This window comes from Streptomyces sp. CA-210063, from assembly GCF_024612015.1.
In the GTDB taxonomy this organism is placed as follows: domain Bacteria; phylum Actinomycetota; class Actinomycetes; order Streptomycetales; family Streptomycetaceae; genus Streptomyces.
This window is the reverse complement of the sequence record NZ_CP102512.1, coordinates 3,739,500-4,200,872: the sequence shown is the minus strand read 5'-3', so window position 1 is coordinate 4,200,872 and position 461,373 is coordinate 3,739,500. Positions and strand designations below refer to the sequence as shown.

The following is a 461,373-nucleotide window of genomic DNA, read 5'->3' as shown; positions in this document are numbered from 1 at the left end:
CACTCGCCGAGCTTCCGCACGGAGGACCTGCTCGCGGACCTGAAGTCGTTCAAGCCGACGTTCCTGCTGCTGATCCCGTACGTCCTGGAGAAGGTCTACAACTCGGCGCGGGCGGCGGCCGAACGCATGGGCCGCGCCTCGTCCTACGACCGCGCCTCCGCCGTGGCCCGCCGCTACGGCGAGGCGCTGGAGGCGGAGCAGCACGGCACGGGCCCGGGCCCTTCCGCCTTCCTGAAGGCGGCCCGCTCCTTCTACGACCCCCTGGTCTACCGCCGCATCCGCAAGGCGCTGGGCGGGCGGGTCCGTCAGGTCATCTGCGGCGGCAGCCCCCTCGGCCGCCGCCTGGCCGCCTTCTACGCGGGCGCGGGGATCGACGTCTTCGAGGGCTACGGCATGACGGAGACGACGGCCGCCGTGACCGTCACTCCGCCCAACCGCCCCCGCCTGGGCACGGTCGGCCGCCCCCTCCCCGGCACACGGGTCCGTATAGCCGCCGACGGCGAGATCCTCCTCCACGGCGGCCAGATCTTCCGCGGCTACTGGGACCCCCAGGCCGGCGGAGTGGTTCCGGCGGGCCCCGACGGCTGGTTCGCCACGGGCGACATGGGCCGCCTCGACAACGAGGGCTACCTCACGATCACCGGCCGCAAGAAGGAGATCCTGGTCACCGACAGCGGCAAGAACGTGGCCCCGGCCCCCCTGGAGAACTGGCTCCGCTCCCACCCCCTGATCGCCCACGCCATGGTCGTGGGCGACCGCCGCCCCTACGTCACCGCCCTCCTCACCCTCGACCCCGAAGGCATCACCCACTGGCGCCACATGAACGCCAAGCAGGACCTCTCCCTCGAACACCTGGCCGCCGACCCGGACTTGCGAGCCGTCCTCCAACGAGCCGTGGACGAGGCGAACCGCCTGGTCTCCCGCCCGGAATCCATCCGCAGGTTCACGGTCCTGCCCGGCGGTTTCACGGAGGAGGCGGGCCACCTGACCCCGTCGATGAAACTGCGACGGGGCGTGGTGGAGAAGGCGTTCGGGGCGGAGATCGAGGAGCTGTACAAGAAATAGAGGGCGCTGTACCGGAGGTGGCCCCAGGAAGCAGCCGTAACGGCTGCTTCCTGGCCCCGGCCGCCCGCCGCCGGGTCGTAGTTGTGCGGCCGCCGGGATCTTCGCGGTGACGCACTTCAGGGAACGCCGCTGAGTCACCCTGGTCAAGCTGGAGTCCTGACCTCTGGCGGGTCTTGCACAGGTCTGGAAATGCATGGCGGCGGGACCGGCCCGTCGATGAGACTGCGCAGGTGAGTAACCGCCACCCCTGTGCTTGTCGCGGGCATCTCGTTCTGGACGAGACGCCCGGCTCGTACGCGATCTGCCCCGTCTGCTTCTGGGAGGACGACGGGGTCCGGTTCCGCCGGCCGACCATGGACGGCGGGGCGGACAACGTCTGCCTGATCGAGGCCCAGCGCAACTACCAGGACTTCGGTGCCTGCGACCAGCACGGCCGGCGGTTCGTCCGGCCCCCGGCGGCGGATTCATGACCTCTCACGTCAAGAGACTCGTCCAGCAGCTCGACGACTCGGCCGGCCTGTCCTACGACGCCCGCGCGGAATTGATCTACCTCGGCTCCGACGCCATCCCCGCCCTCATCGACGGACTGCCCTCCCTCGGCGGCTTCGGTCAGCTGACCGCCATCGAGGTCTTCGAGGAGGTGGGTGATCCCCGCTGCGGCCCCGCCCTCATCGGGCTGCTGGACAGCGACAACTCGACCGTCCGCGAATGGGCGGCCGTGGCCCTTGCCGGCCTGGAGACAGATGGCGCGGTCGAGCCCCTGCGCCGCGCCTACCGCGCCTGCCTGCAACGGGCCACCCCATCCGACTGGACCGAGCCCCGCGCCATCCGCTGGGCTCTGACAGAACTCGGTGCCCGTCCCCCTGTCGTCCCGCCGCTCACCGCCCGCCTGCGCGCCACCGGTGGGGAGGGCGCCCCGGGCTGGCCCTCGGCCCACTTCACCGAGATCGTCAACGACCTGGCCGACCACGCCCAGGTGATCCTCTATTCCCAGTTCTGGCGGGTGCACGGCGGTGGCACGTACGGGCTCCCCGGAAGCGGCCTGGAGTGGGAGCTCGACTGGACGGAGCCCTGGGAGCACCTGGTCGAGGAGGCCCGCACCTGGTCCCTCCTGGAAGCCGCGGACGCCCCCGTCGGCGAGGACATCTTCGTGGCCGTCGAATGGATCGACCACACCGACCTGCACCCGGAAAGGTGACCTGGTCCGCGCCCATGGCATCCGATCGTGGTGAAGCCCTGGAGGCGCTCACCGGCCGACTGCCCTGACCGAGCCGGAATTCGAACTCCGCTCCAATTCCCAGGACTCACCCCGACCGCAACGCGGAAATCGCCGATTCCGTTGGCGTGACGCCGCTGTCCGATCGGCAGGACAAGGCCATCGTGGAAAAGGTCGGGTGGGACCGCCGTCATCGATTCCACAGGATTTCCGCATTCCGCGCGCGAGTTTTTTGCCTCGGCTTCTCCCTCACTCCCTTGCGTCCCTGGCGAAACTCCGGTCCCCGCAAGGAAATTCGAGCAAGTCGAAATTCCGTCAAGGAAGGCGGTCGGTGTTTTTAGGACTTTGCTTGCCGGGGGAGACAAGAAATCGTTTCTGCGTCTCTACGATTCCCAACCATGACGGACACTCCACGGGGCAACTCCGCCACCCGTGCGCGCTGGCAGACGTGTATCAAGCTCGCCCGCGAACTCCTCCTCGTCGGGCCGGACGACAAGGACCTCAAACTCGGCTATCTGCACACCCTGATCGACACGGGCCGCCTGGGCCCCACCCACCACCCGCGTAAGAAGATCCTCGTCATCGGCGCCGGCATCACCGGCCTCGTCGCCGGCCGCCTGCTCAAGGACGCCGGCCACGACGTCACCATCATCGAGGCCAACGCCAGCCGCGTCGGCGGACGCATCAAGACCTTCCGCGCCACCAAGCACCACCAGCCCTTCGAGGACCCCGCCCAGTACGCGGAGGCCGGCGCCATGCGGCTGCCCGACTTCCACCCGCTCGTCCTCGCCCTCGTCGACAAACTCGGGCTCGGCCGCCGCCAGTTCTACAACGTGGACGTGGACCCCTCCACCGGCAGCGGCCCCGACGTCCCCGTCCCCCCGGTGACGTACACGTCCTTCACCGGCCAGACGTGGACCAACGGCGACGCGAGCCCCGACTTCCGCGAACCCGACAAGCGCGGCAACTCCTGGATCCGCGCCAACCGTGTCCAGGTGCGGCGGGCCGACTACACCGCAGGGCCCGAGCGGATCAACGAGGGCTTCCACCTCACCGGCGACGAGGTCCGCGCCCCCGTCGTGAAGATGGTCGACGACGCGCTGGAGAGCGTGCGCGACTACTACTCCGACGTCGTCGACGGCAAGCGTGTCAACAAGCCGTTCGACGAGTGGGTCGAGGGCTGGGCCCGGGTGATCCGCGACTTCGACGGCTACTCCATGGGCGGCTTCCTGCGCGACCACGCCGGGCTCAGCGACGAGGCGATCGAGGCCGTCGGAACGCTGGAGAACATGTCCAGCCGACTGCACCTCTCCTTCTTCCACAGCTTCCTGAGCCGCAGCGACATCAACCCCACCGTCCGCTACTGGGAGATACCGGGCGGCAGCTGGCGCCTGCCGCACGCCCTCCACGAGGGCCTGCGCGACGAGGTGCGGCTCGGCCACCGCATGATCCGCCTCGAGTACCACGACCCCAGCCGCGACGCCGACCCCGAGGGCACCGCCGTCGGCCCCGACGGCTGGGGCGTGACCGTGCAGACCGTCGCCGAGAACGACCCGCAGGCCCCGCCGCTCCGGTGGACCGCGGACCTGGCGGTCGTCACCATCCCGTTCTCCGCCCTGCGCTTCGTGGAGATCGTCCCCTCCATGTCGTACAAGAAGCGCCGCGCCATCATCGAGACCCACTACGACTCGGCCACCAAGGTGCTGCTGGAGTTCAGCCACCGGTGGTGGGAGTTCACCGAGGACGACTGGCGCGAGGAACTGGAGAGCATCGCACCGGGCCTCTACGAGTACTACCGGCTGGGCCTGGAGGTGGGTGCCGAGCCCGCCCGCACCCCCACGCTCGCCGATGCGGACGCCGTCCTGCTCGGCGCCGCCGTCAAGGAAAGCGGCGTCACCGAGGAGATGCGGCAGCTCAACAGCACCATGCCGCTGCGCGGCCCCGCCGTCCGCCCCGCCACCCACGCCTTCGGCGGGGGCTCCGCCACCGACAACCCCAACCGGTTCCTGTACTACCCCTCGCACCCGGTCGAGGGCAGCACCGGCGGCGTCGTACTCGCCTCGTACTCCTGGTCCGACGACGCCGCCCGCTGGGACTCCATGCGTGACGCGGAGCGCTACGTCTACGCCCTGCGCAACCTCCAGGCCCTGCACGGCCGCCGCATCGAGGTGTTCTTCACCGGCCGGGGCGCCACCAAGAGCTGGGCCCGCGACCCGTACGCCTTCGGCGAGGCCGCCATCTACACCGCGCACCAGATGACCAGCTTCCACCTGGACGCCTCCCGGCCCGAGGGCCCCGTGCACTTCGCGGGAGAGCACACCTCCCTCAAGCACGCCTGGATCGAGGGCGCCCTGGAGAGCGCCGTTCGTGCCGCCCTCGCCGTCCATCAGGCCCCGCCGGTCACGATCCCGGGCCCGGACCAGGAGGAGGACCGCTCGTGACCGCGATCACCACCGAGTGCACGGTCGCCCGCTATCTCGCCCTGAGGCTGGCCGAGTTGGGCATCACCCACCTGTTCGGCGTCCCCGGCAACCACCTCGGCCCGTTCCTGACCACCCTGCGGGCCGAGGGCGACATCGAGTGGGTCGGCACCCCCACCGAGGGCGGCGCGGGCCAGGCCGCCGACGCCTACGCCCGCGTCCACGGCGTCGGCGCGGCGGCGGTCACGTACAGCGTCGGCGCGTTCAACCTGCTCAACGCCTGCGGCGGCGCCTACGTCGAGCAGGTCCCGCTGGTCGCCGTCAACGCCTCACCGCCCTACGAGCAGTGGCAGAACTACCGCGCTGTCGGCCTGCTCACCTCGCACATGAGCCCCCGCCCGGAGAGCAACCTGGACGTCTACCGGCAGGTCACCGTGGACGCGCAGGTCATCTCCAACCCGGGCCTCGCCCCCGCCCAGATCGACGCCGCGCTCACCGCGTGCCTCACCGAGCGCAGGCCGGTCTACCTGGAGGTCATGGAGGACCTGTGGGACGAGCCCTGCGCCGAGCCGGGCGACCCGATCCTCCGCCGCGAGCGTCCGTTCAGCGCGCGCAACCAGCTCATGCTGGACAACGCCGTGAACGCGATCCTCGCCCTGGTCGAGGAACACCCCGGCCCGGACGGCAGGCCCCGCCCGATCGTGTGGGCCGGTGAGGAGATCGACCGGTTCCGCCTAGGCGGGCCGCTCACCGACCTGGTGGAGGCCACCGGGGTGCCGTTCTGCACCACCGTCGGCGCCAAGGCCGTCGTCGACGAGGACCTGACGCAGTTCCACGGTGTGTACAACGGCCATGCCAGCCACCCTGACGTGCACCGGATCTTCAAGGACTGGGCCACCTGCCGGATCGGCCTCGGCGCCTGGTCCACGTCGAAGAACCTCGGCGGCGAGCAGTGCGTCGGCGGGGACTGGGTGATGGCCGCGAACGGCGGCGTCAGTGTCGGCACGTCCTACTTCCCGGATGTCCAGCTCGAACACCTCCTGCCCGCCCTCCAGGACGCGCTGGTGAAGAACTACGGCTCCGGGGGCCTGTCCGCGGACTACTACGCCGAAGCCCACGCCCACGCCCACCACGGAACGCCCGTCGACCGCCCCGCCGACCTGGAGCAGTACCGAGCCTCGCTCCGCACCAGCGGCTCACGGTCCCGGCACACCGAACGACTCACCTACGACGGCGTGTTCGACCGGATCAACCACTTCCTGGGCCAGGAGACCCGCCAGGACTGGACGGTCGTCTCCGACGCCGCGTTCTCCCTCATCGGCTCGATGAACCTGTCCCTGTCCGCGGGCGGGTTCCTGTCGCAGGTCAGCTGGCTGTCCATCGGCTGGTCGGTCGGCGCGGCCACCGGCGCCGCGCTCGCCCCCGAGCGCGGGCATGCCCGCCCCATGGTGTTCGTCGGCGACGGCGCCTTCCAGGAGACCTGCCAGGAGATCTCCACCCACACCAGGCTCGGGCTGCGGTCGGTGGTGTTCGTCATGGACAACGGCCACTTCTACGGCATCGAACAGATGCTGGTGCACCCGTCCTACTACGCGGACGACGAGCGGGGTTCCCACGACCCCGACTTCTACAACGTCCTCCACCCCTGGCACTACGACCGCCTCGCGGCCGTCTTCGCCGGCAAGGAGACCCCGGCGAACGGGCTCAGTATCGCGCACACCTCCGAACTGGAGGAGCTGCTGACCCGCCTCGCCGACCCCACCGACCAGATCAACGCCGGACCGCTGCTGGTCCGCGTCCGCCTGCACCGGCACGACTATCCGCGGGCGATGGCGTACAAGGTGCCGTGAATCCGTATCCACAACCCGAAAGGAACGGGAAATGGCTGATCTCAACGTACTGATCGCGTTCGACGCGGCCACGATCGTCGAACAGAATCCCAACGCGTCGAGGAACCCGGACGCGCCGACGTACGCCGACCACAACCTCATCTACATGACGACCCGCCACGACCACATCGTCGGCACGTCCGGCGCCGAACTGAACCTCCGCGCCGAACCCGGGGACAGCATCAGGTGGCGCGAGACGACGCTCTCGCTCGGCAGCGACTACAAGGCATTACTGTACAAATACGTGAGCAGCGACACCGGCCACCAGCTCATCAGGACCCCCGAGATCGAGGTCATCGACGGCATCTACCCGATACCGAAGGAGGGCTCCGAGGGCAGGCCGGAATTCGTGACGCAGAACTACCAGGATCACTACTGGCGGGCGACCGTCAAAAGCACCGGCAAGGTCACGTACCACTTCTACTTCCAGATCCTGGACCGCCACCGGCAATTGAAGGGGTACTTCCAGTGGGACCCCTTCATCACCATCGAGAACCCCTGACGGTCTTCGGGTGAGGGCCGGGGCGAGGTGGTTCGCCGAACTGTTCGGTGACCACCTCGCCCCGGCGATCCCTATTGCGCCTGTGACCCACATCACTCGATGTTCTGTGATGTTTGGTTCTGATGGGGCGAGATGTCCTCTTGTGGCGCTCTGGAACTTTTGTTTGTTCGCGCTTTACCCTCCCTTCACAGTTCGTAGACGACCAACTACGCAATGACAGGGGCTGGGGAGTCCCTGCGGGGGAGAGCGCTTCATGCCTGTGGGCAGACGGTGGTGCGTTGTCGGGGTGGTCCTGTCCACTGCGGTTTTATCGAGCGGGTTCGGACCGACGGCCGCGATGGGCGCGGCTCGCACCGAACCGTCGGCGGAGGCGAAGCGGGAGCCGGCGGCAACGGGGCAACCTGTGCTCACGGAAACCGACGCACTGGCGCAGGCCGAGCGCACGGGCGAGTCGGTGGAGATCGCCTCCCAGCGCGGAGAGAGCAGCGAGGTCTTCGCCACCCCGGACGGCAAGCTCGAAGCGCGTGAGTATCTGCGTCCGGTGTGGACGCGTGTAGACGGCGAGTGGAAAGCCGTCGACACCGATCTGGCGAAGACCGGCGACGGCATGGTGGCCCCGAAGGCCGCCACGATCGGCCTGCAGTTCTCCGGCGGCGGCAACTCTCCCATGGTGCGGATGGAGAAAGCCGGACGGCAACTGGAGTTGTCCTGGCCGGGCCAGTTACCCGTCCCCCAGTTGGACGGTGAGATCGCGACCTATGCGGAAGTCCTTCCTGGGGTCGATCTCCGTTTGGGGGCTCAGGAGGACGGCTTCTCGCAACTCCTCGTCGTGAAGTCGGCCGAGGCCGCGGCGAGCAAGGAACTGGCCGAAGTGCGCCTGAAGATGGACGCCGAGGGGCTGAATGTCCAGGAAACCGGCAGCGGTGGCCTGGAGGCCTTGGACAAGGGCGCCGGCACGGCGGTGTTCGAGGCGCCGGAACCAGTGATGTGGGACTCCAGCCCAGGCGCGGCCGCGCTCGGCGCAGCCGTGCAGAAGAGCAGCAGCGAGCAGATGCCGGGCGCGGCATCCGCCGACACCACTGCGGCAGCCGACGATAACGGTGAGCCGGGCGCCACCGAGTCGGGAAAGCTGGCGCCGGTCGGCGTGGATGTGCCCGCCGCCCAGGACGAACTCGTACTGAAGCCCGACACCGAGGTCCTGAGGGGCGAGGACACGGTGTACCCGGTGTTCATCGACCCACAGATGCACACCCCCAAAGCGACGGCGTGGACGATGGCGTCGAAGTACTGGGCGTCGTCGCCCCAGTGGAAGTTCAACGGCGAATCCACCGCCGGCATGGGCTACTGCGCCTGGTCGTACTGCCAGCCCCACGACACCAAGCGGCTCTTCTACCGCATTCCCGTGTCGAAGTTCGCCGGCAAGAAGATCCTCTCCGCCGAGTTCACAGTGCGCAACACCTGGTCGGCGTCCTGCGGCGCGCGAGGTGTTCAGCTGTGGCGGACCGGTGACATCTCGCAGTCCACGACCTGGAATTCGCAGAACCGTTCCGGTTTCTGGATCGACCACCTGACCACCGAGTCGTTCGCGCACGGCTACGACGGCTGCTCGGCCAAGGACGCGGAGTTCAACGTGAAGTCGGCGGTCCAGCAGGCCGCGGACAAGAAGTGGTCGACCATGACGTTCGGCCTGCAGGCGTCCAACGAGGAGGACGCGTACGGATGGAAGCGGTTCTCGGACGACGCGTACCTGCGGGTGTACTACAACCGGTCTCCTGCTCAGCTCAAGATGTCGCAGCTGACGATGCAGTACGGCGGGACGTGCAAGATGCCCGGGAGCGCCGCGCGGATACGGTCCTTGGGGACGATCTATGCCAACAACGTCACCGACCCGGACGGCGACGACGTAGCCGTCGAGTTCCAGGCGAAGTGGGACAGCGGTGATGGCAAAGGGCTGATCGCCCGTTGGAAGCCGTCCTTGAGCACATTCAAGGATTCCGGATCGGACTTCGCCATCTCACTGCCTTCGTCCATCCCGACGAACAAGCAGATCCACTGGTACGCGCGCGTCAAGGACAAGGGTCTGGACCAGGTCGACGGCACCTACTCGCCGTGGTCCTACGCCGGTGACGCCACGGGCTGCTACTTCGTGTACGACACCACGGCACCCAAGCCCCCGACCATCACCTCCACCGACTACCCCGCCTATGACACGGCTGATCCGGACAACCCCTGGTACGACGGCATCGGCAAGTACGGTGCCTTCTCGGCGAAAGCCGGCGAGGCCGATGTGACCAGATACTGGTACGGCATCAACGTCGACCCCACGTCCAAGAACGAGATCGCGACAACGGCGGGCGCGGCCAGGACGATCAACCTGCTGCCGCCCCGGGTCGGTACCAACACGTTGTTCGTCAAAGCATTCGACTCTGCCGGCAACGCCTCGGAGTCGAGCTACCGGTTCCGCGTCAAAGCCGGTCAACCCGACCGCGCCACCTGGCAGTTGGATGAAGGCTCCGGTGCGAGCCAGGCCGATGGCTCCACTCCTGCACGGACCCTCGACCTCAACGGTGGGGCGACCCCAGGGGCGGGCGGCACGCTCGGTTCAGCCCTGTCCTTTGACGGTACGACCGGTTACGCGTCCACCGACCTGTCGGTGGTCGACACGACGACCGGCTTCTCGGTCTCGGCCTGGGCCAAGCTGGACACCAAGCCCGGCCACGGGGCGATGGTGGCCACGCAGATCGGCAACGACGCGGCCAGCTTCGAACTGCTCTACTCGTCCGCCTACGACCGCTGGGTTTTCGGCACCCTGGCCGCCGACGCACCAGGTGCTACAGCCAAGCGAGCCATGGCCGGCACTGCGGGCGGAGCCGAGGCCGGAGCCTGGACCCACCTCGTGGGCACCTACGACCCGGCGGCCACGAAAATGCGGCTGTACGTCAACGGCACGCTCACGGGCGAGGTCACCCACGAGATCACCTGGAACGCACGGCGCGGCCTGTGGATCGGCGCCGGCCGGAACAGCGGATCGCTCAAGGACTTCTTCCCCGGAGCGATCGACGAATTGCAGTTGTTCGACAAGATGGTCACCCAGGAAGAAGTCGACAAGCTGTACGCCAAGCAGTCGGTCGGTGACCCCGGCCGCCCCGCTGTCTCGATCTTCCACCTCGACGAGGCGAGCACCGAGACCAGCAAGATCAAGGGCTACGGCGGAGTCGTACCGGCCAAGTACGCGGGCGGTGTCACCACCGGGGTACCCGGAGTGGCGGGCAAGGCGGCCAAGTTCAACGGCACCGACGCCTACGCGAAGATCGGCCAGCAGCGGGCACCGCACATCAACACTTCCCGCAGCTTCACCGTCTCGGCCTGGGCCAAGATGGACAGGAAACCGGATGGAGCGGGGGTCATCACCGCCCAGGTCGGCCAGTACCGCTCCGGCTTCGAGCTGTACTACTCCAAGGCCTACGACCGCTGGGCGGTCAATCAGTACTCCGCCGACGCCGAGGACGCCACACCGATCCGTGCCATGCAACCCGATGGCACCACAGCACGCGTAGGAGAGTGGGTGCACCTGGTCGGAGTGCACGACACGGTCATGAACACGTTGACGCTGTACGTCAACGGAGTCAGGGCCGGATCGACCACGCTGACCAGCCCCTTCTACGCGGACCAGTCCATGTACATCGGGGCCGGTGGTTACAACGGCCAGGTCCTGAGCCACTTCCCGGGCACCATCGACGACGTGCGGCTGTACGACCGCCCGCTCTCGGCCGAAGAGGTCCAGCAGATGGTCAAGCAGCGGCCCCTGGTCAAGGGACGCTGGACGTTCGAGCAGGGATCGGGGTCGCCCCAAGTGACGCCGGACGCGTCGGCGTCGGGCAACGCCATGACGTTGCGGGGAGGAGCGGCGGTCGGCGGTGCGATCTGGGTCGACGGTGGCATCGCACTTGACGGAATCGACGACTACGGGACGACGGCCATCGCGCCCGTGGACACGACTGGCAGCTTCACCATCAGCACGTGGGCGCAGGCAGCGGCTGTTCCGAACAAGAGCGTGACATTGCTGAGCACACCGGGGACGACGACACAGAACGCGTTCGCGGTGCGCTACGTGCCGAGTGACGACCCGGCGACTGATCCGGGCAGCTGGCAGGTCACGGCAGCCGCCACGGACACGACCGACGCCGTTGTCACCGCGGTCGACCACGCCCAGTTCTCCCGGGCCGACGACTGGACGCATCTGGCGCTTGTCTACGACGGACTCACCAAGGAGCTGACGCTCTACGTCAACGGTGAGCCGGAGAGCGTGCCCTGCGAGGACGCTGACGGCAACGGAGAGCAGGACGTGCCCACGTGCACGGACGCGTTCTCGTCGGCTGAGAACGTGCTGTTGTTCAAGTCGACACAGCCCTTGTACCTGGGCGCGGCCAAGACCGGAACGACGACTGTGGGCGGGCACTGGCCCGGCGCCGTCTCCGACGCGTGGGTCTTCCAAGGCGCGTTGAGCGAGGCTCAGATTCGCATGCTGGCCGTGGGCCAGCCCGGCATGGCCACCGATGTTCCCGGCGATTCCTGACAGCTGACATCGGGTGTGCCGGGCCGGCCGCCCGGCACACCCGAGCCATCTTCGCTTCACACCCCCACTTCCGCCCCCGGTCCGCGCCGACTGCGCTGTGGGTGCGCCGAGCCAAGGACGAAGGACAGGATGAACGGCAGATCCAGCAAGCGATTCCGGACGCTGCGTGGGCGCATCGCGCTGGCCTCCGCCGCGGTGATGGTTGGCACGCTGATCCAGGGCGTGACACAACCGGCTGCGGCCGTGGACGACGACAAGGGCCGCACCGACGCCTCATGGACCGAGAAACCGGTGCCCGTATCCACAGCCAAGGTCAAACCGCGACCTCTGATGAAGGGGCCACGCACCCCGAAGACACCACCAGAGGCAGGGTGGCCGGAGGCTGCGACTGCGGTGGTGCAGTTGCCGAAGGTCCAGGACAAGACGAGGAAAAGCGCGCCGACATCCGTACGTGCCAAAGGCTTGCCTCTGACTTTGGACACTCAGGGCAAGGCGACCAAGAATCCTGTGACCGGTGCCGTCGAGACGCGCGTCCTGAGCCGAGCGGCGGCGAAGAAGACGGGCACTGACGGGCTCCTGTTCACGCTGCGTTCCAAGAGCACCACGAAGGACGCGCAGTCCGGCATGGTTCGTGCTCACCTCGACTACTCGGACTTCGCCGAAGCGTACGGCGGCGGATATGCCTCCCGCCTGACCCTCGTCCAACTGCCCGCCTGCGCGATCACCACCCCCGAAAAGCGAAACTGCCGTACTGCCGAGCCGGTCACGACGGCCAACGACACCGAGAAACAAACCCTCACTGCCCCGGACCTGGCTCTGAAGCCGGGTGCGCCCACAGTGCTCGCCGCCGTGGCTGAGGCGGAGAGCGGGAGCGGGGATTACAAGGCCACCTCGCTGGCCCCGTCGGCGACCTGGGACACCAACCTGAACACCGGTGATTTCGCCTGGTCGTACACCATGCCGGTGCCCGACGTGCCGGGCAGCATGACCCCGAACATCGGGCTGTCGTACTCCTCGGGCGGGGTCGACGGTCGGACGAGCAACACCAACAACCAGGCGTCCTGGGTGGGCGACGGCTTCGACATGTGGCCGGGCTACATCGAACGGCGCTACAAGCCCTGCGCCGACGACGACGTGGAGAACGCGGACGGCAACAAGCCGGCCGACCTGTGCTGGGCATACGACAACGCGTTCGTATCCTTCAACGGCAAGGGCGGTGAGTTGGTCCCCGACGGCACCAACTCCTGGCGGCTCAGGAACGACGACGGAACCAAGATCGTCCGGCTCTACGGGACCAGCAGTGACGTGCGGGACAACGGTGCCCGCAACGACGAGTACTGGCGGATCACTACCCCCGACGGCACGCAGTATTTCTTCGGCTACAACCGTCTGCCGGGATGGGAGAGCGGCAAGGAGACGACAGACTCCACCTGGACCGTCCCTGTCTTCGGAGACGACGACAAGGACCAGTGCCACGCCTCGACCTTCGCCAACTCGTGGTGCCAGCAGGGCTGGCGATGGAACCTCGACTACGTCGTCGATCCGCACGGCAACGCCATCGCCTATTACTACGACAAGGAGACCAACTCCTACGGCCGCAACCTCAAGGCGAGCGACGACACCCGCTACGTCCGAGGCGGAACCGTGGACCGTGCCGAGTACGGCCTGAAGTCGTCCTCGGTGTACAGCGCAAAGGCTCTCGGCCTGGTCGACTTCACCAACAGCGAGCGCTGCCTGCCCAACGCGTCGACCACTTGCTCGTCCATCAGCACGGATGCGGCCTACTGGTACGACACCCCGTGGGACCTGAACTGCGAGAGCGGCACGGAGTGCGACGACGGTCGCTTCTCGCCATCGTTCTTCACCCGCAAGCGACTGACCGACGTCACCACTCAGGTCTACGACGGCACTGCCTACAAGAACGTCGACTCTTGGAAGCTGACCCATCGCTGGGGACAGGCGGACATCGACTACCAACTGTTGCTCGACTCCGTCCAGCGGACCGGGCACTCCGCCGACACGGCGATCACCCTTCCGAAAACCACGCTCGCGTACTCCCAATACGCCAACCGACTCGACAAATCAGGGGACGGATACGCCCCCTTCATCAAGGGACGTCTGTCCACGGTCGCCGATGAGTCCGGTGGTCAGATCAACGTCAACTACTCTGAGCCGGCGTGCGACTGGAGCGCGCTGCCGACCCCGCAGACCAATAGGACTCGTTGCTTCCCCCAGTACATGGGCGGCAGCGCCACTGAGGACCCCGAACTGCAATGGTTCAACAAGTACGTGGTGGACAGTGTCACCGCCACCGACCGTACGGGCGGTGCTCCCAATCAGGTCACGACGTACGACTACCTGGGCGGTGCGGCCTGGCACTACGACGATGACGACGGGCTGACCAAGGAGAAGTCCAAGACCTGGTCGCAATGGCGCGGGTATGGACATGTGCGTGTACAGACCGGTGGCCCGGGCGGGGCTTCGGAGATGAAGTCGCAGCAGGACACGTACTTCCTGCGCGGCATGGACGGCGACCGCAAAGAACCCAGTGGCGGCACCAAAGCCGTGAGCGCGACCCTCGGTGAAGGGGAGGGCGACCCGATCACCGACCACGAGGCAGCGGCTGGCTTCGCGTACAAATCCGTCAGCTACTCCGGTCCGAACGGCAAGGTGCTCTCCAAGACCGTAAACCGTCCCTGGCGGCACGAGACGGCCAAGAAGGTCCGCGACTGGGGCACGGTGACGGCCAACTTCACCGGCACGGAGCACACGAAGACGTTCACTTCACTGGACGACGGCGCGGGTGCCACGTGGCGCATCACATCGACTGCCACGATCTTCGACGAGACCGCCGGACGGGTCACCCACATCGACGACTTCGGCGACAACTCCACCTCCGACGACAACCGGTGTACCCGCACCAGCTACCAGCTCAGCTCCACGCAGACGAGCATCCTCACACTCCCCTCTCGCGTGGAGACCGTCGCGAAGTCCTGCGGCACCACGACGAGCCGTCCCGCCGACGTGATCGCCGACGTGCGCAGCGCCTACGACGGCCGTGCCTACGGCGAGCCCCCCACCAAGGGCGACGCGACCGCGAGCGCGCTGCTCAAGAAGTACGACGGTACGACCGCCGTCTATGTGGAGTCCGGCGCCACCTTCGACTCCTACGGCCGTCAGCTGACCAGCACCGATCTCACGGCCGACGTGAAGGTCACCGCGACCGGGCTGCTCACCCGTACAGCACGCTCCGACGGTCGTACCACGACGACCGAACGCACGCCGGCCACAGGGTTCGCCACCTCGACGAAGGTGACCACGCCTCCTGCCACAGCGGGCGTCGCTGCCACGGCTCACACATCCACCACGACGCACGACATCCGCCGTGGCCTGCCGCTGACCCAGACCGATACCAACGACAAGGTCACCAACTTCGCCTACGACGCGCTGGGCCGCTCGTCCAAGGTGTGGCTGGCCGACCGCCAGACCGGCCAGACCCCGTCCTACGAGTTCACCTACACCATCGCCGAAGACAAGCCAGTCGCGGTCGGTACGAAGACGATCGGCAATGGCGGAGCCCAGCACACGGCCTACGCCCTCTACGACGGCTTCCTCCGCCCCCGCCAGACCCAGGAGCCCGGCCCGGACGGCGGCAGCCTGTTGACGGACGTCTTCTACGACGAACGTGGCCTGGTCAGCAAGGAGTTCGCGACCTACTACGCGGAAGTGGCTCCATCCACAGGTCTGGCCAAACCCGAGAACGCGCTGAACGTCGAGACACAGAGCCACTACACCTACGACGGCTCGGGACGACAGACCGAGGCGAAACAGATCGCGGGCAACGGCGACGGCGGAGCTGTTCTGTCCACGGCCCGGACCATTCACGGCGGCGACCGAACCACCGTCATCCCGCCGGTGGGCGGCACGGCCACCACCACGATCGTGGACGCCCGGGGCCAGACCACCGAACTGCGCCAGCACCGCACACGCAGCGCGGTCGCTGCGTACGACACCACCGCCTACGGCTACACAACGCGCGGTGAGCTGCTGAAGGTCACCGACCCCGATGGCAACTCCTGGGAGTACACCTACGACCTGCTCGGCCAGCAGATCAAATCCGTTGACCCCGACAAGGGCACGACGATCAGCGAGTACGACGATCGTGGTCAGCTCACCAAGGTCGACGACGCCCGCCCGGATGTCCCGGCGCTGTGGTTCGGGTACGACAACCTCGGTCGCAAGACCGAGACCAGGGAAGGCTCGTCCACCGGAACGCTGCGCAGTAAGTGGGTCTACGACACGCTCACTGGAGCCAAGGGGCATCTGGCCGAATCCACCCGTTACAGCGGTGGCAACGCCTACACCTCCAAGGTCGTCGCCTACGACCGCCTGTACCGCCCGCTGCGCTCCTCAATCACGATCCCGTCCTCGGAGGGCGCTCTGCAGGGTACCTACCTGTCGACCACCTCATACGCGGCATCGGGCCTGGTCTCGGGCGTCGGTTATCCGAAGGCCGGATCCCTGTCGGCCGCGACGGTGGCGTACACCTACGAGGACGTAACTCTGCGTCCTATCGCGATCGACGGCAGCCAGGGCATCAAAGCCACAACCGATTACAGCCTGACCGGCAAGCCGCTGAACCATCAGCTGTCCGGCGGCGGCAAGAACATCCTCATCGACAACGCCTTTGAGCCAGGTACCCAGCGTTTGGCCAGCACCACCGCGCATCGTCAGGACGTAGCGGGCTTCGACAAGAGCAGCACCTACCGCTACGACGAGGCGGGCAACGTCCTGTCCGCGTCGGACGTCTCCCGCTCCGGCACCGACACCCAGTGCTTCACCTATGACCACCTGCGACGCCTGACGGATGCCTGGACCCAGGGGACGACCACCTGCGCCACCGCACCCAGCGGCAGCGTGCTGGGCGGTCCGGCCAAGTACTGGCACTCCTACACCTACGACGCGGTGGGCAACCGTCAGACCGAAACCCTCCACGATGTCACCGGAGATGCGGCCAAGGACACCAAGAGGACTTATGCCTACCCGGGCGTGGGCAAGACGCGCCCACACTCCCTGACCTCCGTCACCGAGGCCGGCCCTACCGGCACGGCGCTGCAGAGCTACGGCTACGACGAGGTCGGTAACACCACCACTCGCACCATCGGCGGCGACACCCAGAGCCTCCTTTGGGACACCGAAGGCCACTTGGCCAAGGTGACCGAGCCCGTCGAGGGGAGCGCGGACAAGGTCACCGAGTACGTCTACGACACCGACGGCAACCGTCTGATCGGCCGTACCCCGACGGAGACGACGCTCTACCTCGGGGCCACGGAGATCACGCTGGCCAAGGGCACCACCACCCCGAAGGTCACTCGCTACTTCGACGTCGGCGGCGGCAACCAGGCGGTACAGAAGGACGACGGTTCGGTCTCCTTCACCCTCGCCGACCACCATGGGACAGCCGAGCTCTCCATCGAAGCGGCCACCCAGAAGCTCACCCAGCGTCGCACTCTGCCCTTTGGCGGCATCCGCGGCGACAGCCCGACCGGCTGGCCAGGTACCAAGGGCTTCGTCGGTGGTACGGACGACACCAAGGTCACAGGCCTGACGCACCTCGGGGCTCGCGAGTACGACCCCGCCCTGGGCCGGTTCATCAGTGTCGACCCCCTGCTGGAGATCGACAAGCCGCAGACGCTCAACGGTTATACCTACGGGGCCCAGAACCCGCTCTTCTTCACCGACGCCACAGGGCTTGGCTTGGCCTGCGGCCCGGGCTTCGCCGAGGGCTGTGGTACCGGCGTGGTGACCCGTGGTGACGGCACTCTGTCCAAGAACGGGAGCCCCACCGGGGGCGGAACTATTTACCGGCCGCGAACGGGAGTAAACGGCGCTCCTCTGAACGGACCAGTGACCATCAAGCCTTATGGCAAGTCGGTCACCATTCAGGGTGTCTATGTTCCGACGCAAGAAGAACTTGCCGCAGAGTTTCCCTACTATCACGAGAACATGGATTACCAGGGGAACCTGGAGAACTGGGCAAGAAGCAAGTGCCCGGCTTCCGAAGCTTCTGGCGATTTCTGCTCTGCGGTGGGGAAACTGGGTTGGTTCGGAGGTACCCCAGAGGTCGACGTCCTCGAAGTTATCGGTATCCGCTCCTACGTCGACTGCTACAACGGCAAGGGATGCACAGACGCCGCGGTAGACGCGTCGATCTCGGCCGCCAGTTACGGTGCGGGCAAGCTTGCCAAAATCACGCTCAACCTGTTCCAGGCGGCCCTGAAACGTTCGGACAGCACCGCCATCGGTTGCCTCGTCAAGGCTGCCCATAGCTTCGTCGCCGGCACCGAGGTCCTCATGGCCGACGGAACGACCAAGCCTATTGAGGACGTTGAGATCGGGGAAAAGGTCACTGTCACTGATCCGGAAACGGGCGAAACCACGGTACGCGAGGTCGCTGGGACCATCGTCACTGAGGACGACAAACACTTCGTCGACCTCTCCTTCGAAACGACCGACGGCACCGACTCCTTGGTCACGACCACGACCCACCCGTTCTGGTCCGACTCCGAGGATGCTTGGGTGGAGGCTGGCGACCTCCAGCCCGGCATGACCGTGCGTGCCGCAGATGGATCCCGGGTTCCTGTGGTGAAGGTGCGTGATTTCGCCGAGCGGCAGCGCACGTTCGACCTCACAATCAGCGATATCCACGCGTATTATGTCCTGGCCGGGGAAAAGCCACTACTAGTGCACAATAGCTCATTTGTATGCAAAGACGGGCCAAATGGGTGGCCTGTTCCGAGCATGGATAACTGTCTTGAGTGTGCGCAAAAAATCAGGGAAAAAATTGGTGGCAATATTTATAGGATGACGGATTCGTACGGCGCTCGCCTCGGTCCCTCCAAGCGTGATCCGCGTGGAAGCTGGCATGAGCACTTCCTCGTGATCAAGGATGGAAAAGCTTACGATGGATTTACCGGTCCGGAGGGTATGGGAGTCGATGCGTATCGACGACAGTGGGATTATTGGGAGTATATAAAGCTCGACCACATGCCGGATCTGGAGTGAGTAGTGGACCTTCGAGAGCTCTGTTTCCATCTGAGAAACCGTCGACGGATGTATCTGTTCGATGATCGATTCTCGACCGTGGTGGCTTTTGTTGTCGGGTTCGATACGGCCCAAGATGGAAAACCGCTTCGGGGTTTTCAGGAGTGGGTATGCGAGAGGTTTATCGGCGGCCATTCGGGGCAACATTGGGCATTTGTGATTGCCTCGTCCCGAGTTCCTTCATCGGGAGGATACCTCTCCATTGATCGCATTCCGCAGGAGCTGGATAGTGGTCTGGTCGTGGAGCTGGTAGACCTCCTTGAGGAGTTCTCGGAGCGTCACAGCGAGATCGGACCATAGATGGCAATGAAGCCTCGCCAGGACCTTGTTCTGGCGAGGCTTCATTGATGGCGGCGGCGTTGAGTTTCGGAATGGTCCGACTGGCTGCTGTGCTTTGGCTTGATAGGGCTGGAGCCTGCTATGACCCCGCGCCAGGACGGGATCGAGATGGCCCGCTGGTTCCGCCAGATGATCGACGCTTCTGTAGCAAGGGAAAGGGGAAAGGGAAGAGGCTCTTCCGAAGACTTCGGAAGGCCTCTCAGCTGCCTGACGGCAGTACTTGACGGCAACGTCAGCGGACGGGGACCGCGCTCCTTAATCACGACGAGGCCGACTTCGGCAACTCGTCTGCCTCACCACATTGGATATGGCCTCAAGGTGACGCCCTCTATCGGTTCAGATCGAGAAGCGGCACGCCCCTGTCCTCGTACGCCTTGGGTGCGACCGTGGCGATGAGGGCGTCCGCTCCCCACTCGGGCAGGTGACGTACGGAGTGGATGGCCGCGGCGATGCCGGGCGGTACCCCGTCCCTGCGCAGTTCGGTGACGGCGAGTACGGCCGCGTAGTCGAGGTCGACGGTGTGGATGACGTCGAGCTGACCGATGTGTTCGGCCAGCCCGAGATACTCCTCGTCGGCCTCGAGGATGGACAGAGTCGGAACCCACAGCCGGGTCTCGGGCTCGAAGTGGGCCCGGTGGACGAGCGCGGACACCTGACGGTTGCCCGTCAGTGCGAGCAGGGTGGGAGTGTCGAGAACGAGGTGGTGCTGGATCACGCGGCGGACTCCTGACCGCGTGCGAAGGCGTCACGGAGCCTGCGCCCCATGGCCGCGCTCTCCTCGTCCGTCACCTCCACACCGAAGTGCTCCGCGAGATACTCCCGGGTCCGCTCGGCCCGCTCCCGCCGCTCCTCTTCGGTGAGCGTGCTCTCCGCGAACTCCTGCACCAGTGAACGGATCGACGTATTACGGGACTCCGCGATGACCGCCAGGCGGTCTCGGACCTCGGACGGTACCCGGATCATGGCGTCAGACATGGTGGAAGTATACGTCGGCGTATACGCGATGTCGGTCGCTTGTGGGAATCCCTGTTCCGGATGCCCTCCGTCCCGACGCGTTCGGAGCGGGGGCCGCCCACGGCGTCTCCGGCTGCGATGGCGTGGGGGCTTGAAGCTGCCGACTGCCTCAGTCGGCTGCCGTCGCGCCGACCGCCTTCGCGGACAACTCGGCGACCACCTCGTCGTCCTCGACGGTGGGCAACGGCCGGAACCCCAGCGAGGTGTACAGGCGCTCGGCGGTGGTGTTGTCCGGGTGGTACGACAGGCGCAGGACCTCACAGTCCGTACGGTCCGCCAGCCAGCGCATCAGAGTGCGCGCCGCCGCCCGCCCGACCCCCTTGCCCTGCTCGGCGGCGTCGATCAGCATGCCGCCGATCCAGTACGAACCGTCCTCGTCACGCCCCCACATGACATGCCCCACCACGGTGTCGTCGGCGCACACCGCGAGCGAGTTCCATACGCCCTCGCGGAGGGACAGGAGGAGGTAACGAGCGGCCAGCGCGGGGACGTACCGGCGTTGGCCGTCCAGCGGGGCGACATCCGCGACGGCCCGCCAGTTCTCGTCGTCCACGTCATGCAGGGCGACCTGTCGCCCCACGCCGTCCAGCAGCCTGAGAGTGATCATCTGGGCAGGCTACGAGGTTCCGTAGCCATTGCGGAGGCCCTTGCTTCATCCTCGGATACGGGATCGAGATAAACATCTCCCGATTCATCCAGGGTGACCTGATAAGTCGACCATTCACGCTTCAGCGACGTCTTGGACGTGCAGTAGCAGCGGTACTTGGTGACAGTGCCGGTGTCGAGCAGTGACATCTCCGGCATGGGGTCGCAAGCCGCTCTTGGTGCTTTGTCGTCCTCGCTGTTGTGGGCCTGTCGCCAGATCCGTTGATGAACCGCGTCCCGGAAGAGGGGGGCTTTCACGGGGATCACCTCCTGCTCCCAACTCGCCAACCTGGTGGAGGCGCCTGGCAGCAGGGGATACGCGTCCTTGTGGAACCCCGAAATGGTTACCTCGTAAGGGACCTTGAGGCTCTCGTGGCCCTCGTGGCTCGCGACGCATTCGAAGACGCCGTGGTTCAGCGTCGCGTTCCCGCAGTCGATGGCCACCTTCGCGTCGGCGTCCCCCAGCTTGGGGTAGAAATCCTCGTAGATGTCGTCCTTGACATCGTTCATGCCGAAGGGTTCGTTCTTGCCGTGCGGGCGTTCGTGGTCGCCCGGATTGACGCTGCCGTCGAACGGCGTCGGTCTCTTCGTCAGCTCCACAACCGCGCCGGCCTTGAAGGGCGGTGGGTCATCCCTCGTCACCACGTCGTGGAACCACATGAAGAACCACACGACGGGCGCGATGATCGCGCCGAGAATCGCGAGCGTAATGATCACTGAGCAGCAGAGGACCGAGGGGCTGAGTTCCGCGTTGGCTGTCTGTGGAGGACGACCAGCGACCATGCTGTACGAGCACCTTGACTTACGTGGGCCAGTTCCCCGCGAGGAAAGCCGACCAGGCGGTGGGGGAGAGGGTGAGGAGGGGGCCGGTGGGCCTCTTGGAGTCGCGGATGTGGATGGTGTGGGGGCAGGGGGATATCTCTACGCAGTCGCCGCCCTCGCCGTCGCTGTGGGAGGACTTGCGCCAGGTGTAGGCGGCTTCGAGGCATTCGCCGCCAGCGCCACTGCTGTGGCTGGACTTGAACCAGTTGAGTCGCTCAGTGCTCACAGTTCCCCCAGCATCTTCTCGATCAGCGCCCGGGACTCCATTGGGTTGAGCGCCAGCGCGCGCATGATCCCATAGCGGTCGGCGATCTGTCGTACGCCTTCCGGGTCGGTGACCAGGCGTGGGTATCCCTGCCCTTCCGTGTACGCCACCTGCCCATGCCCCTTGGGTGTCAACAGGTTGAACGCGCTGTCCAGGTTGGGGTGTTCCTCTCGGGAGGTCGGCATCACCTGAATCTCGACGTTGCGCATGCTCCCGAAGCGCAGCAGATTCCGCAGTTGCTCCTTGTGAACGGCTCGTCCGCCGATCGGCCGTTGCAGCACAACCTCCTCCAGGACGTAGCTGCACATCGGTGGAGGCCAGCCCTCGAAGATCTGCTGGCGGGCCATTCGGTCGGCCACGCGCATCTCGATGGTCTCGGCGCTCAGCAGCGGGCGCCACTGCGAGAAGACCGCCCGCGCATAGTCCTCCGTCTGCAACAACCCCGGCACCCCCTGGTTGGCATAGAAGTGCAGCTCAACCGCCTCCGCCTCCAACCCCGCATAACTCCGATACCACTCCGGATGCCTCGTCCGCGCCTTCTTCATCCCCTCCTTGATCTCAGGGACCATCGCCCTCAACAGCCCCCCGGCATCAAGAAGTTCATCCGCCTTCTCCAGCACCTCCGGCCGAGCCACCCGCACCCCCCGCTCCATCGCGCCGATGGCGTCCGGCCCGTACCCCACCGCCTCGCCCAGCTCCTTCTGCGTCAGCCCCGCCCGCTCCCGCAGCAGCTTCAGCAGCTTGCCGACCGCCGTGAACAACCCGGTCGTACCGTCCGCCTCCGCCGGAGTCTCCGGCCTCCGCTCATCCGCCATCGATCCCGCCCTCACCTCGTCGTGGTCACGGCCGACGAGCCGACGCCTCGCGCACCGCACCCATACGGCTACATAGCGTCCCGCCGTCGCACCTGGTCAGACTAGAACCGGACGACCACGCTGAGTGACATGAATGCGGAAATCCCCACCACAACCGCCACGACTTCCACCGTCCTCGGTGAATTCAGGCAACTCTTCACTCCCAGCCGCCGAGGCGCCCGGCTCGCGCGAAGGACCGTCGCCCAGCGGCTGCACGCTTGGGGCATCGCCCGGGGGAGCGAGGTGTACGAGAACGCGGTGCTGGTCACCGCCGAGCTGGTGACGAACGCCGCGATGCACGGGTACGTCCAGGGGCACAGCTTTCTGCTGAAGGTGGTGTGGGTGACCGGCACCGTACGTATCGAGGTGGCCGACGCGTGCGAGAAGCAGCGGCCGAAAACGCGGCGGTCGGAGCCCGAGGCCGAGTCCGGGCGAGGGCTGCTGATCGTCGAGGCCCTCGCCGACAAGTGGGGCGTCGAGGACCGCGACCTGGGCAAGACCGTTTGGGCCGAGCTGAGTACCAGTATCAGTACCGGGTGTCAGGGGGTGTCAGGCCGAGTGTCAGAAGGGGTGACACCCGCGCCTGCCTAGGGGTTTGGGTGTCAGAGGCCCCTGACTGTCAGAGGGTGTCAGGGAGGGGCGCTCTTCGGGTCTAGTGACTACCGGCCCCAGCGGTAGCAGCATGGCCCACTTTCAGCCCGCGCAGCCAACGTCTGCTAGGGCGTCCGCCGCATCCTCCCCTGACGCAGTGGACGTACACGGGTGAAATGGAATATTAACCCCAATATGTACGCCACTACGAATAAAACTGGGATGGCCACCAGGCACGCTTTGACGCTGTGCCAAATCTGCCAAACCGCCCCGAAATATAGCCAGAGAAGACCCATCGCACCTGATTGGATTGCCCCAAGCGAGAACTCCTCCCCCTTGGAGCGGAAGAGAAGCAACACAACAGCCATCGTCCAGAAGGCCGCCGGGAAGCTGAGGGCGCCACCCCATGGAATCGGATAAAGAAGCAGAAAATAGGCAGCACCTAGAGGCAAAGACAGCGTGAACATCCAGCTACTGATGGTCGCAGCTCTACGCGAGTTAAACATGGGCCCCTCTCTTACCTCGGAACGCAAGAGTGGCATGTCAGCCCCAACGCCGCCTGAGCCTCCACTCTTTCTCCTCGGGCAAGAGGGCTGAGACTGGAGTGATCCCCACAACGGCCGTAGCCCGGCACCGCACTACCCAGTAGCCGCCCACGGCGGTGGAGCCTCAACGAGGGAAGGCGTCCCGAAGAACGCTCGTCCGAAGGGCGGTCCTTCTTCTCCGCACATGATGACCGACGGCCCGACCCGGCGACACCTCTCGCATTGGCGTGAGATGGGCCGATTGTGGGGGTCCACCCGAACGGGCCGCTATTCGCTAACGTCCTGGTCAACCGGCGATGCGATCGCTACCCAGGTCGCTAACGTTAGCGGTCCCGCCGCTACCGATAGCAGCAACTCGGGCCCGTCGCCGGGCCGTCTGTGGGCCGTCCGAGGGTGGCCAGTGACGACAGGCGACGACAGCAAGTGCCCAGCTCATTGGCGGGCCACGGAGCAACTCCGCAGCCCGCCAAGGGGGTTGTTCAGTTCCAGTACCAGCCCGTAAGAGCGTCAGGACGTGGGCTCGTCCAGCTGCGGCTCCAGCAGCACCTCGGTCACGCTCACGCCCTTGGAGGCGCCGAACGTCTCGACCATCACTCCGAGGTAGGTGCCGGTCACCTCCAGAGCAGCGCGGTCGTCCCCCAAGCGCAGGTCGAGCCTTGCCCGGGGCGCGCCCCCCTGGTCCGGCATGCGGTGGATCCGCGCCGCCGGGTAGCGCAGGCTCGTCAGCTTCGCCTGCACCGCCTCGTAGGTGGTCGTGTCCATGCCCGAGAACGCCTTGCTGATGCGCAGTGCGTTCCGGTCGGCGACGCACTGCTCGGTGGCGTCCAGCGGCACCGGATCGTAGGGGTCCGTCGGCACCGGATCGATCGGATCGACCGACGTGGTCTCGGTGGCGGAAGGCGCCGCCAACTCACCGCTGTCCTCGACGTCCGGGGCACAGATCTGCCAGAAGAGGTCTTGCATCTCGAAGAACCGGAACTCCGCGTCGTCGCTCGCCGCGGCGACGCCGACCGTGGAGGTCTGAGCAGCCGTGGCGCTCTGCGCGCCGAGGCCGCCCAGGACGACGGCGCCCCCGAGCGCGGCCGCCAGCAAGGACTTCGGAAGGAAGTGCTTCGCAAGGAAATTCGGTCTCATGCCTGAACCATGCCGGTCACCCGCGACCGCCCACATGAGTACCCGTACTCAATCCACCAGACTCAATCCACCAGGTCAGCCGCCGTGAGCAACCGCGTCAGGTCCGTCCGCGACCGGACGTGCAACTTTCGGTAGATGCGGGTGAGATGGGCCTCGACCGTCTTCCGGGACACGAACAGCGACGCCGCCGCCTCCGTGTTGTTGAGGCCGCGTGCGATCGCCCGTGACACCTGGAACTCCTGGGGTGTCAGCTGGTCGAGCACCCCGCCCATGCGGCCGGCGGGACGAGCCGGACCACCGGCGGCACCACCCGTCCCACCAGTCCCAGCGGTCCCACCCGTTCCACCCGTTCCACCCGCCACGGAGTGGCCCGCCGTGCTCACCATCCCCCCGGCCGCCGCCAATTCACTCGCCGCCCGCCGGGCCCACGGCACCGCCCCCAGCCGTTCGAAGCAGGCCAGGGCGGAGGACAAGGGGGCGCGGGCGGCACCCGGCCGCCGGTACCTGCGCAGCACCTCGGCCGAGCAGAGCAGCGTCCGGGCCCAGTCGAACGGCCCTGTCGTCCGCTGATGGGCCTTCAACGCGGCCCCGAAGTACGTCTCCGCCTCCTCCGGTGTCTCCGCCAGCAGACCCCGTACCCGGGCCGCCGCGGCCTCCGCCGACGCGAGCCCCGTCTCCCGCGCCCGCTCCTCCAGCCACCCGACCACTTCACCCGCCCGCGCCGCGTTCCCTGCCCGTACGTGCGCCTCGGCCAGGTCCGCCGCGAACGGAACCACCTCCGGATTGCCGATGCCCTGCTCGATCGCCAGTGACAACGTTTGCTCCAGCTGGTCGGTGGCCGCGTCGTGGTCCCCGTACGCGAGGGCCGACAGTCCCAGCACCGCCGTCATGTGGAACTCCTGGCAGCCGATCCCGTACGCCCCGCACTCCCGCCGCGCCCGCGCCACATGCTCCTCGCACTCGACGCGGTCGCCGCGCAGGGCCTCCAGCCGGGCCAGGCAGTAGAGGGCGTAGCTCACGCAGGTCAGCTGGCCCAGTTCCTCCGCCCAGCGCAGGGCCTCCGTCAAGTCGCCGCGCGCGGAGGCCCATTGGCCGATACGGGTCTCCAGCTCACCCCGTACCGCGAGCGTGAAGCCCAGCACCCCCACCGCGCTGTGCTGCCGCGCCGACTCCACCGCCGTGTTGAGCAGCCGGCGTCCGCGGACGAACTCCTCCGCGCGGCTCCAGGCCTGGCCGGCGATCGCGTAGACCTGCTGGTCGCGGACGGGGTCGCCGCCGGTGCCGTGGCGGTCGGCGGCCTCCAGCATCTCGCGGCCCTCGGCGGTACGGCCGGACATGACCAGGGCGCCGCCGAGGAGGGTGAGGCTGTACCAGCGTTCGGGTCCGGACTCGGTGGCGAGGGCCAGGGACTCCTCGGCCACGCGTACGGCCGCGGGGACGTGGCCGTCGAGGCGGGCCGCCGCCGTCGCTTCGGCGAGGAGCAGGCAGGCGCGGGTGGGGTCGGTGTCGCGTACGGCATCGGCGGCGTTCATGAGGAGGCCGTACGCCTGCGCCGTCTCGCCCTTCCAGGTGTACATCCGGCCCAGCAGGCCCTGGATGACGGCGCGCATCGCCGGGTCGGGGGTGATCCGCAGCGCCTCCTCGCACCACTGCGGCCCCGCCGGGGAGCCGCTGAGCAGGGCGTCGGAGGCGGCGTGGTGGAGGCGGTCGGCGCGGGGGGCCGGGTCGGGGGTGAGTTCGGCCGCGCGGCGCCAGGCGAGGGCCGACTCCCCGAAGGCGCTGCGCCTACGGGCCTCCAGCGCGGCTTCGGCGAGCGCGGCCGCCGCTTCCTCGTCGGGGCCGGGGGTCGCGGACGCCCGGTACCAGGCGTGCAACGGGCCCGTACTCACCTCCGCCAGCGCCTGGAACGCGGCGTACCGGTGCGCGATGGGCGCACGGCCCAGCACCAGCGCGCGCAGCACCGGGTGATGGAAGTCCAGCCCGTCCGCCGTCGCCGTGATCAGGCCGTCCTCCTCGGCGGGGGAGAGGGCGTCGAGGGAGAGCCCGGCCGCCTCCAGGGCCTTGCGCAGGGGGCCGGCCGCCGTCGAACGGCTCGCGGCCAGGACGACCAGCGCGCGGCGGACGGGGTCGGACAGACCGTCGATACGGGTCGCCCAGGCACGCTCCAGATGGCTGCCGAGGGAGGGTGGATCGAGCAACGGCCGTTCCCCACGCGCCTGTTCGTCCGTCAGCCCGCTCGCTATCTCGCGCAGGGCGAGCGGATTGCCACCGCTGATGCGTACCAGATCGGCCAGTACGTTGGGGGTCACGCTGCCGTCCAGCAGAGTGGCGCACTCCTCCGGTGCCAGCCCGCCCACCTGCACGGTGGGGATACTGCGGCGCGGGCCCGACTCGCCGTGGTCCTCGCGGGAACCGAGGGCCAGGGCGACCCGCTCACTCGACAGACGGCGGGCGACGAAGAGAAGGACGCGCTGGGAGGAGGGGTCCACCCAGTGCAGGTCGTCGACGATGACGACGACCGGGCGTTCGTCGCCGAGCGCCGCGAGGACGTTCAGGGCACCCATACAGGCGGCGTACGGATTGCCCGGCAGGTCCGCCGGGTCGCCGCTCAGGGCGAGGCAGGACTCCAGGGCCGAGCGCTGGGCTCCGGGGAGTTCCCTGAAAAGGGATGAATGGGGCATCAGTAGGTCGCCGAGGGTGGCGAAGGGGAGTACGGTCTCGGTCTCGATGCCCCGGGCGCGCAGGACCGTGGCCGGGGCCGCGCCGGAGCTCCCGGCCGCCGCCCGCTCCGCCGCGTAGTCCAGCAGGGCGGTCTTCCCGATGCCGGGCTCACCCCACAGCAGCAGTGCGGCCCCTCCCGCCCCACCCGCCACGAGCAGGTCGTCCATCAGCCGGCGTTCCCGCTCCCGACCGACGAGTCCCCGTAACAATGCGCCACCTCCTGGTGTCCGCCTGCGCCCGTCCCCGCCCGTCCCCGCCCGTCCCCCGCCCGTCCATCATGCCCGTAGGGGGAGAGGTCAGGGGAGATGTAGGGACTTCCCGGAAGCGAGGGGGGTCGCCCCGGGCCTTCAATGGTCTCGCGGAACAGCACCACAAGGGATCGCAACAACGGGGGACCGCAACAGGGGATCCCGGCAAGGGAATCCAAGGGAAACCAAGGGAAACCAACGGGGGAATCCACGGGGAACCAAGGAAACCAGGGGCACCAAGGGAAATCAGGGGAATGAACCAGGTCGCGGAACTAGGGGGACGGCCCATGCCGGCATCCGTGGGACGCGGGGATCTCACCTCAGCATCCGACCGGCTCGACTCGGTCGAGATCAAGGTGACGTTCTCGGGTGCGGGCGCGGCCGCCGCGACTTGGGCGCTGGCGCCGGACACCGGGGGAGCCCGGCGCCGCGTCTACTTCTGTGAGGCCCTCGCCCGCTCCACGGCGCCAGGTCAACTGCCGCTTCTGGATGCGGGGTTGATCCTGCGCCTACGGGCGGGGAGCGGGCGGGGCGGGGCCGTGACCGCGGAATTACGGCCCTGTCGCCGGTCCCGGCTCTCGGAACGATGGCTGAGCTTCCGTGAGCAGGGACCGGATTCCTTCCACCTGGCGGACGCCTGGGCCGGCGACCGCCGTGTCCTGTCCGCCACGCTCGTCTCCGACTGCGGCCGTACGGCGGTGGAGGCCGCCGCCACCGGCACCAAGCCGCTGGAACTCGTCTTCTCCGACCGCCAGCGCGCGTTCCTCACGGAGTGCGCCGACATCGACGTCGGCTACGGCTCACTCGACGTCCTCGGCCCCGTCCACCTGGTCCGCTGGCCCGGCGTCCGTCTCGACCACCACGAAGTCACCCTGGAACGCTGGACTGTGGCCGGCGACCAGTCCCTTGAGTGGCTGGAGGTGTCCAAGCGGGTCGCCCCCGAGGGCGCGGAGGTTGTGCAGGCCTCCCTCACGGCCCTCCTGAAGGGGAAGGGTCTCGAACCGGACCTGGGTTCGGGCATACGTGTGCGGCGGGTGCTGGAGGAACTGGTCGCGGGCGGCGTCTGAGACCAGAGGGCCTGTGCTTCGGCTCCGGGTCCGTGGTGGCTGGTCGCGAGGTCCCCCGAGCCCGTTCAGGGCGAAAACAGGCTCCAGCGGCAGCGCGCCCCAAAGGGGCGCGGGGCTGCATCACTGTGCGGCTCCGCCGCGTGAGCGCGACTAGCCACGACGAACCCACAGCCGATCGACGGCACGCGCCCACACCGACGGCCCGCTCAGCCCACCCCCACCGCCCTCAGCACCGCCGCAGTCGCCGCCGCCCCCAGCACCACCACCACGAACGGCGCCCTCCGCCACGCCAGCAGCCCGCCGACCAGTACCCCGGCCGGGCGGGCCCACCCGGCGAAGCCGCCGTCCTCGGTCAGGGCGCCCGCGGCCAGCAGTGCCACCAGGAGCACCACGGCGGCTCCGGCCGGCAACTCCCGTACGCGTACGTCGAACTCGGGCCCGGGACTACATGTCGTACCGGGGGACGTGCCGCGCTCGTACGAGGCGCTGGCGCCCGGGACGGCGTTCGTGCTGATGATGCAGCACACCTGAAAAGGCTCCGGGCCGTTGCGGTGGGCAAAGGCAGGAGCCCCTGCGCCGAATGGCGAGGGGCTCCTTGGGTACTGCTCTCAGACGTCGTCAGAGGGGCATCCCTCGGATCAGACGGGGGTGACGTTCTCCGCCTGCGGGCCCTTCGGGCCCTGGGTCACGTCGAAGGAGACCTGCTGGTTCTCCTCCAGCGAACGGAAGCCGCTCGCATTGATGGCGGAGTAGTGAACGAAGACGTCGGGGCCGCCGCCTTCCTGGGCGATGAAGCCAAAGCCCTTTTCGGCGTTGAACCACTTCACGGTTCCGGTAGCCATAAGCCCTCCTTGGGCCCAAAGGGTTGCCCTGCTCCAGAACCCTGCAAGTGTGAAAACAAGATGCCGCACAACTGCATACGTCTGAAAACGACGAGAGCCCGCGGTCACATGCTCCGCAGGCTCTGTACTGCAAGGGAAACCAAACTGCAACTTGCGGGCGAGCCTAGCACGCACGCAGGGGAATGCAATAGAGGGCAAGATCACGTCACCCGGATGTTTGGGTCGCTCGGGATCGGGGTTGACGCGAGGCCTCTTCTTCACCACCAGCGCCACTGACGACACGCCGCCGAACGTATTGACAGGGGGTGTACGTCCGGTTTAACGGACCCCTCTCGGCCCCCGGAGGCCGCACCGTACCCCATGAGGGTTAGCCTCGCGATGTGGACAATTCTCGCAACCGGCCGCGCGTCGGGCACATCCAGTTCCTGAACTGCCTGCCCCTGTACTGGGGGCTCGCGAGAACGGGCACGCTCCTCGACTTCGAGCTCACCAAGGACACCCCGGAGAAGCTCAGCGAGCAACTGGTGCGCGGGGACCTCGACATCGGGCCCATCACGCTCGTCGAGTTCCTGCGCAACGCGGACGACCTGGTCGCCTTCCCCGACATCGCGGTCGGCTGCGACGGGCCGGTGATGTCGTGCGTCCTCGTCTCCCAGGTGCCACTCGACCGCCTGGACGGCGCACGCGTCGCCCTGGGCTCCACCTCACGCACCTCCGTACGCCTCGCGCAGTTGCTGCTGGCCGAGAGCGTCGGCGTACAACCGTCGTACTACACCTGCCCGCCCGACCTCTCGCTGATGATGCAGGAGGCGGAGGCGGCGGTGCTCATCGGCGACGCGGCGCTGCGCGCCAACCTCCTCGACGGCCCGAACTTCGGTCTTGAGGTGCACGATCTGGGCGCCATGTGGAAGGCCTGGACGGGGCTGCCGTTCGTCTTCGCGGTGTGGGCGGCGCGGCGCGACTACCTGGAGCGCGAGCCCGACGTCACCCGCAAGGTCCACGAGGCGTTCCTGGCCTCCCGCGACCTGTCCCTGGCCGAGGTCGGCAAGGTCGCCGAACAGGCGGCCCGCTGGGAGGCCTTCGACGAGCGGGTCCTGGAGCGGTACTTCACCACCCTCGACTTCCGCTTCGGCGGGCCTCAGCTGGCGGCGGTCGCCGAGTTCGCGCGCCTGGTCGGACCGACCACCGGATTCCCGGCGGACGTGAAGGTGGACCTCCTTTCCTGACCCTTTCCCGACCCCTCCCTCTTCCCGACCCCTCCCTCTTCCCGGCCACTCCCACCAGAAGTCCCCACCAACTCGCCAGAAATTCATTTGACGCATTCCGCGTCGTGTGGCAATGGCCGCCGACGTTCGCATTCCCATTCGGGCGTACGGCACTACGCTGCTGGGGAGCCGTGCGTCGTGGAGTTCGTACGGGGGAACGTACGGCGTGACGTACGGGGGAGGTGTCGCCCATGCAACCGCTCGATGTCGGCGAACCCACGGTCGTGGGGCCCTACCGGCTCCTCGGCCGGCTGGGGTCCGGCGGGATGGGCCGCGTCTATCTGGGGCGCAGCGCGGGCGGCCGCACCGTCGCCGTCAAGGTCGTGCACCCGCACTTCGCCCTGGACGAGGAGTTCCGCGCCCGCTTCCGCCGCGAAGTCGACGCGGCCCGCCGGGTCGGCGGCGCCTGGACGGCCCCCGTCCTCGACGCGGACCCGGAGGCCTCGGTCCCGTGGGTGGCGACGGGTTACGCGGCGGGCCCCTCCCTCGCCGGGGCGATCGCGGACGGCGGCCCGCTGCCCCCGCACTCCGTACGCGTACTGGGCGCGGGCCTCGCGGAAGCGCTGTCGGCGGTCCACGCGCTGGGCCTGGTCCACCGGGACGTCAAGCCGTCGAACGTCCTGCTGACCGTGGACGGCCCCCTCCTCATCGACTTCGGCATCGCGCGCGCCACGGACGGCACGGCGTCCCTCACCTCCACCGGAGTATCGATCGGCTCCCCCGGCTACATGTCGCCCGAGCAGATCCTCGGCAAGGGCGTCACCGGCGCGGCGGACGTCTTCTCCCTCGGCGCGGTGCTCGCGTACGCGGCAACGGGCCAATCCCCTTTCCCCGGCGACTCCTCCGCCGCCCTCCTCTACAAGGTCGTCCACGAAGAGCCCCAACTGGACGGCCTGGAGGGGGACCTTCGGGACCTGGTCGAGCACTGCCTGTCCAAGGAACCCACCGCCCGCCCGGCCCCGGACGAGGTCGCCCGCACCCTGGCCCCCCAGGGCGCGGCCCGCCTGGTCGCGGCGGGCTGGCTGCCGGGCCCCCTGGTGGAACAGGTCGGCCGAAGCGCGGTGCAACTGCTGAACCTGGACGCGGGGGAGGGGGTCCGTTCCGGACCGGTGGGGTTCAGCAGCCCGTCGGTGTCGGCGGGGGATCCGGTGGCGGCGACGCCGAATGCTGTGGGGGCGGGCTCGACAGGCGGCGCGGAGGGAGTGGCTGGGACTGCGGGGGGCGTTGAGGCGGCGGGGGTGTCTGGCGCTGCTGGGACGACTGATACTGCCGGGGTGTCTGGTGCCATCGGGATCAGTGGCGCGGCGGGGGTGTCTGGTGCTACCGGGACAGGCGGCGCGGCGGGAGTGGCCGGGACGTCCGGGGTGGCTGGCTGGGCCGGGGCGAAGGCCGAAGTCCCGGCCGGGACCGGGGTGTTCGGCCCGCCGCCGGTGATGTCGCCTCAGGCGCCGCCCATGACGCCCGGGACCGCGCCGCCCGGGACCGCGCCGCCTGTGACGCCTGTGACGCCCGCGCCGCCCATGACACACGTGCCGGGGCAACGGGCCGACGCCGTGGTGGCGGACACGGTGCCGCCGGTCTCGCCGTCTCCGTCATCGGCGTCGCCGGGCAAGTTGTCGCTGAGCGTGGCGGCGACGTCGACGACCGACGCGAACGGGCGTGGCCGGAGGGTGAGTTGCTCGGTCGCGCTGGCGGTAGCGGGGGCGTTCGCGGTGGTGAGCCTGGGTTCGGTGTTCGGGTTCGGGATGCTGGGGGGCGACGAAGACAACGGCGCTGACGCGGCCGGCCCGGGACCGTCGGTGAGCACGAGCCCGACCGACGGGACCCAGGACTCGGAGCTGCCGGGCGACGCGAAGGGCGACGTACCGAAGAAGTACCTCGGCACCTGGGAGGGCGACGGCTACGCCCTCGACGGCAACCTCCCGGCAGGCACGTTCCACGTAACCGTCGAACAGGCGGCGGTTGGGGACGAGTTGGGTACGTTCCGCTCCGTTGATCTCCTCGGTGGCGCCTGCGACGACAAGCTCGTCCTCAAGAAGGTCACCCAGGACCACATCGTCGCCACGAGCATCGCCGACACCAAGAACAACCCCAAAACCTGCACCAAGAACACCCACGAGATCACCCTCACCCCCGTCGGCAACGAACTCCAGTACACGTCGAACAACGCGGCCGCAGGCGACCCGACGTCCCGCATGGCAAAGGTGAAGTAAGGCGGGCGGGCGGGTCGTTCGTCTGCGGTTGGGTGTGGGCCACTCGTGCAGTTCCCCGCGCCCTGAAAGGGGCGCGGGGAACTGCACGAGAAGCCCCACCGGACCCGCAGCTGGGGGTCGAAGGGGCGCAGCCCCTGGGGATGGGAATGGGTAGGGGCGGCGGGGGCGAAAACAATCCAGCCCCCCACGCCCCCCTCCTCATAGGCTGCCCACGTGGACCTCGACCCCTGGCTCATCGCCCTCACCCTCACCGCCGCGCTGTGGGGCGCAGCCACAGGCACCCTCCTCCCCCGCCCCGCCTACCGCTTCACGGTCGACGAAGAATCCCCCTGGCAACACGCATGCCCCACCGGCCACCACATCACCGGCATGGCATCCGGCTGGCTGGGCCCCGCCCGCTGCACACCCCCCACCACCACCACCGCCACCCCCACCCCCACCACCACCCCCACCCCCACCACCACACCCACCCCCACCTGCACCTACGGCCCCCACACCCCCACCGTCGCCACAACCACCGCCCTGGTCTGCGCCACCCTCGCCCTGACCACCGGCCCCCGCCCCGAACTGGCCGTCTGGCTCCTCCTCGCCCCCCTCGGCGTCCTCCTCGCCCTCGTGGACCTCAAGGCACAACGCCTCCCGGACCCCCTGACCCTCCCCTTCGCAGGCCTGACCCTCACCCTGCTGGGCGCGGCGGCGTTCGTACCCGAACACGCGGGCCAGTGGCGTACGGCGGCCTACGGCGCACTCGCCCTCGGCGGCTTCTACTTCCTCTTCTTCCTGATCAGACCCGTGGCCCTGGGCTTCGGCGACGTGAAACTGGCCCTCGGCCTCGGCGCGGCCCTCGGCTGGTACGGCTGGGGCGCGCTCTACCTCGGCACCTTCGCCGGCGCCCTCATCGGCAGCGCGTACACCCTGCTCCTGGCGGCCCGGCGCCGAGCCGTACGCGGACAAATGATCGCGCTCGGCCCATTCATGATCGCCGGAGCGTACGTGGGCCTACTCCTGGAGGCGTACGCGGCGTGAGGTGCCCCACCCCGCCCCGCCCCACCCCAGGCCCTCCGACCCCCGCCCCCGGAGTTATCCACAGGCGCGCGGGCTGACGTCGGCCGATCCGAACCCCTGGCGTAGGCTGGCCTGGTCCGTTCAACCCTTACGAAAGGGACGCTCCCGGTGACCGAGAAGGCCGACCTCCAGTCCGTTCTCGACCGTGCCGCAGAGGGTGGGCGGATCACTCCAGAGGAGGCGCTCGACCTCTACCGCGACGCCCCGCTGCACGCGCTCGGCGCCGCCGCCGACGCCGTACGCAAGCGGCGGTACGCGGGCACGGAGCACATCGCGACGTACATCATCGAGCGGAACATCAACTACACGAACGTATGCGTGACGGCGTGCAAGTTCTGCGCGTTCTACGCCCCGCCGAAGGCCACGGACAAGGGCTGGACGCGCGATCTCGACGACATCCTGCGCCGCTGCGCGGAGACCGTCGAGCTGGGCGGCACGCAGATCATGTTCCAGGGCGGCCACCACCCGGACTACGGGGTGGAGTACTACGAGAAGCACTTCGCCGCCATCAAGGAGGCGTTCCCGCAGCTGGTCATCCACTCCCTCGGCGCGTCCGAGGTCGAGCACATGGCCCGTATCTCGAAGGTGAGCGTGGAGGAGGCCATCCAGCGCATCCACGCGGCCGGTCTCGACTCCTTCGCGGGCGCCGGCGCGGAGCTGCTTCCCGCGCGCCCCCGCAAGGCCATCGCGCCCCTCAAGGAGTCCGGCGAGCGCTGGCTGGAGATCATGGAGGCCGCGCACAACCTGGGCGTGGAGTCCACGTCCACGATGCTGATGGGCACCGGCGAGACCAACGCCGAGCGCATCGAGCACCTGCGCATGATCCGTGACGTACAGGACCGGACGGGCGGCTTCCGGGCCTTCATCCCGTACACCTACCAGCCCGAGAACAACCACCTCAAGGGCCGTACGCAGGCCACGCTCTTCGAGTACCTGCGCATGATCGCCATCGCCCGGCTCTTCATGGACAACATCGCCCACATCCAGGGCTCCTGGCTCACCACCGGCAAGGAGGTCGGCCAACTCTCCCTGCACTACGGCGCGGACGACCTCGGCTCGATCATGCTGGAGGAGAACGTCGTCTCCTCCGCCGGCGCCAAGCACCGCTCCAACCGCCTGGAGATCATCGACCTGATCCGCAAGGCCGGCCGCGTCCCCGCCCAGCGCACCACGACGTACGAGCACATCGTCGTCCATGACGACCCGGCGAACGACCCTGTCGACGAGCGCGTCATGTCCCACATCTCGTCCACGGCCATCGAGGGCGGCACGGCCCACCCCGAGTTGAAGCTGCTGAGCGCCAACTAGGCCGCACATGCTGACCATTCACGCCGCCGACGAGGTGCGGTACACATGGGACGACCCCGAGCCGATCAAGGACGGGGCCGTCGCCGTCGAGGGCATCCGGGTCCATGCCGTGGGCCCGCTGGCGCAGATCCAGGAGCGGTTCCCGGCCGCCCGCGTCCGGCGGTGGCCCGGTGTCCTGGGGCCCGCGCACATCCACGAGGGCCCGTTGCCGGATGCGCCGACACCCCGTGAACGTATCCACGAGGTGCTCAAGTCGGGCGCGGTCGCGGTGCTGGAAGAGCACGCCAACACCCCCGAACTCCGCGCCGCCGCCCAGCGGAACGACGTAGTCGTGCTCCCTCGCCCCCGCCCCACGGCCATCATCGACACCGGCCGAGCCGACCTCGCCGTCCTCGACGACTCCGGCACGTGCATCGCCACGGTGTGCGCGGGCCGCTTGGTGCATCGCCGCCGCTGAGAGCAGCGCCCCTTCAGGGGCGCGGGGATCTGCGCGACCAGCCACATACAACCCGCAGCCCGCCGACGACAGAACCCCCCACTCTCATCCCGAGAACGCCTCCCCGAACGCCCCGTCCTCCTGATCAACCCCGCTGCACACCGTCAACGCATCCTCCGCGGACGAGTCGTCCCCACACTCCTGATCCCGGAACGTCGCCCACATCGACACCCAGGCAACCCCCTTCTCCTCCGCGAACTTCCGCACCTGCGCCGCGTCCTCCAACGTGAACGTCTCGTTGTCGACGTCATTGACACCCAGCATCGAGGTCAACGCCAACGCCCCCCACGCCGTGGAGCCACTCGTGCCGAAGATGTCCATCAACTGCTCGTGCGTCGCCTCGGCCGCCTGCTCCGCGTAGTCGCCCATGTCACCGTCGTACGAGCTGGCGTAGTTCATGGTCATGATGTTGACCGTGGTGACCTGGACCGCGTTGTCGTTGGCCGAGTCGAGCAGGGCCACGCCGTCGTCGTCGAGGCCGGACGGCATGACGGGGAGGGTGAAGGAGACGGAGAGGCCGGGGCGGTCCTTCTGGAGGAGCGCGATCGCCTCGGAGCGCAGGCCGACGGAGTCGGAGTCCTTCAGCGCGTCGCCCTCGACGTCGAAGTCGGCCTCGGTCGAGCCGGCCGCGTCGAGCGCCGCACCGTACGCCTCGGCGAGCTCGGACGCGCTGTCGCAGGCCTCCGCCAACTCCGCTCCCGAGGCGCCGCCGAACGAGACCCGCACCGACGCCCCGGATGCGGTGAGCGCCGAGATCCGGGACTTCACCGCCGAGTCGTCGATCGCCTGCGTCCCGTTCCACGCGGGCGTGCACGCGTCGCCGTCGGCGATCACGAACGCCAGGTTGTACGCGGCGGCGGACCCGGCGTCGTCGAGGTCGGAGGCGTCCGTGGCGTTCACGTAGGGCGCGTACGTCGTGGCCGGGCCGCTGGGCGTGGACGCGGACTCCTTGGTCTTCGTGGTGCAGCCCGCGCAGGCCAGGACCACCATGCATATCAGTCCGGCGGCCGGTTTCAGGGAATTCCTCACGGTACTCACGATGGAAATGAATCACACCCGGCTGTGCTTCATGTGTGCTTCCTGAAGATTGCAGAAGGCGCGCTAATCGGACAAACGTGCCCCTCCGGGCGGGATGTATCCCCTCAAAAGCAAGCTGCGCGGCTTCGCAGTCGTTCGTGGAATTTCTAAGGGAATGGGCAGGTCAAGGAGATTCTCATGGGCGTCTCACAAGAGAAGCTGGGAATTGGCCAAATAAAGGCCGCCTAATATCCGGGGATATGCAATCCGAGTCCGCCAACGAAAACTTCTCCCCCGAGGCCGTGTACAGGGGGTCGGCAGAGGACGGCCCCGTGTTCGTCGACAACTCCGGGCGCCGCGCGAGACCGCTGCGCCGCTGCGGCACGCTGCTCGGGGTCGTCTGCCTCGGTTACGCCGTAGTGCTCGGCATGGCGTTCATGGGCTGGGGCATCTCCGAGTCCCCGTCCGAACTGTTCCCCTTCGCTGGAGGCGGCGGCCAGTCCGGCGCACCGGGCGGCGGCGGCACCGGCCCCCAGCCCCAGGGCGGCGTGGCCCCCGAGGGCATCCCCTTGGGCGCCGCCGACGGAGCCCCCGGCGGCACCCCGCCCTCCGGCGCCCCCACCGCCGTACCGTCCCCGTCCGCGTCCGCCAACTGACGGGAGCGCACCACCTCATGAGCACGACGACACCCGCGCGCCGAGGCCGCCGACGCGCCCCCTCCAAGCTTCAACGCGCCACCGGCAAGGCCGCCGCCCTCCAGAAAGACGGTGGGCGGGCCGGACGCGGGTGCGTCCGGCCCGTACTGCCACAATGGGCCCGTGACCCGCGCATCCCTGGACAAGCAGCCGCACGAAGTCGCCTCGATGTTCGACCGAGTGGCGAAACGGTACGACCTGACCAACGACGTGCTGTCCCTCGGACAGGACCGGCGCTGGCGCAAGGAGGTCGCGCGGGCGGTGGACGCCCGTCCCGCCCAGAAGATCCTGGATCTGGCGGCCGGCACGGGCACGTCCTCGCTGCCCTTCGCGCAGACCGGCGCCTACGTCGTGCCGTGCGACTTCTCCCTCGGCATGCTCCAGGTCGGCAAGGAGCGCACTTCCTGGCTGCCGTTCACGGCGGGCGACGCGACGAAACTGCCGTTCAGGGACGACACCTTCGATGCGGTGACCATCTCCTTCGGCCTCAGGAACGTGCAGGACACCGACACCGCGCTGCGTGAGCTGTACCGGGTGACCAAGCCCGGCGGCCGCGTCGTGATCTGCGAGTTCTCCCACCCGACCTGGACGCCGTTCCGGACCGTCTACACCGAGTACCTGATGCGCGCGCTGCCGCCCGCCGCCCGCGCGGTGTCGTCCAACCCGGACGCGTACGTCTACCTCGCCGAGTCCATCCGCGCCTGGCCCGACCAGGCGGGCCTCGCCGAGCGGCTCCGCCAGGCCGGCTGGGACAAGGTCGCGTGGCGGAACCTCACGGGTGGGGTCGTCGCACTGCACCGGGGGTTCAAGGTTCCCTCGTAAGAGGGATGTCCCTAAGGGACCCCTGTTGACGGGAACCGGTCAACAGAAAACTACCGTCCGTTGATACGTCAGTACACGCCGGCGCGCGTCTGACCACGTCTCATCACGGCACGAGTTTTCTGGATGACGGAGCGTTCCATGACGTCCTACTGCCCGCACTGCGGAACACCAGGTCCTGACGAGGCGCGCTTCTGCATGACATGCGGACGGGAACGCCTGCCGGTTCCGGCGGCGGGGGCGGGCAGCACAGGAGCCGGGACACCCCCGGCTCCGCCCGGGGCACCACCGTCCACCCCACCGACGGCTCCACCGGCAACTCCGCCCCAGACACCCCCGGCGGCTCCACCGGCAACTCCGCCCCAGACACCCCCGGCGGCTCCACCGGCAACTCCGCCCCAGACACCCCCGGTGGTACCGCCTCAGACACCCCCGGGGGCTCCGGGAACGGCGGCCGTACCCACATTCCCGCCGGGCGCTCCGGGAATGGCCCCACCGGCGCTTCCCCCGGCAGCCCCACCGGGAGCGCCACCCCTCGGCCCACCGCCACCCCCTCCCGCGTACGCCCCCGTCCCCGCCCGCCCCTCACCCGTCGGCGCCTTCTTCGCACGGGCCTTCCGGGGCGACTGGGGCGGCTCCGCGCTGGCCGCGCTCTGGCCGGTCGGCCTCCTCTTCGCCGCCGCCATCGCCCTGGCCATCCCGTCGTACAACCAGGACGACGAGGACCTGGTCGGCTTCGGTGACCGGCTGGGCATCGCCCTCGCCGCCCTTCTCCAGGGCCTCGGCGGCGGCTTCGAGGTCTCCGAACTCAGCGGCGAGTACGCCGGCGACTACCAGTCCGCCGAGGGCGCCGTCACCCTCACCCTGATCCCGCTCACGGTGACCGCCCTGTTCATCGGGGCGCTCTTCATCGGCGTACGGCAGCTCCGTACACGACTGGTGACGCGCGGCGCGTACGGCGGTGTGCCCGGCGGCGCGTACGCCGGTGGGTACGGGGGCGCGTACGCCGGTGCCGCCGCCGGAGGCCACGGGCCGGTGCCGGGTGGCAGCCGTACCGCCGGGCTCGAAGCGGCCGTGCGGGTCACGCTGCTGGTGACGGTCGCCGTACTGCTGCTGGGGCTGTTCGCGCAGCCCGAGGTCATGCTCGCGGAGGTCACGATGTCGCCCTGGCTCGCGGCACTGGGCGCGCTGCTGCTCACCGCCGCCGTCTCGATCGGCCTGCTGCAACGCGACGACCTGGCCGCCTGGCTGGCCGTCCGCCCCGGCCCCCAGGCCCTGTTCCGGGCGACCGGAACGGCCGTACGGGCCCTGGCGATCGTCCTCGCCCTGTGCTCACTCGTCACCTTCGTCGTCCTCGCGGCGAACAACGAGTGGCAGGAGGAATGGGAGGAGGACCTCAACCCGCTCCTCCTCGCCCTGCTCGTCCTCCCCAACCTCGCCGTCAACTTCCTCGGCCTCTCCTGGGGCGCGTCCATCGAGGGCGAGGCGGGCCGTTCGCGATACGAGGACGACACGTCGTACGGCAACGACTCGTCCGGCGACTACGGACTCGTCGAGTCCACTCCCTACGGCGGCTACGAGCGCGAGGCGTTCGGGCTCTCCGAACTGGGCGACGCCGTCAACTCCTGGGCTGTCGTGGGCGCGTTGGCACTCGGCGCGGTCTGCGCCCTGACCCTCGGCGTCCTCGCGGCCCGCCGCTCCTCGGGCCGTGGCGAGCAACTCCTCGCCGCGGGCGTCTTCTCCGGCCTCTTCCTTCTCCTCGCCGGCCTCAGCGGCTTCGGCATGGAGGCCTCCGGCTCCGCCTCGACGGAGTTCGGCAGCGAGTTCTCGGCCGCGGGCCAGGTGGATGTCGGCCTCAACATCCCCGAGGCCCTCCTCTTCAGCCTCCTCTGGATCTTCGGCGCGGCCTTCCTCGCGCCCTACCTGGTCCAGATGACGGGAGCCCGCACGGCCGTCATCCCGCCCCCGATCCCCGCCATGCCGAGCAACGGCCCGGCAGGCTACGGGGTTCCCTCACAGCCTCCGGCCCCGTACGAACCCCCGCTCGTCGAACTGGGCCCCCACCACCTGCCGCCCCCCGAACCCGCCAAGTCCCGCAGCCGGACCCTCGTCTGGACCCTCACGATCGCGGCGGCCTTCGTCGTCGGAGGGGGAGGAGCGGCGGCCATCCTGCTCTGGCAGAGGTAGACGGCGCCTGGCGACAAGAGGCGGAGACCCGCGCCCCTCAAGGGGCGCGGGGAACCGCGTGATCAGCCACGAACGACCCGCAGCCCGCAACGCACCTACGCGACCACCCCGGACCCGGCGCCATCCACCGTCCTACCGAAGACGTCCTACCGAAGACGTCCTACCGAAGACGTCCTACCGAAGAACCGGAAACGGATCTCCCGGCTCATCCAACGCCCTGCGCAACCCGGGCGGAGGCCCACCCCGCCGCGGCTCCCGCACACCCCCACCCTCGTCGCCCAACTCGAACCACACGGTCACCGCGGCCCCGCGCGGCACCTCCACACCCGGTGGCGGGTACTGCCGAACGACGTAGTCCACGACGGTGAGATGGAAGTCGGGCCGGTCGGGCGCGGCGAGGGTCACCCCGCCCGCCTCGGCCGTCTCGCGCGCGTCCACGGCCATCAGACCGACGAACCGTGGCACACGCACTTCGAATGACTTGGGTGTTATGCGCACAGATGTTCACCCCCAGCGGTACCGGCAGGGTAACCGTCGAGCGGCCCCAGCCGGAAGCGCTGAGTGGCAATCTGCGGCAAATGGCTACTCTGTGTGACGAGTTGCCGATATTACGAACGAGCGGCCGACTCGCCGACCGGCGTCACAACGCCAGCCGGTAGCAGTGCCCGACCCGCTGCGTGACCGGCGTCAGGAAGGTCTCCGCCAGCTCCATGCCCAGCCGCCGGGTGACGGCGATGGACCGGTCGTTCCCGGCGTCGACCATGGCGACGACGCTGCCGATGCCCGCCGCCCGCACCCGCTCCAGGGTCTGCATCGCCGCCGCGGTCACATACCCCTTGCCCCAGTGGTCGCGCGCGAGCCGCCAGCCGATCTCGATCTCGCCGGTCGGGCCCCACTCCCGGGGCCACGGCTGGGCGCCGGTGAAGCCGATGGCCCGGCCCTCCTCGTCGAGCATGGTCCACAGACAGAACCCGTGCTCGGCGTCGTGACGGCGCTGGCGCGCGGTGAGCTCCTCGTAGACGGACAGCTCGGCGGACCTCCCGCCGTGGAACTCCATGACGTCGGGATCGTCGAAGATCCGGTGCCAGGCGAAGGCGTCCTCGTCGGTGGGGACGCGCAGCCGTACGTCGGGCAGAGCTCGGTTCACAGGGGCAGCCCTTCAGCCGTTGATCGGTACCGCTGAATAGACTGCCCATGTCCGACGCCTGTCGGCACACGTTTTCTGGTCTTCCGGATGTCTGGTCTTCCGGTGGACCTCTGCTTCGATCCTTCTACTTCTTTGGGGAGAACCCGTCGTGACCGAGCCCCAGCCCCTTACCGAACACACCGCCGATGTGATCGTCGTCGGGGCCGGGCCAGCCGGTTCCACCACCGCGTACTACCTGGCGAAGGCCGGGCTCGACGTGCTGCTCCTGGAGAAGACCAGCTTCCCGAGGGAGAAGGTCTGCGGCGACGGCCTCACGCCGCGCGCCACCAAGCAGTTGGTGTCGATGGGCATCGACATCTCGGAAGAGGCCGGCTGGCTCCGCAACAAGGGCCTGCGGATCATCGGCGGCGGCGTCCGACTCCAGCTCGACTGGCCGGAACTCGCCTCGTACCCGGACTACGGACTCGTCCGCAAGCGCGACGACTTCGACGAGCAACTCGCCCGCCAGGCCCAGAAGGCGGGCGCCCGGCTGTACGAGCGCTGCAACGTGGGCGCGCCCGTCATCGACGACCGCACCGGCCGTATCACCGGTGTCCACGCCAAGCTCGGCGACGAGAAGCGCGAAGTCACCTTCCACGCCCCGCTGGTCGTGGCCGCCGACGGCAACTCCACCCGCCTCTCCCTCGCGATGGGCCTGCACCGCCGCGAGGACCGCCCGATGGGCGTCGCCGTCCGTACGTACTTCACCTCCCCGCGCCACGACGACGACTACCTGGAGTCCTGGCTGGAACTCTGGGACAAGCGGGGCCCGGGCGAGGACCGCCTGCTGCCCGGCTACGGCTGGATCTTCGGCATGGGCGACGGCACGTCCAACGTCGGTCTGGGCGTCCTCAACACCTCCGCCTCCTTCAAGGAGCTGGACTGGCGCGACGTGCTGAAGGCCTGGTGCGCGTCCATGCCCCAGGAGTGGGGCTACACCCCCGAGAACATGACCGGCCCCATCCGCGGCGCCGCCCTCCCGATGGCCTTCAACCGCCAACCCCACTACACCAAGGGCCTGCTGCTCGTCGGCGACGCCGGCGGCATGGTGAACCCCTTCAACGGCGAGGGCATCGCCTACGCCATGGAATCCGGCCAGATCGCCGCCGACGTCATCGTCCAGGCCCACGCCCGCGCCACCCCCGGCCAGCGCGAACTCGCCCTCCAGCGCTACCCGCAGGTCCTCAAGGACACCTTCGGCGGCTACTACACGATGGGCCGCGCCTTCGTGAAGCTCATCGGCAATCCGAAGATCATGAAGCTCGCCACGCAGCGGGGGCTGACCCACCCGCTCCTGATGAAGTTCACCCTGAAGATGCTGGCCAACCTCACCGACCCCACCGGCGGCGACGCGATGGACCGCATCATCAACGGGCTGAGCAAGGTGGCCCCGAAGGCGTAGGCCCCGGGCATGGTGTGAGGGTGCTGTGCGCGACGAGGGCGTCACCTTCCGTCGCGTCGCGCACCTCCCTACCCTCCGGTGCCCATGACCACAGAACGCACTGCCGAGCCCCAGGCGACTGCCGGGCCCCAGGCGCACGACGGCCACACCCGCAGACGCTTCCTCGCGAACACCGGCGCCACGGCCGTCGTAGGCGCCGCCGCCGGTCTCGCTTTAGGAGCCGCCCCGCCCGCCGCCGCGGCTCCCGCCGCCGGAGGCAAACGCGTAGCCGTCCTCGGCGGCGGTGTCTCCGGTCTCAGCGCCGCCCACGAACTCGCCGAACGCGGCTACGCCGTCACCGTCTACGAGTACTACGACGTCCTCGGCGGCAAGGCCCGCTCGATGGACGTCCCCGGAACGGGGGAGGGCGGCCGCAAGCCCCTCCCCGCCGAACACGGTTTCCGCTTCTTCCCCGGCTTCTACCGGAACCTGCCGGACACCATGCGCCGCATCCCCTTCCCCGGCAACGCCGACGGCGTCCGCGGCAACCTCCGCACCGGCACCGAGGCCCTCTTCGCCCGCGCCGACGGCCGCCCCGACCTGCACTTCCCCCTCCGCCGTGTCACCACCCCGCCCGCCCCCGGCGACCTCACCCCGACCTGGATCCGCGACCAGCTGCTCTCGGTCCTCGACCTCGGCACCCGCCTCCCCGCCCACGAGGTCGCCTACTTCGCGGGCCGTGTCCTCGTCCACCTCACCAGCTGCGACGCCCGCCGCGAGGACCAGTGGGAGAAGACCAGCTGGTGGGAGTTCATCCGCGCCGGACAGATGAGCCAGGAGTACCGGACCGTCCTCGGCGTCGGCCAGACCCGCAACCTCGTCGCCACCCGCGCCGAGGTCGCCTCCACCCGCACGGTCGGCCGCGTCATCATCGAGGCCCTCCTGCTGTGGGGCCTCCTCGGCCGGGGCATGGACGGCGACGCCGACATCGACCGCGTCCTCAACGCCCCCACCAGCGAGGCCTGGATCGACCCCTGGGTCACCCATCTCCGCTCACTGGGCGTCGAGTTCGCGACGAGCACCCAGGTACGGGAGGTTCTGTACGCATCCGGCCGGGTCACCGGCGTACGCGTCTCCGCGCCCGACGGCACCGACGTACGCACCGTCACCGCCGACCACTACATCTCCGCCCTGCCCGTCGAACACGCCCGCCCCACCTGGGGACCCGCCCTGCGCGCCGCCGACCCGCAACTCGCCCGGTGCGACGCGCTGGAGACGGACTGGATGGTCGGGATCATGTTCTATCTGCGCACGCCCACCCCCGTCGTGCACGGCCACATCAACTGCCTCGACTCGCCCTGGTCGGTCACCGCGATCGGCCAGGCCCAGTTCTGGGACGTACGGGACTTTCCGGCCGACTACGGCGACGGGCGCGCCCGCGACTGCCTCTCGGCCATCGTCTCGGAGTGGGACAAACCGGGGATCCTGTACGGCAAGACGGCCCGGGAGTGCACACGGGAGGAAGTCGTCGCCGAGTGCTGGGCGCAGCTCAAGGACGCCCTCAACGACTCCGGGAAGACCACGCTCACGGACGAGGACCGGCTCGGCTGGTTCATGGACCCGGCGGTGACCGGCCTCGGCGGCCCCGACCCGCGGAACCGCGAACAGCTCCTCGTCCACCCCACGGGAACGCTCTACAACCGGCCCTCGGCCCGCACGGCGATCCCGAACTTCTTCCTCGCGGGCGACTACGTCCGCACCGACGTCGACCTGGCGACGATGGAGGGCGCCAACGAGTCCGCGCGCCTGGCCGTCAACGCGCTCCTCGACGCGGACGAATCGGACGCCGAGCGCTGTGAGATCCAGGAGCTGTACCGGCCCCCGGAGATGGAACCCCTGAAACGGGTCGACGAGACCCGCTACCGGCTCGGCCTGCCCAACACCTTCGACCTGGGGTGAGAGGCGCCCCGCGGGCCCCCTGAGGCCCGCTGCGAGGGCAGCCCGGAGGGCCGCTGTCCCCACCGGGAGAGCGGCCCTCTCGAAAAGCGCCTGGGCACCGCGTCCGGTGACCGCGCCTGTGCGTGGCTCAGAGCACGCGCACCGCACCCGTCGCCGGGTAGCCGGAGAGATCCTGGATGACGACGCCCTTGGAGGGGTTCGCCGCGTCGAGGTACTGGCCGTTTCCGACGTAGACACCCACGTGGTACGCGGAGCCCTTCGAGCCCCAGTACAGGATGTCGCCGACCTGGAGGTTCGACAGGGAGACCTCGGTGCCCTGCATCGACTGGTCCTGCGAGACCCGGGGGAGGTCCACGCCGACCTGCTTGAACGCGGCCTGGACCAGCGAGGAGCAGTCCCACGCGTTGGGGCCCGTGGCACCCAGGACGTACGCGTCGCCGAGCTGCGCCTTGAGGAAGTCGATGACCGTGCCGACGCTGCCACTGGCGGGCGCCGTGGTCGTGGTCGTCGTCGACGAGTCGGACGATGTGAGGGTGGTCCGCTCACTGTCCCGCGAGGCACGCTCGGCGGCGGCCTTGCGCTCGGCCTCCTCGGCGGCCTTCTTCCGGGCCTCTTCCTTCTTCGCCTTGGCGAGGTCCTTCTCGGCCTGCTTGGCCGCCTCTTCGGCGGCCGCTTCACGCTCGGCCTGCAGCTGGTAGTCGGCCGCCATCGCCTGCGTGGCGTCCGCGGACTGCGCGGCCTGCGTGGCCAGGTCGGCCGTGAGTGTGGACAGTTCGAGCGTCTGCGTCACCGGCTCCGCGGCGAACGCCGAAGTCGACGCGCCGGCCACTGCCACGGTGCTGAGAACACCACCGGCGACTCCGGCGCGCATCGCGATCGAGGACGCGTTGCGGCGGGGTTTTCGGTGGCTGCGTATGTGAGCGGTGTGGGACATGGGAACAAGCGATACCAGCGACTCCTCCATACCTTCAAGAAACGTGTGCTGCGCCACAGTTGTTCAACAGGGACCCCAAATTCCCTGTGCGTCACTCTTTATTGACGCCGAAACGGACATTGCGGGCGCGACTGATCAAGCCCGTGATCATGCGCTTTCGTGATTACGCCCGAATTGCCCTGCGTTTACCATCGATTGCGCCGAGTGGCCAAGGCCCGTTGATTTGATCTCACTCCGGTGTGGCGCAGGTCACGGAACGGTCACCGATCCGGCCGCGTCTCGCGCGGACCGGCCGTCGTCGGCGCTCGTGAATGTGTGCACGCGTCCACATCCGCCACCGAACCTCCCTCTGAGGCGTGAACGCGGCGCTCTATCAAGCGACCGGGTCCAGCACCAATTTGCATGCAGTGGAACTCTCTTGATATAGAGACGCCCCTCGTGACCAGCGGCGACGAATGAAAATGTCACTTCAGGTGATCAGTCTGGCGCTTCATGTATGAAGATCGACGCTCGTCCGACTTCATGATCCTTCGTCAGGTGGTGGAGATCACAAACTCGGTGCCGCACCCCGTGTCGCAGATCACAGACCCGCAGGCATAGGATGCACGGCAGTTGGGCTTGTGACCTGCTTCACATGTTCGCGATCTTCGCCGGGACCAGCGGGGCTCGTGGGACAGGTGGGGTGGAGAGCAGGACCCACGCAATCCGCCAGCAGTCAGTGCCGACTGAGAGGAGCGAGGAGCGGTGAACGCTTATGCGCCCATCCTCGTACTGGGAGCCCTCGGGGCAGGCTTTGCGATCTTCTCCGTGATCATGGCCACGCTGATCGGCCCGAAGCGCTACAACCGGGCCAAGCTCGAGGCCTACGAGTGCGGGATCGAGCCCACCCCCACGCCGGCCGGCGGCGGGCGCTTCCCCATCAAGTACTACCTGACGGCGATGCTCTTCATCGTCTTCGACATCGAGATCGTCTTCCTCTACCCCTGGGCCGTCACGTTCGACGCCCTGGGTGTTTTCGGGCTCGTGGAGATGCTGCTCTTCGTGCTCACCGTCTTCGTCGCCTACGCGTACGTCTGGCGGCGCGGCGGCCTGGAATGGGACTGAGGGGCCTTTAAGCCATGGGACTCGAAGAAAAGCTGCCGAGCGGTTTCCTGCTGACCACCGTCGAGCAGGCCGCGGGCTGGGTACGCAAGTCGTCCGTCTTCCCCGCCACCTTCGGCCTCGCCTGTTGTGCCATCGAGATGATGACCACGGGTGCGGGGCGCTACGACCTGGCGCGCTTCGGCATGGAGGTGTTCCGCGGCTCGCCGCGCCAGGCGGACCTGATGATCGTCGCCGGCCGGGTCAGCCAGAAGATGGCGCCGGTGCTGCGGCAGGTCTACGACCAGATGCCGAATCCCAAGTGGGTGATCTCCATGGGGGTCTGCGCATCGTCGGGCGGCATGTTCAACAACTACGCGATCGTCCAGGGCGTCGACCACATCGTCCCGGTCGACATCTATCTCCCCGGCTGCCCGCCACGGCCGGAGATGCTGATGGACGCGATCCTCAAGCTCCACCAGAAGATCCAGACGTCCAAGCTCGGCGTGAACGCCGAGGAAGCGGCCCGCGAGGCGGAGGAAGCGGCGCTCAAGGCGCTCCCCACCATCGAGATGAAGGGGCTGCTGCGATGAGCGACACGAACGGCAAGAACGGCGCCACCGGTTCGAACGGGGTGAACCCCGAGAAGGACCTCGCCGCCTCCAACCTCCCCGGCCAGCGCGGCGAGGGCGGTGAGGAGATCCGCGTCCAGCGCGGCATGTTCGGCGCCGACAACGGCGGCGACACCTCCGGCTACGGAGGCCTGGTCCGCTCCATCCGGCTCCCCGGCCCGGCCGGCCGCCCCTACGGCGGCTGGTTCGACGAGGTCGCCGACGAGCTGGAGGGCGCCCTGGAGGAACAGGGCCTCGTCCCGGAGAACGTGATCGACAAGACGGTCGTCGACCGCGGCGAGATCACCTTCCACATCGAACGCGAGTATCTGCCGCGCGTCGCCCGGACCCTCCGCGACGACCCGGCCCTCCGCTTCGAACTGTGCACCGGCGTCTCCGGCGTCCACTACCCCGGGGACAAGGGCCGCGAGCTGCACGCCGTCTACCACCTGCGCTCGATCACCCACAACCGGCTGATCCGCCTGGAGGTCTCCGCCCCCGACGCCGACCCGCACATCCCGTCGCTCGTCCCCGTCTACCCGACCAACGACTGGCACGAGCGCGAGACGTACGACTTCTTCGGCATCGTCTTCGACGGCCACCCCGCGCTGACGCGGATCATGATGCCGGACGACTGGCAGGGCTTCCCGCAGCGCAAGGACTACCCCCTCGGCGGCATCCCCGTCGAGTACAAGGGCGCCCAGATCCCGGCTCCGGACCAGCGGAGGTCGTACTCATGAGCACGCAGCACGCATCAGCCGCTTCGGCGCGCGAGACCACCGAGGGCACCGTATATACGGTCACCGGCGGCGACTGGGACGAGGTCGCCGAGACCGCGGCGAAGTCCGACGACGAGCGCATCATCGTCAACATGGGCCCCCAGCACCCGTCCACCCACGGGGTGCTCCGGCTCATCCTGGAGATCGACGGCGAGACCGTCACCGAGGCCCGCTGCGGCATCGGCTACCTCCACACCGGCATCGAGAAGAACCTCGAGTACCGCACGTGGACGCAGGGCACCACGTTCGTGACGCGCATGGACTACCTGACGCCGTTCTTCAACGAGACGGCGTACTGCCTCGCCGTGGAGAAGCTCCTCGGCATCGAGGACCAGATCCCCGACCGCGCCACGATCATCCGCGTGCTCCTCATGGAGCTGAACCGGCTCTCCTCCCATCTGGTGTGCATCGCCACCGGCGGCATGGAGCTGGGCGCCACCACGATCATGATCTACGGCTTCCGTGATCGTGAACTCATTCTCGACATCTACGAGCTGATCACCGGCCTGCGCATGAACCACGCGTACATCCGGCCTGGCGGACTCGCCCAGGACCTGCCGCCCGGCGCGGTGGACCAGATCCGCGAGTTCGTGAAGAAGATGCAGAAGAACCTTCCCGAGTACGACAAGCTCGCCACCGGGAACCCCATCTTCAAGGCCCGTATGCAGGACGTCGGCTACCTGGACCTCTCCGGCTGCATGGCCCTCGGCGCCACCGGCCCGATCCTCCGCTCCGCCGGCCTCCCGCACGACCTGCGCAAGGCACAGCCGTACTGCGGCTACGAGACGTACGACTTCGACGTCCCGACCGCCGACACCTGCGACTCCTACGGCCGCTTCCTGATCCGCCTCGAAGAGATGCGCCAGTCCCTGCGGATCGTCGAGCAGTGCCTGGACCGGCTGCAGCCCGGCCCGGTCATGGTCGCCGACAAGAAGATCGCCTGGCCCGCCCAGCTCGCCCTGGGACCGGACGGACTCGGCAACTCCCTGGACCACATCAAGAAGATCATGGGCACCTCCATGGAGGCCCTGATCCACCACTTCAAGCTGGTGACCGAGGGCTTCCGCGTCCCGCCGGGACAGGCGTACGCGGCGGTCGAGTCGCCCAAGGGCGAGCTCGGGGTGCACGTCGTGTCCGACGGAGGCACCCGCCCCTTCCGGGTCCACTACCGCGACCCGTCCTTCACCAACCTGCAGGCCATGGCGGCGATGTGCGAGGGCGGCCAGGTCGCCGACGTCATCGTCGCCGTCGCGTCCATCGACCCCGTGATGGGAGGCGTCGACCGGTGACCACCACCCCCGAGGGCGTCAGCCTGGGCATGCCGCAACTGCCCGCGCCCGACTACCCGGACGACGTTCGAGCCCGGCTGGAGCGGGACGCCGCCCAGGTCGTCGCCCGCTACCCGGACTCCCGCTCCGCCCTCCTGCCGTTGCTGCATCTCGTGCAGTCGGAGGAGGGCCATGTCACCCGCACCGGCATGCGGTTCTGTGCCGAGGTGCTCGGCCTGACCACGGCCGAGGTCACCGCCGTCGCCACCTTCTACACCATGTACCGGCGCAAGCCATCCGGTGACTACCAGGTGGGCGTCTGCACCAACACCCTCTGCGCGGTGATGGGCGGCGACGCGATCTTCGAGGCGCTGCAGGACCACCTGGGCGTCGGCAACGGGGAGACCACCGGCGACGGCAAGGTCACCCTGGAGCACATCGAGTGCAACGCGGCCTGCGACTTCGCGCCGGTCGTGATGGTCAACTGGGAGTTCTTCGACAACCAGACCGTGGACAGCGCCAAGCGCCTCGTCGACGATCTGCGCGCGGGGGCCGAGGTCGAGCCGACGCGCGGGGCGCCGCTGTGCACCTTCAAGGACACCGCGCGGATCCTCGCCGGCTTCCCCGACGAGCGACCAGGGGCCGTCGAGGCGAGCGGCGGTGCGGGACCCGCCTCGCTGGTCGGCCTCCGTCTGGCAAGGGGAGAGGCCGCACCCGCGCGCGTGGTCCATCCGCGGGACGGCGGCCCGCACGACGAGCCGCACGACAAGGTGCACGAGCCGTCGCCCGCCGAACACCTCAGCTCGCACGACGCGCCGCACGACACGTCGGCCTCGGACCCGGCCCACCCGGCAGGGCCTACCGCCGAGGAGGGGGAGTGATGACGTTGGCACCCGAGATGAAGGGCACCAGCCCGGAGAAGCTGCTCGCACCCGTGCTGTCGGCCTTCTGGGACGAGGACAGGTCGTGGTCGCTGGACGTCTACCGGAGGCACGAGGGGTACGAGGGGCTGCGCAAGGCGCTGGCCATGTCACCGGACGACGTCATCGCGTACGTCAAGGAGTCCGGGTTGCGCGGCCGTGGCGGCGCGGGATTCCCGACAGGAATGAAATGGCAGTTCATTCCCCAGGGTGATGGAAAACCACATTATCTAGTTGTCAACGCCGACGAGTCGGAGCCCGGAACGTGCAAGGACATTCCGCTCCTCTTCGCGAACCCGCACAGCCTCATCGAGGGCATCGTCATCGCGTGCCATGCCATCAGGTCTTCGCATGCCTTCATCTATCTGCGTGGTGAAGTCGTCCCTGTTCTGCGGCGGTTGCACGAGGCCGTACGTGAGGCCTACGAGGCCGGCTTCCTGGGCGAGAACATCCTGGGCAGCGGACTCGACCTCCAGCTCACCGTGCACGCGGGCGCGGGCGCGTACATCTGCGGTGAGGAGACCGCGCTGCTCGACTCGCTCGAAGGCCGCCGTGGTCAACCGCGGCTTCGTCCCCCCTTCCCTGCTGTCGAGGGCCTCTATGCGTGCCCGACTGTCGTGAACAACGTCGAGTCGATCGCGTCGGTTCCCGCCATCCTGCACAAGGGCAAGGAATGGTTCAGGTCGATGGGCAGCGAGAAGTCTCCCGGCTTCACGCTCTACTCGCTCAGCGGCCATGTCGCCAGCCCCGGCCAGTACGAGGCCCCGCTCGGCATCACACTCCGTCAGCTCCTGGAGATGAGCGGCGGGATGCGCCCCGGGCATCGCCTCAAGTTCTGGACGCCGGGCGGCTCCTCGACCCCGATGTTCACCGACGAGCACCTCGACGTCCCTCTTGACTACGAGGGAGTGGGTGCCGCGGGTTCCATGCTCGGCACGAAAGCACTCCAGTGCTTCGACGAGACGACCTGCGTCGTACGGGCCGTCACCCGCTGGACCGAGTTCTACGCCCACGAGTCCTGCGGCAAGTGCACCCCCTGCCGCGAAGGCACGTACTGGCTGGTGCAGTTGCTGCGCGACATCGAGGCCGGCAAGGGCGTCATGAGCGACCTCGACAAGCTGAACGACATCGCCGACAACATCAACGGCAAGTCCTTCTGCGCCCTCGGCGACGGCGCCGCCTCGCCGATCTTCTCCTCCCTCAAGTACTTCCGCGCGGAGTACGAGGACCACATCACGGGCCGTGGCTGCCCGTTCGACCCGGCCAGGTCGACGGCCTGGGCCGACAAGGACAAGCACGCGGAGGTGAACGCATGACCGTGACCACCAGCGCTCCCTCCGGAGGCGGGGAGGCGGCGGTCCCGCCGGAGGATCTCGTCTCGCTGAAGATCGACGGCGTCGACATCAGCGTGCCCAAGGGCACCCTGGTGATCCGGGCCGCCGAACAGCTCGGCATCGAGATCCCCCGCTTCTGCGACCACCCCCTCCTCGACCCGGCCGGCGCCTGCCGCCAGTGCATCGTCGAGGTCGAGGGCCAGCGCAAGCCCATGGCGTCCTGCACGATCACCTGTACGGACGGGATGGTCGTCAAGACTCACCTCACCTCGCCGGTCGCGGAGAAGGCCCAGAAGGGTGTGATGGAGCTCCTGCTCATCAACCACCCTCTGGACTGCCCGGTCTGCGACAAGGGCGGCGAGTGCCCGCTGCAGAACCAGGCCATGTCGCACGGCCACAGCGAGTCCCGCTTCGAGGGCAGGAAGCGCACCTACGAGAAGCCCGTGCCGATCTCCACGCAGGTGCTGCTCGACCGTGAGCGGTGCGTGTTGTGCGCCCGCTGCACCCGGTTCTCCAACCAGGTCGCCGGCGACCCGATGATCGAGCTGGTCGAGCGGGGCGCGCTCCAGCAGGTCGGCACCGGTGAGGGCGACCCCTTCGAGTCGTACTTCTCCGGGAACACCATCCAGATCTGCCCGGTCGGCGCGCTGACCTCGGCGGCGTACCGATTCCGCTCCCGCCCCTTCGACCTCGTCTCCTCGCCGTCCGTCTGCGAGCACTGCTCCGGCGGCTGCGCGACCCGTACCGACCACCGGCGCGGCAAGGTCATGCGGCGCCTCGCCGGCGACGACCCCGAGGTCAACGAGGAGTGGATCTGTGACAAGGGGCGGTTCGCGTTCCGGTACGCGCAGCGACCGGACCGGCTGACCACCCCCCTCGTCCGCAACGCGGAGGGCGTTCTGGAGCCCGCGTCCTGGCCGGAGGCCCTGGAGGCCGCCGCCCAGGGGCTTCTCGCCGCACGCGGCCGGGCCGGTGTCCTGACCGGTGGCCGGCTCACCGTCGAGGACGCCTACGCGTACAGCAAGTTCGCGCGGGTGGCCCTCGACACGAACGACATCGACTTCCGCGCGCGCGTGCACAGCGGTGAGGAGGCCGACTTCCTGGCCGCCCGGGTCGCCGGACGCGGCCGTGACCTCGACGGTACGGGCGTCACGTACGCCTCCCTGGAGAAGGCACCCGCGGTCCTGCTGGTCGGGTTCGAGGCGGAGGAAGAGGCGCCCGGAGTCTTCCTCAGGCTCCGCAAGGCCTGGCGCAAGCACAAGCAGCAGGTGTTCTCGCTGGCCACCCACGCCACCCGGGGTCTGGAGAAGGCCGGCGGCACGCTGCTGCCCGCCGCGCCCGGCACCGAGACCGAGTGGCTGGACGCCCTCGCGAGCGGGTTCGGCCTGGAGGACGACGGCATCAAGGCCTCCGAGGCGCTGCGCACCGAGGGCGCGGTGATCGTCGTCGGGGAGCGGATCGCGGCCGTGCCGGGCGGACTCACCGCCGCCGTGCGGGCCGCGTCCCTGACCGGCGCGCGGCTGGTGTGGATCCCGCGGCGGGCCGGGGAGCGCGGCGCCGTCGAGGCGGGCGCGCTGCCGTCGGCGCTGCCGGGCGGGCGTCCGGCCACCGACCCGCGCGCACGCGCGGAGGTCGCCGCCGCCTGGGGGGTCGCCCAACTCCCGCCGCGGTACGGCCGGGACACCGGGCAGATCGTCGAGGCCGCCGCCACCGGAGAGCTCGGGGCCCTGGTGGTGGCGGGTGTGGAAGTCGCCGATCTGCCCGCTCCGTCGCGCGCGCGTGAGGCACTCTCCGCGGTGGGCTTCCTGGTGTCGCTCGAGCTGCGGCCCAGCGAGGTCACCGAGCGCGCGGACGTGGTGCTTCCGGTCGCGGCCGTCGCCGAGAAGGCGGGCACCTTCGTGAACTGGGAAGGTCGCGTACGGATGTTCGAGGCCGCGCTGAAGCCCGACCAGATGACGCGCCGGGTGGCACCCACCGACGGGCGGGTGCTCCAGATGCTGGCCGACGCCATGGACGTCCACCTGGGGCTGCCCGATCTGCGCACCACGCGCGCGGAGCTGGACCGGCTCGGGGCGTGGGACGGACCGAAGGCCTCCGAGCCGGGGGAGGTCGCGGCCGGACTGCCGCGCCCGGCCGCCGGGGAGGCCGTACTGGCCGGGCACCGGCTGCTGCTCGACCAGGGCCGCCTCCAGGACGGTGACGAGGCGCTCGCCGGGACGCGGCACGCCGCCCACGCGCGCGTGTCCGCCGCCACGGCCGCCGAGGCCGGCGTCAAGAACGGTGACGTCCTCGCGGTCACCGGCCCCGCCGGGGTCGTGGAACTGCCCCTGCGGATCACCGAGATGCCCGACCGCGTCGTCTGGCTGCCGCTGAACTCCACCGGCTCGGGCGTCGCCTCCGACACCGGGGCACTGCCCGGCGCACTCGTCCGTATCGGCCCCGCGACGCTCGCCGCCGAGGCCCCCGAGGAGGTGGAGGCATGAGCTTGTACCTCGCCGCTGAAGACCTCTCGATGTTCGGCCGCGACCCCTGGTGGCTGGTCGTCGTCAAGGCGGTGTTCTGCTTCGCCTTCCTGATGATCACCGTGCTGTTCTCCATCGTGTGGGAACGCAAGGTCGTGGCCTGGATGCAGCTGCGCATCGGCCCCAACCGGCACGGCCCCTGGGGCATGCTCCAGTCGCTCGCCGACGGCATCAAGCTGATGCTCAAGGAAGACGTCATCGTCAAACGCGCGGACAAGGTCGTCTACGTCCTCGCGCCGATCGTCGCGGCCGTCCCGGCCTTCATGGCGATCGCGGTGATCCCCTTCGGCCCGGCCGGCAACGAGATCTCGATCTTCGGCCAGCGCACCACGATGCAGCTCACCGACCTGCCGATCGCGATGCTCTACATCCTCGCGGTCGCCTCCGTCGGCATCTACGGCATCGTGCTGGCGGGTTGGAGTTCCGGATCCACCTACCCGCTGCTCGGCGGCCTCCGCTCCGCAGCGCAGATGATCTCCTACGAGATCGCGATGGGCGCCGCGTTCGCCTCGGTCTTCCTCTACTCGGGGTCGATGTCGACCTCGGCGATCGTGGAGGCGCAGCAGGACCGCTGGTACATCGTGCTGCTGCCGGTCTCGTTCGTGATCTACATCGTGACCATGGTCGGCGAGACCAACCGCGCCCCCTTCGACATGCCGGAGTCCGAGGGCGACCTGGTCGGCGGCTTCAACACCGAGTACTCGTCGATCAAGTTCGCGATGTTCATGCTCGCCGAGTACGTCAACATGGTGACCGTCTCGGCCGTGTCGGTGACGCTGTTCCTCGGAGGCTGGCGGGCTCCCTGGCCCGTCAGCACCTTCTGGGAGGGCGCCAACCACGGCTGGTGGCCGATGCTCTGGTTCGTGGTGAAGGTGCAGCTGCTGCTGTTCTTCTTCATCTGGCTGCGCGGCACACTCCCGCGCGTCCGCTACGACCAGCTGATGAAGCTCGGCTGGAAGGTCCTCCTCCCGGTCTCCGTGGTCTGGCTGATGCTCGTCGCGACGGTACGGACCCTCCGGAACGAGAACTACGACTTCGCCGAGATCGCGCTGTACGTGGCCGGCGCCGTCATCGTGCTGTTCCTCCTGTCGGTCGTCGCGGACATGTTCCGCGACCGGCGCGAGGCACAGGACCAGCCCGCCGAACCGGCCGCCTTCGACCCGATGGCCGGCGGATTCCCGGTACCGCCCCTGCCCGGACAGACCCTCCCGCCGGTGCCGCGCAGGCGTCCGCGACGGGAGCGGGAGCTGATTGTCAGTGGTGGGTCCGATACTGACAGTGACGGATCTTCGAATGGGAAGGAGGCGTCCGATGGCTGAGGAGCCGAAGGAGACCAAGCCGGGTTTCCAGAACCCCGTCGCCGGCTTTGGCGTGACCTTCAAGGCCATGTTCAAGAAGCGGCTGACCGAGCAGTATCCGGAGCAGCAGAAGACCACGGCCCCGCGGTTCCACGGTCGGCACCAGCTCAACCGCCATCCGGACGGCCTGGAGAAGTGCGTCGGCTGCGAGCTGTGCGCCTGGGCCTGTCCCGCCGACGCCATCTATGTGGAGGGCGCCGACAACACGGACGAGGAGCGCTACTCCCCGGGCGAGCGGTACGGCCGCGTCTACCAGATCAACTACGCCCGCTGCATCCTGTGCGGCCTGTGCATCGAGGCATGCCCCACGCGCGCGTTGACGATGACCAACGAGTTCGAGCTGGCCGACTCCAGCCGCGCCAACCTCATCTACACCAAGGAGCAGCTGCTCGCCGGTCTCGAGGAGGGCATGGTCGACACACCCCACTCGATCTTCCCGGGCACGGACGAGCAGGACTACTACCGGGGGCTGGTCACCGAGGCCGCGCCCGGTACGGAGCGCCAGGTGGCCCTCTCCAAGGGCGAGGTGCCCCAGGAGGCCGCCTCCACCTTCGGTGAGGACGAGCCGGCGTCGGAGAAGGTGATCCGCCGATGACGCAGCAACTCGCCGCCGCAGCCACTCTTTCCGCCGGCACCTCCACCGGTGAGGCCTTCCAGTTCTGGGTGCTCGGCACGATCGCCGTGATCGGCGCCCTGTGCACCGTCTTCATGAAGAGGGCCGTGCACAGCGCGCTCTGCCTCGCCGGCACCATGATCATCCTGGCCGTGTTCTACCTGGCCAACGGTGCCTACTTCCTGGGCGTCGTGCAGATCGTCGTCTACACCGGCGCGATCATGATGCTGTTCCTGTTCGTGGTGATGCTCGTCGGCGTCACCGCGGCGGACTCCCTGAAGGAGACCATCAAGGGCCAGCGCTGGCTGGCCCTGCTGTGTGGCCTCGGCTTCGGCATCCTGCTGACCGCCGGCATCGGCAACGCGGCCCTGACGGAGTTCAACGGCCTCGGCCAGGCCAACGCGGGCGGCAATGTGGAGGGCCTCGCGGCCCTGATCTTCACCGACTACGTGTTCGCCTTCGAGCTCACCGGCGCCCTGCTGATCACGGCCGCCGTCGGCGCCATGGTCCTCACCCACCGCGAGCGCACCGAGCGCGCCAAGACCCAGCGGGAGCTGGCCGAAGAGCGCGTACGCGAGGGCAAGCACCTCCCGCCGCTGCCGGCCCCCGGCGTGTACGCCCGGCACAACGCGGTCGACATCGCGGGCCTGCTGCCCGACGGCACCCCGTCCGACCTGACCGTCAGCAAGACACTGCGCGACCGGGGCCAGATCCGCGACGTGTCGACCGAGGCGCTCAACGACCTCAAGGCACTGGAACAGCGCGCCGAGGACCGCCTGGAGCGCTCGAACAGCGGACGCAGCGGGAAGAGCGGGGAGGCATCGAAGTGAATCCCGTCAACTACCTGTATCTCGCCGCACTGTTGTTCACGATCGGCGCCACCGGCGTCCTGATCAGGCGGAACGCGATCGTGGTGTTCATGTGCGTCGAGCTGATGCTCAACGCCTGCAACCTCGCCCTGGTCGCCTTCTCCCGGATGCACGGCAATCTCGACGGCCAGATCATCGCCTTCTTCACGATGGTCGTCGCCGCCGCGGAGGTCGTGGTCGGACTCGCGATCATCGTGTCGCTGTTCCGGTCCCGCCACTCGGCCTCGGTCGACGACGCCAGCCTGATGAAGCTGTAAGGGGTCGGAAGAATCGTGGAGAACCTGATTGCGCTGCTGGTGGCGGCGCCCCTGCTCGGAGCGGCCGTCCTGCTGTGCGGCGGCCGGCGCCTCGACGCCGTCGGCCACCACATCGGCACGGCCCTCGCCGCCGCCTCCTTCGTCATCGGCGTCGTCCTCTTCGCCGACATGGCCGGCAAGGACGCCGAACACCGCGAGATCGGCCAGCACCTGTTCAGCTGGGTGCCCGTCGAGGGCTTCCAGGCGGACGTCGCCTTCCAGCTCGACCAGCTGTCGATGGCGTTCGTCCTGCTGATCACCGGAGTCGGCTCGCTCATCCATGTGTACTCGATCGGGTACATGGAGCACGACGAGCGCCGACGCCGCTTCTTCGGCTATCTGAACCTGTTCCTCGCGGCGATGCTGCTGCTCGTCCTCGCCGACAACTACCTGCTGCTGTACGTCGGCTGGGAGGGCGTCGGCCTCGCCTCCTACCTGCTGATCGGCTTCTGGCAGCACAAGCCCAGCGCCGCCACCGCCGCGAAGAAGGCCTTCCTGGTCAACCGCGTCGGCGACGTGGGCCTGTCCATCGCCATCATGCTGATGTTCACCACCTTCGGGACCTTCGCCTTCGGGCCGGTCCTGGAGGCCACGGGTGAGACCGGCGAGGGCACGCTCACCGCCATCGCGCTGATGCTGCTGCTCGCCGCCTGCGGCAAGTCCGCCCAGGTGCCGCTGCAGTCCTGGCTCGGGGACGCGATGGAGGGCCCGACCCCGGTCTCGGCCCTCATCCACGCCGCGACCATGGTCACCGCGGGCGTCTATCTGATCGTCCGCTCCGCCGACATCTTCAACGCCTCGCCGGACGCCCAGCTCGTCACCACCGTGGTTGGCGCGGTCACGCTCCTCTTCGGTGCGATCGTCGGTTGCGCGAAGGACGACATCAAGAAGGCCCTCGCCGGATCGACGATGTCCCAGATCGGCTACATGGTGCTGGCCGCGGGCCTCGGCCCCATCGGCTATGTCTTCGCGATCATGCACCTGGTGACGCACGGCTTCTTCAAGGCCGGCCTGTTCCTCGGCGCCGGCTCGGTCATGCACGGTATGAACGACGAGGTCGACATGCGCAAGTACGGCGGCCTCCGCAAGTACATGCCGGTCACCTTCGTCACCTTCGGCCTCGGCTACCTCGCCATCATCGGCTTCCCCGGTCTGTCCGGCTTCTTCTCCAAGGACAAGATCATCGAGGCGGCCTTCGCCAAGGGCGGCACCGAGGGCTGGATCCTCGGCAGTGTGGCCCTGCTGGGCGCGGCCATCACCGCGTACTACATGACGCGCGTGATGCTGATGACGTTCTTCGGTGAGGAGCGGTGGCGGCCGGCTCCCGATCCGGACAAGGCGCCGAGTGTCGAGCCCGGCATCGAGGTGCACCCCGGCGAGATGCCGCACCCGCACGAGTCGCCCAAGGTCATGACGATCCCCATGATCGTGCTGGCCGTCGGATCGGTCTTCGGCGGCGCCTACTTCAGCATCGGCGACCGGTTCATCCACTGGCTGGAGCCCGTCACCGACCACGCGCACGGGCACCCGCCGATCAGCGCGCTGACGGTCACGATCTCCACCGTCGCCGTGATGGTCATCGGCGTCGGCCTCGCCTGGCTCCAGTACGGGCGCCGGCCCGTCCCCGTCGTCGCCCCGCGCGGGTCGCTGCTCACCCGGGCCGCCCGGCGGGACCTCCTCCAGGACGACTTCAACCACGTCGTGCTCGTACGCGGCGGAGAGCACCTCACGCGCTCCCTCGTGTACGTCGACCACACCCTGGTCGACGGCGTCGTCAACGGCACGGCGGCCACCATGGGCGGCCTCTCCGGCCGGCTGCGCCGCATCCAGAACGGCTATGCACGGTCGTACGCGGTCTCGATGTTCGGCGGCGCTGCGATCCTCATCGCCGCGACCCTGCTGATGAGGGCGGTCTGATACCGATGTCCTTTCCTCTGCTGACAGCGACGGCGGTGCTCCCGGCCCTCGGGGCGATCGCCACGGCCGCCGTACCGGCCGCGCGGCGCGAGGCCGCGAAATGGCTGGCGCTGATCGTCTCGCTGGCCACCCTCGTGCTGGCCGTGATCGTCCTGGTCCGCTTCGACCCGGACGGCGACCGCTACCAACTGACCGAGTCCCACGCCTGGATCGCGGACTTCGGGGTGCGGTACGAGCTGGGCGTGGACGGCATCGGGGTGGCGCTCGTCGCGCTCACCGCCCTGCTGATCCCGTTCATCATCCTCGCGGGCTGGCACGACGCCGACCCGCTGGAGACCGGCAACAAGAGGTGGCGGCCCACTCAGGGCTTCTTCGCCCTGATCCTGGCCGTCGAGGCGATGGTGATCATCTCCTTCGAGGCCACCGACGTCTTCCTCTTCTACATCTTCTTCGAAGCCATGCTCATCCCGATGTACTTCCTCATCGGCGGCTTCGGGGACCGGGCCCACGAACACGGCGAGGAGACGGCGTCCACGCAACGCTCGTACGCCGCCGTGAAGTTCCTCCTCTACAACCTGGTCGGCGGCCTGATCATGCTGGCCGCGGTGATCGGCCTGTACGTCGTCGCCGGGAACTTCTCGCTCCAGGAGATCACCGAAGCCCGCGCCAACGGCTCGTTGGAGATGGCGACCAGCACCGAGCGGTGGCTGTTCCTCGGCTTCTTCTTCGCCTTCGCGGTGAAGGCGCCCCTGTGGCCGCTGCACACCTGGTTGCCCAACGCCATGCAGGAGTCCACCGCCCCGGTCGCCGTCCTCATCACGGCGGTCGTCGACAAGGTCGGCACCTTCGCGATGCTCCGCTTCTGCCTCGGGCTGTTCCCGGAGGCCAGCAAGTGGGCGACGCCCGCGATCCTCGTCCTGGCCCTCATCAGCATCATCTACGGGGCACTGCTCGCGGTCGGCCAGCGGGACATCAAGCGGCTGGTGGCGTACGCGTCGATCTCGCACTTCGGGTTCATCATCCTGGGCATCTTCGCGATGACCAGCCAGGGCCAGTCCGGCGCGACGCTCTACATGGTCAACCACGGGATCTCGACGGCCGCCCTGATGCTGGTGGCGGGATTCCTGATCTCGCGGCGCGGATCCCGGCTCATCGCCGACTACGGAGGCGTGCAGAAGGTCGCGCCGGTGCTCGCCGGCACGTTCCTGATCGGCGGCCTCGCGACGCTGTCGCTGCCGGGCCTCGCCCCGTTCGTCAGTGAGTTCCTGGTCCTGGTCGGCACGTTCGCGCGCTACCCGGTGATCGGGATCATCGCCACCGTCGGCATCGTCCTCGCCGCGCTCTACGTCCTCGTCCTCTACCAGCGGACGATGACGGGCCCGGTGAAGGCCGAGGTCGAGGGGATGCCCGACCTGAGGGTGCGGGAACTCGTGGTGGTCGCCCCGCTGGTCGTGCTGCTGATCTTCCTGGGCGTCTATCCGAAGCCGGTCACCGACATCGTCAACCCGGCGGTCGAGCACACCATGTCCGACGTGAAGCAGAAGGACCCCCAGCCCGAGGTGGAGGCCGCCAAGTGAGCGCATCAGCCGTCCACAGCCTGTGGACAACCGCGGCCGACCCGATCACGAAGATCGACGCGCCGAAGATCGAATACGGTCAATTGTCGCCCACTCTGATCGTCATCGGGGCGGCGATCATCGGGGTGCTTGTCGAGGCCTTCGTGCCGCGCAGGTCCCGCTACTACGCCCAGGTGTTCGTCTCCGTCGTCGCCCTGGCGGCCGCCTTCGCCGCGGTCGTCGCCCTCGCGGCGGGCGGATACGGCACCACGAAGGCCGGAATCGCCGCGATGGGCGCCATCGCCGTGGACGGACCGGCCCTGTTCCTCCAGGGCACGATCCTCCTGGCCGGCATCCTCGGCGTCTTCACCTTCGCCGAGCGACGCCTCGACCCGGCCGCGCACGGCAACCGGGTCGACTCCTTCGCCGCGCAGGCCGCGTCGGTGCCCGGCAGCGACAGCGAGAAGGCCGCGGTGAAGGCCGGGTTCACCACCACCGAGGTGTTCCCGCTGCTGCTCTTCGCGATCGGCGGCATGCTGATCTTCCCGGCGGCCAACGACCTGCTGACTCTGTTCATCGCCCTGGAAGTCTTCTCGCTCCCGCTCTACCTGCTGTGTGCCGTGGCCCGCCGCAAGCGGCTCATGTCGCAGGAGGCCGCGGTCAAGTACTTCCTGCTCGGCGCCTTCGCCTCCGCCTTCACCCTCTTCGGCATCGCCCTGCTGTACGGCTACGCGGGCTCGGTGAAGTACGCGACGATCGCCCAGGTCGTCGACGGCACCATCGCAGAGATCAACCCCGCCCTCGCCGGCACCATGGGCAACGACGTGCTGCTCCTCATCGGCGCCGCCATGGTCGTCATGGGCCTGCTGTTCAAGGTCGGCGCGGTGCCGTTCCACATGTGGACACCGGATGTGTACCAGGGCGCGCCCACGCCGGTCACCGGGTTCATGGCGGCGGCCACGAAGGTGGCGGCGTTCGGCGCGCTGCTGCGCCTGCTCTACGTCGTCCTGCCCGGTCTGCGCTGGGACTGGCGGCCGGTCATGTGGGCCGTCGCCATCGTCACCATGCTGGGCGGCGCGATCGTCGCCATCACCCAGACCGACATCAAGCGGCTGCTCGCCTACTCGTCGATCGCCCACGCCGGCTTCATCCTCGCCGGTGTCATCGCGGCCTCGCCCGACGGCGTCTCGTCCGTGCTGTTCTACCTGGGTGCCTACTCGTTCGTGACGATCGGCGCGTTCGCCGTGGTGACCCTCGTGCGGGACGCGGGCGGCGAGGCGACGCATCTGTCCAAGTGGGCCGGGCTCGGGCGCAGGTCACCGCTGGTGGCGGCCGTGTTCGCGGTCTTCCTGCTGGCCTTCGCGGGCATTCCGCTGACCTCCGGGTTCGCCGGGAAGTTCGCCGTGTTCAAGGCGGCGGCGGAGGGCGGCGCGGGCGCGATCGTCGTGGTCGGTGTGATCTCGTCGGCCATCGCCGCGTTCTTCTACATCCGCGTCATCGTGCTCATGTTCTTCAGCGAGCCGCGGCCCGAGGGGCCGACCGTCGCCGTGCCGTCGCCGCTGACCATGACCGCGATCGGGGTCGGCGTGGCCGTCACGCTGGTGCTCGGTGTCGCGCCGCAGTACTTCCTGGATCTGGCGGGGCAGGCGGGAGTGTTCGTCCGCTGACGCTCCACCCCGCCCGCGGATTCGACGGGACCCGGTCTCCTCCTTGGGGGCCGGGTCCCGCCGTATGCGCCGGTCGCTGAGTGTGGGCGCGGCGGAACCCGCACGGGTGGAGCCTGTGGATAACTCTGAGGCTGTCGGTGCGGGCGCCTATGGTGGCAAGGGCTGGAGGAAGCACGGGCGGCACAGGACGTACGGCGCGGGGGACGGGCGATGATCGGGACGGGCGGGACGAGTGTGATGGCGGACGAGGGCAGGACAGCCGGGCCGGGAGCGGGCGGGGCGGCTCCGGGGCCGGGCGGGGCCGTGGGCGCGGGACGCGGGGCGGAGAGCGAGGCGCTGGCCGTGCTCCACCGGGTCTTCGGGTACGACGCCTTCCGGGGCGAGCAGGAAGCGGTCATCGAGCATGTGGTCGCGGGCGGGGACGCCGTCGTGCTCATGCCGACCGGCGGCGGCAAGTCCCTCTGCTATCAGATTCCGTCCCTGGTCAGACCAGGTACGGGCATTGTGGTCTCCCCCTTGATCGCACTGATGCAGGACCAGGTGGACGCGCTGCGGGCGCTGGGCGTGCGCGCAGGGTTCATGAACTCCACGCAGGACTTCGACGAGCGGCGGGTGGTCGAGGCGGAGTTCCTCGCGGGGGAGCTCGACCTGCTGTATCTCGCGCCGGAGCGGCTGCGGCTCGACGCCACGCTCGATCTGCTCGGACGCGGCAAGATCTCCGTGTTCGCGATCGACGAGGCGCACTGCGTGTCCCAGTGGGGACACGACTTCCGGCCCGACTACCTGTCTTTGTCCCTGCTGGGCGAGCGCTGGCCGGACGTGCCGCGCATCGCGCTCACGGCCACCGCCACCCACGCCACGCACCGGGAGATCACCGAGCGGCTGGCCATGCCCCGGGCCCGGCACTTCGAGGCCAGCTTCGACCGGCCCAACATCCAGTACCGGATCGTGCCCAAGGCCGACCCGAAGAAGCAGCTCCTGTCCTTCCTGCGCCAGGAGCACCCCGGCGACGCGGGCATCGTCTACTGCCTGTCCCGCAACTCCGTCGAACGGACGGCGGAATTCCTGAGCAAGAACGGCGTCGAGGCGGTGCCGTACCACGCGGGCCTCGACGCGGGCACCCGCGCGGCACACCAGTCGCGGTTCCTGCGGGAGGAAGGGCTCGTGGTCGTCGCCACGATCGCCTTCGGCATGGGCATCGACAAGCCCGACGTACGGTTCGTCGCGCACCTGGACCTGCCGAAGTCGGTGGAGGGCTACTACCAGGAGACTGGCCGCGCCGGCCGCGACGGCCTGCCCTCCACGGCCTGGATGGCGTACGGCCTGAACGACGTCATACAGCAGCGGAAGATGATCCAGGGCAGTGAGGGCGACGAGGCGTTCCGCCGCCGGGCCGCCAGCCATCTGGACGCGATGCTGGCGCTCTGCGAGACCGCCCAGTGCCGGCGCGGCCAGCTGCTCCAGTACTTCGGTCAGGAACCGCAGGCCGAGGGCTGCGGCAACTGCGACACCTGCCTCGTACCGCCGGAGACCTGGGACGGCACCGTCGCCGCGCAGAAGGTCCTCTCCACGGTGGTGCGGTTGCAGCGGGAGCGCGGGCAGAAGTTCGGCGCCGTGCAGATCGTCGACATCCTGATGGGGCGGCGGACCGCGAAGGTCATCCAGTTCGACCACGACCAGCTGTCCGTCTTCGGTATCGGCGAGGAGCTGGCCGAGGGTGAATGGCGGGGGGTGGTGCGGCAGTTGCTCGCTCAGGGGCTCCTCGCGGTCGAGGGCGAGTACGGCACGCTCGTGCTCACCGAGGAGAGCGGGGCGGTGCTGCGGCGGGAGCGGGAGGTGCCGCTGCGCAAGGAGCCGAAGAAGCCGGTGACCTCGCGGTCGGCGGCGGGCGGCTCGGGTTCCTCGGGCTCCGGCCGGGGCGACCGCAAGGCCAAGGCGGCCGCCGTCGAACTGTCGGACGAGCTGGTCCCCGTCTTCGAGGCCCTGCGCGCCTGGCGCGCCGAACAGGCCCGCGAACAGGGCGTCCCCGCCTACGTCATCTTCCACGACGCCACCCTTCGCGAGATCGCGGCCACGGCTCCCACCTCCGTCGCCGAGCTCGGCACCATCAGCGGCATCGGCGAGAAGAAGCTCGCGACGTACGGGGAGGGCGTACTGGGGGTGCTCGCTTCGCTGGGCGGGGCTCCCGGTGGGGCGTCGGGCTCGGGGTCGGCGTCGGGACCGGCATGGGAAGAGGCGAGCGGGGACACCTCGGCCCCGGCGTCGCCGGGGCCGACGGGTGACGCGGCCGAGGACTTCGACTGGACCGATGTGGAGCCGGAGCCCGAGCACGATGACTGGGCGTAGAACTCCGAACGAAAGGCGCACCCCATGAAGATCCACCTGTCCAGTGTCTTCGTCGACGACCAGGAGAAGGCGCTGCGTTTCTATACCGATGTGCTGGGCTTCGTGAAGAAGCACGACGTCCCGATCGGCGAGGACCGGTGGCTGACCGTGGTCTCGCCGGAGGATCCCGACGGAACCGAGCTGCTGCTGGAGCCCTCCGGCCATCGCGCGGTGCAGCCGTACAAGACCGCGCTCGTCGAGGACGGCATCCCGGCCACCTCCTTCGCCGTGGACGACGTACAGGCGGAGTTCGACCGGCTGCGCGGACTCGGCGTGCGCTTCACCCAGGAGCCGCTGGAGATGGGCCCGGTCACCACCGCGGTCCTGGACGACACCTGCGGCAACCTGATCCAGATCGTGCACAGCGAGTGAGTTGATCGCACGCTCGAGGTGTCGCGTCCCTCGGCGGGCTAGCCCCGGGGCACAACCCTGCCCGTGACCTCGCCCAGGCCCACCTTCGTTCCGGTCGGTCCCGGGGCCCATGCGGTGATCGTCACCTCGTCGCCGTCCTCCAGGAACGTGCGTGTGCCGGTGGGGAGGTCGAGGGGGTCGCGGGCGTTCCAGGTGAGTTCCAGGAGGGAGCCGCGTTGGGTGGGGGAGGGGCCGCTGACCGTGCCGGAGCCGTAGAGGTCGCCGGTGCGGAGGGAGGCGCCGTTGACGGTCATGTGGGCCAGTTGCTGGGCGGCGGTCCAGTACATCGTGGAGAAGGGCGGCTCGGAGACGACGTGGCCGTTGATGGCGACGGTGAGGTGGAGGTCGTAGCCGCCGGGGTCGACGTCGGGGGCTGAGTCGTCCAGGTAGGGGAGGAGGGCGTGGGTACGGTCCGGCGGGGACACGCGGGCCTCGTCCAGGGCGTCCAGGGGCGTGATCCAGGCCGAGATCGAGGTGGCGAAGGACTTGCCGAGGAAGGGGCCCAGAGGGACGTACTCCCAGGCCTGGAGATCGCGGGCGGACCAGTCGTTGAGGAGGCAGAGCCCGAAGACATGGTCCCGGAAGTCGCCCAACGCTACCGGGTGACCCATCGGGGACGGCACGCCCACCACGAAACCGACCTCGGCCTCGATGTCCAGGCGGACGGACGGGCCGAACACGGGCGCCGGGTCGGACGGGGCCTTGCGCTGGCCGGCCGGCCGCACCACCTCGGTGCCGGAGACGACAACCGTGCCGGATCGGCCGTGGTAACCGATCGGCAGATGCTTCCAGTTGGGGGTCAGCGGGTCGGGAGAGTCGGGGCGGAAGATCTTGCCCACGTTCCGGGCGTGGTTCTCCGAGGCGTAGAAGTCGACGTAGTCCGAGACCTCGAAGGGGAGATGGAGGGTCACCGAGGAGAGGGGGCGGAAGTGCGGCGCGATCGTCTCCCGGTGCGAGGGGACCGTCAGCCAGGCCGTCAACGCCCGGCGGATGTCCGACCAGGCCGTGCGCCCCGCCGCCAGCAGGGGGTTGAGGGTGGGGTGGGCCAGAAGCGCGGCGTACGGGGAGCCGAGCGCGGACGCGGCCGCGGCGGCGTCCAGGACATGGTCGCCGAGGCGGACGCCCACCGTGCGTGCGTCGGAGCCGGGGGGCGAGAAGACGCCGTAGGGGAGGTTGTGCGGACCGAAGGGGTGGCCCTCGGGGACGTCGAAGGGATCGCCTTCGGGGACATCGAAGGGGGGCATCGGGCGCTGCCTCGCTCTCGTGCGTTCCGTCGTACCTCTGGTCGCGGCACACGTTACGGGGCGGTGACGAGATCGGGGAGTGTCTAAAGAGTTCGTAATGTCCTGATAGGGGAGGGTCGGAGTGGAAGGTTCCGGCTTAGCGTCCTGTGGGGGACGCGGACGGGGTGGGTCCGGGTCCGGTAGGGGGGACACGTGGGGGGACCCGTGGCCAGGGGTTCTTGGGCTGCGCCGGTACCGGTGGACCGGGGCGTTCCTGGGCTCGTCGTGAAGTTCGGTGACTATCCGCTGCACCATGGTGGGGTCGGAGCCATCCGCAGCCTGGGGCGGCTCGGGGTGCCGATGTATGCGATCACGGAGGACCGTTGCACACCGGCCGCCGTCTCGCGCTATCTGCGGCGGGCCTTCGTGTGGCCGACGACCGGGACGGAGGAGCCCGAGTGGTTGGTGGACAGACTGCTGGGCATCGGGCGGGAGATCGGGCGGCCGACTGTTCTCATTCCGACGGATGAGGAGGCGGCGGTTCTCATCGCCGAGCATCAGGAGGAGCTGGGGGAGCGATTTCTCTTTCCTCGCGTCGACGGGACGTTGCCCCGGCGGCTCGCCAGCAAAAAGGGGCTCCATGAACTGTGTGGGGAGCACGGGATTTCCAGTCCCGTGAGTTCCTTTCCGCAGTCGTACGACGATGTCGAGCGGTTCGCGGAACGGGCTCGCTTTCCCGTGGTGGCCAAGAACCGGGAGGCGTTCGAGCGGCGCCGGCAGCCCGCGGTGAACGGCACGACGAGGATCGCCGACCGGGAAGGGCTGTTGCGGCTCGCCCGGGGATGGGGCGAGCGGCCCGGGGTGATTCTCCAGGAGTATCTGCCCCGGGAGGACGCCGAGGACTGGATCGTGCACGCGTACTTCGACGCGGACTCGACACCGCTGGCGATGTTCACCGGGGTGAAGGTGCGGTCGTGGCCGCCGCATGCGGGGATGACGGCCAACGCGTATGTCGTCGACAATCCGGAACTCGCGGACATCGCCGCGCGGTTCATCAAACAGATCGGATTCAGTGGCGTCATCGACCTCGATCTGCGGTTCGACCGGCGGGACGGGCAGTACAAGCTGCTCGATTTCAATCCGCGGATGGGCGCGCAGTTCCGGCTCTTCGAGAACGAGGCCGGGATCGACGTCGTGCGCGCCATGCATCTCGATCTGACCGGGCGTTCGGTGCCGGAGGGGGAGCAGCTCGCCGGACGTCGGTACATCGTGGAGAACATCGATCTGCCGGCCCTGCTCGCCTACCGGCGCAGCGGGTACACCACGCCGCACGCGCCGGCTCGCGCGAGCGGTACGGAGCTGGCGTGGTTCGCGGGTGACGACCCGCTGCCGTTCCTCACGATGCTGGCGCGCTTCGTACGGCCGGGTGCGAGGCATCTCTATCAGCTGTGGCGGACCAGTCGGACCAGTCGGATCGGCCGGACGGGTCGGACCAGCCGGATCGGTCGTCCCGGCACCACCCATGTGCGTCCCTAGACGGGCGACGCCCATGCGGTGATCGCGTGAAACCCACGAAGTAGGCATATCGCGTCCTGGGGAGGGACTTCGTGATTCAACCGGTAGCAGTCATCGGTGCCGGGCCGTTCGGCCTGTCCACCGCCGCGCATCTGCGGGCGCACGGCATTCCGGTCCGTGTCTTCGGTGAACCCATGGTCAGCTGGCGGGACAACATGCCCGCCGGGATGCTGCTGAAATCGACCCCGGCGGCGTCCACCATCGACGCCCCGCAGCGCGGCCACACCCTGGCCGACTACTGCGACGCCGCCGGCATCAGGCGGCTCGTCACGGACGAGGACATCATCCCGGTCGAGACCTTCGTCTCGTACGGGGAGTGGTTCCAGCAGCGGCTCGTGCCCGAGCTGGAGCGGGTGCGGGTGGTGTCCGTCGACCGGAGCAAGGGCGGCGGCTTCGAACTGAAACTGGACTCGGGGGAGTTGTTCGCGGCGCGGGCCGTCGTGGTGGCGAGCGGTCTGTTCGGGCTGGCGCATCTGCCGCCCGAGCTGGCGGCCGCGGCCGTCGACGGACCCACCCCCACGGGGCCCGTCTCGCACAGCTCCCAGCACCCCGATCTGAGCCGGTTCCAGGGCAAGGAGCTGATCGTCGTGGGCGCCGGGCAGTCCGCCCTGGAGACGGCGGTCCTGGCGGCCGAGGCGGGCGCACGGGTGCGGGTCGCCGCGCGCGGGCGAGGGTCCGTGGCCTTCGGCGCACCCCCGTGGAAGCAGCCGAGGCTGCGCCCCGAGTCGCCGTTCGGACGCGCCTGGTCGTTGTGGGCGCTCAGCTATTACCCGCACCCCTACCGGTACTTGCCCGCCGCCACCCGGCACCACCTGGTCCGCCGGGTGCTCGGGCCGCTGGGCGCGTGGTGGTTGCGCGAGCGGTTCGAGGGGCGGGTGGAGGCGCGGGAGGTCGCGCGGGTGGTGCGGGCCGGGGTCATCGACGGGAGCCCGCGGCTGGTGCTGCGCGGGCATGACGGCCGTACGGAGGAGTGGGGCGCGGACCATGTCATCGCCGCCACGGGGTATCGCGTCGACCTGGGGGCCATGGGCTTTCTCGGGCACGAGCTGCGTACGGAGCTGGCGGTGAGCCGGGGGACGCCGGTGCTCGGGGCCGGGTTCCGGTCGTCGATACCGGGGCTGTACTTCACGGGGTTGCCGGCGGCGGCGTCGTACGGGCCGGTGATGCGGTTCGTGTGTGGGACGGAGTTCGCTTCGCCTCGGTTGGCTCGGCATCTTGCGACGGCGCATGGGTGAGCCGGTTCCGGGACGAGCTCGGTGAGGCGGTGCGTCGCGGGGTGCGGGTGCGTGGGGGTTGTTCGCGCAGTTCCCCGCGCCCCTTTCAAGGCCTGCGGCCGTTTCCAGGGGGCGCGGACCAGGTCGCACCGGTGAACCCGCGTTCGGGAAAAGGGGGTTGACGTACGGGGCCGGTGTGGCCGTCGAGGTGCCGTACGTCGTCCGGTTCGTGTCGAACCGATGGGGCGCGGCATCCGTATTCTCTGATCATGGCCGCTCCCACCGCATATTCACTCATCGCCACTGACCTGGACGGAACGCTCCTGCGCAGTGACGACACGCTCTCCGACCGGTCCCTCGCCGCGCTGGCGCGGGCCACGGGGGCCGGTGCTCAGCACCTCGTGGTGACGGGACGGCCGGCGCCGAGAGTCCGCCCACTGCTGGAGGACCTCGGCAGCAGGGGGCTCGCGGTGTGCGGACAGGGCGCGCAGTTGTACGACACCGGCGCGGACCGGCTGCTCTGGTCCGTCACCCTGAACCGGGAGCTCGCCGAGACCGCGCTCGGCAAGATCGAGGCCGAGGTCGGACAGGTGTACGCGGCCGTCGACCAGGACGGGGTCGACGGCCTCACCCTGATCGAGCCCGGCTACCTCATGCCGCACCCCACGCTGCCCGCCGTACGCGTGCCGCGCCGGGACGACCTGTGGTGCGAGCCGATCAGCAAGGTGCTGCTGCGCCATCCCTATCTGTCCGACGACGAGTTGGCCTCGGCGGCGCGCATGGCGGTCGGTTCGCTGGCGACGGTCACCATGTCGGGGCCCGGCACCGTCGAACTCCAGCCATGCGGCATCACCAAGGCGACGGGCCTCGCCCTGGCCGCCGAACATCTCGGACTGACCCCGGACGAGACCATCGCGTTCGGCGACATGCCCAACGACATCCCGATGTTCGACTGGGCCGCGCACGGGGTCGCCATGGCCAACGCCCACCCCGAACTCAAGGCCGTCGCCGACGAGGTGACCCTGTCGAACGAGGACGACGGGATCGCGGTGGTCCTGGAGAAGCTCTTCCCGTGAGCGACTACTGAACGGCTGTTGAACGACTGTTCCCCTGGGCCCGCCGGCCCAGGGGAACAGGGTGAAGAAGGAGGAGCCGACGGCTCAGTACGGACCGAACACGTTGTCGATCGAGCCGTACCGCGCGGCGGCGTAGTTGCACGCCGCCGTGATGTTCGCGACCGGGTCGTAGGGGTCGTACGGGGTGCCGGACACGTGGTACGCGGCGAACGTCGGGTCGATGACCTGGAGGAGGCCCTTCGAGGGGATGCCCGCGGCGGCGTTGGAGTCCCAGTTGTTGATGGCCTGCGGGTTGCCCGACGACTCGCGCATGATGTTGCGGTGGATCCCGTCGTACGACCCGGGAATTCCCTTCTGCGCCATGATGTCCAGCGACTCGCGGATCCAGCCGTCGAGGTTGTTCCCGTACGTCTTGACGGACGCCTGCGTGGCCGTGGAGGCCTTCGAGGCGGTGGTCGACTTCGTCGCCTTGAGGGTCAGCTTCAGGCCCGGGCGGATCAGCGCCGGGTTGTCGCCGATGGCCGCGCGGTTGGCCTGGTAGAGCCGCTGCCAGCCGCCGCTCGTGCCGTGCTTCCGGGCGATGGAGGAGAGCGTGTCGCCGGAGACCACGGTGTACGTCAGCGGGTTGGCCGCGGCCGGCGCGGACTGCGGGGCCGACTGTGCGGAGGTGGCGGCCTGGGCCGGGGTGGCGGCGTTCGCGGTCGTGGCGACCGTGAGCGGGAGGGCGAGTGCGGCCCCGCCCGTTCCGGCGGCGACGACGCCACGGGTCAACGCGTTGCTTCTGGGACGGCGGTGTTTGCCTCGTGCGGGCATGGCGGATTCCTCTCCGTCGCCTGCGAGGTGAGCTGTCGGGTTCGGGCTGGAGATGCCCGGCCGTGCGCGTCGTCCCGGCGGTCGCTGTGCGTGTCGCGTCCGCTGGGCGTACTGCGCTCGGCTTCACCCCTAGCCGGTCCGCTGGGGAAAGTCGGACCGGCGGCTTGCCTGGGTCCCCCGCTCCTGCCGTGCGTGGATGAGTGGTGAATGGGTGGGGCGTCCGGGGCGGCGGCAGGATTTGGCGGTCCGTCCGGACGGGGTGTGAACGTATGCGAGAGCACACGACCGGAACAAGTCCCGGTTTGGCGGGTTGGTCCAGTTGACCTTGAGTTTGGCATGATCCGCCCGTCTGCTGCGGGTACGTGCAGTGGCTCAACTTGCCTACCGCAAAGGGAAAGTCGATGGGGTGGTGTGGGGGTGAGGTGTGAAGTGCCCGTGACTCAACTCACGGGAGGAGTCAGGCGAAATCATGAGTAAGCGGCAAATCGGTCAAGTCGGGTCGGAGGGAGGGGTGCGGGGGAGCGATTCGGCCGACCGTGGAGCGGGCGGGCGTCTCCGCGGGCGGGGCGGGTACTCGGGGCCGGCCGTCGCGCGCCCGAGCCGTACGCGCGTCGGTGGATATCGGCGCGTATCAGTTGATCAAGAATATGGAGCATGCGGTCCCATACCACTCGGGGCGAAGCCGTGGGCGCTCGTGGCGATCGAAAGGTGACCGGATACGCTGACTCGGGTGATGGCAGCGACAGATCGACAAACTTTGTCATCGACCGTGAGACCGACCTAGACCGACCGTGTGACCGCGTGACCGTCAGCAGACGTCAGCAGACAGGAGAACCCTCGTGACCGTCGTCGAGCCGTTTGGGCTGAGCGCGCGGGACCAGGCTCTCGAAGCCGATGTCCAGGCCGGAATGACGGCCGTCGAGGAGGGTCTGCTCGAGGCGACCAAGAGCGAGGTCCCCTTCATCCAGGAGGCCGCCCAGCATCTGCTGCGGGCGGGCGGCAAGCGGTTCCGGCCGCTGCTGGTGATGCTCGCGGCGCAGTTCGGCGACCCGTACGCGCCGGGTGTCGTGCCCTCGGCCGTGGTGGTCGAGCTGACGCATCTCGCCACGCTGTACCACGACGACGTGATGGACGAGGCCGAGGTGCGCCGGGGTGTGCCCAGCGCGAACGCCCGCTGGGACAACTCCCTCGCCGTCCTCACCGGTGACTTCCTCTTCGCCCGCGCCTCGCACGTCCTCGCCGACCTCGGCCCCGACGCCGTCCGTATCCAGGCCGAGGCCTTCGAGCGGCTGGTCACCGGGCAGATCCTGGAGACCGCCGGGCCACGCGACGGACGCGACCCGATCGAGCACTACCTCGACGTCCTCGGCGGCAAGACCGGCTCGCTGGTCGCGGTCGCCGGGCGGCTCGGCGCGCTGATGGCGGGCGCCGACGAGACCGTGGTCGACGTGCTGACCCAGTACGGGGAGCGGCTCGGCGTCGCCTTCCAGCTCGCCGACGACGTCCTCGACATCGCCTCCGACTCGCACGAGTCCGGCAAGACGCCGGGTACGGATCTGCGCGAGGGTGTGCCGACCATGCCGGTGCTGCGGCTGCGTGAGCGGGCGGGGCGGCTGGGGCTGCCGGACGACATCGCCCTCTGTGAGCTCCTCGCATCCGACCTCACCGACGACGCCCGCCACGCCGAGGCCCTGGCCCGGCTGCGCGTCCACCCCGCGCTGGAGCAGGCCCGCCGCGACACGATCCGCTACGCGGAGGAGGCGCGGGCCGTCCTGGCGCCGCTGCCGGAGTGCGACGCGAAGGCGGCGCTCGTGGAGCTGTGCGACGCGGTGGTGCACCGGGCCGGTTAGGCGCCCGGGGTTGCCGTGGCCCTCCTGGGGGCTGCGCCCCCAGACCCCGCTGTCGCCCTTCGGGCTCGTCCTCGATCGCCGGACGGGCTCGAATTTTTTGTGACCTGGATCACATTTCTGGACTGAGTCCAAGTTCAGATCAACTCCGTATCAACGCCCAGAAGCTGACGCAGGGGGCGTTGGCTGCATTACGGGGAGAAAACAGAATCATGGGATCTTTCGTTGCATACGCGGCGCGTCGTCAGGGTCTGATCGTGTCCGGGGTCGCGGTGGCCACCGCGACCGGTGTCGCCGCCGCCGTGATCCCGGCGGTCGCGGACAGCGGGAACGGCGGCGACGGGCAGGCGATCGTGGCGCGGCACGGCGGGCACGCCGCCGGCGGTGGCCTCTTCGGCGGCGGTACCGGACGGGGCGGGACCATCCTCGCCGCCAGTCTGAACGGCGCCGCCGAGGTGCCTGTGCAGGGCGGGCCCGCCGTGGGGGACAAGGACGGCGCGGCACTGGAGTTCGTGCGGATCAAGGGCGACAAGGTCTCCGTCGCCGTGACCTGGCGCGGCACCGACAAGCCGAGCGCCCTCCACATCCACCAGGGCGGCAAGGGCGTCAACGGGGGCATCAAGGTCGACTTCACCGAGCTGATCAAGAAGTACGGCAAGGGGCACAGTCTCACCGGCACCGTCGAGGTCAAGGACGCCGCGCTGCTCAAGAAGCTCAGGAGCGACCCGACCTCGTTCTACGCCAACCTGCACACCGCCCAGTTCCCGGGCGGAGCCGTCCGCGGGCAGTTCCACAAGGTGACGACCGACTTCGACTTCCGGTACGCCCTGCGCAACTTCCAGGCGTCGGTCCTCAAGGGCAAGCAGATCTACGAGTGCCGGAAGGCGGACGGGGGCGGCTACGCCTTCGCCCAGCGGGACGTCTCCGCCGTGCTCGGCGGCGGCATCGCGCACTCCTTCGTGAAGCCCGACTCCGGTACGCCGCAGTGGATCGCGCCCGACCGCAGCGCGGTCACGGGGGCGCTCGTCTCCAAGTCCCCGAACGGTGACCGCAACATCCCCGAGCTGGACCTCAGGGCCACGCAGTCCGGCAAGCACCGCGGGCTGCTGGCGAACACGGTGGAGATCCTCCGGCTCAACACCGTCGGCGGCGTCGCCCCGGCCGGCTCCTGCTCGCCGGGTGCCGTGGTCGGTGTCCCGTACAAGGCCGACTACGTGTTCATCAACCGCTAGGGCGTCAGTTCGACTTGCGGCGACTTGCGGCGACTCGCGGCGCCTTCCCTGACGACCCCTACGGGTTCGGGGAGGCGCCGCCTTGCCATGTCATCCCCTGCGGTCGGCGATGTCATCCCGTAGCAGTACGTCGAGTTGAGTCCCCAGTCTGACGATTCCCGGCGGCCGATTTGGTCAGATGGGTATCACCACTCCTCACCGATTCGGGTGAGAATGGCGGCTCCGAGTAGACGCCGCCGCCGACGACGGAGGTAAGGCACACATGGCACCGTACGAAACCGACGACAGCGCCCGGGCCGGTGACGCGGCCGCGCTCGCGGCAGAGGCCGAGGAGACGCGCGCGGCACGGCGACGCAAGGCAGCGCGGTACGTCGTCCCGGTCACCGTGCTGGGCGTGGCTGCGGCGACCATCGGGCTCGTCCCGGCCTTCGCCGGCTCCGGTGACCCCGATCTGCCGAAGATCAGCGCGCAGGAACTCATCGAGAAGATCGCCGCCTCGGACGTCCAGCAGGTGTCCGGCACGGTGAAGATCACCACGGATCTGGGCCTGCCCGACCTGGGCGGTCTCGCGGGCGGCCTCGCCTCGCAGGCGCCCTCCGGGGGCGACGGCGGTTCGGCCGCCGACCCCTCCGCCAAGCTCCTCGAACTGGCCTCCGGCACCCATACGTTGCGGGTCGCCACCGACGGCCCCGACAAGCAGAAGCTGTCGCTGCTGGACGACGCCGCCGAGTACAGCGTCATCCACAACGGCGACGACCTGTGGGCGTACGACAGCGCCTCGAACGAGGTGTACCACGCGACCGGTGGCGACGAGGGCAAGGACCAGCGAGCCGAGAAGGACGCTCCCGACTCCGCCGAGGACGTGCCCGCCACGCCTCAGGAGCTGGCCGAGGAGGCCCTGAAGGCCGTCGACGACACCACGTCCGTGACCGTCGACGGGACCGCGCAGGTCGCCGGGCGGGACGCGTACAAGCTGGTGATCAAGCCCAAGCAGTCCGGTTCGACGGTCGGGGCGATCTCGATCGCCGTCGACGCGAAGACGGGGCTGCCGCTGAAGTTCACGCTCACCCCGACGAGCGGCGGCGCGGCCGTCGTGGACGCGGGCTTCACGAAGGTCGACTTCGGCAAGCCGAGCGCGTCGACGTTCGACTTCACCCCGCCGAAGGGCGCGAAGGTCACCGAGGCCGACGAGGTCGAGAAGTCGGGTGACCACGAGTCCGGGTTCGGCGACTCCCCGTTCGACGAGTCCGGCAAGAACTCGCCCTCCAAGGACGGCAAGGGACTCCAGGGCTCCGAGGGCTCCGAGGAGGAGTTCGCGAGCGGGCTCGACGGGCTGAAGACCATAGGCAAGGGCTGGAGCACCATCGCCGAGTTCGACAGCGGCGCCGAGGGCGGCATGCCCACCGGCGGCGGTTCGGACGCGACCGGTGACGCCCGGGTAGACGGCTTCCTGAACTCCCTCGGCGATCAGGTCAAGGGTGAGTTCGGCTCCGGTACGGTCTTCAAGACCCGGCTGATCAACGTCCTCTTCACCGAGGACGGCAAGGTGTACGCGGGTGCCGTCACCAAGGACGCGCTGGTGAAGGCGGCCAACGCGGCGAAGTAGCGACGCCTGGCCGGTGGGCCGGGACGGCGAGGCCGCCGTCCCGGCCCACCGGCCGCAGTCCGAGGGGAGCCATGAGCGAAGCAGCAGCCATCCACACCCAGGGGCTGACCAAGACGTTCCGCGGCGGCCAGCTGGCCGTGGACCACCTGGAACTGACGGTTCCCAGCGGCAGCGTCTTCGGCTTCCTCGGCCCGAACGGCTCGGGCAAGACCACCACCATCCGCATGCTGATGGGCCTGATCGAGCCGACCTCGGGCACGGCACAGGTCCTCGGCCGGCCCATGCCGCGCTCCGTGCGGACCGTGCTCCCGCACGTGGGCGCGCTCATCGAGGGACCCGCGCTGTACGGGTTCCTCTCCGGCCGCGACAACCTGATCCGCTACGACTCCGCCGACCCGACCGCCGACCCGCGCACCCGGCGTACGCGCGTCGCGGCCGCGCTCGACCGGGTCGGGCTCACGGCCGCCGCCGGGAAGAAGGCGAAGGCGTACTCGCTGGGCATGAAACAGCGGCTGGGCCTCGCGGCGGCGCTGCTCCAGCCGCGCCGCCTCCTCGTCCTCGACGAGCCGACCAACGGCCTCGACCCGCAGGGCATGCGGGAAATCCGGGCCCTGGTAAGGGAGTTGGCGTCCGACGGCACCACCGTCTTCCTCTCCTCCCATCTGCTCGACGAGATCGAGCAGGTGTGCACCCATGCCGCCGTCATGGCCCGGGGCCGGCTCATCACGCAGGGCCCGGTGAGCGAACTGGCCGCCGGGGCGCGCGGCCGCCTCGTCGTCACCACACCCGACACGGCGGACGCGGCCCGGGTGCTCAAGGAACAGGGCATCGCGGATGTGGTCGTGGCCGACGGGGACGGCGCCGGCGCCGGCGAGGGGGGCCGGGTGACGGCCGAACCGCCGCCACCGGACCGCGATCTCGCCGAGCTGAACGCCGCACTGGTCACCGCGGGCGTCCGCGTCCGCGGCTTCGGCCTCGAACGCGCCTCCCTGGAGGACGCGTTCGTGGCGCTGACGGGGGAGGGCTTCGATGTCGCGGGTTGAGACGTCCCGTGGTGGGGCCGAGGGAGAGGCGACGACCGAGGTCACTCCGTCCGCCGCCCGTACGCCCAACCTCCTGTGGACCTTCGGGCTGTTCCGCAGCGAGTTGGTGACCACGTTCCGGCGGTGGCGGACGATCGCGCTGCTGGCCGTGCTCGCGGCGGTGCCGATCCTCGTCGGGATCGCGGTGAAGATCGAGACCGGTGACGGGTCGTCGACGGGCGGCGGACCGGGCGGCGGTGGGGGCGGTGGCGGCGGGCCCGCGTTCATCGCGCAGATCAGCAACAACGGGCTGTTCCTGGTGTTCACGGCGCTGGCCGCGACGCTCCCCTTCTTCCTGCCGATGGCGGTCGGGGTGATCGCCGGGGACGCGATCGCGGGCGAGGCGAACGCGGGCACCCTCCGCTATCTGCTGGTCTCGCCCGCCGGCCGGACCCGGCTGCTGCTCACCAAGTACGCGACCACCATGACCTTCTGCCTGGCCGCCACCCTCGTCGTGGCGGCCTCGGCACTGGCCGTAGGGGCCTTGCTGTTCCCTCTCGGCGACCTGACGACGATCTCCGGCACACGCATCAGCTTCGCCGAGGGGCTGCTGCGGGCGCTGCTGATCGCGCTGGCGGTGGCCGCGTCACTGATGGGTATCGCGGCCCTCGGGCTCTTCATCTCGACCCTCACCAACAGCGGCATCGCCGCGATGGCGACGACGGTCGGGCTCCTCATCACCGTCCAGATCCTCGACCAGATCCCCCAGCTCGACGCCCTCCACCCGTACTTCTTCTCCCACTACTGGCTCTCCTTCGCCGACCTCATGCGCGAGCCGATCTACTGGGAGGACCTGCAACGCAACTTCGGCCTCCAGGCCCTGTACGCGGCGGTGTTCGGGTCGGCGGCGTGGGCGAGGTTCACGGCGAAGGACATCACGGCCTGAACCGTTCCTTATGACTGAGTGGGAGTGAGTCCTGTTGCCAGGATTCGTGCTCAGCCGAACGCCCCGAACGGTGTTGGGTGTTCTGGTTGCCCGCTTTCGCTCCGCGTCCGGCGCGCACGGATCGTGTCCGTGGTCCGGGGATGCGGGGGCGGGTTTCCTCACGCCCGGGAGTGCCTGGTCGGGCCTGGACGGTCCGATGCCCCGCACGATCGCTCTGGTCGTGTGGGGGCGGTGCCGTCCGTCGCCGGATCGGGTGTCCCTGGGCGCGCCTGCCGATCGCCACGGCGGCCGCGTCGTGGCGAGTGGTGGTGCGGTTGTTGCTGGTGAGGGGTTTCTGCCAGTGCTGGGCGCCCCACTTGGAGGTGTAGGCCGGGTCCACGGCGATGACCGCGATGCCGGTGTGGTCGGCCATGGAGGTGAGCCGGGCGCGCAGGCGGGCGGTGGGCATGCCGGAGATGAGCTGCCGGAACCGCTTGCGGCGGCCGTGTTTCTCCCGGGTCTTCTCGGCGGCGAAGTCCAGGTCCTCCACCGCGATCGCCTTCACACCACAGGCCTGCGCCCAGTTGAGCAGGCGGGTCAGGGCGTGCCGGACCTGGGCGTCACGGTGCTGGGCGGTGCCGGACAGGTCGTAGGAGAAGCGGCGCGGGTCGCTGGCCGGGTTGCCGTGGACATCCAGGCGCCAGGCGGCGAGGTGGTCGGCGTTCATGTCGACACCGATCACCCCCTGGGCGAGCGCGGCGCTTAGCGGGATGGTGGGGGTGGGCGGGATCTGCCAGGAGGCGGTCAAGTACCAGCGGTCCCGGTCGACGTCCAGGTGGATGCGGTAGGCGACCGCCCGGTTGGCTGCGACGCGGTCGGCCCACTCGGTGCCCCGGTGCGCGAACGCGACACGGCAGGCGAGGACGTACCGCCCGTGCGGGGCGTTCGCCAGATACGCGAGCGGGGCGGGCAGCTTGATGCTCACCTCGCCGTCGGGGCTGACGCGGATCGTCTCGTTGCCGTAGCGCTTGCCGGACTCGCCGTCGGCCTGGCAGAACCACCGTTCGGCCTCCCACCGCCGACGCCACTGGTCCTCGGTGAGTTGGGCGGCGTCCAGATGGTGGCGGGTGCGGGCCAGCTGTTTGCCGCCACGCACCACATGCACGACGCCCGCTTCACGGTCGGCCCGCTCGGCATCCAGGCGGTCTTGCAGCACGTGCAGGCGACGCGCCTTGGCATGCCATTCCCGCCGGGACCGGTAACCACCCGGCGCGTGTTTGGAGCCTTTCTGCCCGACGGGCTGGGACAGCCGCTGTGTGAGGGTGGTGATGCCCGCTTCCAGGCTCTGGATGTGCGCCAGCTGGCCACGGCGGGCCAGCGCCCACTGGTCGTGCGACGCCTTGGTGATACTGCCCGCCCAGCGTGACGACGACAGCGGCGTCAACTCACGCTTACGCACCGCCCACGCATCGGCGGAATGCTCCAGGCCGTCCCGGCAACGCGCCTTGAGGTCCTTCGAGGCGAGCCCTCCCAGACGCGCGCCGACCAGGCGCAGCACATCCTCATCCCCCGCCGTCAGCTGCTTGAGCCGGGCACGGATCGCCACACCACTCGGGCCGGACGCGACGAACGGCTCCGCGATGGCCCGCAGCCCGCCCACCCTGTCACCCCCAACCCCGAAGAACCCTGTCACCGTCCCCAACGACCACCGTCCGCAGAGGTCACGCATTCGACACGAGAACGCCAGTTCTCTTCCGAAAGGTCGACGCAACGACCGAGACAGGCAAACACCACGGGCACTCACTCCCGCTCACCAGAACACACTTGAGTTCACTCCAGCGGCAACAGCTCCAAACCCCTGGCACGGCTGAGGGCTCAGGCGGCGGCCTCCTCCTCCGTGTCGTACGGGAACCGCGCGTACGGCGGCTCCCCGGTGAAGAACGACTTCGCCCGGGTCAGGGCCGCCGTGTCGCGGAGTACGTCGCCGGGCTTGCTGCCGTTGCCCAGCAGTACTCCGCCGAAGCGCATGCCCAGGTACGCGGCGGAGTTGTTGAGCGTGCCGATGAGGGGCTCGGCGACCTCCTCCTCGTGGTGGGCGAGCGCGGTGACGCCCCAGAGGGTGCGGCCCGCCATCGTCTTCTTGAAGTCGAGGCCGGGGGTGCGCAGCCAGCCTGACCAGTGGTCGAGATAGCGCTTGACGTGGGCGGACACGGAATACCAGTACAGCGGCGACGCGATCACGAGGTCCGTGGCCGCGAGCGTGGCGTCCAGCAGCAGCGCCCTGTTGTCGCCCTCCGGCCGTACATGGTCGCTGTCGTGGCGCAGGTCCTCGAAGTCCGGCAGCGGATGCTCCGCGAGGTTCAGCCAGTGCTGCTCCACGTCGTCCGGCAGCTGCTCGGCGGCCGCGCGGGCCAGCAGCTCGGTGTTGCCGTCCGGCCGGCTGCTGCCGAGAACGAAGAGGAAGCGGCGGGTCATGGGGTCCCCCTGGGGGTAGGCGGCGTCCAGGTACCGTGCACGGAGATTACATGCGTAGACAATATATGCGTACGCATATGAGTGCCAGGGGGCCTGGTCAGGCGGTTCCGGCTGAGTCGGTCGGGTCGGCCGAGTAGGTGGGATACGCCCGGGCGGCTTCGGCGGCACGCGTCACGCGCAGCAACAGGTCCTCCCCGCCGTGCCGGGCCACCAGCTGGAGTCCCACCGGGCAGCCGTCGGAGTCGAAGCCGGCCGGGATGCTCGTGGCCGGGTGCCCGCTGAGGTTGAACGCCCAGGTGAGGGCGGTCGAGTAGCGCTCGCCGGGGCCCTCGTGGACGTGCGGGGCGTTGGGGGTGGTGGGGGTCAGGAGCAGGTCGGCTCCGGCGAAGAGGGCGGCCAGCCGCCGGTCGTTCTCGGCGCGGAGTTCCTGGGCCGCCCGTACGGCTGCCGGGTCGGTGTCGGGCGCGGAGCGGAGGGCCAGCCAGGCCGGTCCGGGGTCCATCAGGGGCGCGGTCCGGGCCGGCCCCGCGAACCGCACAAGTCCGGTGTCCGCGAGGCGGAGCGCGGCGCTGTGGGCGATCGCGGCGGGCTCGGGGTCGGTGTCGGCGAAGCCGAGGTCCGCCGACCAGACGGCGGTGGCCGGAGGCGGCGCGTCCTCGGCCGACCCGGCCGCCGAGTCCGCCTCCTCGTGGCCGTCCTGCTCCGCCGCGCCCCGGACACAGCGCCAGTACGCCGCCGCGTCCGACGCGTGGCGGGTGAGGACGCCGGCCGCCGCGAGGCCCGTACGGTCGGCCGAGGGCAGGCGCCCGTTCGTGGTCTTGAGGCCGACGACGCCGCACCACGCGGCCGGGATCCGTACCGAACCGGCGCCGTCGGTGCCGGTCGCCATCGGTACCAGGCCCGCGGCCACCGCCGCCGCGGACCCGGCGGAGGAGCCGCCCGGGGTCCGGTCGGCCCGCCAGGGGTTGACGGTCCGGCCGCCGGCCCCGAGGCCCCAGGTCTGCCAGGGGGTGCCGGGGCCGGGCACGGAGGTCGCGCCCACGGGTACGCAGCCGGCCGCGACCAGGGCCCGCGCCGGTGCCGTACGCATCCCGGACCGGCCCTTCACCCCGATCGGCACGCCGGCCAACGGCAGCCGTGTCCCTGCGGCGACCTGCTCGTCCACCTCCGCCGCCCGCCGCAACGCCTCCTCCGCCCACACCTCGCCGAACGCGCACAGCGTGGGCTCCGCCCGTTCGATCCGGGCGAGTGCGGCGACGACCACGTCGACGGCGAGGACCTCGCGAGCGCGGACCCCGGCGGCGATCCGCTCGGCCGAGAGGATCGGAAAGCCGCCTGGTGGAAGCGGGTTGAGGGGGAGGTGGTCGGGAGTGAGACAGTCGGGCGGAGGGGAAGCGGATGGCGGGGAATCGGATGGCGGGGAGGTGTGCGGCCGCATGGCTCTCTCGAGGTTCAAGATCCCGTCCCGTACGGCTCGACCGTCGGCGGCTGCTTCGCCCGGTGGGCGCCCGCCTTGCAGCCCGCGAACGGGCCGCTGGGGGAGCGTAGTTCGGCCATGACGGGGCCGAGGTGGTCACGGTGCCACACCGCCGGGCCGGACGCTCCCGCCGTGGGGTCGGTGAGTTCCTGCCAGGCCAGCCAGAGGGCGTGCAGCCGGGCCACCGCCTCCAGGTGCTCCCACCAGCGCGGGCACCAGGGCTGCTGGGAGGTGACCTCGCGGCCGTAGACCGGGAGAAGCAGATCGCCGACCCAGACGGCCAGAGCGTGCATCTCGTCGGTGTACTCGGCGCCGTCGAGGTAGAGGATGAACGGCGGGGCGGCGGGGGCCTGTTCGGGGGCCATGGCGGTCATCGGACGATCCCTTCCGCCGCCCGGGCCGTGATGGCCTTGACCTCGGCCTGGGCCGCGCGTGCGATGCGGTCGGCGCCGGGTTCGGCGTACCAGGGGCGCAGGCGGACGAGGGCGGGCTTGACGCCGGTGGCGAGGAGGAGGGCGGTGCCCTTGGGGAGGGCGCGGATACGGTCGGCGGGCAGGATGCGTTCGAGGCGGTACGAGGTGGAGCGGGAACGGCCGTCCTTGCCGCGCGAGTAGCTCACCGTGGACACGTCGTGCTCGCCGACCAGCCGCGAGACCTTCTCCACGAAGTCCGCGTCGTCCAGGCCCGCGCCGAGCAGTTTGATGGTGGCGGCGCCCCACAGCGCGTCCATCCCGGCCTCGCCCCACACCCGTGTGCCCTGGCGGTAACTCTGCAGCAGGGTCACGACGTTGATGCCGCGCGAGCCGAAGTGGGAGTAGAGGTCCGGGAGGTCGGAGATACGGCAGACGTTGGCGGCCTCGTCGAGCACGGCCGTCATCGGCGGGTCCAGGCGGCCGCCCATCCGCTCGGCCGCCACGACTCCCGCGCGCAGGACGGAGTCCGCGCACGCGGCGATGACACCGGCCGCCGAGCCGCCGCCGTCCTTGGAGAGCAGATAGAGCGTGTCGGACGAGAGCGCGTGCCGCTCGGGCAGGAACTGCGGCAGCTCGGGGTCCGGGCTCACCCAGGCCGCGATCGCCGGGTCGAGCAGGCACGCCACGCACTGGCGGGCCGTCTCGTAGATGCCGTCCCGGGTCTCCACCGCGCCCTGGACGGTGCCCTGGAGCTGGTCGGCGAGGGCCGACATGCCCGCGTCGCGGAGCAGGTCGACCGGCGTACGGTCGGCCGGGTCCGCCAGCCACGCCAGTACCTCGTCGACCTGCCGCTTGCCCCGGTTGGCCGCGTGGAACAGGGCCGTGAGGGTGTTCTGGGCCGCCGAGATCCAGAAGTCGCGCTTGGAGGCGTCGTCGTTGACCGCGCCGACGAAGTGGCCGGCCAGGCGGCGGGCGCCCTCGATGGTGGCCGCGTCGGCGAGCATGTCCCACCACAGGCCGCGCGGGGTGTGCGCGATGCCCTGTGGGTCGAACGTCCATACGGTGCCCGCGCGTTCGCGCTCCGCGCGCGTCACGCTGTACACGTCCGCCTTGTTCGAGGTCAGCAGCACGCTGCCGCGGGCGCGCAGGACGCGGGGGACCGCGATGCCGGTGGACTTGCCGGCCCTCGGGGCCATCAGGTCCAGCTCCACGTCCTCGTAGCTGCTGCGGAGTTCCGGGCCGCCGGGTTCCAGGTCGCCGAGGAGGTTGCCCGTGTCGTCCGGGGGGAGCTTGCCCGACTTCGGCAGGGACGGGCGGAGTTGGCGGGCCCTGGTGGTGGCGCCCTTCGGGAGGAGGGCGGAGAGTTCGCGGCGGCCGGCGAGGCCGCTGGGCCTCCGGCCTCGGCGGCGGATCAGTACGGCGAGGGTGACCAGGAGGGTGAGGGTGGTGCCGAAGACCGTGCCCATGCCCGTGGTGATCGCGCCGGGTGACGCCGTCGGCCATACGGCTGCCGGGCCGTCCGTCACGAGGGTCTTCAGTGTCTCCAGGGTGAAGGGGGGTGGGTCCCAGCCGGTTCCGGTGAGGGCTGCGGCCAGGGTGCCGCCGAGCCAGGCGCCGAGGAAGAGGGTGCCGATGAGTAGGGCGGCGGTGGGGATGATCCAGGGCAGGAGGTCGTCGCCGGTGGTGTGTTGTTGTTTGCGTGTGGGCATTTCGTATCCCCCGTCAGGTGGTTGATTTCTCTCGCCCCCGCCGCCCCTACCCGTCCCGTCCCCAGGGGCTGCCGCCCCTCGACCCCGCACGCGCGAGAGGTCGGGGGGTGTGGGTTGTCGGGCGGGTGCGGGTGGGTGTGTGGTTGCTCGCGCAGTTCCCCGCGCCCCTGAAAGACTCCGGGCGCGGCCCATGCTTTTAAGGGGCGCGGGGAACTGCGCGGCCGGCCCCCGCACACCCGCAGTCGCCCGACAACCGCACCCCCCGAGCTCATAGGCGCCCCGCCTTCGACAGCGTCGGCTTCGGGGTCCACCTCGTGTTCGTGTTGTGCAGATCCCTCTCCGTGTCCGTGATCGACACCTTGATCGGGATCCCAGGACGGCCGCCCACCTTGATCAGGAAGCGCCCACGACCCGGCGGCTCCTCATTACCCCCCGTGCTGGCCCAGCCCGGCGGGGACGACCACGACGACACGAGGTCGATCTCGCGCTCCGACAGCCCCACGATCTCGCCGAGTTCCCTCATCTCCGTACGGGGGAGGCCGGCGCACACCACCATCCCGGCGCGCTCGACGAAGCCGCGCGCCTTCGCCCGGTCGGCCTCGCTGCCCAGCGCCTCCGCGTCCTTCAACGTATGCGTGATCTTCGCGTCGCCGAGGCCCAGGGACCGGTTGAGACGGGTGAGGGCGTCGATGCGTTCGACGATGCCGGAGGCGGCGCGGAGGGGGCGCCACAACTCGTCCAGCACCGTGAAGAACCAGCGCTGCGGGGCGAGGCCCGCGTCCGCGAGCGCGTGGGCCGCCGCCACCGTGCCCAGGCCGTCCGACCACGCCGCCAGCATCGCCGCCGCCGTGAGCTGGGTGTCCGCCTCGCCGATGCGGGAGATGTCGACGCAGACGGCGGGCGAGGCCGGGTTGATGCGGGTGGAGGTCTCGGAGGCGAAGGTGTCGCCGAGCGGGCCGTCCAGCACGCCCAGCAGTGAGCGGTGGAGCGGGTCCACCGCCTCCTGGTAGCGCGCCACGTCGCCCCGGTCCAGCGTGACCGCGCGGACCCGGTCCGGGCCCTCGTCGAGCACCTTCAGCAGGTCGGGCAGGAGCGGCGGCCGGCCCGGCTTCGTACGTGCCGCGAGGTGGTGGAGGCAGGCCGAGAGGACGGACTGTTCGTGGTCGTCCATCGGGCGGCCCCGGACGATCGTGATCAGCGCCGCGACCATGTTCAGGACGCGGCCGTGCGCCTCCGCCGCCAGGATCCGGCCCCGCTCGCCGCCGATCCGTGCCGCCGCCTCGCCCATCGCGCCGGGGTCCAGGACGTTGATGCCGCCCACGCCGCGCCCGATGGAGATCACCTGGCCGCCCAGCGCCCGTACGGTGTCGGCGTAGTCGGGCTTCAGGTCGCCCAGCACCAGCGGGGTGATACCGGTCGCCGCCATGCCGATCAGCATCCGGTTGACCAGCGTGGACTTGCCCAGGCCCGGCATGCCGAGCATGAAGAGCGACGGGTTGGAGATGTAACGGGCGCGGGTGAACCAGGAGATGGGGTCGCCGCAGACCGTGGCGCCCGTGTGGAGGTGCTGGCCCAGCGGCACCCCGGTCATGGGGGCGCCGGAGCCCGCCGCGAAGGGCCACAGGCCGCAGGCCTGGACCGTCGTCGCACGCCACAGCGCGGGCGGGTCGACATGCCCGACCTGGCCGCCGCCGGGGCCGAACCAGCCACGCGGGGGCGCCGTACGGGGTCGTGGGGTGGTGGACTTGCTCACAGCGCCTCCCGGATCTGGTACGGAACGAGGGTGTGCTCCCACGGCAGCAGGCCCACGGGGAGCGTGCAGGTGAACGCGGAGGCCTGCATACGGTCGGCGGGGCGCATCAGGATGCGGGAGGACGCCTGGAGGTTGCGTACGGTGATCGCCGCGTCCGGCAGCTGCTCCTCGCTGTCCACGGTGACCGTCACCATCAGCGAGAACTCCACCAGCCCGGCACCCGCCGCCTCCTCGGCCGCCGTCTGCTCCGCCGCCTGCATCTCGGAACTGGCCCGCGCCTGGACCAGCCCACGCTTCGAGCCCGCCATGAAGTGCGCGGTACGACGGTCGGCCTCGACGATGCGAGCGGAGGTCGCCGGGTCGATCGGGCGGTAGATCAGCGAGACCCGCTTGCGGCGGGTGCCCGTCGCGGGCTCCAGCAGGCCCCGCAGCACGCTCGACCGGACCGTGCCGCGCGGCGCCAGCGTCAGCATCCACGTCCGCGAGACACCCGAGTCGTGCTTGTACGCCTGCACCGACTCGACCGCGGCCGCCGGGCCCGCGTCCGCCCAGTCGAGGCCGGTGGTCGAGTGCTCGGCCCGCGCGCTCAGCACATCGGGGGCGACGGCGGGGTCGTACGCCACGCGGACGATCTCCGCGAGCCGATCGGCGGACAGCGGGTACGCGGAGCCGCCGCCGGCCGCGACGAGGCCCGACAGCAGGCCGGGCAGCCGCATGGACAGGTCGGTGATGACGTCCTCGATGTCCCGCTTGGGGCCGCCGGTGGGGCCGTAGGTCAGAGCGATGTACGTGTGCATCTCCGAGGAGGCGGACGGGTAGCGCGCGACGACCTCCTCCATCACCGCGCGGGCGGCGGCCGGGGCGTCCGGCGAGATGCGCGGCAGGACCTCGGCCGCCAGCCGCGTCCCGGTGTCCGGCGCGGTCTCGACGACGACCTGGGCGCCGCGCAGTCCCGGCTCGTGCGAGAGCCGGGCGAGCCAGTCGCCCCAGGACGCCACCCAGATGTCGACCTGCTCGGGGTCGACCAGCGAACCGCCGTCCGGCTCGCAGGCCAGGACCACCGTGCAGAGGTTGCGGCCGGGGTGGTGCAGCACCCCGAAGGCGCGGTTGTAGGCGTCACGGCCCTCGTACATCTTGGTGCGGGCGAGCAGGCCCGGCGGGTGGTAGCGGCCACCCGGGCGCTTGGAGAGGGGGCCGGAGACGTACGTGGTGGAGCCGTTCGCCTTGCGCCTGAGCCAACCGATACGCACCGCGACCACCTGGTAGATGTTGCGGCCGTCCACCGTGCGCAGCGCGAGCGGGGCGAGGAAGAGGCCGAGGGGGATGAGGACGAGGATCGCGGCCATCAGCGAGACCAGCGAGGCGAGCAGTGCGACCAGGAGTCCGCCGAAGGCGACGACCGTGCCGAGGAGGCCCAGCGGGCCCAGGCCGGGGCGGCGGGGTCTGCGCCAGTTTCCGTAGGTGGGACGCGTGAGGGCGTCGGTGGACATGGGGGTTCCTTCTTCCGGCTGTAGTTCGCTGAGTTCTGAGTGCCTACGAGCTCGGGTGGTGCTGAGCGATGGCGACTGCGGGTCGGTCGTGGTTGCTCGCGCCCACGCGGCGGAGCCGCACATCGATACAGTCCCGCGCCCCTGACGGGGCGCGGGGCCCCTACTGGTTGTGGCCCTTCATCCCGTCGTTGTCGTCGAGGGAGCCCGCGACCTCCGACGCCGCCTGCATGCCGGTCTGTACGACGACCGCGGCGGCCTGGACCGCGACGGCCGCGCCCGCCGTGGCCGCGCCCGCGGCGGCGGTGCCGGCCGCCGCGCCGGCGCCACCGGCTCCGCCCGCGGAGGAACCCGCGCCCGAGGAGGGAGAGCCCTGGGGGGCCGAGGAACCGCCGCCGCCCCCGCCGCCGGCCTGGCCCGCGGCGCCGACCGCTCCGCCCGCGATGCTGACCGCGCCGGACGCCATGTTGTTGGCGGCGTTGAGCGCGACCGTGCCGCCGGAGGTGCCGCCGAGGGCGGCCGTGGCGGGGACGATCAGCTTGAGCAGGGCGGGGAGGGCGAACACGGCCATGATCAGCATGCCCATGCCGGCGATGACCGAGTCCAGATCCTTGGTGTCCTTGGTCATCGAGGTGGCCGAGTAGATGATCAGGGCCGCCGCCGGCTTGTACAGCAGCCAGGCCGCGAGCCAGCCGATGTGCTTCTTCCACCAGCCGTCGCCCCACCCGGTCATCGAGGAGGCGGCGGCCAGCGGCAACGTGCCGACCAGCATGATGAGGACGCCGATGCGGATGTACATCAGCACGATCTGCACGAAGCTCGACAGCATCACCAGCAGACCGAAGATCAGCACCAGACCGGGCTGGTTGAGCGTCAGCACGCCCAGCATCTCGGAGGCCTTGTCCCCGAGGTCGGATCTCTCGTACACGTCCCTGGCGTACGCGTCCGACGCCGTCATGAGTGCCGTGACCACGGGCACGGATGCCGCGCCGACGAGGATGACCTTCCACATCCCCATGAACGCCTGTCTCATCGACTGGCCTTTTCGGTCCACGGCCATCCGTATCGCGGCCAGCAGCAACGAGGCCACCGCCACATAGCCGACGATCCAGTTGACCTCCGCCGTGATCAGTCCGATGGGACTGTCCGCAGCCGCCTGACCGTGGCCGCCGCCGTTTCCCGCCGGGTTCTCCACGTCGATGTTCAGCCAGACGCCGTTGAGCGCCTTGAGCACCTCCGCCGCGCCGTCGCCGATCGCCTTGGCGAAGACGACCACGGCACCCTCGGTGAACTGCTTGCCGCCCTCTTCGATCAGGCAGTCGTAGATCTTCCATGAGCAGGCCATCTCACGCCTCCCAGGTGACGAAGCCGTCGGTGCCGCTGACCTGCGACACACCGCTGTAGACCGTGCCGTCCGGGTCGGGGGAGAGCTTCCAGTCGCCGTCCTGCCAGCGCACGGTGACCGAGGCGGAGCCGAAGCCGCCGTCGCCCATGCCGCGCACCAGGACCATCACGGTCGCCTGTGTCTCGTCGTACGACAGGACCGTGAAACCGGCGTAGCCACCGGCGTCCGGCGAGCCCGTGGTGGACTTGTCGGCCTCCTGGGCGCGGCTCGCGATCAGCGCGTCACGGCCCGCGCCCGGCACGACCTGCTGGTCGACGACCTTGCGCCAGCCGTCGTAGCTGAGGTGGTCGGTGATGGAGTGGACCGCCATGACGGCCCCCATCGGGGTGTGGGCGAAGCAGGACCAGACCGGACCGTCGTACGTGAGCGGGCCCGCCGCCTTCGAGACCGGGACCAGGCCGGTGCCGTTGGCCTTCCAGTGGAAGTCGCGCGGCGCCTCGGTCGGCTTGGCCTGGTCGCGGTCGTCGGTGCGGCAGCCGGCGGGCCGGGTGTCCGAAGTCCCCTTGCCGTCACCGGAGTCCGAGGCCGAGTCCGACGCCTTGGACGTCGAGGTCGGCTCCGGGTAGCCGGACGAACCGGTCGGCTGCCCGGAGCCGTTGCCCGTCACCGCGAAGAGGACCGCGAGGACGAGCAGCACCACCAGGAACCCGGCCGACAGGATCCAGCCCCGCTGCTGCCAGAACGGCTGCTCCCACTCCCCGCTGCCCCCTTGGGCCCGGCCGGAGTTCAGCATCGTCGCTCCCCCTTTCGACGTGCTCGGACGGCTAGAAGACGAAGTTCACGAGCGGGCCGGCGGTGGCGACCAGGACACAGCCGCCGAGGACCATGCCGAGGCGGCCCATGTGCTCCGAGCCCTCGCCGCGGCGCATGGAGATCGCCATCATCGCGCCGGTGATCAGCACACCCGCGACGCCCGCGGCGGTGCCGGCCCAGGCGACGATGCCGAGCACGGTGTCGACCTTGCCGGTGAGTTCGGCCGGGGCGTCCCGGTTCGGGTTGGGGACCGTGCCGTCGGCCAGGTAGATGGACTGGTGTGCCTTGGCGGCTATCGCGTTCAGCATGTGGTTTCTCCCCGTGTCGGTCGGCCGCCCGTCGAGCGGCCGACCGCGACTCGCTTGAGCGGATGGGTCATTGGGTGCATTCGGGGCCGGTGTGACGTGCCCGGGTTCCCGGTCGCTCTGTGAGCTTGGCGACTCCTGTGAGTCCAGGCCAAGCGATGTAGTGATCCAGCACCTGTCGGTGACGTGCTCGTGACAGACGGGAACTCCTCGTCATGTCCGGGACAGTGACGTGCCGTCAGAAACTCCGGGGACCTGCGGCGAAGTGGAGGGGCTCGCACCGGTGTACGGCCCTGAGGTGGTTCGCGTACGACAACGGCCCGCCGGTTCACGCGTGACCGGCGGGCCGTCGCCCTTCCTGCCCAAGGACCCCTGACGGCGTCCCTGGCGTCCCTGCAGTCCCTACAGCACGAACCCCACGATCGGCCCCGCCGTCGCGCCGATGACGCAGGCGCCCATGACCATCGCGAACTGGCTGAGATGCTCGTCGCCCTCCCCGGACCTCAGGGAGATCGCCATCCGCGAGCCGACGATCAGCAGACCGCACACACCGGCCGCGGTGACCAGCCAGGCGAGGATGTTCAGGACGTAGTTGAGCTCGTTGGTGACCACCGCCGGAGGCCCGGCCAGGGTTGTCGCGGCGGCGAAGAGGGTGTCGCTCATGGGGTCCTCCCGGTGAGACGGGCCAGCGCCGCGCTCTCCCGCGGCGGCGGGCCGGTGAGGTCGCCGGTGCGCCAGGCGGGCACCCACGGCACGCGATAGACGTCGATCACGGAACTGATCACTTTCACGCGCTGCACGAGCTGCCGGGGCAGCCGGCCGGGCGCGTCCGCGACCAGCACGATCGCGTCGAGGTCCAGCCCCGGCGGCGCGTCGCCCCGCCGGAAGATGTCCAGCGTGTGCGAGACCGCGTCGAGCCCGGCGGCGTGCGTACGCCCCACCAGCAGCACCGACGACGGTTCGCCGTGTTCGGGGCGCGGCCAGTTGCGGCCCGCGTCATGGCCGCCGAAGACCGTGGCGAGGGTGGTGGACCCGGCGCCGCCGTGCGTGGCGACCCAGGAGAACCGCCGCGGGCTCGCGGCCGCCTGGGGTGGCGGGTCCTGGGGCCGCGCCTGAGGTTCCATGACCGGCCCACGCAGCCAGATCTCCGGCCCGGCCGCCGCCTGTCCTGCGCCTGGCTGCATCACCGCATCACCGCTCTCCACCACTCCCCGTTTCCGCCGCTGATCACAGCAGTCTTCCTGAGCCCGCGTGCCAAGCAGTCTTCCTGAGCCCGCGTGCCAAGCAGTCTTCCTGAGCCCGTCGGGCCCGTCAGGCCCGTCGCATCCGGCGTCGTACGCGCTGTTGTGTTCTGTGTCGTCCTCCGATCTTCACGGTGTACGGGCGGCTTGGGAATCGGGGCGTGAGTTCCTGCGACGAGCCTGTGACGCGCTGGTGACGCACGGAGCGGGGGTGAGCGGAGAGACTCGACTGCCTGGCCACAAGTGGCAGGAGCATGACTGGACTTCGACGCTGAGGGGAGCAGATGTCCAACGGGGGAGGGTCCGTCACGACCTGGGTCGTCGGCGGCTGCGTGGCGGCCGTGATGATGCCGGTGGTCATGATGGTCGCGGTGAGCGGCGGCGGCGAGGCCGACGCGGAGGAACAGGGCGTCGGCGGCGGCCTCAAGACGGGCCAGGTACCGGCGGAGTACGTGCCGTGGGTCCTCAAGGCGGGCAGCATGTGCGACGTCATCAAGCCGGCCGTGATCGCCGCGCAGATCGAGGCCGAGTCGGGCTGGAACCCGAACGCCAAGTCCCCGGTGGGGGCCGAGGGGTTGAGCCAGTTCATGCCCGGCACCTGGCCGAGCTGGGGCAGGGACGACGACGGCAACGGCCGGGTGTCCCCGTACGACCCGGGCGACGCGATCATGGCCCAGGGCCGCTACGACTGCGCCCTCGCCAAACAGGTCCAGGGCTACAAGGACAGCGGCCAGGCCACCGGCGAGACCCTCGACCTGGCGCTCGCGGCGTACAACGCGGGCCCGGGCGCCGTGCAGAAGTACGGCGGCATCCCGCCCTACACCGAGACCCAGAACTACGTAGCCCGCATCAAGTCCCTCATCGCCAAGTACGAGTCGGTGGACGACCCGCCGGGCAAGCTTCCCGAGGGCAGGCAGATGGCGATGCCGCTCTCCGGCAATCCGCCCGTGACCTCCCCGTACGGCTGGCGCATGCACCCCACGCTCGGCGTCCGCAAGCTCCACACCGGCATCGACTTCGGCGCGGCCGCCGGCACGCCGGTCCTCGCGGCCCGCGACGGCGAGGTCACGTTCGCCGGCTGGACCAACGGTTACGGCAACCGCGTCGTCATCTCCCACGGCACCGTCAACGGCGACCGCGTCTCCACGACGTACAACCACATGCTGTCCGGACTCAACGTCAAGGCCGGCGACAAGGTGAAGGTCGGTCAACGCATCGGCCCGGTCGGCTCGACGGGCTACTCGACGGGCGCGCATCTCCACTTCGAGGTGATGCAGAACGACAAGTACGTCGATCCGGCGCCGTGGTTGGGGCTGTAGTGACGACGTGGGTGACGGGACGCGGCGGCCGGCGTGGACGACACGGGCAGCGTGGACGGGACGATCGGTGTGGAGGACGCGATCGGCGAGGAAGGACACTGAGGTGAGGAGGGGGATGAGAGTGAACGCGATGCACAGCGCACGCGGAGGGCGCGGGGGGCGTGACGAGCGCGGCGGACCATACGGGGCCGGTGGCGTCGGCAGGCTCTCCAGGGTCGGCAGGGCGGGCGCGGTCGTGCTCGCGACGGTGACCGGTGTCGCGGTCCTCGCCGCGTGCGGCCTGGAGGACCACCGCGAGACGGCGGGCGGCGGCACGTCCTCGGCCGAGCCGTCCATCGCCCCCAAGGCGCCGCTGCCGTCCGGCAAACCGCTCGGCTCGGACGCGCATGTCCCGAGCCCCACCGGCGTCGACGAGACCGACGCGACCGCCGTCGCCCAGGCCTGGGTCGAGGTGGCGTACGGCTACGACACGAAGTACGACTCGAGCCCGCACGACGCCGTACTGCGCTCCGCGCGCTGGTTCACCGCCGCCAAGGCGAAGGCCGAGCGCTCGTACCGCCCCGCGAGCGGCGCCGGCGAGCAGTGGAACTCCTGGGCCGCGCACCGGGCTTGGACCACCGTCGACGTGGAACTCGACGACGACGGCGACGCCCCCTCCGACTCGGCGCGGGACGCCTACCGCGCCCTCTTCGTCGACGGCAAGGCGTACGGCCGCGACGGCTGGACGGGGACCGGTCCCCAGGCCACGGTGTACGTGAAGCTGGTTCGCCCGGGCAAGGGCGAGCCGTGGCGGGTGGACGAGGTGCGTACGGTGGAGGCAGCGGTGTCGGCACCGGAGTCCACGTCCGACCCCGCCGCTTCCTCCGCCACACCTCCATCTCCTTCTCCTTCTGCCCGACCCGAGTGAGGGAACGATGACTCGACTCAGCCGCGAACAGAAGCGGGAACTCAAGCGCGCGGGGCGTGCGCCGGCCGGACCGACCCCGATCGACGTACGCGTCTCCGCCGAGGGCGACGCGACGGTCGGCGGCATGCCGGTGCCCCCGGCCGCCGGGGCGTCCCTCCAGACCGCCGCCCTCGACTATCTCCACCGCCTCGCCCTCGCCACCGGCCACCCCGTCCTCGCCACCATCCACGACGAACGCATCGGCTACGTCGTCCCCCTCCAGGTCCACGTCGACGGCTCCAGCCACTACACCGGGGAGCCGGTGCGGGTGGGGGAGCCGAGGGGGTACGTGGGGGTGCCGGGGGGCCTTGGGGCTGGTTCTGGTGCTGCGCCGGTGAGTGAGGGAGTGGCTGCGGTTCCGGGCTCGGGCGCGGCGGCGGGCAGGCACGCGGGTGCGGCCGCCGGACATGCCGCTGCGGGTGCGGGTGAGCACGGGGCTGCGGCTGCGGCTGCGCCTGTGGCTGAGCGGTCGGGTACGGCGGAGGCGGCACACCTCGGCGAAGGGGCGGCCCAGTCGTCGACACCGGAGCCGCCCGAGCGCCCGGCGACCGCGCCACGCCGTGACAGGTCGACGCATGTGTTGCGCGCGGTACCGGAGTCGGCGGCGTCAGGGGCTGAACTTCCGGCTGCCCAGGGGCAGTTGGGTGCACCGGCTGAAACGGCGCCCCATGCGCGGCCGCAGCCGGATCCTCAGTGGCAGGCCCAGGCCCAGGCCCAGGCCCAGGCCCAGGCCCAGGCCCAGGCCCAAGCCCAGGCCCGGCCGGAGCTGCCGGTGAAGCCCGAGCGGCAGCCGCAGCGGGACGTGCAGCCGCAGGCCCAGGCTCAGCCGCAGTGGCAGGCGCAGGCACGGCCGGAGCCGTCGGCGCAGCCGGAGCGGCAGCCGCAAGCCCACCCGGACGCGCAATCGCAGGCGCAGCCTCAGGCACGGCCGGAGCCCCACCCGGACGCGCAATCGCAGGCGCAGCCTCAGGCACGGCCGGAGCCCCACCCGGACGCGCAGGCGCACTGGCATGCTCAGGCGCAGTCGGAGCCGTCGGCGCAGCCCGAGCCGCAGCCGCAAGCTCAGCGGAACGTGCAGCCGCAGGCCCAGGCCCAGCCGCAGTGGCAGCCTCAGCCGGAGCCGTCGGTAGAGCCCGAACGGCAGCCGCAGTCGCAATCCATGCGGGACATGCAGGTCCCGGCGCAGCCGGGCCGGGAGCCCAGCACGATGCGGTTGGCGGCGGGGGAGGCGGCGTCGCTCTCGGCGGAGCCGGGTGGTTCTGCGTCGGCGCCCGAGCGGCCGAGGCGGGAGCCCAGCACGCTTCCGCTGTCGGCGGCGAAGTCCGTGCCCACGGCCGTACCCGCGCACACGCCGGAGCCGACCGCTCCCGAGGCGGAGCCGGAGCCGACCGCCCACGAGGCGAAGCCGGAGCAGGCCCAGGCGGCCCCGCCGGCGAAGCGGGAGCCGCGGACGATGCCGCTCACGGCGGCGAAGGAGAAGCAGGGGCAGACGTCGGAGCCGGCGGCCGGTGGTGTCGCGCCGTCGACGTTCGTGCTGCGCGCGGTGCCGGAACCGAAGGACGGGCCGCTCGCGCAGCCGCCCCGCACACCGGGCCTCCCGCTGACCCTGCCGGGCATCCAGGTGGACCCGGAGGGCAAGCCCCCCACACCCGAGCCCACCCGGGAGGCGGGCCCGACCGCCGGCACGGTCTCACCCCCGACGGGCGAGTTCGGCCCGGCCATGGACCCCGACCTCCCTCCGCCCCCGACGACCCCCCACACCTGGCACCCGAACCAGACCCCCGCGAACCCACCACGCTCGGCCCCCACGTCACTGGAGCCGCAACCGTGGCCCCCGGGCCAGAATGCGGCCCCGGCACGGGACTCAGCCCACGCGCCGCCGGACGCCGGACCGGTTCCGGAGTCGAGGCCCGGGCCCCTGGAGCCCGAGCCCTGGCCTCCGAGTCAGGACGCGGCCCCGGGGCACGCGTCCGCCCACCCGTCGGACGCCGTGGCCTCCCGCGAGTCGGAGTCGAAGCACGTCTTCCTGAACCCGCAGACGTGGCCCCCGGCCCCGGCCAACGACCCCACCCCGGAGCCGATGCCCGAGGCGCCCCCTTCCCCCGCACCGGCGCACCCGTCGGACTCGGTGCCGGTGTCGGGGCCCGCCACGCTGGAGCCCCAGCCCTGGCCCCCGACACCGGCCCCGGCGCCGATCCACCCGCCCGCCTCCACCCCCAGCCCTGAACCCGCACCCCCTGCCCTCGCCCCTCCGGAGGAGTCCGCCACCGACGCCTACTCCGCTCCCGAGTGGAAGGTGCTGGCGGAGGACAGCGCTCCGAAACCCGCGCCCGTGCGGGAGTTCGACGCGGTGGCGGAGGCGGTGCTGGACACGGCGGAGGAGGACGGCGGTACGGCGTCCCCGTTCGCGGAGCCCGTGTCGCGGATCAACGAGGCGGTGAAACTGGGCCGGATCCAGGAGGCCGCGGAGATGGCCGAGCAGACCGTCTCCCAGGCGACGGCGACGCTCGGCCCGCAGCACCCCGAGGTGCTGAAGCTCCGCGAACTGACCGCGTACATCGCCTACTTGGCCGGTGACGCGCTGAGGTCGTTCCACCTGTCCCTCGACCTGGCCGGCCTCCGTCACAGCCTGCGCGACCAGCGTGCGGCGTACGGCAACATCCAGAGCGCGGCGGCGGCGTGGCGCGCGGTCCGCGACCCGCTCCAGGGCCTGCACCTGGGCCGCGACCTGATCGCCGTCTGGACCGAACTCGCCGCCGACGCCGGCCCGGCCGCCGACGACGTGGAACAACTCGAAAAGGCCCGCACCCGCATGATCCGCCTCACCGAACGAGCCCGCGCCCTCGACGGCGCCCCCTACGCCCATGGCCAGTAACCCGAACCGAACCCCCGGGGACAGCGGCGCGGCCCCGGACAACGAACGGATCCGGGCTGGCCTCACCGGCCTGGCCGGTCGGGACCCGCGGTTGAGCGGCCACGACCCGATCGGCGGCGACAGCCGGGCCGACGGGAGCACCAGGGCCGGTGGGGACGATCGACTCGGCAGCCGCCCCGGGGCGGCCGCCGGCGTGAACACCACCGAACCCCGCCGTACCCCCGCCCCCACCCGCGCCCCCCTCCCCGACGCAGCCCGCCGCCGCTCCCCACACCCGCCCCCCGAACCCACCACCCCCCGCCCCCGAGTCGAAGTCACCTTCAACGAGCTCACCGGCACGATGAGTTGGCGCCCCCTCAGCCATACGCCGAGCGCAACCGCTCAACAAGGCGGCACCGGCAGCCCCCAGACCCCCCACCGCCGTACCCCCGAAGAAACCCCCTGGAGCGCACGCGCCGCAGCGCTCCGTTCCGCCGGACTGGACCCCTCCCGCGCCCCCACGAAGGGCGCGTCCCCCATCCCGACGCACCCGGCGGCCGTACGGGCCGCCGCGAGCGTCGACGTCGCGTCGCTCACCCCGGAGCAACAGCGGCGCCACCTGGCCCGGCTCGGTGCCCTCCGCTCCGGAGTGACCGCCGATCTCGCCCACGGCACCCGCATGCCCACACCGGTCGCGTCCCGCCTCCGCTCGACGAGCGCGACCCCGGCGCACGCCCACGCCCTCGCGAAGCAGCACTCCTCCGCGGCAACCCGGCCGCCCACCCCCGGCACACCCGCTCACCGGCCTTCGCGTTAACCCGGCCCCTGCCCCCGTCCCCACCCCCACCACACGCCCGGGGTCGGCCGCGCACCACTCCGCCGGCCGACCCCGGAAACGCACAGGCACCTCCAACGCGCACAGGCACCTACAACGCGCGCAGCCCTACTCCGACAACTCCCACACCGCGTACGCCAGCGCATCCCCGTTCCGGTCCAGCGCCGTGTCGTTGATGTTGGACGTGGTGTCGCAGGAGGAGTGGTAGCAGCGGTCGAAGGCCTGGCCGGACGTGCCGCCCCACTTGGCCACCTGCGCCGCCGTCTTGGCACGGCTCGCGCCGGTGAACAACCCGCCCACCGGAACGCCCGCGCTCTTGAACGGCGCGTGGTCGGAACGACCGTCCCCCTCGGTCTCGATCTCCGTGGCGACGCCGATCCCCGTGAAGTAGTCCTTGAAGGTCTGCTCGATGGCCGGGTCGTCGTCGTAGACGAAGTACCCGGGGTTCGGCGAGCCGATCATGTCGAAGTTGAGGTAGCCGCTGATGCGGGCCCGGTTCGCAGTCGACAGGTTGTTGACGTAGTAGCGCGAGCCGACGAGGCCCAGCTCCTCCGCGCCCCACCACGCGAACCGCAGATGCTTCGTGGGCTGGTAGTTCGCGCGGGACACGGCCAGCGCGGCCTCCAGCACGGCCGCGGAACCCGTGCCGTTGTCGTTGATGCCGGCGCCCGAGGTGACGCTGTCCAGATGTGAACCGGCCATGACAACCTGATTCATGTCACCGCCGGGCCAGTCCGCGATCAGGTTGTACCCGGTGCGGCCGCCGGACGTGAAGGACTGCGTGGTGGTGGTGAACCCCGCCGCGTCGAGCTTGCCCTTCACATAGTTCAGGGACGCGGTGTAGCCGGCGCGGCCGTGCGCCCGGTTGCCGCCGTTCGCCGCGGCTATGGACTGGAACTGCGTGAGGTGCGCCTTGACGTTCGCCAGCGGCAGGTCGGGGGCGGCGGCCACCCGCACGGGCGGCGCGGGGGCGTCCAGGGGAGCGGGGGCCGCCCCGGCCATCGACCCGGTGGTGAGGAGCGCGGCCGCCGTGACGACGGCGGTGACGGCGGCCCGCCCCGGTCTACGGGCGGAGACCTTCAGGCGTGGAACGGAGAGCTTCATGTGGGGGCTCCGAATTCCATAGGGACCTCATGGGCGGCTGTTGGCCGGCCCATGGTGAGTCCACAGTGAATGAGGTGCCGTGATGGTGCTGGTGGGACTGACTCTCCGTCAAGAGCGCTATTCGGTCAGGGGGTTCGCGCACGGGAGGGCTCGCCCACCGCCTCTACGGAGCCCACCGCCTCTACGGAGCCCACCGCCTTTACGGAGCCAACCGCCTTCCCCGCCGCCGCATCTCCCCGCTCTCCTCGCTCTCCCCGCTCTCTCCGCTCGCCCAGCCGCGCCCGCGCCACCCGTGCCGTCCGCAGCGCGTCCCACGTCAGCAGCGACAGCGCCAGCCACACCAGCGCGAAGCCCGCCCACCGCTCGGGAGGCATGGCCTCACCGAAGTACAGGACGCCCAGCAGGAACTGGAACACCGGCGCCAGATACTGCAGCAGCCCCAGCGTGGACAGCGGCACCCGGATCGCGGCCGCCCCGAAGCAGACCAGCGGCAGCGCGGTCACCAGCCCGGTCGCGGCGAGGAGCAGGGCGTGCCCCGTCCCCTCCGGGCCGAAGGTGGCGCTCCCGTGCGAGCCCAGCCACAGCAGATAGCCCAGTGCGGGCAGGAACTGGATCGCGGTCTCCGCGGCGAGCGACTCGACGCCGCCCAGGTTGACCTTCTTCTTCACCAGCCCGTACGTGGCGAAGGAGAAGGCGAGGCAGAGAGAGATCCACGGCGGTCGCCCGTAGCCGATCGCGAGGACGAGGACGGCCGCGAAGCCGACGCCGACCGCCGTCCACTGGACGGGCCGCAGCCGTTCCTTCAGCAGCAGGACGCCGATGGCGATGGTGACGAGCGGGTTGATGAAGTACCCGAGGGAGGCCTCGACGACCTGCTCGTTGTTCACGGCCCAGATGTACACGCCCCAGTTGACCGTGATCACCGTCGCCGCGACCGCGATCAGGCCGAGCCTGCGCGGCTGCCGCAGCAGTTCACCGGCCCAGGACCAGCGTCGCAGCACCAGAAGCGCGAGACCGACGACCGCGAGGGACCAGACCATGCGGTGGGCGAGTATCTCCACCGCGCCGGAGGGCTTCAGCAGGGGCCAGAAGAGCGGGACGAGTCCCCACATCCCGTACGCCGCGAAGCCGTTCAGCAGCCCTATCCGGTGTTCGCCCCTCGACTGCCCCGCCACGGCCCCTCCTTCTCATCCGGCCGCACGGTCGCGACCCCCAGGCCCTCACGAACGTCCTCACGAGCGCCCTCACGAGCGCCCTCACGAGCGCCCTCACGAGCGCCCTCACGAGCGCCCTCACGAGCGCCCTCACGAGCGCCCTCACGAATGCCCTTGCGAACGCCCTGACGAAGGTAACGCCGAGCACCCCCGGCTGTCATACCCGTATCGAGATACGGTCATGACAGCCGGGGGTGGCGCCCCGAGGGGGAGTTCGGGGCCGATGCCTGGGGCGTGCTGCCCCGGGGCTCAGGTGTCCAGTCCAGAGCGGACATGTCCAGGGCGGACATGTTCAGTCCAGGACGGTCACGCCTTCAGCGCCGCCGCGATCGAGTCCGCGATCGGCGTCGTCGGGCGGCCGATGAGGCGGGACAGATCGCCGGAGGAGACGACCAGCTCACCCTTCTCGGCGGACGCGTCCACGCCCGCGATGATCTCGGCGACCGGCCCGGGGAGCCCGGCGCCGGCCAGGATGCCGGTGAAGGCCTCGACGGAGACGGCGTTGTTCGCTATCTCCTTGCCGGTCTGCTCGCTCAGCTCGGCGGCGTACTCGGCGAAGCTCCAGGCGACGTCGCCGCCGAGCTCGTACGTCTTGTTCTCGTGGCCCTCGCCGGCCAGCACGGCGACCGCGGCGGCCGCGTAGTCCGCGCGGGCCGCGGAGGAGACCCGGCCCTCACCGGCGGCGTGGGTGACGGCGCTGTACTCCAGCACCGGGGCGAGCTGCTCGGTGTAGTTCTCGTTGTACCAGCCGTTGCGCAGCAGGGTGTACGGCAGACCGGAGGCGAGCAGCGCCTCCTCGGTGCCGCGGTGGTCGTTCGCGAGCGCGGCCGTCAGGCTGCCCGGCGCGCTGGTGTAGGCGAGGAGCGCGACCCCGGCCGCCTTGGCGGCGTCGATGACGACTCGGTGCTGGCCGACGCGGTCGCTGCCGATCTCGCTGCCGGAGATCAGCAGCACCTTGTCACCGGCGGCGAACAGACTGTCGAAGGTCTCGGGGCTGTTGTAGTCGGCGACGGCGATCTTCACGCCGCGCGCCGCGAACCCGGCGCCCTTCTCCTCGCTGCGGACGACGGCCGTGATCTGCTCGGCCGGAACCTTCTCCAGCAGCCCCTCGACGACGAACTTGCCGAGGTTTCCGGTCGCTCCGGTGACGACGATGCTCATGATGAAACTCCTCCAGGGGGGCGGGTGCATCACTAACCCTAGGGGGTGCGCTAACTCTGCGAAAGTACCCACTTTGAAGTAAGGTACTGGCATGGCCGTAAGTGAGAAAGCGATGCAGCCCGCGAGCAAGTACGCCATGGACGGTGAGGGCATGTGCCCCTACCGCCTCGTCCTGGAGCACGTCACCAGCCGCTGGGGCGTCCTCGTCCTCATCGAACTGCTCGACCGGCCGTACCGCTTCAGTGAGCTGCGCCGGGCCATCGGCCGCGTCAGCGAGAAGATGCTCACGCAGACCCTCCAGACCCTGGAGCGCGACGGCCTCGTCCACCGCGACGCCAAGCCCGTGATCCCGCCCCGCGTCGACTACTCCCTCACCGACCTCGGCCGCGAGGCCGCCGAACAGGTACGCGCCCTGGCGAACTGGACCGAGGACCGCATGGACGACGTGCAGAAGGCACGGCGGAGATACGACGAGGCCCGGGCCTGAACCAGACCCGGGCCCCGAGAGACGGCCGTAGCGGCGGCTAGCCGACCACCGTCCACGTGTCCCCGCCCGCCAGCAGCGCCGACAGGTCGCCCTTGCCGTTCTGCTCGATGGCGGTGTCGAGTTGGTCGGCCATCTGGGTGTCGTAGACGGGCCGTTCGACGGACCGGAGGACACCGATGGGCGTGTGGTGGAGGGTGTCCGGGTCGGCGAGGCGGGAGAGCGCGAAGGCCGTGGTCGGGGACGCGGAGTGCGCGTCGTGGACCAGGATCCGGGACGCGTTCTCCGGCGTGACGGTGACCACCTTCAGATCACCGGTCGCCTCGTCCCGTACGACACCCCGTGCGCCGTCCGCCCCGAACCGGATCTGCTGCCCGTGCTCCAGCCGGATCACGGCCTCCTCGGCCTGCTGCCGGTCCTTGAGGACCTCGAAGGCGCCGTCGTTGAAGATGTTGCAGTTCTGGTAGATCTCGACGAGTGCCGTGCCCGGATGGGCGGCGGCCTGCCGCAGCACCTCGGTCAGATGCTTGCGGTCGGAGTCGACGGTCCGCGCCACGAACGACGCCTCCGCCCCGATCGCCAGCGACACCGGATTGAAGGGCGCGTCCAGCGAGCCCATCGGCGTCGACTTGGTGATCTTCCCGACCTCCGACGTCGGGCTGTACTGCCCCTTCGTCAGACCGTAGATCCGGTTGTTGAAGAGCAGGATCTTGAGGTTCACATTGCGGCGCAGGGCGTGGATCAGATGGTTGCCGCCGATGGACAGCGCGTCGCCGTCACCGGTGACGACCCACACGGACAGATCGCGCCGCGAGGTGGCGAGCCCGGTCGCGATCGCCGGCGCCCGCCCGTGGATGGAGTGCATCCCGTACGTGTCCATGTAGTACGGGAACCGGGACGAGCAGCCGATGCCCGAGACGAAGACGATGTTCTCCTTGGCCAGACCGAGCCCGGGCATGAAGCCCTGCACGGCGGCGAGGATCGCGTAGTCACCACAGCCGGGGCACCAGCGCACTTCCTGGTCGGACTTGAAGTCCTTCATCGACTGCCTGGCCTCGGCCTTCGGCACCAGGGAGAGCGCCTCGATCGTGCCGCCCGTACCCGTGCCTTCCGTGGACCTCTCAGCCATCGATGGCCTCCTTGAGAGCCGTGGCGAGCTGCTCCGCCTTGAACGGCATGCCGTTCACCTGGTTGTACGAGTGGGCGTCGACCAGGTACTTCGCCCGGATCAGCGTGGCGAGCTGCCCGAGGTTCATCTCGGGGACCACCACCTTGTCGTAACGCCTCAGCACCGCCCCGAGATTCCGCGGGAAGGGGTTGAGATGCCGCAGATGGGCCTGCGCGATGGACTCCCCGGCCGTACGCAGCCGCCGTACCGCCGCCGTGATCGGCCCGTACGTCGAGCCCCAGCCCAGCACGAGCGTGCGCGCCTCGTGCGGATCGTCGACCTCGACATCGGGCACATCGATCCCGTCGATCTTCGCCTGCCGGGTGCGCACCATGAAGTCGTGGTTGGCGGGGTCGTACGAGATGTTGCCCGTGCCGTCCTGCTTCTCGATGCCGCCGATCCGGTGTTCCAGCCCCGGCGTGCCCGGGATGGCCCATGGGCGGGCCAGGGTCTGCGGGTCGCGCTTGTACGGCCAGAAGGCCTCGGTGCCGTCGTCGAGGGTGTGGTTGGGTCCCTGGGCGAACTGCACGGTGAGGTCGGGGAGTTCGTCGGGCTCGGGGATGCGCCACGGCTCGCTGCCGTTGGCCAGGTAGCCGTCGGACAGCAGGAACACCGGCGTGCGGTACGTCAGCGCGATCCGGGCCGCCTCGACGGCCGCGTCGAAACAGTCGGCCGGTGTGCGCGGCGCGAGCACCGGCACCGGGGCCTCGCCGTTTCTGCCGTACATCGCCTGGAGCAGATCCGCCTGCTCCGTCTTGGTCGGCAGCCCGGTGGACGGTCCGCCGCGCTGGATGTCGATGACGAGGAGCGGCAGTTCGAGGGAGACGGCGAGCCCGATGGTCTCCGACTTCAGCGCCACACCGGGACCGGAGGTCGTCGTGACCGCCAGGGAACCCCCGAAGGCGGCCCCCAGCGCCGCGCCGATGCCCGCGATCTCGTCCTCGGCCTGGAAGGTGCGCACGCCGAAGTTCTTGTGCCGGCTCAGCTCATGCAGGATGTCCGAGGCCGGGGTGATCGGATAGGACCCCAGGTAGAGCGGCAGATCCGCCTGCCGCGAGGCCGCGATCAGCCCGTACGACAGCGCCAGGTTCCCGGAGATGTTCCGGTACGTGCCGACGGGGAAGGCGGTCGTGGCCGGCGCGACCTCGTAACTGACGGCGAAGTCCTCGGTCGTCTCACCGAAGTTCCACCCGGCGCGGAAGGCGGCGATATTGGCCGCCGCGATGTCGGGCTTCTTGGCGAACTTGCCGGCCAGGAACTTCTCGGTGCCCTCGGTCGGCCGGTGGTACATCCATGACAAGAGGCCGAGCGCGAACATGTTCTTGCTGCGCTCGGCCTCCTTACGGGTGAGGTCGAATTCCTTGAGGGCCTCGACGGTGAGGGTGGTCAGCGGCACCGGATGGACGCTGTATCCGTCCAGTGAGCCGTCCTCCAGCGGACTGGTCGCGTACCCGACCTTCTGCATCGCCCGTTTGGTGAACTCGTCCGTGTTGACGATGATCTCCGCGCCGCGCGGTACGTCGCCGATGTTCGCCTTCAGCGCGGCCGGATTCATGGCGACCAGCACGTTCGGTGCGTCACCCGGAGTGAGGATGTCGTGGTCGGCGAAGTGCAACTGGAAGCTGGACACGCCCGGCAGGGTGCCGGCGGGGGCGCGGATCTCGGCGGGGAAGTTCGGCAACGTGGAGAGGTCGTTGCCGAAGGACGCGGTTTCGGAGGTGAAGCGGTCACCGGTGAGCTGCATACCGTCACCGGAGTCGCCCGCGAACCGAATGATCACCCGGTCGAGCCGGCGGACGTCCTTCGTCACCGCCGGTTTGCGCTGTTCCCTCAGTTCTCCCAAGACGGCCTTGTCGGCCTGCTCCTCTGGGCTGCTGACCTGGCTGGTCACTGAACTTGACCTCCCTTGAGGCGGCTGTCCGGGAACGGCCGTCCCGCCGGCCTTCCCAAGACCAACCCTACGTCGGCGAGGGTGGCCTTCCCTCGACCTTTCGCCTGATGGACGCTGTTTTGAGACGGCCGGATGACCTGACTTGTCATGATTTACCCACCCCTGCCGCTTCCTTTGGGGACGCGCGCCGCCGAACGACGGTTCTCGGCGACTGACACGGTGTCGGATGCTGGATGATCATGAATTCAGATAGGTGAGCACCGCCAGAACCCGCCGGTGGTCCCCGTCGCTCTGGGACAGCCCGAGCTTCAGAAAGATATTGCTGACGTGCTTCTCGACGGCCCCGTCGCTCACGACCAACTGCCGCGCGACCGCCGAGTTCGTCCGCCCCTCCGCCATCAGCCCCAGCACCTCGCGCTCGCGCGGGGTGAGTCCCGCGAGCACGTCCTGCTTGCGGCTCCGCCCCAGCAGCTGCGCGACCACCTCCGGGTCCAGCGCCGTACCTCCCCGCGCCACCCGCACGACCGCGTCCACGAACTCACGGACTTCGGCCACCCGGTCCTTCAGCAGATACCCGACGCCGCGACTGGATCCCGCGAGCAGCTCGGTGGCGTACCGCTCCTCCACGTACTGCGACAACACGAGCACCCCCAGCTCCGGATGCTGTTTCCGCAGCTGTACGGCCGCCCGCACGCCCTCGTCGGTATGCGTCGGCGGCATCCGTACGTCCGCCACGACCACGTCCGGCAGATCCCCCTGCGCCGCGCACTCCGCGATCGTCTTGATCAGAGCGTTCCCGTCCCCGACCCCCGCCACGACGTCGTGCCCCCGGTCGGTCAACAGCCGCGTCAGCCCCTCCCTCAACAGCACCGAGTCCTCGGCGATGACCACACGCACCCTGTCCTCCACGCCTCGTCCCCCCACGACACCCGCGCCCGCCCCGGCCGTCCACCGTTTTCGGTCCGACCCGTACAACAGGCACCAGCATCCCAGCATCAGAACCCCAAGGCGCTGGACCGACGAGAAAACAGGGGCGGAAACGCCCTGGGGAGTGGCTGGTTGTCGCCGTCTGCGTGATGAGCAGGGGGCGCGCGGCGGGGGGTGGGCCGGTCGAAAGGGGGAGGGCGGGGGTTGTCAGGGGTGGGGGCGGAGAAGGGCGGGGGCGGTGGGCGCCGGGGGTGTCTTGGGGTGGGGGTTGCTGGGTCAGGGCCGGATCCGGTCGCCACCCTCAGGCCGCTGCCGTCAGGGACCGCCGCAGGAGCCGTCCTCAGCCCGCTGCGGTCAGGCTCCGCCCCCGCCCCGACCCGCCGCAGCCGTCGCCCTCGCCGTCGCAGGCGCTGCCACTGTCGCGGACGGCGTTTGGCTCACCTTCCTCGAAACCTCGACATGCGCGCCCTGAAGGGGCGCGGGGAACTGCGCGATCAGCCACAACGCATCCCGCACCCGCCACTCCACCGAACCCCCCGAGCTCCTAGGCATCCCCCACCCCCCAGGCACCGTCGCAGGCGCCGTCGCAGGCACCGCCCTCACGTCGCCGCCCGCCAGGGCAGCTCCGCTGTCACCCGCGTCGGCCCCCCGGTCGGCGAGTCGACGACCAGGATGCCGTCGACCGCGCCGATCCGCTCGGCGAGCCCAGTGAGCCCGGAGCCACGCCCCGTATCGGCGCCGCCGACCCCGTCGTCGATGACCTGGAGCATCAGCCGGTCCTCCACCTTCCACACATCCACGGTCGCCCGCGAGGCCCCCGCATGCTTGCTCACGTTCTGCAGCAGCTCGGACACCGTGAAGTACGCGATGCCCTCGATCGCCGGCACCGGCCGCGCCGGCAGATCCACCTCCACCACCACCACGGGCACCGCGCACCGCGAGGCGACGGCCGACAAGGCCGCGTCGAGCCCCCGGTCCGTCAGCACCGCCGGATGGATCCCCCGCGCCAGATCCCGCAACTCCTGGAGCGCCGTCTTCACTTCCCCGTGCGCGGAGTCCACCATCACCGCCGCCGCCCGCGGGTCCTCCGTCAGCTTCTCCTTCGCCAGCCCCAGATCCATGGCCAGCGCGACCAGCCGTGCCTGCGCTCCGTCATGCAGATCCCGCTCGATACGCCGAAGATCGGCGGCGGCGGTGTCGACGACAACCCCCCGGTCCGACTCCAGCTCGACCACCCGCGCCCCCAACCGTGACGGCCCGAGCAGCCCGGTCACCATCACCCGGTCGACCATCGTCAGCGCCCGCACGATCCACGGCGTGGCCATCGTGAAGAGCAGCCCCACCAACGCGGCCACGGTCACCTCGAACGGGTTGTTGAGGTACACGGCGTGCGTCTCGTCGCCGTACAGCTGCAACCCGTCCTGCCCGGCCCACACGGGAAAGACCCAGAACCACAGGGGATACGTCAGCAGCGCCCAGCCGTACGCCCAGAAGTTCACCGCCACCACGAACGAGAACACGGACCAGGGGAACTGCACGACGGCGTACAGCAGGTGCCGCCACGACGCCCCGCTCCGCAGCATGGCGCCCATCCACGCCATCGCCCCGTGCCCCTTCATCCGCAAGGGCTCCGGCCGGTCCACGTCCACCCCGAGCAGCGCCCGTGCCCGTGCCCGCTCCAACGAGCCGAACCCCCGGCATCCGGCCAGCCCCGCCGCCAGCACCGGCACCCCGAGGAAGGTGATCAGCAGCCCCGCGCCGAGCGACAGCATCGTCACGGCGTACGTGAACAGCAGGATCCCGATCGGCAGCCCCAGCAGCACATACCCGAACTCCCGCCAGCTGCGCGCCTCGAACGGCGCCCGCAGCCCCGCCGGCACCCGATGCCGCTGTTCCTCGCCCCAACTCGCGTACCCCTGCCCGTACTCCGTGGCCATCACGGTCGCCCCGCCTTCACTCGTCCCGCACTCCGGATGTCGTACTCCCACAGTGCTCGCCCCCAACCCCCCGGACCATGGAGCAAGTCGGCGTCTCGATACGGGGGTTTTCCCCACCCCGCGCTCCTGGAAGGGCCGTAGGCCCCTTCCAGGAGCGCGGGGAACGGCGCGAGCAACCACAACAAACCCGTCCCCGCCCACGACGCGACACCCCACGGCGAAGAGGCGAACAGGCGCCCACGGCGAAGAAGCCCCCGCCCTTGAAGCCCTCGGCCGCGCACGAGAACCGGCTCAACCGCCGGGGGCTACCGTTCCCGCCAGGGCAACTCCGCCGTGATCGTCGTAGGCCCACCCACCGGCGACTCGATCACAAAGAGCCCGTCGACCGCGTCGAGACGCTCCGCGAGCCCGGCGATCCCCGTACCGCCGTCGAGCTGGGCGCCCCCCTGCCCGTCGTCCCAGACCTGGATGAGGAGCCGGTCCTCGGACCGCCAGACATCCACCGCGGCGGACTTGGCCCCACTGTGCTTGCTGATGTTCTGCAGCAGCTCGGAGACGGTGAAATAGGCGATGCCCTCGATCGCGGCGGCAGGCCGCGCGACCAGATCGACGGTCACCTTCACCGGCGCGGTACACCGCGAGGCCACCGACGACAGCGCCGCGTCGAGTCCCCGATCCGTCAGCACCGCCGGATGGATCCCCCGCGCCAGATCCCGCAGCTCCTGCAACGCCAGCTTCACCTCACCGTGCGCCTCCTCCACCATCGAGGCGGCCGCATCCGGATCCTCCAGCAGTTTCTCCTTCGCCAGCCCGAGCCCCATCGCCAGATTCACCAGCCGCGCCTGCGCCCCGTCATGCAGATCCCGCTCGATCCGCCGCATATCGGCGGCGGCCGTATCGACGACCACCCCCCGGTCGGACTCCAGCTCCGCGATACGCCGCTCCAGTTCGTCGGACGGCGACAACAGGGACCGCACCATCACCCGGTCCACATTCGTCAGCCCCCGCACGATGTACGGCAGCACCGGCCACGCCACGAACAGCCCCGTGAGGGTGATGACGAACGTCGCGATGCCCCACGGCATCCGGATCAGCTCGTACAGCATCGAACGCCAGCCGACCGGGTCCTTCACGCTCATCCACACCTGCGTGAAGAACCCCTCGTCCGCCCGGCGCCCCCCACGGAACGGCAGGGGACTCGGCTCGTCCACCCGCACCCGCAGCAGCGCCCGCGCCCGTATCCGCTCCAGCCGCCCCAGCTGCCGCGCACCCATCAGCGCGGCGGCGAGCAGCGGAAAACCGATCACCGTCAGCGTCAGAAAGGCACTGGTGAACAGCACCGTCGTCACGTACACGAAACCGAACAGCGCGAACGGCAGATTCGCCAGCAGATGCGCGATCTCCCGCCACGTCTGCCCCCCGAACGCGAACCGCGCGGGCGGCAGCGGCTCGGAGGGCGTGTGGCTGGAGGGCAGCGGACGACCGTACGGCCGTCTGGAGCCGGTCGAGGAGGAGAGGGGATCGGTCATGCTCCCCAGCCTGCCCGCCCGCCCCCACCCCGCGCCATGAGGCGGACCTCCCGCCCGCCCTGGGGAAAACCCCACCCCACCCGGACCCGGACCTTCCGGACCCGGACGTGCGGGAGCCTGGGGGTGCCGAGCTGTGACGGGCTGCTTACGCTCTCTTTAGCAGGGCCTAGACTCCCGTGCGTACAGATCGTCGAACGGCGAAGCACGTACGGCATCCCCTCACGTACGTACGCGTCGCCAGGCCAGGGAGCGAGGACGGACGTGCCGGAACCGACCGTCGCGGTAGCGGCGGACTACTTCCAGTCCTACTCGGTGGTCGGACTGCTCGCCGCCGTGGGCGTGCTCTTCGTCGCCGTCGCCTTCGGCGCGGGACGGTTGCTGCGGCCCGACGTCCCCACCCGGGAGAAGCTCCTGACGTACGAGTGCGGCGTCGACCCCGTCGGCGAGGGCTGGGCCCACACTCAGGTCCGCTACTACGTCTACGCCTTCCTCTATGTCATCTTCGCCATCGACTCGATCTTCCTCTTCCCCTGGGCGACGGTCTTCGCCGACGACGGCTACGGCGCGACGACGCTCGTCGAGATGTTCGTCTTCCTCGGCTTCCTGGCCGTGGGCCTGCTCTACGCATACAAGAAGGGCGTCCTGGCATGGACGTGACGCCACACACCACGGGGCAGCCACACACCACGGGGCGGCCGGCCGCAGTGGATCCCGCCGCAGTGGGTCCCGCCACGGCGGAACCCGTCCTGCTTCCGGAACCGAAACGGCTGGGCGCCCTGGCCCGCCTCGCCCCCGAGCCGATGAAGGTGATCCTCAACTGGGGCCGCCGCTACTCGCTCTGGGTCTTCAACTTCGGCCTGGCCTGCTGCGCGATCGAGTTCATCGCCGCGTCCATGGCCCGCCACGACTTCATCCGCCTCGGCGTGATCCCCTTCGCACCCGGCCCGCGCCAGGCCGACCTCATGGTCGTCTCCGGCACGGTCACGGACAAGATGGCCCCGGCGGTGAAGCGCCTCTACGAACAGATGCCCGAACCGAAGTACGTCATCTCCTTCGGCGCCTGCTCCAACTGCGGCGGCCCCTACTGGGACTCCTACTCCGTCACCAAGGGCGTCGACCAGATCATCCCCGTCGACGTCTACGTCCCCGGCTGCCCGCCCCGCCCCGAGGCCCTGCTCCAGGGCATCCTGAAACTCCAGGAGAAGATCGCGAGGGAGTCCCTCGGGGAACGGTACGGAAACGGCCCCGGAGGCGCGCACCCTTCACCTGCGGCGCTGCAGAGCGACTTGGTGAAGCCGCCGGGGGCTGCGACGGAGGCCGCCACGGACACCGGGGCCGTCACGGGTGCCGGTGCCGCCACGGGTGCTGAGGCCGCCGCGGACACCGGGGGCGTCACGGGTGCCGGTGCCGCTGCGGGTCCTGAGGCCGTCACGGACACCGAGGCTGGAACAGGCACCGACGCTGGAACGGGTGCCGGTACGGGAACGGGTGCCGGCGCCGGGGAGGGGGACAGGTGACCGGCTGGCTGCCCGCCCCCGTCGAGGAGATCTTCGGCCCCGAGGCCACGGCCGAGGAGTCGTACGACGTCCTCACCGTGGATGTCCCGTCCGCATCCTGGACCGAGGCCCTGCGCACGGCCCACTCCACACTGGGCTGCACCTATTTCGACTGGCTGAGCGCGGTCGACGAACCAGGCACGGGTTTCCGCGTGTCGGCCCACGTGGTGGCCCTGACCCCGGTCCGGCGCCTCCTCGTCCGCACCACGGTCCCGCACGAGTCCCCGGTCCTGCCCACCGCCGTCGACATCTACGCCGGCGCGGCCTGGCACGAACGCGAGACCCACGAAATGTTCGGCGTCCGCTTCGAGGGCCACCCCGCGCTGGACCACCTCCTCCTCCCCGAGACCTTCGAGGGCCACCCCCTCCGCAAGGACTTCGTCCTCGCTGCCCGCGTGGCCAAGGCCTGGCCCGGCGCGAAGGAACCGGGGGAGCCTGCGGCGGGCGCGGCACACGGCGCCCCCAAACGCCGCCAGATGCTCCCGCCCGGCGTCCCCGACCCCAACGAATGGGGCCCCCTCAAGGGCCAACTCCCCCCGGCCCCAGCCCGCCCCGCCCGAGCCGCAGCCGCCCGTACAACCGGCGACCGCCCCGCCCGCACGACCGGCGACCGCCCGGTACGCCGGGCTCGCTCGGTAACGGAGGGCTCGGCAAGCCAGGCCACAGCCGACACACCGGGCGCGCAGGCGACCCCGCGTCGTGCCCGCACGGCGGCGGAGGGCTCGGCAAGCCAAGCCGCAGCCGGCTCGCCACCCGACGCGACCGCGCGCCCGGCAACCCCGCGTCGTGCGCGCACGGCGGCCGAGGATTCGGTAAGCCAAGCTGCGCCCAGCTCGCCGCCCGACGCGACCGCGCGCCCCACGACCACGCGCCACACCCGCTCCGCCGACGTAGGCTCGGCCACGCAACGGGCCGAGACCCCCGCACAGCCTTCTCCGACCGAGTCCCCGGCACCCGGCGTCCAGCCCTCTGCCGGGGAGCAGGGCGCTGTGGAAGAGCAGGCCCCGGCCTCGGAACAGCAGACGGCGCCCGCCGAGCGAACCGAGCAGTCCCAGCGCACGCCCCCCGCCGGCCCACGCCGCGCCCGCTCGGCGTCGGAAGGCTCAGCGAGCCGGCGCGCGACCCCGGCCGAGGCCTCCGGCACCGCCGAGCCCTCGGCGCGGCCGCGCCCCACCCGCCCCGCCCCCCGCAGCGCGGACGCCCCCTGGCACCACGCCCGCCCAGCCTTCGACGACCCCACGCCGGCGCCAACGCCGGAGGCCGAGTCGGAGCCGAAGGTCGAGCCCGAGCCCGAGCCCGAGCCCAAGCGCGAGTCGGAGCCGAAGGCCGAGCCCGAGCCCAGGCCGGAGGCCGCACCCGGTGCCACAGCTGCCCCCGACGCAGCCGTCGCCGCCGAGCGCACGCCCACCCCGGACACCCCTCCGCAGCAGACCACGTCGCCCGACACACCCCCGGACGAGCCCCCTCCCGGCAAGACCCCCGACGACGGGACGTCCGACGACAACGGCGCACCTGCCGACGACACCCCCGCCGACGACACCCCCGACCCCGAAGAACCCCCCACAGGAGGCCCGCGGTGAACGACGCCCTAGACGTCGCCCTGCGACTCCTCGTCGTCTTCGTCGTCTTCCTGACCTTCCCCTTGATCATCGGCCAGACCGAGCACAAGGTGATGGCCCACATGCAGGGCCGCCTCGGCCCCATGTACGCCGGCGGCTTCCACGGCTGGGCCCAACTCGTCGCGGACGGCGTGAAGTTCGCCCAGAAGGAAGACGTCGTCCCGGCCGGCGCGGACCGCCGTATCTTCCAACTCGCCCCGGCCGTGGCCCTCCTCCCGTACCTCCTCGTCCTCCTCGCCATCCCGATCGGCCCGGGCGAGGGCGCCGTCGGCGAGGTCATCGACGCGGGGATCTTCTTCGTCCTCGCCGTGATGGGCGTAGGCGTCCTCGGCTCGCTCATGGCCGGCTGGGCCTCCGCGAACAAGTTCTCCCTCCTCGGCGGCCTCCGCACCGCCGCCCAGCTCCTCGCGTACGAGCTCCCGATGCTGCTCACGGCGGCCTCCGTGGCGATGGCGGCCGGCACGGTCTCCCTCGTCGGCATCCTCGACGCCTTCCAGTGGTGGTGGCTCCCCTGGCAGATCGTCGGCGCGATCGTCTTCTTCGTCGCCGGCCTCGCCGAACTCCAGCGCCCGCCCTTCGACATGCCCGTCGCCGATTCGGAGATCATCTTCGGCGCCTACACCGAGTACACCGGCCTCCGCTTCGCTCTGTTCCTCCTCGCCGAGTACGCCGGAATCGTCGTCCTGTGCGGCCTCACCACCGTCCTCTTCCTGGGCGGCTGGCACGGCCCGTGGGGCGCCGACGGCCTCGGCTGGGTCTGGACCCTCCTGAAGACCGCCGTCCTCGCCTTCATCGTGATCTGGCTCCGCGTCACCTACCCCCGCCTACGCGAGGACCAGCTCCAGAAGCTCTCCTGGACCCTCCTCGTCCCCCTCTCCCTCGCCCAGATCGCCCTCACCGGCGTCGTCAAGGTGGTGATCCGGTAACCATGGCCCCCATTCCCGGCTCCGGCCTCGCCAAGGGCTTGGCCGTCACCCTCCGCACGATGACGAGAAAGACCGTCACCAAGCAGTACCCGGACGTCCAGCCCGAACTGCCGCCCCGCACCCGCGGCGTCATCGGCCTCTTCGAGGAGAACTGCACGGTCTGCATGTTGTGCGCCCGCGAGTGCCCGGACTGGTGCATCTACATCGACTCCCACAAGGAGACGGTCCCGCCCGCCGCCCCCGGCGGTCGCGAGCGCAGCCGCAACGTCCTCGACCGCTTCGCCATCGACTTCTCCCTCTGCATGTACTGCGGTATCTGCATCGAGGTCTGCCCCTTCGACGCCCTCTTCTGGTCCCCGGAGTTCGAGTACGCCGAGACCGACATCCACGAACTCACCCACGAACGGGACAAGCTCCGCGAGTGGATGTGGACCGTCCCGTCCCCACCCGCCCTCGACCCCTCGGCCGAAGAACCCAAGGAAGTGGCCGCCGCCCGTAAGACCGCTGAGAAACTGGCGGCCCAGCAGCAGGCCGCGGCCGCCGAGCCCACCGCCCCCGCCGCGACCGAGTCGCACGCGGAGGAGCAGGCCCGCGCTGCCGAGCAGCCCACCCGGCCGGCGGGGGAGTCCAAGCAGCAGACGGACCAGCCGAGGCAGGAGGGCCGGGAATGACCCTCGCCGCAACCGCCGGCCTTCTCGCGACGGGCCCGACCACCCGTGCCGCCACCGAGACCCACGGCTTCCTCTCCCCGACCGGCGTCGAGATCGCCTTCCTCCTCGTCGGCCTGGTCACCCTCGGCGCCGCGATCGTCACCGTCACCACCCGGCAACTGGTGCACGCCGCCCTGTGGCTGGTCGTGGCGCTCGGCGGGCTCGCCGTCGAGTACCTCCTGCTCACCGCCGAGTTCATCGCCTGGGTGCAGGTCCTCATCTACGTCGGTTCCGTCGTCGTCCTCCTCCTCTTCGGTCTGATGCTCACCAGGGCCCCCATCGGCCGCTCCCCGGACGCCGACTCCGGCAACCGCTGGGCCGCCCTCACCGTGGCCGTCGCCTCGGCCGCCGCCCTCGTCTGGGTCGTCGTCGACGCCTTCCGCACCACCTGGATCGACCTCGACGGCCCCGCCGCCGGCTCCACCAAGGCCACCGGCGAGAGCCTCTTCCAGCACTGGGTCCTCCCCTTCGAGGCCCTCTCCGTCCTCCTCCTCGCCGCCCTGGTCGGCGCGATCGTCCTCTCCCGCAAGGCCAAGCCGACGACGCCCACCCCCGCGACCACCCCCCACCCCCGAAACGGCACCCCACCCAAACCACCGTCCAACCCCCAGGCCGCGGCCAAGCCCGGACCCCAGGCCGCAGCCAAGCCCGGACCCCAGGCCGCAGCCAAGGCCGACCCCCAGGCCCCAGCCAAAGCCGCCGGCCCCCAAGCCGGCACCAGCCCTAAGGCCGCAGCCAAAGCCGACCCCGAAGCCGCCGCCAAAGCCGCGACCGGCCCCGCACCCCAAGCCGCGACCGGCCCCGCACCCCAAGCCGCGACCGGCCCCGCACCCCAAGCCGACAAGGGAGGTGTCCGCTGATGCACCTCGCCTATCCCGTCGTGCTCTCCTCCCTCCTCTTCTGCACGGGCCTCTACGGCGTCCTCGCCCGCCGCAACGCGATCCTCGTCCTGATGTCCGTCGAGCTGATGCTCAACGCGGTCAACCTCAACCTCGTCGCCTTCGACGTCTGGCTGAGCAAGGCCGCCGAGGAGACCCTGCACTCCGGCCAGGCCCTGACCCTGTTCACCATCACCATCGCCGCCGCCGAGATCGGCATCGGCCTGGCGATCGTCCTCGCCGTCCACCGCAACCGGGGCACCGCGGACATCGACAAGCTCCGCGACACCGCCGAGCACCCCGACGGCGACCCCCACGAGCCCGCCCGACCCGGTCAACCCGGTCAACCCGAGCGGAGCGAGAAGGCTGAGGCCACCGCGTGACCACGACCACCCTCGCCGTCCTCGTCCCCCTCCTCCCGTTCCTCGGCGCCGCCGCCGGCCTGCTCCTCGGCCGCACCGCCCCCGGCTTCGTCCGTCCCCTCGCCGTACTTCCGACCCTCACGGCCTTCGTCCTGGCCGCTCTGGTCGCCGTACGCCAGGGCGGCGACCAGGCCGTCGATGCGGCCACACAGCTGACCCCCACCGGCTCGGTCCCCGTCGAACTCGCCCTGCACATCGACGGCTTCGCCGCCCTCGTCGCCGTCCTGGTCGGCCTGGTGGCGACGTGTGTGCAGATCTACTCGACGGGCTATCTGCGCGACGACCCGCGCTACGCCTCGTACGCCGCTCTCGTCTCCCTCTTCACCTCCGCGATGCTCCTCGTCGTCTACTCCGGCGACCTGATGGTGCTCCTGGTCGGCTGGGAGATCATGGGCATCTGCTCGTACTTCCTGGTCGGCCACTACTGGGAGACCCCGGAGGCCCGCGCCGCGTCCCTCAAGGCCTTCCTGGTCACCAAGCTCGGCGACGTCCCCTTCCTGATCGGTCTGTTCGCCCTCGCCACGGACGCCGGGTCGTTCCGCATCACCCGCATCCTCGACACGGTCACCGACGGCGGCCTTGACCATCCGACCCTGGTCGCCCTCCTGCTCCTCGCCGGAGTCGCCGGTAAATCCGCCCAGTTCCCCCTCCACACCTGGCTCCCCGACGCGATGGCGGGCCCGACGCCCGTCTCCGCGCTGATCCACGCCGCGACGATGGTCGCCGCCGGTGTCTACTTCGTCGCCCGGCTCCTCCCGGTCTTCGCCGCCTCCGCGGCGGCCCTGGTCGTCCTCGCCGTCATGGCCGCGATCACCATGGCCGGCTCGGCCCTCGCCGCGCTCGCCCAGGACGACATCAAGCGCGTCCTCGCCTACTCGACGATCGGCCAGCTCGGCTATATGACCGGCGCCCTCGCCGTCGGCGACCGTGGTGCCGCCGTCTTCCACCTCCTCTCGCACGGCGCCTTCAAGGCGCTGCTGTTCCTCGCGGCCGGCGTGATCATCCACGCCGCCGGCACCAACTCCCTGGCCGCCATGTCCCGCATGAGCCATCTGCGCGCCCGCGTCCCCGACGCCTACTGGACGATGACCGTGGCGCTCCTCGCGCTCGCCGCGATCCCGCCGTTCAGCGGCTTCTTCTCCAAGGAGTCCGTCCTCGGAGCCGCCGAGCACGCCGCCACCGGCCACGCCGAGCACATCCCCGGCGCCGCGGGCTGGACCGTCCTCGTCGCCGGTGTCCTCACGGCCCTGCTCACCGCCGCGTACGCGACCCGCCTGTGGCTGCTCGCCTTCCACGGCAAGGGCGCCGAAGCCCCCGACCACGGCCGCGGGCCGCGCACCATGACCGTGGTGCTGTGGGTGCTCGCCGTCCCCTCCCTCGCCCTCGGCGGACTCGCCTACGGCAGGCTCCCCGACTGGTTCGACGGCGACGACCTGGCCCCGACCCTCACCACGTCCGTCCTCGGCACGGGCGTCGCCCTGGCCGGCGCACTGGTGACGTACGCGGCCTGGCGGTCCGCCAGGGCCAAGGCAGCCCGCACCCCGCTGGGCGCGGTCGCGGCCCACCCCGAGGCGGACGCCGCCACGGTCGAGGCCGAGGCCATCGCCAGCCACGCGCCCGCCTACGGAGACGTGGCCGCGGCACCCGACCCGGCGGACCCGGGCCGACTCCTGCTCGGCCCGCTGCACCGCCACGCCGCCGTCGGCTTCCACCTCGACGCCGTCTACTCGGCGCTCTTCGTCCGCCCGGTCCAGGCCGGCGCGAGTCTCGTCCGGTTCCTCGACCGCGAGGTCGTCGACACCTACGTCCACGGCGCGGGCGCCCTGCCCCGCCTGCTGGGCGCGGCCGTACGCCGGGCGCAGACCGGCAATGTGCAGACCTATGTGAGCGCGCTGCTCGCCGGCACCGTCGTCCTGGTGGTCGCCGCCCTCGTCGTCGCCACGGGAGCGTGAGCAGGCGTGATCGATATCAACGAGTCCGTGATGCAGGTCCTTCTGGCGTTGATCGTCGTCGGCCCGCTCATCGGCGCCGCCGCCGCTCTTCTCCCGGCCCCGCCCGGGCTGAAGGGGAAGTCACCCGAGCAGGCCGTGCTCCGGCACGGCGTGACCGTGACCGGCGTGGTGCTCATCGCCGCGATCGTCCTCGCGCTCGGCTTCGACCACGACCAGCCGTCGAAGATGCAGGCCAGCACGGACATCAGCTGGATTCCCGCACTCGACGTGCGCATCCACCTCGGCATCGACGGCATCTCCCTCCCCCTTCTGGTCCTGACCGCGCTGCTGACCTTCCTCTGCGCGCTCTACTCCTCCTCCAAAATGCCTTCGGGCCCGTCCCCCAAGGCATTCGTCGCCCTGCTGCTCGTCCTGGAGTCCGGCACCCTCGCGACCTTCGCCGTCCTCGATCTACTGCTGTTCTTCCTCGCGTTCGAGATGGTGCTCATCCCGATGTACTTCCTCATCGCCCGCTGGGGCGGTGAGCAACGCACGCAGGCCGCTTGGAAGTTCATCCTCTACACCCTGCTCGGTTCCGTGGTCATGCTGCTCGGCCTGCTCCTGATCGGACTCAGGGCGGGCACATTCGACATGGTGGCACTCGCCACTGACAATCACCCCGAGCTGACCACATCCGTGCAGGTCATCGCCGTTCTGGCGATCGGCATCGGGCTCGCGGTGAAGACCCCGATGTGGCCGCTGCACAGCTGGCTGCCGGACGCCCACACCGCCGCCCCGACCGTCGGCTCGGTCCTGCTGGCCGGCGTCCTGCTGAAGATGGGCACGTACGGGTTCGTCCGCATCCTGCTGCCGATCACGCCCGACGGGTTCCGCACCTTCGCCCCGTACCTCGCCGCCTTCGCGGTCGTCGGGATCATCTACGGTTCGCTGGCCTGTCTCGCCCTCGCCAGGCAGGGCGCGAAGGGCGACCTCAAGCGCCTCATCGCGTACTCCTCCGTCGGCCACATGGGCTTCGTCCTGCTCGGCATCGCGACGATGACCCCGACCGGCGTGAACGGCGCCCTCTTCGCCAACATCGCCCACGGCCTCATCACCGGCCTGCTGTTCTTCCTGGTCGGCGCCCTGAAGGACCGCACAGGCAGCACCGACCTGGACACCCTCGCGCAGGAGACCGGCGCCGCCCTCTACGGCAGGGCCCCGCGCCTCGGCGGCCTGCTCGCCTTCGCCGCCGTCGCCTCGCTCGGCCTGCCGGGGCTCGCCGGGTTCTGGGGCGAGATGCTGGCGCTGTTCGGCGCGTTCCGGCCCGCCGAGGGCCTCAGTCGCCCGGCCTTCCTCACCTTCATGACGATCGCCGCGTTCGGCACGCTCCTCACCGCCGCGTATCTGCTGATCGTGGTCCGCCGTGTCTGCATGGGTGCCGCCCCGCGGGAACCGCAGGAGGGGCCGCGGCTCGCCGACGTACAGACGTACGAGTTCGCGGCCTGGACCCCGCTCGTCGCCCTCACCGTCCTCGCCGGCCTCTGGCCCGCGGCCCTCCTCGGTCTGACCGACCCGGCCGTGCAGCAGCTCCTCGCAGGAGGCACCCGTTGAGCCCCTTGGCCCAGCCGCCGGTTCAGGCACAGGCAGAGGCACAGGCACAGGCCCAGACCCTGGCCGAGTCCGTCGTCCAGTCCGTCGACTGGCTCGCGATCGCGCCGCCCACGATCGCCGCGGTCGTCGGCCTCGCCGTGCTCGTCGCCGACCTCTTCGTGGGCGACGCGAAGAAGGCCCTGCTCGGCTGGACCTCCGTAGCGGGCCTCGCCGTGTCCCTGCTGGCCCTCGTGCCCCTTCTGGACGGCGACCGCGCCACCTTCTGCCTGACCGGCGAGCCGGACCTCTGCAGCTACACCGCGGACCGTTTCACGCTCGTCGTCCAGTTCCTCGTCCTCAGCGGCGCCCTCCTCGCCGCCCTGCTGTCGATGACCGCCCTGAAGGACGCCAAGAAGGAACTCCCCGAGGGGGAGTTCTGGTTCCTGCTGCTGTCGTCCGCGGCCGGCGCCGCCCTGCTGCCCGCCTCCCGCGACCTCGCGACCCTCATCGTCGCCCTGGAGGTCGCCTCCCTGCCCGCCTTCGCCCTCGTCGGCATCCGGCACGGCGACAAGCGGTCCTCCGAGGCGGCCCTGAAGTTCTTCCTGTCGTCCGTCACCGCCACCGCCGTCAGCCTGCTGGGCATCAGTTTCGTCTACGCCACCACCGGCACCCTCTACCTCACCGAGATCGCCGACCGGATCCAGAACGTCGACGGCCAGCTCCACACCCTCACCCAGGCCGGCGTCGTCCTCACCCTCATCGGCTTCGCCTTCAAGACGGCCGCCGTACCGTTCCACTTCTGGGTCCCCGACACCTACGTGGGCGCCCCCCTGCCCGTGGCCGCCTATCTGTCGGTCGTCGGCAAGGCGGTCGGCTTCTCCGGGCTGATCCTCGTCACCGTCGTCGCCCTCCCGTCGTACGCCGACGTCTGGGGCCCCGCCCTCGCCGCGCTGGCCGCCCTCACCATGACCGTCGGCAACGTCGGCGCCCTGAAACAGCAGTCCACGCGCGCGTACAGCGCGGTCCGGCTGCTCGCCTGGTCCTCCGTCGGCCAGGCCGGCTACCTCCTCGTGCCGATGGCGGCGGCCGCGTACGCCCAGAACACGGACGACGCCGAGAAGGCCATCGGCTCCACCGTCGCCTACGCCCTGATGTACGCGGCCGTGAACCTCGGCGCCTTCGCCGTGGCCGCCCTCGTCGGCCGTACGAAGACCCTGAACCGCGTCAGCGACTACCGGGGCCTGTACGCGTCGAGCCCCCTGTCCGCCCTGCTCCTGGCCTTCTTCCTGCTCTGCCTCGCCGGGCTGCCGCCGGGGATCATCGGCCTGTTCGCCAAGGTCACCGTCTTCTCGGCGGCCGTCGACGCGGGCCTCGGCTGGCTCGCCGTCGTCATGGCCGTCAACGTCGTGATCGCCCTCTTCTACTACCTCCAGTGGACGGCCCTGCTGTTCCGCGCCCCCGAGGGCGAACCGGAACCGCACCGCGTCCCGGCACCGCTGACCGCCGCCCTCGCCCTCACCGGAATCGTCGGCATCGCCCTCTCCGGCGCACCCCAACTGGTCCTGCGCTTCGCCGGCACCGGCCTCTTCTGACGAGCCGGCGAGCCCCGCCCTCACCCGGACGGCCCACCGGCCGGGCCGCGCGCACAAGGGAACTAGTACCTCCCGCCTGGCGTTGACCAGTACGGGAGGGTCCACTGAGAAGTGGAGTCAACAGCAACAGCAAGCAAAGGGTTCCCCTGCCGCACGACTTGGAGGGCGTACCGTGCACCGCCGGCACAACGGGCTCAGGACCGCCGTACTCCTCGGGGGACTGTCCGCACTCATCATCGTCATAGGAAGCCTCTTCGGCCGTACGGGTCTCGTCATCGCGGTCTTCGTCGCGCTCGGCACGAACGCGTACGCGTACTGGAACAGCGACAAGCTGGCTCTACGCGCGATGCGCGCCCGCCCGGTCAGCGAGTTCGAGGCCCCGGCGCTCTACCGCATGGTGCGTGAGCTCTCCATGCAGGCCCGTCAGCCCATGCCGCGCCTGTACATCTCCCCGACGGACGCCCCCAACGCGTTCGCGACCGGCCGGAATCCGCGCAACGCGGCCGTGTGCTGCACCGACGGCATCCTCCGCCTCCTCGACGAGCGCGAGCTGCGCGGCGTCATCGGCCATGAGCTGAGCCATGTCTACAACCGCGACATCCTGATCTCGTCGGTCGCCGGCGCCCTCGCCTCCGTGATCATGTTCCTGGTGAACTTCGCCTGGCTGATCCCCATCGGCCGCTCGGACGACGACGACGGCCCCGGTCTCCTCGGCATGCTGCTGATCATGATCCTGGGCCCGCTCGCCGCGTCCCTCATCCAACTCGCGATCAGCCGCTCCCGGGAGTACGAGGCGGACGCCTCCGGCGCCCAGCTCACCGGCGACCCGCTTGCGCTGGCCAGTGCCCTTCGCAAACTGGAAAGGGGCACCAAGCAGCTCCCGCTCCCCCCGGAGCCCCGGATCGAGACCGCGAGCCACATGATGATCGCGAACCCCTTCCGGCCGGGCCGGGGAACCTCCAAGATGTTCTCGACACACCCGCCGATGGCGGAACGCATCGCCCGACTCGAGAAGATGGCAGGTCGCCACCAGTGAAGACCGTCCTCAACATCATCTGGCTGATCCTCAGCGGCTTCTGGCTCTTCCTCGGCTACCTGTTCGCAGGATTGCTCCTGTGCATCACCATCATCGGCATCCCCTTCGGCATCGCCTCGTTCCGCATCGGCATCTACGCCCTGTGGCCCTTCGGGTACAGCGCGGTCGAGCGCCGTGACGCGGGCGCGCCCTCCTGCCTCGGCAACATCCTGTGGCTGGTCCTGGCGGGCTGGTGGCTGGCGCTGACCCACATCTTCACGGGCCTCGTGCTCTGCGTCACGATCATCGGCATCCCCTTCGGCATCGCCAACTTCAAGCTCGTCCCGGTCTCCCTGATGCCCCTGGGCCGCGAGATCGTCCGCTCGAACCAGCCGTTCGGCCAGCGCTGACGAAGCGGCGTGCCGGGGATGGGGGCCACGGAGCGGCCGAAGTACGTCCTGCTGTCGTACGACGCGGAGGCCGAGTTCAACGGCGAGGACGGCTACGAGGAGACCTGGGCCTCCTGCACGGACACCGAGAACCTCTTCGGCGACCCGCCCCCACCCCCGCGCGGCACGTACGAACTCCTGGGCTGCGCCCCCGAGGGCGAGCTGGAAACGGCCCTCACGCGCGCGCGTGCCGACGGCTCCGCACCCCTCGGTTTCCTCGTCCTGGAGATCCTCGGCGCGCGGGGCGAGCCGGTCTACGAGTGGTGTCTGAAGGACGTACGCGTCCTCGGCGACCGCCCCTGCCCCCGCGACCTGTCCCTGCGGGACGTGGTGATCGAGGCGTCACAGCACGCCGACAACCCGTCCGACTACCCCCAGCGCCGCCCCCTGTCCCGGGGTTTCCGGCTCCTCGGCCCGGCAGGTGAACCCCGGGGTTCGTGCCGTGACCTGGCGCACGTCGACGACGACCTGCCCGACCACGCCGACCCCCCGGTGCGGCTCCTCGGCTGCGCGCCGCGCGGAGCCCTGCGGGCCGCGCTGGACGCGGGGGAGGAGGACCTGGGCCACGCCAAGCTGCTGCGGGTCGACGCACAGGGCGGTACGGTCCAGGCCGCCGTGGAGGGCGAACTCACCGCGTGGATCCCGTCGGCCCGCGGCCGTGGCCTCGTCGACCTCACCCTCGAACCGTGGTCGGACCGACCGCCGACCGCGGCCGAGCACGTCTGGGAGCTGTGGGACCGAGGACGCCCCACCGAACCCAACCTCTGGGCCCGCTGCGGCACCGCCGGCCGAACGTTCTGGCTCGCCACGGCCCTGGCCAACCAGGACTGGGCCGAGCCCGACGCCGCCCCCGGCACCACGTACCACCTCGACGGCCGCCACATCACCGACGACCAGGCCTTCTACTGCGCCCTCGGCGAGGCCGTCAACGGCCCCGGCGGCTACTTCGGCCGCGGCCGCAACGACGTCGACGACGCCCTGTGCGGCAACTTCGGCGCCACCTCGCCCTTCACCCTGATCTGGCACGACGCCCACATCGCCCGCGCGTCCCTCGGCCTCACCCCACGCGTCGACATCCGCCCGGAGACCTTCGAGGAACTCCTCGCCTTCTTCACCGAACGCCGCATAGACGTACGCCTCGCCTGACCCGCCTGACCCGCCTGACCCGCCTGACCCGCCTGACCCGCCTGACCCGCCTGACCCGCCTGGTGGCCCGGCTGGCCCGGCTGCTCAGCGGCTCCGCCCCGCCCACCACCGCCGTACGCCGTACGCCGCCGCCCCCACGCCCAGTACGGCCACGCCCACGCCCACCGACACCGCGGGCAGCGCGAACGCCAGCACCGCGCACCCGATGAGTCCCACCACCGGCACCACCCGGGAGACGGCGGACGAACTCAGCGTCCAGGCGGACGCGTTGGCGACCGCGTAGTACGCGAGGACGCCGAAGGAGGAGAAACCGATCGCACCCCGGACATCGACGGTGGCGGCCAGGACGGCGACCACGGCACCCACGGCCAGCTCAGCCCGGTGCGGCACCTGGAAGCGGGGGTGGACGGCGGCCAGGGCGCCGGGGAGGTGCCGGTCCCGGGCCATGGCGAGAGTCGTACGCGAGACGCCCAGGATGAGCGCCAGCAGCGACCCCAGCGCGGCCACGGCGGCCCCCACCCGCACCACGGGCACCAGCCCCGGCACACCGGCCGCCCGTACCGCGTCGGCCAGCGGAGCCGAGGCCTGCCCCAGCCCACCGGAACCCAGCACGGAGAGGACGGCCACGGCGACGGCCGCGTACACGATCAGCGCGATGCCCAGCGCGAGCGGGATCGCGCGCGGGATGGTGCGCGCCGGATCCCGCACCTCCTCGCCCAGGGTCGCGATCCGCGCGTACCCCGCGAACGCGAAGAACAGCAGCCCGGCCGCCTGCAGCACCCCGCCCACGCCACCCGACGCCCCGACGTCGAGCCGCCCGGCATCCGACTCGCCGGACCCCAGGCACACGACCACCACGGCGGCGAGGACCGCCAGCACCACGGCGACGATCGCCCGCGTCAGCCAGGCCGATTTCTGGACACCGCCGTAGTTCACGGCGGTCAGCGCCACCACCGCCGCCACCGCCACGGCGTGCGCCTGCCCCGGCCACACGTACGCCCCCACGGTGAGCGCCATCGCCGCGCACGAGGCCGTCTTGCCGACGACGAACGACCAGCCGGCCAGATACCCCCAGAAGGCGCCGAGCCGCTCACGCCCGTACACATACGTGCCGCCCGACGCCGGATACAGGGCCGCCAGCCGCGCCGACGACATCGCGTTGCAGTACGCGACCACGGCGGCGACCCCGAGCCCGAGCAGCAGCCCGGACCCGGCCGCGTGTGCCGCGGGGCCCAGCGCCGCGAAGATCCCCGCGCCGATCATCGAACCCAGCCCGATGACCACGGCGTCCCCGACCCCGAGCGTGCGGCGCAACTGGGCGCCCGATCCGACCTGTGTCATGCGCCGCACCCTACTGATCGCCGCAACCGCCGGACGTCACCGAGGCGTCCTCCCCGACAACAACGCAGAACGACAGAGGACGACAGCAGACCGACAGGCAGACCGACAGAGAACGACAGGGGACGACAGGGGACGACAGGGGACGACAGAGCAGAACAACAGGGCCCGAAGACAAGGCATCTGGCCTCTGTGGGGGGAAACACAGCACAGGCACAGTACGAAAGGGCAGGTTCACGGCATGAGCATCATCGGCTGGATCGTTCTGGGGCTGTTGGCCGGCGCCATCGCCAAGTTCCTGCTGCCGGGCCGGGACCCGGGCGGCTTCATCGGCACGACCCTCATCGGCGTCGCGGGCGCCTTCATCGGCGGCTGGATCTCCGCCCGCTGGCTGGACCACCCGATCTCCGAGCAGTTCTACGACGGCGCCACCTGGGCGGCCGCGATCGGCGGCTCCCTGGTCCTGCTGATCGCCTACCGCATCCTCTTCGGCCACTCCCGCCGCTGAGCCCGTACGCACCACCACCCCGAATCCGCAGCCGGCAGGCGGAAGGGTGGGCCCCCGGCCGAAGCCGGGGGCCCACCCTTCCGCGCAGGGCGCTGACTACGGGTGATCACCGGTAGTTGACGAACTGCACCGCGAAGTCGAAGTCCTGGCCCTTGAGGAGGGCGATCACGGCCTGCAGGTCGTCACGGCTCTTGGAGCTCACCCGGAGCTCATCGCCCTGGACCTGGGCCTTGACGCCCTTCGGACCCTCGTCGCGAATGATCTTCGCCACCTTCTTGGCGTTCTCCTGGGAGATGCCCTCCTCGATCGACGCGAAGATCTTGTACTCCTTGCCGGACAGTTGGGGCTCACCCGCGTCCAGGGACTTCAGGGAGATCCCGCGCTTGATCAGCTTGGACTGGAAGACGTCGAGGATGGCCTTCACCCGGTCCTCGGAGTTCGCCTCCATCAGGATCTTCTCGCCGGACCACGAGATCGAGGCGCCGACGCCCTTGAAGTCGTAGCGCTGCGAGATCTCCTTGGCGGCCTGGTTGAGGGCGTTGTCGACCTCCTGCCGCTCGACCTTCGAGACGATGTCGAAACTGGAGTCGGCCATGTCCTGTGGCTCCTTGTATCGGGGTATCGGAAGGCGACAAGCCTAGCCACCCAGCCCCCTCCGAGTACTGATCAATCAGGTGGCGGAGCACCCCCGAGCATCAGGTATCGTTTACGTCGTCGCCACGGAGCGCCGCCGAAAAGCGGTTCGAACGGCGACAAATCCCAGGCGGTGTGCCCGAGTGGCCAATGGGAGCGGACTGTAAATCCGTCGGCTTAGCCTACCCAGGTTCGAATCCTGGCGCCGCCACGTGGAGGGAAGCCCCTTCCGGACTGTGAGAGCAGTTCGGGAGGGGCTTTTTCGTATGCGCGTGCGACTACGGATGTGACGTGTGCGGGGAGTCGGTACGGCCGCGAGGCACACTGACCGCATGTCATCGCGTCGTAGAAACTGCCCCGAGTGCCGTCGAGAGATCGCCGTCGTGGCGGGGCGGTTCGCGCGGCACGATCCGCCCGGGCGGGCGAGCGGGGAGCTGGTGTCGTGTCCCGGGTCGCGCAGGCCGGCCGGGATCGGGGAGGCCCAGCCCGCGCTCGACGGATATGTCGTTCCCGAGTTCCCCGGTCAGCTGCCGCTGTTCTGACGCGGGGCTCCTCGGTTCAGTTGCCCGCCACCGACTTCACGGCCACCGAGACCGGCGTCGAGCCACTGATGAGTTCCAGGGTGAGACCGGCGGTGGCCGGGGTGTCGAGGAGCTCGGCGAGTACGGCGGCCACGTCGTCGCGGGGGATCGGGCCGCGGCCCGTGGACGCCTCCAGGCGGACGAGGCCGGTGCCGGCGTCGTCGGTGAGCATGCCGGGGCGCAGGATCGTCCAGTCCAGGGCGTCCAGACCGCGGACATACGCGTCGGCCTCGCCCTTCGCCCGCTGGTAGACGTCGAAGACGTCGTCGCCCTCGTGGTTCGGGTCCGCGCCCATGGAGGAGACGACGAGGTGACGTCGTACGCCCGTCCGGACCGCGGCGTTCGCGAACAGGACCGCCGCGCCGCGGTCGACCGTGTCCTTGCGGGCCGCCCCGCTGCCCGGGCCGGCGCCCGCCGCGAACACGGCGGCGTCCGCGCCCTGCAGATGCGCGGCGACCTCCTCGGTCGACGCCGACTCCAGATCGCACAGCACCGGCTCGGCACCGGCCGCGCGCAGATCGTCGGCGTGTTCGGGACGGCGGATGAGCCCCGAGACCTCGTACCCGCGCGCGGCGAGCAGCCGCTCCAGCCGCAGCGCGATCTGACCATGACCTCCAGCGATGACAATGCGCATGTTTCCGACCGTACGCCCGAACGGACGCGTTCGCCGCGCAACCATCCGGCCGCCACAGGTGTCTCACAGATGTTCGCCGTGTCGGCGAACACCGGAATCACGGGGGGATACCTCACCGCCATGCGTAAAACCGTCGTACGTACGTCCATAGCGCGCGCATCCGCCACCGGGGCGCCCGTCGTCCGCCGTACCTTCACCGGGGTCGGCTGCGCCGCGGCCGTGCTGGCCACGGTGGCCGCGTGCGGCACCGTTCAGAACCTCACCGCGGGCCAGAAGGTCGACAGCGCCGTCGAGCGGCTCGGCGAGCAGAAGTCGCTGGCCTTCGGCCTGCGGCTCGACGCCGACCCGGACGACCTCACCGCACTGATGGGCGAGGACAGCGAGGAAGTGCCGCCGGAGATGGCGGAGTTCTTCACCGGGCTGAGCGTCGATGTGTCGGTCAAGTCGAAGAAGCCGCTGGCCGAGTCCGGCGAGAAGGACGTCGTCGGCGTCGGCATGAAGATCTCGGGCGACGAGGGCGTACTCGTCGAGTACCGGCTCGTCGGCGACTACACGTACTACCGCGTCGACATGGAGGCCGTCGGAGAGGCGACGGGCATGCCGTTCCCGTCGGCCGACGAACTCGACGAACTCCCCGAGAGCGAGCAGCACCTGCGGCCGCTCCTCGAGGGCGACTGGGTCAAGGTCAACACCGACGACCTGGAGGAAGCCGCCGAGGACGCCGGGGCAGGCTCCGGCTCGGGCGGCTCCGACGAGATCGACGCCAAGACCCAGAAGAAGATCCTCGACGCCGTCCGCGGTGTCGTCGCCCGCGAGGTCGGCTTCAAGACCAAGGAGGGCAAGGACGGCACCGAGGTCATCACCGCCAAGGCCAACTTCCGCGACCTGCTCACCGGCATCGTCGACAAGCTCCAGCCCATCGAGGGCGACCTGCCGCCGGGGGCCGAACTCCCCACGAGCAAGGACCTGAAGGACGCCCCGAACAAGAACGTCGCGGTCGACTTCACCCTCAAGAACGGCGACCTGACCCGGATCGAGACCGACCTCGCCGCTCTCGCCGACGACCCGAAGGGCGCCAAGGCCGCTCTCGTCCTCACCTTCGGCAAGGCCGGCGACATCAGCGCGCCGAAGGGTGCCTCAGAGGTCCCGGTCGACGAGTTCGGCGGCCCGTTCGGCAGCGGAATGCTGAGCGTCTGACCGGCCGCCAGGCCTGCTCGAACCCACAGCACCGGGCACGCGCGCGTAGAGCACGAAAGCCCCACGCGCGCGTGCCCACACCCATGCCCACGTTCCTTACGCTTCCCCCGCACGGCCTGCGCCCTCCGCCCCGCCCTCACCCCGCCCGCGCACGCCTACGCGCCCCCGCACCCACCGCGTACGCCCCTCACGACGGCTCCCCTCGCCCCTGCCGAGGCAGATCCGGCGCCCCGCTCACCGCCGAGCCGCAGTACTCCCGTACCGCGCTGGTGCGCGCCACCACGCGCCCCCGGTGCACCACGATGCGGCTGTACGCGAGGGACAGCACTCCGGCGAGCCGGTCGCCGCGTACGGCGAGCAGCTCGGCGGGGAAGCCGGCCTCCACGCGCACCTCGGGCAGGCCGAGCGCGGCGCGCGCCGCCCCGCTGACCGCGTCGTACGCCTCCTCGGGCCGCAGACCGTACCGGGAGGCCAGCAGGTAGGCCGCCTCCAGCGGGTCCCCTCGGCCGACGGGGTTCGACACGTCCCGCAGGGCCCCGCTGCCCGCCGCGACCCGTACGCCGGCCGCCCGTAGAAGCCGTACGGGGGCCGTGCCCCGGCGGTCCACGGTGCCGCAGCCGCCCTGGGGGAGGCAGATGACCGTGACGCCGGCCGCGGCGAGCTGGTCGGCGGCGCGGGAGGCGGCCGGGGCGGGGAGGCGTGCCAGGCTGCCGCACGGGCCGAGGGTGACGCCGGGCCGCAGGCCGCCCGCCATGGCCGCGAGCCGGGCCAGCCGCGCCGGATCGCCGCCGTCCGTGTGCAGGTCGACCGGGCAGCCCTGCTCGGAGGCGATCTCCAGGACCGCCTCCACGTACCCGGTGGGATCGGGGTCCAGATCCGGGCAGCCGCCGATCACCGAGGCGCCCATCTTGACCGCGTCCCGCAGGATCGCGAGCCCGTCCGCCCCGGCCACTCCGGTCAGCACCCGGGGCATCGCCACCGTCGTCAGCCCGACGAGTCCGCGCAGCGCCCGCCCCGCCTGGAGCACCGCCGCCAGCGCCCTCAGCCCCTGTACGTCGCCCACGTGGACATGCGAGCGCACCGCGGTGGCACCGTGCCCGAGCTGGAGCAGCGCCGCCTCGGTGGCCCGCCGCTGGACGTCCTGGCCGTCGTACGAGACCGGCCCCTCGAAGTCGGCCGACAGGGCCGTGTCGCCGTGGGCGTGCGGCTCCGCGGGGGCCGGCAGGAGCAGATGGCCGCCGAGGTCCACCCGGGTGGCGGGCGCTCCGGACACGGCAGATCCGGCGCCCAGGCTGCCCGCCGTGCCGACCGCCTCGATACGCCCGCCGCCCAGCCGTACGTCCACCACCCGGCCGTCGGTCAGTCGCGCACCGCACAGCAGCAGGGCACCTGCCTCGTCCGAACCCGAGGGCGGGCCGGACGAGGAGTGGGACGGCTGCGGCTGGCTGTCGGGCATCGCGCTCCCGGGGCTCGACGACGGCTGCACGTGACGCACACGGTAGGGACTCGGTAGGGACACAGCGAGGGACACAAGATCACACAGAGTGAGTCGAGCCTAGGCGGGCCGCCTGTCCTCGTCGCGGAGGAGCGCAATAGTCGTACCGGTGTGGTTCACCTGTCGGCGGCCCGTCGAGAGAGGCCGGGAACGGTGGTGCGGATGAGGCCCACGAGGCCTTCCGAAACGGGACGGACAACGGCCCCGGACGATCCCCGGGCGACCCCCGAACGATCCCCGGACGATGCCGGGGCGACCCCTGGAAGATCCCTGGACGGCCCATGGATGGGGACGGGGAAACGGATTTGGGCGATCGGCCGTGGGGCGTGTAATGTCTTCATCGCTCGCCCCAATAGCTCAGTCGGCAGAGCGTCTCCATGGTAAGGAGAAGGTCTACGGTTCGATTCCGTATTGGGGCTCTGGTGTGAAAGGTTCCCGCCGCAAGGCGGGGCCCGATCGCATCACAGCGGTGTAGCTCAGTCGGTAGAGCAAGCGGCTCATAATCGCTGTGTCACCGGTTCAAGTCCGGTCACCGCTACAGACAGTAGCCGATTGCGGGGTCGGTCCTTCGATCGGCTACTCTTCTATGCGTTGAACCCTGTCCCATCCGTTCGTCAAGGAGCACTCACGTGGCTGCCACCGACGTCCGCCCGAAGATCACGCTGGCCTGCGTGGAGTGCAAGGAGCGGAACTACATCACCAAGAAGAACCGGCGTAACAACCCGGACCGACTGGAGATGAAGAAGCACTGCCCGCGTTGCAACGCGCACACCGCGCACCGCGAAACGCGATAAATCAGGCTCGTACGCGAGGCCGTCCCCGAGTGATCGGGGGCGGCCTCGCGTCGTTACATCGACCAGTACCGGTCAGTAGAGCAGGAGGTACCGAGCCCATGGCGCTCGACCAGTCCTTCGTGGGGCGTTCCTACCCGCCCACCGACCCCTACGAGGTCGGCCGGGAGAAGATCCGCGAATTCGCCGAGGCGGTGGGGGACGCCAACCCGGCGTACACGGACCCGGACGCCGCCAAGGCGCTCGGTTACTCCGAGGTGATCGCCCCGCCGACCTTCGTGTTCTCGATCACCTTCAAAGCGGCGGAACAGGTCGTCCAGGACCCCCAGCTGGGCCTCGACTACAGCCGTGTGGTGCACGGCGACCAGAAGTTCGCCTATGCGCGCCCGGTGCGCGCCGGCGACCGCCTCACGGTCACCTCGACCATCGAGGCGATCAAGTCCCTGGCGGGCAACGACATCCTGGACATCCGTGGTGAGGTCCACGACGAGGCGGGCGAGCACGTCGTGACCGCCTGGACCAAACTCGTGGCCCGCGCGGCCGAGGAGGCGTGAGGATCCGATGACCGCGAAGATCTCCTACGACGACGTCGAGGTCGGCACCGAACTGCCCGCCCAGACCTTCGGCGTGACCCGCGCCACCCTCGTCCGGTACGCGGGTGCCTCCGGCGACTTCAACCCGATCCACTGGAACGAGAAGTTCGCCAAGGAGGTCGGCCTCCCGGACGTCATCGCGCACGGCATGTTCACCATGGCCGAGGCGATCCGGGTCGTCACCGACTGGACCGGTGACCCGGGCTCCGTCGTCGAGTACGGCGTCCGCTTCACCAAGCCCGTCGTCGTCCCCAATGACGACCAGGGCGCCACCATCGCGGTCAGCGCCAAGGTCGGCGCCAAGCTCGACGACAACACCGTCCGCGTGGACCTGACGGCGATGAGCGCCGGCCAGAAGGTGCTGGGCATGTCCCGAGCGGTCGTACGACTGGCCTGACGGCCCGAGCGACGAGTGCGGCGCAGCGCGGTAAGGGGCGTTCTCCAAGGCGGGGCGCCCCTTACGTATGCCGGTCGGCAGGCCATCTCTTGACTAGTTAGTGATTGAGTACTAACTTTCTCGCATGGTCAGGATGAGTGCGGAGGAGAGGCGCGAGAGCGTCATCCGTGCGGCGACGAGCGAGTTCGCCCGCGGTGGCTATCACGGGACGTCGACCGACGCGATCGCCAAGCGCGTCGGTGTCTCGCAGCCGTATCTCTTCCGGCTCTTCCCGGGCAAGAAGGCGATCTTCCTCGCGGCGGCCGAGCGGTGTGTGGAGGACACGATCCGCGCGTTCGCGGAGGCCTCCGAGGGGCTGTCGGGCGAAGAGGCCCTGCATGCCATGGCGGACGCGTACACCAAGGTCATCGCCGAGCATCCCGAGCAGCTGATGATGCAGATGCAGATGTATGTGGCGGTGGGTGCCGCCGAGCAGTCCGGGGACCACGAGTTCGGTGAGGCGGTGCGGGCCGGCTGGATGCGGCTGTGGGACACCGTCCATCTGCCCCTCGGTGCCGATGTCGACGAGACGACGACCTTCCTGGCGTACGGAATGCTCATCAACTGCCTGATGGCCATGGGGTTCCCGCCCGAGCACCGGGTCTGGGAAGGGCTCTATCCGTCGGCGCGGGCCAAGGGCCGGCTGGAGAGGTAGGCGGGCGGCGGAAAAAGGGGACGGGGCCGCCTTTTCATGAGCGCGAAAGTTAGTCATCAATAACTAACCGACAATGTGATCACTCTCTGGGGGAGCGATGTCACAGGAGACCGCACAGCGGGCAGAGCCGATACAGCGCGGGGGAGCCGTCTGGGCCCTCGTCATCACCAGCGTCGCCGGATTCATGGCGTCCCTGGACAACCTTGTCGTCACCACCGCCCTGCCCTCCATCCGCGAGGACCTCGGGGGCGGGCTGCACGACCTGGAGTGGACGGTGAGCGCGTACACGCTCACCTTCGCCGTGCTGCTGATGTTCGGCGCGGCACTGGGTGACCGGTTCGGGCGACGACGGCTCTTCGGCGTCGGCCTCACCGTCTTCACCGCCGCCTCCGCCGGGGCGGCTCTCGCCCCCGGTATCGACTCGCTGATCGCCGCCCGCGCGGTCCAGGGCGTCGGCGCCGCGATCATGATGCCGTTGACACTCACCCTGCTCACGGCCGCGATCCCGGCGGCCAGGCGCGGAATGGCGTACGGCATCTGGGGCGCCGTCAACGGGCTCGCCGTCGCCTCCGGCCCGTTCATCGGCGGCAGCCTCACCGAGCACATCTCCTGGCAGTGGATCTTCTGGCTGAACGTGCCGCTGGGCCTCGCCCTGCTCCCGCTCGCCCGGCTCCGCCTCAAGGAGTCCTACGGCACCGGCGCCCCGCTCGACATCACCGGCACCCTGCTGGCCAGCGGCGGCCTCTTCGGCATCGTCTACGGACTGGTCCGCGGGCCCGCCGACGGCTGGACCGGCGGACTCGTCCTCCTCGGCCTGTTCGCCGGCACCGCGCTGCTGGCCGGCTTCGTGCTGCACGGCATCCGGGCCGCGAACCCCATGCTGCCCATGCGCCTGTTCCGCTCCCGCGCCTTCGCCGGGATCAACGCGGCCAGCATGCTGATGTTCCTCGGGATGTTCGGCTCGATCTTCCTGCTCAGCCAGTACATGCAGGGCGTCCTCGGCTACTCGCCCACCGAGGCGGGGCTGCGGATGCTGCCCTGGACCGGGATGCCGATGCTCGTCGCGCCGATCGCCGGCATCCTCTCCGACCGGATCGGCGGCCGACCGGTCGTCGCCACCGGGCTCTTCTTCCAGGCCGCCGGGCTCGGCTACCTGGCGTCCGTGGTCACCGCCGATGTCTCCTACGCCGCCCAGCTGCCCGGTCTGATCATCAGTGGAATCGGTATGGCCCTGTTCTTCGCCCCCGCGTCCAACCTGGTCATGTCCAGCGTGCGGCCCGCCGAGCAGGGGATCGCCTCCGGTGCGAACAACGCCCTGCGTGAGGTCGGTGGGGCTCTCGGTATCGCCGTGATGGGCTCGATCTTCTCGGCGCAGGGCGGGTACGAGACCGCGCAGACGTTCGTGGACGGGCTGCGTCCGGCGCTGGTCGTGGGGGCGGGGGTGGTGGCGCTGGCGGGGGTCGCGGCGCTGGCCATGCCGACGCGGAGGCGCGCGGCGGTCGACCGTAAGGCCGAAGCTGAGGTGGAACCCTTGCTTGAGAGCAGCGGGGTCCACTGAGCAGCGGGACCGTGCGGTCGTTGTCCGGCTGCGGGCCGGTGGGGGCTTGTCGCGCAGTTCCCCGCACCCCTGAGGGGCGCGGGGCCTCGCCCATCACGTCTCGTACTCTTGAGCCCGTGCAGGAACTCCACGACGCCCCCCTCGCCCCGCTGACCACCTTCCGGCTGGGCGGGCCCGCGCACCGGCTGATCACCGCGACGACCGACGACGAGGTGATCGCCGCCGTCCGTGAGGCCGACGACGCCGGTACGCCGCTCCTGCTCATCGGGGGCGGGTCCAATCTCGTCATCGGCGACAAGGGCTTCGCCGGGACCGCGCTGGTCATCGGGACGAAGGGCTTCGCGCTCGACGGGACGCGGCTGGAGCTGGCCGCCGGTGAGGTGTGGACCGACGCGGTCGCCCGGACCGTCGAGGCCGGGCTCGCGGGGATCGAGTGCCTGGCCGGCATCCCGGGCTCCGCGGGCGCGACGCCGATCCAGAACGTCGGGGCGTACGGGCAGGAGGTGGCCACCACGATCACCGAGGTCGTCGCCTACGACCGCCTCACCCACGAGACGGTCACCGTGCCGAACGCCGAGTGCGCCTTCTCGTACCGGCACAGCCGCTTCAAGAACGAGCCCGAGCGGTACGTCGTCCTGCGCGTCCGGTTCGAACTGGAGGACGCGGACGGGCTGTCGGGGCCGATCAAGTACGCCGAGACGGCCCGTGCGCTGGGCGTCGAGCCCGGTGACCGAGTGCCCCTCGACGCGGCCCGCGAGACCGTGCTGAAGCTGCGGGCCGGGAAGGGCATGGTGCTCGACCCCGAGGACCACGACACCTGGTCCGCCGGATCGTTCTTCACGAACCCGATCCTCACGGACGAGGAGTTCGCCGCGTTCCACGCGCGCGTGCGCGAGCGGCTCGGGGACGACATCACCCCGCCCGCCTACGCCGCGGGCGACGGCCACACCAAGACCTCCGCGGCCTGGTTGATCGACAAGGCCGGCTTCACCAAGGGGTACGGCACCGGCCCCGCCCGTATCTCCACCAAGCACACCCTGGCCCTCACCAACCGGGGCGCGGCCACCACCGAGGACCTGCTCACGCTGGCCCGCGAGGTCGTGACCGGAGTCCGCGACGCCTTCGGCATCACCCTGGTCAACGAGCCGGTGACGGTCGGCGTCAGCCTCTAGGGCGCCCTAACCGGCCGGCCGGGCGAGCCAGTCGTCCACCCCGGACAGCAGCTTCGCCCGCTCCTTCTCCGGCGCCGCCGACGCCCGGATCGACTGCCGGGCCAGCTCCGCCAGCTCCTGGTCCGTGAAGCCATGGTGGTGGCGGGCGATCTCGTACTGGGCCGCCAGCCGGGAGCCGAAGAGCAGCGGGTCGTCGGCACCGAGAGCCATCGGCACACCGGCCTCGAACAGAGTCCTCAGGGGGACGTCCTGGGGCTTCTCGTAGACACCGAGGGCCACGTTCGAGGCCGGGCAGACCTCACAGGTGATCCCCCGGTCCGCGAGCCGCTTCAGCAGACGTGGGTCCTCCGCCGCGCGCACCCCGTGCCCGATCCGTGAAGCGTGCAGGTCGTCCAGGCAGTCACGCACCGACGACGCGCCGGTCAGCTCACCGCCGTGCGGCGCCGACAGCAGGCCCCCCTCGCGCGCGATCGCGAAGGCCCGGTCGAAGTCTCTCGCCATGCCCCGGCGTTCGTCGTTGGACAGCCCGAAGCCGACCACGCCCCGGTCCGCGTACCGCACCGCCAGCCGGGCCAGCGTGCGCGCGTCCAGCGGGTGCTTCATCCGGTTCGCGGCCACCAGCACCCGCATCCCGAGGCCGGTCTCCCGCGCGGTCGTGTCGACCGCGTCCAGGATGACCTCCAGCGCCGGGATCAGCCCGCCCAGCCGGGGCGCGTACGACGTCGGGTCCACCTGGATCTCCAGCCAGCCCGAGCCGTCCTTCACATCCTCCTCGGCGGCCTCCCGCACCAGCCGCTGGATGTCCTCGGGCTCCCGCAGACACGAGCGCGCCGCGTCGTACAGCCGCTGGAACCGGAACCACCCTCGCTCGTCCGTCGCCCGCAGCTTCGGCGGCTCCCCGCTGGTCAGCGCCTCCGTCAGCGCTTCGGGCAGCCGCACCCCGTGCTTGTCGGCCAGTTCCAGCACGGTCGTGGGCCGCATCGACCCGGTGAAGTGCAGATGCAGATGGGCCTTCGGCAGTTCAGAGAGATCACGTACGCGCTCCATTCAAGGATCCTGCCGTACGTCTGCGCCGTCCCGGAAGCGGAATCCACGAACGTGGTCTTGCTCGCACGCATGAATGGGTCGAGGCACCTCCGAAATTTCGGAGGTGCCTCGCTCTGGTACGGATGCTCAGGACCTCAGTCCGTCGCCTCCGCCAGCAGCTTCTGGACGCGGGAGACGCCCTCGACGAGATCCTCGTCACCCAGGGCGTACGACAGACGCAGATAGCCGGGGGTGCCGAACGCCTCGCCGGGGACGACCGCGACCTCGGCCTCCTCCAAGATCAGCGCGGCCAGCTCGACCGTGTCCTGCGGACGCTTGCCGCGGATCTCCTTGCCGAGCAGTTCCTTCACCGACGGGTAGGCGTAGAACGCGCCCTCGGGCTCCGGGCAGAGGACGCCGTCGATCTCGTTCAGCATCCGCACGATGGTCTTGCGGCGCCGGTCGAAAGCCTCGCGCATCTTGGCGACGGCCGTCAGATCGCCGGAGACGGCGGCGAGGGCGGCGACCTGGGCGACGTTCGACACGTTCGACGTGGCGTGCGACTGCAGGTTCGTCGCGGCCTTGACGACGTCCTTCGGGCCGATGATCCAGCCCACCCGCCAGCCGGTCATGGCGTACGTCTTCGCCACACCGTTGACCACGATGCACTTGTCGCGCAGCTCGGGCAGGATCGCCGGCAGCGAGGTGAACTTCGCGTCTCCGTAGACGAGGTGCTCGTAGATCTCGTCCGTCAGCACCCACAGACCGTGCTCGACGGCCCAGCGGCCGATCGCCTCGGCGTCCTCGGCGCTGTAGACCGCGCCGGTCGGGTTGGACGGGGAGACGAACAGGACGACCTTCGTCTTCTCCGTGCGGGCCGCCTCCAGCTGCTCGACGGAGACCCGGTAACCGGTGGTCTCGTCGGCGACGACCTCGACCGGGACACCGCCGGCGAGGCGGATCGACTCCGGGTACGTCGTCCAGTACGGCGCCGGGACGATGACCTCGTCGCCCGGGTCGAGGATCGCGGCGAACGCCTCGTAGATGGCCTGCTTGCCGCCGTTGGTGACGAGGACCTGCGACGGGTCGACCTCGTAGCCGGAGTCGCGCAGGGTCTTCGCGGCGATGGCGGCCTTCAGCTCGGGCAGACCGCCCGCCGGCGTGTAGCGGTGGTACTTCGGGTTCCTGCAGGCCTCGACCGCGGCCTCGACGATGTAGTCCGGGGTCGGGAAGTCGGGCTCGCCGGCGCCGAAGCCGATCACCGGCCGCCCGGCGGCCTTCAGGGCCTTGGCCTTGGCGTCGACGGCGAGGGTGGCGGACTCGGAGATCGCGCCGATACGCGCGGAGACCCGGCGCTCGGTGGGAGGGGTTGCAGCGCTCATGGACCCCATCGTTTCAGACAGGAAACGTGCCGGGCACGCGGGTTTCACAGACTGAACAGCGACGGAACAACCGTCCGTATCCGGTTCCTGGAGCGGTCGATCTTCGACGAGCAACGCCCCTACGGACGCTTTCTGTTCGACGGCAGGCCTCGGACCACGTATGCTCTCTCCTCGTTGGCCTTCACCGGCCGCGCCCACCAGGTGCACACCGAGCACTCGGTCGGATGCGGTACGTTGGGGGAGAAACGCAAAGGGTCGTAGCTCAATTGGTAGAGCACTGGTCTCCAAAACCAGCGGTTGGGGGTTCAAGTCCCTCCGGCCCTGCTACACACTCCTCACGCCAGGATGTGTGCGCATGTACGTACAGCAATGTTCCGCCGTGCGGCTCAGACCGGGCGCGGCACGGCCACGACCCGGACCGGAATCAGGTGAGGATGAATGACGGACGCCGTGGGCTCCATCGACACGCCTGATGCCCAGGACGAGGTGCCCGAGGACAAGAAGAAGACCCGCAAGGGCGGCAAGCGCGCCAAGAAGGGCCCGCTGAAGCGCCTCGCGCTCTTCTACCGCCAGATCGTCGCGGAGCTACGGAAGGTCGTCTGGCCGACCCGCTCCCAGCTGACGACCTACACCACGGTGGTCATCGTCTTCGTCGTGATCATGATCGGTCTTGTTACTGTGATTGACTTCGGACTAGACAAGGCCGCCAAGTACGTCTTCGGCTGAGCCGAAAGCGAAGGGCGCCGTAACCTGGCGCCCCTTTCGCGTGTTCCACCCCCATGTATCCAGGAAGAAGCAGCCACGTGTCTGACCCGAACCTGAACGACGCCATCGAGCCGGACAAGTCCGTGGATGATGAGCTCGACATCGTCGAGGGAGCGGACGAGGTCGACGAGTTCGAGGCTGCCGAGGCCGAGGCGGGGGAGTCGGCCGAGGAAGCGGCCGTGCACGTCGAGGACGAAGACGTCGCCGATGAAGACGTCGCCGATGAAGACGTCGCCGATGAAGACGTCGCCGATGAAGACGTCGCGGACGAAGACGTCGCGGACGAAGAGGACGCAGCCGAAGAGGCCGTCGAGGAGGAGACCGAGCCGGTCGACCCCGTCGAGGCCCTGCGTGAGGAACTGCGGAGCCTGCCCGGCGAGTGGTACGTCATCCACACGTACGCCGGTTACGAGAACCGCGTGAAGACCAACCTCGAACAGCGTGCCGTCTCGCTGAACGTCGAGGACTTCATCTTCCAGGCCGAGGTGCCGCAGGAAGAGGTCGCGCAGATCAAGAACGGCGAGCGCAAGACCATCCGCCAGAACAAGCTCCCCGGCTACGTGCTGGTGCGCATGGACCTGACGAACGAGTCCTGGGGCGTCGTCCGCAACACCCCCGGCGTCACCGGCTTCGTGGGCAACGCCTACGACCCGTACCCGCTGACCCTGGACGAGATCGTGAAGATGCTCGCGCCGGAGGCCGAGGAGAAGGCGGCCCGCGAGGCGGCCGAGGCCGAGGGCAAGCCGGCTCCGCAGCGCAAGGTCGAGGTCCAGGTGCTGGACTTCGAGGTGGGCGACTCGGTCACCGTCACCGACGGCCCGTTCGCCACGCTGCAGGCCACGATCAACGAGATCAACGCCGACTCCAAGAAGGTCAAGGGCCTCGTCGAGATCTTCGGCCGCGAGACGCCGGTCGAGCTGTCGTTCGACCAGATCCAGAAGAACTGAGTTTCTTCGGACCGTACGCTTCCGACCAGGTCAGGCAAGCTCTCACAGCTTGTCTGACCTGCTCGGTTTTTGGCCGCGCATCTATACCCGTTATCGTTGTGCGGTATGCCTTCATCCGGGACGCGACCTGGGTGGGGGCGCACTCGAATCGAAAGGACCCGGAGAGCTATGCCTCCCAAGAAGAAGAAGGTCACGGGGCTCATCAAGCTCCAGATCCAGGCCGGCGCGGCCAACCCGGCTCCGCCGGTCGGCCCCGCGCTGGGTCAGCACGGCGTCAACATCATGGAGTTCTGCAAGGCCTACAACGCCGCGACCGAGTCGCAGCGCGGTTGGGTCATCCCGGTGGAGATCACGGTCTACGAGGACCGCTCCTTCACCTTCGTCACCAAGACGCCCCCGGCCGCCAAGATGATCCTCAAGGCCGCGGGTATCGAGAAGGGCTCCGGCGAGCCGCACAAGACCAAGGTCGCCAAGATCACCGAGGCGCAGGTCCGCGAGATCGCCACGACGAAGCTGCCCGACCTCAACGCCAACGACCTGGACGCCGCCGCGAAGATCATCGCCGGTACCGCGCGTTCCATGGGCGTCACGGTCGAGGGCTGACCACCGCATTCGTAGAACCATGCGGCCGCCGTACGAGCAGCGGTCGCACGTGGCAGGGCCTGCTCGGCCCGTACCACGACTCCTTTCAGAACACACAGGAGCAGTTGTGAGCAAGCGCAGCAAGGCTCTCCGCGCTGCGGACGCCAAGATCGACCGGGACAAGCAGTACGCCCCGCTCGAGGCCGTCCGTCTCGCCAAGGAGACCTCCACGTCCAAGTTCGACGGCACCGTCGAGGTCGCCTTCCGTCTGGGTGTCGACCCGCGCAAGGCCGACCAGATGGTCCGTGGCACCGTGAACCTCCCGCACGGCACCGGTAAGACCGCCCGGGTCCTGGTCTTCGCGACCGGTGACCGTGCCGAGGCCGCGACCGCCGCCGGAGCCGACATCGTCGGCTCCGACGAACTGATCGACGAGGTGGCGAAGGGCCGTCTGGACTTCGACGCCGTCGTCGCCACCCCGGACCTCATGGGCAAGGTCGGCCGCCTCGGCCGCGTGCTCGGTCCCCGTGGTCTCATGCCGAACCCCAAGACCGGCACCGTGACCCCGGACGTCGTGAAGGCCGTCAACGACATCAAGGGCGGCAAGATCGAGTTCCGCGTCGACAAGCACTCGAACCTGCACTTCATCATCGGCAAGACGTCGTTCGACGACACCAAGCTGGTGGAGAACTACGCCGCGGCCCTGGACGAGATCCTCCGTCTGAAGCCGTCGGCCGCGAAGGGTCGCTACATCAAGAAGGCCGCGATCAGCACCACGATCGGCCCCGGCATTCCGATCGACTCGAACCGCACCCGCAACCTCCTCGTCGAGGAGGACCCGGCCGCTGTCTGAGCCTGACGCTCACCGGCAGCCGCGTCGCGGACGCACAGCCCGAGGACGAGCCCCGCAACCTTTCGAGGTGCGGGGCTCGTCCCTTTTCGGCATACGGGCCTTTTGGCATACGGGTGGGCATACGCGTGTGAGTGTGCTGCTCTGGTGTGCGGAGCACGGCAATCTCCCTGGGGGTGGGGACGGATGACCAGCACGACCAGGTGTAGCCGTACGGTCCTGGCGTTCACGGCGGTGGCCGCGCTGACGGGGGTGGCGGCCTGCGGTGCGTCGGACTCGGGCGGAGGCGATCCGTTCGCGGCGCTGAGGCTCGCGGAGAAGTCCACCGGCGACGCCGACTCGGCGAAGATCGAGTCCACGGGGGACATGGGCGACCTGATGTCCCTCAAGGCGGACGGCGAGGTCGACTGGGCGGACGGCCTCAGCGGCACCATGACCATCACCTACACCGGTGGCCAGGCGGCCGACCAGATGGGGCAGCTGGGCATCACCTCGACGGAGGCACGCTATCTGCCCGACGCCTACTACGCGGACATGGGCGCCCTGTTCGCCGGGCAGTACGGCGGCAAGCGGTGGATCAGGTACGCGTACGAGGACATGGACGAGATGATCGGCGGGGCCTCGGGCGCGTATGTGCGGGAGCACTTCCAGAGTGTCACGCCCAACCAGTCCGTGCGGCTCCTGCTGGCCTCCGGTGACGTGGAGAAGGTCGGCGAGGAGGACGTGCGCGGCGAGAGGACCACGCACTACGCGGGCACGGTGAACGTCGCCGACGTCCAGGAGCGGAACGCGAACCTCGGCGAGGAGATGCGGGCCGAGCTGGAGGAACAGCTGAAGGCGTCCGGTATCACCACCGCGGACATCGACCTCTGGATCAACGACGACCACCTGCTGGTCAAGAAGGTCGAGAAGGGCGACACCGCGAACGGTGAGCTGAACTCCACGGTGTACTACAGCGACTACGGAATCGACGTCAGGGCGGAGGAGCCGCCGGCCGGTGAGACCGTCGACTACAAGGACCTCATGAGCCGTCTGCCGACGAGCTGAAACCGGGCGACAGCCGTGGCGGAGGAGCGGATTTGCTTGACAGGGATTCGGTCCCGTACTCTTCCGGAGAAGCCAAAGACCGCTGGTCGTTGCCGTGTGCTCATGAGAGGGCGCGGTGGCCGAAGGATCCGCTGAACTGCGGACGACCCGCGCAGGTGATTGTGGAAGTTGCTCCTGGTCCGGTTCCGTGATCGTACGGAATTCGTCCGGTTGAGCCACGCCCCGAGCGCCTGCGCCGGGGCGTTTCGTTTTGCCCAGCCCCTTCTGAGCGGTCCTCATCACCCGGAAGGAGGCCGACGCTCTATGGCAAGGCCCGACAAGGCTGCCGCGGTGGCCGAGCTCGCGGAGCAGTTCCGTAGCTCGAACGCCGCCGTGCTGACCGAGTACCGGGGTCTCACCGTGGCGCAGCTCAAGACGCTGCGTCGTTCGCTCGGTGAGAACGCCCAGTACGCCGTGGTGAAGAACACGCTGACCAAGATTGCGGCCAACGAGGCCGGGATCTCGACGCTCGACGACCTGTTCAACGGTCCGACGGCAGTCGCCTTCGTCACCGGTGACCCGGTGGAGTCGGCGAAGGGTCTTCGTGACTTCGCCAAGGACAACCCGAACCTCGTCATCAAGGGCGGTGTCCTTGACGGCAAGGCGCTGTCCGCCGACGAGATCAAGAAGCTTGCGGACCTCGAGTCCCGCGAGGTTCTGCTCTCCAAGCTGGCGGGTGCCTTCAAGGGCAAGCAGTCCCAGACTGCTCAGCTCTTCCAGGCGCTTCCGTCGAAGCTCGTCCGCACCGTGGACGCTCTTCGCGCCAAGCAGGACGAGCAGGGCGGTGCCGAGTAACTCGGCTCGCGAAATGACCGCCGCCTGAGGCAGCGGTCGTAGCGGGCCGAACGTACGCCCGCCAGACATGTACCTACCGGCACCAGCCGAATTAGTGGAAGGATCGCCCACCATGGCGAAGCTCAGCCAGGAAGACCTGCTCGCGCAGTTCGAGGAGATGACCCTCATCGAGCTCTCCGAGTTCGTGAAGGCCTTCGAGGAGAAGTTCGACGTCACCGCCGCCGCGGCCGTCGCCGTTGCCGGCCCGGCCGCCACTGGCGCCCCGGCCGAGGCCGAGGCCGAGCAGGACGAGTTCGACGTCATCCTCACGGGTGCCGGCGACAAGAAGATCCAGGTCATCAAGGTCGTGCGTGAGCTGACCTCCCTGGGCCTGAAGGAGGCCAAGGACCTCGTGGACGGCGCCCCGAAGCCCGTCGTCGAGAAGGTCGCCAAGGAGGCCGCCGAGAAGGCTGCCGAGTCCCTCAAGGCCGCCGGCGCCTCCGTCGAGGTCAAGTAAGGCCTCGCTGGTCCGCCAGCTCTCCTGGATCCGAGAGGATCCCTGCGAGACAGTTCTGAGACGAGTGTCAAAAACTCGTTCGAGGCTGTAACGCGAACGTACTGAAGGGCGATCACCCAACTGGGTGGTCGCCCTTCGGCGTTCCGGGACGTCGAGTGACGGCTGCCTTGCACTGTGGGTGGCGACGAGTATGGTGATCTTCGTCGTGCCTCCGAAGCCCCAGGTGACGAGCCGCGAGTGACGATCGCGGTACCGGGATCGGGCATGAGGGGCCTTGACGAACCGCACGCAGCGCGCAATTCTCAGGACGCGTCGTGACACCGATCCGAACTCCGAGGCATGGATCGACGACGAAGAGGGCAGTATCAACGTGCATTGAGGGCGTGGGCTTGCGCAGGTGTCGAGAACAACGAGGGTCTCAGGAAACCCGCACTGGACATCAGTGTGCCAATTGGCTACACTGACCCTTTGCGCTGCCTGTTAGCTGTCCCCTGCCCGTCACCAGGGGCATGCCCTCGCTTGAGCATCGACGAACAGACCATTCCTGACCTGGCTTTTCAGTCAGTTCAGGAACAGCCTGCTCTCTTTGCGCAGGAGAGGGGCCGGTACGCGCGTAGTGAGTCCGAGCCCTCGGAAGGACCCCCTCTTGGCCGCCTCGCGCAACGCCTCGACCGCGAATACGAACCCCGCTGCCAGCACCGCCCCGCTGCGCATCTCTTTTGCAAAGATCAAGGAGCCTCTCGAGGTTCCCAACCTGCTCGCGCTGCAGACCGAGAGCTTCGACTGGCTGCTCGGCAACACCGCCTGGCAGAGTCGGGTCGAGGAGGCTCTGGAGAACGGACAGGACGTCCCCACCAAGTCCGGTCTGGAGGAGATCTTCGAGGAGATCTCCCCGATCGAGGACTTCTCCGGGTCGATGTCGCTGACCTTCCGTGACCACCGCTTCGAGCCGCCGAAGAACAGCATCGACGAGTGCAAGGACCGCGACTTCACGTACGCGGCTCCGCTCTTCGTCACGGCCGAGTTCACCAACAACGAGACCGGTGAGATCAAGTCCCAGACGGTCTTCATGGGCGACTTCCCGCTCATGACCCACAAGGGCACCTTCGTGATCAACGGCACCGAGCGTGTCGTGGTGTCGCAGCTGGTGCGCTCGCCGGGTGTCTACTTCGACTCCTCCATCGACAAGACGTCCGACAAGGACATCTTCTCCGCCAAGATCATCCCGTCCCGGGGTGCCTGGCTGGAGATGGAGATCGACAAGCGCGACATGGTCGGTGTGCGTATCGACCGCAAGCGCAAGCAGTCCGTGACCGTCCTCCTCAAGGCACTCGGCTGGACCACCGAGCAGATCCTGGAGGAGTTCGGCGAGTACGAGTCCATGCGCGCCACCCTGGAGAAGGACCACACCCAGGGCCAGGACGACGCGCTGCTCGACATCTACCGCAAGCTGCGTCCGGGCGAGCCCCCCACGCGTGAGGCCGCGCAGACGCTCCTCGAGAACCTGTACTTCAACCCCAAGCGCTACGACCTCGCGAAGGTCGGCCGCTACAAGGTCAACAAGAAGCTGGGTGCGGAGGCTCCGCTCGACGCGGGCGTCCTGACCGTCGAGGACGTCATCTCGACGATCAAGTACCTGGTGAAGCTGCACGCGGGCGAGACCGAGACGGCCGCCGACAACGGCCAGACGATCGTCGTCGAGACCGACGACATCGACCACTTCGGCAACCGTCGTCTGCGCAGCGTCGGCGAGCTCATCCAGAACCAGGTCCGTACGGGTCTGGCGCGTATGGAGCGTGTCGTCCGCGAGCGGATGACGACTCAGGACGTCGAGGCGATCACGCCGCAGACCCTGATCAACATCCGGCCGGTCGTCGCCTCCATCAAGGAGTTCTTCGGCACCAGCCAGCTGTCGCAGTTCATGGACCAGAACAACCCGCTGTCGGGTCTCACCCACAAGCGCCGTCTGTCGGCTCTTGGTCCGGGTGGTCTCTCCCGTGAGCGGGCCGGCTTCGAGGTCCGTGACGTGCACCCGTCCCACTACGGCCGTATGTGCCCGATCGAGACGCCCGAAGGCCCGAACATCGGTCTGATCGGTTCGCTCGCCTCCTACGGCCGCGTCAACGCGTTCGGTTTCGTGGAGACGCCGTACCGCCGGGTCACCGACGGTGTCGTCACCGACGAGGTCGACTACCTGACGGCCGACGAAGAAGACCGATTCGTCATCGCGCAGGCCAACGCCACCCTCGACGAGGGAATGCGGTTCGCCGAGAACCGTGTCCTGGTCCGCCGCCGTGGTGGCGAGGTCGACTACGTCGCCGGTGACGACGTGGACTACATGGACGTCTCGCCGCGCCAGATGGTGTCGGTCGCGACCGCCATGATCCCGTTCCTCGAGCACGACGACGCCAACCGTGCCCTCATGGGCGCGAACATGATGCGTCAGGCCGTGCCACTGATCAAGTCCGAGTCCCCGCTCGTCGGCACCGGCATGGAGTACCGCTCCGCCGTCGACGCCGGCGACGTGGTCAAGGCAGAGAAGGCGGGTGTGGTCCAGGAGGTCTCCGCGGACTACATCACCACCGCCAACGACGACGGCACGTACATCACGTACCGCCTGGCCAAGTTCGCCCGCTCCAACCAGGGCACCTCGGTCAACCAGAAGGTCATCGTCAACGAGGGCGACCGGATCATCGAGGGCCAGGTCCTGGCCGACGGTCCGGCCACCGAGAACGGCGAGATGGCGCTGGGCAAGAACCTGCTCGTGGCGTTCATGCCGTGGGAGGGTCACAACTACGAGGACGCGATCATCCTGTCGCAGCGCCTCGTACAGGACGACGTCCTCTCCTCGATCCACATCGAGGAGCACGAGGTCGACGCCCGTGACACCAAGCTCGGCCCCGAGGAGATCACCCGGGACATCCCGAACGTCTCCGAGGAGGTCCTCGCCGACCTCGACGAGCGCGGCATCATCCGTATCGGTGCCGAGGTCGTCGCCGGTGACATCCTCGTCGGCAAGGTCACGCCGAAGGGTGAGACCGAGCTGACGCCGGAGGAGCGCCTGCTCCGCGCGATCTTCGGTGAGAAGGCCCGTGAGGTCCGTGACACCTCGCTGAAGGTGCCGCACGGCGAGATCGGCAAGGTCATCGGCGTCCGCGTCTTCGACCGCGAGGAGGGCGACGAGCTGCCGCCCGGCGTCAACCAGCTGGTCCGTGTGTATGTTGCGCAGAAGCGCAAGATCACCGACGGTGACAAGCTGGCCGGCCGTCACGGCAACAAGGGTGTCATCTCGAAGATCCTTCCCATCGAGGACATGCCGTTCCTCGAGGACGGGACTCCGGTCGACATCATCCTCAACCCGCTCGGTGTGCCGTCCCGAATGAACCCGGGACAGGTCCTGGAGATCCACCTCGGCTGGCTCGCCAGCCGCGGCTGGGACGTCTCCGGCCTCGGCGAGGAATGGGCGCAGCGGCTGCAGGTCATCGGCGCCGACGCCGTCGCTCCCGGCACCAACGTCGCGACCCCGGTCTTCGACGGTGCCCGCGAGGACGAGCTGACCGGTCTGCTGCAGCACACCATCCCGAACCGCGACGGCGAGCGCATGGTGCTTCCGTCCGGCAAGGCCCCGCTGTTCGACGGCCGCTCGGGTGAGCCCTTCCCGGAGCCGATCTCGGTCGGCTACATGTACATCCTGAAGCTCCACCACCTGGTCGACGACAAGCTGCACGCCCGGTCGACCGGTCCGTACTCGATGATCACCCAGCAGCCGCTGGGTGGTAAGGCCCAGTTCGGTGGCCAGCGCTTCGGTGAGATGGAGGTGTGGGCGCTGGAGGCTTATGGCGCCGCGTACGCCCTCCAGGAGCTGCTGACCATCAAGTCCGACGACGTCACCGGCCGCGTGAAGGTCTACGAGGCCATCGTCAAGGGCGAGAACATTCCCGAGCCCGGCATCCCCGAGTCCTTCAAGGTGCTCATCAAGGAGATGCAGTCCCTGTGCCTCAACGTGGAGGTGCTGTCCTCGGACGGCATGTCCATCGAGATGCGCGACACCGACGAGGACGTCTTCCGCGCTGCGGAGGAGCTTGGCATCGACCTGTCCCGGCGTGAGCCGAGCAGCGTCGAAGAGGTCTGACGGGAGTTCGGAGGCCTTCGTGATGAAGGCCTCCGGCCCCAGGACCCCCGTATCAGACCCCATGACTTACAACCCTGAGAGGGATTGACGCATAGTGCTCGACGTCAACTTCTTCGACGAGCTCCGGATCGGTCTGGCTACCGCTGACGACATCCGTCAGTGGAGCCACGGCGAGGTCAAGAAGCCCGAGACGATCAACTACCGCACGCTCAAGCCCGAAAAGGACGGACTCTTCTGCGAGAAGATCTTCGGTCCGACCCGGGACTGGGAGTGCTACTGCGGCAAGTACAAGCGTGTCCGCTTCAAGGGCATCATCTGTGAGCGCTGTGGCGTCGAGGTCACGCGCGCCAAGGTGCGCCGTGAGCGGATGGGCCACATCGAACTGGCCGCTCCCGTCACCCACATCTGGTACTTCAAGGGCGTTCCGTCGCGGCTGGGCTACCTGCTCGACCTCGCCCCGAAGGACCTGGAGAAGGTCATCTACTTCGCGGCGTACATGATCACGTACGTCGACGACGAGCGCCGTACCCGCGACCTGCCGTCGCTGGAGGCCCACGTCTCCGTCGAGCGTCAGCAGATCGAGAACCGTCGCGACGCCGACCTCGAGGCCCGCGCCAAGAAGCTCGAGACCGACCTGGCCGAGCTCGAGGCCGAGGGTGCCAAGGCCGACGTGCGCCGCAAGGTGCGTGAAGGTGCCGAGCGGGAGATGAAGCAGCTGCGTGACCGTACGCAGCGCGAGATCGACCGTCTCGACGAGGTGTGGACCCGGTTCAAGAACCTCAAGGTCCAGGACCTGGAGGGCGACGAGCTCCTCTACCGCGAGCTGCGTGACCGCTTCGGCACGTACTTCGACGGTTCGATGGGTGCCGCGGCGCTGCAGAAGCGCCTGGAGTCCTTCGACCTGGACGAGGAGGCCGAGCGCCTCCGCGAGATCATCCGTACCGGCAAGGGTCAGAAGAAGACCCGTGCGCTGAAGCGGCTGAAGGTCGTGTCTGCCTTCCTGCAGACCTCCAACAGCCCCAAGGGCATGGTCCTCGACTGCGTCCCGGTCATCCCGCCGGACCTCCGCCCGATGGTGCAGCTGGACGGTGGCCGCTTCGCGACCTCCGACCTGAACGACCTGTACCGCCGTGTGATCAACCGGAACAACCGACTGAAGCGGCTTCTCGACCTCGGCGCGCCCGAGATCATCGTGAACAACGAGAAGCGCATGCTCCAGGAGGCCGTCGACGCGCTGTTCGACAACGGTCGTCGTGGCCGTCCGGTCACCGGTCCCGGTAACCGCCCGCTGAAGTCCCTCAGCGACATGCTGAAGGGTAAGCAGGGTCGATTCCGTCAGAACCTGCTCGGCAAGCGTGTGGACTACTCCGCGCGTTCCGTGATCGTCGTCGGTCCGCAGCTGAAGCTGCACCAGTGCGGTCTGCCGAAGGCGATGGCGCTGGAGCTCTTCAAGCCGTTCGTGATGAAGCGTCTGGTCGACCTGAACCACGCGCAGAACATCAAGAGCGCCAAGCGCATGGTGGAGCGCGGCCGCACGGTCGTGTACGACGTCCTCGAAGAGGTCATCGCCGAGCACCCGGTGCTGCTGAACCGTGCTCCCACCCTGCACCGCCTCGGCATCCAGGCCTTCGAGCCGCAGCTGGTCGAGGGCAAGGCCATCCAGATCCACCCGCTCGTCTGCACCGCGTTCAACGCGGACTTCGACGGTGACCAGATGGCCGTGCACCTGCCGCTCTCCGCGGAGGCGCAGGCCGAGGCCCGTATCCTGATGCTGTCCTCGAACAACATCCTCAAGCCCGCCGACGGCCGTCCGGTGACGATGCCGACCCAGGACATGGTCCTCGGTCTGTTCTTCCTCACCACCGACGGTGAGATGCGGGACGTCAAGGGCGAGGACCGCTCGTTCTCGTCGGTCGCCGAGGCGATCATGGCGTTCGACGCCGGCGAGCTCTCGCTGCAGTCGCGCGTGGACATCCGCTTCCCGGTGGGCACCATCCCGCCGCGCGGCTGGACCCCGCCGGTGCGCGAGGAGGGCGAGCCGGAGTGGCAGCAGGGTGACAGCTTCACTCTGAAGACCACGCTGGGCCGCGCGCTCTTCAACGAGTTGCTGCCGGAGGACTACCCCTTCGTCGACTACGAGGTCGGCAAGAAGCAGCTCTCCGAGATCGTCAACGACCTCGCCGAGCGCTACCCCAAGGTCATCGTGGCGGCGACGCTCGACAACCTGAAGGCGTCCGGCTTCTTCTGGGCGACCCGTTCCGGTGTCACCGTGGCCATCTCCGACGTCGTCGTTCCCGAGGCGAAGAAGGAGATCGTCAAGGGCTACGAGGCGCAGGACGAGAAGGTCCAGAAGCAGTACGAGCGTGGTCTGATCACCAAGGACGAGCGCACGCAGGAGCTCATCGCGATCTGGACCAAGGCGACCAACGAGGTCGCCGAGGCGATGAACGACAACTTCCCGAAGACCAACCCGATCTTCATGATGGTGAACTCGGGTGCACGAGGCAACATGATGCAGATGCGTCAGATCGCCGGTATGCGTGGTCTGGTGTCGAACGCGAAGAACGAGACGATCCCGCGTCCCATCAAGGCCTCGTTCCGCGAGGGTCTGTCCGTGCTTGAGTACTTCATCTCCACGCACGGTGCCCGTAAGGGTCTGGCGGACACCGCCCTGCGTACCGCCGACTCGGGTTACCTGACCCGTCGTCTGGTGGACGTCTCGCAGGACGTCATCATCCGCGAGGAGGACTGCGGCACCGAGCGCGGTCTGAAGCTGCGGATCGCCTCGAAGGACGAGACCGGTGTCCTGCGCAAGGCCGAGGACGTCGAGACCAGCGTCTACGCCCGCATGCTCGCCGAGGACGTCGTCATCGACGGCAAGGTGATCGCGCCGGCCAACGTGGACCTGGGCGACGTGCTCATCGACCAGCTCGTGCACCACGGTGTCGAGGAGGTCAAGACCCGCTCGATCCTGACCTGTGAGTCCAAGGTCGGCACGTGCGCCATGTGCTACGGCCGCTCCCTGGCCACCGGCAAGCTGGTCGACATCGGTGAGGCGGTCGGCATCATCGCCGCCCAGTCCATCGGTGAGCCCGGTACCCAGCTGACGATGCGTACCTTCCACACCGGTGGTGTGGCCGGTGACGACATCACCCAGGGTCTGCCGCGTGTCGTCGAGCTCTTCGAGGCCCGTACCCCGAAGGGTGTCGCCCCGATCTCCGAGGCCTCCGGCCGCGTGCGGATCGAGGAGACCGAGAAGACCAAGAAGATCGTCGTCACCCCGGACGACGGCAGCGACGAGATGGCCTACCCCATCTCGAAGCGTGCCCGTCTGATGGTCAGCGAGGGCGAGCACGTCGAGGTGGGCCAGAAGCTCACCGTGGGTGCCACCAACCCGCACGACGTGCTGCGCATCCTGGGCCAGCGTGCCGTCCAGGTCCACCTGGTCGGCGAGGTCCAGAAGGTCTACAACTCGCAGGGTGTGTCGATCCACGACAAGCACATCGAGATCATCATCCGGCAGATGCTCCGCCGGGTGACGATCATCGAGTCCGGCGACGCCGAGCTGCTGCCCGGTGAGCTGGTCGAGCGCTCGAAGTTCGAGACCGAGAACCGTCGTGTGGTCCAGGAGGGCGGTCACCCGGCCTCCGGTCGTCCGCAGCTGATGGGTATCACCAAGGCCTCGCTGGCGACGGAATCCTGGCTGTCGGCCGCCTCCTTCCAGGAGACGACCCGAGTCCTGACGGACGCGGCGATCAACGCCAAGTCCGACAGCCTCATCGGCCTCAAGGAGAACGTCATCATCGGTAAGCTCATCCCGGCCGGTACGGGTCTGTCCCGCTACCGCAACATCCGGGTCGAGCCGACCGAGGAGGCCAAGGCCGCGATGTACTCGGCCGTCGGCTACGACGACATCGACTACTCGCCGTTCGGCACGGGCTCCGGCCAGGCCGTCCCGCTGGAGGACTACGACTACGGTCCGTACAACCAGTAGGCGAACAGCTGTTGTCGCTTGAGTTGAGGGGCGGTCACCTTTCGGGTGGCCGCCCTTCGGCGTTTGTTCGGGTGTTCGGTGTGGCAGAACCGCAACACACCTGAGGCGGGGAACCGATGCCGCGGGCCGTGCGTTGCAGCATCATGGAGGAACAACCAGTCCGGGGGAGTGTTTCTCGTGTCGAACCCGTCGTGGCAGCCCGTGCCGTGGCAGCAGGCGCAGGGCAGTAGTCCTTCGCTGCTGGCCGCACACGCCGATCGTGAGCGTGCCGTCGATGTCCTCAAGGCGGGCTTCAGCGAGGGCCGCCTTCCGCAGGACGAGTACGAGAGGCGCGTCGAGAGGGCCTACAAGGCCCGTACGGTGGGCGAGCTGGCCCTGTTGGTCGCCGACCTGCCGCAGGGGCCTTCGTCGATGCAGCCAGGGGTCACGATGGCCCCCATGGTGCCGAGAACGTTCATGCCGGCCCCGCCGCCGGTTCCGGCCACCAACGGCAAGGCCGTCGGCGCGATGGTCTGCGGCGTGCTCACCACCATGACGATGGGGCTGACCGGCATTCCGGCCGTGATCCTCGGCCACACCGCCCGCGCCGAGATCAGGCGCACCGGTGAGGGCGGCGAGGGCTTCGCCCTGGCCGGCCTCATCCTGGGATGGCTCTCCGTGGCGGGCTGGGCGGCCTTCCTGGCCCTCCTCATGCTGCTGGAGCTGTCGGCTTCCAGCTGACCACCGGGGCGGCGCCCTGAGAGGGGCGCAGCCCCTCCAGGGGCGCGGGGCTGTATCGATCTGCGGCTCCGCCGCGTGGGCGCGAGCAACCACACCCGCGGTCGCCATCCGACCGTCCGGAGCTACGGAGAAGGGGCGCCCGGCCCCAGCCCAGCGCAGCGGCCACCCATTTGTTTTGACCGTAGCGAATGAGGTAGGTACGCTCAGACCTTGTGCCTGGGGTGTGCCCTGGCTCCCGTGCGTGCCTTCACACCGCATAGGGGGAGCCGTAAGCGGCCACCGCAATCTGCGCCCTTTCTGCCTCGCGGCGGGAGTCTGCAGTTTCGACACACCCGACCGCGTGGGTCGGCGAATGTTTCAGGTTAGCTTCACCATTCGGCACACAGAAACCGGAGAAGTAGTGCCTACGATCCAGCAGCTGGTCCGGAAGGGCCGGCAGGACAAGGTCGAGAAGAACAAGACGCCCGCGCTCGAGGGTTCGCCCCAGCGCCGCGGCGTCTGCACGCGTGTGTTCACGACCACCCCGAAGAAGCCGAACTCGGCCCTGCGTAAGGTCGCGCGTGTGCGTCTGACCAGCGGGATCGAGGTCACCGCTTACATTCCGGGTGAGGGACACAACCTGCAGGAGCACTCCATCGTGCTCGTGCGTGGTGGCCGTGTGAAGGACCTGCCGGGTGTTCGCTACAAGATCATCCGCGGTTCGCTTGACACCCAGGGTGTCAAGAACCGCAAGCAGGCCCGCAGCCGCTACGGCGCCAAGAAGGAGAAGTAAGAATGCCTCGTAAGGGCCCCGCCCCGAAGCGCCCGGTCATCATCGACCCGGTCTACGGTTCTCCTCTTGTCACATCGCTCATCAACAAGGTGCTGCTGAACGGCAAGCGCTCCACCGCCGAGCGCATCGTCTACGGCGCCATGGAGGGCCTGCGTGAGAAGACGGGCAACGACCCGATCATCACGCTGAAGCGCGCTCTGGAGAACATCAAGCCGACCCTCGAGGTCAAGTCCCGCCGTGTCGGTGGTGCGACGTACCAGGTTCCGATCGAGGTCAAGCCCGGTCGTGCCAACACGCTCGCGCTGCGCTGGCTGGTCGGTTACTCCCGCGCCCGTCGCGAGAAGACCATGACCGAGCGTCTGCTCAACGAGCTTCTCGACGCGTCCAACGGCCTCGGTGCCGCTGTGAAGAAGCGCGAGGACACCCACAAGATGGCCGAGTCCAACAAGGCCTTCGCGCACTACCGCTGGTAGTCGCTACCCCCATCGAGACCGAGAGAAGACTGAAGCCTTATGGCTACCACTTCACTTGACCTGGCCAAGGTCCGCAACATCGGGATCATGGCCCACATCGACGCGGGCAAGACGACCACCACCGAGCGGATCCTCTTCTACACCGGCGTCAGCTACAAGATCGGTGAGGTCCACGACGGCGCCGCCACCATGGACTGGATGGAGCAGGAGCAGGAGCGTGGCATCACGATCACCTCTGCTGCCACCACCTGTCACTGGCCGCTCGAGGACAACGACTACACGATCAACATCATCGACACCCCCGGGCACGTCGACTTCACGGTCGAGGTGGAGCGTTCGCTCCGCGTCCTCGACGGTGCCGTCACGGTGTTCGACGGTGTCGCGGGTGTCGAGCCGCAGTCCGAGACGGTGTGGCGTCAGGCCGACCGTTACGGCGTGCCGCGCATCTGCTTCGTGAACAAGCTGGACCGTACCGGCGCCGAGTTCCACCGCTGTGTGGACATGATCTCGAGCCGCCTGGGTGCCGTCCCGCTCGTCATGCAGCTGCCGATCGGCGCCGAGATGGACTTCAAGGGCGTTGTGGACCTGGTCCGCATGAAGGCGCTCGTGTGGTCCGCCGAGGCCGCCAAGGGCGAGATGTACGACGTCGTCGACATCCCGGCCACGCACACCGAGGCTGCCGAGGAGTACCGCGGCAAGCTGGTCGAGGCCGTCGCGGAGAACGACGACGAGATCATGGAGCTGTTCCTGGAGGGCCAGGAGCCCACCGAGGAGCAGCTGTACGCCGCGATCCGTCGCATCACCATCGCGTCCGGCAAGTCCGACGGCGTCACGGTCACCCCGGTGTTCTGTGGTACCGCGTTCAAGAACAAGGGCGTCCAGCCCCTGCTCGACGCGGTCGTGCGCTACCTGCCGACCCCGCTCGACGTCGAGGCCATCGAGGGCCACGACGTCAAGGACCCCGAGGTCGTCGTCAAGCGCAAGCCGTCGGACGACGAGCCGCTGTCCGCGCTGGCGTTCAAGATCATGAGCGACCCGCACCTCGGCAAGCTCACCTTCGTCCGGATCTACTCCGGTCGCCTGGAGTCCGGCACCGCCGTGCTGAACTCCGTCAAGGGCAAGAAGGAGCGCATCGGCAAGATCTACCGCATGCACGCGAACAAGCGTGAGGAGATCGAGTCGGTGGGCGCCGGCGACATCGTCGCCGTCATGGGCCTGAAGCAGACCACCACCGGTGAGACGCTGTCCGACGACAAGAACCCGGTGATCCTGGAGTCCATGGACTTCCCGGCGCCGGTCATCCAGGTCGCCATCGAGCCCAAGTCCAAGGGTGACCAGGAGAAGCTGGGTGTCGCCATCCAGCGTCTCGCGGAGGAGGACCCCTCCTTCCAGGTCCACTCGGACGAGGAGACGGGCCAGACCATCATCGGTGGTATGGGCGAGCTGCACCTCGAGGTGCTGGTCGACCGTATGCGCCGTGAGTTCAAGGTCGAGGCCAACGTCGGCAAGCCGCAGGTCGCGTACCGCGAGACGATCCGCAAGGCCGTCGAGCGCGTGGACTACACCCACAAGAAGCAGACCGGTGGTACCGGTCAGTTCGCCAAGGTGCAGATCGCGATCGAGCCCCTCGAGGGCGGCGACACGTCGTACGAGTTCGTGAACAAGGTGACCGGTGGCCGTATCCCGAAGGAGTACATCCCTTCGGTGGACGCCGGTGCGCAGGAGGCCATGCAGTTCGGCATCCTCGCCGGGTACGAGATGACGGGCGTCCGTGTCACGCTTCTCGACGGTGCCTACCACGAGGTCGACTCCTCCGAGCTCGCGTTCAAGATCGCCGGATCGCAGGCCTTCAAGGAGGCCGCGCGCAAGGCGTCCCCCGTGCTCCTTGAGCCGATGATGGCCGTCGAGGTCACCACGCCCGAGGACTACATGGGTGAGGTCATCGGCGACATCAACTCCCGCCGTGGTCAGATCCAGGCCATGGAGGAGCGGGCCGGTGCCCGCGTCGTGAAGGGCCTTGTGCCCCTCTCGGAGATGTTCGGCTACGTCGGAGACCTCCGTAGCAAGACCTCGGGTCGCGCAAGCTACTCGATGCAGTTCGACTCCTACGCCGAGGTTCCGCGGAACGTCGCCGAGGAGATCATCGCGAAGGCCAAGGGCGAGTAACACACCCCGTTTACACGCTTTAGGCTTGACACCGACCGCCGGGACTCACCCGGCAAGGGGACACCCCGGCGGGCGGCATCCCAGCAAAGATCACCTGGCGCCGATGAGTAAGGCGTACCAGAACCACTCCACAGGAGGACCCAGTGGCGAAGGCGAAGTTCGAGCGGACTAAGCCCCACGTCAACATCGGCACCATCGGTCACATCGACCACGGTAAGACGACCCTCACGGCCGCCATTACCAAGGTGCTGCACGACGCGTTCCCGGACCTGAACGAGGCCTCGGCCTTCGACCAGATCGACAAGGCTCCCGAGGAGCGTCAGCGCGGTATCACGATCTCGATCGCGCACGTCGAGTACCAGACCGAGACGCGTCACTACGCCCACGTCGACTGCCCCGGTCACGCGGACTACATCAAGAACATGATCACGGGTGCGGCGCAGATGGACGGCGCCATCCTCGTTGTCGCCGCCACCGACGGCCCGATGCCGCAGACCAAGGAGCACGTGCTCCTGGCCCGCCAGGTCGGTGTTCCGTACATCGTCGTCGCCCTGAACAAGGCCGACATGGTGGACGACGAGGAGATCCTGGAGCTCGTCGAGCTCGAGGTCCGTGAGCTGCTCTCCGAGTACGAGTTCCCGGGCGACGACCTGCCGGTCGTCAAGGTCTCCGCGCTCAAGGCCCTTGAGGGCGACAAGGAGTGGGGCCAGTCCGTCCTCGACCTGATGAAGGCCGTCGACGAGAACATCCCGCAGCCCGAGCGTGACGTCGACAAGCCGTTCCTGATGCCGATCGAGGACGTCTTCACGATCACCGGTCGTGGCACCGTCGTCACCGGTCGTATCGAGCGTGGTGTCCTCAAGGTCAACGAGACCGTCGACATCGTGGGCATCAAGCAGGACAAGACCACCACCACGGTCACCGGCATCGAGATGTTCCGCAAGCTGCTCGACGAGGGCCAGGCCGGTGAGAACGTCGGTCTGCTCCTCCGTGGCATCAAGCGCGAGGACGTCGAGCGCGGCCAGGTCATCATCAAGCCCGGTTCGGTCACGCCGCACACCGAGTTCGAGGCCCAGGCCTACATCCTGTCCAAGGACGAGGGTGGCCGCCACACGCCGTTCTTCAACAACTACCGCCCGCAGTTCTACTTCCGTACGACGGACGTGACCGGCGTGGTGACCCTCCCCGAGGGCACCGAGATGGTCATGCCCGGCGACAACACGGAGATGAAGGTTGAGCTCATTCAGCCCATCGCCATGGAAGAGGGCCTGAAGTTCGCCATCCGTGAGGGTGGCCGGACCGTGGGCGCCGGCCAGGTCACCAAGATCACCAAGTGATCTTGAACTGACCCGGTAGGTCTCTGGAGAGGCCCGTACGACTTCGGTCGTACGGGCCTCTTCGCTGTGCGGGGACGGGGCATCCGCAGTGCGGGCTTCGAAACTATTCGACGGTGACGACCCATTCCCCCCGCCGGTCACTCCCTTCACTATTTGTCATGCCGCTGAGCAAATACCGGGGTGGAGGGGTGTGTCATGTCTGGGTACGTCAGCCGTAGGGCCGTGCTCGGTGCCGGGGTCGCCGCGGTGCCGGTGTGGTCGACGCAGGCCGGGGGCGCGTGGGCGGAGTCCGACTCGGGGGCCACCGACCTGAGGGCTACGGATCCGGGGGCGTACATCTCCTTCTCGCCCGTGGCGGGGGCGTTTGCGCTGGTCGGGGTCCCGGTCGTGGTCAGCCCCGAGGATCACCCCGGAGTCGTACGGGTCGCAGGGGATCTCCGTGACGACATCGAGCGGGTGACGGGTGTACGGCCGGGGGACGCGGTCGGGCCCGAGGTCGTGCTGGTGGGGACCATCGGCCGCAGTCCGCTGATCGACGGGCTGATCGCCGCCGGGAAACTGGACGTCGGCGGAGTGCGGGGGAAATGGGAGACCTCGCTGCAGACGGTCGTCGACCGGCCGATGCCGGGGGTGCGGCGGGCCTTCGTCGTCGCGGGCAGCGATCCGCGCGGCACGATCTTCGGCGCGTACGACGTGTCGTACGGCATCGGAGTCTCGCCCTGGTACTGGTGGGACGACGTGCCGCCGGTCCACCGGGACGCGGTGTACGTGCGGCCGGGCCGCTTCAGCCAGGGGACGCCGGCCGTGAAGTACCGGGGCATCTTCATCAACGACGAGAACCCGGCGCTCGGGACGTGGGCGCCGGCGTACTTCGGGCCCGGGAAGGCGCCCGGGCATCCCGGGGGCTTCAACGCCGCCTTCTGGGCCAAGGTCTTCGAGGTGTTGCTGCGGCTGAAGGGGAACTACGTCTGGCCGGCGGTGTGGGGGAGGGCCTTCGCGGAGGACGACCCGGAGAACCATGAGCGGGCTTCGGAGTACGGGATTGTCATGGGCACGTCTCATGAGGCGCCCATGATGCGGGGGATCGAGGAGTGGAACCGGCACGCGGTGCCCGGGCACGACCCGTACGGCGGGACGGGGGAGTGGTCGTACCGCCGTAACGCCGAGGCGATCAAGGCGTACTGGCGGGCCGGTATCCAGCGCATGGTGGACCAGGGCTTCGAGGGCGTGGTCACCCTCGGCATGCGGGGCAACGGCGACACGAGCCTCCCCGACGGTGACGGCATCGAGCTGATGAAGGAGATCATCGAGACCCAGCGGCAGATCATCGAGGAGGTGACGGGCAGGCCGGCCTCGGAGACCCCGCAGGTGTGGACGCTGTACAAGGAGGTCCAGCGGTACTGGGACCGGGGGTTGCGGGCACCGGACGATGTCACGGTCGTCCTCACCGACGACAACTGGGGGAACATCCGTAAGCATCCGGATCCGGGGGAGCCCGTACGCCGTGGGGGCTACGGGTTGTACTACCACTTCGACTACGTCGGCGTCGGGCGCAACTACAAATGGGTCGACACGGCGAACCTCGCGAACCTGTGGGAGCAGCTGCACGAGGCGGCTTCCTATGGGAATCGCGGGCTGTGGGTGGTGAACGTCGGTGATCTGAAGGGGAACGAGCTGCCGACCGAGTTCTTCCTCAACTACGCCTGGGATCCGTCGCGTTGGAAGCTGGAGAACCTGGAGGAGTGGGAGCGGGGGTTCGCGCGGCAGAACTTCGGGGCGGGCGCCGCCGCGGAGATCGCCGAGGTGCTGAGCGCGTACGGACAGCTTCAGGCACGCCGCAAGCCCGAGTTGCTCAACCGGCGGATCACGGTGGCCGAGGACACCGGTGAGGTCGTCTACGACGACCAGGAGACGCCCTTCTTCTTCGGCCACCGGGAGCTGGAACGCGTCACCGAGGAGTGGCGGGCGCTGGCGAAGCGGGCGGAGCGGGTGGCGAGGAGACTTCCGGCGGGCGCCCAGGACGCGTGGTTCGAGCTGGTCGGCTACGCGGTGCTGGCCACGGCGAACCTGTACGGGTTGCGGGAGGCGGAGTTCGAGAACCTGCTCTACGCCGGGCAGGGGCGGGCGGCGACGAACGGCCGGGCGGCGGCCGCCGAGGTGGGCCTGGAGCGGGACTTCGCGTTGGCCGACCGCTTCAACTCCGAGGTGGCGGGCGGGAAGTGGCGGGGCTTCCAGACCCAGCCGCACATCGGGTACGGGGACGTCGAGCGATACGGTCCGAACGCCGGGTGGCAGCAGCCGGAGAAGGACAACGTGGCGCTGCCGGACGAGATCTTCCCCAAGGTGCGGCGGATCGAGGTGCCGGAGGCCGCGGAGCTGGGGGTGGCGGTCGACGGGGCGGACGACTCGGGGGAGTGGTGGCCTCGCTCCACTGCGGAGGCGGTGCTTCCGGTGTTCAGCCCGTATCAGACGCGGCCGCAGCAGTACATCGAGGTGTTCAACCGGGGGCGTACGCCCTTCGAGTACCGGATCGAGGCGTCGGTGCCGTGGCTGGTGGTGGAGCGGTCGCGGGGGCGGGTGGAGGAACAGGTACGCGTCGAGGTCCGGGTGGATTGGGGACGGGTGCCGGGTGGTGGTCGGGCCGAGGGTTCCGTGACTGTGAGCGGTGCCGGGGCCTCGGTGACCGTCAAGGCCGTCGCGGAGAAGCCGTCGGCCCGGGAGGCGCGCGGGCTGCGGGGGTTCGTCGAGGCGGGCGGGTATGTGGCGATCGACGCGGAGCACTGTGCGCGGGCGGTGGGCTCGCGTGACGGCCGGGTCCGGTGGCGGCGGATCGAGCGGATCGGCCGTACGGGCGCGGGGCTGACGCCGTGGCCGGTGACGGCGCCCCGCCAGACCCCGGGGGGTGCCGGGCCTCGGCTGGAGTACGAGGTCGGCCTGCTGTCGGCCGGTGAGGTCACCGTCTGGGCGTACGTCTCGCCTCGGAATCCCGCGTTGGCGACGGGTGGTCTGCGGTACGCGGTGTCCTTCGGTGACGACACCCCGCGCACGGTCGACATCCACGCGGTGACGGGCGCGGACGACGGCCTGATGAACAAGCAGTGGGCGCGGAACACCTCGGACAACGTCAATGTCACCGCGACCCGTCACACGATCGGGCGGCCCGGGGTGCATCGCCTGACGTTCTGGATGGTCGATCCGACGGTGGTGCTGCAGCGCTTGGTGATCGACACGGGTGGGCTGACACCGACGTATCTGGGGCCCCTGGAGAGCCACCGGATCTGAGAGAGGACCACAGATGAGGCGCACGAACCTGAGGCACTCGAACCCGAGCCACACGAACTTGAGGCACTCGAACCCGAGCCATACGAAGCTGAGGCAGTCGAACCTGTGGCACACGAACCGCTTCCGGATGCCCGTGCTCGCGCTGGTCGCCGGGGCGCTGGTGGCCACGGGTGTGGCCGTACAGCCGGCCTCCGCGCACGGTCCGTCCTTGCGGACGCTCGCCGACCGGGCCGGCGTGCGCATCGGCACGGCCGTGGACATGACGGCCCTCGCGGACGACCGGACGTACCGCAGAACGACGGCGCGCGAATTCGATTCCGTGACCGCCGAGAACGTCATGAAGTGGGAGTCGGTGGAGCCGCAGCGCGGGGTGTACGACTGGAAACCCGCCGACGACCTCGTCCGCTACGCCCGCGCCCACGGCCAGGTCGTCCGCGGCCACACCCTGGTGTGGCACAGCCAGCTGCCGGGCTGGCTGACGGCGGGGGTGGCGGACGGGTCGATCGACGCGACCGAGCTGCGCGGCATCCTCCGCGACCACATCACCGCCGAGGTGAAGCGGTACAAGGGCCGGATCCAGCAGTGGGACGTGGTCAACGAGGTCTTCGAGGAGGACGGCAGCCTGCGGAACTCGATCTGGTTGCAGCAGCTCGGCCCCTCCTACATCGCGGACGCCTTCCGCTGGGCCCACGCCGCCGACCCCAAGGCCAAGCTCTTCCTCAACGACTACAACGTGGAGGGCGTCAACGCGAAGTCCACGGCGTACTACGACCTGGCGAAGGAATTGAAGGCCGCGGGCGTGCCGGTGCAGGGCTTCGGTATCCAGGGGCACCTTGCGATCCAGTACGGCTTCCCGGGGCAGGTCGCCGAGAACCTCGCCCGCTTCGAGGCGCTGGGCATGCAGACGGCGTTCACGGAGGTCGACGTCCGGATGATCCTGCCGGCGGACTCGGCGAAGCGCGCGACCCAGGCGAGCTATTTCCGGAGGCTGCTGGACGCGTGCCTGGGGGCGCGGAGTTGCAGGTCGTTCACGGTGTGGGGGTTCACGGACAAGTACTCGTGGGTGCCGGGGGTGTTCGACGGCCAGGGCGCGGCGACGCCGATGGATGAGGGGTATGGGCGGAAGCCGGCGTACGGAGCGCTGCGGGAGGGGCTGGCTGCGGGGCGCTGACCGGGCCAGGGGGCTTTGTCCCTCAGTGTCAGGTCGGTACGTCAGTGTCAGGTCGGTACGTCAGCGCAAGGTCGGTACGTCAGCGCAAGGTCGGTACGTCAGCGCAAGGTAGGCACCTCGCCTCCCTCCGCTCTCGTCAGGGTGACCCCCGCCAGTCCGCGCAGCCGGCGTTCGGCGACTGCCGCGAGGGGATCGGGGCCCGGTGGTGTGGAACCCAGGCCGATCGCGTAGCGGACGGGGTCCGTGGTGAAGGGGCGGGGCCAGGCGTGGCAGTCGGGGGCCACGGTCGCGAGGTCGGTGACGAGGGCCCGCATCCGTCCTCGTACCCGGCCCTCGTCCGCGACGCCCGGGCCCACCGTCAGGACCGCCCAGGCCGCGTGGCGGCGGTGCAGAGGGGGAGGCGAGAGCAGGTCGGGCCATGGATACGGGTCGGTGGTGGCGTCCAGCAACTCCCAGGCGCGGAACAGCTCTTGGGTGATGAGGTCACGCATACCCGGGGTGACCTGGTCGGTGCAGGGGCGTACGGGGGCGGAGGGCGTCGTGATGGTCAGGGAAAGGGGCTGACCGGCGCCGCCCACCAGTTCGCCCGCGGGTTCGCCCACCGGGACTTTCCAGTCCCAGGCTGCCCAGGTCGCGAAGAAGTGCCGTAGGAGATCGGCCGGTGGCAGATCACCGGCCTCGCTCGCCGTCCGCGCCGCCAGGACGGACCAGGCCAGGCCCGGCAGCCCGCCGAAGGGCGCCGAGTCCAGGCCTCGGGCCTTCGCCCAGGCCTTGACCTGCGTGGCCAGTCGGACGAAGGCCGACTCGTGGGCGCCCACGACGGCGAGCAGCGTGTCGGCGTCGCTCACCGCGCTGAGCGCGATCGCCGCCGCCTCGCCCAGCTCGGCCCGGCGGTCCACCGCCTCGGCGGGGTCCAGTGCGCCCGTGGCGACGACCGCGAGATCCACGTCCAGCCCGTCGACCCGCAGTCGCAGGCCGGGTACGCGTGCCCCGATCACCTCGCGCACGTCGGTCGCCTGGGGGATTTCCTTGCTCAACTTCAGCTGTACGGCGGTGAGTTCGGCCGTGCCGGGCAGCGCCGCGACCAGGTCCACATCAGCGCCGGGCAGGGCGCAGCCCAGGCGGCGGGAGCCGACGAGGTGGACCACGCCGTCGGGCAGGGCGGCGGCGATGTGGCGGAGGATGCGGTCGGTCGCGGCTGCCTCGGCTGTGCCTGCCCCCGCGCTCCCGGTTCCCGTGATGGCCTCGTGCCGGGCGTCCTCCCGTGCCCAGCGGATCTCTCCCGTCCCCAGCGTCACCGTCGCCCGTACCCGCATCGGCTCCTCCCCGCGCCGCGACAGCAGGGCCAGCTCGCCGATCCGGACCGGCATCGGGGCGAGCCGGGCCGCGCAGTCGGCGGCGAGGGCGTGGGGATCCGTGGTGCGGCCGAGGCTCAGGTGTGGGGTGAAGCCCGGGCGGCGGCCGCGGCAGTGGGGGAACACGTCTACGAGGGTCCGATGCAGCTGGGCCCAGGGCTCCTCGGCGTCGGCCGCGGGGTCGAGCCAGACCGTGGCGTCGTCCCGGTGGCCGAACCAGTCCACCCCCTCCAGCCGGGCGCCGAAGGGAGCCGTGGGGGCGGCGGCCAGCATGGCTGCCGCCTGCTCGAACATGTGCTCCGGTACGAATCCGAAGAGCAGGTTCACATGCGGGGGCCAGCGGTGGATCTGTGGGTCGTGGTCACGGCGGATGTCCTGGAGGGGCGGCCACAGGTCCTCGGGAGGCAGCCACGCGAGTGCCGTACGGGGCGTCGGCCGAGCGTCGAGGATGCGGGCGACGGCCGGCGCGTCCACGTGCCCGTCCCCGTTCCCGTACCCACCTCCGTCTCCGTCTCCATCCCCGTTCCCGTCCGTGTCCGTGTCCGTGTCCGTGTCCGTGTCCGTCGTCAGCTCGGCCAGCACCCCGTAGTGGTCGGAGATGAACAGGCCGTCCGCCGTGGGCCGGTCGCCGTACAACTCGGCCCGGAGCGCCCGCAGGCCGCCGCTCCCCGAGCGCAGCAGTACCCGGTCCAGTCGGGAGACCCGGCCGGTCAGGGAGGAGATGGCGGCCAACGGGTTGGTGCCGGGGTCGAACGTCGGTGTCGTGTCGTCGGCGCCGCGCGCCTCGCTCCAGGCGTCGCGCATCCCGAGCACGGTCTGCGGGGTGTCGCCGCCGTCGTTGAAGTCGCCCAGCAGGACCAGGTCGTCGTCCAGAGGTGCCAACCCGGCGGCGATGCGGGCCAGTTCGGCGGCCCGCCGGTCGGCGCCGCGCTCGGAGTGGTCGCTGCTGAGGTGGGTCGCGGCGATCACGAGGTGCCCGGCGTCCGTCTCCACGACCACGGCCGCCACCGCCTTGTGCGGGCCCAACGCGTGATACGCCGCCTCGCGGACCGGCAACCGGCTCAGGATCAGCAGCCCGCACGCGTCCACATCCCCGTCCCGGTCCCGGGGGTCCGTGCCGAGCGTCCAGCCCGCCCGTACCCATGGCTCCCGGCCCAGCATGTCCAGCAGCTCAGCCTCGACCTCCTGCAACGCGATCACATCAACGTCGGCGTCCCGCAGCGCCCGCAGCAGCAGCGGCCTGCGCCGGGCGCTCTCGACGCGGTCGGCGTCGTACCGGTCCCAGAGGGTGTTCCAGGTCAGCACCCGGACACCGCCGAGGCGAGCGGCGGACCCTTCCGGCCGTACGGCGGGCCCCTGGGGCTGAGCGGCGGAACCCCGAGGCTGGGCGGCTGAGCCCCTGGGCCGAGCGACGGCGCCTCCGGGCGGGCGCGCGGGCGCCCAGTCCTCGCCTTCGGGGTCCCAGACGTACGGCGTGCGGGCCGTGAAGAACGGCGCGCGCAGCCGCCGCGCCTCCCGTACGCGCCCGGCCTCCGTCGCGTCGATCCGGTCCACGCCCGTGGTCCGGTCCCACACCACCTCGCCGTCGGCCTCGAAGAAGAGCACCCGGTGCCACGGGATCTCGCCGCCCGGCACGAAGGCGGGCAGCGGGACACGCTTGGGGTCGGCGCCGCGCTGCATGACGCCCAGGACGAAGCGGGCCGGGTCGAAGCGGGCGTCCCAGCGCACCCGGTGATAGATCTCGTCGCTCGTACGCACGTTCCTCAGACCTCTTCCTCTACGGTCCCGCTCGCCCCGATGTACCAGGTGCGATGCGCGTCGCCCGGGTACGGCGGGCCGAAGCGGCGGCACTGCGCGGTGAGCACCTCGGGCGGCACCGGGTGCTCGCGGCGGGCGTTGCGCCGCATCAACTCGTCCTCGTCGACCAGGACCACGGCGTGGGTGATCAGCGCGTCGCGGCGGTGGGCGACCGTGTGCACGACCGAGCGCTGCTGCTTGTTGAGGGACGTGGCGTCCCACACCACGGTCCCGCCCGCGGCCAGCGCGGCGTCCAGGCGGTCGAGGCCTTCTCGGAGGATGTCGGCATTGGCCTTCTGGTCGGAGCGGGAGCCACGGGCCGCGCGCAGGTCGTCGAGAGACACGTACGCGTCCACGCCCGGCAGCCCCCGTGCGAACGTGCTCTTGCCGCTGCCGGCCGGCCCGACCATGTGGATCAGCTTCGGGAAGTCGCCGGAACGCCAACGCCAAGTGGCCGCCACGGATTCGTCGACGCTGCCGACGCGCCCCCGGGCGTACGCCTCCCGCGCCTCGGCCAGACACCGGACGGCCGCGTCGGCGGACAGCCCGGCGAAGGCCTCCCGCAGAGCGTCCCCTCCGAGGCCGTACGCCTCCACCTCCTCCGCGTGCAAGGCGGACCAGTCCACCTGCTCCCGGGCCTCGTCCGTGTCGGCCGTGGCCCGGGCGACCGAGTGCAGCAGACCGAGATCGGCGGCGTACGACATCCGGATCAGGCCGGCCCGCCGGTCCTCGTCCGGGTACGGCCGGTGCAGCGCGGGGTGCAGTCCCCCAAGGTCAGCCACGCGCCGGGCGAGCGGCATCCCCACGGCGCCCGCGAGGCGGGTCGCGAGCCGTGCGCGCTGCCGGCCGTGCAGCAGTGCGGCCAGCACACCGGCGAGCCGGTCGTCTCCGGCCCGCCCCGCCGCGTCGAACCGGGCGGCGGCTTCCGGATCGCCCTCCCCGGGCAGCCCGACGGCCTCGGCCAGCGCCGCCGCGTCGACGGGCGCGCCCGAGCGCACGGCCCACAGTCCGGCGCGCGCCCCAAGCCCGTTCTCGACGACCGCCGCGTGCATCCAGTGGGTGTCCGTGCGCACATGCCCGGCCCGCACCCACTTGGCCACCCGTTCCCCGAACTCCGCCGCGGCGAAGCTGTCGGTGACCCGGACGACGTACCCCTCCTGCAGCCCGAGATCCAGCCGCAGCGCGCGCAGCGCCCGCTCGTCGAACGTCCCCCGCCACAGCACACGCGGCACCGGAATCCCGAGCCCGCGCAGAAACTCGACCGTCCGGTCCCAGCCCAGGCAGTGGCCTTCCCCGTCCCACACGGAGAAGCCGTAGAACCAGCTCTCCAGGTCCGCGTACGCGATCGAATGCCGGGCGTACATGTTCTCCCCGCACACCCGCCAGCCCTCGGGGATCGCATGCCCGATACGCGCCTGGAGCGCCTTGACCCAGGTCCGGGACGGGTGATGCGCCGAGTCGAGGGACCGGGCGTGCAACCCGTCGGCGTACAGCGTCGTGTTCTCACCGTCGAGCTTCTCGGTGACGACGACCTCGCGCCCGCGCAGCCCCGACAGGTCCGCGACCCGGAGATCGTCGGGGGTGGCGCCGGGGGACCAGGGCAGATGCCGGGTCCGTGGATAGTGCGTACGCATGATGAACGTTCCCGTGACAGCCGCCGTCGCCGTACGTGAGGGCGGTACCTGATCAGCGTAGGAGCGTGCGGCGGGACCGGGCCAACGGATTATGCGCGGCTCGGGGGCCCACTTCGGTCATACGGATGCCCGGCAGTCGCGACAGCGGCCGGTCCCGGGCGGCGCCCGGAATCCTCGATCGCAGCCGTCGCAGTTCTTGAGCGGGTGCGGGACGGCCGGCGGTGACTCGGGTGCCCGGAACGGGGGCGGGGGCGGCAACTGAGCCGTGAGGCGGTGGGCCAGGAGAGCTGCCGGGCGGTGGAGGGGCTCGGCTGGGAGGTCGCTGGTCAGGGCGTGGCGTACGGCGGTGGGGGTGAGGTCACGCTCCAGCCAGGCGGCCACGCCCGGGGCGAGGTGGGTGGCGTCGCAGGCGGAGAGGAGGAGGCGGGGGTCCGTGCGGCGCAGGTCGGCGAGGAGGTCGGTGGCGGTCTGGAGGAGGGTGGGGGAGGGGTAGGCGGGTTGGGGGACGGCGGGTAGGGACTTGCGCGGTGCCTTCTTCCGCGCTTCGCGGGCTCTGCGTACGGGCTCGTCCTCCGCGTGACGGCGGCCGGGCTGGTTGCAGGAGGTCGTGCGGGTGATGATCCGGCCGCCGGGGGTGCGTACGCGCTCCCGCCGCAGGTAGCCGTGGGTCTCCAGCTCCCGCAGCGCGGCGGCGATACGGTCGCGCCCCTCCGGGAAGCGGTCGCTGAGGGTCCTGATGTCGACGCGGGCGCTCTGCGGCAGCGACTGGATGTGCACGGCCAGCCCGATTGCCAGCCCTGACAGCTCCGGGTGCTGGGCGAGGTGGTTGCCGATCACCGTGAAGCGGGTGGTGTGGCGGGTGTGGTCGTGGACCAGGCCGCCGCCGTCGGGGTCGGGGTGCCGCTGGGGGTGCCCGTGGGGGTGTTCCTTGCCCGCATTACGGGACTGGGCGCGCGAGGGCGCGCTAGGGTTCTGCGTATCCATCGGGAAGCTCTTCTCTTCCTTGGTGGTCAGGCCCTCGCACTGGGATTGCCGTCCCGGCGGGGGCCGTCGTATCTCTGCGGTTGTTCTGCGGTTGTGCGGTGTCGTGCTGCGCTGAGCGTAAGGCGCACAACCGGTCTCGACGCCAGCCGAGTTGGCGAGGTTCACTCGCGCGGGTGAGCGCGCTCGGTGGGCGGGAGGGGTGGGGCTTGGTGGGGGTTCTTTCACCCTTGAGTTACTTGGGAAATAGATAGCCCGTGCCACCGAAGCACGGACCACCGGGTGCCGGTGCCGGTCGGAGGGTGACTTCCGCCCAGATGGTCTTGCGTGGGGGCCGCCCCGGTGCGGTGCCCCAGCGGTCGGCGAGCGCCTCGACGAGGAGCAGGCCTCGGCCCGACTCGGCGTCAGGGGCGGGGTGTTGGGTGCACGGAAGTCGTTCGGCGCGCGTGTCGGTGACCTCGATGCGGAGGGTGTCACCGATCACGTACATCGTGAGGTCGAAGTCGCGGCCCCGAATCCGGCCGTGTGTCGCCGCGTTGGCCGCCAGCTCGGCGACGATGTGCTCCGCCGGGTCGGACGGCAGCCCCCAGGTGCGCAGTTGTTCGGTCGCGAGAAGGCGGGCGAGGCGGGCTCCGCGTGGCGTGGGGGACAGCCGCACGCTGAAGTTGCGGACGGGGCTGTGGAGTTCGGCCTGGGCGGCGACGGTTTCCGTATTCACATCACTCAGCGTGGCGGTGCGTGCTTACTGTGAACAGTGACTACGCCGTTGCGTACGGTGACTGTCCGGGCGTTGTCCGGTCGTGTCGGGCCTGTCCGGAAGGGCCGTACGGGTAGGGGGCGTTGAGGCACGACGGTACGGCGGAGAGGTGCGCGATGTTGGTGGACGGCGACGCGGGGCGGCTCAAGACGGAGGCGGACGAGCCGGGTTGGGAGGTGGACCCCAATGACGACTGGGGCGTCGCGGTCGTCGCCACGGTGGGCCGGCAGCTGAAGCTGCGCCGCGAGGCTGTGGGGATGCGGGCGGCCGACTTCGCGACGGCGGTCGGGTACGGCGAGGACCTGGTCTACAAGATCGAGGGCGGGAAACGGATTCCCCGCCAGGAGTATCTGGACAAGGCCGACGAGGTGTTGGGGGCGGGTGGGCTCATCTCCGCGACCTGGGAGGACGTGAAGAAGGTCCGGTACCCGAAGAAGGTGCGGGAGCTGGGGAAGCTGGAGGCTCAGGCGGTCGAGATCGGGGTGTACGAGTGCAACATCATCGCCGGGCTGCTCCAGACGCCGGACCACGCGCGGGCCGTCATCGGGGCGGCTCAGCCGCCGTACTCGCCGGACGATGTGGAACGCATGGTGGGGGCTCGGCTGGCGCGGCAGGCGGTCTTCGAACGCTCACCCGCTCCGGCGCTCAGTTTCGTCCTGGAAGAGGGTGCTCTGCGACGTCCCATCGGAGGCACAATGGTGTGGCATCAGCAGCTTGAACGTCTGCTGGAGGTGGGGCGGTTGCACAACGTCGTGCTTCAGGTGATGCCGATGAGCAGCGAGACCCACTCCGGCCTCGACGGTCGGATCGAGCTGCTGAAATTCGCGGACGGCACGGCCGTGGGTCGCTCAGACGGCGCGTTCAACGGCCGACCGACATCGGAGCCCAAACACCTGCGCATCCTTGAGCTGCGGTATGGCACCATCCGGGCTCAGGCGCTCTCTCCACGGGAGTCGCTGGCCTTCATCGAGCAACTGCTGGGAGAAACATGATCCGCGAGACCACTGCCGGGGACGCCTCCGATCTGGCGTGGTTCAAGAGCAGCTACAGCGGCGGCAACGACGGCAACTCCTGCGTCGAGATCGCCATGGCCCCCGGCACCGTCCACGTCCGCGACTCCAAGAACATAGTCGGCCCTCAGCTCGCGCTCACGCCGACGGCGTGGGCGGACTTCGTGTCGTACGCGGCCGAGGGCTGACCGTCCCGGCTCCCGGCTGGGCGGCCAGGAGGGCATGGCCACGTCATTGGTAATCTGCCGCTTCTTCTCATCGGCATCCTCCTGAAGAGGTGTGAATGAAAACAGGCAGACGGACCGTCGCGGTGGCCACGCTCGCGGGAGCGTTGGCGCTCTCGGTGCTCAACGCCCCGGCGGCCCAGGCGGCGGACACCGGTATCACCGTGTCGGACGTCGTCATCAACAACGGCAAGCCGATCGTGGTCGGCACGTCGAAGGAGGTGGAGCCGCCCCTCTCCTTCACCATCGCTCTGCCGTCCGGATACAGCACCGCTGAGCCGTCCCGCTACGACGCGTACCCGTTCCTCTACCGCGGCAGCATCAAGACGGCGGCCGACACCGGAGAGAACTTCATCCAGCCGGGCAGCTACACCTGCTTCGAGATCGACTCCAAGCACGCCCGCTGCGAGGGCAACCTCTACATCGACCCGCACCCGAGCCAGGAGCATGTCGACTCCAACAGCGACGCCACGACCTGGAAGGTCGGCGTCTCGCTGCGCCTGTGGAAGGCCGACGGTGGCCTCAAGACCTCGGAGCTGGAGACGCGGTCCAAGACCGTCCAGCTCAAGCGCGCGGCCAAGGCCACCGTCAACGCCACGCCGGAGCCGGTCACCAAGGGCAAGACGATCACCGTCACGGGCAAGCTGACCCGGGCGAACTGGAGCACCAAGAAGTTCGGCGCCTACAGCGGCCGCACGGTCAGCCTCCAGTTCCGCGCGAAGGGCACCGACACCTTCAAGACGGTCAAGAAGGCCACCACCAGCAGCACCGGGACCCTGAAGACCACGGTCACCGCCTCCACCGACGGCTCCTACCGCTGGGTGTACTACGGCAACTCGACGACCGGCGTCGCCACCAGCGCGGCGGACTACGTCGACGTGCGCTGACGGGGCGAACGAGAACGACCGGTGCCCCCGCCTCGTCGGCGGGGGGCACCGGCGTGCTGATCGGCCGGGCTCAGGCGGCCGCGACTCTCCTGGTCAGCGCGGGCCGGGGCAGGCGGCCGCAGCGGGCGCCGAGGGCCACCAGGAACGCGGTGGGCAGGAAGATCGCGTCGCACGCGACCATGGCCAGCGAGAAGAAGGGGAGGCCGAGCAGCACCGCGATCCCCAGGTGCTCGCCGATCATGACGGCCACCAGCACGTTCTTGACCTTGCGGTTGCCGAGGGTGAAGGGGAAGGCGACCTGCAGCATGACCGTCCCGTAGCTCAGCACCAGGACCAGCATGGTGTTGGCCGCGACGATCGCCGAGAGCCAGGGCCAGGGGGAGAAATACTCCAGGTTCAGCGCGTAGTGCAGAGCGCTGCCCTCCTGCCACTTCGGGCCCTGCACCTTGTACCAGCCGGACGTGGCGTAGATCAGGCAGATCTGTCCGGCGATCGTCAGCATCGCGGCGTTGTGCAGCAGGGACGCCCCCACGTCCAGCAGCGCGCGCCCCTCGGTCTCGCGGAACCAGCGGTTGACCGCGTACCACAGCCCCTGGACACCCCAGAGAACCCAGAGGAACAGAGGCCATCCGGTGTCCATGCCGAACGCCATCAGCAGGAAGATCCCGGTGGCCGCCCACAGGGCCACTCCCGTGCGGTCGTCCGGGTCCTTCCGCCGCTCTCCGGGGGCGGCGCGCCGCGCGTCCAGCGACCAGACCTGGGCGCAGCGGGTGAAGACCAGGTAGATCACCATGATGCGCATGACGTTGTCGCCGCCGTCGCCCACCAGGGGATTACGGTTCTCCAGCGAGAGCACCCCGATCATGAGCAGCACGCTCATGGTCCTGGTGCGCCAGCCCACCATCACAGCCAGGGCCGAGGCGATGGTCAGCGCGTAGACGATCTCGAACCAGACCTGGCCGCCGGACCAGTGCAGGACGCTGAACGTCCCGTCCAGGCGCCCGAATTCGAGCGCCATCTCGTGCGACAGCGGGCTGCGGTCGCCGAACAGCACCCGGCGGTGCGGCCACTCCCGGAGCAGAAGGGCGGAGATGGCCACGGCCAGGCCGATACGGAAGATCGCGGCCTGATAGGGGGCGCGGGTGGTGCATGCGAGACGTGCGAAGCGGGCGAGGGCCTCTCGGAAGCGGTCGACGACCGACCGGCGGGGCGCTGCTTCGGGAGGAGTCGACGTCGTAGTGGTTCGGGTCGACGTAGGTGTTGCGGTGCTCAATTCACAGCCCCTTGTAGTCCTGGTCGGTCACCGGCCACCACGGACGCACCTGATAGGTGGTCGTGTCGGACGGCTCCTCGGAGCTCCACGACGGGGGCGACACCTTCGAGTAACGGCCCGCGAGCTGTACCGCTGTGATCCGCTCGCCCTCCCACTGACGCCCGACCCGTTGCAGCGCCACGCGCTTCAGGTAGGCGACGGCCACCTTTCCGCGGATGCCCTTGGGCAGGTCGTTCGGGCCGTGCCAGTTCTCGGAGTTGTCCCAGGCATTGCGGAGCATGTTCTGGTGCGCGTGACTCGGCGCCGGATCACCCTTGATCTCGTCCAGGTCCTGGGCCGTGAGGTTGATCCACTCCGAGATGTGCGCGGTCCCGTCGTCGGCCGTGGTCCGCAGGCGGACACCGACGGCGGCGTTGCGCTGCAACGGATCGGGGGCGAACAACTTCCAGTTCTGTTGGAACTCGGGTTCGAGATACGCGTTGATCGTCCGCTGGTTTCCGATTCTGAGGGCGTTGGGCGGGGCCAGGCTCAGGAAGGTCATGACCAGATGCGTCACCAGGGCACCGGCCAGGAGGGCGGCGGTGGCGGTCAGCACGCCGACAGAGGTTCGGGACCACCGGCGGTGGGTGTCGCCGTCCGTGGCGCGTGCGGGGTCGCTGTCACGTGGGGGGTGCGCCCCGGCTGTCTCCGGCTCCGCAGTCGGGAAGGCGTCCTCGTGGGCTCCCGGCCGTGGAGGGGGCAGGTACTGCGTCGTCATGGCCGCACTTGTCGAACGTCCGGCGGCGGATTTGCTGGAGGATTCCATCACGTTCCTTCTGCTGGGCGGCCCGTGCGGCGGGAAATTCCTCGCCGTACGGGCCGCACACCTGACGCGTCGCTCGTGAAATTCGAGGAAGTGTCAGGCAGAACCAGGCGATTCAGCAGCGGCCGCTCGGCGCTGCGGCGACCGCTTTTCGCTCAGTCGAGGGGGCAGTTGTTGACGCGTACGCCGGTGAAGTTGATGTCGGGGTGAGCCGCACTCAGCAGATCGGCGATCCGGTTCCGGTGGAAACCGGGGTTTTGGTAGTACTGGCCGAATTGCAGGACATACATGAGCGTGGGGTTGGTCGGCGCGCCTTGGCGGACGCCGAGCTGAGAACGGGGCGGGGCCGAGCCGAAGACGGAACTGTAGGTGGTTCCCCCCCCCAGCGGCTGTGAGAGCCGGGTTGTAGCCGACCCAGGACTCGGGGTGGTTCCGCCAGTAGCCGGGCGAGCACCACTCGGGCTCACCAGGGTTGGCGGCGGCTGCAGGGGCGGCGGCAGCGGGAGCGGCGGCAGCGGGGGCCGCAGCAGCAGGGGCGGCGGCAGCGGGGGCCGCCAGCCCGATGAGCCCGGTCGTGACTCCGATGTCTCCCAGGATCTTCGGCGCGAAGGTCAGGTTCTGGGTGCAGAAGCCGAAGTCGCGGCCCTTGCAGCTGTGGTGGAGGTTGTACTTGTTGAGCTTGACCTCCTTGTGGCTCTTGTCGTCGCCCTTGCCGTGCTCGTCGTGGGCGGGGGACCGAGTGCTGCTCTGGGTGTGCGCCGCCCAGGGGCGTTCCCAGCCGAGTGCCTGCGAGGCGGTGGTGGTGCCGAGCGAGACGGTGAGTACGGAGGCTCCCACGAGGAAGGCTCGAGTGACCCGCATGACGCTCCTTTCCCTTTTTTCGCGTGGGATTACGACTCCCACGTCTTCGGGGAAATTAGAGCCAGGTCGAGGTGGGGAAATCAAATAGGCGGCTGCGATGCGCCCATAGGGAAATAAAAATGCATCAGAAGGGCGGCTTTTCATCGCATTTAATGACCGGATTTCTGGGCCGTCGGGCGATGAACGGTGGTTAATTGGTTGAGTATTCGCCAAACAAGAGGCTGAACGGAGTACCCGCGATGGGGGGGGGTGATTTGGCGCCGGCCTTGTCGGCACGGCCTCTTCGCTGGTCAACGTGTCCGACGGGCGGGACGTCTTTCTCGCCCCGCGGCCGCCCTGGCCGCCGCCGCAGGTGTGCACAGAAGCCTTGCCGGGCCTCCTGGGGTCGGCCCCGGCTCCCGGGGAACCCCTCCAGGTTTGACCTGCGTCACTCTCGGGGTAATCTCTCCGGCTCGATTGGCGGAGGCGCTGCGCCGTATGGCAGACTAGCGGGGTTGCTCGGTCGAGTGTTGATGCTGCGCGCCTCCCGCCGGGAGGACCGGAAGCGAGTCCCACAGTACTCGTCGCCCTAACTGCCTGATGGCAGCGCTGGGGCGGACGTACGGGAATCTTTCGGGAAGTGTCAGTGCGGCGCCGGCCAGGCACCCGGTGGGCCTTTCGTCCTCGGCTTGCGGTTCCGGAAGGGCCGTGCTTCCCGGCAGGGATGTTCGAACAAGGGGCATCTGTGTCAGTGACAGCGCGACACACCCGACCGCGTGGGTCGGAGGAGCGGGTAACGGAACACCGGGTTCCAGAGCGTTAAACGAGACAAAGGACTACTGAGTAGCCATGGCGGGACAGAAGATCCGCATCCGGCTCAAGGCCTACGACCACGAGGTCATCGACTCCTCGGCGAAGAAGATCGTCGAGACGGTGACGCGCACTGGTGCGTCGGTCGCGGGCCCGGTGCCGCTGCCCACTGAGAAGAACGTGTACTGCGTCATCAAGTCGCCGCACAAGTACAAGGACTCGCGCGAGCACTTCGAGATGCGCACGCACAAGCGCCTGATCGACATTCTCGACCCCACCCCCAAGACCGTTGACTCTCTGATGCGACTCGACCTCCCGGCCGGTGTCGACATCGAGATCAAGCTCTAGGGGTCGGTGAGCTGAGAATGACCAAGCAGATCAAGGGCATCCTGGGCGAGAAGCTCGGCATGACGCAGGTGTGGGACGAGAACAACCGTGTTGTTCCGGTCACCGTCGTCAAGGCCGGCCCGAACGTCGTGACCCAGGTCCGTACGAACGACAGTGACGGCTACGAGTCGGTCCAGATCGCCTTCGGCGAGATCGACCCGCGCAAGGTGAACAAGCCCCTCAAGGGCCACTTCGCCAAGGCCGACGTCACCCCCCGTCGCCACCTCGTCGAGATCCGCACCGCGGACGCCTCCGAGTACACGCTCGGCCAGGAGATCACCGCTGAGGTGTTCGAGGCCGGCGTGAAGGTCGACGTGACCGGCAAGAGCAAGGGCAAGGGCTTCGCCGGTGTCATGAAGCGTCACAACTTCAAGGGCCTCGGCGCCGGACACGGCACCCAGCGCAAGCACCGCTCTCCCGGTTCCATCGGTGGCTGCGCCACCCCGGGCCGTGTGTTCAAGGGCCTCCGCATGGCGGGTCGCATGGGCAACGAGCGGGTCACCACCCAGAACCTGACCGTCCACGCCGTTGACGCGGAGAAGGGTCTGCTGCTCATCAAGGGCGCGGTTCCCGGTCCGAACGGCGGCCTCGTCCTGGTCCGCACCGCGGCCAAGGGGGCCTGAGGTACCGATGAGCACTGTTGACATCCTTTCGCCTGCCGGCGAGAAGACCGGAAGCGTCGAGCTCCCCGCGGAGATCTTCGGCGTGGAGAAGGTCAGCATCCCGCTGATCCACCAGGTCGTCGTCGCGCAGAACGCCGCTGCCCGCCAGGGCACGCACAAGACCAAGACCCGCGGCGAAGTCCGTGGTGGCGGCAAGAAGCCGTACCGCCAGAAGGGCACCGGCCGCGCCCGTCAGGGCTCGACCCGCGCGCCGCAGTTCGCCGGTGGTGGCGTCGTCCACGGCCCGCAGCCGCGTGACTACTCGCAGCGGACCCCGAAGAAGATGAAGGCCGCGGCCCTGCGCCACGCCCTCACCGACCGGGCCCGCCACAACCGCATCCACGTCGTCTCCGGCGTGATCGAGGGCGAGAACCCGTCCACCAAGGCCGCCAAGTCGCTGTTCGGCAAGATCTCGGAGCGCAAGAACCTGCTCCTGGTCGTCGAGCGCGCCGAAGAGGCCGCGTGGCTCTCCGCCCGCAACCTGCCCCAGGTCCACATCCTGGAGCCGGGCCAGCTGAACACGTACGACGTGATCGTCTCGGACGATGTGGTCTTCACCCAGGCCGCCCTTGAGTCCTTCGTGTCCGGCCCGAACAAGGCCAACGACACCGAAGGGAGCGAGGCCTGATGGCTACGCGTCACCCGAGCATTGCCTCCAAGGCCGCCAAGGCCGCGAAGGCCGCGCGCGTCGCCAAGGCGAAGCGCCACGCCACCGAGGGCAAGAACACCGTCGTCACCGCGCCCAGCAAGGCGTTCACGGACCCCCGTGACGTGCTGCTGAAGCCGGTCGTGTCGGAGAAGAGCTACGCGCTGCTCGACGAGGGCAAGTACACCTTCATCGTCGCGCCCGGCGCCAACAAGACCCAGATCAAGCAGGCCGTCCAGGCGGTCTTCTCGGTCAAGGTCACCGGGGTCAACACGATCAACCGCATCGGCAAGCGCAAGCGCACCAAGACCGGTTTCGGTCAGCGTGCCGGCTCCAAGCGCGCCATCGTGACCCTTGCCGAGGGCGACCGTATCGACATCTTCGGCGGTCCGACCGCGTAAGCGGGTCGGATCGTCCGATATCGGACGAGGACTGAGAAATGGGAATCCGCAAGTACAAGCCGACTACGCCGGGCCGTCGCGGCTCCAGCGTCGCCGACTTCGTCGAGATCACGCGGTCCACGCCGGAGAAGTCGCTGGTCCGCCCGCTGCACAGCAAGGGCGGCCGTAACAACGCCGGTCGTGTGACCGTTCGCCACCAGGGTGGCGGACACAAGCGCGCCTACCGCGTGATCGACTTCCGTCGTCACGACAAGGACGGCGTGCCGGCGAAGGTCGCGCACATCGAGTACGACCCCAACCGCACCGCGCGCATCGCGCTGCTGCACTACGCCGACGGCGAGAAGCGCTACATCCTCGCCCCGCGCAACCTGCAGCAGGGTGACCGCGTGGAGAACGGTCCCGGGGCCGACATCAAGCCGGGCAACAACCTGGCCCTCCGCAACATCCCGGTCGGTACCACGATCCACGCGATCGAGCTCCGTCCCGGTGGCGGTGCCAAGTTCGCCCGCTCCGCCGGTGCCTCCGTGCAGCTGCTCGCGAAGGAGGGCGCCTACGCCCACCTCCGCATGCCGTCCGGTGAGATCCGCCTGGTCGACGTGCGCTGCCGCGCCACCGTCGGCGAGGTCGGCAACGCCGAGCAGAGCAACATCAACTGGGGCAAGGCCGGCCGCAAGCGCTGGCTGGGCGTCCGTCCGACCGTCCGCGGTGTGGCGATGAACCCGGTTGACCACCCGCACGGTGGTGGTGAGGGCAAGACCTCCGGTGGTCGCCACCCGGTCTCCCCGTGGGGTCAGAAGGAGGGTCGTACTCGCTCGCCGAAGAAGGCTTCGAGCAAGTACATCGTCCGCCGCCGCAAGACGAACAAGAAGCGCTAGGAGCGGGTTTAGATGCCGCGCAGTCTCAAGAAGGGGCCCTTCGTCGACGACCACCTGATCAAGAAGGTGGACGTACAGAACGAAGCCGGCACCAAGAACGTCATCAAGACCTGGTCCCGTCGCTCGATGATCGTCCCGGCCATGCTCGGCCACACGATCGCGGTGCACAACGGCAAGACCCACATTCCGGTGTTCGTCACCGAGTCGATGGTCGGCCACAAGCTCGGCGAGTTCTCGCCGACGCGCACCTTCCGGGGTCACGTCAAGGACGACCGGAAGTCGAAGCGCCGCTAACCGCGGGGTGGAATGACCATGACAGACACTGGAAGGACAACCATGGAAGCCAGGGCCCAGGCGCGGTACATCCGCGTCACGCCCATGAAGGCCCGCCGCGTGGTGGACCTCATCCGTGGCATGGACGCCACGGAGGCTCAGGCGGTCCTGCGTTTCGCCCCGCAGGCCGCGAGCGTGCCGGTCGGCAAGGTGCTGGACAGCGCCATCGCCAACGCCGCACACAACTACGACCACACGGACGCCTCCTCGCTGGTCATCAGCGAGGCGTACGTGGACGAGGGCCCGACCCTGAAGCGGTTCCGTCCGCGTGCCCAGGGCCGTGCCTACCGGATCCGCAAGCGGACCAGCCACATCACCGTGGTCGTCAGCAGCAAGGAAGGAACCCGGTAATGGGCCAGAAGGTTAACCCGCATGGGTTCCGGCTCGGTGTCACCACGGACTTCAAGTCCCGGTGGTACGCCGACAAGCTGTACAAGGACTACGTCAAGGAAGACGTCGCCATCCGTCGGATGATGACGTCCGGCATGGAGCGCGCCGGTATCTCGAAGGTGGAGATCGAGCGCACCCGCGACCGTGTGCGTGTGGACATCCACACCGCGCGTCCGGGCATCGTCATCGGCCGCCGTGGCGCCGAGGCCGACCGCATCCGCGGTGACCTCGAGAAGCTCACGGGCAAGCAGGTCCAGCTGAACATCCTCGAGGTCAAGAACCCCGAGACGGACGCTCAGCTGGTTGCTCAGGCCGTCGCCGAGCAGCTCTCCTCCCGCGTCTCCTTCCGCCGCGCCATGCGTAAGAGCATGCAGTCGGCGATGAAGGCCGGCGCCAAGGGCATCAAGATCCAGTGCGGTGGCCGCCTCGGTGGCGCCGAGATGTCCCGCTCGGAGTTCTACCGCGAGGGCCGTGTGCCCCTGCACACGCTCCGCGCGAACGTGGACTACGGCTTCTTCGAGGCCAAGACGACCTTCGGCCGCATCGGTGTGAAGGTCTGGATCTACAAGGGCGACGTGAAGAACATCGCCGAGGTCCGCGCCGAGAACGCTGCCGCCCGTGCGGGTAACCGCCCGGCTCGCGGTGGCGGCGCCGACCGCCCGGCCCGTGGTGGCCGCGGTGGCGAGCGTGGCGGGCGCGGTCGCAAGCCGCAGCAGGCTGCCGGCGCCGAGGCCCCCAAGGCCGAGGCTCCCGCGTCCGCTCCGGCTGAGAGCACCGGAACGGAGGCCTGACCGACATGCTGATCCCCCGTAGGGTCAAGCACCGCAAGCAGCACCACCCGAAGCGCCGTGGTCAGGCCAAGGGCGGTACGACGGTCGCGTTCGGCGAGTACGGCATTCAGGCCCTCACGCCGGCGTACGTGACCAACCGCCAGATCGAGGCGGCCCGTATCGCGATGACCCGCCACATCAAGCGTGGCGGCAAGGTCTGGATCAACATCTACCCGGACCGCCCGCTCACGAAGAAGCCTGCCGAGACCCGCATGGGTTCCGGTAAGGGTTCGCCGGAGTGGTGGATCGCGAACGTGCACCCGGGACGGGTCATGTTCGAGCTGTCCTACCCCAACGAGAAGATCGCCCGTGAGGCCCTGACTCGCGCAGCCCACAAGCTGCCGATGAAGTGCCGGATCGTCAAGCGCGAGGCAGGTGAAGCGTGATGTCGGCCGGTACCAAGGCGTCCGAGCTGCGCGAGCTGGGTGACGAGGAGCTTCTGGCGAAGCTTCGCGAAGCCAAGGAAGAGCTGTTCAACCTCCGCTTCCAGGCGGCGACCGGACAGCTTGAGAACCATGGCCGTCTCAAGGCGGTCCGCAAGGACATCGCGCGGATCTACACCCTGATGCGCGAGCGTGAGCTGGGCATCGAAACGGTGGAGAGCGCCTGATGAGCGAGAACAACGTGACTGAGACGAACACCGAGACGCGCGGCTTCCGCAAGACTCGTGAGGGCATCGTCGTCGCCGACAAGATGGACAAGACCGTCGTCGTCGCCGTCGAGGACCGCAAGAAGCACGCCCTGTACGGCAAGGTCATCCGTAGCACGAGCAAGCTCAAGGCTCACGACGAGCAGAACGCCGCAGGCGTCGGCGACCGTGTCCTCCTCATGGAGACCCGGCCGCTGTCCGCCACGAAGCACTGGCGCGTCGTAGAGATCCTCGAGAAGGCCAAGTAATTTCCTGCGAGGCGCCCCTCGCAGGACAGTTCCGCCAGGCTCCGGGGGCCGTTCACTGAACGGCCCCCGGGGAACCGGCAGACAATCAGGAGATAGACGTGATCCAGCAGGAGTCGCGACTGCGTGTCGCCGACAACACTGGTGCGAAGGAAATCCTTTGCATCCGTGTGCTCGGTGGCTCCGGTCGCCGCTACGCGGGCATCGGTGACGTCATCGTCGCCACCGTCAAGGACGCGATCCCCGGTGGCAACGTGAAGAAGGGTGACGTCGTCAAGGCGGTCATCGTTCGCACCGTCAAGGAGCGCCGCCGTCCGGACGGCTCGTACATCCGCTTCGACGAGAACGCCGCCGTCATTCTGAAGAACGACGGCGACCCTCGCGGCACCCGTATCTTCGGCCCGGTCGGCCGTGAGCTGCGCGAGAAGAAGTTCATGAAGATCATCTCGCTCGCGCCGGAGGTGCTGTAAGCATGAAGATCAAGAAGGGCGACCTGGTCCAGGTCATCACCGGTAAGGACAAGGGCAAGCAGGGCAAGGTCATCGCGGCCTTCCCCCGCGAGGACCGTGTCCTGGTCGAGGGTGTCAACCGGGTCAAGAAGCACACCAAGGCCGGCCCGACCGCCAAGGGTTCGCAGGCCGGTGGCATCGTCACGACCGAGGCGCCGATCCACGTCTCCAACGTCCAGCTGGTCGTTGAGAAGGATGGCAAGAAGGTCGTCACGCGTGTCGGTTACCGCTTCGACGACGAGGGCAACAAGGTTCGCGTTGCCAAGCGGACGGGTGAGGACATCTGATGGCTACCACCACGACTCCGCGTCTCAAGACGAAGTACCGCGAGGAGATCGCGGGCAAGCTGCGTGACGAGTTCAAGTACGAGAACGTCATGCAGATCCCCGGCCTCGTCAAGATCGTGGTCAACATGGGTGTGGGCGACGCCGCCCGCGACTCCAAGCTGATCGAGGGCGCCATCCGCGACCTCACCACGATCACCGGTCAGAAGCCGGCCGTCACCAAGGCCCGTAAGTCCATCGCGCAGTTCAAGCTGCGTGAGGGCCAGCCGATCGGTGCCCACGTCACACTCCGTGGCGACCGCATGTGGGAGTTCCTGGACCGCACCCTGTCGCTCGCGCTTCCGCGCATCCGCGACTTCCGTGGTCTGTCCCCCAAGCAGTTCGACGGCCGTGGCAACTACACCTTCGGTCTCACCGAGCAGGTCATGTTCCACGAGATCGACCAGGACAAGATCGACCGCACCCGGGGTATGGACATCACCGTGGTGACCACGGCGACCAACGACGCTGAGGGCCGCGCGCTCCTCCGTCACCTCGGCTTCCCCTTCAAGGAGGCGTGAGCGAGATGGCGAAGAAGGCTCTGATTGCCAAGGCTGCTCGTAAGCCCAAGTTCGCCGTGCGCGCGTACACCCGCTGCCAGCGGTGTGGCCGTCCGCACTCCGTGTACCGCAAGTTCGGCCTGTGCCGCGTGTGCCTCCGTGAGATGGCTCACCGTGGCGAGCTGCCGGGCGTGACCAAGAGCTCCTGGTAGTCCCTCCTTTTAGGGACTCCCGAAGCTCTCGGTAAGCACTGGGCGTGTCAGGCGCCCACCCATCCATGGCTTAGGCTTGGAGGGTTGGGCGCCTGACGGTAGCCCGTACGACTTACTACGCCGTAGGTCCCCGCACCGCACCCGTCCCGCCACCGAGTGGGGAGAGGGATGGCGCATACAGGAAACCCCGGCGAGAGAGGCCGAAGGCCAATTCATGACCATGACTGATCCGATCGCAGACATGCTTACGCGTCTGCGGAACGCGAACTCGGCATACCACGACTCCGTGACGATGCCGGCATCGAAGATCAAGTCTCACATCGCGGAGATCCTCCAGCAGGAGGGCTTCATCACGGGCTGGAAGGTCGAGGACGCCGAGGTCGGCAAGAACCTCGTCCTGGAGCTGAAGTTCGGCCCCAACCGTGAGCGCTCCATCGCGGGCATCAAGCGGATCTCCAAGCCCGGTCTCCGGGTTTACGCGAAGTCCACCAACCTGCCCAAGGTGCTCGGCGGCCTCGGCGTGGCGATCATCTCCACGTCCCACGGGCTCCTCACCGACAAGCAGGCCGGCAAGAAGGGCGTAGGCGGAGAAGTTCTCGCCTACGTCTGGTAGCGGAAGGGAACGGAGGAAACAGCTATGTCGCGCATTGGCAAGCTCCCCATCACGGTTCCCGCCGGCGTGGACGTCACCATCGACGGCCAGACGGTCTCGGTCAAGGGTCCCAAGGGCTCGCTGACCCACACCGTCGTGGCGCCGATCGAGATCGCCAAGGGTGAGGACGGCGTTCTGAACGTCACCCGCCCCAACGACGAGCGTCAGAGCAAGGCCCTGCACGGCCTGTCCCGCACGCTGGTGGCGAACATGATCACCGGCGTGACCCAGGGTTACGTGAAGAAGCTCGAGATCAGCGGTGTCGGTTACCGCGTGCAGGCCAAGGGTTCGAACCTCGAGTTCGCGCTCGGCTACAGCCACCCGATCACCGTCGAGGCGCCCGAGGGCATCACCTTCAAGGTCGAGAACCCGACGCGGTTCTCGGTCGAGGGCATCGACAAGCAGAAGGTCGGCGAGGTTGCGGCCAACATCCGCAAGCTGCGCAAGCCCGACCCGTACAAGGCCAAGGGCGTCAAGTACGAGGGCGAAGTCATCCGCCGCAAGGTCGGAAAGGCGGGTAAGTAAGCCATGGCATACGGTACGAAGATCGCTAAGGGCGACGCTTACAAGCGTGCAGCCATCAAGCGGCGCCACATCCGGATCCGTAAGAAGGTCAACGGTACGGCTGAGCGTCCCCGCCTGGTCGTGACCCGCTCGAACCGCCACATCGTGGCCCAGGTGATCGACGACCTCAAGGGTCACACCCTTGCGTCGGCGTCCACCCTGGACTCGTCCATCCGTGGTGCGTCGGAGGACAAGTCGGCGCAGGCCGGCAAGGTCGGCGCCCTGGTCGCCGAGCGTGCCAAGGCCGCCGGTGTCGAGGCCGTTGTGTTCGACCGAGGTGGTAACCGGTACGCGGGTCGCATCGCGGCCCTGGCCGACGCCGCCCGCGAGGCCGGGCTCAAGTTCTGAGCTCGCTGCGTAGCTAGCGGAAAGAGAGAGGTAAATCCAATGGCTGGACCCCAGCGCCGCGGTGGCGGTGCCGGTGGCGGCGAGCGGCGGGACCGGAAGGGCCGTGACGGCGGCGCAGCTGCCGCCGAGAAGACCGCGTACGTTGAGCGCGTTGTCGCGATCAACCGCGTCGCCAAGGTTGTGAAGGGTGGTCGTCGCTTCAGCTTCACTGCGCTCGTCGTAGTGGGCGACGGTGACGGCACCGTGGGTGTCGGTTACGGCAAGGCCAAGGAGGTGCCGGCCGCCATCGCCAAGGGTGTTGAGGAGGCCAAGAAGCACTTCTTCAAGGTCCCCCGTATCCAGGGCACCATCCCGCACCCGATCACGGGCGAGAAGGCCGCGGGCGTCGTCCTGCTCAAGCCTGCTTCCCCCGGTACCGGCGTTATCGCCGGTGGCCCGGTGCGTGCCGTGCTCGAGTGCGCCGGCGTGCACGACATCCTGTCGAAGTCGCTCGGCTCGTCCAACGCGATCAACATCGTGCACGCGACCGTGGCGGCCCTCAAGGGCCTGCAGCGTCCCGAGGAGATCGCGGCTCGCCGTGGTCTGCCCCTCGAGGACGTCGCTCCCGCGGCTCTGCTGCGTGCGCGTGCCGGGGCTGGTGCTGCGTAATGGCTCAGCTCAAGATCACGCAGACGAAGTCGTACATCGGCAGCAAGCAGAACCACCGTGACACCCTGCGTTCCCTTGGTCTCAAGGGCATCAACACGCAGGTCGTCAAGGAGGACCGCCCCGAGTTCCGCGGCATGGTGCACACCGTCCGCCACCTCGTGACGGTCGAGGAGGTCGACTGATCATGGCGGAGAACAGCCCGCTCAAGATCCACAACCTCCGTCCCGCCCCGGGCGCCAAGACCGCGAAGACCCGTGTCGGTCGTGGTGAGGCGTCGAAGGGTAAGACGGCCGGTCGTGGTACCAAGGGTACGAAGGCCCGCTACCAGGTTCCGGAGCGCTTCGAGGGTGGCCAGATGCCCCTCCACATGCGTCTCCCGAAGCTGAAGGGCTTCAAGAACCCCTTCAAGGTCGAGTTCCAGGTTGTGAACCTGGACAAGATCGCCGCCCTCTACCCCGAGGGTGGGGAGGTCACCGTTGCCGACCTGGTCGCCAAGGGTGCCGTCCGCAAGAACAGCCTCGTCAAGGTCCTCGGCCAGGGCGAGATCTCCGTGGCGCTGCAGGTGACGGTCGACGCCGTCTCCGGCTCCGCCAAGGAGAAGATCACCGCCGCCGGCGGTACCGTCACCGAGCTCGTCTGAACACATCAGGTGTCTCGATGACTTGAGCGATCCCGACCGGGGATACCCCACAAATGGGGTATCCCCGGTTGGTCGTTCCAAGGGAGGCAGTCCCGCCGGTAAGGTGGCCTGCACTGTCCGTTTTCACAGGGGACCCCTAACCGGGCACTCGACGCGGCAGTTAAACGTTACGTAAGTCGTCCTCATCAGATCTCAAAACCGTCACCCTTGACGCAGTAGCGCGGGGGTCGCAGGAGGCACCGTGCTCACCGCGTTCGCCCGGGCGTTCAAGACGCCCGACCTGCGCAAGAAGCTGCTCTTCACGCTCGGCATCATCGTGATCTACCGGGTCGGCACCCATGTGCCGATCCCCGGTGTCGACTACACCGCTGTCCAGTTCTGTATCGACCAGGCCCAGACGAACCAGGGTCTCTTCGGTCTCGTGAACATGTTCAGTGGTGGCGCGCTGCTGCAGATCACGATCTTCGCGCTCGGCATCATGCCGTACATCACGGCGAGCATCATTCTGCAGCTGCTGACCGTGGTGATCCCGCGTCTGGAAGCCCTGAAGAAGGAGGGGCAGGCCGGCACGGCGAAGATCACGCAGTACACCCGTTACCTGACGGTGGCCCTGGCGATCCTTCAGGGCACCGGCCTGGTCGCCACCGCCCGCAGCGGCTCGCTGTTCAGCGGCTGCCAGATGGCCGGCCAGATCGTTCCCGACCGCTCGATCTACACCACCATGGTCATGGTCATCACCATGACCGCCGGTACGGCGCTCGTCATGTGGCTCGGTGAGCTCATCACCGACCGCGGCATCGGCAACGGCATGTCGATCCTGATGTTCATCTCGATCGCCGCCACCTTCCCGTCCGCTCTGTGGGCCATCAAGGAGCAGGGTGACCTGGCGGGCGGCTGGATCGAGTTCGGCACCGTCATCGCCGTCGGCCTGGTCATGGTCGCGCTCGTGGTCTTCGTCGAGCAGGCCCAGCGCCGTATTCCGGTCCAGTACGCGAAGCGCATGATCGGCCGCCGGTCCTACGGCGGCACGTCGACCTACATTCCGCTGAAGGTCAACCAGGCGGGCATCATCCCTGTGATCTTCGCCTCGTCGCTGCTCTACATCCCGGCGCTCATCGTGCAGTTCTCGAACTCCACGGCCGGCTGGGCGAGTTGGATCACCAGCAACCTGGCCGACACGGCCGCGCCGGCGCACATCACGGTCTACTTCTTCCTGATCATCTTCTTCGCCTTCTTCTACGTGGCCATCTCGTTCAACCCCGAGGAAGTCGCGGACAACATGAAGAAGTATGGTGGCTTCATCCCGGGCATCCGGGCTGGCCGACCGACCGCTGAGTATTTGAGTTACGTGCTCAACCGGATCACCTGGCCGGGTTCGCTGTACTTGGGTCTGATCGCTCTGGTGCCGACGATGGCGTTGGCCGGTTTCGGGGCGAACGCGAACTTCCCGTTCGGCGGTACCAGCATCCTGATCATCGTGGGTGTGGGTCTGGAGACGGTGAAGCAGATCGAGAGCCAGCTCCAGCAGCGCAATTACGAAGGGTTCCTCCGCTGATGCGAATCGTCCTCGTCGGGCCGCCGGGTGCGGGAAAGGGAACGCAGGCCGCGTTCCTCGCCAAGAACCTGTCGATCCCGCACATCTCCACGGGCGACCTGTTCCGGGCCAACATCAGCAAGCAGACGGAACTCGGCAAACTCGCGAAGTCCTACATGGACAAGGGCGAGCTGGTGCCGGACGAGGTCACCATCGCGATGGCCAAGGACCGCATGGAGCAGCCGGACGCCGAGCAGGGCTTCCTGCTCGACGGCTTCCCGCGCAACGTCTCGCAGGCCGAGGCGCTGGACGTGACGCTCCAGGACGAGTCCATGAACCTTGACGCGGTGCTGGACCTGGAGGTCCCCGAGGAAGAGGTCGTCAAGCGGATCGCCGGCCGGCGCATCTGCCGGAACGACTCCGCGCACGTCTTCCACGTCACGTACAAGAAGCCGAAGCAGGACGGCGTCTGCGACGCCTGCGGCGGCGAGCTGTACCAGCGTGACGACGACTCCGAGGAGACCGTCCGCAAGCGCCTGGAGGTCTACCACACGCAGACCGAGCCGATCATCGACTACTACAAGGCCCAGGGCCTCGTGGTGACGATCTCGGCCCTCGGTCCGGTGGAGGACGTCACCCAGCGCGCCATGGAGGCGCTCAAGCGCGAGGACGACGACAAGTAGGTCTCGTCGATCAGTACGTCGGCCGCGGCGCCCTTGAGGGGTGCCGCGGCTGCTTTGTGCGGCTGAGCCGCCGCCGCTCTCGCGGACGTGGTGATTCGCCGCTGTGCTTGCCCCATTGATGGTTGCGGCACACTTGACCCCAGTCATGCTTACCGGAAGTGGAGAGGCGAGAGCCTGATGGTGCAGATCAAGAGCCCCGAGCAGATCGCCAAGATGCGCGAGGCGGGGCTGGTCGTCGCCGCCATCCACGCGGCCACCCGGGAGGCCGCCGTGCCGGGCGCCTCCACGAAGGACCTCGACGAGGTGGCCCGCAAGGTGCTCGCGGAGCACGGGGCCAAGTCGAACTTCCTCGGATACGGCGGCTTCCCGGCGACCATCTGCACGTCGGTGAACGAGGTCGTGGTCCACGGCATCCCGAGCGACGAGGTCGTCCTGAAGGACGGCGACATCATCTCCATCGACTGCGGCGCGATCGTGGACGGCTGGCACGGTGACGCGGCCTACACCGCGTTCGTGGGGTCCGGTCACGCACCGGAGCTTCTTGAGCTGTCCCGGGTGACCGAGGAGTCCATGTGGGCCGGGATCGCCGCGATGAAGCAGGGGAACCGGCTCGTGGACGTCTCCCGGGCCATCGAGACGTACATCCGCCGGCAGCCGAAGCCGGGTGGGGGTAAGTACGGGATCGTCGAGGACTACGGGGGCCATGGCATCGGGACCGAGATGCACATGGATCCGCATCTGCTGAACTACGTCGAGCGGCGGCGGGGGAAGGGGCCGAAGCTGGTGCCGGGGTTCTGCCTCGCCATCGAGCCGATGGTGTCTCTGGGCACGCCGAAGACGGAGGTCCTGGCGGACGACTGGACCGTGGTGACGACCGACGGCACGTGGTCTTCGCACTGGGAGCACTCGGTGGCGTTGACGGTGGACGGGCCGTTGGTGCTGACCGCGCCTGACGGGGGTAAGGCGAAGCTGGCCGAGTATGGGATTACTGCGGCCCCTGATCCGATGGGCTGAGTTCTCGTTGCCGGGTGCGCGTGGTTCGTGGTCGCTCGCGCAGTTCCCCGCGCCCCTTGAGGGGCGCTCCTGCCGGGCGGCATAAGGATCTTCCGCCTTGGGCATCCTTACCCGAATTCGTGTTTCCGGGGGCCCTGACGTAGACTGACTCGTCGGCTCTCGTGTTTCCGTATGTCTTCATTCGGTCGCTCGGAGTCGATCAAGGTAGTCGATTCGAAGGGCGAAGCGTGGCCAAGAAGCAAGGTGCCATCGAGATCGAGGGCACTGTCGTCGAGTCTCTGCCGAACGCCATGTTCAAGGTCGAGCTCCAGAACGGCCACCAGGTCCTGGCACACATCAGCGGCAAGATGCGTATGCACTACATCCGCATCCTCCCTGACGACCGGGTCGTGGTGGAGCTGTCTCCGTACGACCTGACGCGTGGCCGGATCGTCTACCGCTACAAGTAGATCTTGCCCCCGCTCTCCGTGCCCCGGTCTCCCGGGGATGCGGGTGGTGGCACTGACCCGGAGAACCTCACCCCATGAAGGTCAAGCCGAGCGTCAAGAAGATCTGCGACAAGTGCAGGGTGATCCGCCGTCACGGTCGGGTCATGGTCATCTGCGAGAACCCGCGCCACAAGCAGCGCCAGGGCTGACGCACGACCGACCCTCTGCTCGATTCGCAGAGATTCGCGCGACGCAAGCTGAATATGTTCATACGCAGGACCCAGGTGTGCTTTGCGCCTGACACCCTCGGCTCGGAGGCCGAGGACCCAGTTCGTACCTGGTACGGCGGCTGGGAACCGGTTCTGCGGAAGACCTCCGACAATCACCAGGAGCCATTGAATGGCACGCGTTTCCGGTGTTGACATCCCGCGCGACAAGCGCGTGGAGGTTGCCCTCACCTATGTGTTCGGCATCGGCCGGACCCTCTCCCAGGAGACGCTGGCAGCGACCGGCGTCAACCCCGACACCCGCGTTCGCGACCTCTCCGAGGAGCAGCTCGTCGCGATCCGCGAGTACGTGGACAACAACATCAAGACCGAGGGTGACCTCCGTCGCGAGGTACAGGCCGACATCCGCCGCAAGGTGGAGATCGGCTGCTACCAGGGTCTCCGTCACCGTCGTGGTCTGCCCGTCCGCGGTCAGCGCACCAGCACGAACGCCCGTACCCGCAAGGGCCCGCGTCGCGCCATCGCCGGTAAGAAGAAGCCGGGCAAGAAGTAGTCCTCAGCGGACGCTCACCAGCGGTCTTCGCTGTAGGACCGACCACCTCCCGTAGGAGTTATAGATGCCCCCCAAGGGTCGTCAGGGCGCTGCCAAGAAGGTGCGCCGCAAGGAAAAGAAGAACGTCGCTCACGGCCACGCGCACATCAAGAGCACGTTCAACAACACGATCGTCTCCATCACGGACCCCTCGGGCAACGTGATCTCCTGGGCCTCCGCCGGCCACGTCGGCTTCAAGGGCTCCCGGAAGTCCACGCCGTTCGCCGCGCAGATGGCAGCCGAGTCGGCTGCCCGTCGCGCGCAGGAGCACGGCATGCGCAAGGTCGACGTGTTCGTCAAGGGCCCGGGTTCGGGTCGTGAGACGGCCATCCGTTCGCTTCAGGCGACCGGTCTCGAGGTCGGCTCCATCCAGGACGTCACGCCCACCCCGCACAACGGCTGCCGTCCGCCCAAGCGTCGCCGCGTCTGACCCTTCGGGGCGGACGTACGGCTGCTTGGTCTGAGGTTTTCGGGCGGTATGGCTCTCCATGGCCATATCGCCCGTACCCTTGTAGTTCTCAAGGGCATCAAATAGCGGGTGCCCATGACTGAAGGATTCACTTCATGCTGATCGCTCAGCGTCCCTCGTTGACCGAAGAGGTCGTCGACGAGTTCCGCTCCCGGTTCGTGATCGAGCCGCTGGAGCCGGGCTTCGGTTACACCCTCGGCAACTCCCTTCGCCGTACCCTCCTCTCCTCGATCCCGGGTGCGGCGGTCACGTCCATCCGTATCGACGGTGTCCTGCACGAGTTCACCACCGTGCCGGGCGTCAAGGAGGACGTCACCGACCTGATCCTCAACATCAAGCAGCTGGTCGTCTCCTCGGAGCACGACGAGCCGGTCGTGATGTACCTGCGCAAGCAGGGCCCGGGTCTGGTCACCGCCGCCGACATCGCGCCCCCGGCCGGTGTCGAGGTGCACAACCCCGACCTCGTCCTCGCCACGCTCAACGGCAAGGGCAAGCTGGAGATGGAGCTGACGGTCGAGCGTGGCCGCGGTTATGTCTCCGCCGTGCAGAACAAGCAGGTGGGCCAGGAGATCGGCCGTATCCCGGTCGACTCCATCTACAGCCCCGTGCTGAAGGTCACGTACAAGGTCGAGGCGACCCGTGTCGAGCAGCGCACCGACTTCGACAAGCTGATCGTCGACGTCGAGACCAAGCAGGCCATGCGTCCGCGTGACGCCATGGCTTCGGCCGGTAAGACCCTGGTCGAGCTGTTCGGTCTGGCCCGCGAGCTCAACATCGACGCCGAGGGCATCGACATGGGCCCGTCCCCCACGGACGCCGCCCTCGCCGCCGATCTGGCGCTGCCGATCGAGGAGCTGGAGCTCACCGTTCGGTCGTACAACTGCCTCAAGCGTGAGGGCATCCACTCCGTGGGTGAGCTGGTCGCGCGCTCCGAGGCCGACCTGCTCGACATTCGTAACTTCGGTGCGAAGTCGATCGACGAGGTCAAGGCGAAGCTGGCGGGTATGGGCCTGGCGCTCAAGGACTCCCCGCCCGGATTCGACCCCACGGCTGCGGCGGACGCGTTCGGGGCCGATGACGACGCGGACGCCGGGTTCGTCGAGACCGAGCAGTACTAAGCAGTACCAAGAGCTCGGAACCGACTGCCGGTTCTTGGCTGCGGGCCGGTTTCTGGCTGGTCGCGCAGTTCCCCGCGTCCCTTTCGGGGCGCGGTCCCGTCCCTCTCTCGCGGGAGGGGCTGGTTGTTGCCGATGAGCGCCCGCTCATCGGGTCCTGACCTCGGTACCTCATACGGCCGGGGCAGATACCAAGGAGAAAGAAATGCCGAAGCCCACCAAGGGTGCCCGTCTGGGCGGCAGTGCCGCGCACGAGAAGCTGCTGCTCGCGAACCTCGCGAAGAGCCTTTTCGAGCACGGTCGTATCACCACCACCGAGGCGAAGGCCCGCCGTCTGCGGCCGTACGCCGAGCGTCTGGTCACCAAGGCGAAGAAGGGCGACCTTCACAACCGCCGCCAGGTGCTCCAGGTCATCACGGACAAGAGCGTCGTCCACACGCTCTTCACCGAGATCGGCCCGCGGTACGAGAACCGTCCGGGTGGCTACACCCGTATCACCAAGATCGGTAACCGTCGTGGCGACAACGCGCCCATGGCTGTCATCGAGCTGGTCGAGGCGCTGACGGTCGCGCAGGAGGCCACGGGTGAGGCCGAGGCGGCCACCAAGCGTGCCGCCAAGGACGCCGAGGTCGCCGAGACCAAGGTCGACACCACCAAGGCTGACGAGGCTCCGGCCGAGGAAGCTGCCGAGGAGTCCAAGGACGCGTAAGCGTTCTGCGGGGGGCTGTTCGTTGGCGGCCGCGGCTTCGTCGTGGTTGTTCGCGCAGTTCCCCGCGCCCCTTGGGGGGCGCGTTTGAGTGGGCCCGTTCCTGTATGGAGCGGGTCCGCTTTTTTGTACCTGAGAGGATTCTGGGGTGAGTGACGAAGTACAGGTCGGGTTCGTGCGGGTGCGGTTGGATCTTTCGTACGACGGGAGCGAGTTCTCCGGGTGGGCCAAGCAGGCCGGGGGGCGGCGGACCGTGCAGGGGGAGATCGAGGACGCTCTGCGGACCGTGACGCGGTCGAGGGAGACGTATGAGCTGACCGTGGCCGGGCGGACCGATGCCGGGGTGCATGCCCGGGGGCAGGTGGCCCATGTGGATCTGCCGGAGGCGGTCTGGCGTGAGCACCACGAGAAGCTGCTCAAGCGGCTCGCCGGGCGGTTGCCGAGGGATGTGCGGGTGTGGGCACTGAGGGAGGCGCCGAGTGGCTTCAACGCCCGGTTCTCGGCCGTCTGGCGGCGGTACGCGTACCGCGTCACCGACAATCCCGGCGGTGTCGATCCGTTGTTGCGCAATCACGTGCTGTGGCACGACTGGCCGCTCGACGTGGACGCCATGAATGAGGCCGCGCGGGGGCTGCTGGGGGAGCACGACTTCGCCGCCTACTGCAAGCGGCGGGAGGGGGCGACCACCATTCGTACGCTGCAGGAGCTGAGCCTGGTGCGGGGGGACGACGGGGTCGTCACCGCGACCGTGCGGGCCGATGCCTTCTGCCACAACATGGTGCGGTCGCTGATCGGGGCGCTGCTCTTCGTGGGGGACGGGCACCGGGGGGCCGACTGGCCCGGGAAGGTGCTGGCCGCCGGGGTGCGGGACTCCGCCGTGCATGTCGTACGGCCGCACGGGCTGACCCTGGAGGAGGTCGGGTATCCGGCCGACGAGCTGCTGGCCGCGCGGAACAAGGAGGCGCGGAACCGGCGGACCCTGCCGAGTGTGCCCGGGGGCGGTTGCTGCTGACCCCGGGCGGTCGGACGCGGGTTACTGCTCGTTGGCCGCGGCGGCCGCCTGGGTCTCGCCCCGGCGGCGGATCTGGTCGAAGGTGGACTTGCTGAGGTCGTCGCCGGCGGCGAAGGCGGCCTTGTCCTTCTCCGTCATGTCCTTGCCGTTGGTGAAGCCGGTGAGGGTGAAGTAGGCGTAGCGGCCGTAGGAGTTGGCGGTCGTGCGGCAGAACGTCGTACGGCAGAACGTCGGGACGCCGTCGCCGGAGAGCGAGACGATGGTGCTCTTCTTGTCCCAGTCGGTCTTGACCTTGGTGGCCTTGGCCTCGGTGTCGAAGAGGGCGACGCCGACCGTCACCGCGATCTTGTCCTTGTAGTACGTGACGCGCATGAAACGGGTGCAGCCGTTGCTGGTCAGGAGCTTGTCGAGGGTGCCCTGGACGGCCGAGGCGCAGTCTGTCGTCGAGGCTGTGGGGCCCTTGAGGTAGACGTTGTCCTTCTCGGTCAGCTGGGAGCCCGGGAAGAGGATGTCCGGGCTGATCGGGGCCTTGTCCTTGCCCGAGCTGGAGATGAAGTCCTTCGGGTCCAGCGGGGGCGGGGCCGAGGTAGGGGCGAACGACGGGTCCGTCTTGGCGCTGGCGCTCGGGATGTCCGCGGTGGCCGGCAGGTCGTTCGGGCCGTTCGCCGTGGTGGTGCCGCTGTCGGCGTTGACGACGGCGACGGCCACGGCCACGCCTATGCCGACCGTGGCGAGGGCGCCGCCGACGATCATCAGGAGTCTGCGGCGTCTGTTGCGTATTTCGGACTGCTCGGCGAGTGACGCCCAGTCCGGGGTCTGGTTACTGGTGGAATTCCACTGATTGTCCCACGGATTGTGAGAACCCCCGGGGCTCCACTGAGACCCCCCCTGCCCAAAGCTCATGGGCCGCAGTTTAGACGGGCGAGGGGAGGCCTTACTCAGTTATGGGTTACGCCTTGTCCTTCCAGCTGGCGACGAGCTTGCGCGTGCTGTGGTCGCTCAGCTTCTTGTACGAGAAGACGTCGATCTGGAGCTTGTGCCCGTTCGTGAACTTCATGTCGCAGGTCTTGGTCTTGCCCTTGCCCTTGACGTTGCACGTGTCCATCGTCGGGTTCTTCGCGGACAGGTCGTCGACGATGACGAGGAGACCGGTCGTGCCCGCCTTGGTGTCCCAGATCTTGAGGATCTCGCCCTTGGACGTGAACTTCACCTGGCCGCCGGGCACCGAGTAGTGACTCGACGCGGACGCCGTCCCGGCGGTGCCCAGCGTCAGCGCGACACCGGCCGCCACGATCGAGGCGGCCATGCTCTTGCGGAACTTCATGTGTGGAACCCCGTTTTTTTGCAGGTTGCTTGTCCGACTCACGCACCTCGCGGCGCGTGAGGCCGGATCGTATCGAACCCATGGGCGAAGTGGATCAAGGGGTGTCGCGGCCCCGGCCCGGGGCCGTTTTGACCCGTCCGGGGGCGCCCGGCTAAACTGCGTGTTCGTTATGTGTATTGGCTTGCCTCATTCTCACGTGGGGGGCCCTTACACCGGTCCACCGGGCCGATGACCAGCGAGCCAGCACGCGGTATGCGTCACCGCAGTGCGGCAAGGGCTGTCGTGATCGTCTTCGGTGACCTGTCAGGAACCTCACTGAAGAAGCGAAGGCTACGAACCGTGCGTACGTACAGCCCCAAGCCCGGCGACATCACTCGCCAGTGGCACGTCATCGACGCCCAGGACATCGTCCTGGGTCGTCTGGCGACCACCGCTGCCACCCTTCTGCGCGGCAAGCACAAGCCGATCTACGCCCCCCACGTCGACACTGGTGACTTCGTCATCATCATCAACGCGGACAAGGTCCACCTGTCCGGCAACAAGCGGACCCAGAAGATGGCCTACCGCCACTCCGGCTACCCGGGTGGTCTGCGCTCCGTCCGTTACGACGAGCTGCTGGAGAAGAACCCCGAGAAGGCCGTCGAGAAGGCCGTCAAGGGCATGCTCCCCAAGAACACCCTCGGCCGTCAGATGCTCTCCAAGCTGAAGGTCTACTCGGGCGACCAGCACCCGCACGCCGCCCAGCAGCCGGTGCCGTTCGAGATCACCCAGGTCGCGCAGTAAGTCCGGCCACACCCCCAAGCCTGAAGAAATCTGAGGAGAATCGTGGCCGAGACCACCGTCGAGCAGCCGGTCGAAGAGACCGAGACCGAGCTTGTCGACATTGACAGCTACACCACCGAGTCCGAGGTCCCCGTCGAGGGTGAGTACACCACTGAGACCTCGGGGGACCTTGCCGGCCGCTTCGGCGACCCCCAGCCGGCCGCCGGCCTGGGCCGTCGCAAGAACGCCATCGCGCGTGTGCGCATCGTGCCGGGCTCCGGCAAGTGGAAGATCAACGGGCGTACGCTCGAGGACTACTTCCCGAACAAGGTGCACCAGCAGGAGGTCAACGAGCCTTTCAAGGTTCTTGAGCTCGAGGGTCGCTACGACGTCATCGCCCGTATCGCCGGTGGCGGTGTCTCCGGTCAGGCCGGTGCGCTCCGTCTCGGTGTCGCCCGTGCGCTGAACGAGGCCGACGTCGACAACAACCGCGGCGCCCTCAAGAAGGCCGGCTTCCTCAAGCGCGACGACCGTGCGGTCGAGCGCAAGAAGGCCGGTCTGAAGAAGGCCCGTAAGGCTCCGCAGTACAGCAAGCGCTAAATCCCGCTTGCGCCGTATCACGCGCATCGCCCCGGCGGCACGTACCCGTGCCGCCGGGGCGGTTTGCGTAGCAGGGTTGATCGCTTATCACAGGCTTATACACAGACTGTCGGTACAACCCCGAAAGGGGGAGGACAGTCTCAGGGGATGTACTTGGTCCGGGGAGTACCGGGACACTCGGGGACACCGGGTAGGGGACCACCCGGTACGGGACCATCTGGTACGAGCCGCACATTCTCAGCAATTCGGAGGACACCACAGTGGGACGACTCTTCGGCACGGACGGCGTGCGCGGTGTCGCCAACGCGGATCTGACGGCCGAGCTCGCGCTCGGACTCTCCGTCGCGGCGGCACATGTACTCGCCGAGTCGGGAACGTTCGAGGGCCACAAGCCGGTGGCGGTGGTCGGGCGGGATCCGCGAGCGTCCGGGGAGTTCCTGGAGGCGGCCGTCGTGGCCGGCCTCGCCAGCGCGGGCGTCGACGTGCTGCGCGTCGGTGTGCTGCCCACCCCCGCGGTGGCGTTCCTCACCGGCGAGCTGGGCGCCGACCTCGGCGTGATGCTCTCCGCCAGCCACAACGCCATGCCCGACAACGGGATCAAGTTCTTCGCCCGCGGCGGCCACAAGCTCGCCGACGAGCTGGAGGACCGGATCGAAGGCGTGTACGAGGAGCACCGGACGGGGGCTCCCTGGGACCGGCCGACGGGCGCGGGTGTCGGGCGCGTCCGGTCGTACGACGAGGGCTTCGAGCGGTACGTCGCTCATCTGCTCTCCGTGCTGCCCAACCGGCTCGACGGGCTGAAGGTCGTCCTCGACGAGGCGCACGGCGCGGCCGCCGGGGTCTCGCCGGAGGTGTTCACGCGCGCCGGTGCCGAGATCGTCACCATCGGAACCGAGCCGAACGGGCTCAACATCAACGACGGGTGCGGGTCCACGCACCTCGGGAAGCTGCGCGCCGCCGTCGTGGAGCACGGGGCGCACCTCGGTATCGCGCACGACGGGGACGCGGACCGGTGCCTCGCCGTGGACCACGAGGGCAACGAGGTCGACGGGGACCAGATCCTGGCCGTACTCGCCCTGGCCATGCGGGAGCGGGGGGTGCTCCGGTCGGACACCGTGGTCGCGACCGTGATGTCCAACCTCGGCTTCAAGCTGGCGTTGGAGCGGGAGGGGCTGAAGCTGGTGCAGACCGGGGTCGGGGACCGGTATGTGCTGGAGGAGATGAAGGAGCACGGGTACGCCCTCGGGGGCGAGCAGTCCGGGCATGTGATCATCTCCGACCACGCGACGACCGGGGACGGGACGCTGACAGGGCTGCTGCTGGCGGCTCGGGTCGCACAGACCGGGCGTACGCTCAAGGACCTCGCCGGTGTGATGGAGCGGCTGCCGCAGGTGCTCATCAATGTGCCGGATGTGGATCGGTCGCGGGTGGGGACATCCGTGGAGCTGGCGGCGGCGGTGGCTGAGGCGGAGGGGGAACTCGGGTCTACGGGGCGGGTGTTGTTGCGGCCGTCCGGGACCGAGCCGTTGGTTCGGGTGATGGTCGAGGCTGCGGATATCGAGCAGGCGCGGGCTGTGGCTGGGCGGCTTGCTGATGTTGTGAAGTCTGCGTTGGGCTGATTCTCCGGGTTCGGGGTGGGGGAACTGTGCGTTGCGGGCTGCCGGTTCGTTGTGGCTTGTCGCGCAGTTCCCCGCGCCCCTGACGGGGCGCGGGGCCCCGGGGCTCTTAACGGGGCTTGGACCACAGCCACTTCTGGAAGAGCAGGGTGAGGGTGCCGGCCAGGACGATGCCCAGGAGGTTCAGGAGCAGTTGCTCTGTGGAGCCCACCGTCTGCTTCGTGTCGCCGTAGCTCAGGGCCACTGCCGCGTTGGCGGCCGCCGGGACCGTGGTGACCGAGATGGCCACGCCTACCAGGGCGCCTGACTTGGCCGAGGTCAGGGAGAGGGTGCCCGCGATGCCGGCCAGGACGGCCACGACGAAGGAGAAGGCGTCGGGGGCGTAGACGAAGGCCGTGTTGGGGCGGTCGGCGTCCAGTTGTTCCCTGCTGAACAGGTTGAGCGCGTCCATGAAGAGGCTGAAGCCGACCGTCGCGGCCATGGCCACCGCGAAGCCCACGATCAGGGCGATGAGGGAGCGGAGCGCCAGGCGCGGGTGGCGTTGGACGAGGGCCGTGCTGAAGCCGGCCAGGGGGCCGAACTCCGGGCCGACCGCCATCGCGCCGACGATCAGGATCGCGTTGTCGAGGACCACACCACAGGCCGCGATCATCGTGGCGAGGGTGAGGAAGGCGACGTAGGTGATGGAGAGCGTCGACTCCTCGTGGGTCGCGTCCGTGAGGTGCTCCCACAGGACGGCGTCCGCGCCCTCGCCCGGCGCGTCCTTCTCGGCCTTGTCGGCGCGCTCGGAGAGCGACAGGTCGATGTTCTCGACGGCGATGGAGCCGGTCCTGTCGAGGTCCAACTCCCTGAGCGCGGCGATCAGTTCGTCGCCCGCTTCGCGTGCGACGTCGCACATCACGACGTCCCCGGCGGGGTTGCGGGCGGCGCCCGGTACGACGACGAGATGCGTGGTGCCGACCGTTTTCTCGATCAGGAGCGCGACCTCGTCCGTCTTGTCGGCCGGGGTGATCAGACGCAGATGCAGCATGCTCGCAGGGTAGCCGGGCTCTGTTACGGGCTTACAGCCTGCGCTGGCCTACGGCTTCCACGGGCTTACAGCTTGCGCAGGCTGAGGCGGCGTACCTTGTGGTCCGCGCCCTTGCGGATGATGAGGGTGGCGCGGCCGCGGGTGGGGGCGATGTTCTCCACGAGGTTGGGCTTGTTGATGGTGTGCCAGAGGGTGCGGGCGTAGTCGAGGGCCTCGTCCTCGGAGACCTGGGTGTACTTGCGGAAGTACGAGTCGGGCTTCTGGAAGGCGGTCTGGCGGAGCTTCTTGAAGCGGTTCAGGTACCAGCGCTCGATGTCGTCGGCGCCGGCGTCGACGTACACGCTGAAGTCGAAGTAGTCGGCGAGACCCACGCGGGTGCGGCCGTCGCTGCCGGGGAGGGCGGGCTGGAGGACGTTGAGGCCCTCGACGATGAGGATGTCGGGGCGGCGGACCGTGAGCCGTTGGTCGGGGACGATGTCGTAGATGAGGTGGGAGTAGACGGGGGCCGTCACCTCGTCCTTGCCGGCCTTGATGTCGGCGACGAAACGGGTCAGGGCCCGGCGGTCGTAGGACTCGGGGAAGCCCTTGCGGGAGACCAGGCCGCGTTCCCGGAGGTCCTTCATGGGGAGCAGGAAGCCGTCGGTGGTGACCAGTTCCACGCGCGGGTGCTCGGGCCAGCGGGCGAGGAGGGCCTGGAGGAGACGGGCGACGGTGGACTTGCCGACGGCGACGGAGCCGGCGACGCCGATGACGAACGGGGTGCCGGACTGGGAGCCCTGTTCGCCCAGGAAGGTGTTCAGGGCGCCGCGCAGGCCGTCGGTGGCGCCGATGTAGAGGTTGAGGAGCCGGGACAGCGGCAGATAGATGTCCCGTACCTCGTCGAGGTCGATGACATCGCCCAGACCGCGCAGCTTCTCGACCTCCTCGGCGTTCAGTGGCAGCGGCGTCTTTTCGCGCAGCGCGCTCCACTCGGTACGGGTGAGGTCGACGTAGGGAGTCGCCTCCGGCCTGGGCCGGTGGGCGCTCCGCGGCAACGAGGAGACCGGTGAGATCACAGTCCATTGTTAACGGAGTTCGAACGGGTGGCGGGGTGGGGTCCGTCACGCTCGGGGGCACGGTAGAGGTTTTTCCTTCGCTGTGCGTGAACTGTGGCGAAGGTATGGACCTCGGGTGGGGGAAGGGCTAGCGTCCCGGCAGTCGGGAGGGAGCCGCCTTCCGGCTGACCAGGGGGAAATGGGGGTCGGGGTGGCTTTTGGCGTGGGTGCGCGCTTACGGGACGCGCTACGACGGGGGTCTACGCGCGGTGACGCGGAGTTCGCCGGGCGGGTGTGCAGTGAGCTGTCGGCGGATATGCCGGACGAGGATCTGGGCGAGTGCCTCGACGACGCGATGGACATGTACCGGATGGGGAGCAAGCCGCGGTGTGAGGAGGTCGAGTACCTGGGGATGGTGCGGGAGGCGATCGACCGGATCGAGGAGGGGGAGTGAGGGGGCGCCCTCAGATCAGCAGGTCCTTGTAGTAGACGCTGGCCTTCTTGCGGTCGTCGGTGTCGGACGTCACCGAGCCGAAGCCGCTGCACAGGCGTACGGCCTGGGGATTTGTCCACGACGGACCGAGGATTCCTCGGCCAGTCCGAGGACGCCGAGATCCTCTGCCTCGGCGGGTTCCTGGCCTGCCTGATCACCGCGGTGATGGTGTGAGGCGCCCCGTCAGGCCGTGATGTCCCGCCAGGCCCTCGGAATCGCCTCCGCGACGTCGTGAGCCCCCGCCGGGGCTCCTTCGGCCGCGAACCGCCCCGCCAGGCCGTGGACGTACGCCGCCACGCTCGCCGCGTCCAGGGGGGAGAGGCCGGCGGCCAGGAGGGAGCCGGTGAGGCCGGAGAGGACGTCGCCGCTGCCGGCGGTGGCGAGCCAGGGGGTGCCGGTGGGGTTGACGCGGACCGGGGTGTCCGGTGTCGGCGCGGCGACGAGGGTCGTGGAGCCCTTGAGGAGGACCGTGGCGTTGTAGGCGCGGGCCAGGTCGCGTACGGCGGTGAGGCGGGCGGATTCGACCTCCTCGCGGGAGACGCCCAGGAGGGCCGCCGCTTCTCCGGCGTGAGGGGTCATCAGGGTGGGGGCCGTGCGGGTGCGGACCGTTTCGCGGTCGGCGAGGCGGAGGCCGTCGGCGTCGAGCAGGACGGGGACGTCCGTGGCGAGGGCCTCGGCGACCGGGGCCGCGTCGTCGCCCGCGCCGGGGCCCGTGACCCAGGCCTGGACCCGTCCCGCCTTCTTCGGGCCGCTGTCCGAGATCAGGGTCTCCGGGAAGCGGGCGAGGACCGCGTCGGCGGCCGGGCCCACGTAGCGGACGGCGCCCGCGCCGGCGCGCAGGGCGCCCGCGACCGCCAGGACCGCCGCGCCCGGGTAGCGGGTCGAGCCCGCCGCGATCCCTACGACTCCCCGGCGGTACTTGTCGCTCTCCTGGGACGGGTGCGGGAGCAGGGCCGCCACGTCCGCGTGCTGGAGCGACTCCAGGACGGGGGTGGCCGGGAGGGTGTCGGCCAGGCCGATGTCGATGAGGCGGACCGGGCCGGCGTACTCGCGGGCCGGGTCGATGAGCAGGCCCGGTTTGTGGGTGCCGAAGGTGACGGTGAGGTCGGCGCGGACGGCTGCGCCGTGCACCTCGCCGGTGTCCGCTTCGATGCCGCTCGGGAGGTCCACGGCGATGACCGTGGCGGGGGAGGCGGCCACGAGGTCGGCGAGGTGGGCGGCTTCGGGGCGGAGGCCGCCCTTGCCGCCGATGCCGACGATGCCGTCGAGGACGAGGTCGGCGTGGTGGATGAGGTCGGCGGCGGTCTGGGGGGTCGCTGTGGTGCCGCCTGCGTGGAGGAGGGCCTTGAGGGCTTCCGGGTGGGTGCGGTCGGGGGTGAGGAGGACGGCGGTCACTCCCGCGCCGCGTTTGGCCAGGCGGGCGCCGGCGTAGAGGGTGTCGCCGCCGTTGTCGCCGCTGCCGGTGAGGAGGACGATGCGGCTGCCGTAGACCCGGGCCAGCGCGTCCGCGCAGGTGGCGGCGAGGCCGGCGGCGGCGCGTTGCATCAGGGCGCCGTCGGGGAGTCGCGCCATGAGGGTGCGTTCGGCTGTGCGGACGGTTTCTACACGGTGGGCTGAGCGCATGGGGATGAGTCTGCCTTGCGGAGGGGGTGGGGTGCAGTTGGGCCTGGGGTGTTGGGCGCCCTCGGCTGTCGCTGGGCGGGGGTCGGTTTCGCTCACCGGCGCTCGCCGGGTGCCGCTCTCTTTGGGATGGGCGCCGCCCCAGCGGCACGAGGGCCCTAGGACAGGGGAACTGCGCGACCAGCCACAGCGTGCCCGCAGTCGCGCGACGACCGGCACCCCCGAGCTGATGGGCGCCCGCCCTCAGCCCTCCGCCACCACCACCGCCGAAGCCACCCCCGCGTCGTGGCTCAAAGAGATGTGCCAGGACTTGACGCCCAGTTCGGCGGCGCGGGACGCGACCGTGCCGGTTACTCGGAGGCGGGGTTGGCCGGAGGGTTCGACGTAGACCTCGGCGTCGGTCCAGCGGAGGCCGCTGGGGGCGCCGAGGGCCTTCGCGAGAGCCTCCTTCGCGGCGAAGCGGGCCGCGAGGGAGGCGATGCCCCGGCGTTCGCCGCTGGGGAGGAGGAGTTCGCTGGGGAGGAAGAGGCGATCGGCCATGCTGGGCGTACGGTCCAGGGAGGCGCGGAAACGGTCGATCTCGGCGACGTCGATGCCGACTCCGATGATGGGCATGATCCGCAGCCTACGGTGACCTCGCCGAGCGGAGTCCCGCCCCCGGCCCGGCAAGCCACCGACTCACTCCACCGTCACCGACTTCGCCAGGTTCCGCGGCTGGTCCACCTCGTTCCCCCGGGCCGTGGCCAGTTCGCAGGCGAAGACCTGGAGGGGGACCGTGGCGACCAGCGGCTGCAGCAGCGTCGGGGTCGCCGGGATGCGGATCAGATGGTCGGCGTAGGGGACCACCGCCTCGTCGCCCTCCTCCGCGATGACGATCGTGCGGGCGCCCCGCGCGCGGATCTCCTGGATGTTGGAGACGATCTTGTCGTGGAGGAGGGAGCGGCCCGCGGGGGAGGGGACCACGACGACGACGGGGAGGTCCTCCTCGATCAGGGCGATCGGGCCGTGCTTCAGCTCGCCCGCCGCGAAGCCCTCGGCGTGCATGTACGCCAACTCCTTGAGCTTCAGGGCGCCTTCCAGCGCCACCGGGTAGCCCACGTGGCGGCCGAGGAACAGCACCGTGTTCTTGGTGGCGAGGGTGCGTGCCAACTCCCGTACCGGCTCCATCGTTTCGAGGACCCGCTCCACCTCGCAGGAGATCCGGGAGAGGTCGCGGATCACGGCCCGGATCTCGTCGCCCCACTTGGTGCCGCGCACCTGGCCGAGATAGAGGGCCACCAGGTAGCAGGCCACCAGCTGCGTCAGGAACGCCTTCGTCGAGGCGACCGCCACCTCCGGGCCCGCGTGGGTGTACAGGACCGCGTCGGACTCACGGGGGATCGTCGAGCCGTTGGTGTTGCAGATGGCGAGGACGCGGGCGCCCTGTTCGCGGGCGTGGCGCAGGGCCATCAGGGTGTCCATGGTCTCGCCGGACTGGGAGATGGCGATGACCAGCGTGTGCGGGTCGAGGATCGGGTCCCGGTAGCGGAACTCGCTCGCCAGCTCGACCTCGCACGGGATACGGGTCCAGTGCTCGATGGCGTACTTGGCGATGAGGCCCGCGTGGAACGCCGTACCGCACGCGACGATGACCACCTTGTTCAGCTCGCGCAGCGTCGACGCGGAGATCCGGACCTCGTCCAGGGTGAGTGAACCCGCCGCGTCGATACGGCCGAGGAGCGTGTCCGCGACCGCCTTGGGCTGCTCGGCGATCTCCTTGAGCATGAAGTAGTCGTAGCCGCCCTTCTCCGCGGCCGACGCGTCCCAGTCGACGTGGTAGGAGCGGACGTCGGCGGGGCGGCCGTCGAAGGTCGTCACTGTCACCCCGTCGCGGCGCAGTTCGACGACCTGGTCCTGGCCCAGCTCGATCGCCGAGCGCGTGTGGGCGATGAACGCGGCCACGTCCGAGGCGAGGAAGGCCTCGCCCTCCCCGACGCCGACCACGAGGGGCGAGTTCCGGCGCGCGCCCACGACCACGTCCGGCGCGTCCGCGTGCACCGCGACCAGCGTGAACGCGCCCTCCAGCCGGCGGCACACCAGCCGCATCGCCTCCGCGAGGTCGTCGCACGAGGAGAACTCCTCGGCGAGGAGATGGGCGACGACCTCGGTGTCCGTCTCGGAGGCCAGGGCGTGGCCCCGCTCGGCCAGTTCGGTGCGCAGCGCGGCGAAGTTCTCGATGATGCCGTTGTGGACGACGGCCACCCGGCCCGCGTTGTCCAGGTGGGGGTGGGCGTTGGTGTCCGTGGGGCCGCCGTGGGTGGCCCAGCGGGTGTGGCCGATGCCGGTCGAGCCGGTCGGCAACGGGCGGCCGACCAACTCCTTCTCCAGGTTGACCAGCTTCCCGGCCTTCTTGGCGGCGGCCAGGCCCCCGTCGGCCAGGACCGCCACGCCCGCGGAGTCGTACCCCCGGTACTCCAGCCGCTTCAGCCCGGCCAGCACCACGTCGAGCGCGGACTGCGAGCCGACGTATCCCACGATTCCGCACATACCAACCCCTGTGTCATGCCCTGTGTCGTACCGTTCGCGACCTGTCGTGTGCCGTATGTGACTGTACGTGACAGTGAGGCGCCCGGTGAGCCCTCATATCGGGTGACTTCCCCCGCGTATATCGGGTGACCGCACGCGCGGCACCCCCGTGCGCGCGGGGGCGGCACGTATCGCTGATCACATGACGAGCAGACGAATGACGTTCCGGGCGAGCGGACGCACCACATCCCGGGCTCTCGCCGTGGTCCCGGCCCTCGTGGCCGTCCTTCCCATGGCCGGAGCCGCGGCCGATCCCGGTGGGGTTCTGTGCGATGCGGGCTGCGGGTTCGTCGTGGCTTGTCGCGCAGTTCCCCGCGCCCCTTTTGAGTCGGGCTGCGCCCGTTCGAAAGGGGCGCGGAAGGGGGCTTCGTGGGCTCTGAGACACTGGGGCTGACATGAGTGAGACAGCACCTCTGCGGAGCGCGCCCCTGCGGGCCCGTGCCGAGATCGATCTGGATGCCCTGCGGGCCAATGTGCGGACGTTGCGCGCGTTGGCGCCGGGTGCTGACCTGATGGCCGTGGTCAAGTCGGACGCGTACGGCCATGGGGCGGTGCGGTGTGCCCGGGCGGCGGTCGAGGCGGGGGCGACCTGGCTGGGGACGGCCACGCCCGAGGAGGCGCTGGCGCTGCGGGCGGCGGGGCTGTCGGGGCGGCTCATGTGCTGGTTGTGGGCGCCGGGCGGGCCCTGGCGCGAAGCCGTCGAGGCCGAAGTGGATGTCGCGGTCAGCGGGATGTGGGCGCTGCGCGAGGTCGCCGACGCCGCCCGTGACGTGGGCGTACGCGCGCGCGTGCAGCTCAAGGCCGACACCGGGCTCGGGCGGAACGGCTGCCAGCCGGACGACTGGCCGGAACTCGTCGCCGAGGCGCTGCGCGTGGAGGCCGAGGGGCTCCTCACCGTCACCGGACTCTGGTCGCACTTCGCGTGCGCCGACGAGCCGGGGCACCCGTCCATCGAGGCCCAGCTCACCCGCTTCCGCGAGATGGTCGCGTACGCCGAGGCACAGGGCGTCCGCCCCGAGGTGCGGCACATCGCCAACTCGCCCGCCACCCTCACCCGCCCGGACACGCACTTCGACCTCGTACGCACCGGAATCGCGGTCTACGGCATCTCGCCCAGCCCGGAACTCGGCAGCTCCGCCGACCTCGGGCTGCGCCCGGTGATGCGGCTCAGCGCCTCGCTCGCGCTGGTCAAGCATGTCTCCGGGGGCCACGGCGTCAGCTACGGCCATCACTACGTCACGCCCGGCGACACGACCCTCGGCCTGGTGCCCGTCGGCTACGCGGACGGCATTCCCCGGCACGCCTCCGGCACCGGGCCCGTCCTGGTCGGCGGCAAGTGGCGGACGGTCGCGGGCCGGGTCGCCATGGACCAGTTCGTCGTCGACCTCGGCGGGGACGAACCCGCCGCCGGGGACGAGGTCGTGCTGTTCGGCGCGGGTGACGGGGGCGAGCCGACCGCGGAGGACTGGGCGAAGGCGGCCGGAACCATCGCGTACGAGATCGTGACGCGCATCGGAACCCGCGTTCCGCGCGTCTACGTCCACACGGGTGAGTGAGCGGGCGGGTGCGACGGCGCATGCGGCCCATGAGTATGTGACCACCGGTGCGTGATCCCGGGGGTGTGATGCCGGGTACGCGATTCCGGGTGTGTGATCCGGGATACGTGAGCACGAGCGCATGAACGGGCAGTGCCTGAACACGAGTAAGTGAAAGACAAACAAGACTGGTAACTCCGTACTGGTGTGCGGAGGGTAGCGGAATCGGCAGCAGGCCCTACGTCGGCGAAGAGGAGCGGGATGTGAGCGAGAGCAGCGCGGAGGCCGTGGAGGCCGTCGCGAGCGCGGCCGCCGCCACGGCCGCGTCCGGCGACGGGGCCTGGCGCAGGGCCGGGGTCGCGGGGGCGGCGATAGGCGTGGTCGCGGCGGGCGCGGCCGCCGGCGTCGCCATAGAGCGGCTCACCGTCGGGCGCGGCATGCGCAGGAGGGCCCGCCTCGCGCTCGACTCCACCGGCCCGTACGGGGCGCTTCGCGGCACCCCCGGCAAGGCGTACGCCGACGACGGCACCGAGCTGTACTACGAGGTCGACGACGTCGAGCCCGAGGTCGGCCTCTCGCCCCGCAGGCGTCGGCTCTTCGGCCGCAAGGCCCCGGCCCCCGTCACCGTCGTCTTCAGCCACGGCTACTGCCTCAACCAGGACTCCTGGCACTTCCAGCGGGCGGCGCTGCGCGGTGTCGTCCGGACCGTGCACTGGGACCAGCGCAGCCACGGCCGCTCCGGGCGCGGGGTGGGCCAGGTGCAGGACGAGCTGCCGCTCACCATCGACCAGCTCGGGCGCGACCTGAAGGCCGTGATCGACGCGGCGGCGCCCCGGGGGCCGATCGTGCTCGTCGGGCACTCCATGGGCGGTATGACCGTCATGGCGCTGGCCGCGCACTACCCCGAGCTGATCCGGGAGAGAGTCGTCGCCGTCGCTCTGGTCGGTACGTCGTCGGGGCGGCTCGGCGAGGTCAACTTCGGGCTGCCGGTCGCGGGCGTCAACGCGGTGCGGCGGGTGCTGCCGGGTGTGCTGAGGGCGCTGGGGCAGCAGGCCTCGCTGGTGGAGCGGGGGCGGCGGGCGACCGCCGATCTGTTCACCGGGATCATCAAGCGGTACTCGTTCGCGTCCCGGGACGTCGATCCGGCGGTCGCGCGGTTCGCCGAGCGGATGATCGAGGGCACGCCGATCGATGTGGTCGCCGAGTTCTATCCGGCGTTCACCGAGCACGACAAGACCGAGGCGCTGGCGACGTTCATCGAGCTGCCAGTTCTCGTGCTGGCCGGGGTCAAGGACCTCGTCACGCCGAGTGAGCACAGCGAGGCGATCGCCGATCTGCTGCCGGAAGCGGAGCTGGTGCTCGTCCCGGACGCGGGGCATCTGGTGATGCTGGAGCATCCCGAGGTCGTGACGGACCGGCTCGCCGACCTGCTCACGCGCGCGGGGGCCGTGCCGGCGGGGGCTACCGTAAGCGGTTATGGAAGCGCCAGCAGCACCGCACGTCCAGGGTGAGCCCATGTCGTCTCTTCAGATCACCGTCAAGTCTCCCGAGCAGATGCTGGAGCTGGGCCGTCGGCTGGCCGAGCTGCTTTGTGCGGGGGATCTCGTGATGCTCAACGGGGAGCTGGGGGCCGGGAAGACGACCCTCACCCGGGGGCTCGGGGAGGGGCTGGGGGTGCGGGGTGCGGTCACCTCGCCGACCTTCGTCATCGCCCGTGTGCATCCGTCCCTCGCGGCGGGGCCGCCGCTCGTCCACGTCGACGCGTATCGCCTGGGCGGCGGGCTGGACGAGATGGAGGACCTGGACCTCGATGTCTCGCTGCCCGAATCGGTGATCGTGGTGGAGTGGGGCGAGGGGAAGGTCGAGGAACTGACCGACGACCGGCTGAACGTCGTCATCCACCGGGCGGTCGGGGACACGACCGACGAGGTGCGGCACGTGACGGTCACCGGGCTGGGGGAGCGGTGGGACTCCGTCGAGCTGGGTGTGTTGTCGGCCTGACGCGCGGCGCCCCGATCGTCTGTTCCGACAAGGTGTCGGCAAAATGTTGCGTGGGGCGTCTTCGGCGTGGTCACATGGTAACCAGTCCTTGGTTAGGTCTACCTAACTTGGTTCGCCGGTGGCACCAGGAGGCGTCCATGCCAGCATCGAAGCGACGTGAGCGGCAGCCGTCCGGGGTGGCTGGGGTGTCGATGCGGGACCTGTTGGCGGCGGGCGTGGCGGCGAAGGCCGTGTCCACGCCGCCGGTGGCTCCGCCGGTGAAGGTGGAGGAACGGCGGCCTGCGGCTGAACGGTGCCCCAAGGCCGCATAGCGCTCTGGGTGGGGTGGATCCGTTCGTTTCGCGACTGCGGGTGAGTGGGGGTTGTTCGCGCAGTTCCCCGGGCCCCTGAAAGATCAGGCCCTCGGCGCTTACAAGGCGCCCCCCTATTCGACCACGACCACCTTCATACCGATGCCCGCGAACTCCCACATCGCCTTGCCGTCCTTGCGGGACTCGCGGATGCCGCCCGTTTTGGTGGTGGGGTCGGGCTGGGGGGTGGAGCCGTCGACCGCCGCGCTGAAGCCGATGGACACGCCGTCGACCGTCGCGAAGCGGACGACGTGTTCGATGGGGGTGCCGTCGGAGCCGGTGACGGCGGCGGAGCGGGACGTGACGATGTAGTCGGCGGGGGTGGGGTCGACCGTGCTGGGGGTGACCTCGAAGGTGCGGGCGACCTTGTCGTTGCCGCCGACCAGCCAGACGCGGTCCTCGTCGAGGGAGTAGACGACACGCTCGCCCGTGCCCGAGTCGTCGGGGAGGAGCTCGGCGGTGTCCTTCTCCTCGGCGGGGGTCTTGGACTTCGGGAGCGCCGAGGACTTCGAGGGGGACGGTTTCCCCAGGTCGTCAGGCACGTTCGCCGACGCCTGGTAGGTGAGGAAACCGACTGCGGCGATGGCCGCCGCGGTGAGCCCGGCCACGAATCCCGAGCTGCTACTGGCCACCTTCTGTGCCCACCTCTCGTACCCACGTACGCCCTTGAAGTACGTCTGTGCTGTGACGGTAGCAGCAGAGGCGGCGTGGACCGGGTCGGCCGTGTCCCGGCCCGAAGCGCCGTAGGCTGTTTGCGTGCTCTTGCTCGCTCTGGATACCGCCACCCCCGCCGTCACCGTCGCGCTGCACGACGGGACGGATGTCGTCGCCGCGTCGAGCCAGGTGGACGCGCGTCGCCACGGGGAACTGCTGCTGCCCGCCGTCGACCGGGTCCTCGTCGAGGCGGGCACCCGCCTCGACGCCGTCACCGGCATCGTCGTGGGCATCGGTCCCGGCCCGTACACCGGGCTGCGCGTCGGCCTCATGACCGCCGACACCTTCGGCCTCGCCCTCGGGGTCCCCGTCCACGGACTGTGCACCCTCGACGGGCTCGCGTACGCGGCCGGGGCCGAGGGAACGGTCGAGGGACCGTTCGTGGTGGCGACCGACGCCCGGCGCAAGGAGGTGTACTGGGCGCGGTACGAGGACGCGCGGACGAGAGTGACCGAGCCGGCGGTCGACCGGCCCGCCGAGATCGCGGAGCTGGTGGCCGGGCTGCCCGCGGTGGGCGCCGGGGCGCTGCTCTACCCGGACACCTTCACCGACGCCCGCGCGCCCGAGCACGTCTCCGCGGCCGCCCTCGCGGCGCTGGCCGCGAGAAGACTCGCGGCGGGCGAGGAACTGGAGGCGCCCCGGCCGCTGTATCTGCGCCGGCCGGACGCCCAGGTGCCCAAGAACTACAAGGTGGTCACCCCCAAGTGACGACCGCGGTGCTGCGCGAGATGCGCTGGTGGGACATCGAGCCCGTACTGGAGCTGGAGAAGGACCTCTTCCCCGAGGACGCCTGGTCCCGGGGCATGTTCTGGTCGGACCTCGCCCACGCGCGGGGCCCGCACGCGACCCGGCGGTATGTCGTGGCGGAGTCCCCGGACGAGGACGGGCGGATCGTCGGCTACGGGGGCCTCGCCTCCGCAGGGGACGTCGCCGACGTCCAGACCATCGCCGTCGCCCGCGAACACTGGGGCACCGGCCTCGGCGCGCTGATCCTCACCGAACTGCTGCGGGCCGCCACCGCCTTCGAGTGCGCTCAGGTGATGCTCGAATGCCGCGTCGACAACGTCCGCGCCCAGAAGCTCTACGAGCGCTTCGGCTTCGAGGCGATCGGCTTCCGCCGCGGCTACTACCAGCCGGGGAACGTGGACGCGCTGGTCATGCGCCTCAACGACCCCTCCACATCCGTATCCGTACAAGGGACCGAGATCAATGGCTAGGTCAATCGCTGGGTCAATGGCTGACGAACCCCTGGTCCTGGGGATCGAGACCTCCTGCGACGAGACCGGCGTCGGCGTCGTGCGCGGTACGACACTGCTGGCCGACGCGATCGCGTCGAGCGTCGACGAGCACGCCCGTTTCGGCGGGGTGGTGCCGGAGGTCGCCTCGCGCGCGCATCTGGAGGCGATGGTCCCGACGATCGACCGCGCGCTGAAGGAAGCGGGGGTGAGCGCGAAGGACCTCGACGGCATCGCGGTCACCGCCGGGCCGGGGCTCGCGGGTGCGCTGCTGGTCGGCGTCTCGGCGGCGAAGGCGTACGCGTACGCGCTGGGCAAGCCGCTGTACGGCGTCAATCACCTCGCCTCCCACATCTGCGTCGACCAGCTGGAGCACGGGGCGCTGCCCGAGCCGACGATGGCACTGCTCGTGTCCGGGGGCCATTCGTCGTTGCTCCTTTCGACGGACATCACGTCGGACGTACGGCCGATGGGCGCGACGATCGACGACGCGGCGGGGGAGGCCTTCGACAAGATCGCGCGGGTGCTCAACCTCGGGTTCCCGGGTGGTCCGGTCATCGACCGGTACGCGCGGGAGGGTGACCCGGGCGCGATCGCGTTCCCGCGCGGGCTGACCGGGCCCCGCGACCCGGCCTACGACTTCTCCTTCTCGGGTCTGAAGACCGCCGTGGCCCGCTGGATCGAGGCCAAGCGCGCGGCGGGGGAGGACGTTCCGGTGCGGGATGTCGCGGCTTCCTTCCAGGAGGCCGTGGTGGATGTGCTGACGCGCAAGGCCGTGCGGGCGTGCCGTGATCAGGGGGTGGATCATCTGATGATCGGCGGGGGTGTCGCCGCCAACTCCCGGCTGCGGGTGCTGGCGCAGGAGCGGTGCGAGGCGGCCGGGATCCGACTCCGGGTGCCTCGGCCGAAGTTGTGCACCGACAACGGGGCGATGGTGGCGGCGCTGGGCGCGGAGATGGTCGCGCGGGGGCGGGCCGCTTCGGACTGGGATCTGTCGGCGGACTCGTCGTTGCCGGTGACGGATCCCCATGTGCCGGGGCGTGCGCATGACCACGTTCACGAGGTCGGCAAAGAGAACCTGTACTCGTGACCGTCGCGCTGATGTGGGAGGCCCGGGCGGTGGCCGGGCGGGGAGAGGAACTCCTCGCCTGGGCGCGGGCCCAGGAGCTCCCCGTACGGCCGCTGCGGCGCGAGACGTTCCGGGCGCCGCAGGACCGGGTGCTGGTCATCACGTGGTGGGACGCGGAGTACGACGCGGAACTGCCCGAACTGCCGGAGCCGACCGGGGAGTTGGTCAGCCGGGCGGTGCATCGGTGGCGGTTCGAGTCGGTGGGGGCGGATTGAACGGCGCGTAAAGATCGCCGTGACCCCGAGCATGGTGGCGACAACTTTCCACCAGTAGTCGGGCAGCGCCGAAAGTCTGCGGGCGGCGAACAGGACCGCAAGGGTGACCACCAGGACGGCCGCCGACGCCATGGCCATGCGTAGTTTCAGGTGGCTGGTTCGGCCACCCTTGAGCCGAAACGCCAGGTCACGGTTGAAAGATCCGTATGGAAGCGGAACGTATTCCGGTGGGACTCGCCCATTCTCCCAGAATTCATCAGGGGGTGGGTTTATGTGGCCCTTATTCCGAGCGGAATGGATCTTTCTTTGTGAAGCATTGACCGTGTTCGATCAATGCGGGTAGAAGTGGCAGCCACTGTGAAGATCGTGTGGTTCGGGGGCTGTTGTGTCGTCGGTTGCAACGGGACGTCAAGTCGGTGCGCCTGCAAGACACTTGAGGGACATAGCGGTCTTCGTGACGTCAATGGGTGTGCTTGCGGGCATTCCGGCGGTGAGCGTCTCCGCCACTGCCCCTGCGGCGTACGCGGATGCGAGTTCCGGCTCTTCCGGGAGGAGCCTTTCGGAGGCTGATGAAGCTGCCGAGAAGGCGGTGGAGACCGGCGAGCGCGTGGAGATCGTGGGGGAGCGCACCGAATACGCGACGACGTACGCGAATCCGGACGGGGAGACTTTCTCCCTGAGCATGTCCACGGTTCCGGTCCGAGTGCGGCAGACCGATGGGGCGTGGGCCGAGCCGGACGCGACGCTGGAGCAGCGGGCCGATGGCACGATCGGTCCGAAGGCTGCCGTGACCGATCTGTCGTTCTCCGGCGGAGGTGACGGGGGCGGCCTCGTCACCGTGGCGGAGGGCGGGCAGTCGCTGACCGTCGGGTGGCCGGGTGAGCTTCCCGAACCGACGCTCGATGGTGCGTCGGCGGTGTATGTGGACGTACTGCCGGGCGTCGATCTGCGGCTGACCGCGACGACCGAGGGCTACCGCGAGGTGCTGGTGGTCAAGTCGGCCGAAGCGGCGGCGAGTGACGAGCTGCAGAGGCTGGACTTTCCCGTCGAGGCGCAGGGACTGACACTGCGGGGTGGCGCCGGTGGCGGTCTGGACGCGGTCGACGAGAACGGCAACGCCGTGTTCCGTACGCCCACCGCGCGTCAATGGGACTCCGCCGGGGACGCGGCGAGCTCGGAGACGTCGGCTATGTCGCTCGCGTCGTCGGACACGGACAGCGCGGCGGACGACTCCTCCGCTCACGACGGTGAGTTCACACCTGACCCCGCCAAGGGACCCAGCGACGGCGACGCTTCCGCCGTACTACCCGTCACAGCCGACGACGACTCGATCACGGTCGTTCCCGATGCCGATCTGCTGACCGGTGCCGACACGGTGTACCCGCTGTATATCGACCCCGACGTCTCCTGGGGCGAGTCCGAGCGCACGGTGCTGTCCTCGGACGGTGACACCTTCTACAACTTCTCCGGTGGTGACGACGGTGAGGGTGTCGGTTACTGCAGTACGTATGTGACCGGCGGGTACGCGTACTACTGCGGTTCGGGTTACAAGCAGCGGATGTACTTCGAGTTCTCGCCGAGCAAGCTGCGCGGCAAGCGGGTGCTGGACGCCACGTTCCGCGTGACCGAACGCTGGTCGATGTCCTGCGAGAAGACGACCATCGATCTCATCCGTACGCCGAACATCTCGTCCTCGACGAAGTGGCCCGGCCCGACCAGCAACTGGGACAAGCTGGGTGACCAGAGCTTTGCGGCTGGGCGTGGCACGATGTGTGATCCGAGTCAGCCGGATGCGCCGCTCGAGTTCAACGACAACCCGAGCCAGAGTTATGAAAACCTCACCGACACGGTGAAGGCATTCGCGGCCGGAAGCTTCTCCCGTCTGACGCTGATGCTGAAGGCGCACGACGAGTCGGACCCCAATGGGTGGAAGCGGTTCGACGACGATGCCGTGCTGGATGTGACCTTCGTGGCCGTCCCGGCCACGCCGACCAGTCCCGGTGTGCGCTCCGGGGAGAGCTCCTTCTGCGAGACGGACGCGAGCGACCCCGACGTGCTCTCGGACCCCACGCCCACGCTCACCGCGGTGGCGCAGACCCAGCCGGGCGGGGAGAGCGGGGCGCAGTTGCGTACCCACTTCTACGTGCAGAAGAAGAACAGCGACGGGACGTGGAGCACGGTCACCGAGCCGGTGCGGCCCCTCTCCCCTGACTCCGTCGGTGACGGCAAGACGGTGGACGTGAGTTCGCCGGTGACACTGTCCGAAGGGACGGCGTACCGGATGGGCGTCTTCACCCGCTCGTACTACAACGGTGGGAACAGCTTCCTTGAGTCCGCCAGCACCGCCGCGTCCAAGGGCTACTGCTACTTCATGGTGGACACGACCCGCCCCAAGGCGCCGGTGATCACCCTCGGCGACCCGTACTCGGTGTGCACGGCCAACGCGTGCACCGCGGCCGGTGGCCCTGGTGTGAAGGGCGCGTTCACCTTCGCTCCGGCGTCGGGCGACGCGAGCACTGTCGTCGCCTATCGCTACAAGCTGTCGTCGTCCTCGACGTGGTCGCCGACGATCTCGGGAACGACGGTCACCCGGCAGATCGCCCCCGAGTTGTCGGGCACACAGGTGCTCCAGGTGCGGGCGCTGGACAACGTCGGCACCGGGCGCTGGGGTGCGACCGCGAGCGTGCGGTTCAACGTCAAGGAGAGCGAGGGCGCGACGGGGCGCTGGCGTTTCGACGACAGCGCGCCCGGTTCTGGTGGGACGACGGCGGCGGACACCGCTATGGCCGAGGGCACGCGGCATCCGGCGACCCTGTACGCGGCGGGCGCCGGCTGGTCCTCGCTGGCACGGCGGGGTACGGACGACCGCTCGTTGTGGCTGAACGACACCTCCGACACCACCATGCAGTCGGGCTATGCCGCGACCTCTGGGCCGGTGGTCAACACCCAGTCGTCGTTCACCGTTTCGGCGTGGGCGTACCTGACCGAGAAGAGCGCGTACCGGACCGTGCTCTCGCAGACCGGCAGCGACCGCTCGGGCTTCTCCCTCTACTACTCGGCCGGCCAGGACAAATGGGTGTTCCTGTGGAGTTGGTCCGACGGCGGTACCCGACGCTACGTGGGTGCGAACGCGGACGCGGCGGGTGTGCCGCTGAAGGCGTGGACCCAGGTGGCGGGCGTGTACAACGCCGAGAACAAGACCATCCAGTTGTTTGTCAACGGCCGCGCCCAGGGCAGTCCGGTGGCTCTGCCGTCCGGCGCGGCGACACAGACGCCCGACGGGCGGATGCAGTTCGGCCGTGCCGAGTACACGGCGGGCAGCCCCCAGGACTACTGGCGGGGCCGGGTGGACGAGGTCGCGGTGTTCCAGCAGGCGCTCCAGCCCGGCGATGTCGCCAAGGAGACCAGGCTGCTGGACACCACCGAGACAGCGACGGCCACCGAACTCGTGGCCGCCTGGAACCCGGACGGCGCGAGTGGTACCACGCTGGCCGACACCGTCAGCGGCTACGGCCGCACGCTGACCCTGTCCGGCGGTGCCTCGCTGGACGGTGAGGCGATCGTCCTGGACGGCACCGACGACGCCGCCACCGTCACCGGGCCGGTCGTCGACGAGTCCGGCTCGTTCACCGTGACCACCGAGGTGGACTTGGACCAGGCGGTGCTGAACACCAAGAGCACCGGCTTCACCGCCCAGGTTCTCGGCCAGCGCTCTGCTGATGGCTCGGCCTGGGGACTCTGGTACGAGCAGACCGGCACCGAGACCAGGTTCGACGACGAGGACAATCCCTACGAAGTACCCGTCGGGTTCTGGCGCTTCGGCCGCCTCGCCGCCGGCGGCACGTTCACGGCCGTGGACTCCGACAGCGCGGCGGTCATCGGTAGCCGGGTCCGGTTGACCGGGGTGTACGACGCGCAGGCCGGCACCATCGCCCTCTACCTCGACGCGACACAGAACGACACGGACCTCGCCTACACGGCTGTGATCGGGTCGGGTGAACTCGCCGTCGGCAAGGGCTATGTGGGCAATTCCTGGGGCCACCATCTGCCCGGCAAGATCTCGGACATCCGGATCTGGGCGGGCGCGCCGGCGGACGAGGCGCAGGTGGACACCATGACCAGCGGCTGACGGCCATGGCCCGCATCGCGAGCCGTGGCCGTGCCACCCCATGGACAGTCGACCTTCGCTGTTCCCTCAATTCTTGTCGTTCTCCTTCATTCCTTGGCCGTCGCGGCGGCCGTTCCTGGCGGGGGTTGTCGTGAATTCCGGTACGAGAGTGGCCCGTTGGACAAGCGGCAGACGCGGCGCCGTTGTGGTGACGCTGGCGCTCGCGCTGATGGCGCCGGTGGGTGCGCTGCCCAATGCGCAGGCCGCCGGCCTTACGGCAGGGGACGGTCTGGGCAAGCCCGATCTGCCCGAGCAGCGGGACAGCGACGTGCGCGAGGTCACCGGCCTGGGTGCCAAGAAGGCTCGTGCGGCGGTTGCGGAGGCGAAGAAGCAGAACACCGCCCAGGCCCGGCGTGCCGCCGCAGAGCAGCATGCCACCTGGCCCAAGCCGGGCCGGGTGACGACGACCGTTCCCGCATCCCGCAAGGGCAGTGCCACCGCGAAGGTGGGCGGTCTGCCGGTCACCGTCGCCCCGGCGGGCGGTGCCAAGGCCGCCGCAGGCGAGACGGTGATCCGGGTGTTGGACCGGAAGGCCACCAAGGCCGCCGGTGTGAAGGGCGTCCTGCTCACCGCGACGGCCGCCGACCCCGGCCGGGCCGAGGTCTCCGTGGACTACTCGGCGTTCGCCTCCGCGTACGGCGGCGGCTGGTCGGGACGGCTCGGACTGGTGCGGCTGCCCGCCTGCGTACTGACCACACCGAAGAAGGCGGTCTGTCGCACACAGACATCGCTGGACTCGCACAACGACATCGCCGACCAGACGGTCTCCGCCGCGGTGCCGCTGGCCGAGACCCCGTCCTCTTCGTCCGCCTCCGCCTCTTCCAGCACGGCGACCGTGCTCGCTCTCGCCGCGACATCGACCACGTCCTCCTCAGGCTCCGGCGACTACTCGGCGACCCAGCTGTCCTCGTCGTCCACCTGGGAGGCGGGTGGCTCGTCCGGAGCCTTCACCTGGTCGTACGGCCTGGACACACCGCCCGCGGCGGCCGGTCCCGCCCCGTCGCTGAACTTGTCGTACGACTCCGGCGGTATCGACGGCCGCACCGCCTCCACCAACAACCAGTCCACCCAGGTCGGCGAGGGATTCGAGATCTCCTCCTCGTCCTACATCGAGCGCTCCTACGGTTCCTGTGACAAGGACGGCCAGGACGACAAGTTCGACCTGTGCTGGAAGTACACCAATGCCTCTCTCGTCCTGAACGGCAAGTCCAGCGAACTGGTCAAGGACGATACGACCGGGGCGTGGCGACTGAAGAACGACGACGCGTCCACCGTCACCCACTCCACCGGCGCCGACAACGGTGACGGCAACGGCGAGTACTGGACCGTGGTCACCGGCGACGGCACCAAGTACGTCTTCGGTCTCAACAAGCTCAGCGGTGCCGGCACCGAGCGCACCAACTCCGTGTGGAGCGTGCCGGTCTACGGCGACGACGCGGGCGAACCCGGCTACGACCAGGGCAGTGCCCTCGCCGACCGGTCCGCGACCCAGGCCTGGCGCTGGAATCTCGACTACGTCGAAGACCTGCGCGGCAACGCCATGTCGTACTGGTACACGGCGGAGACCAACCACTACGCGAAGAACGGCGCCTCGACCGGCACCACCGAGTACACCCGGGGCGGCTACCTCACCAAGATCCTCTACGGGCAGCGAGCGAGCGCTCTGTTCTCCGGTGTCACCTCCAACAAGGTCACCTTCACCTACGAGGAGCGCTGCACCGCCGACGACTGCTCGGAGCTGACGGACGCCACCTCCGACAACTGGCCGGACGTCCCCTTCGACACGATCTGCAAGAAGGACGCCGACTGCGACGCGACGGGGCCGTCCTTCTTCACTCGTAAGCGGCTCACCCAGGTCGACACGTTCGCCTGGTCGGCGGCCGCCGGCGCCTTCACCGCCGTGGACTCGTGGGCGTTCACGCACGAGTACCTGGACGGCGGTGACATCGGGGACACCAGTGACCAGACACTCACGCTGAAGAGCATCCGGCACACCGGCAAGAACGGCACCGCGATCACGCTCCCGCCGGTGACCTTCACGTACCAGATGCGGGAGAACCGGGTCGACGCCACCGACAACATCCTGCCGCTGACCCGCCCCCGCATCCTGAGCGTCACCTCGGAGACGGGAGCGATCACCCGCGTCACCCTCTCCGAGCCGGAATGCGTCCGGGGCTCCGTCATGCCGAGCGCCCCCGACGAGAACACCAGGTCCTGCTATCCGCAGTACTGGAACATCAACGGCGCCGAAGAAGCCTCGATCGACTGGTTCCACAAATACCGCGTCCTCGCGGTCGGCACCTCCGACCCCACCGGCCACAACGATGGCGTGACGAACGCCTACTCCTACGCCGACCCCGCCTGGCACTACAACGACAACCCCCTTGTGCCGTCCGACGAGCGCACCTGGTCCATCTGGCGCGGCTACGGAAAGGTGACCGCCACGAAGGGCACGGGGAGCAACCAGACCAAGACCGTCTCGGTCTACCTCCAGGGCATGAACGGCGACCGCCTGCTCAAGGCGGACGGCACGCTGGACCCCGACGCCCGCCGCTCGGCCACCGTCGCCGGGGTGGACGTCGGCGGACTCGACGTGGCCGACCAGACGGACAGCGATCCCTACGCCGGCTTCCTGCGCGAGAAGATCACCTACGACGGCTCGACCCCGGTCGCCGTCGCGGTCAATGACCCCTGGTCGCGCAAGACCGCCACCCAGCACAAGTCGTACGCGGACACCGAGGCGTACTACGTCCGGACCAAGCGCACCGCCGCCCACACCTATCTGACGGCCTCGTCGAGCTGGCGCACCCGTGCCTCCTCCACAACGTACGACGACTACGGCATGGCCGTCATCGTCGACGACGAAGGTGACACGGCCAAGTCCACCGACCAGACCTGCACCCGCACGTGGTACGCCCGCAACACAGGCCTCGGCATCAACTCCCTGGTTTCCCGGACCCGTTCGGTCGGCCGGACCTGCTCGGTCGGCGAGTCGGACCTGTCCCTGCCGACGTCGTCCGCCACCCGCGGCGACGTGCTCGCCGACACGGCCACCGTGTTCGACAGCACCTCGGCCACCGCGTGGAGCGCCTCCCAGACTCCGACTCTGGGTCTTCCCACCTGGGTCGGCCGCGCCTCCGCGTACCCGGCGTCGGCGACCGGGGGCGAACGTCATCCCACCGCCTGGCAGACGGTCGTCAAGACGACGTACGACACGGCGACGGCAAAGCTCGGACGTCCCCTGTCCGTGACCGACGCGGCGGGCAACACCACCAGCACCGCCTACACCCCGACCGACACGGGCCCGCTGACCCGGACCGTCATCACCAACCCCAAGAGTCAGAAGAGCTACAACTACTTCGACCCGGCAAGCGGCTTCCCCACCAAGGTCTACGACGTCAACACCAAGCTGACCGAGACGACGTACGACGCCCTGGGCCGGGTCACCGCCGTATGGCTGCCCAACCGCCTCCGCTCAGGAGAACAGTCCGCCAACTACACGTTCGGCTACTCCGTCACCAACGCCGACACGTCGTGGACCTCCAAGTCGGCCCTCAAGGCGGACGGCGACACCTACAACACCGCGTACACCGTCTACGACTCGCTGCTGCGCACCCTGCAGACCCAGTCCCCGACCCCGCTCGGCGGCCGGCTCCTGACCGACACCCGCTACGACAGCCGGGGCCTGGCCTACGAGACGTACGCCGACATCTTTGACCAGGACGCGACCCCGAGCGGCGCCTACGTCCGCGCCGAGTACGGGGAGGCGCCGAAGCAGACGGCCACCACGTACGACGGGGCCGAGCGGCCCATCCACAACACGTTCTACGTCGGTGGCGTCAAGCGCTGGACCACCACGACCAGCTACACCGGTGACTCCACCGCCACCACCGCCCCGGCCGGCGGCTCCGCGACCCGCGTGATCACCGACGCGCTGGGCCGCGTCACCGAGCGGCGCGAGTACTCGGGCACCTCCCCGGCCGACACCGCCTACGGAGCAGGTGCCGGCACCGGAGCCGCCTACACCTCCACCGCCTTCACCTACACCCGTGACGGCAAGCAGGACACGATCACCGGCCCCGACGCTTCCGTCTGGTCCTACGACTACGACCTGTTCGGCCGCACGACCGGCAGCACAGACCCGGACACCGGCGAGACCACCACCGGCTACACGGCCCTCGACCAGGTCTCCTGGACCAAGGACGCCGAAGACCGCGTCGTGATCTCCGCGTACGACGTCCTCGGCCGGGTCGCCGGCACCTGGAGAGCGGCGTCCACGGCCGACCTGACCTCCACCACCGAGGAACAGGTCGCCGCCAACCAGCTCACCGGGTACACCTACGACACGCTGGCCAAGGGCCAGCTCGACACCTCGGTCCGCTATGTGGGCGGCAGCGGTACCTCGGGCACGGCGTACACCCAGAAGGTCACGGCCTACGACGCGCTGTACCGGGCCACCGGGACGCAGCTCGTCCTGCCGTCGAGCGACGCCTTCGTGACCTCCGGCGCGGTGCCGTCCGCGACGCTGGACTTCTCGACGTACTACAAGATCGACGGCACCCAGGACCACATCAAGGAACCCGCCGCTGGTGGTCTTGCGGCCGAGCAGATCCAGACGAAGTACAACGACCTCGGGCTGCCCACGTCGGTCTCCGGCGCACAGGGGTACGTGCTGGAGACGTCCTACTCCGCCCTGGGTGAGACCGAGCAGCTGACGCTGGGGACTTCGTACGCCACGGGCACGAAGAAGGCGTACATCACCAACACCTACGAGGACGGCACGGGCCGCCTCACCCAGTCCGTGGTCACCGACCAGACCCACGGCTACGAGCTCCAGGAGCTCAACTACACCTACGACGACGCGGGCAACGTCACCTCGATCACCGATCCCACCACTCTCGGCGGGACCTCGGCGGCGGACAACCAGTGCTTCGCGTACGACGGTTACCGCCGCCTGACTGAGGCCTGGACCCCGGCCACGGCCGACTGCGCGACCTCGGGCCGCACCACCGCCAACCTCGGCGGCCCCGACCCGTACTGGTCCTCGTACACGTACAAGGACTCCGGCCTCCGCGCCACCGAGACCACGCACACGGCCGCCGGCGACACCAAGAACACGTACTGCTACACCGGCGACCAGCCCCACACCCTGACGGCCGTGACCACCGGGTCCTCCTGCACGGGCGTCACCCCGTCCCACGTCTACGACGACACGGGCAACACGACCACCCGCCCCGACGGGACGGCGACCCAGTCACTGACCTGGAACGAGGAAGGCAAACTCGCCAAGACGGTCGAGGGCAGCACCAGCACCGGATACGTCTACGACGCGGGCGGCACCCTCCTCATCCGCCGCAACGCCTCCGGCGAGACCGTCCTCTACCTCGGCGCAACCGAGGTCCACCTCGACACGAGCACCAGCACGGCCAAGTACTGGGCCCAGCGCTATTACTCCGTCGGTGGCTCGACCATCGCGATGCGCACCAACCAGTCCGGCACCGAGGTCCTGTCCTACCAGGCCGGCGACCACCACGGGACGTCGACTCTGTCCCTCACGGCCACCGACCAGACCGTCACCAAGCGCCGCCTGACCCCGTTCGGCGAAAAGCGCGAGGGCGGGACCGGTCCCTGGATCGACGACAAGTCCTTCCTCGGCATGACCGCCGACACGAGCACCGGCCTCACGCACGTCGGCGCCCGCGAGTACGACCCGTCGATCGGCCGTTTCATCAGCGTCGACCCGGTCCTGGCCCTGGATCAGCACCAGTCCCTCAACGGCTACGCGTACGCCAACCAGAACCCGGTCACTTTCTCCGACCCGACCGGCCTCTTCTGCGATGGCTGCAGCATCGACAACGACGACTCGGTCTGGGGCACGGACGACGGACCGTACGATGCCAACGGCAACCACGCGCCAAGCGGCAGCGGCGGTACCAAGACCAACAGTGGAACGGCTTCCAGCGACGACACTGTCCTGCCACGCGGTTGCGGCCTCGCAGGCCAACCCCCGTGCGGGAGCCTCTTCGCCCCGCCCGTGATCGAGGGCCCCGTGGTATTGACCCCGGCGCCGGACTACTCCCCGGCAGTCAGGGAGACAGCGCTCGCCGGGTGTAGCTGGGTTCCCATCCTCGGCTGGGGCTGCGACGCCTACGATCTCACGCGGGCATGGGGCGAAGGCGACACCTACGGCATCGCTGCGGGAGTTGCCGGATTCATCCCCTGGGGAGACATCCTCAAGGCACCCCGACAGGCCGACAACATTGCCGATGCGATCAAGGGCGCCGAAAAGGGGGAAGCCCCGCGCACCTCGGATGGAAAATATTCAAAGCGTGACGGTGAGCCTGGTCGGGATGGCGCTGCGGATGAAGCGAATGCCTGGGAGCAGTTGGAAGTGGATGGCGCAGTCGTCATGCGTAAAGAGACCCCGGTGTCTGCGCCAGGGTTCCGGCCCAGAAAATATGACGGCACCGTTGAGGTGAACGGCCAGTGGTATGGAATCGAAGTGAAGGGCGGAACAGCCAGGAAAAATCCACAACAGCGGAAATTTGATGATTGGCTGAACAAGCCTGGAAACACGGTCACCACTTCGGACGGGCGCACACTGGTCGGAGTGTTTGATGTGTGGATAGATAGGTAGTGGCTGCTGCCCCGTTGTGAGGAGGCGATTCCACGGCCCTTCCCTCCCCCTGAGGGTATGGTGTTCGCAGAAACAAGCATGGCCTACTGGAGTAGCTGGCAATCTCGAAGGGAATGAGTGTGAGTTTTGATCTGATCTTCTGGCATCAGAAGTCGATTCCAACCTCAGAGGAGGCTGCTCATGTTTATGATCAACTAGTGGACGGCCTTACGGGTGTGGTTGAAGAGAGTTCGGCTGTTGGTGACTTCTATCAGTCTGTGATCTCCGTGATTCCAGATCTCACGGAGGAGAATATGGCCGATTCTCCCTGGGCCTCTCCTCTTTATGTCACCAGCGAGTGTGTAATCGCCGCTATCTCCTGGTCGCAGGCCAAGGAAGTTTCCACGCTCCTACTTGACCTGGCGTCCGGCCACGGGCTGATCACCTATGACCCGCAAGAGCAGGTAGTTCATGGAGTTGGCGTATAAGGGGTGTGCACCCACCGGGAGCGGTGAAGAGGAGACGACTGGCGATCGGCGCGTACTGGGGGTGGAGTACGCGGCGCTCGGTGGACAGTACGGTGATCGGGCCGTCACTCTGGGTTGATGGTGCACGGTGTGGAGTGGGCGGCGCAGGGGCCGGGTGGTGAGCCCGAGTCGTCGGACAGCATGAAGGCCTTCGGGGCGGTCGTGCAGGCGTTGCGGGAGCATGCGGGGTTGAGCCGGGAGGAGTTCGGGGCGCTCGTTCATCTGTCCAAACACTCCGTCGCGTCCATTGAGTTGGGGCGGCGGCTCGCGGACCAGCGGTTCGTGGAGCTGGCGGAGGAGGCGACGGGGAGCACGGGGGCTGTGCGGGGTGCGTTCAGGCATATGGCTCGACAGCCGGGGTTGGCGGCGTGGTTCAGGATGTGGGCGCGCTTGGAGCGGGAAGCGGCTGTTCTGGATACGTATGAGTGCAGGCTGGTGCCGGGGCTATTGCAGCCGGAGTCGTACGTCCGGGCGGTCTTCGAGAATGCCGTTCCGCCGCTCACCGACGGTGAGTTGGACATGCAGGTGGCCGTCCGGATGGAGCGACAGCAGCTGTTGCGGGAGCGTCCCAACACGTCGTTCAGCTTCATCATCGAGGAGAGCGTGCTTCTCCGGGAGTTGGGCGGTCCGGAAGTGACGCGCTGCCTGTTGGACTACTTGCTGGAGTGCGCGGAGTTGCGCAACACGAGCCTGCAGATCATGCCGCTGAAACGCGGGCAGCACGCCAGCCTGTCGGGGCCGCTCCAGCTTGTGGAGACACCGGACGGGCGGCGGCTCGCCTACGCCGAAGGGCATATGAACGGTCGGCTGATCGCTGACCCGAAAGACGTGGCCCTCCTCAACCAGCGTTATGCGAAACTGCGGTCGCAGGCTCTTACCCCGGAGGACTCCGTGAGCTTGCTGGAGCGACTGCGAGGAGCCTTATGAGTACCGCCCAACTCGCTTGGTTCAAGTCCAGCCACAGCACGGATCAAGGTGACAGCTGCGTCGAAGTCGCCGCCACCCCCGCCACCATCCACGTCCGCGACTCCAAAGACACCACCCGCCCCCACCTCGGCCTCGGGCCCTCCGCCTGGGCCGCGTTCGTGTCGTACGCGGCGGCCCAGGCGGACTGAGCCGTCAGCTCTTCAGGGCCCGCACCTCCGTCTCGCAATGCAACCGGCGGTCCGGGCCCACCTCGCGTACCGGCCCCGTCAGCGTCACCCGCGCCGTATGGCGTACGTCCGTGCTCGACGCGCCCAACCGCAGTTCCAGGGTGCCCGGTTCGACCACCCGCCTTCCCGAACGGTCCGTGAAGGATGACACGTCGGGGTGGAAGCGGAACGTCACGCGAGAGGCCTCCCTCGGCTCCAACTCCAGCCGCTGGTAGGCGATCAGCCGCATGTCCGGGCGGGTCACCGAGGCCACCGGGTCGTGCAGGTAGAGCTGCACGACCTCCGCCCCCGGCCGGTCACCCGTGTTGCGAACGGTCACCGAGACATCGCAGTCCTCACCCTCGAAGTCCCCGCCCTCGAAGTCCGTCCACTCGAACGTCGTGTACGAGCGGCCGTGCCCGAAGGGATACAGCGGCGTCGGGTCCAGGTTGCTCGCGGCGCCGACCAGGCCCAGGGGTGGCTGGAGGTACGTCCACGGCTGGCCCCCGGGCCGGTGCGGGACGCTCACCGGGAGGCGGCCCGAGGGGGAGACGCGGCCCGACAGTACTCCCGCCACCGCCGGGCCGCCCTCCTCCCCGGGGAAGAACGCCTGGACCACGCCCGCGAGTCGGCCCTGCCAGCGGCCCAGCGCGTACGGGCGGCCGGTGAGCAGGACCAGCACCACCGGCGTGCCCGTCGCCGCCAGCGCGTCCAGCAGCTCCGCCTGGACCCCCGGGAGGCGGAGGTCCTCCGCGTCGCAGCCCTCACCGGAGGTGCCGCGGCCGAAGAGGCCCGCCCGGTCGCCCAGGACCGCCACGCAGACGTCCGCCTCGGACGCCCGCGAGACCGCCTCCGCGAACCCTCCCGTGTCCTCGCCGTCCACGTCGCTCCCCGCCGCGTATGTGATCTTCGCGTCGGGGAGTTCGGTGCGCAGGGAGTCGAGGATCGTGGGGATCTCGATGCCCAGGGGGGTGCCGGGGTGGGCCGGGAGGACGTGGGAGGGGAAGGAGTAGCAGCCGAGCATGGCGAGGGGGTCGTCCGCGCGAGGGCCCACGACGGCGATACGGATGTCGGGGGCCAGCGGGAGTACGTCGTCCGGGTTGTCCAGCAGGACCACCGACTCCTCCGCCAGGCGGCGGGCCAGGGTGCGGTTCGCCGGCGAGTCCAGGTCGATGCGTTCGGCGGTCGGCTCCGGGGTCCAGTCCTCGTCCAGCATGCCCAGCTCGCACTTCTGGAGCAGGACCCGGCGGGCGGCCCGGTCCACCAGGGACTCGGGGATCTCCCCCGCACGAACGGCCGTCACCAGGGGCTCGCCGTAGCAGCGCAGGGTCGGCAGTTCCACGTCGATGCCCGCCGACAGCGCGGCCCCGGCCGCCTCCGCGCGGCTTCCCGCCACGCGGTGGTTCGTCTCCAGGAAGCCGACGCCGAAGTAGTCGGAGACGACCGTGCCGGTGAAGCCCCAGTCGTTCCGGAGGAGTTCGGTCAGCAACCCCGGGTCCGCCGAGACAGGGACGCCGTCCGTCTCCGTGTACGCCGCCATGACCGAACGCGCGCCGCCCTCGCGCAACGCCATCTCGAACGGGGGGAGCGTCACGTCCGCGAACTCCCTGACACCCGCCCGTACGGGCGCGTGGTTGCGGGCGCCGACGGACGCGGCGTACCCGGCGAAGTGCTTCAGCGTGGCCACGATCCCGGTCGACTCCAGGCCACGGACGTACGCCGCGCCCACCGTGCCCACCAGGTACGGGTCCTCGCCGATCGTCTCCTCGACCCGCCCCCAGCGCGGGTCGCGGACCACGTCCAGGACGGGGGACAGGCCCTGGTGCACGCCGAGTGACGTCAGGTCCTGGCCGATGTGCCGGGCCATTTCCTCCACCAGGGGTGGGTCGAAGGTCGCGCCCCAGGCGAGCGGGACGGGGTACGCCGTCGCGCGCCAAGCAGTGAAGCCGGCCAGGCACTCCTCGTGGGCGACCGCGGGGATACCGAAACGGTTCGCGGTCATGATGCGGCGCTGGGCGCGGGCCAGTGCCGCCGCGCCCAGCGCCGGGTCCACGGGGGCCGTGCCGAAGGCGCGGGTGAGCTGGCCGAGGCCCCGGGTGATCAACTCGTCGAAGTCGAACGACTCCGACATGCCCTGCTCGTCGGGGGCGATGTCCCCGCCGCTCGTGTCGTTCTTCACCCACACGCCGTACAACTGGGCGGTCTTCTCCTCCAGGGTCATCCGGGAGAGCAGGTCCTCGACCCGGTCGGCGGCGGCCAGGGCGCGGTCACGCCAGGGGATGGTCATGAAACTCCTGTTCGGGGTCGGCGAGTTTCAGTGGCAACGAGTCGGTGCGGTCCGTGGCTTCGACGCGAAGGGCTCACTTGCCGCCCACCCCCATCAGCCCACCCACCAACGCCCGCCGCGCCACCAGATACACGGCGAAGATCGGGATGCCGGAGAGGACGACCGAGGCGAGCAGGGCGGGGATGTTGACGCCGAACTGGCTGACGTAGTTGAAGAGTCCGAGGGTGAGGACGCGCGGTTCGTCGGACTGGGTGAAGATCAGCGGGAAGAGGAAGCCGTTCCAGGCCTGGAGCGCCGAGTAGATGACCACCGTGCTGATACCGCCCTTGGCCAGCGGGATCGTCAGCTGGAACAGCATCCGCAGGGGCGAGGCGCCGTCCAGGGCCATCGCCTCGTACAGGTCCTCCGAGACGTCTCGCAGCGTGCCTACCAGGACCAGGACCGAGACCGGCATCGCGAAGGCCGCCGTCGGGAGGATGACGGCGAGGAGGGTGTCGTAGAGGTCGAGTTTCGCGATCAGGAGGTACAGGGGGACGACGACCGCTTGGGCCGGGATCGCCACGCCCAGGAGGAACAGGCGGAAGGCGGCGTTCGACCAGCGGTCCCGGGTGCGGACGGCCACGTACGCGAGGGGGATGGAGAGGGCCAGGACGATGCCGACGACCGCCACCGCCACGATCGCCGTGTTGCTGAGCAGATGGCCGAAGCCGTTGGTGAGGACGGTGTTGTAGTTGTCGAGGGTCGGGTCCGTGGGGGGCTTCAGCGGGTTGCCCGTCAGGGCCTTGTCCGCGCCCGTGAGGGACGCCGACAGCATCGCGTAGATGGGGATCAGGACGATGACCAGCCAGAGGAACGCGCCGAGGCCCGCGACCGGGTTGGCGCGCGTCGTCCAGTGGCGTCGGCGGCGCGGGGCGGTCATCCGCTCGTGCGGGGGCTCGTCGGTCTTCGCGGGACGCGGCAACGTATCGTGTGACACTCCGTCACATCCCTTCGCGCGTACTGCGCATGGTGCCGAAGCCCGTCAGCCGGACCAGGACCAGCGAGAGGCCGGTGGCCGCGATGACCAGGAACGACGCGATGGCGCTGGCGTAGCCGAAGTCGTACGTCTTGAAGCCCGCCTCGTACATCAGGTACGGCAGGATCGCGGTGTCCGTGCCGGGGCCGCCCTTGGTGAGGATCAGGACCGTCTCGAAGTACGTCAGTGAGCCGACGACCATCAGGACCGTGGACGTGGTGATGGTGTGGCGCAGCTGCGGGAGCGTGATCGAGAAGAACTGGCGGTAGCGGCCGGCGCCGTCGATGGCGGCCGCCTGGTAGAGGACCTCGGGGATCTGGCGGGCCCCGCCCTGGTAGATCAGCGTGTGGAAGGGGATGAACTGCCAGCCGCCGACGAAGACGATCGCGAGGAACGCGCCGCTCTGCGAGCCCAGGGTGTCCTTCTGGATGATGCCGAAATTCGGGTCCAGGAGGGAGTAGAAGAGGATCGCGATGGCGGTGGAGGAGAGCAGGAACGGCACGAAGAAGATCGCGGAGAGGACCGCGCGGTGGCGCTGGCGGCCCGCCGCCCAGACACCGAGCAGCAGGGCGACGACCGTCTGGAAGGCCCAGCTGGCGACGGTCAGGACGACGGTCAGCCAGAGGGACTGCGTCATCCGGGGGTCGTCGAGGAGCTTCTTCCAGTTGTCGAGGCCGACCGGTCGCGGGTCGCCCAGGCCGTCCCAGCTGGTGAAGGAGAGATACAGGGCCAGGGCCATCGGGACGACCGCGAAGAAGGTGAAGAAGAGAACGCCGGGGAGGGCCCAGGCGGCGTGCGGACGGCCCGCGCGCGATCCCCTCGCGGAGGCGGTCGGCCGTTTGTCGACCGTGAGCGTCACTTCAGCCCCTTGCACGCCGTCACGAACTCGCTCGGCGACGACTGCCCCGCGAACAGCTTGCCTATCTCCGTGTGCATCTTGGTGCCGAGTCCGTCGCCGAGCGCCTGGTCCCAGGAGAGCGTGAAGGCCGGGGCCTTCTCCACCATGTCGTACTGGAACTTCGCGTACTCGGGGTTGGGCGCGGAGGAGAGGAGGGCGGCCGCGTTCGAGGTGGTCGGGACGTCGCCGTTGTCGATGAGGGCCTGCGCGTACGCCTCCGAGGCGCAGTCCTTGAGGAAGCCGATCGCCAGGTCCTGGTTCTTCGTACGGGCGTTGATGGACCAGTAGTTGGTGGGGTTGCCGACGACGTTGCGGACGTCGCCCGTGCCGCCCTCGACGGTCGGGAAGGCGGCCCAGCCCAGGTTCTTCTTGGCGAAGTCCGGGAACTTGCCGAGCTGCGTGGAGTACTCCCAGGAGCCCATCAGGTGCATGGCCGCCTTGCCGCGCGCGAAGACCGCGGGGGCGCCGCCGTTGACGTACGACACCGAGGTGAACTTGGAGCCGAAGGCGCCGTCGTCGATGAGTTCCTTCACCAGTTCGGCGGCCTTGAGGACGGCGGGGTCGCCCCAGCCTTCGGCGTCACCGTCCTGGATGCGCTTGAAGACCTCGGGGCCGCCGATGCGGTCGACGAGGTATTCCAGCCACATCAGGTCGGGCCAGATGTCGGTGCCACCGAGGGCGAAGGGGGTGATCCTCGCCTTCTTCAGCTTGGCGTTGTTGTCGAGCAACTGGTCCCAGGTGGTGGGGGGTTGGAGCTTGTGCTCGGCGAAGACGGCCTTGTTGTAGAAGAGGATCACCGGTTGCATACCGCGCATGGGGATGCCGTAGTGGCGGCCCCCCAGGTCGCCGGAGGCGAGGACCGAGGGCAGGAAGCCGCTCTTGAGGACCGGGTCGCCCTCGATGATGTCGGTGAGGTCGACGAGCTTGCCGGCCTCCTCGTACGGCTTGATGGAGCCACCGCCCCAGTTGAAGAAGACGTCCGGGGCGCTGGGTGAGCCCATGGCCGTACGGAGCTTGGGGGAGTAGTCGGAGCCGGGGACCTCCTGAAGCTTGACCGTGCCGCCGGCCTTCTTCGCGGCGGCCGACTTGTTGAACCGGTCGACGCCCGCCTGCTGGACCTTCACCGCGTCGTCGCCGTACACGAACGCGGTGATCGTCTTGCCGTCGCCGCCCGCGCCACCGCCGGAGCCGCAGGCGGTGAGGCCGGTGCCGAGGCCCGCGGTGAACAACGAGGCGGAACCGGCGCCGAGGAACCAGCGCCTGCTGAACGGCCGGCCGCCCGTGCCGCCACCGGTGACCTGACCTCTACTCGACTCCATGAGAGCACCCTTCGCGAATGTTCGAACGTGCGAATGTTTCGGATGGGACTTCGAATGTTCCGGGAACGTATGGCCGTCGAAAGGGTTCGTCAAGAGGTCGCGCAGGGATACGATCCCGCTCATGAAGCCCGCGAAGCCTGAGGAAACCCAGACAAGAGCGCGTGTGTCGCAGTCGACGCAGACCGCGACGCTCGCCGAGATCGCCCGCCAGGCCGGCGTCTCCGCTCCGACTGTTTCGAAGGTGCTCAACGGCCGTGCGGACGTGGCGCCCGCGACCCGCACCCGGGTCGAGGACCTGCTGCGCGCGTACGGCTACCGCCGCCGGCGCGCCGAGGCGACCCGGTCCCCCCTCATCGACCTGGTCTTCCACGAGCTGGAGAGCGCCTGGGCGATGGAGGTCATCCGGGGTGTCGAGAACATCGCGCGGGAGGAGGGCCTGAGCGTCGTCCTCTCCGAGAGCGCGGGCCGGCTCACGCCCGGCCGCACCTGGGCCGACCAGGTCGCCGCCCGCCGCCCGCACGGGGTCGTCCTCGTCCTGTCCGGGCTCGACGAGTCCCAGCGCGCGCTGCTGACCAGCAGGTCCATCCCGTTCGTGGTGATGGACCCGGCGGGCGACCCCGGCGACGACGTCCCCTCGATCGGCGCCACCAACTGGCAGGGCGGCCTGGCCGCCACCCGCCATCTGATCGAACTCGGCCACCGGCGCATCGGCGCCATCAGCGGGCCCTCGCGGATGATGTGCAGCCGCGCCCGGGTGGACGGCTACCGGGCCGCGCTGGAGACCGCCGGACTGCCGGTCGACTCAGGCCTGCTCAAGGCCGGCGACTTCCATCACGAGACCGGCTACCGGCTGGGCCTGGACCTCCTGCGCCGTCCCGACCGCCCCACCGCCGTCTTCGCCGGCAACGACCTCCAGGCGCTCGGCCTGTACGAGGCCGCCCGCGAGCTGGGGCTGCGCATCCCGGAGGACCTGAGCGTGGTCGGCTTCGACGACCTTCCGGTGGCCCGCTGGGTGGGGCCGCCGCTGACGACCGTACGGCAGCCGCTGATGGAGATGGCCGAGGCGGCGGCCCGGCTGGTGCTCGACCTCGGGCGGCAGGAGGGGTCCTCGGCGGCGACGCGGGTGGAGCTGGCGACGAGCCTGGTGGTGCGGAGCAGTACGGGGGTGCCTCCGGCGGTTTGACGAGTGTGGTGCTGATGCATGCGGGAGTGGTGCTGATGTTTTCGAGAGTGGTGCTGATGCATTGACGAGTGCGGCGCGGCCCTCCACACTCCTCCGAAGTCAATCGGTTGCACAACCGAAACTTTCGGAGGCACCCGCAATGAGATCCGCTCTCAGCACCTCCTTGAGTACCTTCCTCACCGCGCTGACGGCCACAGCGGCCGCGGCCGCCCTGCTCCTCGCCGCCCCCGCCGCCCACGCCGCCGACCCGCCCCTGCGCGACCTCGCGGCGGCCAAGGGCAAGGCGATCGGCACCGCGGTGACCGGCTCCAAGCTCACCGGCACGTACGGTGAGATCGCGGGCCGCGAGTTCAACTGGCTCACCCCCGGCAACGCCATGAAGTGGGGCTCCGTCGAACCCACCCGGGGCACCTTCAACTGGACCGAGGCCGACAGAATCGTCGACTTCGCCGAGGCCCACGACCAGGACGTACGCGGCCACACCCTCGTCTGGCACAGCCAGAACCCCAGCTGGCTCGACAACGGCACCTGGACGTCCGCGCAGCTCAGCCAGTTGATGAACGACCACATCGCGCTCGAAGTCGGCCGCTACAAGGGCCGGTTGGCCGCCTGGGACGTGGTGAACGAACCGTTCAACGAGGACGGCACCTACCGCCAGACCCTCTGGTACAACGGCCTCGGCGCCGACTACATCGCCCAGGCCCTGACCGCCGCCCGCGCCGCCGACCCGGCCGCCAAGCTCTACATCAACGACTACAACGTCGAGGGCGTCAACGCGAAGAGCACGGCCCTGTACAACCTGGTCAGGGACCTGAAGGCACGCGGCGTCCCGATCGACGGCGTCGGGCTGCAGGCCCACCTCATCCTGGGCCAGGTGCCGTCGACCCTGCAACAGAACATCCAGCGCTTCGCCGACCTGGGCGTGGACGTGGCCATCACGGAACTCGACATCCGGATGCAACTGCCGTCCACGGCAGCCAAGTTGGCGCAGCAGCGGACCGAGTACGAGGCGGTCGTGAAGGCGTGCGTGGCGGTGGCCCGTTGCACCGGCGTCACGGTCTGGGGCTTCACCGACTCCGACTCCTGGATCCCGGACACCTTCCCGGGCCAGGGCGCGGCGACGCCGTACGACGAGAACTACGTGCCGAAACCCGCGTACCAGGGCATCGTGACGGCGCTCGGCGGCACGGTGACCGAGCCGCCGGTCCCGGACGGCTGCTCGGCGGCGTACAGCGTGGCGAACCAGTGGAACACCGGCTTCACGGGCAACGTCACCATCAGCTGCGCCGCCGGATCCTCGCTCTCCTCCTGGCGCGTCAACTGGACGTTCGGGGCCGGCCAGCAGATCAGTCAGGCCTGGAACGCGAGCTGCGCCCAGAGCGGCACGACGGTCAGCTGCACGAACGTCTCCTGGAACGGAAGCGTGCCGAGCGGCGGTTCGGTGAGCTTCGGCTTCAACGCCACCTGGAGCGGCAGCAATCCGGTGCCGACGGTGACGCTGGGCTGAGGGCGCGTGAGGGCTCTTCACGGCGGCTGAGAAGTCTGAGAATTCCCGAAGGAATACCGCCGGGAGGTTCTGTCCGTAACAATTCGGACGTAAGTTCCTGTGCGTGGATGGTGAAGAAAGCGCGTTCGGGGGCGACGACGGGGGCGGGGGCCGACGGCGGCGCTGGCTGAAGTTCGCCGGGTTCACGCTCGCCGGCGCCCTCGTGGTCGGCGTGGGCGGGGCGGGCTGGGCCTTCTGGCGGCTCAACGACAACATCAAGAGCGTCGACATCAACAGCGCCCTCGGCGACAACCGCCCCGCGAAGCTCCGGTCTTCTTCGGAGCCCTCCACGTCGGCCACGGCCTCGCCGCTGCCGAGCGGCGCGCTGAACATCCTCGTCCTAGGCTCCGACTCCCGCAGCGGCGAGGAGAACGCCGAACTCGGCGGCGGCGACGAGGGTTCGGGCGCCCGCTCGGACACGGCGATGGTGGTCCACATCGACGAGGGCCGCACCGAGGCGACGGTCGTCAGCATCCCCCGCGACACCCTGGTCACCAGGCCGTCCTGCCCGCTGGAGTCGGGCGGTTCGACGTCGGTGGCGTACAACGCGATGTTCAACAGCGCGTTCGCGGTCGGCGGCCCGGTCTGCGCGGTCAAGACCGTCGAGTCGATGACGAACGTCCGCATGGACCACTACGTCGAGATCGACTTCTCCGGCTTCGCGAAGCTCGTCGACGCCCTCGGTGGCGTCACGGTCACGACGGACGAGGACATCGCCGACGACGACAGCCACCTGGAACTGAAGGCCGGCACCCACCACTTGGACGGCGAACAGGCCCTGGCCCTCGCCCGCACCCGCCACGGCATCGGCGACGGCAGCGACCTCGGCCGCATAGGCCTCCAGCAGAAGCTGGTCAAGGCCCTGCTGGACCAGATCGCGTCCAAGGACCTGTTGTCCGACCCCACCCAGCTCTACGAGGTCGCCGACGCCATCACGGGCAGCCTCACGACCGACACCGGCCTGGACTCCCTGACGGAACTGATGAGTCTCGGCGAAAGCCTGAAGGGCCTGTCGTCGGACGACACGAGGACCGTGATGATGCCGGTCGTCATGGCCCCCTACGACTCCAACCGGGTGGTGGCGGACGAGCCGGAGGCGGGCGAGCTGTGGGAGTCGTTGAAGTGAGCCGGGCCGTCCGGCTGGTCGGGTGCCCCGCTGGAAGAAATCTTCGAAGCACTCCGAAGAAGTACGTCGGCCGTGTCGATCCGGGCGGGGCTCGTTCGACGCCATGGTGAGAGGCGGGGAGCGACCCCGCTGACCCGTAGCGAATCGAAGGAGTCACCATGCCGCGCTATCTGTCGATGGTCCGGATCGACGAGAAGACCGCCCCCGCCGAGGGCCCCAGCCCCGAGCTGATGCAGCGGATGGGGGATCTGCTGGAGGAGATCACCAAGGCGGGGGTCATGCTCGACACGGCCGGGCTGCTGCCGACCGCGCAGGGGAAGAGGGTGCGTTGGGAGGGCGGGGAACTGTCGGTGACCGACGGGCCGTTCACCGAGACCAAGGAGGTCGTCGGGGGCTATGCGCTGATGCAGTGCAAGGACATGGCCGAAGCCGTCGAGTGGGCCAAGCGGTTCCTGAAGGTGCACGAGGAGCACTGGACGGTCACCTGTGAGGTGCGGGAGATCACGGAGGGCTGAGCCTGCTTGGCAGGGGTGCCCTCCGGGTGTCTGATGGTGGGCTGTGACCCCACAGCCCACCACCGGCCCCACCCCGGATTCCGATCCCGCCCCCACCCCGGATTCCGACTCCACCCCCACCCTCACCTCGGATTCGGAACCCGGCACGGCCATCGAAACCGTCTTCCGGATGGAGTCGCCCCGGCTCATCGCCGGGGTCGCGCGGATCGTGCGGGACGTCGGTATCGCGGAGGAGCTGGCGCAGGACGCGCTGGTCGTGGCGCTGGAGCAGTGGCCTCGGGACGGGGTGCCGGACAACCCGGGCGCCTGGCTGATGACCACGGCCAAGCACCGGGCGATCGACCTCGTGCGCCGCCGGGAGCGGTATGCGCGGAAGCTGGCGGAGGTGGGCCGGGACCTGGAGGCGGCGGGGCCGTATCTCGATCAGCCGTCCGACCCGGACGACATCGACGACGACCTGCTCCGCCTCGTCTTCACGGCCTGCCACCCGGTGCTCTCCGCCGAGGCCCGCATCGCGCTCACCCTCCGCCTCCTCGGCGGCCTGACCACCACCGAGATCGCCCGCGCCTTCCTGGCCCCCGAGGCGACGATCGCCCAGCGCATCGTGCGCGCCAAACGCACCCTCGCCGCCAAGGCCGTCGCCTTCGAGGTCCCCTACGGCCCCGACCGCGATGCCCGCCTCGCCTCCGTGCTGGAGGTCATCTACCTGATCTTCAACGAGGGGTACGCGGCCACCGCCGGCGACGACCTGCTGCGCCCCGCCCTCTGCGAGGACGCCCTCCGACTCGCCCGTGTCCTCGCCCAGTTGATGCCCAAGGAACCCGAAGTACACGGCTTGGTGGCCCTCTTGGAGCTCCAGGAGTCGCGGGCCGCCACCCGCACGGGACCCTCCGGGGAGCCGGTCCTGTTGAAGGACCAGGACCGCCGCCGCTGGAACCGCCTCCTCATCGCCCGCGGCTTCACCGCCCTCGGCCGCGCCACCGCCACCGCCACGGGCGCGCCGGGCCCGTACGCCCTCCAGGCCGCGATCGCAGCGTGCCACGCCCAAGCCCACACGTACGAGGAGACGGACTGGAGCCGGATCGCCACCCTGTACGCCCTGCTCGTCGCCCGCTCCCCGTCCCCCGTGGTGGAGCTGAACCGTGCGGTCGCCGTCTCGATGGCGGACGGCCCGGGCCCCGCCCTGGAGATCGTGGACCACCTGGCCGCCGAACCCGCCCTCCGCGACTACCACTTGCTGCCGAGTGTGCGCGGGGACCTGCTACGGCGGCTCGGGCGCAGGGCCGAGGCCCGCGCCGAGTTCCTACGGGCGGCCGACCTGGCGCGGAACGAGCGGGAGCGGGCCCTGCTGCTGGCGCGGGCGGAGGAGGGGGACTGAGGGGGCCGGCGAGGGCGGCTGAGGGAGGACGGGGGGTGGGCGACGGGGGAGTCGGCTGAGGTGGCCGTCGGCCGGGGGAGGGAGTGGGACCGGTTGGGGTGGGCGACGGGGGAGTCGGCTCAGGTGGCCGTCGGCCGGGGCGAGACCGGACCGGCGGGGGTCGGTGACGGGGGGACTCGGCTGAGGTGACCGCCGTCACCGGTCACCGGTCACCGGCCGGGGCCGAGACCAAGGCCCAGAGCGGGACCGGCTGAAGGCGGGTGACGGGGGAGTCGGCTGAGGTGGCCGGCACCGGCCTGGACCGGGTCCAGGGGCCGAGACCGGGCCAAGGTCCGGGCTGAGACCGGGGCCGAGACTGTGGCGGGGGCCCTGGGCCCAGGCCCTGCCCCAGGCCCTGCCCCAGGCCCTGCCCCAGGCCCCTGCCCCAGGCCCCAGGCCCCTGCCCCAGGCCCCAGGCCCCTGCCCCAGGCCCCTGGCCCCAGGCCCTGGGCCTGGGGCCAGGGGCAGGGTCCGGTCCGGGGCCCCGACCAGGTCCGGGGCAGGGTCCGGTCCGATACCGGGGCCCAGGCCGGGTTCGGGGCTGGGACCAGCACCGGGACCGGGACCAGCACCGGGACCGGGACCAGCACCGGGACCGGCTGGAGGCGGATGTCCGCCCTAGGCCGGGCGTCCGCCCTAGGCCGGGCGTCCGCCCTAGGCCGGGCGTCCGATCAGCATCGTCGGCGCTCCCGCCACCCGGGTCAGGAAGACCGTCGCCGAGTTGCGTCCCTGCGGCTTGACCTTCTTCCGTAGTTCCTCCGGCTCGACGGCCGACCCCCGCTTCTTCACGGTCAGGATGCCGACCTCGCGCTCCCGCAGCAGGGCCTTCAACTTCTTGACGTTGAAGGGCAGTTGGTCGGTGATCTCGTAGGCCGTGGCGTACGGGGTGACGTGGTGTTCGTCGGCGGTGATGTAGGCGATCGTGGGGTCGATCAGCCCGCCTCCCAGGTCCTCGGCGACCTCGGCGACGAGGTGGGCCCGGATGACGGCGCCGTCGGGCTCGTACAAGTACCGCCCCACGGACCGGACTTGGGGATCGGGCAGGCCGCGGCCGAGCAGGGCCCGGGGCCCGGGCAGCAGGGTCGCCCGCACGGCGCCCGCCGTCCCCGTGCCGAACCAGAGCACCGCCTCCTTCACGTCCCCCGCGTCAGAGATCCACTCAGCCTCGGCCTCGCCGGGGATCGCCTCGTGGGGGATGCCCGGGGCGATCTTCAGAGCTGCGCGCGGGGACTTGAGGGCGGTGGCGACGGCCCAGGAGAGCGGGGGCGAGTAGGCCTCCGGGTCGAAGATCCGGCCGCGGCCGCCGCGCCTCGCCGGGTCCACGAAGACCGCGTCGTACGGGGAGACGTCCACCTCCGTGACGTCCGCCTCCCGCACCTCGATCAGGTCGGCGAGGCCGAGCGCGTCGGCGTTCGCGCGGGCCACCGCCACCGTCAGGGGGTCGTGGTCGACGGCCAGGACCCGGATGCCGGCCCGGGCGAGCGCGAGCGCGTCGCCGCCGATACCGCAGCACAGGTCGGCGACCGAGGTCACGCCCAGCGCGCGCATCCGCTCCGCCCGGTACGTCGCCACGCTCGCCCGCGTCGACTGTTCGACCCCGTTCGGCGTGAAGAACATCCGCTCCGCGTCCGCCGCCCCGAACTTCACCGCAGCCCGCTGCCGCAGCAGCGCCTGCGCCATCGCCGCCGACACGAGTGCCGCCGGGTGGTCGCGGCGCAGCCGGGTCGCCACGGCCAGCTCCCGCGCCGGTTCGGTGCCGCGCACCTCGTCGAGGAGGGCGCGGCCCTCGGGGGTGAGGAGGGGGGCGAGGAAGACGGCGGGGTCGAGGTCGTTCACCGGGCCATTGTCGGTCAGGCGGAGGAGGTGTGGGCCACTCGGTGGATGGTCGCGGTCCGGTGGCGGTGTCGGGGCGGTGGGGACGGGCTGTCCTGCGAGGATGCGGCGCCATGCGATTCGTACGACAAAATGATCTAAAGGGTGCGAAGTGGGCGCGTCTCTGGAGGGGGAGCGGCGGTGCCCGGGGTGGTGTCGCCGTGCTCGCCGCAGCGGTCATCGCGTCCGGGTGCGCCGGCGGCGGTACCGAGGAGGCTGCGGAGACGGGCACCGCCGAACAGCGGGGGACCGGGCGACCCGTGCACGGCCAGCCGCGGCGGCCGCTCGACGCACCCGCCGCCCGTGCCCTGGACGCGTACGCCACGCAGTTGCGCCGGGCGCACGCCGCGCGGGCCGCCGCCGCGAAGCGCTGGGGGCTGGCCGGGGTGCCGCTGATCCCGCCCCCGCCCCCGGCGAAGAAGCCGGAGCTCAGGACCCGTAAGGGATTCGAGGTCGACGGGCAGGTGGAGGACGGCCTGCCGCCGGTCTTCACCACCGTCCCCACCCGCCACAAGGTCGTCTTCCTCACCATCGACGACGGCGCCGAGAAGGACCCCGCGTTCCTGCGCATGATGAGCGAGCTGAAGGTCCCGTACACCGCCTTCCTCAGCGACTACCTGGTCAAGGAGGACTACGGCTACTTCGAGCGGATGCGCGACCGTGGCGTCGTACTCGACAACCACACCCTCAACCACCGCTACCTGCCCGCCCTCTCGTACGCCGACCAGAAGCGCGAGATCTGCGGCATGCAGGACGTGATCGAGAAGCGGTACGGCAAACGGCCCACGCTCTTCCGGCCGCCGTACGGCAGCTACGACCAGGACACCCTCCGCGCCGCCAAGGTCTGCGGCGTCAAGGCCGTTCCGCTCTGGAACGAGGAGGTCTTCGTCGACCGCTGGGAGCACCGCGAGTCGGACGGCGAGCTCCGCCACGGCGACATCGTCCTCAGCCACTTCCGGGGCCGGGGCGAGTGGAAGGGCACCATGCCCGACATGATCCGCCGCTTCCTGAACCGGGTGACCGCCGAGGGGTACGCGGTGGCGCGGCTGGAGGACTACCTGTGAGGGGGCCCGGCGGTTATGGGGTGCGCGGAGGACGTGGGCCCGCCCTCACGGCCCTCGCCGCCCTGCTCCTCGCCGGGTGCGCCACCGATCACGCCGACCCCGCCGAGGGGCCGGGAAGCGAGGTGGCGGCGGAGGGACGGCTGCCGACACACGGACCGTCGCCGTCGCCGTCGCCGTCATCGACGTCGTCGCCGGCGACACGGCCGACAGCGACATCGGCGCCGCCGGGCTCGCAGCCGAGCGGGACGGGGGTGGCCGGCCCTGGCCCCCGCGCGGGCGCCTCTGGCCCCCGCGCGGGCGCTCCCGTCCCTGGGCCCGGCGTAGGCGCCCCCGGCGCCAGGCCCGGCACGAGCGCCACCCGCCCAGGCGCGGGCGCCCCCGCCCCCAGCCTCGGCGTGGGCGCCCCCGTCCTCACTCCCGGCGCAGATGCCCCCGCCCCCGCCCCAGGCCACGGCACAGGCGCTCCCGCCCCCACTCCCGGCGCGGACGCCCCCGCCCCCAACCCGGGCGCGGGAGCCCCCAGCCCCGCCCCCGCCCCCAACTCCGGCGCAGGCGCCCGCGCCCCCGGCGCAGGCGCCTCCCCCCACCCCCACTCACCCCCCTACCGCCGCTGGGGCCTCTCCGAGCCGCTCGCCCCCGCACCCCAGCCCCCCGACCGGCCGCCCGCGCCCCGCGCGGCCGACCCCGGGCTGGCTCCGGTCGTCGATCGGGTTGCGACCCGCGACAAGGTCGTCTTCCTGACGTACGACGACGGGGCCGAGAGGGACCCGCGGTTCGTCGAGATGGTCCGTGAACTACGGCTCCCGGTGAGCATGTTCCTGACGGACAGCGTCGTCGGGCCGGGCTACGGCCACTTCGCCCGGCTGCGCGCGGTCGGCGCGACCGTGCAGAACCACACCCTCGACCACACCGCCCTGCGCGGCCTGCCGTACGCCGGACAGCGCGCCGAGATCTGCGGCCAGCAGAACAAGCTCAAGCAGCGCTTCGGCATCCGGCCGACCCTCTTCCGCCCGCCCTACGGCGTCTACGACACCACCACGCTCCGCGCCGCCGCTGACTGCGGCATCTGGGCGGTCGTCCTGTGGCGCGCGTCCATGCAGATCACCGACCTCCGCTACGCCGTCGGCGACCACCTCCGCCCCGGCGACATCGTCCTGGCCCAATTCCGGGGCCCGGCTCAGCTGAACGGCGCGACACTCACCCGGATGACGACGAGACTGCTGCGCCGGATCCAGGAGCAGGGCCTGACGGTGGGCCGCCTGGAGGACTACCTCTGACGCTCGAAGGACCACCTCTGACGCTCACCAGGGGGCTGCCTCCGGCGGACGCGATTAGCAGTCCGCTTGACCGAGTGCTAATCGCGGTCATAGTCTCAGGTCTGGCACTCCCCCCTGGAGAGTGCCAACTACGCGACGGGCAGGTCCGGCACCCGCGACGACGGATCCACCTGGTCGCCACCTCAGACAGTTAACCCCGTGAGATCTCCGAAGGGGGAGGTCGGATCGTGACGACCACCAGCTCCAAGGTTGCCATCAAGCCGCTTGAGGACCGCATTGTGGTCCAGCCGCTCGACGCCGAGCAGACCACGGCCTCTGGCCTGGTCATCCCGGACACGGCCAAGGAGAAGCCCCAGGAGGGCGTCGTCCTGGCCGTGGGCCCGGGCCGCTTCGAGAACGGCGAGCGTCTTCCGCTCGACGTGAAGACCGGCGACATCGTGCTGTACAGCAAGTACGGCGGCACCGAGGTGAAGTACAACGGCGAGGAGTACCTCGTCCTCTCGGCTCGCGACGTGCTCGCGATCATCGAGAAGTAATTCACCCAGTTTTGCAGTGAGCTGCGCCCCCGGCCCCCGCGACCGTCAGGAAGCCGGGCGCCGGGGGCGTAGTTCGTTCTCCCAAAATTTCCGAGAGGGCTGAACCGCTCCCATGGCGAAGATCCTGAAGTTCGACGAGGACGCCCGTCGCGCCCTTGAGCGCGGCGTCAACAAGCTTGCCGACACGGTGAAGGTGACGATCGGCCCCAAGGGCCGCAACGTCGTCATCGACAAGAAGTTCGGCGCCCCCACCATCACCAACGACGGTGTGACCATCGCCCGCGAGGTCGAGGTCGACGACCCGTACGAGAACCTCGGCGTCCAGCTGGTGAAGGAGGTGGCGACCAAGACCAACGACGTAGCGGGTGACGGTACGACCACCGCCACCGTGCTGGCCCAGGCGCTGGTGCGCGAGGGCCTGCGGAACGTCGCCGCCGGTGCCTCCCCGGCCGCCCTGAAGAAGGGCATCGACGCCGCGGTCAAGGCCGTGTCCGAGGAACTCCTCGCGACCGCCCGTCCGATCGACGAGAAGTCCGACATCGCCGCCGTCGCCGGTCTGTCCGCCCAGGACACGCAGGTCGGCGAGCTCATCGCCGAGGCGATGGACAAGGTCGGCAAGGATGGTGTCATCACCGTCGAGGAGTCCAACACCTTCGGTCTGGAGCTGGACTTCACCGAGGGCATGGCCTTCGACAAGGGCTACCTGTCGCCGTACTTCGTGACGGACCAGGAGCGCATGGAGGCCGTCCTCGACGACCCGTACATCCTCATCCACCAGGGCAAGATCGGCTCCATCGCCGACCTGCTGCCGCTGCTGGAGAAGGTCATCCAGTCCAACGCCTCGAAGCCGCTGCTGATCATCGCCGAGGACGTCGAGGGCGAGGCCCTGTCGACCCTGGTCGTCAACAAGATCCGCGGCACCTTCAACGCGGTCGCCGTCAAGGCCCCCGGCTTCGGCGACCGTCGCAAGGCGATGCTGCAGGACATGGCGACGCTGACCGGCGCCGAGGTCATCTCCGAGGAGGTCGGCCTCAAGCTCGACCAGGTCGGCCTCGACGTGCTCGGCTCCGCCCGCCGCGTCACCGTCACCAAGGACGACACCACGATCGTCGACGGCGCCGGAGACTCCGGGGCCGTCCAGGGCCGCATCGCCCAGATCAAGGCCGAGATCGAGAACACGGACTCCGACTGGGACCGCGAGAAGCTCCAGGAGCGCCTCGCGAAGCTGGCCGGCGGCGTGTGCGTGATCAAGGTCGGCGCCGCCACCGAGGTGGAGCTGAAGGAGAAGAAGCACCGTCTGGAGGACGCCATCTCCGCGACCCGCGCCGCGGTCGAGGAGGGCATCGTCTCCGGTGGTGGCTCCGCGCTCGTCCACGCCGTCAAGGTCCTCGAGGGCAACCTCGGCAAGACCGGCGACGAGGCCACGGGTGTCGCGGTCGTCCGCAAGGCCGCCGTCGAGCCGCTGCGCTGGATCGCCGAGAACGCCGGCCTGGAGGGCTACGTCATCACCTCCAAGGTCGCCGAGCTCGACAAGGGCCAGGGCTTCAACGCCGCGACCGGCGAGTACGGCGACCTGGTGAAGCAGGGCGTCATCGACCCGGTCAAGGTCACCCGCTCCGCCCTGGAGAACGCCGCCTCCATCGCCTCCCTCCTCCTCACGACCGAGACCCTGGTCGTCGAGAAGAAGGAAGAGGAGCCGGCCGACGCGGGCCACGGCCACGGTCACGGCCACTCCCACTGACCTTCAGTCAGCACGAAGGCCACTCAGTACGAAGGCCCGGCACCCCTGGGGTGCCGGGCCTTCGCGTCGTCCTACTGCTCCAGGCCTTCGAGCGCGCCCAGCTGTCCCATCAGCCCCAGCCGGTCGTACTGCCACCAGCCCTCGGCGAGCTTCCCGTCGGACGTGCACCGATGGATGGTCGTCCCGGCCATGGAGACCTTCCTCCCGGTGGCCGCGACGCCGAGGAAGTCGCCCTTGTGCGTGCCGTTCCAGGTCCACCGGGTGCACACCCGGTCACCCTGCGCGATCTGGTCCTCGACCGTGAACGAGAAGTCGAACCCCGTCCGCCACATCCCGACCTCGCGCCTGACCGCGTCCATGCCGATGACGTCCTGCGGGTTGGAGGGATCGTGGTCGTGGAAGTCCTCCACCAGCAGATCGTTGAGCGGCGGCAGCTCCCCCTCGGTGGCCAGCGCCTCGAAGAACCTCCGCGCCGTGTCCGCGTACAGCTGCTCGTCCCGCACCACGTCCAGATCCGTGAACGTGGGCGTCTCGTCGCACAGCGCCACCATCTCCTGGAAGATCCGATCGGTCTCCGGCAGCCCGGAATTCCGCATCGCCTCCTCGTACGACGGGAACTCCACGATCTCGATGATGTGCGACGAGTCGGACCGGTCCTTGCCGACCACACTGTGCGTCGCCGTCCGCTTCCCCTTGGTCTGCTCGACCCACCTGTCCATCAGCCGGTTCATCTCGTCGAGCCGGCTGGTCTTACAGTCGATGAGCTGCACGAATGTCATGATGCGTCGCCTCCCGGCCCCCCTGGGTCCCGGTTGAACACCTCCATTGTCTCCCGGCGGCGCCGCCCTCTCACCCTTTGGCATCACGACCCCATGCCCTGGCGGGCCGACGGAAACGGAATACGCGCGTGCGCTTCACTCCGTGGCAACCCCCTACCGCGGCCCGTACTTCCGCCCCGTCTTCGAGCTGATCCCGCCCAGCAGCCCCCGCGGCACCACCTTCACCACGCCCATCAGGGTCTTGTAGCGCGGGTCGGGGATGGAGACGGTCTTGCCGCGGGAGAGGTCGGCGAGGGCCGCGGTGACGAGCTTGTCGGCGTCGAGCCACATCCAGGACGGGATGTTGTCCGTGCCCATGCCGGCCCGGTCGTGGAACTCGGTGCGGACGAAGCCGGGGCACAACGCCATGAGCCGTACGCCGCTGCCGGCCAGGTCGCGGGCGGCACCCTGGGTGAACTGCACGACCCAGGCCTTGGACGCCCCGTACGTGCCCCGCGGGACGAAAGCGGCGACCGACGCGACGTTGACGACGCCGCCCCGGCCGCGCTCACGCATGGCCTCGGTGGCCGCCGAGGTCAGCCGCAGGACCGCCTCGCAGTGCACCTTGAGCATCTTCAGCTCGTCGGCCATGGAGACGTCGAGGTAGCGGCCCTTGTTGCCGAAACCGGCGTTGTTGATCAGCAGGTCGACCGGGCTCTTGCGGTCGGCCAGCCGCCTCGCCACCGACTCGATGCCGTCGTCCGTCGCCAGGTCGGCCGACAGCACCTCCGCTTCGATGCCGTGCCGGTCGTGCAACTCCGTGGCCTGCTCCCGCAGCCGCTTGGTGTCACGCGCCACCAGGACCAGGTTGTGCCCGTCCGCCGCCAGCCGCCGTGCGAAGGCGGCACCGATACCCGCGGTCGATCCCGTAATCAGAGCGGTAGTCATGGCGTAAGACTAGGCGCCTGGACTGTGCGGATCCGCCTGCTGTACCGGCCGTAACGCCCTGTCAGGAACCCGGCGCATCCGGCGAACCGCCGGCTGCGGCTTCGTTCTCCCCAGCCCGCCGCGTCTTCTCCGCGTTCTCCTTCCTCTCTACATACTTCCGCTCTTCTCCACATACTTCCGCGCCGTCTCCAACAGCTCCGAATGCAGCGCCTCGCCCGCGGCCAGCAGACGTGGCAGCAGCTCGTGTTCGGTCATCGTGGCGCGGAAGGTGAGGGCGACGGTGATGTCGTGGGCGGGGCGGTGGACGATCTCGATGGGGTCGCCCGCGCGGATCTCGCCCGGCTGGATCACCCGCAGATACGCACCCGGCTCGCCCTGGCGTGTGAAGCGCTTGACCCAGCCGCGCTCACCCATGTGGCGCTGGAAGTTCAGACAGGGGACACGGCCTGAGGTGACCTCCAGGACCACCTCGGAGCCGATCCGCCAGCGTTCGCCGATGAGGGCACCGGAGACGTCGAGGCCCTCGGTGGTGAGGTTCTCGCCGAAGGACCCGCTGGGCAGGGTGCGGCCCAGTTCGCGCTCCCAGCCGTCCAGGTCCTCGCGGGCGAACGCGTAGACCGCCTGGTCGTCGCCGCCGTGGTGCGCCGTGTTGCACACCGCGTCCCCGGCCACCCCGCTTGCGCCGACGCCCTTGGGTCCCGGCGCGAACACCCGCACGGGTCCGTCCACCGGCCGCTTGTCGATGCCCGTGACGCTCTTCGACTCCTCCGCGACGTCGACGGCCTCGGGGCGTCCCAGATTCAGTGACAGAAGCTTCATAGCGCCACGCTAGGCCGGTGAGGGGCAAAGCGTCGACGCGATATTCGGCACCCCACCCAAGCCACGCTTATGCTCAGATGCGTGATCGAGGCCCGCCATCTCCGCGTTCTGCGCGCCGTCGCCGCCACCGGCTCCTTCTCGGCGGCGGGGCGCGAACTCGGCTGCACCCAGCCCGCCGTCAGCCAGCAGATGAAGGCGCTCGAATCCTCCGTCGGCACCCCGCTGCTGGTCCGCAGCGGCCGCGAGATGCGGCTGACGCAGGCGGGTGAGGCGCTGGTGCGGCACGCGGCCGGGATCCTCGCCGGGCTCACCGCGGCCGAGGAGGAGGTCGCCGCCATCGCCGGTCTGCGCGCCGGCCGGGTCCGTCTGGTCTCGTTCCCCAGCGGCAGTTCCACGCTGGTCCCCACCGCCCTGGCCGCCCTGCGCGCCGCGCACCCCGGCACCCGGGTCTCGCTGGAGGAGGCCGAACCGCCGCGCTCGGTCGAGATGCTCCGCGAGGGCGACTGCGACATCGCGCTCGCCTTCCGCTACGAGGGTGCGGCGGGCGCGGAGGAGGGGGAGTGGGACGACCTGGTCGTACGGCCCCTGCTCACCGACCGGCTCGTCGGGCTCGTCCCTCAGGGGCACCGACTGGCCCGTACGCGGTCCATCGGTATCGGAGAACTCGCCGGGGAACCCTGGATCGCCGGCTGCCCGCGCTGCCGGGGGCAACTGGTGCGGGTCTGTGAGAGCGCGGGCTTCACGCCGCGCATCGACTTCGCGACCGACGACTATCCGGCGGTGGTCGGCCTGGTGGGCGCGGGCCTCGGGGTCGCCGTCCTGCCGGAGCTGGCCATCGAGTCCGTACGCGCCAAGGGAGTGCGGATGGTCACCGTCGAGCCGGTGGTGCGCCGGGAGATCGTGGCGCTCACTCTGCCGGACCTGGCTCAGGTGTCCACGGTCGCGGCGACGCTGGACCGGCTGGCCGGAGCGGCCGCGCGCTAGCGCCGAACGGGCCGGGCAAGGGCCCTTGAAGAAACGTTCCTTCAGGTGTTCGAACCTGTGTCGCCCCCGGAAGTGGACGCCGACACCAGGCGATGGCGCGCCCTGCCCATGAGCTCCTCGCGCTCGTCCTCGGTCAGCCCGCCCCACACGCCGTACGGCTCGCGCACCGCGAGGGCGTGGGCCGCGCACTGCGCGCGTACCGGGCATCTCATGCAGACCTCTTTGGCCGAGTTCTCACGAGCGCTCCGTGCCGCACCGCGTTCTCCTTCGGGGTGGAAGAAGAGTGAACTGTCGACCCCACGGCAGGCCGCGAGGAGCTGCCAGTCCCACAGATCAGCGTTCGGTCCGGGAAGGCGGGAGAAATCTGCCATTGCGTGTCCCCTTGTTGCCGTTCTTGTAGGAGATGTTGCCCATGACCGTACATCGACCATCAAAGGAGATGAAAATATGACTCATTGCGAATCTAGCCTCAGACGCCAATAAATGGGAAGAAAAACGGCTGAATGGGGCATAGGTTGTGGGGAAACGTTGAGGGTCCGTTGCGCATCTCTGCCCCGTGTCCGCGCCCTCACGTAGAGTGCCGAAGGTGGCCAGCCATCCCGTAACTCTTTCGAGTGACCGTCGTTGAGACGGGCGGAGGCGGTTGAGAGAACAAGCGCTCGGGCAGGCGTTCGTGTCAGCTCGTGAGTGTCGACCGCACAGGTGACGATTTCGTACCAGCCTGGAGGCTCAAGGTGACGCGCATCAGCTGCGGAGGGCGGCCATGACATCCGTCCTCGTCTGCGACGACTCCCCGCTTGCCCGAGAGGCGCTGCGCCGCGCGGTGGCGACCGTGCCCGGCGTCGAGCGCGTGACCACGGCGGCCAACGGCGAGGAAGTCCTCCGCCGCTGGGGGGCCGACCGCTCGGACCTGATTCTGATGGACGTACGCATGCCCGGCCTGGGCGGCGTCGAGACCGTACGGCGGCTGCTGTCCGCCGACCCCGGGGCGCGCATCATCATGCTCACCGTCGCCGAGGACCTGGACGGCGTGGCCCTCGCGGTCGCCGCCGGCGCGCGGGGCTATCTGCACAAGGACGCCTCCCGCGCGGAGCTGCGTGCCACGGTCACGCAGGCCCTCGCCGACCCGACCTGGCGGCTCGCCCCGCGCCGGCTGCGTTCCGCCGAGATGGGCGCCGCGCCGACGCTCACCGCCCGGGAGATCCAGGTCCTTGAGGGCATGAGCCACGGTCGCTCGAACGCCGAGATCGGTCGCGAGCTGTTCCTCTCCGAGGACACCGTCAAGACCCACGCCCGGCGGCTCTTCAAGAAGCTCGGCGCCTCGGACCGCGCGCACGCGGTGGCGCTCGGCTTCCGCTGGGGTCTGGTTCGTTGAGTGGGCCGTAACGGGGGTACGAGAATCCCCGCCTGCCGCAGGGCGGGCGGGGGTGGTGAGACGGCCCGCCGGGTGCCCGCTGCTCGTTTCGCCGCGGATGCCGCATCCTTGAGGTGTGGAGTTCCTCGGGGAGCAGTCGAACGAGCGGGAGGGGAGGGCGCAGGAGATGAGTTCCGGCGCACCTGCTCATAACGCTTCGGTGCACAACCATGGACGTGGCGCCACGGACCGGACGGCCGCAAGGCACCATGGACCGATGCGCGACGACGAGACGACAGTGATCGGTGCGCTCGTGCATCGCGCGGTCGACGGGGACGAGCAGGCCACACACGATCTGCTCGCCCATGTCCACCCCTTGGCGCTGCGCTATTGCCGCACCCGTCTGTCCCGGCTGCCGGGTGACGCGCGGCACTTCGTGGAGGACCTGGCGCAGGAGGTCTGCGTCGCCGTCCTCCTCGCGCTGCCGCGCTACAAGGACACCGGACGGCCGTTCGAGGCGTTTGTCTTCGCCATCGCCGGCCACAAGGTCGCCGACCTCCAGCGCGCCGCCATGCGTCACCCCGGCTCGACGGCCGTCCCCTCGGACGAGATGCCGGAGCGCCCCGACGACTCGCTGGGCCCCGAGGAGCGCGCGCTGCTCAGCAGCGACGCCGAGTGGGCCAAGAAGCTCCTGGCCAACCTCCCCGAGAACCAGCGGGAGCTGCTGCTCCTGAGGATCGCGGTGGGGCTCACGGCCGAGGAGACGGGACAGATGCTCGGGATGTCGCCGGGCGCGGTCCGAGTGGCGCAGCACCGGGCGCTGAGCAGGCTCCGGGCGCTGGCGGAGCAGTAGTACCGGCGTTCGGTGACGGTTCGGAGGGCGCCCCGGATGAACAGGCGGGGTGCCTTTTCCGTACGAACATACGAAGCCCGGCATCACTTCGTACCGTGGAATGTGTGACCCACGCTTCCCGTTAGCATGGACATCCGCACCGATCAAGGCCATTTGGGGAAGGTGTCATGACTGCCAACGTCGACGGAGTGCCCGCCAAATTCGCGACGCTCGGGCTGACCTACGACGACGTGCTGCTGCTGCCGGGCGCGTCGGACATGGCGCCCGACGAGATCGACACCGCCTCGTACGTCTCCAAGAACGTGCGGGTGAACATCCCGCTCCTCTCGGCCGCCATGGACAAGGTCACCGAGTCCCGGATGGCCATCGCCATGGCCCGTCAGGGCGGCGTCGGCGTGCTGCACCGCAACCTGTCCATCGAGGACCAGGCCAACCAGGTCGACCTGGTGAAGCGCTCCGAGTCCGGCATGGTCGCCGACCCGATCACCGTGCACCCGGACGCCACGCTCGCCGAGGCCGACGCGCTCTGCGCCAAGTTCCGCATCAGCGGCGTCCCGGTCACCGACGGCAACAAGAAGCTGCTCGGCATCGTCACCAACCGCGACATGGCCTTCGAGAGCGACCGCTCCCGCCAGGTCCGCGAGGTCATGACGCCGATGCCGCTGGTCACCGGCAAGGTCGGCATCTCCGGCGTCGAGGCCATGGAGCTGCTGCGCAAGCACAAGATCGAGAAGCTGCCGCTGGTCGACGACGCGGGCATCCTCAAGGGCCTGATCACGGTCAAGGACTTCGTGAAGGCCGAGAAGTACCCGAACGCGGCGAAGGACGACGAGGGCCGTCTCCTCGTCGGCGCGGCGGTCGGTGTCGCCGGTGACGCCTTCGAGCGCGCCCAGGCCCTCATCGAGAACGGCGTCGACTTCATCGTCGTCGACACCGCGCACGGCCACTCCCGCCTGGTCGGCGACATGGTCGCCAAGATCAAGTCGAACTCCTCGGGCGTCGACGTCATCGGCGGCAACATCGCCACGCGCGACGGCGCCCAGGCGCTGATCGACTCCGGCGTGGACGGCATCAAGGTCGGCGTCGGCCCCGGCTCCATCTGTACGACCCGTGTCGTCGCCGGCATCGGCGTCCCGCAGGTCACCGCCATCTACGAGGCCTCGCTCGCCGCCAAGGAGGCCGGGATCCCGGTCATCGGCGACGGTGGCCTGCAGTACTCCGGCGACATCGCCAAGGCTCTGGTCGCGGGCGCCGACACGGTGATGCTGGGCTCGCTGCTCGCCGGGTGCGCCGAGTCGCCGGGCGAGCTGATGTTCATCAACGGCAAGCAGTTCAAGTCGTACCGCGGTATGGGCTCCCTCGGGGCCATGCAGTCGCGCGGCGACCGCAAGTCGTTCTCCAAGGACCGCTACTTCCAGGAGGGCGTCGCCTCCGACGAGCAGCTCGTCCCCGAGGGCATCGAGGGCCAGGTGCCCTACCGCGGCCCGCTCTCCTCGGTCGTCCACCAGCTGGTCGGCGGCCTGCGCCAGTCGATGTTCTACGTCGGCGGCCGGACCGTCCCGGACCTTCAGGCCAACGGCCGCTTCGTACGGATCACCTCCGCGGGCCTCAAGGAGAGCCACCCGCACGACATCCAGATGACGGTCGAGGCGCCGAACTACAGCCGTAAGTAGGCAGCAGGCCTGTCGAGGGCGGCCCCGGAGCAACCGGGGCCGCCCTTGTCGTGCCCGTCGGCGATACTGGAAGACGCTGAACGCATCAGGGAAAGGCCACAGACGTGACTGAGATCGAGATCGGGCGCGGCAAGCGCGGCCGCCGGGCGTACGCCTTCGACGACATCGCCGTCGTCCCCAGCCGCCGTACGCGGGACCCGAAGGAGGTCTCGATCACCTGGCAGATCGACGCCTACCGCTTCGAGCTGCCCTTCCTGGCCGCCCCCATGGACTCGGTCGTCTCCCCGGCCACCGCGATCCGTATCGGGGAGCTGGGCGGCCTCGGCGTACTGAACCTCGAGGGCCTGTGGACGCGGTACGAGGACCCGCAGCCGCTGCTCGACGAGATCACCGGGATGCCCGACGAGGCCGCGACCCGCCGGCTCCAGGAGATCTACGCGGCTCCCATCAAGGAGGAGCTGATCGGGCAGCGCCTCAAGGAGGTGCGCGACTCCGGTGTGGTCACCGCCGCCGCGCTCTCCCCGCAGCGCACCGCCCAGTTCTCCAAGGTCGTCGTGGACGCGGGCGTCGACATCTTCGTCATCCGCGGTACGACCGTGTCGGCGGAGCACGTCTCCGGGGCCCACGAGCCGCTGAACCTGAAGCAGTTCATCTACGAGCTGGACGTCCCGGTGATCGTGGGCGGCTGCGCCACGTACACGGCCGCCCTGCACCTGATGCGCACCGGCGCGGCCGGCGTCCTCGTCGGCTTCGGCGGCGGCGCGGCCCACACCACGCGCAACGTGCTCGGCATCCAGGTCCCGATGGCGACGGCGGTGGCCGACGTGGCCGCGGCCCGCCGCGACTACATGGACGAGTCCGGCGGCCGGTATGTGCATGTCATCGCCGACGGCGGTGTCGGCTGGTCCGGCGACATCCCCAAGGCGATCGCCTGTGGTGCGGACGCGGTCATGATGGGCTCCCCGCTGGCCCGCGCCACGGACGCGCCCGGCAAGGGCAACCACTGGGGCATGGAGGCGGTGAACGAGGAGCTGCCGCGCGGCAAGAAGGTCGACCTCGGCACCGTGGGCACGATCGAGGAGGTCCTCACCGGGCCCTCGCACACGCCCGACGGCTCCATGAATCTGTTCGGTGCGCTGCGGCGGGCGATGGCCACGACCGGGTACAGCGAGCTGAAGGAGTTCCAGCGCGTCGAGGTGACGGTGGCGGACTCGCAGCACAAGCGGTGAGGTGACGCCGCGCTCGGCTTGAGCGTGGGTTGGGGCTCGGTTGCCTGAGGGTGACCGGGCCCTTTTGTGTGCCCAGCTGGGCTGGTGGGGGCGTGCGTTGTGGGTGGGGGCGCGTGGTTGCGTTTGGGACGAATGTGGGCCGAATGGGCGTAGCTGGGCGATAGCGTTCGTGTCCGGCGCCCCAGGTTCTTCTGGGAGCCCCCTTCCAAGGACACGGTCCGGACCCCGCCCTCGGGGCCCGGCCCGAATTCCAACGGACCGCCTACCGGGCTATCGGCGGCGTCGTGGAAGGGGGCGCCCATGGGACGTCACCGCAAGCCCACCCGCTGGGACCGACTCCGTCTTCGGATGGTGCAGTGCCGGAGGAGGTGGATCTTGCGGCTTTTCGGATGGTGAGCGGCCGCCCCCATAAGGACTAGGGGCGGACACTCCGTGAACCATCCTGGAGCTCGTCGCAGTGCCTGCTGCGGCGGGCTCCACCTGTTTCCGTACGGTACCGGCGTGGGGCGTCCTCTGCCACCAGCCCCGGAGGCCAGGGTTGTCTCGTGCGCCCCTTTCACAACCTGTGCGCCGCCCCAGTGGGCGTAGCCCCCCGCGTGTCCAGCAGGAGCTGGGCCTTCACCGACAGGCCCTGGAGGTCGTACGTGCGGTGGTGCTGGAGGAGGATCGTCAGGTCGGCGTCGGCGGTGGCCTCGTAGAGGGAGTCGGCTCGTGGGATGGGGCGGTCGAGGACGCTCCAGGTGGGGATGTGGGGGTCGTGGTAGCTGACGTGGGCGCCGAGTTGGATGAGGCGGCGGGCGATCTCGTCGGCGGGGGTGCCCTGTTGGTCGGGGATGTCGGGCTTGTAGGTGATGCCGAGGAGGAGGACGCGGGCGCCTCGGGCCGACTTGCCGTGCTCGTTGAGGAGAGTGGCGGCGCGCTGGATGACGTACTGGGGCATGCGGTTGTTGACGCGCTGGGCCAGTTCGACCATGCGGAGAGAGTGGGGAGCGTGGCCCGACAGGTCCTGGGGGAGGGCGTGGCCGCCCACGCCGGGGCCGGGGCGGAAGGCCTGGAAGCCGAAGGGTTTCGTCTCGGCGCAGCGGATGACGTCCCACAGGTCCACGCCCAGGTCGTTGCAGAGGACGGCCATCTCGTTGACCAGGGCGATGTTGACGTGGCGATAGTTGGTCTCCAGGAGGTGGACCGTCTCCGCCTCGCGCAGTCCACGCGCGCGTACCACCTTGTCGGTGAGGCGGCCGTAGAAGGCGGCGGCCGACTCGGTGCAGGCGGAGGTGAGGCCGCCGATCACCTTGGGGGTGTTGGCGGGGCCGAAGTCGCGGTTGCCCGGGTCGACGCGGGCGGGGGAGTAGGCGAGGTGGAAGTCGCGGCCCGCGCGCAGTCCGGAGCCCTCTTCGAGGAGCGGGCGGAGGAATTCCCCGGTCGTGCCCGGGTGGACCGGGGACTCCAGGATGACCGTGGTGTGCGGGCGCAGTCGGGCGGCCAGGGTGCGGGCGGCCTCCTCGACCTGGGTGAGGTCGAGCGAGCCGTCGGCGCCCAGTGAGGCCGGGGCGCAGATGACGGCCGTACGGACGCGGCCGAGTTCGGCGGGGCTGGTGGTGGGCTTGAAGCCGCGGGCGAGCATGCGGCGCAGTTCGCCGGGGGTGAGGGAGCCGGACTCGTGGCCGGTGCGGTAACCGAGCGTGGGGATGCCGGCGGCGACGGCGGCCTGGGCCAGCGGCAGGCCCAACTGGCCGAGTCCGATGACGGCGAGATCTGCGGGCATGGCGTGGGCCGTCCTTCCCAGTAACCGAAGCGGGACAGGCGCGCAAGCCCTGTGGACTGGATGAGCGAGCGCAATGTCACACTAGGCGTAAATATGACCGATATGCGGGATTGGGGAAGTTGTTTTTGTGCGCGCGTCACGTGGAGTTATCCACAGGCTGACGGCGGGTGGTGGCCGAACTCGGGCAGCACGGTCAGAATTCTGGGCAGGGGGATGTGAGCCGGGTCTTGCCTGACAGGCAGGGACAGGTGAGGCCAGCGCGACAACCAGCGGGAGGCAGCGGTGAGGACAGCGGCACTGGGACCGGCGCAGCGAGCCGAGTCACTGGCGGGTATGGCCGAGCGCGAGCTGGATGTGCTGGTCGTGGGTGCCGGCGTGGTCGGCGCGGGCACAGCCCTGGACGCCGTGACACGCGGTCTGTCCACGGGCCTGGTCGAGGCACGTGACTGGGCGTCCGGCACCTCCAGCCGGTCCAGCAAACTGATCCACGGCGGTCTGCGCTATCTGGAGATGCTCGACTTCGCCCTCGTGCGGGAGGCGTTGAAGGAGCGCGGACTGCTGCTGGAGCGCCTGGCCCCCCATCTGGTGAAGCCCGTGCCGTTCCTCTACCCCTTGCAGCACAAGGGCTGGGAGCGGTGGTACGCGGGCTCGGGCGTCGCGTTGTACGACGGGATGTCGATGGCGCGCGGGCATGGGCGCGGGCTGCCGCTGCATCGTCATCTGACGCGCCACCACGCCCTGCGTATCGCGCCCTGTCTGAAGAAGGACGCGCTGGTCGGGGCGTTGCAGTACTACGACGCCCAGATGGACGACGCCCGCTATGTGGCGACGCTGGTGCGCACGGCCGCGTCGTACGGGGCGAAGGTCGCCAACCGGGCGCGGGTGACCGGGTTCCTGCGCGAGGGCGAGCGTGTGGTCGGGGCCAAGGTGCAGGACGTCGAGGGCGGTGGGGAGTACGAGATCCGCGCCCGGCAGGTCGTGAACGCCACCGGGGTGTGGACCGACGACACCCAGGCGATGGTGGGGGAGCGTGGGCAGTTCCACGTGCGGGCCTCCAAGGGCATCCATCTGGTCGTACCCAAGGACCGGATCCACTCCACGACCGGGCTGATCCTGCGGACCGAGAAGTCCGTGCTGTTCGTGATCCCCTGGGGGCGGCACTGGATCGTGGGCACGACGGACACCGACTGGGACCTCGACAAGGCGCATCCGGCGGCGTCCAGCGCGGACATCGACTATCTGCTGGAGCATGTGAACTCGGTGCTGGCCGTGCCGCTGACCAGGGACGACGTACAGGGTGTGTACGCGGGGCTGCGGCCGTTGCTCGCCGGGGAGTCGGATGCCACCAGCAAGCTCTCGCGCGAGCACATCGTGGCGCATCCGGTGCCGGGGCTGGTGGTGGTGGCCGGCGGGAAGTACACGACCTATCGGGTGATGGCCAAGGACGCGGTCGATGCCGCTGTGCACGGGCTTGACCAGCGGGTCGCCGAGTGTGTCACCGAGGATGTGCCGTTGCTGGGGGCCGAGGGGTATCGGGCGCTGTGGAACGCGCGGGCGCGGATCGCGGCGAGTACGGGGCTTCATGTGGTGCGGGTGGAGCATCTGTTGAACCGGTACGGGTCCGCGGCCGAGGAGGTGCTCGATCTGATCGCCGCGGATTCGTCGATGGGGGAGCCGTTGCAGGCCGCCGACGACTATCTGCGGGCCGAGGTGGTGTATGCGGCCTCGCACGAGGGGGCGCGGCATCTCGACGATGTGCTGACTCGGCGGACGCGGATCTCGATCGAGACGTTCGACCGGGGGACGCGAAGTGCGCGGGAGGCGGCGGAGTTGATGGCGCCTGTGCTCGGGTGGGACGAGGGGCAGATCGAGCGGGAGGTCGAGCATTATCGGAAGAGGGTGGAGGCGGAGCGGGAGTCGCAGCGGCAGCCGGACGACCTGACGGCGGATGCGGCTCGGTTGGGGGCGCCGGACATCGTGCCGTTGTAGTCGGGGTGCGTGCGTAGGCGCCGGGTGCGGCGGGTGTTGTTCTCGCCCCCGCCGCCCCTACCCATTCCTGTCCCCTGGGGCTGCGTCCCCAGACCCCCGCTGTCGCCCTGAACGGGCTTGTCCTCGAACGCCGGACGGGCTGAAGCCGGGCGCCGGTTGTGAAGTGTGGGTGGGTGTCGTGAGGGGCCTGGAGGCGGGGTGGCTGGTTGAGGGGGGCCCTGGGCGTGGGGCGGTTGGCGGGTGGGTGACAATGGAGGCTCTGTCAGGGCGGGTTGTATGAGGGGACGCATGTCGGAGGCGGAGCGGGCTGGGGAATCCCGTCAGGACAAGGACGCACGTCTCCTCGCCGGGCGGTACCGGCTGGGAGGGGTGCTCGGTCGGGGCGGCATGGGCACGGTGTGGCGTGCGAAGGACGAGACGCTCGGCCGTACGGTCGCCGTCAAGGAGCTGAGGTTCCCGTCGAGCATCGACGAGGACGAGAAGCGGCGGCTGATCACGCGCACGTTGCGCGAGGCCAAGGCGATCGCGCGGATCCGTAACAACGCCGCGGTGACGGTCTTCGACGTCGTCCACGAGGACGACCGGCCGTGGATCGTGATGGAGCTCGTCGAGGGCAAGTCGCTCGCCGAGGTCATCCGTGAGGACGGGGTGCTCGAACCGAGGCGGGCCGCCGAGGTGGGGCTCGCGATCCTCGACGTGCTGCGGGCCGCGCACCGTCAGGGCATCCTGCACCGGGACGTGAAGCCGTCGAACGTGCTCATCGACAAGCACGACGGGCGGGTCGTCCTCACCGACTTCGGTATCGCGCAGGTCGAGGGCGACCCCTCCATCACCTCGACCGGCATGCTCGTGGGCGCGCCCTCGTACATCTCGCCGGAGCGGGCGCGCGGGCACAAGCCGGGCCCCGCGGCCGACCTCTGGTCGCTCGGCGGTCTGCTCTACGCGGCGGTCGAGGGGGTGCCGCCCTACGACAAGGGGTCGGCCATAGCGACGCTGACCGCGGTGATGACCGAGCCGGTGCCGGAGCCGAAGCGCGCCGGGGCGCTGAAGGACGTCATCTTCGGGCTGCTCACCAAGGACCCCGAGCGGCGGCTCGACGACGCCGGTGCGCGGGCGATGCTCAACACCGTGATCCACGCGCCCGACCCGAAGGACGTCGAGCCGGTGGACGCGACGCGGGTCGTGCCGCTGCCGCCGGTGCCGGAGGAGCGTCCCAAGAAGGGTGGTTCCGGCGGGGCCGGGGCCAAGGCGGCCGGCGAGCGGGCGCGTGCGCCTCGGTGGTCCATGCGGAAGGGCCCGTCCGGGGGAGGGGCCGCGGCTGCGGCTGCCGGTGGCGCGGCGGGAGCTGTCGGCGGGGCCACGAGCGGTACGGCCGGCGGCGGTTCCGGTGGCTCCTCCGGCAGTTCCGGTGGGGCCGGTGGCGGGACGAGGGCCTCGAAGGCCACTCCGGCCGCGGCTGCGGCTTCGGCGGCTGTCACGGCGCGGTCCGCGTCCGTCGGGGTCTCGTCGGGGGCGGCTGCCGAGAAGGCCGGCCGGGCCAGTGGCGGCTCGGGCGCGGCCGCGGGCAAGCCCGTGGCCGGGGCGGCCGGGGCTCGTGGCGCCGACGCCGCAGGGACGGGCGCGGGAGTGGGCCACTCCGTTTCGCCGGGGCGGACTTCCGGGTGGCCCGAGATGCCGCCGCCGGATCTGCCGCCGCGGCCGGTGCCCAGGGCACCGATCACGGATGTGGTGTCGCGGCGGACGCTGGCGGTCATCGCGGTGGCCGTGGTGCTGGCCGTTCTCGGGACCGTCCTGGCGTTCACCCTCGGCGACGACGGCGACACGTCGAACAACAGCAAGGGCGCCGACACCAAGGCGGCCGCGTCCAGCGGGGCGGCGTCGGGGAGCGACGCCGCGGACAAGGACGAGGACACCGACAAGGGCAAGGCGTCCGACGCCAGTCCGGACGGTGACACGACGGACGAGGCCGACGGGGCGACCGGGTCGGCGGGCAGCAGCTCGCCGAGTCCTTCGGGCGGGTCGAACGGGTCGGTGAACGGTGACGGCTCCGGGGACGCGGGAGACATCGCGACCGAGACGTACAAGAGCGGTCAGGGGTTCTCGATCGGACTGCCCGACGGGTGGAAGTACCAGTCCACGGACGACGCGGGGGCCCGGTTCTCCGGTCCCGCCGGGCAGCGGCTGCTCGTCGGGTGGACGACCACCCCGAAGAACGACCCGGTCGCGGACTGGAAGAACCAGGAGCGGTACATGACGCGCTCCCAGTACAAGCGGATCCGAATAGAGGGGGTGGACTACCGGGGCTGGAACACGGCCGACTGGGAGTTCACCTATGTGGAGAGCGGAACGAAGTACCGGTCGATCGACCGCGGATTCGTCGTCGACTCCCAGCAGGGTTACGCGTTGATGTACACCGCGAAGGCGTCGGAGTGGAGCGGTGAGCTGCGCAAGGACACCTGGCGGACGTTCACGAAGACCTTCGAGCCCAAGTCGTGAGCTGACGGGCCGCGCCCCTGCGCGGGGGAGCGCGCGCGGTGCGGCTGTTGTGCGCCGGTGCGTTGAAGGCGGGGGCGACGTGCGGCTCCGTGCCTCGGTTCGGGGTGCCGTCCGGGGGCGTGCGGGGGTGTGGGGCGGGGTGAGCTCCGGTGATGTGAGTTCGGCTTCGGGAGTTCTGCCCGCCGGGTGAGTTCGGGGACGGCTGTTCCGGGGAAGATCGAGGGCGTTCGAGCGCATTCGAGACGAACGAGATATCGCATCGACTCAATGTGAGTTGCCTCCGGCACGTATCGTGAAGGGCTGCGGACCTTACGCATCCAGAACGGAACGCGACGCAGGGCGAGCGGAATTGACCAACCGGGCGGTCGGGGGAGGGCATCGTGGACGAATACGCGGGGCGAGTGCTCGCCGACCGCTATCGCCTGCCGCTGCCGCCCTCCGACGAGTACGAACTCGCCGAGACCCGGGCCTTCGACACCTACAGCGGGCAGGAAGTCCTGGTACGGCAGGTGCCGTTGCCCGAGGTCGTCGAGGCGGAGGTACTCGACGCGGACGGGTTGCCCGAGGGATATGTCGCGCGGGACGGCGGACCGCGCCGGGGTGCGGCGCGGCCCACGCGCCGGCCCGCGGAACCGGCCGTACGGCGGGCCATCGAGGCCGCGCAGGCCGCCGCGCAGGTCCCCGACCATCCCCGGCTCGACCAGGTCTTCGACGTGTTCGCCGAGGGCGGCTCGTTGTGGATAGTGAGCGAACTGGTGTCCGCCCGGCCCCTCGCCGCCCTGCTCGCGGAGCAGCCTCTGACCCCGTACCGGGCGGCCGAGGTCGCCTCCGACGTGCTCACCGCGCTGCGGGCGTTGCACGCCCATGGCTGGGTGCACCGGAACATCACCGCCCGTACGGTGCTGGTCTGTGACGACGGCCGGGTCATGCTCACGGGGCTGGCGGCCGGGGCGGCGGAAGAGGCGTTGTGCGGGTACGACCCGGTGCCGGCGCGGGACTTCGAGGACGGCCGCCCGGGGGCGCCTGGGGGCGGGGCCGGAGTTCCCGCCGCAGGGCCTGGCGGGCGTGAGGGTTCGGGGCGTGGCCCGGTGGCGCCCGTCGGTGGTGTTCCCGGGGCGCGCGGGGCTCTGCCCAGTGGCGCGGGCGGCGGCACGTTCGGCGGCTCCCGTGGTGGTGGGCCCGGTGGCGGGGTCGAGGATCCCGAAGCCGCTCGGCGGGCCGCGATAGAGGCGCGGGCGGGCAGTGCGGCGGCGCCGGTCACGGACCCCTCCGGAGGACAGCGCGCGCTGGAGGCCGGCGGGGACGCCCGGGCGGCGCGGGCGGGCGCGATCGCGGCGTATCGGGCGGGGGCGCGGGCCGCGGCCCGGGTGCAGGACGACCAACGGGGCGGCCCGGGCACGGAATTGCCCGCGCAGCGACCGGCACCGCAGGACGGCACGGCGGCGCCGGGGTCCGGGCGGGACGGCGACTGGACACCCGGTACGGGGACGCGCCCGGTGCCTCTCGGCCAGATAGCCGACCCTTACGGCGTCCTCGCGAACGGCGGCCCCACGAGCGCCTGGCACGGCGCCCAGCCGCGCAGCGGGGCGCCCGCGCCGGGCGGCAACGGCCGGGGGACCCCGGTATCCGGCAACTCCTCACCGTACGGCGGCCCGTCCGGGACCGGCGGCCGGGGCGACGGCACCTTCACCTTCGACGGCGATGACACCGGCACGCACCCGGCACCGGGGCATGGTGCGCGTCTCGACCCCGGGTACGGCGACTCCGCGTACGGCAACAGGGGCCAGGACGACCCCGCGTACGGCGTCGGCGCGCACGCCGATCCCGTGCGGGATGCCGGCGCCCCGGTCGCGGACGCGCCCCCCTGGGACCGCGGTGCGGCCGCCGCTCCTCGCCGGGGGCCCGCCACCGCGCTCGCGGCCGAGCGGGCGCGGCAGGCGCGGATGGCCGTGGTCGGGCCGGTCACCGAGCGGTGGGCGCCGGAGCAGGCCGGGCCGGTGCACGAGAACTGGCAGTTGGCGGCGCCGATCGGGCCGGCCACGGATCTGTGGGCACTGGGCGCGTTGCTGTTCCGGGCCGTGCAGGGGCATGCGCCGTACCCGGAGGAGAACACCGCCGAGCTGGTGCAGATGGTGTGCGCGGAGCCGCCCGCGTTCGCCGAGGAGTGCGGGCCGCTGCGGCCGGTCGTGGAGTCGCTGCTGCGTCAGGACCCCACCGAGCGGCTGGACTTCGAGGAGCTGCGCGGCTGGCTGCGTTCGCTGGTGCGGTCGGCGCCCGAGCCCGAGGCCGGTACGCACGTCGTCCCGGCACCGCCCGTGGACGCGAGCCGGCTGCCGATCGTACGGCGGCGCGGCGAACTCGTCCGCAGGCGCCGGGCCGGGCTGCCCGCGACCAGCGCGCACGCCCGCCACAAGCGCGCCCGGCAGAAGCCCCCGCAACCCCGTAAGCTGGGCCGGAACCTGCTCCTGCTGATCCTGCTCGCGCTGGTCGCGGCCGTCACGTACGCCATGGTGTTCATGCCGAAGACCACGCCGAGCAGCGAGGGAAGCGACACGGGCAGCCGTACGGACAGTGTCGGGCAGCCGAGTCCGGAGCCGGAGGCGAGCAGTGAGCCCCGGCCCGACCAGAACTCGAACTCGCCCGACGGCGGCGAGGAGGGCCAGAGCGGGGCGAGCCCGTCGGAGTCGTCCGGTTCGACGCAGACGCAGACCGGCGACCCCGATGTCGCTCAGGGATTCACCCTGCGGAAGGACCCCGAGGGGTTCCAGGTCGCCGTCGCCCGTGGATGGGACCGCAGCGCCAAGAACGGGCGCGGTCAGATCGTGTACTCCCAGGGCGACTTCGAGCTGATCCTCGTCCCCGGGCGGGACGGCGCGGACACGTACGGCAGTGATCCGCTGAAGTACCAGCGGGAGGACGAGCGCGAGCTGCAGCCGTTCCGCGACTCGTCCTGGGCGACGTCCACCGGGATGCGGTTGATCGAGGTGGGTGGGGTGACCTCGGCCGAGGGGCAGTTCACCTGGCAGGACTCCGACGGGCGCGGCGTCTTCGTACGGAATCTCGCGATCCTTCTCGACGGGCGTTACCACGTGGTGCAGTTGCGCGGGCCGGAGGCGGAGCGGGACGAGGTCACACGGCTGTACGAGCAGGCGGCGGACACGTATCGGGTGACCGGCTGAGTGGGGCGGAGGGCGGGAGGGGCGCGTTGTCGGTCCGGCGGCGGAAGGTTGCGCTCCGTTCGCGGAAGCGAGAACCGTCACAGTGCGGTCTCTGTGCGGCCGAGCCGGTTCCCCGTGCCGCGGGCCGCTCCTTAATGTGACCCTGTCAAGAACATTGCGGGGCAACGTGAATCAGATGCAGGGTCTGCTCCTGGCGGAGCGCTACCGGCTTGTCGACACGATCGGCAGCGGCGGCATGGGCCGGGTCTGGCGTGCGCACGACGAGGTGCTGCACCGGGCCGTCGCGGTCAAGGAGTTGACGGCCGCGCTCTACGTCTCGGAGAACGAGCAGACGATACTGCTGGCGCGGACCCGGGCGGAGGCGCGTGCGGCGGCGCGGATCAACCACTCGGCCGTCGTCACCGTGCACGACGTGCTGGAGCACGACAACCGGCCGTGGATCGTCATGGAGTTGGTCGAGGGCGTCTCGCTGGCCGACGCCGTCAAGGAGCGGGGGCGCGTCGAGGCGCGTGAGGCGGCGCGGATCGGGATGTGGGTGCTGCGCGCGCTGCGGGCCGCCCACCGGGCGGGCGTACTGCACCGCGATGTGAAGCCGGGGAACGTGCTGCTCGCCGAGGACGGCCGGGTCATGCTCACCGACTTCGGCATCGCGCAGGTCGAGGGCGACACGACCATCACCCGGACCGGGGAGATAGTCGGCTCGGTCGACTACATAGCCCCCGAGCGGGTGCGCGGGCACGAGCCCGGGCCCGCCTCCGACCTGTGGTCGCTGGGCGCGACGCTGTACACGGCGGTGCAGGGCAAGTCGCCGTTCCGGCGCACCACACCGCTCACCACCATGCAGGCCGTGGTCAGCGAGGAGGCCGCCGAACCCGCGGACGCGGGGGCGCTGGGACCCGTCATCACCGCGCTGCTGTGCAAGGACCCCGCCGTACGGCCCGGCGCGGACGAGGCCGAGCGGATGCTCGCCGAGGCGGCGGAGGGGCGACGGCCACGGCCGGCGCAGGCGCAGGTGCCTGCCCAGCAGCCGGGGGGTGCGGGGCCCGGTGGGGGCGCGCAGGGCGGCCAGGGGGCGCCGGGTGCGCACGACGGGCCTGATGCGCACGGCGCGGAGGGCGCACACGGTACGCATGGCGGCGGCACGCATGCGTCGGGCAACCCCACCATGTCCGCGGCCACCGCCGCCTCCGGCACACCCGTCACTCCGAGGGCCACCGCTCATCAGGCCGCACCCGTCCCCGCAGCCACCGCCAAGCGGCGCGGCCGGGGTCGTACGGTCGCGCTCGTCGTCCTGCTGGCCGCGCTCGTCGGCGGCGGGGGTGCCGTCGCGATGCACTATGCGGACGAGTGGCGTACGGGGAACAGCTCCGCCACGGCCGGGACGGACGGCACCGACGGCGGGGACCAGGGGGCCGAGTCGGCGGGCGGCGGTGTGCCCGAGGGGTGGGAGCGGGTCGAGGACCCGGAGGGTTTCAGCCTTGCTCTGCCCAAGGGGTGGAAGCGGCAGCTGGACGGGGTGCAGATCGACTACACGCCCGACGGCGGTGACCACTTCCTGCGGATCGCCGTGGACGACTCGCCGGACTTCGACAGCGCGTACCACCACCAGCTCGATCTGGAGGAGCAGGTGAGGACGCGGGCCGACTACCAGCGGGTGACCCTGGAGGAGAACATCTACCGCGACCGGCCGGGCGCGCTGTGGGACTTCACCTGGACCGCGGTGGAGAAGGACAAGTTCCCCGGGCCGCGCCGGGCGATCGAGCAGATGTATCTCTCCCGGGACGGCGTCGAGTACACGATCTACATGTCCGCGCCGGCGGCGGACTGGGACACGGCGAAGGAACAGTTCTACGCGGTGCTGCGCAGCTGGCGGCCGCCGACGCAGTGAAAGTGGGAGCGCCCGAAGTGTGAACGCCGAGCGCCCGCGCGGCGCTCGCGCAGCGCTCACGGGACGCGCGTACGTCGCTTGTCGGCCAGGCCTGTCACACGGCACCGGAGGGTTCCGATCCGGTGCGGCATGATGGGGCGTATGGGGACCGAGGGGGAGAACGTCCGTGTCATAGCGGGTCGTTACCGGCTGGAGGCCAGGATCGGCCGCGGCGGTATGGGGATCGTGTGGCGCGCCACCGATGAACTCCTCGGTCGGCGGGTGGCGGTCAAGGAGCTGGCCCTCGACGAATCGCTCCCGGAGGAGCGGTCCCGGCAGCGGCGTGAGCGCACCCTGCGGGAGGCGCGGGCGGTCGCCCGGCTCGGTCATCCGCACATCATCGTCGTGCACGACGTCGTCGAGCAGGACGAACGTCCGTACATCGTCATGGAGTTGATCGACGGCGGCTCGCTCGCGGAGCGGATCGCGGCCGAGGGGCCGGTCGATGCGCGGGAGGCCGCGCGGATCGGGATCGCTCTGCTGGGCGCGCTGCGGCGGGCGCACGACGCCGGGGTGCTGCACCGCGATCTCAAGCCCGCGAACGTCCTGATGGAGGCCGGCACCGACCGGATCGTCCTCACCGACTTCGGCATCGCCCAGGTCGCCGGCGCGACCACGCTCACCGAGAGCGGGTCCTTCGTCGGCTCGCCCGAGTACACCGCGCCCGAACGGATGTCCGGGGTCCGCACCGGGCCGGAGTCCGACCTGTGGTCGCTGGGCGCGCTGCTGTGCGCCGTGCTGAGCGGGGAATCGCCGTTCCGGCGGGACTCGTTGGGTGGGATCCTGCACGCGGTCGTCTTCGACGAGATCCGGCCGCCCGCGCAGGCCGAGCCGCTGCTCCCCGTCGTACGCGGGCTCCTCGAGCGCGACCCGGACCGACGGCTCGACGCGGCGGAGGCGGAGCGGCTGCTGCGGGCCTTCCGGGAGACGGGGCGTACGCCGAGGGCGACGAAGCCCCCGAGGACGTCGACCGGTTACACACCGACCCGGCGGGACCTGCCGCATCTGCACCGCGCCGCGCCGCGCTCGCACCGGGAGGTGCCGTACCCGGCCGCACCCCGCGCCGACCACGACGGACCGGAGGCCGGGCAGGAGGGGCAGCAGCCCGCACCCGGCCCGGCGGCCGCCCTGCGGGAGCAGCCCGCGCGGCAACGGCAGCCGCAGTCCACGCGGAGCGTGCTGGTCGCGGCCGCGCTGGTGGCGGCGATGGCCGGGGCGGGCGTCTCGGCGGCGGCACTGCTGATGCGGGACGGCGCCGACGGGGGCGGCACGCCGAGCAGTTCGGCACCGCATACGCCGGGCACGGCAAGCACGACCGGGGACTCGGGCGACCCGGGCACACCCAGCGCCCCGGACGACTCCGGCTCCTCCGGGACCACGTCCGGTACGTCGGCGAACGCCACGCCCACCGTCACGCGTTCGCGGGCGGCCACCGCGCCGACCGTGCCCTCGGGGTACCGGCTCGCCTCGGACGAGCGCGGCTTCAGCCTCGCCGTGCCGGAGGACTTCACACGGGAGCCGCAGGGGGAGCGGGTCTTCTACATGTCACCGGGGCAGGAGATCCGGATCGGCATCAAGTTCGACGACCCGGCGGAGGGCGGGCCGGCCGGGGTGATGCGGCGCGCCCACGAGAAGGGGCCCTCCACGAACCCGGGTTACCGCGACGGCCGGGTCTCCGAGATCACGCACGACGGGCGGCCCGCCGCGTTCTGGGAGTTCACCTGGGACGGCTTCAGCGCGGCGGAGGGGCCCCGGCACACGTACGACCTGTGCTGGGAGCAGGACGGGCGGCTGTACGACGTGTGGGTGTCGGCGCCGGTCGGGAAGGTGAGCGAGGCGAAGGAGTACTTCGACGTGGCAGTGGACACCTTCGTACGTAACTAAAGCGGAGATAAGTGGCGTTCCGCGTCACGGGTCTGTGACCGGAAAGCGACGGGGGTGGATGTCCGAGCGCTTGTCGCGATACAGATGAACGCATGAGCAGCAACGGGGGCGCCCCTTACGGATCCGGCTACGGACCGGATGAGCCGACGAGTTTCGGACTGCAACCTCCGCAGCCGGGTGGGCCGTACCCGGGGAATCCGTACGCGCAGCCGACGCAAGTGGTCGCGCAACCGGCGGCGCCGTCGCCGCAGCCCCCGCAGGATCCCGGTGCCGGGCGGCTCATCGCGGGCCGTTACCGGCTGCTGGCCAAGCTCGGGCATGGCGGTATGGGCACGGTATGGCGGGCCAAGGACGAGACGGTGGATCGTGAGGTCGCCGTCAAGGAGCCCCGCATACCGGACCATCTTCCCGAACGTGAACGGGCCAACGCCTTCGAGCGGATGCGCCGTGAGGCCCGTGCGGCAGCCAGACTCGATCATCCGTCGGTCGTGAACGTGCACGATGTGGCGGTCGTGGACGGCCAGCCGTGGATCGTGATGGAGCTGGTACGGGGGCGTTCGCTGGGCGACGCGCTCCAGGAGGGCACCCTCGGGGTGCGTGACGCGGCGAGAATCGGACTCGATGTGCTCGGCGCGCTGGAGGCCGCGCACGCCGCCGGCATCCTGCACCGTGACGTCAAGCCGGACAACGTCCTCCTCGGCAGCCACGACAGGGTCGTCCTCACCGACTTCGGCATCGCCCAGATCGAGGGCGAGACCAATCTGACGGACACCGGCGGTTTCGTCGGCTCGCCCGAGTACATCGCCCCCGAGCGCGTGCTGGGCCAGCGGCCCGGCCCCGCCTCGGACCTCTGGTCCCTCGGCGTCGTCCTCTATGCCGCCACGGAGGGCGTGTCGCCCTTCCGCCGCAGCAACACGCCCGCGACCCTGCAGTCCGTGCTCAACGCCACGCCCGCGGCGCCCGCCTCCGCCACGGGCCCGCTGGCCGAGGCCATCAACGGCCTGTTGCAGAAGGACCCCGCGCGCCGCCCGACCGCCGCCCGCGTCCGCGAACTGCTGGAGACGGCCGCGAACCCGCCGGCCCCCGTCCCCACCCAGGTCGTCCACCAGGTCGCCGGGCCCCCGGCCGAGACCGGCAAGGGCATCCGTGTCGGTGCCAAGACGTTCGCCGGGCTCGGCGCGGTGGTCGTCGCGGCGGCCGTGACGGCGTACCTGGTGATCGCCGACCCCTTCGCGGGGCCCCTGCCGGAGGGCTGGAAGGAACGGGACCTCGGCACGAAGGTCGCCGCGAGCATCGGCGTGCCCCGGGACTTCGTCAAGGACGAGTTCGAGCCGGACGACACCGACGGGACGTTCGCGCAGTACAGCGACCCGAGCGGGCTGGTCCGGATCAACGTCGACCGGGACATCAAGAAGGACGACAAGGAGAACGAGATACCGGGCGTCGCGCTGGACAAGGCGTACGCCGACTGGGAACTGGTCAAGGACGGCGAGTACACCCTGGACATCGCCGACGACCCCGGGCCCGAGGGGCGGCCGCAGGAGGCGAAGTTCCAGGACCGCGAGGCCGCCGAGAACACCATCGTCTACACGACCACGGACACCCAGGCCCCGCGTCTGCGTGAGGCACGGCTGCTGTACTACCGGGCGAGCAACGGCGACATGTACCGGGTCTGGATCGACTATCCGGGCAAGGGGCACTTCACCGAGCAGGGGCGCGAGATCGCGCGTACGGCCATCGCGAACCTGAAGATCGACGTGATGTAGGCCGGTCTCAGAGGGGCGCGTCTCAGGGGCGCGTCTCAGGAGCAGTCATGGTGATCGCCGGGTACTTGGCGGTGTCCTTGCCGTCCACGACGTCGTCGAAGAGCCGTCCGAGGCGGAGGGGTTCGGCGTCGGGGGAGGGGTGCGGGAAGAGGACCCAGACCAGTCCATCGGTCTCAGTGGTGTCAGTACGTCCTCTCGGCGATCCAGGCCATGACCCGATCGGCCACCTCCGGCTCGTCCAACAGTGCTCCGCCGTGCGAGGAACCGGGCACCGTCTCCACCGTTATCCCATTGGCGGGCATGTTGTGGTCGGTCTCCTCGGCCGCTTCGAGGTCGAGCGAGTGCTGGACGGGCACGAGGTCGCCCGCGGAGTGGAGCAGATACATGGGGGCGTCGTCGCCGCCGGAGGCACGGCTCTTGGCGGACATGTCGTTCCAGGTGTCCCGGCAGCCCGGGTGCGCGGAGGTGTCGGTGTCCGCCGCGTCCGGGGAACAGCGCGCCAGGATGACGGCGTTGTCGCGGAGTTTGCGCTGCCTGTCGGTCGCGGTGGCGGCGTTGCCGTCCTGCCAGGCGCGGTAGGGGGAGTTCACGGGCGACAGCGCCACCACGCCGTCGACGCGGTAGGCGCCGGAGCGGTAGGTCGCGACGGTGGTGGCTATCTGGCCGCCGGAGGAGGAGCCCAGGAGCACCAGCCGGTTGGTGTCGAGGTCGAAGTCGGCGGCGTGGTCGCGTATCCAGTCCAGCGCGGACAGCGCGTCGGTTCGCTGGGCCGGCCAGGGAGCGTCGACATTCAGCCGGTAGTCGACGTCGAAGACGGCGTACCCGGCGTCCGCGAAGGTGCGCGACCAGGTGGCCCAGCCGGTGTCCTCGTGCCAGTGGCCGCCGTGCAGGATGACGATCCCCGGCTGTCCCCTGTCCCGCTCCTCACCTGCGGCGTTCCAGTAGGCGTCGAGGGTCTGCCGGGTGTGGGAGCCGTAGGAGTACGTGGTCTCGTGACGGTCGGCCGCCTCGCTGTCGCGCGAGTCGGTGACGAGGAGGGCCGCGACGATCGCGGCGCAGAGAATGAGACAACCCCAGAGCCGACGCACGGCTACCTGCCCTTCGAGTGACGTGACGGCAGGCGACGTCGTCCCCGGGCACGGGATCCGACCGAGACGTCCACAGCGTGGGGAGCGCTCACAAGGCCTGCTTGCGTGAGCAACCGGACTATAGGCGGCCCGCTCGAACGACCGTAAACCGGGTCCCCGGAGTTGGTCTGCAATTTCCGGCTCGGACACCTTGGTGGGGTCGTGGATGACTTGTGCGAACGTCGCCATCAGCCGGGCGACGCCCCCCGGGAGTCCGGCTCCCCGATGACCATCGCTTTGTCCGGCCCCCTGGACCTAACATGCCGTGTCAAGTGCATGATCGGCGCGAAGGGCGAGCGAGCGTGGGCATCGAACACCTGGACGTGCGGGCTCACGCCAGACAGCGCTGGGCGGCCAGGGCCGCACTCGGCTGTGCGGCACTCGCCATACTGCTGCCGCTCGGCTTCGCACGCGAGGCGAGCCTCCTGCTCGTCGCCGGGGTCGTCCTGGGCGTCGGCCTCACCGTCGCCTCGCTGTGGTGGGTGCTGACCCGCCGGGGCGCCGCCCGGATCGCGGCGGGCGCGCTGGCCGTGGCGGCGCCGGTCGGCGTCATCTGGTGGTTCGCCGCCGTCAACCTGCTCTGGGTGGTGGTCGTGTCCGCCGCCCTGTGGGGCACCGCCGTCTGGTCCGGGAAGTTCGCCCTCAGCAGCACCAAGTCCCACCAGGTGCATGTCCCGGAACACCGCGCCCCCGCCCCCACGCGCCCCTTCCTCATCATGAACCCCAGGTCCGGGGGCGGAAAGGTCGAGCGTTTCCGGCTGAAGGAGAAGGCCGAACGCCTCGGCGCCACGGTCCATCTGCTCGACCCCGCGCACCACGAGGACGTCGCCGTACTGGCCCGGGACGCCGTCCGCAGCGGCGCCGACCTGCTCGGCGTCGCCGGCGGCGACGGCACCCAGGCCCAGGTCGCCGCCATCGCGGCGGCGTACGACGTGCCCCTCCTCGTCATCTCCGCCGGCACCCGCAACCACTTCGCCATGGACCTCGGGCTCGACCGTGACAACCCCGCCGCCTGCCTCGACGCCCTCACCGACAAGGGCGTCGAACTCCATGTCGACCTCGGCTACGCGAGCGGCCACCCCTTCGTCAACAACGCCAGCTTCGGCGCGTACGCCGCCGTCGTGCAGAGCCCCGCGTACCGCGGGGACAAGGTCCGCACCACCCTGGAACTGCTGCCCGAACTGCTCACGCACCAGCGGGGCCCGCGCCTCACCGCCCGCATCGGGGACGCCGTCATCGACGCGCCCCAGGCCGTCCTCGTCAGCAACAACGTCTACCGCAGCGACGACCTCGTCGGCCTCGGCCGCCGCGAGCGGCTCGACGCCGGGGTGCTGGGCGTCGTCGGCATCCGCGTCGACAGCGCCGCCGAGGCCGCCGGACTGGTCCTCGGCCCGAACGCCCCCGGGCTCAGCCTGCTCATCGCCGACGAGATCGTCGTCGAGGCCGACCGGCCGGAGATCGAGGTCGGCGTCGACGGCGAGGCCCTCGTCCTGCCCACCCCCGTCCACTGCCGGCTCTCGCGGAAGGCCCTGCGCGTCCGCGTCCCCCGCGACCGCCCCGGCGTCCCCGAGCCCAAACCGCCCCTGGACTGGCGCCGGTTGCGCAAACTCGCCGCCGCCGTCGGCCGCACGGCCCTGCCCAAGCACCGCGAACGGTACGGGTGGGTACAGGAGTGGTGGAGCCGGAGGCGTTAGCCGGTCTGGTCTGGCCTGGCCCGGCACCCCGCCCGGGCTGGCCCGGTCTGGTCTGGCCCGGCACCCCGCTCGGCCCGGCCCGGTCTGGCCTGGTCCGGTCCCGTCTGGCCCGGATCGGCCCGACCCGATCCGGGTCCGGCCTGGTCTGGCCCAGATCCGGCCCCGATCGGCCCGGCCTGGCCCGACCCCGACCCCGACCCCGATCCGATCCAGGTCCGGCCCGATCTCAGTCCGGCCCGGCCCGGCCGCTGACGACGGCCGTTCGGCCTACTGGGCGGTACATCGACAAGCTCCGCTCCCGCACGGTAGTGATGTGGCATGAGCGACGACGGCGAACATCCGCACGACGCACCCCCGTACGGCAGTCGCTTGGTCGGCGGCCGCTACCGCCTCACCGAGCGCATCGGCTCCGGCGGCATGGGCACTGTATGGAAGGCCGTCGACGAACTCGTGGAGCGCGAAGTCGCCGTCAAACAGCCCAGGTTGCCGGGCGACCCGGGCGACCCCGTGGACCCGGCGCACCCGGACGGCGGCCCGGAGAACGAGCACCGGCAACGCGCCGCCAACCGCCTCTACCGCGAGGCGCGCGCCGCCGCCCGCGTCGACCACCCGTCCGCCGTCACCATCCACGACGTCGTCATCGAGGACGGCCACCCCTGGATCGTCATGGAGTGGGTCCGCGGCGAGTCCCTCCACGAACTGCTCCGACGCGGCGCCCTCACCCCCGCCGAGTCCGCCCGGATCGGCCTCGCCGTCGTCGGCGCGCTGCACGCCGCGCACGGCGTCGGGATCGTCCACCGCGACGTCAAACCGGCCAACGTCCTCCTCGGCCCGCACGGCCGCGTCGTCCTCACCGACTTCGGTATCGCCCACGTCCAGGGCGAGGAATCCCTCACCGTGAGCGGTGAGTTCGTCGGCTCGATCGAGTTCGTCGCCCCCGAGCGCATGTCGGACCGCACGGCGGGCCCGCCCTCCGACCTGTGGTCCCTCGGCGTCCTCCTCTACGCCGCCGTCGAGGGCTGGTCCCCCTTCCGCCGTACGACCCTGGAGTCCACCCTCGCCGCGATCCTCTCCACCGAGCCCCCGCAACCCGAACGGGCGGGCCCACTCGGGCCCCTGATCCTCCGCCTCCTCGCCAAGGACCCGGCGGCCCGCCCCGAGGCCGACGAGGTGAGGGCGGTGCTGGAGGCGGTGGCGGGTCGGCCCGCGCCCCCACCGGGCGCGCCGGCCCAGGTGACAGAGGACCAAGCGGTGGAGGTGCGGGTCGCGGAGGACCCGGCACCCGCCGAATTACCGCAGCCGCGCGACGACTCCCGGACGGTACGGCTCGGCACAGCTCATGGCACGGCCCACGCCAAAGGCCAGCCCAGCGCAGGCCACCCCAGCCCAGGCCAGCCCAGCGCAGGCCGCCCCAGCCCAGGCCACCCCAGTACAGGCCGCCCCAGCCCAGGCCACCCCAGTACAGGCCGCCCCAGCCCAGGCCGCCGTACCGGCCGGCTCATCCTGACCGCCGCCCTCACCGGCGCCCTGCTCGCCGGCGGCGGAGTCTGGCTCGGCACCTCGCTCGCCCGCGAGGACACCGAGCCGGTCTCCGACCCCGTCGCCACCGGCTCCGGCCCCGGCCCCACGGCGAGCGTCCGCTGGATCCCCCATGAGGAGAAGGCCATGGACGCCGTCCTCTCCCTCCCCGCCGTGTACGAACGGCTCCGCGCCCAGGACGGCGAGGACGACCGGCCGCGCACGGTCGCCTACGAGGGCGAGGAGGTCATCCGGGTACGGCTGACGCAGTGGGACGAGGCGCCCGCCTCGCCCATGGAACAGGCCAAGAACGCCACGGACATCGTGGCGCGCGACGTGAAGGCGACGGCGAACTACACCACCACGAGCTTCCACGACCAGGAGGCCGTCCTCGCCGACACCACCCACTACCAGGACGGCACGCCCACCCGCGTCATGGAGCTGATCGTCCGCACCGACGACCGCCGGATGTACGAACTGCGCGTGGACATGCCGAAGGGAACGGCGGACGAGAAGAAGGGCACGGCGGTGTTCAAGGGAGCGCGGGACCGGCTGAGGATCGGCGGGTACGGAAGCGGCTGAAAGCCGGACAGCCGTGGTCGACGGATCGGAACGCAAGGGTCCGAACGCAAGGGCCCGAACGCAGGGTCGGAGCGCAGTGATCGACGCCGCATTCGCGGACGCACGGTTTCCCCCGACGCGCTGATCAGCCACTTCGTTGCCAGCGATCACTGGCATGGTGTGTGCGCCAGGTGAAACCCTGTTACCGACGGGTACCCAAAGTCGTCCGGTCCGGAATACCCTGCGCGTCATGACGGACTCGCAGGCCCCCGAAAAGACCGGCACGGCACGGACGACCGGCACCAACCCCCTCGCGGCAGCCCCGCAGGGCGCCCGTACCGCCGCCGATGTGGTCACCCCCGAACTGGTCGCCCAGCTCACCAAGGGCGTGGTCGGCTCCGGCCGGACCGCCAACCACACGCCGTTCACCGGCGAGAAGCTGGCCGACCTGCCGGAGTCCACCCCCGAGGATGTGGAGAAGGCCTACGAGCTGGCCCGCGCCGCCCAGGCCGTCTGGGCCCAGGTGCCCGTGCGCCGGCGCGCCGCCGTACTCCTCCGCTTCCACGACCTGATCCTCGAACGTCAGGCCGAGGTGCTCGACCTCATCCAGCTGGAGACCGGCAAGGCCCGTCTGCACGCCCACGAGGAGGTCCAGGCCGTCGCGGTCGCCGCCCGTCACTACGGCCGCAAGGCCCCCTTCTATCTGAAGCCGAAGCGGCACGCAGGCGCCGTACCGACCCTCACGAAGGTCACCGAACTCCGCCACCCGCGCGGTGTGATCGGCCAGATCGCCCCCTGGAACTACCCGCTCGAGCTCTCCGTCGGCGACGCCATCCCCGCCTTCGTCGCGGGCAACGCGGTCGTGATGAAGCCGGACACGGAGACCTGCCTGACCGCGCTCTGGGCCCGCGACCTGCTCATCGAGGCCGGGCTGCCCGCCGAGGTCTTCCAGGTCGTCCTCGGCGAGGGCCCGGTCATCGGCCCCGAGGTCGTCAAGCGCGCCGACTACGTCTCCTTCACCGGCTCCACCCGTACCGGCCGCGAGGTCGCCCAGGGCGCCGCCGCCCGCCTGGTCGGCGTCTCCCTCGAACTCGGCGGCAAGAACGCGATGCTGGTCCTGGAGGACGCCGACATAGAGAAGGCGGCGGCGGGCGCCGTCCGTGCCTGTTTCTCCTCCGCCGGCCAACTCTGCATCTCCATCGAGCGGCTGTACGTCCACGAGTCCATCGCCGACGCCTTCCTGGAGCGCTTCGCCGCCCGCACCAAGGCCATGCGCCTCGGCAAGTCCCTCGCGTACGGCGCCGAGATGGGCTCCCTCGTGGGCGACCGCCAACTGGAGACCGTCACCCGCCACGTCGACGAGGCCGTGGAGAAGGGCGCGAAGGTCGTCGCGGGCGGCGTGGCCCGCCCCGACATCGGCCCCTACTTCTACGAGCCCACGATCCTCGACGGCGTCACGGAACCCATGTCCGTGTGCACGGAGGAGACCTTCGGCCCCGTCGTCTCCATCTACCGCTTCAAGGACGAGGACGCCGCCGTCGCGGAGGCCAACTCCACCGCGTACGGCCTCAACGCCTCCGTCTGGACCAAGGACGGCCGCCGCGGCCGCGAGGTCGCCTCCCGCGTGCGCGCCGGCACCGTCAACGTCAACGAGGGCTACGCCTCCGCCTACGGCAGCGTCCAGTCCCCCATGGGCGGCATGAAGGACTCCGGCCTCGGCCGCCGCCACGGCTCCGAGGGCATCCTCAAGTACACGGAGGCCCAGACGGTCGCCCACCAGCGCCTGCTGCCGATGGCCCCGTCCCTCGGCATGGACGACGAGAAGTACGCGCAGTTCATGAGCCGCAGCCTGAGGGTGATGAAGGCACTCCGGCTCAGGTAGGCGCCCCGTGAGGGGCGCGGGGCCGTATCGATATGCGGCTCCGCCGCGTGAGCGCGAGCAACCACATACGGCCCGCAGACGAGGACCGTTCTCAACGAGGAGAAACGTGTCGTACGACTATGACGTGATCGTCGTAGGTTCCGGCTTCGGCGGCAGCGTGACCGCCCTGCGCCTGACCGAGAAGGGTTACACGGTAGGCGTCCTGGAGGCGGGCCGTCGCTTCACCCGGGAATCCCTCCCCAAGAACTCCTGGGACCTCAAGAACTACCTCTGGGCCCCCGCCCTCGGCATGTACGGCATCCAGCGCATCCACCTGCTGGGCAACGTCATGGTGCTGGCGGGCGCCGGAGTGGGCGGCGGCTCCCTCAACTACGCCAACACCCTCTACGTACCGCCGAAACCGTTCTTCGAAGACCCGCAGTGGAAGGACATCACCGACTGGCAGGAGGAGTTGAAGCCGTACTACGACCAGGCCCGCCGCATGCTCGGCGTACGGCTCAACCCGACGATGACCCCGTCGGACATCCATCTGAAGGCCGCCGCGGAGCGGATGGGCGTCGGCGACAGCTTCCACCTCGCCCCGGTCGGCGTCTTCTTCGGCGACGGCGAGGACGCCGACGGCAAGGCGAAGGCCGCCCCCGGCGACCAGGTGGCGGACCCCTACTTCGGCGGCGCGGGCCCGGCCCGCAACGCCTGCACCGAGTGCGGCGAGTGCATGACCGGCTGCCGCCACGGCGCGAAGAACACCCTCAACGAGAACTACCTCCACCTCGCCGAGAAGGCGGGCGCGGTCGTCCACCCGATGACCACGGTCGTCGCCGTCACCGAGGACTCGCAGGGCGGCTACGCCGTCACGACCCTCCCGACGGACGAGCGCCGCAAGGGTGCGTCCCGTGTGCTGAAGGCCCGCCGGGTCGTTCTCGCGGCCGGCACCTACGGCACCCAGACCCTGCTGCACCGGATGAAGGCGGGCGGCCAACTCCCGCACATCTCGGACCGGTTGGGCATGCTGACCCGCACCAACTCCGAGGCCCTGGTCGGCGCCCAGACGGACAACCGCCGCTACCGCAAGGCCCACGGCGTCCCCGAGGTCGACTTCACCCGGGGCGTGGCGATCACCTCCTCCATCCACCCCGACGAGAACACCCATATCGAGCCGGTCCGCTACGGCAAGGGCTCCAACGCGATGGGCGGCCTGTCGATCCTCCAGGTCCCGTACGCGGGCGGCACCGCGTCGGGCGCCTCCCGCGTCCTCGGATGGCTGGCGTACGCGGCCAAGCACCCGCTGCTGGTGGCCCGTTCCCTCTCCAACCGCCGCTGGTCGGAGCGGACCATCATCGGCCTGGTGATGCAGTCGCTGGACAACTCCCTCAGCACCCATCTGAAGCCCAAGGGCCTGGGCAAGGGCCTGTTGACGGCGCGGCAGGGCCACGGCGCCCCCAACCCCAAGCAGATCGAGGCCGCTTCGACGGCCGCCACCACGATCGCCGCCGAGATCAACGGCTTCGCCGGCAGCAATGTGGGCGAACTGATGGGCACCCCGCTCACCGCGCACTTCCTCGGCGGCTGCCCCATCGGCGCCACCGCGGACGACGGCGTCATCGACCCGTACCACCGCCTCTACGGCCACCCCGGGATCTCGGTCGTCGACGGCGCCGCCGTCTCCGCGAACCTGGGCGTGAACCCGTCCCTCACGATCACCGCCCAGGCCGAGCGCGCGATGTCGTACTGGCCCAACAACGGCGAGCCCGACCACCGCCCGGCCCCCGGCGCGACCTACGAACGCCTCCGTCCGGTGGAGCCCCTGCACCCGGCGGTCCCGGCGGACGCCTTCGGCGCGCTGCGGCTGCCGCTGGTACCGGTGCCGACGGTGCCGCCAAAGAAGTAAGCGGCGGAAGCAGCGGACGGAATGTGCGGACGGAAGTAGCGGAACGGAAGCAGCGGAGAAGGACCCGCACCCCCCTCCGAGCGCGGGTCCTTCTCTCGTGTGCCAGGTGTGACCGGCGAGTGGTGTGAAGGGTTGCCCCTGCAATCACACTTTTTTCATGTGACCTGAGTCACAGATGAATGCGGTTGCTGCTCGATGTCACGTACATGATCTGATGGGGCCGGTGAGGCCTCTGTGAGGCATGTGACGAAAGTGGCGAAGGTGGGGGACATGAACTCGAAGATGTCGCGGGCGGCGGTGGCCGTCTCGGTGGTGGCCACGCTGGGGTTCACCGCGGCGTGCGGTGGGGGCGGCGACGAGGACAAGGGCGCGGAGACGAAGCCGTCGGCCGGCGCCACGGCCGCCGGGGACGAGAAGGACTCGGCGGGGCAGGCGGCGCTGACCGAGGCCCAGCTGAAGGAGGCCGCCCTCGCGAAGGGGGACGTCAAGGGCTACAAGATCGCCGACATGCCCGCGGACGAGATGCCCGCCGAGACCGTTCCGGCGGAGCCGGCCGCCTGCCAGCCCATCGCGAACATGTTCTACTTCACCTCGGACCCGAAGGCGAAGGCCCGCGTCGGACGCACCGCCACCCCGGAGGACGCGCTCTCCGCCAGCGTCACCTCCCTCGCCCTCGCCGCACACGAGCAGAGCGACGCCGAGAAGGTGATCGCCGACCTGCGCGAGGCGACGGAGAAGTGCACCAAGTACGAGGACGTCGGCAACAAGTACTCCGGCGTCGAGGCCCTCCCCGCCCCCGAACAGGGCGACGAGGCCGTCTCGTACAAGATGAAGGGCGACATCGAGGGGGCCGAGATACCGATGTCCTTCACGGTGGTGCGCAGCGGTTCGACGCTCATCGGGTTCTACTCGATGAACATGCTCGACGCGGACAAGGCACAGGTGCCGACCGAGCTGCTGGAGGCACAGGTCGCGAAGCTGGAGAAGGCCGCCGGCTGAGCGACCCGACGGAAGGTCGCCGGCTGAGCCACCCGGCGTGACGAAGGGCCCCGCGGGACGGAAGTCGCGGGGCCCTTCTGCGTCAGCACCGACGTCAGGGCAGCGCCGGTGCCTCGAAGCGGCGCCGGGGGAGTGCGCCGCGGAACCTTTGATCGGATGTGGACCTTTGGTCGCGGTCTGTTCCTGCATCGTGAGGGATGGGCAACGGCCTCCGCAACCGCTCCGGCCACCCTTGAACAGATTCCGCGGTCGGCCCCGGGCGTCCCCGGAGCCGGCCGTTCTCTTGAGTGACCGGGCTGCTGTCCCCTGCCGTCCGGTCACCACCCTGGAGCGAGGTCCCACGGCGCACGACACGATCCGTACGCCTCATCGCTCCATACGGAGCCACGCGTGGTTCTTTCGGGCCCGGGCCTGGCTGGCACGGACATCCACACCAACGAAGCGTGTCGTACGACGGTCACGCGCCGGACGGGTGAGAGGGCAGGCGTACGTGCGTGCGCCGGTCAGATGCGCCCCCGGCACAGCTCCAGCAGGGTCATGGCGAGCGCGGTACCGGGCTTGCCGAGGGCGTCCCTGTAGTGGGCCAGGATCTCCATCTCGCGAGAGAGGTTCACCCGGCGCCCGCCGGACTCGATCCGCGCCTCCTGGATCACGGCGGAGACCGCCACCCGTTCCTGGATCAGGCCGATGATCCGGTCGTCCAGCGCGTCGATCCGGTCACGGGCACCGGTGATCACATCGGCGGCCTCGGAGGTACGGGCGCCGGTCACGTCGATGGCGGTCATAGGGGGCTCCTCGTCGGAAGTCGTACGTCGTGTCGTACGTCGTACGTCGGAAGGGGCTCCCGGAGCGACAAGATCCGGAAAACGCCAGGCGCCCCGGACCTTGTCGGCCCGGGGCGCCTGGGAAGTCGCTTGTCAGTAGCTCAAGCAGCACGACCATGGCAGCCGGCGGGCCGGTTGCCATAGGTAAAGAGGAAGGTCGGGTGCGTGAGCATGGGGGCCAGTATGCCACGACCACACGACGACACCTTTCGACCGCCTGCTCCTCCAGCCAACCCGGTCGGTGGGTGGGCGAAGGTTCTCGGGGGTCTGGGGCGGAGCCCCCAGTGATCGGCCCCACGAGAGCGCACCCCCGGTAGACTCGGTCATACAGACCCCCGCCCAACCGCCGGAAGGCACCCCGTGTCATCAGCGAACCCCGCTGCCGCCGCCCCCGACACCGTCCTGGTCGTCGACTTCGGCGCCCAGTACGCCCAGCTCATCGCCCGACGGGTCCGCGAGGCCCGGGTCTACAGCGAGATCGTGCCGAGCACCATGCCGGTCGCCGAGATGCTCGCCAAGAACCCGGCGGCGATCATCCTCTCCGGCGGCCCCTCCTCGGTCTACGCCGAGGGCGCCCCCCGCCTCGACCGCGAGCTCTTCGAGGCCGGCGTCCCCGTCTTCGGCATGTGCTACGGCTTCCAGCTGATGGCCACCACCCTCGGCGGAACGGTCGACAACACGGGAGCGCGCGAGTACGGCCGTACGCCCCTCCATGTCTCCAAGGCCGGCTCGACCCTCTTCGAGGGCACCCCGGACGAGCAGTCCGTGTGGATGTCCCACGGCGACGCCTGCTCCGCCGCCCCCGAGGGCTTCGCCGTCACGGCCTCCACCGACGTCGTACCGGTCGCCGCCTTCGAGAACGACGAGAAGAAGCTGTACGGCGTCCAGTACCACCCGGAGGTCATGCACTCCACGCACGGCCAGCAGGTCCTGGAGCACTTCCTCTACCGGGGCGCGGGCATCACCCCGAACTGGACCACCGGCAACGTCATCGAGGAGCAGGTCGAGGCCATCCGCGAGCTGGTCGGCGACAAGCGCGCGATCTGCGGCCTCTCCGGCGGCGTGGACTCCGCGGTCGCCGCGGCCCTCGTACAGAAGGCCATCGGCTCCCAGCTGACCTGCGTGTACGTCGACCACGGTCTGATGCGCAAGAACGAGACCGAGCAGGTCGAGAAGGACTTCGTCGCCGCGACCGGCGTACAGCTGAAGGTCGTCGACGCGGAGGAGCGGTTCCTCAAGGCGCTCGCCGGGGTCTCCGACCCCGAGCAGAAGCGGAAGATCATCGGCCGCGAGTTCATCCGCGTCTTCGAGCAGGCCCAGGCGGAGATCATCGCCGACGAGGGCCCCGAGGTGGCCTTCCTCGTCCAGGGCACCCTCTACCCGGACGTCGTCGAGTCCGGCGGCGGCACCGGCACGGCCAACATCAAGTCCCACCACAACGTGGGCGGCCTGCCGGAGGACCTGGAGTTCAAGCTCATCGAGCCGCTCCGCAAGCTCTTCAAGGACGAGGTCCGGATGGTCGGCCAGGAGCTCGGGCTCCCGGAGGAGATCGTCCAGCGCCAGCCCTTCCCGGGCCCCGGCCTCGGCATCCGTATCGTCGGCGAGGTCACCAAGGACCGTCTCGACCTGCTCCGCGACGCCGACGCCATCGCCCGTGAGGAGCTGACGGCGGCCGGCCTCGACCGCGACATCTGGCAGTGCCCGGTGGTCCTCCTCGCGGACGTCCGCAGCGTCGGAGTCCAGGGCGACGGCCGTACCTACGGCCACCCGATCGTCCTGCGCCCGGTCTCCTCCGAGGACGCCATGACCGCCGACTGGTCGCGGCTGCCGTACGACGTCCTCGCGAAGATCTCGACCCGCATCACCAACGAGGTCGCGGACGTCAACCGCGTGGTCCTCGACGTGACGAGCAAGCCCCCGGGGACCATCGAGTGGGAGTGAGCCTCCCGCTGTGGACGGTCAGGTCCGTTTGAGCGTGCGCACCGGCTCTCCGGGCTTCCAGACCTGGACGACCAGATACTTGTCGTCCTCGACGTAGGTCCGTACGACCTCCGTCAGCTCGGTGCGGAAGAGGTGGAACGGCTCCGGCGGTTCCACCTCTTCGCCGTACGCCGCCTTGACCGCGGGATCCTCGACCTCGACCGCCCGCCCGCTCACCCGCACGTCACCACCGCCCATCTCCGTACCCGGACCGGGGTTGGCCTGCAGCGCGAACCGGGGATCGCGGCGCAGATCGAGCGCCTTCAACGAATCCGGCATCATCCCCAGCCACAGCTCACCGGTGCGGAACGTGACCTCCAACCCGGTCGTCCGCGGGGAGCCGTCCCTGCGGAGAGTGGCGAGAACGTGATGCGTGAAGGCCCCGAAGCGCGCTTCGACGGTCTGCGCGAGCCCGGGTTCGGCGGCGGCGAAAGCGGCCCAGTTCGAAGAATTCTCTGGCATACGTCGAGTCTCGCGCGGATACCCGACACCCACTGTCCGGTTACCCCGAGCGACATACGGCTTGATCCGAGCGGGTGCAGGTCTCGCGTGGTCTCGCGCGTTTCTGTGACTTGCGTAACGGTTGCGCACTCTCTTCCCGGAACGGCCCTGTTCCGCGCAGGGAACCGACGGTAACTTCCGCTTCGTAAAGGAAGTCAGTCTGGAGGACACATGCACGGGCCCACACCGCCCCTGCCCCTACCCACCGACCAGCTCCGGTTCGCCATGCCGCCGATGCACGAGTCGACGCAGGACGAGCGGCGGCACCGCAAGGAGCGGCTGGCCGGGGCCCTGAGGATCTTCGGGCGACTGGGGTTCGAGGAGGGGGTCTCGGGTCACATCACCGCGCGCGACCCGGAATTCAGCGACTGTTTCTGGGTCAACCCGTTCGGGATGCCGTTCAAGCACGTCACGGTGAGTGACCTGGTCCTCGCCAACCAGGACGGGCAGGTGATCGAGGGCCGCTACCACGTGAACCAGGCGGCCTTCACCGTCCACGCCCAGGTGCATGCCGCCCGCCCCGACGTCGTCGCGGTCGCCCACTGCCACTCCGTGCACGGCCGCGCGCTGGCCGCGCTCGGCGACCTGCTCGACCCGATCACCCAGGAGTCCTGCGCCTTCTACGAGGACCACGCGCTCTACGACCACTACACGGGTGTCGCCGTGGACGCGGACGAGGGCCGCCGGATAGCCGCCGTGCTCGGCAGCCGCAAGGCGCTGGTGCTCCGCAACCACGGTCTGCTGACGGTCGGCGACTCGGTCGACGCGGCGGCGTGGTGGTTCCTGTCGATGGAACGCTCGGCGCAGGTGCAGCTGACCGCGAAGGCGGCGGGGCGGCCGCTCCTCATCGAACACCGGCTGGCCGCGGCGACGCGGGAGCAGGCGGGCGGCGATCTGGTCGCGTGGATCAACTATCAGCCGCTGTGGCAGGACATCAGCCGAAGCGAGCCGGATCTGCTGAGCTGAGCGCTTTTCCTGGGGCCGCCTTCTCAGGGTGCGTTCTGTCGTTGGCCGGCTGCGAATCCGTCATGGCTGGTCGCGCGGTTCCCCGCGCCCCTTTGGGGCGCTGACGCCCTCAGAAGTCACGGAGCACCGCCGCCTTCGTGGCCGCGAATTCCTCGTCCGTGAGAACGCCGTCACGGTGCAGTTCGCCCAACTCGCGGAGGCGGCGCAGGAGGACGTCATGATGGTCGGCGGCCGGCGGCGAGGCGGCGGTGGCCGTCTCGGTCGGCCGCTGTCGCTCCCCATGGTCGGTCGCGCGAGTCGACGGATGGGGGAGTCGGGCGGTGACGGCCGTGGCGACCAGGGCCGTGAGGAGGTCGCGGCGCGTGCTGCCCCACAGGTCGAGGGCGAACGGGTCCCGCTCCGGCGGCAGCTTGGAGAACACGGTCTCCCGGGTCACGAACCGCAGGAAACCGTCCTCGTAACCGGAGTTGGGCAGCCATTCGACCTGGACCAGATCGCCGATGTCGATGATCCGCGGGCCGGTCGCGCGCTTGACGCGGTCGGAGGTGTCGTTCCAGTCGATCCGTACCCGCGTACCGTCGAACGAGACCGTGCCGTCGCTGGACCGCACGGACACCGGCACGGGCGGCCCGGGCAGGAGATAGGTCTTGGCGGGCTCCTTCGGCGTCTGTTCCAGCAGCATGGACTGCCGTATCTCCTCGGCCACGTACTCGGCGACCCCCGAACGGTCCAGGTCGACCGTCAGCCGGTACGGGTCCGCCGCGTCCGGCAGCCGCCCGCCGGTGGCCTGAAGCAGCGGATCACTGCCCTCGCGGAGCCGCAACCGGAGCCGCCCGCGCTTGCGTTCGGGCTCGTAGACGACACCGGCCACCGCCTCCAGGGGCACCGCGACCTCCCCGTACGTCTGCCGGAACAGCGCCACGGAACGGTGCAGGCCCGGCGTGATCCGGACCGTGCTGCCGTCGAAGGCCCAGGTCCCGTCGCGCTGGATGATCTCGGCCATAGGGAGATTCTCGCAGCCGGGTCAACACGGGCACTCGTACTTCACCCCGCGCTTCTCTTGCACGGAGCGCCCCTGCCGGACGCGGGCCGTGTTCCGTACGGCACAATTCGCTGTCGTCGCAGGGCATTTGTACGGCCGCACGGCTGTGGTAGTGAGCGGACGTACATACGACGCCCGGCGACGACGGTGAAGGCGTCGATGACGGTGACGGCGAATGCCGAGGGACGCGGACGCAGAGGCGGCCGCGGCGCGGGAAGGCGGGCTCGGACGTGGCGGTTCAGGAGGCCAGAGGGGGCATGGGCGCGGGCTCCCATGACGGTGGATGCACATGCGGGGACTGCCCGCACGGAGCGCGCGCGGGACACCGGCGCGCGGTCGCCGCATTCCTGCTGCAGCGGGAGGAGTTCGCGTCCGGGCAGGGTCTGCCCGCGGCCGTCGCGCACTCCGCGTCCGCCTCCCGGCAGTGGGTCTCCGACGAACTCACCCAGTCCGCGGCCCTCGTCGCCGAACGCGGCCGCGTCGAGGGCGAGGCCTGGCTCGGCCGCCTCTGGCTGCGCACGGCGATCGTCGTCTGGGCCGCCGTCGTGACCCTCCTCCTCGTCCAGTCCCTCACCGCGATCGGCGCGGGCTGGACGGTCGCCCGCACGGCCGGTCTGCTCGCCGCCCTGCTGGTGGGCGCGGCGCTGACGGGCGCCGCATATCTGCACCGGGCGCGCGGCGGCGCCCTCGCCCCGGTCATCGGCGAGGACAACCGTCTCTCCACCTCCCGTGCGGTCGCGGCCGGTTGGGTGCTCTTCGTCGTCTTCGCGGTCCTCGTGCTGGTCGGCCGCCTGGCCGCCGCCTCCGACCACCGCGAACGCGACGCCCTCATCGCCGGCCTCGACCTCGCCCGCGGCGCCGGCATCGTGACCGTCCTCGCCGTCGTCTGCGGCATCGCCGTCCTGGTCCGCCGCGTCGTCGGCCTCCGCGTCCTCTCCCAACGTCTCCAGAAGGTCCGCGCCCACCGCCCCCGCGCCGCCGACCTCCTCACCGACGACTCCGGCCGAGGCAGCTTCACGGACCTCCAGTACGTGATCATCTGCACCGTCGCCCTCGCCTTCGCGGCGGTCCGCCTCGCCCGCCGCCCCGACCAACTCCCCGACCTCCCCTGGGGCCTCGCCCTCCTCGTCCTGGTCTCCGCGGCCACCTACGTGGCCGGCAAGTACGCCGAGGGCGGTCGCCCCGTCATCCTCTCCGTCGTCCGCGCCCGCGAGGCCGGCGACCTCGACGCCCCCATCCGCAACGGCGACGACATCGAGATCCGCGGCGCCGGCTTCGTCCCACCCGGCGCCCAGACCGCCGACCGCCTCTCCCGCATGGTCGTCCGCATCGGCCCCGTCCACGTCCACGTCCCCCTGGTCCCCGTAGCCGGTGGCTTCAGCAACCCCACCGACGCCGTCCTCACCGCCCCCGTCCCCGCCGACGTCGAACCCGGCAAGGTCGAGGTCCAGGTAGTAACAGCAGCAGGCGTCGAAACCAACCGCTACACGATCGAGGTCTCGGCGGACTGACCCCCACGACCGGAGGAACCCGGCGAAGGCCCAGGGGCGTGACGCCTGGAAAGTCCGGGCCCAGGAGGCGTGGCGCCCCCAGGAAGTCGGAGGGGCTGTGGTGCAAGCCCTGAGGGGCTGGCGGGGCGGGAGCTGTAAGGAGCCCGAGGACCTGGCGGGGCCGGGGGCGTAGGCATGGGGGCTTGGTGGGGCCAGGGCATAGCGCCTGAGAACCTGGCCGGATTCCGAATCCTCAGTGGGACTTCGAGTAGCTGGCGAGACTTCGAGTACTTGGCCGGCGTCCAGATACTCAGCGGGGGTCCAGGGGGCACAGCGCCCCTGGCGGGGTCCGGGGCGGAGCCCCGTGAGGGCGCGTGTGCGTGGACGCGCGTGTGCGTGGACGCGCGGCGCGGGGGCGGGGTCGAAGGGGTGCAGCCCCTGGGATGGGATGGGTAAGGGCGGCGGGGGCGAAATGGCGTCCGGGACGCACCCCGCCTCCCGGGAAAGGCACCGCCGACCCGGAAAAACGCACCCGCGGTATTGAGCACCCCCACCCCTGCGAACGTATCGTCTGTTGAGGGGTCAACGGCACGGCGAACAAGAGGCGGCGCAGACCATGACTCACGACATTCGCTCGGACTCCCACCCTCCCTACCTCGACGGCGGCCACGACTGGCGGGACACAGCCACCCGCTACGCCCTGCTGCCCCTACGCGTCTTCCTCGCCATCACCTTCATCTACGCCGGCCTGGACAAACTCACCGACAGCGCGTTCATGGCCGACTCCGGTTCCGGCTCGATCGGCGACATGATGAGCGCCTCCCGGGACTCCTCCGCCATCCCCGCCATGATCGACCTCGCCCTGGAGAACCCTGTCGGCTTCGGCTACGCCATCGCCATCGGCGAACTAGCCGTCGGCATCGGCACCCTCCTCGGCCTCTTCTCCCGCCTCGCCGCCCTCGGCGGCGCCCTGATCTCCCTCAGCCTCTGGCTGACGGTCAGCTGGTCGGCGTCCCCGTACTACTACGGCAACGACCTCCCCTACTTCATGGCCTGGATCCCCTTGATCCTCGCCGGCGCCCCGGTCCTCTCAGTGGACGCGGCCATCCGCTCCCGCCGCACCGGCGGCAGCCGACACCGCGCGGGTGCCTACCGCTGAGCGTCCAGTCCCGACCCACCCACCGCACAGTCCACTTGCGTGGAGCTTCATCGCCTTAACGGTTCCCTGTTCAGTTATGTGATCTTCGTGTGACGTTCCAGCAGCTCAGCCCCCACTTACCAGGGGCAGTAGCCGACTGCCCCTGGCGCCCGCCCCGCCCGTTCGGCTGCTCAAGCTCACCCTGCCGATCCCGCCGATCCCGCCGATCCCGCCGATCCCGCCGACCCCGCTGGTCCAGCCGCCCCGGTCGGCCCCGTTGACCCTGCCGACCCGGTCCGTCCGGCTCCCCGGCGCCCGCGTATCGCGTGGTTCAGGAACGCCACCGCCCCCGCGAGACCCAGCCCGCCGACGACGAGCGGTATCACCACGAACCACGGTGTCTCCCAGGCATCACCCGCGTCGCCGAGATACACGACACCGGCGGCGGTGAGGAAGAGGCCGGCGACGAGCTTCCCCGGCCGGAACTCATGCCGCAGCACGGGCCACCTCCGCCTGTCCGAGACCGACTTCGAGGTCGATGGTGATCGCGCCGCCGCTGTCCGAGCCCTTCGCCGGGGGCAGTGTCAGCCGATCGCTCCTGTCCGGTGCCACGTCCACGTCCTCCTTGTCGTCACCCGGCAACTGGATGTCACCCAGGCCCACTTCGATGTCGAGCCGCACGGTGACGTCCGGCGGAACCACCACCTTCACCTTGCCCGCGCCCACCTCCACGCTTGTGGCCAGCGTCTCCCCCTTCGCGACGTCCACCTTGGACAGGTCCAGCGTGCCCACACCGGTCCCCAGCTCGTACCGGGCCGCCACACTCTCCGTGCTCCGCGGGGTCCACTCCGTACGGACCCAGTCGGTGGTGATGTTCGCCGGGAGCGCCGCCGTGCACGCCAGGAGTCCCGCCGTGACCACCGCCAGGAAGATCGACCCCGCTCCCGTACGGCCGAGGAAGGCGCTCAGGGCTATGCCCAGGCCGAACACGGTCAGCGCGCAGGCCAGACCGGTCTGCATGCTGGCGGCGAGTGTGCGGTCCTCCCAGGTCGCGCCGGTACCGACGGCGCCGGCGAGCAGCGCCAGCAGGAAGACCCAGCCACCTGTCCAGCGCGGCCCACGTGGCTTCGGCGGGCGCGCGGTGCGTATGTCCTGGCGGGAGGTCGGTACCCCCCGGGCGATGTTGACGGCCGCCGCCATGTCCCGGTCGCGGGGCTCCCCCGGCCCCCACAGATAGCCCGTGCCGCCCACATACGTCCCGTCCTTGACTATCGGGTCGCGCCACCAGGAGGGGTAGGCGGTGGCCACGGGCGGCGCCTGGGCCTCCGGCGGGGCGTCGGCCACGGCGTGCGCGGCGAGCGGATCGGGGTCGGGGGCGCCACGGTGCTGCGACCAGTACCCCGCGCCGGCCAGGAGCAGGGAGACGACCACGGAGAAGGTCAGCACGGTGGTGTTGCTCAGCAGGGTGAGGAAGACGCCGCAGCCGACCAGCGCGAAGAGCACGGCGGCCAGGGCATGGCCGTCGACCCGGCCGGTCAGCAGCTTGCGTACCTCGTTCTCCTCCTCGTCGTCGTACGGGACGAAGAGCCAGGCGAAGCCGTAGAAGATGAGGCCGAAGCCGCCGGTCGCGGAGAGCACCGCGAGCACCACCCGGAAGATCACCGGGTCCATGTCGCACTGCCGCCCGAGCCCCGCACAGACACCGCCCAGCATTTTGTACCGCCGGTCACGGCGGAACCTGTGCGGAGCGGCGGGGGCGCCCGCCGGATCGCCGGGGGCGGGCGGGCCCGCAGCCCCGGCCGGGTCGGCGGTGGCCGCTTGATCCGTTCCCGCGCCCGCGTCCTCGTGTGCGCGCGGCTCCTTGACCGTGCCCGGTGGGGGCGCGGCGTCCTGCGGCTCGGCGGGGGGCCGCCGGGAGTGCGGACCCGAGCCGGGGCCCTGCTCCGCTGCCGCGTGCTGGTGATCCGTCATGCGTCCATCGTGACCGCCGAGCCGGTCCGATGGCAGTCGGGATGACCCTGGTCGAACCCTGATATCCGCCCGAGGGATGTGTTCGATCATGGCTTGGCCGAAGATCAGGGGCGTCTCGGGGGTCGACCCTGATGCCTCGTTCCGCCGTGCGTGTGAACATCGATGGCATGCCGGAAGCCGCAGCACTGCCAGTCGACACTCCGCGGCCCCCGCGCAAGCTCTACCGCAGCAGCGACGGACGCTGGCTCGGAGGCGTGGCGCGAGGGCTCGCCGGACATCTCGGGCTGCCCGTGACCTGGGTGCGGCTCGTGTTCGCCGGTCTCTTCCTGGCGGACGGCCTCGGCGCGCTGGTGTACGCGGCGTTCTGGTTCTTCGTGCCGCTCGGTGTGGGCGGCGTCGACAACCAGCGGCCCCCGGCCATCGCCACCGAGACCTCCCCCGACGGCCGCCGCAGGCTAGTGGCCCGCAAGCCCGACCGCGGCCAGATAGTCGCCCTCCTCCTCATGGTCGTCGTGGCCATGGTCTTCGTCGGCAATGTGGACCTCGGAGAGGCCACCCGGGCGTATCTCTGGCCGACCGTGCTCGTCGCGGCCGGCGTCGCCCTGGTCTGGCGCCAGGCGGACAACGCGCGGCGGGCCCGCTGGGCCGAGGTCGGCCGCCGTCGGCGCACGATCACACTGCTCCGCTCCGTCGCGGGTGTCCTGCTGGTCACCGCGGGCGTCTCCGGGATATTCGTCCTGCAGGGCTCCGCCGCCCACCTCGGCTCGGTGCTGCAGGCCGCGCTCGCGGTCCTCGTCGGTATAACGCTGCTGGCCGGCCCGTATCTCGTCCGTATGACCCAGGACCTCTCCGAGGAGCGCCTGATGCGCATCCGCGCCCAGGAGCGGGCGGAGGTCGCGGCCCACGTCCACGACTCGGTGCTGCACACGCTGACGCTGATACAGCGCAACGCGGACAACCCGAACGAGGTCCGCCGCCTCGCCCGCGCCCAGGAGCGAGACCTGCGTAACTGGCTGTACAAACCCGAGGGCACCGGAAAGGACGAGGAGGACGAGCCCCACACGCTCGCCGAGGCCGTGCGACGCAACGCGGCCGAGGTCGAGGACAAGCACGGCGTTCCCCTAGAGGTGGTCGTCGTCGGCGACTGCCCCCTCGACGAGGGACTGACCGCGCAGATGCAGGCCGCACGCGAGGCGATGGTGAACGCCGCCAAGTACGGTGGCGAGGGCGGCGCCGTACAGGTCTTCGCCGAGGTCGAGGGAAGGACGGTCTTCGTGTCCGTCCGCGACCGCGGTCCCGGCTTCGACCTCGACGCGATACCCGCCGACCGCATGGGCGTCAGAGAATCGATCATCGGCCGCATGGAGCGCAACGGGGGTACGGCACGGCTTCGCGCCGTACCGGACGGCGGCACGGAGGTCGAGCTGGAGATGGAGAGGGCGGAGACGACGTCATGAGTGACGCGAACGGGGCGAACGACCTTGCCGCACAGGGCGGTTCGGGCACTGATCCGGGCGAGGACCAGGGAGGCCCGGTCGCGCGGGGCACCGGGGCGGCCGAAGGCGGGCCCAACGAGTCCGACCGGTCCGACCACCCCCATGAGCCCAACCAGGCCGCTGCGACCGGGAATTCCGGTGCGACCGCTGCCACTGGGGATCCCGCCGGTACCGGGACCTCCGCGACCGGTGCCACCGGGGCGGGTGTCTCCGGGCCCGGGCGGCATGTCCGGGTCGTGCTGGTGGACGATCACCGGATGTTCCGTACGGGAGTGAGGGCAGAGATCGGGCAGACGGACCGTACGGGCGTGGAGGTCGTCGGAGAGGCGCCCGACGTCGACCAGGCGGTTTCGGTGATCACGAGCACACGGCCCGAGGTGGTGCTCCTCGACGTCCATCTGCCCGGTGGCGGTGGCGTCGAAGTTCTTCGCCGCTGTTCGGCGTTGATGGCGGACGCCGAACAGCCCGTCCGCTTCCTCGCCCTGTCCGTGTCGGACGCGGCGGAGGACGTGATCGGTGTGATCCGGGGCGGTGCGCGCGGCTATGTCACCAAGACGATCACCGGCACCGACCTCGTCGACTCCATCTTCCGGGTCCAGGACGGCGACGCGGTCTTCTCCCCACGCCTGGCCGGCTTCGTCCTCGACGCGTTCGCCTCCACCGACGCTCCGCCCGTCGACGAGGACCTCGACCGGCTCACCCAGCGCGAGCGCGAGGTGCTGCGCCTCATCGCCCGCGGCTATGCGTACAAGGAGATCGCCAAACAGCTCTACATCTCGGTGAAGACGGTGGAGTCCCATGTCTCCGCCGTACTGAGGAAGTTGCAGCTCTCCAACCGCCACGAGCTGACGAGATGGGCGACGGCACGGCGCCTGGTGTGAGGGCGGCGACTGCCCACCCGACACAAGAACGCCGGTTCTCCCGAAAGGCCGACGCAACGACTGAGACACGCAAACACCACCGGGGGCCGGGCGCCCCTGCCCGGAAGCAAGGGTGACCCATCTCGACCGGCTCAAGCAGCCCCGCTCAGGCCACCCGTGTGGCCCCCGCGTACGGCATCTCGTCGAGCGGTGCCACGCGGACCGGGGCCGACGGGTTCGGGGCGTGGACCATCTGGCCGTTGCCGACATAGATGCCCACGTGGCTGATGCCGGAGTAGAAGAAGACGAGGTCGCCGGGGCGGAGTTCGGAGCGGGCGACGCGGCGGCCGGAGTTGATCTGGGAGTAGGTGGTGCGGGGGAGCGAGATGCCGGCGGCGCGGTAGGCGGCCTGGGTGAGGCCGGAACAGTCGAAGGCGTTGGGGCCGGTGGCGCCCCAGACGTAGGGGCTGCCGAGCTTGGAGTAGGCGTAGGAGACGGCCGCCGCGGCGCGGGAGTTGGGGGCATCGGCGGTGGCGGAGGCAGGTGACACCGGGCCGGTGAGGTTGCGCCGGGACGAGGCCGAGGAGCGCGAGGCGTGTCCCGTGGCTCCGCCCGCGGTGTCGAACCGTGCCCGGTCCTCGGCGGTGAGCCGGCCGAGCAGCTGCCGCGCGCCGGTCAGCTTCGAGGTGACGGTCTTCTTGTGCCGCTTCAGCTCCGTCTGCCGGGACTTGAGGGTGCCCAGTTCGACGCGGGCGGCTCCGCGCAGCCGTTCGATGTCCAGCAGTTGCTTCCGTACGCTCGACACGTCGGCCGCCTGGCGGCTGCCGACCCGCTCGGCGAGGGCGGCGCCGTCCAGGTATTCGTCCGGATCGGCGGAGAGGGCGAGCTGCCAGGAGGGGTCCATGCCCCCGCGGCGGTACTGTGCCGCGGCCAGCGAACCGAGTTCGTCCCGCGCGGAGTTGAGCCGGTCGGTGCGGCGGGCGGCCTGGTCGCGCAGCTCTTCGAGGTTCTCCTGGGCCTGGTCGGCCTTCTCCTTCGCGCCGTTGTACTTCTCGGTGGCGACCTCGGCCTCTTGGTACAGCTTGTCCACCTTCGCCTTGACCTGTTCAGGCGTGAGCTGTGGATCGGCGTGCCCGGTGCCGTCGAAACCGGTCGCGGTCGCCGCGCCCGCGAGGGCGAACGTCGCGGCGGTGCGGACCGTATGGCCGCCGAGTGAGCGCTGTCTGGGCTTGCGGTGCGCTGCCACGTGGACTCCACGTCCTCTCCGTACGACCGCCGTCCGCAGTACGAACATCGTCTGTCCGTACAGGACCGCCTGGGGGAGCGGTTACGCGTCCGGCGGCGGCCCGCACAGGGGGAGCGGGACGCCGCCGGACCTTTCTCGGCGGTGGTGTCCGACTGCCGCCCCTGGCCCGGGCGGCGGTGGGGAGCCGGTCACCTGCTGGAGGACGGTAAACCTGGCCGTGTCGGCCCCGTACCGGGTTGTGCGGAAGTGGCGTGCACCGACCGCGAGGTGACCGTATGTGACCGTGATCCCGTCCTGGCGCCGCCGACTTCACGCTGTGCGATGACCGATGCGGCGATTTCGGACCGGGTGGAGGTGTGGCGGTGCTATGGAGCGCATATATGCAAGATCGTTAAGGCGTCGCCGGACGCCCCGAAGGCCACTTTCAGCGCCCCCGGTGGCCGCCCCGGTGCCCGCCCCGGTGCCCGACGGAAAACGGTCCTCTCATTAGGCTCCGCGCATGGACGTACTCATCCACCTCTTCGTCGCCCTCCACATCATCGGCATCGCCTCCCTCCTCGGCGGCTTCCTCACCCAGCTGAAGGCCATGGGCCAGGGCGCGGCCCGCTTCGTCCCGGCCATGCTCCACGGCGCCCTCACCATGCTCATCACCGGCGTGATCCTCGTCGGCCTCAACCAGGCCGACGACCAGCCCGTCAACAACATCAAGATCGGCATCAAGCTGGCGCTGCTGATCGTGATCCTGGGGCTGGTGTATGTGAAGCGGGACGAGGAGACGGTGGAGAAGCCGCTGTTCGGGCTGGTGGGCGCACTGACCACCGCGAACGTCTTCATCGCGGTGCTCTGGACCTGAGTTCTCCGCGCTCTGGCAGGACCCGGGCGACCCGTCGCCTACGCCGGTCGCACCACGCTGTGGATCGACGACTCGCCGTCGTAGAACACCGACTCCTCGCGGACGTACGCCCCCGGCTTCGGGGCGTGGATCATCATGCCGTTGCCGATGTAGAGGCCGACGTGGCCGATGTTGTCGTAGAAGAAGATCAGGTCGCCGGGCCTGGCGTTGGTGAGGGGGACGGTGGTGCCGGCGTTGACCTGGTCGTAGGTGGTGCGGGGGAGGTCGACGCCGGCGGCCTTCCAGGCGGCCTGGGTGAGGCCGGAGCAGTCGTAGGAGCCGGGGCCGGTGGCGCCCCAGACGTACGGCTTGCCGATCTGCGCGCGGGCGAAGGTGAGGGCCTTGGCGGCCTTCGAGGCGTAGGTGGAGTCCTCGGCCGGGGCGGACGTCTCGGTGGTACCGGTGGACGTCTCCGTTCCGGTGGAGGCCTCCTCCTGGGTGCTCTGGGCCCCCTGGGTCTCCTGCGCCGCGGCCTGCCGACGCGCCAGCTCCTCCGCCTTGCGCTCGGCCTCCTCCTGCTCGCGCTGTTCGATCGCGGCGAGCCGGACCCGCTCCTCGGCGGTGAGGGTGGAGAGCAGTTCGCGGGCCTCGGCCAGCTTCGCCTGGACCTTGGCCTTGCTGGTCTTGAGGGCGTTCTGCGACTCGGTGAGCTGTTCGAGGCTGTCGCTCGCCGCCCGGCGCTGCTCCGTCGCCTCGGCCTGCTGGGTGATGTACCCGTCGACGGCTTCCTTCTGACGGCCCGTCAACCGGTCCATCAGCTGGTTCTGGTCGAAGTAGTCCTGCGGGCTGTCCGCCAGGAGCAGTGACGCTCCGTCGGGGGCCGCCGCGCCCGTGCGGTACTGGGCGGCCGCGAACGAACCCAGTTGCTCCCGCGCCTCGTTGAGTTTGTCCGTGCGCTGGGCGACGTCGTCGAGAAGGGTGTCGACCCTCTTCTTCTGCTTGGTCGCCTTCTCCTTGGCCGAGTTGTAGTTCTCGGTCGCCGTCCCGGCCTGACGGTAGAGGTCGTCGACCTTCTTCTCGACTTCCTCCAGGCTCGGCTTGTCGTCGGTCGACGGGGCGGCGTTGGCCGTCTGGGAGAGCAGGGCCACGGAGGTGAGGGCGGCCGTGGCGAGTGCGGGGGTGCGTATGCCCGCGCGCGTTCGGACGGCCGGACGCGGCTTGCGGTGCGGCGCCATGGTTCGGCGTCTCCTTCCGTTGTCCGCCTACCGAGTTAGCTGTCGGGTTCGGGCGCAAGCTTCGGAAGGTTTGCCCTACGACCCTCGCCGCGTACGGCGGCCGGATCGATTCACCCCAGAGGTCGGTGGGTCCCCGGCTCCGGCTGCCTCGGGAGGCGTACCGGACTCGGCGGAGGCCGTGCGGCCCGGCGACGTTCGCCGGTTGGGTCGTACGGCCTGAGAAAACGCTAGCCAACTCGTGTGGCCCCTGTGAAGGTTGATGTTCGATATGCCCGATACGTTTTCGTGACCTTAGCCTCTCGGACGCGATAGGTGGTACGTTCGATCGCTCACCGTCGTGAGGTGGGTACGGCGAGTGGCGGATGTGGACTTTCCGGGGTGGCCCACCGCTGTCAGTGGGGGCGCCTAGACTCGGAGAGCGATGAGCAGCCTCTTTGACGACAGCTTCCTGGCGGACCTCCAGGCCCCCCGCGGCCATGCGGAGGAACCCCCGCCGCCGCCCGAGGACGATCACGTACCGGAGCCGCTTCCGGACGATCTGTTCGGCGGGAAGTTCGACGCGCCCCCGGACCGGGACGAGTACTACCGCGGCGGCGCCCCCCGCCCCGCCCTCGACGCGGCGGCGCTCCTGGACGGGCTGAACGAGAACCAGCGCGCGGCCGTGGTGCACGCCGGCTCGCCCCTGCTCATCGTGGCCGGTGCCGGCTCCGGCAAGACCCGTGTGCTCACCCACCGCATCGCCTATCTGCTGGGCGAGCGGCATGTCCATCCGGGCCAGATCCTCGCGATCACCTTCACCAACAAGGCCGCAGGCGAGATGAAGGAGCGCGTCGAGCAGCTCGTCGGCCCGCGCGCGAACGCGATGTGGGTGATGACCTTCCACAGCGCCTGCGTACGGATCCTGCGCCGGGAGTCCAAGAAGCTCGGCTTCACGTCGAGTTTTTCCATCTACGACGCCGCCGACAGCAAGCGGCTGATGGCGCTTGTCTGCCGGGATCTGGACCTCGACCCCAAGCGCTTCCCGCCCAAGTCCTTCAGCGCCAAGATCTCGAACCTGAAGAACGAGCTGATCGACGAGGAGGACTTCGCCGCCCAGGCCACCGACGGCTTCGAGAAGACCCTCGCCCAGGCCTACGCGCTCTACCAGTCCCGCCTCCGCGAGGCGAACGCGCTCGACTTCGACGACCTGATCATGACGACGGTCAATCTGCTGCGCGCCTTCCCGGATGTCGCCGAGCACTACCGCCGCCGCTTCCGCCATGTCCTCGTCGACGAGTACCAGGACACCAACCACGCGCAGTATTCCCTGGTCAGAGAGCTGGTCGGCAGCTCCGAGCACCCCGTGGACGTACCGCCCAGCGAGTACGACCTACCACCCGCCGAGCTGTGCGTCGTGGGTGACGCCGACCAGTCGATCTACGCCTTCCGCGGCGCGACCATCCGCAACATCCTCCAGTTCGAGGAGGACTACGCGGACGCGACGACGATCCTGCTGGAGCAGAACTACCGCTCCACCCAGACCATCCTGAGCGCCGCCAACGCCGTCATCGAGCGCAACGAGTCCCGCCGCCCCAAGAACCTGTGGACCAACGCGGGCGCGGGCGCGCAGATCACCGGGTATGTCGCCGACACCGAGCACGACGAGGCCCAGTTCGTCGCCGACGAGATAGACCGACTGACGGACGCGGGCGAGGCGAAGGCCGGAGACGTCGCCGTCTTCTACCGTACGAACGCCCAGTCCCGTGTCTTCGAGGAGATCTTCATCCGCGTCGGCCTGCCCTACAAGGTCGTCGGCGGCGTCCGCTTCTACGAGCGCAAGGAGGTCCGGGACGTCCTCGCGTATCTGCGCGTCCTGGCCAACCCGGAGGACTCCGTCCCGCTGCGCCGCATCCTCAACGTGCCGAAGCGCGGCATCGGCGACCGCGCCGAAGCGATGATCGACGCCCTTTCGCAGCGCGAGAAGATCAGCTTCCCACAGGCGCTCAAGCGCGTCGACGAGGCGTACGGCATGGCGGCCCGGTCGACGAACGCCGTCAAGCGGTTCAACACGCTGATGGAGGACCTGCGGACCGTCGTCGAGTCCGGCGCCGGGCCGGCGACCATCCTGGAGGCGGTCCTCGAACGCACCGGCTATCTGGCCGAGTTGCAGGCGTCCACGGATCCGCAGGACGAGACCCGCATCGAGAACCTTCAGGAACTCGCCGCCGTCGCCCTGGAGTTCGAGCAGGAGTCCGGGGCTGCGGAAGGCGAGGGCGAGGCGGCGGCTGCGACGCCCGTCGGGCTACCCGCCTTCCTGGAGCGGGTGGCCCTGGTCGCCGACTCCGACCAGATCCCGGACGAGGAGGAGGACGGCTCGGGCGTCATCACGCTCATGACCCTCCACACCGCCAAGGGCCTGGAGTTCCCGGTCGTCTTCCTGACCGGCATGGAGGACGGCGTCTTCCCGCACATGCGCGCCCTCGGCCAGACCAAGGAGCTGGAGGAGGAGCGCCGCCTCGCGTACGTCGGCATCACCCGCGCGCGCGAACGGCTCTACCTCACCCGGTCGTCGCTGCGCAGCGCCTGGGGCCAGCCCTCCTACAACCCGCCGTCCCGCTTCCTGGAAGAGATCCCGGCCACCCACCTGCAGTGGAAGCGCAAGGGAGCCTCCGCGCCGGTGTCCTCGGGCCCGGCCGCCGGCATCGCGTCCTCGCTGTCGTCCTCGCGCTCCCGGTCCTCCGCCTCGGGCGCGTCCGGCTTCGCGACCCGTCGCGGCGCCGCTGAGAAGCCGGTCGTGTCCCTGGCCGTCGGCGACCGCGTCACCCACGACCAGTTCGGCCTCGGCACGGTCGTCGGCGTCGGGGGCACGGGCGCGAAGGCGGAGGCGACGATCGACTTCGGCGACTCCAAGCCGAAGCGGTTGCTGCTGCGCTACGCGCCGGTGGAGAAGCTGTAGTCGAAAAGCCTGTCCGGCGATTGAGGACGAGGCCGAAGGCCGATGGGGGTCCGGGGGCGCAGCCCCTGGGCAGCCCACCCCGCAGCCCCTGGGCGGCCCACCCCGGCAGGGGTCCTGAGGCCTACGTCGGATCCAAACCGTGGCTGCGCAGCCACGGCAGCGGGTCGATGGCCGAGCCGCCCGCCGGGTGGACCTCGAAATGCAGGTGCGGGCCGGTCGAGTTGCCCGAGTTGCCGGAGTAGGCGATGGTGTCGCCGGCCTTGACGGTCGTACCGGAGGCGACCTTGTACGTGGAGAGGTGGCAGTACCAGGTCTCCGTGCCGTCCTTGGCGGTCACGATGACCATGTTGCCGTAGGCGCTGTTCCACTCCGTGCGTACGGTGCCGTCGGTCGCGGCCATCACCGGCGTGCCGTACGAGACGGGGAAGTCGATACCGGTGTGCAGGGACATCCAGTTGACGCCGGACTGCCCGTAGTACGCGCTGAGGCCCTGCTGGGAGACCGGCAGCGCGAACTTCGGGCGCAGACGCTCCTTGCGGGCCGCCTCGGCCGCCGCCTTCTTCTGCTCCAGCTCCTGCTGGGCCTTGAGATCGATGCGCTCCTGCGTCCGGCTCGCCCGGTCGGCGAAGTCGTCCGCCTCGGCGGAGAGGCTCTCCAGCTGGGTGTCGAGCTGGTTGTTGGCGGTGGACGGCTTCACCGCGGTGGCGTCGTCCGACTTGACGGACGCGGTTGTCTCCGTGTCGTCCGACGTGACACCGACCGAGGCCGCCGCGATCCCCGCGACACCCATGACACAGGCAGACGGAACGGCCACGGTCAGCAGGGCGGAACGTTTGGCCGGAGCCTTCCGGCGCGACCGCGAGGCCGCGCGGGTGGCCGCCCGGCCGGGGCTCGCGCTCTTGGTCGCCGCCGGGGTGACCTCCTCCTGGTCGTCGAGGAGCGCGGCGCGGTCGGCGCCGTCGGTCTCCAACTCGCCGTTCGGGGGGAGGGGTTGGTCCTGGTCGTCGTACGGCGCGAGCTGCTCGAAGGTGGCGGTCGCCTGCTGCGCGAAGTCCACGGCCTCGGCGGAGAAGTCCACCACTTCGGTCCGCGGGTGCTCGTGGGCGTCGTACGACTCGGGGGCGGAGCCGCCGTGTTCGTCACCGGCGGGCGTGCCGTCGGTGTTCCACTGCGTGGCGTCGAACGCGCCCGTGTCGAAGTGCTGGGTGCCGACCCACTGCTGGGTCTGGTCGGACGGGCCCGACTGGCCCGGCTCCTCGGACTGTTCGGGCTGCAGCCAGCCGCTCGCGTCCCACTGGCCGCTGGCATCGGGGCCCGTCGACTGCGCCGGGATCTGGACGAGGTGCTCGTAACCGGCCGACCAGGACGTCGTGTCGTAACTGCCCGTGTCGTACGCGGCCTGGTGCTGCGCGGCGTACGGGTCGTAGTTCAGCGTCTGGTGGCTGCCCGTCGACCACTGCGAGGCGTCGTAGGAGCCGGTGCCGTTGTCATTGCCCGGCATGTCGCCGAAGAGGGGGTCGGCCGCGAACGTGCCGTTCGCGTGCGCGCCGGTGCCGGCGTCGAAACCTGTGGCGGTGTAGTCGCCGTACGTGGTGAAGTCGCCGTAGGTGGCTTCCTGGTGGCCGTACGACGCGTAGTGCGCCGGGTCGGCTTCGGAAGCCGGAGCCGGGGGTGTTGCGGTCCCCGACGGGTGACGATCGTTCACCAACTTCTCTTTCGCCTCGACGACAGGGGCTGGCAGAGCAGTGCGGTGACTGTACCCGGCGGTATGCGGGCGCGACAATCTTCAACGGGTTTCGCGCGCGCAGGAAACGGGCATTCGAGCGTCTTTCGGCGGTCTGTGGGTACGACTTTGGCTTTGCGTTCGAAGGTTGTTCGATAGCAGGCGGCTGTGTGGGGGCGGTGGGACGGCCGCGCCGGCCGGGGTGACGCGTTTCGCCGGGTCGTGGCGTGCCGGAAGTGGGGCGCGTTGGTGTCGTAGGGAGGGTGTCGCGGGTCGCGCGCGTGAAGGGGGCGCGTGGGTGTGCGCCGCGTTTAGCGCCTTACGTCCCTTTTCCGTCCGGCTGTGGCGAGGGTCACTGTGCTCTTGCCGGTGTCCGCCGGGCTCACGCCACGGTCAGACCGCCGGGCCGGGCGGTCGTGCGGGCCCCTGCCTGGGAGGTGTCGAGGGCCTGCCGTATTCCGGCGGCGACGGCCGGGTGCACGGGCAGGGCGAGATGGCCGATGCCGGTGACCCGGATGTTCTGCGCCATCAGGTCCGGGTGGTCGACGCAGGCGGTCTCCAGCGGATCCATCAGGTGGTCGAGGTCGCTCCAGAACGCCACGAAGTGCGTACGGCAGCCCGGTGCCGGCGCGCGCAGTTCCTCCAGCACCTCCGAACCCGGCCGCATCTGGCGGACGATCGGGTGGGCGTTCGCCAGCGGCACGACGCTGGTGCCGCCGTGCGGGGTGCCGAGCGTGACGAGCGTGCGGACGCGGTGGTCGCCGCCGAGCCGCTGCACGTAGTACCGCGCTATCAGTCCGCCGAGGCTGTGTCCGACGACGTCCACCTGTGCCTGTCCCGTGCGCTCGCAGATGTCCTCGATGTGCCGGCCGAGCAACTCGGCGGCGGCACGGATGTCGCAGGTGAGGGGCGAGTAGTTGAGCGACTCGATGTGCCGGCCGCCGTGCTGGGCGAGGGCGCGGCGCAGCAGGACGAAGACCGAGCGGTTGTCGATGAAGCCGTGCAGCAGGACGACCGGAGGCTTCTCCTCCGTCGGGAGCCGAGGCGCGTCGGGCGGGGGGAGCCTGGGTGCGACCCGGCGCTCCTGCGTCATCCCGGACGGGTAGAGCAGCAGATGCCCGGCGAGGATCGCCAATTCCAGGGCGGTCGCCTTGAGGAGGGTCACCGAAAGGCCCGTCAGCCTGGCGGGCAGGAACCGCTCGCAGAGCGGAAAAAAGGGCCCTATCGCCCTGGTGACCTTCATGCCCGACCTCCCGTCGGCAGACGGGCGGACGCCTCTGTCCCCCGTGCCCTAGTGCAAAGCGGCGTGCGGGCGGTGGACGGCGGGTGCGATGTCGCGCGACATGTGTCGTCTGCGTGACCTGCGCTGCGTGTGCGGCGCATGAGGCGCCGATCACGCGACGGGGGGCCCTACCTCCTGAAACTCCCCGCTGCCCTGCCATCCGCCGTCTGCCGACGCCGATCCGCCCCATCCCTGTGGCCTCCCGCAGGTGGCGGTTCGGTGCGGCGCCGCTCTGACGACTCTCTTTGCGCACGCTACCCCGTGGCGCGTACGCCGCCGGGAGTCTCTGGATCATCGGCCCGGAAAAGCCCGGATGCCGCGATCGCCTCAGCGAACACCTTGATCCCCGCGCGACGCGTGAGCCGCGGAATCCGGGAGCAGTGCGCGGCGAACGTGTCCCACCGTGTGATTTCCCCCTTGCCCCCCAGCGCGAAACTGCCGGTTGAGGGATGCTGGAGATAACGTTCGTTCACTTCGCCGCGGCTCGGGGCGGGTAGAAGTTCCGTGGGCCTGACACCGTGCCGGCGCACCCGATGCGGCGGGCTGCGATATGTACGGTTTGCATGGCTTGCATGCCATATGTGGCCGTATTCTGTTACGGATTGGTGTACTCGTTTCATGGAGGCAGTGATGGGTGTGGCAGCCGGTCCGATCCGCGTGGTCGTCGCCAAGCCGGGACTCGACGGCCACGATCGCGGGGCCAAGGTGATCGCGCGAGCGCTGCGCGACGCCGGTATGGAGGTCATCTACACCGGCCTCCACCAGACGCCCGAGCAGATCGTCGACACGGCGATCCAGGAGGACGCCGACGCGATCGGCCTCTCCATCCTCTCCGGCGCCCACAACACCCTCTTCGCCGCCGTCATCGACCTCCTCAAGGACCGCGACGCCGAGGACATCCTCGTCTTCGGCGGCGGCATCATCCCCGAGGCGGACATCGCCCCGCTGAAGGAGAAGGGTGTCGCCGAGATCTTCACCCCAGGGGCGACGACGGCGTCGATCGTGGACTGGGTGCGGGCGAACGTACGACAGCCGGCCGGCGCGTAGACCGCTGGGTTCTTCGTCTCCGGGCGAATGGGGGCTTCCCGCGCAGTTCCCCGCGCCCCTTCAAAGCATTCGGTCGCGCCCGGGGTCTTTCAGGGGCGCGGGGAACTGCGCGATCAACCACAACGCACCTGCACCCGGCCCGACAACCCCCAACTCCCGAGCTCTGACGCGTGCGGGGTCGAAGGGGCGGCACCCCTGGGGACGGGACGGGTAGGGGCGGCGGGGGCGAGGAAACCCGCCAAGTTCACGGCGGCGGCGCCAGCTCCCCCTGCATCGTCGCCCGCAACCGCAACGTAGTCGTCAGCCGCTGAAACGCCTCGGCCCAGTACCCCCCGGCCCCCGGCGCCGAATCCTCCGCATCCTCCGGCGTAGCCGTGAGCGGTTCGAGCCGCACCACCTCCACAGGATCCAGGCACCGCTCGGCCAGCCCCATCACCCCGCTGAAACTCCACGGATAACTCCCCGCGTCCCGCGCGATGTTGAGCGCGTCCACCACGGCCCTCCCCAACGGCGGAGCCCACGGCACCGCGCACACCCCCAGCAGCTGAAACGCCTCCGACAACCCATGCGTGGCGATGAACCCCGCCACCCACCCGGCCCGCTCCCCGTCCTCCAGCATCGCCAGCAACTTCGCCCGCTCGGCCAGCGACACGGCCCCCGGCCCCCCGGCCTCCGGAGTGGACGGCGCCCCCAACAACGCCCGCGACCACCCGGGATTCCGCTGCCGCACCGCCGCCCGGCACCACGCCCCGTGCAGCTCCCCGCGCCAGTCGTCCGCGACCGGCAGCGCCACGATCTCCTCCGGTGTACGCCCCCCGAACCGCCGCGACCACGCCCCGAGCGGCGCCGCCTCCACCAACTGGCCCAGCCACCACGACCGTTCACCCCGCCCGGACGGAGCCTTGGGCAGCACACCGTCGCGCTCCATGCCGGGGTCGCACTCGTGCGGAGCCTCGACCACGAGTGTGGGCGCGCCTGCGGTGTGGTCGACGGCCACACACGTGGTCGCCCGCTTCGCCATTCGCCCCGCGAGCGCCGAGTCGGGCAGCGCGGACAGCAACTCCGCCGCCGTCGCCCGTACATTCCGGCTGCGGTCCGCCAACGCGGTCTCCAGGAACGGCTCGTCCCGCGCACCCAGCCCCGTACGGAGCGTGTCGAGGAACATGAGCCGGTCCTCGGCCCGCTCCGTCGGCCAGGTGGACGCCAGCAACTCGCGTGCCGACGCGGCATCCCGGGCCCGTATCGCCGTGAGCAGCGCGACGCGCTCCGCGAACAGGCCCTCCTGCCAGAGCCGTTGGACCCGCTCCGGCTCGTCGGGGCCGGGCAGGGCCGCGCCACCGCCGGGCACCGCACGCAGCGCGAACCGCCAGTCCGTGTTCAGCCGGGCCAGCCACAGCGCCCGTGTGCCCGCGAAGGTCAGGGCGGCGGGGCGCAGATCCGTACGGCCGCGCGCCGCGTCCAGCAGCGCGGGCAGGGCCTGCGGAGGCGCCGCGTAACCGTAAGCGTTGGCCAACGCCAGCCACTGGGGCAGCAGTTCCATCAGATCGGGCGCCGCACCCCGGCGGCCGCCACCCGTGCCGGGCCGGTCGGCCAGCATGGTCGCCAGTCTGCGTGTGGCGGCGGGCGGCAACGGCGGCCGCCGGTCCGGTGCCACCGGCTCCGGCCGCGCCGCCGCCCGCACCGGCCGTATCCCGGCCCTGCGCCGCACGGTCTCCACGGCCGCCGCGTCCAACAGCGCCACGGGCGCGTCCCGGCCGGGCACCGACCCCGGCGGCGTACGACGATCCGTCCCGAGCAGCGCCGTGGTGACGAGCTCCTCCCAGGAGGACCCCGTCGAAGCTTCTGAGGTACTGGTCATGAGGTTCCTTCCGTAGGCCGTGAACCGCTGCTCCCGCCGCTGCCTCCGCCTTCCCTCAGCACAGGGCCGCCGCCTGACCGGCCGCCACCGATGTCTCCTCCGTCCCCTCCGCCCAAGCCGTCAGCGGTGTGAAGCCACGGTGGCCGCACTCACCGAAGACCGTGACGGGCGTGCCGCCGGAGAGGGCGACGAGGCGCCACAGACCCGGGCGGGAGCGGGCGGCCGGGGTGATGGGGAGGGCCAGATCGCTGTCGGCGTCGGCCAGTTGCCAGGAGTCGCCGTCCGGGATCGGTAGGACACGGGCGAGGGTGACCGGGTAGGCGTCCAGCCAGGGGTCGTCCCGGAGGGCCTCGCCGTAACGGGCCGCCGCTTCGGCCGAAGTCAGGCCCGGCGGTCGTAGGGCGGTGGGCTCGGGCGCGGTGAATCGCTCGCCCAGGGCCGCTCGTAGCTGTCCCGCGCCCGGGTACGCCGACACCTCCGCCTCGAAGGCCAGGCCGACCGGGAGCGACAGCTCGGGGGCTCGGCCGGCGGCTCCGTAGGAGAGGAGCAGTGCCGTACGGCCCGACTCGGCGCCGTGGAGCCAGATGCGGCGGGTGGTGAGACGGGAGTCGGACGTGTCGTACTGGGCGAGGGCCAGCCAGCGGTCGCGGACCGGTGGGCCGTCCGGGGAGCCGGGCAGGCCGACCCGGGAGCGGACCGTGGCCGCCAGGCCGTCAGGGAGCTGCTCGCGGCGCAGCCAGCCCCGGTCCAGGAGATGAAGAAGGGCGCACTCCTCAAGGAGGCGGACCGGCCAGCCGGGGCCCGAGCCCGGTATCGCACCCAACTCCCTCACCCGCGCGGCCAGTCCGGGGGCCTGGGCGTCGACCATACGGGCCGCCGTCTCCTCCCACAGGCCGTACCCCGCCTGCTCCGCGGCGGCCAGGCCGCCGCGGAGCAGGTCGGTCAGGCGCTGTTCGAGCTCCGTCGCGCCCGCGGTGATCCGGTCGGCGCGCCGCTCAGCTCGGCGACGCGCCGCCTCGGGGTCAGCGGACGTGGCCCCAGATGCCGCGTCCGTCCTCGTCGTCCTCTCCGCTGCGCGCGAGCGGCGGCCCGCAAGCCACTGCTCCGCCCAGTCCGGCGCCTGCCCAGGCGGCACCGCGGCGTCGCCGCCCGCCCAGAGAAGCAGCAGCCCCAGCGCATGCTTGCACGGGAACTTCCTGCTCGGACAACTGCACTTGTACGCGGGCCCGGTGGAGTCCGCGACGTCGATCACTGTCTGATACGGCTTGCTGCCACTGCCTCTGCATAGTCCCCACACCGTCCCCTCGTCCGAAGTGCCTGCCTCCGACCACGGCCCGGCCGCGCCGAGTTTGCTTCCGGCTTTGCGCGACGTGGCGTCAGGTGCCAATGCCAGCACCTGCTCAGCCGTCCAGCGCACCCCCTGCTGAGTCATGCTTCGAAGGTAGATCCCACCACTGACAATTGGTTTGCGCGATCCAATTTCCGCAGGTCAGACTGGATTGTCAGTGGTGTGGTGCAGTGTGGTCACCAGATCCGAACCGGCCGAGCTGGAGGGGGACTCAGCCATGCCTGCGTCTACTGGAACGACCACTGTCGACCCGAGCCGCAACCAGTCCGCGCCCGCGAACACGCACACGCGTGTACACACGGACGCGGGGGTGGACCCGCGTGCGGGCGGCGAGGTTCTGCGGGCCCACGCCGAGCACGCCTTCGCCGATGAACTGACCGCGCTGGCCGCCCAGGACGACCGGCCCCGGCCGGCCCGCTGGAAGCTCTCGCCGTGGGCCGTCGCCACCTATCTGCTCGGCGGGACGCTCCCGGACGGCACGGTGATCACACCGAAGTACGTCGGGCCGCGCCGCATCGTCGAGGTCGCCGTCACCACCCTCGCCACCGACCGCGCCCTGCTCCTGCTCGGCGTGCCCGGCACCGCCAAGACCTGGGTCTCCGAGCACCTGGCCGCGGCCGTCAGCGGCGACTCCACACTGCTCGTGCAGGGCACGGCGGGCACCCCGGAAGAAGCGATCCGCTACGGCTGGAACTACGCGCGGCTGCTCGCCCACGGCCCGAGCCGTGACGCCCTCGTGCCCAGCCCCGTCATGCGGGCCATGGCGGAGGGCATGACGGCCCGCGTGGAGGAGCTGACCCGTATCCCGGCCGACGTCCAGGACACGCTGATCACGATCCTGTCCGAGAAGACCCTGCCGATCCCGGAGTTGGGGCAGGAAGTGCAGGCCGTCCGCGGCTTCAACCTCATCGCCACGGCCAATGACCGCGACCGCGGGGTCAACGACCTGTCGAGCGCCCTGCGCCGCCGTTTCAACACGGTCGTGCTGCCGCTGCCGGAGAGTGCCGACGCCGAGGTCGACATCGTCTCGCGCCGCGTCGACCAGATCGGCCGCTCACTCGACCTGCCGGCCGCGCCGGACGGCATCGACGAGATCCGCCGCGTCGTCACCGTCTTCCGGGAGCTCCGCGACGGCGTCACCACGGACGGCCGTACGAAACTGAAGTCGCCCAGCGGCACCCTGTCGACCGCCGAGGCGATCTCCGTCGTCACCAACGGGCTCGCCCTCGCCGCCCACTTCGGCGACGGCGTCCTGCGCCCGTCCGACGTCGCCGCCGGCATCCTCGGCGCCGTCGTCCGCGACCCGGCCGCCGACCGCGTCATCTGGCAGGAGTACCTGGAGGCGGTCGTCCGCGAGCGCGACGGCTGGACGGACTTCTACCGCGCCTGCCGCGAGGTGAGCGCGTGACGGGGCGGGGAGAGGGAGCGGCGGGGACCGGCGGCCCGGGTCCGGCCGGGCGGCCGGACACGGCGGTTGAGGTGGAGGGGTGTGCTGGGGCGGAGGCATGCACCGACGTGGAGAAGGTTGCCGGGGCGGAGGCGCATGCCGGCGTGGAGACTCACGGCGGCGTGGAGGCGTACGCGGGCGTGGAACACGCGGACATGCAGAGGCTCGCCGGGGTGCGGCCGCCTGGTGGTGGGCCGTTGCTGCTCGGGGTGCGGCATCACGGGCCGGGGTCGGCGCGGGCGGTGCGGGCCGCGCTGGAGGCGGCCCGGCCCCGGGTCGTGCTGATCGAGGGGCCACCGGAGGCGGACGCGCTCATCCCGCTCGCCGCCGACGAGGACATGCGGCCCCCGGTCGCCCTCCTCGCCCACGCGGTCGACGAACCCGGCCGCTCCTCCTTCTGGCCCCTCGCCGAGTTCTCCCCGGAGTGGGTGGCCATCCGCTGGGCCCTGGCCCACGGTGTCCCGGCCCGTTTCATCGACCTGCCGGCCACGCATTCGCTGGTGTGGGGGAGAGAGGAGGCTGCCGCCGCCGAGCCGAACGGACGGACCTCGCGGCCGCAGGGGGCGACTGAGGGATTGGCGCCGGGCGAAGGGCCGGCCTCGGCTGAGGCGTCGGCGGACGAGGCGGTTCGCGTCGACCCTCTGGCCGCGCTTGCCGAAGCGGCCGGGTATGACGATGCCGAGCGGTGGTGGGAGGACGTGGTCGAGCATCGGGGGGCCGGTGGGGACGTCTTCGCGCCGTTCGCCGTGCTGGAGGAGGCCATGGGGGCGCTGCGGGAGGTGTTCGGGACCGGGGGGCGCGATCGGGACCCGGTGCGTGAGGCGTACATGCGGTTGCAGCTGCGGGCCGCGCAGAAGGAGTTCGGGGACGACGGCGTGGCCGTCGTGTGCGGGGCCTGGCATGTGCCCGCGCTGTGGGAGAAACGGACCGTGGCCGCCGATCGGGCGCTGCTGAAGGGGCTGCCCAAGGTCAAGGCCGACATGACCTGGGTGCCGTGGACGCACCGAAGGCTGGCCCGGGCCAGCGGCTACGGCGCGGGCATCGACTCGCCGGGCTGGTACGGCCACCTGTTCAGCGCACCCGACCGTCCCGTGGAGCGGTGGCTGACCAAGGTCGCGGGGCTGCTGCGGGAGGAGGACCGGATCGTCTCCTCCGCGCATGTCATCGAGGCGGTACGGCTGGCCGAGACGCTCGCCGCGATGCGCGGGCGCCCTCTGCCGGGGCTCACGGAGACCACCGACGCCGTACGGGCGGTGATGTGCGACGGCTCGGACGTACCGCTGTCGCTGGTGCACGACCGGCTGGTGGTCGGTGACGTACTGGGGGAGGTGCCCGAGTCGGCGCCGGCGGTGCCGTTGCAGCGGGACCTCGCGCGGCTCCAGCGGCGGCTGCGGCTCAAGCCGGAGGCGCTGGAGCGGGAGTTGGAGCTCGACCTGCGGAAGGAGAACGACGCGGAGCGCAGCCGTCTGCTGCACCGGCTGCGGCTGCTCGGCGTCGAGTGGGGCGAGCCGACGACCTCGCGCGGCAGCACGGGCACGTTCCGGGAGACCTGGCGGCTGCGCTGGGAGCCGGAGCTGTCGGTGCGGGTCGCCGAGGCCGGGGTGTGGGGGACCACCGTGCTCTCCGCGACGACCGCGAAGGCCGAGGCGGACGCCGTCACGGCCCGGTCGCTCGCCGATATCACGGGGCTCGCGGAGCACTGCCTGCTCGCCGAACTCCCCGACGCCCTGCCCGTGGTGATGCGGGTCCTCGCCGACCGCGCCGCCCTCGACGCCGACGTGGGCCACCTCGCCCAGGCCCTCCCCGCCCTCGTCCGCTCCCTCCGCTACGGCGACGTCCGCGCCACCGACACCCGGGCGCTGGCCGAGGTCGCCGCCGGGCTCGCCGAGCGCGTCTTCGTCGGGCTCCCGCCCGCGTGCGCCGCGCTCGACGCGGAGGCGGCACAGGAGATGCGCCGCCATGTGGACGCGGTGCACGGAGCGGTGGGGCTGCTGGGTGACGTCGTCACGGGGGAGCGCACGGAGCGGGGCGGTGACATACGCGCCCGTTGGCATGCGGTGCTGCGTGTCCTCTCCGGGCGGGACACCGTCCCGGGCATCATTCGGGGGCGGGCCGTACGACTCCTGCTGGACGACGGGGAGTTGGCACAGGACGAGGCGGCGCGGCTGATGGGGCTCGTGCTGTCGCCCGGTACGGCGCCGGCCGACGCGGCGGCGTGGATCGAGGGGTTCGTCGGCGGTGGCTCCGGCGGCGGGATGCTCCTGGTGCACGACGAGCGGCTGCTCGGGCTGGTGGACGCCTGGCTGACCGGGGTGCCGGGGGACGCGTTCACGGACGTACTGCCGTTGCTGCGGCGGACGTTCTCGGCGTACGAGCCGGGGGTGCGCCGGACGCTCGGCGAGCTGGTGCGGCGCGGGCCGGGGCAGCGGGGGAGCGCGGCGGCCGGCGGGACCGGCATACCGGGCTTCGCGGCCGACCTCGACCACGACCGTGCGGACGCGGTGCTGCCGGTGGTGCGGCTGCTGCTCGGCCTGGACGGCGACCGGGAGAACGCCGACCGGGAGAACGCCGACCGGGAGAACGCCGACCGGGAGAACGGCGTCCGGGAGAACTCCGACGACAACGACCTTGTGGGGGTGGCGCGATGACGACCGAAGGACTGAGCGAGCCGAGGCAGGCCACCGAAGCGGTGGATGCCAGGGGCGGGCACGGGAGCGAGGGCGGGCATGGTTTGCGGTCCGGCGGCGGCCCGACCACGACCGTGTCGGTGATCCCGCTCTGGGCCCGGCCTCGTACGGGGGTGCGCGGATGACGACCGGGGCGGCACAGACGGCGACCGGAACCGCGGGGCTGGATCCCGACGCGGCCGACGAGCGGTTGCGGCGCTGGCGGCTCGTGCTCGGCGGGGAGTCGGCGGACGGCACGGGTTGCGCGCTGGGCGGGCGGGACGCGGCGATGGACCAGGCGTTGACCGCGCTGTACGGGAAGGGGGACAAGCCGCAGGCGGGGCGGGACCGTTCGGCGGGGCTCGGGGCGTCGGCGCCGTCCGTGGCGCGGTGGCTCGGGGACATCCGGACGTACTTCCCCTCCTCCGTCGTACAGGTGATGCAGCGGGACGCCATCGACCGGCTCGGGCTGTCCGCGCTGCTGCTGGAGCCGGAGATGCTGGAGGCGGTGGAGGCGGACGTCCACCTCGTCGGCACCCTGCTCTCGCTCAACAAGGCCATGCCGGAGACGACGAAGGAGACCGCGCGGGCCGTCGTACGCAAGGTCGTCGAGGATCTGGAGAAGCGGCTCGCGACCCGCACCCGGGCCACCCTCACCGGTGCGCTCGACCGCAGCGCCCGCGTCAACAGGCCCCGCCACCACGACATCGACTGGAACCGCACGATCGCGGCCAACCTCAAGAACTACCTGCCGGAGTACCGGACGGTCGTGCCCGAGCGGCTCATCGGGTACGGGCGGGCCTCCCAGTCGGTGAAGAAGGAGGTCGTCCTCTGCATCGACCAGTCAGGATCGATGGCGGCGTCCGTCGTCTACGCCTCCGTCTTCGGGGCAGTGCTCGCGTCCATGCGGTCCATCAGCACCCGGCTCGTCGTCTTCGACACAGCCGTCGTCGACCTCACCGACCAGCTCGACGACCCGGTCGACGTCCTCTTCGGCACCCAGCTCGGCGGCGGCACGGACATCAACAGGGCGCTCGCGTACTGCCAGTCGCAGATCACCCGGCCCGCGGAGACCGTGGTCGTGCTGATCAGCGACCTCTACGAGGGCGGCATACGCGACGAGATGCTGAAGCGCGTGGCGGCGATGAAGGCGTCGGGGGTGCAGTTCGTGACGCTGCTCGCGCTCTCCGACGAAGGGGCGCCGGCGTACGACCGCGACCACGCGGCGGCCCTCGCGGCCCTCGGCGCACCGGCGTTCGCCTGCACGCCCGACCTCTTCCCGGAGGTGATGGCGGCGGCGATCGAGAAGCGGCCGTTGCCCATACCGGACAATGCGTGAGGAGGTTGGGGCGGCTGAGGACGTCGGGGCGGTTGGGGACATCGGGGCGGCTGAGGATGGGGTCGGCGGTGTCTGACGTGGGGTCGGGCGGTGGACCTGGGCGTGTGGCCGGAGTCGGTAACCGGACAAGGCAGGTTGAAAAATGGACATGACAACGCATCGGTGACACGGGGCTTGCGCGACGACAGGAGTCCCGTGCGAGGATCGGCAACGCTTCACACCCTTCACACGCGTGTTCCCATCTCGCGCATCTTCGCCCCGAACTCCGTCGTTCCGCCGCACGGGAGGGCCTCCCCGTTGTGACTTCAGCAGCCGCACTGCCCGGTGCCGGTGCAGCCCTGCGCATGGTGCGCGGAGCCGCCGGGCGCCGTCTGGTGCAGGTGGCGCTGTTGGTGGGTGGGCTGTTCCTGCTGGGGGTGCTCTGCGGGGAGCGGGCGAACGCGGCGGAGGGGGCACCGACTTCGCGGCCCTTCCCGGCTGCCGTCACCGATGTCACCGGGACGGTCGGCCACGCGGTGCCGTCGGTCGGCGAGCGTGTCGTCGCGCCGGTTGCGGAGGATGTGGTCGATCCGCTGACCGAGCAGCTCGTACGGCCGGTCACCGAGGATGTCGTACAGCCGACCACTGAGCCTGTGTCGCGGCCGGTCACCAAGGATGTCGTAGAGCCGGTGACCGAGCAGATTGTTCGGCCGGTCACCGACGACGTAGTGCGGCCGGTCACTGAGGATGTAGTGCGGCCGGTTACCGACGATGTATTGGAGCCGGTGACCGAGCAGGTCGTGCAGCCGGTGACCGAGCAGGTCGTGCAGCCGGTCACCGAGCAGGTCGTGCGGCCCGTCACCGAAGGCGTCGTGCGGCCGGTCATCGAGCCTGTGTTGCGGCCGGTTACCGAGCATGTCGTGGGGCCGGTCGGTGATCTCGTGGAGTCGGTGGCCGAGGGGCTGGCGGAGGCGCCGTCGCAGCTTCCGCCGGTGAGCGGGATGCCGTCGCTGCCCGGGATGCCGGAGTTGCCGGAACCACCGGGGCTGCCCGGGTGGAACACGTTGCCGGTGGAGGCGCTGCCCGTCGACGTGACGCCGCGGGAGCAGGGTCGGGCGGAGGCGGAGACGCCGGGCTCGACCGTGGATGGTGACAGCGAGAACAGCGGCGAGCGGGCTGCCGGTCCGGCCTCCGTCGGGTACGGGCCGCACGCCGCGGAAGGCGTCGCGGTGGTCGTATCGGCACCTCACCGGGCCGCCGGTGTCGCGGACTCGCCCGTCGTGCGGGTGCCCGCGCAGCAGAACCCCGGCGGTCCTCCGACGGGCGCCCTCGGCCACCATGCCGCAGTCGACAACGGTGGGCCGCGGCACGCCGAGCCGCATGCCGTCGCTTCTCTGGACCGGGCGCCGCTGAGCCTCGTGCCCGGCGCAACCGCGGCAGACGCCGCGGACGGGACCCGGGACCGGCACCGGGACATCCCCGAGTTCCCCGGCTAGCACCGGTCCTCTTCCCCCGCCGGACCTGTCGCGCGGGGGTGGAACAGGTCTGTCCGCCGTCCGGGCGCCCCCCCTCTCGCCGGAGGCCCGGACGACAGCCCCTCGGAGCCGGAACCGCGACCTCGTCGGAATGACGATGCGGTAGCGCCGGGTGCACAGCCGCTGGTCCCCAACTCCCGGACCGCCAACGGAAGCGGCGTCACCGGTCGCGGTCCCCTCGGCTCCCCACGACTCGGATTCCCGAAGGAACTGACGCACGCATGAACAAGAACATCCGCCGCCACCTCGGCTCCATCGTGATAGCCGCCGGTGCCACCGGCGCGTGGGCGCTCGGCTCCACCGTCGCCGGCGCCTACGAACTGCCCGCGTCGGGGGTCACCGTGCGCGACGTGAGCGTCGACACGGCCGACATCACCGACACGGTCACGGACGCCGCGGGCACGGTCGACGAGACCGTCTCCGACTTCACCGGCACCGGCACCGGCACCGGCCCCGGCACCGGCGCCACCGCGGACGTGGCGCCCTTCGCGTACGGCGTCGTCGGCGAGGCCGCCCCGCTGGCGGAGCGGGTCGGTCCGTTCGCGCAGGACCTCACCGGCACCGTCGGCGGGACCGCCGGTCCGCCGGCCGGCGACGCGGTCACCGGTGTCGAGGGTGTCGCCGACTCGGTCACCCCCGGCTACGTCCCGCGGGGTCTCTGACCCCGTAGGGCGGACGCGGTCAACCAACCCTCCGTCGGCTGAGACCCGGACGATCGAAAGCCGTCGGTCGTCCGGGCGGAGGCCGGGGGGTGGTGACGGGCGGTCTCCATTGGGGAGGAGATCACCCGTCGAGGGGCCTTTCGGAGTGATGGAAGGGCCTCGGAGGGGCCTCACCGGACGTACCCCCGTTCGGTGAGGCCCCGCACATGCGGCACGCGGTGCCAGTGAACCCGGCATCATGTGACAGGCATCACCGCTCAGGTGTGACCCACGATTTAGAGGCCCCCCGCAAGCAGCGATAACCTGCGAGACGGACATGCCGCGCGCTCGGACACCGTGTGCGCCTCCCTTGTGACTGACAGACGGTGGACGTCACGTTGCCCTCGCGGCACGCCCACGCAGACAACGAACCGCGAGATCACTGATAGGGACGGAAGCGCGTGGACCTGTTCGAGTACCAGGCGAGGGACCTCTTCGCCAAGCACGATGTACCGGTGCTGGCCGGTGAAGTCATCGACACGCCTGAGGCGGCCCGCGCAGCCACTGAGCGTCTCGGTGGCAAGTCCGTCGTCAAGGCCCAGGTGAAGGTCGGTGGCCGCGGCAAGGCCGGCGGCGTGAAGCTGGCGGCGACCCCGGACGAGGCCGTCGCCCGCGCGACGGACATCCTCGGGATGGACATCAAGGGCCACACGGTCCACAAGGTGATGATCGCCGAGACCGCCCCGGAGATCATCGAGGAGTACTACGTCTCGTACCTCCTCGACCGCACCAACCGCACCTTCCTCTCCATCGCGTCCGTCGAGGGCGGCATGGAGATCGAGGAGGTGGCGGCCACCCGCCCCGAGGCCGTCGCCAAGACGCCGATCGACGCCAACGAGGGTGTGACCCCCGAGAAGGCCCGCGAGATCGTCGAGGCCGCGAAGTTCCCGGCCGAGGTCGCCGACAAGATCGTCAATGTCCTCGTCACGCTGTGGAAGACCTTCATCGAGGAGGACGCCCTCCTCGTCGAGGTCAACCCGCTGGCGAAGGTCGCCTCCGGCGAGGTCATCGCCCTCGACGGCAAGGTCTCCCTGGACGAGAACGCGGACTTCCGCCACCCCGACCACGAGGAGCTCGTCGACCACGCGGCCGCCAACCCCCTCGAGGCCGCCGCCAAGGAGAAGAACCTCAACTACGTCAAGCTCGACGGTGAGGTCGGCATCATCGGCAACGGCGCGGGTCTCGTCATGAGCACCCTGGACGTCGTCGCGTACGCCGGTGAGGCGCACGGTGGGGTCAAGCCCGCCAACTTCCTCGACATCGGCGGTGGCGCCTCCGCCGCCGTCATGGCGAACGGCCTGGAGATCATCCTCGGCGACCCGGACGTCAAGTCCGTGTTCGTCAACGTCTTCGGTGGCATCACCGCCTGTGACGAGGTCGCCAACGGCATCGTGCAGGCGCTGCAGCTGCTCAAGGACAAGGGCGAGGAAGTCACCAAGCCCCTCGTCGTCCGCCTCGACGGCAACAACGCCGAGCTGGGTCGCAAGATCCTCTCCGACGCCAACCACCCGCTGGTCCAGCGCGTGGACACCATGGACGGCGCGGCCGACAAGGCCGCCGAGCTCGCGGCTGCGAAGTAAGGAAGAGGGACAGACACAGCCATGGCTATCTTCCTCAACAAGGACAGCAAGGTCATCGTCCAGGGCATGACCGGTGCCACGGGCATGAAGCACACCAAGCTCATGCTGGCCGACGGCACGAACATCGTCGGTGGTGTGAACCCCCGCAAGGCGGGCACGTCCGTCGACATCGACGGCACCGAGATCCCGGTCTTCGGCACGGTCGCCGAGGCGATCGAGAAGACGGGCGCCAACGTGTCCGTCCTCTTCGTACCGCCGGCCTTCGCCAAGGCCGCCGTCGTCGAGGCCATCGACGCCGAGATCCCGCTCGCGGTCGTCATCACCGAGGGCATCGCGGTCCACGACTCCGCCGCGTTCTACGCGTACGCCGTGTCGCAGGGCAACAAGACCCGGATCATCGGCCCGAACTGCCCGGGTCTGATCACCCCCGGCCAGTCGAACGCCGGCATCATCCCCGGTGACATCACCAAGCCGGGCCGCATCGGTCTCGTCTCGAAGTCCGGCACGCTGACGTACCAGATGATGTACGAGCTGCGTGACATCGGCTTCTCGTCGGCGGTCGGTATCGGTGGCGACCCCGTCATCGGCACCACGCACATCGACGCGCTCGCCGCGTTCGAGGCCGACCCCGACACCGACCTCATCGTCATGATCGGTGAGATCGGTGGCGACGCGGAGGAGCGGGCCGCCGACTTCATCAAGGCGAACGTGAAGAAGCCGGTCGTCGGGTACGTCGCCGGCTTCACCGCGCCCGAGGGCAAGACGATGGGCCACGCCGGTGCCATCGTCTCCGGGTCCTCCGGTACGGCCGCGGCGAAGAAGGAGGCCCTTGAGGCCGCCGGCGTCAAGGTCGGCAAGACGCCGACCGAGACGGCGAAGCTCGCGCGCGAGATCCTTGGCGGCTGACCTTCCGCTCTGCTGAGCCTTTCGCGGGCCCGCACCCCCTTGTTCGGGGGTACGGGCCCGCTGGCGTTTCCGGGCGGGACTCGGCTGTGCGGCACCGGCGCCGCCGCTGGGCGGGGGTGGGTTTCGCTCACCGGCGCTGGCCGGGTGCCGCTGCGCCCACCCGTGCCGCCCCTAGGGCCCTTCTGATGGATCTCCGCGGCGTCGCGGAGATCCATCAGAAGGGCCGTAGCGGCACGACTGCCCGCAGCTGGGACGGCCAGGGTGGGCAGCCGTTCCGGCGGTACGGCTGCGCGCAGCTGGGACGGCCAGGGGGGCAGTTGTTCCGGCGGTACGGCTGCGCGCAGTTGGGACGGTCAGGGTGGGCAGCTGTTCCGGCGGGACGATTGCGCGCAGCTACGCATGGCGGGCGGGTGGCTCAGCGGGCTTCCGGGTGGACGCGTTCCGGGCCCGCCGCTGCCTCTGATCTGAGTTTGGCTCGGAGTTTCTGTTCGGTTTTGGAGAGGGGGCCGGGGGCTGCTCTTGGGGGGAGGTCTCGGATGGGGGTGCCTTGGGGGACGGGGGGTTCGTAGTGGTCGGGGGCGGTGCGGAGGGAGAGGGCGGTGGTGGTGAGGAGGACGATGGTGAAGACGAGGGCGGTGTGGGTCCAGCGGCGGGCGCGAAGGTCGGCTCGGGCGCGGAGGACGATGGGCTTGACGGGGCCGGGGTCGATGCCGGCGGGCAGTTCGGCCAGGAGGCGGTGGAGGTCGTCGGGCGCGACCGGTTCCGGGAGGCGCGCGGTGACGGTCGCGCGGGCGTAGAGCAGTCGGCCCGCCGCGGCCGGCGTGCTCGCCTCCGTCTCGGCGGCCGTGTCGGGCAGATCGAGGCCGACGCCGTCGTAGAGGAGCAGGGTGCGGCGGTACGGGGGCGGTAGTTCGAGGAGCGCGTCCAGCAGGGCGCGGCCGGTGGGGTCGGCCGGCTGCGGCCCGCGACGCCGGGGCCGGGGGCGCAGGCAGTGCCAGGGGGAGAGGGCGTACTCGTGGGCCGCCGCCCGCACCCAGCCCGCCGGGTCGCGGTCGACGGCCACCTCGGGCCAGCGCTGCCAGGCGAGCTGGAAGGCCTGCTCCACCGCCTCGCGGGCCAGCCGGTGCTGTCCGGTGAGCAGATAGGTCTGCTGTACGAGGGTGGGCGCGCAGTACGCGTAGAGCGCGTCGAAGGCCTGGCCGGGCGTCAGGGGCGGTGGGGCAAGGTCGGGATCGTCGGCGTCGTCCGCGCAGTGAGGCTGCTCGTACCACTCGGCCCCGCTCTGGACGGACGGGTCGGAGGAGACGAGCGGCTTGCCGGCGGCCCTGGTCACCGGATCGCCTCCCGCCGTACCCGCCCTCTCCGGATCGGCCCTCGCACGAAAAAGCACATAAGCACATATTGGGCGACACGTGCGTGAATCCCTCGTTACGCCGGTAAAGCGCGTGTCGTTGGGAGCATGGCCGACGTGACGCACGCGACCGACTCGAACGACCCGACCGCGGGGCCGGACCACCCCACCGACCACAGCCGGTCGGCCTCCCCGACGGCACCTTCGGCACCCCTGAGGCCCATGGCGCCGATGTCATCCCTGTCCCCGACCTTTTCCTCGTCGCCGCTGGCGTCGCTGTACGGGCGGTCGCGCGGCCGGTCGTCCAAGCTGGTCGCCGGGGTGCTGGGCGGATTCCTCGCGGCGGGGCTCGGACTCGGGGCGTTCGCCGCGCTCGTGACCGTGCTGTGGATCAGTTCGCCGTACCCGGACAGCGGGCCCGGCGGTGCCCTGCAGGTGGCGGCGGCGCTGTGGCTGCTCTCCCACGGAGTGGAGCTCGTCCGCACCGACACGCTCACCGGTGTCCCCGCCCCGGTGGGCCTCGTCCCCCTCCTCCTGCTCGCCCTGCCGGTGGTCCTGCTGCACCGTTCGGCCCGCGACCACGCGGACGACGGCTTCGGTGCGAGCGCCCGTACGACATGGGCCGGTCTCGTCACCGGATACGTGGTCGTCGGCGCGGCGGTCACGCTGTACGCCTCAGGGGGCGTGCTGCGGCCGTCGTGGCTGTGGTCCGCGCTGTGCGTACCGCTGCTCGCGGCGCTCGCGGCGGGCACGGGGGTGTGGGCGGCACGCGGGCGCCCCCCGCTGCCGCTGCCCGCGCTTCTCGGGGGCGCTCCGGAGACGGAGAGCCGACGGCACCTCGCGGCCGCCGCCGGACGGGCCGCCGGGGCGGGCGTGCTCGTGCTGGCCGGCGGTGGCGCCCTGCTGGTGGCCGTGTCCCTGGCCTGGCACGGCGGCACGGCCCGCGACTCCTTCCTCCAGCTCACCGAGGGGTGGTCCGGCCGTTTCGCCGTACTGCTGCTCTGCCTCGCCCTCGTCCCGAACGCGGCGCTGTGGGCGGCGGCCTACGCCCTCGGCCCCGGCTTCGTCCTGGGTGCCGGACACCTCACCGGACCGCTGCACGCGACCGCCCCGGCCGCTCTCCTGCCCCCGTTCCCCCTGCTCGCGGCCGTCCCGGCGGGCGGGGGCACGCCGGTGTACTGGGCGGTGGGCGCGGTGCCGGTCGCCGCGGGCATGACGGTGGGCTGGTTCACCGCGGCCCGGGCCACCGCCGACCGAAAGGCCCCGTGGTCCGCCTCCCGGACCGCCGCCGCGACCCTCCTCGCGGCCCTCATGTCCGCCGCCGCCTTCGCTCTCCTCGCGGCCCTCGCCGGCGGCTCCCTCGGCGTCGCCACCCTGGCCGACTTCGGCCCCGTGTGGTGGCAGGCGGGCGGCGCGGCCGGGGCCTGGGTGGGGGTGGTGGGGATGCCGGTGGCCCTGGTGGCGCGGTGGTGTCGGGTGTGGGTGCGGGAGCGGAAGGCCGCGACCGGACAGGGGAAGCGGTCGGGGGCGACCGCGGTGGTCCGGCGCGCGCCGGCGGCGACCGTGGGTGGGCGGCTCCCGGGCGACCTGCGGGTGACAGGAGCCGAGGCCGTCCCGCGTCCAGCCGGTGGGCAGCACCTGACGGCGGACGGAGCGCCGGGCGGGCCTCGGACCAGCGAGCAGCAGCCGGCGCAGCCGCCCCCTCAGCCTCTCGCGAAGAGATCACGCCGACTCCCCGCATGGCTCTCCAGAACGAAACGGCCGCCGGCGGAACCCGCGCCCCCGGCCGGCTCCACGCTCACCCCGAGCCTCGGAGCCAACCCGAGCGCAAGCTTCACAGACGGCCTCGCATCGTACGACGCCCTCGACCCGTACGCCTTCGAGTCCGCACCCGTACCGCCGAACGTCTGGGACCTGGACTCCCGCGCGGCCCGCCGGGCGGCGCTGCGCGAGGTGTCCTCGACGGGACTGTTGTCCTCGACGGGACTGTCCTCGACGGGACGGACCGCGCACGAGCGCGCCCCTGACCCCGCCCCTCAGACCGATCCTGGCCCTGGCCCCAACGCCACCCCCGGCCCCGACGCGAGCCCGGAGGGAGCCGTCTGACGGCTAGCGCGTGCCCAGCATCTCCCGTACCGGTCCGTCCGGCAGGAGCTCCTTGCAGGACTTCTCCGAGGCGGTGGTGAGGGAGTCGTTGACGCAGGTGTAGTAGTCCCGGTAGACGAACTGGGCCGTGAAGGTGATGGCGACGATGGCGAGGGCGATCGTGGAGGTCACCAGGCCGCTGATGGCCGCGGTCCGCTGGGGCTTGCCGCTCGGCTCCAGGGGCGCCGGCTGGGCCGGGTCCGGGGTGCTGGGCTTGGCGCGCAGGGCGCTGACGGCCCAGTACACAGCGAGTGAGCCGAGCAGCAGGGCGACGTACGGCCAGGCGAAGAGGGCGAAGAAGAAGGCCCACATGCCGCAGAGCAATGAGTACCGCGCGCGACGCTGGGCGGGGTCCGCCGGGTCCCAGCGCAGCCCGCTTCCCGGACCGCCCTCGGGGCCCTTGCCGGGGTCGCCCGGTCCGCCCTGGCCGCCGGGGCGCTCACCGAAGGGTCCGCCGGAGCGGCCGGGCTGCCGGTCGCTCCACTGGCTGCCCCACGGCGAATGACCACCACCGCGACCCGCTCCGTCCTCGGAACCCTGGCCGCCCGCGGACGGGCGCGGCTGCCACGGGCGGTCGGGCGCGCCCTCGGGCGGCGGTGCGAACGGATTGTCGTCCGAAGGACCTGAGCCCTGGCCCCGCCCGGGCTGCCCGGACTGCTCGGGGGTGTCCTCGCTCTCGCGCGGAGGCGTGGGAGAGGAACTCCGCTCGCGCAGCAGGAGCGAAGGAAGGCGGAGGCTGCGGTCCGGCATCAGGAGTGCGTCTTCCCCTTGGTGAATACAGCGGTGAACTCGGCGGTGAACTCGGCAGTGAACTGGGCGGTGCACCGGGCGGTGATGTGGCAGTGAACCCGGCGGTGAAATCTACTGGTACGGCTACTGGTACGGCGTGAGCTGTCACTTCGTGAACGCCCCACACATCGACCGCGTTCCCGAGCCCGCTCCTCGCAGACGCTACCTTCCGGCCACGCCCCCGTCCCACGGGGGCCGTCCGGTGTGCCGGTATCGTTGCTGACGGTCGGCCGCTTCGTAGACTTCCCCGTATAGGGAGACGTGAAGCATTCGTATGAAGATACAAGTGCACAGTCGGCAGACCCGACATTCCCCGCAGAACCCGTAGAAAGGGCCCCACCGTGGCCGCCAAGCCCGTGGCCAAGCGCCTCGTCGTGCTGGTCTCCGGATCCGGCACCAACCTCCAGGCGCTGCTGGACGCCATCGCGACGACCGGTGTCGAGGCCTACGGCGCCGAGATCGTGGCCGTCGGTGCCGACCGCGGCGGCATCGAGGGGCTCGCCCGGGCCGAGCGCGCCGGGCTGCCGACGTTCGTCTGCCGGGTCAAGGACTACGGCACCCGCGAGGAGTGGGACGCGGCGCTCGCCGAGGCCGTCGCCGCGTACGAGCCGGATCTCGTCGTCTCCGCCGGGTTCATGAAGATCGTGGGGAAGGAGTTCCTGGCGCGGTTCGGTGGGCGGTTCGTCAACACCCACCCGGCGCTCCTCCCCAGTTTCCCGGGGGCCCACGGGGTGCGGGACGCGCTCGCGTACGGCGCCAGGGTCACCGGCTGCACCGTCCACTTCGTCGACGACGGCGTCGACACGGGGCCGATCATCGCGCAGGGCGTGGTGGAGGTCCGGGACGAGGACGACGAGAGCGCTCTGCACGAGCGCATCAAGGAAGTCGAGCGAAGGCTGCTCGTCGATGTCGTGGGGCGGCTCGCCCGCAACGGCTATCGCATTGAGGGACGAAAGGTAGTTATCCAGTGACCGCCGACAGCACTGTCACGGCCGAGAGCAACGAGGGCACCAAGCGGGTCATTCGTCGCGCGCTCGTCAGCGTCTACGACAAGACCGGCCTCGAGGACCTCGCGCGCGGCCTGCACGAGGCGGGTGTCGAACTCGTCTCCACCGGGTCCACCGCCGGGCGCATCGCCGCTGCCGGCGTTCCCGTCACCAAGGTCGAGGAGCTGACCGGCTTCCCCGAGTGCCTGGACGGCCGGGTCAAGACCCTGCACCCCAAGGTGCACGCGGGCATCCTCGCCGACCTGCGCCTGGAGGACCACCGGAGCCAGCTCGCCGAGCTGGGCGTCGAGCCGTTCGACCTCGTCGTCGTGAACCTCTACCCGTTCCGGGAGACCGTCGCCTCCGGCGCGACCCCCGACGAGTGCGTCGAGCAGATCGACATCGGCGGCCCGTCGATGGTCCGCGCCGCCGCCAAGAACCACCCCTCGGTCGCCGTGGTCACCAGCCCGGCGCGGTACGCCGATGTCCTGACCGCCGTGAAGGACGGCGGCTTCGACCTCGCCGCCCGCAAGCGGCTCGCGGCGGAGGCCTTCCGGCACACGGCCGAGTACGACATCGCGGTCTCCTCCTGGTTCGCCTCCGCCTACGCGCCCGCCGACGACTCGCCGTTCCCGTCCTTCCTCGCCACCAGCCTGGAGCGCGCGAACACCCTGCGCTACGGCGAGAACCCGCACCAGCCCGCCGCCCTCTACACCGCGGGCACGGGCGGTCTCGCGGAGGCCGAGCAGCTGCACGGCAAGGAGATGTCGTTCAACAACTACACGGACACGGACGCCGCCCGCCGTGCCGCGTACGACCACGCCGAGCCGGCCGTCGCGATCATCAAGCACGCCAACCCGTGCGGCATCGCGATCGGCGCGGATGTCGCCGAGGCGCACCGCAAGGCACACGCCTGCGACCCGCTGTCGGCGTTCGGCGGGGTGATCGCCGTCAACCGCCCGGTGTCGAAGGAGATGGCCGAGCAGGTCGCCGAGATCTTCACCGAGGTCATCGTCGCGCCCGACTACGAGGACGGCGCGCTGGAGGCGCTGGCCAAGAAGAAGAACATCCGCGTGCTGCGCTGCCCCGACGGCCCGGCCCACCCCATCGACGTCAAGCCGATCGACGGCGGTGCCCTGCTCCAGATCACCGACCGCCTCCAGGCCGACGGCGACGACCCCGCCAACTGGACGCTCGCGACCGGCGAGGCCCTCTCCGCCGACGAGCTGGCCGAGCTGGCGTTCGCCTGGAAGGCCTGCCGCGCGGTCAAGTCCAACGCGATCCTGCTGGCCAAGGACGGTGCCTCGGTCGGCGTCGGCATGGGGCAGGTCAACCGCGTCGACTCCGCGAAGCTCGCCGTCGAGCGCGCGGGCGCCGAGCGCGCGCAGGGCTCGTACGCCGCGTCGGACGCCTTCTTCCCCTTCCCGGACGGGCTGGAGATCCTCACCGAGGCCGGCGTCAAGGCCGTCGTCCAGCCCGGTGGTTCGGTCCGCGACGAGCTGGTCGTCGAGGCCGCGGAGAAGGCGGGCGTGACGATGTACTTCACGGGGACGCGGCACTTCTTCCACTGAGCCGACACCTGCCGGCCGGCCATCGGCTCGGTACGGCAAAGGGGGCGCACCGCTTCGAGCGGCGCGCCCCCTGCCGTTTCCGGTCGCGGACCGGTCGTCAGCAGCTCTTACCGGTCGTCAGCAGTTCTTGCTGACGACGCCCTTCCACTGCTTGTTGTTGCCCGTGTACGACTTGCCGTTGAAGTGCACCGGCTTGCGGTCCTTCTGGCCCGGGATGCCGCTCTTCTTGTAGCGCTGCTCGTAGTGCAGGTGCGCCCAGCTGCCACCGTTGCTGCCGGTGGAGCCGATGCGGCCGATCTGCGTCTTCGCACCGACCTTCTGGCCCACCTTGACGTACTTGGTGGGCTTGTCCTGCAGGTGGTAGTACGCCGTGTACCAGCCGCCGCCGTGGTTGATGATGATCATGTTGCCGGCGCCCTTGTCGTAGTACGCCTTGACGACCGTGCCCTTGTAGCCGGTGTAGACCGGTCGGCCGTCGGACCCGGGGTTGCCGTTCACCACGATGTCGATGGCCGGGTTGTGGCCCCAGGTGTTGAGCTGCCACTTGGTGTTGCACTTGAGCGGCATCTGGAACTTGGGCTTGGCCGCTGCCGCCGCCACACCGGCGGACTCGGCGCCTGAGGGCTGGCCGGCGTACGACGTCCCGGCGCTGAGCCCCGCGCCCAGTGTCAGTGCCAGTGCGGTGGCGCCGAGGGCCACGGTCGCCTTGCGGCTCAGGGGCGTGCTTGTGCGCATGAAGTGCTCCCCGTTTCTTCCCCGTTGTGCGGGAGCGGATCCGGTGCCCGCTTCCCGTGTGTCGCTGTGGACGCGTCAAGCATGGGTCGGCCGGTGAGGCCGCGGTACCTCAGAGGTCCTAGGGTGAGGCGCCCGGCGGACACTCGCGCGCCCACTTGTGGGAGCGGACCAGTGGGCCGTCGCCCGGGAAGTTGACCTTGGTGTTGTCCAGGACACAGCCGCTCGGGCTCTTGTAGTCCGGCTCGCTGAAAAGCTGGACGACGATGAACTTGGGGTCGTCGTAACCATTGTTGAAGGCCGACTTCGGCGGGCTGGTCCGCACCCATGCGCAGGGGATGAAGTCGTCGTGCCAGTCGAGGTCGTAGTCGTACCAGTTGCACATCTCGCCCTGCCCGTCGGGCTTCGAGAAGAAGCAGATGTCGCCCCGGGCGCAGCGCGCCCACCCCTGTGGAGCGGGTTCGCGCAGCGCCAGCCAGCCGGTCGTGACGAGGGAGGCCACCGTCACCGCGGCGAGCCCGACCAGCAGGGCCGGACGGGGGCCGCGGCGTGGTTGGAGCCGGGGCAGGCGTGGGGAGCGGGCGGCTCCGGCGGCGGGCTCGACCCGGCGGAGCAGGGACTGCGCGGTGTGGGCGGCGCGGGCCTCGTGCGTGGGAGCGAGGCAGTCGGTGACGATCTGCCGCCAACTGTCCGGGAGTTCGGGCGAGAGACGCAGCTCCTCATGGCCCTTGGCGTAGCGCAGGACCGCGTCGCGGCGGGCGGCCTGGGTCGCCCCGGGGAACGGCGGACTGCCGGTCAGGACCAGGTGGGCGAGGACGCCGAAGGCCCAGATGTCGGCGGTGGGGCGGGTGAGGTGGCCGTGTTCTCCGATCTCTGCCCAGAGGAGCTCGGGCGGGGTGTAGTCGACGGTGGTGAACGCGGGGGAGTAGGCGTGGGTGCCCTGCAGTTCGGCGGCCAGGTTGAAATCCGCGAGTCGGACCGAACCGTCCGCCATCAGCAGGACGTTGGCCGGTTTGAGGTCGCCGTGGACCCAGCCCGCGTGGTGGAGATGGGCCATCCCCTCACAGATCTGGGCGAGCAGCGAGGGCCCGCCGGGGACGGCCACCGCGCGGTCGGGCCGCCTCGGGCGCCGTTCCCCGAGCCGTTCGAGCAGCTGGTCGAGGGAGCCCTCGGCGCGCTCCAGCACGAGGGCGGTGGCGCCGTCGAGCAGCGGTTGGGACGGGTCGTCCACGGTCAGGGCCTCGTACATGCGGATGAGCCGCGGGCGCTGGAGCCGGCGCAGCAACTCCGTCTCCCGCTCGGCGAGTTCCTGGAGATGGCGCAGCTGGCGGGGGGTGCGGGTGCCGGTGGGCAGGAACTTCAGGGCGGCCTCGGACGGCAGGCCCTCGGCGGGCTCCACGCGCCGGGCGGTGTACACCGTGCCGAAGCCCCCGGAGGCGATGGGCTCGCGGATCTCCCAGGCACCGAGGCGGTACCCCTTCGGAACCGGTACGGCGTGTGTCGTTCTCTCATTCACCGCGCGGCCCTCTCCTTCAGCAGAGCCAGGTCGGCCTCCCGGACGAGGTCGAACCGCAGCGCCAGGGAGACCAGGCGGTCCTTCTTGCCGTTGAGGCGCGGGCCGCCGCCCGGTGTCGCGTCGGGCATCGGTTTCAGGCGCAGCTTGACTGCGAGGTAGTCGATGTTCCACTGCACCGAAGTCCGCGAGACCGTCGGCCAGGTCGGCCGCAGCGACTCCACCAGTTCGTCGGCGGTGGGCAGCGAGGCGTGCGGTTCGTCGCGCAGGCGCGGCGCGCACAGGGCGACCAGGACCTGGAAGTACCGTTTGCCGCGGTCGAGCGGGAAGGCGCACTCGGTGGGCGCGCCCTGCCGAGGGCCCGCGTGGTCGACGTAGTCGTGGCGTGGCGCCCACACCTCGAAGCTCAGCAGCTCGCTCCCCGCGGGCAGGACCACGCGCGAGAACTCGAACGGGATCGGGGCGTCGAGCCGTCCCGGCGGGACCTTGACGTGCTCACCCGCGCCTTCCGGGTTCTCGATGACATACGTCTGCCCACGACTGAGGTTGCTGAGCTTCCAGTAGGCCCCCGCCGCCGTGATCTCGCCGGCCTCGCGGGACACGCCTTCGTGGGCGATGGTGAGGTGAGGGCCGTACGGTCGTGGCGTACGGCCGAAGGACAGGGACTCGCAGGGCCCGAGACGCAGATGGTCGTCCGGTCCGGTGCTGTGCGCGGGTACGACGATGATGCTGTGCATCGTGGTGGACCTCCCCCGACGGAAACAGACGTCAGGGTAAGGATGGGTGCACAAGCGGCCCATGGGTACGCAAAAGAGGCGTGTCCTACGCGAATTGGTCGGCCTCAGGGTGTAGGGGCCGACGTCACGTCCGACTGCGCAGCGCGGCCCAGGTGTCGGGGCCGACGTCTCCGTCGACGTTCAGTCCCTTGTCGCTCTGGAACAGCCTGACCGCGGCCAGGGTGTCGTCACCGAACTGGCCGTCGACCCCGGAGCCGCCGACGCTGTAGCCGCGCTTGACGAGCACGCACTGCACCTGCGTGACGCGCTGGTTCTTGTCGCCGAACTGCGTCAGTTCGGTGCCGGAGTAGTACGTGCACTGGGTGAGCCACGGCGGATCGGCGGGCTTCGTCGCGGTCTTGGTCGGGGTGGCGCTCGGGGCGGTGCCCGTGCCTCCGCCGCTGCCGTCGGCCGTGGCGGTGACGGTGGCCGTGGGCCGCGCACCTTCACCGGACCCGCCCGCCGCGTTGCCTTTCTCCTCACCCTTCCCGCCCTCTTTCTCCTCGTCCTTCTCCTTGTCCTCCTTGCTGGGGGAGGGCGAGGGCGACGCGGAGGAAGCGGGCGGGGACGAAGCCACCTCGCCGGCCGGGGCGGATGTCTCGGCGGCCGTGCCCGACGAGGTGGTGTCGCCGGAGGGCGGACGGGTGAACAGAAAGGCACTCACCGCCACGACGCACACGGCGACACCCGCGGCGACGGCGAGATACGGCTTCCCGCGCCTGGAGCTCGGGGGTGTGGGCGGCCCGAACGTGCCGGGTGGGGGCGGGGTGCCGTACACCCCCGGCGTCGGCGTTCGGCCGTACTGGCCCGGTGGTGTCGCCGGGCCGTAGGCGGGGCCGAGGGGCGGCGAGGTCACGCGTTCCGTGGGCGTGCGGAAGTGGCCCGTCTGTCGCGCGGTGGCGTGCTCCAGGTCCTGGCAGGCCCGCTGCCGGGCGAGCAGCCGGGTGGCCAGCGGTTCCTGCCATAAGGGCGCGTGGCTGTGGCCGGCGGTCGTGGCCGCGTCGATCAGCCGCTGCGGGGTGGGCCGACCGGAGGGATCCTTGGAGAGGCAGGCGGACAGCAGTTCGGCCAACGCCGGGTCCAGGGCCGCGAGTTCGGCCATGACCTCCGGTTTGGGCTCCTCGAACGCGACGCGGTGCATCACGTCCACACCGGTCCCGTCGCCGAACGGGGCGTGCCCGGTGGCGGCGTAGACGATCGTGCCGGCCAGCGAGAACATGTCGGAGGTGGTGTCGCAGCGGCCGTCCCGCAGGTACTCGGGCGACATGAAGGCAGGGGTGCCGACCCGGCTTCCGGTGACGGTGATCGCGCTGCTGTCCACGGCCCGGGAGATACCGAAGTCGATGACGTGCGCGCCCTGGAGGGTCAGGATCACGTTGGACGGCTTGAGGTCGCGGTGGACGACCGAGGCCGTGGCCAGCGCCGACAGGGCGTGCCCGAGCTCGGCCACCAGCCGCCACGCCCCGGCCGCCTCCAGCGCACCGCACTCCCGTACGGCGTCGGCGAGGTTGAGGCCGGGCAGGTACTGCGTGGACATCCACAGCAGCTCGTCCTCGAAGCCGGCGCCCAGCAGATCCGGCGTGCGCGGCGTACGGACCCGGCCGTGCACGGCGGCCTCCCGCTCGAACCGCCGCCGGAACTCCGGGTCCTCGGCGTACTCGGGCCGGATCACCTTCACCGCCGCGAGCCCCGCGCGGTCGTCCGCCGGGCGCGCCAGGTACACCCGGCCCATGCCTCCGCTGCCGAGTCGTCCGAGCGGCAGATACGGTCCGATGCGCCCGGGGTCGGCGGGTTGCAGCGGGGTCGCCCCGGCCTGCTTCAACTGCTGCCGTGCGGTGTCGTCGGGTGGTGGAGCGTGGGGCGGCTCGGGCCGCTGGTCTGACATGTGCTTGTCCCCCGAGTGCTCTGCTTCCTCAACCCGCCCTCGTGTCAAGCGGGTTGACGCGAGGCTACCGTGCCGGGCCCGGGGCGGGGCCCGGGGGCGGGGAGTGACCTGGCCCGGTCGGCTCGGCCGCTCGGCTACCGCCCGACGGCCGGGCAGGACACCCGGAAGAGGTGGATGAAGACCCAGGTGAGCAGGGCGACGATGTCGTGGCGGCCGAACGACGGCATGGACGTGACCTCCGCGTTCTCCGCGTTGCGCGGGTTCAGCGGGAAGGCGTCGGTGTCAGTGGGGGTGGCCCCGACTCCTGAGAGGAGCGGGGCCACCGGGGCATTCCGTGCCGTGGTGCGCGGGCCGGGTCGTCAGGCGGCGACCTTGCCGACTGCCCTGGCCGAGGTCGTGAAGCTCAGCTTGAACTTCACGCCGTCCTTGACGTCGGTGGCGATGACCGTCCACTTGCCCTTCTTGGCGAGCTTGAAGGTCGACTGGCAGTAGTTCAGCTTGCCGTTGGACTTGTAGAAGCAGACCTTCATCTTGCGGTCCGCTGCTCTTGACGTTGATGTCGGCGCAGCGCTTGGTGGTCTTGAAGAACGCGGAGCCCTTCGGCGTGACGTACGTGCCCGACGGCTTGGAGTAGGTCTTGGTGATGTCGTAGCAGGCAGCCGCCTTGCCGGTGGTGGCCGCGCCGGCGGTGGTCGCGGTGGCGGCGACCAGACCGCCGCCCGCGAGTACCCCGGTCATGGCGGCGGCGACGAACTGCTTCCGGATGGTCATGGGTGGTCCTTCCCCGTTGTCGTGACGATGCCCCCATCCTCAGGACCGGGAAGAACGAGCGGAACCTGAAATGTTCCAGGGCCGCCGGTCAGCCCCGTCGCGCGCGTGGCACGGGCGAACATGGCGCTGTGACAGACCGAGGGCCGTGCCCCCCTCGTACGGGAGGCACGGCCCTTCGTGTGCTCGGCGGCTCAGTACCGCGGGCGGTTGAACCACGCCTTGCCGTTGGCGTTGCCGACGAAGACGGCGATCAGGACGCCCAGCACCAGGTGGACCAGGCCGATCAGGAAGAACGGGAAGACGCCCAGGACCGCGGTGATGATGCCGAAGACCAGCGCGGCGACGCGTACGCCGTTGCCGCCGGACTTGAACTTCACGGCCAGCATGATCGCGTAGACGAGCCAGGCCGTCGCGAAGATGGCGATCGCCACCATCTGGCCGATGGGGATGTCGCCGAGCGCCTCCGCGAGGGCGGGGTCCTCGGTGCTGTCGCTGGCCGCGGCCACGCCGATCGCGCCGATGCCGTACAGGAGCACGCCGATCACCTGCAGGCCGACGATGACCCAGAGCATGATGCGGGCCGCGTTGACCGTGCTGGGCATGGTCTCGGGCGCGGTCGGGTAGCCGCCGTACCCCTGGGAGACCGGAGGGGCGGCCGGGTAGCCGTACCCCGGCTGCTGGGGCGGGGTCTGCTGCGGGTAGCCGTAGTTCTGGGCGGGCGGCTGCTGCTGGGGCTGGCCGTACGGGTTGTTCGGGTCGCCGTAGCTCATGGCGGGATTTCCTCCGTTGCCTGGTGCGGGGACGCGCGGCACGGTTCGGAGGAATGCCCTGATCTGTTGATGTGGTCACGCCCCCCGGCAGTGCCCGCGGCACTGTGCCCTCAATCGTTTTATATGCCCGGCCGGATGTCCAGCGACATTCCTGGGGTGTTGTGCAAGTGCAACACATGCGATCTTGTCGGAGACGGTCGCCGCCGCGCGTCCGGAAGCGGTACGAGGGCGTCCGGCAGGTGACCGATTGGAACCCGGCGCCGGTCATCCGCGAAGATTGGGCCCATGAGCGCCCAGATTCTCGATGGCAAGGCCACCGCAGCCGCGATCAAGTCCGATCTGACCGCCCGCGTGGCGGTGCTGAAGGAGAAGGGCGTCACGCCCGGACTCGGCACGATCCTGGTCGGGGAAGACCCCGGCAGCCAGAAGTACGTCGCGGGCAAGCACCGCGACTGCGCGCAGGTCGGCATCGCCTCCATCCAGCGTGAACTGCCCGCGACCGCCACCCAGGAGGAGATCGAGGCGGTGGTGCGGGAGCTGAACGAGGACCCCGCCTGCACCGGCTACATCGTCCAGCTGCCGCTTCCCAGGGGCATCGACGAGAACCGCATCCTCGAACTGATGGACCCCGACAAGGACGCGGACGGCCTCCACCCGATGAACCTCGGGCGACTGGTCCTGAACGAGCCCGCCCCGCTGCCCTGCACCCCGAACGGCGTCCTCACCCTCCTCCGCCAGTACGGCGTCGAGATCAAGGGCGCCGAGGTCGTGGTCGTCGGCCGCGGTGTCACCATCGGCCGCCCGATGCCGCTGCTCCTCACCCGGCGCAGCGAGAACGCGACGGTGACCCAGTGCCACACCGGCACGCGTGACCTGGCCTCGCACCTGAAGCGCGCCGACATCATCGTCGCCGCCGCCGGCTCCGCCCACCTCGTCCGGCCCGAGGACGTGAAGCCGGGCGCCGCCGTCCTCGACGTCGGTGTCTCCCGCTCCGCCGAGGGCAAGATCGTCGGCGACGTCCACCCCGGAGTCGCCGAGGTCGCCGGCTGGATCTCCCCCAACCCCGGCGGCGTCGGCCCCATGACCCGGGCCCAGCTGCTCGTCAACGTGGTCGAGGCGGCGGAGCGCAGTGTCGGCTGACGGCGACGCGAAGGGGGCGTCGGGGTTGCCGAGGGCGTCGAAAGCGTCGGAGAAGGCCGGCGGGCCGGGAAAGCCGGGGGATTCGGTGAGGCCGGTGGGTTCGGTGAGGCCGGGGGAATCGGTGAAGCCGGGGGCTTCGGAGGCTTCGGCGACGTCGAGGACCTCGGAGCGGGCCGAGCATGCCGTGACGTCTGACGGCGGCAGGTCCGGGAAGGCGACGGGCGGGCCGGGGGAGACCACGGGTCGGCCGGGGTCGTCCGAGCGGCTGGAGAGGACGGGTCGGCCGGGGTCGTCCGAGCGACCGGGAAAGACGGACGAGTCGGCGGCGTCGGAGAGGGCGGACATGTCAGGGGCGGCGGGGACTACCGAAACGGCCGGGATGGCAGAGGGCACCGGGGCTGCCGGGGCTGGCGGGTCTGCCGGGGTTATCGGGGCCGCAGAGGCTGCCAGGGCTCGCGGGGCTGCCGGGATGGAAGAGGCTGCCGGGCCTGCCGGGACCGAAGAGGCCACCGGGGCTGCCGGGGCTAGCGGGACCGCAGGGGCTGCCGGGTCCGCAGAGGCGACCCGGGCGACCGGGACTGCAGAGGCGACCGGGCCAGCCGGGGCCACCGGCACCGCCAGGGTCGGCGCGACCGGGGCTCCAGAGGCCACCGGGGCCGCCGGGGCGCGGACCGGGACCACAGGGGCGACCGCTACCGCCAGGGCCGCCGGCGCGACCGGGTCCGCAGAGGCGACCGGCGCGGCCGGGACCGGCGCGGCCGGGACCGAGGCGGCCGGGGCCGCCGGGGTCGGGGCCGGCGAGGCCGGCGGTGAGATCGAGGTGCGGGATCCGATCAGCGTGCCGGATGCCGACGGCAAACCCGTTCGGACCACTCGGCGGTTTCCGATGTTCACCAAGGACACGGCGCGGCCCGAGGGCGGTGGCCGGGCTGCGTCGCGTGAGGCGCCCGCGCCCGTCCGCCAGTGGCCGATCCTCGTCGTGCTGTGCACCGTGGGACTCGGGCTGCTGATCACCGCGCTGGACGCGTTCCGGCTCGGCACGATCCTGATCGGGGCCGCGCTGCTCGGCGGCGCGGTGCTGCGCTGGACCGTACCGGACGTCGGCATGCTCGCCGTCCGCTCCCGCTTCACCGACATGGTCACGTACATCGTCCTGGGCAGCGCCATCGTGCTCCTCGCGCTGATGGCCCAGCCGGACCCGTTGCTGCAGATCCCCGTCCTGAAGGACGCGCTGCACTTCACGGTGGGCGACGAGGCGGGCTGACGGCGCTCGGGGAGTGTCATGAAGGCCCCCGTCCCGAGCACACACGACGGCGGCCCGTCCCCTCCCCCGAGTAAGGACGGACCGCCGTCGCGCTCCACATTCCCCCGCGGTGAACGCCCTGTTCAACACCTGTCAGCCCGCTGTGGCACGGAAGTGACCATTCCGCCGAGGTGTCCGCACCGGGCCACGACGACGGCCCCCGGACGTTCACTTCACGCCGGTCTCCACGTCGCTCGATGCGCTCACCCACACCACCTCGAGAGCCCCTTCGCGCCCTCGGGAGGGTGGGAACCGGTCCGCCCACCACCGTCGTCACCTGCTCAGACCCCCCGAGCCGAGGAGGCAGCCGATGAGCGCCTGGCAGCCGCTGCCGGACGAACTCCCCCCGGAGGTACAGCACTTCGTTGAGCAGCTGCGCCTGCTGAAGGACCGCACGGGACTCAGTCTCGTCGCGCTCGCCGCGCGCACCGCGTACAGCAAGTCCTCCTGGCAGCGGTACCTCAACGCGACGCAGCCCCCGCCCCGCCAGGCGGTCGTCGCCCTGTGCCGGGTCGCGGGGGAGGACGCCGAACGCTTCGGAGTGCGCTGGGAACTGGCCGTACGGGTCTGGCCGCGCCCGGCGACGCAGACCGTGCCCCCGGCCCAGCCGCCCAGCACCACGGCAGAGGGGGCGGGCGCGGAAGCCGGCTCGGAGGCGTACGAGGACGACCCCACGCTCCCCTGGTGGGACACCCCCGCCGAGGAGCCGGAGCCCCGCCCGCCCGGCCGCATCGCCCTCTACGCCGCGCTCGCCGTCCTCGTCGCCCTGGCCCTCGTCGGCGTCGCGCTGATAGGGGCCGTCACGTTGCCGTGACGGCCCCTTGCCCGCGGTTACAGGCCCGTGGTTACAGGCCCGTGATTACAGGCCCGGTGCTACGGGGCTGGCGGCACAGCCCCGGTGTCACAGGTCGCTCAGCTCCGCCAGTTGTACGCGGCGACCTTCCACTTCGAGCCGATCCTGACGTAGTACTCCCCGTCGAGCCGCTTGAAGTCCACCTTGTTCACCAGACCCGAGTAGGTGACGAGACCGTCGCTGGACGGCCCGTCCAGGAAACCGTCGGCCTGCCCGAAGGTCTCCTTGCCGACGATCCCGTCGACGTCCTCCAACTCCTCCTGCGCCTGCCAGTACTTGGTCGCCGAGCGGGTCTTCCAGCCGAAGATCCCGTCGATGTCCGACGCGGTGAAGGTGTGCAGATCCCCGCTGGAGTCCTTCCACCTGGCGCCGTCGGCGTACAGCACGCTCTGCCACAGCCGCGTCGCGTTGCTCTTGGAGTGCTTGTTGACGGACAGCGTGCCCTCGTCGCCCCAGTCGTTGTACGCGGCTCCGGAGCCGTCGACGACGTGCGGCCCGGAGGCCGTGGCGAGCGGAGCGGCGGCGCCGAGCGCGAGCCCGGCCGAGGCCGTCACGGCGACGGCCGCGAGCAGCAGCCTGGCCTTGTGTTGCATGTGATCCCCCTGGTCCCCGTTGACCTTTCGACATTCACTGACGCACACGGTCTGACGCACACGGTCCCGTCGAGGCGTATGAGGTGTACGAGGCGTACAAGCCCCTGTTCGACTCACGTGACTGTGCATGTGTGCTCGCTGTGTCGATGTGTTGACAAGTTCGAGGATTTCGCGTCGACCCGCTCAACACCAGGTCTAACGTGAGCATTTGGGACGGTCCGGGATGTCCCACGCGTGGACCTGCCATTCCGCCCGGAAATCCGGGAAGCCGGTGGGACACTGGACCACAGGCCGTTGAGGGGGCGTGCAACGGCGCATGCTCCGGCCCGAAATGCTCCCGCACGCCCCTTTCCAGGGAACTGACATCCCGGCCGGGCGCATCCCAGTGGGTAGTCCAGAACGGGGCTCCGGCGAGGGCCTCGGCTCGGTCCCGGACCAGGATTCAGCGAGGGCATCATGCGCGGCACAGGGATAGTCGGCACGGGGGAAAGTGCAGAGACATCCGGGGGAAAGAGGGGGGAAGCAATGCCTCGTTGGAGGGCCTTGCCCGATGAACTCGATTCACAGGTCAGGGAGTTCGCCGGCCAGCTGCGCCGGCTCGTCGACCGCAGTGGACTGAGCATCGCAGCGGTGGCCGACCGCACGGGCTACAGCAAGACGTCCTGGGAGCGGTATCTCAACGGCAGACTGCTCGCGCCGAAAGGCGCGATCGTCGCGTTGGCCGAGGTGACCGGTACCAATCCCGTCCATCTCACCACCATGTGGGAGCTGGCCGAGCGCGCCTGGAGCCGCTCGGAGATGCGCCACGACATGACCATGGAAGCGATCCGTATCTCCCAGGCGCGGGCCGCGCTGGGCGAGACGGGGGGCCAGTCGACCGTCAGGGGCGGCAAGAACGGCAGAGCGAGCCGGAGCGCGACCGCGACTCCGGGCGTGGCGGGCCCGGCGGGTGTCTCCCCGACGGTCCCGCCGCAGCCGCGCTCCCCGGGCGAGGAGCGCACCGCGCGCCCGCCGTACGGGGGTTCGGCCACGCCGTCCACCCCGGCACCGTCCTCTTCCTCCGCGTCCTCCTCTTCCTCGGCCTCGCCGTACGGCGGCAGTGGCGGCGCGGGAGCCGTGGCCGGCGGCGCGCCTCGCGTCAGCTGGGGGGCATCGCCATCGGCATCGCCGTCGTCTTCCTCTCCGTCCTCCGCATCGCCGTCGGGCCCGGCCGGGGGAGCCCCGTCGTCGGCCTCTTCGTCGTCGGCGTCGTCGGCGTCCTCGGTCCGCGTCCCGGCCGGCGCGTCGGTTCCCGCTGATGCCCAGGTTTCCGGTGGTACCTCGGTGCCGTCCGGTGTGTTCGGGCCGCCGCCGGGCGGTGGCGGCCGTTCCGACGACGGCGATTCCCCGCCCAGGCGGCGGGTGTTGATGTTCCTCGCGGGAGCCGTCGGAGCGCTCGTCGTGATCGCGACGGCCTTCCTGTTCACCAACGGTGACGGCAAGGACCGGGCCGGGGACAGGCCGTCGGCGTCGCCGACGACCTCGACCGGCACGAACGCCGACCTCCCGGCCGGCGTGAAGTGCAGCGGCGAGGACTGCGACGGCAAGGACCCGGAGACCATGGGGTGCATCGGCAACCTCGTGCGGACCACCGACGAGGCCGTCGTGGGCACGACCAAGGTCGAGGTCCGGTACAGCAAGACCTGCCAGGCCGCCTGGGCCCGCATCACCGGCGCCGCCCAGGGCGACGAGGTCCAGGTCACGGTCGGCAGGACCAAGCAGACCGCCGCGATCGAGGCGGCCGGCGACAACATCGCCTACACCCAGATGATCGTGGTGAAGGACGCGGGCGAAGCCACGGCCTGCGTGACGCTGGCGTCGGGGCAGAAGGGCTGCACGGAGTAGGGGGCGCGCCCGCGCCCCGTAGGGGCGCGGGGCGGTGACATGTGCGGCTCCGCCGCGTGGGCGCGACGAGCTCCCACCGGGCCGCCAGTCGAACAACTCACCGTAATTGCCCCTGCCGAAAAAGTAATCACGGTGTAAGGGGAATGCCCGCCGCACTCCGGGGCATGCGGACAGTACCCCCACGGGAGTCCGGCCCACCCGGGAGATCGCACCCCCTCCCGGCCCGGCACCCCCACAAGGCGGCCGCCTTGGTCCCCTCTCCCGGACCGGCGGCCGCCTCTTCCTATGGCCCGACCCGCGGAGCGGTAACGCGCGGCGCGACTTGTGGGCTGGGCCACACGGACCCGGACGTCCGGGATCCCGGATGCGCGATAGCCTGACCACCGATCTCTCTTGACGCCAAGAGATCGATCATTTGTACGTCCCACCAGGGGCAGGGACGCCCCACCGCCAGCTGTCATACGGAGAACGCCATGACCCGCACTCCCGTGAACGTCACCGTCACCGGCGCGGCCGGCCAGATCGGTTACGCCCTGCTCTTCCGCATCGCCTCCGGCCAGCTGCTCGGCGCGGACGTGCCGGTCAAGCTCCGCCTGCTGGAGATCACGCCGGCGCTGAAGGCCGCCGAGGGCACCGCCATGGAGCTCGACGACTGCGCCTTCCCGCTCCTTCAGGGCATCGACATCACGGACGACCCGAACGTAGCCTTCGACGGCGCCAACGTGGGCCTGCTCGTCGGCGCCCGCCCCCGTACCAAGGGCATGGAGCGCGGCGACCTGCTCGAGGCCAACGGTGGCATCTTCAAGCCGCAGGGCAAGGCCATCAACGACCACGCCGCGGACGACATCAAGGTCCTGGTCGTCGGCAACCCGGCCAACACCAACGCCCTCATCGCCCAGGCCGCCGCGCCGGACGTCCCGGCCGAGCGCTTCACCGCGATGACCCGTCTGGACCACAACCGCGCGCTGACCCAGCTGTCGAAGAAGACGGGCGTCCCGGTCTCCGAGATCAAGAAGCTCACGATCTGGGGCAACCACTCCGCGACCCAGTACCCGGACATCTTCCACGCCACGGTCGGCGGCAAGAACGCGGCCGAGGTCGTGAACGACGAGAAGTGGCTGGCCGAGGAGTTCATCCCGACCGTCGCCAAGCGCGGTGCCGCCATCATCGAGGCCCGTGGCGCCTCGTCGGCCGCCTCCGCCGCCAACGCCGCGATCGACCACATCTACACCTGGGTCAACGGCACCGCCGAGGGCGACTGGGCTTCCATGGGCATCCCGTCCGACGGTTCCTACGGCGTGGCCGAGGGCCTCATCTCCTCCTTCCCCGTCACCGTCAAGGACGGCACGTACGAGATCGTCCAGGGCCTGGAGATCAACGAGTTCTCCCGCGCCCGTATCGACGCCTCGGTGCAGGAGCTGGCGGAGGAGCGCGACGCGGTCCGCGCGCTCGGCCTTCTCTGACAGCAGCTCCAAGCTCCATAGCCTGCGCACACAGGCCCTGTCCCGGTTCCGACCGGACAGGGCCTGTTCGGCGTGTAGCGGCGTACACGCGTCACCGGCGCCGTGGCGTCGCGAGCCTCTTCTCGAAGAAGTGGGCCCCGTACACGTCGTCGTTGTAGCGGGGAATCTCGGTGTACCCGCACGTCCGGTACATCACCTGGGCCTCCGTCAACGAGGCATGCGTATCGAGCCGTACGACGCCGAAACCGCGCTCGGTGGCCGCCCGTTCCAGCTCCCCGAGCAGCCGCCGGGCGAGCCCGAGCCGTCGGGCTCCGGGATGCACCCACACATGCTTGATCTCCCCGACCCGGCCCCGGGGGTCGAGCGTCCGCAGCGCCCCGCACCCCACGGCCCGGTCCTCCTCGTAGGCGACGAGGAAGACCCCCGCGTCCCCCGAGACCTCATGGGGCGGCACGAGGGTGGCCGGGTCGTATCCCTCGGGAAACCGCTCGTCGATGTCGGCGGCGTAGGCGTCGAGGCAGGCGCGGGCGTCGTCCGAGCCGCCGTCCACGGCCTCGATCCGGATCGCGGCGAGCCGCAGCAGCCGTCGCGCCGACGCCAGCGCATCGGTCAACTCGCCCCGCTGCGCCGGACTCAGCCCCCGCAACAGTCCCTCGGCCAGCGCGTCGGCCCGCCGGTTCTGCTCATCGACCTCGGAGCGGCCCGCCGGCGTCAACTCGGCGACCCGCACCCGGCTGTCCCCGCCATGCACCCCCACCCGGACCAGCCCCTGACCCTCCAGGGCCTTGACCATCCGGCTCAGATATCCGGCGTCCAGCCCGAGCCGCGCCCGCAACTCCCGCAGGGAAGCGCCCGCGCCGCCCGCGCCGACCTCCCCGATCTCGAAGAGCAGCCGCGCTTCACCGAGCGGCCGGTCCTGCCCGAGGTAGTGATCGTCCAACGCCCCGATACGACGGGTGAAGTAACGGTTGAACCGCCGCAGGCTCCGCACATCCCGCACGGCCACCGGCTCGGACTGCTGCTTGGCCTCCATATTCCTTTGACTTTAGTCAAGGGAAAACCGGATGTCGACGCAATGCCGGATGTCGCCGAGGCCTCGCCCGGCGGGCGTGGACCGTGGCTCAGATCTTCTCCAGTTCGCTCTGGAGCTTCGAGACGTCGATCGAGTCGTCTGCCGAAGGGGTCTCGGAGGGGACCGGCTCGTCGTAGTCGGTGAAGGTCATGGTGATGTCGGAGCCGTCGCCCTTCGTGGTGGCCTTGACCAGGTGGTGGTCGGAGTCGGTGGTGATGTGGAGGGTGGTGGTCTCACCGTCCTCCGTCTGGGAGACGGGGACGACCTCGTCGCCGTCGACGGTGGTTTCGTCGCCCTTCTTCAGGGGCGCGGCCTCGTCGGAGTCGTCATCGGTGAGCCCCTCCTGGAAGGCATTGAGGTCGCAGGTGTCGGCCATGCCCTTGAGGAGGGCGTCGGACGTGGAGCCGTGGATGTAGCGGTTCTTGAAGAGCTCGGCGGCCGCCTCGCCCTCGGCGCCGGGGATCTGGGCCTTCCAGAAGTCGGCGTCCGGCTTCATCCAGACCTCGTCGTCCTGTTTGACGATCTCGACGCTGCCGCCGTCCCTGCCCATGTCCAGGGAACCGGCGCAGTTGCCGTCCTGGTCGAGCGCGAGATCCATCGAGGTCGGCTGTGTGGAACTGGTCTCCGTGCCCGCGCTCTTGTCGGTGAGTGCGAGGCGGACCGACTTCGCGTCCTGCAGCGCTTCCTGCGCCCGGTCGGAGAGTTCCTGCGCGGACGGGTCATCCACGTGGTCCGCGTACGCCGGTGTGGGGGAGAGGAAGAGGGCCGCTGCCGCCGCGGTGCAGACCGCCACCGCTCCGACGGCGGCTCTTCCGGCATGACTGGGCATCGCGTCACCTCCGCGGTGCGCTCCAGCGACCCGGTGCTCCGGCGCACCACATTTCAGCGTACGGTCGGCCCCCTTCCCCCGCATTTTCATCCCTTCGGGTGGTTTGCCACTCCCTTCGCCAACCACCCGTCTGGGTCGTTGGTCGGGGCGTTGCAGGGCCTGGACCCTGACCACGTGATGTACATCGGCACAACCGGCAAGTCGCTCGCGCCGCGGCTACGGCTCGGGTTGCTGGTGCTGCCACCCCCGCTCATCGCGGAGACCGTCGCGGCGAAGGGCGGTACCGACCGGTCCTGCGGGGTCCACGGCCTGACGACCACCGCTACCCCGCCGGAACACACCTGGACAGGCACCCTCGACGCCCCGTGCACGGCCCTGCTCTGCCCTGACCACCGGAACTCCCCGGGACCCCGACCGGATGATCACCTCCGTGGACGCCGGCTTCCCCCTCGACGCACCCGCCCCACCCGATTGGCCCCTCCAAGGAATCGATCACTAGTCTGAGCGCCGATAACGCATGGACACGTCGCGGTCGGCCATCGCGTACCGCATCGCGAACCGGCCCGGGGACAACGGGCCGTCTGAGCCCGACGGGGGAGCACACATGGGAGAACAGCGCAGGCGGCTGCGGTCCAGCACGGTCGTACTCGGTGGGATGGGCGTCGTCGCGGCGGCCCTGACCTCCTGCGGTTCCGATCCGGACCGCCGTTGCGTGGACCGCGACAGCTACGACTACGCCAACGGCTACAAGATCATCGCCGACAAGAACTGCAATTCGGGTTCCACCTCTTCGTCGTACGGCAAGAACCGCAAGAGCAACAGCAGCGGCAACAGGAGCCGGACCGGTTCGGTCGACGCCGCCTGGTACTACGACTCGGACGTCAGCGGCGGCCGGGCCGACTACGGCACCTTCAGCCGCAGCGAGGCCGTCGACCGGGACGGCTTCGGCTGCTCGGGCTCCGGCTCCAGCGGCGGCTGACCCGGCGGACGAGTCAGAGCCATGGAACGCCGCACCATCGAACCCCGGCCGGGCTGGCAGGAGACCGTCGAGGAACAGGGGCTCATCTACCCCCTGACCCGCCACCCGGACGGTTCCCTGCGCCCGTACTGGGACGAGAGCGCGTACTACGTCTTCTCCCTCCCCGAGGTCGAGGCGCTGGAAGAGGTCGTCGAGGAACTGCACGGCATGTGCCTGGCCGCCGCCGCGCACATCGTCGAGCAGGACCGCTTCGCCGACCTCGGCATCACCGACCCGCGCCTCGCCGACCTCGTCGCCGAGGCGTGGCGCAGGCGGGCCGAACTGCCCTCTGTCTATGGCCGCTTCGACCTCCGCTACGACGGAACCGGCCCCGCCAAACTGCTGGAGTACAACGCCGACACCCCGACCTCGCTCGTCGAGGCGGCCGGCCCCCAGTGGTTCTGGATGGAGGAACGCTTCCCGGGCGCCGACCAGTGGAACTCCCTCCACGAACGCCTCGTCGACACCTGGAAGAAGCAGTCCCCCCTCCTCCCGCCGGGCAACCCCCTCTACTTCGCGCACTCCGCCGGCGACGAGCTCGGCGAGGATCTGATGACGGTCGCCTACCTGAAGGAAACCGCCGAACAGGCCGGCCTCGACACCGACTGGATCTCCATGGAGGACATCGGCTGGGACCGCCTCTCCGAGCGCTTCGTCGACAAGAAGCTCCGCTTCATCCGCAGCATCTTCAAGCTCTATCCCTGGGAGTGGCTCACCACCGACCGCTTCGCCCCGCACGTCCTCGCCACCCTCGACAACGGCGGTGGCACCGGGACCACGATGTGGATCGAGCCCGCCTGGAAGATGCTCCTCAGCAACAAGGCCCTCCTCGCGATCCTCTGGGAGCTGTACCCCGGCCACCCCAACCTCCTCCCCGCCTATCTCGACGGCCCCCGCGAACTGGCCACCACCGCCGGTTATGTCGCCAAGCCCCTCCTCGGCCGCGAGGGCGCCGGCGTCACCCTCCACGACCCGGGCACCGCCCCCGTCCTGCGCGGAGAACCCTGCTGCTACCAGGAGTTGTCCCCCCTCCCGACCTTTGACGGCAACCACGTCGTCCTCGGCGCCTGGGTCGTCGAGGACGAGTCCGCCGGCCTCGGCATCCGCGAGTCCTCGGGCCTGATCACGGACGAGTACGCCCGCTTCCTCCCGCACGTGATCCTCTGACGCGCGCTGTCGCCCGCTCTGTCTCCCGCCCTGTCTCTTCTCGTGGTTCGCATGGTGGACGTCCCGGCCCGGAGCTCGCGGCCGCCCGATAGGGTGACCGGTGGGTCGTGACTGGCGCGCTGGGATGGGACGGACCATCGGGGAGCGGCCCGGGAAAGATGAGTGCCGTGCGCCTGGGCCGTACCGTGAACGCTGAACGCAACGTCCGGAGGTCCCCATGTCAGCTGAGCCCCTCTCCAACGAGTCCACCGCCTTCCGTGCCGCCCTCGATGTGATCCGCGCCGTCGAGCCGCGTGTGGCCGACGCCATCGGCCAGGAGGTCGCCGACCAGCGCGAGATGCTCAAACTGATCGCCTCCGAGAACTACGCCTCCCCGGCCACCCTGCTGGCCATGGGCAACTGGTTCAGCGACAAGTACGCCGAGGGCACCATCGGCCGCCGCTTCTACGCCGGCTGTCGCAATGTCGACACCGTCGAGTCCCTCGCCGCCGAGCACGCCAAGGAACTCTTCGGCGCCCGCCACGCCTATGTCCAGCCGCACTCCGGTATCGACGCCAACCTCGTCGCCTTCTGGTCGGTCCTCGCCCAGCGCGTCGAGGTCCCCGCCCTGGAGAAGGCCGGCGCCCGCCAGGTCAACGACCTCTCCGAGGCCGACTGGGCCGAGCTCCGCCAGGCTTTCGGCAACCAGCGCATGCTCGGCATGTCCCTGGACGCCGGCGGCCACCTCACCCACGGCTTCCGCCCGAACATCTCCGGCAAGATGTTCGACCAGCGCTCCTACGGCACCGACCCCGCCACCGGCCTCATCGACTACGAGGCCCTGCGCACCTCCGCCCGTGACTTCAAGCCGCTGATCATCGTCGCCGGGTACTCCGCCTACCCCCGTCTCGTGAACTTCCGGATCATGCGCGAGATCGCCGACGAGGTCGGCGCCACGCTCATGGTGGACATGGCGCACTTCGCGGGCCTTGTCGCCGGCAAGGTCCTCACCGGCGACTTCGACCCGGTACCGCACGCCCAGATCGTCACCACGACCACCCACAAGTCGCTGCGCGGCCCGCGCGGCGGCATGGTCCTGTGCGACGACTCCCTCAAGGACCAGGTCGACCGCGGCTGCCCGATGGTCCTCGGCGGCCCTCTTCCGCACGTCATGGCAGCCAAGGCCGTCGCCCTCGCTGAGGCCCGCCGGCCCGCCTTCCAGGACTACGCCCAGCGCATCGTCGACAACTCCCGCGCGCTGGCGGAAGGCCTGATGCGCCGGGGCGCGACCCTGGTGACCGGCGGCACCGACAACCACCTCAACCTGATCGATGTCGCCACCTCCTACGGCCTCACCGGCCGTCAGGCCGAGGCCGCGCTGCTCGACTCCGGCATCGTCACCAACCGCAACGCCATCCCGGCCGACCCGAACGGCGCCTGGTACACCTCCGGCATCCGCATCGGTACGCCCGCGCTGACCACGCGTGGTCTGGGCACCGCGGAGATGGACGAGGTCGCCGGCCTCATCGACCGCGTCCTCACCACCACCGAGTCCGGCACCACCAAGTCGGGCGCCCCCTCCAAGGCCCAGCACGTCCTCGACCCGAAGGTCGCCGACGAGATCTCCCGCCGAGCCACCGACCTCGTCGCCGGCTTCCCGCTGTACCCGGAGATCGACCTCGGCTGACCCCGCCGCCCGGCCGACGCCCCTCCTCAGGCGTCGGCCACCGGCCACCGGCGACTGGCCATATCAGCGACTGGCCCTCAGCCGCCGGTCGACCGCCGGCTCCGCCCTCCGCCCTCCCCGCTCACCCTTCGCTCACGCGTCGATCAGCTCCTGACGAGGCCCATGCGGCGGTCCTGGCTTGTGTCGGGCCGCCGCTCGGCGTAGCAGCAGCGTGGCGCCGGAACCAAGGAGCAGGCCCAGACCCAAGGCGGGTATAGCCCACCGGGCGCTGTCGGCCAGGTCGGGTGCGCTCGCTGCGGCCTTGTCGCCGACGGTCTTCTCATCGGTGTCGGCCCGGGCCTCGGCGGGTGCCTGCGTCGACGGAAGCCTGCCCTGCGCCGGGTCGCCCGGGGCGTTGCCCAAGACGCCGAGGTCCACGAGCAGCTTCCTCAGCTCCTCCGGCTGCTTCGCCCTGTGCCAGACGCCATTGCCCCGGGTGTCGGTGCCGTCCCCCATGCCCAGCGTCGTGTGGATCCAGACGTTCTGTGGGTCCGGCGCGGCCGTGTACACCCGGTCCACCCGCCAGGGCGTCACGTCATGGGCCATCCATGTCACATTGACCATGTCGCTGATCTGCTCTCCCCATATGCCCTCCCTTCCCCACTCCGGAGCCTCCTCCCGGCTCCGGTCGAGCTCGGAGCCCGCTGGAGCGAGAAGCTTCTCCAGGCGGCCGTACTCCTCCTGTGTGCCGTGCAGCGAAGCCGTCCGGTGGCTGGTCGGTGAGGCCAGCAGCACGCTGGTCGGTCCGCCGGCCGCCGAAGGCGGTGCCCCCAGCAGGAGCAGGGCGAAAGCCGTGATCAACGCGCCCACCATCGCCGTCAGTTGTCGCAGTCCACGCATCCGACACCCCCCGATCGATCTCGGTGCGGCCCTCCCGCACTCGCGGTGTCACTTCTGGTACACCGCTCGAACCGCCGGGGTTCCCACCCCGGCGGGACCGATGTCGAGGGAATGCGGGCCGCCCCTACTCCAACGACTCCGCGATCTCCCGCGCCCGAGTCTTCGACTCCACGCCCTCCAGCCGCAGCGTGAACTCGTCGTTGTGGACCCACAGCAGCGTGGGCCCCGCGGTACGCTCGGAGCGGGTGAAAAGGGAGCCGTCCTCGGGCGTCATCCAGAAGCGCAGGAGATGCGGCTCGGGGAACCACAACGCGTAGTCGTACGTGCCCCCGCTCAGCTCGATCCACTCCAGCTCCTGCCGGCCCGCCACGCTCTTGGCGTACCCGGGCGCCAGCAGAGCCGCGTACTCGTCGATCCGGACGGTCCGGCCCCGCTCGTCCCAGCAGAGGGTGATCACGAAGCGGTCCTTCGGCGCACGGGTCACGGACACGGCGTCCGGAGTGCCCAGCGCGCCCGGCACGAGCGGAGCGAACCCCGCCCGGCGCCCGGCCTCGGCGAGCGAGACCGGGTCCGGGCAGCCCGGCACCGCCGCTCCTGGCGAAGGGGTCGCCGACGGGTCGTACCGCACCTCGACCCCGCCGAAGTGGAACCAGTCCGCCACCGCCGCCCGCACCGGAGGGGTGAGGACGAGGGCCGTGAGCAGCCCGCACAGCGCGGCGGTGAGCACGCGCAGGCGGAGCCGGGCCCACCGGCGCACCGCCCGCAGCCGCTCGCCCGGCCCGGGTGGCTCGGCCACCGGGGCCGGTACTCCCTCGGCGAGTATCTGTTGCAGGACCCGCTCGACCATGGTCTCGTCCCCGTCGGTCCCAGGCCGGTCCAGCGACCGCCCGAGCGCCCGTAGCTCCTCGGGCAGCCGGACGGCACGCTCATCACTCTCCGTGACCCCGTCGGCCCGGTCCGGGTTCCGGTCCCGGCCCCTCTCGCGATGCCGGTCCCTGCCTTCCTCGTCCGGCTCACTCACTCCCATCACCTCCTCCCCTCACCCCAAGCGCCTCGCCCGGCTCGAACTCCGGCAGCAGTCGGCCCAGCTTGCGCAACGCCCGGCTCAGGCGGGACTTCACCGTGCCCCGGGGCCAGCCCAGGGCGGCGGCCGTCTCGGGCTCGTCCATCTCCAGTAGGTAGCGGTAGGTGACGACGAGCCGATGCTCCTCGCTCAGCTTCTCCAGGGCACCCAGGAGCGCGACGCGGCGCTCTATCTCCAGCGCGGCGGCCGCCGGGTCCGCCGACGGCGGTATCAGTGGCTCGGCCTCGACGAAGGCCGCCTCGCGGTCGGCCAGGGTCCGCTGGCGCCCCGCTGTCCGCACTGTGTTCCTCGTCTCATTGGCCACGATCGACAAAAGCCACGGCCGGAACGCCGCGCCGTCCCGGAAGCGGCCCAGTGAGCAGTACGCCTTGAAGAAGGCCTGCTGCACCACGTCCTCCGCGTCCGCACCGGCGCCGAGCGCCCGGGCCGCCCGCAGCGCGATGCCCGTATGGGCGCGCACCAGCTCCGCATACGCCTCCGGCTCTCCGGCGCGTACGCGTGCGATCACCGCGGCCTCATCGACGATGCGGCCCCCCCTCCCGCGTTCTCACAGAATTGGTACACCGCCCGAGCCCGATCGGTTCCCACCCGTGTCCCGTCTGTTTCCGGTCGGTTCCGGAACGGGCCCCGACACCTGAGAGAATGGTGAGCATGGCCCTTGATCGACCCCGCGTGCTCTCCGGTATCCAGCCCACCGCCGGCTCGTTCCACCTCGGCAACTACCTCGGCGCCGTGCGCCAGTGGGTGGCTCTGCAGGAGTCCCACGACGCGTTCTACATGGTCGTCGACCTGCATGCGATCACCGTCGCGCAGGACCCCGCGGACCTGCGCGGCAACACCCGGCTCGCCGTGGCGCAGCTGCTCGCCGCCGGTCTCGACCCGGAGCGCTGCACGCTCTTCGTCCAGAGCCACGTCCCGGAGCACGCGCAGCTCGGCTGGGTCATGAACTGCCTGACCGGCTTCGGCGAGGCCTCCCGCATGACCCAGTTCAAGGACAAGTCCGCCAAGCAGGGCGCCGACCGCGCGAGCGTCGGCCTCTTCACGTATCCGATCCTCCAGGTCGCCGACATCCTGCTGTACCAGGCGGACGAGGTCCCGGTCGGCGAGGACCAGCGCCAGCACATCGAGCTCACCCGTGACCTCGCCGAGCGCTTCAACGGCCGCTTCGGCGAGACCTTCACGATCCCGAAGCCGTACATCCTGAAGGAGACGGGGAAGATCTACGACCTCCAGGACCCGGCGATCAAGATGAGCAAGTCGGCGTCGACCCCGAAGGGGTTGATCAACCTGCTCGACGATCCCAAGGTCACCGCCAAGAAGGTCAAGAGCGCGGTCACCGACACCGACACGGTGATCCGCTTCGACACCGCGGAGAAGCCGGGCGTCAGCAATCTGCTGGGCATCTACTCGACCCTCACCGGGGCGGGTATCGCGGAACTGGAGGAGAAGTACGTCGGCAAGGGCTACGGTGCGCTCAAGACGGACCTCGCCGAGGTCATGGTCGAGTTCGTGACACCTTTCCGGGAGCGCACCCAGCAGTATCTGGACGACCCGGAGACGCTGGACTCGATCCTGGCCAAGGGCGCCGAGAAGGCGCGCGCCGTCGCCGCGGAGACGCTCTCGCAGGCGTACGACAGGGTGGGCTTCCTGCCCGCCAAGCACTGAACCCGCACCACCTCGGCCCCGAGCGCCGCTCGCACCACCGTTCGCACCACCGACAGCGCCGCACATCACTCCCGCTGCGCCTGCCCGGAACACCGCCGTGGCCGTACAGTCGATAGCCGGCGCGACGGACCGCGACCAACAAGGACATACGACAACTCGCATGACACGACGACAGGAGACGACGTGGGGACCGTAACGATCGGTGTGTCGATCGCGGTCCCGGAGCCCCACGGCAGCCAGCTCCAGGAGCGGCGCGCGGGCTTCGGCGACGCCGCGGCTCACGGCATCCCCACGCATGTCACGCTGCTGCCGCCGACCGAGGTCGAGGACGCCGAACTGCCGGCGATCGAGGCGCACCTCGTCGAGGTCGCGGCGGCCGGCCGGCCCTTCCCGATGCGGCTGTCCGGCACGGGAACGTTCCGCCCGCTGTCGCCTGTCGTGTTCGTGCAGGTCGTCGAGGGGGCCGAGGCCTGCACCTGGTTGCAGAAGCAGGTCCGGGACGCCTCGGGGCCGGTGGCGCGCGAGCTGAACTTCCCGTACCACCCGCATGTCACGGTGGCGCACGGCATCGCCGAGGAGGCGATGGACCGGGCGTTCGAGGCGCTCGCCGACTACGAGGCCCAGTGGCCCTGCACCGGCTTCGCGCTCTACGAGCAGGGCGCCGACGGAGTCTGGCGCAAGCTGCGCGAGTTCGTGTTCGGCGGGACCGTCGTTCCGCCGCAGGCGGGGGCGCCGGTGGGGGACACGACGCTTCCGGCACACTGACGCCAACCGCTGCGCGGGGCGGGGTACGAGGGAGGCGCGTGCGTACGCGCGGGACCGTGGTGGCGCTGGTCGCCTCGCTCACCTTCGCCGTGGCCGGGTGCGGGGCGCTGGGCGGTTCGCCGGAGCGCGCGGAGGAGTCCGGGAAGGCGTCCGGAGGATCGTCCGGCGGCTCCGCGAAGAAGGACAAGTCCTGGTCGTACGACCGGATTCTCGACGGGGCCGCGACCCTGGGGGACCTGGCCGTGGTCGCCGAGGACGACATCTGGGCGTACGGGAGCCGGGAGGGTTCGGGCGGGGAGCGGGAGCAGTTCCTCCTGCGCCACGACGGCTCGGACTGGCGGGAGCAGCCCTTTCCGGACGGCATGGGCACGGACGTGATGGAGGCCCGGCTGGACGCGGTCGGGTCCGGTGGGGTCTGGGTGACCGCGTCCGTCGGTTACTGCAGCCAGGCTCAGACGCGGATCGTTCGCTGGGACGGCACGTCCTGGTCCGCGCTGGAGTCGCTGCCGAGCGGGCGGCTCGTCGATCTCAAGGCCTTCGGTCCGGACGACGTCTGGGCCGTCGTCGGCGAGGACCGGGCCCAGCACTGGGACGGCACCCGGTGGACCGTCATGACCCTGCCCGTCGGCGGTGTCGCCTCCCTCGACGGCGTGGCGGCGGACGACCTGTGGGCCGTGGGGTATCGGGACACCGACGCGGCGGCCGGCGTCGGCGAGACCGAGCTGACCCAGCCCGTCGCCGTGCACTGGGACGGGCGTTCGTGGGAGCGGACCGAGAGGCCCGCGTACCGCTTCCCGGAGCTGGTGCCGCCCGAGCCCGGCGCGTCGCTCGACCTCGTCGTCGCCCTCGCTGTGGACGACGTACGCGCGTACGGGTCGCACTCCTTCAACCACGGTGAGGTCGAGGACGAGCCCGACGACGAGGCGGTACGTATCCGCTGGGACGGGAAGCGTTGGGTGGATCAGGCGGCGGCCCCGGAGGACTGTGCCGAGCGGGTGCCGGTGTTGGGGGACGGGTCCAAGGGGCTGTTCCTGGACAGGAATCGGTATCTCGCCGCGGACGGTACGTGCGGCAGGATCACGTGGTCTCGGCTGCCGGACGAGGGTGGGGTTCGCGAGGACTCCCGGCAGTCGCTCTGGGTGGACGAGCTGGCGCGGCTGCCGGGGAGCGACCGGGTGATCGGGGTCGGGCACGTTCAGATGAGCCAGAGTGGGAGTCCGATGAGCAAGGCGGTTGTCGTTTCGCTCCGGGAAGGGTGATCGGGGTCGTGTCGCGGCTGCCGGTTCGTGGGGCAGCTCGCGCGGTTCCCCGCGCCCCTTTCGGGGCGCCGCCTGATCCGGCGTGAGATCACAGCCCTACAACGGCAGGCGGCGGAACACCGCCCTCGGCACGTGCCGCAGTGCCGCCATCACCAGGCGCAGCGACCCCGGCACCCACACCGTCTCCGAGCGTCGTCGCAGCCCCAGTTCGATGGCGGCCGCCACCGCCTCCGGGGTCGTCGCGAGGGGGGACGCCGGCAGGCCCGCGGTCATGCTGGTGCGGACGAAGCCGGGACGTACGAGCATGACGTGGGCGCCGGTGCCGTGGAGGGCGTCGCCGAGGCCCTGGGTGAACGTGTCGAGGCCGGCCTTGCTGGAGCCGTAGATGAAGTCGGAGCGGCGGGCGCGCTCGGCGGCGACGGAGGACAGGACGACGAGCGAACCGTGGCCCTGGGCCTGGAGGGCTCGCGCGCAGACCAGGGCGGACGAGACGGCGCCCGTGTAGTTGGTCTGGGCGACGCGGGCGGCGGCCACCGGGTCGCGTTCGTCGTTCGCCTGGTCGCCGAGTACGCCGAAGGCGAGGAGGACCATGTCGATGTCGCCCTCCGCGAAGACCTTGCCGAGGATCGCCTCGTGGGACTCGGAGTCGATCGCGTCGAAGGAGACGGTGTGGGTCTCGGCGCCGAGGCCGCGCAGATGGACGGCAGCGCTCTCCAGGGCGGGAGACGGGCGTCCCGCCAGCCACACCGTACGGGTGCGGCGGGCGATCAGACGGCGCGCGGTGGCGAGCGCGATGTCCGACGTACCGCCGAGGATCAGCAGGGACTGGGGGGTGCCGAAGGCGTCCTTCATGACAGCTCCTGGGTGGGGGACAGGGGTTTTCCGAGGGGCTTCCGCCGTGCTGCCGCCGGTTTTCCGCGGGCTGTGGAGGCCGAGGCGCGGGTCCTCACAGGCCCAGGCGGCGGGCCAGGTCCGACACGAAGATCCCGCGGGGGTCCAACTCCCGCCGCAGCGCGCGGAATTCGGGCAGTCGGGGGTACATCGCGGCCAGCAGTTCGGGGCGCAGGCGGGCGTCCTTCGCCAGGGAGACGCGCCCGGCGGCCGCCGCGACCTCCTCGTCGAGCCCGTCCAGGAAGGCGCCCAGGCCGGGCAGGCTCGCCGGGATGTCCAGGGCGAGGGTCCAGCCGGGCATCGGGAAGGACAGCCAGCCGGGGTCGCCCTCGCCGAACCGCTTCAGGACGGCGAGGAAGGAGGGGCAGCGGCGCGCCGAGATCCGGCCCACGATCCGGCGCAGGGCCTCTTCCTGGCCGTACCCGACGACGAACTGGTACCGCACGAAGCCGGAGCGGCCGTAGATCCGGTTCCAGTGCGGGACCCCGTCGCGGGGGTGGAAGAAGGTGGAGATCCGCCGCAGCTCGTCGGAGCGGGCGTGGGGTGCCCGGCGGTACCGGAGCTTGTTGAAGAGGCCCACGGTCGTACGGCCGAGGAGGCCTTCCGGGACGAAGGCGGGGGCGGCCGGGAGGCGGTAAGTTCGGAATTCCAACGGACTCGTGCGTGCGTCCCGGCGTGACATGAGTGCGTCCCTGCGTGAAAACCACCCTCCACGCGCGCGCGTGGAGGGTGGTTTCGACGGCTCCAGCGCGTCCAGGGGAGTGTGTTCGCCGCGCGTCAGGACGGCGCGGCCCGTCGACGCACCTCTCGCGAGCAGGTCGATCCAGGCGACGGAGTAGCGGTAGTAGCGGTCCGTGACCGTGAGGCGGGCGAGGAGGTCGTCGAGGTCGCGGGCGCGTTCGGTGTCGACGGACATCCAGGATGTCTCGACCGGGAGGAGCCGGACGGTCGCGGTGAGGATGACGCCGGTCAGGCCCATGCCGCCGGCCGTGGCGTCGAAGAGCGGGGTGCCGGGGACGACCGTGCGGATCTCACCGTCCGCCGTCAGTAGTTCGAGGGACAGGACGTGGCGGGCGAACGACCCGGAGACGTGGTGGTTCTTGCCGTGGATGTCGGCCGCGATGGCACCGCCGACGGTCACCTGGCGGGTCCCCGGGGTCACCGGCACGAACCAGCCGAGGGGGAGCAGGACCTCCATCAGCCGGTGCAGGGAGACGCCCGCGTCGCAGACGACGGTGCCGCCGTCCGCGTCGATGGCGTGGACACGGTCGAGGCCTGTCATGTCGAGGACGGCCCCGCCCGCGTTCTGCGCCGCGTCCCCGTACGCCCGCCCCAGCCCCCGGGCGATCCCGCCCCGTGCCCCGCACGCCTGTACGGCGGCCGCGGCCTCCTCGTACGTACGCGGGCGGATCAGCCGGGCGGCTGTCGGGGCGGTGCGGCCCCAGCCGGTGACGGGGGTGGTGCGGCCGGGGGAGAGGCGTGAGGGGGCCGGGTTGGCTGCGGCGGCGTCGGCTGGCATGCTCGCGACCGTATCGCCGCGTATGGGGATGAAGTGGGCGCGTCGGTGCGGGCGCTCTGCCGCCTCACCGAAACGGGTGATTCATGGGATGTCGTTCAAGAAGGCCGTAATTCCTGGACGGGGATCTCCGGGCCGGGGCGCGAGTGGTCGGCATCGGCCGGTCGCAACTGGGGCAGAGTTCGGATCATGGACTGGCTGAAAAAGCTTCCCGGGGTCGGTCCCCTGGTCGAGCGCCTGATGACGACGCACGCGTGGCGGTCGTACGAACGGCTGGAGCGGGTGAAGTGGACGCGGCTGGCCGCGGCGATGACCTTCATCAGCTTCCTGGCGCTGTTCCCGCTGCTGACCGTGGCCGCCGCCATCGGCGCGGCGACCCTGAGCGAGGACAGGCAGCAGGACCTGGAGGACAGGCTCGCCGAACAGGTGCCCGGTATCTCCGACCAGTTGGACATCGCCGGCCTCGTCGACAACGCCGGCACCGTCGGGATCATCGCCGGCGCGCTGCTGCTCTTCACTGGTATCGGCTGGGTCGGCGAGATGCGCGGCTGTCTGCGCGCGGTCTGGGAGAAGCCGGACCCCGACGAGAACCCCGTCCTCGCCAAGGCCAAGGACACGGGCGTCCTCGTCGGCCTCGGCGGCGCGGTCGTGCTCTCCCTCGCCGCCTCCACCGTGGCCTCCTGGGCCGTCGGCTGGATCGCCGACCAACTCGGCATCGACCGCGACGGCTGGGGCGGCATCCTCCTCCGCGTCGCCGCGTTCGCCGTGGCCGTCCTCGCCGGCTTCCTGCTCCTCCTCTACGCCCTCACCCTGCTCCCGGGCGTGCAGCCACCCCGCCGCCGCTTGGTCGTGGCCGCCCTCATAGGAGCCGTGGGCTTCGAACTCCTCAAGCTCCTCCTCAGCGGCTACATGCAGGGCGTCGCCTCCAAGAGCATGTACGGCGCCTTCGGAGTCCCCATCGCCCTGCTGTTGTGGATCAACTTCACGGCGAAGCTCCTGCTGTACTGCGCGGCATGGACAGCGGAGGGCGGCAAGGAGGAGAGCGCTATGGAAACACCGGATGAGGACAGCGCCTCGTAAGGGGCGCGGGGCTGTATCGATAGGCGGCTCCGCCGCGCGGGCGCGATCAACCACGAGGAACCCGCACCCCGCATCCGGCAGCAACCAGGCAGACGCTCCCCGACCGCCCTACTTCCGTCGCCGCAGAGGCCACTTCCAGTTCACCAGGAACACCCCACCCGCCAGCAACACCAGCACCCCACCCATGATCCCCAGCGCGACCCCGATCCCGCTGGACCCGCCGGAGGCGCCCGCGGCAACAGACTTGCCCCCCGTCCCGCCAGAGGCGGACGCAGAGGCCGTGGCTCCCGGCTGAGCACTGGAGTCCGCTTCCTCACCGGAGGTGTCCGCACCCTTGGGCGGCACCAACTCCCCCACGGGATCGACCTTGCCCGCCGCCTTGAACCCCCAGTCCAGGAGGCTCGCCGTCTCCTTGTAGACCTGGTTGGGCTCGTCCTTCTCCGGATGCATGACGGTGACGAGGAGCACCCGGCCGTCCCGCTCGGCGACCCCGGTGAACGTCGCGCCCGCGTTCGTGGTGTTGCCGTTCTTCACACCCGCGATGCCTTGGTAGGAGTCGAGGCCGCTGCCACCCGTGAGCAGTCGGTTGGTGTTCTGGATCTCGAAGGACGACCGGCTCTTCTTGCCGTTCTTGCCCTTCTTGGTCTCGCCCGGGAACTTCGCGCGGACGGTGGAGCAGTACTCCCGGAAGTCCTTCTTCTGCAGCCCCGACCGGGCGATCAGGGTCAGGTCGTACGCCGACGACACCTGCCTCCTGGCGTCGTAGCCGTCCGGGCTGACCACGTGTGTGTCGAGGGCCTGGAGCTCCTCGGCGTGCGCGTTCATGTCCGCCACGGTCTGCTTCACGCCGTCGTTCATGGCGGACAGGACATGGACCGCGTCGTTGCCGGAGCGAAGGAAGACACCGAGCCAGAGGTCGTGGACGGTGTACGTCTCGTTCTCCTTTATGCCGACCATGCTGGAGCCCGCGCCGACGCCCGCCAGGTCGGAGGCGACGACCTTGTGTTCCTCGTTCTTGTTGAACTTCGGCAGCAGCGTGTCCGCGAACAGCATCTTCAGCGTGCTCGCCGGGGCCAGCCGCCAGTGGGCGTTGTGCGCGGCCAGCACATCGCCCGACTGGGCGTCCGCGACGATCCACGAACGGGCGCTGATGTCCTTGGGCAGTACGGGCGCGTTGCTGCCCAGGACGGCCTGCGTGCCCGGCTCGCCCAGCAGTTCGCCCCCGACGGTCGACATGCTCGCCGGGGGAGTCGCGGACGGCGAGGCGCTCGAACTGGGTGACGGCTTCGCCGCGAAGGCGGGGGCGGCCGTCAGCGTCGTCAGTGACGTCAGCGAGAGGGACAGCAGGGTGGCTGAGGTGACCAGCAGGGGGCGCCTGGCGGTCTTCTTGGAGGCGGACACGATCGAGAAAGTACATGGCGCCGACCGGTAAATCCCACCAAGGCCCCCGACGGCGCCCTCCGACCTGCTCACGCCCCCGCTCGCACCCCGGCGCGAGAGCAGTCCCGTCGGCGGCGATACTGAACGCATGAAGCTCAGCCGCCCCCTTTCCTGGTTCCTGCTCGCCTTCGGGGTGTGGAGCTGGGTCATTTGGGTCACTTTCATCAAAAATCTATGGAAGGACGGCAGCGGCCTCGCGTTCGACGACGCGGGCGATCCGACGGCGTACTTCTGGGTGCATCTGACGCTCGCGGTCGTCTCCTTTGCTCTGGGGACGGCCATCGGAGTCATCGGGTTGCGTGGAGTGCGCGCCCTTCGCCGGACCGGCGTGACCGGGAGTACGACGTGATGATCATCGTCTTCGTCCTTGCCGTCCTGCTGGTGCTGGGCGCCTTCGGGGCCCTGCACTGGTACGCCTGGCGCCGCCTGGTGCGCGACACGACACGCGGGCCGGGCCTCGTCAGACGCGTGGGCACGGCGGTGTTCATCGCCGGGCCGGTGCTGATGGTCGCCGGCTTCGCCGCCGAGCGAGGCGGCGCCCCCTTCTGGCTGCAGCAGACGCTGACCTGGCCGGGCTTCATGTGGCTCGCCCTCTCGCTGTACCTGCTGCTGGCCCTGCTGGCGGGGGAGCTCGTACGACCCCTCGTACGCCGTCTGGTGGCGCGGCGCGCCCCGGTCCCTGCGGAGCGGTCCGAGCCGGTGGTGCGTGAGGCCCGACCGGAGCCGGTCCCGGCGGGCGCTCAGCCCGCGGAGGCCGCCGAGTCCGCGACCGCACCGGCCACCACTCCGCCCGCGACCACCGAGTCGGCTCCCGCCGAGCCCGGGCAGCCGGCGCCGCCCACGGCGACGGAACCCCCCTCCTCGCCCGCGCCGACCGACTTCTCCCGCCGCCTGTTCGTCTCCCGCGTCGTCGGTGGCGCCGTCGCCGCCGCGGCCGTCGGGACCGTCGGCTACGGCACCTACGGCGTCGTACGCGGCCCCAAGCTCAAGCGGGTCACCGTGCCGCTGGCGAAGCTGCCGCGCGCGGCCCACGGTTTCCGGATCGCGGTGGTCAGCGACATCCACCTCTCGCCGATGCTGGGCCGGGGCTTCGCGCAGAAGGTCGTGGACACGATCAACTCGACGCAGCCCGACCTGATCGCGGTGGTCGGGGACCTCGTCGACGGCGACGTGGCGGACCTCGGCCCGGCGGCGGCGCCGCTCGCCGGGCTGAAGGCGCGGCACGGCAGCTTCTTCGTCACCGGCAACCACGAGTACATCTCCGGAGCCGAGCAGTGGGTCGAGGAGGTGCGGCGACTGGGCCTGACCCCGCTGGAGAACGACCGCCGCGAGCTGCCGTATCTCGATCTCGCCGGGGTGAACGACATCGCGGGTGAGGACGAGGGCCAGGGCCCCGACTTCGCCAGGGCGCTCGGCGACCGGGACACCTCGCGGGCCGTGGTGCTCATGGCCCACCAGCCCGTCCAGATCCACGACGCCGTCGACCACGGCGTCGACCTCCAGCTCTCCGGCCACACCCATGGCGGCCAGATGTGGCCGATGACCTACGTCGCCGATGCCGCCAACCCCACCCTCGCGGGCCTGGAGCGCTACGGCGACACCCAGCTGTACGTCAGCCGGGGCGCGGGCGCGTGGGGGCCGCCGGTGCGGGTGGGGGCGCCGTCGGACATCACCGTGGTGGAGCTGGCGTCGAAGCAGGCGTGAGAGGTCGCCTGGATTTCGTGTGACGGTCCGTCAAGAGTCCCTGGGAGACGTCGAGTAGCTCCCTCGGTGAGTTCTTTATTAACTAAACAAAATCCCTCTTCCCCCCACACAAAACACTGTGGTTAGGTGATCCGCGCCACCGCGCAACTACTGTGCGTCGTGGACCGGGTGGGGGTCTTGGGAGGGGCGCCGTGCGTTCGGTTCGCTTGCGGATAGTCGCGTCGTTGTTGGTGCTGGCGGTCACCGCGGTCGGCGGCTGGCAGGTGATGCCGGCTCAGCGGGACGAGAACAGGACGATCACCGTCGGGACGACCGACACGGTGACCTCGCTCGACCCGGCCGGGGCGTACGACGCCGGCTCCTGGGCCCTGTTCAGCAATGTGTTCCAGTCGCTGCTGACCTTCGAGCCGGGCGGCGCCGCACCCGTCCCGGACGCGGCGCGGAGCTGCGGGTTCGCCGGCAACGCGCTGACCGTCTACCGCTGCACCCTGCGCCGGGGCCTGACGTTCCCCAGCGGGCGCGAGGTCACCGGGAGGGACGTGAAGTACTCGTTCGACCGGGTCAAGCGCATCAACGCGGACGTCGGCCCCGCCGCGCTGCTCGACACTCTTCAGTCGGTGAGCGCGAGCGGGCTGTCCGTCACCTTCCGGCTCTCCTCGCCGGACGCCACCTTCCCGTTCAAGGTGGCCACCGGCGCCGGGGCGATCGTCGACCGCACGACGTACCCGACGAACCGGCTGCGCACCGACGGCGGCGCCGACGGCACCGGGCCGTACGTCCTGACCTCGTACACGGACCAGCAGGCCCGCCTCACGCCCAACGAGGGCTACCAGGGCGTCGCCCAGGACCCCGGCAGCCCCGTCCTCATCCGCTACTACAAGGACTCGGCGGCGCTGCAGCGGGCGTGGACGGCGCGGCAGGTCGACGTCGCCACCCGCTCGCTGCCACCCGAGACGCTCGCCGGGCTCTCGCCCAGCGACCCGGACCAGCGGGTCACGGAGGCCGACAGCACCGAGACCCGCAACCTGGTCCTCAACGTGCGGGCGGGCTCGCCCTTCCAGGACCGCCGGGTCAGACAGGCGCTGGCCGCGCTGATCAACCGGGAGAAGCTGGTCGCCGAGGTCTACCAGGGCACCGCCGACCCGCTGTACTCGCTGATCCCGACCGGCATCACCGGCCACACCACCTCGTTCTTCGACGCGTACCCCAAGCCCGACCCGCAGCGCGCCCGTGAACTCCTCGACGAGGCCGGGGTGAGCATGCCCGTGCGCTTCACCTTCGGCTACGCCGAGGGCCGTGCCTCGTCCGCCGCCGAGGCCGCCGAGCTGAAGCAGCAGATGGAGGCGAGCGGGCTGTTCTATGTGACGACCACGGCGCATGAGTGGACCGACTTCCAACGGCGTTACGCCGACGGCAAGCTGGACGCGTACGGCGTCGGCTGGGTCGCCGACTATCCCGACCCCGACACCTTCGGCGGGCCCCTCGTCGGCACCGGCGGCTCCCTGGACAACGGCTACGGCAGCGAGCAGGCCGACCGGCTCATCCAGGACAGCCGGCGCTACGCGGACCGCAGCCGGGCCGCGGCGGACTTCAAGGAGCTGCAGGAGGTCGTGGCCCGGGACGTTCCGCTGATTCCCCTGTGGCAGCGCAAGGAGTACGTACTCAGCGGTGAGGAGGTCGGCGGGGCGCAGTATCTGTCCGACGGGACCGGTGTCTTCCGGCTGTGGCAGCTGGAATGGATATGACAGACGCCCCGTGACAGACGCCGCGTGACAGCTGACGCGAACTCGCGGGGTGGATGTTCGCGGGTGTGACAGGACGCACTCACTCAGCGCATCTTCTTGTGTCGGGGATGTGTTCGGGGTGAGGAGCAAACGTGTTGAGACGCAACTCCTTCCGGCTGCCCCGCCATCCGGCGTCCGTGGGGCTCGCCCGACGACGCGTACGGGAGCATCTGGTCGACTGGGGGCATGTCGAGGGGACCGCGGCGCTGGAGGACGCGGTGCTCGTCGTCTCCGAGCTCGCGACCAATGTCGTACGCCATGGACCTCTGCTGGAGCGGGAGTTCGAAGTCGCGGTGACGGCGCTGGCGGACGGGTCCTGTCTCATCGAGGTGTCGGACGAGGGGACGGCGGCGCCCAGGCTCAGGGAGGCGGGGGAGTGGGAGGAGACAGGGCGGGGGCTGCGTCTTGTCGAGCACGTCGCGGCGGCCTGGGGGGTGTGGAGCCGGGGGCGGCACGGGAAGACGGTCTGGGCGCTGATGGCAGCATGACCGTCACTTTCAGGCCATCGCCCGGCGCCGTGCTCACCGTGACCTCGCCGCCGTGGGCCTCCACCACCCCCTGCACGATCGCCATCCCCAGACCGCTGCCCGCGCCTCCTCCCGCCCTGAAGAAGCGGTCGAAGATCCGGGTCGCGTCCTCCTCGGCCAGCCCGGGGCCCTCGTCCGCCACGTACAGGCGTACGACACCGGCCACGCGCTCCACCCCCAGCCGCACCGGGACATCCGCCGGCGTGTGCGTGCGGACGTTGCTCACCAGGTTGCCCAGCACCTGCCGCAGGCCCGACTCGTCGGCCCGGACGAGGAGCGTGCCCTCCGCCCCGACGGTCACCGGGCGGTCGGGCTGCTGGGCGCGGAGGTCGGCGGCGGCGTCGCGGACCAGGCGGGTCAGGTCGATGTTCCTGAGCCGGAGTTCGGGGCGTTGGTCGAGGCGGGCGAGGGTGAGGAGTTCGTCGACGAGGTGGCCCATGCGGTCGACCTCGTTGTTCATGCGGTCCCAGGCGCGCCGGCGCTCGTCGGGATCGGTGAGCATGCCCTTCTCGTAGAGCTGGAGATAGCCGCGGATCGCGGACAGGGGCGTGCGCAGCTCGTGGGAGGCGTCGCCGACGAAGCGGCGCAGCTGGGCGGCGCTGCGTTCGCGGGTGCGGTGGGCCGTCTCGACCTGCTGGAGCATGGAGTTGAGGGCGAGGCGCAGCTGTTCGACCTCCAGGGTGGCCTCGCTGCTGGAGGGGACGCGGCGGGTCAGGTCGCCCTCGGCGATCGCCGACGAGGTCTCGACCATGTCCTCCAGGGGCCGCATCCGGCGGCGCACGCTGAACAGGGTCAGACAGGCGAGCGCCGCGAGGAGCAGGGTGCCGACGGCGAAGTCCAGCTTGAGGGCCCGGCCGATGACGTTGTGGAGCTGCTCGGTGGAGGTGCCGAGGAGGACGGTCGTGCCGTCGTCCATCCGGGCCGCGGTGACGCGATGGGGGGCGCCCTTCACTTCGATGTCGTGCGGTTCGTCGGCCGTGACGAGGGCGGCCGGATCGCCCACGGCGGCGGCGAGGGCCCGCTGGTTGTCGGTCGGCGCGAAACCGGCGATGGCCAGTGGCTCGCCCCTGTCGTCCAGCGCGGTGAAGACGGCGCCCTGCACGAGGGAGTCGGCGTCCCCGGCGGAGGAGGTACCGGAAGCCCGGTTGCCGAGGGCGACCAGCGCGCTCAGCGCGTCGATCTGCTCCATGCTGATCCCCGCGTTCCCGATCGAGTCGCGGGTCGTCATCAGCTCCCTGTCGACGCTCTCCAGCAGATACAGCCGCATGCCCATCGCGCTGAACGCGGTCGCCGTGACGACGCCCACGGCGAGCAGGACGACGTTCGCGAGGGTGAGCTTGGCGCGCAGGGAGTAGAGGCCTCGCCGGCGGAACGGCCCCTTGAACTTTCGGGGAAGGGTCATGCCAGCCCGTATCCGACGCCCCGCCGCGTGGTGATCACGGGCGGGCCGAGGGTGTCCAGCTTGCGGCGCAGATAGCTGATGTACGTCTCGACGACGGTCGACTCGGCCGGCGCGTGGTCGTACTGCCACACGTGCCGCAGGAGTTGCTCCTTCGGCACGATCCGTCCGCCGTTGCGCACCAGGAACCGCAGCAGCGCGTACTCGGTGGGCGTCAGCTCGACCGTGCGGCCGGCCCGGTGCACCGAGTACGTCGTCTCGTCCAGCTCCAGATCGCCGTAGCGCAGCGGCGGGCGCTGGGGGAGGACATCGGCGCGCCGGGTGCGGCGCAGCACGGCGGTGATACGGGCGACGACCTCGTCGATGTTGAACGGCTTGGTGATGTAGTCGTCGCCGAAGCCGAGGGCGCCCACGATCTCGGCGGGCGCGTCCCGCGCGGTCAGGAAGACCACCGCCAACTCCGGCCGCTTGGAGCGCAGTTCACGGCCGAGGGCCCGGCCGTCGCCGTCCGGGAGCATCACGTCCAGCAGGGCCGCGTCGGGCCGGGTGCGCTCGGCGAGCACGAGCGCCTCGCGGACCGTACCGGCCGTCATCACCTCGAAGCGGTGGTAGCGCAGGGCGATGGAGAGGACGTCCACGATGCTCGGCTCGTCCTCGACGACGAGCACGGTGGCCCCCTCGCAGCCGAGGGCCGCTCGCTCGGTTCCGGTCATGCCCTCAGTATCCGCACCGGGGTCCCGGTGCGGGACCGCTCCCGCATTGGAGTTCCTTGAGAGTCATGGGCCGCCCATGTCGCCGTACGCGCCCGGCCGTCGAAGGTGTTGCCAGGACCTGGGGGACCAATCGACCGTCGAACAAGGAGAGTTGATCGTGGCGACCTTGGCACGGTGGTGCTATACGCACCGGCTGGTGGTCCTGTTGCTGTGGGTGGGGACCGTGTTCGGCGTCGGCTTCGCCGGCTCGACCGCGGGCACGGACTACGCGAATGTCTTCTCCCTCCCGGACACGGACTCCAAGCGTGCGTACGACCTGATGGACAAGGCCTTCCCGGAGCGCGCGGGCGACACCGACACGGTGGTGTGGAAGGTGGACGAGGGCTCCGTACGGGAGGAGTCCGTACGGTCCCGGATCGAGCCCGCGCTCCAGGAGATCGGGCGGATGACGGGCGTCGGGGAGGTCACCAGCCCGTACGACGACGGGGACCTGACGGGCGGCGGCGCGGGCGTCAGCCGGGACGGGACGATCGCCTACGCCCAGGTGACCTTCACCGAGCAGGCGAACTCCGTACCCAAGGAGCTGATCGACGACGTCATCGAGACGGCCCAGGACGCTGAACAATCCGGTCTCCAGGTCGAGTTGGGCGGCCAGGCGATCTACCGGGCGCAGGAGACCCCGCAGGGCACGTCCGAGGCGGTCGGCATCCTGGCGGCGGCGGTCGTCCTCTTCCTCGCGTTCGGCTCGCTCTTCGCGATGCTGCTGCCCATCGTCGTGGCGGTCGCCGGCGTCGGCACCGGCATGATGGGCACGGCCCTGCTCAGCCACACCACGAACATCCCCGAGGTGGCCCCGCTGCTCGGCTCGCTGATCGGCCTGGGCGTCGGCATCGACTACGCCCTGTTCATCGTCACCCGGCACCGGCGCGGCATCCTGCGCGGTATGAAGCCGGAGGAGGCGGCGGTGGCGGCCCTCAACACCTCGGGACGCGCGGTGCTGTTCGCGGGCGGCACGGTCTGTATCGCCCTCGCCGGGATGCTGGTGATGAACCTCCGCTTCCTGGACGGCGTCGTCATCGCGACCTCGCTGACCGTCGTGCTGAGCGTGCTCGCCGCCGTCACCCTGCTGCCGGCCCTCCTCGGACTGCTCGGCCCGCGTGTCCTCAGCCGCCGCCAGCGCCGCCGCCTCGCCGTGGCCGGCCCCGAGCCGGAGCTGACGAGCGGCCTCGCGGCCCGCTGGTCGGCGTACGTCGAGCGGCGCCCGCGCTCGACCGCCGTCCTGGCCCTCGTCGTCATGCTGGTCCTGGCGATCCCCGTCCTGTCGATCCGCCTCGGCACTTCCGACCAGGGCAACCACCGCGACACCACGACCACCCGCCAGGCGTACGACCTCCTGGCGGAGGGCTTCGGCCCCGGCTTCAACGGCCCCCTCCAGGTGGTCGTGGACGGTTCGGACGCCGAGGGCCTGGTCTCCCGTATCGAGTCCACGGAGGGTGTGGCCCAGGTGGCCGCCGTACCGCCCGCGAACGGCGTCACCGTCATCCAGGTGGTCCCGACGACGTCACCCCAGGCGGAGCAGACCGACCAGCTCATCGACCGCCTGCGCGAGGACGTCATCCCGGCGTCGGGCGCGCAGGCCCACGTCGGCGGCGTGACGGCGGTGTCCAAGGACTTCGCCTCGGTGACCGGCGACCGCCTGCCCTACTTCGTCGCGGCGATCATCGCGCTCGGCTTCCTGCTGTTGCTGGTCGCCTTCCGCTCCCTGGTCGTGCCGCTGACGGCCGCGCTGATGAACCTCGTCGCGGCGGCCGCGTCCTTCGGCGTCCTGGTGGCGATCTTCCAGTGGGGCTGGGGCACCGAACTGCTCGGCATCGGCAAGGAGGGCCCGATCGCGGCCTTCCTGCCGGTCATCATGCTCTCCCTGCTCTTCGGCCTCTCCATGGACTACCAGGTCTTCCTGGTCAGCCGGATGCACGAGGAGTGGGTCCACACCAAGGACAACGCCCGCGCCGTCCGTGTCGGCCTCGCGGAGACCAGCCGGGTCATCAACTGCGCGGCCCTGATCATGATGTGCGTCTTCAGCGCGTTCGTCCTGAGCGGTGAGCTGGAGGCCGCGATGGCCGGCATCGGCCTGGCCGCCGCCGTCGCCCTCGACGCCTTCATCCTCCGTACGGCGCTGGTGCCGGCCGCGATGCATCTGCTGGGCAAGGCGAACTGGTGGCTGCCGGCGGGGCTGGAGAAGCGGTTGCCGCATCTGGCGGTCGAGCCGAGGGAGGCCGAGCCTGCGGTGGTTCAGCCGCCGCCGGCGGAGGGCGGCCCCGCCTCGGTGATCCACGGCTTGATCCGCACGGCGGACGGGGAGCCGGTGGAGGGCGTCGAGGTGACCCTGTTGTCGAGGGGCGGGCGTCAGCTGGACCGGGTGACGTCCCTGGCGGACGGCTCGTACATCGTCGCGGTGCCGGGCCCGGGGGCGTATCTGCTGGGGACGACCTCACCGTCGTACGCCTCGGACGCGCGTCAGGTGGTCGTGGGGGAGGGGCCGCTGGTGTACGACGTGGAGCTGGCGGGGGTGGCTGAGGGGGAGGTGGACGCGGTCAACTAGCTTTTGGCTGGCCGGCTTTGAGGATCGCCTCGACGTCCAGGGCGACCTTGGCACCGATGGACTCGGGCAGGGTGACGATCTCGCCGGGAGCATGGACGCGGTGGTTGGCGTATGTGTCCCCGGCGGGGTCGGTGAGAACGTGGAGGCGCTGGTGCTGGCGGTTGACGATGACATAGACCGGGATCTTCGCCTGGGCATACGCAGTGACCTTGGCGCGGAGGTCGTTCTGGTAGTTGCTGGAGGTGACCTCCAGAACGAGGCGGAAGGCGATCGGGGCGTAGCAGTTGTTCTCGACGAGGTGATCTTCGATGTCGGCGTCGACAACCACGAGGTCGGGGATCGCGTAGTCCTCGGCACCGCCCGGAAGCCAGAGCCCGACACCCTCGGCCACCTCCGAATCCCCGCCCTCCAGACCTGCGGCGACGAACGGGCTCCGCAGCCTGGACAGAGCACGGGCATGGGCGAAGTTGGCGGGCGGCGTCACGACGATCGTGCCTCCGATGATCTCGACGCGATACCCCGGAAGGCGGTCCATGATCTGGTTCGCCTCCGCGATCAGCGGACGGTCGCCGTGGGGCCGCTCGACGGATGCTGCGGACATCACGTGCCTCCTGTGGGCTGGTGTCGAGGCCATCATCGTAGGCAGGAACGAGACCAGGCGCCCCGTTCGATCCCGTTCACCCGAAAGTGATCACTCGGCCGCCCGTCCCTTGCCCCCCGGATCCGGCAGCACCTTCGTCATCCCCGGCAGAAAGTCCGTGAACAGCTCATGCACCTCACGGACCAGCGGCCGCATCACCCGGAACCGCGCCAGCGAGACACCCCGGGTCGTCAGCCGGGCCCCCCGCTCGGCCAGCCGGTAGCTGCGCTCGCGCCCCTCCGTCCGGTCGAAGACCCAGTACAGGACGAGGCCCATCAGCGAGAGCCACATCAACTCGGGGAGGATTTCGCGAAGTTCGTCCGGGACCTTGGCCTTGGACCCGGCGAGCACCTCGCGGTGGATGGCGATGGACTCCTCGCGCGGCCCCTCCGACTCAGGGGAGAAGGGGCTGAGGGGGCTGTCCGGATCGGCCGCGTTCTTGAAGAACTGCGCCGCGAACTCGTGGTACGGCTCGGCGACATCCAGCCACGCCTTCAGCACCCCGGCTATCCGCGCCTCCAGGTCCTTCTCCCGCTCCAGCACCGGCCGGATCGCCGCCTGGTGCTCGGCGCCGATCCGGTCGTAGAAGCCCTGGATCAGGTGCTCCTTGCCGGCGAAGTAGTAGTACGCGTTCCCGACGGAGACCCCGGCCTCCTTCGCGATCGCCCGCATCGTCGTCTTGTCGTATCCGCGCTCCTGGAAGAGCCGCAGCGCGGTCTCCAGGATCAGCGCGCGGGTCTGCTCGGACTTGGCGGAACCCTTGGGACCGGGCTGCTCCGCGCCGTCCCTGGGGCCACCGGCCTCCGCGTCGAGCCGGTCGGCGGGGGGCTCTGGGCTGGGGTTGTCGTTCACTGCGGGCACGGTCAGAGCCTAACGAGTCGGGCAGGTACCGGTGTCGCAGTCACCGGGAGGGCGGTACACCCACCCGTACCGCCGGTCGTACGCCCATCCCTTCAGCTCGGCTCCGCCGCTCCCGCAGCCCGAGCCGGGCTGCCGGTGGGCGCCCCGCCACTTCGCGGTGGTGAGTACGGCGGTGCGCGCGAGCCGGGCCCCCGCCGGGGTGCTCAGCCGGTGCGCGAGCGGCCGGTGCTCGCGCAGCGCCCACAGACAGACGATCCAGGCGGCGGACCCCTGGTACACCTGCCCGCCGTCCCCCACGATCGTGATCTCCTCCAGCGTCGCCCCATGGTCGAGCGACGGAAACAGCCGCCGAGCCTCCTCCGATCCCGCCGCCACGAACCTCAGCGGTACCAGCTGCCGCTGCCGGCCCAGCCACTCCCGCAGGAAGGCGCACAGCCCGCACCCGGCGTCGAACAGCACGGTGAGCCCGCGAACCGGGACGCGCTCGGCGCCCCGGTCCTCGGTGGCCGCCTCGGCCGTGGTGCTCATGCCCGCCCCGTGGGAGCGACCCAGCCCTGCGGCGCGACCGGCGGCATCTGCTCCCGCTCCATGACGCCCCGCCGCCGGAACTTGTTCAGCACGAACACGTTCCCCAGGTGCAGCGCCCCGAGCACGAGCAGCACCACCCCGAGCTTCGCCGACACCGCCTCGAACACCTCACGCGGGCTGTCGATGGCGCCGTCCGCGTTCAGGTAGAGCGCCACGAACCCCAGGTTCACGAGGTAGAACCCGACCACCAGCAGGTGGTTCACCGCGTCCGCGAGCGTCTCGTTCCCCCGCAGTACATCCGCGAGGAAGATCCGCCCGTTCCTGCTCAACGTCCGCGCCACCCACACCGTCAGCCCCACGCTGACCAGCAGATAGATGACATACGCGACGACCGTGAGGTCCATGTCCCCACCCCTTCCCAGCTTGCTTGAACGCGTTCAAAACGTTCTGGGAGAGACTGTAGACCTGTTTTTGAACACGTTCAAGCGGCCATCTTCGAGCGGCCATCTTCGAGCGGTCACCTCCGAGCGGTCATCCGACGCGGGCCAGCTCCGGCCGCTTGCTGTAGTCCGTGAACCCGACGACGTTCCCCCAGGGATCGGCGAACTCGACGGTCCACCCGGTGGCGACGGAGAACGGCGCGTCGAGCGGCGGCACCCCCGCCGCCGCGAGCGCCCGCGCGGCGGCCCGCGCGTCACGCACCTCCAGCCACACCCGTGCCGACCCCCACAGGGGTGGCCGGTGCCGCAGTTCCTCCTCCACCCTCAGGAGCAGTCCCGGCGTCTCCTTGCCGACCTTCAACCCGGCGATCCCGGCCTCGTCCAGCCGGAAGGTCACGGCGAATCCGGCCCGCTCGTAGAAGGAGACGGCCTCACCGAGGTCGCCGACGGGGAAGAGGATGTTGTCGAAGCCGAGCAGTTCGTACGACTCGTTGTCTGACATGTCGTCAGATTAGAGGGTCGGCTTGCGCATCTGTGGGAACGACGAGGGGCCGACCGCGGTGTTCCCGCGGTCGGCCCCTCGCTGCGACTGCCTCACTGCCTCAGCCGATGGCGATCCGGTTCTTCCAGTAGCTCGCCGCGCCGATGACCTCCGTGCCCGGGCCGGACAGGGCCGTTCGGCTGCCGGTGTGGAAGCGCACGGTACCGTCGGTGCGGACGGCCCAGATGTCGGGGACGGAGTCACCGTTGGCGTCCGGTGTGCCGGCGATGAGGTAGATGCTGGAGCTGCCCCAGCCGGCGGTGGCGTAGACACCGTCCTCGCCGTCGGCCGAGGCCGCGGCGGAGCCCAGCGAGGTCAGCTCGGTACCGCCGGCGCTCGCCTTGATGCCCTTACGGAGCAGGAGCCGGCTGGAGACGTCCGTGCGGTACACCAGGTCCGTCACTCCGTCGCCGGAGAGGTCCGCCACGTTGACGATGTCCCGCTCGGTCCAGGCGGAGCCGGACAGCCGGATCGCCTGGTCGATGCTGGCGCCGTGGTAGCCGGTGAAGGCCCAGAGCTCGTCGCCCATGGTGGCGAAGAAGTCCGTGCGGCCGTCCCCGGTGGCGTCGCCGGCCGAGACGATCTGGGTGAGGGAGGCGGGGCTGGGGGCGCCCGCAGGGAGGAGGATCTCCACCCGGCGGTCGATGTTGACCGCGCCGTAGCCGTCGCCGGGGTACACCCAGAGCTTGTCGCCCAGCCGGACGACCAGGTCCTGGAGGCCGTCACCGCCGTAGATGTCGCCGTTGTGGGTGATCAGCGCACCCTTGAAATGGCCGGAGGGTGCGGCGACGAAGGGCGGCAGGTCGTCACCGTTCGGGTCCTTGGCCGGGTTGGCCCGGTAGGCGCCCGGCATCGAGTAGTCGAGGTCACCGGAGCCCTTGGCCAGGTCGTTGGTGGCCTGGGAGGGGTACAGGGCCAGGTTGCCGGCGTCGGTGACCACCATCAGGTCGGGCAGTTTGTCCCCGGTGAAGTCGCCGGGGGAGTCGGCCTGGTCGCGCGGGGTGACGTAGAAGAAGTACTTCGTCGGATGCGAGGGGTTGCCCGCGGCGTCCACGGCACGGACGTACAGCACGTTCGGCCCTGCCGTCGGCGGCTTCGCGTTCGCGAGGGTCGCGCTGACGGTCGTGGCCGTGCCGGAGGTGCGGCTCAGGCTGAACGGGTAGCTCGCCGAGTTGAAGCCGTACTCGTAGCGGACGACGTCCGTGTTGAGCGCGCGGACGGTGAAGGAGCCCGGCGTGCCGAACTTCTTGGTGGACCAGTTGGCGTCCTCGGCGTCGTTGCCGAAGCCGTTCTCGGCGCCGTCGGCGTTCGGGAAGTCGGTGGAGCTGACCTTGGGCGGTTTGGGCGCGGTGGTGTCGAGGACGAAGCGGCATGGCGTCTTGGCCGGCGCGTACCCGGAGCTGGCGTTCGCGTCGTCCAGGGCCCGCACCCGCCAGGAGTAGAGGGTGCCGTTGGTGAGCTTGCTGGTGGCGAAGCCGCTCGTGGTGCGCAGCGCCACCTCCTTGTCGCCGCCGACCGAGACCTTGCCGGTGGAGCCCAGCAGGTCGCCTGTGGTGTCCCACTTGCCGGTCGCCCACAAGTCGAAGTCGAGGAAGTCGAGGTTCTTGTCCTTGTCGGAGCCCCGCGCGGTGAACGTCAGGTTCCCCGAGCCCATGCGCACGTACGGCTCGGTGGTGGTGCACTTGGCGTCCGGGCCGAGGTCGAGCGACTTGGAGTCGATGGCCGGCTTGCGGTTGTAGACCAGCTCCAGCACGGGCGCGTTGTCGCCGTTCGCCTGGAACTTCTTCCACGAGTACTGCGAGTTCTCGTCCCGCGCCCGCAGGCCGAACGTGATGCTGTCCTTGCCTTCGTCGGCCCGCTTCTGCGCTGCCTTCTTCACGTCGAAGGTCTCGTACGCGTCCCGGCAGCCGGACTTGTAGCCGTGCGCGAAGCTCTTGGTCGCGAACTTGTTGCCGTCGGTCAGCTTGGGCGCGTTCTTCCAGTTGGTCTTCCCGTTGACCGCGCCCGTGAGGTGCACGCTCATCGCCCGCGAGCTGCACGACCAGGAGTACGTCTCCAGCATGCGCAGCTTCGCACTCGTGATCTTCGTGCCCTTGAGGTCCTTGTCGAAGGCGATGTTGAAGTACGAGCGCGACGTGCCCCAGGTGTCCGACTCGAAGCCGACCCGGGCCTCGTGCGTACCGCCCTTGTTGAAGCCCTTGCCGTTGTAGAAGGTGGCGGTGGGGTGCCGGCTGTACGCGGTGGTCCAGTTCTGGGTGTGCTTCTTCACCGACGGGTCCACGAACACCGGGTACTTGGTGGCCGGGTCGTTCAGGAACTCCAGGTTCGGGGTGAGCACCCAGTTCGCGCCGGACAGGTCGACCTCGACCAGCTCACCGCGCGAGTCCGGCGAGGGGCCGTCGAGCCCGGACAGGCCGAGCGTCGCCGCCGAGCCGGTCTGCGTGGGCGCGGGCGTCGGCTCGGCCGGCGCGGACGGAAGCGGCGACTCCGACACCGTCGGCTCGGGGCCGTCGGTGGCCGCCGGAAGCGTCTCGGGTGTGGTGTCGCCCTGCTCGTCCGTCTCGATCAGCTCCTCGGTCGGGCTCGCACTGTCGCTCGGCTCGTCGGACGCCGGTGTGCTGGGCTCCGGGCTCTCCTCGGTCGTCGGCTGCGCGGTGGCGCCGACCCCGCCGTCGGTCACCGCCGGGGAACCGGTGCTGTCCCACATCAGCGGCGTCGGCGAGACCGCCACCTCGTTGCCGTACGCGTTCTCCGCGCTCAGCACGCTCGTCACCGGGTCCAGACGGAAGGTCAGGTCCGGCGAGGTGATGCCGTACGACAGCTGCTGCGCGCGTGGATCGGCCGCCGCCTGCCGGTTCTTGAGGACCAGCAGCTGGGCGAAGCCCTCGTCGTCGGCCGTCAGCACGAGGTCGGCGCCCGGGAAGATCTCCGGGTACAGCGCGCGGGAGCCGTCGATGACGGGGGCGGGGACGGCGCCCGGCCAGGTCAGCTGGATGGTGTAGCCGTCGACGCTGAGGGTGACCAGGGGGCTCGCGTCCGCGTCCGCGGCGGCCCGTACACCCTTGACGAGGGAGACGCGGCGTACGCCGGAGCCGGCTCGGGAGGCGCGCTCCTCGCCGTCGCGCGCCGCCTTCGAACCGCCCGCCCCTGAACCGCCCGCCTTCGACCCCGCTGAGAACACCATCCGCGCGTTCGTGGCCTTGGGCTCCCAGCCCTTGGCCGTGCGGTGGAGGTCGTAGTCGATGGGCTTCCACTCGCCGCCCACCTTGGCCCGGATCGGCGAGGAGTACAGCTTCTTCGCCATCCGGCCGTCCGGCCGCGCCCACGTCGTGGACCGTGCCGTACGCGCCGCCGTGACCTCGACGGACTTCCCGGTCTTCGCCGCCCGCGTGAGCGCGGCGGCCTCGGTGACCGGCTTCGCCTTCCCGTCCCCGCTCGTCCCGCCCCGCGAGCCGGGCTCGTCCAGGCCGAGGCCGATGAAGGTGATGCCGGTGGCGGCGAGCGCCGCGGTGAGTACGGCGGCCGTGGTCCGTCTGCCGGGCACACGACGCCAGTTGCGCTCCTTGCGCGTCATCGGGCGAGTTCCCCTTCCCCCCTTGGAACCGGCGGGACAGGCCTCGCCGGGCGAGCCGATGATGACCTATGAGCGGGCCGTCGTCACGCTTCGCAGCCGGAGCGGCGATTGAGTGGATCAAGCCGTTCATCCGTACATGAAGCCGGGGCGATCGGCCGACAACTGCCGTCCAGGACAAGCCTCCTGAGGGCAAATCACCGCAAACACTGCGTCAACTGCCGTGATTCGGAGCTCGTTTGCCAGGGGAACTGGTGAATGGCGTGGTTGATCACGTAGCGGAGACTCCTTCCCTTACCCCGCAATAGCTCGGATCTGGCCTTCACTGGCCGTTATCCATGCTTACGAACCGTGACGGTCATCACATACACACGGCCGATCTAGCGGAACTTCACAAGAGCGCCACAGAATCTCCGGCATCTGATACGCCATCACGCGTGGTCCGTTCCTGGCCCGCCTTGAGTGGTCCGGGGGGACCTCGCCGTGTTCGGTCGCTTTTCGCATGTCCGCCGTCGCACGCGTCTGCTGCGCGCGGCCGTTGTACCCACTCTCGGCGCGGCCCTGCTCGTGGGGCTGCTGCCCGCGCAGTCGGTGGCGCTGCCGCCCGATCCGGCGGTCGCCGAGAAGGGCCGCGAGACCCTGGACCTGGAGGCGCTCGACCAGGACGAGCCGATCACAGGTGAGGCCTTCGAGCGGGACCTGGAGACCCTGAAGGTCGAGGTCCCCGAAGATCTGGAGCAGGCCCCCTCAGGCACGGCCACGGCACCGGCCCCCGACGCCGGCTCGGTGAGCTTCGGCGGCGCGGCCACCACCAGCCCCGCCTCGGCCCGCACGGCCGCGACCGCCCAGCAGGTCGCTGTCACCCCCGTCGAAGACCTCCCTGTCAGCCTCGGCCAGGCCCCCGACCAGGCCGCCCCGACCGGCACCTGGAGCGTCCAGGTCTACGACCGCGCCGCCGCCGTCTCCCAGGGTGTCGACGGCGCCGTCGTCAAGGTCCAGGCCCCCGCGACCGGCTCGGTGCCGATCTCGGTCAAGCTCGACTACGCCAAGTTCAGGAACCTCTACGGCGCCGACTGGGCCTCCCGGCTGCGCTTCGTCCAGTTCCCCGAGTGCTACCTGACCACGCCGGACGTCGAGGCGTGCCAGGAGTACGAGGAGTTGGAGACCACCAACGACACCAAGACCCAGTCGATCACGGCGACGGTGGACACGGCGGCGGACGGGACGGTGACTCCCGCCGCGGCGGCCGAGGTGGCCGAGTCCGACGGGCCGACCGTCGCCCAGGCGGCGTTCCGCACGTCGAGCACCTCCGCCACCCCGGTCGCCGCGACCGGCGACTCCGCCGTCGTCGGCGCGGTCGACTCCGGCGGCGGCGCGGGCGGCACCTTCAAGGCCACGCCCCTGGTCGCCAACGGCAAGTGGGAGGCCGGCGGTTCGTCGGGCGCCTTCACCTGGTCGTACCCGCTGACGATCCCGGCTGCCCCGGCGGGCCCGGCCCCGAGCGTCGCCTTCAACTACAACTCCCAGACGGTGGACGGCCGTACCGCGGTCTCCTCCCCCCAGGTCTCCTGGATCGGTGAGGGCTGGGACTACGACGCCGGCCACATCGAGCGCCGCTACCGCTCCTGCCAGGACGACCGCAAGGCGATGAAGTCCGGCACGCCCAACAACACGGCCAAGAAGGACAAGACGGCCGACCTGTGCTGGGCGTCGTACAACGCGGTGATGTCGTTGGCGGGCAAGACCACGGAGCTGGTGCGGGACGCTCCCTCCGGCAGCGATCCGGAGACGGACACCGAGGTCTACCGTCCGCAGCAGGACGACGGCACCCGCGTCGAGCGCCGCACCGGCGGCAGCAACGGCGACAACAACGGCGAGTACTGGATCGTCACGACCCCGGACGGCACCAAGCACTACTTCGGTCTCAACCAGGTCGGCGGCGGTCACGCCGACACGGACTCGGTGTCCACCGTCCCCGTCTTCGGCAACCACCCGGGCGAACCCTGCCACGCCACCGCCTTCGCGGACTCCCGCTGCGGCGCGGGCAAGAAGCAGGCCTGGCGCTGGGGTCTCGACAAGATCGTCGACGTGTACGGCAACACCCTGGTCGTCAACTGGAAGCAGGAGACGAACTACTACTCCGTCAAGAAGAAGTTCAAGTCCCCCGAGCAGTACGACCGTTACGCCTACCCGACGACCATCGAGTACGGCATGCGCGCGGACCTCACCAAGCCGTCCGCGACCGTCGAGTTCGGTGTCCGGCAGCGCTGCCTGAAGTCCGAGACGGCCTGCGACGCGGCGAACTTCGCCAAGACCGCAGACCCCGGCGCCTACCGCCCCTGGTGGGACACCCCCGGCAACCTCAACTGCAAGTCGACGTCGAAGCTGTGCCCGGCCTTCCCGTCCTTCTGGACCCAGATGCGCCTCGACACGGTGACGACGAAGGCGGCCCGCGCCGGCCAGACCGGCCTGGGCAAGGTGGACACCTACCAGCTCCACCAGTCGTTCCCCGAGGACTGGTACGACACCTCCCCGGGCCTCTGGCTGAACTCGATCACCCGCCGCGGCTACGCCCCCGGGGACAGCACCGGCACCCTCCAGCACACGGACGGCGTCAGCTTCGCCGAGTACTCCGTCGGCTCGGGCTCACCGCTGCGCACCCGGCTGCGGGACCGCCAGCTCCCGAACCTCGTGCTCACCGGAGCGAACGACCAGCGCCCCGGTTTCACCCGGCCCCGCATCGGCACCGTCGCCACCGAGTACGGCGGTGACATCGAGGTCGAGTACAAGGGCGGCTGCACGAGCGAACCGTCCGAGGACAAGGGCAGGAACAACGGCACCTGCTACCCGGTCCGCTGGTCCCCGGACGGCGACGAGAAGACACCCGCCAAGTCCTGGTTCAACAAGTACGTCGTCCACACCGTGACCGAGACCGACAAGGTCACCTCCCGCGGCAAGCCCGTCGTCACCCAGTACGCCTACACGGGCCCCGCCTGGGCGAAGAACGACGACGAGTTCACCCGCCCGTCCCTGCGCACCCACAGCGACTGGCGCGGCTACCGCCAGGTCGCCGTCACCAAGGGCAGCAAGACCAGCTCCCAGCAGGGCGACCCGCAGGCCCAGTCGTATGTGGAGACGCGCTACTTCCAGGGCGTCGGCGGCGAGATCAAGGACTCCACGGGCGCGTACACGCTCATCGCCGACGACGCCCCGCAGTACGCCGGCATGACGGCGGAGAGCATCGTCCACCTCAACTCCGACAAGCGCTGGCAGAAGCGGACACTGACCTTCCCCTGGTCCAAGCAGACCGCGTCCCGCGCCCGGGAGGCGGAGAACGGCGCGGACATGGACCCGATGCTCGCGCATCGCAGCGGCGTCAAGCGCGCCGACGAGATCCAGCGGGTCGGGGACACGAGCTGGCGGTCCGTCCGCACCCTCACCGAGGTCGACGACACCTACGGTCTGCCCGTCCAGGTCGAGACGGCCATGGTCAAGCCGAACGGCTCCGGCGAGACCCTCTCCGACCGGACCTGCACCCGAACCACCTACGTTCACAACACCTCTGTCTGGCTGATCGGGCTGCCCAAGGAGGAAAGGACCACCGGCACCTCCTGCGCGGGCCACGACGCCGCCGACCCCGCCACCCAGCTGAAGAAGGCGGTCCGCACCACCTACGACAAGCTGGCCCACGGCGCCACCCCGACCAAGGGGCAGATCACCTCGGTGGCCGAGACCAACGGCACCGGATCGGCGTATTCGCTCGTCACCGACACCACCTACGACGACCTCGGCCGAGTGCGTACCGTCACCAAGCCCGGCCAGGGCACCACCGAGACCCAGTACACGCCCGAGGGCGGCGGCCCGCTCACCGCGAGCAAGCTGATCAACGCCAAGGGCCACGCCACCGCGACGACCTTCGATCCGGGACGCAGCCTCCCGTTGACGGTCTCCGACGCCAACGGACGGACGACGCGCACCGAGTACGACGCCCTCGGCCGGCTGGTGAAGGGCTGGACGGCGGCGCGGTCGACCGCGACGGCCCCCGACGTCGTGATCGCCTACCAGAGCGCGATCGCCACCAGCGCCCAGACCCGCCCCGCCGCCGTCACCGTCAAGTCGCTCAAGGACGACGGCACCTACAGCAGCAAGGTCACCGTCTACGACGGCCTGATGCGCGAGGTCCAGGTCCAGACCGACGCCCACGGCCCCGGCCGCGTCGTCAGCGACACGACGTACAACGACCACGGCCTCGTCGACGAGCAGACCGGCAAGTACCTGGCCAAGGGCGAGCCGGCCGCCGAGCTGTTCGCCCCCCGGTCCAAGGCTCAGATCCCCAGCTGGACCAAGACTCGCTACGACGGCATGGAACGCCAGGTCCGCCTGTCGACCTACCTGGACGGCGACTACAGGTACGCGACGTACACGACCCACTCCGACACCAGCACCTATGTGAACCCGGCCGGTTCGACCACCCCGAGGACCCGGACCTACACCGACGCCCTCGGCCGGGTCACCTCGGTCCACCACTACAGCCAGGACGACTCCTCCAGCACCACCGGGCGCGCGACCACCTACGAGTACGACTCCCGCGGCAACCGCAGCAGGGTCACCGACCCGGCCGGCAACATCTGGTCGTACATCTACGACGCCCGCGGCCGGGTCACCTCCGCCACGGACCCGGACACCGGCAAGACGGACACCTGGTACGACGACGCCGACCGGCCCAACAAGGTGACCACCTCCCGGTCACAGACGACGTACACCGAATACGACGTCCTCGGCCGGGTCACCAAGGTCCGGGAGGGCTCCGAAACCGCCACCCCGGCCAAGGAGTTCACCTACGACTCGCTGCCCGGCGGGCTCGGCCGGCTGGTCTCCTCGATCCGGCACACCGCGAACGGCGACTACATCAACCGCGTCACGGGCTACGACGCCGGATACCGGCCCACCGGCCGTGAGACGGTCATCCCCGCCAACACGATGACGACGGGCGTCGCCGGCACCTACGCCTACGCGTACACGTACACCAAGGTCACCGGACGGCCGGAGTCCGTCACCATGCCCGCCGTGGGCGGGCTGGCGAGGGAGAAGGTCGTCACCCGCTACAACGGCGACGGTCTGGCCGAGTCCACGTCCGGTCTCGCCTGGTACACCTCCGACGTCACGTACTCGCCGTTCGGCGAGGTCATGCGCACGGTCTCCGGCTCCCAGCCGTACCGGGTGTGGACGACCAACTTCGTCGACCCGCGCACCGGCAAGCTCCAGCGCACGGTCGCGGACCGTGAGACCTCGGGCCCGCACCGCATCAGCGACAGTTACTACTCGTACGACGCCTCCGGCATCATCACCTCCCACGCCCGCAAGCTGGCGGAGGCCTCCGGCGAGACGTGGGACACCCAGTGCTTCACGTACGACGCCATGGGCGAGCTGGTGAACGCCTGGACCTCGAACGCGGCCCCCACCGGCAACGGCACCGGCTGCAAGTCGTCCAACGGCACCACATGGGGCCCGCGCACCGACTACGAGACCTCGTCCGGCCCGGTGGCCGACGCCCCGGACGCGTCGACCGACGTGTCGGGCCCCGACGCCTCCCTCAGCTCCACCCTGGCGGCCGCCGCTCCCGACACGGCCACGGTCTCCACCGGCGCCACCGCCTACCGCCAGTCCTTCACCTTCGACTGGCTCGGCAACCGGGCCACGATGACGGAGCACGACCCGGCGGACGCGACGAAGAACGTCGGCTACACGTACGGCTACGAGAGCGCGCAGCCGCACACCGTGAAGTGGATCGGCTCCACCCCGTCCGGCAAGGGCAGCAGTTACACCTACGACGCGGCGGGCAACACCGAGGTCCGTGATCTGGCCACCACGACCCAGGACCTGACCTGGACGTCCGAGAACAAGCTCGACACGATCACCGACGACGGCACCAAGACGACGTACGTCTACGACGCCGACGGCAACCGCGTCCTGGAGAACTCCCCCTCGGGCTCGACCCTCCACCTGGGCGAGACCGAGCTGACCACGAACTCCTCGGGCACCATCACCCGCGCCGCACGTGCCTATGCCCAGGCAGGCGCCCCCACGGCGGTCCGCACCACCACCAACGGCGCGACCACCGGACACAAGCTCACCGTCCTGCTCGCCGACCACCTCGGCACGGCGAACACGACCGTCGATCTGGCGAGCGGCCAGACGGTCACCCGCCGCGCCTTCAAGCCGTACGGCGAGGTCCGTGGCCCCAAGCCGTCGACCTGGCCCAACCGGCGCGGCTACCTCGGCGTCGGCATCGACGACGCGGCCACCGGCCTGACCCACATCGGCGCCCGCGAGTACGACCAGGCGTCCGGCCGCTTCCTGTCGGCCGACCCGGTCATCGACATCGCGGACCCGCTGCAGATGAACGGGTACACGTACAGCAACGGCAGCCCGATCAGCAAGAGCGACCCGACCGGCCTCATCCTCTACTACGAGGGCGGCGGTGGCGGATCCACCAACAACGGCTCCGGAAACACCAGCAAGGGTCGTGACGGCAAGGAAATGGCCGCGGACCGGCTCCGCCACAATGCCGCGGTCGCGGCGGTGGCCATCTATCTGAGGTTCCTCTGGCGGCACAACCCGGACGTACAGGTGAAGACCGAGTACTACATTCCGGGAGCACAGCGCAAAAACGGAAAGGGCGGTTTCGCCGACGTCGTCGTGATCTTCCCGGACACCATCTTCGTGTGGGAGGTGAAGTCGGCGAAGACAGCGGAACTGGACGGTCCCGCGACTCTCGACCGCTACATCAACGCGCTGCGGAAGATCGAGCGGAAGGAAGGCACATTCCGGACCGTCGAACGGGGCAACAACCTTCCCCAGATCACGACCCTGGACCCGCTGGACCCGAAGAAGCAACTGGTGGCGGAGTCCACACAGCAGCGCAAGGGCTCCACCCGCACCGGAGAGGAATACAAGGGTGTGATCGGCTGGTGGACACGGAAGATGCCACCGCGCGGCAAGGGACCCGACGGCTACCAGCGTGAATCGGTGCCGGTCCTGGAGAAGATCCAGGCCTGGCAGCCCACCCCGGACCAGCAACGGGACATTGCCCTGGGAGCCGCCGCGTCGATGGCCATCTACGTGATCGGCAAGATGTTCACCAGCCCCTTCGGGCTGGAGTAGCGGACGGGTAGAGTGCGCCCAAAAGCCAGTGAGATCCTTGGGCGGTTCACAGTGGGCGCACTCAACTCGGTCGATTTCGACGTCAGTCACGGTCTCTTCGTGGAACTCACGGTCCACGCGGAACAACCGGAGAAACTTCGGGAAGCGGCCCTCGGCTGGCTCACCGGCGGTGTCCGGGAATACGACCGGCAAGGAGCGGTCGACGCGCTGCCGGAGAACGTGAAGTTCTCCCCGAAAGGATTCTCGCGGGTCGCCGACAGTGTTCCCAGGAAGAACCGGAAAGGCCTCTGGGGATATGTCCAGGTCTCTCCCCAGGGGACTTTCGACGTGCTGTACAACCCCTACACCGCCGATACGCTCCCCTGGCTGGACCGACACCTTTCCGAGCAGCCCGAATCGGCAGGCGTGAAGATCGGCCGTTTCTCGGAGAAGGGGGAAGTCGGCAATTCTGACCTCTCCTTCACGGTCGTCTTCGAGGAGGAGTTGCCGGAATTCGTGAAGCTCGGCCTCCACGTGGACACCGCGGCCCTGGTGGCTCCGGGGACGACGGCCGCCGAGCACGAGCGCCTGCTCGCCGCCGTCCGCTGGGCCTGCGACCGGTACGACGTGGTGTTCGGCCATGTCTCGTACCGCCGCAGCGGCGGCGCCACCGAACTGGAGAGCCGACTGCGGGGCCGGCCGAGTGACCCGGTGAGCAACGCACCGCAGTGGCGCACCCTGCTCAGGGGCTACTCATGGCTCATGGTCGTGCCCGCCGGAGTCGCCGAACTCCTGGGCGGAAAGGAGGCCTTGGGGGCCACGGGCGCCTTTTCGGCGGTGTCGTCCCTCCCGAACGGCTCACTCCTCCTCCAGGCCACCCCCACCTTCCAGCAATACGACAGTGAGGCGGTGCGGGCCGTCCACGGTGTGGTCCGTGATGTGCTGGTCCAGGGTGACTTCCGCGGCCCTTCGCCGGTGCCCGGTCAGCCGCCGACGAACATGGTCGTCCTCGACGACTGACCGGCGCCCGACCGTCAGCCGCCGCAGCCGCCCACTCGCCGCGCGCTCAGCGCGATGTCGTCCAGACGGACGTCGTACGACGACGGGTCAGGGTCCGCCTGATACAGCTGCCACCCCAACTTGAGCTCGTCGAAGCGAGGAAAGACGAAGTCGTCGGCCGTGCCGCCGTGCTGCTTCGTGGAGACGGTGAGGTCGGGCTGTTCGACTCCGTCGAAGTAGACGGTGACCCGGTTGTCGGTGGCGTCCAGGTGGAACTCGACGCACTGCCACTTCCCGGCGACGGCCGGAGCCGAGGTCTTCCAGTTGGTCCAGTCGCCCGTCGGACCCAGGTCGGAGCCCACGCCATAGAAGTTGCCCTTGTCGGTGGGCGCGTACTGGCCACCGAGCGGGCGGACGAGGGTGGGGGAATCGGCGCCGGAGGCCTCCGCGAGGGTCCAGTGGGCCCAGTCGGGGGCGGTCGGGAACTCGGCCACGCGCAGCCGCATCCGGGCCCAGAAGCTGTTGCCGGGCGGGGCGAGATCGGACAGGACGACGAAGGCGCGGCCGTTGCCCTCGGTGCGGATGCGGAGTTCGCGGCCCCGGCCGTCGGCGCTGGGCTCGACGGTCAGGGTGCCGTTGGATGTGTCGGTGGTCCAGCCCCGGCCCTTGGTCACCGGGCCGAGGGGGAGGTGATTGAAGTTCTCCCGGACGAGCGTGCCGCCGTACGTCTGATGCGGGGCGGGCGTTGCCGAGGCGGTGGGGGGTATCGCGATCAGGATCGCGGCCGCGGCCGACAGTGCGGCGGCGGCCTTCCTCAGGGCGTTCATGAGTGGCAGTCTGTAGCAACTGCCCCATGCGTCGCATGAGTTGAACGGTATCCGGCCAGTGGAGAACGTGGAGAGCTATGCCACCACCACCCGGGTCCCGTTGAAGTTCGCGACGATCTCCAGCTCCCCGCCCAGCGCCTCGACGTAGGCCGCCACCGTCCCCACCTCGGCGGACTCGGTCCTGCCGCGCTCGATGGCGGACACCCGTTCCTGCCGTACGTGCATACGGTCGGCGACCTCCCGCTGGGTGAGCCCGAGCTGCCTGCGCATCTCGGCGAGCCGGTGCGCCCGCGCCTCCGAGACCATCCGCCGGGCACCCGCCACGATCGCGTCCAGGTCCTCGGTGTCGAAGACCTCTTCCTTGACCTCGTCCCATGGGTGGAAGCTGGTCATCGCTCTGTCTCCTTCTGCCGGCGCTGGGCCAGGTGGTCCAGCCACTCGGTACAGCGTTTCTCGGCAGGGGGATCGCGCGGCGGCACCACGCTGTGGACCGGCTCGGTGGGTGGGTCAACTTCTGGCAGTCCGGCTCCTTCTGCGTCCTCGCCGAGGGCGAGCTGACCGCCGGCCGGTTCCTGCCGGCCCCTATCCGCTCAACGCCCCGCAGAACCACGCCCCCTGCTGGAGCGGTGAGTACACCATGTGGCCTGCCCCGACCGTCGCGATCTGGTCGACCCGGTCCCCCTCACTGAGATACCGCCGCTCGTCCTCTCCCAAGTGTTGTGCGACGTCGACCTGTTCGTGAGGGTGGCCGGCGTGGGCAATGACCCGACCTGGCAACAGGTATCGGTCGTCGGCGACATGTCGCCCGAGCCGAGCAGGATATGGATCCGGTACGTGTGCGGTTCGCCCGTGACCTGAAGGAAGCGCCCCTCAAGGGTGCACCGGTCGGCGATCGCGAGCCCGGAACGAGCCGCTCCAGCAGCGTCCGACGGGGCATCGTCCCCAAGTCGGCCACCAGCGACGGGAACCGAACCACGCGGACCGGCTGTCTCCCTTATGAGGGCGACCGTATGCTCACTGTCATCCTCAGCAAGGCGATGCTGCTCGCCAAGGACACGGAGATCACGGACCGACGGTCCTCAGCCACCTGTGATCAAGGGCTGTGACTCCGCCCACATGCGGGTGCCGGGTGGGGACCGGTCGAAGTAACAACTTCTCTCCGGGCCCTTCCCTCCTGCAATATGACGGACAGCCCATATTCAGCTATTCAGCCGCTCAAGCACTCAACAACGCAGGAGTCAGTACCGTGACCGAGCAGCCCCAGCAGCCCGCTCAGCCCCCGCAGCCGCCGCAGCAGCCCGGATACGGGTACCCCGCCGCCCCCGGCCAGCCGGGCGCCAACCCGTACGGCGCCCCGCAGCCCGGCTACCAGCCGGGAGCGGACCAGGCCGCCTACGGCTACCCGCAGCAGGGCGGCTACCCGCAGCAGAGCGGCTATCCGCAGGGCGGCGGCTACCAGGCACCCCCCGGCGCCGGCAGCTACACGGGTGACCCCAACGCCCCGTACGGCTACGACCCCTACGGCCGCCCGTACTCCGACAAGTCGAAGATCGTCGCGGGCATCCTCTCGCTGTTCCTCGGCTCCTTCGGCGTAGGCCGCTTCTACATCGGTCACGTCGGCCTCGGCCTCGGGCAGCTCTTCACCTGCGGCGGCTTCGGCATCTGGGCGCTGGTCGACGGCATCATCCTGCTGACGAGCAGCAACACCACGGACTCCAACGGACGTGTCCTGCGTGGCTGAGCGCGGCCTCACCGTCCTCCGGCATCCGGCGGCGGCCCCCCTCGCGGTGGCCGCCGCCGGGCTGGCGGGCGCCGCGTATCTGTACGGCACCAACCCGCACGAGCCCGGCCATCTGCTGCCCCAGTGCCCGTTCCGCTATGTCACGGGGCTGCTCTGCCCCGCCTGCGGCGGCAGCCGCATGGTGTACGACCTGATGCACGGCCAGTTCGCCGCCGCCTGGCACGACAACCGGGTACTGCTCCTCGCCGCGCCCTTCGCGCTCGCGCTGCTGGGCCGCTGGTTCGTCGAGGGCCTGCGCGGCCGCCGCTGGCGCCCCGAACCGAAGCCCCGCACCCAGGCGTTGATCCTCGGCATCGCGGTGACGTGGACGATCGTCCGCAACCTTCACTGAGCGGGCACGGCCGAGCCCTGTCTCCTTCCCCCTGCGGACCCCCGTAAATCCCTTACGCCCGCTTTACGTCGGTCAGTTGTCGCAAGTTGGCTGGAATCGGATCACGGAATCGGAACGATCGCCTGAATCCACTCCCATCCGTCCCAGGTGTCTCACTACGCTGCAACGGCGACAGGGGGGATGACGGGGGATTACGTCGTGCTCGATCGTTGGCCGGTGTTCGCCGTGCCCGATCGCTGCCGGTCATCGCCGCGCCTTCTCTCCTGCGATCCCCCCGAAGCAATCCGCTTCGGTTATTCAGTCAGTACATCCAGGAGTTACTTCCATGACCGTCCCCACCCCTGACGCTCCCTTCGGCCACGACCCGCAGGGTCGCCCGTACTCCGACAAGTCGAAGATCGTCGCGGGCATCCTGCAGCTCTTCCTCGGCACGCTCGGCATCGGTCGTTTCTACGTCGGTTCCGTCGGCGTGGGCGTCGCCCAGCTCCTCACCTGCGGTGGTCTGGGCTTCTGGGCCCTGATCGACGGCATCCTGTTCCTCACGAGCAACGACCGCACCGACTCGCAGGGCCGTGTCCTGCGCGGCTGATCGCGCTGAGGATCACCGCCGAGGTGATCGACCGAAGGGCCTCGTCCGCCGCGGAGCTTCCCAGGAGCTTCGCGTGAGGACGAGGCCCTCGTGCGTGGGCCCGCACGCAACCGGGAACGACGGAAGGCCCGCAGGCGGACCTGCGCGCACGCAACCGGAAACGACGGAAGGCCCGCAGGCGGACCTGCGGGCCTTCCGTCACGAACACCGGCGGCGGATCAGAAGCGGCGCGTGATGAGCGCCCGCTTCACCTCCTGGATCGCCTTCGTGACCTCGATACCGCGCGGACAGGCGTCCGTGCAGTTGAAGGTCGTACGGCAACGCCACACACCGTCCCGGTCGTTGAGGATCTCCAGACGCTGCTCACCGGCCTCGTCACGCGAGTCGAAGATGAAGCGGTGGGCGTTGACGATCGCGGCCGGACCGAAGTACTGGCCGTCGTTCCAGAACACCGGGCACGAGGACGTGCAGGCGGCGCAGAGGATGCACTTCGTCGTGTCGTCGAAGCGCTCGCGGTCCTCGGCGGTCTGGAAACGCTCGCGCGTCGGCTCGTTGGTGTCCTTCGTGATCAGGAAGGGCATCACGTCCCGGTACGCCTGGAAGAACGGCTCCATGTCCACGACCAGGTCCTTGAGGACCGTGAGGCCCTTTATGGCCTCGACCGTGATGGGCTTCTCCGGGTTGATGTCCTTGATCAGCGTCTTGCACGCGAGGCGGTTCTTGCCGTTGATCCGCATGGCGTCCGAGCCGCAGATGCCGTGCGCGCAGGAGCGACGGAAGGTCAGCGAACCGTCCTGATCCCACTTGATCTTGTGCAGCGCGTCGAGGACACGCTCCTTGGGGTCGATCTCCAGCTGGAAGTCTTCCCAGACCGCCTCCGCCGAGACCTCGGGGTTGAAACGGCGGATGCGGAACGTGGCGGTGATGTACGGGGAGTCGGCGAAGCCGGCTTCCGGCTTGCCGGCGCTGTCCGCCTTGTCCAGGGTGGGTGTAGCCATCAGTACTTACGCTCCATCGGCTGGTAGCGGGTCTGGACGACCGGCTTGTAGTCGAGACGGATGGACTCGGCGCCGTCGTCGCCCACCTCGCGGTACGCCATGGTGTGGCGCATGAAGTTGACGTCGTCGCGGTTCGGGTAGTCCTCGCGGTAGTGACCGCCGCGGGACTCCTTGCGGGCGAGGGCCGACACGGCCATGACCTCGGCCAGGTCGAGCAGGTTGCCCAGCTCGACGGCCTCCAGGAGGTCGGTGTTGAACCGCTTGCCCTTGTCCTGGATCGACACGTTCTTGTAGCGCTCGCGCAGCTCGGCGATCTTCTCGACGGCCGTCTTGATCGTCTGCTCGGTGCGGAACACCATGACGTTGGCGTCCATGGTCTCCTGCAGCTCGCGCCGCAGCTCCGCCACGCGCTCGTTGCCCGTGGCCGAGCGCAGCCGCTCGATCTGCTCGACGACCAGTGACTCCGGGTTCTCCGGCAGCTCGACGAAGTCGGCCTTCTGGGAGTAGTCGGCGGCGGCGATGCCGGCCCGCTTGCCGAACACGTTGATGTCGAGCAGCGAGTTGGTGCCGAGACGGTTGGCGCCGTGCACGGAGACACAGGCGACCTCACCGGCGGCGTACAGGCCCGGGACGACGGTGGTGTTGTCGAGCAGGACCTCACCCTCGACGTTCGTCGGGATGCCGCCCATGGCGTAGTGCGCGGTCGGCTGGATCGGGATCGGGTCCGTGTAGGGCTCGATACCGAGGTACGTCCGCGCGAACTCGGTGATGTCCGGGAGCTTGGCGTCCAGCTGCTCCGGCGGGAGGTGAGTGAGGTCCAGGTAGACGTGGTCGCCCTCGGGACCGCAGCCGCGGCCCTCACGGATCTCCGTGTAGATGGACCTCGACACCACGTCTCGCGACGCGAGGTCCTTCATCACCGGCGCGTACTTCTCCATGAAGCGCTCGCCGTCCTTGTTGCGGAGGATGCCGCCCTCACCGCGGGCGCCCTCCGTCAGCAGGATGCCCATGCGCCAGATGCCGGTCGGGTGGAACTGGAAGAACTCCATGTCCTCCAGCGGCAGACCCCGGCGGTACACGGCCGCCTGGCCGTCACCGGTCAGCGTGTGCGCGTTCGACGTCACCTTGAAGAACTTGCCGCAGCCGCCGGACGCGTAGATCACGGCCTTCGCCTGGAAGACGTGGATCTCGCCGGTCGCCAGCTCGTACGCCACGACACCGGCGGACTTCTTGACGCCGTCGACCTCGGTGATCAGCTGGTCCAGGACGTAGAACTCGTTGAAGAACTCCACGCCGTGCTTGACGCAGTTCTGGTACAGCGTCTGGAGGATCATGTGGCCGGTGCGGTCGGCCGCGTAGCAGGAGCGGCGGACCGGGGCCTCGCCGTGGTTCCGGCTGTGACCGCCGAAGCGGCGCTGGTCGATCGTGCCGTTGGGCGTGCGGTTGAACGGCAGGCCCATCTTCTCCAGGTCGAGGACGGAGTCGATGGCCTCCTTCGCCAGGATCTCGGCGGCGTCCTGGTCGACCAGGTAGTCACCGCCCTTGACCGTGTCGAAGGTGTGCCACTCCCAGTTGTCCTCCTCCACGTTGGCGAGCGCGGCGGCCATGCCGCCCTGCGCGGCGCCCGTGTGGGAGCGGGTGGGGTACAGCTTGGTCAGCACGGCGGTACGGCTGCGCTGCGTGGACTCGATGGCCGCGCGCATACCGGCGCCGCCGGCGCCCACGATGACGGTGTCGTACTTGTGGATCTTCATGATCGGTTACCTCAGCCCCGTGCCTATCGGATGTTCGGGTCGAAGGTGAAGATCACCAGCGTGCCCAGCAGGATGGTGAACACCGTGGCGGTGTAGAGCAGACCCTTGAGCCACAGGCGGGTGTTCGGGCGCTCCGCGTAGTCGTTGATGACCGTGCGCAGGCCGTTGGCGCCGTGCAGCATCGCGAGCCACAGCATCAGCAGGTCCCAGGTCTGCCAGAACGGGGACGCCCAGCGGCCCGCGACGAACGCGAAGCCGATCTTGGAGACGCCGCCGTCGAGGACGAGCTGGATCAGCAGGTGGCCGATGACCAGGACGACCAGGACGATGCCGGACAGGCGCATGAAGAGCCATGCGACCATCTCGAAGTTGCCGCGGGTCGACCTGGGGGTCTTCTTGGTGCGCTTGCGGGGCGGCTCGATGACGGGGGCCGGGTTGTCGGGGCTGTAGCCCGACAGCGCGCCGGCGCCCTCGACGGGGCCGATGCCGGATGCGGTGGTTTCAGTGGCGGACATCTGCCTCAGCTCCCGAAGACTTCACGGACGGCGTGGCCGAGGACGGGGTACAGGGCCCCGATCATCAGCACGAGCCAGATGCCGACGACGGTCCAGAGCATCGTCTTCTGGTGACGGGGGCCGTTCGACCAGAAGTCGACGGCGATGACCCGAAGACCGTTGAGCGCGTGGAAGAGGATGGCGGCGACGAGGCCGTACTCCAGCAGCGCGACGATCGGCGTCTTGTACGTGGCCACGACCTTGTCGTAGGCGTCGGGGGAGACACGTACGAGAGCGGTGTCCAGCACGTGTACGAACAGGAAGAAGAAGATGAGGACGCCGGTGACTCGATGAGCCACCCAGGACCACATTCCTTCCCGGCCGCGGTACAGCGTTCCAGCCGGCACGGAAGAACCCTCCGGGAGCGGGGATTGGGGCCGGCCGGCTTGCTTGTCGGTCTGACCCGGCCGGGTACGGTCCACCGGCCCCGGCCATGGTAGCGACGTCGTTGCACTTGGCTTAAGCCGGGATGGTTGGTGTGATCAAACTGGCATACAAAGGTGCACGTAAGGGTGAGTACCGGGCGGCTTCCGGGGTGGGGGTCCTGTGCGTCGCCGGATGCGGGTTCGTTGTGGCTGGTCGCGCGGTTCCCCGTGCCCCTGCTAATGCCTGGCGGGGGCTGAAAAGTTCCCCAGCAGCTGTGTGAGGCGGTGTCTCGCCAGGCGGCGGAGTTCTTCCGCCACCACTGTTCGTTCTTCCTCCGGGTCGTTCGCCAGGCGGGAGCGGATGCCCTCCAGGGTGCGGTCGAGGAGCTCGGCCGGGGGCCTGCCGTCCAGGGAGATCACGAATACGTGGCCGAAGCGGGCCTCGTAGGCGGCGTGGGCGGCGTTGAGGGCGGTGTGGGCCACGCCGTAGGTGTCCGGGGGGAGGGTGGGGAGGGTTTCGCCGGCCAGGGCCTCGGCGAGGTCGGCGGCTGTGAGGTCGTACGCGGCCTCGTCCGACGCGGCGAGTAGGGCGTCGAGGTCGGGGTAGGCGCGGTGGTCGGTGAGGCGGTGGGCCCAGCGGAGGCTGCGCAGGCAGGTGAGGAGGGCTTGGCGGGCGGTGTCGGCGGGCGCGTCGTTGAACCGCTCCAGTGCCGACGGGCCGGGGGTGCGGTCCTGCTCCGGTATGGCGACCTGGCCGGGGAGGTGGGGAAGACGGTGCGGGGGCAGCGTGGATCCTCGGCGATGCGTAGGGGCCGGCAGGGCAGGGTGTGCGAGATGTGCCACCACGTTATCGAGGCGGGTCATGGGCTGTCCGTTCGATGACCGAATTTCACCCGAACGGGAGAGTTTCGGAAGCTGTGGTGGACGGGTGGGGTGGTGGGAGGCCGTAGGTTCGAGAAGGGGCTCGGGAGAGAGCCGGGAGTGAGAGCGGGGGCAGGTACGGGCGAGAGGTGCGTGAGATGTCGTGGATGGTGACCGGGACCGGGACCGGGGCCGGGGACGCGTCGTGAACCGTGGTCGGCGGAGAGCTCCGAGCAGGAAGACGGCGATCACGTCCAAGGGGTTGCTCCTCGGCGCGGGAGTTGTTCTGGCCGGTGGGGCGGTCGCGGTGGCCGTGACCGTGTGGCCGGGCGGGTCGGAGCCGTCGCGGGAGCCGTCGTCCGTGAGCGCCGCCGAGGGCTCGCCGTCCGTGTCTCCGTCGCCGTCGCGTACGTATCCGCTGTCCCAGAAGCCTCGGACCATCCCCGCCGTACGGCAGCACGAGGCCGCCCGTGGTCCCGGCTGGAAGCCCGCCGCCGGGGGCCGGGTCGTCGTACGGAACGCGGCGCTGGCGGACGAGGGGCGGTTGACCGCCGGGGAGCTGGGGCTGGCGTACGTCGGGGAGACGGAGCCCCGGGACGGGGATGTCGAGCTGGCGATCGACGGGACGGGAAAGTCGAGCTCGGAGGCGTACACGCTGACCGTCAAGGACCGACGGGTGCGGATCGCCGCGCCCGCCGAGGCGGGTGTGTTCTACGGGACCCGCACGCTGAAGCAGGAGGTGCGCGGCGGCGGTACGGCGCCGGAGGGTGTCGTACGGGACGAGCCGGCCAAGCCGCAGCGCGGATTCATGCTCGACATCGCGCGCAAGCACTTCACGGCGGGCTGGATCGAGGACCGCATCCGGGAGCTGGGCGACCTCAAGTACAACCAGCTCGGGCTGCACTTCTCCGACGACCAGGGGTTCCGGATCGAGTCCACGTCCCACCCCGAGGTGGTGTCGGAGCAGCACCTCACCAAGGCCCAGGTGAAGGAGATCCTGGACCTCGCGAGGAGCCGGCACATCGAGGTCGTCCCGGAGATCGACTCGCCCGGGCATCTGGGGGCGGTGATCGCCGGGAATCCGGAGCTTCAGCTGGTCGACGCGCAGGGTGTCGCCGCCCGCGGGGCCGTGGACATCTCCAAGCCGGCCGCCGCCGAGGTCGTCGACGAGCTGCTCGACGAGTACGCCGGTCTTTTCGACGGCGCGTACTGGCATCTCGGTGCCGACGAGTACCGGGCGCTGATGGTGTCGAACCCCGAGGCCTCGTATCCGCAGCTGGCCGCCGCCGCGCGGGCGAAGTACGGCTCCGGCGCGACCGTCGCCGATCTGGCGACCGGGTGGCTGAACGACCGCGCGAAGGTGATGCTCGGGCACGACCGGACCGTACGGGCCTGGAACGACGGGTTCTTCCGGGGCGGATCGGTCCAGGCGGACAAGGCCGTCCAGGTCGCGTACTGGACGGGCAAGGAGATCGGGGCGCGCCCGCCGGTCGAGTATCTGAGCGCCGGGCGGCAAGTGATCAACTACAACGACGAGTACCTGTACTACGTCCTCGGCGAGCCCAACCAGTTCGTCTACCCGACCGGGCAGCGCATCTACGAGTCCTGGACGCCACGGGTGCTGCGCGGTACGACGGCCGTCTCCGCGCAGTACGACGACCAGATCCTCGGCGGCTCCTTCGCCGTCTGGTGCGACCTCGCGAACCGGCAGACCGAGGCGCAGGTCGCGGCGGGCGTACGGATGCCGCTGCGGGCGCTGTCGCAGAAGCTCTGGGATCCGGCGAAGCCGGGGCTGAGCTGGGCGGAGTTCCGGGAGCTGGCGGGGAAGGTGAGCTGAGCTCCCCGGGGGAGGGAAAGGGAGTGGACGGGCGAGGCGGGCGACCCGTATCTTCCGCGTGTTCTTGTTGCTGAGCGTGAGGGCCTGGGGAGGGCCGCGCTTGGTGTGTTTCGATCACATGGGGGCTTCACGATGAACTGTGCGCGCTGCGGGAACTACGCGGCGGCACCCGGCGGTCAGGTGTGCCGACAGTGCGAGGCGGAGGACCTGCATCCGGCGGCCCCGCAGCTCCCCGCGCACACGGCGTTGCCCATCCAGTCGCCTCACGGCCCCGCCTGGCTGCGGTCGCCGGTGGGGCTCGGGCGGGCGGTGGCGATCCTGCTCGGGGCGGTCATCGTGACCGACCTGGTCGCGGTGTGGGCGGACCTCACGATGCTCGATGTGCTGGGCAGGATGGCGGACGGCGAGTACGGGGCCGCCGTCGAGGCGGACGCCGACCGGGCCGACCGGTTCTACGGTCTGACCGGCAGCGCTCAGGTGCTCGCCTATCTCGCCACCGTTGTCGTGTTCCTGATCTGGTTCCACCGGGTGCGGGTCAACGCTGAGGTGTTCGAACCGTTCGGACACCGGAAGAAGCGGGGCTGGGCGATCGGCGGCTGGTTCGTGCCGATCGTGAACCTCTGGTTCCCGCGCCGGATCGCCCTCGACTGCTGGGACGCCAGCAGCCCGTGGGACAAGCCCCGGTCGCACGCCCTCGTCAACGTCTGGTGGACGCTGTGGATCATCGGCGGTGTCGCGAGCCAGGCGAGCGCGAGGGTCTACCGCAGGGCCGAGACGGCCGAGGAGCTGGAATCGGCGACCGAGCAGGTGCTGTTCGCGGACGCCATCGAGATACCCGGCGCCGTGCTCGCCATCCTCTTCGTCCTCGCGCTCACGCGGATGCAGGACGACAGGGCGCGGAGCGGACCGCGCGCGCCGGAGCCCGTCTCTGTTTGACCCCGTCTCGGCGCGACCGTGCGGATTGCCCGATTCCGGGGGCGAACTGCCGTACGGATGTGGTGTATTCCCGGCATGGGCTACTGGGGGTACTACGTCGTGGGCCGCAGCGGGCGGCCGCTCGCGGAGCTGGACGCGCTGGCCGGGGCCGAGGGCATGACGCTGCGTGCGACGGCGGCCGGCGGCTGGCAGGTGTGGGAGTGCCCGAGCGGCGCGGCCGATGACGAAGGCGCCGCGGACGTCGGGGACATCGGGAACATGAACACGCTCGCCCGGGAGACGGGCGCGCCCGCGCTGTTCGGGTACGTCATGGGCAGCGACTGTGTGGTCGTCGAGGCCGCCGGGCCGGAGAGCGGGGCGTGGACCACCTGCCTCGCGCGGCGCGCCATGGCCGCGTATCTCGGTGACGGTGAGGGGCTCGGCGTGGAGGACTACTTCCTCGAACCGCGCGACGCCGCCGAACGCGCCGTCGCCTGGGCCGCGGAGGCCGGGCGGGTCGTCGTCGAGCGGTCATTGGCCGATGTGTTCACCTCAGAACCTGGACCGGCGGACCCGTTGGCTGAAAACATTCTCTTCCGATTGCTCGACCGGCTCGGGGTCGTACCGCTGTGACACTCACGCGTCGTTGCACGCAGTAAGGGGAAGTGTGGGCTCCGTATAACCGGGGTGTGGTCGAGCGGGATCTTGGGGAGGCGTGATGAGCCTGGTGAAGCTGATCGCCCAGGCCGACGAACGCGGTCTGGCGGCAAGCGGGTTGGCTTGTTTGGACCGTTGCGTACCGCTTCTCGGAGGCGACGACGAGGTGCTGCGTCCGCTGTGGGCGGGGCTGGTGGACGACGGGGAGGGCTGGGGGGAGCGGGCGGCGAAGGTGCGGGGTGAGCTGGAGGCCGCGGTGTCGTCCTCCGCCTCCGCCGGCGGGGACGAGGAGGTCGTCGTGCTCGCCCGTCGGATGCTCGACGCGGTTCCCGAGGAGCGGTCCGGTGACGGGCTGCGGGAGTGGGCCGACGTGTGTTCTCTCGCCGCCCTGCGCATCCATCAGTTGCTCGACCCGCTGGACAGCGGGGGTGACGACTTGGTGGCGGCCTGTCGTGAGGGCCGTACCGAGGGCGTCTCCCATCTCGTCGCCGCCGAACTGCGCCGCCAGGTCGTGGTGCTGGAACTGCTCGCGCAGCACGGCGCGGCGGGGGTTCGGCAGGCGCTCGGGGTGTCCACGGAGGGGCGGCGGGTGCTGCGGGCGGTCGTGTCGCGGCGGGCGCGGGGGGCGCGGCGCTGAGGGTGGCGGGGGTGGCTGGGCGCAGGCGGGTAAACCCCGTTCTCTGAGCGGGTCCTGTGGGTGTCCTGGGGGCCGGTGTGGTGGTCCTGCACCGGTGTCGCGCATGGCGGCGAAATCGTGTGACGCGGGCCGTGGGGCGGGCGCTGACTCCAGTGTGAGCGCACAGCAGACAATCAATTCGGTCAGTACGCCCGCCACGTCGGGGAGCCTCGGGAACCGGTCCGGGAGTGCGGCGAAGCCTGCCCGGTGGGCGGCCGACGCGGTGGCGATGATGCGGGAGGGGGCGCGGGTGCGCCTCGACTACTCGGCACAGAGTCTGTGGCGGGTGGACCGGATGATCGAGGAGATACGGCGGGAGGGGGCGCCGTACGCCGCGGTGGAGAGCGTGCTTCGGGGGTTCGGGGCGTATGGCGGGGAGGTCGTGGTGCGGTGGGCCGGGGGTGAGTGGGTCGAGTCGGGCGGCGGGTACTGGGTGCGTACCTGGGACGGCCGCTTCTGGGATCCCTTCGACGAGGCCCGGCGGTGCTTCGTGGGGGACGGCTCGCTGCGGTTGCTGTGCCACGACGCGATGGCCTCCGGCTGAGTCCGGTCGTGGGTGGTTCTTCGGGTGCGGGTGGGTGGGGGCTGGTCGCGCAGTTCCCCCGCGCCCCTTGACGGCATGGGGCGCGCCCGGGGTTTTTAAGGGGCGCGGGGAACTGCGCGAGCAACCACACACCACCCGCACTCGCCACACAACCGGCACCTTCGAGCTCTCCCGCGTGCACATCGTCATCCGGGGGTGCTCGTGTGGCCTATGTCGTGAAAGAGGACGGTGTTCCCCCTTCCGGGTGATCTTCGGGGGTTCGCTCGACGGGCTGTGACACTTCCGCGAGATGCGACGCAGATGACCGTGGGGGGTTGGCGGCGGCCGGGACGCCCCCGGAAACGCGATCCCGGCACTGACGTGGCACTGTCTCGGACAGCTTGGGCCAGGGAGGGGAACCTCGGCGCGTGCAGGCGTACGACGGGGAACTGGGCGCGGCCATAGCGCGGGCCCAGGCCGGAGACGAGGCCGCGTTCGCGGTGGCGTACCGGCTCGTGCAGCCCGGGCTGCTGGGGTATCTGCGCGGCATCGTCGGGGACGACGCGGAGGACGTCGCCTCGGACGCCTGGCTGGAGATCGCGCGAGATCTCGGGCGGTTCAAGGGCGACGGGGCCGGCTTCCGGGGCTGGAGCGCGACCATCGCCCGGCACCGGGCCCTGGACCATCTGCGGCGCCAGAAGGTCAGACCCCGGGCGACCGCCCTGGAGAACGACCTGCTGGAACTGCCCGGCACGCACAGCACGCACGACCAGGCCCTGGAGTCGCTCTCCACCGAGCAGGCCCTCGCGCTGATCGCCCGGCTGCCACGCGACCAGGCCGAGGCCGTCCTGCTGCGCGTGGTCGTCGGCCTCGACGGCCCCGCCGCCGCCCGCGTCCTGGGCAAACGCCCGGGCGCGGTCCGCACCGCCACCCACCGGGGACTGAAGCGGCTCGCCCAGCTCCTGCGGAGCGAGGGTGTGACGGATGACGGCCCCCGGACGCTGGGGGAGTCGAGATGACCGACAGCGGCGGCCGCGGCCGCGGGCATGACGGCGACGGCGGCTGTGGCGGTCGCGACGACAGCGGCAGCGAGGCCGGCCACGGTCACCGCGGCCACCAAGGTCACCGCGGGCGTGACACCAACGGGAAGCACGGCGACAAGGAAGGGCGCGCGAGATGCCGTCGGGCAGAGGCGGAGTCGGACATGGGTGAACGGCGCGACAGCGGATGCCCGGCCGACCGCCGGGACATGAGTGACACCCCGTCCCTCGATGCCCTCCTCGCCGCCGCCGTACGCGGTGGTGCCGTGGCCGACAGCGCGGGCGAGGCGCGGGCGGTGGCCGCGTTCCGGGAGGCCCGGGAGAGGGGGCCGGGCACCGCCCGCACCCGCCGCCGCGACGACTGGCGGCCGAACGCGCGGCGCCGCCTCCAGCTCTCCGTACGCACCACCCTGGCCGTGCTGCTGGCCAGCCTCACCCTCGGCGGAGTCGCCTTCGCGGCGATCGGCTCGGCCGCGCGCGACGACAACGGCACCGGCGGGGACCACGGCGGCCGGGACCGGCGTCCCCGCACGACGGACGGCGCCCCCTCCTGGCCAGGCTCCACGAACGACCCGCGCACGACTCCCTCGCTCCCCTCGACGTCCGACCGGCCCGACACGGCCGGGGAGACCGAGGCGGACTGCCGCGCGTACGAGAAGAAGACCGGCAGCAGCGGCAAGGGTTCTGGGCTCAGCTGCCCGACGGCGGCTGACGGGCGGCGGGACGAGGAGCGCACGTCCCCGCCGGACAAGGCCGAGCGGCCGACCGACAACGGCGAAGGCGAAGGTGGCGGGCAGGGCAGGTCGAGCGAACCGAGCGCGTCGAACAAGCCGAGTGAGCCGGGTGAGCCGGGCACGGCCAGGGAGTCAAGCACCTCGAATGAGCCGAATCGGCCGAGTGCGTCCGGCGGTCGGCAGGGGCAGGCGGACGAGGCCCGGAAAACGAAGTAGGGCCGGCGTGCTCGCAAGACCCCCGTACTCGCAAGACACCCGGCCGACTCCGCCGATGGCAACGGTCGGGGCCGCCACCCCCCACAGGAGAGGCCCCGACCGTCGCGCGGCACGGGCCGCGCGGCGACCCGTATTACCTACAGCGCCGCGCCCGCGTTTTCTGTCACACCTCTCCGCATCACGAGTTAGTTGCATGTTCTACGGACATGGACGGCCAGCGGTTTCAGGCCGTAACGTGCCATTCGCGCCGGATCGCGGATGGCGGAAGACCACTGCAACCATCCAGCGGTCCTGAGACCGCAACCATTGATTGAGCAACCACGACGGCGAGAACCCGGTCCGCGAGAGCGGCGCCGGTTTAGGCGCAAAGAGGGGCGCGCGTAGGTGCTGGGGGACGACGCGGAGCTGACCGCCGCGGTGCTTGCGGCACAGGACGGGGACGAGACCGCGTTCCGGACTGTGTACCGCGCGGTGCACCCACGGCTGCTCGGGTACGTGCGGACGCTGGTCGGCGATCCGGACGCGGAGGACGTCACCTCCGAGTCCTGGCTGCAGATAGCCCGTGACCTGGAGCGGTTCAGCGGAGACGCGGACCGGTTCCGCGGCTGGGCCGCCCGGATCGCCCGCAACCGGGCCCTCGACCACATACGTATGCGGGGGCGCCGTCCCGCGATAGGCGGCGACGAGACCGAGCTGACCGGCAAGGCGGCCGAGTCCGACACGGCGGGCGAGGCGATGGAGGCCCTGGCGACCGGCCGGACGCTGTCGCTGATCGCCCAGTTGCCGCAGGACCAGGCGGAGGCGGTGGTCCTGCGGGTCGTGGTCGGCCTCGACGCGAAGACCGCCGCCGAGACGCTGGGCAAGCGCGCGGGCGCCGTTCGGACGGCCGCGCACCGGGGCCTGAAGCGGCTCGCGGAGCTGATCGGGGAGAATCCGGAGGCGGCTTCGGAGGCCGACCCGGAATCCGGCGGCCCGCTGGGCGCCGTACCCCCACCGAGAGAACCGCGTGCACGCGCGGCTTCGTCCGCCTGTGTGACGCATACGCGTTCGCGGACGCAGAAGGATGTGTGATGGCCGACGAGCAGTACAGGTGGCTGAACCGCGATGCCGCGGAGCGGCTGCTGCGTGGGGAGCCGCTCGAAGCCGTCGACGCCGACACCCGTGCCCATGCCGACCGGCTCGCCGAGGTGCTCGGCGCGCTGACCGCCGAGGTCCCGCCGGTGTCTCCGCTGAGTGCCGAACTCCCGGGCGAGGAAGCCGCGTTGGCCGCGTTCCGCTCAGCCCGTACGGCTCGCTCCGCCGAGAACGCAGAGAACGCCGAGGCCACTGAGCCCGGCCGCGGCCCTCGCACGCACACCGCCACTGCCCCAGCCGCCGACGCCGGGCTCGTACGCCTCGGGCGGCCCGGGCGTTCCGGGGCGGACGGCCGGCGGGCCCGCTGGGCCCGGCCGGTGCGGTTCGGGCTGGTCGCGGCGCTGGCCGCCGGGATGCTCGGCGGGGTCGCGGTGGCGGCCGGCAGCGGCGCGCTGAGCGCGTTCCGCGACGACGAACCGGAACCCTCCGCCACCCTCTCCGCCGGGCAGTCGCCGGACCGGCCGCTGCTGTCGCCGTCGCCGAGCGCCGAGGCGGGGGACGGCGAGCGCGGGATCCTGGGCGGCCCCACGCCCGAGGACTCCCCGGACGCCTCGTCGAAGGGCGACGCCCCCTCCGGTGAGGGCACCGGCGGCACCGGCGAGGACGGGCAGCCCGGTGACACCGGGCAGGACGAGGGCTCCACCCAGGAGTGGTGGAACAGCGTGTTCTCCGCCTGCCGTGACGTCCGCGACGGCAAGGAGCTGGACGCCGACCGCCGGCGTGGCCTGGAGGACGCGGCGGGCGGCAAGGGCAAGGGACATCTGAAGCAGTACTGCGCAGGCGTCCTGGCCGGCGGCGACAACCCCGGCACGGCGAAGCGGCCGGGAACGGGCACCGGCACGGGCAGCGGGACCGGTACATCGGACTCCGGGGACTCCACCGGCCCCGCCGGCGGCGACGGCGACAACACGCGGTCCGGCAACGACTTCGGCGACGAGGACGACGACTCCGACAGCGGCAAAGGCCGCGGCGGAGGCGGGAACGGCAAGGGCGACGGAAACGGCCGCTGGAACGGGAACGGCAAGGGCAAGGGCGACAAGAACAAGGGCGGCAAGGGCAACGGTGGCAACAGCCACCGGGGTCAGGTCGAAGCCGTGACCCCGGTCGGCGCCGTCGCCGTCGGCCCGGACGCCTCCCCCGTCCCCCTGTCACCGCTGTCCCGCGCCCTCTGACCCGGGCTCATCCACCCCTCCTGACCTGCTACTTCGTATCCGCTACGAATTCTTTCGCGGAACGGGTAACACTTTCGGCCGTCCCCGCGCAGTAATGAGTGAGCCGACTGGTCATCGGCCGACGCACAGAGCCGGGGTTCCCCCCGTACCTACGGCTCGTGCACCTCGGCGCGGGCGGGACACGTTCCCCCGGTCCCGCCCGCGCCCCATATCCCTGGCACCGGTTCACGGTCACCAGTACACGACGACCTTGTCGCCGTTCCTCACCTGCCCGAACAGCTGGGCGATCTTCGCCTCGTCCCGGACGTTGACGCAGCCGTGCGAGGCCCCGTAGTAGCCACGGGCCGCGAAGTCGGACGAGTAGTGGACGGCCTGGCCGCCGCTGAAGAACATCGCGTACGGCATGGGGGTGTCGTACAGGGTCGACCAGTGGTCGCGGGACTTGAAGTAGACGCTGAACACCCCCTCCCGGGTGGGTGTGCCCTCCGACCCGAAGCGCACCTCGACCGTCGTCAGCGTCCTGCCGTCCACCATCCAGCGCAGTGTGCGGCTCGTCTTGCTGATGCACAGCACCCGGCCCGTGAGACAGCGCGGGTCCGGTGACGCGGCCGGCTGTCCGCCGTACGCGTAGAGGTCCCACTGGCCGGGCTCGTGCGTCATGTTCAGCAGCCGCGCCCAGGTGACGCTGTCCGTCTTCCCGGTCCGCGGCAGCCCCCGCTTGCCCTGGAAGCCCCTCACCGCCCGGACCGTCAGATCGTCGTACGTCCCCGTGGGCCCGGCGAAGAGCCAGGCGACCTGCCGCAGCCGCGCCTGCAACTCCCGTACGTCGAGCCCTTCGTCGCCCTCGGCCCACAGGACCTTGGGGGCGACTGTGGGGGTGGGAGTGGGGGAGACGCTGGGCGGCGCGGTGGTCGGGGACTGCTCGCGGTCCCCCTTGCCGTCGCCGTCGCCCTTGCCCTCGCCGTCGGCCTTGTCGCCGCCACCGTCGGCCGTGCCGCCCTCGACCGTGCCGCTGTCGTCCTGCCCGGGCTCGCCGCTCGGGGTGGCGGTCACGTCGATGCGCACCGGCTGCCGCTGGCCGCCGCGCACGTCCACCACCTCGGCCGTGCAGCCGCCGGCCAGCACGAGTGCCGCGAGCGCGGCCGCCGATCTCCGCATGTCCTTGGTACGCATCAGGTCCCCGTCGTCTCATGATCCGCCGCGTCCGGTCGATCTCCCCGAGAGGCTTCCCGGGCGTGACCCGTCGCGAACAAAGAGGCATGGTGGTGAGCAAGGTCCCCGAGCAGCAGGGAGGCACACACCATGGCGCGCGAGTCGGAGTCCGGACTGCCCATCGAGCCGGTGTACGGGCCCCAGGCGCTGCGGGACTGGGACCCGGCGGAGAAGCTCGGCGAGCCCGGCGCGTACCCCTTCACCCGCGGTGTCTACCCGTCGATGTACACCGGCCGTCCGTGGACCATGCGCCAGTACGCCGGCTTCGGTACGGCGGTCGAGTCCAACGCCCGCTACCGGCAGCTCATCGCCCACGGCACGACGGGGCTGTCGGTCGCCTTCGACCTGCCCACCCAGATGGGCTACGACTCCGACGCGCCGATCGCCCACGGTGAGGTCGGCAAGGTGGGCGTGGCGATCGACTCCGTCGACGACATGCGGGTGCTGTTCGGCGGGATCCCGCTGGACAAGGTCTCGACGTCGATGACGATCAACGCGCCGGCGGCCCTGTTGCTGCTGATGTACCAGCTGGTCGGCGAGGAGCAGGGCGTACCGGCCGCGCAGCTCACGGGCACGATCCAGAACGACGTGCTGAAGGAGTACATCGCGCGCGGGACGTACATCTTCCCGCCGAAGCCCTCCCTCCGGTTGATCGCCGACATCTTCAAGTACTGCAGGGCCGAGATCCCGAAGTGGAACACGATCTCGATCTCCGGCTACCACATGGCCGAGGCGGGCGCCTCCCCCGCGCAGGAGATCGCGTTCACCCTGGCCGACGGCATCGAGTACGTCCGTACGGCGGTCGCGGCGGGCATGGACGTCGACGACTTCGCCCCCCGGCTGTCCTTCTTCTTCGTCGCCCGTACGACGATCCTGGAAGAGGTCGCCAAGTTCCGTGCGGCGCGCAGGATCTGGGCCCGGGTGATGCGGGAGGAGTTCGGCGCGCAGAACCCCAAGTCCCTGATGCTCCGCTTCCACACGCAGACGGCCGGCGTGCAGCTGACGGCCCAGCAGCCCGAGGTGAACCTCGTCCGCGTCGCCGTCCAGGGCCTGGCCGCGGTGCTGGGCGGCACGCAGTCGCTGCACACGAACTCCTTCGACGAGGCGATCGCGCTGCCGACGGACAAGAGCGCGCGGTTGGCGTTGCGCACCCAGCAGGTGCTGGCGTACGAGACGGATGTGACGGCGACGGTCGATCCCTTCGCAGGTTCGTATGTCATCGAGAAGATGACCGACGACGTCGAGGCGGCGGCCGTCGAGCTGATGCGGAAGGTCGAAGACCTCGGCGGCGCCGTCGCCGCCATCGAGCACGGCTTCCAGAAGAACGAGATCGAACGCTCCGCCTACCGCATCGCCCAGGAGACGGACTCCGGCGAGCGCGTCGTGGTCGGCGTCAACCGCTTCCAGCTCGACGAGGAAGAGCCGTACGAGCCCTTGCGGGTGGACCCCGCGATCGAGGCCCAACAGGCGGAACGGCTGGCGAAGCTGCGGGCGGAGCGCGACCAGTCGGCGGTGGATTCCGCCCTGGCCGCGCTGAAGAAGGCGGCCGAGGGGGAGGACAACGTGCTGTACCCGATGAAGGACGCGCTGCGGGGCCGCGCGACGGTGGGCGAGGTGTGCAACGCGCTGCGGGGGGTCTGGGGGACGTACGTCCCCAGCGACGCGTTCTGAGCTGGGGATTACCTCGTACGAGTGATCGGGGGCGGAAACGGCCCGGCCCCGGTTACGCTCATGAAGAGTGCTTCCGAGAGGAGGGTGCCATGACTGTGATAGAGCGCGAGATGACGATCGCTGAGGCCGCGGACCGTGTCTCCAGCTGGCTGCCCGGACATCGTGTGGAGATCCTTCGAGGGAGCCTTATCGCGTCACCGCCGCCGGACGAGCCGCATCAGGGAACCGTGTTCGAAGTCGGTTACGAGATCCGGCGGGCAGGGGCCAAGGAAGCTGGTCTCAAAGTGCGCCCCGGTATCGGGCTATGGCTGCCGACTGGCCCGGCGGATTATGCGATTCCGGATTTGTCTGTCGTCGAGGCCGATATCAGTGACGCACTTGTCCAGAAGAACTGCTACGCCCCGCACGTTTTCCGCATGGTGTTGGAGGTGACTTCCTCGAACTGGGCCGACGACACAGCCTTCAAGGCCGAGATCTACGCCGAGGCAGGCATCCCCGTCTATCTCATCGCCGACCGCAGGCACGACGAGATCCTGCTCTACACCGACCCGGTCGGCGGTAAATATCCCGCCCCCGTCCGCTACAAGCGCGGCCAGACCGTCCCCGTCCCCGAATCCGTGGGCGTCACCCTCGACCTCTCCGTCGACACCCTCCTCGACGGCGACGACTAGGGCCCTTCTGATGGATCTCCGCGGCGTCGCGACGCCCGGCACGCACGCTCGCCGCACGGCGCGAAGGGACAGGTGGCTCCGCCACATGACCCTCCACACCGCACGCCGAGCGCACGCACCGACCGCCGCTCCTTCTCCCACGGAGATCCATCAGAAGGGCCCTAGGCGAGGCCCGCTGCCGCCGCGTAGTCGGTCAAGCCCGTCGGGGTTTCGCCCGCCCAGCCGACGTAGCCGTCGGGGCGTACGAGGAAGACTCCGGTGCCGTAGGCCTCGTAGGGCGGGATGTGGGCCGGGCGTACGTTCTTCAGCGGGGGCAGGTCCGTCGCCGGGGCCGTGCCGACCGTGAGCAGTGTCCAGTGCGGGCCGCGGAAGGTGTCGAAGAGGCGTACGCCGCCGCGGTGGCCGTCGGGCGCGCGGTCGCCGGCGTGGAGGGCGTCCGGGGGGATGCTGTCGCGGGTGTCGACGCAGAGGGCGCTGTCCCGGTAGCCGAGGCCGAGTTGCTGGGTGGCGCGGCCGCGGCGTTCCTCACCGCGGTGCACCCGGGTGGACAGGCCCAGCATGGCCGCGGCCACCGGGCGCCGCTCCTCCTCGTACGTGTCCAACAGCGCCTCGTCCGCGTCGCCGCGCAGCACCGCGCCCAGCTTCCAGCCCAGGTTGTACGCGTCCTGGACGCTGGTGTTGAGACCCTGGCCCCCGGCGGGCGAGTGGACGTGCGCCGCGTCCCCGGCGAGGAACACGCGGCCCTCGCGGAAGCGGTCCGCGAGCGCGGCCCGGGGCCGGAAGTCCGACGCCCAGCGCACCTCCGTCACGTCCTCGGGGGCGAGATGGGAGCGGGCGGTGACGGCCTTGCGGATGCCGTCCGGCGAGAGGTCGACGACCGTGTCCGGGTCCGGGAAGTTGGCGGTGAGCTGGAAGTCCTCGGTGCCGGGGAGGGGGCAGATCGCCATGAAGCCGGTCTCGCCGGCCGGCGGGAACAGGTGCCAGTTGTCTCGGTCGAGGGCCGGGACGCGTACGTCGGCCACCAGGGTCGGGCTCGGGTCGACGGTCTCGCCGGTCATACCGATACCGAGGAGGCGCCGCACGGTGGAGCGGCCCCCGTCGGCGGCGACGGCGTAGCGGGCGCGGACCTCGGGGCCGGTGGCGAAGGACGCCGTCACGCCGTCGGCGTCCTGGGCCAGCCCCGTCAGCTCGCGGTCGAAGGTCACGTCGCCGCCCAGCTCCCGCAGGCGGGCCAGCAGGATCTGCTGCGTCCGCCACTGGGGGATCAGCCAGAGGCCCTGGTACGGCTCGGCCTCGGTCGGTTCCGACACGTCGAACATCCGGAGCTCGCCCTGCCGGCTCCCCTCGCTCCAGACCATGCCGACGGGGGCGGGGCCACCGGCGGCGCGGACCGCGTCGAGTACGCCCAGGTCGTCGAGGACCTCCAGGGTGCGGGGCTGCATGCCCTTGCCGCGTGAGCCGGGGAACAGCGCGGCGGCCCGGTCCACGACGAGCGTGCGGGCGCCGCGCCGGGCCAGGTCGACGGCCAGGGCGAGACCGCTGGGGCCGGCCCCGACGATCAGGATCTCCGTGGTGTGCGTGGCTTCGCTCATGAGATGAGCCCTCTCCTTAACGCTGTTAAGTAGCTTCCGTACGGCAGCATTCGCTTAACAGCGTTAAGCTGTCAATGTGGTTCCCAGGAAATCCCCGAAGCTGGACAAGAAGCAGGTTGCCGAGACGGCCCTGCGGTTGCTGAACGACGTGGGTCTGGAGGGGCTGAGCCTCCGTGCGATCGCCAAGGAGCTCGACGTCCAGGCACCCGCGCTGTACTGGCACTTCAAGAACAAGCAGGACCTGCTGGACGAGATGGCGACCGAGATGATGCGCCGCATGGCGGCGGACTGGGCCGGGATGTCGTCAGGGGGTGACGAGGGTGCCGACTGGCAGGAGGCCCTTCGGGCACGGCTGCGAGGGCTGCGGGGGCATCTGCTGCGGTACCGCGACGGCGCGAAGGTGTACAGCGGTACGCACTTCACGGATCTGTCGTTCGCGGAGCCCATGGAGGGGAACCTGCGGATGCTCACGGCCGCGGGATTCACGCCGGCCAGGGCCGCGCGGGCCTGGTTCACGGCGTACACCTACACGATCGGGTACGTGATCGAGGAGCAGGCGATGGGGGGCCGTCCCGGCGGAGCAGACGGGGCAGGCGGGGCCCAGGGGGCCGGGGGTGTCGAGGGGTACGACCTCGCCGCGCGGGCTGAGCGGTTGGCGGCGTATCCGTTGGCCGTGGAGGCCGGGTGGGAGATGTTCCAGGACCAGGAGCGGGGATTCGAGGTGGGGCTTGAGGCGGTCCTGGCGGGGATCGCGGTGACGTTGCGGGGGAGTGGGGCGAGCTAAGAGCCCGGCGGGGCAGGTGGGTGGGCCGGTGCGGGTTGTGTGGGGCTGGTCGCGCAGTTCCCCGCGCCCCTTGAGGGGCGCGGGGCTCGGTCGGCGGTTACCTCGCGGCCACGCGCCTGTTCGCCTTCGCCCGCACGATGGCCCGGGTGACCACCGGGGGCAGCAGGTCGACCGCCAGGCGGCGGGCGAGGCTGCGCGGGGGGCGGGCCGGGCGGGGCTGGGGCTTCGGCGCCGCGGGAGCCGGGGCGGGGGTCGGCTCGGGCGGCGGAGGCGGCGTCCAGTGGCGGGACTTCGGGAAGGCCGGGGCCTTCATGCCCTTGGACTTGAGGCGGATGATGCGGTGGCCGGCGGCCTGCTGGTTGCTGAGGTGGCAGTCGTCCCGCTCCTCGATCATCTCCAGCAGGGCCTCCTGGATGGGTTCCGGGTCGTCCCAGGTGGCGTAGAGCTTCTGGGTGCTGAGGCAGATCGGGTTGAGGCCGCGGTTGAGGACGGCCTCCCAGGCGGCGATCGAGACGCCGGGGGTGTGCTCGGAGCGGAAGTCGTCGAGGACGACGAGGCCGCCGGGGAGCAGGATGTCGCGGGCGGCGGTGATGTCGCCCTGGACGTGCTCGTACAGGTGGGAGGCGTCGATGTGCACGAAGCGGCAGGAGCGCGGCTTGACCTCGCCGGGGACGATCGAGCTGGGGCCCTGCAGGACGCGGGGCAGCTCGTCGTGGAAGGAGAGGTAGTTCGCCTCGAAGGCCTGGCGGGTGAGCGTGCTGCGGTACGACTTGGTGGCCTCCGCCGCGTTGGCGTCGTCCGGTGCGTCGCTCTCGAAGAGGTCGCAGACCGTGTAGGACTCGCCCTCCTGGAGATGCCGGCCCAGGAAGATGGCGCTCTTGCCCATGTAGACGCCGACCTCCAGGAGATCGCCTCTGTCGCCTGCGGCTTCCTGGCGGTTCAGGAACCAGTCGAAGAGGAGTTGGTCGAGCACCGGGAACCACCCGGGGACGTCATCGAGTTCACGGGGGAGCCGGATCGTGCCTTGTTCAGAGGTCATGAGGACAGAAGACTCTCTTGCGTCGACGAGGCGAACAGGCGAACGGGCCAGGAAACTATGAGATGGCTATGGCCCGGTCAAGGATGTTGCCGAGTCTGTCCGGTGAGGCGTGTTCGAATCCGGGAAACGGATGAACACTGGACCAACTTCCGGTTCAGCCTCGGCGTCCCTCAAGTGACTTGCGCAGTAGTGGTTGCAACGGGCGTTCGACCCAGTGGTGCAGCAGCCAGGCGAGCGTCAGCATCAGCGCCACGGTGAGCGCGAGGGTGAGGGAGGACGGGATGCCCAGGCCCTGGTGCAGTGCCTGGACCACCGGCCAGCCCAGGTGCTCGTGCACGAGGTAGAAGGGGTACGTCAGGGCACCCGCGGTGGTCAGCCAGGGCCAGTTGACCCGGTCCAGGAGGCCCAGGGCGACCGCCCCCACGGCCACGAAGCCGACGGTGACGGCGAGGATGATGCCCAACTGGGGCCGGTAGGAGAAGAAGTCGGCGTTCGGCGCGTGCCAGATCTCCTCGACCGTCTGGTACTGGCTCAGCAGGAGGCTGAAGACCACGATCAGCCAGGCCATGGTGTCGCGGCGGTCGCGGTGGACCAGGTAGAGGCCCATGCCGCCGATGAACAGGGACGCGTACTCCGGCATCAGGACCATGTCCAGGAGTGGTTGCTTCGCGCCCTGCGCCAGGACCGCGGCCAGGGTCCAGCCGCCGCAGAACCAGATCACCCGGCGGCGGGTGACCCCGGGCAGGACCACGCACAGCGCGAACAGGACGTAGAAGCGGACCTCCGCCCACAGGGTCCAGCACACGCCGAGGACACGGTCCGCGCCGAGCGGCATCTGGAGCATGGTCAGGTTGACCAGGAACTCACTGGCGGACACCCGGGCGAAGGCGATGCCCGGCAGGGCGAAGACCGCCGCGACCAGGATCACGGCCGCCCAGTACGCGGGGAACAGCCGGGCCGCGCGGGAGGCGAAGAACGACTGGACCGAACGCCCCCAGCCGCTGGCGCAGATGACGAAGCCGCTGATCACGAAGAAGGCCTGGACGCCGGCCCAGCCGTACGCGAACCAGGTGTGGGCGGTCGGGAACTGCACGGCGGGCGAAGCGCCCCAGGCCCTGCCGATCTCCCCGTCGCGGCCTCCGTAGTGGTAGGCCGCGACCGAGAGCGCGGCGAGCAGCCGCAGACCGTCGAGGGCGCGCAGCCGCGGTGCGGGCCGGCCGGGTCGACCGGCGCCGCGCTCCGCGGGATCCGCCGCGGCCGCGGCGGTGGTCGTACGGGTGGTGCTCGCTTCCGGTGAGAGCGTCGGAAACGTGGTGCTTTTCGCAGTCACCTGGGGCTCACCCCAAAGTGGCTCGCTTGAGGGACCTGGCCCGCCGCGCGACTCTTCGCACGGTCGCGTTGCGCGGAATGAAGGCCAGCTGGACGGGGATACCACCGGGCAACCCCAGCGAGGTCAACCGGCGCCGCTTGAAGTACCGCAGGGTGTGCGCGCTCAGATGCTTCGACAGATACGCCTCGGCCTCCGCGCGCAGCGACGGGTAGATCTTCGACTGCATCGCGAAGCCCACCGCCCGGACCAGGGCGTTGAGGTCCGCCACCTTCGTGCCGGGCTGCTGCGAGGTGACCGCCGCCCGGTCGCCGAGCTCCGGCAGCAGCGCGTCCACGATGGTGACGGGCACGCGGTTGCTGTTCTCGTACGGGGCGAGCCGGTCCAGCAGGGTGCTGGTGCCGACGCGGGCGACGGGGAGGCCGTACAGCGCGGACGCGGTGAGCAGGGCCGTGGAGAAGCAGCCGACGACGAGGGCCGGACGCATCCGCTGGTAGAGCACCTCGGCGAGGACGGGCGTGTCCAGGACCGTCAGGTCGGCGCCGAGCCGCTCCGCCTCCTTCTCCAGGCCGCGCGACCAGCGGGCCGGGGCGCTGGGGTGCGGCTTGAACACGACCTTGGTGTGCCCGAGCGCCACCGCGCCCTTCAGCATCCGTACGTGGAGGTCTTCCTCCTCCTCGGCGGTGAGGATGTTGAGCGCCGAGAGGTACTGGCCGAGCAGCAGCGCCGGCTCCTCGATCGCGGGCAACTCGTCACCGGTGTCGACGAGTTCCGCCAGCACCTTCACGAAGGCGTCCGTCGGCACGATCTCCGCCTCGACGCCGAACTCGGTGAGCAGCAGGGGCTTCAGGTCCGGGACCAGGTCCAGGTGGAGGAGCCGGTCGATACGGGTGCCGACCAGCGGGTCGATCTTGTTGCGGGTGGGGCCATAGCTCATCAGGCCGTCCGCGTACACGGTCACGGGGGCGCCGGTGAAGATCTGGGTGAAGCCGAGCGCCGGGTGGACCTGGATGGACTCCACGGCCAGCTCGACGTCGTCGTCGCCCAGGTTCCACAGCAGCCGCAGATGGCGCTCCCACAGGGGGACGTCGTCCTGGCGCGGGGACCAACCGCCCGGGTGGAAGGGGGAGATGGTCTCGTTCCACGAGATCACGTCGTCGAAGCGGCCGCGCAGCCGCTCGAAGCCGGGCATCTCGTCGAGGGAGGGGGCCGTCTCGGGCGTCGCCGCGTTGTTGGAGATCAGCAGGACGCGCCGGGAGGCGGGGCGGAAGCACTCGGTGTCCAGGGCGGCGGCCAGCGTGGCCGTGCCGTACAGCGTGGACGCCATGAAGATCTGCGTGGTCACGCGGCGACCCCCGTGGAGGCGGGACGGCGGCGCAGCCGGCGCAGCCGGGTGGCGCGCTGTACGTCCATCGAGTCCAGGGCCTCGTCGAGCACGTCCTGCGGCATCCGGCGCAGCGCCACCGCGCTCATCGACTTCAGTTTCCGTGCCACCGCCGGCTCGAACCTTTCGATGGATCCCAAATGGTGGGAGATGATCGCGCAATAGGTGCGCACGGCCTTGGGGAGAAGCTTGTCCGCGTCCCGGTCCTTAGCCGTTTCCGCGATGACCTGGTCGAACGCCCGAATGAAGTCGAGCTGCCGTACGTCGCCGATCTGGGTCAGGGAGGACGCCACCCCGCGCCGGTAGAAAACGCCCAGCAGCCCCACCGTGGCGAAGGATTCGGCCTCCCGGTGGAGCTTCCAGATCCACGGCCGGTCCTCGGCCGTGCGCAGCCCGTGGGTGAAGTGCAACACACCCTTGTCGACCAGGCGGCGGTGGTAGATGCCCGCCCAGGCGTACGCGTAGTCGACGGAGGTGGACCGGTCGGCGGGCAGGATCGCGTCCCGCGGGTTCATCACCACGCCCCGCCGCCCGTTGGGCACCCGGTGGATCGAGCGGGCCCGCGCGGTGCACTGGACATGGTCCGTGCGCACGAAGTCGCAGCCCAACTCCTCTATGGCACCGAGTAGTTGAGGGTAGTAGCCGGGGGCGAGCCAGTCGTCCCCGTCGAGGAACGTCAGGTACTCGCCGCGGGCCTTGTCGATGCCCGTGTTGCGCGCGGTCGCCAGTCCTCCGTTCTTCTCGTGTCTGACATACACCGCCCCCGGCAGCTCGCGCTCCGCGCGCGCGAGAATGTCCGGTGTCTCGTCGCGAGAGCAGTCGTCGACGAGAATGAATTCAAAGTCCTCGCGAGCGTTGGCTCTGAGGCTCTTCAGGGTGTCGGGCGCGTATTGCTGCACGTTGTAGAACGGCACGATGACGGAGAGCTTGACCACCCCCGTGACGTTAGGGGGCCCTCCGGCATTCGTCTTGACCACCTGCTTGATGTCAGGTGAACGACACGTGGCGGTACCGTGAACCAGACGCGTTCCTGTGCCTTTCGTGCCCTGATTCGCCTTTCGGCGATGTGCTGTTAACCCTTTGTTGTAGTTGGGTTGGGCCGTTCAACGGAATCGCTTCCTAGCGTCTTCGGTGTGCCAGCAAGTGCTACGAACGGCCTGCGAGTCGCCGTACTCGCGGATTCCGATACCCGGTGGAAATGGGGCGCGCTCACCGCGAACCGTCTCACTCCGGAGCATTCGGACATCCGCCTGGACGGCTTCCTCCTGCGGGGCCGAGCCACCCCCACCGCCCGTCAGCTCGACGAGGTCGGCGTCCGACCCGACTCCCTGCGCGAGGTGACCGGCGTCGAGTTCCTCAGAGCCATGACGCGGGACTCGTACGACGTGATCGTGCTCGCCCTCGTCGGCGGGGGCGTCCAGGCGATGCTGCACGGCCTGAGGGCCGCCTGGGGCGCCCGTGCCAAGCGGCCCGTGATCGTCACCGGTTACGTCGGTGTCGTCTACGAGAAGCTCGCCGACGGTCTGCTGCTGCGGCACGGCGCGGACCTCGTCCTCGCCAACTCCCGCCAGGACGCGGACCGTTTCCGGGCCGTGTACGAGGGCGTGGGCGCCGACGCCTCGGCGGTCACCGAGGTCGCGCTGCCCTTCCTGGGCGGCAAGCCGTACGCGGGCAGGAACGACCCCTACACGGTCGCCTTCGCCGTACAGCCGTCCGTCCCGGACAACCGCAGGGACCGTACATACCTGCTGAACCGGCTCATCCAGCACGCGAAGCTGCACCCGGACCGCGAGGTCCTGCTGAAGCTGCGCTCCAAGCCGGGCGAGCACACCACGCACATCGAGGAACTGCCGTACCAGAAGCTGCTGCAGCGGCTCCCCGAGGGCCCGCCCGCCAACTTCCGTCTGGTGTACGGGAACATGGGCGAGGTCCTCGACACCACCGACCTGCTGGTCACCATCAGCTCCACGGCCGCCCTGGAGTCGCTGCACCGCCGCATCCCCACCGTGGTCCTCACCGACCTCGGCATCCGCGAGACCCTCGGCAACCACCACTTCGTGGGCTCCGGCTGCCTGGCCTCCTGGGACCAGTTGGACGCCGGGTACGAGCCGACGCCGGACCCGGAGTGGGTGGCCCGGCAGGGCGTCGTCGCGGACGGCTCGTACGCCACCGCCTTCGACGCCGCCCGCGACCGCATCGCCAAGCTGGTCGCGGCCGACGGCCTGCCGCCCCTCGCGCCGTACTACACACCCGTCACCGCGCCCGGCTATCTGCCCGGCATCCTCGCCCGCCACCACCTCGGCCCCGACGGCGACCCGCTGCCCGGGGCGCCCGCCGCCGACAAACAGGCCGGGCCCGTACGGCAGATCGTGCGCCGGGCGGCGCGCGGCGCCTACCGCCACGGAGTGCAGCGCGTGGCGCCCGTCATCCGCCGGATGGGGGAGCTGTGAGCCGCCCGACCTCTTCGCACGCACCGCAAGGAGTTCCACTCATGTCCAACCCGGAAGCGGGTCAAGCGCCTTCCGTACGCCGTGTGCTCGCCGTCATCCCCGCGCGCGGCGGCTCCAAGGGTGTCCCCGCGAAGAACCTCGCCCCCGTCGGCGGCGTTCCGCTGGTGGCCCGCGCGGTGCGCGAGTGCCTGGGCGCCCGGCTGGTGACCGACGTCGTCGTCTCCACCGACGACCACGCCATCGCGGCCGCCGCCCGTGTGTCCGGAGCCGAGGTCGTCCTGCGCCCCGCCGCCATCGCCGGAGACACCGCCACCTCCGAGGCCGCGGTCCTGCACGCCCTGGACGCCCACGAGGCGCTGCACGGCTCGCCGGTCGACGTCGTCCTGCTCGTCCAGTGCACCAGCCCGTTCATCCTCCGCGAGGACATCGACGGCGTCGCCCGCGCCATCGTGGAGCACGGCGCCGACACCGCCCTCACCGTCGCCCCGTTCCACGGGTTCATCTGGCGGGACAGCGCCGACGAGCCCACCGTCGCCGAAGCCGTCCGCACGGGAGCCGTGGACGGCGAGACGATCGATGTCGTGGACACCGAGGGCGGCTACGGCGTCAACCACGACAAGTCGTTCCGCCCCCGCCGCCAGGACCGCCCGCAGGACCTGCTGGAGACCGGCGCCGCCTACGCCATGGACGCGGCCGGCCTGCGCAAGCACCAGCACCGCTTCTTCGGCCGTACGGAACTCGTCCGCACCGACCCCGCCCGGGTCCTGGAGATCGACGACCCGCACGACCTCGCCCGCGCCCAGGCACTCGCGCCGCTCTTCGACGCGGACCGCCCCGGCGCCCTCCCGACCGCCGCCGACATCGACGCGGTCGTCCTCGACTTCGACGGCACCCAGACCGACGACAGGGTGCTGATCGACTCCGACGGACGGGAGTTCGTCTCCGTGCACCGCGGCGACGGACTCGGCATCGCGGCCCTCCGCAAGAGCGGCCTGACGATGCTCATCCTGTCCTCGGAGAAGAACCCGGTCGTCGCCGCCAGAGCCCGGAAGCTGCAGATCCCGGTGCTCCACGGCATCGACCGGAAAGACCTCGCACTGAAGCAGTGGTGCGAGGAGCAGGGCATCGCGCCGGAGCGCGTGCTCTACGTCGGCAACGACGTCAACGACCTCCCGTGCTTCGCCCTCGTGGGCTGGCCCGTGGCGGTCGGCAGCGCCCACGACGTCGTGCGCGGCGCCGCACGCGCGGTCACCACCGTCCCCGGTGGTGAAGGCGCGATCCGGGAGATCGCCGGCTGGATCCTCGGTCCCTCTCTCGACTCTCTCGACCCCCTCGACAGTTAAGGAAACGTCCCACCATGAGCACCAACTCCCGTCTGCGCACGTTCGGTTCGAAGACCGCCGGCCCGGGTCACCCCGTCTACGTCGTCGGCGAGATCGGCATCAACCACAACGGTGAGCTGGAGAACGCCTTCAAGCTGATCGACGCCGCCGCCGAGGCCGGCTGCGACGCCGTCAAGTTCCAGAAGCGCACCCCCGAGATCTGCACCCCCCGCGACCAGTGGGACATCGAGCGCGACACCCCCTGGGGCCGCATGACCTACATCGACTACCGCCACCGTGTGGAGTTCGGTGAGGACGAGTACCGCCAGATCGACGAGTACGCCAAGAGCAAGAACATCGACTGGTTCGCCTCCCCGTGGGACACCGAGGCCGTCGCCTTCCTGGAGAAGTTCGACGTCCCCGCCCACAAGGTGGCCTCCGCCTCCCTGACCGACGACGAGCTGCTGCGCGCCCTGCGCGCCACCGGCCGCACGGTCATCCTCTCCACCGGCATGTCGACCCCGAAGCAGATCCGCCACGCGGTCGAGGTCCTCGGCTCGGACAGCATCCTGCTCTGCCACGCCACGTCGACGTACCCGGCGAAGGCCGAGGAGCTGAACCTCCGCGTCATCAACACCCTCCAGGCCGAGTACCCGAACGTCCCGATCGGCTACTCCGGCCACGAGACGGGCCTGCAGACCACCCTCGCGGCGGTCGCCCTCGGCGCCACCTTCGTCGAGCGTCACATCACCCTCGACCGCGCGATGTGGGGCTCCGACCAGGCCGCCTCCGTCGAGCCGCAGGGCCTCGTGCGCCTCGTCCGTGACATCCGCACCATCGAGGCCTCCCTCGGTGACGGCGTCAAGAAGGTCTACGACTCCGAGCTCGGCCCCATGAAGAAGCTGCGCCGCGTCACCGGCGTCGTCGCCGAGGCGGAGATCGCGGCCGCCGCGGGCGAGCCGGTCTCGGTCTGATCCTCCGGAATCCCTGACCACGGGAATCCCCCACTACGGGACGGTCGTACGTCGATGAGCCCCCGCGCCGGAACCGCCGGCCCCCACACTCTCGCCTTCGTCGAGAGCCCGGTACAGCTCCTGAACGTGCTGGAGTGGGCGCACGCCCACGCACTCCAGGACCCCGGCGCGGGGCCGCCCTTCGCGGCGACCGACGCGGGGCCCCCCGGCACCACCGGCGCGCGCCTCACCCTCGTGGTCCTGTCGCCGAACGACCCCATGACCCGGGGCCAGTTGCGCCGTATGGCGGAACTGGCCCGGGACGAGGGGCACGAGGTGCGCTGGGAGGAGGCGCGCGGCGGAACGGCCGCGCCCTTCCGCACCATCGGCGGCCTCGCCCCGCTGCTGCGCGCCGCGCGCCGCATCGTCCTGGGCGACCCCTTCTCCCGCTATGTCCAACTGCTGCTGACGATCACCAGGGCACCGGACGTGGTCGTCGTCGACGACGGCACCGCGACCATGGAGTTCGTCTCCCAGCTCGCCCGCGGCGAACGCCTCGTCCGCTGGCACCGCAAGGGCGGCCGCCCCGGCCCCCGCGACCTGATCTTCGCCCCGGTCTCCTCCAAGGCCCGCAAGCGCCTGACCCCGACCGCGGGCAGACGCGTCGAGGTCTTCTCCTCGATGCCGATCGACGAGACCCCCGACGGCGTCACCGTCACCGCCAACTCCTTCGCCTGGACCCGGGCCCGCTTCGGCCCGCCCCGCATCACCAAGGGCGCGGACCTCGTCGGCACGTCCCTGGTGGAGACCGGAGTCGTCGACGGCGAGCGCTACCTCGAAGCCGTCCGCTCCCTCGCGACCGTCCACGGCGCCACCCGCTACTTCGCCCACCGCCGCGAGAGCACCGAGAAACTCCACACCCTGGCGGCGGAGACCGGCCTGGAGATCGTCCGCCCGGACCTCCCCCTCGAACTCATCGCCCGGCGTGGCCCCATCGGCCGTACGATCCTCAGCTTCCCGTCGACGGTCGTCCACACCCTGCCGCTGGCGCTCGCGGGAACGGACGTACGCGTGGCGGTCTGCGACATCGACCCCACCTGGCTCACCGAGAACGCCTCCCCCCGCGCCCAGGGCTTCCTGTCCGGAGTCACGGGGACGGCACGCGACGTGCACCGCCTGTCGTCGGTGGCGTCCATCTGAGCCGCCGACCCGAGCGTCCGCTCCGGGGACATCCGGGGCGGACGCTTCCCCGGCAGGCGCCGTGATCCCTGTCACCCCAACGAGCCCCCACGCCACCCGACCGCGCGCCCTGTCCCCCACACCCCCGATCGCCCCCGCAACCGCAGGTCACCGCCGCCCTGACCACTCATCGCGGTGCCTCCCCGGCCGCCATGTCGGACACGATGCGTAGCGGAACGGTCGCGAGCCGGTGATGGTTCCGGGACGGTGAGATGGCGCGGACGTGGTATCCGTGGAGTGTGGGAATCGTTCGGGCACCCCCGGACGTTTGGACGATGGGATTCGCGGGCAACCCCGGCGTTCCCTGAGGGACGCCCCGGTCACCCCGGTGTACCGCGTCGCCGAGCGAGGCGTGGCGCGCGTCCCGTCTCCGAGGTCATCCGTCCCGAAAGGCGGACGGGTATACCCACCCCTGCAAATACGTATGCGTTGTGCGGCCGGAAAACTTCCCCTTAGGGGCTGATTTTTTGTTGATCCAGGTTAGAAGGTCGCCCGATCGCCCTACCCTTCAGAGGGTGAACCAACTGATGTCCCGAGAGTCCGAGGCCGATCTGCCAGGGGAAGCCGAAGCGTCGCTCCCCGGCACCCTGCCGGAAGTCCTGCGTGCCGAACTCGTCGCGTTCCGCCGCGACTTGCACATGCACCCGGAGCTCGGCAACCAGGAGTTCCGTACGACCGCCGCGATCAAGGCCCGCCTGGAGAAGGCAGGCCTGCGGCCGCGCGTGCTCGACACCGGCACCGGACTCATCTGTGACATCGGCGACTGGGACGGCTCCGACCAGGCCGCGCTCGCCCTGCGCGCCGACATCGACGCGCTGCCCATCCCCGACACCAAGGTGGACTGCGACTACCGCTCCACCGTCCCGGACCGCGCCCACGCCTGCGGCCACGACGTGCACACCACCGTCGTCCTGGGCGCCGGCCTCGTCCTCGCCGACCTGCACCGCAAGGGAGAGCTGCCCCGCCCCGTGCGGCTGATCTTCCAGCCCGCCGAGGAGGTGCTGCCGGGCGGCGCCGCCGACGTGATCAAGACCGGCGCGCTCGACGGCGTCGGCCGGATCATCGCCGTGCACTGCGACCCGAGGGTCGACGCCGGCCTCATCGGACTGCGCCACGGCCCCATCACCTCGGCCTGCGACCGGCTGGAGCTCTCCCTGGACGGGCCGGGCGGCCACACCGCGCGCCCCCACCTCACCACCGACCTCGTCACCGCCGCCGCCCGGGTCGTCACCGACGTGCCCGCGCTGGTCGGCCGCCGCTTCGACGCCCGCGCCGGGCTCGTCGTCACCTGGGGCCGCATCGAGTCGGGCCACGCGCCGAACGTCATCCCGCAGCACGCCGAGCTCTCCGGCACCGTCCGCTGCCTGGACATCAACGCCTGGCGGCAGGCCCCCGACCTGATCCACGAGGCGGTCCAGGAGGTCGCGGTCATGCACCGTGCCAAGACCGAGATCAACTACATCCGGGGCGTCCCGCCGGTCGTCAACGACCCCGTCGTCACCGAACTGCTCCACGACGCCATGACCGCCCGCCGCGGGGTCAGGTCCATCGAGGACACCGAGCAGAGCCTCGGCGGCGAGGACTTCTCCTGGTACCTGGAGCACGTCCCGGGCGCCATGGCCCGCCTGGGCGTCCGCCGCCCGGGCGACCTCACCGTCCGCGACCTCCACCAGGGCGACTTCGACGCCGACGAACACGCCATCACGGTGGGCGTCGAGCTCTTCACGGCCGCCGCCCTCCTCGACGCCCGGATGCGCGTCCTGGACACGGCCGCCCGGTAGACCGACCGCACACGGACTCCACGGTCTCGGTACGGGATCGCCACCTGTTCGAGATCCGTTCCGGTTGCGCCCCGTCCACCTCGCGCGGCAGCCTGGTGCGCGTGTCCGTCCGGCCCCCGTACGGCGCGCGCACCTTCACGCTGAAGTCACCCCACGTACACGGAACGCGAGGGGTGCGAACGAGGTTATGCCCCGTTCCATCCCTTTTGACCCCATGGTTCACGAGGACGTAACCGGCCATCGGCACGAATGGATAACGGCCAGTCGAAACCCCGTTCCCAGGAGGGTCTACGCGCGTTAATGTGCGCCGAACTGAGCACCCGGCTGCGGGGCTGTGGAGAAGATGGGGAACTTCAAGATGCGTCGGATTTCCAAACTGACCCGCGTCGCGGTGGGGGTCGCCTCGCTGGCGCTCGCCGCCACCGCCTGTGGTGGTACCAGCGGCGAGAGCGCCAGTGACGGCGAGACCGCCAAGGGCGACAAGGGCCTCGCGATCGCGTACGACATCGGCGGCAAGGGCGACCAGTCCTTCAACGACGCCGCGTACGCGGGCCTGGAGAAGGCGAAGAAGGAGTTCGGGTACGAGACCCAGGACATCGAGCCCACCGAGGGCGAGACCGACGCGGACAAGGAGCAGCGCCTGGCCTCGCTGGCCAAGCAGGGCTACAACCCCGTCATCGGCGTCGGCTTCGCCTACGGCCCCGCGATGGAGGCCGTGGCCGCGGACTACCCGGACACCACCTTCGGCATCGTCGACTCGGTCGTCGAGGGCGACAACGTGGCGTCCCTCGTCTTCGCCGAGCAGGAGGCCTCGTACCTCGCCGGTGTCGCGGCCGCCAAGGCCACCAAGACGAACACCGTGGGCTTCGTGGGCGGTGTGGACATCCCGCTCATCCACAAGTTCGAGGCCGGCTACAAGCAGGGCGTCGAGGACACCAGCGGCGGCAAGGTCAAGGTCATCTCGCAGTACCTGACCCAGACGGCCGAGGAGGGTGGCTTCTCCAGCCCCGACAAGGGCAAGGCCGCCGCCGAGGGCCAGATCGAGAAGAAGGCCGACGTCGTCTACCAGGCGGCCGGCCTCTCCGGCCAGGGTGTCATCGAGGCCGCCGCCAAGGCCAAGGTCTGGGCGATCGGCGTCGACTCCGACCAGTACAACCAGGAGGCCCTCGCCTCCTACAAGGAGTCCATCCTCACCTCGGCCCTCAAGGACGTCGGCGGCTCGGTCTACGCCCTCGCCAAGTCCGTCGAGGACGGCAAGCCCCTCACCGGTGTCCAGACCTTCGACCTGAAGGTCGACGGCGTGGGCCTCGCCGACACCAACCCGGCGATGGCCAAGATCGACGGCCTCACCGACGCGGTCGCCAAGGCCAAGGCGGAGATCATCGACGGCACGATCAAGGTGAAGACCGAGTAGCGGTCGCGAATCTCCGAGTGTGCTGACAGGCGGGCGGGTGTACGCGTACACCCGCCCGCTTCGCCGTTGCACGCCGGTTCAGGGCCACGCCGCTGCTTCTCCGGGGCGCGGGGAACTGTGCGACCAGCCACGACGCACCCGCGGTCGCGACCTGACCGAACCACCCCCGACCTCGCGCCCCGACACCCCCGGCCAACGTTGCGACACGGCCCCATAACAACGTGGTAGCCCGGGGTTTCCCGCAGGGTCTACGCGCGTTACTCTGCGGCGAAAGCCATACACGGCGCCGACGCTGTGCAGCAAACCTGAGCAGTACCCCCCGGCGCTTGTACGACAGGAGCACCACACATGCGCCGGGTTCCCCGCCTCGCGGTCGCAGGCGCAGCGACCGCCTCCCTCGCCCTCGTCCTCTCCGCCTGTGGCGGCACTTCCACCGAGGCCTCGTCCTCCGCCGACTCCAAGGGCGACAAGGGCCTCGCGATCGCCTACGACGTCGGCGGCAAGGGCGACCAGTCCTTCAACGACGCCGCGTACGCGGGTCTGGAGCAGGCGGAGAAGGAGTTCGGGTACGAGACCCAGGACATCGAGCCCACCGAGGGCGAGACGGACGCCGACAAGGAGCAGCGCCTGGTCTCCCTGGCGAAGCAGGGCTACAACCCGGTCGTCGGCGTCGGCTACGCGTACGCGACGGCCGTGAAGGCAGCCGCCGAGCAGTACCCGGACACCACCTTCGGCATCGTCGACGACTCCACGGTCCAGCTGGAGAACGTCGCGGACCTGGTCTTCTCCGAGGAGCAGGCCTCGTACCTCGCCGGAGTCGCCGCGGCCAAGTCCACCAGGACGAACGTCGTCGGTTTCGTCGGCGGCGTGGACATCCCGCTGATCCACAAGTTCCAGGCGGGCTTCGAGCAGGGCGTCAAGGACACCAACCCGAAGGCCACGGTCCTCACCCAGTACCTGACCCAGACGGCCGAGGAGGGTGGCTTCTCCAGCCCCGACAAGGGCAAGACGGCCGCCGAGGCCCAGATCGAGAAGAAGGCCGACGTCCTCTACGCGGCCGCCGGTCTGTCCGGTCAGGGCGTGATCGAGGCCGCCGAGGTCGACCAGATCTGGGCGATCGGCGTCGACTCCGACCAGTACAAGCAGGAAGCCCTCGCGAAGTACAAGAACTACATCCTGACCTCGGCGACGAAGGACGTCGCCAAGGCGGTGTACAACCTGGCTAAGTCGGTCGAGGACGGCAAACCCGAGACCGGTATCGTCAGGGGCGATCTGAAGACCGGCGAGGTCGGACTCGCGGACTCGAACCCGAAGTTCAAGAGCAACACCGAACTCCAGGAAGCCATCAAGACGGCCAAGGAGAAGATCATCAGCGGCGAGATCAAGGTCAAGACCAGCTGACCCAGCTACACCACGAGCAGCCGGGCGGCTTCGGGGGAGCTCAGGCACCCCCGAAGCCGCCAGTAACCGCGGGGTTACGTCCGCTCAACGGGGTACGGGGAGTATCGCTCCCTGTACCCCGTTGTCACGGTGCGTCGCCCGCTTTCGATGCCGTAGGGGCGCTACGCGCGTAGACGACCCCCTTTCCCAGGAGAGTGCGCCATCAACGCGTCCAGCAGCCCTCCGGCCGACGTGGCGGTCAACGAATCGGTGACCGCCGTCGAACTCGCCGGGATCACCAAGCGATTCCCCGGTGTGGTGGCCAACCACGACATCCACCTCACCGTCCGCAAGGGCACCGTCCACGCCCTCGTCGGGGAGAACGGCGCCGGCAAGTCGACCCTGATGAAGATCCTCTACGGCATGCAGAAGCCGGACGAGGGCACCATCGCGGTCGACGGCGAGCAGGTCTCCTTCTCGTCCCCGGCCGACGCCATCGCGCGCGGCATCGGCATGGTGCACCAGCACTTCATGCTCGCCGACAACCTCACGGTCCTGGAGAACGTGGTCCTCGGCAGCGAGAAGCTGTACGGCATCGGCGGCAAGGCGCGCCGCAAGATCAAGGAGATCTCCGAGCGGTACGGCTTCGGGGTGCGCCCCGACGTCCTGGTCGAGGAGCTGGGTGTCGCCGAGCGCCAGCGCGTGGAGATCCTCAAGGTCCTCTACCGCGGCGCCCGCACCCTGATCCTGGACGAGCCCACCGCTGTCCTGGTGCCGCAGGAGGTCGACGCGCTCTTCGCCAACCTGCGCGAGCTCAAGACGCAGGGCCTGGCGGTCATCTTCATCTCGCACAAGCTGGGCGAGGTGCTGTCGGTGGCCGACGAGATCACCGTCATCCGGCGCGGTACGACGGTCGGCACGGCCGTCCCCGCCGAGACCACCCCGCGTCAGCTCGCCGAGCTGATGGTCGGCAGCGAGCTGCCCACGCCGGAGACGGCCGAGTCGACGGTCACCGACCGCCCCGTACTCACCGTCGAGAAGCTCCGCCTGGAGACCGCCGGCGGCAAGGCGCTCCTCGACGACATCACCTTCACCATCCACGCGGGCGAGGTCCTCGGCCTCGCCGGCGTGGAGGGCAACGGCCAGACCGAGCTGGTCGACGCGCTGATCGGCCTCAAGCACGCCGACTCCGGCACGATCTCGCTCGCCGACGAGGAGATCACCACCTGGGCCACCCGCAAGCGCCGCGAGCAGGGCGTCGGCTACATCCCCGAGGACCGCCACCGGCACGGTCTGCTCCTGGAGGCCCCCCTCTGGGAGAACCGTATCCTCGGCCATGTGACCGAGCGGCCCAACGCCAAGGGCGTCTGGCTCGACCCGAAGGCCGCGCAGGAGGACACCCGACGGATCGTCGAGGCGTACGACGTCCGCACGCCCGGCATCGACGTCACCGCCGCCTCCCTCTCCGGCGGCAACCAGCAGAAGCTGATCGTCGGCCGGGAGATGAGCCACAAGCCGCGCTTCCTGATCGCCGCCCACCCCACCCGTGGTGTGGACGTCGGCGCGCAGGCACAGATCTGGGACCAGATCCGCGAGGCCCGCCACGAGGGTCTCGCCGTGCTGCTGATCTCCGCCGACCTGGACGAGCTGATCGGCCTGTCCGACACCCTCCGGGTGATCTACAACGGCAGGCTCGTCGCCGACGCCGACCCGGCCACCATCACCCCCGAGGAGCTGGGTTCGGCCATGACCGGCGCCGCCACCGGCCACCTCGAACACGAAGAGACCCCCGAGACCCCGAGCAAGGCTCCCGAGTCTCCGGAAGACGAGGCCCGCTGATGAAGAAGTTCGACAGGGAGCGCGTGCTCCTCGCGGTGGCCGGCCCGGTCCTCGCGCTCGCCGTGGCCTTCGCGCTGACCGCGATCGTGCTGCTCGCCTCGGGCAAGAACCCGGTCGAGCCGTTCACGATCATGTTCGAGCAGGCCTCGTTCTCCGACATCCAGGTCCGGATCATCAACCAGGCCTCGCTGTACTACATCGCGGCCCTCGCGGTGGCCATCGGCTTCCGGATGAACCTGTTCAACATCGGTGTCGACGGCCAGTACCTGCTCGGCGCCATGATCACCGCGATCGTCGGCGCCCATGTCGACCTGCCCGCGGTCCTCCAGATCCCGCTGCTGATGCTCACCGCGATCTTCACCGGCGCCTTCTGGGCCGGCATCGTCGGTGTCCTCAAGGTCACCCGGGGCGTCAGTGAGGTCGTCGCCTCGATCATGCTGAACGCGATCGCGACCTCCGTCATCGGCTACCTCTGGCTGCCGAACGTCTTCGGCGTCAAGGTCGGCAACAACAACACCACCGGCGAGATGGCCGAGTCCGGCTGGGTGCCCGGCATCGACATGGGCAAGGCAGGCGAGATCTACGGCCTCGTCGTCCTCGCCGTGCTGCTCGGCATCGGCTACTGGGTCGTCATCAACCGCACCCGCTTCGGCTTCGACCTGCGCGCCTCGGGCGCCTCGGAGTCGGCCGCCGCGGCCAGCGGTGTCGACCCCAAGCGCATGGTGCTCACCGCCATGCTGATCTCCGGCGGTGTCGCGGGCCTCGCGGGCCTGCCGATCCTGCTCGGCGACACCCACACCTACAGCCTCAACTTCCCCACCGGCATCGGCTTCCTCGGTATCGGCATCGCCCTCCTCGGCCGTAACGGCCCCGTCGGCATCGCCTTCGCCGCCCTGCTGTGGGCCTGGCTCGACAAGGCCTCCCCGGAGCTGGACTTCCACGGCTACGACAAGGAGATCGCGGTCATCATGCAGGGCCTCATCGTCCTCTCGGTCGTCGTCTCCTACGAGACCGTGCGCGAGTGGGGCCTGCGCCGCCAGCAGCGCCGCGTCGGCGCCGAGCTCGCCGCGGGCCGTGTTCTCGGCGGTCTCGGCGCGGACGCCTCCGACAACAACAACGTCAAGAAGGAGGTGGCGGGCCGATGACCACGAGCACCACCGCGACCGACGTCAACCAGCCCTCGCTGCAGCCGGCCGCCCCGACGGGCCGCAAGCTGTCGCTGCCCGTGCTGCTGCTGGTCATCGCCGGCGTCCTGGCACTCACCTCGATCGTCCGCATCATCACCGGCGCCGACGGCATCACCAACGTCAGCCAGATGTCCACCGCGCTCCAACTCGCCGTTCCCATCGGCCTCGCCGGTCTCGGCGGTCTGTGGGCCGAGCGCGCGGGCGTCGTCAACATCGGCCTCGAAGGCATGATGATCCTCGGCACCTGGTTCGGCGCCTGGGCCGGCTTCCAGTGGGGCCCGTGGACCGGCGTCCTCGTCGGCATCGCCGGCGGCGCGATCGGCGGCCTGCTGCACGCCTTCGTCACCGTCACCTTCAACGTCAACCACATCGTCTCCGGTGTGGCCATCAACATCCTCGCCCTCGGCGCCACCCGCTACCTCGCCCCCCTCGCCTTCGTGGGCCACCAGGGCGGCTCGGCCAAGCAGTCCCCGGCGGTGGACTCCCTCGGGAACTTCACGGTGCCAGGACTCTCCGACGCGCTGCGGGACCTCAACGCCAAGGGCTGGTTCTTCATCTCGGACATCGCCGGCCTGCTCGGCGGTCTGGTCACCAACGTCTCCTGGCTGACCCTCCTCGCCGTCGCGCTGGTCCCCGCCACCTGGTGGATCCTGTGGCGCACAGCCTTCGGCCTGCGCCTGCGCTCCTGCGGCGAGAACCCGATCGCCGCCGAGTCCCTCGGCGTCAACGTCTACAAGTACAAGTACCTCGCAGTGATCATCTCCGGCGGCCTGGCCGGCCTCGGCGGCGCCTTCCTCTCCATCGTCGCCAACCCCTTCTACCTGGAGGGCCAGACCGGGGGCCGAGGCTTCATCGGCCTCGCCGCGATGATCTTCGGCAACTGGATGCCGGGCGGTCTCGCCCTCGGCGCCGGCCTCTTCGGCTACACCGACAGCCTCAACCTGCGCGGCGGCTCCGAGAACGTCCACGCCCTGCTGCTCCTCGGCGCCCTCCTGCTGTTCCTCGGCGCCGTCTGGCAGGCCGTCCGCAAGAAGTACGTCACCGCCGCGATCACCTTCGTCGTCGGCGCCCTCGTCTTCACCTGGTACTCCGTCACCAACGAGGTCCCCAACCAGGTCGTCGCCGCCACGCCGTACGTCATCACGCTGATCGTCCTCGCGCTCTCCGCCCAGCGGCTGCGGATGCCGAAGGCGGACGGCCTGCCGTACCGGAAGGGACAAGGCAAGTGACCGCCCTGGCCGGGGCCGACTGGGACAAGCTGCGCTCGGTCGCGCGGGACGCCATGACCCACGCGTACGCCCCCTACTCGGGCTACCCGGTCGGCGTCGCCGCCCTCGTCGACGACGGCCGCACGATCTCCGGCTGCAACGTCGAGAACGCCTCGTACGGCCTCGGCCTGTGCGCCGAGTGCGGACTGGTCTCGGAGCTGCACCGCACGGGCGGCGGCCGCCTCACGCACTTCACCTGCGTGGACGGCCGGGGCGAGATCCTCGTCCCGTGCGGCCGCTGCCGGCAACTGCTGTACGAGTTCGGCGGCCCGGATCTGCTGCTGGAAACCCCGGCGGGGATCCTCCCGCTCTCCCAGATGCTGCCCCAGGCCTTCGGCCCGGACCATCTCACCAAGTAACTGTGCGGCCCCTCTGACGAACGGTCGGAGGGGCCGCACACTTTCCGATCCTCACCGGATCGCTCGCGGAACCCTCGAACCTGCAACGTAAGGAAAGCCATGACGTCTAAGTCGATGGACGCCATCTCCGTCATCCGCACCAAGCGGGACCGCGGCGAGCTCAGCGACGAGCAGATCGACTGGGTCATCGACGCGTACACCCGCGGCGAGGTCGCCGACTACCAGATGGCCGCCCTCAACATGGCGATCCTCCTCAACGGCATGGACCGCCGTGAGATCGCCCGCTGGACGGCCGCGATGATCGCCTCCGGCGAGCGCATGGACTTCTCGTCCCTGTCCCGCCCCACCGCCGACAAGCACTCCACGGGCGGCGTCGGCGACAAGATCACCCTCCCGCTGGCCCCCCTGGTCGCGGCCTGCGGCGCGGCCGTCCCCCAGCTCTCGGGCCGGGGCCTCGGCCACACGGGCGGCACCCTGGACAAGCTGGAGTCCATCCCCGGCTGGCGCGCCCTCCTCTCGAACGAGGAGATGCTGAACGTCCTGAACGAGGTCGGCGCGGTGATCTGCGCGGCGGGCGACGGCCTGGCCCCGGCGGACAAGAAGCTCTACGCGCTGCGCGACGTCACGGGCACGGTCGAGGCGATCCCCCTGATCGCCTCCTCGATCATGTCGAAGAAGATCGCCGAAGGCACCGGCTCCCTGGTCCTGGATGTGAAGGTGGGCACGGGAGCCTTCATGAAGACCATCGAGGACGCCCGTGAGCTGGCGTCGACGATGGTGGGTCTGGGCACGGACCACGGCGTGAGGACGGTCGCCCTCCTGACGGACATGTCGACCCCGCTGGGCCTGACGGCGGGCAACGCCCTCGAGGTCCGCGAGTCGGTCGAGGTCCTGGCGGGCGGCGGCCCGGCGGACGTCGTGGAGCTGACGATCGCGCTGGCTCGCGAGATGCTCGACGCGGCCGGGGTGAAGGACGCCGACCCGGCGAAGGCGCTGGCCGACGGCTCGGCGATGGACGCATGGCGCCGCATGATCGCGGCCCAGGGCGGCGACCCGGACGCGGAGCTGCCCACCTCGCGCGAGCAGCACGTGGTGAAGGCGACCGCCTCGGGCGTCCTGACCCGCCTCGACGCGTACGACATCGGCATCGCCGCCTGGCGCCTGGGCGCCGGCCGCGCCCGCAAGGAGGACCTGGTCCAGGCCGCCGCGGGCGTGGAGATGCACGCCAAGCCCGGCGACACGGTCACCGAGGGCCAGCCCCTCCTCACCCTCCACACGGACACCCCGGAGCGCTTCGAGTACGCCTTGGAGGCAGTGGAGGGCTCGTACGACATCGCGGCCCCGGGTACGAAGTTCACGGCGTCACCGGTGGTGCTGGAACGTATCGCCTGACCTGGTCATTCCCCATCCGGATGAACGGGATCGGTGGACCCGCACCGGTCCCGTTCGGCATGCTGTAGTCGGTGACGCACCGATTGGAGAGAACCGCCATGAGCGCACTCACTGTCGACCACACGACGGCCAGTGGCCACGAGTGGGACGACCTCGTCCGAATCTGGCAGGAGACGGACGCCCCCGAGGGCTGCAAGGTGGAGATCATCGAGGGGATCGTCACCGTGGCACCACCGCCGTCCAACGCCCACAACGACATTGCCGACCTCGTGCAGCGCCGCTTGTACCGGGAGATTCCAGAGGACTGGGGCATTTACCAGACGCTGGGCACGGCCGTGCCGTCTCGGGCCGGGCTCTACATTCCAGACCTTGCTGTGGCGCCGAGGGCGGCGCTGTACGCCGAGGGGAGCGACAACTACATCCCCGCAGCCGCCGCCGAACTGGTCGTCGAGATCACCTCGAAATCCAACGCGAGCAACGACCGGATCAAGAAGGCGGCGGGCTATGCGCAGGCGGGAGTACCGCTGTACCTGCTCATCGACAGCTGGGCGCCGGGCGGTCCGACGGTGACGCTCTACGGCGAGCCGAAGGGCGACGTCTACCGCGTGCTGCGCGCGGGCAAATTCGGCGACGCGATCGAACTTCCCGAGCCCTTCGCGTTCACACTGGACACAAGCGTGTTCCCCACCACGTAGGTTCGCCAGTACGAGGGTGTCCTCAGGCACCGATGAATTGCGTGACCTCGTCCGGTCTACAGATCGTGGACGCGACGACACCCGCCGTACTCGTACTGCCAGGCCCCGTCACCCGGGACGAGGTGCCTCGGCTCTGTGACGAGGTGCGCGCGCAACTGGAGGGGACCGGGGGCGGGGTCGTGGTGTGCGACGTCGGCGGGATCGGGCCGCCCGGGCTGGGCGTCATCGACGTGCTGGCCAGGTTGCAGCTGGCGGCCAAAAGGGCCGGGGGCCGGATACGCCTCCGGGGCCCCGATCCGGCGCTGCGCGCGCTACTGGGCCTCGTCGGGCTTGCCTTCGATGTGGAGGGGGAGGTCGAAGAGGGGGAACCAGCGGGCGGTGTCGAGGAAGCAGTGGAACCCGGCGATCCGGCCCTCTGAGATCTCCAGCGCCTGCACGGCCCAAGCGCTGAAGCCGCCCTTCTCCGGGTCAGGCTTGTACTGCGCGAAGCCCGGCAGACCGTTCACCTCGACGGGCACGAGGTGCGACCCGGCGCAGGGCGCGCCGAGCGTGGTCATGAACCCGGTGATGTCGCTCGTCCCGGTCAGCCACAGGTCGAACGGCGGCATCGTCATGACCGCGTCCTCGTGCAGCAGGGCCGTCAGCGCCGTCATGTCGTACCCCTCGAAGGCGGCCACATAGCGCTCCAGCAGCTTCTGCTGATCCTCGTCCAGGGGGTCGGAGACATCGGCCGCCGCGATCTGCCCGTCGCTCTCGGCGAGAGTCGCGCGGGCCCGCTGCAAGGCGCTGTTCACCGAGGCGACGGAGGTGTCGAGCAGCTCGGCGACCTCGCTCGCCCTCCACGCCAGCACCTCGCGCAGAATGAGCACCGCCCGCTGCTTCGAGGGCAGTTTCTGCAGCGCCGCCACGAACGCCAGCCGCACGGACTCCTTCGCCACCGCGGCCTCCGCCGGATCGTCGGTCGTCGGCAGCACCCGGGCGTCCGGCACCGGCTCGAGCCAGGTGTTGTCGGGGCGGGGGGCGAGGGCGGCCTGAGCGAGAGGCGTGGACTCTGTCAGATCCATCGGCCGAGCCCGCTTGTTCCCCGCGGTCAGCATGTCCAGGCACACATTCGTGGCGATCCGATACAGCCACGACCGCAGCGACGACCGCCCCTCGAACTTCTCATAACTCCGCCAGGCCCGGATCATCGTGTCCTGCACGGCGTCCTCCGCCTCGAACGACGAACCGAGCATCCGATAGCAGTACCCCGTCAACTCGACCCGGTGCTTCTCCAGCCGGACGTCGAGCTCCACCGTCGCCGTACCCTCACTCATGGCCAACCCACCCCTGTGGCTCATTCAGTCGCACGCACCATCACGCACCAACACCTCGGAAGCTACCGCAGGGCACTGACAATGGCCCGGCGAGTGAGGGAACGTGCAGGTCAGTTCCCCGCGCGCCTTGCAGGGGCGCGGGGAACTGCGCGATCAGCCACGACGGATCCGAGGCTGGGGGTCGAAGGGGCGCAGCCCCTGGGGAGGGGACGGGTAGGGGCGGCGGGGGCGAGAAAAAGCCCGCTCAGTGAACCGGCACCGGCCCACGCCGAGCCGCACGCGACCCCACCACAGTGATCGCCACAACCCCCACCACAGCCAGCAGCCCCAGCGAAACGGTCCCGCCCCAACCCCCGGCATGAAACGCCACCGCCCCCAGCGTGCTCCCCGCACTGGACCCCACGTAATACGCCGACTGATACAGCGCGGACGCCTGCGCCCGCCCCTTCTTCGCCGTGTGACTGACCGCCGAGGACGCCGCCGCATGCCCCGCGAAGAACCCCGCGGTGATGAGGACGAGCCCCAGCAGCACCAGCACCAGCGAGTCGGACAGCGACACCAGCAGCCCGGCGGTCGTCGTGCCGCCCGCGAGATACAGCGCGCCACGACGCCCGAGCCGTCCGACCAGCTTTCCTGCGGTGGACGCCGACACCGTACCCACCAGGTACACGAGGAAGATCGACCCGATGACGCCCTGCGGAAGGGAGAAGGGAGCGTCGGCCAGCCGGTAGCCGATCACCGTGTAGACGGCACCGAAGACCGTCATGAACAGCGCACCGATCGCGTACAGCCGGCGCAGCAACGGGTTCGCGAGGTGCGCCCGCACCGTACGGCCCAGTACCCGAGGCCGCAGCGACCCCGCCACGAAGTGCCTGGGCGCGGGCAGCAGCAGCCGGAAGGCCACCGCGCATCCCACCGCGATCAGCCCGAGCACACCCAGCGCGACCCGCCAGCCCCACTCCTGCGCGACCCACCCGGTGACGACCCGCCCGCTCATGCCGCCGACGCTGTTGCCGGCGACGAAGAGACCGATCGCGGTGATGAGGGCCTTGGGCCGCACCTCCTCGGCGAGGTAGGCGGTCGCCGACGCCGGCACACCGGCCAGCGCCGCGCCCTGTACGGCCCGCAGCACCACCAGCGCCCCCAGCGAGGGCGCGAAGGGGATCAGCAGCCCGACCGTGACCGCGACCGCCAGCGACGCCGTCATCAACGTACGCCGCCCGAACCGCTCCGACAGCGCGCTCATCGGCAGCACGAACAGCGCCAGCGCACCGGTCGCCGCCGACACCGTCCAGCTCGCCGCGCTCGCCGTGGTCCCGAAGCCGTCCGAGATCAGCGGCAGCAGAGCCTGCGTGGAGTAGAGGAGGGCGAAGGTCGCGACACCCGCGAGGAACAGCGCCAGACTCATCCGGCGGTAGCCGGGCCCACCGGGGGTCACGCGGGAGTCGGCGGTGTGCGATCGGTCGGACGTGGCTGCTACGGCGCCCACGGTGGTGGACGCCTCGGTACTGGCGGAAGGCATGCCTCGAACCTACGTACGCCGCCGTTCATCCGTCCAATGCATGGAACCCCCATAATCGTTCCTGTGACGCATGAGCAGAGGTCAGGGCGGCAGCTGTCACCGTCCAGTGACACAAAACAAATCGATGGCCATGCCACCGATGAGCCGGAGGCGATCGAGGACATCGTCCTGCGCCTGGCCCCGCGCCTCGCCTACTTCGCCGGCGTCGCCCGCACCGAGCACGTCACCCGGGCCGCGCACGAGATGCAGGTCCCACAGTCGACCCTGTCGCGGGCGATGGTCCGGCTCGAACAGGATCTGGGCGTCGACCTGTTCGCCCGCCGGGGCCGCACGGTCTCCCTCACCCACGCCGGACGCACCTTCCACGCCTCCGTCGAACGCGCCCTCGCCGAGATCGAGCGCGCCGCCGACGAGGTCCGTGCCGACGCCGACCCCGCCACCGGCAAGGTCGCCTTCGGCTTCCTGCACACCATGGGCGCCGAAACCGTCCCCGGCCTCCTCCAGGCCTTCCGCGCCGAGCACCCCCGTGTCCGCTTCAGCCTCGTCCAGAACTACGGCGAGGCCATGCTCGAACGCCTACGCGCGGGCGAGCTCGACCTCTGCCTCACCTCCCCGGTCCCCGACGCCCCCGACCTGGTGGCCCGCCGTCTGGACGAGCAGAAACTCCGCCTGGTCGTCCCCGCCGACCACCGCCTGGCCGCCCGCAAACGCGTCCGCCTCGCCGAGGCCGCCGACGAGAACTTCGTCACCCTCGAACCCGGCTACGGCATGCGCCGCATCACCGACGACCTCTGCAAGGAGGCCGGCTTCAAGCCCCGTATCGCCTTCGAGGGCGAGGAGGCGGAGACCCTACGGGGCCTGGTGGCGGCAGGCCTGGGCGTGGCCCTCCTCCCGCCCCCGGCCGTCCCGAGACCAGGAGTGGTGGAACTGACGGTCACGGCCCCCAGAGCGGCCAGAGAAATCGGCGTGGCCTGGCTGGACGGCCACCCGGACACACCCCCGGTGGCGGCCTTCAAGAAGTTCCTGCTGTCGAGAAGGGGCAACTTGCTACCGAGTTGAGCGGCAGTCGACCCCGGGGGCGCGGGGCTGTGTCGATATGCGGCTCCGCCGCGTGGGCGCGACCAGCCTCCACCACCCGAGGCCGCGCCGCGACCTCAGACCCCCCTCTGCGGGCGAGCCACACCGAAGCCGGAGGCAAGCGGCATACGCAACCCCAACGGCGGCGGCGCGGCAAGCGCGTCCTCGACAGGCCGGGAGAACGCCCGGCCGAACAACGCCCCCATCACGAAATCCGAAGCCAACGCATGCACCTCCTCCCGGTACTGCGTCAACCCATGCCGGTCCGCATGCACCTCGAACCGGCAGATATCGGGGTTCGTCTTCTTCGCCCGCGCCGCGAACCGGAACGACAACTCGGGATCGACCCGTTCGTCATTCGTGCCGTGCACGATCAGCACCCGCCGCCCCGACAGCTGTTTCACCGGCTCGGGCGGCGCGGCCACATCCTCCTCGGGCAGCCAGGGAGCGAGGGCCAGCACGGAGTTGACGGCATCGTGCCCACCCGCGTGGAGCGCGGCCCGCGCCCCCATGTGAAGCCCGGCCAGACACACCGGAACGTCCCCATAACGCCGGACCACCTCGTCCGAGGCCCACTCGGCATCACGCGCGAGCCGCGCCTCCGTACCGTTCCACCCCCGGTAGCGGTAGTGCACGACATGCGTGGCCAGCCCCTCCGCACGGCCCGCGCGGGCGAGCCGGCGGCCGAGGGCGAGCACGGAGGCAGTGGCCATCATGGGGGAGGGTCTGCGGGTGGATGCCTCGTCGCCGGCCGGGAGCAGCAGGACGACACCGCTGACCGTGCTCGGCTCCGGGCCGATCGTCCGCCCAAGGCGGGGCGTGCGGACCGTCATTGCTTGCTGCGCCATGACAGAACAGTGTCAGAAGAGATGGTGTACGCCACTCGTCCTGTGGGTCACCGTTGGGTATCGACGGGATCACCCGACAGGCGATCTACGCGCGTAGGCATTATCGTGCCAAAATGACGAACCAGACCGACCCGACCGGTAGCACCCCGGCTCCGGACCAGATCCGCCGGGCGCCCAAGGTTCTGCTGCACGACCATCTCGACGGCGGGCTGCGCCCCGCAACCATCGTCGAACTCGCCCGCGACAGCGGGTACTCCCAGCTCCCGGAGGCCGACCCCGACCGGCTCGGCGGCTGGTTCCGGGAGGCCGCCGACTCCGGTTCGCTGGAGCGGTATCTGGAGACCTTCTCCCACACCGTCGGTGTCATGCAGACCCGGGACGCGCTCTTCCGGGTCGCCGCCGAGTGCGCCGAGGACCTCGCCGCGGACGGCGTCGTCTACGCCGAGGTCCGCTACGCCCCCGAACAGCACCTCGAGGGCGGCCTCAGCCTCGAAAAGGTCGTCGAGGCCGTCAACGAGGGCTTCCGGGAGGGCGAACGGCGGGCCAGGGCCGACGGCCGCCGTATCCGCGTCGGCGCCCTGCTCACCGCCATGCGGCACGCGGCCCGCGCCCTGGAGATCGCCGAACTCGCCAACCGCTACCGCGACCTGGGCGTGGTCGGCTTCGACATCGCCGGCGCCGAGGCCGGCTATCCGCCCACCCGGCACCTCGACGCCTTCGAGTTCCTCAAGCGCGAGAACAACCACTTCACCATCCACGCCGGAGAGGCCTTCGGGCTCCCCTCCATCTGGCAGGCGTTGCAGTGGTGCGGCGCCGACCGGCTCGGCCACGGTGTCCGCATCATCGACGACATCCAGGTCCACGAGGACGGCTCCGTGAAACTCGGCCGCCTCGCCTCCTACGTCCGCGACAAGCGCATCCCGCTGGAACTGTGCCCCAGCTCCAACCTCCAGACCGGCGCCGCCCGTTCGTACGCCGAGCACCCCATCGGGCTGCTGCGGCGACTGCACTTCCGGGCCACCGTGAACACCGACAACCGGCTGATGTCCCACACGAGCATGAGCCGCGAATTCGAGCACCTTGTCGAGGCTTTCGGCTACACGCTCGACGACATGCAGTGGTTCTCGGTCAATGCTATGAAGTCAGCATTCATTCCTTTCGATGAACGACTGGCCATGATCAATGACGTGATCAAGCCGGGATATGCCGAGTTGAAATCCGAATGGCTGTTCCGGCAAACGCCCTCCACCAGCGGTTCTGTCAACGAACAGAGCTGAACGGCGACTTCGGGAAGCGGTCACGCCGGCGGTGACGCGGCCGCTTTTCGATGTTTGCCTCCGGCGGGACTTTGGTGTTTACGTTTCGGCACCGCTCACCACCCGTCAAACGCATTCCAAGGACGCATTCAACATGAAGCAGTCTGCTGCCAAGACCCTCGGTGTCGCCGTCGTCGGCGCCGCCATCGCCGCTGCGGGCGCGGGCGCCGCGAACGCCGCCCCGAGCGCGCCGAGTGTCCCCGAAGCCTCCCAGGCCCTCGGCACCGTCACCCAAGCGCTGCCCGTGGAGAAGGTCACGAAGGCGCTGCCGACCGCCACCGGCGCCCTCACCCAGGGGCAGAGCGCGCTCGGCACCGGTCTGGAGGCCGCGCAGCCCGCCGCCGCGGGTGCCCTCGCCGAGGGACCGACCGCCCCCGTCGCCGGACTGCTCGGCGGCCTCCCCGTGGGCAAGACCCTCCCTGGCAAAGGCCTCGGCGTGAACGGCCTGCCCCTCGGTGGCGGCGCCTGAGCCGCACCGCACCAGCTCCGCCCGTATGGGGCGCACCCTTGAAGGGTGCGCCCCATCGGTGTGTGCGTCAGCGGCGTGCGTCAGGTACGCACGTCAGGTGTGCGCGTCACCAGGCCGTGCGAGCCTTCTCCTCCGAGGGGAACAGGATCCACAGGGCTATGTAGAGCAGGAACTGCGGGCCCGGAAGCAGACACGACACCAGGAAGATCACGCGCATCGTGGTCGCGGAGGTGCCGAAGCGCCGTGCCAGCGCAGCGCACACTCCGCCGATCATCCGGCCTTCGGTGGGGCGGGCAAGGCGGCTCATGAGGGCTCCTTCGTCAGCGTAGGACGTCGGCCGCGGGCCGACGGTGGGGGCGGGGCCTCCTTGTGGCCGCCGCTCTCTTTTCCACACCTTCGACGCTACGGTGACGAAGCGGACGAAGCGTCCCTCTATGGAGCCATTCCGACCCTGGGAATCGTCGGGGTCCGACCCTGAGACGTCTCCTCACGGCGCAGGCTGGCCGCCCGGACCCGGGTCTCGGCCCGGCGCCGGAGCGCCGACCTGACCACCGGTACGACCGCGAGATGGGCGAGGCCCACGCCGACCGTGTTCAGCAGGATCGAGTCGATGTCGACGACCTGACCGGGCACGCCGGTCTGCAACAGTTCGATGGCCAGCGACAGCAGCGCCCCGGCCGCGACCGACCGGGCCAGCGAGGCGAGTGGCGACACGGCGAGTCTGCCGTGCGTCATCGGCAGCAGGACGCCCAGCGGGGCGAGCAGCGCGAGGCCCTCGCCGATCCGGCGGGCCGCCTCCGGCCAGCCGAGGGCCACATCGGCTCTGATGCCCGCGAAGGGCCGCAGATTCGCGGGACTCATCCAGGTGACGTCCAGTGGACGCAGCGTGATCCAGGCAACGACCGCGAGATGTGCGGCGAGGAGGACACCCCCCGCCGCACGGACACGGATCCCGGCGCTACCGCCGTTCGTACCTTGAGGCTGCACGCCCCCCAAGACGCGGCCCCCGGCACGATCGGTTCCGCTGTCTTTTTTGTGGCTCGGTTCGCCTCCGGGGCGCAGAAGCCTGTGTCGAGAGCGCGACCGTGCTCGACCCCTCCTTCGTCGGGGCCGCCGCGCGCTCGCACTCTCGACACAGGCGCGCCCCTTCGGCTCACTCGCCGGCTCTTCTGCACCGAGCCCCGCAGTGGGCGTCCCAGTGAGCCCTGCAGCGGGCGTCCCGGTGTGCCCCGCAGCGGGCGTCGCCCGGCGCCGTCAGGTACGCCCGACCTCCGTGGACGGCGGGTTTCCCGCCCCCGGGTCCGACTGGGTCTCCGGGGCGCACTCGTAGCGCCTCAGGGACTCGGCGCTGGTGCTGCTGCCCAGGACCACCGAGCCGTTGTCGCCGGCGGCCGCCGAGTCGGCGAAGGTGCAGACGATCTGGGCGAGGGCGTACTTGGGGAGGGAGTCGGGGGCGATGGACAGGCGGAGGGCGTCCTCGGGGTCGCCGGGGCGGGGGCCGGTCACCGTGAGGCCGGACGGTACGGCGGTGTCGTAGCCGGCCTCGTCCTCGACATCGGAGAGGTCTTCGGCCAGGGCGTCCAGGAGGCCCTGTGCGACGACGACGCGCCGCGTGGCCTCGTCGGTGCCCTCGGCCACCTCCACCGAGCGGTTGACCCGCACGAGCGCCCCGGAGCAGAGCAGGAACACCTCGACCGGCATGGACGGGGTCGCCTGCGTCGCGATGTCCGTCACCGACAGCTCGCACGGCACCATCGAGGGCGCCGGGCCGAAGTCCGTCGGCACCTGCGTGGCCCGGATGCCGCAGCCGGCGAGCAGTCCGGCGAGCACCCCGGTCGCGGCCAGCACCCGTACGCCTCGCACGCGTGAGCCCCGTACGCGTACGGCCGGCACTCGCACGCCCTGTCTTCCCGCGTCTCGCCCTCGCGCGTCTCGTATCGTCACTGCCCGTCCCCTTCGATGCCCGCCGGGCCGTCGTCGCCCTGGTCGTCGTCCCGTTCCTCCGCGATCAGTGAGGCGGCGTCACGGGGCAGACGGAGGGTGAAGACCGCGCCGCCCTTCGGGGAGTTGGCGGCGGTGATCTCGCCGCCGTGGATGTGGGCGTTCTCCAGGGCGATGGACAGGCCGAGGCCGCTGCCCTCGGAGCGCGGGCGGGAGGCGCTCGCCTTGTAGAAGCGGTCGAAGACGTGTGGGAGGACGTCCTCGGGGATGCCGGGGCCGTGGTCCCGCACCTCGATCAGCAGGTCGTTGCTCTCCTCCCGCACCGAGACACGCACCGGCGAACCGCCGTGCTTGAGCGCGTTGCCGATCAGGTTCGCCATGATCACGTCCAGGCGGCGCGGGTCGAGGTTGGCCATCATGCCGCGCTCGGCTTCCAGCTCCACCGCGTCCAGCCAGGCGCGGGCGTCGATGCAGGCGGTGATCTGGTCGGCTATGTCCACGTCGTCGAGGACGAGGCGGGCCGTGCCCGCGTCGAAGCGGGTGACCTCCATCAGGTTCTCGACCAGGTCGTTGAGGCGCCGGGTCTCGCTGACGACGAGCCGTACGGCCGGTTCGATCATGGGATCGAGGCTGCCCGTGTCGGCGTCCAGCTCCTCCTCCAGCACCTCCGTGACAGCGGTGATCGCCGTCAGCGGCGTACGGAGTTCATGGGACATGTCGGCGACGAAGCGGCGGGACGCCTCCTCGCGGGCGCTCATGTCGTCGACCCTCTTCTCCAGGGACTCCGCCGCGAGGTTGAACGTCCGGGAGAGATCGGCCAGTTCGTCCGTGCCGGAGACCCGCAGCCGGGTGTCGAGCTTGCCCTCGCCGAGGCGCCGGGCGGCGACACCGAGGCGCTGCACCGGCTTCAGCACGGTCGTCGCGGCGGCCTGCGCGAGCAGGGCCGAGCCGATGAGCGACAGACCCGTCGCGATACCGAGCGACCAGGCCAGCGAGTTGAGGTCCTTCGCCTCCTCCGCGAGGGACTTGCGGATGTAGCCGGTCGGCCCGCCGCCGATCATCTTGGCGCCGCCCACCAGATACGGGGTGTCGCCGTCGATGACCCGCTGCCAGTACACGTGGTACGCGTGCCGGTTGCCCGAGGTGAGCTTCTGCCGCTTGTTCACGGCCTTCTGCAGGGAAGCGGGCACGTCCTCCAGCGAGAAGCCGTCCAGCGCGTTGTCGGTCGAGGCACCGGACACCGCCTCGCCGTCGGCGCCCTCGGCGACGAGCAGCACGCTGGAACGCTCGCCGCCCTCCGCCATCTTCCGCGCGGCTATGCGCAGTTGATCCTGCGTCGGGTTCGGGCGCAGCGTGCTCACATGGCTCTGCATCTCCCGCTCGAAGTCGTTGAGCGCCGCGTCCTGCGCGCGCGTCTGCACGGCCTCGCGGTTGAGCCAGTACGCGATACCGGACGCCGACACGGCCGCGGTGAGCGCCACCAGGCCGAAGACGACCACCAGACGCAGCCGCAGGCTGGTGAAACGGATCCGGGACTGCACTTTCCTGCGAGCCGCGGACCAGCCGCGGTTCCCCCCTCGAGCGTTGGTCACTGAGGAGTGTCCAGCCGGTAGCCGACACCACGCACCGTACGGATCAGGGTCGGCGACGACGGTACGTCCTCGACCTTGGCGCGCAGCCGCTGCACACACGCGTCCACCAGGCGGGAGTCGCCCAGGTAGTCGTGCTCCCACACCAGACGCAGCAACTGCTGCCGGGACAGGGCCTGTCCGGGGCGGCGGCTCAGCTCCAGGAGCAGCCGCAGCTCGGTGGGCGTCAGCTGGAGGTCCTCGCCGTTCTTCGTCACGGTCATCGCCGCGCGGTCGATCACCAGGCTGCCGAAGGTCGCCGCGTCGTTGGCCTCACGCTCACCGCGCCGCAGCACGGCGCGGATACGGGCGTCCAGGACGCGCCCCTGCACGGGCTTGACCACGTAGTCGTCCGCACCGGACTCCAGGCCCACCACGACGTCGATGTCGTCGCTGCGCGCGGTGAGCAGGATGATCGGCAGCTGGTCGGTGCGCCGGATGCGCCGGCACACCTCGAAGCCGTCGATGCCAGGCAGCATCACGTCCAAAACGATCAGATCCGGCCGCTGTTCGCGCAGCAGCTTGAGACCATCCTCGCCGGTGGCGGCGGTGGCGACACGGTGCCCCTGGCGCGTCAGTGAGAGCTCCAGGGCCGTGCGGATGGCGTCGTCGTCCTCGATCAGCAACAGGGAAGGCACGGGCTCATTCTGGCCCATGGCATGGCGCCGAATCGACTGTTGGGGGCCTCCCACCCATCTCTCCCACAAGATCGTGCCGTTCGCGTAGCCGTACGACTCTTCTCTGTGATCAACCTGTGCCCGGACTGGGCCGGACCCCTGTGACAGGTCTGTGACAGTCGGCGGACACGGCCATGAAGGTGGGCGGGCAATCTTTTCGGCACAGGCAAGGAAACACCGCCCGACAGCACGAAGGGGCGGAGCCGGAGAAGCACGGACGAGCACCACGGCACAGCACCACAACCGGAACTCCACGACGGGGGGCGCGAGATGAACACGCTGCACAGCACCAGCACTAGCGCAGTTGTCACGCGGCTCCACGACGTCATCCGGAACACGGAGAAGTCCGGTGCCGTGAGCGGGCGGGGGTGCGCTCGCGGCACCGGGCGTCAGCACACCACGTACATGTCGGTGGTTGACGCGCATGTGGGGGGAAGCAACACGGGGGTCACGGGGGTCACCCACGGGGGAACGGGGACCGCGTACGGGGAGGGCACGGGGGAACGCCGGTCTGTGTCGGAGGCGGAGTTCACCGCCTACGTCCAGGAGCGTCGTGCCTCCCTGTACGCAACCGCCTACCACCTGACCGGAGACCGCTTCGAGGCCGAGGACCTGCTGCAGAGCGCGCTGTTCTCGACCTACCGGGCGTGGGACCGGATCAGTGACAAGGCCGCGGTCGGGGGCTACCTCCGCCGCACCATGACCAACCTGCACATCAGCGCGTGGCGTCGCCGCAAGCTGAACGAGTACCCGACCGAGGAACTGCCGGAGACCGCCGGTGACACGGACGCGATGCGCGGCACCGAACTGCGCGCCGTCCTGTGGCAGGCGCTCGCCCGGCTCCCCGAACTCCAGCGCACGATGCTGGTCCTCCGTTACTACGAGGGCCGCACCGACCCGGAGATCGCGGACATCCTCGACATCAGTGTCGGCACGGTGAAGTCCAGCATCTGGCGGTCGCTCCGCCGGCTGCGCGAGGACGAGGTCCTCAGCTTCGGCCGTGACGAGGAGGAGTCCTTCGGGGAGCTTGTCGCCTGAAGGTCTGTGGGGGGAGCAGGTAAGCGGGGGGAGCACGGGGGAAACGGGGAGATCGCGGTGGCGCGGGGGAGCGCCGCCGTGACAACCGGGGGGAACACGGGGGAAACCGGCGGGGGTCACGGGGGATCACGTCGGGGGAACACGGGGGAAGCGGGACTGGAGGGCCGGGGGGTCCGTCCAGTCCCGCTCTACGTGTGTGTTCAGGCCGTCGCCTTCGCGCAGTGGCCCGCGGCCGCCGCCGCGAGACGCCCCAGCGCCTCGTCCCTGTCGCAGGGGTGGGCGCCCAACTCCGTCTGGCGGGCCACGATCGAGCGCTCCAGACGCATCAGCCGCCAGCCGCGCCGCAGCAGGAACGGCACCGACTTGCGGCCCTCCTTCAAGTCACGCAGGAAGCGGCGGCGGAAGGTCTTCACCGGCCCGCGCGTCAGGCACAGGGCGTCCGCGAGGACACCGAGTTCACGGCAGCGGCCGACGATCTCGGCGGCGAAGATGCCTTCGGCGATGAACACCGGGGTCCGCTCGATACGCAGGGCCTCCGCGCCGGTGCGCGCGCTGAGCGAGATGTCGTACGTCGGGACCGTCGTACGGCCCGTGCGGCACAGTTCCTCGATCGCCGCGACGGCGACGTCCGCGTCCCACGACAGCGGGTGGTCCCAGTCGATGTCCGCACTGCCCTCCACCTGCGGCAGCGTCGGGTCGTCGCCCTCCTTGTAGAAGTCGTCGAGCCGCAGCACGGGCAGGCCGGAGCGGGCGGCGAGGAGGGACTTGCCTGAGCCGGACGGACCGGACAGCAGGACGACCCGGGTCGGTATCGGGGGATGCGAACTCACGAGAGTCCAGTGTGAGGCATCACGCGGCTCTCGCCGAGTCGGCGGGTCGCCCTTGGAGCGCACATCACACCTCAACTACCGTACGTATCTCCATGATTACTTTCCGCAGTGGAAACGCACAGGAGAAGGTGGCACCGCTGATGGCTCGACTTTCGGCTCCCCAGGACTCCACCGCCCGGCGCGCGTTGCTGGCCGTCACGACCGTGGGGGTCGCGCTCGGCGCGGGCGCCGGTACGGCTGCGGCGTCGGACGGGGCCGCCCCGCTCGTCGACGTGGTGCGCACCCGGCCCGCCTCGCTCGGCAAGATCGACCCGCAGGCGGGCCTCCAGGCGCTGACCGCCACCGTCGGCTACGTCACCGGCCCGGTCGCCGGCCTCAAGCCCAACCCGCTCGCGGGCACGGGCGTCGACCCCCTCGACAACGGGGTGGGGACGCAGCTGGCCGACTTCAGGCCGCTGACGTCGACGGCGCTGACGCGACCGGTGGCGCAGGCGCCGTCGGTCGGGAGCATTCCGGTGGTGGGTCAGGTGGTGGGGGGCTTGCGCTGAGCGCCCCGTAAGGGGGCGGGGAACTGCGCGACCAGCCGCGGACGGTCTGCACCGTCCCGGCGGCCCGCAGTTCCACGACGCTCTGGTTCAGTACGCCGACCCGGACGCCCCCAGCGACCCCGTCGGGTGCCACACCGTCTTCATCTCGAGGAACGCCGTCATACGGTCGGTGCCGGGCGTGGCCGTCCAGTCGTCCACAGGCTGTGGACGCAGGACGCGCTTGAGGTTGTCGGCCGCGGCGATCTCCAGTTCCTTCGCCAGGACGTCGTCCGCGCCGGCCAGGTCGATCGCGTTGACGTCCTGGTGGGCGGCGAGGGGGGCCGCGATCTCCGCCGTACGGCCGGAGAGGATGTTGACGACACCGCCGGGGACATCGGAGGTGGCCAGGACCTCGCCCAGCGACAGTGCGGGGAGCGGGGACTTCTCGCTCGCCACCACGACCGCCGTGTTGCCCGTGGCGATCACCGGGGCGAGGACCGAGACCAGGCCCAGGAAGGACGACTCCTGGGGGGCCAGGACCGCTACCACGCCCGTCGGTTCGGGGGAGGAGAGGTTGAAGTACGGGCCCGCGACCGGGTTTCCGCCGCCGACCACCTGGGCGATCTTGTCGGTCCAGCCCGCGTACCAGACCCAGCGGTCGATCGTCGCCTCCACCTGGGCAGCGGCCTTCGACTTCGACAGGCCCTCGGCGTCGGCGACCTCGTGGACGAACTGCCCCTTGCGGCCCTCCAGCATCTCCGCGACGCGGTAGAGGACCTGGCCGCGGTTGTACGCCGTCGCGCCGGACCAGCCGCCGAACGCCTTGCGGGCGGCGACGACCGCGTCACGGGCGTCCTTGCGGGAGGAGAGCGGGGCGTTCGCCAGCCACTTGCCCTTTGAGTCCGTCACCTCGTACACCCGGCCGCTCTCGGAACGCGGGAACTTCCCGCCGACGTACAGCTTGTAGGTCTTGAAAACAGACAGGCGGTCAGACATCGAGGTACGCCTCCAGGCCGTGGCGGCCGCCCTCGCGGCCGAAGCCCGACTCCTTGTAGCCGCCGAACGGCGAGGTCGGGTCGAACTTGTTGAACGTGTTGGACCAGACGACGCCGGCGCGGAGCTTGTTCGCGACGGCCAGGATCCGGGAGCCCTTCTCGGTCCAGATGCCCGCCGAGAGGCCGTACTGGGTGTTGTTGGCCTTGGCGACGGCCTCGTCCGGGGTGCGGAAGGTGAGGACGGAGAGGACCGGGCCGAAGATCTCGTCCCTCGCGATGGTGTGCGCCTGGGTGACGTTCGTGAAGAGCGTCGGGGCGAACCAGTAGCCGGAGGACGGGAGTTCGCAGGCGGGGGACCAGCGTTCGGCGCCCTCCGACTCGCCGCGCTCGACGAGCGAGGTGATGCGGGTGAGCTGCTCCTCGGAGTTGATCGCGCCGATGTCCGTGTTCTTGTCCAGCGGGTCGCCGAGGCGGAGGGTGGACAGGCGGCGCTTCAGGGAGGCGAGGAGTTCGTCCTGGATCGACTCCTGGACCAGGAGGCGGCTGCCGGCGCAGCAGACCTGGCCCTGGTTGAAGAAGATGCCGTTCACGATGCCCTCGACGGCCTGGTCGATCGGGGCGTCGTCGAAGACGATGTTCGCGCCCTTGCCGCCGAGTTCGAGGGTGAGCTTCTTGCGGGTGCCCGCGACCGTCTTCGCGATCTCCTTGCCGACGGCCGTGGAGCCGGTGAAGGCGACCTTGTTGATGTCGGGGTGTGCGACGAGGGCGGCGCCGGTCCGGCCGTCGCCGGTCACGATGTTGACGACGCCCTTGGGGAGGCCGGCCTGGCGGCAGATGTCCGCGAAGAACAACGCCGAGAGGGGAGTGGTCTCCGCGGGCTTCAGGACGACCGTGTTGCCCGTGGCGAGCGCGGGGGCGATCTTCCACGCCAGCATCAAGAGCGGGAAGTTCCAGGGGACGACCTGGCCGGCGACGCCGAGAGGCTTGGGATCGGCGCCGAATCCGGCGTGGGCGAGCTTGTCGGCCCAGCCGGCGTAGTAGAAGAAGTGCGCGGCGACCAGGGGTAGGTCGACGTCCCGCGTCTCCTTGATGGGCTTGCCGTTGTCCAGCGTCTCCAGGACGGCAAGCTCGCGGCTGCGCTCCTGGATGATGCGGGCAATGCGGAAGAGGTACTTGGCGCGCTCGGAGCCGGGCAGCGCCGACCACTTCTCGAAGGCCTTCCGGGCGGCCCTGACCGCCCGGTCGACATCCTCCGCGTTGCCCTGGGCGTACTCGGAGAGCACTTCCTCGGTGGCCGGACTGACCGTCTTGTTGAGATCCCCACCCGAGCTTTCGACGAACTCTCCGTCGATGAAGAGGCCGTACGACGGGGCGATGTCGACGATCGCGCGCGACTCGGGCGCGGGAGCGTACTCGAATGCCATGGGTCAGTCCACCGTAACGTAGTCGGGGCCGGAGTAGCGGCCGGTGGCCAGCTTCTGGCGCTGCATCAGCAGGTCGTTGAGGAGCGAGGACGCGCCGAAGCGGAACCAGTGGTTGTCCAGCCAGTCCTCGCCGACGGTCTCGTTGACCAGGACGAGGAACTTGATCGCGTCCTTGGTGGTGCGGATGCCGCCGGCGGGCTTCACGCCGACCTGGACGCCGGTCTGGGCACGGAAGTCCCGTACGGCTTCCAGCATGAGGAGGGTGTTGGCGGGGGTGGCGTTCACCGCGACCTTGCCGGTGGACGTCTTGATGAAGTCGGCGCCGGCGAGCATGCCGAGCCAGCTGGCGCGGCGGATGTTGTCGTAGGTCGACAGTTCGCCCGTTTCGAAGATGACCTTCAGGCGTGCCGTGGTCCCGCAGGCTTCCTTCACGGCGACGATCTCGTCGTGCACCTTCAGGTAGTCGCCCGCGAGGAACGCGCCCCGGTCGATGACCATGTCGATCTCGTCGGCGCCGGCGGTGACGGCCTCGCGGACGTCGGCCAGCTTGACGGTGAGGGGGGCGCGGCCGGCCGGGAAGGCGGTGGCGACGGAGGCGACCTTGACCGTGGAGCCGGCGACGGCGGCCTTCGCGGCGGGCACCATGTCGGGATAGACACAGACCGCGGCCGTGGCGGGGGTCGTCCGGTCGGTCGGGTCGGGGAGGACCGCCTTGGCGCCGAGGGACCGGACCTTGCCCGGGGTGTCCGCGCCTTCCAGGGTCGTCAGATCGACCATGGAGATGGCCAGGTCGATGGCGTACGCCTTGGCGGTCGTCTTGATGGAGCGGGTGCCGAGGGAGGCGGCGCGCGCCTCCAGGCCGACCGGGTCGACGCCGGGCAGGCCGTGCAGGAAGCGGCGCAGCGTGCTGTCGGACGCGGTGACGTCGGCGAGAGCGTGGGGTGCAGCTGTGGACATGGTCACCAGACGAGCATATCTACGCGCGTAGCAGGTGTACAGCCCTCGGTATGAATGTGGGGCGCCCATGAGCTCGGGGAGTGCGGTGATCGGGCGGGTGCGGGTGGTGTGTGGCTGCTCGCACAGTTCCCCGCGCCCCTTCGGGGCGCGACCTCGGCTGCGAACAGGTGCCGGGTGTCGGGCAGAATCGGACGTATGAGCAACCCGGATCGATCGTCGTCCGAGTCGGAGCGCGCGTCCGCGCCCGCGGCCCCGGCGCCTGCCAAGCCCGTGTACAAGGACCGGGTGTACCGGTCGCCCGCCGGGGTGGTGGGTGGCGTGTTGTTGCTGGGGCTGTTCGGGTGGCTCGGTGGGGACGCGGTGGTGTCGGGGGACGGGCTTACGCCTTGGCTGGCGTTGGCCTCGCTGTTGGTGGCGGTGCCGGTTGTCGTCGCCTTTTCCGTGCGGCCGGCTGTGTTCGCCAATGATGATCGGTTGCGGGTGCGGAATCCGTTTCGGGTGATCGAGCTGCCGTGGGCGAGTGTCGTGTCGCTGCGGTCGGGTTACAGCAATGAGGTCATCGACTCGGGCGGCGTCAAGTACCAGCTCTGGGCGATTCCCGTTTCGCTGCGGGCTCGGAAGAAGGCGGCTCGGCATCAGGCCCGGGAGGCTCAGCGGGCGGCCAAGGGGGACGGCGGCGGCCGTACGTCCGTGGACGCGCGGCCCGTGCGGGCGGAGACCGATCAGGTCATGGTCGATCTGCGGGAGCTGTGCGAGGCGCGGGCCAAGGCGGCCGGGTCGCAGGGGGAGCCGAGTGTGCGGTGGGCCTGGGAGATCGTGGGGCCGGCGGTGGCCGGGGCCGTGCTGCTGGTGATCCTTGTCGCGGTGGGGTGACCGGTCCGGGGGCCTTTGGGTGGGGCGCGGCCTGGACGTGGATGTTTGTCGCGCTCTCCGGCGGCCCGTGCGGCTGAACTGTCGGTCAGTACGCCGGTGCGGGCCGCCCTCGGTCGGGTAGTGCGTCTTCTTGTCCTAGGGGTGTCCAAGGGACCACTTCGGCGTGAAGGGTGACCTGGCGTGATCGGTTTGTCCGGGGACGGTCATCGCTGCCTCAGTAGATTGAGGGCGCCGTACTGGGCCGCCCGCGGGGTCTGCGCCTGTGGCCCGCTCCCGGAGGGACGGGCCTGCGGCTCTGTCGTCGGGGCGTGGGGGTGGGGCGTGACATGGCACAGTCAGGAGGAGCGGCGAGACCAGCCGTTACCGTGGGTATGCGCTGTCAGATCGACATCGACGCCCGGGGGAGATTCGGATGGCGGCTCGTGGCGTCGAACGGGCGCTCCGTGGCCGTATCGCCGGCGGTGCATGAGTCGCATGCGCGGTGTCGTGCCGCGTTCATGCGGGTCTGCGGGCTGCACGCGACGTTGGGGGGTGGCATCCAGCACACGGCTGAGGGCAGTGGCTGGGTGTGGTTCGTGTGGGACGGCGGTGGGCGGTCCGTGGCGACGTCCGCGCGGACGTATGAGCGGCATGCGACCTGCCGGGCTTCGTACGAGCGGTTCCGCGCGCTGCTCGCCACGCTCGATCCCGGGGACCCCGAGTTGTGGGGTGAGTCCTGATGGCTACTGACGGGTAGTCGAAGTTGTCCCCGGGCAACCCCTCGTTCACCTCTTGTGATGGACATGTCAATGATGTGACCTGAGCGTCGAGGGTGTGTGGTTCACGAAAAGACGGCCGCGGCTTCCCGGACAGGGACAGCCGCCGCTCGTCGAGCAGAGACAGCCGCGACTCGCCGTCGCCGGGGAGCCCGGGTCCGGCACCGGGCTCCCGCCGGCCGTGGCCGCCGACTTCCCCCGGCGGCTGCACGCCGACTCCGGCCTGCCGGACCGGATCTTCCGGGGGGTGCTGCGCGGCGGCGGCGGTGCGGTCCTCGCCATCATGCTGCTGGTCGGCGGCTTCCTGCTGTACCGGGCGGGGCTGGCGATCGACCGGGTCGGCTGGTCCTTCCTGACCGACGCCGCATGGGCGCCCAACACGGGACAGGTCGGCATCGCGGGCGTCCTGGTCGGCACCGTCCTGATCGCGTGCGTCGCGGTCTGTGTGGCCGTGCCGCTCGCGACGGGCGCCGCCCTGTACATCTCCGAGTACGCCCCGCCCCGGCTGCGCCGGACGCTGATCAGCGTCGTCGACCTGATGGCCGCGGTGCCGTCCGTCGTCTACGGCCTGTGGGGCGTGTTCTTCCTCCAGGACAAGATCCTGCCGACCGCCCGCTGGATCTCCACCTACCTCGGCTGGATCCCGGTGCTCGACGTCCAGGGCGCCGACCCGAACGACCCGCTCGCACCCGAGAGCATCTACACCTCCTCCACCTTCATCGCCGGACTGGTCGTCGGCATGATGATCTCGCCGATCATCTGCTCGATCATGCGCGAGGTCTTCTCCCAGGCCCCGGCCGGTGAACGGGAGGGCGCGTACGCGCTCGGCGCGACCCGCTGGGGCATGATCCGCAGCGTGGTGCTGCCCTTCGGCAGGGGCGGCATGATCGGCGGCACGATGCTCGGTCTCGGCCGCGCCCTCGGCGAGACCATCGCCGTCTTCATGATCATCTCGATGACCTTCGAGATCCAGTGGCACGTCCTGCAGTCCGGCGCCAGCTCGGTCTCCTCCCTGATCGCCCTGAACTACGGCGAGGCCAGTGAGTTCGGCATGTCCGCGCTGATGGCCGCGGGCTTCGTGCTGTTCACGATGACCCTGATCGTCAACTTCGCCGCCTCCTCCATCGTGGCCCGTTCCCGCTCCGGCGCGACGAGTGACGCGTGAGGCTCCCCATCCCGATCCGGCCTCCGTCCCCGATCCCGCCTCCTTCCCCGATCCCGCTCCTGTCCCCGCTTCCGACGCCCGGCCGTCCGTACCGACCGACGAAAGAGCGATCATGACCGTTGCCCCCGAAGCGCCCGGCGCGCGAAAGACGCGTGCGGCGCGTCCGCGTACGACGCTGCCGGGACCGCCGCGCGGCGCGGAACCCGGCGGCGAGCGCCGCCGCACGCTCACCTCGCTGCGCGGCACCGATGTGTACGCCACCGTCGGCTCGGCCGCGTCCGCGCTCGCGCTGACCTGGCTGCTCTTCTCCTGGCTGCTGCCGTTCAACGGCGTCGTCGGCTTCGTCGCGATGGCGTACGGCCTCTTCCTCCTGGTGTACGCGCTGGTCGTGTCCTTCGACGAGGACGGGCCCGCCATCGTCGACCGGATCGCGGCGGCCGTGGTGCGCTCGATGGGCTTCCTGCTGGTGGCGATCCTCGTCTTCGTCGTGGCGTACGCGCTCGTCGAGGGCCGCGAGGCGTTGGTCCATCTGAACTTCTTCACCGAGGACATGCGGTTCGCGGGGCCACTGGAGCCGCTCAGCGTGGGCGGTGCCCTGCACGCGGCCGTCGGCACCCTGATCATGATCACCATCGCGCTGGTGATCACCGTGCCGGTCGGTCTGGTCTGCGCGGTGTTCCTCAACGAGGTGCCGGGCCCCTTCGCGCGCTTCGTGCGCACCATCGTCGAGGCGATGACCGCGCTGCCCTCGATCGTCGCCGGGCTGTTCATCTACGCGACCGTGATCATCGGCCTGGGGATGGAACTCTCCGGCTTCGCCGCCGGGCTGGCGCTCTCGGTGATGATGCTGCCGATCACCATCCGCGCCGCCGACGTCGTCATCCGCCTGGTGCCCGGCACCCTGCGCGAAGCCGCGTACGCCATGGGCACCTCGCGCTGGCGCACGGTCTGGCACGTGGTGCTGCCCACCTGCCGCTCGGGCCTGACCACCTCGGTGATCCTCGGCACCGCCCGCGGTATCGGCGAGACCTCCCCGGTCCTGCTGACCACGATCACCACGCAGGAGCTCAACCTCAATCCGCTGAACGGCGGCATGGTCTCCCTGCCGCTCGCGACCTTCAACTTCGTCAAGTCGCCCGAGCCCCACATGATCTCCCGCGGCTTCGGCACGGCCGCCCTGCTCATGGCGCTCGTCCTGCTGCTCTTCGTGGTCGCCCGCGTCATCGGCGGCCGAGGCCCGGGGCAGCTGACCCGCCGCCAGGAGCACCGGCGTGTGGTCGCCTCCCGGCGCGACGCCCGCCGGTTCGCCGAGCGCTCGGCGAAGGCGGCACCGGCCACCGCTCCGGCCGCGCCCTTCGAGCCCTCGGAGTCCGCCACTCCGCCCGCCACCTCCCGTACAGGACACAGGAGTTCGCCGTGAAACCCGCCACTCGCTTCCGTCTGGCGGCCACCGTGCTGTCACTGCTCTGCGCGCTTGTCGCCGCCCAGACGTCACCCGCCCACGCGGCCTCCTACGCGAAGATCACCGGCTCCGGCTCGACGTGGAGCGCCAACGCCGTCACCCAGTGGGTCCGCAACGTCAAGGCCAACTTCGACATGACGGTCAACTTCACGGACAACGGCTCCTCGCAGGGCCGCGAGCAGTTCAAGAACAACGTCGTCGACTTCGCGGTCTCCGAGATCCCCTACGGCCTCAAGGAACAGGGCGTCACGGACGCGCCGCCCCAGCGCGGCTACGCCTATATGCCGATCGTGGCCGGCGGCACGTCCTTCATGTACAACCTCAAGATCAACGGCAAGAAGGTCACCAACCTCCGGCTCTCCGGTGACGTCATCGCCAAGATCTTCACCGGGCGGATCACCCGCTGGAACGACGCCGCCATCCGGGCCGACAACCCGGGCCTGACCATGCCGGCCCGCCAGATCGTCCCGGTCGTACGGTCCGACGGGTCGGGTACGAGCGCCCAGTTCACCATGTGGATGGCCAAGGAGCAGGCGGCCCTCTGGAACGACTACTGCAAGCGCACGGGGCGCGGCGCGGGCTGCGGCATGACCTCCAACTACCCGCTGCTGAGCGGCTCCGGGATGGTCTCCAAGGCCGGCTCCCTCGGCGTGTCCGGCCATGTGCGCCAGCCGTCGGGCGAGGGCGCCATCACCTACGTCGAGTACTCCTACGCCGAGAAGACCGGCTTCCCCGTGGCCAAGGTGCTCAACCGGAACAACTACTACGTCGAGCCGACGGCGTCGAGCGTGGCGGTCGCGCTGACCAGGGCCGAGATCAACCGGAACAAGAAGTCGGTCAACTATCTGACGCAGATCCTCGACAACGTCTACCGCAACAACGACCCCCGCACCTACCCGCTGTCCAGCTACAGCTACATGATCCTGCCGACCAAGGCGGAGGCCAACTTCACCGAGGCCAAGGGCAACTCCCTCGGCACGTTCGGCCGGTACTTCCTGTGCGACGGTCAGCAGCACGCGGAGCGGCTCGGCTACTCGCCGCTGCCCAAGAACCTCGTCGAGGCGGGCTTCGAGCAGCTCCGCAAGGTGCCGGGCGCGCCCAAGGCGTCGATCAACATCAACAACTGCCGCAACCCCACCTTCTCGTCGGACGGCACCAACACGCTGGCCAAGAACGCCCCGTACCCCAAGGCCTGCGACAAGAAGGGCACCACGCAGTGCAGTGACGGCACGGCCGGTGCCTCGGAGGAGAAGACCCCGGTGAAGCCGGGCGCGAACGGCGGCGACGGGAACTCCGGCGGCTCCGGCTCAGGGGGCGGCGCCGCCACGGGCGGGTCGGGCGCCACGGGCGGTACCGGCGGCACCGACACGGACGGCGACGGTCAGGCCGACACCGCCACCGGCGGATCGACGGCCGCCGGGACGACGGGCGGCACCGTCGACCCCGACACCGGTGAGGTGATCAGCGCCGGCGACACGGGCACCGGCGACACCTCGGTGGCCGCGAACCCGGTCAGCCTCGCCTCGGGCGACGCCTTCGGCATGCGCGGCGCCCTGATGTCGCTGTCGGCCGTGCTCCTCGTCGCGGTGGTCATCGGGCCACCGCTCACCGCGCGGGTCCTCGCGGCACGCACCCGCCGTAAGGGAGAGATGTCATGAGACGGCCGAAGGCACGCATACCTGTGGCGGGGGCGTCCCTGGGCCGGCGGCGGGTGTCCGCGGGCGTGGGAGCCCTGCTCGCCGCCCTCGTCGTGGCCCTGTTGCCGCTGTCGCAGGGCGCCGACGCGGCACGCGCGGCCGCCGCCGACTCGGCGGTGACGGGCTCGGCGGTGACGGGCTCGGCGGTGACCAAGAAGGGGACGAAGGGCGTCCACGACGACTTCTCCGCACTGGAGGTCACCGTCCATCAGACGAAGGGCCTGACCGGGCAGGCGGTACGGGTGACCTGGAAGGGCGGTACGCCGCGCACCGGCACCGAGGGGCGCAACTTCCTGTCGCTCATGCAGTGCTGGGGGGACGACGCCGCCGGGCCGGACCGGACGCAGTGCGAGTACGGGTTCACCCCGGGCGCGCAGGCGGGAGGCAACCGCACGGTGGCCGTGAAGCCCGCAGGCAGCGCCGACCCGCTGGAGGAGGAGACCGGGACCCCGACCGATCGGAACGGCACCCACTATGTGCCGTTCCGGCCGGTGGCGGGGCAGGGCGACGCCACCACGAGCCCGAGCGACGCGACGTACTTCACCGCCGGCGACACCAACGGCATCCCGTTCCTGCCCCATGACGGAAACGGTGGCGGCGATGTGGCCTTCGAGGTCAAGTCGTCCCTGGAACAGCCCGCTCTGGGCTGCGGCGCCCGCCTCACCCCGTCGGGCGCGGTACAGCCGTGCTGGCTGGTGGTCGTGCCGCGCGGCGCCCATGAACCCAACGGGTCCGGTGGCAACAGCGGAAACCTCACCTCGTCCTCGCTGAGCCGGTCGAACTGGGAGCAGCGGATCGCCTTCCGGCTCGACTTCCAGCCGGTCGAGGACGGCTGCGACGCGGACAAGCCGGAGCGGGAGATCGTCGGCTCCGAACTCGCCACCGACGCGGTCACGTCCTGGCAGAGCGAGCTGTGCAGGACCGGCACCCACCGGTTCACCTTCAGCCAGAACAGCGAGCAGGCGGCCCGGGAGGCGGCGACCTCCCCCGCGGACTCGTCGTCGGGACTCGGCCTCACCCTGGAACCCGCCCAGGCCCCCGAGGGCTCGCCGCCGGTGGTGCACGCCCCGGTGGCGGTGAGCGGCCTGACGATCGGCTTCGTCTGGATGTACCCGAAGCCGACGGGGCAGGGCGCCGAGCGGGCCGACGTGCCCGTGAGGGAACTCAGGCTCAACCAGCGCCTGCTGGCCAAGGTGCTCACCCAGTCCTACGCCGACTCCCTGGTGCCGACCCGGGAGAGCGTTCCCGACCGCATCGCCGGTAACCCGCGGGCCATCGGCCAGGACCCCGAGTTCCAGAAACTCAATCCGGGCCTGGACGGCCTGGACGCGGAATCGAACTCGCCCATCGGCCTCGCCGTCTCCTCGGCCAATTCCGACGCGACCCGGCTGGTGTGGAAATATATTCTGGCGAACCGTGACGCCCGGGAATTCATCCAGGGGAAAACCGACCCCTGGGGAATGAAGGTCAACCCGGAATACAAGAAGGAGGGGGTCATCTCCGACTCCCTGGACTACTACCCCAAGGCCGACCTCACGCCCACCGAACTGGCCTGCACCGAGACGGTGGAGCTGTCCCGCACCGGGCAGGACATGGTGCCGTACGCCAACGACATGCACGCCGCCGCGGTGAACATCCGCCGCGGTGACATCGGCAGCGCCTTCATGTGCGTCCAGGGCGACAACAACATCTGGAAGCTGGGCGGCGGGTCCCGCCCGACCGTCACCCAGCAGCGGCAGTACGGCATCGTCGACGCCCCCTCGGCCGTGCGCTACCAGCTCAAGGCCGCCGCCCTGGCCGACGCCGACGGCGACTTCGTCGAGCCGACCAACGCCTCCCTGCTCGAGGCGGTCGCGCAGATGCCCGACTCGCCGGTCGCCGGCGTGAAGGCGCCGGACCCCGGAAGGGCGAAGGACGGCGCCTACCCGCTGACCACGGTGGTGTACGCGGCCGCCTCGGTGGAGCTGGCCGACGACGCCCGCAAGGACTACGCGCGGGCGATCCGCTACGCGGCCGGCGCGGGCCAGACCCAGGGCACCGACAAGGGGCAGCTGCCCCACGGGTACGCCCCCCTGCCCACGGCGATGCGCGAGCAGGCGGTGCGGGCCGCCGACCAGCTGGAGAAGGGCGCGCCGGAGTCCACCGGCCCGACCTCCCCGCAGGACACGCCGGGCAGCGGCGGCACGTCGGGCGGCGGCGACGCCGGGGCGACGGCCGGCGGGACGGGCGGGGACACGTCCGGCGCCGCGGCCGGCGGTTCGACCGATCCGGCGGCCGACCCGGACGCCTCGGACACCAGCCGGCCCTCCGCCGCCCCGTCGGACCTGACCAAGCAGAACATCGCCTCGTCGGGCGGGCTCACCCCCTCGGACGTGCTCGGGCTCGTCCGCTGGGTCCTGCTGGGCGTCCTGATCGCGGGCGGTGTGGCCGGGCTCGCCGGACCGGTGATGCTGCGGCTGTCCGCGCGCGGGGCGACGCCGGGCGGTCCCCCCGAATGACCTGAAAGGCCGGTGTACGGCCTTTTCCCCGGGGCTCCGGATCTCTTCGGCCGGTACCCCGGGGAAAAGGCGTAGCCGTCACTGAATTCCGTAGGTACCGCCTAGGAAATCTGCTCTTAACTAAATGGGTGGACGGGGTTGGTGGTCGATGTGTGTCGGTGTGCGGAATTGTTTTTGCCGGTATCCGTTACCACGGAGGAGAAATACAGTGAACGTCATTTCCCGTGCACGTCTCGGCGCCGTCCTCGGTGCCGCTGTTCTCGGCGTCGGCGTCTTCGCCGCCCCGGCCCTCGCGGACCCGCCGGCCGGTGACTACCGGGTGCTCGCCGGAGCCGGTTCGGACACCACCCAGGACGTCCTGAACGGCATCGGTGACGCCGTGGACGGCGGCCGGACGATCGCCTCGTACAACGCGACGCCGACCGGCACCGTCAAGACGCGTGAGGTCAACTGCGAGATCGCGCGCCCCAACGGCTCGTCGGCGGGTGTCACCGCGCTGAACACCGCCGTCGACACCAACTCGGGCTGCCTGGACTTCGCCCGCTCCTCGCGCGGTCCGGCGGACACCAGCACCAGCCAGGACCTGACCTTCATCCCGTTCGCCAAGGACGCGGTCTCCGTCGCCGTCCGCGACGACAGCGCCCTCAACAACGACCTGGACCTGACCACGGCCCAGCTCGCGGCGATCTTCCGCTGCGACGCCGGCGCCCGGGTGCTCAACGGCGTGACCCTCACCCCGCTGCTGCCCCAGCTCAACTCCGGCACCCGGACCTTCTTCCTCGGCAGGATCGGCGTGACGGAGGCCCAGGTCGGCTCCTGCGTCGCCACCATGCAGGAGCACAACGGCCTGGCCCTGGACACCGCGGGCGACATCGCGCCCTACTCCATCGCCCAGTACATCTCCCAGGTCACCAATGTCGTCGAGGACCGCCACGGCGCCACCGCCCTCGGCAGGATCGACGGCAGCGAGCCCTTCACCGCGGAGGGCACGCTCAACACCGGCTTCGTCTACAACCGCGATGTCTACAACGTCGTCCCGACCGCCAAGCTGACCGACCCGGTCATCGACGCCGTGTTCACCGGCACCGACTCCAAGGTCTGCACCGCGGTCTCCGCCGGCCAGAGCGTGATCGAGAAGTACGGCTTCGGCCGCATCGACCACTGCGGCGACACCACCGACCCGGCCCTCAAGGGCGAGCGCTGACCAGCGCCCGCCACCCGTCGCACAACGGCCGGGCACCCCACGGGTGCCCGGCCCGGCGGCGTATCCCATCCCGACCGAAACCCCGCGGGGGGAACACGACATGAACCGTCGACCGGCACACCTCAGATCACCCGTGGCGCTGTTGACCAGCTGCGCGGTGCTGTTCGCGGCGCTGGCCACCGTCCTGGCGTTCTCCGGCCAGGCGCAGGCGATCGACTACCAGCGGCTCGGCTCCTTCAGCCTGCGGCCGGCCACCGGGAAGATCGCGGCCGACGTCATCGCGGCCTCGGCCACCACGGACGCCCCGTGCCCGGCCGGCACCTCGACCAACGCCAACCTGACCGCGGTGAAGGTCCTCCAGCCGGGCAACCCGGGCACCGACCTCAACGCCTACAGCAAGCCGCTCGCCAAGGGCGTCAAGGAGACCCGCGACCTCACCACCGGGCCCATCGACCTGCCGCTCATCTCGACGGCCAACCCGCCCCTCGTCAAGGCGACCTCGCTGCAGACGGCGCTGCGCGCGTGGATCCCCACGGGCTCCCTGGACGGCGACTACACGCTGGTGCTGCACTGCTCCTTCACGGGCAGCAAAGCGGTCTTCATCAGGAAGGTCCGCGTGACCGGCGAGGACTGGACCCAGATCGACCAGGTGCCCGCGACCCTCGCCCTCACCACGGCCCCCGAGCGCCCGGCCGTCAACGAGGACTTCAAGCTCAGCGCGGCGGTGACCCCCGCGGGGGCGGCCGGCACGGTGGAGTTCAAGCAGGGCGGCACCTCGCTCGGCACGGCCCCGGTGACCGGCGGCAAGGCGGAACTCTCCCTCAAGGCGCCCGCGGTCGGCGGCGTCACCCACTACACCGCCGACTTCACCCCCACCGACCCCGACGCCCACAGCGCCGCGCAGGCCGGCAAGCCGGTGAGCGTCCAGTACGTCGTCACCGTCAAGGACACGGACGGCAAGACCCTCGGGACCAAGCCGACCCTCCTGATCGGCCAGAAGGTGAACATCACGGTCCAGGGACTCACCCCGGCCGCCAAGGCGGCCGTCTCGCTCACCAACAGCACCGAGAAGTTCACCGACGCGACCGTCAACGCGAGCGGTGCCGTGGACGGTTACGTGTTCACCGTGCCCGACAAGCTGCCCAACGGTGAACAGACCCTCTCGCTCAAGGAGGACGGCGACGCCACCAAGGTGGCCTCCTTCACCTTCACGAGCAGCGACGAGGTCCCCGACCCCGAGGCCGACCTCGAAGTGACCGACGAGAACGGCACCGCCCTGGAGGACAACCCCGACCTCGCCCCCGGCCAGAAGGTGAAGATCACCGCCCGCGGCTACACCAAGGACGCCAAGGTGAAGGTCACGCTCGCCGACAACGAGGCCACCTTCAAGGACGCCACCGCGAACGCCGAAGGCACCGTCGAGAAGTACGGGTTCACCGTCCCCGAGGACATCGAGGACGGCGACCACACCCTGACGCTCGCCGAGGACAGGACCGACGGCAAGAGCGTCGCGTTCGCGTTCACGACCGGTGACGACGGGGACCAGAGCCCCGCCCCCGACCCGTCCGCCACCGAGGGCACCGACAGCGGCGGCACCGACAGCGGCGGCACGGACTCGGGCGGCGGCACCGGCGGCGGTGACACCGGCGGCAGCGGCAGCACGGGCGGCAGCGGTGGCGGTGGCGGCTCCATGGCGTCCACCGGCGCCCAGGCCGGCGCCATCGGCCTGACCGCCCTCGCCCTCGTCAGCGCGGGCGCCGCCCTCGTGATCCACATGCGCCGCAAGGGCCTGCTGGTCTTCGGCGACGACAGCCCACAGCACCCCTGACCGGCCGGGCTCCGGGGGCGCCCGCCGACGCGCCCCCGGCCCCCGCCCGCCGTACCACCCACCCCGCTTCGAGGAGCGCACCCCGTGACCGTGCTCGCGCCACCCACGGCCGATCCGCCCACCCCACCGGCCAACGCACAGCTCACCGCACCGCCCCCCGCCGCCCCGCCGCCCCCGAAGCGGTCCGGGACGCCGAGACCCCCCGCCCGCCCCGGGCTCGCACTCGCCGGGGCGGCCCTGTGCGTCCTGGCCGCGGTCCTCCTCGGGTTCGCCGCCAACCTCACCGTCGTCGGCCATCTGCAACACGCCCGCGACCAGCAGACCGCGTACGACGAACTGCGCCGCCAACTCGCCCTCGGCACCGCCCCCGTGGGCCAGCGCGACTTCGAGGGCAAGCTGTTGCGGACCGGCGCGCCCGTGGCGCTGCTCCGTATCCCCGCCCTCGATCTCAGGGAGGTCGTAGCCGAGGGCACGACCTCCCAGGTGCTGATGTCGGGACCCGGCCACCGCCGCGACACCCCGCTGCCCGGCCAGGCCGGCACCGTCGTCATCATGGGCCGCCAGTGGGCGTACGGCAGCCCCTTCAACCATCTGCACGACCTGCCGAACGGCACCCGGTTCGAGCTGACGACAGCTCAGGGCAAGTCCGTCTACGAGGTCACCGGCATCCGGCGGGCCGGCGACGAACTCCCCGCCCCGCCCGGCCGGGGACAGGGCCGGCTCACGCTGATCACCGCCACCGGCGGCCCGTACACACCGAGCGGTGTGCTGCGTGTCGACGCCAGGCTGATCACCCCCGCGCAGCCCCACCCGCCGCGCGATCTGCGCTCCGGCTGGATCGCCGCGTCCGAACAGGCACTGGCCGGCGACGCCGGCGCCTGGCTCGCCGTCTTCCTGTGGACCCAGGGCCTGCTCGTCGTCGCACTGGTCACGGTCGTCGCGTACCGCGTCTGGGGCCGCTGGCAGACCTGGATCTGCGCGGGCCCCCTCCTCGCGGCCCTGGGCCTCGCGGACTCCCGCGCCATCACGGCACTCCTGCCGAACCTGCTGTGAAGCGGCGCGTCGCCGAATCGCCCGACCATCCGACCCCGTACGGGAGCTGACCCCACCCATGTCCACCGACAGCAGCGCCACCACCGCCACCACCCCCGGCTCCGCCCCGGGCCCCACGGCCGACGACCTCACGGACACCCTTGTCCAGCCGCGCGTCGCCGCCGTTTCCGGGCGGGGGCCCGCGACCCTGCGCGCCGACTCCGTGTCCGCGTGGTTCGGCGACCACAAGGTCCTCGACCGGGTCTCCCTCACCATGCCCGCGCGTGAGGTCACCGCGCTCATCGGCCCCTCCGGCTGCGGCAAGTCGACCTTCCTGCGCATCCTCAACCGCATGCACGAGCTGATCGCCTCGGCCTCGCTCGCCGGGCACGTCCTCCTGGACGAGGCGGACATCTACGACCGAGGCCGCCGCATCACCCACGCCCGCCGCCAGATCGGCATGGTCTTCCAGAAGCCCAACCCGTTCCCCGCCATGTCCATCTACGACAACGTCCTCGCCGGGCTGAAGCTCAACGCCATCAAGTCCTCCCGCGACGGCAAGGACGACCTGGTGGAGGAGTGCCTGACCAAGGCCGGACTGTGGAAGGAGGTCAAGGACCGCCTCCGCCAGCCCGGCGGCGCGCTCTCCGGCGGCCAGCAGCAACGCCTGTGCATCGCCCGGTCGCTCGCCGTCCGGCCCCGGGTGCTGCTGATGGACGAACCGTGCTCGGCCCTCGACCCGACGTCCACGCGCCGTATCGAGGAGACGATCGCGGAACTCAAGGACGAGGTCACGATCGTCATCGTCACCCACAACATGCAGCAGGCCGCCCGCGTCTCCGACAACTGCGCCTTCTTCCTCGCCTCGCACGGCACCCCCGGCGTGATCGTCGAACACGGAGACACGGACGCGATGTTCAACGCCCCGCGAGACGAGCGGACGTCGGACTACGTGAACGGCCGGTTCGGGTGACGGGCCGGGGGCGAGCGGCCGCCAGGAGCCTCGCCGTGCTCGCTGCGGCCGCCCTCGCCGTCTCCTGCGCCCCGGACGGCGGCCAGGTGTCCCGTGGGGCGTCCGGCGGCCACGCGGTGCCGAGCGCCGCGAAGCCGTCCGGTGCCGCCGCGCCCCAGGCCGCCTCCCCCGACGGTGTCCCACGCCCGGAGCCCACTCGCCCGTCCGGCTCCGCCTCCCCGCGGCCCGGCCGGACCACCGCGCCCCCCGCCCCCGGAACCCCGGCAGCCGCCGCCACCGGCATCAAGGGGCCCGACCTCTCCCGTAAGCCCAGCCGGACCCCCTCCGCCCGGCGTCGGGCGCCCTCGTCCTCCGGTCCTTCCCCGGTGGCCGGGCGGGCCGTGCTGCGGATCGGGGCCTGGTCCTCGTATGTCGTGCGCGGTGGGCAGGACGAGGTCGACGCGTGCCGGGACGCCGTGCAGTGGGCCGGGCCCGAGATCGGGCGCGAGGACGGCTACGAGATGCTGACCCTGGTGATCGTCGGCCATGACCACTGCCGCGGCTTCGACCGGTTCGCCGGCCTGCCCGTCGGCAGCCGTGTCACGCTGACGACCGTCCGGGGCACCTGGACGTACGAGGTCTACGCCCACCACATCACCCCCGGCCGGGGCGTGCCCGCCGCCGGCCTCTACTGGGGCGATCTCACTCTGCAGTCGTGCGTGGGGCCGGACACGGGTTTCAGCTACCTCGTGCGCGTCTGACGAACCCGCGCCCGGCCCCGGCGGTGTCCCGACAGTGAAGGGGGCGACAGGACACCTGATGCCGGGCGCTTCTGGGGGGAATGGCTCCGGACATCTGTTCTATGGTGGCGTGAAACGTGCCGGACGAGACGTCCGGGAAGCATGCGACAGCCCAACACCCCATGAACCGGGATGCGTTGGGCCACGGCGGCCGGAGTGTCCACAGAACGATGAGTACGAACCTTGAGCCCCACCCCCAGCCCGGGCCCCCACCGCCGCTACGGCTGCCCGCGTCCGCCGTGCCCGAGGGCTGCGTCGCCTGGAGCGGGGAGAAGATGGAGGTCTGGGCGCGGACCCGGCCGCCCGTGTGGGTGCCGGCCCGTACGCGACCCCTGCACCTCCTCGCCGTGGTCCCCGGCGGCCTGATCGTCGGCTTCTGGCTGGCGAACTTCGCGGGCGTGCCCGCCGCCCTCGCCGCGCTGGTCCCGCTGCAACTGGTCTGGACCCTGGTCAGGCCCGAGGTCGTACGGTTCTCGGCGCCCGTTCTCCTGCTCCTGCTGGCCTGGCACGGGGGCAGCCGCGACGTGGCGACCCTGCTGGGCTCCCTCGCCGTGACCTTCACCTGGGCCATGGCCGAGATCCGGCTGAGCAAGCGCAGGCTCCAGCGGCAGTGGGCCCTGTCGGCCGCCGAGGGCGCGACGGCCACGGTGCCGGACGAGGCGGGGCCCTTGCGGCGTGGCCGGTTCCTCAGCGGGCTCGGCTGCGTGCTGACCGTACTCGGCGCGGGGCTGCTCTCCCTCGTCTCCGGCTGGGACGTCGCCACCGACCGGCACGAGGTCACGCTCGTCGGCTGGTTCGTGGCCGGCTGGGGGCTCACCTCGCTGCTCTCCGGGTGGCTGGGCCGCCGCCGGGCCGCCGCGCTGCGGGGCGCTCCCGTGCCGGTGCTCCGGGTGCTCGTACGCGACGGCGCCGACGGCGACGCCGAGGTCTTCGCCGCCCACGACGTGGCGGCACTGCGGCCGCTGTTCACCGTCGCGGCCGAGGAGTGGTACGAGGAGGACGAGGAGCGCGTCAGCGAGGAGGAGCTGGACGAACTCCTCGGCACCAGCGAGAACGACGACGATGACGATGACGACGAGCAGCCCGGCCCCCTCCGCGAGGCCGTGCTGTACGGGCCGCCGCACGAGGGCGCCGAGGTCGTGATCGTCAGCGCGGCGGAGAAGCCGGCGGGACCGGAGACGCCGGAGGGACCGGAGACGCCGGAGGGACCGGAGACGCCGGAGGGACCTCAGGGGCCGGACGGACCGGGCGAGTCGGAGCGGCCGGGGGATCCGCAGGGGCCGGTGGACCTGGAGAAGCCGGGAGAGCGAGCGGACGCGAACGGCTCCGAGGGGCCCGGCGATTCGCCCGCGGAGCTGGTCGTCGAGTCGTCGACCGGGCCGGTGCGGCCGCTCTCCGACCGGGCCGTACGGCGCCGGACCGCCGCGCAGCAGGCCGGGGCGAGGCGGAGCGCGGTCCACGAGGAGCTGCGTGCCACGGCCGCCACGGAGAGCAGGGCGCGGCTGGGCGACGAGCCGGTACCCCTGCGGCGCTGGCGCGCGGGGTGGCCCGACTGGACCGCCGCCCTCTTCATGATCGTGGCGATCGTCGTCATCGGGCTCTACCCGAACGGGCTGAAGCAGTACGTCCTCGGTGGCGTCCTCGGCGTCTTCGGAGTCCTGGTGCTGCCCCAGATGCTGGCCTGGCGCATCACGGCCGACCGCGCGGGCCTGTGGCTGAACGACTGGCGGGGGACACGGCACATCGAGTGGGACCACCTCATGACCGTCCAGTGCTCCGGTGCCGTGCTGACGGTGGACAGCCTCCGGGCGTCGTTCCCGACCTGGACGGTCCGTGCGGAGCGCTGGCACTGGCTGGAGCGGAAGCTGCGCCTCGTCCACCCGTACGAGAGGACCGCCGCCGAGATCACCGCCATGTGGCGGGAGCCCGCGCTGCGGCCCGGCGGGGAGTACGCGGGCCGAGGCCTGCCGCTGTGGCCGTTGAGCGTGGTGCTGGCCGTGGCGTGGGTGGCGGCGCTGGTGCTGGCGCCGTAACTCGCTCCCAGGCCGCTCCCAGGCCGCTCCCTGGCCGTTCCCCGGACGCTCCCCAGCCGTTCCCCGGCCCCGGACACACGGAGGCCCCAGCCGGATCACCGGCTGGGGCCTCCGTGTGTCCGGGGCCGGGTCAGATACCCGCCGCCGCCGACAGGTCCTGCTTGATCCCGGTCAGCAGGCCGGCCGCCTTCGCGCGGGCCGCCGGGAGATCGGCGTGGGCGGCGACCGGCACCACGACCTCCAGGTAGCACTTCAGCTTGGGCTCGGTGCCGCTGGGTCGGACGATCACGCGGGCGCCGTCGAGGGTGTAGCGCAGGCCGTCCGTGGGCGGGAGCCTGTCCGTGCCCCGGGTGAGGTCCTCGGCCTTGGTGACGGCCAGACCCGCGAGGGCGGTCGGGGGGTGCTCGCGGAGCCGCTCCATCGCACGGGCGATGAGCGAGAGATCCTGGACGCGGACCGAGAGCTGGTCGGTGGCGTGCAGACCGTGCTCGACGGCGATGTCGTCCAGGAGGTCGAGGAGCGTACGGTCCGCTTCCTTGAGCTCGGAAGCCAGTTCGGTGATGAGAAGGGCCGCGGTGATGCCGTCCTTGTCGCGTACCCCCTCGGGGTCGACGCAGTAGCCGAGGGCCTCCTCGTAGCCGTAGCGCAGGTCCTCGACGCGGGCGATCCACTTGAAGCCGGTGAGGGTCTCCTCGTAGGCGAGGCCCGCCTTCTCGGCGATCCGGCCGAGGAGGGAGGAGGAGACGATCGACTCGGCGAAGGTGCCGCGTGCGCCGCGCCGGACCAGGTGCGTGGCGAGGAGCGCGCCCACCTCGTCGCCGCGCAGCATCCGCCAGTCCGCGCCGTCCTTCACCGCCACCGCGCAGCGGTCCGCGTCCGGGTCGTTCGCGACGATCAGGTCGGGGTCCGTCTCACGGGCCTTCGCGAAGGCGAGGTCCATCGCGCCCGGCTCCTCCGGGTTGGGGAAGGCGACCGTCGGGAAGTCCGGATCCGGGTCGGCCTGCTCGGCGACGAGCACCGGCTCGGGGAAGCCGGCCCGGGCGAACGCGGCGACGAGCGTGTCCTTGCCGACGCCGTGCATGGCCGTGTAGACCGTCCGGGCGGTGCGCGGGGAGCCGGGGGCGAGGACCGCGTCCGTACGGGCCAGATAGGCGTCCAGGACGGTGTCGTCGAGGGTGTCCCAGCCGGCCTCGGGGCGGGGGACGTCGTTCAGGGACGGTACGGCGGCGATCTCGGCGGCGATCTCCGCGTCGGCCGGGGGCACGATCTGCGAGCCGTCGCCCAGGTAGACCTTGTAGCCGTTGTCGCGCGGCGGGTTGTGGCTGGCCGTGACCTCCACGCCCGCGACCGCGCCCAGATGCCTTATGGCGAAGGCCAGGACGGGCGTGGGCAGGGGGCGGGGCAGGACGGCCGCGCGGAGGCCGGCGCCGGTCATCACGGCGGCCGTGTCGCGGGCGAAGTCGGCGGACTTGTGGCGGGCGTCGTAGCCGATCACGACGAGGCCACCGGTGGCGCCCTTCTCGCGCAGGTACGCGGCGAGGCCCGCGGCGGCGCGGATGACGACCGAACGGTTCATACGCATCGGGCCGGCGCCGAGTTCGCCGCGGAGGCCTGCCGTGCCGAACTGGAGGGTGCCGGAGAAGCGGGCGGTGAGTTCCGCCGTGTCCGCCCCGTCGATCAGCTTGGCGAGTTCGGCACGGGTTTCCGGGTCGGGATCCTCGGCCAGCCACGCCTTGGCGCGGGCGATCAGGTCGTCGTGCACGGGGGGTCAACCTCTCGTTCTGTGCCTGTGTGTGGGGCCGATTGTCCTCGCCCCCGCCGCGGTGGGCTGTTCGGGTGCGGGTGGGTGGGGGCTGGTCGCGCAGTTCCCCGCGCCCCTTGACGGCATGGGTCGCGCCCGGCGTCTTTCAGGGGCGCGGGGAACTGCGCGAGCAACCACAACCCACCCGCACCCGCCGTACAAGCCGCATCCCCCCGAGCTCTCCCGCGTTCTCCCGCAATCTCCCGCGAGGGCGCCGCGGAGCCCTCGCCTACAGCCGGTTCAGTACCTGGGTCAGCAGCTCACCCATGCGCGTCGCCGAGTCGCGGCCCGCCTGGAGGACCTCCTCGTGGTTGAGGGGCTCCCCGGTCATGCCGGCGGCGAGGTTGGTGACCAGGGAGATGCCCAGCACCTCCGCGCCCGCCTCACGCGCGGCGATGGCCTCCAGGACCGTGGACATGCCGACCAGGTCCGCGCCGATGACGCGGGCCATGCGGATCTCGGCCGGGGTCTCGTAGTGGGGGCCGGTGAACTGCGCGTAGACGCCCTCCTCGAGAGAGGGGTCGATCTCCTTGCAGAGGGCGCGCAGGCGCGGGGAGTAGAGGTCCGTGAGGTCCACGAAGTTCGCGCCGATGATCGGCGACGTGGCCGTCAGGTTCAGATGGTCGCTGATCAGGACCGGCTGGCCGGGCCGCATGCCCTCGCGGAGACCGCCGCAGCCGTTGGTGAGGACGATCGTCTTGACGCCGGCGGCGACGGCGGTACGGACGCCGTGCGCCACGGCGGCGACGCCGCGGCCCTCGTAGTAGTGGGTGCGGCCCAGGAAGACGAGCGTGCGCTTGTCACCGATCCGGTACGAGCGGATCTTGCCGCCGTGGCCCTCGACCGCCGGCGGCGGGAAACCGGGCAGCTCGGTGACCTGGAACTCGGCCTCGGGGGCGCCGAGCGCGTCCACGGCCGGGGCCCAGCCGGAGCCCATCACGAGGGCGACGTCGTGGGTCTCGGCACCCGTCAGCTCGCGCAGGCGCGCGGCTGCTGTGTCGGCGGCGGCATGGGGGTCGCCCTGGATGTCGTCCGGAAGAAGAGATGCGTTCACGCGATGAGGGTATCCGGTCCCGGCCTACGCGCGTAGATGATGGGCCGCACGGGATGGGGATCGTTGTCTTGTCGTTTCCAACAGCGGGTTCGGGCCGAGGGTGTGCCTCGCCCCCTTCGGCCGGCCCTCAACAGGGGCGCTTGCGCAGTTCCATCACGTAGTCGTGGGGCGCGCCCGCCGACTCCGCCGCGTCCGCGACCTCGCCCAGATAGCGGGCCGAGGGCAGGCCGCCCTCGTAACCGTTGAGGACGTAGACCCAGGCCGCCTCCTGGCCCTCCAGCGTGTGTACGCGGATCCGCATCCGGCGGTATATGTCGAGGCCGACGCCGACCCAGCGGTCCATCGCCTCCTCGTCCATGGGGGCGATGTCGTACAGCGCCACGAAGACCTGGGAGCGCGGCGCCTCGACGACCGTGGCGAGCGCGCCCTCCCAGCCCATGTGCTCGCCGCCGAAGGTCAGCCGCCAGTCGTTCAGCCAGCCGGTTGCGCGCAGCGGGGAGTGGGGGGCGCGGCGGGACATCAGCCGCGCGTCCATGTTGCCGGCGTAGGCGGCGTAGAGCGACATGGGGGAGAGAGTACGGGAGCGCTCCGCTTCGGGCCGGGTGCCCAAGGGGGTGGCGGGGGCTGTGGTGTGGCGGCCGCGGGTGCGTTGTGGCTGGTCGCGCCCGCGCGGCGGAGCCGCATATGTCACAGCCCCGCGCCCCTCAAAAGCAAGAGCGCGCCCGGAATCAGGAGCGCCCGCACCCCGACGAAGTGGCATCGGCCGTCGTACGGGACAATGGAGTACGTGACTCGGATCGTGATCATCGGTGGCGGACCCGGCGGATATGAAGCGGCGCTGGTGGCCGCGCAGCTCGGCGCGGAGGTGACCGTCGTGGACTGCGACGGTCTGGGCGGGGCGTCGGTGCTGACCGACTGCGTGCCGTCGAAGACCCTCATCGCGACGGCCGAGGTGATGACGACCTTCGACTCCTCGTACGAGGAGCTGGGGATCATCGTCGCCGACGACACCCCGCACATCGACACGCCCGCGCGTGTCGTCGGGGTGGACCTGGGCAAGGTCAACCGGCGTGTGAAGCGGCTCGCGCTGGCGCAGTCGCACGACATCACGGCGTCGGTGACGCGCGCGGGCGCGCGGGTCATGCGCGGGCGCGCCCGACTGGACGGCCAGCAGGATCTGGACGGGTCGCGCAAGGTCGTCGTACGGGCCGCCGACGGGTCCGAGGAGACGCTGACCGCCGACGCCGTGCTCATCGCCACCGGTGGGCATCCGCGTGAGCTGCCCGACGCGCAGCCGGACGGGGAGCGGATCCTCAACTGGACGCAGGTCTACGACCTGGACGAGCTGCCCGAAGAGCTGATCGTGGTCGGGTCCGGTGTGACCGGTGCCGAGTTCGCCGGCGCCTATCAGGCGCTCGGCTCGCGCGTCACGCTCGTATCCAGCCGTGATCGCGTGCTGCCGGGCGAGGACCCGGACGCCGCCGCCGTCCTCGAGGACGTGTTCCGGCGGCGCGGCATGAACGTCATGGCGCGGTCCCGGGCCCAGTCCGCCAAGCGGGCGGGGGACCGGGTCGAGGTGACGCTCGCGGACGGGCGGGTCATCACCGGCTCGCACTGTCTGATGGCCGTCGGCGCCATCCCCAACAGCGCGGGGATGGGGCTGGAGGAGGCCGGGGTCAAGGTCAAGGAGTCCGGGCACATCTGGACCGACAAGGTGTCGCGGACCAGCGCCCCCGGCGTGTACGCCGCCGGTGACGTCACGGGTGTCTTCGCACTCGCCTCCGTGGCCGCCATGCAGGGCCGTATCGCCATGTACCACTTCCTCGGCGACGCCGTGGCCCCGCTGAACCTGAAGACCGTGTCGTCCAACGTCTTCACCGATCCCGAGATCGCCACCGTCGGCTACACCCAGGCCGACCTGGACGCCGGGATCATCGACGCCGTCGGGGTGAAACTGCCGCTCCTGCGCAACCCGCGCGCCAAGATGCAGGGCATCCGGGACGGCTTTGTCAAGATCTTCTGCCGGCCGGGCACCGGCATCGTGGTGGGCGGTGTGGTCGTCTCCCCGCGCGCCTCGGAACTGATCCACCCCATCTCGATCGCGGTCGACAACAACCTGACCGTGGAACAGATCGCGAACGCCTTCACCGTGTACCCGTCCCTGTCGGGCTCGATCGCCGAGGTCGCGCGCCAGCTGCACACGCGCAAGTCCGGTGGCGGGGTCTGACCGGACCTGGGCGGGTCCGGGACCGTTCCTGTCCCGGTTGGGCCCTATATCACTTCTCGCCCCACCATGCGAACAACTTCTGCTATTCGGCGCAAACTGCTGAAAGCAGATGGTCGTTGGCGTTACTGTCAGTTTCGTGTTCGCTGCAGAACGTCGCCAATTGATCCTCGAAATGGTGCGGGCCAATGGAGCCGTGTCGCTCCGTGAGCTCGCCCGCGTCGTCCAGACCTCCGAAGTGACCGTACGGCGGGACGTGCGCGCTCTGGAGGCAGAAGGACTCCTCGACCGCCGACACGGCGGTGCGGTATTGCCGGGTGGGTTCACGCGAGAGTCCGGCTTTCCGCAGAAGTCTCATCTCGCGACCGCCGAGAAGACGGCCATCGCCGACCTCGCCGCGAGCCTCGTCGAAGAGGGCGAGGCCATCGTGGTCGGGGCGGGGACCACCACGCAGGAGCTGGCACGCCGGCTCGCGCGGGTCCCCGGGCTGACCGTCGTCACCAACTCCCTGTTGGTGGCTCAGGCGCTGGCCCATGCCAACCGTGTGGAGGTCGTGATGACCGGCGGCACCCTGCGCGGTTCCAACTACGCCCTGGTCGGCTCCGGCGCCGAGCAGTCCCTCCAGGGGCTGCGCGTCTCCAAGGCCTTCCTCTCCGGGAGCGGACTGACCGCCGAGCGCGGCCTGTCCACGTCCAACATGCTGTCGGCGTCCGTCGACCGCGCGCTGGTCCAGGCCGCCGCCGAGGTCGTCGTCCTCGCCGATCACACCAAGCTCGGTACCGACACGATGTTCCAGACGGTGCCGACCGATGTGATCACCCGGCTGGTCACCGACGACCCGCCGGGCCACGACGACCGCGCGGTCACCGAGTTGCAGGCCCTGGCCGATCAGGGCGTGCAGATCTCCGTGGCCGGCGCGTCGGGCGGCGGTGGTACGGGAGGTGATCCCGTCCCGGCCCGCCAGTCGCGCCGGGACGTGCCTCTTCCCGGTCCCCGCCGCAACCAGGTCCACGGCTCGGCGCCGCAGTTGCGCAGCGCCACGGTCCTGGGGGACCAGCCGCCGGCCGGTGAGCGGGAGCGGGAACGCGCGGCTCGGGTCGCGGACCTTCGGCGCCGGTAGGCCGCGCCGCCGCGCCGGTCACGGCTTCAGGCCGCGCAAGGTCAGCGTCAGCAGGCGGTCGGCCAACTCCGGATCGTCCGGGGTTTCCTCGGCCGCCAGCGCGATCGCGTGGGTGAGCTGGAGCAGGTCGCCGATGGACACGTCGTCGCGTACGGCGTGCGCCTGCTGTGCCCGCCGCAGGAGAGCGGTGCCCGCCTCCCGGATGGGGGCGCAGCACCGGGCCAGCTCCGAGGCGTTCCCGTCCTCGGCGCGGGAGTCGGTGTATGAGACCGCCATCAGGGCCTGGGCGAGACCTCGGTATTCGCCCGCGTGGGTGATGATGTCGCGCAGCCAGGTGACCAGGGCCGCGCATGGCTGGGCCGCGTCGAGTTGTTCTCGGGCTCTGGCCAGCAGGTCGGCCACGGCTTCCTCGAAGACCGCGCTCAGCAGGGCCTGGCGGTTGGGGAAGTGGCGGTAGAGGGTGCCGATGCCCACGTCTGCCCGGCGGGCGATGTCCTCGAGCGAGGCGGTGGTGCCATGGGCCGCGAAGGCGAGGCGGGCCTCTGTGAGGAGGCGCTCGTGGTTGCGGCGGGCGTCGGCTCGCATGGGCCGGGTCGTCCCCGCGGGTGCCTCTGCGGGGGGCCGGGCCGGGGTGGTGCTCACCTTGGCGTTCACCTGCTCTCTTCGCTGCGTGGCGTCTTCAGCCTAAGAGCTCGGGTGATAGGGGTTGTTGCGCGGGTGCCGGTCGGATGTGGCTGGTCGCGCAGTTCCCCGCGCCCCTAAAAGCAAAGGGGCGCGGGGGTGTCACGTGCGGGTCAGTCCTTGATTTCGCAGATGGCCGCGCCGGAGGTGATGGAGGCGCCGACCTCCGCGCTGAGGCCCTTGATGGTGCCGGAGCGGTGGGCGTTGAGGGGCTGTTCCATCTTCATGGCTTCGAGGACGACGACGAGGTCGCCCTCGTTGACCTCCTGGCCCTCTTCGACGGCGACCTTGACGATGGTGCCCTGCATGGGGGAGGCGAGGGTGTCGCCGGAGGCGACCGGGCCGGACTTCTTGGCCGCGCGGCGCTTGGGCTTGGCGCCCGCCGCGAGGCCGGTGCGGGCCAGGGTCATGCCGAGGGCGGAGGGGAGGGAGACCTCCAGGCGCTTGCCGCCGACCTCGACGACGATCGTCTCGCGGTCCGACTCGTCCTCGGCCTCGGCGGTGTCCGTGGGGGCCACGAAGGGCTTGATCTCGTTGACGAACTCCGTCTCGATCCAGCGGGTGTGGACCGTGAAGGGCTCCGTGGATCCGGTGAGTTCGGGGGCGAACGCCGGGTCGGTGACCACCGCGCGGTGGAAGGGGATCGCCGTGGCCATGCCCTCGACCTGGAACTCCTCCAGGGCGCGGGCCGCGCGCTGCAGCGCCTGCTGCCGGGTGGCGCCGGTGACGATCAGCTTGGCCAGGAGGGAGTCCCAGGCCGGGCCGATCACACTGCCGGGCTCCACGCCCGCGTCCAGGCGGACACCGGGGCCGGCGGGCGGGGTGAACGTGGTGACCGTGCCGGGGGCAGGGAGGAAGCCCCGGCCCGGGTCCTCGCCGTTGATGCGGAACTCCAGGGAGTGGCCGCGCAGCGGCGGGTCGTCGTAGCCCAGCTCCTCGCCGTCGGCGATGCGGAACATCTCGCGGACCAGGTCGATGCCGGTGACCTCCTCGGTGACCGGGTGCTCCACCTGGAGGCGGGTGTTGACCTCCAGGAAGGAGATCGTGCCGTCGGTGCCGACCAGGAACTCCACCGTGCCGGCGCCGACGTAGCCGGCCTCCTTGAGGATGGCCTTCGACGCCGCGTACAGCTCGGCGTTCTGCGCCGTGGAGAGGAACGGCGCCGGGGCCTCCTCCACCAGCTTCTGGTGGCGGCGCTGCAGGGAGCAGTCACGGGTGGAGACGACGACCACGTTGCCGTGGCTGTCGGCCAGGCACTGGGTCTCCACGTGACGCGGCTTGTCCAGGTAGCGCTCCACGAAGCACTCGCCCCGGCCGAAGGCCGCCACGGCCTCGCGGACCGCGGAGTCGTACAGCTCCGGGACCTCCTCCAGGGTGCGGGCGACCTTCAGGCCGCGGCCGCCGCCGCCGAAGGCCGCCTTGATGGCGATCGGCAGACCGTGCTCCTCGGCGAACGCGACGACCTCGTCGGCGCCCGAGACCGGGTCCGGGGTGCCCGCCACGAGCGGGGCGCCCGCACGCTGGGCGATATGACGGGCCGCCACCTTGTCACCCAGGTCGCGGATCGCCTGCGGGGGCGGGCCGATCCAGATCAGATCCGCGTCCAGGACGGCCTGCGCGAACTCCGCGTTCTCCGAGAGGAAGCCGTAACCCGGGTGGATCGCGTCCGCACCGGAGTCCTTCGCGGCCTGCAACACCTTGGCGATGTCCAGGTAGCTGGTCGCCGGCGTGTCACCGCCCAGCGCGAACGCCTCGTCCGCGGCCCGCACATGCAGCGCGTCCCGGTCCGGATCGGCGTACACGGCCACGCTCGCGATCCCGGCGTCCCGGCACGCCCGGGCGACGCGGACAGCGATTTCGCCTCGGTTGGCGATCAACACCTTGCGCACGATGGCTCCCTCTCCTTGAAACAAGCCGAGTTTAGGGACTGCCGACACGGCGTTTCGACCCGTCCACAATGGTGAGCTTGCCCACACGGAGCGTGAACCGGGGCTCGCTCGACCGGCGAAATCCCTTGTCGCACAGCATTGCGCAGGACTCCACTCGGAAACCCTAGCCCTCCGATGTGGTCAAGGTCTCTGTGCGGCAGCGCTGCGGCCGGTTGGGTTTCTTTGTGGAGTCCCTACTAATGGCCCAACGATTCTTTGCTCCCGTGAGAACCCTTGTCCCGGGGTTTACCCGTTAGTAGCGTTCACGATGTCTCGAACACCTACTTGGGGTAACGGGTGGTTGTGCGAGGCGCGGAGAGAGCCGCGTGCACGCACGGCGAGAGCGGCAGGACGACAGTGGAAGTGGGTGGGGGCCGGTGATCCGCAGACCGGTGGCGGTGGTCACGGCGATCGTGCTGTTCGTGGAGGGGCTCGGGATCGCCGGGCTGCAGTGGCTCCTCGGCACCGTCGTCGACCGGCAGAAGATGTCGCTCGCCGGGCTCGATCCGGACGCGATGTCCGTGTCGACGAAGGCCGGGGGCGTTCTCTTCGGCCTCTACTTCGTCTTCTGCGGCGTGGTCGCCCTGCTCGTCGCGCTGCGCAACCGGCCCGCCGCCGGGCTCGGGCGGATCCTGCTCATCAGCGTGGCCGTCGTGCACGGGCTGCTCGGGGCGCTCACGGTGGGGCTGGTGGGGTGGGGCGCGTTCGCGTTCATGATGGTGGGGCTGGGGCTGGTGCTGCTGACGCTGATGACGTACGACCGGCCGGACGGGGTTGTCACCTCTCGCGAGGCGTCCACAACTCCGTGATTCCCACGCCCAGTTGGGCCAGCAGGCGGCGGACCAGGGGCAGGCTGATGCCGATGACGTTGCCGTGGTCGCCGTCGATGCCGTCGATGAACGGGGCCGAGCGGCCGTCGAGGGTGAACGCCCCCGCCACATGGAGGGGCTCGCCGGAGGCGACGTACGCGGCGATCTCCTCGTCGGTGGGGTCGCCGAAGTGGACGACCGTGGAGGCGGTCGCGGAGGCGTAGCGGCCGGTGGCGGTGTCGTAGACGCAGTGGCCGGTCTGGAGGGTGCCGGCGCGGCCGCGCATGGACTTCCAGCGGGCGGTGGCCTCCTCGGCGTCGGCGGGCTTGCCGAGGGCTTCGCCGTCGAGGTCGAGGACCGAGTCGCAGCCGATGACGAGAGCGCCCTTGACCTCGGGTTTCGCCGCCACGACGGAGGCCTTCGCCTCGGCCAGGGCGAGGGCCAGGTCGGCGGGGGTCGGGGCGGACACGGCGTCCTCGTCCACGCCGCTGACGATCACCTCGGGGGACAGGCCGGCCTGGCGGAGAAGGTTGAGGCGGGCGGGGGACTGGGAGGCGAGCACGAGGCGGCGGCTGGGGCTGGGCTGCTGAGAGGTCATGCGGTCAGGGTATCGACGGGATGGTGCGGCTTTCCCGCCGTGGGGGTTGGGGCGCCTTGGGTCCGGTGGGTGGGTCGGGGGCGCGCCGGGGGGTATCCGTCCTCGGAACGGCGCGGAATCGGTCGCCTGGGAAGTTCGACCTGTTGACGCGCCAACCGCTGCGGGCGGACACCCCCCAGCGCGCCCCCTTCGCGCCGTACGCGGCTGCCTCGACGTCGGGCGGCTGCCCGTCCCGCTCAGAGGATGCCAAGGACGAACATCGCCAGGAGCATGGCCAGGGCCATGAGGATGCCGAGCCGCCGAAGCATGGCCTGCGTGTCGCGCAGTTCCTTCGGCGGCTCGTTCTCAGGGTCGGACCAGAGCATGCGTCGATCGTGCGTCGGCCGGGGGGCCGGGCGCCTGAGTACGCGTACTCAATTCGGTAGGGGCGGTTCCGCTCAGCCGGGCCAGTAGGTGCGGCTCCACGTCGTGGGGCCCGGCGCCGGCAGGCGGTGGGCCGCGATGCGGGACGGGTCGGACCAGGAGTCGCGGGGGGAGGGCGCGCCGGGCGGCTCGGTGGCTGCCGCCGCGGCGCGCGCCCGGACGACCGCCAGTGCGGCGGCCAGCTCCTCCGGGGTCGGATTGCCCCGTACGACCTTGATGGTCATGTCGGCTCCCAGCAGACCTAGAGGGGGATGTTGCCGTGCTTCTTCGGGGGGAGGGATTCCCGCTTGGTGCGCAGTTGACGCAGGCCGCGGATGAGGTGGCGGCGGGTCTCGGACGGCATGATCACCGCGTCGACGTAACCGCGCTCGGCCGCCGTGTAGGGGTTGAGGAGGGTGTCCTCGTACTCCTGGATCAGGCGGGCGCGGACCTCCTCGCGCTCCTCCTCGGAGGCCGCGGCGATGGTGCGGCGGTGGAGGATGTTGACCGCGCCCTGGGCGCCCATGACGGCGATCTGTGCGGTGGGCCAGGCGAGGTTGAGGTCGGCGCCGAGGTGCTTGGAGCCCATGACGTCGTAGGCGCCACCGAAGGCCTTGCGGGTGATGACCGTGATGAGGGGGACGGTCGCTTCGGCGTAGGCGTAGATCAGCTTGGCGCCTCGGCGGATGATGCCCTCGTGCTCCTGGCCGACGCCCGGGAGGAAGCCGGGGACGTCGACGAAGGTCAGGACCGGGACGTTGAACGCGTCACAGGTGCGGACGAAGCGGGCTGCCTTCTCGGAGGCGTCGATGTCCAGGCAGCCCGCGAACTGCATCGGCTGGTTGGCGACGATGCCGACCGGGTGCCCCTCGACGCGGCCGAAGCCGGTGAGGATGTTCGGGGCGAAGAGGGCCTGGGTCTCGAAGAACTCGGAGTCGTCCAGGACGTGTTCGATCACCGTGTGCATGTCGTACGGCTGGTTCGCGCTGTCGGGGACGAGTGTGTCCAGCTCGCGGTCCTCGTCCGTGACGGCGAGGTCGGCCTGCTCCGGGAACGCCGGGGGTTCGCTGAGGTTGTTCGACGGCAGGTAGGAGAGGAGCTGCTTGACGTACTCGATCGCGTCCTTCTCGTCGCCCGCCATGTGATGGGCCACGCCAGAGGTCGCGTTGTGCGTGCGGGCGCCGCCCAGCTCCTCGAAGCCGACATCCTCGCCGGTGACCGTCTTGATGACGTCCGGGCCCGTGATGAACATGTGCGAGGTCTGGTCGACCATGACCGTGAAGTCGGTGATCGCGGGGGAGTACACGGCACCGCCGGCGCAGGGCCCCACGACCAGGCTGATCTGCGGGATGACACCGCTCGCGTGGGTGTTGCGGCGGAAGATCTCGCCGTACATGCCGAGGGCCATGACGCCCTCCTGGATACGGGCGCCGCCGGAGTCGTTGATGCCGATGACGGGGCAGCCCGTCTTGAGGGCGAAGTCCATCGCCTTCATGATCTTCTGGCCGAAGACCTCGCCGAGGGAGCCGCCGAGGACCGTGAAGTCCTGGGAGAAGACGGCGACGGGGCGGCCGTCGACCGATCCGTAGCCGGTCACGACTCCGTCGCCGTACGGGCGGTTGTTCTCCATGCCGAAGTCCGTGGAGCGGTGCCGGGCGAACTCGTCGAACTCCACGAAGGAGTCCTCGTCGAGGAGCAGTTCGATCCGCTCGCGGGCCGTCAACTTGCCCTTGGCGTGCTGTTTTTCCACCGCGCGCTCGGAGCCGGCGTGCGTCGCCTCATCGATACGGCGCTGCAAGTCCGCGAGCTTTCCCGCGGTCGTATGAATGTCGATCTCTTCCGGCTCGGACATCGGGATGTGGCTCCCTGCCTGCTCAATGGGGACGTGAGGGTGGTGAGGGTGAAGAGGGTGACCTGCGTTGTATCAGTACGTGCTCAGACGTGACAGCGGTTACTCATCCGTAGAGTAGTGCTGTGCCTACCGTTCAGCAGTGCGGCGTTTACCACACCTAGGCTGGGTTGCATGACGCCGCGAGATGCCTCAGACGACGCGAACGACAGGTTCGACGAGCCGGACCGGCCAGGCCGTGGCCCGTGGTCCGACCTGGACCGGCCGCCCCTCAACTCCGCCTCCCTGCGCCGGGCGCTGATCCGGGAGGGAGGGCTGTGGAGTTCCCTGGACGTGGTGTCGCTCATCGGCTCCACCAACACCGACCTCGCGGGGCGGGCCGACCGGCTTCCCGAGGGGGCCGTCCTCGTCGCCGAGGAGCAGAACGCGGCGCGCGGGCGCCTCGACCGGACCTGGACCGCGCCCGCGCGCTCCGGGCTCTTCTTCTCCGTCCTCCTCAAGCCGGGCGACGTGCCCCTCCAGCACTGGGGCTGGCTGCCACTCCTCACCGGTGTCGCCGTGGCGACCGGGCTGTCCCGGGCCGCCGGCGTCGATACGGCACTCAAATGGCCCAACGACCTGCTGGTGACCGTGGCCGGTGAGGAGCGGAAGGCCGGTGGCATCCTCGCGGAGCGTGCGGGGGCGGAGGGTGTCGTGGTCGGTATCGGTATCAACGTCAGCCTGCGGGAGGACGAGCTGCCGGTGCCCACGGCCGGGTCCCTGCTGCTCGCCGGTGCGGCGAACACCGACCGTGATCCACTGCTGCGGGCCGTGCTCCGGTCCCTGGAGGACTGGTACGGCCGCTGGCGTGCCGCCGGGGGCGACGCTTCGGCGAGCGGCCTGCAGGAGACCTACGCCGCCGGGTGCGCGACCCTGGGGCGCAAGGTGCGCGCCGAGCTGCCCGGGGACCGGTCGGTCGTGGGAGAGGCCGTGGCGGTGGACGGGGACGGGCGGCTGGTCCTCGCGACGGAGGACGGGGTGCAGGAGCCGGTGGGGGCGGGGGACATCGTGCATCTGCGGGCTGTGTGACGTGTGGGGGCGTTGGTGCTTGGGCACCCGGGGGTTGTGCTGGGCGGGGGCGGGTTTCGGCGACGGCGGGGGTCCGGGGGCGCGGCCCCCCAGGGGCCTCGCATCAGTGCCGGGTGCCGTAAAGGCGCAGGGCAGCCACCATCGGTCCCACCTGACGGAGTGAGCTGGCGCACACCTGCCGTAGAGTTGAGGCCGGTCGAGTACGTGACCGCGGGAGATCGGAAGGGCAGCAGGCGTGAGCGTCGAGGACACGGGGTCCGGCACGGACGCGCATGGCCGCGTGGAGCCTCCCCCGCTCTCGGCGTCTGTCGAGCGAGGGGATTCCCACGGCGCGGACGTCGGTGAGGAGGACCCGCTGGCGCTGCGGCTCGAAGGGCTCATTCTCGGGGCCGAGCGCCGCTACACCCCCTTTCAGGCGGCGCGCAGCGCGGGCGTGTCCATGGAGCTGGCGTCCCGCTTCTGGCGTGCCATGGGCTTCGCGGACATCGGCCAGGCCAAGGCGCTGACCGAGGCGGACGTACTCGCGCTGCGGCGGCTCGCCGGTCTCGTCGAGGCGGGGCTGCTGAGTGAGGCCATGGCGGTGCAGGTGGCCCGTTCCACCGGGCAGACCACGGCGCGGCTCGCCGAGTGGCAGATCGACTCCTTCCTGGAGGGGCTGACCGAGCCGCCGGAGCCGGGGATGACCCGGACCGAGGTGACGTATCCGCTGATCGAGCTGTTGCTGCCGGAGCTGGAGGAGTTCCTCGTCTATGTCTGGCGGCGTCAGCTCGCCGCCGCCACCGGGCGGGTCGTGCAGGCCGCGGACGACGAGGAGATGGTCGACCGGCGGCTGGCGGTCTGCTTCGCCGACCTCGTCGGATTCACGCGCCTGACCCGTCGTATGGAGGAGGAGGAGCTCGGCGAGCTGGTCGAGGCCTTCGAGACCACGGCGGCGGATCTGGTGGCCGCGAACGGTGGCCGGCTGATCAAGACCCTGGGCGACGAGGTCCTGTACGCCACCGACGACGCGGGCGTCGCCGCCGAGATCGCCCTCCGCCTCATCGAGACCATGGCCAACGACGAGACGATGCCCGAGCTGCGCGTCGGCATGGCCTTCGGGACGGTGACGACCCGGATGGGCGACGTCTTCGGTTCGACCGTGAACCTCGCGAGCCGGCTCACCTCGATAGCGCCGAAGGACGCGGTCCTCGTCGACGGCGCCTTCGCCGAGGAGCTGACCCGCACCGGCGAGGCCCCCGCCTCCGAGGCCGAGGCCGCCGAAGCCGCGGCCGCCGCGGAGAAGGAGGGCGAGGAACCGCCGACGTACCGCTTCGCCCTCCAGCCGATGTGGCAGCGGCCGGTGCGTGGTCTGGGCGTGGTCCAGCCGTGGCTGCTGACGCGGAGGCCGGGGAAGCCGTGAGGGTGTCGGCCGCGTGAGGGTCGCGGCCGTGTGAGGGTCGCGGCCGTGTGAGGGGTGCGGCCGTGTGAGGGGTGCGGTTGTGGGGGTGTGGGGGTGTGGGTGTGTCGGTGGGCTTGTGGGGCGTGAGCTGCGTGGTCTGGGGCCACGTGGCTCGGGCTGGGTGCCTGGAGCTGGGTGGCCTGGGGGCTGAGTGCGGGCGGCGGAGCCGTGTGGGTCTGAGGCGCTGACGGTTCGTCGTGTCCAGTGAGCCGTGCGGTGGCTGCGGGGCCGTGCCGGCGATGCAGCCCTGTTCGTGTCGCCGGGGACAGGGGTAGCGGCGGGCGTCTGGCCCTGCCGCCGTGGGCCTCGCGGGCCGGGAGCTTCCTGCCGCTGATGCTGTCCGACCCCGCTGTCGGCGCCCTGACGCTGCGGCCGCGGAGGTCTCGCTGCCCGAGGAGTGCCTGCCGCTGCCGGCGGGCTTCCTGCCGTTGTCGCCGCCGGGCCCCGCTGTGGGCTTCACCTGGGGCCATTGCCCTGCCCGCAGCGGGGTGCTCCCGTCACCGGCTCAGGGTGTCGTTGACGCACAGTCCGACGATCGGGACGCACAGGCCCGGCTTTGTGGGCTTGGCGGGGGTTGCGGTGTCGCCGGGGGTGGTCGGGGAGTCGGGGGCGGTCGGCTGCTCGGGTGCTGCCGCTGGTGGCTGGGTGGGGGCCGGTGGGGTGGGGCGGGGTGTTTCGGGGGTGCGGGCCGCCGGCGTCGTGTCTTCGGCGGCCGGGTTCCTGGGGAGGTTCCGGGAGCCTGGTCCGGAGGGGATCGCGACGCCGATCGAGGGGGCGGGCGAGAAAGTCGAGGGGGTCGGTGTGGGGGTGGTCGCTCCCGGCGACTGTGGCTGCGTCGATGCGGGGTTTCCGCCGCCCATCGGGGTGTCGGCGGTCGGGGTCCCCGGGCCCGCCGAGGGCTCGTTCCCCACGGTCGCCCCGGCGTTGGCCGCATCGTCCGTGACCTCGTCCGCCGCCCTCGGTGCCGCGCCCGCCGCCCCGGCACCACCACCGGCCGGATCCGACGCCAGCCGTAGGAGACTCAGCGCCCCCGCCGCCAACGCCATCCCACCCACCGCGAACAGCAACTTCCGGGGCCGGGGCCGACGGTGCCGCCCGCGCGGACGGGGAGCGGGGTGGCCGGGATGGATCCCGGTTTGGTCCGAGTGCTCCGCCGATGACCCGAGCGCGCCGGGCGAGACGGCCGTCGGGGCCTTCATGGACGTGGCGGACGGCATCCAGGGCGCCGATGCCGCCGACGTCGCCGCCGACATCGACGGCCCTGAGGTCCCGGAGGGTGTGGGTGTCGCAGGCCTCGCCCCTATGCCCGGAGCCCCTTGTGGCGCCCGGCGTGGCACTGTCGTGCTCG

393 protein-coding genes, 4 tRNA genes, 5 pseudogenes and 2 riboswitches (1 of these 404 cut by a window edge) are annotated in these 461,373 nt (G+C 70.2%); of the genes and pseudogenes, 261 read left to right on the top strand and 141 right to left on the bottom strand.

Going from position 1 to position 461,373, the window contains the following annotated elements:
• From JIX56_RS17980 to JIX56_RS17940, 9 genes are all read left to right on the top strand, one after another.
• Positions 1 to 1,065: the 3' portion of an AMP-dependent synthetase/ligase gene (locus JIX56_RS17980; protein ID WP_257541946.1), read on the top strand. 885 nt of this gene lie to the left of the window's left edge; only the last 1,065 of its 1,950 coding nucleotides appear in the window; the start codon falls outside the window, past its left edge; its stop codon occupies positions 1,063 to 1,065.
• 230 nt (positions 1,066 to 1,295) lie between these two features.
• Positions 1,296 to 1,535 carry a CPCC family cysteine-rich protein gene (locus tag JIX56_RS17975; protein WP_257541945.1) on the top strand — a complete coding sequence of 80 codons (240 nt, stop codon included), beginning with the start codon at positions 1,296 to 1,298 and terminating at the stop codon, positions 1,533 to 1,535.
• Positions 1,532 to 2,263, top strand: coding sequence for a HEAT repeat domain-containing protein (locus tag JIX56_RS17970; protein ID WP_257541943.1), 732 nt, complete (start codon positions 1,532 to 1,534; stop codon positions 2,261 to 2,263). The genes JIX56_RS17975 and JIX56_RS17970 overlap by 4 nt, the downstream gene beginning before the upstream one ends.
• A gap of 416 nt (positions 2,264 to 2,679) precedes the next feature.
• The gene (locus JIX56_RS17965) at positions 2,680 to 4,722 is read left to right on the top strand and encodes a flavin monoamine oxidase family protein (protein WP_257541941.1); all 2,043 of its coding nucleotides are present in this window, start codon (positions 2,680 to 2,682) and stop codon (positions 4,720 to 4,722) included.
• Positions 4,719 to 6,551, top strand: a complete 1,833-nt coding sequence (locus JIX56_RS17960) for a thiamine pyrophosphate-binding protein (RefSeq protein WP_257541939.1) — start codon at positions 4,719 to 4,721, stop codon at positions 6,549 to 6,551. Before JIX56_RS17965 ends, JIX56_RS17960 begins: the two co-directional genes overlap by 4 nt.
• A gap of 31 nt (positions 6,552 to 6,582) precedes the next feature.
• Entirely contained in the window at positions 6,583 to 7,092 is a 510-nt protein-coding gene (locus tag JIX56_RS17955; protein ID WP_257541937.1) for an inclusion body family protein, read from the top strand.
• A gap of 253 nt (positions 7,093 to 7,345) precedes the next feature.
• Positions 7,346 to 11,668, top strand: coding sequence for a LamG-like jellyroll fold domain-containing protein (locus JIX56_RS17950; RefSeq protein ID WP_257541935.1), 4,323 nt, complete (start codon positions 7,346 to 7,348; stop codon positions 11,666 to 11,668).
• Positions 11,669 to 11,797: 129 nt separating this feature from the next.
• Entirely contained in the window at positions 11,798 to 18,733 is a 6,936-nt protein-coding gene (locus JIX56_RS17945) for an RHS repeat-associated core domain-containing protein (RefSeq protein ID WP_257541933.1), read from the top strand.
• A gap of 48 nt (positions 18,734 to 18,781) precedes the next feature.
• Positions 18,782 to 19,072: a hypothetical protein gene (locus tag JIX56_RS17940; protein WP_257541931.1), complete on the top strand. Its 291-nt coding sequence runs from the start codon at positions 18,782 to 18,784 to the stop codon at positions 19,070 to 19,072.
• A gap of 367 nt (positions 19,073 to 19,439) precedes the next feature.
• On the opposite strand, the gene JIX56_RS17935 is transcribed toward JIX56_RS17940, so the two are convergent.
• The 6 genes from JIX56_RS17935 to JIX56_RS17910 all read right to left on the bottom strand — a co-directional run bounded on the left by JIX56_RS17935 (position 19,440) and on the right by JIX56_RS17910 (position 22,672).
• Complete coding sequence (locus tag JIX56_RS17935; protein WP_257541929.1) at positions 19,440 to 19,826, bottom strand: hypothetical protein; 387 nt, start codon at positions 19,824 to 19,826, stop codon at positions 19,440 to 19,442.
• On the bottom strand, positions 19,823 to 20,086 hold the full coding sequence (locus JIX56_RS17930) for a hypothetical protein (protein ID WP_257541927.1): 264 nt from the start codon (positions 20,084 to 20,086) through the stop codon (positions 19,823 to 19,825). The genes JIX56_RS17935 and JIX56_RS17930 overlap by 4 nt, the downstream gene beginning before the upstream one ends.
• Positions 20,087 to 20,234: 148 nt before the next feature.
• Positions 20,235 to 20,732, bottom strand: coding sequence for a GNAT family N-acetyltransferase (locus JIX56_RS17925; RefSeq protein WP_257541926.1), 498 nt, complete (start codon positions 20,730 to 20,732; stop codon positions 20,235 to 20,237).
• Positions 20,729 to 21,487, bottom strand: coding sequence for a hypothetical protein (locus JIX56_RS17920; RefSeq protein ID WP_257541924.1), 759 nt, complete (start codon positions 21,485 to 21,487; stop codon positions 20,729 to 20,731). Before JIX56_RS17920 ends, JIX56_RS17925 begins: the two co-directional genes overlap by 4 nt.
• A gap of 85 nt (positions 21,488 to 21,572) precedes the next feature.
• Positions 21,573 to 21,818, bottom strand: coding sequence for a DUF397 domain-containing protein (locus tag JIX56_RS17915; protein WP_257541922.1), 246 nt, complete (start codon positions 21,816 to 21,818; stop codon positions 21,573 to 21,575).
• Positions 21,815 to 22,672 carry a helix-turn-helix domain-containing protein gene (locus JIX56_RS17910; protein ID WP_257541920.1) on the bottom strand — a complete coding sequence of 286 codons (858 nt, stop codon included), beginning with the start codon at positions 22,670 to 22,672 and terminating at the stop codon, positions 21,815 to 21,817. The genes JIX56_RS17915 and JIX56_RS17910 overlap by 4 nt, the downstream gene beginning before the upstream one ends.
• Positions 22,673 to 22,801: 129 nt before the next feature.
• Between JIX56_RS17910 and JIX56_RS17905 the strand changes: the two genes are divergently transcribed.
• Positions 22,802 to 23,302 carry an ATP-binding protein gene (locus tag JIX56_RS17905; protein ID WP_257541918.1) on the top strand — a complete coding sequence of 167 codons (501 nt, stop codon included), beginning with the start codon at positions 22,802 to 22,804 and terminating at the stop codon, positions 23,300 to 23,302.
• A 1,052-nt stretch (positions 23,303 to 24,354) separates the two neighbouring features.
• On the opposite strand, the gene JIX56_RS17900 is transcribed toward JIX56_RS17905, so the two are convergent.
• Both JIX56_RS17900 and JIX56_RS17895 read right to left on the bottom strand, forming a co-directional pair.
• Positions 24,355 to 24,981: a hypothetical protein gene (locus tag JIX56_RS17900; RefSeq protein ID WP_257541917.1), complete on the bottom strand. Its 627-nt coding sequence runs from the start codon at positions 24,979 to 24,981 to the stop codon at positions 24,355 to 24,357.
• Between the two features lie 62 nt (positions 24,982 to 25,043).
• Positions 25,044 to 27,869 (bottom strand): LuxR C-terminal-related transcriptional regulator, encoded by a 2,826-nt coding sequence (locus JIX56_RS17895; protein ID WP_443031836.1) that lies wholly within the window; start codon positions 27,867 to 27,869, stop codon positions 25,044 to 25,046.
• Between the two features lie 368 nt (positions 27,870 to 28,237).
• Between JIX56_RS17895 and JIX56_RS17890 the strand changes: the two genes are divergently transcribed.
• Positions 28,238 to 29,017 carry a hypothetical protein gene (locus JIX56_RS17890; protein WP_257541913.1) on the top strand — a complete coding sequence of 260 codons (780 nt, stop codon included), beginning with the start codon at positions 28,238 to 28,240 and terminating at the stop codon, positions 29,015 to 29,017.
• Between the two features lie 206 nt (positions 29,018 to 29,223).
• Here the strand turns inward: JIX56_RS17890 and JIX56_RS17885 are convergent, their stop codons facing one another.
• Both JIX56_RS17885 and JIX56_RS17880 read right to left on the bottom strand, forming a co-directional pair.
• The gene (locus JIX56_RS17885; RefSeq protein ID WP_257541911.1) at positions 29,224 to 29,544 is read right to left on the bottom strand and encodes an AzlD domain-containing protein; all 321 of its coding nucleotides are present in this window, start codon (positions 29,542 to 29,544) and stop codon (positions 29,224 to 29,226) included.
• Positions 29,545 to 29,655: 111 nt separating this feature from the next.
• A complete protein-coding gene (locus tag JIX56_RS17880) occupies positions 29,656 to 29,859 on the bottom strand; it encodes a cold-shock protein (protein ID WP_003992177.1) in 204 nt (67 codons plus the stop codon).
• 380 nt (positions 29,860 to 30,239) lie between these two features.
• Between JIX56_RS17880 and JIX56_RS17875 the strand changes: the two genes are divergently transcribed.
• From JIX56_RS17875 to JIX56_RS17855, 5 genes are all read left to right on the top strand, one after another.
• Positions 30,240 to 31,085: a menaquinone biosynthetic enzyme MqnA/MqnD family protein gene (locus tag JIX56_RS17875; RefSeq protein ID WP_257541909.1), complete on the top strand. Its 846-nt coding sequence runs from the start codon at positions 30,240 to 30,242 to the stop codon at positions 31,083 to 31,085.
• A 230-nt stretch (positions 31,086 to 31,315) separates the two neighbouring features.
• Entirely contained in the window at positions 31,316 to 33,337 is a 2,022-nt protein-coding gene (locus JIX56_RS17870; RefSeq protein ID WP_257541907.1) for a serine/threonine-protein kinase, read from the top strand.
• 213 nt (positions 33,338 to 33,550) lie between these two features.
• The gene (locus JIX56_RS17865; protein ID WP_257541905.1) at positions 33,551 to 34,363 is read left to right on the top strand and encodes a prepilin peptidase; all 813 of its coding nucleotides are present in this window, start codon (positions 33,551 to 33,553) and stop codon (positions 34,361 to 34,363) included.
• 147 nt (positions 34,364 to 34,510) lie between these two features.
• Positions 34,511 to 35,710 (top strand): cyclic dehypoxanthinyl futalosine synthase, encoded by a 1,200-nt coding sequence (mqnC, locus tag JIX56_RS17860; RefSeq protein ID WP_257541903.1) that lies wholly within the window; start codon positions 34,511 to 34,513, stop codon positions 35,708 to 35,710.
• A gap of 7 nt (positions 35,711 to 35,717) precedes the next feature.
• Complete coding sequence (locus tag JIX56_RS17855; RefSeq protein ID WP_257541901.1) at positions 35,718 to 36,167, top strand: hypothetical protein; 450 nt, start codon at positions 35,718 to 35,720, stop codon at positions 36,165 to 36,167.
• 84 nt (positions 36,168 to 36,251) lie between these two features.
• On the opposite strand, the gene JIX56_RS17850 is transcribed toward JIX56_RS17855, so the two are convergent.
• On the bottom strand, positions 36,252 to 37,235 hold the full coding sequence (locus JIX56_RS17850; RefSeq protein WP_257541900.1) for a chitinase: 984 nt from the start codon (positions 37,233 to 37,235) through the stop codon (positions 36,252 to 36,254).
• Positions 37,236 to 37,483: 248 nt separating this feature from the next.
• Between JIX56_RS17850 and JIX56_RS17845 the strand changes: the two genes are divergently transcribed.
• The 4 genes and pseudogenes from JIX56_RS17845 to JIX56_RS17835 all read left to right on the top strand — a co-directional run bounded on the left by JIX56_RS17845 (position 37,484) and on the right by JIX56_RS17835 (position 40,924).
• Positions 37,484 to 37,879: a hypothetical protein gene (locus JIX56_RS17845; protein ID WP_257551554.1), complete on the top strand. Its 396-nt coding sequence runs from the start codon at positions 37,484 to 37,486 to the stop codon at positions 37,877 to 37,879.
• Positions 37,880 to 38,041: 162 nt separating this feature from the next.
• Positions 38,042 to 38,740: a demethylmenaquinone methyltransferase gene (locus JIX56_RS17840; protein WP_257541898.1), complete on the top strand. Its 699-nt coding sequence runs from the start codon at positions 38,042 to 38,044 to the stop codon at positions 38,738 to 38,740.
• Between the two features lie 123 nt (positions 38,741 to 38,863).
• Positions 38,864 to 38,947: pseudogene (locus JIX56_RS48035) on the top strand (zinc-ribbon domain-containing protein); the annotation flags it as partial.
• Between the two features lie 276 nt (positions 38,948 to 39,223).
• On the top strand, positions 39,224 to 40,924 hold the full coding sequence (locus JIX56_RS17835; protein WP_257541896.1) for a zinc ribbon domain-containing protein: 1,701 nt from the start codon (positions 39,224 to 39,226) through the stop codon (positions 40,922 to 40,924).
• A gap of 174 nt (positions 40,925 to 41,098) precedes the next feature.
• Here JIX56_RS17835 and JIX56_RS17830 read toward each other — a convergent pair whose 3' ends face one another.
• Positions 41,099 to 41,422: a PASTA domain-containing protein gene (locus tag JIX56_RS17830; RefSeq protein ID WP_257541894.1), complete on the bottom strand. Its 324-nt coding sequence runs from the start codon at positions 41,420 to 41,422 to the stop codon at positions 41,099 to 41,101.
• 142 nt (positions 41,423 to 41,564) lie between these two features.
• Positions 41,565 to 42,071: a GNAT family N-acetyltransferase gene (locus JIX56_RS17825; RefSeq protein WP_257541892.1), complete on the bottom strand. Its 507-nt coding sequence runs from the start codon at positions 42,069 to 42,071 to the stop codon at positions 41,565 to 41,567.
• A 148-nt stretch (positions 42,072 to 42,219) separates the two neighbouring features.
• Between JIX56_RS17825 and JIX56_RS17820 the strand changes: the two genes are divergently transcribed.
• Positions 42,220 to 43,512, top strand: a complete 1,293-nt coding sequence (locus JIX56_RS17820) for a geranylgeranyl reductase family protein (protein ID WP_257541890.1) — start codon at positions 42,220 to 42,222, stop codon at positions 43,510 to 43,512.
• An 84-nt stretch (positions 43,513 to 43,596) separates the two neighbouring features.
• Positions 43,597 to 45,450 (top strand): hydroxysqualene dehydroxylase, encoded by a 1,854-nt coding sequence (locus tag JIX56_RS17815; protein ID WP_257541888.1) that lies wholly within the window; start codon positions 43,597 to 43,599, stop codon positions 45,448 to 45,450.
• Between the two features lie 127 nt (positions 45,451 to 45,577).
• Here the strand turns inward: JIX56_RS17815 and JIX56_RS17810 are convergent, their stop codons facing one another.
• On the bottom strand, positions 45,578 to 46,414 hold the full coding sequence (locus JIX56_RS17810; protein ID WP_257541886.1) for a C40 family peptidase: 837 nt from the start codon (positions 46,412 to 46,414) through the stop codon (positions 45,578 to 45,580).
• 714 nt (positions 46,415 to 47,128) lie between these two features.
• Between JIX56_RS17810 and JIX56_RS17805 the strand changes: the two genes are divergently transcribed.
• The 16 genes from JIX56_RS17805 to JIX56_RS17730 all read left to right on the top strand — a co-directional run bounded on the left by JIX56_RS17805 (position 47,129) and on the right by JIX56_RS17730 (position 65,931).
• A complete protein-coding gene (locus tag JIX56_RS17805; protein ID WP_009310323.1) occupies positions 47,129 to 47,488 on the top strand; it encodes an NADH-quinone oxidoreductase subunit A in 360 nt (119 codons plus the stop codon).
• Positions 47,489 to 47,502: 14 nt separating this feature from the next.
• Entirely contained in the window at positions 47,503 to 48,057 is a 555-nt protein-coding gene (locus tag JIX56_RS17800) for a NuoB/complex I 20 kDa subunit family protein (protein ID WP_010041554.1), read from the top strand.
• A complete protein-coding gene (locus JIX56_RS17795) occupies positions 48,054 to 48,815 on the top strand; it encodes an NADH-quinone oxidoreductase subunit C (RefSeq protein ID WP_257541884.1) in 762 nt (253 codons plus the stop codon). The genes JIX56_RS17800 and JIX56_RS17795 overlap by 4 nt, the downstream gene beginning before the upstream one ends.
• A complete protein-coding gene (locus tag JIX56_RS17790) occupies positions 48,812 to 50,143 on the top strand; it encodes an NADH-quinone oxidoreductase subunit D (protein WP_257541882.1) in 1,332 nt (443 codons plus the stop codon). Before JIX56_RS17795 ends, JIX56_RS17790 begins: the two co-directional genes overlap by 4 nt.
• A gap of 29 nt (positions 50,144 to 50,172) precedes the next feature.
• The gene (gene nuoE, locus JIX56_RS17785; protein WP_257550940.1) at positions 50,173 to 51,003 is read left to right on the top strand and encodes an NADH-quinone oxidoreductase subunit NuoE; all 831 of its coding nucleotides are present in this window, start codon (positions 50,173 to 50,175) and stop codon (positions 51,001 to 51,003) included.
• Positions 51,000 to 52,358 (top strand): NADH-quinone oxidoreductase subunit NuoF, encoded by a 1,359-nt coding sequence (nuoF, locus tag JIX56_RS17780; protein ID WP_257541880.1) that lies wholly within the window; start codon positions 51,000 to 51,002, stop codon positions 52,356 to 52,358. The genes nuoE and nuoF overlap by 4 nt, the downstream gene beginning before the upstream one ends.
• On the top strand, positions 52,355 to 54,859 hold the full coding sequence (locus tag JIX56_RS17775) for an NADH-quinone oxidoreductase subunit G (protein ID WP_257541878.1): 2,505 nt from the start codon (positions 52,355 to 52,357) through the stop codon (positions 54,857 to 54,859). Before nuoF ends, JIX56_RS17775 begins: the two co-directional genes overlap by 4 nt.
• Positions 54,856 to 56,217 carry an NADH-quinone oxidoreductase subunit NuoH gene (gene nuoH / locus JIX56_RS17770; protein ID WP_257541876.1) on the top strand — a complete coding sequence of 454 codons (1,362 nt, stop codon included), beginning with the start codon at positions 54,856 to 54,858 and terminating at the stop codon, positions 56,215 to 56,217. Before JIX56_RS17775 ends, nuoH begins: the two co-directional genes overlap by 4 nt.
• The gene (gene nuoI / locus JIX56_RS17765) at positions 56,210 to 56,851 is read left to right on the top strand and encodes an NADH-quinone oxidoreductase subunit NuoI (protein WP_257541874.1); all 642 of its coding nucleotides are present in this window, start codon (positions 56,210 to 56,212) and stop codon (positions 56,849 to 56,851) included. The genes nuoH and nuoI overlap by 8 nt, the downstream gene beginning before the upstream one ends.
• Positions 56,848 to 57,699 (top strand): NADH-quinone oxidoreductase subunit J, encoded by an 852-nt coding sequence (locus JIX56_RS17760; protein ID WP_257541873.1) that lies wholly within the window; start codon positions 56,848 to 56,850, stop codon positions 57,697 to 57,699. The genes nuoI and JIX56_RS17760 overlap by 4 nt, the downstream gene beginning before the upstream one ends.
• Positions 57,696 to 57,995 (top strand): NADH-quinone oxidoreductase subunit NuoK, encoded by a 300-nt coding sequence (nuoK, locus tag JIX56_RS17755; protein ID WP_009310327.1) that lies wholly within the window; start codon positions 57,696 to 57,698, stop codon positions 57,993 to 57,995. Before JIX56_RS17760 ends, nuoK (JIX56_RS17755) begins: the two co-directional genes overlap by 4 nt.
• A gap of 15 nt (positions 57,996 to 58,010) precedes the next feature.
• Positions 58,011 to 59,951 carry an NADH-quinone oxidoreductase subunit L gene (gene nuoL, locus JIX56_RS17750; RefSeq protein WP_257541871.1) on the top strand — a complete coding sequence of 647 codons (1,941 nt, stop codon included), beginning with the start codon at positions 58,011 to 58,013 and terminating at the stop codon, positions 59,949 to 59,951.
• Between the two features lie 5 nt (positions 59,952 to 59,956).
• Complete coding sequence (locus tag JIX56_RS17745) at positions 59,957 to 61,528, top strand: NADH-quinone oxidoreductase subunit M (RefSeq protein WP_257541869.1); 1,572 nt, start codon at positions 59,957 to 59,959, stop codon at positions 61,526 to 61,528.
• On the top strand, positions 61,525 to 63,174 hold the full coding sequence (gene nuoN / locus JIX56_RS17740; protein WP_257541867.1) for an NADH-quinone oxidoreductase subunit NuoN: 1,650 nt from the start codon (positions 61,525 to 61,527) through the stop codon (positions 63,172 to 63,174). The genes JIX56_RS17745 and nuoN overlap by 4 nt, the downstream gene beginning before the upstream one ends.
• A 210-nt stretch (positions 63,175 to 63,384) precedes the next feature.
• Positions 63,385 to 65,520, top strand: coding sequence for a DNA helicase RecQ (gene recQ, locus JIX56_RS17735; protein WP_257541865.1), 2,136 nt, complete (start codon positions 63,385 to 63,387; stop codon positions 65,518 to 65,520).
• A 24-nt stretch (positions 65,521 to 65,544) separates the two neighbouring features.
• Positions 65,545 to 65,931: a VOC family protein gene (locus tag JIX56_RS17730; RefSeq protein ID WP_257541863.1), complete on the top strand. Its 387-nt coding sequence runs from the start codon at positions 65,545 to 65,547 to the stop codon at positions 65,929 to 65,931.
• Positions 65,932 to 65,969: 38 nt separating this feature from the next.
• Here the strand turns inward: JIX56_RS17730 and fahA are convergent, their stop codons facing one another.
• A complete protein-coding gene (gene fahA, locus JIX56_RS17725; RefSeq protein WP_257541861.1) occupies positions 65,970 to 67,214 on the bottom strand; it encodes a fumarylacetoacetase in 1,245 nt (414 codons plus the stop codon).
• 192 nt (positions 67,215 to 67,406) lie between these two features.
• On the opposite strand from fahA, the gene JIX56_RS17720 reads away from it, so the two are divergent.
• The 3 genes from JIX56_RS17720 to JIX56_RS17710 all read left to right on the top strand — a co-directional run bounded on the left by JIX56_RS17720 (position 67,407) and on the right by JIX56_RS17710 (position 71,058).
• On the top strand, positions 67,407 to 68,729 hold the full coding sequence (locus tag JIX56_RS17720; RefSeq protein ID WP_443031835.1) for a carboxylate--amine ligase: 1,323 nt from the start codon (positions 67,407 to 67,409) through the stop codon (positions 68,727 to 68,729).
• A 71-nt stretch (positions 68,730 to 68,800) separates the two neighbouring features.
• Positions 68,801 to 70,003 carry an NAD(P)-binding domain-containing protein gene (locus tag JIX56_RS17715; protein ID WP_257541857.1) on the top strand — a complete coding sequence of 401 codons (1,203 nt, stop codon included), beginning with the start codon at positions 68,801 to 68,803 and terminating at the stop codon, positions 70,001 to 70,003.
• Positions 70,004 to 70,251: 248 nt separating this feature from the next.
• Positions 70,252 to 71,058 carry an HAD family hydrolase gene (locus JIX56_RS17710; RefSeq protein ID WP_257541828.1) on the top strand — a complete coding sequence of 269 codons (807 nt, stop codon included), beginning with the start codon at positions 70,252 to 70,254 and terminating at the stop codon, positions 71,056 to 71,058.
• An 84-nt stretch (positions 71,059 to 71,142) separates the two neighbouring features.
• Here the strand turns inward: JIX56_RS17710 and JIX56_RS17705 are convergent, their stop codons facing one another.
• Positions 71,143 to 71,871 (bottom strand): LysM peptidoglycan-binding domain-containing protein, encoded by a 729-nt coding sequence (locus JIX56_RS17705; protein ID WP_257541827.1) that lies wholly within the window; start codon positions 71,869 to 71,871, stop codon positions 71,143 to 71,145.
• 839 nt (positions 71,872 to 72,710) lie between these two features.
• Between JIX56_RS17705 and JIX56_RS17700 the strand changes: the two genes are divergently transcribed.
• The 5 genes from JIX56_RS17700 (at position 72,711) to JIX56_RS17680 (ending at position 78,524) form a co-directional block, all read left to right on the top strand.
• The gene (locus tag JIX56_RS17700; RefSeq protein WP_257541825.1) at positions 72,711 to 73,721 is read left to right on the top strand and encodes a polyprenyl synthetase family protein; all 1,011 of its coding nucleotides are present in this window, start codon (positions 72,711 to 72,713) and stop codon (positions 73,719 to 73,721) included.
• Between the two features lie 209 nt (positions 73,722 to 73,930).
• Positions 73,931 to 74,950, top strand: a complete 1,020-nt coding sequence (locus JIX56_RS17695) for a CHRD domain-containing protein (protein ID WP_257541823.1) — start codon at positions 73,931 to 73,933, stop codon at positions 74,948 to 74,950.
• 262 nt (positions 74,951 to 75,212) lie between these two features.
• Positions 75,213 to 76,556 carry a LolA family protein gene (locus JIX56_RS17690; protein ID WP_257541821.1) on the top strand — a complete coding sequence of 448 codons (1,344 nt, stop codon included), beginning with the start codon at positions 75,213 to 75,215 and terminating at the stop codon, positions 76,554 to 76,556.
• A gap of 71 nt (positions 76,557 to 76,627) precedes the next feature.
• Entirely contained in the window at positions 76,628 to 77,599 is a 972-nt protein-coding gene (locus JIX56_RS17685) for an ABC transporter ATP-binding protein (RefSeq protein ID WP_257541819.1), read from the top strand.
• Positions 77,586 to 78,524 (top strand): ABC transporter permease, encoded by a 939-nt coding sequence (locus JIX56_RS17680; protein ID WP_257541817.1) that lies wholly within the window; start codon positions 77,586 to 77,588, stop codon positions 78,522 to 78,524. Before JIX56_RS17685 ends, JIX56_RS17680 begins: the two co-directional genes overlap by 14 nt.
• On the opposite strand, the gene JIX56_RS17675 is transcribed toward JIX56_RS17680, so the two are convergent.
• The 12 genes from JIX56_RS17675 to JIX56_RS17620 all read right to left on the bottom strand — a co-directional run bounded on the left by JIX56_RS17675 (position 78,514) and on the right by JIX56_RS17620 (position 91,464).
• Positions 78,514 to 80,163, bottom strand: a complete 1,650-nt coding sequence (locus JIX56_RS17675) for an IS200/IS605 family accessory protein TnpB-related protein (RefSeq protein ID WP_257541815.1) — start codon at positions 80,161 to 80,163, stop codon at positions 78,514 to 78,516. The two genes, JIX56_RS17680 and JIX56_RS17675, sit on opposite strands and share 11 nt — an antisense overlap.
• Positions 80,164 to 80,378: 215 nt before the next feature.
• Entirely contained in the window at positions 80,379 to 80,978 is a 600-nt protein-coding gene (locus tag JIX56_RS17670) for a flavodoxin family protein (protein WP_257541813.1), read from the bottom strand.
• Positions 80,979 to 81,075: 97 nt separating this feature from the next.
• Entirely contained in the window at positions 81,076 to 82,434 is a 1,359-nt protein-coding gene (locus tag JIX56_RS17665) for an amidase (protein WP_257541811.1), read from the bottom strand.
• Complete coding sequence (locus JIX56_RS17660; RefSeq protein ID WP_257541809.1) at positions 82,431 to 82,829, bottom strand: DUF4913 domain-containing protein; 399 nt, start codon at positions 82,827 to 82,829, stop codon at positions 82,431 to 82,433. The genes JIX56_RS17665 and JIX56_RS17660 overlap by 4 nt, the downstream gene beginning before the upstream one ends.
• Positions 82,826 to 84,577, bottom strand: a complete 1,752-nt coding sequence (locus JIX56_RS17655; RefSeq protein WP_257541807.1) for a type IV secretory system conjugative DNA transfer family protein — start codon at positions 84,575 to 84,577, stop codon at positions 82,826 to 82,828. Before JIX56_RS17655 ends, JIX56_RS17660 begins: the two co-directional genes overlap by 4 nt.
• A gap of 268 nt (positions 84,578 to 84,845) precedes the next feature.
• Complete coding sequence (locus tag JIX56_RS17650) at positions 84,846 to 86,330, bottom strand: ATP/GTP-binding protein (RefSeq protein WP_257541805.1); 1,485 nt, start codon at positions 86,328 to 86,330, stop codon at positions 84,846 to 84,848.
• Positions 86,327 to 87,820, bottom strand: coding sequence for an SCO6880 family protein (locus tag JIX56_RS17645; protein ID WP_257541803.1), 1,494 nt, complete (start codon positions 87,818 to 87,820; stop codon positions 86,327 to 86,329). Before JIX56_RS17645 ends, JIX56_RS17650 begins: the two co-directional genes overlap by 4 nt.
• Positions 87,821 to 87,980: 160 nt before the next feature.
• Complete coding sequence (locus JIX56_RS17640) at positions 87,981 to 89,162, bottom strand: hypothetical protein (RefSeq protein WP_257541801.1); 1,182 nt, start codon at positions 89,160 to 89,162, stop codon at positions 87,981 to 87,983.
• Position 89,163: 1 nt separating this feature from the next.
• Positions 89,164 to 89,955, bottom strand: a complete 792-nt coding sequence (locus JIX56_RS17635) for a hypothetical protein (protein ID WP_257541799.1) — start codon at positions 89,953 to 89,955, stop codon at positions 89,164 to 89,166.
• A 31-nt stretch (positions 89,956 to 89,986) separates the two neighbouring features.
• The gene (locus tag JIX56_RS17630) at positions 89,987 to 90,283 is read right to left on the bottom strand and encodes a hypothetical protein (RefSeq protein ID WP_257541797.1); all 297 of its coding nucleotides are present in this window, start codon (positions 90,281 to 90,283) and stop codon (positions 89,987 to 89,989) included.
• A gap of 399 nt (positions 90,284 to 90,682) precedes the next feature.
• Positions 90,683 to 90,943 (bottom strand): hypothetical protein, encoded by a 261-nt coding sequence (locus JIX56_RS17625; RefSeq protein ID WP_257541796.1) that lies wholly within the window; start codon positions 90,941 to 90,943, stop codon positions 90,683 to 90,685.
• Positions 90,940 to 91,464 carry a DUF6668 family protein gene (locus JIX56_RS17620; RefSeq protein WP_257541794.1) on the bottom strand — a complete coding sequence of 175 codons (525 nt, stop codon included), beginning with the start codon at positions 91,462 to 91,464 and terminating at the stop codon, positions 90,940 to 90,942. The genes JIX56_RS17625 and JIX56_RS17620 overlap by 4 nt, the downstream gene beginning before the upstream one ends.
• A gap of 341 nt (positions 91,465 to 91,805) precedes the next feature.
• Between JIX56_RS17620 and JIX56_RS17615 the strand changes: the two genes are divergently transcribed.
• The 4 genes from JIX56_RS17615 to JIX56_RS17600 all read left to right on the top strand — a co-directional run bounded on the left by JIX56_RS17615 (position 91,806) and on the right by JIX56_RS17600 (position 97,457).
• The gene (locus JIX56_RS17615) at positions 91,806 to 92,840 is read left to right on the top strand and encodes a peptidoglycan DD-metalloendopeptidase family protein (RefSeq protein WP_257541792.1); all 1,035 of its coding nucleotides are present in this window, start codon (positions 91,806 to 91,808) and stop codon (positions 92,838 to 92,840) included.
• Between the two features lie 130 nt (positions 92,841 to 92,970).
• Positions 92,971 to 93,747, top strand: a complete 777-nt coding sequence (locus JIX56_RS17610; protein WP_257541790.1) for a hypothetical protein — start codon at positions 92,971 to 92,973, stop codon at positions 93,745 to 93,747.
• 7 nt (positions 93,748 to 93,754) lie between these two features.
• Positions 93,755 to 96,661, top strand: a complete 2,907-nt coding sequence (locus JIX56_RS17605) for a hypothetical protein (RefSeq protein ID WP_257541788.1) — start codon at positions 93,755 to 93,757, stop codon at positions 96,659 to 96,661.
• Positions 96,651 to 97,457 (top strand): hypothetical protein, encoded by an 807-nt coding sequence (locus tag JIX56_RS17600; RefSeq protein ID WP_257541786.1) that lies wholly within the window; start codon positions 96,651 to 96,653, stop codon positions 97,455 to 97,457. The genes JIX56_RS17605 and JIX56_RS17600 overlap by 11 nt, the downstream gene beginning before the upstream one ends.
• A 126-nt stretch (positions 97,458 to 97,583) precedes the next feature.
• Here the strand turns inward: JIX56_RS17600 and JIX56_RS17595 are convergent, their stop codons facing one another.
• The 3 genes from JIX56_RS17595 to JIX56_RS17585 all read right to left on the bottom strand — a co-directional run bounded on the left by JIX56_RS17595 (position 97,584) and on the right by JIX56_RS17585 (position 100,954).
• Entirely contained in the window at positions 97,584 to 98,579 is a 996-nt protein-coding gene (locus JIX56_RS17595) for a M28 family metallopeptidase (protein WP_257541784.1), read from the bottom strand.
• A gap of 125 nt (positions 98,580 to 98,704) precedes the next feature.
• A complete protein-coding gene (gene rarD / locus JIX56_RS17590) occupies positions 98,705 to 99,754 on the bottom strand; it encodes an EamA family transporter RarD (RefSeq protein ID WP_257541782.1) in 1,050 nt (349 codons plus the stop codon).
• A gap of 345 nt (positions 99,755 to 100,099) precedes the next feature.
• Entirely contained in the window at positions 100,100 to 100,954 is an 855-nt protein-coding gene (locus JIX56_RS17585) for an SDR family oxidoreductase (protein WP_257541780.1), read from the bottom strand.
• Between the two features lie 91 nt (positions 100,955 to 101,045).
• Between JIX56_RS17585 and JIX56_RS17580 the strand changes: the two genes are divergently transcribed.
• Positions 101,046 to 101,441 (top strand): winged helix-turn-helix transcriptional regulator, encoded by a 396-nt coding sequence (locus JIX56_RS17580; protein WP_257541779.1) that lies wholly within the window; start codon positions 101,046 to 101,048, stop codon positions 101,439 to 101,441.
• Positions 101,442 to 101,478: 37 nt separating this feature from the next.
• Here JIX56_RS17580 and JIX56_RS17575 read toward each other — a convergent pair whose 3' ends face one another.
• The 5 genes from JIX56_RS17575 to JIX56_RS17555 form a co-directional block, all read right to left on the bottom strand.
• On the bottom strand, positions 101,479 to 102,567 hold the full coding sequence (locus tag JIX56_RS17575; protein ID WP_257541777.1) for a 2-oxoacid:ferredoxin oxidoreductase subunit beta: 1,089 nt from the start codon (positions 102,565 to 102,567) through the stop codon (positions 101,479 to 101,481).
• On the bottom strand, positions 102,560 to 104,497 hold the full coding sequence (locus JIX56_RS17570; protein WP_257541775.1) for a 2-oxoacid:acceptor oxidoreductase subunit alpha: 1,938 nt from the start codon (positions 104,495 to 104,497) through the stop codon (positions 102,560 to 102,562). The genes JIX56_RS17575 and JIX56_RS17570 overlap by 8 nt, the downstream gene beginning before the upstream one ends.
• 237 nt (positions 104,498 to 104,734) lie before the next feature.
• Positions 104,735 to 105,394 (bottom strand): response regulator transcription factor, encoded by a 660-nt coding sequence (locus tag JIX56_RS17565; RefSeq protein WP_306819942.1) that lies wholly within the window; start codon positions 105,392 to 105,394, stop codon positions 104,735 to 104,737.
• 629 nt (positions 105,395 to 106,023) lie between these two features.
• Positions 106,024 to 107,361, bottom strand: coding sequence for a sensor histidine kinase (locus JIX56_RS17560; RefSeq protein WP_257550938.1), 1,338 nt, complete (start codon positions 107,359 to 107,361; stop codon positions 106,024 to 106,026).
• 305 nt (positions 107,362 to 107,666) lie between these two features.
• Positions 107,667 to 108,890 carry a sensor histidine kinase gene (locus JIX56_RS17555; protein ID WP_257541771.1) on the bottom strand — a complete coding sequence of 408 codons (1,224 nt, stop codon included), beginning with the start codon at positions 108,888 to 108,890 and terminating at the stop codon, positions 107,667 to 107,669.
• Between the two features lie 261 nt (positions 108,891 to 109,151).
• Between JIX56_RS17555 and JIX56_RS17550 the strand changes: the two genes are divergently transcribed.
• The 13 genes and pseudogenes from JIX56_RS17550 (at position 109,152) to JIX56_RS17490 (ending at position 122,724) form a co-directional block, all read left to right on the top strand.
• Positions 109,152 to 109,547: an NADH-quinone oxidoreductase subunit A gene (locus JIX56_RS17550; protein ID WP_257541769.1), complete on the top strand. Its 396-nt coding sequence runs from the start codon at positions 109,152 to 109,154 to the stop codon at positions 109,545 to 109,547.
• The gene (locus tag JIX56_RS17545; protein ID WP_257541768.1) at positions 109,538 to 110,407 is read left to right on the top strand and encodes an NADH-quinone oxidoreductase subunit B; all 870 of its coding nucleotides are present in this window, start codon (positions 109,538 to 109,540) and stop codon (positions 110,405 to 110,407) included. Before JIX56_RS17550 ends, JIX56_RS17545 begins: the two co-directional genes overlap by 10 nt.
• Positions 110,404 to 112,026, top strand: a complete 1,623-nt coding sequence (locus JIX56_RS17540) for an NADH-quinone oxidoreductase subunit C (protein ID WP_257541766.1) — start codon at positions 110,404 to 110,406, stop codon at positions 112,024 to 112,026. The genes JIX56_RS17545 and JIX56_RS17540 overlap by 4 nt, the downstream gene beginning before the upstream one ends.
• Complete coding sequence (locus JIX56_RS17535; protein ID WP_257541765.1) at positions 112,023 to 112,991, top strand: complex I subunit 1/NuoH family protein; 969 nt, start codon at positions 112,023 to 112,025, stop codon at positions 112,989 to 112,991. The genes JIX56_RS17540 and JIX56_RS17535 overlap by 4 nt, the downstream gene beginning before the upstream one ends.
• Positions 112,992 to 112,993: 2 nt before the next feature.
• Positions 112,994 to 113,662 (top strand): NuoI/complex I 23 kDa subunit family protein, encoded by a 669-nt coding sequence (locus JIX56_RS17530; protein WP_257541763.1) that lies wholly within the window; start codon positions 112,994 to 112,996, stop codon positions 113,660 to 113,662.
• A pseudogene (locus JIX56_RS48030) lies at positions 113,659 to 114,241 on the top strand (NADH-quinone oxidoreductase subunit J family protein); the annotation flags it as partial. The gene JIX56_RS17530 and the pseudogene JIX56_RS48030, both read left to right, overlap by 4 nt.
• 319 nt (positions 114,242 to 114,560) lie before the next feature.
• Complete coding sequence (gene nuoK / locus JIX56_RS17520; protein WP_257541759.1) at positions 114,561 to 114,962, top strand: NADH-quinone oxidoreductase subunit NuoK; 402 nt, start codon at positions 114,561 to 114,563, stop codon at positions 114,960 to 114,962.
• Positions 114,959 to 116,953, top strand: coding sequence for an NADH-quinone oxidoreductase subunit 5 family protein (locus JIX56_RS17515; protein ID WP_257541758.1), 1,995 nt, complete (start codon positions 114,959 to 114,961; stop codon positions 116,951 to 116,953). Before nuoK (JIX56_RS17520) ends, JIX56_RS17515 begins: the two co-directional genes overlap by 4 nt.
• Before the next feature lie 6 nt (positions 116,954 to 116,959).
• Positions 116,960 to 118,543, top strand: coding sequence for a complex I subunit 4 family protein (locus JIX56_RS17510; RefSeq protein ID WP_257541756.1), 1,584 nt, complete (start codon positions 116,960 to 116,962; stop codon positions 118,541 to 118,543).
• Positions 118,540 to 120,114: an NADH-quinone oxidoreductase subunit N gene (locus JIX56_RS17505; RefSeq protein WP_443031834.1), complete on the top strand. Its 1,575-nt coding sequence runs from the start codon at positions 118,540 to 118,542 to the stop codon at positions 120,112 to 120,114. The genes JIX56_RS17510 and JIX56_RS17505 overlap by 4 nt, the downstream gene beginning before the upstream one ends.
• Positions 120,115 to 120,286: 172 nt before the next feature.
• Positions 120,287 to 121,150: a zinc metalloprotease HtpX gene (htpX, locus tag JIX56_RS17500; protein WP_257541754.1), complete on the top strand. Its 864-nt coding sequence runs from the start codon at positions 120,287 to 120,289 to the stop codon at positions 121,148 to 121,150.
• The gene (locus JIX56_RS17495; RefSeq protein ID WP_257541752.1) at positions 121,147 to 121,539 is read left to right on the top strand and encodes a YccF domain-containing protein; all 393 of its coding nucleotides are present in this window, start codon (positions 121,147 to 121,149) and stop codon (positions 121,537 to 121,539) included. Before htpX ends, JIX56_RS17495 begins: the two co-directional genes overlap by 4 nt.
• A gap of 18 nt (positions 121,540 to 121,557) precedes the next feature.
• Positions 121,558 to 122,724, top strand: coding sequence for a barstar family protein (locus JIX56_RS17490; RefSeq protein WP_257550935.1), 1,167 nt, complete (start codon positions 121,558 to 121,560; stop codon positions 122,722 to 122,724).
• A gap of 84 nt (positions 122,725 to 122,808) precedes the next feature.
• On the opposite strand, the gene JIX56_RS17485 is transcribed toward JIX56_RS17490, so the two are convergent.
• On the bottom strand, positions 122,809 to 124,065 hold the full coding sequence (locus tag JIX56_RS17485; protein WP_257541750.1) for an APC family permease: 1,257 nt from the start codon (positions 124,063 to 124,065) through the stop codon (positions 122,809 to 122,811).
• Between the two features lie 238 nt (positions 124,066 to 124,303).
• On the opposite strand from JIX56_RS17485, the gene JIX56_RS17480 reads away from it, so the two are divergent.
• Entirely contained in the window at positions 124,304 to 124,570 is a 267-nt protein-coding gene (locus JIX56_RS17480; RefSeq protein ID WP_257541748.1) for a GlsB/YeaQ/YmgE family stress response membrane protein, read from the top strand.
• Positions 124,571 to 124,676: 106 nt separating this feature from the next.
• Here JIX56_RS17480 and JIX56_RS17475 read toward each other — a convergent pair whose 3' ends face one another.
• Positions 124,677 to 125,165 carry a YajQ family cyclic di-GMP-binding protein gene (locus tag JIX56_RS17475; protein ID WP_257541746.1) on the bottom strand — a complete coding sequence of 163 codons (489 nt, stop codon included), beginning with the start codon at positions 125,163 to 125,165 and terminating at the stop codon, positions 124,677 to 124,679.
• Between the two features lie 167 nt (positions 125,166 to 125,332).
• Between JIX56_RS17475 and JIX56_RS17470 the strand changes: the two genes are divergently transcribed.
• Both JIX56_RS17470 and JIX56_RS17465 read left to right on the top strand, forming a co-directional pair.
• Positions 125,333 to 125,414, top strand: a tRNA-Tyr gene (locus JIX56_RS17470).
• A 121-nt stretch (positions 125,415 to 125,535) separates the two neighbouring features.
• Positions 125,536 to 125,745 (top strand): hypothetical protein, encoded by a 210-nt coding sequence (locus tag JIX56_RS17465; protein WP_257541744.1) that lies wholly within the window; start codon positions 125,536 to 125,538, stop codon positions 125,743 to 125,745.
• Positions 125,746 to 125,761: 16 nt separating this feature from the next.
• Here JIX56_RS17465 and JIX56_RS17460 read toward each other — a convergent pair whose 3' ends face one another.
• Positions 125,762 to 126,418 (bottom strand): SDR family oxidoreductase, encoded by a 657-nt coding sequence (locus tag JIX56_RS17460; RefSeq protein WP_257541742.1) that lies wholly within the window; start codon positions 126,416 to 126,418, stop codon positions 125,762 to 125,764.
• A 120-nt stretch (positions 126,419 to 126,538) separates the two neighbouring features.
• Between JIX56_RS17460 and JIX56_RS17455 the strand changes: the two genes are divergently transcribed.
• On the top strand, positions 126,539 to 127,615 hold the full coding sequence (locus tag JIX56_RS17455; RefSeq protein ID WP_257541740.1) for a hypothetical protein: 1,077 nt from the start codon (positions 126,539 to 126,541) through the stop codon (positions 127,613 to 127,615).
• 187 nt (positions 127,616 to 127,802) lie between these two features.
• On the opposite strand, the gene JIX56_RS17450 is transcribed toward JIX56_RS17455, so the two are convergent.
• Positions 127,803 to 129,071 (bottom strand): amidohydrolase family protein, encoded by a 1,269-nt coding sequence (locus JIX56_RS17450; protein WP_257541739.1) that lies wholly within the window; start codon positions 129,069 to 129,071, stop codon positions 127,803 to 127,805.
• A gap of 385 nt (positions 129,072 to 129,456) precedes the next feature.
• Here JIX56_RS17450 and JIX56_RS17445 point away from each other — a divergent pair.
• The 8 genes from JIX56_RS17445 to JIX56_RS17410 all read left to right on the top strand — a co-directional run bounded on the left by JIX56_RS17445 (position 129,457) and on the right by JIX56_RS17410 (position 134,315).
• A tRNA-Thr gene (locus tag JIX56_RS17445) sits at positions 129,457 to 129,529 on the top strand.
• A 46-nt stretch (positions 129,530 to 129,575) separates the two neighbouring features.
• Positions 129,576 to 129,648, top strand: a tRNA-Met gene (locus tag JIX56_RS17440).
• A gap of 91 nt (positions 129,649 to 129,739) precedes the next feature.
• Positions 129,740 to 129,904: a 50S ribosomal protein L33 gene (gene rpmG / locus JIX56_RS17435; protein WP_003948671.1), complete on the top strand. Its 165-nt coding sequence runs from the start codon at positions 129,740 to 129,742 to the stop codon at positions 129,902 to 129,904.
• Positions 129,905 to 130,002: 98 nt separating this feature from the next.
• Positions 130,003 to 130,455 carry a MaoC family dehydratase N-terminal domain-containing protein gene (locus JIX56_RS17430; RefSeq protein WP_257541737.1) on the top strand — a complete coding sequence of 151 codons (453 nt, stop codon included), beginning with the start codon at positions 130,003 to 130,005 and terminating at the stop codon, positions 130,453 to 130,455.
• 7 nt (positions 130,456 to 130,462) lie between these two features.
• A complete protein-coding gene (locus JIX56_RS17425; RefSeq protein ID WP_257541735.1) occupies positions 130,463 to 130,891 on the top strand; it encodes a MaoC family dehydratase in 429 nt (142 codons plus the stop codon).
• Positions 130,892 to 131,015: 124 nt separating this feature from the next.
• Positions 131,016 to 131,585 carry a TetR/AcrR family transcriptional regulator gene (locus JIX56_RS17420; RefSeq protein WP_257541733.1) on the top strand — a complete coding sequence of 190 codons (570 nt, stop codon included), beginning with the start codon at positions 131,016 to 131,018 and terminating at the stop codon, positions 131,583 to 131,585.
• A gap of 97 nt (positions 131,586 to 131,682) precedes the next feature.
• Entirely contained in the window at positions 131,683 to 133,143 is a 1,461-nt protein-coding gene (locus JIX56_RS17415) for an MFS transporter (protein WP_257541731.1), read from the top strand.
• Between the two features lie 116 nt (positions 133,144 to 133,259).
• The gene (locus JIX56_RS17410; RefSeq protein WP_257541730.1) at positions 133,260 to 134,315 is read left to right on the top strand and encodes a UDP-N-acetylmuramate dehydrogenase; all 1,056 of its coding nucleotides are present in this window, start codon (positions 133,260 to 133,262) and stop codon (positions 134,313 to 134,315) included.
• A gap of 6 nt (positions 134,316 to 134,321) precedes the next feature.
• Here the strand turns inward: JIX56_RS17410 and JIX56_RS17405 are convergent, their stop codons facing one another.
• Together JIX56_RS17405 and JIX56_RS17400 are read right to left on the bottom strand one after the other, a co-directional pair.
• A complete protein-coding gene (locus JIX56_RS17405) occupies positions 134,322 to 135,362 on the bottom strand; it encodes an adenosine deaminase (RefSeq protein WP_257541728.1) in 1,041 nt (346 codons plus the stop codon).
• A gap of 134 nt (positions 135,363 to 135,496) precedes the next feature.
• Positions 135,497 to 136,723: a pyridoxal phosphate-dependent aminotransferase gene (locus tag JIX56_RS17400; protein WP_257541726.1), complete on the bottom strand. Its 1,227-nt coding sequence runs from the start codon at positions 136,721 to 136,723 to the stop codon at positions 135,497 to 135,499.
• 251 nt (positions 136,724 to 136,974) lie between these two features.
• Between JIX56_RS17400 and JIX56_RS17395 the strand changes: the two genes are divergently transcribed.
• The 17 genes from JIX56_RS17395 to JIX56_RS17315 all read left to right on the top strand — a co-directional run bounded on the left by JIX56_RS17395 (position 136,975) and on the right by JIX56_RS17315 (position 160,291).
• A tRNA-Trp gene (locus JIX56_RS17395) sits at positions 136,975 to 137,047 on the top strand.
• Positions 137,048 to 137,161: 114 nt separating this feature from the next.
• Positions 137,162 to 137,449 carry a preprotein translocase subunit SecE gene (gene secE, locus JIX56_RS17390; RefSeq protein WP_033528314.1) on the top strand — a complete coding sequence of 96 codons (288 nt, stop codon included), beginning with the start codon at positions 137,162 to 137,164 and terminating at the stop codon, positions 137,447 to 137,449.
• A 77-nt stretch (positions 137,450 to 137,526) separates the two neighbouring features.
• The gene (nusG, locus tag JIX56_RS17385) at positions 137,527 to 138,435 is read left to right on the top strand and encodes a transcription termination/antitermination protein NusG (RefSeq protein WP_257541724.1); all 909 of its coding nucleotides are present in this window, start codon (positions 137,527 to 137,529) and stop codon (positions 138,433 to 138,435) included.
• A gap of 168 nt (positions 138,436 to 138,603) precedes the next feature.
• Positions 138,604 to 139,038: a 50S ribosomal protein L11 gene (rplK, locus tag JIX56_RS17380; RefSeq protein WP_257541722.1), complete on the top strand. Its 435-nt coding sequence runs from the start codon at positions 138,604 to 138,606 to the stop codon at positions 139,036 to 139,038.
• Positions 139,039 to 139,144: 106 nt separating this feature from the next.
• Positions 139,145 to 139,870 (top strand): 50S ribosomal protein L1, encoded by a 726-nt coding sequence (gene rplA, locus JIX56_RS17375; RefSeq protein WP_257541721.1) that lies wholly within the window; start codon positions 139,145 to 139,147, stop codon positions 139,868 to 139,870.
• 183 nt (positions 139,871 to 140,053) lie between these two features.
• On the top strand, positions 140,054 to 140,914 hold the full coding sequence (locus JIX56_RS17370; protein ID WP_257541719.1) for a hypothetical protein: 861 nt from the start codon (positions 140,054 to 140,056) through the stop codon (positions 140,912 to 140,914).
• A gap of 303 nt (positions 140,915 to 141,217) precedes the next feature.
• Entirely contained in the window at positions 141,218 to 141,748 is a 531-nt protein-coding gene (rplJ, locus tag JIX56_RS17365; protein WP_257541717.1) for a 50S ribosomal protein L10, read from the top strand.
• 112 nt (positions 141,749 to 141,860) lie between these two features.
• On the top strand, positions 141,861 to 142,244 hold the full coding sequence (rplL, locus tag JIX56_RS17360) for a 50S ribosomal protein L7/L12 (protein WP_257541715.1): 384 nt from the start codon (positions 141,861 to 141,863) through the stop codon (positions 142,242 to 142,244).
• 646 nt (positions 142,245 to 142,890) lie between these two features.
• Entirely contained in the window at positions 142,891 to 146,376 is a 3,486-nt protein-coding gene (rpoB, locus tag JIX56_RS17355; protein WP_257541713.1) for a DNA-directed RNA polymerase subunit beta, read from the top strand.
• A gap of 94 nt (positions 146,377 to 146,470) precedes the next feature.
• Entirely contained in the window at positions 146,471 to 150,370 is a 3,900-nt protein-coding gene (locus tag JIX56_RS17350) for a DNA-directed RNA polymerase subunit beta' (RefSeq protein WP_257541711.1), read from the top strand.
• A 177-nt stretch (positions 150,371 to 150,547) separates the two neighbouring features.
• Positions 150,548 to 151,090, top strand: coding sequence for a DUF1707 and DUF4190 domain-containing protein (locus JIX56_RS17345; RefSeq protein ID WP_257541709.1), 543 nt, complete (start codon positions 150,548 to 150,550; stop codon positions 151,088 to 151,090).
• 400 nt (positions 151,091 to 151,490) lie between these two features.
• Positions 151,491 to 151,862: a 30S ribosomal protein S12 gene (gene rpsL, locus JIX56_RS17340; protein WP_003948652.1), complete on the top strand. Its 372-nt coding sequence runs from the start codon at positions 151,491 to 151,493 to the stop codon at positions 151,860 to 151,862.
• A 2-nt stretch (positions 151,863 to 151,864) separates the two neighbouring features.
• Entirely contained in the window at positions 151,865 to 152,335 is a 471-nt protein-coding gene (gene rpsG / locus JIX56_RS17335) for a 30S ribosomal protein S7 (RefSeq protein ID WP_003992340.1), read from the top strand.
• A gap of 39 nt (positions 152,336 to 152,374) precedes the next feature.
• Positions 152,375 to 154,501, top strand: a complete 2,127-nt coding sequence (fusA, locus tag JIX56_RS17330) for an elongation factor G (protein ID WP_257541707.1) — start codon at positions 152,375 to 152,377, stop codon at positions 154,499 to 154,501.
• 143 nt (positions 154,502 to 154,644) lie between these two features.
• On the top strand, positions 154,645 to 155,838 hold the full coding sequence (gene tuf, locus JIX56_RS17325; RefSeq protein ID WP_257541705.1) for an elongation factor Tu: 1,194 nt from the start codon (positions 154,645 to 154,647) through the stop codon (positions 155,836 to 155,838).
• 195 nt (positions 155,839 to 156,033) lie between these two features.
• Positions 156,034 to 159,120, top strand: coding sequence for a glycosyl hydrolase 115 family protein (locus JIX56_RS17320; RefSeq protein WP_257541703.1), 3,087 nt, complete (start codon positions 156,034 to 156,036; stop codon positions 159,118 to 159,120).
• Between the two features lie 127 nt (positions 159,121 to 159,247).
• Complete coding sequence (locus JIX56_RS17315; protein ID WP_257541701.1) at positions 159,248 to 160,291, top strand: endo-1,4-beta-xylanase; 1,044 nt, start codon at positions 159,248 to 159,250, stop codon at positions 160,289 to 160,291.
• Between the two features lie 98 nt (positions 160,292 to 160,389).
• Here the strand turns inward: JIX56_RS17315 and JIX56_RS17310 are convergent, their stop codons facing one another.
• The 4 genes from JIX56_RS17310 to JIX56_RS17295 all read right to left on the bottom strand — a co-directional run bounded on the left by JIX56_RS17310 (position 160,390) and on the right by JIX56_RS17295 (position 166,785).
• The gene (locus JIX56_RS17310; RefSeq protein WP_257541699.1) at positions 160,390 to 163,404 is read right to left on the bottom strand and encodes a poly(A) polymerase; all 3,015 of its coding nucleotides are present in this window, start codon (positions 163,402 to 163,404) and stop codon (positions 160,390 to 160,392) included.
• 5 nt (positions 163,405 to 163,409) lie between these two features.
• A complete protein-coding gene (locus tag JIX56_RS17305) occupies positions 163,410 to 165,077 on the bottom strand; it encodes an RNA ligase family protein (RefSeq protein WP_257541698.1) in 1,668 nt (555 codons plus the stop codon).
• 117 nt (positions 165,078 to 165,194) lie between these two features.
• Positions 165,195 to 166,061, bottom strand: a complete 867-nt coding sequence (locus JIX56_RS17300; RefSeq protein WP_257541696.1) for a helix-turn-helix domain-containing protein — start codon at positions 166,059 to 166,061, stop codon at positions 165,195 to 165,197.
• 232 nt (positions 166,062 to 166,293) lie between these two features.
• Positions 166,294 to 166,785 (bottom strand): ATP-binding protein, encoded by a 492-nt coding sequence (locus JIX56_RS17295; protein ID WP_257550933.1) that lies wholly within the window; start codon positions 166,783 to 166,785, stop codon positions 166,294 to 166,296.
• Between the two features lie 146 nt (positions 166,786 to 166,931).
• Here JIX56_RS17295 and JIX56_RS17290 point away from each other — a divergent pair, with 146 nt between their 5' ends.
• The 3 genes from JIX56_RS17290 (at position 166,932) to JIX56_RS17280 (ending at position 168,936) form a co-directional block, all read left to right on the top strand.
• Positions 166,932 to 167,807, top strand: a complete 876-nt coding sequence (locus JIX56_RS17290; RefSeq protein WP_257541694.1) for a helix-turn-helix domain-containing protein — start codon at positions 166,932 to 166,934, stop codon at positions 167,805 to 167,807.
• Positions 167,804 to 168,013 carry a DUF397 domain-containing protein gene (locus JIX56_RS17285; protein ID WP_257541692.1) on the top strand — a complete coding sequence of 70 codons (210 nt, stop codon included), beginning with the start codon at positions 167,804 to 167,806 and terminating at the stop codon, positions 168,011 to 168,013. The genes JIX56_RS17290 and JIX56_RS17285 overlap by 4 nt, the downstream gene beginning before the upstream one ends.
• Before the next feature lie 95 nt (positions 168,014 to 168,108).
• Positions 168,109 to 168,936, top strand: a complete 828-nt coding sequence (locus JIX56_RS17280; RefSeq protein WP_257541690.1) for a hypothetical protein — start codon at positions 168,109 to 168,111, stop codon at positions 168,934 to 168,936.
• 70 nt (positions 168,937 to 169,006) lie between these two features.
• Here the strand turns inward: JIX56_RS17280 and JIX56_RS17275 are convergent, their stop codons facing one another.
• Positions 169,007 to 170,209: an HTTM domain-containing protein gene (locus JIX56_RS17275; protein WP_257541688.1), complete on the bottom strand. Its 1,203-nt coding sequence runs from the start codon at positions 170,207 to 170,209 to the stop codon at positions 169,007 to 169,009.
• A 1-nt stretch (position 170,210) separates the two neighbouring features.
• Positions 170,211 to 170,966 carry a DUF5819 family protein gene (locus tag JIX56_RS17270; RefSeq protein ID WP_257541686.1) on the bottom strand — a complete coding sequence of 252 codons (756 nt, stop codon included), beginning with the start codon at positions 170,964 to 170,966 and terminating at the stop codon, positions 170,211 to 170,213.
• On the opposite strand from JIX56_RS17270, the gene JIX56_RS17265 reads away from it, so the two are divergent.
• Positions 170,965 to 171,093 carry a hypothetical protein gene (locus JIX56_RS17265; RefSeq protein ID WP_257541684.1) on the top strand — a complete coding sequence of 43 codons (129 nt, stop codon included), beginning with the start codon at positions 170,965 to 170,967 and terminating at the stop codon, positions 171,091 to 171,093. The genes JIX56_RS17270 and JIX56_RS17265 overlap by 2 nt on opposite strands.
• Positions 171,094 to 171,166: 73 nt before the next feature.
• Here the strand turns inward: JIX56_RS17265 and JIX56_RS17260 are convergent, their stop codons facing one another.
• Entirely contained in the window at positions 171,167 to 171,301 is a 135-nt protein-coding gene (locus JIX56_RS17260; RefSeq protein ID WP_257541682.1) for a hypothetical protein, read from the bottom strand.
• A 1,399-nt stretch (positions 171,302 to 172,700) separates the two neighbouring features.
• On the opposite strand from JIX56_RS17260, the gene rpsJ reads away from it, so the two are divergent.
• The 31 genes from rpsJ (at position 172,701) to truA (ending at position 190,255) form a co-directional block, all read left to right on the top strand.
• Positions 172,701 to 173,009: a 30S ribosomal protein S10 gene (gene rpsJ / locus JIX56_RS17255; RefSeq protein WP_003948644.1), complete on the top strand. Its 309-nt coding sequence runs from the start codon at positions 172,701 to 172,703 to the stop codon at positions 173,007 to 173,009.
• A 17-nt stretch (positions 173,010 to 173,026) separates the two neighbouring features.
• The gene (gene rplC / locus JIX56_RS17250; protein ID WP_257541680.1) at positions 173,027 to 173,671 is read left to right on the top strand and encodes a 50S ribosomal protein L3; all 645 of its coding nucleotides are present in this window, start codon (positions 173,027 to 173,029) and stop codon (positions 173,669 to 173,671) included.
• Between the two features lie 7 nt (positions 173,672 to 173,678).
• Positions 173,679 to 174,338 (top strand): 50S ribosomal protein L4, encoded by a 660-nt coding sequence (rplD, locus tag JIX56_RS17245; RefSeq protein WP_257541678.1) that lies wholly within the window; start codon positions 173,679 to 173,681, stop codon positions 174,336 to 174,338.
• A complete protein-coding gene (gene rplW, locus JIX56_RS17240) occupies positions 174,338 to 174,757 on the top strand; it encodes a 50S ribosomal protein L23 (RefSeq protein WP_152171195.1) in 420 nt (139 codons plus the stop codon). Before rplD ends, rplW begins: the two co-directional genes overlap by 1 nt.
• 38 nt (positions 174,758 to 174,795) lie before the next feature.
• On the top strand, positions 174,796 to 175,632 hold the full coding sequence (rplB, locus tag JIX56_RS17235) for a 50S ribosomal protein L2 (protein WP_033528344.1): 837 nt from the start codon (positions 174,796 to 174,798) through the stop codon (positions 175,630 to 175,632).
• Between the two features lie 12 nt (positions 175,633 to 175,644).
• Positions 175,645 to 175,926 carry a 30S ribosomal protein S19 gene (gene rpsS, locus JIX56_RS17230; RefSeq protein WP_003948639.1) on the top strand — a complete coding sequence of 94 codons (282 nt, stop codon included), beginning with the start codon at positions 175,645 to 175,647 and terminating at the stop codon, positions 175,924 to 175,926.
• A 42-nt stretch (positions 175,927 to 175,968) separates the two neighbouring features.
• The gene (rplV, locus tag JIX56_RS17225) at positions 175,969 to 176,316 is read left to right on the top strand and encodes a 50S ribosomal protein L22 (RefSeq protein ID WP_004571827.1); all 348 of its coding nucleotides are present in this window, start codon (positions 175,969 to 175,971) and stop codon (positions 176,314 to 176,316) included.
• On the top strand, positions 176,316 to 177,146 hold the full coding sequence (gene rpsC / locus JIX56_RS17220; RefSeq protein WP_257541676.1) for a 30S ribosomal protein S3: 831 nt from the start codon (positions 176,316 to 176,318) through the stop codon (positions 177,144 to 177,146). The genes rplV and rpsC overlap by 1 nt, the downstream gene beginning before the upstream one ends.
• A 5-nt stretch (positions 177,147 to 177,151) precedes the next feature.
• Positions 177,152 to 177,571 (top strand): 50S ribosomal protein L16, encoded by a 420-nt coding sequence (rplP, locus tag JIX56_RS17215; RefSeq protein WP_004927269.1) that lies wholly within the window; start codon positions 177,152 to 177,154, stop codon positions 177,569 to 177,571.
• The gene (rpmC, locus tag JIX56_RS17210; protein ID WP_003998824.1) at positions 177,571 to 177,795 is read left to right on the top strand and encodes a 50S ribosomal protein L29; all 225 of its coding nucleotides are present in this window, start codon (positions 177,571 to 177,573) and stop codon (positions 177,793 to 177,795) included. The genes rplP and rpmC overlap by 1 nt, the downstream gene beginning before the upstream one ends.
• Positions 177,795 to 178,082, top strand: coding sequence for a 30S ribosomal protein S17 (rpsQ, locus tag JIX56_RS17205; protein ID WP_257541674.1), 288 nt, complete (start codon positions 177,795 to 177,797; stop codon positions 178,080 to 178,082). The genes rpmC and rpsQ overlap by 1 nt, the downstream gene beginning before the upstream one ends.
• Positions 178,083 to 178,180: 98 nt before the next feature.
• Positions 178,181 to 178,549, top strand: a complete 369-nt coding sequence (gene rplN, locus JIX56_RS17200; RefSeq protein WP_003998823.1) for a 50S ribosomal protein L14 — start codon at positions 178,181 to 178,183, stop codon at positions 178,547 to 178,549.
• A 2-nt stretch (positions 178,550 to 178,551) separates the two neighbouring features.
• Entirely contained in the window at positions 178,552 to 178,875 is a 324-nt protein-coding gene (gene rplX / locus JIX56_RS17195; RefSeq protein WP_149825917.1) for a 50S ribosomal protein L24, read from the top strand.
• A complete protein-coding gene (gene rplE / locus JIX56_RS17190; RefSeq protein WP_020135807.1) occupies positions 178,875 to 179,432 on the top strand; it encodes a 50S ribosomal protein L5 in 558 nt (185 codons plus the stop codon). The genes rplX and rplE overlap by 1 nt, the downstream gene beginning before the upstream one ends.
• 5 nt (positions 179,433 to 179,437) lie before the next feature.
• A complete protein-coding gene (locus JIX56_RS17185) occupies positions 179,438 to 179,623 on the top strand; it encodes a type Z 30S ribosomal protein S14 (RefSeq protein WP_004571834.1) in 186 nt (61 codons plus the stop codon).
• 214 nt (positions 179,624 to 179,837) lie between these two features.
• Complete coding sequence (gene rpsH, locus JIX56_RS17180; protein ID WP_007384075.1) at positions 179,838 to 180,236, top strand: 30S ribosomal protein S8; 399 nt, start codon at positions 179,838 to 179,840, stop codon at positions 180,234 to 180,236.
• 24 nt (positions 180,237 to 180,260) lie between these two features.
• Positions 180,261 to 180,800, top strand: a complete 540-nt coding sequence (rplF, locus tag JIX56_RS17175; RefSeq protein WP_257541672.1) for a 50S ribosomal protein L6 — start codon at positions 180,261 to 180,263, stop codon at positions 180,798 to 180,800.
• 3 nt (positions 180,801 to 180,803) lie between these two features.
• Positions 180,804 to 181,187, top strand: a complete 384-nt coding sequence (rplR, locus tag JIX56_RS17170; RefSeq protein WP_005481210.1) for a 50S ribosomal protein L18 — start codon at positions 180,804 to 180,806, stop codon at positions 181,185 to 181,187.
• A gap of 39 nt (positions 181,188 to 181,226) precedes the next feature.
• Positions 181,227 to 181,835, top strand: a complete 609-nt coding sequence (rpsE, locus tag JIX56_RS17165) for a 30S ribosomal protein S5 (protein WP_007384078.1) — start codon at positions 181,227 to 181,229, stop codon at positions 181,833 to 181,835.
• A complete protein-coding gene (rpmD, locus tag JIX56_RS17160) occupies positions 181,835 to 182,017 on the top strand; it encodes a 50S ribosomal protein L30 (RefSeq protein WP_005481207.1) in 183 nt (60 codons plus the stop codon). The genes rpsE and rpmD overlap by 1 nt, the downstream gene beginning before the upstream one ends.
• Before the next feature lie 2 nt (positions 182,018 to 182,019).
• Complete coding sequence (rplO, locus tag JIX56_RS17155) at positions 182,020 to 182,475, top strand: 50S ribosomal protein L15 (RefSeq protein WP_257541670.1); 456 nt, start codon at positions 182,020 to 182,022, stop codon at positions 182,473 to 182,475.
• Between the two features lie 241 nt (positions 182,476 to 182,716).
• Complete coding sequence (gene secY / locus JIX56_RS17150; RefSeq protein ID WP_257541668.1) at positions 182,717 to 184,030, top strand: preprotein translocase subunit SecY; 1,314 nt, start codon at positions 182,717 to 182,719, stop codon at positions 184,028 to 184,030.
• Positions 184,030 to 184,692 carry an adenylate kinase gene (locus tag JIX56_RS17145; RefSeq protein ID WP_257541666.1) on the top strand — a complete coding sequence of 221 codons (663 nt, stop codon included), beginning with the start codon at positions 184,030 to 184,032 and terminating at the stop codon, positions 184,690 to 184,692. Before secY ends, JIX56_RS17145 begins: the two co-directional genes overlap by 1 nt.
• A 177-nt stretch (positions 184,693 to 184,869) precedes the next feature.
• Positions 184,870 to 185,706: a type I methionyl aminopeptidase gene (gene map, locus JIX56_RS17140; protein WP_257541664.1), complete on the top strand. Its 837-nt coding sequence runs from the start codon at positions 184,870 to 184,872 to the stop codon at positions 185,704 to 185,706.
• A gap of 227 nt (positions 185,707 to 185,933) precedes the next feature.
• A complete protein-coding gene (gene infA, locus JIX56_RS17135; RefSeq protein ID WP_003948620.1) occupies positions 185,934 to 186,155 on the top strand; it encodes a translation initiation factor IF-1 in 222 nt (73 codons plus the stop codon).
• Between the two features lie 74 nt (positions 186,156 to 186,229).
• Positions 186,230 to 186,343 (top strand): 50S ribosomal protein L36, encoded by a 114-nt coding sequence (gene rpmJ, locus JIX56_RS17130; protein WP_003998809.1) that lies wholly within the window; start codon positions 186,230 to 186,232, stop codon positions 186,341 to 186,343.
• A 190-nt stretch (positions 186,344 to 186,533) separates the two neighbouring features.
• A complete protein-coding gene (gene rpsM / locus JIX56_RS17125; RefSeq protein WP_005481202.1) occupies positions 186,534 to 186,914 on the top strand; it encodes a 30S ribosomal protein S13 in 381 nt (126 codons plus the stop codon).
• 64 nt (positions 186,915 to 186,978) lie between these two features.
• A complete protein-coding gene (rpsK, locus tag JIX56_RS17120; RefSeq protein ID WP_003956432.1) occupies positions 186,979 to 187,383 on the top strand; it encodes a 30S ribosomal protein S11 in 405 nt (134 codons plus the stop codon).
• A 134-nt stretch (positions 187,384 to 187,517) separates the two neighbouring features.
• Positions 187,518 to 188,540, top strand: coding sequence for a DNA-directed RNA polymerase subunit alpha (locus tag JIX56_RS17115; protein WP_003966937.1), 1,023 nt, complete (start codon positions 187,518 to 187,520; stop codon positions 188,538 to 188,540).
• Positions 188,541 to 188,742: 202 nt separating this feature from the next.
• A complete protein-coding gene (rplQ, locus tag JIX56_RS17110; protein ID WP_257541663.1) occupies positions 188,743 to 189,246 on the top strand; it encodes a 50S ribosomal protein L17 in 504 nt (167 codons plus the stop codon).
• A gap of 145 nt (positions 189,247 to 189,391) precedes the next feature.
• Entirely contained in the window at positions 189,392 to 190,255 is an 864-nt protein-coding gene (gene truA, locus JIX56_RS17105; protein WP_257541661.1) for a tRNA pseudouridine(38-40) synthase TruA, read from the top strand.
• 21 nt (positions 190,256 to 190,276) lie between these two features.
• Here the strand turns inward: truA and JIX56_RS17100 are convergent, their stop codons facing one another.
• Both JIX56_RS17100 and JIX56_RS17095 read right to left on the bottom strand, forming a co-directional pair.
• Positions 190,277 to 191,158 carry a hypothetical protein gene (locus JIX56_RS17100; protein ID WP_443031833.1) on the bottom strand — a complete coding sequence of 294 codons (882 nt, stop codon included), beginning with the start codon at positions 191,156 to 191,158 and terminating at the stop codon, positions 190,277 to 190,279.
• 46 nt (positions 191,159 to 191,204) lie between these two features.
• On the bottom strand, positions 191,205 to 191,579 hold the full coding sequence (locus JIX56_RS17095; protein ID WP_257541657.1) for a hypothetical protein: 375 nt from the start codon (positions 191,577 to 191,579) through the stop codon (positions 191,205 to 191,207).
• A gap of 339 nt (positions 191,580 to 191,918) precedes the next feature.
• Here JIX56_RS17095 and rplM point away from each other — a divergent pair, with 339 nt between their 5' ends.
• From rplM to glmM, 3 genes are all read left to right on the top strand, one after another.
• Positions 191,919 to 192,362 (top strand): 50S ribosomal protein L13, encoded by a 444-nt coding sequence (gene rplM, locus JIX56_RS17090; protein ID WP_257541655.1) that lies wholly within the window; start codon positions 191,919 to 191,921, stop codon positions 192,360 to 192,362.
• Positions 192,363 to 192,404: 42 nt separating this feature from the next.
• The gene (gene rpsI, locus JIX56_RS17085; RefSeq protein WP_257541653.1) at positions 192,405 to 192,941 is read left to right on the top strand and encodes a 30S ribosomal protein S9; all 537 of its coding nucleotides are present in this window, start codon (positions 192,405 to 192,407) and stop codon (positions 192,939 to 192,941) included.
• Between the two features lie 260 nt (positions 192,942 to 193,201).
• Positions 193,202 to 194,560 (top strand): phosphoglucosamine mutase, encoded by a 1,359-nt coding sequence (glmM, locus tag JIX56_RS17080; RefSeq protein ID WP_257541651.1) that lies wholly within the window; start codon positions 193,202 to 193,204, stop codon positions 194,558 to 194,560.
• A 106-nt stretch (positions 194,561 to 194,666) separates the two neighbouring features.
• On the opposite strand, the gene JIX56_RS17075 is transcribed toward glmM, so the two are convergent.
• Both JIX56_RS17075 and coaA read right to left on the bottom strand, forming a co-directional pair.
• Positions 194,667 to 195,587: a DUF389 domain-containing protein gene (locus JIX56_RS17075; RefSeq protein WP_257541649.1), complete on the bottom strand. Its 921-nt coding sequence runs from the start codon at positions 195,585 to 195,587 to the stop codon at positions 194,667 to 194,669.
• 65 nt (positions 195,588 to 195,652) lie between these two features.
• Positions 195,653 to 196,642 (bottom strand): type I pantothenate kinase, encoded by a 990-nt coding sequence (gene coaA / locus JIX56_RS17070; RefSeq protein WP_257541647.1) that lies wholly within the window; start codon positions 196,640 to 196,642, stop codon positions 195,653 to 195,655.
• A gap of 178 nt (positions 196,643 to 196,820) precedes the next feature.
• Here coaA and JIX56_RS17065 point away from each other — a divergent pair, with 178 nt between their 5' ends.
• A complete protein-coding gene (locus JIX56_RS17065; protein ID WP_443031832.1) occupies positions 196,821 to 197,075 on the top strand; it encodes a hypothetical protein in 255 nt (84 codons plus the stop codon).
• Between the two features lie 222 nt (positions 197,076 to 197,297).
• Here the strand turns inward: JIX56_RS17065 and JIX56_RS17060 are convergent, their stop codons facing one another.
• The 3 genes from JIX56_RS17060 to glmS form a co-directional block, all read right to left on the bottom strand.
• Positions 197,298 to 198,737: an NAD(P)H-hydrate dehydratase gene (locus tag JIX56_RS17060; protein ID WP_257541644.1), complete on the bottom strand. Its 1,440-nt coding sequence runs from the start codon at positions 198,735 to 198,737 to the stop codon at positions 197,298 to 197,300.
• A gap of 240 nt (positions 198,738 to 198,977) precedes the next feature.
• Positions 198,978 to 199,349, bottom strand: coding sequence for a holo-ACP synthase (locus JIX56_RS17055; protein ID WP_257541642.1), 372 nt, complete (start codon positions 199,347 to 199,349; stop codon positions 198,978 to 198,980).
• A 63-nt stretch (positions 199,350 to 199,412) separates the two neighbouring features.
• Positions 199,413 to 201,260, bottom strand: a complete 1,848-nt coding sequence (gene glmS, locus JIX56_RS17050; RefSeq protein WP_257541640.1) for a glutamine--fructose-6-phosphate transaminase (isomerizing) — start codon at positions 201,258 to 201,260, stop codon at positions 199,413 to 199,415.
• Positions 201,261 to 201,694: 434 nt separating this feature from the next.
• On the opposite strand from glmS, the gene alr reads away from it, so the two are divergent.
• The 4 genes from alr to JIX56_RS17030 all read left to right on the top strand — a co-directional run bounded on the left by alr (position 201,695) and on the right by JIX56_RS17030 (position 205,146).
• Positions 201,695 to 202,855: an alanine racemase gene (alr, locus tag JIX56_RS17045; RefSeq protein WP_257541638.1), complete on the top strand. Its 1,161-nt coding sequence runs from the start codon at positions 201,695 to 201,697 to the stop codon at positions 202,853 to 202,855.
• A 242-nt stretch (positions 202,856 to 203,097) separates the two neighbouring features.
• Complete coding sequence (locus tag JIX56_RS17040) at positions 203,098 to 204,345, top strand: alpha/beta fold hydrolase (protein WP_257541636.1); 1,248 nt, start codon at positions 203,098 to 203,100, stop codon at positions 204,343 to 204,345.
• Positions 204,311 to 204,835, top strand: a complete 525-nt coding sequence (tsaE, locus tag JIX56_RS17035; RefSeq protein ID WP_257541634.1) for a tRNA (adenosine(37)-N6)-threonylcarbamoyltransferase complex ATPase subunit type 1 TsaE — start codon at positions 204,311 to 204,313, stop codon at positions 204,833 to 204,835. The genes JIX56_RS17040 and tsaE overlap by 35 nt, the downstream gene beginning before the upstream one ends.
• Before the next feature lie 137 nt (positions 204,836 to 204,972).
• A complete protein-coding gene (locus tag JIX56_RS17030; RefSeq protein ID WP_257541632.1) occupies positions 204,973 to 205,146 on the top strand; it encodes a hypothetical protein in 174 nt (57 codons plus the stop codon).
• A gap of 113 nt (positions 205,147 to 205,259) precedes the next feature.
• Here JIX56_RS17030 and JIX56_RS17025 read toward each other — a convergent pair whose 3' ends face one another.
• Positions 205,260 to 205,817 carry a hypothetical protein gene (locus JIX56_RS17025; RefSeq protein WP_257541630.1) on the bottom strand — a complete coding sequence of 186 codons (558 nt, stop codon included), beginning with the start codon at positions 205,815 to 205,817 and terminating at the stop codon, positions 205,260 to 205,262.
• 124 nt (positions 205,818 to 205,941) lie between these two features.
• Between JIX56_RS17025 and tsaB the strand changes: the two genes are divergently transcribed.
• From tsaB to JIX56_RS16980, 9 genes are all read left to right on the top strand, one after another.
• Positions 205,942 to 206,607: a tRNA (adenosine(37)-N6)-threonylcarbamoyltransferase complex dimerization subunit type 1 TsaB gene (gene tsaB / locus JIX56_RS17020; RefSeq protein ID WP_257541628.1), complete on the top strand. Its 666-nt coding sequence runs from the start codon at positions 205,942 to 205,944 to the stop codon at positions 206,605 to 206,607.
• A complete protein-coding gene (gene rimI / locus JIX56_RS17015) occupies positions 206,604 to 207,116 on the top strand; it encodes a ribosomal protein S18-alanine N-acetyltransferase (RefSeq protein ID WP_257541626.1) in 513 nt (170 codons plus the stop codon). The genes tsaB and rimI overlap by 4 nt, the downstream gene beginning before the upstream one ends.
• A gap of 16 nt (positions 207,117 to 207,132) precedes the next feature.
• Complete coding sequence (gene tsaD, locus JIX56_RS17010) at positions 207,133 to 208,224, top strand: tRNA (adenosine(37)-N6)-threonylcarbamoyltransferase complex transferase subunit TsaD (RefSeq protein WP_257541625.1); 1,092 nt, start codon at positions 207,133 to 207,135, stop codon at positions 208,222 to 208,224.
• On the top strand, positions 208,221 to 208,478 hold the full coding sequence (locus JIX56_RS17005; RefSeq protein WP_257541623.1) for a hypothetical protein: 258 nt from the start codon (positions 208,221 to 208,223) through the stop codon (positions 208,476 to 208,478). The genes tsaD and JIX56_RS17005 overlap by 4 nt, the downstream gene beginning before the upstream one ends.
• Positions 208,479 to 209,067: 589 nt before the next feature.
• Positions 209,068 to 212,607 carry a LamG domain-containing protein gene (locus JIX56_RS17000; RefSeq protein WP_306819859.1) on the top strand — a complete coding sequence of 1,180 codons (3,540 nt, stop codon included), beginning with the start codon at positions 209,068 to 209,070 and terminating at the stop codon, positions 212,605 to 212,607.
• Positions 212,608 to 212,815: 208 nt separating this feature from the next.
• Positions 212,816 to 219,283 (top strand): RHS repeat-associated core domain-containing protein, encoded by a 6,468-nt coding sequence (locus JIX56_RS16995; protein WP_257550929.1) that lies wholly within the window; start codon positions 212,816 to 212,818, stop codon positions 219,281 to 219,283.
• A 119-nt stretch (positions 219,284 to 219,402) separates the two neighbouring features.
• Positions 219,403 to 219,750 (top strand): hypothetical protein, encoded by a 348-nt coding sequence (locus JIX56_RS16990; protein WP_257541621.1) that lies wholly within the window; start codon positions 219,403 to 219,405, stop codon positions 219,748 to 219,750.
• Positions 219,751 to 219,867: 117 nt separating this feature from the next.
• Positions 219,868 to 220,716 carry a helix-turn-helix domain-containing protein gene (locus JIX56_RS16985; RefSeq protein ID WP_257541619.1) on the top strand — a complete coding sequence of 283 codons (849 nt, stop codon included), beginning with the start codon at positions 219,868 to 219,870 and terminating at the stop codon, positions 220,714 to 220,716.
• Complete coding sequence (locus tag JIX56_RS16980) at positions 220,713 to 220,904, top strand: DUF397 domain-containing protein (RefSeq protein WP_257541617.1); 192 nt, start codon at positions 220,713 to 220,715, stop codon at positions 220,902 to 220,904. The genes JIX56_RS16985 and JIX56_RS16980 overlap by 4 nt, the downstream gene beginning before the upstream one ends.
• Positions 220,905 to 220,908: 4 nt before the next feature.
• On the opposite strand, the gene JIX56_RS16975 is transcribed toward JIX56_RS16980, so the two are convergent.
• The 4 genes from JIX56_RS16975 to JIX56_RS16960 all read right to left on the bottom strand — a co-directional run bounded on the left by JIX56_RS16975 (position 220,909) and on the right by JIX56_RS16960 (position 226,441).
• Complete coding sequence (locus JIX56_RS16975) at positions 220,909 to 223,209, bottom strand: glycoside hydrolase family 3 N-terminal domain-containing protein (RefSeq protein WP_257541615.1); 2,301 nt, start codon at positions 223,207 to 223,209, stop codon at positions 220,909 to 220,911.
• A gap of 73 nt (positions 223,210 to 223,282) precedes the next feature.
• A complete protein-coding gene (locus JIX56_RS16970; RefSeq protein ID WP_443031831.1) occupies positions 223,283 to 224,185 on the bottom strand; it encodes a carbohydrate ABC transporter permease in 903 nt (300 codons plus the stop codon).
• A gap of 4 nt (positions 224,186 to 224,189) precedes the next feature.
• Entirely contained in the window at positions 224,190 to 225,083 is an 894-nt protein-coding gene (locus JIX56_RS16965) for a carbohydrate ABC transporter permease (RefSeq protein WP_257541613.1), read from the bottom strand.
• Positions 225,080 to 226,441 (bottom strand): ABC transporter substrate-binding protein, encoded by a 1,362-nt coding sequence (locus JIX56_RS16960; RefSeq protein ID WP_257541611.1) that lies wholly within the window; start codon positions 226,439 to 226,441, stop codon positions 225,080 to 225,082. Before JIX56_RS16960 ends, JIX56_RS16965 begins: the two co-directional genes overlap by 4 nt.
• Before the next feature lie 121 nt (positions 226,442 to 226,562).
• Between JIX56_RS16960 and JIX56_RS16955 the strand changes: the two genes are divergently transcribed.
• The 5 genes from JIX56_RS16955 to JIX56_RS16935 all read left to right on the top strand — a co-directional run bounded on the left by JIX56_RS16955 (position 226,563) and on the right by JIX56_RS16935 (position 232,189).
• Entirely contained in the window at positions 226,563 to 227,624 is a 1,062-nt protein-coding gene (locus JIX56_RS16955; RefSeq protein WP_257541609.1) for a LacI family DNA-binding transcriptional regulator, read from the top strand.
• Positions 227,625 to 227,763: 139 nt separating this feature from the next.
• A complete protein-coding gene (locus JIX56_RS16950) occupies positions 227,764 to 229,131 on the top strand; it encodes an endo-1,4-beta-xylanase (RefSeq protein WP_257541607.1) in 1,368 nt (455 codons plus the stop codon).
• Between the two features lie 97 nt (positions 229,132 to 229,228).
• On the top strand, positions 229,229 to 230,296 hold the full coding sequence (locus tag JIX56_RS16945) for an LCP family protein (protein ID WP_443032046.1): 1,068 nt from the start codon (positions 229,229 to 229,231) through the stop codon (positions 230,294 to 230,296).
• 158 nt (positions 230,297 to 230,454) lie between these two features.
• Positions 230,455 to 230,811, top strand: coding sequence for a YciI family protein (locus JIX56_RS16940; protein ID WP_257541604.1), 357 nt, complete (start codon positions 230,455 to 230,457; stop codon positions 230,809 to 230,811).
• Positions 230,812 to 230,854: 43 nt separating this feature from the next.
• Entirely contained in the window at positions 230,855 to 232,189 is a 1,335-nt protein-coding gene (locus JIX56_RS16935; protein WP_443031830.1) for an RNA polymerase sigma factor, read from the top strand.
• A 693-nt stretch (positions 232,190 to 232,882) separates the two neighbouring features.
• On the opposite strand, the gene JIX56_RS16930 is transcribed toward JIX56_RS16935, so the two are convergent.
• Positions 232,883 to 234,064: a class I SAM-dependent methyltransferase gene (locus JIX56_RS16930; RefSeq protein WP_257541602.1), complete on the bottom strand. Its 1,182-nt coding sequence runs from the start codon at positions 234,062 to 234,064 to the stop codon at positions 232,883 to 232,885.
• A gap of 110 nt (positions 234,065 to 234,174) precedes the next feature.
• Between JIX56_RS16930 and JIX56_RS16925 the strand changes: the two genes are divergently transcribed.
• The 4 genes from JIX56_RS16925 to groL all read left to right on the top strand — a co-directional run bounded on the left by JIX56_RS16925 (position 234,175) and on the right by groL (position 238,718).
• Positions 234,175 to 235,164 (top strand): polysaccharide deacetylase family protein, encoded by a 990-nt coding sequence (locus tag JIX56_RS16925; protein ID WP_257541600.1) that lies wholly within the window; start codon positions 234,175 to 234,177, stop codon positions 235,162 to 235,164.
• Between the two features lie 395 nt (positions 235,165 to 235,559).
• Entirely contained in the window at positions 235,560 to 236,441 is an 882-nt protein-coding gene (locus JIX56_RS16920) for a polysaccharide deacetylase family protein (RefSeq protein ID WP_257541599.1), read from the top strand.
• Positions 236,442 to 236,668: 227 nt separating this feature from the next.
• Complete coding sequence (gene groES, locus JIX56_RS16915; RefSeq protein ID WP_003998759.1) at positions 236,669 to 236,977, top strand: co-chaperone GroES; 309 nt, start codon at positions 236,669 to 236,671, stop codon at positions 236,975 to 236,977.
• 112 nt (positions 236,978 to 237,089) lie between these two features.
• Complete coding sequence (groL, locus tag JIX56_RS16910; protein WP_257541597.1) at positions 237,090 to 238,718, top strand: chaperonin GroEL; 1,629 nt, start codon at positions 237,090 to 237,092, stop codon at positions 238,716 to 238,718.
• Between the two features lie 71 nt (positions 238,719 to 238,789).
• Here groL and JIX56_RS16905 read toward each other — a convergent pair whose 3' ends face one another.
• The 3 genes from JIX56_RS16905 to JIX56_RS16895 form a co-directional block, all read right to left on the bottom strand.
• Positions 238,790 to 239,497: an ester cyclase gene (locus JIX56_RS16905; protein WP_257541595.1), complete on the bottom strand. Its 708-nt coding sequence runs from the start codon at positions 239,495 to 239,497 to the stop codon at positions 238,790 to 238,792.
• A gap of 153 nt (positions 239,498 to 239,650) precedes the next feature.
• Entirely contained in the window at positions 239,651 to 240,424 is a 774-nt protein-coding gene (locus tag JIX56_RS16900; RefSeq protein WP_257541593.1) for an SDR family NAD(P)-dependent oxidoreductase, read from the bottom strand.
• 147 nt (positions 240,425 to 240,571) lie between these two features.
• Positions 240,572 to 241,243 (bottom strand): MOSC domain-containing protein, encoded by a 672-nt coding sequence (locus JIX56_RS16895; protein ID WP_257541591.1) that lies wholly within the window; start codon positions 241,241 to 241,243, stop codon positions 240,572 to 240,574.
• Positions 241,244 to 241,324: 81 nt separating this feature from the next.
• Between JIX56_RS16895 and JIX56_RS16890 the strand changes: the two genes are divergently transcribed.
• On the top strand, positions 241,325 to 242,227 hold the full coding sequence (locus JIX56_RS16890) for a LysR family transcriptional regulator (RefSeq protein ID WP_257541589.1): 903 nt from the start codon (positions 241,325 to 241,327) through the stop codon (positions 242,225 to 242,227).
• 41 nt (positions 242,228 to 242,268) lie between these two features.
• Here the strand turns inward: JIX56_RS16890 and JIX56_RS16885 are convergent, their stop codons facing one another.
• The gene (locus tag JIX56_RS16885; RefSeq protein WP_257541588.1) at positions 242,269 to 242,598 is read right to left on the bottom strand and encodes a WhiB family transcriptional regulator; all 330 of its coding nucleotides are present in this window, start codon (positions 242,596 to 242,598) and stop codon (positions 242,269 to 242,271) included.
• 392 nt (positions 242,599 to 242,990) lie between these two features.
• Here JIX56_RS16885 and JIX56_RS16880 point away from each other — a divergent pair, with 392 nt between their 5' ends.
• The 4 genes from JIX56_RS16880 to JIX56_RS16865 all read left to right on the top strand — a co-directional run bounded on the left by JIX56_RS16880 (position 242,991) and on the right by JIX56_RS16865 (position 247,336).
• Positions 242,991 to 243,602, top strand: a complete 612-nt coding sequence (locus JIX56_RS16880; RefSeq protein ID WP_003948568.1) for a response regulator transcription factor — start codon at positions 242,991 to 242,993, stop codon at positions 243,600 to 243,602.
• A 256-nt stretch (positions 243,603 to 243,858) separates the two neighbouring features.
• The gene (locus tag JIX56_RS16875; RefSeq protein ID WP_005481141.1) at positions 243,859 to 244,434 is read left to right on the top strand and encodes a sigma-70 family RNA polymerase sigma factor; all 576 of its coding nucleotides are present in this window, start codon (positions 243,859 to 243,861) and stop codon (positions 244,432 to 244,434) included.
• Between the two features lie 167 nt (positions 244,435 to 244,601).
• Positions 244,602 to 246,107, top strand: coding sequence for an IMP dehydrogenase (gene guaB / locus JIX56_RS16870; RefSeq protein ID WP_257541586.1), 1,506 nt, complete (start codon positions 244,602 to 244,604; stop codon positions 246,105 to 246,107).
• Between the two features lie 104 nt (positions 246,108 to 246,211).
• Positions 246,212 to 247,336, top strand: coding sequence for a GuaB3 family IMP dehydrogenase-related protein (locus tag JIX56_RS16865; protein WP_257541584.1), 1,125 nt, complete (start codon positions 246,212 to 246,214; stop codon positions 247,334 to 247,336).
• 556 nt (positions 247,337 to 247,892) lie between these two features.
• Here JIX56_RS16865 and JIX56_RS16860 read toward each other — a convergent pair.
• On the bottom strand, positions 247,893 to 249,101 hold the full coding sequence (locus tag JIX56_RS16860; RefSeq protein ID WP_257541582.1) for a nucleotide sugar dehydrogenase: 1,209 nt from the start codon (positions 249,099 to 249,101) through the stop codon (positions 247,893 to 247,895).
• Positions 249,102 to 249,383: 282 nt separating this feature from the next.
• On the opposite strand from JIX56_RS16860, the gene JIX56_RS16855 reads away from it, so the two are divergent.
• From JIX56_RS16855 to JIX56_RS16830, 6 genes are all read left to right on the top strand, one after another.
• Complete coding sequence (locus tag JIX56_RS16855) at positions 249,384 to 251,090, top strand: glycerol-3-phosphate dehydrogenase/oxidase (RefSeq protein WP_257541580.1); 1,707 nt, start codon at positions 249,384 to 249,386, stop codon at positions 251,088 to 251,090.
• Positions 251,091 to 251,378: 288 nt separating this feature from the next.
• Positions 251,379 to 253,586 (top strand): serine/threonine-protein kinase, encoded by a 2,208-nt coding sequence (locus JIX56_RS16850; RefSeq protein WP_257541578.1) that lies wholly within the window; start codon positions 251,379 to 251,381, stop codon positions 253,584 to 253,586.
• Positions 253,587 to 253,966: 380 nt separating this feature from the next.
• Positions 253,967 to 256,765, top strand: coding sequence for a protein kinase (locus JIX56_RS16845; RefSeq protein WP_257541576.1), 2,799 nt, complete (start codon positions 253,967 to 253,969; stop codon positions 256,763 to 256,765).
• A gap of 175 nt (positions 256,766 to 256,940) precedes the next feature.
• Positions 256,941 to 258,653 (top strand): serine/threonine-protein kinase, encoded by a 1,713-nt coding sequence (locus tag JIX56_RS16840; RefSeq protein WP_257550923.1) that lies wholly within the window; start codon positions 256,941 to 256,943, stop codon positions 258,651 to 258,653.
• A 141-nt stretch (positions 258,654 to 258,794) separates the two neighbouring features.
• Positions 258,795 to 260,576 (top strand): serine/threonine-protein kinase, encoded by a 1,782-nt coding sequence (locus JIX56_RS16835; RefSeq protein WP_257541574.1) that lies wholly within the window; start codon positions 258,795 to 258,797, stop codon positions 260,574 to 260,576.
• A gap of 92 nt (positions 260,577 to 260,668) precedes the next feature.
• The gene (locus JIX56_RS16830) at positions 260,669 to 262,342 is read left to right on the top strand and encodes a serine/threonine-protein kinase (RefSeq protein WP_257541572.1); all 1,674 of its coding nucleotides are present in this window, start codon (positions 260,669 to 260,671) and stop codon (positions 262,340 to 262,342) included.
• Positions 262,343 to 262,524: 182 nt separating this feature from the next.
• Here JIX56_RS16830 and JIX56_RS16825 read toward each other — a convergent pair whose 3' ends face one another.
• Positions 262,525 to 263,430 (bottom strand): alpha/beta hydrolase, encoded by a 906-nt coding sequence (locus JIX56_RS16825; RefSeq protein WP_257541570.1) that lies wholly within the window; start codon positions 263,428 to 263,430, stop codon positions 262,525 to 262,527.
• A gap of 341 nt (positions 263,431 to 263,771) precedes the next feature.
• Here JIX56_RS16825 and JIX56_RS16820 point away from each other — a divergent pair, with 341 nt between their 5' ends.
• From JIX56_RS16820 to JIX56_RS16800, 5 genes are all read left to right on the top strand, one after another.
• Complete coding sequence (locus JIX56_RS16820) at positions 263,772 to 265,163, top strand: diacylglycerol/lipid kinase family protein (protein ID WP_257541568.1); 1,392 nt, start codon at positions 263,772 to 263,774, stop codon at positions 265,161 to 265,163.
• Positions 265,164 to 265,481: 318 nt separating this feature from the next.
• Positions 265,482 to 267,263, top strand: a complete 1,782-nt coding sequence (locus tag JIX56_RS16815; protein ID WP_257541566.1) for a serine/threonine-protein kinase — start codon at positions 265,482 to 265,484, stop codon at positions 267,261 to 267,263.
• Positions 267,264 to 267,492: 229 nt separating this feature from the next.
• Entirely contained in the window at positions 267,493 to 269,124 is a 1,632-nt protein-coding gene (locus JIX56_RS16810) for a succinic semialdehyde dehydrogenase (RefSeq protein WP_257541564.1), read from the top strand.
• 106 nt (positions 269,125 to 269,230) lie between these two features.
• Positions 269,231 to 271,012: a GMC family oxidoreductase N-terminal domain-containing protein gene (locus JIX56_RS16805; RefSeq protein WP_257541562.1), complete on the top strand. Its 1,782-nt coding sequence runs from the start codon at positions 269,231 to 269,233 to the stop codon at positions 271,010 to 271,012.
• Positions 271,013 to 271,282: 270 nt separating this feature from the next.
• The gene (locus tag JIX56_RS16800; protein ID WP_257541560.1) at positions 271,283 to 272,011 is read left to right on the top strand and encodes a hypothetical protein; all 729 of its coding nucleotides are present in this window, start codon (positions 271,283 to 271,285) and stop codon (positions 272,009 to 272,011) included.
• Positions 272,012 to 272,514: 503 nt separating this feature from the next.
• On the opposite strand, the pseudogene JIX56_RS16795 reads toward JIX56_RS16800, so the two are convergent.
• A pseudogene (locus JIX56_RS16795) lies at positions 272,515 to 272,805 on the bottom strand (chorismate mutase); the annotation flags it as partial.
• Positions 272,806 to 273,195: 390 nt separating this feature from the next.
• Here JIX56_RS16795 and guaA point away from each other — a divergent pair.
• A complete protein-coding gene (guaA, locus tag JIX56_RS16790; RefSeq protein ID WP_257541558.1) occupies positions 273,196 to 274,776 on the top strand; it encodes a glutamine-hydrolyzing GMP synthase in 1,581 nt (526 codons plus the stop codon).
• An 18-nt stretch (positions 274,777 to 274,794) separates the two neighbouring features.
• On the opposite strand, the gene JIX56_RS16785 is transcribed toward guaA, so the two are convergent.
• Positions 274,795 to 275,277, bottom strand: coding sequence for a pyridoxamine 5'-phosphate oxidase family protein (locus tag JIX56_RS16785; protein ID WP_257541557.1), 483 nt, complete (start codon positions 275,275 to 275,277; stop codon positions 274,795 to 274,797).
• 210 nt (positions 275,278 to 275,487) lie between these two features.
• Between JIX56_RS16785 and JIX56_RS16780 the strand changes: the two genes are divergently transcribed.
• The gene (locus JIX56_RS16780; protein ID WP_257541555.1) at positions 275,488 to 276,282 is read left to right on the top strand and encodes a class II aldolase/adducin family protein; all 795 of its coding nucleotides are present in this window, start codon (positions 275,488 to 275,490) and stop codon (positions 276,280 to 276,282) included.
• Between the two features lie 109 nt (positions 276,283 to 276,391).
• Here JIX56_RS16780 and JIX56_RS16775 read toward each other — a convergent pair whose 3' ends face one another.
• Positions 276,392 to 277,285: a DUF4429 domain-containing protein gene (locus tag JIX56_RS16775; protein WP_257541553.1), complete on the bottom strand. Its 894-nt coding sequence runs from the start codon at positions 277,283 to 277,285 to the stop codon at positions 276,392 to 276,394.
• Positions 277,286 to 277,581: 296 nt separating this feature from the next.
• Between JIX56_RS16775 and JIX56_RS16770 the strand changes: the two genes are divergently transcribed.
• Both JIX56_RS16770 and JIX56_RS16765 read left to right on the top strand, forming a co-directional pair.
• Positions 277,582 to 278,835: a hypothetical protein gene (locus JIX56_RS16770; RefSeq protein ID WP_257550921.1), complete on the top strand. Its 1,254-nt coding sequence runs from the start codon at positions 277,582 to 277,584 to the stop codon at positions 278,833 to 278,835.
• Positions 278,836 to 279,430: 595 nt separating this feature from the next.
• Complete coding sequence (locus JIX56_RS16765; RefSeq protein WP_257541551.1) at positions 279,431 to 279,973, top strand: DoxX family protein; 543 nt, start codon at positions 279,431 to 279,433, stop codon at positions 279,971 to 279,973.
• Positions 279,974 to 280,149: 176 nt separating this feature from the next.
• On the opposite strand, the gene JIX56_RS16760 is transcribed toward JIX56_RS16765, so the two are convergent.
• Complete coding sequence (locus JIX56_RS16760) at positions 280,150 to 280,452, bottom strand: hypothetical protein (RefSeq protein WP_257541549.1); 303 nt, start codon at positions 280,450 to 280,452, stop codon at positions 280,150 to 280,152.
• The gene (locus JIX56_RS16755; RefSeq protein ID WP_257541547.1) at positions 280,439 to 281,923 is read right to left on the bottom strand and encodes a PspC domain-containing protein; all 1,485 of its coding nucleotides are present in this window, start codon (positions 281,921 to 281,923) and stop codon (positions 280,439 to 280,441) included. The genes JIX56_RS16760 and JIX56_RS16755 overlap by 14 nt, the downstream gene beginning before the upstream one ends.
• A gap of 167 nt (positions 281,924 to 282,090) precedes the next feature.
• Here JIX56_RS16755 and JIX56_RS16750 point away from each other — a divergent pair, with 167 nt between their 5' ends.
• Both JIX56_RS16750 and JIX56_RS16745 read left to right on the top strand, forming a co-directional pair.
• Positions 282,091 to 283,380, top strand: a complete 1,290-nt coding sequence (locus tag JIX56_RS16750; protein ID WP_257541545.1) for an ATP-binding protein — start codon at positions 282,091 to 282,093, stop codon at positions 283,378 to 283,380.
• A complete protein-coding gene (locus JIX56_RS16745; RefSeq protein WP_306819858.1) occupies positions 283,377 to 284,300 on the top strand; it encodes a LuxR C-terminal-related transcriptional regulator in 924 nt (307 codons plus the stop codon). The genes JIX56_RS16750 and JIX56_RS16745 overlap by 4 nt, the downstream gene beginning before the upstream one ends.
• A gap of 145 nt (positions 284,301 to 284,445) precedes the next feature.
• Here JIX56_RS16745 and JIX56_RS16740 read toward each other — a convergent pair whose 3' ends face one another.
• Positions 284,446 to 285,525 carry a C40 family peptidase gene (locus tag JIX56_RS16740; RefSeq protein ID WP_257541543.1) on the bottom strand — a complete coding sequence of 360 codons (1,080 nt, stop codon included), beginning with the start codon at positions 285,523 to 285,525 and terminating at the stop codon, positions 284,446 to 284,448.
• 499 nt (positions 285,526 to 286,024) lie between these two features.
• On the opposite strand from JIX56_RS16740, the gene JIX56_RS16735 reads away from it, so the two are divergent.
• Positions 286,025 to 286,378: a hypothetical protein gene (locus JIX56_RS16735; protein WP_257541541.1), complete on the top strand. Its 354-nt coding sequence runs from the start codon at positions 286,025 to 286,027 to the stop codon at positions 286,376 to 286,378.
• A gap of 38 nt (positions 286,379 to 286,416) precedes the next feature.
• On the opposite strand, the gene JIX56_RS16730 is transcribed toward JIX56_RS16735, so the two are convergent.
• On the bottom strand, positions 286,417 to 287,592 hold the full coding sequence (locus JIX56_RS16730; protein WP_257541539.1) for a C40 family peptidase: 1,176 nt from the start codon (positions 287,590 to 287,592) through the stop codon (positions 286,417 to 286,419).
• Positions 287,593 to 287,601: 9 nt separating this feature from the next.
• Positions 287,602 to 287,774: riboswitch (cyclic di-AMP (ydaO/yuaA leader) on the bottom strand.
• 239 nt (positions 287,775 to 288,013) lie between these two features.
• Between JIX56_RS16730 and pcrA the strand changes: the two genes are divergently transcribed.
• A complete protein-coding gene (gene pcrA, locus JIX56_RS16725) occupies positions 288,014 to 290,527 on the top strand; it encodes a DNA helicase PcrA (RefSeq protein WP_257541537.1) in 2,514 nt (837 codons plus the stop codon).
• A gap of 121 nt (positions 290,528 to 290,648) precedes the next feature.
• On the opposite strand, the gene JIX56_RS16720 is transcribed toward pcrA, so the two are convergent.
• A complete protein-coding gene (locus JIX56_RS16720) occupies positions 290,649 to 292,232 on the bottom strand; it encodes a M23 family metallopeptidase (RefSeq protein WP_257541535.1) in 1,584 nt (527 codons plus the stop codon).
• A 400-nt stretch (positions 292,233 to 292,632) separates the two neighbouring features.
• Positions 292,633 to 293,493, bottom strand: a complete 861-nt coding sequence (locus JIX56_RS16715) for a lipase family alpha/beta hydrolase (RefSeq protein WP_257541534.1) — start codon at positions 293,491 to 293,493, stop codon at positions 292,633 to 292,635.
• Between the two features lie 669 nt (positions 293,494 to 294,162).
• Between JIX56_RS16715 and JIX56_RS16710 the strand changes: the two genes are divergently transcribed.
• A complete protein-coding gene (locus tag JIX56_RS16710) occupies positions 294,163 to 294,579 on the top strand; it encodes a cobalamin B12-binding domain-containing protein (RefSeq protein WP_257541532.1) in 417 nt (138 codons plus the stop codon).
• A 244-nt stretch (positions 294,580 to 294,823) separates the two neighbouring features.
• Here JIX56_RS16710 and JIX56_RS16705 read toward each other — a convergent pair whose 3' ends face one another.
• Both JIX56_RS16705 and JIX56_RS16700 read right to left on the bottom strand, forming a co-directional pair.
• Positions 294,824 to 296,437 (bottom strand): DUF5691 domain-containing protein, encoded by a 1,614-nt coding sequence (locus tag JIX56_RS16705; protein ID WP_257541530.1) that lies wholly within the window; start codon positions 296,435 to 296,437, stop codon positions 294,824 to 294,826.
• 55 nt (positions 296,438 to 296,492) lie between these two features.
• Entirely contained in the window at positions 296,493 to 297,869 is a 1,377-nt protein-coding gene (locus JIX56_RS16700) for an SWIM zinc finger family protein (protein ID WP_257541528.1), read from the bottom strand.
• Positions 297,870 to 298,002: 133 nt separating this feature from the next.
• On the opposite strand from JIX56_RS16700, the gene JIX56_RS16695 reads away from it, so the two are divergent.
• The 7 genes from JIX56_RS16695 (at position 298,003) to sucD (ending at position 307,938) form a co-directional block, all read left to right on the top strand.
• A complete protein-coding gene (locus tag JIX56_RS16695) occupies positions 298,003 to 299,193 on the top strand; it encodes an ATP-binding protein (protein WP_257541526.1) in 1,191 nt (396 codons plus the stop codon).
• A gap of 194 nt (positions 299,194 to 299,387) precedes the next feature.
• The gene (locus JIX56_RS16690) at positions 299,388 to 301,880 is read left to right on the top strand and encodes a DUF5682 family protein (protein ID WP_257550917.1); all 2,493 of its coding nucleotides are present in this window, start codon (positions 299,388 to 299,390) and stop codon (positions 301,878 to 301,880) included.
• Positions 301,881 to 302,040: 160 nt separating this feature from the next.
• Positions 302,041 to 303,237, top strand: coding sequence for a VWA domain-containing protein (locus tag JIX56_RS16685; protein ID WP_257541524.1), 1,197 nt, complete (start codon positions 302,041 to 302,043; stop codon positions 303,235 to 303,237).
• Between the two features lie 299 nt (positions 303,238 to 303,536).
• Positions 303,537 to 304,712: a hypothetical protein gene (locus tag JIX56_RS16680; protein WP_257541522.1), complete on the top strand. Its 1,176-nt coding sequence runs from the start codon at positions 303,537 to 303,539 to the stop codon at positions 304,710 to 304,712.
• A gap of 260 nt (positions 304,713 to 304,972) precedes the next feature.
• Positions 304,973 to 305,413 (top strand): hypothetical protein, encoded by a 441-nt coding sequence (locus JIX56_RS16675; RefSeq protein ID WP_257541521.1) that lies wholly within the window; start codon positions 304,973 to 304,975, stop codon positions 305,411 to 305,413.
• A gap of 440 nt (positions 305,414 to 305,853) precedes the next feature.
• The gene (sucC, locus tag JIX56_RS16670; RefSeq protein ID WP_257541519.1) at positions 305,854 to 307,032 is read left to right on the top strand and encodes an ADP-forming succinate--CoA ligase subunit beta; all 1,179 of its coding nucleotides are present in this window, start codon (positions 305,854 to 305,856) and stop codon (positions 307,030 to 307,032) included.
• 21 nt (positions 307,033 to 307,053) lie between these two features.
• A complete protein-coding gene (gene sucD / locus JIX56_RS16665) occupies positions 307,054 to 307,938 on the top strand; it encodes a succinate--CoA ligase subunit alpha (protein ID WP_257541517.1) in 885 nt (294 codons plus the stop codon).
• Between the two features lie 415 nt (positions 307,939 to 308,353).
• Here sucD and JIX56_RS16660 read toward each other — a convergent pair whose 3' ends face one another.
• On the bottom strand, positions 308,354 to 309,271 hold the full coding sequence (locus JIX56_RS16660; protein WP_257541516.1) for an RNA polymerase sigma factor: 918 nt from the start codon (positions 309,269 to 309,271) through the stop codon (positions 308,354 to 308,356).
• 249 nt (positions 309,272 to 309,520) lie between these two features.
• Between JIX56_RS16660 and JIX56_RS16655 the strand changes: the two genes are divergently transcribed.
• On the top strand, positions 309,521 to 311,395 hold the full coding sequence (locus JIX56_RS16655) for a cell division protein PerM (protein ID WP_443032045.1): 1,875 nt from the start codon (positions 309,521 to 309,523) through the stop codon (positions 311,393 to 311,395).
• 3 nt (positions 311,396 to 311,398) lie between these two features.
• On the opposite strand, the gene JIX56_RS16650 is transcribed toward JIX56_RS16655, so the two are convergent.
• Positions 311,399 to 312,184, bottom strand: a complete 786-nt coding sequence (locus JIX56_RS16650) for a hypothetical protein (RefSeq protein ID WP_257541512.1) — start codon at positions 312,182 to 312,184, stop codon at positions 311,399 to 311,401.
• 380 nt (positions 312,185 to 312,564) lie between these two features.
• Between JIX56_RS16650 and purN the strand changes: the two genes are divergently transcribed.
• Together purN and purH are read left to right on the top strand one after the other, a co-directional pair.
• Entirely contained in the window at positions 312,565 to 313,194 is a 630-nt protein-coding gene (gene purN, locus JIX56_RS16645; protein WP_257541510.1) for a phosphoribosylglycinamide formyltransferase, read from the top strand.
• Positions 313,191 to 314,780 carry a bifunctional phosphoribosylaminoimidazolecarboxamide formyltransferase/IMP cyclohydrolase gene (purH, locus tag JIX56_RS16640; protein WP_257541508.1) on the top strand — a complete coding sequence of 530 codons (1,590 nt, stop codon included), beginning with the start codon at positions 313,191 to 313,193 and terminating at the stop codon, positions 314,778 to 314,780. Before purN ends, purH begins: the two co-directional genes overlap by 4 nt.
• Before the next feature lie 117 nt (positions 314,781 to 314,897).
• On the opposite strand, the gene JIX56_RS16635 is transcribed toward purH, so the two are convergent.
• The 7 genes from JIX56_RS16635 to JIX56_RS16605 all read right to left on the bottom strand — a co-directional run bounded on the left by JIX56_RS16635 (position 314,898) and on the right by JIX56_RS16605 (position 321,227).
• The gene (locus JIX56_RS16635) at positions 314,898 to 315,515 is read right to left on the bottom strand and encodes a M23 family metallopeptidase (protein WP_257541506.1); all 618 of its coding nucleotides are present in this window, start codon (positions 315,513 to 315,515) and stop codon (positions 314,898 to 314,900) included.
• A gap of 118 nt (positions 315,516 to 315,633) precedes the next feature.
• Positions 315,634 to 317,028, bottom strand: a complete 1,395-nt coding sequence (locus JIX56_RS16630; protein WP_257541505.1) for a protein kinase domain-containing protein — start codon at positions 317,026 to 317,028, stop codon at positions 315,634 to 315,636.
• Positions 317,025 to 317,762: an FHA domain-containing protein gene (locus tag JIX56_RS16625; protein ID WP_257541503.1), complete on the bottom strand. Its 738-nt coding sequence runs from the start codon at positions 317,760 to 317,762 to the stop codon at positions 317,025 to 317,027. Before JIX56_RS16625 ends, JIX56_RS16630 begins: the two co-directional genes overlap by 4 nt.
• Positions 317,763 to 317,886: 124 nt before the next feature.
• On the bottom strand, positions 317,887 to 319,686 hold the full coding sequence (locus JIX56_RS16620) for a serine/threonine-protein kinase (RefSeq protein WP_257541501.1): 1,800 nt from the start codon (positions 319,684 to 319,686) through the stop codon (positions 317,887 to 317,889).
• 134 nt (positions 319,687 to 319,820) lie between these two features.
• Entirely contained in the window at positions 319,821 to 320,009 is a 189-nt protein-coding gene (locus JIX56_RS16615) for a hypothetical protein (protein ID WP_257541499.1), read from the bottom strand.
• A gap of 36 nt (positions 320,010 to 320,045) precedes the next feature.
• Positions 320,046 to 320,216: a hypothetical protein gene (locus JIX56_RS16610; protein ID WP_257541497.1), complete on the bottom strand. Its 171-nt coding sequence runs from the start codon at positions 320,214 to 320,216 to the stop codon at positions 320,046 to 320,048.
• A 432-nt stretch (positions 320,217 to 320,648) separates the two neighbouring features.
• Positions 320,649 to 321,227, bottom strand: coding sequence for a hypothetical protein (locus JIX56_RS16605; RefSeq protein ID WP_257541495.1), 579 nt, complete (start codon positions 321,225 to 321,227; stop codon positions 320,649 to 320,651).
• A gap of 285 nt (positions 321,228 to 321,512) precedes the next feature.
• On the opposite strand from JIX56_RS16605, the gene JIX56_RS16600 reads away from it, so the two are divergent.
• From JIX56_RS16600 to JIX56_RS16590, 3 genes are all read left to right on the top strand, one after another.
• Positions 321,513 to 322,367 carry a bifunctional methylenetetrahydrofolate dehydrogenase/methenyltetrahydrofolate cyclohydrolase gene (locus JIX56_RS16600; RefSeq protein WP_257541494.1) on the top strand — a complete coding sequence of 285 codons (855 nt, stop codon included), beginning with the start codon at positions 321,513 to 321,515 and terminating at the stop codon, positions 322,365 to 322,367.
• A gap of 814 nt (positions 322,368 to 323,181) precedes the next feature.
• Positions 323,182 to 323,631 (top strand): DUF3017 domain-containing protein, encoded by a 450-nt coding sequence (locus tag JIX56_RS16595; RefSeq protein ID WP_257550915.1) that lies wholly within the window; start codon positions 323,182 to 323,184, stop codon positions 323,629 to 323,631.
• A gap of 349 nt (positions 323,632 to 323,980) precedes the next feature.
• Positions 323,981 to 324,484, top strand: a complete 504-nt coding sequence (locus tag JIX56_RS16590; protein WP_257541492.1) for a helix-turn-helix domain-containing protein — start codon at positions 323,981 to 323,983, stop codon at positions 324,482 to 324,484.
• A gap of 98 nt (positions 324,485 to 324,582) precedes the next feature.
• Here JIX56_RS16590 and JIX56_RS16585 read toward each other — a convergent pair whose 3' ends face one another.
• The gene (locus JIX56_RS16585) at positions 324,583 to 325,116 is read right to left on the bottom strand and encodes a peptidoglycan-binding domain-containing protein (protein WP_257541490.1); all 534 of its coding nucleotides are present in this window, start codon (positions 325,114 to 325,116) and stop codon (positions 324,583 to 324,585) included.
• A gap of 543 nt (positions 325,117 to 325,659) precedes the next feature.
• Between JIX56_RS16585 and JIX56_RS16580 the strand changes: the two genes are divergently transcribed.
• Both JIX56_RS16580 and JIX56_RS16575 read left to right on the top strand, forming a co-directional pair.
• Positions 325,660 to 327,000 carry a DUF2690 domain-containing protein gene (locus tag JIX56_RS16580; RefSeq protein ID WP_443031829.1) on the top strand — a complete coding sequence of 447 codons (1,341 nt, stop codon included), beginning with the start codon at positions 325,660 to 325,662 and terminating at the stop codon, positions 326,998 to 327,000.
• Positions 327,001 to 327,473: 473 nt separating this feature from the next.
• Entirely contained in the window at positions 327,474 to 328,463 is a 990-nt protein-coding gene (locus JIX56_RS16575) for a malate dehydrogenase (RefSeq protein ID WP_257541486.1), read from the top strand.
• Positions 328,464 to 328,554: 91 nt separating this feature from the next.
• Here JIX56_RS16575 and JIX56_RS16570 read toward each other — a convergent pair whose 3' ends face one another.
• Entirely contained in the window at positions 328,555 to 329,496 is a 942-nt protein-coding gene (locus JIX56_RS16570) for a helix-turn-helix domain-containing GNAT family N-acetyltransferase (RefSeq protein WP_257541484.1), read from the bottom strand.
• Positions 329,497 to 329,584: 88 nt separating this feature from the next.
• Positions 329,585 to 330,364, bottom strand: a complete 780-nt coding sequence (locus tag JIX56_RS16565) for a hypothetical protein (RefSeq protein WP_257541482.1) — start codon at positions 330,362 to 330,364, stop codon at positions 329,585 to 329,587.
• 141 nt (positions 330,365 to 330,505) lie between these two features.
• Between JIX56_RS16565 and JIX56_RS16560 the strand changes: the two are divergent.
• The 4 genes and pseudogenes from JIX56_RS16560 to JIX56_RS16545 form a co-directional block, all read left to right on the top strand.
• Positions 330,506 to 330,688: pseudogene (locus JIX56_RS16560) on the top strand (PLP-dependent aminotransferase family protein); the annotation flags it as partial.
• Positions 330,689 to 330,968: 280 nt separating this feature from the next.
• Positions 330,969 to 331,343 (top strand): hypothetical protein, encoded by a 375-nt coding sequence (locus tag JIX56_RS16555; RefSeq protein WP_257541480.1) that lies wholly within the window; start codon positions 330,969 to 330,971, stop codon positions 331,341 to 331,343.
• Positions 331,344 to 331,364: 21 nt separating this feature from the next.
• A complete protein-coding gene (locus tag JIX56_RS16550) occupies positions 331,365 to 332,549 on the top strand; it encodes a glutathionylspermidine synthase family protein (protein ID WP_257541478.1) in 1,185 nt (394 codons plus the stop codon).
• 97 nt (positions 332,550 to 332,646) lie between these two features.
• Positions 332,647 to 332,735: riboswitch (ZMP/ZTP riboswitch) on the top strand.
• A 31-nt stretch (positions 332,736 to 332,766) separates the two neighbouring features.
• Positions 332,767 to 334,215 (top strand): glycine hydroxymethyltransferase, encoded by a 1,449-nt coding sequence (locus JIX56_RS16545; RefSeq protein ID WP_257541476.1) that lies wholly within the window; start codon positions 332,767 to 332,769, stop codon positions 334,213 to 334,215.
• Positions 334,216 to 334,347: 132 nt separating this feature from the next.
• Here the strand turns inward: JIX56_RS16545 and JIX56_RS16540 are convergent, their stop codons facing one another.
• The 3 genes from JIX56_RS16540 to JIX56_RS16530 form a co-directional block, all read right to left on the bottom strand.
• The gene (locus tag JIX56_RS16540) at positions 334,348 to 335,094 is read right to left on the bottom strand and encodes a hypothetical protein (protein WP_257541474.1); all 747 of its coding nucleotides are present in this window, start codon (positions 335,092 to 335,094) and stop codon (positions 334,348 to 334,350) included.
• A gap of 124 nt (positions 335,095 to 335,218) precedes the next feature.
• Positions 335,219 to 336,115, bottom strand: a complete 897-nt coding sequence (locus JIX56_RS16535) for a hypothetical protein (protein WP_443031828.1) — start codon at positions 336,113 to 336,115, stop codon at positions 335,219 to 335,221.
• Positions 336,108 to 336,686, bottom strand: a complete 579-nt coding sequence (locus JIX56_RS16530) for an RNA polymerase sigma factor (RefSeq protein ID WP_257541470.1) — start codon at positions 336,684 to 336,686, stop codon at positions 336,108 to 336,110. Before JIX56_RS16530 ends, JIX56_RS16535 begins: the two co-directional genes overlap by 8 nt.
• Positions 336,687 to 336,829: 143 nt before the next feature.
• Between JIX56_RS16530 and trpS the strand changes: the two genes are divergently transcribed.
• From trpS to JIX56_RS16515, 3 genes are all read left to right on the top strand, one after another.
• Complete coding sequence (gene trpS, locus JIX56_RS16525; RefSeq protein WP_257541468.1) at positions 336,830 to 337,843, top strand: tryptophan--tRNA ligase; 1,014 nt, start codon at positions 336,830 to 336,832, stop codon at positions 337,841 to 337,843.
• A 183-nt stretch (positions 337,844 to 338,026) separates the two neighbouring features.
• Positions 338,027 to 338,608: a 2'-5' RNA ligase family protein gene (locus JIX56_RS16520; RefSeq protein ID WP_257541466.1), complete on the top strand. Its 582-nt coding sequence runs from the start codon at positions 338,027 to 338,029 to the stop codon at positions 338,606 to 338,608.
• A 38-nt stretch (positions 338,609 to 338,646) separates the two neighbouring features.
• Positions 338,647 to 339,867 (top strand): hypothetical protein, encoded by a 1,221-nt coding sequence (locus JIX56_RS16515; protein ID WP_257541464.1) that lies wholly within the window; start codon positions 338,647 to 338,649, stop codon positions 339,865 to 339,867.
• Between the two features lie 96 nt (positions 339,868 to 339,963).
• On the opposite strand, the gene JIX56_RS16510 is transcribed toward JIX56_RS16515, so the two are convergent.
• Together JIX56_RS16510 and JIX56_RS16505 are read right to left on the bottom strand one after the other, a co-directional pair.
• On the bottom strand, positions 339,964 to 340,719 hold the full coding sequence (locus JIX56_RS16510; protein ID WP_257541463.1) for a decaprenylphospho-beta-D-erythro-pentofuranosid-2-ulose 2-reductase: 756 nt from the start codon (positions 340,717 to 340,719) through the stop codon (positions 339,964 to 339,966).
• Positions 340,720 to 340,813: 94 nt separating this feature from the next.
• Complete coding sequence (locus tag JIX56_RS16505; RefSeq protein WP_257541461.1) at positions 340,814 to 342,277, bottom strand: FAD-binding oxidoreductase; 1,464 nt, start codon at positions 342,275 to 342,277, stop codon at positions 340,814 to 340,816.
• 186 nt (positions 342,278 to 342,463) lie between these two features.
• Between JIX56_RS16505 and JIX56_RS16500 the strand changes: the two genes are divergently transcribed.
• Positions 342,464 to 343,354 carry a YihY/virulence factor BrkB family protein gene (locus JIX56_RS16500; protein WP_257541459.1) on the top strand — a complete coding sequence of 297 codons (891 nt, stop codon included), beginning with the start codon at positions 342,464 to 342,466 and terminating at the stop codon, positions 343,352 to 343,354.
• Between the two features lie 108 nt (positions 343,355 to 343,462).
• Here the strand turns inward: JIX56_RS16500 and JIX56_RS16495 are convergent, their stop codons facing one another.
• The gene (locus JIX56_RS16495; RefSeq protein WP_331595248.1) at positions 343,463 to 344,755 is read right to left on the bottom strand and encodes a D-alanyl-D-alanine carboxypeptidase family protein; all 1,293 of its coding nucleotides are present in this window, start codon (positions 344,753 to 344,755) and stop codon (positions 343,463 to 343,465) included.
• A gap of 127 nt (positions 344,756 to 344,882) precedes the next feature.
• Between JIX56_RS16495 and JIX56_RS16490 the strand changes: the two genes are divergently transcribed.
• From JIX56_RS16490 to JIX56_RS16475, 4 genes are all read left to right on the top strand, one after another.
• On the top strand, positions 344,883 to 345,143 hold the full coding sequence (locus JIX56_RS16490; protein WP_257541456.1) for an SCO4848 family membrane protein: 261 nt from the start codon (positions 344,883 to 344,885) through the stop codon (positions 345,141 to 345,143).
• A complete protein-coding gene (locus JIX56_RS16485) occupies positions 345,143 to 346,498 on the top strand; it encodes a metallophosphoesterase (protein WP_257550913.1) in 1,356 nt (451 codons plus the stop codon). Before JIX56_RS16490 ends, JIX56_RS16485 begins: the two co-directional genes overlap by 1 nt.
• A 191-nt stretch (positions 346,499 to 346,689) precedes the next feature.
• On the top strand, positions 346,690 to 348,243 hold the full coding sequence (locus tag JIX56_RS16480; protein ID WP_257541454.1) for an ABC transporter substrate-binding protein: 1,554 nt from the start codon (positions 346,690 to 346,692) through the stop codon (positions 348,241 to 348,243).
• A 131-nt stretch (positions 348,244 to 348,374) separates the two neighbouring features.
• Positions 348,375 to 348,770: an ATP-binding protein gene (locus JIX56_RS16475; protein WP_257541452.1), complete on the top strand. Its 396-nt coding sequence runs from the start codon at positions 348,375 to 348,377 to the stop codon at positions 348,768 to 348,770.
• Here JIX56_RS16475 and JIX56_RS16470 read toward each other — a convergent pair.
• Together JIX56_RS16470 and JIX56_RS16465 are read right to left on the bottom strand one after the other, a co-directional pair.
• Positions 348,757 to 350,211: pseudogene (locus JIX56_RS16470) on the bottom strand (ATP-binding protein); the annotation flags it as partial. The gene JIX56_RS16475 and the pseudogene JIX56_RS16470 sit on opposite strands and share 14 nt — an antisense overlap.
• Positions 350,208 to 350,921 carry a response regulator transcription factor gene (locus JIX56_RS16465; protein ID WP_257541450.1) on the bottom strand — a complete coding sequence of 238 codons (714 nt, stop codon included), beginning with the start codon at positions 350,919 to 350,921 and terminating at the stop codon, positions 350,208 to 350,210. The gene JIX56_RS16465 and the pseudogene JIX56_RS16470, both read right to left, overlap by 4 nt.
• Positions 350,922 to 351,087: 166 nt before the next feature.
• Between JIX56_RS16465 and JIX56_RS16460 the strand changes: the two genes are divergently transcribed.
• Positions 351,088 to 353,523 carry an MMPL family transporter gene (locus tag JIX56_RS16460; protein ID WP_257550912.1) on the top strand — a complete coding sequence of 812 codons (2,436 nt, stop codon included), beginning with the start codon at positions 351,088 to 351,090 and terminating at the stop codon, positions 353,521 to 353,523.
• Here the strand turns inward: JIX56_RS16460 and JIX56_RS16455 are convergent.
• From JIX56_RS16455 to JIX56_RS16430, 6 genes are all read right to left on the bottom strand, one after another.
• On the bottom strand, positions 353,516 to 354,124 hold the full coding sequence (locus JIX56_RS16455; RefSeq protein WP_257541448.1) for a Uma2 family endonuclease: 609 nt from the start codon (positions 354,122 to 354,124) through the stop codon (positions 353,516 to 353,518). The genes JIX56_RS16460 and JIX56_RS16455 overlap by 8 nt on opposite strands.
• A gap of 90 nt (positions 354,125 to 354,214) precedes the next feature.
• Positions 354,215 to 355,024, bottom strand: coding sequence for a TetR family transcriptional regulator (locus JIX56_RS16450; RefSeq protein ID WP_257541446.1), 810 nt, complete (start codon positions 355,022 to 355,024; stop codon positions 354,215 to 354,217).
• A 9-nt stretch (positions 355,025 to 355,033) separates the two neighbouring features.
• Positions 355,034 to 355,552, bottom strand: a complete 519-nt coding sequence (locus tag JIX56_RS16445; RefSeq protein ID WP_257541444.1) for a thiol-disulfide oxidoreductase DCC family protein — start codon at positions 355,550 to 355,552, stop codon at positions 355,034 to 355,036.
• On the bottom strand, positions 355,549 to 355,956 hold the full coding sequence (locus JIX56_RS16440) for a hypothetical protein (protein ID WP_257541442.1): 408 nt from the start codon (positions 355,954 to 355,956) through the stop codon (positions 355,549 to 355,551). The genes JIX56_RS16445 and JIX56_RS16440 overlap by 4 nt, the downstream gene beginning before the upstream one ends.
• A 127-nt stretch (positions 355,957 to 356,083) precedes the next feature.
• Positions 356,084 to 356,494 carry a VOC family protein gene (locus JIX56_RS16435; protein ID WP_257541440.1) on the bottom strand — a complete coding sequence of 137 codons (411 nt, stop codon included), beginning with the start codon at positions 356,492 to 356,494 and terminating at the stop codon, positions 356,084 to 356,086.
• A 100-nt stretch (positions 356,495 to 356,594) separates the two neighbouring features.
• Positions 356,595 to 360,107, bottom strand: coding sequence for a DNRLRE domain-containing protein (locus JIX56_RS16430; RefSeq protein WP_257541438.1), 3,513 nt, complete (start codon positions 360,105 to 360,107; stop codon positions 356,595 to 356,597).
• A gap of 480 nt (positions 360,108 to 360,587) precedes the next feature.
• Here JIX56_RS16430 and JIX56_RS16425 point away from each other — a divergent pair, with 480 nt between their 5' ends.
• Positions 360,588 to 367,268, top strand: coding sequence for an RHS repeat domain-containing protein (locus tag JIX56_RS16425; protein WP_257541436.1), 6,681 nt, complete (start codon positions 360,588 to 360,590; stop codon positions 367,266 to 367,268).
• Between the two features lie 99 nt (positions 367,269 to 367,367).
• Positions 367,368 to 368,267 (top strand): hypothetical protein, encoded by a 900-nt coding sequence (locus JIX56_RS16420; RefSeq protein WP_257541434.1) that lies wholly within the window; start codon positions 367,368 to 367,370, stop codon positions 368,265 to 368,267.
• A 14-nt stretch (positions 368,268 to 368,281) separates the two neighbouring features.
• Here the strand turns inward: JIX56_RS16420 and JIX56_RS16415 are convergent, their stop codons facing one another.
• The 3 genes from JIX56_RS16415 to JIX56_RS48025 all read right to left on the bottom strand — a co-directional run bounded on the left by JIX56_RS16415 (position 368,282) and on the right by JIX56_RS48025 (position 369,966).
• The gene (locus JIX56_RS16415; protein ID WP_257541432.1) at positions 368,282 to 369,073 is read right to left on the bottom strand and encodes a LamG domain-containing protein; all 792 of its coding nucleotides are present in this window, start codon (positions 369,071 to 369,073) and stop codon (positions 368,282 to 368,284) included.
• 75 nt (positions 369,074 to 369,148) lie between these two features.
• Positions 369,149 to 369,466 (bottom strand): helix-turn-helix domain-containing protein, encoded by a 318-nt coding sequence (locus JIX56_RS16410; RefSeq protein ID WP_257541430.1) that lies wholly within the window; start codon positions 369,464 to 369,466, stop codon positions 369,149 to 369,151.
• Positions 369,467 to 369,663: 197 nt separating this feature from the next.
• On the bottom strand, positions 369,664 to 369,966 hold the full coding sequence (locus JIX56_RS48025; RefSeq protein WP_443032043.1) for a hypothetical protein: 303 nt from the start codon (positions 369,964 to 369,966) through the stop codon (positions 369,664 to 369,666).
• Positions 369,967 to 370,083: 117 nt separating this feature from the next.
• On the opposite strand from JIX56_RS48025, the gene JIX56_RS48020 reads away from it, so the two are divergent.
• The 4 genes from JIX56_RS48020 (at position 370,084) to JIX56_RS16395 (ending at position 371,794) form a co-directional block, all read left to right on the top strand.
• A complete protein-coding gene (locus JIX56_RS48020) occupies positions 370,084 to 370,179 on the top strand; it encodes a hypothetical protein (protein ID WP_443031827.1) in 96 nt (31 codons plus the stop codon).
• 140 nt (positions 370,180 to 370,319) lie between these two features.
• Complete coding sequence (locus JIX56_RS16405) at positions 370,320 to 370,814, top strand: TM2 domain-containing protein (protein WP_257541428.1); 495 nt, start codon at positions 370,320 to 370,322, stop codon at positions 370,812 to 370,814.
• Positions 370,807 to 371,205, top strand: a complete 399-nt coding sequence (locus JIX56_RS16400; RefSeq protein ID WP_257541426.1) for a DUF2752 domain-containing protein — start codon at positions 370,807 to 370,809, stop codon at positions 371,203 to 371,205. Before JIX56_RS16405 ends, JIX56_RS16400 begins: the two co-directional genes overlap by 8 nt.
• 325 nt (positions 371,206 to 371,530) lie before the next feature.
• Positions 371,531 to 371,794, top strand: coding sequence for a TM2 domain-containing protein (locus JIX56_RS16395; RefSeq protein ID WP_257541424.1), 264 nt, complete (start codon positions 371,531 to 371,533; stop codon positions 371,792 to 371,794).
• Positions 371,795 to 372,012: 218 nt separating this feature from the next.
• Here the strand turns inward: JIX56_RS16395 and JIX56_RS16390 are convergent, their stop codons facing one another.
• The 5 genes from JIX56_RS16390 to JIX56_RS16370 all read right to left on the bottom strand — a co-directional run bounded on the left by JIX56_RS16390 (position 372,013) and on the right by JIX56_RS16370 (position 376,329).
• Positions 372,013 to 372,792: a succinate dehydrogenase iron-sulfur subunit gene (locus tag JIX56_RS16390; RefSeq protein ID WP_257541422.1), complete on the bottom strand. Its 780-nt coding sequence runs from the start codon at positions 372,790 to 372,792 to the stop codon at positions 372,013 to 372,015.
• Positions 372,792 to 374,546, bottom strand: coding sequence for a succinate dehydrogenase flavoprotein subunit (sdhA, locus tag JIX56_RS16385; protein WP_257541420.1), 1,755 nt, complete (start codon positions 374,544 to 374,546; stop codon positions 372,792 to 372,794). Before sdhA ends, JIX56_RS16390 begins: the two co-directional genes overlap by 1 nt.
• Positions 374,547 to 374,569: 23 nt before the next feature.
• Positions 374,570 to 375,061 carry a succinate dehydrogenase hydrophobic membrane anchor subunit gene (locus JIX56_RS16380; protein ID WP_257541418.1) on the bottom strand — a complete coding sequence of 164 codons (492 nt, stop codon included), beginning with the start codon at positions 375,059 to 375,061 and terminating at the stop codon, positions 374,570 to 374,572.
• Between the two features lie 5 nt (positions 375,062 to 375,066).
• Complete coding sequence (gene sdhC, locus JIX56_RS16375) at positions 375,067 to 375,447, bottom strand: succinate dehydrogenase, cytochrome b556 subunit (protein ID WP_257541416.1); 381 nt, start codon at positions 375,445 to 375,447, stop codon at positions 375,067 to 375,069.
• Between the two features lie 255 nt (positions 375,448 to 375,702).
• A complete protein-coding gene (locus tag JIX56_RS16370) occupies positions 375,703 to 376,329 on the bottom strand; it encodes a 2-oxo-4-hydroxy-4-carboxy-5-ureidoimidazoline decarboxylase (protein ID WP_257541414.1) in 627 nt (208 codons plus the stop codon).
• A gap of 259 nt (positions 376,330 to 376,588) precedes the next feature.
• Between JIX56_RS16370 and JIX56_RS16365 the strand changes: the two genes are divergently transcribed.
• From JIX56_RS16365 to JIX56_RS16325, 9 genes are all read left to right on the top strand, one after another.
• Positions 376,589 to 378,163, top strand: a complete 1,575-nt coding sequence (locus JIX56_RS16365) for a beta-N-acetylhexosaminidase (protein WP_257550911.1) — start codon at positions 376,589 to 376,591, stop codon at positions 378,161 to 378,163.
• Positions 378,164 to 378,295: 132 nt separating this feature from the next.
• The gene (locus JIX56_RS16360; protein ID WP_257541412.1) at positions 378,296 to 379,099 is read left to right on the top strand and encodes a DUF4328 domain-containing protein; all 804 of its coding nucleotides are present in this window, start codon (positions 378,296 to 378,298) and stop codon (positions 379,097 to 379,099) included.
• Between the two features lie 75 nt (positions 379,100 to 379,174).
• On the top strand, positions 379,175 to 379,711 hold the full coding sequence (locus JIX56_RS16355) for a hypothetical protein (RefSeq protein ID WP_257541410.1): 537 nt from the start codon (positions 379,175 to 379,177) through the stop codon (positions 379,709 to 379,711).
• Positions 379,712 to 379,796: 85 nt separating this feature from the next.
• Positions 379,797 to 380,372: a hypothetical protein gene (locus JIX56_RS16350; RefSeq protein ID WP_257541408.1), complete on the top strand. Its 576-nt coding sequence runs from the start codon at positions 379,797 to 379,799 to the stop codon at positions 380,370 to 380,372.
• A gap of 154 nt (positions 380,373 to 380,526) precedes the next feature.
• Positions 380,527 to 380,955, top strand: coding sequence for a hypothetical protein (locus JIX56_RS16345; RefSeq protein ID WP_257541406.1), 429 nt, complete (start codon positions 380,527 to 380,529; stop codon positions 380,953 to 380,955).
• A gap of 380 nt (positions 380,956 to 381,335) precedes the next feature.
• Positions 381,336 to 381,953, top strand: a complete 618-nt coding sequence (locus tag JIX56_RS16340) for an RNA polymerase sigma factor (protein ID WP_306819857.1) — start codon at positions 381,336 to 381,338, stop codon at positions 381,951 to 381,953.
• A 230-nt stretch (positions 381,954 to 382,183) separates the two neighbouring features.
• On the top strand, positions 382,184 to 382,924 hold the full coding sequence (locus tag JIX56_RS16335) for a hypothetical protein (RefSeq protein ID WP_257541403.1): 741 nt from the start codon (positions 382,184 to 382,186) through the stop codon (positions 382,922 to 382,924).
• A gap of 384 nt (positions 382,925 to 383,308) precedes the next feature.
• Positions 383,309 to 383,995 carry an RNA polymerase sigma factor gene (locus JIX56_RS16330; protein WP_257541401.1) on the top strand — a complete coding sequence of 229 codons (687 nt, stop codon included), beginning with the start codon at positions 383,309 to 383,311 and terminating at the stop codon, positions 383,993 to 383,995.
• Positions 383,995 to 385,230, top strand: a complete 1,236-nt coding sequence (locus JIX56_RS16325; RefSeq protein WP_257541399.1) for a hypothetical protein — start codon at positions 383,995 to 383,997, stop codon at positions 385,228 to 385,230. Before JIX56_RS16330 ends, JIX56_RS16325 begins: the two co-directional genes overlap by 1 nt.
• Positions 385,231 to 385,461: 231 nt before the next feature.
• On the opposite strand, the gene JIX56_RS16320 is transcribed toward JIX56_RS16325, so the two are convergent.
• Positions 385,462 to 386,403, bottom strand: a complete 942-nt coding sequence (locus JIX56_RS16320; RefSeq protein ID WP_257541397.1) for a L,D-transpeptidase family protein — start codon at positions 386,401 to 386,403, stop codon at positions 385,462 to 385,464.
• A gap of 129 nt (positions 386,404 to 386,532) precedes the next feature.
• Here JIX56_RS16320 and JIX56_RS16315 point away from each other — a divergent pair, with 129 nt between their 5' ends.
• Both JIX56_RS16315 and JIX56_RS16310 read left to right on the top strand, forming a co-directional pair.
• Positions 386,533 to 388,113, top strand: a complete 1,581-nt coding sequence (locus JIX56_RS16315; protein WP_257541395.1) for an acyl-CoA mutase large subunit family protein — start codon at positions 386,533 to 386,535, stop codon at positions 388,111 to 388,113.
• 89 nt (positions 388,114 to 388,202) lie between these two features.
• Positions 388,203 to 388,784, top strand: a complete 582-nt coding sequence (locus JIX56_RS16310; protein WP_257541393.1) for a Uma2 family endonuclease — start codon at positions 388,203 to 388,205, stop codon at positions 388,782 to 388,784.
• 161 nt (positions 388,785 to 388,945) lie between these two features.
• Here the strand turns inward: JIX56_RS16310 and JIX56_RS16305 are convergent, their stop codons facing one another.
• Positions 388,946 to 390,376: an FAD-dependent oxidoreductase gene (locus JIX56_RS16305; protein WP_257541392.1), complete on the bottom strand. Its 1,431-nt coding sequence runs from the start codon at positions 390,374 to 390,376 to the stop codon at positions 388,946 to 388,948.
• A gap of 76 nt (positions 390,377 to 390,452) precedes the next feature.
• On the opposite strand from JIX56_RS16305, the gene JIX56_RS16300 reads away from it, so the two are divergent.
• Positions 390,453 to 391,160 carry a TetR/AcrR family transcriptional regulator C-terminal domain-containing protein gene (locus JIX56_RS16300; protein WP_257541390.1) on the top strand — a complete coding sequence of 236 codons (708 nt, stop codon included), beginning with the start codon at positions 390,453 to 390,455 and terminating at the stop codon, positions 391,158 to 391,160.
• 97 nt (positions 391,161 to 391,257) lie between these two features.
• Here JIX56_RS16300 and JIX56_RS16295 read toward each other — a convergent pair whose 3' ends face one another.
• From JIX56_RS16295 to JIX56_RS16280, 4 genes are all read right to left on the bottom strand, one after another.
• On the bottom strand, positions 391,258 to 392,199 hold the full coding sequence (locus JIX56_RS16295; protein WP_257541388.1) for a class I SAM-dependent methyltransferase: 942 nt from the start codon (positions 392,197 to 392,199) through the stop codon (positions 391,258 to 391,260).
• A gap of 154 nt (positions 392,200 to 392,353) precedes the next feature.
• Positions 392,354 to 393,529, bottom strand: coding sequence for an acyltransferase family protein (locus JIX56_RS16290; protein WP_257541386.1), 1,176 nt, complete (start codon positions 393,527 to 393,529; stop codon positions 392,354 to 392,356).
• A 7-nt stretch (positions 393,530 to 393,536) separates the two neighbouring features.
• Positions 393,537 to 394,871, bottom strand: a complete 1,335-nt coding sequence (locus tag JIX56_RS16285) for an alpha-2,8-polysialyltransferase family protein (protein WP_257541385.1) — start codon at positions 394,869 to 394,871, stop codon at positions 393,537 to 393,539.
• Positions 394,868 to 395,845, bottom strand: a complete 978-nt coding sequence (locus tag JIX56_RS16280) for a glycosyltransferase family 2 protein (RefSeq protein ID WP_257541383.1) — start codon at positions 395,843 to 395,845, stop codon at positions 394,868 to 394,870. Before JIX56_RS16280 ends, JIX56_RS16285 begins: the two co-directional genes overlap by 4 nt.
• 198 nt (positions 395,846 to 396,043) lie before the next feature.
• Between JIX56_RS16280 and JIX56_RS16275 the strand changes: the two genes are divergently transcribed.
• The 14 genes from JIX56_RS16275 to JIX56_RS16210 all read left to right on the top strand — a co-directional run bounded on the left by JIX56_RS16275 (position 396,044) and on the right by JIX56_RS16210 (position 412,608).
• Complete coding sequence (locus tag JIX56_RS16275) at positions 396,044 to 397,360, top strand: DUF6716 putative glycosyltransferase (protein ID WP_257541381.1); 1,317 nt, start codon at positions 396,044 to 396,046, stop codon at positions 397,358 to 397,360.
• A gap of 41 nt (positions 397,361 to 397,401) precedes the next feature.
• On the top strand, positions 397,402 to 398,703 hold the full coding sequence (locus tag JIX56_RS16270) for an N-acylneuraminate cytidylyltransferase (RefSeq protein ID WP_257541379.1): 1,302 nt from the start codon (positions 397,402 to 397,404) through the stop codon (positions 398,701 to 398,703).
• A 14-nt stretch (positions 398,704 to 398,717) separates the two neighbouring features.
• The gene (locus tag JIX56_RS16265; RefSeq protein ID WP_257541377.1) at positions 398,718 to 399,656 is read left to right on the top strand and encodes an N-acetylneuraminate synthase family protein; all 939 of its coding nucleotides are present in this window, start codon (positions 398,718 to 398,720) and stop codon (positions 399,654 to 399,656) included.
• A 54-nt stretch (positions 399,657 to 399,710) separates the two neighbouring features.
• A complete protein-coding gene (locus JIX56_RS16260; protein ID WP_257541375.1) occupies positions 399,711 to 400,835 on the top strand; it encodes a hypothetical protein in 1,125 nt (374 codons plus the stop codon).
• A 566-nt stretch (positions 400,836 to 401,401) separates the two neighbouring features.
• Positions 401,402 to 402,655: an amidohydrolase gene (locus tag JIX56_RS16255; RefSeq protein WP_257541373.1), complete on the top strand. Its 1,254-nt coding sequence runs from the start codon at positions 401,402 to 401,404 to the stop codon at positions 402,653 to 402,655.
• A 358-nt stretch (positions 402,656 to 403,013) separates the two neighbouring features.
• Positions 403,014 to 404,069 (top strand): BMP family lipoprotein, encoded by a 1,056-nt coding sequence (locus JIX56_RS16250; protein WP_257541372.1) that lies wholly within the window; start codon positions 403,014 to 403,016, stop codon positions 404,067 to 404,069.
• A 348-nt stretch (positions 404,070 to 404,417) separates the two neighbouring features.
• A complete protein-coding gene (locus JIX56_RS16245) occupies positions 404,418 to 405,470 on the top strand; it encodes a BMP family lipoprotein (protein ID WP_257541370.1) in 1,053 nt (350 codons plus the stop codon).
• Positions 405,471 to 405,719: 249 nt separating this feature from the next.
• Positions 405,720 to 407,288: an ABC transporter ATP-binding protein gene (locus tag JIX56_RS16240; protein ID WP_257550909.1), complete on the top strand. Its 1,569-nt coding sequence runs from the start codon at positions 405,720 to 405,722 to the stop codon at positions 407,286 to 407,288.
• On the top strand, positions 407,288 to 408,433 hold the full coding sequence (locus tag JIX56_RS16235; protein WP_257541368.1) for an ABC transporter permease: 1,146 nt from the start codon (positions 407,288 to 407,290) through the stop codon (positions 408,431 to 408,433). Before JIX56_RS16240 ends, JIX56_RS16235 begins: the two co-directional genes overlap by 1 nt.
• On the top strand, positions 408,430 to 409,704 hold the full coding sequence (locus tag JIX56_RS16230; protein ID WP_257541366.1) for an ABC transporter permease: 1,275 nt from the start codon (positions 408,430 to 408,432) through the stop codon (positions 409,702 to 409,704). Before JIX56_RS16235 ends, JIX56_RS16230 begins: the two co-directional genes overlap by 4 nt.
• Positions 409,701 to 410,102 (top strand): cytidine deaminase, encoded by a 402-nt coding sequence (locus tag JIX56_RS16225; RefSeq protein ID WP_257541364.1) that lies wholly within the window; start codon positions 409,701 to 409,703, stop codon positions 410,100 to 410,102. Before JIX56_RS16230 ends, JIX56_RS16225 begins: the two co-directional genes overlap by 4 nt.
• Positions 410,103 to 410,201: 99 nt before the next feature.
• A complete protein-coding gene (locus JIX56_RS16220) occupies positions 410,202 to 411,494 on the top strand; it encodes a thymidine phosphorylase (RefSeq protein WP_257541362.1) in 1,293 nt (430 codons plus the stop codon).
• 98 nt (positions 411,495 to 411,592) lie between these two features.
• On the top strand, positions 411,593 to 412,189 hold the full coding sequence (locus tag JIX56_RS16215; RefSeq protein WP_257541361.1) for a Uma2 family endonuclease: 597 nt from the start codon (positions 411,593 to 411,595) through the stop codon (positions 412,187 to 412,189).
• Positions 412,190 to 412,221: 32 nt separating this feature from the next.
• Positions 412,222 to 412,608, top strand: a complete 387-nt coding sequence (locus tag JIX56_RS16210) for an STAS domain-containing protein (RefSeq protein WP_257541359.1) — start codon at positions 412,222 to 412,224, stop codon at positions 412,606 to 412,608.
• Here JIX56_RS16210 and JIX56_RS16205 read toward each other — a convergent pair.
• Both JIX56_RS16205 and JIX56_RS16200 read right to left on the bottom strand, forming a co-directional pair.
• Positions 412,501 to 413,505: a sigma-70 family RNA polymerase sigma factor gene (locus JIX56_RS16205; RefSeq protein ID WP_257541357.1), complete on the bottom strand. Its 1,005-nt coding sequence runs from the start codon at positions 413,503 to 413,505 to the stop codon at positions 412,501 to 412,503. The two genes, JIX56_RS16210 and JIX56_RS16205, sit on opposite strands and share 108 nt — an antisense overlap.
• A gap of 244 nt (positions 413,506 to 413,749) precedes the next feature.
• The gene (locus JIX56_RS16200) at positions 413,750 to 415,027 is read right to left on the bottom strand and encodes an MFS transporter (protein ID WP_257541355.1); all 1,278 of its coding nucleotides are present in this window, start codon (positions 415,025 to 415,027) and stop codon (positions 413,750 to 413,752) included.
• Between the two features lie 63 nt (positions 415,028 to 415,090).
• On the opposite strand from JIX56_RS16200, the gene JIX56_RS16195 reads away from it, so the two are divergent.
• The gene (locus tag JIX56_RS16195; RefSeq protein WP_257541353.1) at positions 415,091 to 416,086 is read left to right on the top strand and encodes a LysR family transcriptional regulator; all 996 of its coding nucleotides are present in this window, start codon (positions 415,091 to 415,093) and stop codon (positions 416,084 to 416,086) included.
• A 95-nt stretch (positions 416,087 to 416,181) separates the two neighbouring features.
• Here JIX56_RS16195 and JIX56_RS16190 read toward each other — a convergent pair whose 3' ends face one another.
• A complete protein-coding gene (locus JIX56_RS16190) occupies positions 416,182 to 416,952 on the bottom strand; it encodes a S9 family peptidase (protein ID WP_257541352.1) in 771 nt (256 codons plus the stop codon).
• A gap of 113 nt (positions 416,953 to 417,065) precedes the next feature.
• Between JIX56_RS16190 and JIX56_RS16185 the strand changes: the two genes are divergently transcribed.
• Together JIX56_RS16185 and JIX56_RS16180 are read left to right on the top strand one after the other, a co-directional pair.
• Complete coding sequence (locus JIX56_RS16185) at positions 417,066 to 418,229, top strand: adenosine deaminase (protein ID WP_257541350.1); 1,164 nt, start codon at positions 417,066 to 417,068, stop codon at positions 418,227 to 418,229.
• Positions 418,230 to 418,362: 133 nt separating this feature from the next.
• Positions 418,363 to 418,737, top strand: coding sequence for an ATP-binding protein (locus JIX56_RS16180; RefSeq protein WP_257541348.1), 375 nt, complete (start codon positions 418,363 to 418,365; stop codon positions 418,735 to 418,737).
• Between the two features lie 106 nt (positions 418,738 to 418,843).
• On the opposite strand, the gene JIX56_RS16175 is transcribed toward JIX56_RS16180, so the two are convergent.
• The 5 genes from JIX56_RS16175 to afsQ1 form a co-directional block, all read right to left on the bottom strand.
• The gene (locus JIX56_RS16175; RefSeq protein WP_257541346.1) at positions 418,844 to 419,044 is read right to left on the bottom strand and encodes a PspC domain-containing protein; all 201 of its coding nucleotides are present in this window, start codon (positions 419,042 to 419,044) and stop codon (positions 418,844 to 418,846) included.
• A 125-nt stretch (positions 419,045 to 419,169) separates the two neighbouring features.
• Complete coding sequence (locus JIX56_RS16170; RefSeq protein ID WP_257541344.1) at positions 419,170 to 419,724, bottom strand: VanZ family protein; 555 nt, start codon at positions 419,722 to 419,724, stop codon at positions 419,170 to 419,172.
• A 267-nt stretch (positions 419,725 to 419,991) separates the two neighbouring features.
• Positions 419,992 to 420,636 (bottom strand): hypothetical protein, encoded by a 645-nt coding sequence (locus tag JIX56_RS16165; protein ID WP_443031826.1) that lies wholly within the window; start codon positions 420,634 to 420,636, stop codon positions 419,992 to 419,994.
• A gap of 41 nt (positions 420,637 to 420,677) precedes the next feature.
• Positions 420,678 to 422,219, bottom strand: coding sequence for a sensor histidine kinase (locus tag JIX56_RS16160; RefSeq protein WP_306819856.1), 1,542 nt, complete (start codon positions 422,217 to 422,219; stop codon positions 420,678 to 420,680).
• Between the two features lie 47 nt (positions 422,220 to 422,266).
• A complete protein-coding gene (gene afsQ1, locus JIX56_RS16155; RefSeq protein WP_013001223.1) occupies positions 422,267 to 422,944 on the bottom strand; it encodes a two-component system response regulator AfsQ1 in 678 nt (225 codons plus the stop codon).
• Positions 422,945 to 423,253: 309 nt separating this feature from the next.
• Between afsQ1 and JIX56_RS16150 the strand changes: the two genes are divergently transcribed.
• The gene (locus JIX56_RS16150) at positions 423,254 to 424,021 is read left to right on the top strand and encodes a SigE family RNA polymerase sigma factor (RefSeq protein ID WP_257541340.1); all 768 of its coding nucleotides are present in this window, start codon (positions 423,254 to 423,256) and stop codon (positions 424,019 to 424,021) included.
• A gap of 200 nt (positions 424,022 to 424,221) precedes the next feature.
• On the opposite strand, the gene JIX56_RS16145 is transcribed toward JIX56_RS16150, so the two are convergent.
• Complete coding sequence (locus JIX56_RS16145) at positions 424,222 to 424,851, bottom strand: uridine kinase family protein (protein WP_257541338.1); 630 nt, start codon at positions 424,849 to 424,851, stop codon at positions 424,222 to 424,224.
• Positions 424,852 to 424,991: 140 nt separating this feature from the next.
• Between JIX56_RS16145 and JIX56_RS16140 the strand changes: the two genes are divergently transcribed.
• The gene (locus JIX56_RS16140; protein ID WP_257541336.1) at positions 424,992 to 425,399 is read left to right on the top strand and encodes a hypothetical protein; all 408 of its coding nucleotides are present in this window, start codon (positions 424,992 to 424,994) and stop codon (positions 425,397 to 425,399) included.
• Between the two features lie 87 nt (positions 425,400 to 425,486).
• Here the strand turns inward: JIX56_RS16140 and JIX56_RS16135 are convergent, their stop codons facing one another.
• From JIX56_RS16135 to deoC, 3 genes are read right to left on the bottom strand one after another with little or no spacing between them, the layout of a single operon-like run.
• Positions 425,487 to 426,374 (bottom strand): aldehyde dehydrogenase family protein, encoded by an 888-nt coding sequence (locus tag JIX56_RS16135; protein ID WP_257541334.1) that lies wholly within the window; start codon positions 426,372 to 426,374, stop codon positions 425,487 to 425,489.
• On the bottom strand, positions 426,367 to 427,797 hold the full coding sequence (locus JIX56_RS16130) for an aldehyde dehydrogenase family protein (RefSeq protein WP_257541332.1): 1,431 nt from the start codon (positions 427,795 to 427,797) through the stop codon (positions 426,367 to 426,369). The genes JIX56_RS16135 and JIX56_RS16130 overlap by 8 nt, the downstream gene beginning before the upstream one ends.
• A 3-nt stretch (positions 427,798 to 427,800) precedes the next feature.
• The gene (gene deoC / locus JIX56_RS16125; protein ID WP_257550905.1) at positions 427,801 to 428,754 is read right to left on the bottom strand and encodes a deoxyribose-phosphate aldolase; all 954 of its coding nucleotides are present in this window, start codon (positions 428,752 to 428,754) and stop codon (positions 427,801 to 427,803) included.
• 195 nt (positions 428,755 to 428,949) lie between these two features.
• Between deoC and JIX56_RS16120 the strand changes: the two genes are divergently transcribed.
• The 12 genes from JIX56_RS16120 (at position 428,950) to JIX56_RS16065 (ending at position 445,053) form a co-directional block, all read left to right on the top strand.
• Complete coding sequence (locus tag JIX56_RS16120; RefSeq protein WP_257541330.1) at positions 428,950 to 429,627, top strand: PH domain-containing protein; 678 nt, start codon at positions 428,950 to 428,952, stop codon at positions 429,625 to 429,627.
• Positions 429,628 to 429,998: 371 nt separating this feature from the next.
• Positions 429,999 to 430,346 carry a hypothetical protein gene (locus JIX56_RS16115; protein WP_257541328.1) on the top strand — a complete coding sequence of 116 codons (348 nt, stop codon included), beginning with the start codon at positions 429,999 to 430,001 and terminating at the stop codon, positions 430,344 to 430,346.
• A 94-nt stretch (positions 430,347 to 430,440) separates the two neighbouring features.
• Positions 430,441 to 431,547 (top strand): phosphate ABC transporter permease subunit PstC, encoded by a 1,107-nt coding sequence (gene pstC, locus JIX56_RS16110; protein WP_257541326.1) that lies wholly within the window; start codon positions 430,441 to 430,443, stop codon positions 431,545 to 431,547.
• 112 nt (positions 431,548 to 431,659) lie between these two features.
• Positions 431,660 to 432,967 carry a phosphate ABC transporter permease PstA gene (gene pstA / locus JIX56_RS16105; RefSeq protein WP_257541324.1) on the top strand — a complete coding sequence of 436 codons (1,308 nt, stop codon included), beginning with the start codon at positions 431,660 to 431,662 and terminating at the stop codon, positions 432,965 to 432,967.
• Positions 432,964 to 434,667, top strand: a complete 1,704-nt coding sequence (gene pstS / locus JIX56_RS16100; protein ID WP_257541322.1) for a phosphate ABC transporter substrate-binding protein PstS — start codon at positions 432,964 to 432,966, stop codon at positions 434,665 to 434,667. Before pstA ends, pstS begins: the two co-directional genes overlap by 4 nt.
• Entirely contained in the window at positions 434,664 to 437,204 is a 2,541-nt protein-coding gene (locus JIX56_RS16095; RefSeq protein ID WP_257541320.1) for a hypothetical protein, read from the top strand. Before pstS ends, JIX56_RS16095 begins: the two co-directional genes overlap by 4 nt.
• A 208-nt stretch (positions 437,205 to 437,412) precedes the next feature.
• Positions 437,413 to 438,408, top strand: coding sequence for a substrate-binding domain-containing protein (locus tag JIX56_RS16090; protein WP_257541318.1), 996 nt, complete (start codon positions 437,413 to 437,415; stop codon positions 438,406 to 438,408).
• 100 nt (positions 438,409 to 438,508) lie between these two features.
• Positions 438,509 to 440,236 carry a hypothetical protein gene (locus JIX56_RS16085; protein ID WP_257541316.1) on the top strand — a complete coding sequence of 576 codons (1,728 nt, stop codon included), beginning with the start codon at positions 438,509 to 438,511 and terminating at the stop codon, positions 440,234 to 440,236.
• 84 nt (positions 440,237 to 440,320) lie between these two features.
• Positions 440,321 to 441,289, top strand: coding sequence for a sortase (locus tag JIX56_RS16080; RefSeq protein WP_257541314.1), 969 nt, complete (start codon positions 440,321 to 440,323; stop codon positions 441,287 to 441,289).
• A gap of 58 nt (positions 441,290 to 441,347) precedes the next feature.
• The gene (pstB, locus tag JIX56_RS16075; protein WP_257541312.1) at positions 441,348 to 442,241 is read left to right on the top strand and encodes a phosphate ABC transporter ATP-binding protein PstB; all 894 of its coding nucleotides are present in this window, start codon (positions 441,348 to 441,350) and stop codon (positions 442,239 to 442,241) included.
• Between the two features lie 35 nt (positions 442,242 to 442,276).
• Positions 442,277 to 442,981, top strand: coding sequence for a hypothetical protein (locus JIX56_RS16070; RefSeq protein ID WP_257541310.1), 705 nt, complete (start codon positions 442,277 to 442,279; stop codon positions 442,979 to 442,981).
• Between the two features lie 209 nt (positions 442,982 to 443,190).
• Entirely contained in the window at positions 443,191 to 445,053 is a 1,863-nt protein-coding gene (locus tag JIX56_RS16065) for a hypothetical protein (protein ID WP_257541309.1), read from the top strand.
• Positions 445,054 to 445,183: 130 nt separating this feature from the next.
• On the opposite strand, the gene JIX56_RS16060 is transcribed toward JIX56_RS16065, so the two are convergent.
• From JIX56_RS16060 to JIX56_RS16050, 3 genes are all read right to left on the bottom strand, one after another.
• Positions 445,184 to 446,815 (bottom strand): phospho-sugar mutase, encoded by a 1,632-nt coding sequence (locus JIX56_RS16060; protein ID WP_257541307.1) that lies wholly within the window; start codon positions 446,813 to 446,815, stop codon positions 445,184 to 445,186.
• A 268-nt stretch (positions 446,816 to 447,083) separates the two neighbouring features.
• The gene (locus tag JIX56_RS16055; RefSeq protein ID WP_257541305.1) at positions 447,084 to 447,908 is read right to left on the bottom strand and encodes a purine-nucleoside phosphorylase; all 825 of its coding nucleotides are present in this window, start codon (positions 447,906 to 447,908) and stop codon (positions 447,084 to 447,086) included.
• A 127-nt stretch (positions 447,909 to 448,035) separates the two neighbouring features.
• On the bottom strand, positions 448,036 to 448,473 hold the full coding sequence (locus JIX56_RS16050; RefSeq protein ID WP_257541303.1) for a gamma-glutamylcyclotransferase: 438 nt from the start codon (positions 448,471 to 448,473) through the stop codon (positions 448,036 to 448,038).
• A gap of 213 nt (positions 448,474 to 448,686) precedes the next feature.
• Here JIX56_RS16050 and JIX56_RS16045 point away from each other — a divergent pair, with 213 nt between their 5' ends.
• Positions 448,687 to 450,135 (top strand): NAD(P)H-quinone dehydrogenase, encoded by a 1,449-nt coding sequence (locus JIX56_RS16045; protein WP_257541301.1) that lies wholly within the window; start codon positions 448,687 to 448,689, stop codon positions 450,133 to 450,135.
• Between the two features lie 109 nt (positions 450,136 to 450,244).
• A complete protein-coding gene (locus tag JIX56_RS16040) occupies positions 450,245 to 451,252 on the top strand; it encodes a DeoR/GlpR family DNA-binding transcription regulator (RefSeq protein WP_257541299.1) in 1,008 nt (335 codons plus the stop codon).
• An 18-nt stretch (positions 451,253 to 451,270) separates the two neighbouring features.
• Here the strand turns inward: JIX56_RS16040 and JIX56_RS16035 are convergent, their stop codons facing one another.
• A complete protein-coding gene (locus JIX56_RS16035; RefSeq protein WP_257541297.1) occupies positions 451,271 to 451,837 on the bottom strand; it encodes a TetR/AcrR family transcriptional regulator in 567 nt (188 codons plus the stop codon).
• A gap of 209 nt (positions 451,838 to 452,046) precedes the next feature.
• On the bottom strand, positions 452,047 to 453,822 hold the full coding sequence (locus JIX56_RS16030; protein WP_257541295.1) for an acetyl/propionyl/methylcrotonyl-CoA carboxylase subunit alpha: 1,776 nt from the start codon (positions 453,820 to 453,822) through the stop codon (positions 452,047 to 452,049).
• Positions 453,823 to 454,238: 416 nt separating this feature from the next.
• Here JIX56_RS16030 and JIX56_RS16025 point away from each other — a divergent pair, with 416 nt between their 5' ends.
• Positions 454,239 to 454,670, top strand: coding sequence for a hypothetical protein (locus JIX56_RS16025; protein WP_257541293.1), 432 nt, complete (start codon positions 454,239 to 454,241; stop codon positions 454,668 to 454,670).
• On the opposite strand, the gene JIX56_RS16020 is transcribed toward JIX56_RS16025, so the two are convergent.
• From JIX56_RS16020 to JIX56_RS16005, 4 genes are all read right to left on the bottom strand, one after another.
• Positions 454,639 to 455,268: a Maf family protein gene (locus JIX56_RS16020; protein ID WP_257541291.1), complete on the bottom strand. Its 630-nt coding sequence runs from the start codon at positions 455,266 to 455,268 to the stop codon at positions 454,639 to 454,641. The two genes, JIX56_RS16025 and JIX56_RS16020, sit on opposite strands and share 32 nt — an antisense overlap.
• A gap of 236 nt (positions 455,269 to 455,504) precedes the next feature.
• The gene (mmpB, locus tag JIX56_RS16015; protein WP_257541290.1) at positions 455,505 to 455,633 is read right to left on the bottom strand and encodes a morphogenic membrane protein MmpB; all 129 of its coding nucleotides are present in this window, start codon (positions 455,631 to 455,633) and stop codon (positions 455,505 to 455,507) included.
• 72 nt (positions 455,634 to 455,705) lie between these two features.
• Entirely contained in the window at positions 455,706 to 455,915 is a 210-nt protein-coding gene (locus tag JIX56_RS16010; RefSeq protein ID WP_257541288.1) for an acyl-CoA carboxylase epsilon subunit, read from the bottom strand.
• Between the two features lie 17 nt (positions 455,916 to 455,932).
• Positions 455,933 to 457,522, bottom strand: coding sequence for an acyl-CoA carboxylase subunit beta (locus JIX56_RS16005; protein WP_257541286.1), 1,590 nt, complete (start codon positions 457,520 to 457,522; stop codon positions 455,933 to 455,935).
• Between the two features lie 171 nt (positions 457,523 to 457,693).
• Between JIX56_RS16005 and JIX56_RS16000 the strand changes: the two genes are divergently transcribed.
• Both JIX56_RS16000 and JIX56_RS15995 read left to right on the top strand, forming a co-directional pair.
• The gene (locus JIX56_RS16000) at positions 457,694 to 458,587 is read left to right on the top strand and encodes a biotin--[acetyl-CoA-carboxylase] ligase (protein WP_257541284.1); all 894 of its coding nucleotides are present in this window, start codon (positions 457,694 to 457,696) and stop codon (positions 458,585 to 458,587) included.
• A gap of 235 nt (positions 458,588 to 458,822) precedes the next feature.
• Positions 458,823 to 459,986, top strand: coding sequence for an adenylate/guanylate cyclase domain-containing protein (locus tag JIX56_RS15995; protein ID WP_257541282.1), 1,164 nt, complete (start codon positions 458,823 to 458,825; stop codon positions 459,984 to 459,986).
• A gap of 536 nt (positions 459,987 to 460,522) precedes the next feature.
• Here JIX56_RS15995 and JIX56_RS15990 read toward each other — a convergent pair.
• Positions 460,523 to 461,224, bottom strand: a complete 702-nt coding sequence (locus tag JIX56_RS15990; RefSeq protein ID WP_257551552.1) for a hypothetical protein — start codon at positions 461,222 to 461,224, stop codon at positions 460,523 to 460,525.
• Between the last annotated feature and the right edge of the window lie 149 nt (positions 461,225 to 461,373).

Excerpts from the sequence above, each read along its gene's own strand:
- JIX56_RS17970 (WP_257541943.1), top strand. The coding sequence starts at position 1,532 with ATGACCTCTCACGTCAAGAGACTCGTCCAGCAGCTCGACGACTCGGCC.
- JIX56_RS17965 (WP_257541941.1), top strand. The coding sequence starts at position 2,680 with ATGACGGACACTCCACGGGGCAACTCCGCCACCCGTGCGCGCTGGCAG.
- JIX56_RS17955 (WP_257541937.1), top strand. The coding sequence starts at position 6,583 with ATGGCTGATCTCAACGTACTGATCGCGTTCGACGCGGCCACGATCGTC.
- JIX56_RS17950 (WP_257541935.1), top strand. The coding sequence starts at position 7,346 with ATGCCTGTGGGCAGACGGTGGTGCGTTGTCGGGGTGGTCCTGTCCACT.
- JIX56_RS17945 (WP_257541933.1), top strand. The coding sequence starts at position 11,798 with ATGAACGGCAGATCCAGCAAGCGATTCCGGACGCTGCGTGGGCGCATC.
- JIX56_RS17940 (WP_257541931.1), top strand. The coding sequence starts at position 18,782 with ATGTATCTGTTCGATGATCGATTCTCGACCGTGGTGGCTTTTGTTGTC.
- JIX56_RS17930 (WP_257541927.1), bottom strand. The coding sequence starts at position 20,086 with ATGTCTGACGCCATGATCCGGGTACCGTCCGAGGTCCGAGACCGCCTG.
- JIX56_RS17925 (WP_257541926.1), bottom strand. The coding sequence starts at position 20,732 with ATGATCACTCTCAGGCTGCTGGACGGCGTGGGGCGACAGGTCGCCCTG.
- JIX56_RS17910 (WP_257541920.1), bottom strand. The coding sequence starts at position 22,672 with ATGGCGGATGAGCGGAGGCCGGAGACTCCGGCGGAGGCGGACGGTACG.
- JIX56_RS17905 (WP_257541918.1), top strand. The coding sequence starts at position 22,802 with ATGAATGCGGAAATCCCCACCACAACCGCCACGACTTCCACCGTCCTC.
- JIX56_RS17900 (WP_257541917.1), bottom strand. The coding sequence starts at position 24,981 with ATGAGACCGAATTTCCTTGCGAAGCACTTCCTTCCGAAGTCCTTGCTG.
- JIX56_RS17895 (WP_443031836.1), bottom strand. The coding sequence starts at position 27,869 with ATGGACGACCTGCTCGTGGCGGGTGGGGCGGGAGGGGCCGCACTGCTG.
- JIX56_RS17890 (WP_257541913.1), top strand. The coding sequence starts at position 28,238 with ATGCCGGCATCCGTGGGACGCGGGGATCTCACCTCAGCATCCGACCGG.
- JIX56_RS17880 (WP_003992177.1), bottom strand. The coding sequence starts at position 29,859 with ATGGCTACCGGAACCGTGAAGTGGTTCAACGCCGAAAAGGGCTTTGGC.
- JIX56_RS17870 (WP_257541907.1), top strand. The coding sequence starts at position 31,316 with ATGCAACCGCTCGATGTCGGCGAACCCACGGTCGTGGGGCCCTACCGG.
- JIX56_RS17855 (WP_257541901.1), top strand. The coding sequence starts at position 35,718 with ATGCTGACCATTCACGCCGCCGACGAGGTGCGGTACACATGGGACGAC.
- JIX56_RS17845 (WP_257551554.1), top strand. The coding sequence starts at position 37,484 with ATGCAATCCGAGTCCGCCAACGAAAACTTCTCCCCCGAGGCCGTGTAC.
- JIX56_RS17835 (WP_257541896.1), top strand. The coding sequence starts at position 39,224 with ATGGCCCCACCGGCGCTTCCCCCGGCAGCCCCACCGGGAGCGCCACCC.
- JIX56_RS17815 (WP_257541888.1), top strand. The coding sequence starts at position 43,597 with ATGACCACAGAACGCACTGCCGAGCCCCAGGCGACTGCCGGGCCCCAG.
- JIX56_RS17810 (WP_257541886.1), bottom strand. The coding sequence starts at position 46,414 with ATGGAGGAGTCGCTGGTATCGCTTGTTCCCATGTCCCACACCGCTCAC.
- JIX56_RS17800 (WP_010041554.1), top strand. The coding sequence starts at position 47,503 with ATGGGACTCGAAGAAAAGCTGCCGAGCGGTTTCCTGCTGACCACCGTC.
- JIX56_RS17795 (WP_257541884.1), top strand. The coding sequence starts at position 48,054 with ATGAGCGACACGAACGGCAAGAACGGCGCCACCGGTTCGAACGGGGTG.
- JIX56_RS17790 (WP_257541882.1), top strand. The coding sequence starts at position 48,812 with ATGAGCACGCAGCACGCATCAGCCGCTTCGGCGCGCGAGACCACCGAG.
- nuoE (WP_257550940.1), top strand. The coding sequence starts at position 50,173 with ATGCCGCAACTGCCCGCGCCCGACTACCCGGACGACGTTCGAGCCCGG.
- JIX56_RS17775 (WP_257541878.1), top strand. The coding sequence starts at position 52,355 with ATGACCGTGACCACCAGCGCTCCCTCCGGAGGCGGGGAGGCGGCGGTC.
- nuoH (WP_257541876.1), top strand. The coding sequence starts at position 54,856 with ATGAGCTTGTACCTCGCCGCTGAAGACCTCTCGATGTTCGGCCGCGAC.
- nuoI (WP_257541874.1), top strand. The coding sequence starts at position 56,210 with ATGGCTGAGGAGCCGAAGGAGACCAAGCCGGGTTTCCAGAACCCCGTC.
- JIX56_RS17760 (WP_257541873.1), top strand. The coding sequence starts at position 56,848 with ATGACGCAGCAACTCGCCGCCGCAGCCACTCTTTCCGCCGGCACCTCC.
- JIX56_RS17745 (WP_257541869.1), top strand. The coding sequence starts at position 59,957 with ATGTCCTTTCCTCTGCTGACAGCGACGGCGGTGCTCCCGGCCCTCGGG.
- recQ (WP_257541865.1), top strand. The coding sequence starts at position 63,385 with ATGATCGGGACGGGCGGGACGAGTGTGATGGCGGACGAGGGCAGGACA.
- JIX56_RS17730 (WP_257541863.1), top strand. The coding sequence starts at position 65,545 with ATGAAGATCCACCTGTCCAGTGTCTTCGTCGACGACCAGGAGAAGGCG.
- fahA (WP_257541861.1), bottom strand. The coding sequence starts at position 67,214 with ATGCCCCCCTTCGATGTCCCCGAAGGCGATCCCTTCGACGTCCCCGAG.
- JIX56_RS17710 (WP_257541828.1), top strand. The coding sequence starts at position 70,252 with ATGGCCGCTCCCACCGCATATTCACTCATCGCCACTGACCTGGACGGA.
- JIX56_RS17705 (WP_257541827.1), bottom strand. The coding sequence starts at position 71,871 with ATGCCCGCACGAGGCAAACACCGCCGTCCCAGAAGCAACGCGTTGACC.
- JIX56_RS17695 (WP_257541823.1), top strand. The coding sequence starts at position 73,931 with ATGGGATCTTTCGTTGCATACGCGGCGCGTCGTCAGGGTCTGATCGTG.
- JIX56_RS17690 (WP_257541821.1), top strand. The coding sequence starts at position 75,213 with ATGGCACCGTACGAAACCGACGACAGCGCCCGGGCCGGTGACGCGGCC.
- JIX56_RS17685 (WP_257541819.1), top strand. The coding sequence starts at position 76,628 with ATGAGCGAAGCAGCAGCCATCCACACCCAGGGGCTGACCAAGACGTTC.
- JIX56_RS17680 (WP_257541817.1), top strand. The coding sequence starts at position 77,586 with ATGTCGCGGGTTGAGACGTCCCGTGGTGGGGCCGAGGGAGAGGCGACG.
- JIX56_RS17670 (WP_257541813.1), bottom strand. The coding sequence starts at position 80,978 with ATGACCCGCCGCTTCCTCTTCGTTCTCGGCAGCAGCCGGCCGGACGGC.
- JIX56_RS17660 (WP_257541809.1), bottom strand. The coding sequence starts at position 82,829 with ATGACCGCCATGGCCCCCGAACAGGCCCCCGCCGCCCCGCCGTTCATC.
- JIX56_RS17655 (WP_257541807.1), bottom strand. The coding sequence starts at position 84,577 with ATGCCCACACGCAAACAACAACACACCACCGGCGACGACCTCCTGCCC.
- JIX56_RS17645 (WP_257541803.1), bottom strand. The coding sequence starts at position 87,820 with ATGTCCACCGACGCCCTCACGCGTCCCACCTACGGAAACTGGCGCAGA.
- JIX56_RS17640 (WP_257541801.1), bottom strand. The coding sequence starts at position 89,162 with ATGGCCTGCTCATGGAAGATCTACGACTGCCTGATCGAAGAGGGCGGC.
- JIX56_RS17635 (WP_257541799.1), bottom strand. The coding sequence starts at position 89,955 with ATGCTGAACTCCGGCCGGGCCCAAGGGGGCAGCGGGGAGTGGGAGCAG.
- JIX56_RS17630 (WP_257541797.1), bottom strand. The coding sequence starts at position 90,283 with ATGCTGAACGCGATAGCCGCCAAGGCACACCAGTCCATCTACCTGGCC.
- JIX56_RS17625 (WP_257541796.1), bottom strand. The coding sequence starts at position 90,943 with ATGAGCGACACCCTCTTCGCCGCCGCGACAACCCTGGCCGGGCCTCCG.
- JIX56_RS17620 (WP_257541794.1), bottom strand. The coding sequence starts at position 91,464 with ATGCAGCCAGGCGCAGGACAGGCGGCGGCCGGGCCGGAGATCTGGCTG.
- JIX56_RS17615 (WP_257541792.1), top strand. The coding sequence starts at position 91,806 with ATGTCCAACGGGGGAGGGTCCGTCACGACCTGGGTCGTCGGCGGCTGC.
- JIX56_RS17610 (WP_257541790.1), top strand. The coding sequence starts at position 92,971 with ATGCACAGCGCACGCGGAGGGCGCGGGGGGCGTGACGAGCGCGGCGGA.
- JIX56_RS17605 (WP_257541788.1), top strand. The coding sequence starts at position 93,755 with ATGACTCGACTCAGCCGCGAACAGAAGCGGGAACTCAAGCGCGCGGGG.
- JIX56_RS17600 (WP_257541786.1), top strand. The coding sequence starts at position 96,651 with ATGGCCAGTAACCCGAACCGAACCCCCGGGGACAGCGGCGCGGCCCCG.
- JIX56_RS17595 (WP_257541784.1), bottom strand. The coding sequence starts at position 98,579 with ATGAAGCTCTCCGTTCCACGCCTGAAGGTCTCCGCCCGTAGACCGGGG.
- JIX56_RS17585 (WP_257541780.1), bottom strand. The coding sequence starts at position 100,954 with ATGAGCATCGTCGTCACCGGAGCGACCGGAAACCTCGGCAAGTTCGTC.
- JIX56_RS17580 (WP_257541779.1), top strand. The coding sequence starts at position 101,046 with ATGGCCGTAAGTGAGAAAGCGATGCAGCCCGCGAGCAAGTACGCCATG.
- JIX56_RS17575 (WP_257541777.1), bottom strand. The coding sequence starts at position 102,567 with ATGGCTGAGAGGTCCACGGAAGGCACGGGTACGGGCGGCACGATCGAG.
- JIX56_RS17560 (WP_257550938.1), bottom strand. The coding sequence starts at position 107,361 with ATGGCCACGGAGTACGGGCAGGGGTACGCGAGTTGGGGCGAGGAACAG.
- JIX56_RS17555 (WP_257541771.1), bottom strand. The coding sequence starts at position 108,890 with ATGACCGATCCCCTCTCCTCCTCGACCGGCTCCAGACGGCCGTACGGT.
- JIX56_RS17545 (WP_257541768.1), top strand. The coding sequence starts at position 109,538 with ATGGACGTGACGCCACACACCACGGGGCAGCCACACACCACGGGGCGG.
- JIX56_RS17530 (WP_257541763.1), top strand. The coding sequence starts at position 112,994 with ATGGCCCCCATTCCCGGCTCCGGCCTCGCCAAGGGCTTGGCCGTCACC.
- nuoK (WP_257541759.1), top strand. The coding sequence starts at position 114,561 with ATGCACCTCGCCTATCCCGTCGTGCTCTCCTCCCTCCTCTTCTGCACG.
- JIX56_RS17490 (WP_257550935.1), top strand. The coding sequence starts at position 121,558 with ATGGGGGCCACGGAGCGGCCGAAGTACGTCCTGCTGTCGTACGACGCG.
- JIX56_RS17485 (WP_257541750.1), bottom strand. The coding sequence starts at position 124,065 with ATGACACAGGTCGGATCGGGCGCCCAGTTGCGCCGCACGCTCGGGGTC.
- JIX56_RS17480 (WP_257541748.1), top strand. The coding sequence starts at position 124,304 with ATGAGCATCATCGGCTGGATCGTTCTGGGGCTGTTGGCCGGCGCCATC.
- JIX56_RS17475 (WP_257541746.1), bottom strand. The coding sequence starts at position 125,165 with ATGGCCGACTCCAGTTTCGACATCGTCTCGAAGGTCGAGCGGCAGGAG.
- JIX56_RS17465 (WP_257541744.1), top strand. The coding sequence starts at position 125,536 with ATGTCATCGCGTCGTAGAAACTGCCCCGAGTGCCGTCGAGAGATCGCC.
- JIX56_RS17460 (WP_257541742.1), bottom strand. The coding sequence starts at position 126,418 with ATGCGCATTGTCATCGCTGGAGGTCATGGTCAGATCGCGCTGCGGCTG.
- JIX56_RS17455 (WP_257541740.1), top strand. The coding sequence starts at position 126,539 with ATGCGTAAAACCGTCGTACGTACGTCCATAGCGCGCGCATCCGCCACC.
- JIX56_RS17450 (WP_257541739.1), bottom strand. The coding sequence starts at position 129,071 with ATGCCCGACAGCCAGCCGCAGCCGTCCCACTCCTCGTCCGGCCCGCCC.
- JIX56_RS17430 (WP_257541737.1), top strand. The coding sequence starts at position 130,003 with ATGGCGCTCGACCAGTCCTTCGTGGGGCGTTCCTACCCGCCCACCGAC.
- JIX56_RS17425 (WP_257541735.1), top strand. The coding sequence starts at position 130,463 with ATGACCGCGAAGATCTCCTACGACGACGTCGAGGTCGGCACCGAACTG.
- JIX56_RS17420 (WP_257541733.1), top strand. The coding sequence starts at position 131,016 with ATGGTCAGGATGAGTGCGGAGGAGAGGCGCGAGAGCGTCATCCGTGCG.
- JIX56_RS17415 (WP_257541731.1), top strand. The coding sequence starts at position 131,683 with ATGTCACAGGAGACCGCACAGCGGGCAGAGCCGATACAGCGCGGGGGA.
- JIX56_RS17405 (WP_257541728.1), bottom strand. The coding sequence starts at position 135,362 with ATGGAGCGCGTACGTGATCTCTCTGAACTGCCGAAGGCCCATCTGCAT.
- JIX56_RS17400 (WP_257541726.1), bottom strand. The coding sequence starts at position 136,723 with ATGAGCGCTGCAACCCCTCCCACCGAGCGCCGGGTCTCCGCGCGTATC.
- secE (WP_033528314.1), top strand. The coding sequence starts at position 137,162 with ATGACGGACGCCGTGGGCTCCATCGACACGCCTGATGCCCAGGACGAG.
- rplK (WP_257541722.1), top strand. The coding sequence starts at position 138,604 with ATGCCTCCCAAGAAGAAGAAGGTCACGGGGCTCATCAAGCTCCAGATC.
- JIX56_RS17370 (WP_257541719.1), top strand. The coding sequence starts at position 140,054 with ATGACCAGCACGACCAGGTGTAGCCGTACGGTCCTGGCGTTCACGGCG.
- rplJ (WP_257541717.1), top strand. The coding sequence starts at position 141,218 with ATGGCAAGGCCCGACAAGGCTGCCGCGGTGGCCGAGCTCGCGGAGCAG.
- rplL (WP_257541715.1), top strand. The coding sequence starts at position 141,861 with ATGGCGAAGCTCAGCCAGGAAGACCTGCTCGCGCAGTTCGAGGAGATG.
- rpsG (WP_003992340.1), top strand. The coding sequence starts at position 151,865 with ATGCCTCGTAAGGGCCCCGCCCCGAAGCGCCCGGTCATCATCGACCCG.
- fusA (WP_257541707.1), top strand. The coding sequence starts at position 152,375 with ATGGCTACCACTTCACTTGACCTGGCCAAGGTCCGCAACATCGGGATC.
- JIX56_RS17320 (WP_257541703.1), top strand. The coding sequence starts at position 156,034 with ATGTCTGGGTACGTCAGCCGTAGGGCCGTGCTCGGTGCCGGGGTCGCC.
- JIX56_RS17315 (WP_257541701.1), top strand. The coding sequence starts at position 159,248 with ATGCCCGTGCTCGCGCTGGTCGCCGGGGCGCTGGTGGCCACGGGTGTG.
- JIX56_RS17305 (WP_257541698.1), bottom strand. The coding sequence starts at position 165,077 with ATGCGTACGCACTATCCACGGACCCGGCATCTGCCCTGGTCCCCCGGC.
- JIX56_RS17300 (WP_257541696.1), bottom strand. The coding sequence starts at position 166,061 with ATGGATACGCAGAACCCTAGCGCGCCCTCGCGCGCCCAGTCCCGTAAT.
- JIX56_RS17290 (WP_257541694.1), top strand. The coding sequence starts at position 166,932 with ATGTTGGTGGACGGCGACGCGGGGCGGCTCAAGACGGAGGCGGACGAG.
- JIX56_RS17285 (WP_257541692.1), top strand. The coding sequence starts at position 167,804 with ATGATCCGCGAGACCACTGCCGGGGACGCCTCCGATCTGGCGTGGTTC.
- JIX56_RS17280 (WP_257541690.1), top strand. The coding sequence starts at position 168,109 with ATGAAAACAGGCAGACGGACCGTCGCGGTGGCCACGCTCGCGGGAGCG.
- JIX56_RS17265 (WP_257541684.1), top strand. The coding sequence starts at position 170,965 with ATGGCCGCACTTGTCGAACGTCCGGCGGCGGATTTGCTGGAGGATTCC.
- JIX56_RS17270 (WP_257541686.1), bottom strand. The coding sequence starts at position 170,966 with ATGACGACGCAGTACCTGCCCCCTCCACGGCCGGGAGCCCACGAGGAC.
- JIX56_RS17260 (WP_257541682.1), bottom strand. The coding sequence starts at position 171,301 with ATGTATGTCCTGCAATTCGGCCAGTACTACCAAAACCCCGGTTTCCAC.
- rpsJ (WP_003948644.1), top strand. The coding sequence starts at position 172,701 with ATGGCGGGACAGAAGATCCGCATCCGGCTCAAGGCCTACGACCACGAG.
- rplC (WP_257541680.1), top strand. The coding sequence starts at position 173,027 with ATGACCAAGCAGATCAAGGGCATCCTGGGCGAGAAGCTCGGCATGACG.
- rplD (WP_257541678.1), top strand. The coding sequence starts at position 173,679 with ATGAGCACTGTTGACATCCTTTCGCCTGCCGGCGAGAAGACCGGAAGC.
- rplW (WP_152171195.1), top strand. The coding sequence starts at position 174,338 with ATGGCTACGCGTCACCCGAGCATTGCCTCCAAGGCCGCCAAGGCCGCG.
- rplB (WP_033528344.1), top strand. The coding sequence starts at position 174,796 with ATGGGAATCCGCAAGTACAAGCCGACTACGCCGGGCCGTCGCGGCTCC.
- rpsS (WP_003948639.1), top strand. The coding sequence starts at position 175,645 with ATGCCGCGCAGTCTCAAGAAGGGGCCCTTCGTCGACGACCACCTGATC.
- rplV (WP_004571827.1), top strand. The coding sequence starts at position 175,969 with ATGGAAGCCAGGGCCCAGGCGCGGTACATCCGCGTCACGCCCATGAAG.
- rpsC (WP_257541676.1), top strand. The coding sequence starts at position 176,316 with ATGGGCCAGAAGGTTAACCCGCATGGGTTCCGGCTCGGTGTCACCACG.
- rplP (WP_004927269.1), top strand. The coding sequence starts at position 177,152 with ATGCTGATCCCCCGTAGGGTCAAGCACCGCAAGCAGCACCACCCGAAG.
- rpmC (WP_003998824.1), top strand. The coding sequence starts at position 177,571 with ATGTCGGCCGGTACCAAGGCGTCCGAGCTGCGCGAGCTGGGTGACGAG.
- rpsQ (WP_257541674.1), top strand. The coding sequence starts at position 177,795 with ATGAGCGAGAACAACGTGACTGAGACGAACACCGAGACGCGCGGCTTC.
- rplX (WP_149825917.1), top strand. The coding sequence starts at position 178,552 with ATGAAGATCAAGAAGGGCGACCTGGTCCAGGTCATCACCGGTAAGGAC.
- rplE (WP_020135807.1), top strand. The coding sequence starts at position 178,875 with ATGGCTACCACCACGACTCCGCGTCTCAAGACGAAGTACCGCGAGGAG.
- JIX56_RS17185 (WP_004571834.1), top strand. The coding sequence starts at position 179,438 with ATGGCGAAGAAGGCTCTGATTGCCAAGGCTGCTCGTAAGCCCAAGTTC.
- rpsH (WP_007384075.1), top strand. The coding sequence starts at position 179,838 with ATGACCATGACTGATCCGATCGCAGACATGCTTACGCGTCTGCGGAAC.
- rplF (WP_257541672.1), top strand. The coding sequence starts at position 180,261 with ATGTCGCGCATTGGCAAGCTCCCCATCACGGTTCCCGCCGGCGTGGAC.
- rplR (WP_005481210.1), top strand. The coding sequence starts at position 180,804 with ATGGCATACGGTACGAAGATCGCTAAGGGCGACGCTTACAAGCGTGCA.
- rpsE (WP_007384078.1), top strand. The coding sequence starts at position 181,227 with ATGGCTGGACCCCAGCGCCGCGGTGGCGGTGCCGGTGGCGGCGAGCGG.
- rpmD (WP_005481207.1), top strand. The coding sequence starts at position 181,835 with ATGGCTCAGCTCAAGATCACGCAGACGAAGTCGTACATCGGCAGCAAG.
- rplO (WP_257541670.1), top strand. The coding sequence starts at position 182,020 with ATGGCGGAGAACAGCCCGCTCAAGATCCACAACCTCCGTCCCGCCCCG.
- JIX56_RS17145 (WP_257541666.1), top strand. The coding sequence starts at position 184,030 with ATGCGAATCGTCCTCGTCGGGCCGCCGGGTGCGGGAAAGGGAACGCAG.
- map (WP_257541664.1), top strand. The coding sequence starts at position 184,870 with ATGGTGCAGATCAAGAGCCCCGAGCAGATCGCCAAGATGCGCGAGGCG.
- rpmJ (WP_003998809.1), top strand. The coding sequence starts at position 186,230 with ATGAAGGTCAAGCCGAGCGTCAAGAAGATCTGCGACAAGTGCAGGGTG.
- rpsM (WP_005481202.1), top strand. The coding sequence starts at position 186,534 with ATGGCACGCGTTTCCGGTGTTGACATCCCGCGCGACAAGCGCGTGGAG.
- rpsK (WP_003956432.1), top strand. The coding sequence starts at position 186,979 with ATGCCCCCCAAGGGTCGTCAGGGCGCTGCCAAGAAGGTGCGCCGCAAG.
- JIX56_RS17115 (WP_003966937.1), top strand. The coding sequence starts at position 187,518 with ATGCTGATCGCTCAGCGTCCCTCGTTGACCGAAGAGGTCGTCGACGAG.
- rplQ (WP_257541663.1), top strand. The coding sequence starts at position 188,743 with ATGCCGAAGCCCACCAAGGGTGCCCGTCTGGGCGGCAGTGCCGCGCAC.
- JIX56_RS17100 (WP_443031833.1), bottom strand. The coding sequence starts at position 191,158 with ATGAGCTTTGGGCAGGGGGGGTCTCAGTGGAGCCCCGGGGGTTCTCAC.
- JIX56_RS17095 (WP_257541657.1), bottom strand. The coding sequence starts at position 191,579 with ATGAAGTTCCGCAAGAGCATGGCCGCCTCGATCGTGGCGGCCGGTGTC.
- JIX56_RS17075 (WP_257541649.1), bottom strand. The coding sequence starts at position 195,587 with ATGCTGCATCTGCGTCTGATCACCCCGGCCGACAAGACGGACGAGGTC.
- JIX56_RS17065 (WP_443031832.1), top strand. The coding sequence starts at position 196,821 with ATGGGGGTCGGGGTGGCTTTTGGCGTGGGTGCGCGCTTACGGGACGCG.
- JIX56_RS17060 (WP_257541644.1), bottom strand. The coding sequence starts at position 198,737 with ATGCGCTCAGCCCACCGTGTAGAAACCGTCCGCACAGCCGAACGCACC.
- JIX56_RS17055 (WP_257541642.1), bottom strand. The coding sequence starts at position 199,349 with ATGCCCATCATCGGAGTCGGCATCGACGTCGCCGAGATCGACCGTTTC.
- glmS (WP_257541640.1), bottom strand. The coding sequence starts at position 201,260 with ATGTGCGGAATCGTGGGATACGTCGGCTCGCAGTCCGCGCTCGACGTG.
- alr (WP_257541638.1), top strand. The coding sequence starts at position 201,695 with ATGAGTGAGACAGCACCTCTGCGGAGCGCGCCCCTGCGGGCCCGTGCC.
- tsaE (WP_257541634.1), top strand. The coding sequence starts at position 204,311 with ATGGAAGCGCCAGCAGCACCGCACGTCCAGGGTGAGCCCATGTCGTCT.
- JIX56_RS17030 (WP_257541632.1), top strand. The coding sequence starts at position 204,973 with ATGCCAGCATCGAAGCGACGTGAGCGGCAGCCGTCCGGGGTGGCTGGG.
- tsaD (WP_257541625.1), top strand. The coding sequence starts at position 207,133 with ATGGCTGACGAACCCCTGGTCCTGGGGATCGAGACCTCCTGCGACGAG.
- JIX56_RS16995 (WP_257550929.1), top strand. The coding sequence starts at position 212,816 with ATGGCGCCGGTGGGTGCGCTGCCCAATGCGCAGGCCGCCGGCCTTACG.
- JIX56_RS16985 (WP_257541619.1), top strand. The coding sequence starts at position 219,868 with ATGGTGCACGGTGTGGAGTGGGCGGCGCAGGGGCCGGGTGGTGAGCCC.
- JIX56_RS16980 (WP_257541617.1), top strand. The coding sequence starts at position 220,713 with ATGAGTACCGCCCAACTCGCTTGGTTCAAGTCCAGCCACAGCACGGAT.
- JIX56_RS16975 (WP_257541615.1), bottom strand. The coding sequence starts at position 223,209 with ATGACCATCCCCTGGCGTGACCGCGCCCTGGCCGCCGCCGACCGGGTC.
- JIX56_RS16960 (WP_257541611.1), bottom strand. The coding sequence starts at position 226,441 with ATGGAGTCGAGTAGAGGTCAGGTCACCGGTGGCGGCACGGGCGGCCGG.
- JIX56_RS16955 (WP_257541609.1), top strand. The coding sequence starts at position 226,563 with ATGAAGCCCGCGAAGCCTGAGGAAACCCAGACAAGAGCGCGTGTGTCG.
- JIX56_RS16950 (WP_257541607.1), top strand. The coding sequence starts at position 227,764 with ATGAGATCCGCTCTCAGCACCTCCTTGAGTACCTTCCTCACCGCGCTG.
- JIX56_RS16940 (WP_257541604.1), top strand. The coding sequence starts at position 230,455 with ATGCCGCGCTATCTGTCGATGGTCCGGATCGACGAGAAGACCGCCCCC.
- JIX56_RS16925 (WP_257541600.1), top strand. The coding sequence starts at position 234,175 with ATGCGATTCGTACGACAAAATGATCTAAAGGGTGCGAAGTGGGCGCGT.
- groL (WP_257541597.1), top strand. The coding sequence starts at position 237,090 with ATGGCGAAGATCCTGAAGTTCGACGAGGACGCCCGTCGCGCCCTTGAG.
- JIX56_RS16905 (WP_257541595.1), bottom strand. The coding sequence starts at position 239,497 with ATGACATTCGTGCAGCTCATCGACTGTAAGACCAGCCGGCTCGACGAG.
- JIX56_RS16900 (WP_257541593.1), bottom strand. The coding sequence starts at position 240,424 with ATGACTACCGCTCTGATTACGGGATCGACCGCGGGTATCGGTGCCGCC.
- JIX56_RS16895 (WP_257541591.1), bottom strand. The coding sequence starts at position 241,243 with ATGAAGCTTCTGTCACTGAATCTGGGACGCCCCGAGGCCGTCGACGTC.
- JIX56_RS16885 (WP_257541588.1), bottom strand. The coding sequence starts at position 242,598 with ATGGCAGATTTCTCCCGCCTTCCCGGACCGAACGCTGATCTGTGGGAC.
- JIX56_RS16880 (WP_003948568.1), top strand. The coding sequence starts at position 242,991 with ATGACATCCGTCCTCGTCTGCGACGACTCCCCGCTTGCCCGAGAGGCG.
- JIX56_RS16875 (WP_005481141.1), top strand. The coding sequence starts at position 243,859 with ATGCGCGACGACGAGACGACAGTGATCGGTGCGCTCGTGCATCGCGCG.
- guaB (WP_257541586.1), top strand. The coding sequence starts at position 244,602 with ATGACTGCCAACGTCGACGGAGTGCCCGCCAAATTCGCGACGCTCGGG.
- JIX56_RS16860 (WP_257541582.1), bottom strand. The coding sequence starts at position 249,101 with ATGCCCGCAGATCTCGCCGTCATCGGACTCGGCCAGTTGGGCCTGCCG.
- JIX56_RS16850 (WP_257541578.1), top strand. The coding sequence starts at position 251,379 with ATGTCGGAGGCGGAGCGGGCTGGGGAATCCCGTCAGGACAAGGACGCA.
- JIX56_RS16840 (WP_257550923.1), top strand. The coding sequence starts at position 256,941 with ATGCAGGGTCTGCTCCTGGCGGAGCGCTACCGGCTTGTCGACACGATC.
- JIX56_RS16835 (WP_257541574.1), top strand. The coding sequence starts at position 258,795 with ATGGGGACCGAGGGGGAGAACGTCCGTGTCATAGCGGGTCGTTACCGG.
- JIX56_RS16830 (WP_257541572.1), top strand. The coding sequence starts at position 260,669 with ATGAGCAGCAACGGGGGCGCCCCTTACGGATCCGGCTACGGACCGGAT.
- JIX56_RS16815 (WP_257541566.1), top strand. The coding sequence starts at position 265,482 with ATGAGCGACGACGGCGAACATCCGCACGACGCACCCCCGTACGGCAGT.
- JIX56_RS16810 (WP_257541564.1), top strand. The coding sequence starts at position 267,493 with ATGACGGACTCGCAGGCCCCCGAAAAGACCGGCACGGCACGGACGACC.
- JIX56_RS16800 (WP_257541560.1), top strand. The coding sequence starts at position 271,283 with ATGAACTCGAAGATGTCGCGGGCGGCGGTGGCCGTCTCGGTGGTGGCC.
- JIX56_RS16785 (WP_257541557.1), bottom strand. The coding sequence starts at position 275,277 with ATGCCAGAGAATTCTTCGAACTGGGCCGCTTTCGCCGCCGCCGAACCC.
- JIX56_RS16780 (WP_257541555.1), top strand. The coding sequence starts at position 275,488 with ATGCACGGGCCCACACCGCCCCTGCCCCTACCCACCGACCAGCTCCGG.
- JIX56_RS16775 (WP_257541553.1), bottom strand. The coding sequence starts at position 277,285 with ATGGCCGAGATCATCCAGCGCGACGGGACCTGGGCCTTCGACGGCAGC.
- JIX56_RS16770 (WP_257550921.1), top strand. The coding sequence starts at position 277,582 with ATGGGCGCGGGCTCCCATGACGGTGGATGCACATGCGGGGACTGCCCG.
- JIX56_RS16765 (WP_257541551.1), top strand. The coding sequence starts at position 279,431 with ATGACTCACGACATTCGCTCGGACTCCCACCCTCCCTACCTCGACGGC.
- JIX56_RS16755 (WP_257541547.1), bottom strand. The coding sequence starts at position 281,923 with ATGACGGATCACCAGCACGCGGCAGCGGAGCAGGGCCCCGGCTCGGGT.
- JIX56_RS16750 (WP_257541545.1), top strand. The coding sequence starts at position 282,091 with ATGCCGGAAGCCGCAGCACTGCCAGTCGACACTCCGCGGCCCCCGCGC.
- JIX56_RS16745 (WP_306819858.1), top strand. The coding sequence starts at position 283,377 with ATGAGTGACGCGAACGGGGCGAACGACCTTGCCGCACAGGGCGGTTCG.
- JIX56_RS16735 (WP_257541541.1), top strand. The coding sequence starts at position 286,025 with ATGGACGTACTCATCCACCTCTTCGTCGCCCTCCACATCATCGGCATC.
- JIX56_RS16730 (WP_257541539.1), bottom strand. The coding sequence starts at position 287,592 with ATGGCGCCGCACCGCAAGCCGCGTCCGGCCGTCCGAACGCGCGCGGGC.
- pcrA (WP_257541537.1), top strand. The coding sequence starts at position 288,014 with ATGAGCAGCCTCTTTGACGACAGCTTCCTGGCGGACCTCCAGGCCCCC.
- JIX56_RS16715 (WP_257541534.1), bottom strand. The coding sequence starts at position 293,493 with ATGAAGGTCACCAGGGCGATAGGGCCCTTTTTTCCGCTCTGCGAGCGG.
- JIX56_RS16710 (WP_257541532.1), top strand. The coding sequence starts at position 294,163 with ATGGGTGTGGCAGCCGGTCCGATCCGCGTGGTCGTCGCCAAGCCGGGA.
- JIX56_RS16705 (WP_257541530.1), bottom strand. The coding sequence starts at position 296,437 with ATGACCAGTACCTCAGAAGCTTCGACGGGGTCCTCCTGGGAGGAGCTC.
- JIX56_RS16700 (WP_257541528.1), bottom strand. The coding sequence starts at position 297,869 with ATGACTCAGCAGGGGGTGCGCTGGACGGCTGAGCAGGTGCTGGCATTG.
- JIX56_RS16695 (WP_257541526.1), top strand. The coding sequence starts at position 298,003 with ATGCCTGCGTCTACTGGAACGACCACTGTCGACCCGAGCCGCAACCAG.
- JIX56_RS16690 (WP_257550917.1), top strand. The coding sequence starts at position 299,388 with ATGCAGAGGCTCGCCGGGGTGCGGCCGCCTGGTGGTGGGCCGTTGCTG.
- JIX56_RS16685 (WP_257541524.1), top strand. The coding sequence starts at position 302,041 with ATGACGACCGGGGCGGCACAGACGGCGACCGGAACCGCGGGGCTGGAT.
- JIX56_RS16675 (WP_257541521.1), top strand. The coding sequence starts at position 304,973 with ATGAACAAGAACATCCGCCGCCACCTCGGCTCCATCGTGATAGCCGCC.
- sucD (WP_257541517.1), top strand. The coding sequence starts at position 307,054 with ATGGCTATCTTCCTCAACAAGGACAGCAAGGTCATCGTCCAGGGCATG.
- JIX56_RS16655 (WP_443032045.1), top strand. The coding sequence starts at position 309,521 with ATGTCATCCCTGTCCCCGACCTTTTCCTCGTCGCCGCTGGCGTCGCTG.
- JIX56_RS16650 (WP_257541512.1), bottom strand. The coding sequence starts at position 312,184 with ATGCCGGACCGCAGCCTCCGCCTTCCTTCGCTCCTGCTGCGCGAGCGG.
- JIX56_RS16635 (WP_257541506.1), bottom strand. The coding sequence starts at position 315,515 with ATGCGCACAAGCACGCCCCTGAGCCGCAAGGCGACCGTGGCCCTCGGC.
- JIX56_RS16625 (WP_257541503.1), bottom strand. The coding sequence starts at position 317,762 with ATGCACAGCATCATCGTCGTACCCGCGCACAGCACCGGACCGGACGAC.
- JIX56_RS16620 (WP_257541501.1), bottom strand. The coding sequence starts at position 319,686 with ATGTCAGACCAGCGGCCCGAGCCGCCCCACGCTCCACCACCCGACGAC.
- JIX56_RS16610 (WP_257541497.1), bottom strand. The coding sequence starts at position 320,216 with ATGAAGGTCTGCTTCTACAAGTCCAACGGCAAGCTGAACTACTGCCAG.
- JIX56_RS16605 (WP_257541495.1), bottom strand. The coding sequence starts at position 321,227 with ATGAGCTACGGCGACCCGAACAACCCGTACGGCCAGCCCCAGCAGCAG.
- JIX56_RS16600 (WP_257541494.1), top strand. The coding sequence starts at position 321,513 with ATGAGCGCCCAGATTCTCGATGGCAAGGCCACCGCAGCCGCGATCAAG.
- JIX56_RS16590 (WP_257541492.1), top strand. The coding sequence starts at position 323,981 with ATGAGCGCCTGGCAGCCGCTGCCGGACGAACTCCCCCCGGAGGTACAG.
- JIX56_RS16585 (WP_257541490.1), bottom strand. The coding sequence starts at position 325,116 with ATGCAACACAAGGCCAGGCTGCTGCTCGCGGCCGTCGCCGTGACGGCC.
- JIX56_RS16575 (WP_257541486.1), top strand. The coding sequence starts at position 327,474 with ATGACCCGCACTCCCGTGAACGTCACCGTCACCGGCGCGGCCGGCCAG.
- JIX56_RS16570 (WP_257541484.1), bottom strand. The coding sequence starts at position 329,496 with ATGGAGGCCAAGCAGCAGTCCGAGCCGGTGGCCGTGCGGGATGTGCGG.
- JIX56_RS16565 (WP_257541482.1), bottom strand. The coding sequence starts at position 330,364 with ATGCCCAGTCATGCCGGAAGAGCCGCCGTCGGAGCGGTGGCGGTCTGC.
- JIX56_RS16555 (WP_257541480.1), top strand. The coding sequence starts at position 330,969 with ATGGGAGAACAGCGCAGGCGGCTGCGGTCCAGCACGGTCGTACTCGGT.
- JIX56_RS16550 (WP_257541478.1), top strand. The coding sequence starts at position 331,365 with ATGGAACGCCGCACCATCGAACCCCGGCCGGGCTGGCAGGAGACCGTC.
- JIX56_RS16545 (WP_257541476.1), top strand. The coding sequence starts at position 332,767 with ATGTCAGCTGAGCCCCTCTCCAACGAGTCCACCGCCTTCCGTGCCGCC.
- JIX56_RS16540 (WP_257541474.1), bottom strand. The coding sequence starts at position 335,094 with ATGCGTGGACTGCGACAACTGACGGCGATGGTGGGCGCGTTGATCACG.
- trpS (WP_257541468.1), top strand. The coding sequence starts at position 336,830 with ATGGCCCTTGATCGACCCCGCGTGCTCTCCGGTATCCAGCCCACCGCC.
- JIX56_RS16510 (WP_257541463.1), bottom strand. The coding sequence starts at position 340,719 with ATGAAGGACGCCTTCGGCACCCCCCAGTCCCTGCTGATCCTCGGCGGT.
- JIX56_RS16505 (WP_257541461.1), bottom strand. The coding sequence starts at position 342,277 with ATGCCAGCCGACGCCGCCGCAGCCAACCCGGCCCCCTCACGCCTCTCC.
- JIX56_RS16500 (WP_257541459.1), top strand. The coding sequence starts at position 342,464 with ATGGACTGGCTGAAAAAGCTTCCCGGGGTCGGTCCCCTGGTCGAGCGC.
- JIX56_RS16490 (WP_257541456.1), top strand. The coding sequence starts at position 344,883 with ATGAAGCTCAGCCGCCCCCTTTCCTGGTTCCTGCTCGCCTTCGGGGTG.
- JIX56_RS16485 (WP_257550913.1), top strand. The coding sequence starts at position 345,143 with ATGATCATCGTCTTCGTCCTTGCCGTCCTGCTGGTGCTGGGCGCCTTC.
- JIX56_RS16465 (WP_257541450.1), bottom strand. The coding sequence starts at position 350,921 with ATGACCGGAACCGAGCGAGCGGCCCTCGGCTGCGAGGGGGCCACCGTG.
- JIX56_RS16455 (WP_257541448.1), bottom strand. The coding sequence starts at position 354,124 with ATGTCCGCAGCATCCGTCGAGCGGCCCCACGGCGACCGTCCGCTGATC.
- JIX56_RS16445 (WP_257541444.1), bottom strand. The coding sequence starts at position 355,552 with ATGAGCACCACGGCCGAGGCGGCCACCGAGGACCGGGGCGCCGAGCGC.
- JIX56_RS16440 (WP_257541442.1), bottom strand. The coding sequence starts at position 355,956 with ATGGACCTCACGGTCGTCGCGTATGTCATCTATCTGCTGGTCAGCGTG.
- JIX56_RS16435 (WP_257541440.1), bottom strand. The coding sequence starts at position 356,494 with ATGTCAGACAACGAGTCGTACGAACTGCTCGGCTTCGACAACATCCTC.
- JIX56_RS16430 (WP_257541438.1), bottom strand. The coding sequence starts at position 360,107 with ATGACGCGCAAGGAGCGCAACTGGCGTCGTGTGCCCGGCAGACGGACC.
- JIX56_RS16415 (WP_257541432.1), bottom strand. The coding sequence starts at position 369,073 with ATGAACGCCCTGAGGAAGGCCGCCGCCGCACTGTCGGCCGCGGCCGCG.
- JIX56_RS16410 (WP_257541430.1), bottom strand. The coding sequence starts at position 369,466 with ATGACCAGCTTCCACCCATGGGACGAGGTCAAGGAAGAGGTCTTCGAC.
- JIX56_RS48020 (WP_443031827.1), top strand. The coding sequence starts at position 370,084 with ATGCTCACTGTCATCCTCAGCAAGGCGATGCTGCTCGCCAAGGACACG.
- JIX56_RS16395 (WP_257541424.1), top strand. The coding sequence starts at position 371,531 with ATGACCGTCCCCACCCCTGACGCTCCCTTCGGCCACGACCCGCAGGGT.
- JIX56_RS16390 (WP_257541422.1), bottom strand. The coding sequence starts at position 372,792 with ATGGCTACACCCACCCTGGACAAGGCGGACAGCGCCGGCAAGCCGGAA.
- sdhA (WP_257541420.1), bottom strand. The coding sequence starts at position 374,546 with ATGAAGATCCACAAGTACGACACCGTCATCGTGGGCGCCGGCGGCGCC.
- JIX56_RS16380 (WP_257541418.1), bottom strand. The coding sequence starts at position 375,061 with ATGTCCGCCACTGAAACCACCGCATCCGGCATCGGCCCCGTCGAGGGC.
- JIX56_RS16370 (WP_257541414.1), bottom strand. The coding sequence starts at position 376,329 with ATGACCCGCCTCGATAACGTGGTGGCACATCTCGCACACCCTGCCCTG.
- JIX56_RS16360 (WP_257541412.1), top strand. The coding sequence starts at position 378,296 with ATGAACTGTGCGCGCTGCGGGAACTACGCGGCGGCACCCGGCGGTCAG.
- JIX56_RS16355 (WP_257541410.1), top strand. The coding sequence starts at position 379,175 with ATGGGCTACTGGGGGTACTACGTCGTGGGCCGCAGCGGGCGGCCGCTC.
- JIX56_RS16350 (WP_257541408.1), top strand. The coding sequence starts at position 379,797 with ATGAGCCTGGTGAAGCTGATCGCCCAGGCCGACGAACGCGGTCTGGCG.
- JIX56_RS16335 (WP_257541403.1), top strand. The coding sequence starts at position 382,184 with ATGAGTGACACCCCGTCCCTCGATGCCCTCCTCGCCGCCGCCGTACGC.
- JIX56_RS16325 (WP_257541399.1), top strand. The coding sequence starts at position 383,995 with ATGGCCGACGAGCAGTACAGGTGGCTGAACCGCGATGCCGCGGAGCGG.
- JIX56_RS16320 (WP_257541397.1), bottom strand. The coding sequence starts at position 386,403 with ATGCGTACCAAGGACATGCGGAGATCGGCGGCCGCGCTCGCGGCACTC.
- JIX56_RS16315 (WP_257541395.1), top strand. The coding sequence starts at position 386,533 with ATGGCGCGCGAGTCGGAGTCCGGACTGCCCATCGAGCCGGTGTACGGG.
- JIX56_RS16310 (WP_257541393.1), top strand. The coding sequence starts at position 388,203 with ATGACTGTGATAGAGCGCGAGATGACGATCGCTGAGGCCGCGGACCGT.
- JIX56_RS16305 (WP_257541392.1), bottom strand. The coding sequence starts at position 390,376 with ATGAGCGAAGCCACGCACACCACGGAGATCCTGATCGTCGGGGCCGGC.
- JIX56_RS16295 (WP_257541388.1), bottom strand. The coding sequence starts at position 392,199 with ATGACCTCTGAACAAGGCACGATCCGGCTCCCCCGTGAACTCGATGAC.
- JIX56_RS16270 (WP_257541379.1), top strand. The coding sequence starts at position 397,402 with ATGTCCAACCCGGAAGCGGGTCAAGCGCCTTCCGTACGCCGTGTGCTC.
- JIX56_RS16265 (WP_257541377.1), top strand. The coding sequence starts at position 398,718 with ATGAGCACCAACTCCCGTCTGCGCACGTTCGGTTCGAAGACCGCCGGC.
- JIX56_RS16260 (WP_257541375.1), top strand. The coding sequence starts at position 399,711 with ATGAGCCCCCGCGCCGGAACCGCCGGCCCCCACACTCTCGCCTTCGTC.
- JIX56_RS16255 (WP_257541373.1), top strand. The coding sequence starts at position 401,402 with ATGTCCCGAGAGTCCGAGGCCGATCTGCCAGGGGAAGCCGAAGCGTCG.
- JIX56_RS16250 (WP_257541372.1), top strand. The coding sequence starts at position 403,014 with ATGCGTCGGATTTCCAAACTGACCCGCGTCGCGGTGGGGGTCGCCTCG.
- JIX56_RS16245 (WP_257541370.1), top strand. The coding sequence starts at position 404,418 with ATGCGCCGGGTTCCCCGCCTCGCGGTCGCAGGCGCAGCGACCGCCTCC.
- JIX56_RS16235 (WP_257541368.1), top strand. The coding sequence starts at position 407,288 with ATGAAGAAGTTCGACAGGGAGCGCGTGCTCCTCGCGGTGGCCGGCCCG.
- JIX56_RS16230 (WP_257541366.1), top strand. The coding sequence starts at position 408,430 with ATGACCACGAGCACCACCGCGACCGACGTCAACCAGCCCTCGCTGCAG.
- JIX56_RS16220 (WP_257541362.1), top strand. The coding sequence starts at position 410,202 with ATGACGTCTAAGTCGATGGACGCCATCTCCGTCATCCGCACCAAGCGG.
- JIX56_RS16215 (WP_257541361.1), top strand. The coding sequence starts at position 411,593 with ATGAGCGCACTCACTGTCGACCACACGACGGCCAGTGGCCACGAGTGG.
- JIX56_RS16210 (WP_257541359.1), top strand. The coding sequence starts at position 412,222 with ATGAATTGCGTGACCTCGTCCGGTCTACAGATCGTGGACGCGACGACA.
- JIX56_RS16205 (WP_257541357.1), bottom strand. The coding sequence starts at position 413,505 with ATGAGTGAGGGTACGGCGACGGTGGAGCTCGACGTCCGGCTGGAGAAG.
- JIX56_RS16200 (WP_257541355.1), bottom strand. The coding sequence starts at position 415,027 with ATGCCTTCCGCCAGTACCGAGGCGTCCACCACCGTGGGCGCCGTAGCA.
- JIX56_RS16190 (WP_257541352.1), bottom strand. The coding sequence starts at position 416,952 with ATGGCGCAGCAAGCAATGACGGTCCGCACGCCCCGCCTTGGGCGGACG.
- JIX56_RS16185 (WP_257541350.1), top strand. The coding sequence starts at position 417,066 with ATGACGAACCAGACCGACCCGACCGGTAGCACCCCGGCTCCGGACCAG.
- JIX56_RS16180 (WP_257541348.1), top strand. The coding sequence starts at position 418,363 with ATGAAGCAGTCTGCTGCCAAGACCCTCGGTGTCGCCGTCGTCGGCGCC.
- JIX56_RS16175 (WP_257541346.1), bottom strand. The coding sequence starts at position 419,044 with ATGAGCCGCCTTGCCCGCCCCACCGAAGGCCGGATGATCGGCGGAGTG.
- JIX56_RS16150 (WP_257541340.1), top strand. The coding sequence starts at position 423,254 with ATGAACACGCTGCACAGCACCAGCACTAGCGCAGTTGTCACGCGGCTC.
- JIX56_RS16140 (WP_257541336.1), top strand. The coding sequence starts at position 424,992 with ATGGCTCGACTTTCGGCTCCCCAGGACTCCACCGCCCGGCGCGCGTTG.
- JIX56_RS16135 (WP_257541334.1), bottom strand. The coding sequence starts at position 426,374 with ATGTCTGACCGCCTGTCTGTTTTCAAGACCTACAAGCTGTACGTCGGC.
- JIX56_RS16130 (WP_257541332.1), bottom strand. The coding sequence starts at position 427,797 with ATGGCATTCGAGTACGCTCCCGCGCCCGAGTCGCGCGCGATCGTCGAC.
- deoC (WP_257550905.1), bottom strand. The coding sequence starts at position 428,754 with ATGTCCACAGCTGCACCCCACGCTCTCGCCGACGTCACCGCGTCCGAC.
- JIX56_RS16120 (WP_257541330.1), top strand. The coding sequence starts at position 428,950 with ATGAGCAACCCGGATCGATCGTCGTCCGAGTCGGAGCGCGCGTCCGCG.
- JIX56_RS16115 (WP_257541328.1), top strand. The coding sequence starts at position 429,999 with ATGCGCTGTCAGATCGACATCGACGCCCGGGGGAGATTCGGATGGCGG.
- pstA (WP_257541324.1), top strand. The coding sequence starts at position 431,660 with ATGACCGTTGCCCCCGAAGCGCCCGGCGCGCGAAAGACGCGTGCGGCG.
- JIX56_RS16095 (WP_257541320.1), top strand. The coding sequence starts at position 434,664 with ATGAGACGGCCGAAGGCACGCATACCTGTGGCGGGGGCGTCCCTGGGC.
- JIX56_RS16085 (WP_257541316.1), top strand. The coding sequence starts at position 438,509 with ATGAACCGTCGACCGGCACACCTCAGATCACCCGTGGCGCTGTTGACC.
- pstB (WP_257541312.1), top strand. The coding sequence starts at position 441,348 with ATGTCCACCGACAGCAGCGCCACCACCGCCACCACCCCCGGCTCCGCC.
- JIX56_RS16065 (WP_257541309.1), top strand. The coding sequence starts at position 443,191 with ATGAGTACGAACCTTGAGCCCCACCCCCAGCCCGGGCCCCCACCGCCG.
- JIX56_RS16050 (WP_257541303.1), bottom strand. The coding sequence starts at position 448,473 with ATGTCGCTCTACGCCGCCTACGCCGGCAACATGGACGCGCGGCTGATG.
- JIX56_RS16045 (WP_257541301.1), top strand. The coding sequence starts at position 448,687 with ATGGAGTACGTGACTCGGATCGTGATCATCGGTGGCGGACCCGGCGGA.
- JIX56_RS16040 (WP_257541299.1), top strand. The coding sequence starts at position 450,245 with ATGGTCGTTGGCGTTACTGTCAGTTTCGTGTTCGCTGCAGAACGTCGC.
- JIX56_RS16035 (WP_257541297.1), bottom strand. The coding sequence starts at position 451,837 with ATGCGAGCCGACGCCCGCCGCAACCACGAGCGCCTCCTCACAGAGGCC.
- JIX56_RS16020 (WP_257541291.1), bottom strand. The coding sequence starts at position 455,268 with ATGACCTCTCAGCAGCCCAGCCCCAGCCGCCGCCTCGTGCTCGCCTCC.
- mmpB (WP_257541290.1), bottom strand. The coding sequence starts at position 455,633 with ATGCTCTGGTCCGACCCTGAGAACGAGCCGCCGAAGGAACTGCGCGAC.
- JIX56_RS16010 (WP_257541288.1), bottom strand. The coding sequence starts at position 455,915 with ATGACCATCAAGGTCGTACGGGGCAATCCGACCCCGGAGGAGCTGGCC.
- JIX56_RS16005 (WP_257541286.1), bottom strand. The coding sequence starts at position 457,522 with ATGTCCGAGCCGGAAGAGATCGACATTCATACGACCGCGGGAAAGCTC.
- JIX56_RS16000 (WP_257541284.1), top strand. The coding sequence starts at position 457,694 with ATGACGCCGCGAGATGCCTCAGACGACGCGAACGACAGGTTCGACGAG.
- JIX56_RS15990 (WP_257551552.1), bottom strand. The coding sequence starts at position 461,224 with ATGAAGGCCCCGACGGCCGTCTCGCCCGGCGCGCTCGGGTCATCGGCG.